This is a genomic window from Paenibacillus sp. AD87 (assembly GCF_001659845.1).
GTDB lineage: Bacteria > Bacillota > Bacilli > Paenibacillales > Paenibacillaceae > Paenibacillus > Paenibacillus marchantiae.
Map to the genome: position 1 here is coordinate 552,034 of NZ_LXQN01000007.1, position 461,373 is coordinate 1,013,406.

Here is a 461,373-nt window from a genome sequence, read left to right on the forward strand (position 1 = left end):
CTTTGTTTATTTTATAGTTAACTCATATATTTCAAATAAATGATTATTTACTTGTCTCGTCCAACTTTCAATTTTATCACCTATATTAACTTCGTTGAAGTCAGCCTCGATTCGCATTTTAGTAATTTTGCATCTGCTTGATAAAGGTATCTACCATCCAATCAAAGAATCTTTGCTTCTCTTCATAATGTGGGTAGTGAGCCGAGTTCTTATAGGCAATGAATTCCTTTTGGTTTCCTTCAATCTGGTCAAGAAACACCTTGGCGGCATGGGATGAAGTCATAAAGTCGTAATCTCCCATGACAAAATAAAAGGGTAGATCAAGCTTTGTAATCAAGGATGGCAAAGGACGGCTCATAGCCTCACTTATTAATATTTCTTGCGAATACATGATTCCTTTATTATAGCGAATGGTATCAAGCATATTGTATTCATTGCTGAACGTCATTCCCAGGAAGCTGGTGTCAGGGCTGTCCATCAACCTTGAAGCGCCTCCGTACCGTTCAACAATATCTCGCGGTGTAAACGCCTGTCCTTGTTTGATCGGTTCATAGACCTGCTCCAACTGGTCTACGTCTTCATGATTACCAGCCAACTGGGCTTGCTCCATAACGTAATTCCATCCGTCCATCTCGCTCTGTTGTGTATCTGCCATCTGCCCGATCCCAATGTAAGCTTCATATTTTTCGGGTGCTCGCTGTGCAGCAAGTGTTCCTATGTATGTTCCGTATGAATGGCCAATTAATATCACTTTCTTCCCCAGGCGTTGAGTAATATAATCCGTGACGGCCAATGCATCCTCTACCAACAAGTCAGCTGAGAGATTGGAATAGTCCTCGAAAAAATGATAGGATTTTCCGCTTGCTCTCTGATCATAGTTCACAATCGTAAACTGAGATTCTAATAAATCCTGGTACTTTTTGGCGTACGGAAGTTCAGATGCACCCGGTCCACCGTGTAAATAAAGGATAACTGGGTTTTCCAGATCCTCCCCTCTGATCATGATTTCATGTTTCATACCATTGATTTTAACTTGTTCCAATACATGAATAGGGTTTGAACCTTTTATTTTTGGTGTCCATGTTGGAAAATAAAGAACTACGAGTGATAGCGTTAGAGTTGTAATGCCGAGCCACAAACCTGTTTTTTTGATTTTGTTCATAGGAAATGTCCCCTCTGGTTCAATGTTTTGAAGTGATTATTGTTCATGAACTCATAACTCTATCTTACTTGACTCGTCATTGATTCAAATCGTACGCCAGATTGAATTTGTTCTCAGTCTCAGGTTGGGCATGTACAGCTTTATATAAAGTCGTTTCTTCATCGCTTGATAAAATAAAAATAACCACAAAACCCGTACATCATTTCTGTAACGGTTTTTGTGGCCTTCTTATTTGAATAGAAAATATATGCACACTATAACACATCGCATGTGAATCACGACCCTTGAGGCTGCCTGAACTCTTTAGGGGTCATTCCGCATTTTTCTTTAAATATCCGATAAAAGTACTTCATATCCTGTATTCCAACCTCTCTGGCAATGGTTTGCACACTCCAATCGGTTTCGGATAACAGTTCACAACTTCGTTGTATACGTTTATTTTGTATCATCTGTGTCAGGGTGAGCCCGGTAACCTGCTTGAATGTTCTTTGGAAATGGCGAGGGCTTATAGCGAATCGTTCACACAAACGAGTAAGAATGGCGGATTCATTATAATGACTGGATATATAGTTCACTGCAAGTTGAATGTGGTCGGTCAGATCTCCTTGTGCAGACTGAAGATCACTTGGCTCGGCATGCCGTATGCGAGTTAACAAGTCCATCAGATGAAGATACAGTCGGTAACGATAGCCGGATTCCTTACATTGAAGTTCAAGGTGTAAAGAGTACATGATCTTCCCGAATTCTTTCTTGTTCTCCGTTACTTTGAAGCCGTTCCCTAGAGTACGAAATGGTTGAGTGAGCTCATCAATATCATCATAGATCATGCGGTCACCGATGGCTTGAGGCCCCGATAATATGTGCTTCTCCACAAGGCAATTCATGAGCGTGACAGACTGATTCAATGTGGTCTGGAACACATGTCTCGTATCTGTAGGAATGAACAACAGGTCTCCACGAGTGATTGGGATACAGCTGTCATCGATCGAGAGTGTTCCTTGACCTGCCGTCACATAAGACAATTCATAAAATGAATGCGCATGCTTCTGACACTGGTTATTTCGTATTTCTACCGGATGCATGGAAATGGGAGTGTCATGGAAAGGGTGCTCCATGTAATAGGTTGAATCGGTAAAATTCATAAACAGGAGGCCCCTCCCTCTTCAATTTTTTATTATTTAATTTTAATGGATTAAGCGAGTGACTTCAATCAATCAGATGTCGCATTTGCCCATAGGCTGGTCGCCCTAGACCATTTTTTATATAGGGTGAAGTCCTTAAAATGAACATGAATAAAGGATTGGAGGAGAGAATCAAGTGACATCAACATTAATGAGTACATTGCCTCAGACAAGAAAGCCTTATTTACTTCGTAAAGGAGAGGGCACGAGTTATACGTTCGGTAAACAGGTAGTTACGGTCATGGCGGATGCTGACAGTACAGGAGGACAGTTCGAAATGTTCACCATCGCCGGGAGTAAGGGAGAGGTGTTTCCCCTCCATTTTCATAACAGTAGCTACGAATCTTTAATGGTTCTGGAGGGAAGAGTTGAGTTGGTAATCGACGGGCAATATCATCTTCTAACTTCTGGAGACTATGCACATATACCGCCAGGGACAAGGCATGCCTATCGGTTTGCAGGTCATCGAAATCGTATTGTTTCCTATTCATTACCTGGGAATATCACGTCTATCTTTCCTGTCATCGGTTTGGCCTATTCTTTCAAGGATTACCCACCGCAGCCCCTACACGAATGGACGCAAGAGGATTTGATCCGAGCCTCCGAGGTAGCTGATATTTGTTTTGAGGATGGAGAGTTACAGTGGGGTGCTTCCCAGCTTGTTGAGACAGGAGTAGTGCACGGCGGAGTCGTTCCTTATGTATTGGAGAGCGGGGAAGGGGATCGTCTCTTAACGGGAGATCAATTGCATCGCATTCTTGCGTCTCAGAAAAATACAGATGGCACCTACATTTTTGTATCTACAGAAGGACCGAAGGGTGAACCTATTGTAGAGCATTATCACGAGAATCATGTGGAAACTTTTTATTGTGTACAAGGCCAGATGACCATGTGGGCGAATGGAGAAGAAATTCAGCTTCATGAAGGAGACTTCCTCCACGTGCCGGAAGGTACTACCCATGCCTATCGTCTCGATGCACCGTATACCCGCTTTGTTGGAATGCTGGAGTGCGGTTTGTTTGAGCCATTCTTCCGCATATTGGGAGAGCCTTATGAACATTTTATTTTCCCGAATGAACCTGGCCCGCTACGGATGGACCGCGTTATGGCTAATATGGATACTCTGGATCTGAAAGTGGTTGCCCAATCACCGTTGCATCGCAATTGAGTATATGATGGATAAAAAAACAAACCTTACACAACAATCACAATCATATAAATTAATTTGGATTTTAGCCTTTGCGATGGTTATTTCTGTGATGAATTCCACGATGTTTAATGTGGCACTGCCTGATCTTAGAACAGAATTCGGATTGACCTCTTCCCAGGTTAGCTGGGTGGTAACCGCATATATCATTATATACGCCATAGGGTCGGTAACGTATGGCAAGCTGGCTGATATGTTCAAGCTGAAAAATTTGATTACATTTGGATTATGCTGCTTTGCAATGGGGTCATTAATCGGAGTACTGGCGGACAGTTATATGTTCATCATTGTGGCTCGAATTCTACAATCGATAGGAGCGTCCGTTATCCCGGCCTCTTCCATGTTGATTCCAATTCGTTATGTGGCTGAAGAGAATCGTGGCAGAGCATTGGGGATTACTTCGGCTGGTATGGCTCTTGGGACAGCGATTGGTCCAATCATTGCCGGGTTCGTTCTTAGTATGGCAAGCTGGCGTTTTCTCTTCGCGATTTCCATTTTGGTACTTGTTACATTACCGTTCTTTCGAAAATATCTGGGTAATGACAAGGGTGTAAGAGGACAGGCAGATCTTCAAGGGGGGCTGTTGCTGGCTGGCGTTATTACACTGTTAATGCTTGCGATTACAAGACAAAGCTTGCTCTTGTTGCTGCTGATGTTAGTGACGCTCGTACTGTTCTGGATAAGGATGAGAAGATCGTCAGCACCGTTTATATCTCTTGAATTGTTTAAAAACAAACGCTACTCTCGCGGACTTCTCATTGGGTCCATGGTGTTGACTTTGAATTTGTGTGTGCCTTATCTGATCCCCCAGATGTTAACCAGTCTTAATCAGTTGTCTGCGTTACAGATTGGTTTGGTGATGTCGCCTGGAGCCTTGTTTGCCGCATTATTTGGACTCTTGGGCGGGCGCATTACGGATAAAAAAGGCAATCGTTATCTGTTTTCGTGGGCTTTTGGGTTGCAATTCATTGCGTATACGCTACTGTATATTTTTACAGGTGGTTCGTATGGTGTAGTGCTGTTTGTTCTTATCGCTGCGAATACAGGGCTGACATTTGCCCAGATTGCTCTGGCGAATACCGTATCCAGAACCTTGCCGAGGCATGAGGCGGGTGTTGGTATGGGTGTCTATATGATGTGCAGCTTTATCGCTGGTGCGATTGGAACGTCGATTCTTGGAACCACATTGGATGCAAAAGGGGCAAGCACTCAAGTATTCGGTTCCATTTATATCTTTTTTGGGATATGGATTGTGGTCTCCGCAGTATTGTTTCTTTCCTTTACCAAAAAGAGAGAGTCCGAATCTGCAGCAACCTAGGTTGTACTTGGTATCGTCGATTTAAAATCGATAGAAGCTTTCTGTCATACGCAAGTTATTGAACAGGCTGTCCCACAATTCCTCTAAAGGATGGAGCAGCCTGTTTGTTATGTTTACGGAAAGATCTCAGTATCCTGAAGCTACAGTAAAAAGATCGGGATAAATAAGGCAGGGAGCAGGTTCAATACCTTGATCTTCGTAATCTACAAGATGTTTAACCCCGTATAAAGCGTCAGAATACCGCCAATCAGAGTAATTTCGTTCATGATGTTCGACGTCAAGAAGACGGAAAAACAATTGATTAATATACCAAGCATGATTTCACTCCTGAATTCACCAAACTGAGTTTACAACATCGTCGACTTCGTTGATTCTTGTGACAGATGGTGTTTGAATTAGATTTCCTTTGACCATAACCATAGAGATGCCTGATAAGGCCTCGATATGTTCCAGGGGATTTTGCTCCATAATATTCAGATCGGCATGTTTTCCGATATCGACCGTCCCTGTAACATCGTCAACACCGAGGATCTTCGCATTGGTTCGGGTCACCATGTCGATGACCTGTTTGTTGTTCAGGTTGGCCTGTCTCATGTAGTGATCCATCTCTCTCCACATATCATAGTGAGTCACGTAAGGCATGGCGGCATCGGTGCCGATACCCATGGTGATGTCGTTCTCGATCGCTTGTTTTACGCCTTTGAGCATGGAATCGTAGACGAGTCTGGAATTCTCTTTTACCGTTGCACTTACCTTCGTTACGCTAGTATTCAGTGAAGCGGATGGATAAGCGGCTTGCAGAGTGGGGATGAGTGCGGTGTAGCCATTCAGGGCATTGGGATTATTTTTGTACAAACGAATGATTTCGTCGTCCATCTCCGAACCGTGCTCGATGGTATCGACACCACCTTGTAAAGCAACCCTTACGCCTTCCGTGCTCTCCACATGGGCTGCCACCCGCAAACCAATCTTATGCGCTTCATCGCAGATCGCCGCAACTTCGTCCACCGTCATCTGTAAACGTCCAGCTTCGCCCACCATCTTCGCATCCGTCACGCCACCCGTCACACAGATTTTGATCAGATCCACACCGTGTTTCACATTGATCCGTACATTTCTTCGTGCTTCCCACGGGGAATCGCCCACCAGAGCGAGGAGTGGAGCACCATGTCCGCCCGTGACACTTATGAAAAACCCTGAGACAAGCAGATTAGGGCCGACAAAGTCACCGTTGTTAATCTCATCCCGCAGCTGGACGTCGGTGTAAAAGAATTCCCCCACACTGCGCATCGTCGTCACACCCGCATGGAGTGCGGTCAGCGCGTTGCGTTTCATGCGTTTTTTCAAAACGTTTCTGCCAAACTTCGTGTTCAATATCCGATCATAGGCAAACTGCAACAAACCTTCACTGACCGAGAGACTGAAAGGTTTACCGTCTGCAAAGAGATGTACGTGGGCGTTGATCAGTCCAGGCATTACGTATTTTCCTGAGAGGTCGATGGTTGTGTAGTGACTCGGGATATGCAACTCGTGATCTCGGCCGATATCCTGAATGAGACCTTGCTCATTGACGAGAATGGTCATGTTTTTTTGCAGATTGCGGCTTGAGTCGCCGTGGATCAGATTGACGTTTTTCAATGCGTAAGCAGTGTTCATATTGTGTTCCTCCTTAGAATGTGGGTGAGGTGAGCAGTTAGGATAAAGGTAGATAGTTGATTCAATAATGAATAATTAATTCATTTTTAGTTCAAAAAAATAGGCAGATCATCTGGTGGATTTTTTTGCGTGCAAACCAAGTGAAGTTGATCTGATCTGCACGCTTTGTCTATCTGGCATAAGTGATGAGATGGAGCGTTATTCGTTGAGGCTCTTCATACCGTACAGTCTATATACATACAACGCTTCGAATATTTGCTTCCTGCTGTCCTCACTCATATCCCGCTTCAATAGATCCAGGTTCATGTCGATCACGTTGTGCGCGAGGATGTTCAGTAAGATCAAATTCTCTTCGGTTCCGATCTCATATCGTTTATATTGATTTTTGAGATACGCCTTCTTGGTTTCGATCATCAGCTCAACAAGCTCATTTTTGGCGTTGGTGTAGATGGTACCTTTATTCTTTTCAAAGATGATGACAATCTGATTCCGGTATTTCCGTAATACGTCCACCTGTTCCTGCAACAGCGCCGACTTTCGCTCGCTATCCGTTTCCTCGAACAAGGTCTGGTTATCGAAGTGAATCGTCTCCACCAGCACATTTTTTAGATAATCCACCAGATCCGGCGGCACGACGGCGTAGAGGAGTTCTTTTTTGTTCTTAAAATAAGTATAGATGTTGCCCACGGAAATATTGATCTCATCCGCGATATCGCTCATCTTGGCATCGACATAGCCTTTTTCAAAAAAGACCTTGAGCGCCGCGTATTCAATCTCTTTCCTGACTTCGTCTTTCTTGGCTTGCACCATCGGTAACGACTCCTTAATAGTGAATGGATGATTCGTTATTAGATTAGACCTTTTTGAGGGGGGTGTCAAATGGGGAGTAGTATAGAGGATTATAGAATCTAAAAATAAAGAGCACCAAGCGGCGCTCTTTATTTATCTTATAAAATCATTAATGTGAGAGGGGAAATGTGTTTGGTTCCTATCTAGATTATATTCGCCAAGGTACATGTGGAATTTTATAACGGAAAAAAGTATTCGAATCCTTTTTTACATATATCCATGGTGGATTTGGTGGTGTACCCTTGGCTTTATACAGAGCTTCGCCTTCATCACTTGATGTATATTCGTCTAGATTGGAAAGGCTAGATTGAATAGTTCCTTGATAAGATAATCTCTTCCCTTGTATTTCAACATTAGGAGCGCCAGAGATAAACCTGTTCGCTGTGTTTATTAATCCAACTCTTCCCGAAGACCAAAGGATAATTTCACTGAGTAGTAATAAGCCAACTACCGTACAAATGCCTATTAATATTCGTTTTTTTTCATCATTCTTGATCTCCTTTATATTTAATTCTCATTTTCCAAAGTCGTAATCGGGTAAGAGGCCATTTTGGACTTCAGCATTAGGTCTTCCATTTTTTCTGAAGTAGGATTGCAGTCCATCGTCGATATAATAAAAGTCAGTTAGACCCTCACCCGAACTGGACTGTGTAGTTCCCATCTCTTTTCTTAAAGACATAACTATGTCTCTTTGGTTATTTGTAGGATTTAAAGAAGGATAACTTTTTGCAAACCACATTGCAATGTTTGAGGCTGCGGTAGGTGAGCAACCAGTATACTGTCCTGATGCATAGGTCCATTGTTTCTGATTGGTAACCTTAGAGACATAAAATTTATCAATGCTGTTATATCCCGTTTCCCAAGTACTTGGATCGATCGATATTAGTTACTCCCCCCACTAAGAGAGTGAAAATTATTTTAGCTCCAATTCTTCTACGATGGAACTTCATTCTGTGGTCCACATATGAGTAGATTATTAATCCATAAAAGAATGAAGCAATGGTCCTAGTTAATACAAGGATCAAATAGTTATGCAACAACAATTTAGGTGTACTCAAGTAAACATAAGAGACTTATGTCCTGTGTTTAACAAATCGTATATAATAAGTGAGGTAAAAAGGAATATGGTTATTAATGGAGGCCATTAAGACTTAGATGTTAGCAGGCCTGTTGATTAACCAGAATTTGTGACCGGAGGTGATCCGTAATGGAGATTCAACCTAAGATTTATACGAATCTTCCATTCGACCGGCAACTCGTCTAAAAGCATCAAACAGCCATTTGAGCAGCACAAAGACGATAAGTGCAGAGAACAACTGACCATAGAAGATAGTTTCGGTTGTACGAAAGATTAGTCGGTCATCACACGAATTTCACTTCCCTCAAAATCACGAAAGAAGACAACACGATGACGCGCTTGGAACGGCACTGTGGCGTTCCCAATTGGCATGTGAAATCGCGAAAGATCTCAGAGTCTTCATCAGCATTCCACCGTGACGCATTCCGCAACGGTCCATGAAAATAAAAAGGTTAGGTTTTCCAATGTTTCGCATACTGACTCATCGTGCCTTGCGCCAATCGTTTCCGTGACGCTAAAGAGTTGTCTGTTTTGCGCCCGCAAAGCAGTGTGCAACTTAATGCAGCTCGTTCCCCATGGAAATGAGCCAGTACAAGCAGCATGATCTGCGCCAAAATTTCAATCAGACCATTCTTCGCTTGCTGAAGGCAAACCAATAGTGAAGAAAATGATAAACGGTGGATTATGCCCTATCGATATAGCCCACCGCCCTACGATCGATTCGACTCCTCAGGCGTTAGAGAAATATGCTAATTTTTTCATTATTCTTTTATTAGCCTTCTTAATAATCAAATGTAGTTGCCATCCACTTGCAAGCCTAGCCCTATCCCGCTCATCCGAAATCTTTCTACTCTTTATCATCTCACTTCAAGCGTTATTACAAAGGAGAAAATCTATGAAAAAAACAGCCTTATGTCTATTAATTGCAATATTTACGTTTGGGACTTCATTCTCGCAGATTCTGCCTATTTATGCAGCTGAGAACGATTTCACTTTTACAATCGGTTCCAATGGCGCAACGGTCACTGACTACAGTGGTACGAATCTGAATGTGGTTATTCCCGATGAGTACGCGGGTATGTCGGTAACCGAAATTGGGAGATCAGCATTTGATACGTATGGTACAGGCAAACCTAAAATTACGAGCGTCGTGATTCCGGACACTGTGAAGGTCATTCAAACGTATGGCTTCCGTTATACCAGCCTCACTTCCATAGAACTTCCAGACGGTTTGTTAACGATCGGCTCCAGCGCATTTGAGAACAATCCGCTTACAACAGTCGTTTTTCCGGATAGTGTGACGATGATCGGCAATTATTCTTTTTATATGAATAATTTAACATCAATTAAATTATCGGAAAATTTGAAGACGATTAATGGCGGGGCTTTCGACACCAATCACATTACGAAACTTGTCATCCCAGCCACCGTAACGAATGTCGCCAGTAGTTCATTCTATAATAACAGCTTGACTAGTATAACTGTGTTAGGCGATGCAACAACTTTTGGTTCAGGTGTATTTGCGAGTAATCCGAGCAATCTGAAAATATTTGGTATTGAGAATTCTCCCGTAGCCGCTTATGCGTCAAGCAACGGACATACGTTTGTGGACGGAACGGCGTTATTTCAAGCGCTCTCTAGCGCCAAGTCGTTGTTGAAAAGTAAACTGGTTGGCACCGGCGTAGGACAAGTTTCGGCCAATGCCTACAACGACTTATTGGCAGCCTATGACGCAGCCATGCTTTTTATCGACGGAATCGGGAATGCCACCATCGCCTCCGACCTAGCTAGCGCTGCAACTCCTCTGATCTCTTCAATTGAGGCATTCAATGCTCAAATTGTTCAGGCTGGCAATCCCGCAGCGTTGGGGGCGGCGATTGCGGCGGCGCAGCAAGCATTGATGGATCATCCGCAAGGAACGAATGTAGGGCAGACTTCGGCAGGAGCTCGCACTGCACTGCAATCCGCAACCGATGCGGCGCAGCAGATTTTTGATAACGCAGGCAATTACACGCAGGGTCAACTGGATACCGCGGTTAACGAGTTAAATACAGCGGTCCAAGTTTTTAATGCCGCTGTGATAAAAGCGGGTGTTCCGACGGCGCTCGGCGCGGCGATCACGGTTGCGCAGCAGGCGTTAGCAGATCATCCCGAAGGAACCGATGTAGGGCAGACTTCGGCAGGAACGCGCACCGCACTGGAAACTGCACTGGATGCGGCGCAGCAGATTTTTGATAACGCAGGCAATTACACGCAGGGTCAACTGGATACCGCGGTTAACGAGTTAAATACAGCGGTCCAAGTTTTTAATGCCGCTGTGATAAAAGCGGGTGTTCCGACGGCGCTCGGCGCGGCGATCACGGTTGCGCAGCAGGCGTTAGCAGATCATCCCGAAGGAACCGATGTAGGGCAGACTTCGGCAGGAACGCGCACCGCACTGGAAACTGTGCTAGATGCGGCGCAGCAGATTCTCCTTAACGCGGGCAATTACACGCAGACTCAACTAGATACTGTGGTTAACGAGTTAGATACAGCGGTTCAAGTTTTTAATACTGCTGTGATAAAAGCGGGTATTCCGACTGCACTGGACTCGGCGATTACGGCAGCGCAGCAGGCATTGGCAGATCATCCCGAAGGAACGGATGTAGGGCAGACTTCAGCAGGAGAGCGCGCTGCCCTGGAAACTGCACTGGATGCGGCGCAGCAGATTCTCGATAACGGGGGCAATTACACACAGGATCAACTGAATACCGCGGTCAACGAGTTAGATGCAGCGGTTCAAGTCTTCAATGCTGCTGTGATAAAAGCGGGTATTCCGACTGCACTGGACTCGGCGATTACGGCAGCGCAGCAGGCATTGGCAGATCATCCCGAAGGAACGGATGTAGGGCAGACTTCAGCAGGAGAGCGCGCTGCCCTGGAAACTGCACTGGATGCGGCGCAGCAGATTCTCGATAACGGGGGCAATTACACACAGGATCAACTGAATACCGCGGTCAACGAGTTAGATGCAGCGGTTCAAGTCTTCAATGCTGCTGTGATAAAAGCGGGTATTCCGACTGCACTGGACTCGGCGATTACGGCAGCGCAGCAGGCATTGGCAGATCATCCCGAAGGAACGGATGTAGGGCAAACTTCGGCAGGAACGCGCACCGCGCTGGAAACTGCACTGGATGCGGCGCAGCAGATTCTCGATAACGGGGGCAATTACACACAGGATCAACTGAATACCGCAGTCAACGAGTTAGATGCAGCGGTTCAAGTCTTCAATGCTGCTGTGATAAAAGCGGGTATTCCGACTGCACTGGACTCGGCGATTACGGCAGCGCAGCAGGCATTGGCAGATCATCCCGAAGGAACGGATGTAGGGCAGACTTCAGCAGGAGAGCGCGCTGCCCTGCAGACCGCGATAGATGCAGCGCAGGCTATTGCCGACGATGCGGAAAATCAATCTCAGACTCGTTTGGATGAAGCAACTGTCAGTTTGAATGACGCTATGGCGTTGTTTGAAGCCGCTTGGGTGGGGGTGGTGCTAACCGCACCGGTCAATGATTTGTACGGAACGAGAGATACGCTTCGCTTTACAGTATTTTACGGATATGAAGTAACCGTAATAGGGACACCGGTCGTTCCGATCAGGGTTGGAGATAATTCCGTCACTCAGACGGTATATGCCTCATATATGGGAGCACGCGGCGAGGCAGTGACAAAACTTACTTTCGAATTCGAAGTTCCTGGGGGGTTGGCGGATGTTGACGGAATTGAAGTTGCTGCAGCATTGGAGCTCCCAAACGGTGCAAGTATCGTTCGCACCTCTAGCGGGCACTCAGCTACGCTAACTTACGCAGCACCGGACGTGAGCGGAATTCGTATCGCGGCGATCCCGCCCGAGGTTGCCCTGACGGTTGTACCGAACGGATTGGAACGTAAAACGATAAGTGTGATGGCAAGCGTGTATGGGGTGGCTGCGGGAAATGCCATGACGCAGCTCCGTTGGCTGCCTGGAAGTCTTAGTGAAGTTGATTTTGTCGGCGGAACGAAAGGAAACGATATTTTGGCTGTACCTCAATTCACTATTACTACCAACGGCGACTATACGGTTTATGCCCTCGACAAAGCAGGCAATGAAGCAGTGAAAACGATCACTGTGACTGGGATCTCAACTCCGTCTTCGTCGGATAACGGCAATCGACCGGTCCCATCATCGGGTAACGACGATCGATCAGGCACATCTGGGACAACTGTGAATTTAGCTCCGAATGGTGGGATTACAATTGTTATCGATCCATCCGACATCAAACAAGTCAAACGTTCGGACGGCACGATGATCGAGAAAATCATCCTCCCTGAACGGACGAGGAAGCAAGTGCTGGAACTCTTGAAAGATACGATGAAACCGTTTGTCAGCATTACAATCGGCAATCGGGAGCAAGTAGTACAGGCACAGCTTCAAGCTGACTGGATCGCGGATATGGTCAAAGCTAATCCTAATACAATTATAGAGGTGAGGTTGAACGATTCTAGCTACCAATTACGGTTAAGCGCAATCAATCTGATCCGCTTGGCGGAGCGTCTCGATGCGGAAATATCGAATTTGACCGTGAACATCATACAGGAGTTGGCCGGTGAGCAAATTCGGGAAGAGATCAATCGGATCGGCGTTTCCAAAGGTTTTTCTGTTTTCGCTGACGTTATTGACTACAAGGTGATGGTCGAAGCAAACGGGCAAATGTTGGAGGTGCACGACTATGGCGGATCGTACACGATTCGTACCATTAAGTTGGACCGAGAGAACACAAATCATAACCTGGTTGCCGTTCAGTATATCCCGGAGAACGGAACCGTCGTGTTTGTTCCGGCAAAGATGGAAACCGGTCCAGACGGCACTAATGAAGCGATTCTGAACGTGCCACATAACAGCTTATACACAGTCGTAAATGTGCAAGCCCGAACCTTCGCCGATTTAAGTGGACATTGGGCGAAAGTGGATATAGAGCATCTGGCGTCCAAACTGCTGGTGAACGGCGTGGCTGCTGACCGTTTTGATGCAGAGGGAACCGTTACACGAGCGGAATTCTCAGCCTTGCTCGTTCGTGCACTAGGGCTATCCGTGAAGGGGAGCGAGGGCAGTGATCGTTTTACGGATGTCCCTGCATCCGCATGGTATGCATCTGCAGTAAATTCGGCAGTGGCTAGCGGGCTGGTTAGCGGCATCGGTTCCGGCCGTTTTGCGCCTAACGATCCAATTACTCGCGAGCAAATGGCTGTTTTGATGGCTGGCGCTTTAACCTTCACCAGCCATGGAAACGGTAGTGATGGGAAAGAGGGAGGCCATCTGGATGCTTTCACGGATCGAGACTCCATTTCTTCCTGGGCGCAAGTTCCAGTAGTCCGGGTATCGGAAGACGGCATAATGAAAGGCATGGAGGACGGACGCTTTGCCCCGACGGAGAATGTAACGAGGGCGCAGGCAGCGGTTATACTGAAAAGGTTCCTGCAAAATGTACATTTTATCGATTAAATCAAGCAAAGTAATCAATCCAAAATTAATTGAGATACTCATTCATAGTATCGTCTGTATAACGATAGTAAAGGAGCTACCTAGTGGCAGCTCCTTTTTGTCGTACATGTAATTGGCAGCTATGTGTGAAATGGATTTGACAAGAAAATGTTTGGTGATTATTTCATCAAGGTAAAGAAACTAAGCCTCACGAATCTCACGAATCTCAATAATTTCCCTTATATCATCAATATCCAACGCCTCGGCAATCCGCTCAATATGAGCAAAATTAATATTCTCACGTTTCCCAGACTGCAACTCACTCAACGCAGCGTGGCGGATATCAGACAATCGTGCCAGTTCACGCAACGAGATATTATGTTTTTCTGTGAGTTTATGAATATTGACGAAGACTTTCTTAGCCATAAGTATCACTCCTACAATTTCCACATGGTCTTGACGTTACGCATGAGCGTACCATATACTTTTTGTATATCTGGTACTCTTATGCGTACCAATTTTAGGAGTGGTGACATGACAAGTACCAACAGCGAAGACCTCGCTTTGCAGTACGCACAACTTGTCCAACAGGAAGACGATTACGTTGATCAACTCGTTACATGCAACAAACTCATATTGGACGCCATGGACATTATCGCCAAGCGAGCAGGGGTACTGCACATGGACACGGTGAAACAGGCTGCTTATCACCTACATGCAATGGAACAGGATCTAAACCGCAAGTTATTTGAAGTCCGACTGGAGAAGAGCATCTTAGCGAATCGAATGAGTCAGTCTACATAAAACCACCTCAACTAAAGGACAGTGCAGGATCATACAAGATGATCTTGAACTGTCTTTTTGTCTTTCCATCCAAACGTTTTTCGCTTCCAATTAAGCATTGACTTTCCTCCCAAATCCCCCTAAACTTCAATTATTAAAATACTTTTAAAAACATTCATCGAATGGTCCGAAATGAACGGAAGGAGGCTTACAACTAACGATGTTACCTACATCACACAACACCCAACAGGTGAAGCGCATTAACGTTGAACTTGTGAAGAATACGCTCCGATCCATGGGCGTAGGCACGAAGGCTTCCATTGCGAATCTGACAAAACTGAGCGTGGCGACATGCGGCACGATCCTGAACGAGTTGCTTCAGACAGGTGAGATTATCGATCTGGGTCCAGACGAATCGAGCGGGGGAAGACCTGCCAGTCGGTATCAATTCAATGCGGACTACGCCAGTGTGCTGTGTCTGATTATTCGAACGGAAGGCGGAATTCACTCGATCACACATACAAATGCCAATCTGAACGGGGAAATGACGGACGAACAAACGCTCATTTTGGATGAGATTAATGTGACTGTAGTGGAGGATTTAATTGCAAACCTGATTGAACAACACCACAATGTGCAGGCGATTGGCATCGGTATACCTGGTGTGGCACACAACGGCGTTATAGGGATTTGCGACGTACCGGATCTAATGTATCAACCGCTTGGGCCAAGGCTTAAGGAGCAATATGAAGACGTGGAAGTGGTCATTGGCAACGACATGAACCTCACGGTCTATGGACTGTATAACCAGCAGCAATTTGAGGAAGAGAAGAACTTTGCGGTGGTGACTTTTCCGGAGAATCATTTTCCGGGTGCGGGCTTTATCATTGACGGTCGTCCGCTCACAGGGAACACGCAATTTGGGGGCGAGGTGTCCTTTTTACCATTTGGTGTGTCACGAGAAGAGCAACTGCACATGTTGAAAACGAAAGAAGGGTTGCAGGAACTCGTTGTACAGACGCTAGTATCCATTATTGCAATCATTAACCCGGCCGCGATTGTTGTTACGGGCGATACAATGGACCCATCCATGCGGGATGGCCTGCTGCAAGGCTGTTTGGATCACCTGATCCCACAGGAGCATATGCCTGAGTTGATCATCCAAAGAGATACTCGGCGAGAGTATGTTACCGGACTGGTAGCAGTGACGCTGGAGAGCCTGACCTACCGCATTCAAGTAATTGAGAAGCAATGGTAGGCAACTACTTTATGAAGTTAAGCAAAATATTTTACACGATAACGGAGAGGGCAGAACCAATCTGAAGAACCCCTTTATCACTGTATTTTCTCCTTTAGGAACAATTCAAAAAAATACAGGGATAACAGCGGTCGGAAGATGGTACTGCAATCGTAGTTATAACGTGCAATCATTTTTCTGAACACACTGGAGGAACTTATTTTGAATCAGCAAGCAGGTACACAAGGAAACAAGAAAAAGTTCAACAAACTGTATGCCATGCAACTGGCAACGATCTTTCTGGGATTTATCGTATTCGGTATATCGGAAAATATTAAGGGGCCAGCCATTCCGCGCATTCAATTCGACTTCAATCTGGATGAGAAACAGCTCGGAACATTATTGTCCCTGAATGCACTGGGGTACCTGATCGCCTGCTCATTCACCGCCATCCTGGTACGCAAATGGGGCATAAAGGCGGTTAGCATCATTTCATTTGCATCAATGATTCTCTCGGGTGTGTTCATTTATGTGTCTCATACATATCCACTTTTTGCTTCATCATACTTCTTCATGTATATCGGAAACGGCATGCTGGAGATTGCCTTGGCAATTCTGGGAGCGCGGATCTTTGTGAAAAACACAGGTACGATGATGAACCTATCCCATTTCTTCTATGGGTTAAGTTCAACCGTGGCGCCTTTGCTGGCCACAGGGGTGATGTCGTTGAGCGTGTTCGGACACGTACTGGACTGGCGCGGCATGTATCTCGTGATGTTGTCACTCTGTCTGCTGCCAATCATTGCGGCGCTGCGCAGCAAATTCCCGGGGGATGATCTTCCTCATGAAGATCGAACTTCACTGAAGACGTTAACACGTGATCCAGCCATCTGGCTGATGGTGCTCATTCTTTCTTTTGGCGTGGTATCGGAACTGGCGGTTGGGGGTTGGCTCGTTAACTTCCTGGAGAAAGCCTATATGTGGGACACGGTCAAAGCATCCGGGCTGCTATCTGCGTTCTTCCTTGCTTTCTCGTTAGGTCGTCTGCTGCTTGGTCCACTGACGGACCGAATTGGATTTGTGTTGTCGCTCATTCTATTCTCGGCTTTCTCGGCGGTATGTACGTTTGTGGCGCTTACAGGAGGAGAGAGTCTTGCGTTCTTCTTTGCCGTATCCGGTGCAGGTATAGCGATGATCTATCCGACCGTTATGGCGTTTATCGCACGCAGATATCCAAACGGCAGTGACACGGCGATTACGTTCACGGTTACCCTCATGGGCGTCGGTAGTGTCATCGGTAACTATGTAATTGGTTGGGTCATTGAAGGCGTGAAGAATATGTACGGTCCAACCACTCAGTTGGGGTTATTACGCGGACTTCAGGCGGGATATGGATTCATCGGCCTATGCGCTGTGATCTGTGCGGCATCTGGAGTGGTGTTGTACGGGTATTTGAAGCGGAAGCAGGAACTGATTTAGATTATGTAGATTTGATGTAGAAAGGAAATAGAGTTTTGATTGACGACGTTTCTGTAAGCTAACAGGAAACAATAGCTCAATAAAAACAAGGAGGCAGCCGACCAACGTGATCGGCTGCCTTTGTTCAATTAACTTAGGTTAGTTTATAACTGCAAGTGCAGTCGCATTTTAGAGATTAATACTTAAATTGGATTGTCAAACGCTCTAACTGCTGTGACATATCCGACAAGGTTGTGGCTAGGCTCGTAATTTGCTCCATTGAAGCCAGTTGTTCTTCTGAAGATGCAGCTATATTTTGTGAATTGTCTGCAGCTTGAAGCGCAAGATTGGAGACTTGCTCTTGACCCGCTGTTATTTCCTGGACACTTGCAGTTATCTGTTGTGTAACACTGGCGAGTTCTTCCGTTTGTTGCGCGATAAAGTTTGTGGACCCCACAATTTTGTTGAACTGTTGTTCTGTCTCACTAGCAATCTGTATACCGGAGTCGACGTCCTGTTTAACTCGTTCCAACGTTTTAAGAGATTGCTCTATATCTGTACGCATATCATGAATCAACGTGGAAATCTGCCCGGATGACTGATTCGATTGTTCAGCAAGTTTTCTTACTTCAGCAGCAACTACGGAGAAACCGCGGCCTTCTTCTCCTGCACGGGCAGCCTCAATCGAAGCATTTAAAGCCAGAAGGTTAGTCTGGTTTGCGATATCCGTAATGGCATGTAGCATCGTACCGATCTGCTGGCTGCGTTCATCAAGCATCCTCATTACTACATCGGTTTCATTAACGGAATGGTTAATCAGGTTCATTTGCTTCGTCGTGTGCTCTATGGCAGTACTACCTATATTCGCCAATTCCATCGCATCAACAGAAGAATCAGCAATAGTTGATGAGCTTTCCGCTATTCGCTGGATACCAATTGATATTTCCTCTAGTGAGTTGGTAGTCCTTTGAAGCATCATTTGTTGCTCTTGTGCACCGACTGCGGATTCTTGGATCGAAATGGTGATATTCTCAGTTGCTTGACTGGTGTGCTCTGCTCCAAGGGTCAATTCTTTGGAGGATGAAGCTACCTGCTTTGTCGAGAGATCGACTTGTCTAATAAGATATCTCATGTTTTTAATCATTTCATTAAAGTCTTTAGACAACTCACCTATTTCATCTTTGGACTTCATTTTGACTTCTTCAACGGTTAGATCACCGTCGGCAACTGACTTCAGTCGCTTTGCGATCTTAAGGATAGGCTTCGTTAGACGCCCTGAGACGATGCTGACGATAACTGAACCGAGAACTACTGCAACTGCCGTAACCATTATTACAAGATAAAGAACTTGCGTTGCACCGCTGTTGAACTCACTTAAATATGCGCCTGAACCGATGATCCAGCCCCAATGTGGATCCATTTCAGCATATGAAACTTTCGTTTCTATTTCACCTGTATCAGGTAGAGCCCACTTGTAGGTGACAAATCCCCCTCCGGCTGATCCAACCTTAACAAGCTCTTTCCCCAAATACACGCCATCTTCCGTTACGACATCTGTCAAATCTTGACCTTCATTTGAAGGATTCATCACGGAATGAGCACCCTTATCAACTGCCCATGGATATCCTGTTTTCCCTACAGTATATTCACTTTTTACAGGCCGCTTATTATCTGCATTTTTTTCACCGAGCAGTTCGATGCGGAGTTTTTCCTGTGCTTGCTCCAATGTTAAATCTCCGCTCTCTACTTGCTCATTGAGGATGCTAATCATGCCAATAACCATATTCACACTATTTTCAAGTGCTGCCTTGCCTGATTCATTCATTTGATTTTTCGAAACCGTATACGAAGTGAACCCTATCACGATCGTGGGCACAATTAGTATAGCCAAGCATAGAGTAACTAACTTTGTTCTCAAAGATCTCATTTTTAGTATGGATACAATCTTTGTTTTCACTGCATTTCCCCCTCAACACAACAATTTACAGCTCCCATAACTTTAATAGTTAAAATTTAAAATAAAAGTCTGTACATAATATATCGAAAAAATATGCTGTAAAATGAAGTCCTTGATCTATGCCTTTCCTCTTATCTAAATCCACTTGACCTAATAAAAACATTACGACTGGGAGTTCGTGTTAGTTTTTGGTTTTGTATAGAAATGCTGTTAATGGACTACGCTTAAGGTTAAATGTGATCTTATGAAGGAGGTCATCGTTTCTTGAAATTTGAACTAGGACGTTGCTTACTGAATGAACGATTGATGGAATCCGGAAAGTCAGTGGAATGGCTGGCAAAAGAATTACTTTTTAAACCGGAACGAGTTTACGACTTTATTGAAAACAAAAGAGTGATGCCACTCAAAATTGCCATATCGATCGCCGATACCGTCGGTTGTGATGTTCGTACCTTGTATGAATTAATTCCGAATGATTATGAAGTAATGGGAGACTAATGAAATAAGTAGTAGGTTATGTTAAAGATAAATACGTGATTCATAAAATGTGGAGGGAATGCCCTTGCTTAAACGGATTGTTTCATTGATTTTTATCTTTACGCTTTCTGTTGGAATCACCAATGACCTACTCATCGCATCAGCTAAACCTACGCAAGCTTTTTCAAATGTAGATTTGGACAAGCTGAAAACTGTTGCGGATTTTAAATTATTAACACCGTCTTACTTGGGTGGAAACTATAAATTAGAAATTAAGGAACCATACCCGTTTGTTATTAGTCCATCCGTTTCAAAAGTTAGACTTCATTTTTTTGATGAATCAGGACAGACATATTTGTTTGGAATTGAAGAACATAAGGCGGGTGGATATAAAGTAAACCGAGTTGTCACTAACGTCGATGTTCGTTACCGAACAAGTAAAACACGAACTATAGTCGAGGATTTTAAATTTAATGAACATGGAGAGACTATTAACATAAATGGAATTGAAGGGCGATTTGAACCATCGGCTAACCACCATATACTAGGAGGATACCTACGATGGGTACAAAATGATACTTTTATTGAAATGGACAGCAAAGAATTAACTAAAGAGGAAATGATCGCGTTAGCAAAATCAATGAGATGATTCAGTAATTCAAACTAATGGAAAACGAAAGCAATTAAGGCTGCCATCTTACATGGGAGCCTATTTTATTTGATTTTAATTAGACTACGAAAGCGGAATGACTTGAATCCTTGAAATTAAGCAACAAATTCGATATAAATCCGTTGTAGTATGAGAGAGGTGATATGATGTGACAAAAATGAGTAGTTGGATCTTAATGTTGGTATTAGTGGTACCGATGATATTTGCTGGGTGTTCATCAACAGAAAAAAATGAAGAAACTGTGACTCAAAGTGTAGTAGCATCTGATTTTGTTCTCGAAGTAACAACCTCAACTAATATAGTTACTGGTGAAGCAATAAAAGTAAAAGGGACTCTTAAATATACGGGTATTCAACCCGTTGAAGTTTCCCATGGCAAACCAATCATTCGTTTTTACTTTTCGGGTAGCCATTTTGTGAATTACAGATGTAATTTTCATTTATTTGATAGCGTTATTAATAACGAGGAACGTCTTATAGTTCTAGAATAACTAATAAAAGAATACGAGGGATACAGTTGTGAAAAAAAAAGGGGCTTTTTTTGCTGTTTTAATATTATCTTTAACAACAGCGGCCGTAACTGCCTGTGATTCAATAAGTCCAACTCAAGAGAATACCTCTACTCCAAAGTTTGGTGTGTTATTAAGCAAGTCTACAAGTACAACCCTTACTAATTCTTTAAGTGAAGAAGAGAATAAACCCTCGCACTATATTGCTTCTGGGGGCGCGACGGTACAACAACCCTTTACCGTAAATTCGGAATTCGTACATATAAAACTTCTAATAAAGAACAATAGTAGACATGAAATCAATATTAGTTTAACACACATAGATACTAGTAAAGTGTATTTCGCTAGAACGATTGATGCCGGGAAATCTATGGATTGGATAAATATTAATGAAGGTTTCACACAAGGCATGCGTACTGGAGACTATTTGCTTCAATGGAGTGGTGGCGGTTATAACGTTGATGGGGAAGTATGGGGTGCAGCTAGTTCAGACCCCGACAATACTGCTCCTCTATCTTATTGAACTAACGGGCAGTATTGCGAAATAGATCTGCTGAGTAGTGGAGCATCTGGCCTCTCGCGGTTGGTTGCGGACAAGAAAGATTAGAAATCGTAAGGTAAAGGAGAAATCCGGCAGATACGATTGCGATTAAAAACTACCCATGACGCACATGCGTCATGGGTAGTTTTTAATCATTTTCATACGTTCAGGAGGGGGCTGTGGTGAATAGTGATGTCCTAATCACTTCTTTGGACAGACAGAGTTTTGTGTAAAAATGGCCACCGCCGGGGAACGGCCATTCTTCGTATACATTTCCGAACCGACTTACTTGACCGGCCCCATCCAGGTTGAAATCGTCTTCTGCTGGTGCGGCAACGGCGGTTTCAACTTCCCGTTATCGATCAAATGCTTCAAAATATAAGCGACAAGCCGGCCTCCGCCGGTGTTGCCTCTCACCATATAAGCAAGCTGCGGCTCCAAATGCTTCGGCTGATTTTGCAGGAACAGGCTGAGCATTTTATCGTAGAGCTTGCCAACAGCAGGCGCATACAGAGCGGACAAATCCGGCATTGCCTTGTTCAACCGATCCAACGTTTGCGGAGAGTCGATCCAAACCGCATTGAACTTGTACCCCTCCTCCGTTTTGCGGATGTACCCCTTCTCCAGCAGGAACGAATATTGCTCGGCGTTCTCTTCGTTGTCGGGCAGTTCCCCTTGTTGGAACGCATGACATATCTCGACATTCCGGTATTCCAGGAAACGCCAATCCATCTGGCGGTCGCTCCAGTAAGTATTGAATTGCCACAAGTATAAGGGAGTGTCTTCGACGTAGCGGAGCGACGGACCGAAGGTGACGAAACTACTCAAATCAAAACCGGGATCGGCATTGTGGCTCCGGTTTAACGCCGCATAGGCAATATACTGACCTCCGTCCTTTCGCATTGGTGCGACCGCATCGAAGTTTTCGCCCGTCGGCATGCTCCGCCAAGATTGCTCCTCGACGTTCTTGGGCAGCAAGGTCCAGAGCAGGAAGTTATAGTCGCCGTCCGGAACGTACACTCCGCTATCCTCGACTTGCCGACGAACTTCCATTAACGCGTCAAAATGAACATCGGCCACTTGGGCGGCGCAATCTTGCCAAAATTGATGACCGGCTACGGCCAACTCAAAGAGGTCCCAGACGATGGTATTGCTTTGATATTTGCCGGGAGAGGTTTGGATGAGAAAATTGTAATCGGCCAGGTGCCGGACTTCGCCTTCCAGCAAAGACGGCGGCATTCCGAGCTCCTCCGCGATTTGATGTACGGTACGCGCCTTGTGATAAGCCGCGTAAACGATATTTTGCGCCAAGGCGCGTCCAAGAAAATCGTTGGTTTCGCCCAGTCTGCCGGCCGAACCGGAATGGCCCATTTCCCCCATGCTGACCGGATTGACACTTAAAGTTCCTGTTGCACGCATACGTTTCATCCCTTTCCGTAACTTCTTTTTAGCCTCGCTCAAATGCCATTTCACCGTGTTGACAGGAATGTTCAGAGCAATCGCGATATCGCCCATTTTAAGCTCGTCGTAGTAATGCATGACCACGATCCGGCGATGGGTGTCGGACAGAAACGCGACTTCTCGGCGGAGCTCGCGGTAAGCTTCGGTTACCAGCAGCCGGTCAAGCGGATCCCGGGAAGGGGCAGCAGACAGTTCGGACATGCCGTTGATTTCGAACGCTTGGGGAGCGTGCGCACGCTTTTTCAACCAATTCACCCAAGTGTATCGGGCAACCGTCCAGACGTAAGCGTCAAGGCTTCTAATGTCCCGCACCCCAGAGAAGGATTTCAACAACTGTAGCATAATCTCCTGAGCCAGATCCTCCGCCTCGGCCCGCTGCTTGACCCGGTTTAACGCAAAACCAAAAATCGGTTTGACATAGCTCCGAATCGCTTCCGCCGCTTCTTTTCCGTTTTTACCAATTGAATCCATCTTTTGCCTCCATAGTTGCATCTGTAATTCCTGACAATTATATAGTGTGCCAGGCGAAATAAAGGTTGGGATTATTTTTTAAAATTTGGACGTCCTACCGGATCACTCATACACGTATAATTACAAACATCATGAGTAGGTCATTTAAATGGTTAAAGAGACGTTATGAACTTTTTGTTAAGTATATTGGAAAAGAATTAAACAAGTTGAAGATTACTTTAGATGTAAAGGTCTCACTTTTAGTATATAAAGATACTTTTTTTCGTTCAACTATGGGAGGATACAAAGGATTGGTCTCGATTAATTATTCAAATGCATAATAGAGGTTCACTAAACTAGCGGGAAACGATAGCTCAATAAATCCAAGAAAGCAGCTGACCAACGTGATCGGCTGCATTTTTCTACTAACGGGCAGGTTAATTCCAATATGTGATGTCACTAAGCTAGACACTAGAACGAGCTTTATGGTGAAATATAGGAGTACTAATCAAAAAGTTGAGGAGGCAACAAATACATAATGGTCAATGTCCTATTCCGAAAAATTGGTCCCTTCTTTATAAAGAAAAATCTAGTTCAGTTAGCATTTCAGTTTTTTATTTCAGCGTTAATCGGAGTTATATATACATTTATGATCATTGATGAAACAATAAGTGGCTATATTAATAAAGTATTACCCAGTAAGGATGGACCGGATCTTTATCATTATCTGCCCATTGTGATCACTGTGTTAATTTACTCGTGTTTCATTCAAAGAAAAGAAAGAATTTTCATAGAAAAAATCTCATTCAGTTGTCTTCATATTTTGATTGCAATACTAAGCTGTATTTCTTCTCTTATCGTTATAATGATGGTTCAATTCCGAATGATGTAACTAATAAATTATTCGACTAACGGGCAGGTTAGTTCACGGCACTAAGTATACTAAAGGGCAGAATACCACGAAGCTTAGGAGGAGTAGGAAGATGATTCGGGGTGTAATTATTGAAGGGATGTCTACTGTAGGTAAAACGTCATCATTTTCTGCTATAAAGAGATTACATAGTCAAACACTGAATATTGAAAAAACTATAATTGCATTAAGTGAGCACTATTCACAAGTATTGCATTCATACCAAGGTGTTTTAAAATCCATGGATAAGGATGAACATATTTCACTTCTAACCCGACATGTTGATTATCTTGAACAACAATACGATTGGATTAACTCTCTGGGTCATTCCAAACCATCCAAAGGTATATTTTTTCTTCTAGAGAGGTTTCATGTAAATCATAGAGCCGCATTTAAAGCCTCTCCTGAGATTGAGTTGCTTGAGAAACGTCTATGCAGGATGAATGCACGTTGTGTACTCTTAACCTTGACCCCGGATGCTGTTGAGTCTAGGTTTATTGAAAGTCGCGGTGAAGCTTGGAAGTCATATGTGATGGGAAAGTCTACTGCTACCCAAGTATGTGAAACTTTTTTAGATAATCAAGAAAGACTTTGAATGGCTACAAAACAATCATTGATTCCGACTTTAGAGATTAACACCGATGAAGCAGACTGGGATGCTTATGCGAAACAGGTCCTTATGGAATTACGCTAAATAGAATCAAATAATCGATGAGACGAAGAGGGGGAAATCGGAATGAAGACGATCAAGTGTATGATGGACCACCTTTACTGGGTAGACGGACGTATCTTGGAAGCGCTCGAAGAGAGTGGGACGAAGAACAAGGACCTTCTGAAACTCGTTCGGCATGTTGCGGTCGCGGAACGAGTCTGGTTGTCCCGATTGCAGGGCAAGGGCAGCGCGCAATATTCGTTGTGGGAGGAAGCGGAAGACCTGACAGTGATCCGGACGATGTTCGAAGAAAATGCAGAGCAATATCGCGTCTATATCGAAGGAATCAAGGAATCTGATTTGGACGAGATGATCGACTATGCGAATCAGAGCGGGGTTCCGTTCCGAACATCCGTCCGGGACATCCTGTTGCAGGTCCTCTTACATGGGCAATATCACCGAGGACAGATCAATCGGGTACTTCGGATCGAATCGGCAGAGCCTGTCCAAGTCGATTACATCACGTTCGCGAGGCTATAACGGGCAGGGTTGCTTCATCGATTATCGAATGCTCTAATGAACATTTCTATTAAGGGGGAAATAGGTATGGAGATTAAGATACGAGAAATTGTAGCGAATGATTATACCGAAGTTATATTTTTATGGAACGATGTACTTGAGATTCGCAATGTTAATGCTGAAAATTTTCGAATTACTACAGAAAAAATGAATGAGGACGGGAATTACAAAACATTTGTTGCATTATTTGAAAATGATGTGGTTGGTTTTGTAACTATAGTTCAGGCATTGTCCATAGGGGTTTCCATTGGTTATTTACATATACAAGCTCTTGCCGTTAAAAAAGAATTCCAGCATCGTGGGGTAGGTACACAACTATTAAGACATACTGAAAATTATGCTAAAGAACTCGGAATATCTAGTATTATTTTATGTAGCGGATTCAAGCGAACTGATGCCCATGCTTTCTATGAGCATAATGGCTATGACAAAGATTCATACTGCTTTGATAAGATTATTAACCTTGACTAATAAATAATAATTAAATCAAATTCATCAATTATTTCCTTTACTTGAGAGGGGATTGAGACGTATAATCCGTTCAGACATCAGAGCAAGAAGAGGGGAAAAATGATTATGAATAACGGGTTAGTCAACGCTATTATTGCGTATATCATGTGGGGGGTTCTCCCGCTTTATTGGAAGTTGTTTAGCGAAGTTCCGGCAGGTGAGATTTTGTCGCATCGGGTTGTCTGGTCGTTCGTTTTTATGGGTATTCTGGTCGCCGCCCAGCGGCGCTGGGGTGACATAAAGCGGATTGCAACTAACCGCTCGCTTCTTCTGTCCCTCACCGCCAGCGGAATGCTGATTGCAGTTAATTGGCTTATCTTCATCTGGGCGGTCAACAACGGCCATGTCGTCGAGACAAGCCTTGGCTATTATTTGAATCCGTTGCTGAACGTCTTGTTAGCGGTTCTCTTCCTTCGTGAGAAGCCAAACCGCGGCCAATGGCTCGCGATTGCCATCGCTGGAGCAGCGGTGCTTATCATCGCGATTGACTATGGACGGTTTCCGTGGGTCGCGATCTCGCTGGCCGCGTCATTTGGCTTGTACGGCCTGGCGAAGAAGAAGATCAAGCAAGACGCTTCTATAGGCTTATTCTCGGAGACGGCTGTAGTCCTGCCTGTCGCGCTCGGCTACTGGATCTATTTGGCCGTTGTGGGGAAAACGACGGCATGGACGCTGCCTGCACCGACGTTCATTGAATTGCTTCTTTCCGGCGTGGTCACGGCGCTACCGCTGCTCTTTTTTGCGCGAGCAGCCGCCCGGATGTCGCTGTCAACGCTCGGCTTCGTTCAATACATCGGGCCGACGATCATGCTTTTGCTGAGCATATTCGTATTCAAGGAATCGGTCTCGCCGGTTCTGCTCGTTGGCTTTGCGCTCATCTGGACAGCGCTCGTGGTATACGCTACAGCATCGATTCGCGGCACGAAACTCGCGAAGGCGAGTTGATGGCATAGTACCCTGGTAGGGATGAAGTGGAAAACCCCGGAGCATCAATCAAACGAAAGGCGTGGGATTGCCATGACTACACCCACACTTAGCAAATGGGGAAATAGCAGTGTAAATTCGCATTCCCAACCAATTGCTTAAGTTCTTAATCTGGAAGAAGGCTCGGAAATTGAGATTTTGGTGACAGAAGATAATGAATTGTTGTTGCGTCCAAAAAAACAAGCCTGTAGAGTCCAATGAGGAACTACGTAACCATCTAAAGACGTTGCTCTCTAAAGTGAAACAGGATACAAGACATGAAGAAATAGACTTTGGCACAGAAGGGAACGAGCTACTTTGATCATTCCCAGCCATACGACCGACCACTGTACTAACATGAATTTAATGAAGTAACGGGTTTTGCTGTTGTATGTCGCTTAATGAGCCAATCCCAATGAAATCAGTTCTACGCAATGTCCGTTCTATATTGGCATAATTGAAGATTATTAGCTGTTCGTATACCTAAATCCACGTCTAACTCAGAGACGTGGATTTTTTCTTTCATACCTAAATTTATTCGTCCATCACTGACGCTTAGAACAAGAGTCGAAAGGCACTTATAAGTTGAAAAGAAAGATTTTAATCCTCTGAAAAAGCTTCCATTTATAGTATGATAAGACTATCGCTAGCTTCTTCAAACATGGCCTGTATTATCTCTGCGGCTATCGGGCAAAGGCCATATCGAATGATCACGAAGACCATCCTATAGATAAAGATAAGGAGATCCAAATATGACAGTAACTTCGATCATGGAACAAATCCGCATTATCGAATACGATCCCTCCTACGCCGCTGCAATCGCTGATATGTGGAACCGCAGCAATGAAAGTTGGGGAGGTGGCACCAACCAGAGAACGGAGGATACCGTTCGCCGGGAGATGGAGACTTCGTCCAATCTTCATGTATTTCTCGCCGTTCATGAGAAAGAGGTTGTTGGCTTCTGTAGTTTTGCCCACTACCGTTATGACGAGAATGCCCTGTATGTACCGCTATTGAATGTGCGCCCCGATTATCACGGCTACAAGGTCGGACGTAATCTGATCCTGAACGCCGTTCGCAAGACTGTGGAAGCGGGATGGCCTCGCCTGGATCTGTTTACATGGGCAGGTAACACCAAGGCTGTACCGATGTATAAGAAATGCGGGTTCTTCTGGGAGAAAAAGGATGAAAATGTGCATCTGATGAACTTCATCCCGACCATCTTGCAGACGGAAGCGCTTGCTCCGTATTTTGAGGAGCTGGATTGGTACGCAGACAGCACCCGTGAACTCGTCATCGAGCCGGATGGCCGACGGGAGCGTGGTTTCGATTTCTTTGATTATTCCTGGAAAAAGGGAGATATCTCCTTGCGAGCCGAATTCGAGAAATCGGGTCGCGGGCTGACAGCTCTCGAAACACCGGAGTACGAAATTACCACAGAGATCGACGATCATGATCTCGTATTTGGTTCCACATACAAGGTTCGCTACCGAATCACAAACCGCTCAGCATCCGAGCTGAAGTTCGAGATCAAGGGTCAGGACAACAAAAATATTCGTTTTGCGCTGGACGTTGCAAGAGCAGTTGCTCCGGGAGAAACGGTAATCGTGGAGGACGAATTCCACCTTGATCCGGTTCAAGAGGAGCAAAGTCAGAATAAGACCCATCCCGTTGTCACAAGCACATGGCTGATCGGTGGCAGAAAAGCCGAGTTTCGTATGGGCGTTGCCCCGAAATTCCCGGCCAAGATCAACACGGCGTTGCCCGTGAAAGAGCTCTATACAGGCATTCCTGCTGAGCTATACCTGAACGTGGAGAATAATTTTGATTCCGAAGCAGTGTTCACTTTTGACTTGCCAGAAGAAGAATTCCTGGAGTGGGCAGAACGTTCGGTGAGCCTTACGGTCCCTGCAAAAGGCAAAGCATCTGTACCGCTAGCTTTCACCTTGCGTTCGTATGGTCTCTATTCGCGAGAAGTAGAGGTAACAGCTGTTCCGACGGATAGACAAGCGGTATCTTTTACAACCAAGCTGTCTGTTCTAATGAAGGGAACACAAGGACGTTACGGTGGGGAAAACGGGGAACAGTGGGTGGCCGTGAACGGTGCATTCTCCCTCCATATGAGCAAGCAAGAGAACAACATGTGGATTGAATATCCTGGCTCCGTCCACACGTTCTGGTGGACCTATCCGAAGCTCGGTAAGCCATTTGCAGAAGAGTTTTCCAAGAAACAAGCCAAGGAAGTCAACATCTATCCGGAGGGAGAAAACCAGGTTCTCGAAGCACTGTATGAATCGGAAGATTTCCCTGGTATAGAGATCAAGTCCGTGGTCAAACTGTCTGCCAACGGAATTGCGGAATTTTACCACGAAATTGGGAATACGCGCAGCGCAGAGCTGGAAGAGAATATGTTCCTGATGACGAACTTTGGTTTCTTCGGCAACCGGCTTATTCTCCCGTACCAAGGCCGTTATGTAGATATGGGCGATGCGTACTCTGGCGATCCGAGCCATTGGGACAGCGCCCAAATTACAGAGAACTGGCTGTTCTGCAAGGAAGAGTACGGTGCTTGCGGTATCTATTGGGACCCTTCGCTGAAGCTGCTTCGTCCGGAACACACGCTGGGGTTACAGCATGAGCTAGGCCGGATTCCAGCAGGAGCCGTTGTGCAAACAAAGGCGACCGTATTTGCTCTGAATACCTTTGCCAAATGGCAGGATTTCCGATCATTCGCTCAAAAACGGCATAGCCCGGTTGTACCGAAGCTGGACAACCATCTTGAGCTGGCATTGGGTGGTGGCAATCCGTTTGCCCAGGATGTGCTGACTGCAGAACTGATCGAACGGAAGATGGTTCCGCTCGCTGGAAACCTGGAACTGTACGTGCAGAATGGTGGCACACCAGAGCATTTAGCTGCTGATATGGAATTAAATCGAGAGCAGGATCTGCGCTCTGCTAAATTGCAGTTCTCCCCTGCGGAAAAGGATGCGACAGAAGAACGTGAATTTGGCTGGAAGGCTCGGGCCGTATATCGAGGCGAGGATCGGATTCATGAACGTACAGCCCTCTGGTATCCGCAGACAGGAACAGCCGTTGATTGCGTGATTGAGGAAGGTCCAGCAGGTCCTGTGTACACGGTGAGCAACGGAGTTCTTTCGATGGCAGCTGCCCCTGGTTTCGGAAGTGTCGTGCATTCCTTGAAGTACCAGGGTGAAGAATGGCTGGACAGCACGTATCCGAAAGCAGCCCCGCGTTCCTGGTGGAATCCATGGTACGGTGGACTGGGTGTAGGTATCCCTGGTATGAACGGTTTCAGCCGTCAGTTGGAACAAAGAAGCGCGGCTTGGACGGAGCGGAAGGATGAGTTCGGTAACGTCTGGAAAGGAATTCAGATCACAACCCGCATCGAGAAGCATGAAGAGAATCGGGGAATCACGGTACAGCAGCATTACCTCATGCTGCCCGGCGTTCCTGTTCTCTGTGAGTTGCACTCGGTTACGAACGAAAGCGGATTGGCGCTGGATTACTCGCTAGCCGAGGAACATTTCTTCAAACCCTCGCCTGTCTTTGCTGATGGTTGGTTGGAACACCCCGAGCAAGGGCGGTACCCTCTCGGAAAGGTAGACGGATATCTTCAGTCCAAGGGTTTCTTGCGAATGGGAGCAGTTTCGCGTAAAGACATGCTGCATGCAGTGAATCGTTATCCTAATCAGAATGCTGCGGGGTTTGTGAACAATGTGGTGCTTGGTCACAATGTGTATCACAATCTGCCACTGCTGAACGGGGAAACGGTCTGGACAGAGCCGACCTATCTGATCTTGGGGCAAACTCCTCTGAATCCAGAGGATGTACGTGGCCTTCTGCAGCTAGACTTTGCAACTTCAAAAGGTGAAAAGGAGGCTTAACATGCCGATTATTGACATTCACATTCATCTGTCGGACATCGACAGCTTTCATCGAACGGCAATAGATTTATCGAAAGTGGATTACTCTGCCGCTGGCCTCAAGGCGGAGTTTGATAAGAACGACGTTATTCTTGGCATCGGAATGGGGGTTACGGAGCAGACGAAGGGAGCATTCCCGGATTCCAGCTCTCCCAACCCGATGGGACTTGATTTGGAAGAAACGGTTCCATCATTCCTCATGGAATGCGTCGGCATTAATCCAAACCACCTAGGTGGTGAAAACGCTCAGGACGAGCTGGACCGAATTGAAGCACGATTGCAAGCTCCGGAGGTAGCCGGAATCAAACTATATGCGGGGTACTATCATCACTACGTGTATGACAAAATCTACACACCGGTCTATGAACTGGCAGCCAAGTATAATGTGCCGGTGGTCATTCATACGGGGGATACGTACTCGATGAATGGATTGCTCAAGTATGCACATCCGCTGACCGTAGACGAATTAGCCTTTCAACAGCGCGGTGTGAATTTTATGATCTGTCATTTGGGTGATCCTTGGGTGATGGATGCCGCTGAAGTCGTTGCGAAGAATCCGAACGTTTACGCAGATTTGTCAGGCCTTGTTGTCGGTGATCGGCCCCATTTTGAAAGGTTTATGAACGAGCCCTTGTTCATGGATCATTTCCGCCGAGCGCTGGTATATTCGGATCATTACGAGAAAATGCTGTTCGGAACCGACTGGCCGCTCGCGCCGATTGATCTGTATGCAGAATTCGTCCGTCGACTTGTGCCGGAGCAGCATCATGAGAAGGTATTCTACGAGAATGCTTTTGGTTTATTTCCACGCATTAAACAGAGAATTGCAGATCTGGGTTAAGCACCAGTTCATAATTATCTGAGAAAAATGTATGCCATGTTGTTCATGCTGAATCCCTATCATGTAAGCTCCTGCCACTTCCGGTGGTAGGAGCTTTTTTGGTCCGGTAAAACAGTTAATTCATCTTACGCCTAACCTGGAATAAGGAGGGGATCAGGAGAACAAAGGTTGAGTTACCATCTTCATATACTTTTTTAAGTCGTCTTTTGCATATGAGTGTTGTTCCCATACCCCAAGGTTCCAACTCATATAGCGGATGCCAAGGTATCGGGATGCCAGGGAGAAATACTTTTCGAATTGATCTTGTGGAATATCGTATCCGTGGGAACTTAGGGCCTCCCGATAGATGTCTACTTGTCTCATATGGCTACAGCGTAGAGGAATATCGAAGAACAAGGAGCCATACCTTGCTTCCTCCCAATCAATAAAATATACATCTTCATTGTTATGTACCAGTACGTTTCCGGGATTCAGATCATTATGGATCATCGTATGCATATGTTCATCTCTGATCAGAACTTCAAGATCATCTACGATGGTACTGGCTACAGCTTCAATTTCCGATATGATTGGTAATCCAAATTCCGCAATGAATGCTGGGTTTTCTATGGCGGCGTTCCACGAAGGTCTCCAACGATTTTCCATCATGCCGATGATATGATTCCGATCCACAGTGGGTATCCAGGGCATTTCTTTTTTTAACCCCATATTCGTTCCATGTATGTAAGCCAGAGCTCGTAATTCTTTATTCTGAAGCAGATCCATATCCAGATGGCTATAATCAGTTTGGTAGTCCACATCCTGAATACAGATCAAGCTGCGATCTTCAGTATGAGGTTCACTTGTTAGACTAAATGGCACATTAGCGCCTTGTGAAAATAATCTGGTCAATGCAGAGCGTTCAATGAACGTGGCCTTCTTAGTAATGAGAGAAATGTCCTTTTGCACTCCATTGACTAGGAATTCAATATGATGCCGAAGCAACTCTACGGCCTGGAGTCCCACTTGGATAGGGTTACTTTCCATGCTTAGGATGTAAGCATCTGAGGATACATACTGATTAATGGTTTGTTCTATTAATGTTTGTACTGTGATTGATTCCTTACTCATCTGATTGCTCCTTCCTGCCTATTAGTTAAGTAGCTTATCAAGCTTCGCTGTAATTACAAGTGGAACAAGCACCTTATTGGTGAGCCCACTCTACAAGAGCGTGCCTGAGTTTCTCAGGAACGTCCCTATTTTGCTATTGTTTTGTAAGAATTTAATTACGAAATGATTATGGATTTGATAGAAGTATAAAATTATTAATGAATCCCTCTTTTTGAAGAAATACCTTTTCGAATTCTTGCGTTTTCAAATCATAGTAATAGATTCCCCGTTCATGTTTGATGTTTGCATCTACATATTCCCCAAGGAAATAAAAACCTCGTCCATCTTTGGATAAGCGCAATTCGCTGCTGGCCTTGATAGGAATGGACATTTTCGTTCTTTCGCCTGTTCTGATATCCACCATGCTGTATTCAATGGGATATTTATTGATGTGTTTTGCTGTGGCAATCATGATCTGATCTGCACGTGCGGACAGAGTTAAGATTTGTTCCTCATGCAGCTCAATGACCTTACGGGTCTGCATGGAAATAGGGTCTATTTCAATGATGGTATGGTTTGGAGGAACCATCGGTGTTTGCGCCTTATTGGACTGCTCCATATGACTATATTGCTCTTCTTCGGAATATTGGATGGCATAGGTTTTACTCGTTTCCGGGTTAAACGAAATATCCCATGTAGTTGTATCCAAATCATCGTCATTCAAGATGTTCATCTCTTGCGTTTTCTGATCAAAGAAAATGACTTTGACAGGACGCTCTCCCTTTTTAACAGCAGCCATAACCAATATATGATCAACGGTGTCCGGAATAATTGAATTAATTGCAAATAAGCCTGAGCTTAATTGTTGAGTCGTTTGTGCCTGAATACCATAGGAATACAACTCGTCACCCTTATCGTTTCCAACTCCTGAATAATAGATGGTGTCATTTGCTAAGGAAGCTACAGTTAAGGGATATTGTGAGCTATAAGGTAAATCAGCTAGTTCAGTTAGAGCCTTCGTTTGAAGGTCGTATGTGTATACTCTCATGATCATACCATCATCGGTATCTGTTCCATTAACATATTCCGTGTTTGTAATTGAAAGATATTCAGGGGCATCTTTTCCTGAGCTACACCCTGCAATGAAGAGAAGTAAAGTTATTACGACTACAATAATTTGATTGGGTAAAATCGTTCTTTTCATTATCTTTGCACCCTTTTCACTAAAAGAAACGATAGATGAATTCAAAGAAAATTATACCCTTATTTTACAAATGGAGTAAATGATAAAAATATAATACTAGTTACATATAGTTCTGTTTTTATATAGATGAATATGAGTTTTAAAAAAACATTTTCAGTGCAAACGTTTTTCCTGCTGAACAATTGATTGATATCTACCGATATAAAGTTAACCCATACAATATTGGACACAATCAAGGATGAAATGGAAGGTGGATTCATTTGGTATTCGCGAAGGCGAGAGAACGCGTAATCAACATGTCGTTCAGAGTCAAATTGCCGCTAATGATCGGTTTACTGGTAACCCTCGTATTGGCGGTAACTGCGGTTTTATCTTACACTGTAGCAGCAGTGATTACCCTCGACAAAAGCAAGGATGAGATTAAAGCAACCTCTGACCGGATCGGTGCGGGCTTGTTCACTTCACTAACGTTGGAAGAACAGTCCACGTTCCTGATTACAACACATGGCACATTTCAGGAATTGCTGGAGATTCGAAATAGCGAAGGACAGAATGATGATGTCTTTTTCTCGGAAAATAGTGAACTCGTGGATAAGTCCAATGGTATATTGGCAGACAGCCTCGCGGGGATGGAAGGCAACAGCAATATCATATTGCTGGACCGGAAAGGCATCGTTGTTGCAGCGAACGATCCTGAAGCCCTCGGGGGAGAACGTGCAGATCGTGCGTATTTTCAACAGGCGGTTCAAGGCCAGAATGTAATTAGTGAAGGGGTTATCTCCAAGTCACTGGGTACGCTGGGTACTGCTTTTGCAATGCCGATCTACGATGAAAACAAGCAAGTGGAGGGCGTACTTGTATCTACCGCATCAACCTCGTTCTTCGTTGACCAGCTTCAGAACATCAACATTAATGAAGAGGGAAAAGTCATTATTCTGGACCGCGTGGGCACGGTAATGTTCAATTCGGCGGATGAGAAGATGGCGGGGCAGAAGCTTGAGTCTGGTGAATATCAGTCACTGATTGATCTGCCTTCTAACGAGCAGTTGCAACAAGGCGATGTTAGCACAAAGGACAAAGTAATCTTTTATTCCAAAATTCCAAGATCGGATTGGACCATCATTGTTGAAGATAAACTAAGTGATGTGCAGAAGCCATTAGGGAAAATGGCGAAACAGATGTATATCGTCCTGTTCAGCGCGATTGCGGTGTCTGTCATCGCAGGAATACTGATCTCCCTGCTGGTTACCAAACCCATTACAAGACTAACAGCATTGTTCAGACAACTTGCAGACGGGGATCTGACGGTGCAGGCTAAAGGCAAATATAGCGGAGAATTCAAACAACTGGTGGATAGCTTTAACACGATGGCGGCGGGCAACCAACAGCTGATTTCCAGCATGAATCATTCCATCAGCGTACTGAAAACAAGTACAACCGAACTGGATCTCTCCACCCAGCAGACCTCGACCTCCATTGCCGAAACCACGACCACGGCGTTTGAAATTTCACGAGCGATGGAATCTCAGGCCAATGATACGGAAGCGATCGTGGATAAATTCATGAACGTGGGCAATAAAATTGAGAACGTCAATGAGATGTCACAGTCGGTGAAACTCAAGGCAGATGAGATCACGGATGCATTCAAGAGCAACCATGAGGTCATTGATGCGTTGATTGCGGTGAACGAACAGAACGAGGCCGAAGTGAACAATATTTCCAAGATTACAGTGCAGCTCGCTGAAAGTTCCTCCGGCATTCACCAAATTACAGGTACGATAACCGAGATTGCGAATCAGACGAAGCTGCTTGCACTCAATGCCTCCATTGAAGCCGCTAGGGCAGGCGAGCATGGGCGTGGCTTCGCCGTCGTTGCATCGGAGATCCGCAAATTGGCGGAGCAGACCACAGCCCAATCGGAGGATATCAGCCGGATTGTGATGCAGACGATTGATCATGTCGAGCAGAATAACCGGAGCGTACAAGCCATCGAGGCGATTGCTGAACAGCATAAGAGCAGTGTAGGTCAGACCAAGGAAACGTTCAATTTTGTCACCCAAAATATGAATGAAATGATGGACCAGGTTCAGGCGATTGCCTCCGAGATTGAATCCATTGAACGCGATAAGGATGACGTCATTGGAGCTGCACAGAACTTGTCTGCTTCAGGTGAAGAAGTGTCTGCATCCGTGGAGGAAGTAACCGCGACGATGGAGGAACAGTCAGGCATGACCGAGCATCTGTCAGAGATGGTACAGACCATCGATGGATTGACCAAACAGCTTGCCGAAGCATCATCCCGGTTCAAAACAAAGTAAATAAGCGCATGATGTCATTTGACAAGATCAGGTATGCTGCGATTGGTCCAAGAGATAACTTTCCAGTCACACAACTGATGCAGGCCATACAAAAACAAACAAAGAAGAAACCTCCCAGCTCGTTAATTTTCAAGGGTTGGGAGGTTTTTTCGTAGGTCCATATTTTCCAACTTTTATCGTACGAACCAACTGAGCGGCTGCTGCGAAGTGTCTGCGGTATCCCGAAGATCATGGGCTTTGACATGATTACCGTAGATCATGGAATCACTGCTCAATCGGTAGGAAGGGAAACTGTTCTCTGATTGCAGGCGAAGGCAAGGTTCGAAATAGATCTGTTGCTGTTTGTTGATAAGGAAAGGAAGCGAATCGGATTCAATCCGAATGTCATCACTGTCTGGCTCGTTAACGATCAGAAGCACAGCAGTACCATCACATCCGCATCCATCGGTGTCATAAAACAGCTTGAAATAGCCCGGCCGATCTCCCAGCATCGCGTTAAGTCTTGATTCTGCCAGCGGACTGACCTGAATGATCATAACGTCGTTCACACTCCTCTAATCACCTTATGAATTCGCTTACAATCTAATATATGGAACAATGGTGCGAAATAGAAGGGAAAGCAGGCTGAATCCGATGAAAATTACAACTTTGGTGGTTCATCCAAACGAATGGTTCAATTACTTGAATATCATCGGTGGAAATGCTGTGATGGAGCCTCGGAATGAAACCCATTTCATCCCGATTCCTTATCTGGTATGATAAGCAGGAATATTAGAGAAAAAGGATGGTTCCACATATGACACCGATTACCATATATGACATCGCCAAAGAAGCGAACGTATCCGTATCCACGGTCTCCCGTGTGCTGAATGATACGGCACCTGTGCGTGCAAGCACAAGGGAGAAGATCATGTCCATCATTGAAAAACACCAGTTCCAACCCAACGCGCAGGCGCGCAGTCTGATCAAGAAAGAGACGGGAACCATTGCGATCATCCTGCCGGACATTACGAATCCGTTCTTCCCGGAAGTGTTCTGGGGGGCTGAGAACGAGGCACGTGGATTGGGATATACATTCTTCCTGTGCAATACGGCGGGGGATTACAGCCGGGAGTCCGAGTATCTGTCTATTTTGCGCGAGAAGCGGGTAGATGGCATTATTTTTCTCGGTGGACGAATCAACATGCAGGTCTGTCCGGATGAGATGGCTCAGGAATTGATTGATATGGGCAAACGTATGCCGATCGTGCTGGTCAATGGCAATATTGCCAAAGGCGGATTCCATCGGGTGTACACGGATGAAGGAGCAGGAGCTGTTTTGGCTGCAGAACATTTGCTCGAACTGGGACATCGGGATATTGCTTTTGTGGGCGGTTTGAAGGAGTTGTCCACCACGATGGTTAAGGTCAAGGCCATTCAGAAAAAACTGCGTGAGCATGGACTCGAAATACCGAAAGATCGTCAACTGCTTGGAAGCTTCTCCATTGAAGATGGCAAACGGGAGATGTCTAAGCTGCTGGACCGTGGAAACCCTCCAACAGCGGTGATCTGTGTGAACGACTACACGGCGATTGGTGCGATTAAGGCGACCATTGAGCATGGCTTATCGATTCCGAAGGATATTTCCATTGTCGGTTTTGATGATACGCCGCTCGCAAGTGCGGTTATACCGGAACTGACGACTGTTTCTCAGAATACGTATCAGCTGGGCAAGCTGGCCGTGGACAAGCTGCATGAACTGATTAATCAGGGTAATCCGAAGAAACAGACCATTCTGCAACCAGAGCTTGTTGTCCGCCAAAGTACTGGACCCGCACCACGATAAATGGGGAATGTTTGGAAAAGAAAGCGTTGACATTTCTTCGGAGGGTGAAATATAATGAGGTCGTGAATGAAACCCCTTTCATAAACTGGAACGGGTTTTAATTTTAAACTTTATGAAACCCATTTCATGAAACGGGTTTCAGTTGTCTGATCTTCCATTCATATTTCAAGGGGGCGCACGGTATGAGAAAAAGTTTAAAGGTCATTTCGTTATTGATGTTGGTCATGGTAATGGGTCTGACAGCCTGTAGCAAGGGTGACAGCGGTGCAGCTGGGGGAAAGGTCGATCTGAGCATGACGATCTGGGGCTCGGAGGACGAGAAGAAGATTTATCAGGAGAGACTCGACATTGTGAAGCAGACCTATCCCGATATTAATGTGAAACTGAACGTCGTTGCCGGGGACTATGATCAAAAGGTTCAGACGATGATCGCCGGAGGAACCGCACCAGACATCATGATGATTGCCGAGAACTATCAGGCGTACGCCTCCAAAAACCAAATTGTTTCGCTGGATGATATGATCCAGGCCAACAATGTGAACATGTCAGAGCGTTATTCTGACGACATCGCCAACCTGATGAAATTCGATGGTAAACAGTTCGGAATGCCGGACCGCGCAGGCGCGATGGTACTCTTTTACAACAAAGACCTGTTCGACAAGGCCGGGGTGGAATACCCGACCAAGGAATGGACGCAGGAAGACCTGCTCGCCGCTGCTCAGAAGCTGACAGTGAAGGAGAATGGCAAAACGGTTCAATGGGGGTACTACCCAGGCAGCTGGTGGCCGCAATGGATGCAATTGATTTACCAAAACGGTGGCTCCCTGTTCGATGAGAGCGGCAAACCTACCTTCAATACCGAACCTGTACGTAAAGCACTGCAATTCATGAATGATTTGACCTTCACCCATGGTGTGGGACCAACGCCAACGGAGATTGCCGACATGGGAAATATCGGTGCTGACCCATTGTTCGCCCAAGGCAAGATTGCCATGGAGACAACGGGATTCTGGAATATCGGTTCACTTGCCAAGGTGGAAGGGATCAATTGGGACATTTCTCCGATATGGGGAGAGACCAACGCTTTCTTCAATGGCTTCACGATTACGAACGCGTCCAAACATAAGGAAGAGGCATTCAAAATCATAGAAGCGCTGACTACACCAGAAGCACAATTACCAATGATCAAGGCGGGGCAGGATGCTCCTGCAACAAAGGCCGGCCTGTCCAGCGATGAGTTCCTGAATGCCGAATATGGCGGCAAGAAAATCAACATGGCTGCTTTCAGCGAGTCCACTATCTACGCCGAGCCGTTCAATCCGCAATGGAATGAAATGATGAAGCTCATTAACGACAAGCTGGGTGTCTACTTCAACAATAAAGCCTCACTGGATGATACCGTGACTGAAATTCAGAGCGGACTGGAAAGAATCTACAAATAGCATCGACAGGGGACAGACGGAATTCGGCATGAATGAATCCAGGTTTCGTCTGCTCGCTTCGTTATGGGAGGGCTTAACGTGAGAAAAAAGGACGGGAAATGGTTTTATATATTCATCTCGCCTTGGCTGATTGGTTTCCTTGGACTTACTCTGGGTCCGATCCTGTTTTCCATCTACATGAGCTTCACCAATTGGGATCTGTTCCAGTCTCCTGAATTCATCGGTATAGACAATTACAAAAACCTGTTGACCGATGACCCGATCTTTTGGAAATCCGTAGGCAATACCTTCTTCTACGCATTAATATCGATTCCGCTAGGCATGTCCATCTCGCTCTGGATCGCGTATTACCTCAACAAAAAAATCAAAGGTATTACCTTCTTCCGCATCCTGTTCTATCTGCCATCTGTCGTTCCGGTGGTTGCAAGCTCACTACTCTTCATCCATTTGCTCGCTCCAACGGAAGGGTTGATCAACCAGGCACTTGCCATCTTCGGCATTCAAGGCCCTGCTTGGCTGCTTGATCCAAACTGGGTTAAACCAGCTTTGATCCTCATGTCGCTATGGGGCGTCGGGGGCGGCGTGGTACTGCTGCTGGCGGGTATGAAAGGTATTCCTCAGGAGCTGTATGAGGCCGCTGCCATTGATGGGGCGAAGAGCTCGCAATCGTTCTTCCACATTACATTTCCAATGCTGACTCCCGTCATCTTCTTCAATCTTGTCACCGGGATGATCGGGGCGCTCCAGACGTTCGCACAGGTATTCATCGTAACAGCAGGTGGACCGGACAATGCCAGTCAGATGGTTGTTCCTTACCTGTTCCAGAATGCGTTCCAGTTCTACAAAATGGGATATGCATCGGCCATTGCCTGGGTGCTGTTCATCATCATCATGGCGTTGACCCTGGTTGTGTTCCGTTCGTCGGCGCTATGGGTGCATTACGAGGAGGGAAAAGCAAATGAGTAATCCATCCACTGTGGAGAAAACAATATCTTACATTTTTCTTATTCTGGTCGGGGTGCTGCTTGCTTCCCCTTTCCTGTACATGATCTCCATCGCACTGGCGAGTGACGCTACAACCGTAAAATCAGCCTTTACCTTCATACCGCTCGAATTCCAATGGTCCAATTTCTATACGATCTTCACGAATAACAATCTGGGTACTTATCTGAAAAATTCAGTCATTATTACCGTGATTACCATTATCGGATCGGTGTTGTCAGCATCGGTCGTATCTTATGGCTTCGCTCGGATCAAGGCGAGAGGCAGTCGGTTCCTCTTCATTGTACTGCTTAGTACGATGATGATTCCGGGCGAGGTGACGATGGTGCCGCAGTTCATCATCTTCCGTCATCTGGATTGGATCAATACATTCTATCCACTGATCGTGCCTAGTTTTTCCGCCGGAGCATTCAACGTATTTCTCATTCGGCAGTTCGTCATGAGCATTCCGAAGTCGCTTGATGAAGCTGCCATGATCGACGGCATGGGACATCCGGGAATCTACTGGAAAATCATTATGCCACTCACATATCCGATACTTGCCGCCATCGCCATTTTCTCGTTTTCCTATAACTGGGGGAACTTCATGGGACCGCTCATTTACATCAATGATCCGGAGAAAATGCCACTGGCGCTCGGTGTTCAGCTTCTGACCACGGTAGGTGGCGGACAGATGCCGCCATGGAACCTCGTTATGATTGCTTCCCTGTTCCTGACCATTCCGATGGTATTGGTGTATCTGTTCGGACAGCGTTATGTCTATGAAGCGAATATCAGTGGTGGCAGCAGCGGGATCAAGTAACGGGAGGTGAACGCAGTGTTGAAGCCAATGGTGAAAACCAAGAACCGTCTACATCGCACATGGGTAAAGGGCCGCAAGAACTATGAATAACAACAAGAACCCTATAGACAATGACAACCATAATTATCACAAGCAGCGCAGGTGGCGCAGCCGGAGTTACATCCTGATGGGTGTGGTGGCCCTGATCGCGCTCCTTGCGGGAGGAGGAATTATCATCAATCATTTTGCCAATGAATCATCCAAAACACTTGCATTCCAAGGTGAGCGGATACGTCTGAAGCTGGAGCAATCCTATGATCATTTTGAAGGCTGGGGTACGTCGCTGGCGTGGTGGGCCAACGATCTTGGAGGATGGAAAGATCAAGCAAAGGTCAGTGAAGTCATGGATCTGGTGTTTGATGCAGAGAAAGGGCTAGGTCTGAACATTGTTCGCTACAATATTGGCGGCGAGGAGAATCCCGACATGAAGGCGCTTCGGCCCGGAGGAGATGTTCCCGGCTTCCAGCCTGAACCCGGCGTGTGGGATTGGGAGGCAGATGCAGGACAACGTGCCGTATTACAAGGTTCTTTGGAACGTGGGGTCAACATTGCCGAAGCGTTCTCCAATTCACCACCTTACTGGATGACGATTAGCGGCTCGGTTACGGGTGCTGTAGATGGCAGCAATAATTTGCGTGAGGATCAGTACGACGCGTTTGCCGATTATTTGACCGAGGTCGTGAAGCATTATCGCGATGAGTGGGGTATTACGTTCCGTACACTTGACCCACTTAATGAACCATCCTCTGATTGGTGGAAGAAAGGCAACATGCAGGAAGGCAGTCATTTTACCAATGACAAACAAGCCGAGATTATCAAGAAAGTAGCAGCATCGCTCAAAAGTAAAGGGCTGGACGGTACGCTCATCAGTGCTGCGGACGATAATAGCATTGACGAGACGGTGCACAATTTCAGCCTCTATGATCAGGATACGCTTGATGTGATCGACCAGATTAACACGCACTCCTATAATGGTAGCAAAATGGAAGAGCTTCGCACGTTGGCCGAGCGACATGGCAAGAAACTGTGGATGTCCGAGTATGGGACGGGTGGCAGTGAACCGCATAGTCACGAGGACATGACTTCCGTGCAGGAGCTCGCGGAGCGCATCATGTTCGATCTGAAAATCATGCAGCCTTCTGCCTGGGTGTATTGGCAGGCGGTTGAAGATGAAGGTGCCAACAATAACTGGGGCTTTATTCATGCGAACTTTAATGGAGAAGAGCAGTACGAGATGACAAAACAGTATTATGGCATGGCCCAGTTTACGAAATTCATCCGTCCAGGTGCAACGATTATTCCAACAGATGAAGGGCGAACACTGGCTGCCTATGATGCAGGGCAGAAGAGATTGGTACTGGTGATTCGCAATGAGTTATCTGCCGGAACCACAGCATTTGAACTGGGGGCATTTGACTACAGCAGTACTTCTACAGCACAGGTTTATCAGACGTCACCGGATCGGAACATGGAGCAGCTTGAAAATGTTCCGGTATACACCAATGGACTGGAAGTCTCGACTGCGGACAATTCCATCACCACCGTTGTATTAGAAGGCGTAACGTTGCAGGCGAACTGAAGGTTAGGCAATTTATCATTTTCTGTCATCGGAGTGATGAACTCAAACACAGAGAAGGAGGGCTTATCTTTGACAGAGAAAACATCCCGTTTGCTTCAGGAGCAGGAGAAGAATACAAAGACGAGGGCTGAGCACAGCGTTCGTTCTGAACTGACTTACGATCAGCGCAGCTTCATGATGAATGGAGAACGAGTATTTCTGAACAGTGCCACCATTCATTATTTCCGCATGCCGAGGGAGGAATGGCGGGAGGTTCTGATGAAGGCGAAGCTGGCTGGCATGAATTGCATTGATACCTATTTTGCCTGGAACGTGCATGAGCCGGAGGAAGGACAATGGTCGTTCGAAGGAGACAATGATTGTGGAGCCTTTCTGGACCTGTGTGCAGAGTTGGGCATGTATGTAATCACGAGGCCGGGTCCGTTTATTTGCGCAGAGTGGGATTTTGGCGGCTTCCCCTATTGGCTGGAAACGAAGCAGGGAATCAAGTTCCGACAAAATAATGAAGCCTATCTGCATTATGTAGATTTGTATTTTGACCGAATCATTCCAATCATTCGTGAGCGCCAGCTATCTGCCGGAGGCACTGTTATTCTTGTACAGGTCGAGAACGAATACGGGTATCTGATGGATGATGCAGCAGCAAGTAATCATATGAACCACCTTCGGGACGGGCTGCTTCAGCGAGGGATTGACGTTCCGCTTATCACCTGTGTAGGTGGCGCGGAGGGCACGATTGAAGGGGCCAACTTCTGGTCAGGTGCTGACGGTCATTATGCGAAGCTGCGGGAGAAACAGCCGGATACACCGAAGATCGTTACGGAATTTTGGACGGGATGGTTCGAGAATTGGGGTGGGCCTTCTGCCATTCAGAAGACGGCGCCACTGTTTGAGAAACGCATGATGGAAATTCTTCGCACCGGTTATACCGGAATCAGTCATTACATGTTCTACGGCGGAACCAACTTTGGCGGATATGGTGGCAGAACCGTGGGCAGCAGCGATATTTTCATGATTACCTCCTACGATTATGATGCGCCGCTGAACGAGTACGGGCGGGTAACGGCCAAGTATGCTGTAGCCAAGACGTTATCCTATTTTGTCGATGCATTTGGCGCATTGCTGATGGAGACGGAGGAAGTACCAGCAGAGCAGATCAAGGTACGTCATCCGCAAGGCGTTTCTGTACGAGGCAGGTCTAAAGGCAGCGAGAAGATATGGTTCTTGGAGAGTCACAAGGATGAGCGCGAGACGTTTCACGTCACCCTGGAGGAAGGCCGGACACTTCCCGTAGCCCTGAACCCAGGGCAGATTATCCCGATACTTGACAGGGTAGAGATCGCCGAGAATGTATACCTGACAGGTGGCACGATGATTACGGGCAATGAAGTGGTGAATGGAGAATTGACCCTGTTCATCGTTGCGGAGGCGGGACAGCGTTCAGTTGTGGAACTGGAGACGAACGTCTTGAATGTACAGGGCAGTAGCATGCAGGTACTGGTTGAACGTGATCAGTTAAATGGAGCCTATCGCTTCGAACTGGTACATTTCCGTGAGCCAGGTATCATTCATCTGGAGGCAAGCGGTATCCCCATTCGGTTCGTGGTTCTGGACAAGGAAACGATGGATCGCACGTGGAGAATCAATGGAGGGGGAGAGCCAAATCAGCTGCGTTACGCAATCGGATTTGATGATGTAGATGTCTCCCTATCCGGGCAGGTCACGGGTATGATCTCTGATCCGGATCGGAATATTTTGCTTCTCGGCAGCTGGACGGATGGTGAACGGTCGTTGACTGGACGTGAGTTCATATATGGAGAAGCAAACGATTCACAGAGCGGCATACAGGATGAACATGTTCAGGAGTCATCCGCAGCAATTCAGCATGATCTTTTCACCACGCTGCCTATTCCACCGAAACTGTCGGATTCCCCCGAGTTGTCTCGTGTGTCATTAACAGCGGAACAGCGTGCTTCGAGTGGTCAACCAGAGCATTTTTCCCAGTACGGACAAGATTTCGGGTATCTATTATACGAGTGCGATTTCGACCGTTCGGTGGATGGAATCACCACCCTTATTCTGCCGGACCTTCAGGATACGGCCAGAATATATGTCAATCGTGTAGAGCAGGCACTGGTTCGTCAAGTTGGTGCAGCGGGTGTTCAGGTGCAGACGACGAAAGGAAAGAATACACTTCAGGTGCTGGTACAGCATATGGGCAGGCTGAATTTTTCTCCTTATTTGGGTGAAAGCAAAGGCCTAACAGGATCTGTGTACATCGGTGGTTCCGTTCAGGATATACGCCGGAATTGGCATACGGAGCATGGGGTGGTGCATCTCGATGAAGTGAATCATCTTGAGGATGCCCCACTTCTGAGCAGAAGCTTTACGCTGGATGGCATGGACCGTGCGATTCTCGTTGGAGCGGTGAGCCAGGGATTGCGCATTAATGGCATGGATGTGCCAATGGAAGGGTATCAGAACTGGTTTTCGTTCAACACATTGGATCTTTCCCTTTATTTGCGGCATGGAGAGACCAATACGCTGGAGATGCCTTATAGCAGAACGCCGCTGAATCGGCTGGAGCTGATCCTTTACCAGAGTGAAGATGAGCTGAAGGATTGGCGCATGGCAGGTACGGATGCCCTGCTTCCACGACAATGGGGATTATATGAGCCACCGAACGTTTCAGGTCATCTCGATACCTATCGGCAGGATGCGGACTATAGTGGCAATTGGAATGCCATGTCGGTGGGCAATGGTTCGTACGGTCAACCTGTCTGGTACCGCTGGAGTTTTTCCAAGTCAGCTGTGCCCGAACACTTCCGAGTGAACCTGATGCTTCGTCTTACCGGGATGAGCAAGGGAACAATTCATCTGAACGGGCACCATCTGGGACGTTATTGGCAGATCGGTCCGCAAGAGGATTACAAAATTCCGGTATCCTGGCTGCAGGATGAGAATGAATTGCTGTTATTTGATGAGGAAGGTCGAACGCCAGAACGGGTGCGTTTCTTGTATGATAACTTGTCCCAGTATCCATGGGGTGTGGTTGAGTAAATCTTCTTTTCATTGAACCGTATAAGAAGAATTGGGTCTGTTCTAACCAGTCGTGTCCTGTTCTAGAGGCTCCCAATTATTCTTTTAACCTCTCTTTGCGGAGACTGCTCGGATAATTGAATCTATAGATTCTGAATCTCCGGGCAGTTCTTGCAAGGTGAATGGACGGTGAGGACAGCTAGTATTGTTTATTGAAACCGTTTACATAATGAGGGTTTGCGGGCTACGTAGTCTTTGGAGGGGGTGATGTTTGGCAAAAGATATGCCTGTCCCACATTTTCGATAAGGAGATGACCCATGTTCACAAGGAAAAGATGGAGTACAAGATTATTCAAAACTTGTAAGTCCGGCATGATCATGCTGCTTGGAGCATTGTTTTTATTCATCACGTTATTCCCGAATACAGCCAGAGCAGCAACAAGTGTTTACACGATTTCGGCTTTTACCAATACGAGCGAATCCAATCTGTATATCTATGAATCCTACAATGCGACTAATTACGGTTTGCTTAAAGGGCCTGCCTATACACCCCCGGCCAATCTGATCCGTGATCCCAGCATCATGAAGCATACGGATGGGCTGTATTATGTCGTTTATACCACGAACTGGTCAGGTAATACGATCGGCATCGCATCAAGCACAGATAAGGTGAATTGGACGTTTGTCCGCAATATTACCCTATCTGCACCCACCACGATTGCACATACCTGGGCACCGGAATGGTTCAAAGACAGCAATGGCAGTCTGAACATCATCGTGTCCATCTCCCCAGGCAATTATGAGAACTTCAAACCTTATGTCATCACAGCGACCAATGCAACGCTGTCTTCCACAACATGGTCTGCTGCCACAGAGCTTGCAGGCATTGCACCCAACTACATCGATACCTTCATCGTTAAAACCGGCTCAACCTATCACGCATTCACCAAGAATGAAACCACCAAGTATATCGAATATGCTACAGCTACTTCCCTCACTGGACCTTACACATTCAAAGGGACAGGGGATTGGGCAGGATGGGGTTCCTGGGTAGAGGGACCTGCGCTTGTCCAGATGGATAACGGCTCCTGGCGAATCTATTTTGACGGTTACTCTACACAAAAATATTATTACAGCGACTCTGCTGACGGGTTTCAGACCTGGAGTGCAAAGCAGGAGCTTGCCGGTCTGACCGGATTGGTTCGGCACATGACCGTGTTGAAAGAAACCGGGCAGCCTGGCGATATCCGCAAGCTGGAGTCCTATAATGTTCCAGGCAGCTATATTCGCCATTATAACTATGTGGCCCGAATCGATGCCAGTGTCAGTCCCGCAGAGGACGCACAGTTCCGGGTTGTGCCCGGTCTGTCGAATGCCACAGGCATTTCATTTGAGTCTATGAATTATCCAGGCTATTTCCTGCGCAATAATAATGGCAACATCACACTGGTGAAAAATGACGGCAGTGCTACGTTTCGAAATGATGCCACGTTCAAACGGGTGAGTGGACTCGCGAATACCAGCTGGACATCTTACGCCTCTTTCAGCAATCCGAATTTGTACCTGAGACATTACAACAACGTGCTGCGTCTGGAATCCATCGTTACGGCGATTGACAAGGCAGATGCTACGTTCAGGGAGATTGCACTGTAATCTTCTGGATTCTTCCATTGAAATTGAACTCATTTTATCTTAAGAAACTGAACTCATTTACTTTAGAAGGAGTGAATCAAATGAAATGGTTGAAACGGTTGGGCACCCTGCTAATGGCAGGAAGTCTTATAACAGGGAGCTTGGGTACGGAAGCATCCGCCGCGGGTTCTTATACAGCCACGGCTGATCCCTCGAAGCAATATCAGACCATCGAAGGTTGGGGAACATCCCTTGCCTGGTGGGGCAAAGTGGTCGGAGAGTACTCCAACCGGGATGAGTATGTGGAAAAGATGTTTAGCCCAACAACCGGACTAGGTATGAACGTCCTGCGTTACAACATTGGAGGTGGCGATAATCCTTCTTCAAATGTGCTGGAATATCGCAAAGCTGTGCCGGGATATCAACCTTTCCCGGGTGTGTATGACTGGAATGCAGATGCCAATCAGAGGTATATGCTCCAAGCCGCCAAATCATATGGAGTCAACGTCTTTGAAGCCTTTGCGAACTCGGCACCCTATTGGATGACCATTAGCGGAAGTGTGTCCGGGGCCGCGAATGGTGGCAATAATCTCAAGCCGGATTATTATGATGATTTTGCTGATTATCTCACAGAGGTCGTGAAGCATTTCAGAGATAACTGGGGCATCACGTTTGACACAGTTACCCCGCTTAATGAACCGATCTCCACTTGGTGGAAGCTGGGTAATAATCAGGAGGGCATGCACTTTGATCGGGCAGATCAGAACACGATTCTGAGCCAGGTGCAATCTTCACTTACAGCAAAGGGATTGTCCACGAAGCTGAGTGCACCAGAAGAATACAGTCTGGATGACACAACCACTTCCTTCAACAGTTACAGCAGTGCAGTGAAGTCTGCGATCAGTCAAATTAACACACATACCTATGGCGGAAGCAATCGTGCATCATTGCGGAATACAGCGACTTCAGCGGGAAAACATCTCTGGACCTCAGAATATGGAGACGGGGATGCCAGCGGACTAACGATGTCACGCACGATCCTTAAGGATATACGCAACATGGGGGCGAGTGCGTGGGTGTACTGGCAGGCCGTAGATAGTGCGGATGGCTGGGGATTTTTCAAAAACGTACTGAATAACACGCAAACGACCAGCTACACCGTGAATCAGAAATATTATGTCATGGGCAACTACAGCAAGTTTATTCGTCCTGGTTACAAGATCATCGGCATGAGTGATGCCAATACGCTTGCTGCCTATGATGCTACTTCAGGTAAAGTGGTGCTGGTGACTACCAATTCGGATTCGAGTGATACAACGGTGACGTATGATTTGAGTCAGTTTACAAGTGTTGGATCGTCTGCTCAAGTGCACCGGACATCCTCTACGGAGAAGTTGCAGCAACTGACCAACATCAACATTCAGAATAAAAAGTTTACAGCGACCGCCAAAGCGGGCTCGGTTACAACCTATGTCATATCTGGCGCGACGTATAATGGCAGCACAGGATATGAATCCGGGGCGATCTATAAGCTGATCAATCGGAACAGTGGTCTCGCTTTGGATGTGAATGGGGCTTCCACTGCCGGGGGTGCAACGATCATCCAGTGGAACGACAATGGCGCAGCAAACCAACAATGGAAGTTGGAGTCTGCGGGCAACAGTTATTATAAGATCCGTAACGTAGGCAGTGGTCTGCTGCTGGATGTGAATCAGAGCTCTACTCAAGGAGGAGCAGCCTTGATTCAGTGGCAGGATAACGGGGGCAACAATCAACAATGGTTACCGGTGGATGTCGGAGGATATCTTGTGCTCGTGAACCGCAATAGCGGCTTGACCGTTGATATCAACCAGAGCTCCACAACCGCTGGTGCCTCGACCATTCAATGGGCAGACAATGGTGGAGCCAATCAGCAATGGAGTTTGGTTAAAGTGAATTAGAAGGAGAGTATTCATTGCGCGGACTGCTCTCGCTTTAGAATGATTCAACGTTGCTAAGGTAAGGATACTCCTTTCTTGAAGTAGGGCGCGCTATGCCACACGGCACGGATCAAGAAAGGAGTTCATCCTGATACACCAAATCGAGTTAGCTTACGTTCAGTACTAGTTCAGCCTTCTCCGGGGCTAGTGCTCTATTGAAAACGTGAAAGGGCAAATCGTCCAATATCCTGATCCGTATGCCCTGTTTGCACCAAGTCAGACAATATTTTGCCCACTGCACTTGCAAATTTGAAGCCATGACCGGAAAATCCGCCTGCCAGCCATACGTGGTTATGGGCGGGGTGACGGTCAATAATAAAATCTTCATCCGGTGTGAACTCGTATTTGCATACCGCACCACGCTTCAGCTTTCCGGCTGCCAGTGGCATCCGAAGTTCAAGTAATCTCCGCAGATCACCCTCATCCGTCTCATTAGAGCCAAATGAAGCCAGTGTACCGCCTGGTGTCCACTCTTGCCCCGTATCATGACGTCCAATCTTAAGACCCGACCCGCCAATGCTCGGAAATCCATAATATCCGCCTTCTTTTCCAGCCAGTGTGAAACCGGGAAAGTGATCCTCGGCGAACAAAGCCTCCGGTGCATCGAACCATCCCACGGTTTTGCGTACAGCTCGAATGGGAAGGTTCACGAACGGTTTCAGCGTCTGAAACCATGCCCCGGCACTGAGAATGACCTGGTTCGCATAATAGGTCTCGCCAGCAGATGTGATGACTCCAACAGAATCTGCGCTGCACTCGATATGTTCAACACGTGTATGCGTTAAAAGAGTGGCACCCGATGCTTCGGCTGCCTGACGGAAGGCGAGCACGCAGCGTTCACTGAATAAATAACCTGCATCAGGCTCATACATTCCCTCGTAATATTCGGGGACTTCAATGCCTGGCCAGCGTTTCATGATTTCGGCTGCGCGCAAGGTTTCATATTGAATCCCCGCATCGTCAGCATGGGTTAAACGATTATGAAAAGAATGGATGTCCGGGTCAACTATATTCAAAACGCCCGAAGGTACAAGCAATCTCGCCCCGGTAGTATCCTCCAGTTCTTCCCACAGTTCCTGCGCCAGAAGTGCCATCGCTATATAGTCAGGTCCCCCGCTGTACACGTGGCGGATAAGCCGTGGTTCTCCGTGATGGCTGCCCTCCGTATGCGGAGGATCAAAAGCATCAATCAGCAATGTCTTAAATCCACTGCGCGCAAGATAATAACCTGCACTCATGCCCATCGATCCGGCTCCAACAATAATGACATCATAGGAATGTGATATAACCATTCCTCCTTCCGCTTTTTTTTACAGACCAATCTTATACAGGATAATCTAGTCTTCAAATCTACGGTAGTCAATAGAACAGGTTATAGAGAAAGCCGATACGACAATAGAAAATTTTTATTAAGGATAAAGTTGTATGTAAACCAAAATAGTGGTAGAGTTTTGAACTAAACATTCCGACCTGATTAGTCGGTATTTTAGATCTCTGTATATTCAGATGAAGAACAAGGAAGGTGAAGTCAACGTCAACGAATCCAACACAAACGTCTGGTTTTCCCAGTCAAACCTATGCCGAAATTGTACTTGAACCCGCCTATAACCAGGCCACACAGCATCTACTGAACCCCATGATAGCCGTAAACAAAGCACATCTGATTATGCTCCTTGAACAACACATCATTTCGGAGCAAGAGGCGTTCCACATCGCTTCGGCTATACTAGGTCTGGATGTAGATGGGCTCCGAACGAGCGAATATTCCTCCCACGTTGAAGATTTGTTCTACCAAGTCGAAGTTGAACTAGAGAAGCTTGGCGGACTCTCTGTCGGGAATCTGCACTTAGCCAGAAGCAGAAACGATATGGGAATCGCCATTTATCGTATGGTGCTAAGGGAGAAGCTGAACTCAACGATTTCCTCAGGGCTATCATTACACCGAAGCCTAAGAGAATTTGCATTACGTCATATCGATACCCTCATGATTGCTCACACTCATACCCAACAAGCCCAGCCGACAACACTTGCCCACTACATCTGTGCCGTTAGCGATTCCCTTGAACGGGATCTTAATCGGTTGAGATCCGCCTATACAGGCTGCAATCGCAGTAGTCTTGGTGCGGCTGCTCTCACCACTTCTGGTTTTCCGGTCTGTCGAGACCGAACCGCAGAACTGCTCGGCTTTGATGGCATGATTGAGAATGCCTATGATGCCGTCAGCGGTGCAGATTATGCAGGTGAAGCGGCCTCTGTAGCCCAACTGGCAGCTATAAATCTGGGGCGTTTCGTTCAGGATCTGCTGTTATGGTGCACACAGGAATATGGTGCATTAATTGTAGCTGCCCCTTACGTTCAGATTAGTTCCATCATGCCGCAAAAACGTAATCCGGTATCCATTGAACACGCCCGTTCACTCCTTTCAAGTGCCAAAGGGGATGCAGCAACTGCTCTTAACATGATGCATAACACGCCCTTTGGTGACATTGTAGATACCGAAGATGATATGCAGCCCTATGTATGGAGAAGTCTGAATACACTTGAATCCGTATATCGCTTGCTGTCCGAAGTGATGGATACCCTTAAGGTCAATGTGTCATTGCTGCGTGAACGGGCAGAGCGTAGTTTTGCCATGGTTACCGAACTTGCAGATACGCTGGTCCGCACAGAAGGATTATCGTTTCGACAAGCTCATTCCATCGTGAGCCGGATTGTAACACAGCTGACGGAATCTGGTATTTCTATTTCGGGATTGAACTGGGAGGTTGTGAACACAGCGGTACAGGAAATTGCCGCCAAGCCGCTTGCCCTAACCTATGAGCAATTAGAGGAAGCAATATCTCCCGAGCATTTTGTACACATTCGGCATGTGCGTGGTGGACCCAATCCGGAAGAAGTGGCAAGAGCATTGGAGGCCCAAGCGCTCCGTCTCGGCACACAGGAACAATGGAGTCTCGATACCACTAATAAACTCCGTTCTGTAGATGCAAAACTGGATTTAATTCTAAACGGCTGGCTTAACAGAATCTAAATGGAAGGAGCAAAATCAATGTTCTCCAATCCCGACTTTCGAGTTTTTGACATCCATGCCCATCTGCCTTATAAACTTTTGCTTTCCTCATATAAAAACCATGAGTTGGTGACGCGATATGGCAAGGAACGCAGTGAGCGAATGAGACTAACCTGGGACTTCCCGGCGGTGGAGGAGCAGGGAGAGGAAGCTGCGCGGCCGTTAATCGAACGGTGGGTAGAGGAATTAGACAAATACAATATTGCTGGACTTAACTTTCTGACGGCTCTGGATAATGACAACTTGGCTGAACAAATATCCATATACCCGGATCGGTTTACCGGATTCGCCTATCATCCCATTGAAAATGAAGATGCATCCATCGAGCTGCGTAGGGCAGTTGATGAGCTCGGATTGCGAGGATATAAGTTGTTTGGTCCCCTCACCCAGATTCCCTTTGACTCTCCTTCGCTCGACCCGGTGTGGGCATTTCTTGCAGAGCGGCGCCTGCCTGTCCTGATTCATTTTGGCATGCTTGGTCATGCCGGAGGCATCGTTCATCATCCCAACATCAATCCGCTTGCCATCTTTAATACGGCCCGTGCCTATCCGGATATTCCGTTCATCATCCCTCATTTTGGCGCAGGCTATTTCCAGGAGCTTCTGCATCTAAGTTGGAGCTGCCCTAATGTATACATCGACACCTCGGGTTCCAATCAGTGGGTACGTTGGATGCCCTACGAGCTGAACCTGGAGACGTTATTCCGCAAAACATACGAGCTGCTGGGTCCAGAGCGAATCATCTTTGGAACGGATGCGAGCGGATTTCCGCGTGGTTATCCCTATCGTTATTTACAGGATCAGGTCCGGGTATGTCGTGAACTTCGCTTCCCTGAAGCGGACATTGAACTCATCTTCGGAAATAACGCAAGACGTCTGTTGAAGCTGCCTGTTGGCAAAGCCGTCGGTTCCACCAACGCGTAAGTCAAGGAAATAGAGAACGTTATAACACTTTTGTTGCAAAAGAGGGGAGAGTGGCTTCACTTGACGAAATCCGGTTATTTTTCATTCAGGCCAAGCAAGACTCTGCAATTTTTGATTGCAGGTTTACTCTTATTGAGCATTACAGCTTGCTCAACCAAGCCATCCGAAGAGTCTGGTTCGGCAGGTGTAACAGCTTCGGGTGATCAGACGGAGCCCATCACGATTGAGTACTGGCAGTACGAATTTCCAGCCAAGGTTGAACTGATCAATACCTTAATCCAGGAATTCGAGACGGAACATCCCAACATCAAAGTCAAACAAACCAATTTTCCGTACGACCAGTACAATCAAAAGGTAGCTACACTGGTTCCCGCTGGAAAAGGACCGGATGTCATCAATCTGTATTACGGCTGGTTGCCCAAATATGTGCAATCCGGTTATTTACAGCCGTTGCCGGAAAGCAGCTTTCCGGGCATCGCCGAGGCATTTTTCCCTTTTGTAGATACAGCCAAATTAAACGGAAGCTATTATGCTCTGCCTACAGGCGTGAGAACGCTGGGGTTGTTTTATAACAAGGACTTGTTCACCAAGGCTGGACTTGATCCCGACAAACCGCCTACGACTTGGGAAGAACTTGTCTCGGATGCCAAGGCATTAACGGAAACGGACAAAAATGGGCAGTTGGTAACAGAGGGTTTCGCGTGGGAACCGGGTTCCCAGCTTCATCACTGGTTCCGAGACGGATTGTTATATCAAGCGGGAGGCAAAGATACAAGCGAGGATCGTCGGAAAGTCCTGTGGAATGATACCCCCGCAGGGCTTGAAGCATTCAAGTATCTGGTTGATTTTGCAACCGTGCATAAAGTGGGCATTAACGGCTTTTACACCGATGATGCCAATGCATTCAAAACGGGCCATGCCGCAATTAACGTCGATGGTTCATATCGATTGGGATCTATCAAAAAAGACGCTCCCGATTTGAATTTTGCTGTCGCACCGCTGCCGGGTTATAAAGGAAAATCCACACAGGCTTCATTCTGGGCGAATGCGATTCCAGCCAATGTTACCGGAGAGAAGTTGGAAGCAGCTACGGCCTTTTTACAGTTTTTGATCAGCAAGGGCGTTCAGGAACAATGGGTGGAGAAGGTCGGTGAACTTCCCGCACAGAAAGAAGTTGCTCTTCAGGATAAGTATGTGAATGACCCGCTGCTTGGCCCTTTTATCTCCCAACTGAACGATGCCAACGCCCACTTCTTCATTGATGAGACGCAGGAGCGTACGTTGTTTGTGAACGCTGTGGATGAGGTGCTGCTTAATCATGTGCCGGAAGAACAGGCCTTCAATGATCTGGTGGCCAAAACCCAGAAGCTCTATGATGACTACTGGACGAAACAGGATAAGAAAAAATAAGTTCTCATTCAAGGAGGCTGCGCAGCTATGAGGACTACCGGGGTGATCCCTTCGCGGCCGAAACGGCGTTTATGGTTCGGATCGGGAATTGGAAGACTCAATTACAGACATAAACAGCGGTTATTCATTTATGGCGGTTTGTTGATTCCGCTGATCTATTTTGTAGTCATCCGCATCTTACCGATTCTGTATTCCTTTAACGTAAGCTTTCGCGAATGGGGCATGCTGTCACCGGATAAACCCTTTGTGGGCTTTGATAATTATGCGACATTGCTAAGTGACCCTCTATTTCTCAAGTCGCTGGTGAACACAGGAATCTACGTCGTTGTTGGAGTGCCTGCACAGTTAATTGCCGGATTAATCGTGGCTCTTCTTCTCCAGCAAGTGGTGAAGCTGCGCGGATTGTTCAGGACGGCCTACTTTATCCCGTATGTAACCAGTGTAGTGGCGGTAAGTTGGGTATTCCGGTGGCTGCTGATGAAGAACGGGATTGTAAATGCTCTATTTATAGAGTTGGGTCTTGGACCGCAGTCATTCCTGTATTCGCCCTCACAGGCCATCTTTTGGATTATTGCGGTGATGGTATGGCAAAATATCGGATTTCAGATGCTCATTTTCCTGGCGGGTCTGCAAAACATCCCTAAATTGTATTATGAAGCGGCTGCGATAGACGGAGCCACGGGTTGGCAGCGCTTTGTGCATATTACGATCCCTCTGTTGAACCCGGTCATGCTTCTATCTGTCGTCATGGCAAGCATCGGGTTTCTGCAATCCTTCACTCAGGTGCTGAATATGACTGGCGGCGGACCGTTGGACTCCACCATATCTGTCGTGCTTCATATATATAATTTGGCTTTCAAGAGTTTTGATATGGGCTTGGCCTCGGCAGCGACTGTTATTCTGTTTGTCATCATATTCATGCTGACACTGATTCAGCTTAAAGTGCTTGGCAGTCGTTTTCAACAGGAGTAAAAGGAAGGAGGGTGCTTTACAAGCATGAGCAGATCTGCCGCATGGGCCGATACCCGAACAACACTCCGCTGGAAACGTTCCGGGTCACTGATCAGTTATGGTTTACTTACGCTCGGACTTGGGTTGATGGTGTTTCCGTTTCTATGGATGATATCGACGTCGTTCAAGACGCTGGATGAAATCTACTCTCTAAGCCTCATCCCTTCCAGAGTTACATGGGATAATTATGCGGCTATTTTTCAGGGAACTCCATTTCCCCGCTGGATGTTGAACAGTTTATATGTAGCCGTCATTGCCACCGTGAGCGTCTGCGTATTTGATTCCATTACGGGATACATTCTGGCCAAATTTACGTTCTGGGGGAAACAGGTTATCTTTGTACTCATTCTGAGTACATTAATGGTGCCGACTGAAATGCTGATTATTCCATGGTATCTTGTATCCAGCAGTTTTAACGGCATGGATACGTACTGGGGAATTCTGTTTCCAGGTTTAATATCCGGGTTTGGCATTTTTCTAATGAAGCAATTCATGGAATCTCTTCCTTCGGAATTACTGGACGCGGCACGAATTGATGGCATGGGAGAATGGGGCATTTTCCTTCGGATCGCTGTTCCGCTGGTAAGGCCAGCGTTCGCCACCCTCTGCATTCTGACATTCCTGGGCAGTTGGAATTCATTCATCTGGCCGCTCATTATTACACAGAGTGAGGAGATGTTTACGATTCCGGTCGGGATGGCTTTCTTCTCCAGCGAGGCTAAGGACAGCAGCAATTGGGTGCAGATTATGACTGGAGCAACACTTTCGGTTCTGCCATTGATCATTCTCTTTCTGTGTTTTCAGAAGCAGATCATTCGTGGTATTGCTACAACAGGTCTAAAATAGCATTAAAGCGACGGACATGTTTTATAGAAAAACAGAACCCTACAATACAATACAAAGCAAAACAAAACAGAGCCGGTTACCCCGTCAAGGGGGCCGGCTTTATTCTTTCATGGAAATGGAAAAGCCATGCGTGCAATGAAGCGGTGCATTTTCCATATGGAAATGGGTGATTCGTCCATGGAAGGCCGGACCGACCTTGGATATAATCGGAGACTAAAGCCGTAGCAACCAGGAGGAATACTTCATTGAAACAAGTGATGAGACATGACGGAACAGAACCGGAGGTAACTTTGCCGGGAACCACCTTTTACCGCATGCGTGCAGAACAGACCAAAAGAGAGTACGAGATCAGAGTTTGGGTGCCGGAGAGCGCCCCGCCAGCTTCCGGATATCCCGTGATCTATTTACTGGATGCCAATGCGGTGTTTGGTACGATGGTTGAGGCCATGCGTGTACAATCTTTACGCCCGGAGAAGACCGGGGTTGCGCCAGTAATTATTGTTGGCGTGGGGTATACAGTCCGGGAACCCTTTCCACAGGACAGGCACTATGATTTTATGATGTCGGTTCCCGAAGATGAATTACCCCGGAGACCGGACGGAGCAACTTGGCCGGAGCATGGCGGCGCTGAAGCATTCACCCAATTTATCGAGGAACAATTGAAGCCGGACATTGAACGATGCTATGCCATTGACCGGAGCAGACAGTCCGTTGTGGGACACTCGCTGGGAGGATTATTTGTTTTGCAGTTGTTACTAGATCGTCCGGGAACATACCGAAATTACATTGCAGGTAGTCCGTCTCTTCATTGGAACTCGGCCTGGATCGCCCGGCAGCAAGAGACGTTTGCTTCCCGTATGCTGGATAATCGTATGGAAATTCACGTTTTACTTGCAGCAGGAGAACTGGAGGGGAGTCATCCCAGCGGGGTGATTGAACGTTCCCGAGCATTTACCGAATGGTTGAACCATGCCGATGCAAGTGGAGTCCGTGCTGATTTTATCTGTTTTGAAGATGAAGGTCACATCTCTGTATTGCCTGTGTTGATCAGCAGAGTACTGCGATTTGCATCCAGAGATTGATCGGGTTGAGCACCATCATGAAAGAACTAGTAGATGCGGGGGTCTCTGGAAATTTGATATACTGATGATAGTTATTGAGAATGGTTATCAAATGGAGGCCTATAAATAGATGATTTCCCCTAACTTATACCCTAATCAAGAAGTGGATTCCACGTATCCACTCGACAGATTGACTATAAAATTGCGTGACATGGAGAAAATGAAATCCACTTCAGACTGGAACATTCCCCAGCAGCATACCTCGTCATATGTGCTTGTCATGGTCACAGGTGGTGAAGCATTACTGACACTGGATCGGGGGTCTATCCATATCCATGCACAAGGCGTATATTCCTGTGTACCCGAATCCACTTTTGGACTGACTTCATTCGGAGATGAAGGAGCCGAAGTAACGATCATGCGGTTTGACCTTTATCAAGAGCTGCATGATGATCCTGACACCTTGCATGTGGTTAAAGATACCCCGATGTTCAGATCTGGCAAGGAGCTGGCAGTGTCACCAACCGTTCAGCTCTCATTTATGTGCGAAGAAATACACAACCTGTGGCATAGTGGCAGGGCCATGGGACATTTTCAGGCACATGTGCAGTTTCTCCAATTGCTTGCAAGCCTTACGGAAGCATCACCTCCGCTTAAGGAAGATTCCCAGATGATGATCCAGCGTACCAAAGATTATATCGATGAGCATTCCAATGAGAATCTAACCGTGGAATATCTGGCAGGCATGGCCGGGCTGAGTCCGAAATATTATGTGGACCTGTTCAAGCGAAGATATGGAATGAGTACAACTGATTATATTTCTTCACTCCGCATTAACCGGGCAAAACAACTGATGGCCGGTACTGAAATGCGTCTGCGGGATATTGCTCATCAGGTTGGATATCAGGACGAATTTTACTTCAGTCGCAAATTTAAAAAAGCCATGGGAATATCCCCTTCGGTATATATGAACAGCCGCCGCCGTAAAATCGCCGCTTATCACATTGCGATTACAGGACATTTGCTGGCCCTGAACATGATTCCCTATGCGGCACCGCTGCATCCGAAATGGACATCGTATTATTATCGAATGTATGGCAAGGACATCCCTGTACATCTGAGTGCCTATCGGATTGACATGGAGTGGCAATCCAAAATTCAGGCTCTGCAGGAGCATCAGCCGGATCTGATTATCAGTTACGACCACTTGCGACCTGAGGAGAAAGCACAGCTTGAAGCTATTGCACCGGTTCATTACCTCAAGGTCTCAGATCACAACTGGCGTTCACAGCTGCAGATTCTGGCTGAACAACTGGGGGCACAGCAGGATGCCAAGAGTTGGCTGGAAACTTATGATCATAAGGCGGAACAGGTCAAAACGATGATGCAACAAAAGCTCGGCAACGAGGAGGTTGTCGTTGTCCGTTTGTTAAAACATCAGTTCACACGTTATTGTTCACCTTCCATGTTGGAAGTGTTATATGGAGATTTGGCAGTCAAACCAGCCCATATCAGTGAAGAAGGGGAGATATATAACGAGCCGATTACGCTGGAACAACTGGATGAAATGCAGACCGATTGGATATTTCTGATGGTATGTCAAGAGAGTGAGACGTTATCCTTCTGGGAGGATGTGCAGAAAACCTCCTTGTGGCAAAATATAAAGTCTGTTCAGAATAACCGGTTGTTCATCATCCCGGCTGATCCCTGGCTTGAGAACTCGCCCCTCGCCAACGAACGCATCCTGGACGATCTGATGGATCGCTATCGGTGAAAAATCCATAGAGATTCAGGACAGAGTCCATGGTTCTGTCCGTCATTCTTGTTTATCATTCAATAATGATTATTATTCTCAATTAGAATAATCGAAATTGAAGGGGGATCACCAGAGATGAAAAAGAAATTGGGGTTATGTTTGGTAATGATATGTATGCTCGCTGTATTGGGAGCGTGCGGCAATAAAGAGGACGCGTCAGGGACTGCGGAGAATTCGGCTTCGACTGGAACCACGGCGACGACCAATGAAACGGATACAGCTGAGGCAGCTGAAGGCACAAGAACTATTAAATACTTAGATCAGGAGTACACGGTTCCGACAGAGGTTAACCGTATTGTAATTACCGGTTCCATGGAAGCCATGGAGGATGCACTGGTTCTTGATGTACATCCGGTAGGGGCTATTACTTTTGGCGGCGAATTCCCGGAGATGTATGCTACTATCACGGATCAAGCTGAGTCCATTGGGCAGAAGATTGAGCCTAACTTTGAGACCATTTTGTCCCTGAAACCGGATATTATCTTGGGTTCCACCAAGTTTAAACCTGAAGTGGCCGAGCAGTTAAGCAAAATTGCGCCATTTATTCAGGTGTCTCATATTGCTACGGATTGGGAGTCGAACCTGAATCTGCTGGCTGAGCTGACAGGCAAGCAGGAACAGGCCAAACAGGAAATTGAACAGTATAAGGCTGCTTTGACTACTGCCCAGGCTGAACTTGGGGACAAACTGGAAAACAAAAAGGTGCTGGCAGTGCGTATTCGTAACGGACAAATGTATGTGTATCCTGAGTCTGTCTTTGTGAATCCGATTCTGTATGGAGACCTTGGATTCCAGGTTCCGACCGAGATTCAGGCAGCCAAAGCGCAGGAAGCACTTTCGGTGGAGAAATTTGCAGAGATGAACCCGGATTATGTTTTTGTACAATTTGAGACATCTGAGAACTCCGACACCCCGAATGCCCTGACAGATCTACAGAACAACCCGATTATCCAGAAGACAACTGCGCTGAAGGAAAATCATGCTTTTGTTAATGTCATTGATCCATTGGCTGAAGGTGGTCCGGCCTGGAGTCGTATTGAATTCCTGAAAGCAGCAGTTGAGCAGTTATCCAAATAATTAGAGCAAGGCGTGTATACTCCTATGCAAAAAAGAAGATTGAATCCGGTGGTGCTGTTCGCAGCAGCACCTCTGTTCATTGCAGTTACCATTCTGGCGTCCGTTATGTACGGAGCCAAGAGCATTGACGTTTCGACCATAACGGCAGCCATTTTCCATTTTGATACAGACAGCATCGATCACCAGATCATCGTGTCATCCCGGCTCCCGCGTGTTATTGGTGCTCTATTAATCGGGGCTTTTCTGGCGGTGTCAGGTGCGCTCATGCAGGGGATGACAAGAAACTATCTTGCATCCCCTTCCATTATGGGGGTATCCGATGGATCGGTAGTGGTCATCACCTTATGTATGGTATTTATGCCGAATACGTCATCTCTTGGTCTGATATTTTACTCTTTGGCGGGATCGGCACTTGGAGCAGGACTGGTATTTTTCATAGCCTGGTTACTGCCGGGCGGCATGTCGCCTGTTCGGCTTGCCATTCTGGGCACGATTATTGGTACATTCCTCGGTGGTGTATCTCAGGCCGTGGCTACCTATTATCAGGTGTCTCAAACGATCAGTTTCTGGTATAACGCCAGATTGCATCAGATGGACCCGGGCATGATCAAGCTGATTATTCCATTTGCTGTGGTGGGACTGGCGTTAGCCATCATTCTTTCCAAGTCTATTACCATTCTGTCGATGGGCGATGATGTGGCAACAAGCCTGGGGCAGCGTACCGGATGGGTTAAGGCTTTATCGATACTGAGTGTGGTTATCCTGACTGGAATATCTGTGGCTTTGGCGGGCAAAATCGCTTTTGTCGGTTTGTTGGTTCCGCATATTACCCGATTCCTCTTCGGGGTAGATTACCGCTGGATTATTCCGTGCTCCGCTCTGCTGGGCGGATTCTTTTTGGCCTGGTGTGACATCTTGAGTCGTTTCATTAACTCTCCGTTTGAAACACCAATTGGAGTCGTCACCGCATTATTCGGCGTTCCCTTCTTCCTTTATCTGATCAAAACCAAAGGAGGGGGAAAACATGCCTGAACCGCAGCGGGGAAGATTATGGGCCGTCATTTTCATAAGTTCAATAATCATTGCAGCAGCCGTTTATATCAGTTTGACTAACGGTGCGTTTGACATATCGGTGATGGATGTCGTCAAAACGTTATTGCGGCTGGACCCTGTCCATGAGCATGATCTCGTTATTTTTGATTTCAGGCTGCCGCGTATTGTCATTGCATTACTGCTTGGCCTGGGACTCGGGATTGCCGGAGCTGTAATTCAGGGTATTGCGCGCAATCCGCTTGCTGACCCCGGCATGCTTGGTATTAACGCAGGTGCTGGAACAGCAATGGTGCTCTTTATGCTTCTGTTTCACGGGTCCATAACGGGTACAGGATGGTTGTCCGTTATGGCGATGCCGCTGTTTGGCTTGGTGGGTGGATTAACCGCAGTTATTCTCATCTTGTGGTTTGCACAGGAGCGCGGTCAGTTGGATTCCCAGAGGCTCATTCTGGTCGGGATCGCCATTGGTTCAGGTTTTAGTGCAATTACGCTTTATCTTTCCCTTAAGATGAACCCGTCCGATTTTGAGATGGCTACCGTCTGGCTGACAGGCAGCATTTATAATGCCAACTGGCGATACATATCGGCGATGATTCCATGGCTGGTCCTGCTGATTCCGTTGCTTTGGGCTAAATCCCGTGTGCTGGATGTCATGCAGCTGCAGGAGGCCAGCAGCATGGGACTCGGCGTGGATGTTCATCGGGAGAGAAAAATATTGTTGCTGGGCAGCGTGGGGCTCGTCAGTGCCTGTGTTGCCGTTTCCGGGAGTATCGGATTTGTTGGGTTAATCGCTCCTCATATTGCACGGCGACTGGTGGGGCTTCACCATAAACGGGTTATTCCGATATCCGGGTTGGTCGGCATGGCGATGGTTGTTGTAGGGGATTTGATCGGCAAAACGGTATTTGCCCCGGCAGAACTGCCTGTGGGCATCGTCATCTCCATTATTGGCGTTCCTTATTTCATCTTTTTACTGCTTAAAAACAGGATGTAACAAGCCAGATTTGAAACAGGAGGGAAGGGTTCCATACATGAGTAAATGGGTACAGGAGTCGGTTAATGGCTGGACGCTCCATCTGCTGCTTCCGCCATCTTACACAGAGGGAGATCGTCATTACCCGGTCGTTTATATTCAGGATGTAGGTGCGGTAGCCAAAGCCTGTAGCAATCTGCTGGATCATTCTTTTCGCTCCGGAAAACTGCCTGAATTGATTTTGGTTGGTATTGAACCTCACAATCGCAACGATGACTACACGCCGTGGCCTGTACCAGCGCTGCATGCATCCTTTTCGGCCTTTGGCGGTCAGGGAATCATATATCTGAAGGCGCTAACTGAGCAGCTGAAACCGTATGTGGATTCGTCTTACCGTACTCTTGCAGATTCAGAGAATACAGGTATACTTGGCTGTTCGCTCGGTGGGCTGATCTCTCTGTTTGCGGCGATGGAATTCCCTCATATCTTTGGAAAGGTTGGGGCGTTATCAGCCTCAATGTGGTATGAAGGTTTCCTCGATTATATGAGTGACTATTCTTGGGCTGAACGCCGCGGGTTGAAGCTGTATATGTATGTTGGGAGTTTGGAAGGTGTGTACAAGGCTAATGCCCAAGCACAAATGCTGGAAAATACACGTTCTGCGTGTCGCATGATTTTGGCCCAGGGCTATCCTGCCGAGCGGCTGAATTACGTGGAGGAAGAGGGCGGGACGCATGATCTTTTGTTTTTTGCCAAGCATCTGCCCGAAGCATTATCCTGGTTGTTTCAGTGAGCATAGGGCTTAGTAAGCGCTCATTCTGTTTGGATATCGTCACACCTCAGCTTGTCCCTCCGAATTCGTCCATGCTATATTGGAGAGATGTGAGGGGATGAGGATATGAAGCTGGTGTCCTGGAATGTAAATGGATTGCGGGCATGTGTTACCAAAGGATTCATGGATTATTATAACGAGAGTCAAGCCGATATTTTCTGTGTGCAGGAGACCAAGCTGCAGGCAGGACAGATCGAGATGGATCTGGGTGAAGACGTATATCAATACTGGAATTATGCTGTCAAAAAAGGATACTCCGGCACAGCCGTATTTACCCGGATCAAGCCGCTATCTGTCTGGTACGGGATCGAGGAAGACAGTGAACCGGAAGGCCGAATGATTACGCTGGAGTTTGATCATTTTTATCTAATCAACGTATATACCCCCAATGCGAAGCGGGATCTGACCAGACTTCCTTACCGTTTGGAATGGGAGGATCGGTTCAGAGGGTACGTGCTGCAATTGGAGCAGACCAAGCCGGTTATCGTATGTGGTGACCTGAATGTAGCCCATCAGGAGATCGACCTGAAGAATCCGAAGCCGAATCTGGGCAACTCGGGATTCACGCTGGAAGAGCGAGGCAAAATGACCGATCTGCTGGCTGCCGGATATGTGGATAGCTTCCGTCATCTGTACCCGGATCGCACGGATGTGTTCAGTTGGTGGTCGTACATGCCCAAGGTAAGAGAGCGTAATGTTGGATGGCGGATCGATTATTTTCTTGTGTCCAATCAGCTGGCTCCGAAGGTGTCAGAGGCGCATATTGATTGCCATGTCATGGGCAGTGATCATTGCCCGGTGGGTCTCACGTTGCAATTGTAGATTGCAGAGGGTTTATTTGGCTTTTTACAAAATGAATATCATCAAAACCGCAGGTTTCCGTTATCGGGAATTTGCGGTTATTTTACGTTGTCTATATGATTATCTTCCCTTTGGTACAGGTCTCAATGGTATTTTTCATCCTGCGGGTAGGGGGTGGAACTAGACTTAGGTTGGGGAAAGAACTGGACCCGGGATCGTTCCGTTTCCACCCGTACTTGGGTAAGATTGAAGAATACATATAGAAGAAGAGCCGGGTAAGGGGTAGAGAACGATGAAGAAGGGGTTACGGAGAGGTTTGAAGGGGCTGGGTGGCCTGATGCTGGCAACAGGGCTTCTGCTGCTGGCAGGAACCGCGTACGAGGCATATCAGTCGACACAAGACATGAAATCTTATACTGCACCGGGCAAAATGTATGAGGTGAGCGGACGTAACATGCATCTCTATACAACGGGAAGAGGAAATGCGACAGTTGTCCTGGCTTCAGGCTGGGGTACGCCCAATCCGTATGTTGATTTCAGCCCGCTATATAACAAGTTGAAATCCCAGGTGAAAATTGCGGTGTATGATCGGTTCGGTTACGGGTATAGCGATTATACGGATCGGCCACGTGATATCGATACCATTACAGAGGAAATCCATCAATTGCTGCGAGTATCCGGCCAACGTCCGCCATATATCATGGTAGGTCATTCTCTAGGATCGCTGGAGACCGTGCGATTCGCACAAATGTATCCCGATGAGGTAGCTGGCATGGTCATGATTGATGGAGGAAGTCCCGAATATTACAGCACTGTGGCTATGGAGCAATCGGACTGGTATTTCGATTCAGCCCGTCTTCTGGTGAAAACAGGAATTGTGCGTACATTGCTGCATTCGGATCGGATAACGGAATCTTTGGTCGTTAACCCGGATCTCGTTACGGAGTCAATGAGAAAGGCAGCCACCATATCCACACTCAAGCATGCATACAATGACAACGTGATTGGAGAGATGCGCAATTCCAAGACGAACGCAGCCCATATCCTGGAGCATAAAAAGGAATTCTCCTTCCCGCTAACCATTCTGACGGCCGGTTCAGAGAACCCGAGCGAAGGCAGCCGGGCATGGCAGGCAGATCAAGCCGATTTTGCTTCATGGTCCAGTCAAGGAACACAGGTCACTGTGGCACACGCCAAACACGATATTCATAACAGTCAGCCGGATATTGTAGCTAGTGAAATTTTGGAGTTGGTGAAGCGGTCCGGTGAATTATGAAGAACATAATCCAGCCAAAATATAGCAAACAGGATGAGGAGGTAGGTTGGATGAAAAAGATCAGAACCGCATCAAGATTCCTTTCCTTACTCCTGGCAAGTTGTCTGTTGTCTCTAACGGTGCTGTCCGTTTCCGTCTTGTTTGCTACTTCTTCCGTGGATGCCATACCTTTTATTCATTCGGTTGGACGTGATTAGAATAAAAGGAATATATCAGGCCTTGCTGCTCTGCATGCAAGGTATTTTTATTTCAAACTGGAAACCTGACAATTTACATGTTATGTTATATCATTATACTAGATAAAGTAGGCAACTATAGATGAAGACAGGAGAGGATTGAACATGGTCAAAGTTGGTATCGTAGGTTACGGAAATCTGGGCAAAGGTGTAGAGAAAGCTATTACTCAAAACCCGGATATGGAGCTTGTTGCTGTATTTACACGTCGTAACCCGGAGCAGATGGTTGCAGAAGGTACGGAGGTTCGTTTCGAGCACATCTCTGCTGCTGAGCAATACATAGGCAAAATCGATGTGATGATTCTGTGTGGAGGTTCGGCAACCGATCTTCCGGAGCAGACACCTGCAATTGCAAAATTGTTCAATACGGTGGATAGCTTCGATACACATGCCAAAATCCCTGAATTCTATAAAGAAGTTAACGCTGCGGCAGAGCAAGGTGGCCACGTGAGCGTCATTTCCACAGGTTGGGACCCAGGCTTGTTCTCAATGAACCGACTGCTTGCTCAATCGATCCTGCCAGAAGGTAAAGAGTACACGTTCTGGGGTAAAGGAGTAAGCCAAGGTCACTCCGATGCCATCCGTCGTGTTCCTGGCGTTAAGGCTGGTGTGCAATACACTGTACCTGTTGAAGAAGTAATCAACAGCATTCGTGCTGGGGAGACCCCAGAATTGACCACACGTGAGAAGCATCTGCGTCAATGCTATGTAGTTGCAGAAGCTGGTGCAAATCATGACGAGATTCGTGAAACGATTGTATCTATGCCTAACTATTTCTCGGATTACGATACAACGGTGACGTTTATTACTGAAGAGCAATTGAAGGCTGAGCATGAAGGCATGCCACACGGTGGATTTGTCATTCGTAGTGGAGTTACAGGCGCAGGCCAGAAACAAATTATTGAGTTTGGTCTGAAGCTCGACAGCAATCCTGAATTTACCGCAAGTGTACTGGTGGCTTATGCAAGAGCCGCACAACGTTTGAGTCTGGAAGGACACAAAGGGGCTAAGACAGTATTTGATATCCCACTCGGTCACCTGTCTCCTAAATCGGCTGAGGACCTTCGTCGCGACTTGCTGTAGTCCGTTAATTCATTACCGCAGTTGTAAGTCCTGATTAATTCATATCTAAAATGTAATACAACACAAACAGCTCGTCCTTCTAAAAAGAGGGACGAGCTATTTGTTGTACAAACGAATCAGTGCATATTCATGGTTTATTCATATTCATTCATAATTCATACTTCATCTTGGGGTAGTCTTCCCTACAGCCAGTGTGAGGGAATGTTTAAATGATCCGGCAACTTGGTATCTGCACTGCCTTTTGCCGAGTTGAGCTGGGATTGAGTCAGAAAGATGCTGCCTCTCAGATCCGCTCCACCCAGATTCGCATCCCGCAAGTCAGCCCCAATTAGATCTGTCTTTCTCATATCTGCGTTTCGTAGGTCAGCCGCTATCATTAATGCCCCTCTAAAGCTCTCTCCCCGAAGGTCAGCTCCTTTTAGATTGGCACCCAGAAAGTCTCTTCCGGTACGCTTTTTGGTCTTCGATTTGGAGGGACCCTTATCCGAAGCTGGGACCTTTGCCCGCACCATCTCGCTGGCCTGTACAAGCAGTTCGTTCACCACCGCCCGATGTGCGGGAATATCGAGACGTAATATGGCAGATGGCTCCAGATCGGTCAGTCGTTCCGTTTCCCGATATACGTCCTTCAAAGCGGCATGGATAGATGATGTTTCCGGAAGCTGTAGCATTTCATTGATATAGCTCATCATCTCATGAAGCTGCTTCATGACAGGCAAACAATCGAACATTTCAGCAGCTGATTCCGGATGATTACGCCAATCCTTGCCCGCATATGTAATTTGTGATAGTTTCTGACCAGCTCCGAAACAATCGTAGACTGTGCAACCCTTGAACCCTTTCTGTCGCAGCTGTGTATGGATACCACAGCGGTTATCGGTACGGAGATTGGAACAGGGGGTGCCGCTGGATTTGTCAAAACCAAAGTCTGAGGATTTGCCATACGGCAAGGCGACACAGCATAGACCAAAACATTGCTCACAGTCTGCGCTTAAATGCAGAGTAGCCTGATTGCTACTGAATGCTGGGTTAGTCATTTATACACTTCCTTTAATTAAAAAAAATGCTATTTTAAGGTCAGTACAACTTTACCATTACACTGGATTTCGATCAATTCCGATATGGATCACATGCCGATCCTGATACCGGATTAAACTCCATAAATGACAGGTAGGAATGTAAAATAACCGCCTCCCGTGATGGAAGGCGGTTTATTTATTTAGTTAGTTAGCAACAGTAACACAATTAGACGATACCTTGCGCAAGCATGGCGTCTGCCACTTTCAGGAAGCCAGCGATGTTCGCTCCGGCAAGCAGGTTACCTGCACAGCCGTACTCATCCGCTGCCTGAACACAGCTAGTGTAGATGTTCGACATAATGTCATGCAGCTTGGCGTCCACTTCTTCAAATGACCAGGACAACCGCATGCTGTTCTGCGACATTTCAAGTGCGGACACGGCAACTCCGCCAGCATTAGCGGCTTTGGCTGGTCCAAACAGAACGCCTTCTTTGTGGAAAACGTCAATCGCAGCCAGAGTGGAAGGCATGTTCGCTCCTTCACCGATCGCTTTAACTCCGCCTTGCACAAGCAATGCAGCAGCCTGTTCGTCGATTTCGTTTTGCGTTGCACAAGGCAGCGCGATATCACAAGGGATAGACCAGATGCCTTCACAGCCTTCGGTATACACGGCATGTGGATGCTCTTTGACATATTCGCTGATCCGTAGACGATCAACCTCTTTTAATCTTTTTACGGTATCCAGATTGATTCCTTGAGCGTCATAGATATAACCACCAGAGTCACTACACGCGACAACATTAGCTCCAAGCTCTTGAGCCTTCTGAATGGCATAGATGGATACATTACCCGAACCGGAGACAACCACGGTGCTGTCCTTGAAGCTCAGTCCTTTAGATGCCAACATTTCCTTCACAAAGTACACGCATCCGAATCCGGTAGCTTCCTTACGTGCAAGACTTCCTCCGTATAGGAGCCCTTTACCTGTAAGAACGCCAGCTTCGTGTCCACCGCTGATGCGTTTGTACTGTCCGAACATATAACCGATTTCCCGTGCACCTACACCGATGTCCCCGGCAGGTACGTCCGCATCGGAACCGATATATTTGTACAGCTCAGTCATGAAGCTTTGAGTGAAACGCATGACTTCCAGATCTGATTTTCCTTTTGGATCGAAGTCGGAACCACCTTTACCACCGCCGATTGGCAGGCCAGTCAGGGCATTTTTGAAAATTTGTTCGAATCCAAGGAATTTAACGATTCCCGAGTAAACGGAAGGATGGAAACGAAGTCCACCTTTATAAGGACCAATTGCGCTGTTGAACTGAACACGGAATCCACGGTTTACTTGTACCTTGCCTTGATCATCTACCCAAGGCACGCGGAACGTAATGACACGTTCTGGCTCAACAAGCTGTTCAAGCAAGCCATTTTCCCGATATTTCGGGTGAGCTGCAATGACAGGAATAAGCGAGTCCAGGATCTCTTTGACAGCCTGATGGAATTCACTTTCCTGTGGATTTCTGGCGATAACCGATTCGTAAACGGAATGAACATACTCTGCGGCAGTTACTTGAGTTGAATCCTTAGTTATAGTCGACACTTTTTCAATGCACTCCTTTATTGTGTTAAAGTCTTGGGATGGCTATTTGTATAAATTGCATAAAAGTTTGTAGTTAAATATACAGGAAACAAAATAAAAATACGAGATGAAAACCCATAAAATGTTTTTTATGACGTTATTAAAATCTTCTATGGATCTGTCATATGATGTAAAGGTTAAGTTTGGAAGCTGAATGGACACCCCTTTTATCGTTGTACAAGGCAAAGTTAACGGAATAGCTGGATTAAAAAATTAGTTTTGGTAAGATGGTAGTAAGACCGCGGTATCCGTGGTTTTTTTATCTATATGAAGGAGGAGAACAACATGATGAAGAAAAACATGCGAATCAACATGGAGAACAGGGCTTGTATAGGAGGTGAGATTTATTATGAACCATAGGACCTCCTTTCAAAATTGCAGAGAAATGCTGGTGAACCAGCTCATTATATTCGGTGAAGAGAAAAGAACATTTCTCGACGCCTATTTTGACGTGCGTGATCCGGAACGTTCGCAGATGGAACGGCTGCTTGCGAACTATACAACGCGTGTGGAGAAGCTGCTCCTTGGTTCGGATGAAGCTCTGGACTCGGTGGTACTTATCGGTAGTTTGATCCGTTTTGATTACGTTGACTTCCATACATCTGATTCATTCACCATTGTTATGCCGGATGACGCGGACCCGGATGCGGGGCATATTTCCTTCCTCTCCCCTGTGGGGCGGCAATTATTGCTTGGGCTCAAGGGAGAAGTGAGGTCGATTAATATACCGGCTGGCTCCATGCGAGTACGCATTACGGATATTACGTTAAACAATGATTCCTTGAATCGGATGTCCACTGGGGGTGCAGATCATGCACTTTAAAGAGACGGATTTGCCGGGAATTGGACGCAAATATTGGTTGCACACACGCAGCGGTGAGCATCTGGTCATCGTTATCCATAATGATGAGCGACGTGACCTGTTTCACATGGATTCAGGAGATTCGCCTGAAGAACTGGGAGATATGGTGTCACTGGTCACACTGGATGATGATGAGGCACGTGCGGTTGCGGCTATTGTCGGTGGAATGACGTATAAACCAACCTTTCAGGATGAGCGTGAAGTTATGCTCGAGGGACTGTTGATTGAATGGCTTCGTATTGAGCCGCATTCAGAGAGCATAGGAAGAACGATCGGAGAACTGAATATTCGCCAGGCAACAGGAGCAGTTATTCTTGCTGTGGTGGAGAAGAACAGGATGAAACAGTTTAATCCAGGTCCTGACTATACCTTTACCGCGGGGGCAACGGTTGTTGTCGCTGGTGAACGGGATCAGATCAAACTGTTAAAACAGTTGTTATCCAATGGACGGCTCTAGCCTATGGATATGCTCATATTCGAAGTGGGAATTGCCGTTGCGCTGATTACACTTACGGGGCTAATATCTGCAAAATTACGATTTTCGGTCATTCCTTTCTATATTCTGATTGGTATGGCTGTTGGACCGCATGCACCACAGATCGGCATTGTGGATTTGCGTTTTATCGAAAGCTCGGAATTTATTGAATTTATGGGCAGGCTGGGTATTCTGTTTTTGCTCTTTTATCTGGGATTGGAATTTTCGGTCTCCCGCCTGATGAAGTCGGGCAAAGCCATTCTGACCGGAGGAATGTTCTACGTTGGACTAAATTTTGCTTCCGGTCTGCTGCTGGGATGGTTCATGGAACTGCCACTCAAAGAAACGTTAGTTGTCTGTGGTATTATGACGAGTTCTTCCACAGCTATTGTGGCTAAAGTACTCGTGGATCTGAAGCGCACGGCGAATCCGGAGACGGAGATTATTATGGGCATGATCATGTTTGATGATCTGTTCATCGCCATCCATATCTCGATTCTGACGGGGCTTGTACTTAGTGGGGCTACCTCATTCCTCAGCGTCTTGCTCGTATCCCTGTCTGCGCTGCTCTTTATTGTGCTATTTCTGATCATAGGCAGGAAATGCATCAAGTATATTGATAAGGCACTCAACATCAAGTCATCGGAGTTATTTCTGCTTACGGTTATGACGCTGCTCTTTTTGGTGGCTGGTTTCTCGGAAACGTTGCATGTAGCCGAGGCGATTGGAGCTCTGATGATGGGGCTGGTTCTGGGGGAATCCAGACATGCCAGCCGAATTGAGCATCAGATTATGCCGTTCAAAGATTTCTTTGGGGCCATCTTCTTTTTCAGCTTTGGCCTGACTATTGAACCCTCGACCCTTGGCGGGGCCGTTGGAATGACCGTGATTGCCGTTATTCTGACCATTGCCAGCAACTATGGTGCGGGCATGATCGCTGGCAGACTCTCTGGGATGACTCCCAAGGCTTCTCTCAATGTGGGATTCACGCTCGTATCCCGTGGAGAGTTCTCTATCATTATGGCGAACATCGGCAAGGCAGGAGGCCTGATGGCATCCATTCAGTCTTTTGCCGTGTTATATGTGTTGATTCTGGCAGTGCTTGGCCCGATTCTGACGAAAGAATCACCTTGGATCTACAGTCAATACGCTCGCTTGAGGAAAAGAATGAGGGGGAAAGAGACGGGATGAATTGTGCATCTGTTTGCCACGTCTTTACAGCGTAGGTTAATACACAGATGCAAACACGCATTGAATCTAATCCATTGTTTAACCGTACACGCCACACTGCTTGGAGTATATCTCTCCTTGGTGTGGCGTTATTGTATCGGGGAATGTACCATCCCTTTATTGACAGATGTATGAACGCTGTTATACAAAGAAGTATACTTATGGAAGTAGGCTTAATGTAAGGTCGTGCAATGCACGGCCTTTTTTGGCTATATAGGATCAGTCTCATTCAATCTGAATGAGACTGATCTATGACAAGAGGAGAAAGTACAATATGAATAATCTGCCTTCATATCATTCATCACATCATTATTGGAAACAGTATCAAGCCTTCTTCCCGGAACAATTCAGGCTAGGGGACCATGCGAATCCTGAAGAGGAGTGGTGGGAATCGAACGGGGTTCATCTGCACATCGATCGTCTGCCCGCGCCCGATTCGCCGATCAAAATTCTGTTCATTCACGGAGCTGGAGGCAATGGCAGGTTGCTCGCGCCTTATGCTCGAATGTTGCAGCTCCGAGGCTATGAGGTAGTATCGCCAGATCTTCCACCGTATGGACTGAGCTACCCGTTGCCTGGGACAAGTCTCAATTATGAACTATGGATTAAGTTGCTTGTTTCACTTGCTGATTGGGAATTTAGGAAAGACGGCAAGCCGATCGTGGCATTGGGAAGCAGCATCGGAGGTATGCTGGCTTATCACACGAGTGCACGCAGTGAGCACGTACAAGGCTTGATCGTAACGACATTTGTGGACACAAGTGATGAGGATATGCGTGACCAGCTTGCACCAAACCATCTGGTGAGCCGATGGGGCAAACGTATGATGGATCGGTTTCCGGCTTTACTGGATCATATACGTATCTCTGTGAAGCAAGTATCGCGTATGCAGCTGATTACCAATAATTCGGAGTTAACCCGACTTATTATTAATGATCCACAGGCGGCAGCGACACGTGTCCCGTTGGAACTATTAAGAACATTCCTGAATAAGAAGCCGGAGGTAGACCCGGAACAGTTTGACCAATGTCCTGTACTGCTGGCTCACCCCGAACTGGACCCGATGACACCATTACGGTTCAGCCAATCTTTTTTTGATCGATTAAAGGTGGAAAAGGAATGCGTAGTGTTGGAAGGAGCGGGCCACTTCCCTATAGAACAGCCAGGGCTGAATCAATTGGAAGAAGCCGTGTTACGATTTTTACATAAGATTGAAGCTCAACATTTATGAAAGTTGGATTCGAATGTTCTCTATATGAACCGCGACCCCGCCCACTTCAATCTTTGTAATTTCATTGGAAATGCCCAGCGTTAATCTGGCACGAATCTCCGAGGGGCGGTTCATAGTGTATCCTTGTCTAATCGTATAGGTTGTATCGTGGGGATCTGAAATTTGGTTGTTTTTATGTAAATAACAGAGTAAAGCACCGTTAGATGTACCAGTTGCGCTCTCTTCCGGGATATCGTAAAGGGGAGCAAAATTCCGGCATTCTGCCAGAGTACTCTCTTTATCTGGTTCGAGTGCAAACACGTGATAACCTACGACATGGTTAGCTTTGCTAATTTCAGCGATAAGCTGAAAATCAGGAATGATTTTTGACAGAACATCAACATGGTTAACCGCAATCAAGATATCGCGCAATCCGGTAGACACGATCTGTACAGGTAATGTGGAGTGTAGATCATGTGTAGAAATACCCAGAGAATCTGCAATGTCTTGTCGGTCAACGATCTCTCCAAACTCCGGAAGCGTCTGAGACAGATAGACTTCATCATTGTTATGGACAACTACTTCAAGTATTCCGGCTAACGTCTCCAGCGTGTATACACCTACATCAACGATATGTTGTGCTTTCATTAAATAAAATAAGGCAATTGTTGCATGTCCGCATAGATCAACTTCATCACTAGGGGTGAAGTAACGCACTTTGAAATCAGCCTGGTCCGATGGCATAACAAACGCGGTCTCTGAGAATCCAACTTGTCTGGCAATCTCCTGCATCTGAGTGTCTGATAAATGTTCTGCTTGTAAAACAACTCCTGCGGGATTTCCGCCCAGAGGCTTATCCGAAAATGCATGTAATGTACTTACTTCAATTTCCACATCTCTACCTCGCTTGTTCAGTTATTTAAGTTCAACAGTTCTTCATTATATCACGGTTCCTGATCGGGATTGTGAACCCAAACCTGCTGCGAATTCATGAATAGGTCAAGTGAACGTCCCAGAAGGGTAATGAAGAAGGAGAGCATAACGATAATGCTATGGAAAGGCTGGGATCTCTAATGAAAGCAATTGTGATTGAAAAGTTCGGTGGAGCGGAACAATTGAAGGAAAAGGAAATGCCGAAGCCAGCATGTGGAGTGAACCAGGTGCTAATCCGCATTCATGCTACTTCTGTAAACCCGGTGGATTTTAAAGTCAGACAAGGCCATATGAAAGAGGCAGCGGATTCTTTCCCACTTATATTGGGCGGAGATGTGGCCGGTACGGTAACTGAAGCGGGTTCTAATGTCACTAGGTTCAGAGCGGGAGATCGCGTATTTGCCCGTCCTCGTCATTTCGGGACCTATGCAGAATATGTGGCTGTGGATGCGGACATCATTGCCCGTATTCCAGAAAATCTGAGCTTTGAGGAAGCAGCTGCCATACCGCTAGCCGCTATGACGGCCTGGCAGGCACTTGTTGACCATGGACGGCTTACCAAAGGGCAGAAGGTTCTCATTCACGCGGGAGCAGGTGGTGTAGGAACCTATGCCATTCAAATTGCCAAATATCTTGGCGCTGAAGTGGCTTCCACGGCAAGTGAATCGAATGAGGAACTGCTTCGTTCGCTGGGAGTGGACCATTTTATCAATTATAAAAAAGAAGACTTCTCGGAGATTCTCTCCGGGTATGATGTCGTGCTGGATACAATGGGTGGCGACATTCAGCGTAATAGCTTCAAGGTATTGAAGGCCGGTGGACATCTGGTATCGCTTGTGGAACAGCCGGATGAAACGCTGGCTAAGGAAGCAGGTGTAACGGCCAATGTGTTCATGATGGAACCCAAAGGGGATCAACTCGATCAGTTGGCTGAGCTCGCTGCTGAGGGCAAGCTGAGACCTATCATTGATGAGACATACCCCTTGAGTGAACAAGGACTGCGTGAAGCGCACGAAAAAAGCGAAACCCATCATACACGCGGGAAACTGGTCATTCGAGTAGAATAGGTGAGAATAAACGCTGAATATTTCAAATTTAAAAACTTTACTGACGGAAGATGTCAGTAAAGTTTTTTTATACTAGGGGTATCGACTAGAAGGGAAGTGCACTATGCATACAAAAAAAGCATATCTTTATGTATTTGATACGATGTCAGACTGGGAGGTAGGTTATTTAATTGCTGAACTAAACTCGGGAAGGTATTTTAAGAAAGGGCTGGCGGCGATAGAGGTGGTTGCTGTTGGCGTTGATAAAAGTCCGGTGACTACCATGGGGGGATTGGAAATATTACCTCGCATTTCAGTTGATGAGTGTAAGTTGGAAAGTACGGATGTATTGATTCTTCCAGGCGGAAATACTTGGATGGAATCTATTCACGAGCCTATATTGAAAAAAGCTTCGACATCTTTGGAAAAAGGTCATGTTGTTGCGGCAATATGTGGTGCAACCGTTGGACTTGCGAGGGTGGGATTGCTGGACTCCAGAAGGCATACAAGCAACGATCTGGAATATTTGAAAATGATTTGTCCTCATTACATTGGAGAAAAATACTATGAAATGGTACCGGCCGTAACGGATGGCAATTTAGTTACTGCATCGGGCATAGCTCCGTTGGAATTTGCGATGCATGTATTGAAGGTGCTCGATGTATTTACACCGGAGACTTTAGATTCATGGTTCAATCTATATCAGACTCATGAAACAAAATACTTCTTCGAGTTAATGAATTCTATCAAATAGCTGACATTTCGATATGTTCGCATGGAGTGGAATAAGATATAATAGTAACAATTTATTCCATTCTATGTATGAGGTGATTCGGATGTCCAATGAGCTCATTCAAGCGATTCAATTATTAAAAGAAAAGAAGTGGGTGGATCTGACCCATACGTTTGGACCGGAATCTCCACATTTCTCAGCTTTTGATGCGGCACAATTCGATACGTTGTTTAATCACGATCAAGGTTTCTTTGCCCAGAGTTTCAGGTTTCCCGGTCAATATGGTACGCATCTCGATGCACCGATCCATTTTGTGCGTGATACCCGCTATCTGGATGAATTGGGCTTGAAGGAGCTTGTGCTACCGCTGGTAGTCATTGATCAATCTGTGGCTGTAGAGAGCAATCCGGATTTCACGCTGGATGTCGATCATATTCTTGAGTTTGAAAAAGAGCATGGCGTTATTGAAGCTGGCAGCTTTGTAGCACTGCGTACCGATTGGAGCAAACGCTGGCCCAGTCATGAAGCATTCGACAACAAAGATGCTGAGGGACACAGTCATGCACCCGGATGGTCAGTCAGTGCGCTAATGTTTTTATTCGAGGAAAGAAAAATACAGGCGATCGGCCATGAGACCTTCGACACTGATTCAGCTGTAGACTATCAAAAGAACGGGGCACTTCTAGCAGAATATTATGTACTTGCCCAGGATACATATCAGGTAGAGCTGTTAACGAATCTGGATCAGGTACCAGCTAAAGGTGCGGTGATCTTCAATATCGTACCTAAGGCCGAAAAGGCGTCCGGCTTTCCAGTGCGCTCGTTTGCTATTTTACCGTAAAACAAAGTTGAACATAGGTATATTGCAAAGGACTCACACACAGTTCTTTCCGAATGATTCACCAACGGCATTTGTGCAAACTGCTCATATAAATAATAAAGGAGGCGTAGTACGCCTCCTTTTTATGTGGTTACTTTTGATCCGAAGAGGGATCTTGATTGAATCGTTGTGAAATTTTCTTCTCTGTCTTCTTACGCCGAACCCAGCGCTTGAAGATACTTTCTTCTTTTCTTTCCTGAAGTGTTTCCTTCATGCCTTGGATCATAAATTCGGATCTTCGTCTGTCGTCCCGACTAATCTCGCGTAGTTCCTTAATAAATTTGTCGTCCATATCTGCCTCTCGCTCATTAAGTATATCTCTATTATACCGAACGTACGTTCTTTTATCAAGTTTTACCATAATCGAATTTTTTGGGACGATTTAAGTGAGAAAGAGCACAGGATTCAGCCCTCTCCATATGTGAAAATGGAATAGAACGTTCAGTATATCTGTATAACAATGTCTGGAGGGTGGGGGATGAGGACTAGTGATGATGGAATAAAGCGTGAATGTGTACCTGAAAGATCGTGGGCGCTCATTATGATGCAGGGGTTACTGGGCATTGGTGCGATGGTTGGAGGGGGAGCACTCATTATCGATCCTTCGGGAAATCTCGTCCATATGCCGGATTCATTATTGGAGCATTCCCCTTTTGGCAGTTTTCTGATCCCGGGAATTATACTATTGTTGGTTCTTGGTGTTATGCCGATGATCATTGCCATTTCACTCCTTCGTCGCACTCACTGGGAAATAGGTGAGAAACTGAATCTCTACTCGAATCAATACTGGGGATGGACGTTCTCCTTATATACGGGATTTGCTCTGATCATCTGGATTATGGTGCAGGTATACTGGATCCAGCATATATCTGTTATCCATCTGGTCTATTTTTCCTGGGGAGTGGGAATCCAGATCGTCACTCTGCTTCCTGACGTACAGCGAAGGTATCAGGCAGACTGCTCATCATAATATATTCTTTCTATAAAATAATACGGCTGTCATCCGGATCTTGGAGTGATCCGGGTGACAGCCGTTTATCTTAATTGTTACTTGGAAGCCTGGTAGGCGCTCAAGAATTCTTTTACTTTTGCCGGATCGGACTTCAATTCATTCCCGGTCTGCACGAGTGGACTTACTGTAGAGTATGCCTTAAGTTTATTGTTTTTGTAGAACTGCAAAATGTCATCCTGATTGATGGAGTAGAGCACGGATTTTCTCAGATCACTGCTCTTGGCAACTTCCCGATTGGCTGTGTTGAACAGCAGATAGGAAACCGCATTGCTCGGAATGCTCTGCAATTGCAACTTGCTGTCATTTTTGATGATGTCATACTTTGTTTCGGATACTCCGTAGTACAGGTGGATTTCACTGCTGCGAAGAGCAGACAACGCACTGTCGGCATCAGAGATGAATCGAACATTCACCTGAGAGATTTTGGGTGCATACTCAGAGCCTTTGCGGTATCCGGGATTCTGATAGAATACACCTTCGTAATCATTTTTATATGCCAAGATATATGGGCCGCTGGCATACAGGGTGTTGTTGTACGCAGCACCTTCAGTCACGGTATTCTGATCGCCGTAAGGAATGTCTTTATTCACGTCAAACGAAGCTACATCATACGTATTGATGCTTTCGACCTGTTTTTTGGACACAATGCCAGCAGATTGGTGAGCCAGATAGTTCAATACTTGCGGGAAAGGTTCCGTTGTTGTGAGTTTCACAACCTGATACTTTCCGGCAGCGTTATCGGCTTTGTTTTTGTCCGTGACCAGTTCCGTAATTTTGGTGCCAAGCCCTTGTTCCAATGCGTCTTTAACCGTACCACTGCCACTGGATTGCTGAACGGATTCCAAGGCGCCCAGATCGGTTACTAACTCGGCTTCCTTGATATGTTCGTGAAGGCTGTATGTGCGGTGATCTGGTACGGAATCTTTGTTTTTGGCGCGATCGAGAGAGAAGATGACGTCATCTGCACCGACACGTTCTCCCGTATCTACCGCTTTTTTATGTTCAATCTTGGCGAAGTTGATATCGTCTCTGAGAATGAAATAATATTCGGAGTTCCCCTCAGCAATGCTGAAATTGTGGGAGAGGGAACCCTCTGGTGTAAGTTGATCGTCATCTGTCAGGTTAACGAGACGTACATACATGTTTGTGTTCAGTTGGTTGATGGAACCGTCATTTCCTTTGATCGGGTCAAGGGAAGTCAGGACGGAAGCGGTTTGTGTCAGAATTAATGGTTCTTTTGTATTTTTGGAGCTATCTTTGAATTCAATCGGTTCCCATGCCATGGCGCGGGATTTAGACAAGCGAACGGTGTCTACATTGAGAATGTCTTTGTTCACAGCCTGACTTTTCAGGGAAATGTACAGCGGAGCGATATAGGCTTGATCAGTTACCAAGCGGTCCTCCAATTGTTTATACGTATCCTTGTATTCTTCCGGAGTCTGGGTAGCAGCCTGGTCAATAAGTTTATCGATTTCTTCATCAGCCAGAATGCTGTAATCTCCGCCTGTTTTGAAGAGTGAACGAACTGCGTAATCCGGATTCCCGGTTACCGTTGTCCAACTGGACAGCGCAATGTCATAATTGCCAGCATCCTGCTGGGATTTGTAGCTGCCGTAATCCGGCTGCAGGTTCAGCTTAACATTGAAGCCATTCTTGGTAAGCTGGTCGCGGATAATGTTCACGTCATTTTCGGAGGAGCTCTGAGCCAGTAATTCGATGTCCACCGGTTTTTGGTTTTGCGTGTTTTCTGTTGTATCTGACGGTGAGGATTCTGACTGGGATTCCGTCTTGGTCTTCACATTGCAACCGGAAACCACAAGGACAAAAGTTAATAGTAGTGCTATCAGCATACGTTTTTTCATGAAAATACCTCCAGATAAGTTCATAATCATTGGAATTCAATTTGAGTTGAATATTGTAGCAGCGGTTAAGCCTTTTCCAGCTTCGGATCAAGCGCGTCGCGCAGTCCGTCACCAAGAAAGTTGAACGAGAGCACGAGCAGAATGATCGCAAGACCTGGATAGATGGCCAGATACGAATGGGTTTCCAGATACGTGCTGCCCAGCTTGAGAATGTTGCCCCACTCGGGAATATGCGGCTCCACGCCGAGCCCCAAATAACTCAGACTGCTGGTGGCAATGACCGCTCCGCCGATCGTGAGTGTAGACTTGATAATCATGGGTGCGAGCGAGTTCGGAATAATATGTTTGAAAATAATCGAGCGATTGTTGTAACCCAGTGCACGTGCAGCTTCAACAAATTCAAACGTAGATACATAGAGCACACTAGCCCTCATGGTTCGTGCATAAGTTGGGATTGAACCCAAGCTGAGTGCGAGAATAAGATTGACCGTATTGGCCCCGAACGCCGCAATGATGGCGATAGCGAGCAGAATACCCGGAATGGCATAGAGAATATCCAGCAGTCGCATGATGATATTGTCCGTGTGTCTTCCATAGAATCCCGAGAAGGCTCCGAGAATACCGCCTATCAGTACCGGAATCAGGGTTGACATGAATCCTACGATCAACGATATACGGGCACCGAATACAATCCGGGAAAATAAACATCGTCCAAAGTCATCTGTTCCCAAGGGATAGGCGAGCGATGGGGACTGAAGCAAGGCTGAGTAGTTATTTTCTACAGCCATGCTGTAATCAAAAGTAAAGAAGCTGCAAATCGATATTGAGAACAGGAAAATGATAAAAAACAAACCGGACATTGCCGTGACATTCGGAGCAAGACGCTCCCACAGATCATTCCAGAAGTTGGATTTCTGTTTACCCTGCCTGCGGATTCGTCCAATGATGGAAATACCCAGCAGCAGTGCGAACACATTCCCTGTGACCGAAGTCAGAATTAGGATCACGCTCACGCCCAGCATCCAGCGTGGGATGATCGAGGCTGAGGTATACCGGGATACGATAAACAGCACCACCAAATCAATGACAAGGACAAGTACGAGCACAGCCATGGCTGGCAAAAACGTATCCGCAACATACGGTTTAAACATATTGAGTGCCGAGACCCCAATAACGAACAGTTGGGTCAGCAGCATATACACCGCAAATGTATACTCAATGCTCTTTGTTTTCTTGATCAGATGAAAAGCGGCCGTCACGATAAAGATATTGCCTGAAATGATACCTAACAGTTGGACCCAGGCGAGTCTGCGAGTCAGCACAGAGATTGTCCCCTGCCGAATCAGGTCTCTCCGAATCCGGAGCGTCAGCACACTCTGGATCAGCGTGAAAAATAGGTAAATTCCGAGCGCAGTCAGCAGAAATGGTCTGAACTCTTGAAGGCTCCAGTCATAACTGTTGAACAACAGTAACACCGACAAGAGAAGGGAAGTGACCCAGGCAAAGCTCGCCTGACTGTACTCCTGTGAAGACTTAAGCCGAAAACGCATTTCTTGTGTAAGTGAACCCGATTTTGTCATAGTGCACCTGCTTTAATATTGTTTCATCTTGGAACGAACTCTGGGATCGACAAAAGCGTACAACAGATCTACCACGACATTGATGATGGAGATCGTAATCGCTGTGTATATGACCCCGCCCATAATGCTCGGAATATCAGGGATAAACTGTTTATCCACAATGTAGCTGCCAAGTCCGCTGATATTAAATACTTTCTCCGTTACAGCCGCCCCGCCAAGCATGCCTCCGAATTGAAGACCTACAACGGTTACGATTGGAATTAGCGCATTGCGCACAGCATGTTTCAGCAGAACCTGTCGTTCGCTTAATCCTTTGGCACGAGCAGTCATCACGTAATCCTCATGAATAACTTCCAGTGTGGAAGAGCGAGTCATACGGGCCACCGCCGCGGTTAATCCCGTACCCAGTACAATCGTTGGCATAATAATAGATAGCCAGTTCTGTGGATTGAAGGTAGCCGGAAGCCACTGCAGCTTAATCGAAAAATTCAGAATGAAAATCAGTCCTTGCCAGAAATTCGGAATCGATAATCCAATCAATGCAATAAACATGAATGTGTAATCAAACAGTGAATTGGGCTTGATCGCCGAGATGATGCCGATTGGCAATGCAATGACAAGGGCAAGCAGCAAGGAGATAACGGCCAGTGTTAACGTGATTGGAAACTTTCTGGCGATCGTAGCCGTGACATCTTCATTCCCTGAAAAAGACTTACCGAGATCAAATAGCGCTATGCCCTTGATATTGTTCCAGAGCTGGACAAGATAGGGCTGATCCAGGCCATAGACATGGTTAAAAGCTGCGATCTGTTCCTGTGTCGCTGTCTCTCCGAGAATGTTGGCCGCCGGATTGAATGGGGACAGGTACAAGATGGTGAATACAAGTGTAGCTACGCCCAGAATGACGAATACCGTCATCAGAATTCTTTCGAATATGTACTTTAGATAAGGATTGCCATACAAAAACATCATGGCGTACATCAGACAGCCCGGAATAACTGATATGGCAAGGAACCAAGGTTTATCAATCATCGATTGGAATGTATCAGCCATCGTTAGGCGCTGTTTTCCCTGTTCCTGAAGCTTGCTGAACGTTCGTTCCTTTAACTCCTTCTGAACTGATTCCTTGAGCCACTCCTCCGTCTGACGCTTAAACTCTGCCTCACTAACTTGCTGCCGAAAGAAACGGTGTTTACGCCTCAACTGTTCTTCAACGTCCGTCCGAAGTTTATCCCGATAAGAAGTGGAGAGCCTATCGCGTTCAACAGCTTGTTGAACGACGACCCAGCCATCCCTTTTTCGTTTAGATTGCCAGATCAGAAGCACAACCAAATTAACGGGCAGTCCGAGAATAAATAGAACATATCGATAGGAGGGATGAAGCAGCATTTTGCCATAATTAAATCCCAGGGTGTAAACAAGCTGTGACATTTTGCTGCCTTTTGCAAGATTCAAACCATGCGAGCCTCCTTTCATCTGATTTTAAATTGCATTATTCCGATTGATATAGTATATATTATTTAGAGTCTATTTAATTGTCAAGGTATGGAAGAGTATACATATGAGCACATGTGAAAATATGGATGAGGGCTGGTGATCACATGCAACCTTTGTTGAAAGTAAATGAGTTGTCCGTTTCTTTTCATTCCGGAGAGAGTGAATTTCAGGCGGTGAAAGAAGTCAGTTTTGAAGTGCGGAAAGGCGAAACGCTTGGCATTGTAGGGGAATCCGGCAGTGGGAAGAGTGTTACGGCACGTTCCATTATGCGGCTGCTTGCCTCTCCTCCTTCGCAGATGAAAAAGGGGGAGATCCTGTTTAAAGGGGTAGATCTGGTCCATAAAACGCAAAAAGAGATGGAGAGTATCCGTGGCCGTGACATCGGCATGATCTTTCAGGACCCTATGAGCTCTCTTAATCCGACCGTGAAAATCGGAAAACAGATCACCGAAAGTCTGATTAAGCATCAGAAGCTTTCCAGAGGGGAAGCGAAGAAGCAGGCGATTGCCATGCTGGAGCTCGTTGGTATTACCCGGAGTGAAATACGTTTCAATCAGTACCCACATGAATTCTCCGGAGGTATGCGGCAGCGGGTGATGATCGCTATTGCTCTTGCTTGCCGTCCTGAATTGCTGATTGCGGATGAACCTACAACTGCGCTTGATGTTACTATCCAGGCCCAAATCCTTAATTTGATGAAAGATATGCAGACACAGTTGGGCACTTCCATTATTCTGATTACCCATGATCTCGGAGTAGTGGCAGGCATGTGTGATCGGGTTGTGGTCATGAAAGACGGGCAGATTGTAGAATCCGGCACAACCACAGAGATTTTTGCGAATCCGAAACATCCATACACAGCAAGGTTGTTGAATGCATTGCCTCGATTAGACGAGAAGAAAAAGCCAAAACTTGTTTCGTTGGTGCCACGCGATCTGGAGGATGATCAGCCTTTGCTGGAAGTGAAGTCTCTCAGACAGCATTTTAATCTGGGTAAAGGCAACACCTTAAAAGCGGTGAACGATATCAGTTTCGAGATTCGCCAAGGGGAGACGCTTGGGGTCGTAGGCGAATCGGGCAGTGGGAAATCGACTACAGGCCGAGCCATTCTGCGACTGCATGAACCTACAGGTGGAGATGTGCTGTTTAAGGGAGTGCCGCTCAATCGCCTCTCTGCCTCAGAGATGAAAACGATGAGGCGGCATATGCAGATTATTTTCCAGGACCCGTATGCCTCGCTTAATCCGAAATTTAGAATTATGGACATTATTGGGGAAGCCTTGGATATTCACCATCTTGTCGGCAGCCCTGCTGAGCGGGAAAAACGTGTGGAGGAATTGCTGGAGATGGTGGGTCTCGATCCGGCTCATGCCCAACGATACCCTCATGAATTTTCGGGTGGTCAGCGGCAGCGGATCGGAATCGCTCGTGCGCTGGCCGTGGAACCTGAATTTATTGTATGTGACGAGCCTTTGTCTGCGTTGGATGTGTCCATTCAGGCTCAGATCGTACAGCTGCTTGAAGAATTGCAGCAGCGACTCGGTCTGACATACCTGTTCATTGCACATGACTTGTCCATGGTTAAACATATCAGTGATCGTGTAGCTGTCATGTATAATGGGAAGATTGTGGAGTTAGCAGAAAGTGAAGAACTATATTCGAACCCTCAGCATGCGTACACAAAGGCCTTGTTATCGGCTATTCCGGTTCCGGACCCGACGGTGGAAGCGAAGAAAAAACGTCATGCTGTAAACGAAGCCCCAAGAGAGACGGTAGAAGTGGAAGATCGCTATAATCTGGAACAGTCCCGATGGGTGGAAGTAAAAGAGGGACATTGGGTGGCCATTTCCGGATAAGGTGAAACATCCATTTTTACTCGAAAAAGAACCCCGGCAATGATCTGTGGAAGGTCATTGCGCGGGGTTCTATTCATGCACAGCAAGCACTGTGACAATGAGTGTATTATTTGAACTGAACGGATTTCTTGATATTGTCGATCTCGGCCTTTGTAGTGTCATCCAAAGAGGTGAAGATGAAGTTGAATGCATAACCTTCAATAATAGTGCTGTAGTAATCTTGCGTAATGGTTGAACCATTGCCCGCATCCATCGTAATTTGCATCAAATCCATCTCTTTGCCACCGATAGTTTCGGTTGTGAATTCTTTGTATTCATAAGGGAACTGGCTGTCCACCATGAATTTTTTCGTTGCTTTCAGATAATCTTTACCGGTACGAATTCCTTGCAGCAGGCTTACTTTTTCAGCAATCGCCATAGCGGAAGGACCAACTTGACTTCCGTCCAGTGGATATTGTGAAGCCATCAACAGGTTCAGTGTTTTAGCTTGAGATAGTTCAATTTGTTTTTTCTTCGTTTCATCGTCTCCAGCAATAACTTCGGAGGATGTGTTAGTCAGCTCGTTCATGCCTTCGGCATCCTGGAACTCCCAAGCTTCGGGGAATTTCAGCGAAACACCAAAATAGTCATTGTTGTAAGAGCCTTTTTCCGTAGTTCCCAATTCAACGTCTTTGGAGTTATCTGTTTCCTTGGTTTTGGAAGTGGATGCTTCTGAGCTTTCCGTGTTCTCTGTATCTTCTGTCTTGGCTGTGTCTGTATCTGTGCCGGCAGTGGTTTCTGTTGCGGTTGAGTCATTCGTTTTGGCGTTGTTATCCGCCTTGTTACCGCAGGCTACAGCAACCAACAGAATCATAATTAACATGGCAAACAATGAAGCTTTTTTTGGATTAGACATATTACCCTCCTGAAAATGTGTGTGTGTTCTTTTTTTCTCTCTAATTCATGTGTACCAGAAAAGTTTAGAGCAGATGTACACTTTTACCACCTATTGGAACCTTTAAGTAGTATCTTTATAGATAAGACAAACAGCAGGCAATTGAAACAGATTTTAAGCTGAATTGCACACTTAATTTGTTGAAAATGTTCAGGATGGGTATTCCGGCAGATATTAGCAAGTTGCTTTTTTGTATGAAAAGGCCGACGCCTCGATAACGTCCAAAGTGGTCAGCGAGTGCATTGAAAGGGAAGTTGATTTTGCAAAATAGATATGTTACGCTTACATTACAAGAGAAAAACAACCGAATACACGATAACATCTTTTGATGGATTGTAACTGTGCAGACAGGCAAAACCTAAACTGATGGTGAAATGAAGGCTCTTTTTTTGCGAGCTATTTTACCTTGAGTTTAGGTTTTTCTTGTTTTTTGGCGTGAAATACAGCCGCTGTATTCGGGAAAAACCCAAATAAAATTCGAAAAGAGGTTGTTCGTTATGACCACGGCAAAAAAAGGATTCCCCGAAAACTTCCTGTGGGGAGGCGCTACAGCTGCCAACCAATTAGAAGGTGCATTCGATAAGGACGGCAAAGGTCTCTCTACTGCGGATATGATTGCGCATGTTCCCAAAGAGAAGCGTACAGGTGGACATGCCATGGAAATCTCCTCTACACGAATTGAAGAGATCCTTTCCGGCAAAATTGAAGAACGTTTCCCTAAACGTTTTGGTATTGATTTCTATCATCACTATAAAGAAGATATCGCGTTGTTTGCTGAAATGGGCTTCAAAGTGTTCCGTTTGTCCATTCACTGGGCACGTATTTTCCCGAATGGTTACGATCAAGAGCCGAACGAAGCTGGCTTGAAATTCTATGACGATGTCTTCGACGAATTGTTGAAATACGGTATTGAACCGTTGGTAACCTTGTCTCACTACGAAACACCGCTGGGTCTGACACAGAAATACAATGGTTGGGCAGGCCGTGAAGTGATTGGGCACTATGTGAGATATGCAGAGACTGTGTTCAACCGTTATAAAAATAAAGTGAAATACTGGTTGACGTTTAATGAAATCAATGTGATGTTGTTTAGCCCATACACAGGCGGCGGTATCCTGATTGATAAAGTGGACAACCAACTGCAAACGACATATCAAGCGCTGCATCACCAATTTGTAGCAAGTGCATTGGTAACCAAGCTTGCACATGAGATTATTCCTGGTTCCCAAGTGGGCTGTATGCTTGCTCGTATGGAAACGTACCCTGCGACCTGTAACCCGGTTGATGTTCGACTGGCGCAACATGAGAATCAGATTAACCTCTTCTTCACGGATATGCATGCTCGTGGTCAATACCCGAACTACATGGCTCGTTATTTTGAAGAAAACAACATTGTGATTCAGAAAGAAGCAGGCGATGACGAGATCTTGCTCAACAATACCGTTGATTTCATTTCCTTCAGTTACTACATGTCCGTAACCAAATCTGCATCCGCAGACAAAGAAGAAACAACAGGTAACCTGACTGGCGGCGTGAAAAACCCTTATCTGGAAGCTTCCGACTGGGGCTGGGAGATCGATCCGATCGGTCTGCGCGTAACATTGAATAACTTCTGGGATCGCTACCAGAAACCATTGTTCATCGTAGAAAATGGCCTGGGTGCATATGACCGTGTTGAAGAAGACGGTTCAATTCATGACTCCTATCGTGTGGATTACCTGAAGAAACACATCGAACAAATGAAAGAAGCGATCAAAGACGGTGTGGATCTGATTGGATTTACCGCATGGGGCCCGATTGACCTCGTGAGCATGTCCACGTCTGAAATGTCCAAACGTTATGGTTTCATTTATGTGGATTTGGACGATGAAGGTAATGGAACACTCAAACGTTCGAAGAAAGATTCGTTTGACTGGTACAAAAACGTAATTGCCAGCAATGGTGAGCAACTATAATTTGGTCTGATTCCTTATCTTGAACCCGGATCGCTTTAAGTATTATGCTATTCGCGGATTGTTACCGCATAAAGCGGGCAAAACCCAACATAAAGCAGGCCATCGGTGATCATCTGATCTGAAGCCCTTTTTGTTGCGCATTGTCCGCTTTTTGATGTGTTCACGGGCATAGGGTCAACTGTTTTAACAAAGAATGAATATAACGTAACCAGAGAGGAATGACAGATATGACAACACCATTTCCGAAGGATTTTCTATGGGGCGGCGCAGTCGCAGCCAATCAGCTCGAAGGAGCCTACAATACAGATGGCAAAGGCCTGTCTGTTCAGGATGTAATGCCGCATGGGATTACGACGCCAAGAACGGAAGGACCGACAGAGGATAACCTGAAATTGATCGGTATTGATTTCTACAACCGTTACAAAGAGGATGTTAAGTTGTTTGCTGAAATGGGCTTCAAAGTATTCCGTACCTCCATTGCCTGGTCCCGTATTTTCCCTAAAGGCGATGAATTGGAGCCAAACGAAAAAGGTCTGCAGTTCTATGATGACCTGTTTGACGAGTGCCACAAATACGGGATTGAACCCCTCGTAACGATCTCTCATTATGAGACACCGCTGCATTTGTCCAAAACGTATGACGGCTGGGTTAACCGTAAAATGATTGGTTTCTACGAGCGTTATGTAACCGTCCTGTTTAACCGTTTCAAAGGAAAAGTGAAATACTGGCTGACGTTCAATGAAATTAACTCCATTCTAGAAGAACCATTCATGAGTGGCGGTATTTTCACACCAAAAGCGGAACTGTCCAAACAGGATCTGTACCAAGCAATCCACCATGAGCTGGTGGCAAGTGCGCTGGCGGTTAAACTGGGTCATGAGATTATGCCTGAAGCCAAAATTGGCTGTATGGTACTCAGTATGCCAACCTATCCATTGACACCAAATCCGGATGATGTGGTAGCTGCAATGCATGCAGAACAGCGAAATGACATCTTTGCCGATATTCATGCACGTGGCTATTATCCGAAATACATCAATCGATACTTCAAAGCGAATAATATAAACATCAAGTTTGAAGATGGCGATGCTGAAATTCTGAAACATACGGTGGACTTCATCTCGTTCAGTTACTATGTAAGTATTTGTGAGACAGGTGACCCACAGAAACGTGTTGAAGGCAAAGGAAATCTGTTTGCAGGTGTACAGAACCCTTACCTCAAAGCAAGTGAATGGGGCTGGCAGATTGACCCGCAAGGCTTGCGCGTAACGCTGAATAAATACTGGGATCGTTATCAAAAACCGTTGTTTATTGTCGAAAATGGTTTGGGTGCAGCCGATGAGCTGATCACAGACGAAAATGGCAATAAAACAGTGAATGATGATTACCGAATTCAATACCTGAATGATCACTTGGTGCAAGTGGGCGAAGCGATTGAAGATGGAGTTGAAGTTATGGGCTACACCTCATGGGGCTGTATCGATCTGGTGAGTGCATCTACAGCAGAAATGAAGAAGCGTTATGGCTTCATCTATGTGGATCGTAACAATGACGGATCAGGTACCCTGGATCGTTACAAGAAAAAATCATTCCATTGGTACAAAGAAGTTATTGGTACAAACGGCGCAAGTCTAAAATCCGACAACCATTAATTTCTAGTTCCAAAGACATATGTGGGCAGCATCTTCTTGTGTCATTTTCAAGCACATTAACCGCTTTCACAAAAACATTGTCAGATGGATAATTATATGGTAAGATGGGCCTAAGGCTAATGAATACTGGATTGTTACTGTTCAATCAGGCAAAACCAGAAGCGGGGCATATGTTTTATGACCTGCTTTGGTTTTGCCTTTTACTACTTTGACGGTGCAAGGTGATGTGAAGAAATGAAAATTGAGAAGGTGCTGAACAACAACGTAGTTACTGTGATTGATCCAGGAGGAAACGAACTGGTCGTCATGGGACGGGGCATAGCCTTCAAAAAGCATACTGGTGAAACGATAGACGACAGTCTGGTCGAAAAAATATTCTCATTGGAAAGCAAGGAAGTATCGCAGAAACTGAAAACGCTTCTGTCTGATATTCCAGTTGAATATGTTGAATGCTCGGATGAGATTATCCGTTATGCCGAGACCGTGTTGGGTGAGAAGCTTCATGAGAGCATCTACATTTCACTTACGGATCATATTCATTTTGCCATTGACCGGCATCGTCAAGGCTTGCAGATTCGTAACGCATTGTTCTGGGAGATCAAGCGCATGTACCGCAAGGAATATGCCATTGGGCTCAAGGCACTTCAGATTATTGAAGAAACATTGGGTGTCCTGCTTCCTGAAGACGAATGCGCATTCATCGCAATGCATCTAGTCAATGCCCAGATGAACGGTGAGATGAGAGAAACCATCAGCATTACGAATATCGTAAAAGATATACTCAACATTGTACGACGCAGCTTTGTCATTGAGCTGGATGAGGATTCGCTGAGTTATTATCGATTCCTGACACATTTGAAGTTCTTTGCTCAGCGCGTACTACACGGTACAGCGATTGAAGATAAGGAAGCAGATAATCCGCTTCATGACCTGGTGAGCAAACAATATCCTGAGGCACATGCTTGTGCCTGTAAGATTAACGACTATACTCGCAAGATCTATAGCCGGGTCTTATCCAAGGAAGAAATCCTATATCTGACCATTCATATTGAACGAGTTGTCAGAACTGAACAAACAATTGAATAATTGGGATTGTTACTGCAAAAAAGGCAAAACCTAAACGTTGAATAATGATAAGCTGAAACTGCTTTGTCATTATTCAGTGTTTAGGTTTTTTTTTAACCTTCATTACACATAAAAGGAGCAAAACACAATGGATAAACAACAATTGTCCAAGGATATTCTGAAGCTTGTTGGTGGCGAAGAGAACATCGATCAAGTCACACACTGCATGACAAGACTCCGGTTTAACCTGAATGACAACAAAAAAGCGGACAAAGCGACGCTGAAAAATACACCTGGCGTGATGGGCGTTATGGAGAATGGCGGACAGTTCCAGGTCATTATCGGGAACGATGTGCCTGTTGTGTATAATGCACTGGTAGGCAACATGTCCAAGTCCCCGAATGCAGACGCTGGATCAACCGGTACTTCGACTGGGGTTAAGAAAAAGAGAAATCCAGTAAGTGCATTGTTCGACTTTATTTCCGGAATATTCACGCCGATTCTGCCAGCGATTACAGGTGCCGGTATGATCAAAGGGATCGTGGCAATTCTGGTAGCTGTAGGTTGGTTGTCTGATACCAGTTCAACTTATATCATTTTATCTGCTATCGGTGATGGTGCATTCTACTTCCTGCCGATCATTCTGGCGATCAGTGCTGCACGTAAGCTCGGTAGCAATATGTATATTGCTGCAGCGTTGGCAGCGGGGATTATGCATCCGACGATTACAGCCTTGCTTGCCAATGGTGACACCACATTTGTGGGCATTAAGGTTATAGCAGCAACCTATTCTTCTACGGTTATTCCAATTATTCTCGCAATCTGGATTGCTTCCTATGTAGAGAAAGCGGTTGATCGTGTTACACATGCTTCACTTAAGCTTCTGATTGTTCCAACGGTTACCCTGTTAATTATGGTTCCTCTGACCTTGATGACAGTTGGACCATTGGGTACAGTGCTCGGTAATGGTTTGTCAGGTGGTATTTCCTGGTTGTTCGACAATATGTCTATATTCGCAAGTATCTTGATTGGTGGTACGATGTCACTTCTGATCATTACGGGTATGCACTATGCACTGCTGCCGATCATTGTTGGTTCGATGACATCACTCGGTTACGATTTTATTATTCCACTGATGTTTGCAGCTAACTTGGCACAAGGTGGTGCAGCATTTGGTGTTGGTCTTAGATCGAAAAATGGTAAAACTAAATCGCTTGCTTATTCCACAGGTCTTACGGCTATTATGGGGATTACGGAACCAGCCATGTACGGGATCAATATGAAGTTCAAAAAACCATTTATAGCAGCCCTGATCGGTGGAGCTGTTGCAGGTGGATTCATGGGGATCGTCAATGTTAAAGCTTATGTACTTACAGGTCTAGTGGGTCTGCCGAGTATTGCAGCATTTATCAGTCCGGCAATTAGCACGTTACTCTACGCTCTGGCTGGTGGTTTGATTGCCATCGTAGCAGCAGCAGTACTGACGTACATCCTTGGTTTCCAAGAAGACAATGCTCCACAATCGGCTGAAGCTACGCCAGCTGCTGAGCCTACAACACCAGCAGCAACGACTTCTGCTTCCGCATTAACTGCTGTTGAAGAACCTAAAGCACTGGATCAAGATGTATTTAGCCCAATTACTGGTGAAGTTAAATCACTAAGTGAAGTTCCAGACCCTGCATTCTCCGAAGAGATTATGGGTAAAGGGTTTGCGATTCAGCCGTCGGAAGGCCGTGTGGTTTCTCCAATTAACGGTACAGTATTCTCGTTGTCGAAGAGTGGACATGCCATTGGTCTCGTTAGTGATGACGGCGCTGAAATGCTGATTCACATCGGGATTGATACCGTGAAACTGAAAGGTCAATTCTTCTCGCCTAAAGTTCAAGCAGGAGCGAAGGTTGCTGTTGGTGATGTACTGATGGAATTCGACCGGGAAGAAATCGAAAAAGCCGGTTATACAACGATTACGCCGGTCATCATTACGAACATGCATCAATATAATTCAATTGAGTCTGCTGGACGTACAACGATTAAGGAAAAAGAATTGTTGTTCACGGCAAAAGCTTAACGAACATCGAAAAGCAGCAGTCTTTCCGGATGGAATTATTCCGGCAAGGCTGCTGCTTTTTAGTATATGGGCGATATTCTTCATGGCTGATATTTGCTGGACACTACACCGAGCGAGAAGGCAGCAGCTCCTGAACCAATTGTACAAAGTGCTGCGCGGGCTTGGAAAGATGACGATTGCGATGCCACACAAGCGCAGAATCTACGTTAGATTGCGCATCTTGAATACGATAGATATGGAACGGATGCTCATGATAAAGCTGAAGAACCGTATGGGGCACGATGGAGCTTGCAAAACCGAGTCGCACAAGTTCCAACAACATGTTAATATCCGAGCATTCGCCCGCAATCGAAGGGTTCACGTGATGCTCACGGAATTTCTGTAATATCAGTTCGAACATCCCGAGTCCTTCAGTGCTAGGAAGCAAGAGAGGGATATCGGCCAGCTTTTGAAAATAAATCCCGCTCTTATCCGCTGACCCCAGCGGTGTAGAGGAAATATAGAAGAGAGCTTCCTGTGGTAGATGCAGCACTTCATATTGCTCGGTTTTGACAGGCATCCGCACACAGGCAAGCTCGATTTTGCCTTCGCCCAAGAGCTGGCAGAGCTGTGCAGACTCATTTTGCTGAATTTTATAGGTCACCTGTGGGTGTGTTGTCCGAAACTGCTGGAGCGCCTGCGGGATCAAACGATCTGAAATGGTATTAATGCCAAGCGACAGTTTGCCCCGAATGCCATACCTGAAGCTCTGCATCTCCATGACGGCTTCCTCCATGTATTTGGTCATCGTAACCGCATAATCATAGAAGCTTCGACCTGCCTGTGTCAGCTCCATGCTGCGTCCTTTGCGTTCAAACAAAGCCACGCCGAGCTCGTCTTCCATCAGCTTGAGCTGCTGGCTTAAAGGAGGCTGAGCCATGTGTAATCTGCGCGCTGCCGCCGTGATCTGTCTCTCCTCGGCAATCGCGATGAAATAGCGACATTGTTTGATATCCACGTGTGTTCTCCTTATTTGCAGCGATATGATTTTCATATGGGAAACCAACAAAACATGTATTTTTATTATACTTACATCCTATGTTACCATACATAAGATTTAAACACTGCAAATCACACATGTCGATTATGATCTATCGAATATATGCCGTGAGGATGACGACGAATTGGAGGGTGAAGGTGCGATGCTGAAAACAATACATGCAGCTGCTGAAGCTGGACATACAGATGATGTGCTGCGGTTTATCGCACAAGGAACCGGAGTGAATGACCGGGATGCGCGAGGACGGACACCTCTGATGGCCGCGGTACATGGCAACAAGCCAGAGACGGCAAGTATGCTTATTGAAGCGGGAGCGGATGTGAACATCCAGGATCAACGACTGGACAACATGCTGCTGTATGCCAGTGCGGAAGGTTTGCGTAAAATGGTCGAACTGGCTATAAAAGCAGGTGCCGATACCCGGATTACGAATCGGTTTGGGGGCACAGCTCTGATTCCTGCTTCAGATCGAGGTCATGTCGATATTGTGGAGATCCTTCTGAAACGCACGGATGTGGATGTGAACCATATCAACAATCTGGGCTGGACAGCCTTGCTGGAAGCGGTCATTCTGGGGGATGGCCGAACTCGCCATCAGCAGATCGTAGCATTGCTTTTGCAATATGGTGCCGATCCTTCCATTGCTGACCGAGACGGCGTTACAGCACTTGCGCATGCCCGGAGGCATCATTATAAAGAAATGGAGCGAATGTTAACCCAATCATGAACAGACATCAAGAGCAATCTTTGCAAAATAATTTAAAGGGTGCGTCATCGCTTGCATTGGCAGGCATTCAGTGGTTTTTCTTCCTGTTTACCAACACAGTGGTGGTGCCGTTATCCATCGGACACAATTTTCAGCTTTCACCGGAGGCCATTGCTGCGTCGATGCAGCATGCCTTTTTGCTTACCGGGGCTGTGTGTATATTACAGGCGTTCTTTGGCCATCGTTATGCCGTGATGGATGGTCCCTCGGGGTTATGGTGGGGGCTGACGCTAAGCTTAACGGCCTCGGCTTCATCGGCAGGAATGAGTTTGGAACGTATTGGGGGAGGATTGGCTGCGGGTTTCCTGTTAGCTGGGCTGACGATGATGATCCTTGGCGGGCTTGGAGCGGCGCATGTGCTTCAGAAGCTGTTCACACCAATGGTCAAGAGTGCGATGTTATTTCTGATGACGATTCAATTGACCATGAATTTCTTCAAAGGCATGGTTGGATACACCGAGTTTGGCACATTCAACCTGCCTGTAGCGGCGTTGTCCGTTGCTATTGCGTTTCTTGTGGCCTTAATCCAGCTTAAGGGAAAAGGCAAGCTTGGCAACTATTCCATCCTGATTGGCATCGTGACGGGGTGGATTGCCTATAGTTTTGTGTTCCCTGGACAACATGCAGGAGTATCCGGTCAACAGAATTTAAACCTGTTTTCCTGGTTTCCGTGGGGGGCGCCGAAGTGGGAGCCGGGTATTGTCATCACAGCTTTTTTTGTTGGGCTGGTGAATATGACAAATTCCATCACCACGTTAAGCTCAGTCGAAAAAATATATGGAGTACAAACGTCCAGCCAACAATATAAACGATCGTACATGCTCACGGGATTGTTCACCATGTTATCTGCGTGTGTAGGTGTGCTACCGTTCGGATTATTTGCTTCTTCGATTGGTTTTCTGGAGAGTACCCGTATTCTGAAACGGGCTGCGTTTGTTGTTGGAGCAAGCATGTTATGTATATTGGGACTGACGCCTTCTGTGACAGCCTTTTTCGCACAAATTCCTCCCAGTGTAGGGAGTGCTGTGCTGTTTGTAGCCTATTTGCAAATGTTTGGTACAGCCCTAAGAACACTTGAAGGCACCACCTTTAATTCCAAAACCATCTATCGTGTGGCACTGCCTGTTCTTACAGGTGTTGCTGTAATGAACATCCCTGCTGAAGCGTTTCATGCTCTCCCCATGTATCTCATTCCGATCATTAGCAATGGGCTTGTCATTGGGGTTGTGGTGTCACTTTTGCTCGAAACCACAGTGGATTGGTCCAAGATGGACAATACTACGACTGCTACCAAAGCAGCCTGAAAATTTAAAATATTGAAACAGTCCGGTTCACCGGGCTGTTTTTTTTGTTAGATTCGTGCTTCCCGGGTTACTTCACCATAATTTTGCCTTGCCCCGCAAGCATTCTCATTTCTCTGGATAAACGCTCATGATTGCCTTGCTGGATCTCCAGCTGTACGCCGTAGTGCCATTGGTTATTCTCTTCTTTGCCCCAGCGCAGCGTTCCTTCCAAATACAAGGGGTCTTCAAAAAGCAGCAAGTTCATGCCGATTCGGATGTTATTGGACTCCACATGTAGATTTAACGGAAATGAAAGCTGACAGCCGGATCGGCTGATATCGCATAATTCCGCTTGAATGGGTTTGGGTGGTGCTGAGGCGCCGTTAATGCTGAGTATAAAAATTTCGAACATTATCGGTTCCTTTAAAGTATAGCGAAAAGGTTCTCTTCTAAGGTTGATAGCCATGGTTTCCTCCACAAAATCACAAAAAGTCAGTTATCATTATATCGTCAATTTTGCTAAAAAAATGAAGAGATTAACCTTGTTTGCTAACACCTTAATTCTTCACATGTATAACATGAACCTAGTTAACTCTTGAGTACCTTTAACCTGTGTGCCGGGCTTGATATAATGGTTAAATATGGTTCTAATAATCTCGCCTGCGGATCAAAAGGGGATGGAGCGGATCAAATTGCGTCATTTTTCTTAAGAATTTCAGGAGAAATGAATCGATTGGGAACCGGAAGTGTGCAACAAACGGTTGATCAACTGCGTGAATAGAGTTCAAAAATTGAACGATATCGTCCAAATACTGTGCGTCCATTAGTTTTCGTGGCGAGAACAAGGCGGTTGCATAGGTTTTGAACGTAGAATGTACCAGTGAAGAGGGCAGCATCGAATGATCAGCATCCGGTAGTTTGGTTACACTGAGCAGTGATTGTGGAATCATCTGACGATACACGCGCTCTGTCTCTTGAACATCGACATTTATATCTTGACCTCCAAGCACGAGATGAACAGGGCTTTGAAACGAAACGAGCCCATCTGTGGCATCCGATTCCACATTGTTGACGATAAACGTCCAGCGCTCCTTGGAAATGAGTTGGTCCTTCTTAGCTATGAGTATATATTCATCATAGGTGGCCTTGTTTCGAATCAGCTGCAGAACCTGATCATTATAGAGCTGCCTTGCAGTGATCTCTTCCTCGGTATATCCCTTCTGGAGCATTTCCTGCTGGGTGTTGTATCTGCCCTGTGTAATCCAGTTGATTGCGGGGGAAACCAAAATGCTAAATGCAATATCCGGATCTTGTTTCACGACGTTTGGAATGACCCATCCAGCCTGGCTGGCACCCCACAAACCAATTCGATCTTGATCAATAAAGGGTTCTTTTCTGGCCCATTCAATGGCGGTTAAGACATCCTGTGCACGATCCTCCATGGTCTGGTCAAGCCAGTTTCCCGAGGAACCGCCAACACCAGGTTTATCCAACGAGAGGGAGGCATACCCCGCCATGGCAAGCTTTTCCCACAAAGGTCGGTATCCACCGTCATAACTGGCATTAATCGGACCATCACCATGTACAAAAACGACAAGGCCAACCTTATCTGAATGCTGTTTGGGCAGTGTGAGTATACCCGTTAATTGTCCATATGAGGTTGGAATGGAGATGCGTGTTTCTTTCATGTTGAATGTGTTCTGAATGAGCAGCCAAGACACAATAGCCAGAATGATGATTGTTACACCGATCAGCCATTTGAAAACTGGGGTCGTAAATAATCTTAGTCTAGGGGGTTGTTGTTTAAACACTGAAATGCCTCCTGTATGTTAGAGATAGGGATCATCATGAAAATCCATTCAGGTTCACGGAACAGGAATTTTCGGGAAATGCTGTTGTGTGATGATTCCACTCTGAAGTTCAATTGTTGGTAAAGACGAATGGCTTGTGTGTTGCTGCTGGATACGTGCAAAGATATATATTTACAATGGAGATGTTGGTTTGCAAACTGCTGAGCTGTAATTAGCAACTGTCTGGCAATCCCACGCTTTCGGTGACTTGAAGCTACAGCCAAATGCTCAATATAACATTCGTGTGGACTTGGCTTATATTCCAGGGCAATCATTCCGACCATAAACATGCAGACATTGCGTAGTCCGTATTGCTTGCAAAGCTTACGGAGTGGAATGTGATGGATATCTTTTTTTATCTGTAGGGGTTTTTTGAGGCACCATTTCAGGCATAGAACCCCGACAACCTGGTTTCCATCCATTGCAATGAACTGCCTACCGGAGGGTGAGTTTCCCTGATCAATCCATATAGCGCCAAGCAAGTCAACTATTTCCGTTGGGGCGAGCCGAACAAGAGCCTCAAACTTGGTTGCAAAAGAATGGACTATTAACTTTCGGACAGCCAGTTGATGTTGACTTTGATCATCATAGTCCACAATTTGAATTGGAGTCGTGAGGTTCATAATGGGTTCCTTTCTTTCACTTTAGAAGGAGTAACCTCAATTCTGGCCTGAATCTCATAGTGTAATTGATCAGTTCCTAACATGGAAAGATAGGACTTTTCAATCAAAATTATAGGGTCTACCAGCACGTAAGTGGCTTGAAATGCATATTCCTTAAGGTGATGAATTTCCTGGGCAATATTTTCTTCGGATGTCACTGTGAATGATCTGGTTAGATACAACCCTTTTTCAACAAAAGAATCGCTGATAGCATTAGAAGACGGAACACAGACTGCAACCTGGCCTAAGGTATACAAGTAGTGTAAATCAATTTCAAACAATGCAGGTTGATCCGTACGATGCTGATAAAGTGCACGTGCATGCAAAGATTCGTTTGGTTGGATGGTGATCCAAGTGGTGAAATGCCGAACAGGAATTTCCTTTATCTCATATATGGGTATACACTGATCCTGCTGGGATTGGCTGATCCATTCCTGCTGTTCCTGCAATATGCCTTGAATGAATTGTTCCATATGCATTAACGAATCAATCTGTGATTGTACAGCTTGAAGTGAATCGGTTAATAATCGGTTATAGTCATCTGCGGAATAGGAGAGCATGCACTCTTTGATTTGCTGAACAGGGACATTCAACTTGCGCAATAAAAGAATGTGAGAAAGCTGGTAGATCTCATCCATTCCATACATACGGTAGTGGTTGGTATCCACATATGCCGGGAAAAGTATATCTTTTTCCTCAAAGTATCGAATTTGATGGATTGAAACATGCATTAATTTGGATAATTCGCTAATCGTAATGTATTTGTTCATTAAGCTGGCTCCTGTCTGCTTGAATGGAATAGTTCCACTATAAACCTTAGGTCTGACCTAGGGTCAAGGTGTTTATTTTGAATTAGAAAGGAGAGATAGAATGAACGGGAAGTTTCAGTTCTTCACGGATACGGCAGCACTGTGCCTGTATGATCTGGCGGCGCTAAAACATCGTGTTGATGATACACCGGACTGGTGGTCTATTGCGGAAGATGAACTGATTGAGGTAAATGCAGGCAACTGTTTGTTTCTGAATCTGGGTGAAGATGGACAGTATGAGGTGACATGGAGTCTGGATGATGCGGGGAAGGAACTGGAGAATGCACAGGTATACCATCTACGTGTCCCTTCCGGTAACGTGTATCTGGGGGCGGCGGAGGATGTCACTGGGGGCGAGCTAGAACCCGATGAGTCTTGCGGTGGTGTGTTGCTCCAGATGGAGCCCGGAAATTATGCGTGCATGATATTGAGGGAAAGCAATCAAATATGGGTTACCATCAAACCCAGTCTGCAAAGCGAAAATAGTTTGAATGACTTGATTCGAATCTGACGTTATAGGTACAACGCGATGGAAGGAGGCTTACGTAAATGTACAAGGTACAGTTGGAACGCATACAGGGAAAGTTGAACAAACTCCAGACTCTGGACCCGAAGCGGAATCTGTTTGGGGCAGAGAATCATCAATATGAAATGGCTCCGGTATGGACATTGGACGAAATTAAAGCTTTTGAACAGAAATGGAAGATAGAGCTGCCCGAAGAGTATCAAGCCTTTTTGCTAGTGATTGGAAGTGGTGGTGCAGGTCCTTATTATGGGCTGGAAAAGCCGGAGAACGGCATATATTTGGTGATGGATTATGATGATGAGTTGAATGCAATTTCTGAGCCGTTCCCACATGTGGAATCCTGGAATTGGGATGTTGACTGGTACGACGACAGCAAAGAAGAGGACGAGTGGGCAGCGCTTGAACATGAGTATTATGCTCCGAAATGGTCGGCAGGGATGCTGCGAATTAGCGATTTTGGCTGCGGCGTGTCGCTTAATCTGATTGTGAAGGGATTATCCTACGGAGAGATTTGGACCGAGGATCGAGCGAACAGTAATGGGATTTATCCGGATCATTATATGGGCAACGCGGAGCGGCAGGGTTTTCTTGACTGGTATGAATTGTGGCTGGACCGCTCGATCAATGAATTGAATGAGCAAGAGTAGTAGCTTTTTAGCTAACTTTTAGATTAAGGGAGGTACCTTGTGGGCTGGGAATATGGCATCAGAACAACAAATCCTATCATTTTACCTCGGATTGTGAAGCGACTGGCGGATTCCTTAACATTCTCCGACTTGTATAAGCTGGAGCATTATGAAGATGGGTTTGCGGTGCTTCAGGAGGGTTCCCCCTGGCCTGAAGCTCTACAAGTCTCGATTGAAGTGGCATCGGGAATGAATGAGATTGTAGAGGGAGAGTTATACATATATTGTCTGTTCCATACGTGGGGTGACATCGCAGCAAACTGGCTGAAACAGATGGGAGCGGCTACGAATCAGGATGACACTGAGCTGGAATGGTTTGAACTTTAAATAATGATGCGGAAATCAATACAAGTAGCTTCCTCCTCAGGATTAGGCGGGGCTTTTTTTGTGATGGAAAATAAATAAAAACGGTTTGGCTTGTTCATCCGTCTTAAACCACAGAAAGAGAGAGAAGGAGGGGATTGCAGGGTGGAAACCAAAGCCGAGATGAAAAAGATGCTGTTTGTACAGAGCGAAGACGAGACGGCATTTGTCCAATCCATCATGGAGCATCAGGACACGCTGATCTCCATTGCCTACAGTTACCTGCGTAATCGTCACGATGCGCTCGAAGCGGTGCAGGAGATGACATGCCGGGCCTGGATCAAGCGTCGCTCTCTGAAAAATGAGAAGGCGTTCAAATCGTGGATTATACGTATTCTGATCTATGTGTGCATTGATGAACAAAGGCGTCGCAAACGGGCAACACCACTGCCGAGCGAAGGGTTGGAGGAGGCGATATCCGAGTCTGTCAGTGCAGGATGCAGCGACAATAGACTTGCGATGTGGTCCATGCTTGAGAAAATCAAACCCAAATATCGCCATGTACTTCTGCTGAAATACTATAACGACATGACGTCAATTGAGATTGCCTCCATTCTTGGCAAACCGGAGGGCACCATCAAGACCTGGCAGCATAAAGGGTTGGAACTGTTACGGAAACAGATGAAGAACAGGGGGGATTGGCATGACAACTAATCCGGAGGAACAGGCACTTTTCGCAGATGCTTCCCAGGCTAAGCTGGAGAGACAACAATTGAATCCAGCGGATGCGGCCTTTGCCATTCAGCGAGGTCTGGCAAAGGCCAGAACCCGGCGAATGACAGGTCATGTGCAATTAAAGTGGATTACGGCGGTGCTCGTAACCGCTCTGGCAGCCGGTTGGCTGCTGCTGGGTCCGCTTGGCGGTTCTACACCACAACAGGCAATGTACAGCCAGCCTGCACAGAATTGGGGAGTTCTTGAACCTTTTCGGGAGTTGGCTGGAAAAGATGTAGACGGAAACACGATTACATCTGCAATTAACAATGGTTATGTACAGCTCGTGAATCGTTCTGTGAAATCAGGAATATATCAATTAACCGTCAATGCTGTGATGGCGGATGAAAACAAGATGATTGTATTGTATACAGCCCAGACGGATGCTTCCCAGGAGATATATTCGGTTCCCAAAACGAGTATGGTCAATGGCATGACGAACCAATCACTTGGCAATGGCGGTATAAGCAGTCTGTATAGTTCCAATGGAAAGTATACACTTTATGGACGTAGCACCGTTGAAATGGATGGGAATACACCGCTTCCTGGACAAGTGAAGTTCAATTTTCGCATTTCATCTGTAGTTCCTGATCTGCTGACTGACACGAATAAGGTTAAAAAAGATACCAAATACCAATTTTCGAAACCGATGGAAGTGAGCTTCGATCTGGACCCTAAATTTTCGGTGCCCAAGACCGAGAAGATCAAACTTAATCAGTTATTTACGATTGGCGGTCATGAGGTAATGTTATCTGAAGCAGAGGTATCTCCACTTGTGACACGGGTAAGATTTATCTATGAACCTAATCAAAAGATTGATTATAAAACCAAACTCTCTGTCAGTGATGTGGTCAACCCTACCGAGATTGTATCCACCACCAAGGACAGGCAGAAGACCTTGTTGTCCCGTGTGTCAGGTAACGGGACGGAAGATGGGATGATCTATTCCTTCAGTAGTAATCTGCTGGATGCCCCCCAATCTCTGGTATTAAAACTTCACGGTGAACCCGGCAAAGTTTACGATGATTTGCAGGAAGCGGAAAAACATAAGCTGGAACTGAAAATCAAATAGGATTCAGAAGAAGGGCGATACAAAGTCATGGTTTTTGTAGATGACTTTGTGTCGTCTTTTCATTTTTCTTATACGGGGACTGCTGTTGCAAAAAAATAAAAATATTGGTTAAATTGCAATTTTTGTATTGTCACATCTGATGTTACACGATATAATCAACTTGTCTTTCAGGATAAAATTATAAAGGATGGTGAAAATTTGAAGAGATTTTCGATTCTTTTACTCGCTGTAACACTGTTATTGTTGACGGTCTCCACGGCACCCGCTACATATGGTGCGGCCAATTATCCCAACACAGGCACGAATGGTTTAACGGGTTTTGCCGGTAACGCCAAAAATGAGAGTGGTGTATCCAAATCAGCCACGACAGGTGGCAAGAACGGTCAGGTCATCTACATCAGCAATCTGAGTGACCTAAGAACACATATGGCAGGCACAACGGCTAAAATACTGGTCATTGAACAAAATATTTCTTCCTCTACGTTGCAGAAAGTCGAATTTGGATCGAACAAAACGTTGGTAGGCTCCTTTGATAACCACACGCTGACAAACATTCATTTCAGATCGACGTCCAGCTCAAGCAATGTCATTTTTCAGAATCTGACTTTTGAACACGCTTCCAATATTAATGCTAACGACGATATCCAGATGTATATTACTTCAGGCTCCAACTACTGGATTGATCACGTGACGTTCTCAGGCCATAGCTACAGCTCGAGCGGAAGTGATCTGGACAAGCTCCTGTATATTGGGGATCGTGCAGATTATATTACAATCAGCAATTCCAAATTTGCAAATCACAAATACGGAATTATTCTCGGATACCCGAATGATGGCAACAGCAGCTATAATGGTGTACCTCATGTAACGATGGCAAATAACTATTTTGAAAACCTGTATGTACGTGGTCCTGGTCTCATGAGATACGGTTATTTCCATATCAAAAACAATTACGCGAACAACTTTAACCAGGCGATTACCATTGGCGAGAAAGCACGCATTTATTCTGAAAACAACTATTTCGGTGCAGGCGCTGAAAAAGGCGGCATTCTGGATGATAAAGGAAACGGGGAATTTATGGATACAGGCAGTACACCTGCGTTGAGCAGCCCATCCTCTCCCCAAACAAGTTGGAGACCAAGTACCAACTACAGCTATGAAGTGCAGACAGCCAGTTATGCTCGCGAGTTTGTCACCAAGTATGCAGGTTCGTCTAACAACACACTTGTGTTCGGAAAATGAAAGGTAGCTGACCCCCTTAACATGTGAAAGCCCGTATCCCTGATGCGGGTTTTTACTATTTTTTTACTATGGAGAAAACCAAATAAAATTCCTGAAATATAAGTACATATTATATTCCTTCATATATTAAAAATTTATAATAAAATTCCGATATACATTAAGTGTGTTTTCATGTTTATGAAGACCTAATGTACTACAACAAAGCCCTAGGACTTTGCGATTTATTCATAAGCAAGGACCAAAGACTGATAAAAGATAGTACAGAAATGTCTCACCATCGTATTTAATTGATAAAAAGGACGGGAAATTCATGAATCGTTATGACGAAATCATCTGGAAAAGGAACAAGCTGATCTGTATCATCCTGTGGGTTATTGTTGCCATCGGTTTTGGTATGGCCTTTCTGGAACCCAAGCTGCTTGTTTCGAGTGGGGTAGCTATTTTATTCACCGGTTGGGTAACGTACGCCAATTTCAAAAAGAAGTATATTCATGTGATCCCGTGGCTTTGTACACTCCTGATTACGGTTTGTGGGGTCTATGCAGGCTGGGGAAGTGTTAACATCACTTTAAGTCTGGTCATCACTTCAGTATTGTTGCTCTATCCCGACAAGAAACTGTTCACTACCGGATTTTTCGTGTTGTTTATCATCAGTATTATTCAGGTCGTTCTGGTGGAGACAAAGAGCTCCGAGGAATTTATTGGCCATATTGTTGATGTAGGATTATTTGCGCTTACGGGAGCTATTCTGATGATGGTTTCCCAGTTGAATCAAAGACTCTTTTGGGATAGCGAGGCCCGTTGGAAAGAGGTGGAACATTCCAAAATGAGAGTGGAAACAATGCTTGTAAGGGTCAAAGAATCTGTAGAGGGCCTATCTCGTTATACGGACCAACTGAAGCAAAAAGTAACCGACACCGGCTCCATTACCCATGAAGTAACGCTTGGATTCAGTGAAGTGGCCAAAGGCGTTGAATTTCAGGCTACTAGTGTAGCAGAAATTTCAGAGTCCTTGTCCTTGTCGGATCAGCATATCCGCGATGTTGCTTCCTACTCACTTCAGATGAAAGAACTGTCAGCCAGCATGGCAACGAGCACGGAAACAGGCAGTGCGCAGATGGATCAACTGAATGTTCAGATGCAGGAGCTGTATGAAACGATTAATACCACAGCCGATGATATGAGTAAGTTTAACGAGGAAAGTGAGTCCATGTCGCTAATGCTGAACAGCATCTTGGATATTGCGAACCAGACGAATCTGCTTGCGCTCAATGCAGCGATTGAAGCAGCCCGTGCAGGTGAACATGGACGTGGGTTTGCAGTCGTTTCGGAGGAAGTTCGCAAGCTGGCAGAACACTCCGGCCATTCGGCCAGTGATATTGCTGCTATTTTGTCCCGTTTGAGAGGACAGACACAGGCGTTGACGGATCGGTTTGGGCGTATTCGACTCGCTTTGGAAGCAGGAAAAGACAGTGTGCAAACGGCAGAAGAAGTTTTCCGTACGATCAACAGCAATTCTCAGCAAGTATTGAATCAGGCCGCAGATATCGAGAGTAGTTCAGTCACCATGAGGGAATCCTCTACGAAAGTGGTTAATGAGGTTTCAGAAATTTCAAGTGTGACTCAGGAATCGAGTGCTGCTACGGAAGAAATTCTTGCCAGTATGGAGGAACAGCGCAACCTGACCCAGAAGATGGTGGATAGCTTCGGAGAATTGGAGCAACTGATTGTGGACCTGAACGAGTTGGTATCGGATAAGGACGAAGTAGGTTCTGCAACGGGTACGCTGTAAAATACTTAGGCTGAAGCTAGCCTACTGCATCGGAGTCACCTGATTACACCAATTTTATATTCGAAGTTCAGTTACTGAGCCTGTCTCCAACCATGATGTGGGGGCAGGCTTTTTTTGTTTTTAGATGGCTTATCCCTCCGCCCGTTTTTAACGAAACAATTGTGGATGCTCATCCAGGCCCACTATAATGGGAGGAATAGGAATTTGTAAAAAACAATTGATGGCAGGAAGTTTGGGTAATTGGGGGAGCAGAACGTGAAGAATGCAGTAAAGGAAAAAAGGTCGGATAGCCACGACCGTACAGATCCAGAGAAGAATGAAAGACGCGATAGGTGCGTTCGTTTCTATGATCGGAATTCGCTCCAAGATATGGACTGGCCTAACACCGAGGATGGTAGAGATGCAAGAGCGTATTTGGAACCCATCATGTTACAAGGGACACGGGACTTCATGATAAATGTAAACACAACCTTACTCATTGCTCGAATTGACGATCTAGTGCTTCCGTTGACGGTAAATGATGCAGAGTATGAAAATTCTTACGTTTGTTCGCCTTATACGCATTATGTGCGGTACGCCAAGCAGGAGTTGACGATGCTTCGGAAACCGTTGCTGGAAAAAGGGCTTTCCGCGCTGCTCAGTGTGGTGGGGTGGGGAATGCGGCAATCACAAATAAACAAAGTTGTACATATCAACAACTGGCTGTTATCAACAAACCTGTATCCAGCCATGTCCGGAGAGCAGGCGGTTTGTCTGCTTGCAGCAGTAAGGGAACGTTATCCTGAGCATGCCGTCATATTTCGCTCCTTGTGCCCAGGGCTTCACTCCGATCTGACGGGAGAGCTGAAGCAAGCAGGCTGTCAACTAATTCCGAGCCGTCAAATCTATCTGTACCAGGCGAATGATCCGAATTTCGGCAATGCGAAGTCGCGCTGGCTGCTGAAGCGGGATTACGAATTGTTGACCAAGCACGGATATGAATTTGTTTCTGAAGCGAATCTGACGGCGGAAGATATTTCGCGAATCGCGGAACTGTACAAGCTGCTATACCTTGAAAAATACTCTTATGATAATCCGCAATTCAGTGAACATTTCATTGCCACAGCAAAAGCTTCGGGAGCGCTGACCTTGTATGGTCTACGGAAGGAAGGGCGTATAGATGCGATTATGGGATACTTCTGTCGGAATGGGGTGATGACAACGCCGTTGTTCGGTTACGATACGGCGCTACCCCAGTCTATCGGACTGTACCGTATGCTATCAGCTTGCCTGATTGGACAGGCCCGTGAGAACGGTCATCTGTTGCATGAGAGTGCTGGTGCTGCACAGTTCAAACGCAACCGTGGCGCTGTGTCGGATTTCGAGTACTCTGCCGTGTATGAGCGCCATCTGCCAATGAGCAGACGCTGGTGCTGGCTGCTGCTCGAACGGCTTTTGAATCGCGTAGGTGTGCCGCTAATGCGTCGGATGAAGCTGTAAACTTGCACAACAGCGCGCTGACGCCGTCCTATGTGGGGTGCGCGTGCAGGTTTGGCTCCACACACAACAGGTCAGTCATCGTGAAACGTACACTTATTTAGATTCGCCTCAAAAATAATTGTGCTTTAATCATGCATGTTCGGCCAACTGCACTTCGAAGCCATCTGGGTCGGCAATGTAAATAAACCGCAGATGCGGATTGGGCTGGACGGGGCCTCGTACAATCGGGATGCCTAATGCGGCGAGTTGCTCCATGGCTTCGTCCAGTGAACTTACCTCATAACCGATCGAAACACCGGCCTCTGGCTTGAGTGTGGTTTCGCTGCCCTCAATCAGTTCCAGCTTCGTTTCATTTTCTGGTCCGAGCATGGCGATCTGCCGTCCACGGCTTTCGAATCTGCGCTGAATCGGCAGCCCGAGCAAATCGTGGTAGAAGCGGAGCGATGCTTCCAGATCGTGTACCCGCAGTGTGATCCAATTTAGTCTAATCAACATCATGAGTTTCTCCTTTTTTTGCGCCATATTCATCAACGTTATGCTTATTATACGATAAGCTTGTGCGTGGGCCTACCATACCACGTTACCTTTGCCTATAGAAGTTGCACTTAAAAGTGAAATCGAAAAACTGCCCAAGAATATTCTTGGGCAGTTCGGCTAAGAGTGCCGTTCAATGAGCGGGCACTTTTTTTATTGAATCAGATCAATCGCATCCTGTGACACGAAGGGTCCCTCAGTATGGGCGTGAAGCATGTGTGTAGAAGAATCGCGAAACAGGATTAGCGACCCATAATATAGAATTCGTAGTGTAAAGGTGTATGCATAATGATGAAATAGAGAGCTTGATGAGAGAGGTGAGTGACCATGATTGATATTATTGCGCTTCGACGAGACCTTCACGAACATCCCGAGCTGGGATTCACCGAATTTCGTACGGCTACCAAAGTCGTGCAGATGTTAACGGAACTGGGTTACCGTGTGACTTATGGAAAAGATGCGATTGATGACACATCGCGGCGAGGTCTGCCAAACCCTGAAGTGTTGGAAGATGCATATCAGCGTGCCATTGATGAAGGGGCAGATCCAGCGATTGTGCAGCAGATGCGAGGGGGATTTACGGCGGTTGTCGCTGAGTTGCATGGAGAACAGGAAGGACCAACAACGGCGTTCCGCTTTGATATGGATGCACTTCCGATCCGTGAGAGCAAGTCGGACAAACATATACCACAAGCGGGGCAATTTCGCTCCAGTCATGAAGGCATTATGCACGCTTGCGCGCACGATGGACATACAGCCATTGGGCTTGCACTTGCAGAACGTTTGAGTAACCGAAAGTTCGCCGGGAAGATCCGTCTGCTGTTCCAGCCTGCTGAAGAAGGTGTGCGTGGTGCGTATGCCATGGTCGAAAAAGGCATGCTGGAACAGGTGGACCGTCTGTTCTGCATACATCTGGGTACAGGTGTGCCATCCGGTCATGTCAGAGGGGCGTCTGCTGGATTCCTGGCAACGACCAAGCTGGAAGCCCATTTTACAGGTGTGTCTTCTCATGCCGGAGCTACACCGGAGGAAGGACGGAATGCTTTGCTGGGAGCCTCTACAGCACTCCTTAATATTCATGCGTTGCCTCGGTTTAGCACGGCAGATACACGCATTAATGTGGGTATTCTTGAAGGCGGAACAGGGGCCAATATTATTCCCGAGCACGCACGGATGGTGATTGAAACCCGTTCAACGACAGAAGAAACGAATCGTGAGCTGGAGCGACGGGTGCGTCAGATCATCGAGCACAGCGCGGCGATGCATGAGTTAAGCTCTACGGTTGAAGTCATTGGCGGTGCAGTCCCTATTCACTGTGATATGGAGCTTGCAGAGCTTGCTGTACAGCAAAGTGAAGGCATCGCAGGATTTACCCATGCGGAGGCTATTTCGGATGGTGCTTCACTCGGAAGTGAGGATGCCAGTTACATGATTAGGCGTGTACAGGAACAAGGTGGGAAAGCAACGTATATGATTATTGGCAGCGAGCTGCCTGCTCCGCATCACCATCCGGAATTCGATATTGATGAAGCAGTGCTAGCTCCTGCGGTGGAACTGCTGGAGAGATTGGCACGAACGCTCTATAAAGATATAACTACAACCAAGGAGAGGCTTTCACTTACATATCGGTTAAGGAGGTGAACGCGCTTCAAGGCAGGAGCACGAGCGAACGTACCAATCGCCAGTTGGCTGAAACGACTGCATAAGCTTTGCAGGCACAGCTCAATGGCGGTGGAACCTTGGAGCAGAGTTGGATGAAACATAAACAAGATCAGGGGTTCAAACCTCAAACATTGCAGCAGACGAAATATGGAGCCATTGATGGAAAAACCTATGAACAATACGGTACGCTCGGCTGGTTAGGTGTTCCTTATGCAGCACCTCCGGTAGGTGAATTACGCTGGAAAGCACCGCGTGAACCGGATGCATGGACAGGGACTCGAACCGCCAAGGAATTTGCTGCGTGCAGCTTACAGTTATCCGGTGAAACGATAGCCGGAAGTGAAGACTCACTGTATCTCAATATTTGGCGTCCGAATACAACCAGTTCGAAGCTTCCGGTTATGGTGTTTCTGCACGGCGGCGGGAATATGACCGGATCAGGCAAGGATTTTCAGGGTGAACAGCTTGCGCGTAACACGAACAGTATTATCATATCGGTGAACTATCGTTTGGGAGCTCTTGGGTTCTTTCAAAATGCTGCATTGAAAACCGGAAATCCCCTTGATGATTCGGGCAACTATGGCTTGCTTGATGCATTCCGTGCACTGCAGTGGGTACAGGATAATATCGAGGGCTTTGGCGGAGATACAGGCAATGTTACGTTGGCCGGGCAGTCGGCAGGAGCACGTAATGTTCTGGCAGCGTTAATCTCACCGCTAAGCAAAGGGCTATTTCAGAAATTAGCTGCTTTCAGTGGTGGTCTGACCACGGCTACACCGGAGGAAGGCGAGCAAAAATCCGAGGATGCATTTGTGAAATTGCTCGTGCAAGAGGGTAAAGTGACCTCTATTGAACATGCGGGAACATGGATCGGCAAGCAGTCTCAGGCACAGCTGGCCAGCTATTTGCGTGAGTTGCCTGCTGACAAGCTGGTCACTGTATATGGTTCAACGGCGATTCGTATGCAGCCATTCCCACATTTGTTCCGTGAAGGTACAGTCATTCCCAAAGAGGGATTCGATGCCATCAACAGCGGTAATTATGCACAAGTTCCTGTTCTGCTGGGCAGTTTGGAAACCGAGTTTTCCAGCTTTGCTTTCGGTGATCCATACTTTGTACCCTCATTTCATGATGAAACTCTGTTTACAGATGAAACCAAGGCCGAACAGTATGCCGCAGCTCTGAAATATGGCAGTGAGGCTTATGCAGGCTTCAATGCGGAGCGGGTAGCCGAGCGCCTGACAAGTGAAGCGGGACAGCCACCTGTATACGCCTATCGTTTTGCATGGGGCACAAAGCCTGGGGTCATTTCCGAAAGGCTGCAAACATTGCTGGGCGCACCGCATGGCGCGGATATGGACTTTTACACAGGACACGCAGACGGCGTTGCCGCTCTTTTCGCTGAAGGTTATTTTAGTGAACAGAACAAACCAGGCCGTGAGGCATTGTCTTCCGCGATGGCAGCATATTTGAAGCAGTTCCTCTATACAGGCAACCCGGGTTGTGGTGGATCATCGGAATTGGCCGAATGGACACCTTGGACAAAAGATGCCAAAGCACCAATCATGCGCTTGGACGCAACCGACACCACAGCCGAGATCGGCATGTCTAAGCAATATAATGAAGGCAAGGATGCCGTGATGGCGAAGATGAAAAAAGAATTGCCAGACGAGACATACAAGTTGCTGACGGAGCAGGTATTTGCCGGACGTTTTTTCTGGGAATAAGGACGGGGTTATGCTATGCGAAAGGACACGAGAGGATGATCTCTCGTGTCCTTTTTTAGTTAAGGCGTATCTCTTTATTTTCAACCTGAACATTCGATTTCGACAGGTGGTTTATGGTTCATTTTCGGTATGAAGTGTAGTGATTTCGTCATGGGGCTGGTCTAAAAGCAAAAATTGAGGTAGAATTATTGAGAATTATTCTCAATTAAACAAATCTCTTTCTGGAGTTAAGATCAAGTTATAGACGAGGTGAGAACACATGGGTTTCGATTCGTTAGCTGTCGTATACCAGCATTACTTAACGCAAGAACCATTCAGTCAGCAAGATGAAAATACGTACCTGCTCTCTGCTAAAGCGGGCAGTGGCAATATAAAAAGAGTAACCACGTATAGTGGTATCGAAATTGTGTATTCTCAGATTAAATATAGTGAACCGTGCTCTACGTTCTTTGCGTCGAATATTCCCATCATTGAGCTGCAATTCGCATTGTCAGGTGCGCGTTACGTAGATATATCTGGTCAGGAATATACGCTGGCCACTGGGCAGGGAGCACTCATTATGATGCGTGATTTTGAAGCCTGGTTTCATCCACCTGCACTGGAGAATTATACTTCTTTTGCCATCGGAATTCCGATCTCGTTGTTCAATTATGCTGGCGCACAATTGGCAACGAGCCAGTCCATTCGTTTTCAGGACATTTTGGGACATTGTGTGTTCAAACCCATCATATTTCAGCTGGATCACAGAATTCGAACGATGATTGACAGTCTGATTGGGGAATTGAACAACCCCTATAGATCTTCCTTAATGATGGAAGCGACCGCATTGGAGATATTGAATCGGTTTATGATTCAGCTATTTGATCTGGCACCTATCCCTTCGGGATTTTCCAGAGAGGATATACGGAAGTTGCATACTGCCCGAGAGATTATGGAGGCATGCATGGTGGACCCACCGTCCCTGCTGGCGTTGTCCAAACAGGTGGGTCTAAACGATTTTAAATTGAAAAAAGGATTCAAGGCGCTATTCGGCACTACCGTATTTGAATATTTGCGCCAGATTCGTCTGGATAACGCCATGAAATTGCTGCGCAGCCAGCAGAACAACGTTACTGAGGCAGCGATAGCAGTTGGTTACAGCAATATCAGTGCCTTTTCCCAGCAATTCTATCGCAAATTCGGCGTGAAGCCATCGGAAATGAAAAAAATATATTAATAATCCGTCTAACCGTTAATTGTTCCGTATGGAGGCAGTCGACACTCTCTCAGCCTTGTATACTCCAGGTACAGTGGATACTGTACTGAAAAATAAAGGAGTGTATGAGCGTGAACAGAATTAGAGGAAGTATCTTTTTTAGCGTATTTGCAGCCATGTTGGGTCTTATGCTTATTGCTCCCATTATGCCGCCGCTTATTCGTGAGCTGGGGATGAAAGAAAGGCATTCCGGGCTAATTATTTCACTCGGGTCCATCGCCATGGCTGTGATGGGTCCGGTATGGGGCAGGTTCAGTGATCTGAAAGGCAGAAAACCAATCATATTGATTGGATTCATAGGCATGTCCATAAGTTGTGCGTTGTTTGCTTTGGCGATGTATAGTGGATTAAATGCGTGGATCGGAGGAGGCCTTCTGTTAACCCTTCTGATAGTAACGCGGAGCTTGATCGGTATGTTCATTCCGGCAGTGTTATCCTCTTCTCAGGCATATATGGGAGATGTGACGGAAGGGGAAGAGCGTGGAAGCGGGATGGCGATTATTAGTGCCGCCAATGGGCTGGGACTTGTATTTGGCCCTGCGATTGCAGGCGCTTTTACCATTATCGGCCTCCTGTGGCCGCTTTACTTTGGTATTTTTATTGCGATAGCGGCTTTTATCATTGCTTTGTTGCTCATTCCTGCTGCCAAGCCGGTCATTCAGGAGAAAGCGCCCAAGGTCAACCCGCTCCAACGCGGTTTGCGTATGTATCTTGCTGCCGGGTTGGTTACGATGATTGGCATTATGACGGTACAGGTTGTCGGTGGGTTTTATTTTCAGGATCAGCTCGCATTATCTCCAGGGGCTACAGCCCGAATGGTCTCGTTTGGACTGATGTTCTCCGGGACTGCGATGCTGATCATGCAGGTGATCCAGATGAAGTGGTTGAAATGGCAGCCACGGCCGATGATTTTGCTCGGGTCCCTTTTTCTGCTCGCAAGCATGGTATTGTTTCTGATCTCTAGTCAATTGGTTGTCTATTATCTCTCATTCTTCCTGTTCGGCATGGGCTCGGGTCTGATGATGCCTGGTTTTATGGCCGGGGCTTCTCTTTCGGTCAGCAAAGAACAACAGGGCGGCGCAGCCGGATTGGTTGCTGCGATTCAAGGCATATCTGCCGTGATCACCCCTTTACTCACAACAACGCTGTATCAGGTAGATAAACATATTCCGTTCATGCTGGTAGCCCTGTTGGTTCTAGTCATGGGTGCAATCATGTTGGGATCGAGAAAAACTCAAACCCATTCCGTTGCCGGGTAAGGTTAAAGACCTAACTGAACCACAACTTTGCGACATAGAAATGTCGCTGCAAATCCGGATATCGCGTCCAGTTGCACGCTAATCTGTTCACCCTCGTAAGCGAAGCTGAGCTGCAAGCAGACATTGCTTTCCTCGGCGGGATAGATGTTCTTAAACTGGACGTCTTCAAAATTAAAGTCGAGGGGCTGTTCCAACCCGTCTGTGGAAGTATGCGTAATCGTCAGGGACAGATTTTCAGACCTATCGCCTTGATCCGCGTTTTCCAGCTTTACATTGGTTAGTTCATCGTAGTGAAAGGGTGGGAAGAACCCCAACGTATTGATCACGTGCTGGGCACCTTCAATGGAATTGAGTGGTGAGAAGATGATTTCAAACTGCCAGGCTTCCATCAATCGTGACTCATACTGGGGGCTTGTGTACAGCAGGATCGAATCAGGTCCGCATTCTATTGCCGTTCCAATAAATGCGGCCCAGCCTGCTGTTCCAACCTCACCAACCGTTATCAAAATCTGATCTTGAGCATGCAGCCTTAATTCGCAATCTGAATTGAAGTGTACTCGGTAAGCTGGTACTTTCACCTGCCAAGCCGTATTCGGGGCAAAATAAAATTCCTCCCGCTTTACAGATTTTATACTAACGTTCCATGTCCGCTCCTGATTCATGCAATCCCCTCCGATATGCATAAGCTTTGAAAACTGGCAAGACACTTCACTTAGCCTTGATCATCTCTCAGCCGCAGCCTGCATCAGCTTGTAAATCTGGCGGGTCGTGTTCACGTTCCGGACCGTCATATATTTGTAGATCTTGGAGCCTATGAGCTTGTTCATACCACTTTTGGTGACAAGTTCTTTATTGACGGAATATAAAATGGCCCCGGGAACATAAAGCAATGTGCCGATTTCCGGTTTGATGGGCAGTTTGTCCAAAACTGAAACATCATTCACTTCATCCCAGAGGAACATGACATCACTTTTGGCCGTGGCATCATTCGTCCAGTCCTCCGGTAGTCCCTGAATAACAGTTCGAACTTCATCCACATTACGTACCATCACCTTGATCTGTAAGCCAAAATCGACAGCTATGGCTTGTTCAAGAATCTGGGATAATTCCGTATTCGCATCCACGCGTTCCTGATGATCGGCAAAGATAATATTGCCTGAGTTGATATACGTCACCACGTCCAGCAAGCCCGCTTGCTCAAACGTTTCTTTTAACTGCTTCATATTGATTTTATTATTCCCGCCCACATTAATGCCCCGAAGCAAAGCAACATAAATCATGATTCAACCCTCCGTATCTTGTGATCCTTTACTTTTAACAAAATGACAAATACTCGAATAAATGTGCAGTATGCTCTTCTCCCAGTAAATCATTCAATATAGGTTCGACATGCTCCAGATATTCGGGTTTGGTTTCATAAGTTTCCTCGTCCTTCAATTCCCCAGCATAGGCCCGTGCAGCTTCAATCAGGATGGCCAGTGCATTGAAAAAGTCTGTTAATGAATCGGCAATAAGCTGAGGTTCTTCTCCTGCAAAGGCCGCATATACAGGAGAGTTCGGTGCTGCTGTATCCACAATTATCGGATCATCGTTAAAATTCGCAATGACGACATGATTTTTTTGCCAAGAGGCTGACTCCTCATAAGGTTCGTTCATTCCGATCCAGCGGTGCCCCAGTTGCTGACGATGGAGATGTTCAGGTGGAACAAAGGAGATTAGAGCTGCATCACCGATCTCCACGGCTGCGCTTTTCATTTTGAGGGTGCCCTTGGCCTGTTCATCCATCATCTCGTAGTGGCTGTACAGATATTGGAGCTCTGGAGAGAGTGGGATTCGTTCGTCCACTTGCAGCTGGTGTTGTTGTTCACGAGGACGCAGATCATGATTTTTGAAAAGTCCATAAGCTTCATTATATAAATTTTGCTGCTCCACAAAACGGATTAGGGCGGCATTCAGCTGTTCCAAGGTGTCTGATCCCTCCTGGTGTTAGGCTATTTTCAAGCAGTTACATTCACTCATAGTCATAAGCATTATCATATATCAAAATGGGAAAAGCTTACACCCTCTGGTTATATAAATATTCTTTAGTTCAATTTATATAGTTAATATTGAATGCGTTTACAGTAAACTACGAACATGTTATACTTTTTCTCAAATGAGGATTGTTACTGCTTTGGCAGGCAAAACCTGAATGTCGATATGCGTGGACTCTGTCCAGCTCATATTGATGTTTGGGTTTTTTTGCATTTTACGGACCATATTAAGTAGTAGACTAACATCGCAGACATTCCCAAAAACACATCGCGTGGAACACAAGAAAGGGGAGCATCACGAACATGAATACAAGAAAATGGTTAAACGTTTTGGCGGCTGGCTGCCTCAGTATGATTCTGATTGTCAGTGGGTGCGCATCCAAAACACCGCAAACGGCTACTGAAACGCCCAACAAGACGGCAGAACAGGAACAAAATGAATCTACAGAAACGGCAGATCATTCCGCAACCAAAGCTAGAACGGTCATTACAACCGATGGTGAAGTGGATGATATGAACTCGGTGATTCGTTTTCTGTTATATTCCAATGAAATGGATCTGGCAGGCATTGTGCTGACCAGTTCAGTCTATCATTATGCGGGCGACGAGGAAGCAGGAATCAAACCTTTCCGCTGGACAGGTACACAGTGGGTTTACGATATGATTGATGCCTATGGCGAAATTTATCCCAACTTGTCCAAACATGCAGAGGGATATCCGGAGCCGGAACAGCTTCGCAAGATGACCAAAATCGGTAATATCTCCGACAAAGGGGAGATGGAGAAAGAAACGGAAGGTTCCCAATTTCTCCAAGCGCTTTTCCTCGACGATGATTCCAGAGATCTGATTGTGCAGACCTGGGGCGGTACGAATACAACAGCCAGAGCACTGAAATCGATTGAAGAACAGTACAAGGACACAGCTGAGTGGGAGACGATTCGCAAAAAAGTCAGTGATAAACTGGTGCTATACATCATCCTCGATCAGGATGACAGCTATAACGACTATATTGCAAAAAATTGGCCTGACATTCGCATTCTGAACGACCAATCGAACTTCTGGCATTTTGCCTATGCGTGGAAATTCCATACAGAGGAAGTCAACAGCAAGCTGCATGGGGATTGGATGGTCAAAAACATTTTGGATGGTCATGGCAAGTTGTTGGATATGTATGCATCTATGGGTGACGGCAAAATGATTGAAGGCGAGCTGGAAGAAGAGCAGCGCGGTAGTGCTGAATATCTGAAGAAGAATCCGCAATATGACAAATACGATTTTATATCCGAGGGTGATTCTCCATCCTTCTTCTATCTGATCGACAATGGCCTGCGCAGTATGGAAGACCCTTCCTATGGTGGATGGGGTGGACGCTTCGGTGTGGTAAATGACAAGCTGTTCAGGAATAACGTTCTTGACTACGATCCGTATACCAAACGATATGAGGCTGAATACTCTCTGATGAGATGGTTTGACGATATTCAGAATGATTTTGCGGCTCGTGCCGATTGGGCCGTCACGAATACGTATGAAGGAGCCAACCATAATCCGTCATTAACGATTAAGGAAGGATTGGATCTGTCCGTCAGTCCGGGTGAGAAAGTAACCCTTCATGCAGAAGGCCAAGACCCGGATGGGGATCAACTGACTTACAAATGGTGGAGATATTTTGAAGCAGATACGTACAAAGATTCCAACGTCCAGGAGGAGAAAGTCCAGCCTGAGATGGCGGGAGACTTGCAGCTTGGATTGCATCGTGAACTGGCAAAGGGTGAGAAGCTGGATACAATACAATTAGAGGACAGTGATACCAATGCTGTAACGTTCACGGTACCTGACGATGCCAAATCGGGCGATACCATTCATATCGTAGCCGAAGTACAGGATGATGGGGAGCACCAGTTGAAGCATTATCAACGTGTGATTCTCACTGTAAAATAGCCGAAAATAAAAAATAAGTACAAAGAGCCCTTTCGTGATGAGAGGGCCTTTTGGCATACAAAGTGGATTGTTCTTTATGTATCCAAAGTAATGAAAATTAATATTTCTTATCCATAACCCAACAATTTCCGATATAATAACCAGATAGGTCAAAGCAAAAGGATACTACCTCAGAGAGGTGATTTGGATGACGATTGACGTCCTCGTGCGTAACAATGTGAAAGTGTTGGGAAAAGGCAGCCAAACGATTATTTTTGCACATGGGTTTGGGTGTGATCAGGATATGTGGCGCTATATTGTTCCGAGTTTTACGGAGAACTACCGAGTTGTTTTATTTGATTATGTAGGCTCAGGTGAATCTCAAATTAACTATTATGATCCAAACAAATACAGTGATCTTCAAGGATATGCCCAGGATGTGCTGGAGATTATGGAAGCGCTCGACTTGAGTGATGTCATATTTGTTGGACACTCGGTCAGCAGCATGATTGGCATGCTTGCTTCCATTCATGAACCTAAATATTTCAAGCAAATCGTCATGCTCGGGCCTTCCCCGCGTTATGTAAACGATCTTCCGGGTTATTATGGCGGATTTGATCGGCGTGACATTGATGAGCTGCTGGAAATGATGCAGATGAACTTCATAGGTTGGGCCAGCTATCTCGCTCCGATTGTTATGCAGAATCCGGAACGGAAAGAGCTGACGGATGAGTTGGAAAAAAGCTTTTGTTCGAGAGATCCGCATATTGCCAGACAATTTGCGGAAGTGACGTTTTTCTCGGATTGTAGGGATGAATTGGAGCGCGCCTCGGTACCTACGCTCATTCTTCAATGCTCAGATGACAGCATTGCGCCTGTTGAAGTGGGGCATTACTTGCATACACATCTGAAGAACAGCAGACTTCAACAGATGACGGCCAAGGGACATTATCCACATTTGAGTCAGCCTGAAGAGACAAGCCGCTTCATTATAGACTATTTGCAGAGCGTGTAAATAAAATGAGAGGAAAGGCAATTATTTCATGGATATTCAATTAGATGTGGCTCCATGTGGCTACTTCTCGATCGCTGATTCGGGAATCATTCAATCCATTAATCAAACCCTGCTGACTTTGCTGGGATATGAACGCAACGAGCTGTTGGGACGACATATCGAGTCCACCATGTCTGTGACCAACAAGCTTTTTTTTCATACGTATTTCTATCCCTACATTCAGTTATATGGACATGTGGATGAGATGTATTTTTCGTTTCGGACCATCGATCAACAGGATGTTCCGGTTCTACTGAACGGGGTTCGCCAGACCCGCAATGGGGAAAACGTAATCGATTGTGTTGTGGTTGTCATGCGCAAGCGAATTGAGCATGAAAAGGATATTTTGAATACCAAAACGAAGCTGCAAGAGTTGTATCAAGCTACCCATGAAGCGAACAAGGAGCTTGAACGACTGCACGAAGAATACAAGGTGAAGCAGCAGGCATTGATTAAAGTAAATGATCAGTTGGAGACAATGGCCTCGACGGATCTGCTTACAGGACTCAAGAACCGCAGATTTTTTCAGGATAAAATGCTGGAAAGTTTGGCTCTCTTCCGGGAAACTCAGTTTGTTTTCTCCCTTCTTGTCGTTGATATTGATCACTTCAAGAGTATTAACGATACGTATGGACATCCGATTGGAGATCTGGTTTTGGGTAACCTGGCAGGCCTGCTGCAATCGGTGTCACGAAGCACGGACGTGGTGGCGCGTTATGGCGGAGAAGAATTTGTCATTATTCTTGCGGATTGTGATCGAGAGCAAGCTGTAACTATAGCAGAGAGATACCGTTCACAGGTCGCCTCTGCCGATTGGGGAGAGTATAACATTACAGTGAGTATTGGCGCGGCAACGGTTTCGCAGGAAGATACAGATCAGTCTTTGTTTCAAAAAGCGGATCAAGCGCTCTATGCATCCAAAACGGGCGGGCGAAATCGGGTGACCCATGCAGCCGAACAAGCGAGTAATGGTAGTAAGCCTTCATAATTGATTAATAACTGTCGATATAATATTCAGCAGTATTATCTCTACTAGAGGAAGTGAATATATCATTATGAATCAGGTTGAGGCTGTTTTGGCTGCAATACCATTTATTCGCGAAGCTACACGTCAGGATGTTTCCATATCGGTCATGGACCGGGAAAAGTTCTTATTTCCTTCCGATTAAGAATGAACAGAACGAGATAGAAGCAGTCCTTTGCAACTGATGAATTAGGCAGGAGAAGTTACAAGCAGACTGATTGAAGGTATCCAGCATGTAGCTGCTCATTCGGAAGAGTTGAGTGCAACCTCGGAAGAAATTTTGAGCAATACGAAACGTGCGGTTGAAGATTCCAGTAATGTGAATGAAGTGGTTAGCTACATAAAAGAAATTTCAGAACAGACTAATCTGCTGGGTTTAAATGCTGCAATTGAAGCGGCGCGGGTCGGTGAAGCCGGGGCAGGCTTTGGAGTAGTAGCCACGGAAATCCGTAAAATGTCAACAGGGACAAAGGAAGCCACGGGACGAATAGAAGTCTCTTGATGCTGTGAAAAAGTCCGTACTGAACATGGAACAGGAGATTGCCCAGATTTCAGTTTCTTCTCAAGAACAGGCCAAACTGGTCACAGAGTTTATGAGTGTAATTGATCAATTGAACGAAACCAATCATGGCTTGCGGAAACTGGTCGAAAAAATAACCGACGACGCTGAATAATAATTTGCTTCGTTAAGCCCGTACTTCAAATTCTAAAGACGAAAAACGCTCAACCACCATCATGGCTGAGCGTTTTTTCGTCTTGCTTAGAGTTTCACCAATTGGAATCATATCAATCTATTCATGGCTCATAAATCCATTTTCCTTGGCAGGTGAATTGGCTTGGAGAGTGAAATCCTCGTTCGCCTCATCTACAAATTGGGGGTTCACATACAATGAATGTACGTCATTTCCTGATCCCTCCGTGTAGGAGATAAAGCCGGAATACTCCGTGTTTTTCCAGACCCACAGGGCCTCTTCTTGTGGTGCAGGGGAGTAGTACACATTATAATCAAACACATTCCCCGAATTACTGGTGTATTCATTGTAAATGAGCACGTCAGAGCTGCCCGATACGAGAATGTTCCGTTTGAACGTATTGTTCTTCGTTTGGGCTTGCAGGAATAGCTGCCCATTGCCTGCATCCAGCAGGTCGTTACCCACTAACGTATTGTACATAATCATACTGTCCTCGGTGGAACCGCGCTGCTCATCATAGCCGCCCATGGCGATGCCTGTAAGCCTGTTATGAAAAATCAGATTATCCTGCAACATAATGTTGCTAGTCGAACGTCCGGCATGTTCTGAAGCAATCTCGATCCCGATATCGTTGCGATATACCCGATTGTGGTCGATGATATGATTTTTGCCTCCATCCACGTAGATTCCTCCTGCTGAATTGCTATCATTAGGGAGTGTTGTTCCATAGGACGGATTAAGATTGGAAGAGATATTATAGACCTCATTGCCCCGTACGATCCCGTTTCGCGCCAGATCATAAGTATCGTCCTCCGAAGTTCCCTCATACCCAATCAGATCAATGCCGATGTTGTCGGTATCATGGATCGTATTGTCCAGTATGGCAAACGTATCTACATTCCCGTTGACTGCGAGTGACTCACTTGAGCCGAGCACAAGATCATACAGCTCATTATCCTTGATGATAATATCCCGCAATGCTTGGGGATGCTCCGTACCATATATCGCGATTCCATGGGCGTCCCTGCCCTGTAAATTGGGTCCTGAAGGTTTAGCATCATTGGCAATGGAATGAACGGTGTTGCCCAGGAGTTGAATGTGCTCTCCTGACCCGTGAACATATATTCCAGTAGGCACTTGTCCCCGAAGTGAGGTTGTAAAGTTGCGAATTTCGAGATTTTGAATCGTAATATAGCTGGCATTTTCGACTTCAATCAAACCCTCTATGCCGCGTACCGATAGACCTTCACCATCAATGATGGCCTTTTCCTGTGGATAGCTGGAAAACAGGGTTGGATTGCCGGAGGAATTACCGCTTTGAGTAACTTTGACCTTTTGGTGATAGACACCTTCTCGCAAATAAACGGTGCTTCCCGGTGTAGCATGGTCGGCAGCGTGCTGCAACGTTTTCCAGGGAGATTGAATGGTTCCTTTGTTCGAATCGTTTCCTTGTGGTGATATGTAAAACATCTTTTGGGTATCCGGTACCTGCACAGCCTCGGGAGAAGGGACGGATGAAGCCTCATCCTTCTGACAACCGGTTGCGAATAGGATCAGGGCCAGGAGTGCAATTGCAGCCATACGATACAAGTTGATTCCTCCTTAATAACAAGCTATGAAGTTCGATTATAGCAGATTTGAAGGGTGAAATAAGGCGTAAGATGCTCATAGAATTCCACAATGGGGAGATGTATTTAGAAACGAAACAGGTGGTGAGTATGATCTCGCTACCTGTTTGTATATGTTGATCGTTATTTTCGGTCCCAGAGCACACTGTAACGGCAGCATATAAAAATGATGAGATTGGCTGCTGCGGCTATGCCGAACACCAACGCAGGATTGGACAGCTCAGAGATCCAGCCGCTTCCCCATATAGCCAAGGGCATGCCGAGCTTGAACAGAGACCCGGTAATCCCGCTGATCCGGCCAATCATGTGATGTGGTGTGGACTCCTGGCGGAATGTCCAGATGCAGATCGTGCTGATAGTTTGAAAAATACCAGACAGAAACAGACCCACTGCAAGTCCGTAGGTTGAGTGGAACAAACCAAGGATCAGAAAGGCGAAACCTTGAAGCAGTGTGGTCATCACAATCAGCACACCAGCAGAATATTTGCGGCGCAGGGAGCTTACCACCAGACTGCCGATTAAACCGCCTACTCCGGCAGCAGATAGTACAAGTCCAAGCTCTAGATTACGCAGTTGCAAAGTGTCTTTGGCATAAAAGATGACGGTTGCATCCACCATACCTGAGGTCGCATTAAGAAAAATGACCGTAATGCTGATAACCAGTAACATATGGTTGCGACGCAGCTCGATCCAGCCTTCTTTAAAGTCCACCCAGAAGCCCTGAGGAGATGTTCCTCTGGACACAGGTGCGGAGTGCAGTGGTAATAGAATGATACAGGATATCGCAAGCAGAATGGCGGTAATTAGCAGACCCGTATACAAGTTGGATAACATCAACAGCATTCCGGATAGGGCGGCACCCATAATGGTAATTAACGTTGTGGTGAAACCCAAAGCCGCGTTGGCTGACGTTAGCAGTGGCGCGGGCACCGATTGTTTGACCATGCCTGCTGATGCATTGCGAAAAGCATAACTCAGTGTCATCAGAATAAAGCCGCAACCGTAGAGTACATAAATGGAGGGTTGACCATATTGAAAAGACAGAAACAGCGCGAGCAGAAGAATAACCTGTAACACGATGGAGCCAATAGACCACCATTTCTTATGCACCCGGTCCATCAGTACACCGATAAACATGGCGAGAAACAGGTTCGGCAGAAATTCAATGCCACGCATGGTGGACATCGCTACAGGAGACTTGGTGAGTTCATATAAAATAAGAGGCAGAGCCAATTCATAGATTTGATTGCCAAGAGCAATGATGCCGCTGGCAGCAAATAGAATGATGAAGCTTGGATTTCTCCATACGGATGTGGCGAGTGTGGTGGTAGGTGTGGCGTGTACGTTGATTTCAGACATGGATAACAATCTCCTCTTTACGTGTGGTAATGAGGTCCATTATACTTTTGCAAAAGAGGAAGAAAAAGCGAAGCATTCACCAAGTCGACTTCGCCTTTTAGGAGGGTGAAGATGGACGCAGAAGAGCATTATCTGATCTTGCGCACTCACTTTGAGGGTGTGCCTGAGCAGGAAATGATTGAAGTCACGATGGAACAGGTCACTGAACTGCTGGATTGTTCGAGGCGTAATGCACAGCTTGTGCTGAACAAATTGACGGAATCCGGTTATTTGACATGGATACCCGGTCGAGGAAGAGGCAATGTATCCCGAATGTCTTTTAACGTATCGGTGTCGGATCTGCTTGCAGCCAAAGCGAAGCAGCTTGTGGAGAATGAGCAGCTCAATGAAGCATGGCGTTTAATTGATTCTTCCGGTACGCAGCGAATGAAGGATGACTTCACCGATTGGCTGGAACGACAGCTGGGCATCTTGCGCACCGATGGGGAGGAACGGGAGGTACTGCGTTTTCCCTTTTACCGGCCGGTCCCTCATCTGGACCCTGCGTGGGTTCAGCGGCGTACTGAATCTCATTGGGTAAGGCAGATCTTCGATACACTCCTCATATTCGATCCGGAGGTAAAACGTATTCTTCCTGGACTAGCTCATCATTGGGAATGGGACGACTCATCATCCCGGTGGCGGTTTTACTTACGTAAGGGAGTACGGTTCCACCACGGTCAGGAAATGACTGCACAGGATGTGAGATTTACATTTGAACGCATGTCAGGAAGGACATCCTCGGAATGGATGTTTTCTTTAATCAAAGCTATAGAGACTCCCGGGAGATATTGCATTGATTTTTATTTTGCCCAGCCCAATGCGGTATTTCCAGCTTTTCTCTGTACGGATCGCTGTTCGATCGTGCCTGAAGATTTGGGAGGTCCCGATAAAGCTGAATGTTTCTCAGCACTGCCGATTGGCACGGGTCCTTTCCGCATGATCAAAAATAATGAATCCCTGCTTGTTCTGGAAGCGAATGGCCATTACTTTGAAGGGCGTCCTCATCTGGATCGGATTGAGATGTGGGTGTGGCCGGACTATGAAGGACAGCCTGGGTCACACAGGACAAGCAGGGATATGCAGCTGTTATATTCGGGTGCGAGTAGAGAATCAACGAGTGAACCCTCTCTCAGCCAGTTGGAGAATGGCAGCACCTACCTGACCTTTAACCTGAACAAAGCAGGGATTCAGCAGAATATTTTATTTCGTCAGGCCATGGATCAGGGATTGGATCGGGAACGAATGATTAAGGAACTGGGTGGTCTCAGGCAGTGTGCATCGGAGGGGTTTGTGCTCAGTGGAGCGCAGCAGGATTACGCAGCGAGTTCTGATCTGGATGAAGCCAAAAAACGGATTCAGGCATCCGAATATGGAGGTCAGTCTCTGAACCTGTACACGTATGAATGGTTGGAGAATGAAAAAACGGCTGCGTGGATTAGCAGGCGATGCAAGGAGATGGGGGTTCAACTGAACGTAGTGAAGCTCCCGATCGAGCATCTGGCTGACCCTCAAGTGCTGGCAAAGGCCGACCTGGTCATGGCAGGAGAAGTGCTTGGCGAGCAGGCAGACCTTACCCTGCTGGAGCTGTATCAATCCCGTTTCAGTTTCCTGCGTAATCACCTCAGCCCGGAATTGACCGCTTATGTGGATGACAAGTTAACAGTATGTATGGGAGAACCAAGCTCTGATGAGCGAATTAAGCTGCTTATGGACATTCAGGAAAAGCTCAAAAGTTCATCTAATGTCATCTTTCTGTATCACAGCCTTCAGAAAGCCCAGCATCACCCCATGCTTGAAGGCATGGCCTTAAATGCATGGGGGAAAATCGACTACAAGCATATCTGGGTGAAGCATGTCGAGGAAGTGTAACATCGAGAAATCCAAGATGGTACTATCCTTCATCCGACCTTTTCATGCAGAAGGCTATAATGCTCATGTATAAACCACACAGCCTCTTTGCTCGAGGGTAGTTAAGCAGGAAGTGGGTCTCAGATTGCTATTCCACCTGAGATCAAGCTTCTCCAGATGCTTCAGCTCTAGGATGGATTCAGGAATTTCCGAAATGTCGTTATCTCTCAAATCTAGCTCAATCAGGTTGGCGAGTGCACCGATTTCTGAAGGTAAATGGGTTATTCTGTTTGTTCTGAGGCTTAGTTTTCTCAATTTTTTCATGCCCTGAATAGAGTGAGGCAATTCATTAATCCGATTGTTGTTACAATCCAATATGCGAAGTTCAGTAAGGTGGCCTAGTCCCTGAGGCAGGTGAGTGAGCAGATTACCGTATACGTGAAGTTCCCTCAATTGGCTTAGTTCGGTAAGCGATTCGGGAAGTGATTCCAGTTTGTTATAATATAAACGTAGCTCAATGAGGCTCTTCAGATTGCCTAATTCTGCTGGGAGCTCCCGAAGCTGATTGTCTGTAACATTCAGATATCGAAGTGACTTGAGGTTACATAACTCTGCTGGAAGATTTGTAAATCGATTGTTGCTCAGGTAGAGGAACGTATCCAGCGAGCTTAATTTTCCAATTTCTTTGGGCAACTGTTCGAGACGATTATGTCCAAGATCCAGCATTCTCAAGTGAGCAAGGCGGCCGATAAGGCTTGGCAAAATCTCAATTTCATTTCCTGCATAATTCAAAACTTCAATATCAGTATGTTGGAACAGCTGATCGGGAATTGTGTTGATCCGGTTGTTATAGAGGCTTAGTTCAAGCAGATTTTCAGTATCCCATACATGTTCCGGTGTCTCGGTTAAACCCAGCCCATCCAGATTAATTCTCATCACATTCTCTCCTCGTTATACAAAATAATGGACATGCCGGTTGTGGAAAATAGGTGGTTTGATTGTGGCATCGTGTGCTTGAACCTACTATAACAGCGCTGGTGAAGAAGTGCTGTATGCCAGCATACGATCATCCGAGGTACAGAAAGGAAGCTTATGGGCATTATGACATTATGGCAAGATATTCCTTTATTTAGAGACTTGTATCCGGAAGAACTTGAAGAAATCCGTCCTTTATTCCGAACGATATCTTACCCAAAAGGCAAACGGATTTTTGATGAAGGTGAACCGAGTCATTTTGCCTATATTGTGTTATCGGGAGTCATCAAAGTGTACAGAACGACACAGGGGAGAGAGCATACGGTAGATCTGCTGGGTCAGGGCGATGTCTTTGGAGATATGGAGCTTGTCGATCCCATTAAGGAGAGGATGTTATCCGTGGTTTCCCATCGTGACAGTGTGGTCTGTACCATTGACGGTAAGGCATTCAAACAGTTGATTGTCCAATATCCAGGTGTTAAGGACCGTTTGCTACAGCTTCAGATTGATCGTCTGATCCTGGCTAATGAGAAGCTGCATGAGATGAAAATCAATGATGCCAAAACACGATTAATGCTGACGCTGCAAAAACTGTATTCCAAATTCGGTGCACAGGAAGAGGGAAAGTCCATCATTAATTTGAGACTGACTCATCAGGATCTGGCAGATATGGTTGGAACTCTGAGGGAAACGGTAAGCATATTGTTAAAGGATTTGCAGCAGCAGAATGTGGTCCAAATGCAAAATCAAAAAATAGTTATTATGAACCCTAAAGCGTTGATGAGCTTCGCCAAGTCTGAATAAATACGAGCAGCTATTGGAAATGAACGATATGTAAAGTTAAAGGTTGGAGAGGGGCGAGTGATCATGCATAAACTATCTGCAAATGAATTAGTGGATCGGGAACATCATGCTTGGGAGGAACTCAAGGAACTGTTGGACCATGGACAAAATAAATACACCTATATTCCTGCACAGCGGGAGGCCGGAGAAGATGCGCTCTATCGCCTCCAAGTAAGCACCAAATCCTATTTGGGAGCCGTTGCCTATGAGACAGAGGGAATCGTGTTAGATGATGGCTGGATTACGTTACTTGGATCGGGTGGTGACCGTATTTTCGGGAGTCTGACCCGTTGGAATGGTGTGGGTGACAAGCCGTGTGTACCCGCATTGGAAGGCATGATGATCGTCGCCTACGATGCGGCGGGTGGGTTTTTCGGAATGGATATGGGCAAGTATGGCCGTACAGGACATGTATACTATTTTGCCCCTGACACGCTGGAATGGGAATCGACAGAACTGGCTTATTCAGGCTTCATCAACTGGTTGGCCAACGGTGATCTGGAGCAGTACTATCAGACCTTTCGTTGGAAGGGTTGGCAGAACGACATGGGACAGCTTCAGACAGGACAAGTATTTGCGTATTATCCACCGCTTTGGACGGAGGAGGGCGGCGGCGAGAGCAACAGCAAAGCTCCTGTAGCAGTGGAGGAAGCCTGGAAAGCAGCATTGGTTGGAAAATGATGTGCTATGACAGGGCTGTAGGGGAGGGAGAGTATGAATAACTTGAATATCAATAACATTCAGAAGCATTACAGCATTGTGTTTCCGCACGAATATCTGGAGTTCCAACGGAAGACCGACGGTCAAGCATTTGATATGATTGAAAATGGAGAGGTCATCGATTGGGAAATTCGTTTCTCTGCTCTCGATGATCAGTTCATTGCAAATAACATCAATCTGGTAGACGATGTGAATCCGGATCCGAGCCGGATTATTCCGTTTGCTTGGAGTGTCAGCAGCGGCAACAACTATTTATTGGATTACCGAAAGAATTCAGAATCTCCTGCCGTACTGGTTATGGATCATGAAGAGGCGATGGTGCGTGAAGATGCTGAGAGTGAATCAGAGACCTCGGAGGAAGCCCAGCAACTGCTGGAGGAAAATGTACGAGAGATCGCTGATAATTTCAATGCATTCATAGCTTGTTTAAAAGCCAGACCGAGTGATCCAGTTGAGTGATTCACCGTTTGAATATCCTCGTGAACGACAAAAGGCTCGCGCTATGCGCGGGCCTTTTACTCAATCGAATACATGAATGTTTTGATTGAATGATATAGAATACATACATCCTAGTTTGCAACCTATCCAGTCTCAGTCATCGTAACCGTAGAAGTTGATCGTGCAGCTCTGTTGTGCCAGACCACGATGACAAGCGAGGCCAGACAGACCAAGAGCAGACATCCATATACATAATGATAGGCTTCCTCAACCGGAACACCCGGAATGCCATGCAGCATAAGCCCGCAGACAGCTACGGATACCGAACCGCCAAAAAACTGGATCAACTGCAGCAAGCCCATACCGGAACCGATTTGCGCTTTGGGCAGCACCCGAGACGCTTCGTTATTCAGCGAAGCAATCGAGGCGGAGAGTGCCGGGGAGAAGAAGAGATATCCTCCGGTGATGATCAGGGCAGACTGATTCAGTCCCAGCATAAACAGAGCAAGCACTGCGGCTAGCAAAATGTGCCCGATCATCAGAAAACGTATATTGCCATAGCGATCGATCCAGCGACCTACAAAACGGGTACAGAATGCCGAGACGATGGCTCCAGGAGCAATCAGCAGACCAATAGCCAGTGACGAGCGTCCAAACAGATCAGCGAGCACTAGCGGCATCAGGAATAGATTCCCCAGATTTACGACCAGAACACAGAATCCGATGATCAGTAGCCGGGTAAACCCGGGTGTTCGGAATACATGTGGATTCACAAAAGGGAGGCTCGCCCTGCGAATATACACGATGTGCACAATAAGTGAAATGACACCGATGGTCAGCCATAACCATGACTGCTGAGTAATGGCAATCAGAAGGGTAGTTGCATTAATCACGGTTAATGCTGCACCGAACATATCAAAGGGATTCTCCGGTTTGGCCGTTTCACGCGGGAGAAAATAGAGCAGTACGGGCAGCGCAAGCAGGACAAGCACCGTAATAGCGAAAAGTCCATTCCAGCCCCAGTACTCACTAATGAGTCCACCCACAATAGGGCCAAGCCCAAACGCCATGGCACTGCCTGATGAGATCAGTGCGATGGCTGCTCCACGCCGCTCCACTGGGATATAGCGGCTCGCGATAACAAGCCCAAGTCCGGCCATGACCCCTGCACCCGCAGATTGCAAAATGCGTGTCAGCAAAAGGATCGCAAAGCTGTGCGCAAATAATCCCAGCAATGAAGATAAACCAAGGATTAGCAAGCCCACCGTCAGCAGTTTGCGTACCGGAATACGGTCAGACAATCGACTGTAAATCACTGTCGACAAGGCATAACCAATGGAGTAGCTTGAAATGACCCAGGAACCCAGGTCCGATGTGATCTGAAGATCATGAATAATAACGGGTAAAGAGACGTTAAACATGGTGGTATTCATCACAACGATGAATAGGCAGCAAGTCCAGAGAGGCATTACAATTTTATCTTTCACGTAACCATTCCTGTCTATGAATTCAATGGGATTCCTCATTCATATACCTGTTTCACGTTAATCACAACAGGCACCCAAAATCAATAAACTATTTTACGCTCAATCTATGTATATGGCAATAATGTCATACGAATTCATTCTTATACAAAAACGGCGTCCTGACCCAGGACGTCGTTTTTGCACATGAGCATTTTCATTTATTCATTTTTAGGACGTAGTAGCTGGTGTGCCACGATTGCGAATCCTCTTGATGACATCCATCAGAATGACCGCGGCGAGAGCGAGTCCCCCTGCGATGAGGAACTCATTCCAGCCAAAGGCTGTCGGGATGGCGAAGATGCTGCGAACCCCTGGAATCAGCGTGACTCCATACAGGCAGAGACAAACTAGGATGGAGCCGAGAACATATTTGTTTGTGGTGAAGCCAACCTGGAAAATCGTCTGTGTGTTAGAGCGCGCTGCAAAAGTTTGCAGACTCCGTGCCAGAATCAGGGTTGTGAAGGCCATAGCCACACTCATTTCCTCTGAGATCCCAAGTCCAATATATTGGGACACGATGACAGCCACCCCGATCAGAACACCACGTGTAATGACAGCCTGCAACGTTCCGCCAGCAAAGATGCCTTCGTTGATATCCCGCGGTTTGCGCCGCATGATATCCGGTTCAGCTTTTTCGGTACCCAGTGCAATTGCAGGCAGGGAGTCATTCACCAAATTGATGAAAAGCAGCTGGAGAGCTGTAAATGGGTTCACCCAGCCGACCACAAGTGCAAACAAAATGGCGATAATCGCCCCGAGGTTTCCTGCAAACAGGTACGCAATGGCTTTTTTGATATTATCGAATACCATACGCCCTACACTGACTGCATTCACGATGGAGACAAAGTTATCATCCGTCAAAATCATGGCTGCCGCATCTTTTGCGACATCCGTCCCGCTGCCCATCGCTACGCCGATGTCGGCCTGTTTCAGTGCAGGTGCGTCGTTGACACCGTCTCCGGTCATTGCTGCAATCTTGCCTTTGCGCTGCCACGCACGCACGATGCGGATTTTATTTTCAGGAGATACACGTGCATACACCGAGATATGTTCGAGTTGCTGATCGAGTTCTTCATCGGACAGTTTGTCCAGCTCTGCTCCGGTAAGAGCCAGGTCGTCCGGGCCTGCAAGTCCGATATCAATACCAATCGCTTGAGCTGTTGTTTTGTGGTCTCCAGTGATCATGATGGTGCGAATGCCCGCCTTCTTGGACTCTTCAATGGAACCATATACAGCTTCACGCGGTGGATCAATCATGGCGGTCAGACCAACAAGCGTGAGATCATGTTCGTCCTCAATGGTGAGCTGATCTTGGTCATCAAACTTTTTGTAGGCGTAGGCCAGCACACGGAAGGCCCGTTTGGAGAACGCTTCATTCTTTTCTTCAAACTGCGTGCGAATCTCAGGTGTCAATGGCTGAACTTCACCGTTCATAAATACATGACTACAGCGACTGAACAGTACATCCGGTCCACCTTTGGTCAGCAAAGCCGTCTGTCCTTCAAATGTGTGCACAGTGCTCATCAATTTCCGATCCGAGTCAAAAGGAAGCTCGGCTTCACGCGGAAACTGGTCACGAATTTCATTGTAATCCTTGTTCACCCGGTTACTGAAGGCGATGAGCGCTACCTCGGTGGGATCACCAAGTTCCTTGCCTTCTTGGTTAATATTCGAATCATTGCAGAGTACTGCAATATGTAACAAACGCCGTTCCTCTGCAGACCACTGTTTGGGATCATCGGGGAATTGATCTTTTGTGCCATGGGGAATGTAATAGTCCACCACGGTCATTTTGTTTTGAGTGAGCGTTCCTGTTTTGTCAGTACAGATAATACTGGCAGAACCCAAGGCTTCCACGGCAGGAAGACGTCTGATGATGGCGTGCTGCTTGGCCATTTTATTCGTTCCCAGAGACAATACAATCGTCACGATGGAGGAAAGAGCTTCTGGAATGGCAGCGACAGCAACGGCAACTGCGAACATTAGGGCATTCACAATGGATGGTCCAATATTTTCCGTTCCTTCAGTTAGCCAGACACGTCCTGCTTCGATGGCGAAAATAAGAATCGACAAGCCTAGGATAAAGAAGCCAAGCTTCTTACTAAAGGATTCCAATTTCCGTTGCAATGGAGTTTCCTTCGCCTCTGCATTTTCGATCAATTCGGCAATCTTGCCGATTTCCGTTTTCAGCGCTGTACCCGTAATGACGAGCGTACCCCGACCATACACCACCAGTGATCCACTGAATGCCATATTGCGACGGTCACCGATCGGAGCTTCTTCCGGGATGGCATCTGTGTGTTTCTCTGCTGCTTCGGATTCTCCTGTCAGCATGCCTTCGTTGATGCGCAAGCTGCCTGATTCCAAAATGCGGCCGTCTGCCGGGACATAATCCCCTGCATCCAGCAAGACAATATCGCCCGGAACGAGTTCCCGCGCGGGAATCGTTTTTTTCTGCCCGTCACGAATGACTTTGGCTTCGGGAGCAGACATTTGCCGAAGTGCGTCCAGAGAACTTTCGGCCTTTTTGGTCTGCACAACGCTGATTACCGCATTTAACAGAATGACGAGAAAAATGATTAGCGATTCGATCAGGTGTCCAAGGACGATCTGAACAGCGGCCGCGATCAGCAGCACGATAACCATGGGATCTTTAAAATTTTCAATAAATAGCTTCCAGATGGGGGTTGCAGCTTTTCCCTTTAACTCGTTATAGCCTTCCGTCTCCAGTCTCTTCGCAGCCTCAGAGGTTGTGAGCCCGTCCGTGGAACTCTGAACGTCCTGAAGCGTCTCCTCTGCGCTGTGTCTGTAATATTGCAAATGACCAGCTCCTTGGATCATAGATTTCAATATGCTTCACTTGTATTACCCTTACGGGCAAAATATAGAATCGTTCCATTTCATTATTTTTTATGTACACAGTATTTTTCATAAGCAGTCCAGATATGCCTGGTTTTATTTTTTTATTTTCAGTGATGCACATACAAGACATGCATCACTGAATGTTGAATGAAATAACACGTCGGTGAATCTAACCAATTAGATTAATCGATAGCCGGGAGGAAGCTCGCCGGTTCTTCTAATTTTGCGAATCTGTGCCAGTGTTAACCGCTGATTTGAAGCAATAAGGGATTCCACATCACCTCTGCGCAAGAAGTCATCCAGTTCGCGAATAATTCGATTCCCCCGCAATACAACGAAATTGTCACGAAAACGTGAACGATCAAATAACACGAGTGTGGCGTTTGGATTGGTTGAGAAAAATTTCAGACTTTCGATCCCTGTCAGAACAGCATCAATATCGGCGATTCCGAGGTTGCCACGATATACTCTTCGAAGCCCTCTGAAATTCTCCTCACTGTACACGGTAAGACGGGGATACGTCTGAGAAATAGAGACCTGTTTATCCATGGGTCATTCCTCCTCTGCTGTTAGACAAACTGTCTATATGACAGATTGTGATATACCATATGTTGAAGAGCAGGTAATGGCTTGGACAATAGTCTTGGAGAGAAGAAGTTCATAGATGATATAAATAGTACTTGATGGAAAAGCATTACGGTGAATTGCATTCCAGTATACAATGCAGGAATGGAAAGAATTTAAACATATAAATCATGAAGAAAGGGATGGCCATACATATGCCCAACAACATAGAGTGGATGGCTCAATGGAAGTCAACTAAGCCACTGACAGACCAATGGATGATTACGGGCAAGCTGCATCACTTTCCTAGTCATGCTTTACTACTCGTCCTCGATGGGAATGCGAACTGGAATATTAATGGTCATAGGGTTCCGATATCTTATGGTGAGTTAATTGCTGTGCAAGAAAACTCTGTGATCGAAGTGATTGAGGTTGGTAATCTGGATTTGGCCGGATGGCATGTTCAGTTCGATACATATGCGATGTTTCCAGACCGAGGTGAAGTGGAGAAATATGAATGGCATGTACCGTCAGGAGACACATATCAAAAAGTGAAATTAACCAGTGGTACACTGGCGAGTCTCAGCGAACATTGGAGTGAAAAAGGTTCTCCTGATCCAAATGCCATCCGGGTTAGAAATCAGCATCTGGTGTATGAACTTTTGCAACATGTATACCATGAGTTGTCGGAAGAGGGGCCAAACGTGGAACGAAGCATTCTCCGCTCTGTGGAATACATGCAGCAACATTATGAACAGGTCATCACCCGAAAGCAATTGGCTGAGGTCGCAGGCATCAGTCCTTGGCATTATTCACGCAAATTCAGTGAGCGTTATGGAAAGCCGCCTCTGGATTATCTGGCTCATTACCGGATATACCGTGCTCAAGAGGAGCTTTTATTAACAACGGCTACATCTCAGGACATTGCCAAAAAGACCGGATTTGAGGATGCCCATTATTTCAGTCGTCGTTTCAAACAGTTAACGGGTGTTTCCCCGAGAAATTATGCACACACGCTACCCCAGCGTAAAATCGTATGTCTTTCACCGCTTTGTGCGGAGGTGTTGATTCACTTGGGTATTATTCCGCATGCCGTTGTGGTAACTCCCTTGCTTTTGCCTGAACATCAACATGAACTATTTGAAACGCATCAGGTGAAGATGTTGGAAGTCTCCCAATATGAGCTGGATGTGGAGCTGATTCGGCAGGTTGAGCCCGAATGGATTGTGGGAAATTGTTGGACAGAAGAGATCAAGCAAAGGCTGCGCACAATCGCACCCATCATAACTGGTTTAAATAACGATTTGGAGGCTCTGCTCCATCAACTGGCTAGTTTGTTTCACCGAGAAGATACAGCCCATAAACTTCATATGCAGATGAAATTGGAAGTAATCGCAGCACAGCAGCAACTGCAGCATTTTGCCCAATCTTCCTCTACCGTGATGGTGCTGAGGGTAGAACCGTTTGGTTATCGATATTTGGGTGGTCATTCTAATGGGGTATCCCATTTACTGTACGAACAGCTCCGTTTAACTTTGCCAAAGCCGCTGCAATCAGGGGAGGCGTGGTTTAATCCCTGCTCACTCGACTTGTTGGCCAAAGCCAATCCCGATTACCTGTTTGTGGAGAAACGAGTCATGCAGCACTTTAGTTCTGAAGAAAATATGAACAAGTTAGTGGAGAGCGCTCAATGGAATGACTTGAAGGCTGTAAAAAACAACAGGGTATTTCTCGTGGATACTCGCCTGTGGGTGGATGGCCGCGGAATTATTGGAAACCAAATGATTTTGAATGAAATTGTGAATAGCCTGTTCACCAATGTCTGATAGAGCACAATAATCCAACTAAATACGCACCATCTCCTATGGAAGGATCTCTTCCTATTTGCTAGTATTTGATAATAATTATCATTATCATTATTACATAAGGGGCGAGTAGATCATGTCACGAAGGTTTAAGGGTTTTGGAGTGGTGCTGTTGGCACTAAGTCTGGTGCTTTCCGCCTGTTCCGGTTCTTCTGATAAAGAAGTGGAAGCTTCAGCAAAAACGGCAGAGAAAAATGAGACGAAAGTTGTTCGGGATCAGTTTGGAGAGGTGACGATTCCTACGAATCCTCAAAATATGCTTGTACTGGATTCCATCTATGCCGAGTACTTGATCGAGATGGGCGTTACACCGCAGATGGTTATATTTGTTCCGGAGATTGAACCGGACTATCGTGCGTCTTATTTTGAGGAACACGGGGTCCAAATGATTGAAGCGGAACAATATCAATATAATTATGAACAATTGCTGACGTTGTCACCAGATATGATTGTTACCGCAGGCGTAGGTATGGAACAAGGCGTTTATGATGAACTATCCAAGATTGCTCCAACGGTGGCTCTGGATTCCAACAGTGAAATGCAGATTGCCATGCCGAAGCTGGCTGCCGTCTTTGACAAGACCGAGGAATCTGCCAAAGTGCTGGCTGAATTTAATGAGAAGGCGAAGCAGGCACAGGAGAAAATTTCTCAAACCATCGGCGACAAAACCGTGCTGGTTCTTCGAGTAGAGCATAATCGTTACCGTTTCATGGGTCCCAAAGGAGGAAGCAGCAGCGTCTTTTTCTATGATACTTTGGGTCTGAACAGCCCTGAAGTCATCAAAGACTCTACAGATTGGTTTAGCCAGTTTTCCCTGGAATTTTTGCCGGAAATGAACCCGGATTATATCTTTCTAGAAGACAGGACGCTGAAAGGCTATGATACGAAGGAATCCATGGACAATCTGAAAGAAAGCAAAGTGTGGGCGAGTCTGAATGCAGTGAAAGACAATCATGTCTTTCCGCTGAAAACGAGTGATTTTGTAACAGGTGTGGGTCCTATTGGGTCGGCCAAGTTGTTGGATTATGTCGTTGAAAAGTTGGTGCCATAAATGAATACTGAAGCAGAGCAGCAATTGGACATTTACGACATAACGATTGTTGGTGGCGGACCGGCAGGAATGTATGCTGCATTTTACAGCGGGATGAGAGCCATGCGTACCAAAATCATTGAAGCCAAAGAGGAACTGGGCGGATTTATGCGCACGTACCCGGAGAAACTGGTCTGGGATGTAGGTGGAGTTGATCCGATTCGTTGTGAGAAATTGATTGATTCCCTGGAAAGACAGGCAAGAACCTTCGATCCAACCATTGTATTCGGCCAGGAAATTGCTCAGATGGAACGAAGCGAGGATCAAGTATTTGTACTCACCTCGAAGACAGGAGAGCGTCATTACACACGTACGATCTTGTTATGTGCAGGCAGAGGCATGACGCAGGTTCAGAAGCTGGATATTGAGGGCGCAAATCGGTATGAGCTGACGAATCTGCACTATACCATTACGGATCTGTCCAGATTCAAGGATAAACGTGTGCTGATCTCGGGAGGCGGGGATTCCGCAATAGATTGGGCGAATGAAATGGAGGGATTGGCACGAGAGGTCATCGTAGTGCACAGACGACAGAAGTTTACGGCACATGAGCTGCCTGTTGCCCAGATGAAAGCTTTTGCCCAAGTCTTGACTCCTTACAGCATCTCTCGTTTATATGGTACAGGAGACAAAATAGGCCGCGTTGAACTCGCCCATGTAGACAATGGGGAAATCATGCCAATTGAAGTGGATGAAGTAGTTGTAAGTCATGGATACGATCGTGATTTCGGTAACCTGGTCCATTGGGGACTAGAACGTGAAGATTACGGTATCTCGGTTGATCCGCGAATGTGCACAAGTCAGCCGGGAATCTTCGGAGCAGGTGATTTCATTACCTATGGAAGCAAAGTCCGACTGATTGCTGGTGCATTTAATGATGCCGTACTGGCAGTAAACAGCGCCAAGCTCTATCTGGAGCCGACTGCTTCCGATATGGCAGGAGTATCGTCCCATAATGCAAGGTTCTTTGAGAAAAATAAAGCCATTTCTACCCTGTAAATCAGCATGTGTACAATGTGAAGTAATAGTGAGAAGCCTGACCGGTATTGAGAATAATTTCTCGAACATGTGTCGGGCTTTTTTTTTATTAAAACTTCCAATCTCAACTAACCATTACGTTATCCTTGTGGTTCCTGAAATAATTCAATATATGTCATAAGTTCCTTCACGCCTGCAAATTGTAGGGACAGTTGGCTGTTAAGCTTTTGCAGAGCCAGCTGGAAGGCTTTATTGATCTGTGTATAATCATGTGTGCCGACAGTGTTCAGAAGCTCTTTCATATGTTCAATGTAGTAGACGGATTTTCTTAAACTGCTAATGACCAATATCTTTCTTAATTCGTCTTGGGTATACATTCGATAACCGTTGTTAGGGTCTCTTTTCGAGCAAATTAAGCCTTCGGTTTCCCAATGCCTGATAGCAGAAGTGTTGACCCCGGCTGCTTCAGCAGCTTTTCCAATCGTCATTGCCTCTGTCGTTCCAACCTTTCGATCGTTAGCAAAATCCACCTGTTGCACCATCTTCCATATGTCTTCCATTCGTTGCTTCTCCAGTTGGCTGTTGTACAGCTGTTGGTTCATAAGCCAGAGGGCATCGATTGTATCGCCCTGTTTTACTTTTCTCATAACCTCATATGCAACGGGAATCTCATACCCTTTCAATAATAAACGAATGGCAACAAACGCCTGAAGATGAACAGGGGTATAGTACCTGTGATTGCTGGGGGTCCGTGGAACGTCAGGAATCAGGTTCTCCTTTTCGTAACGTCGCAGTGTAGTTGAACTTACATTCAGCATTGTGGCAATCTGCCCAGGTGTATATGCTCGGTTCATGTTTCTTCTCCTCATACTTCAAGTAAAACCTTCAAGTGCTACACTAACATACAACGCGCCAAAGTCCATATTTTATCCACATTTTATAATGAAAACCGAAAGGTTGCATCCATGTTATACACTGAGGATATCAACAGTAAAGGACTGGTTCAATTGCAGAAAATGATTACATTGTTAAATGGCTCGCAGCTTGAAGTAGGTCTGAGGGGAGCGCAAGATCGTGGCGTCATTATGCTGCCCATAGCCAAAAAGTCCGTAACCGGACAAGAAGCTGAAACCCTAAAGTTATGGGGTGTTGATCCTGAATTGGGTGCAAAGTTTATCGACGGACTTTCCGATGAATTTCAGATCCTGCATTTTGATTATGAAGGCCACTATATGGCACATCCCCATCCGGAACATTTTACGCCCGAATATATCGCTCAGGATTTGTTACGAATTGCGGATCAGATGAATGTGAATCAATTTAGTTATTATGGATACTCCTGGCTGGCTCTCGTTGGACTGCAGTTAGCCCTGCGGACTGACCGTATGGAAAGTCTCATTATGGGAGGATTCCCGCCATACGAGGGGCCATATGAGGAAATGCGAGTAGTGACCACAAAGACATATGAGGGAGCATTGAAGCAGCATGAAGAATCTGGAGAAATACACTCAGCAGAAGCTCTAATGAAAGCAAAAGAATTGAGTCCGGATCAATTGGATTGGGACAACGTGGAGTTAAAGATCGATCCGGCTCAAACGAAACAATTTGCGACCTTGTATCAAGGTTTAATTGATTTCGATGATCAACGTATTCAAACTCAGTTGAATATCCCCAGATTGGCTTTTGCAGGAGAGAGAGATACGATTGTGTATGGTGAGAAATTTGGCAGTGTGACGGTGGATATCGCTGGACGATTGCAAAAGCATAAACCCGTTCTTGAAAACCTCGGCTGGACCTTCGAAATCATCAAGGGAGCGGATATGGATCACACCAAAGCGATGCAGCCCAGTACCGTTCTCCCTATTATCCATCCCTGGTTAAAAACTCATTTAAGCTCAGGATCGGCAAAAACAAGTTGATATTACTGTGTGATATCGTCTAAAGCTCTTTGTTTGCGCTGCTGATAATCCAGAATGGATTCGTATAACAATTGCTCATTGAAATCCGGCCACATCACATCCGTGAACCAGAGCTCGGAATAAGCAGCTTGCCATAATAGAAAATTGCTTAACCGTTTCTCCCCACTGGTTCGGATCAGCAGATCGGGGGCAGGATTGAGTCCGGTATACAAAAACTTTTCAAAATCCGCCTCGGAGATTTCCGAGGTTTCTTTGTTTTCTTCATTATTTTCTACGATGTACGTTTTGATCGCTTGTACAATATCGTTTTTACCCCCATAATTCATCGCAAAATACACAGCCATCCCGCTGTTCGTTTGGGTTAGTTCCACCACTTTGCGCATCGCTTCCTGTGTTTCTTCTGGGAATTTTGAGATATCACCGATAAAATTAACTTTGATATTATTCTGATTCAGTTCCTGAACAGTTGTATCCTGTACAAATTCGATCACCAGACTAATGATGTAGTCGACCTCTTCCTTGGGCCTTTTCCAGTTTTCCGTAGAGAAGGCGTACAGAGTAAGAGAAGCAATCCCGTTTTTGTGGCACATGCTTATCGTTTCCCGCATCGTCTGCATTCCTGCATAGTGTCCGGCACTTCGAGGCAGCCCTCTTCTTGTCGCCCATCTTCCATTTCCGTCCATCATAATTGCGATATGTTTCGGGACCAATCCGTTCCAGTCGATGGAATGGATTGTATTAGGTTTTTCTTTATGTACACGGTGCCATTTCAATGAAAATCCCTCCTGCGCAAGCTAGAATGAGTTAGACTCGTAAAATGAATTCAAATATCCAAACTGATTTCCATAATTTATGGTTATTATATAGGATTGCACAGGGACAAGCCATGATAGGTTTACTACATTAGTATCGTGCAGAACATGAGTCGACCGTCGTATTCCGGGATTTTTTATATCAAAACCTTTACATTCCAGCTGTATGCGTTTATTCACTTAAATGTTGGTGTATTTTCCCTTATAATGAAATAAGAAGGATAAGGAGGTGAGGACTTAATGAAAAAAGCCATTTGGATTATTGCCAGTTTTGTTGCTGTGATTGTACTGGGAACGTTCCTGATTGCAAACCTTGTGGGGAAGGAAGAGGCAGGTAACGCGGAAGCACCCAATATCAAGAAATTGGTAGAAGATATCAGTACAGGCAAGGAGAAACCGGAATCGGCCTCCATTAATGCCACCCAGTTAATCGTCACGGATAAAGGTAACCAAACCACAACCTACGACTTGCCTGAAAAGGAGTTTTTCCTTTCCATTGCACCCTATGTGGAACAGACTCATCCCTGTGCAATTCATAGCCTGACCGGATGTCAGGGTGAAATGAAGAATAAGAACTTCATTGTGACGATCCATGACTCCGAAGGGAATACGCTTATGAAGGATGCTGAGATGAAGGCTGGCTCCAACGGTTTTATGGATATCTGGTTAGCTAGAGATAAGTCATACCTCATCCGTGTGGTGCATGATGGAAAGGTTGCTGAGACACAGCTATCTACATATGAAGAAGATAATACGTGTATCACAACGATGCAGTTGAGTTAAATCATCGTACGGTGCATTCTATCATCATTTCAAAACACTCCATGTGATCCAGGCCCGCCTTGGTCAAGACCCCATTTTGTAGACATTATAAAAAGACCCTAGGCTGCAAACTGGCGTCGGTACTCTACCGGCGTCAGTTTTTTTAGTTTTCGTTGTGGCCGTTTTCGGTTGTAAAAACGGATATATATTTCGATTTTGCTTTGTGCTTCAGCAACCGTTCGGATATGATAAGGATAGAGTCCTTCCGTTTTGAGATGCGAGAAGAAACTCTCCATAGAGGCATTGTCATAACAATTTCCTCGGCGAGACATGCTGATCCGGGCGCCAACCTTTGGCAGCATGTCGTGGTAAGCATGAGACGTGTACTGGAATCCTTGGTCGCTGTGAACGACCAGTCCGGTCATGTCTTTTTGCTTCACAAACGCCTTGCTAAATGTGCGGAGCACCAGTTCATTGTCGTTGCGTTCGCCTATTTCGTAAGCCACAATTTCGTTATTAAACAGATCCTTTATGGCTGAAAGATAAACCCAGCGCTCGCCCACACGATACTGGGTAATGTCGGTTACCCATTTCTGATTTGGCTTTTCCGCACGGAAGTCGCGCTTCAAGAGATTCTCTGCTACACGCTGCGCAGGTGCATACGAGCTGCTGGAGCGTCGTTTACGACGGATTCGAGATTGAATACCGAGCATTTGCATCAGGCGGAGCACCTTTTTGTGATTCATCCAAATCCCTTGATCTTGCCAAAGGAACAACTGGATCTGTCGATAACCATATTTGCCTTCATATCGTTGATACGTTTGAAGCACCTGTTTCTTCGCCTTTGCATCGCGATCAATTCGTTTACGTTTTACATAGGCATAAAACCCACTCCGGGACACGCCAAACACATGGCATAGACTCTGGATATCACCGTAAGCCGCTACTTTTTCCATGATCTGAAATCTCTCTTGTTTGCTTCCTCCTTCCAGATTACCAAGCACTTTTTTAGCAACTCATTCTCCCGTTTCAGGTTTTGCACATAGCGGTCTTGATCCATGTATTCTTTTCGACGACCTCGCTGATCCATCAGTCCGAACTCGCCTTGCTCCCGGTATTTCCGCATCCATCTCTTCATTCGTCCCGGGTCATGAATCCCCAAATGTTCATTAATCTTTCGATAAGTCCATCCTTCAACAATATGTAGACGAATGGCCTCTTTTTTAATTTTCTCCGAATATGTATTAAACTTTTGTCCCTTTATCGCCATAAAAAATGCACCCCCTAGAATTTCATCGGTTAAACCTAGGGGTTTTTCCAATGTCTATTCTAAGGGGTGCACTTCACCTTGAATGCGGGTTCTTTCATTTTTTCTGTTTATGCAGTGACAGGGAAGATATCGCAAATGAAAAATAATCATGCTTTTGAATTGACAAAATCGCAATCCTACGGGATAATCCATTAGTGATAATGATAATTGTTATCATATAAATACATATAAATAGGGGAGAAGTAGGATATGAAAAAAAGCTTAAACGGATTTTTACTGCTGACGGTTTTGGCGCTTGCTCTGACAGGTTGCGGTAAAGCCAGCAGCACAACAGATACAAATGAAAATGCCTCTTCCGGCAGCACGCCGACTGAAGAGGCAGCAGGTCCTGTTACAGTTAAACATAGTGGTGGAGAGCTTAAACTGGACAAACCAGCTAAGAGAGTTGTTACGCTGGAATGGACATATACGGAAGATGTAGTTGCACTGGGTGTTCAGCCAGTAGGTAGTGCAGACAACGCCAACTATAAAGTCTATGTGACTCCCGAAGCAGCTTTGGATGACACGGTGACGGATGTTGGAACACGTGACGAGCCAAATCTGGAGGCGATTGCAGCTTTGAAGCCGGATTTGATTATCGCCAATTCCAATTCGAATATCTATGATCAGCTCAATGCCATTGCACCAACGCTTGAATATGACCTGTATACGGGTGATGGCTATACTTATGACAAAATGACGGAAACGTTCAACAATATCGCGGTTGCTCTTGGAAAAGAAGACCAAGCGAAGAAGGTACTCGATGAACTCGATCAGCACTATACAGAAGCCAAAGATAAACTTGCTGCTGCCGACAAATCGGAATTCCATTATGTACTGACACAAGCATTTACGTATCAAAATGCAGCAAGTCTTCGCATGTTTACCGATAACGCTGTCGTAATTGGCACGTTGGCGAAGGTTGGACTGGTTAACGACTGGAAGCCGGACAAGATTGAAGGATATGGCTTCTCAACGGTAGGTATTGAATCCCTGCCTGCTGTTCAGGACAGCAACTTCATCTACATCACACAACCGGATGATGACGTTTTTGGCACAGCAATGAAAGACAATTCAGTATGGAAAGGTCTGAATTTTGTCAAAGATAAACGCACTTATCAACTGGATAGCACAACATGGACGTTCGGTGGACCTATCTCGTCCAAAGCTCTGGTTGACGGGGTTGTTGGAGCGATTACCCAATGAGTTCGGTCCAACATTCCCGACCAGTGTTTAACTGGCGTACATTAAGCATTTATGGGGGCGGTCTAACCGCTCTCATCGTGCTTTTTTTTGTAAGCCTGTGTTATGGAGAAGCTTCAATTCCACTCTATACGGTTGTAGATTCACTTATGGGCAGGCAGGACACACTGGAACATAATATGATTTGGGATCTGCGCATGCCGCGAACGGTAATTGGTATACTCGCTGGAGGGGCGCTTGCTGTTGCTGGTTCGTTGTTACAGACCATTACACGCAATCCGCTCGCGGCGTCTGACACACTCGGCATCAATGCGGGGGCCTATTTTGTCGTGGTGTTGGGAACGATTTTTTTCCCAGGCTTGATGCAGCAATCGCCTTTCCTTTTCGCCGTGCTCGGTGGATTACTGGCAGCTGCCGCAGCCTACTTCATGGGCGGGGGGAGGACGTCAAGTCCAGTGCGACTTGCGCTCTCCGGCATGATTGTATCGATGGTACTTGGTTCTTTTACAAGCGCGCTGCATATTTTCTTCTCTCAGGAGACTCAGGCATTATTTCTATGGGGATCAGGAACGCTTGTTCAGAATGACTGGAGCGGTGTAATTTACGCATGGCCTTGGGTCATTGGAATTACGATCGTTGCCCTGGTTTTATCCCGGCAGTGGGATATGTTGGAACTGGATGAATCAACTGCTTCTTCACTCGGGCAAAAAGTAGGCATGGCCCGTGCCACGGGGTTGATTATTGCTGTGTTGCTGGCTGCGGTCATTGTCAGTGTAATTGGGCCAATTGGCTTTGTGGGTTTGGTGGCACCTCATCTGGTTCGATTGAGTGGAATTCGTTCTAATCGATTGTTATTGCCTGGTGTTTTCTTGTGGGGCGCAGCACTGCTGGTTGGTGCAGACGTACTTGCCAAGATGGTTCATAACTCCAGTCTGGAGTTGCCGACAGGGGCCGTGATGGCAATCATTGGTGCACCATGGCTGATCTGGCTTGTACTTACACGCATGAAGGCAGCAAATGGATCAGGCATGTCTACCTCAATGAGCACAGGAGCACGTTCACGTCGCTGGGCATTTGGCCCTATTGCTATTATCTTTACGGTACTAACGTTAGCATTGGTTCTCCTTAGTACGATGTTTGGCGGGATGCGCATTCCAATGGCCGATCTTCTGCCAAGCCTGTTTCAATCGGATGGGCTATACTCGGCCATTGTGCAGCTTCGCATTCCGCGAACTCTTGTCGCCGCAGGTGCAGGTGCTGCGCTGGCGATCAGCGGTGTGCTTATTCAGATGGCCGTTCGCAACCCGCTTGCTGACGCGTCCATCGTGGGCGTGTCGTCAGGCGCAGGCTTGGGTGCCATGATGGTCATCATCCTTTGGCCTGGTCTTCCTGTGTTCTTGCTGCCTATCGCGGCGATTGTTGGCGCAGGGATCGCTGCAGCAGTCGTATTCTCTCTGTCCTGGAAGAAGGGTCTCAATCCTTCCGCAGTTGTATTGCTGGGTATCGCCATGTCTGCAATTGCAGGCGCAGGCATTCAGGTTCTGATTGTTCGCGGCGCTGTATATGGCAGTAGCGGCTTTATTTGGCTGACAGGCAGTACCTATGCACGCACGTGGGATCAAGTGAAGATCATTGGGGTGTTCCTGTTGATTTTGATCCCGCTTGCGTGGTGGCTGGCGCGAAGATTCGAACTGTTGGTATTCGACGATAATAGTGCTTCCGGTCTTGGCTTGAGTGTTCGTCGGACGCGTCTGCTGGCTATGACCGTTGGTGTTTTGCTTGCCGCAGGTGCAGTCGCCTGTGTGGGAACGGTTGGATTTATCGGGCTAATCGCTCCACATATGGTCCGTCTATTGACGGGAAACAAATTAAGACAGTCGATGTTTCTGTCGGCTTTGGTTGGTGCAGTGATGCTGGTGCTGGCGGATACAATCGGAAGGACTGTTATGGCACCAACCGAGATTCCATCCGGGTTGTTGATTGCAATCATTGGAACGCCGTATTTCCTCTATTTAATGTATCGCTCCAACTGGCGCAAATCAGCTTAAACATTCGATCTTTAAATAAAAAAATCCCCTCTGGATTTCAGTGTTGAGTTCATGTAGACATGTTCTCTCTCTCACTGCTTACCTAGAGGGGATATTTTCTTATAATAGCTTTTTTCATTCATGTTATAAATTAGTTGTTTTTTCTCTTAGCATTCCACTGTTATCTACCGATAGGATCGCTTGCTGCAACGTCTCTTTATCCTGAACCAAAGCGAATCTCACATATCCTTCACCCGAAGGTCCGAAGGCACTCCCAGGCGTTACGATTACACCCGCTTGTGTAACCAAATCCATGGCAAACTGTTCTGAGGTATCGTAGTGGTCTGGAATCCGACTCCAGATGAACATGCTGGCTTCGGGTTTGGCGATAGGCCAACCGAGGTTGCTGAATCCTTCACAAAGAATATTTCTGCGCTCCTCGTAGATATCTCTGACCCGCTCAACTTCACTCTGATCCCCTGTGATTGCAGCAATGGCTGCCTTCTGAATCGGAAGAAACATGCCGTAATCCATGTTGGATTTCAGCTTTTTAAGCACAGATACCACATCCGCGTTCCCCACACAAAAGCCGATCCGTGCCCCAGCCAATCCATAGGTTTTGGATAACGAGTTGAATTCAATACCAACATCCATCGCGCCGGGATAAGCAAGGAAACTACCGCACGTTTTCCCATCGAACACCAGCTCGCTGTATGCATTGTCATGGAGAACGATAATGTCATATTTCTTGGCAAACTCAATCAGATCCAGATAGAACTGATGGGGTGCCATTGCTGTCGTGGGATTGTTCGGATAGGACACAAGCATGAATTTTGCTTTGCGCGCAACAGCTTCAGGAATGTCCTGAAGTTGAATAACATATCCGTGTTCTTCTTTTTGGGGCATATAATACAGTTCGGCTCCTGCAAGTAGAGGCCCATCAGCAAAGACCGGATAACAAGGATCGGGTACAAGGACCAGATCTCCTTCATCAACAATCGCCAATGAAATGTGGGCAAGACCTTCCTGTGATCCAAGCAAGGAGCAAATTTGGGTTTTCGGATTCAGTTCAACATGGTAACGGCGCTTGTACCATTCACTGACTGCTTGCAGCAATTCGCTCTGATCATTTACAGCATATGTATAGTTTGAGGCATCTGCTGCTGCCTCGCATAAAGCCGTCATGATATGTTGGGCAGGGGGAATATTGGGTGTGCCTACACTTAGATCGATGACAGGTTCTCCATTCTCCAGTCGTTGCCTCTTGATTTCCAGCAAACGTGTGAATATCCCCTCACTGAAATGTTCCATACGTTTAGCAAACTTCATGATGATTATCCTCCATCCTGATCTCCCCTTGGGGAATAACACTTGGAGGTATTATAGCAGAGTTTTCAGGTGATAAGTAACCACGAAATGAGCTTTCAAGCTTCTAACAGGTATTAGATAATTCCGATCGCAGCTAGACCAATCAGAATCAAACCGAACCCTGCGACGCGATTCGCCCGTATTGATGTTCTGCGAGCTTTATCTTCGTAGCCTGGTTTAAAGCCGTGTTTGTAGATGAAGCTGTTTTCTATCCGCTTTTCGTTTTTGGAAGTAGCAATCATCATTACGCCCGCAGCAATGGCAATAAGTCCTGTTCCAGGACCTATTAATGTACTGTTCATCAGATTTCACACCTCTTTCAAATAGATATCTCTTTATATCGGATAAATGTTCTTTATATGTAACATTATGGATTTTGAAAGATTATCTCTTTCACATTTTCATGAATACACCAGTTGTTACCGAGTACAGAGTACAGAATACAGAATACAGTATTGCAATCGAATATCCGACTTCTCAAAGCACTCTTCTTGATTTACAATTAAAGGAAAGCTAGACATGGATAAGTATCAGAGAATTGGAGGGTTACCAATAATGAACGAACCGTGGGCTGCTTCGATGAGTGGAGTTCCCTGGAACGAGGATAAAATGGACAAGGCTATCTTACAACTGCGGATTAGGGCTACGATTAACTTTGTTGTCGGGCTGGACGAGATGCATGATCTGCGAAAATTGGATGAACATGTGTTTGCCAAACGACCCGATTTGATTTTAAATGTGTCCAATACAGATGTGAAGGGGCGGTATTCAGAAGAGTTTCTGGAGGCACTTGCTGGTTTAAAACATGTCACTGCTTTGCAGCTGGATCTCAAGCAACCACAGGATTTAAGTATATTGAGTGCGCTGCAAAAGATGGAGTTTCTGAACATTCGCTCACCCAAAAAGCAAAACCTGGACTTCATCCGAAATTACAAATACTTGAATTACCTCGCACTTAGCGGGAAATTTCCCGATCTCTCGCCGATTGAGGACTGCATTCGGTTGAGCACCCTCGTCCTGAACTGTGACATTGATCAGCTTGATTTTGTTGTAGACTTACCATTTATCGAGTATTTGGCTCTCGATCACTGTACATTGGCTGGTTCACTCGAAGTACTGGCTGATTCGAATATCCGTATGCTGAGGTTATCGTCCGTAAAGAATCTGACCGAGATCGATGCAGTAGGGGCATTACATCATCTGGTCTTTCTGCACCTGTCGCTGCCCAAGATCGAGCGGTTGTGCGACTTCTCGCACATGAAGAATCTGCGGCAGCTTGAATTGGATTTCATGAAGTCTCTGCAAGAGATTGAGAACCTGTGGACTGTGGATCAATTGGAGGTGCTGGAACTGAAAGAGATACATAAGGGGATCAAGGCTGAGACATTTGAACGTTTGACCGAAATGCAAAGTTTGCGACAGGTGGATTTTCGTTTTATTGATCACAGTAAGGGTCGTATTGCTACTATGCGCCAACAAATGATTGAAGCGGGGAAAGGGCACCTGCTCTATGAACAAATTCCTGAAGAACAGCGAATTCCTTCAATGGCTCTTGTGCACCTGTCCAAAATTCTAATGTAGACCATACACAAATGCCCGCCTCCGAAGCGGGCGTTTGTGTATTTACAATTTTCGTTCCTTGCCCGCTCACGCCTGGCTAGCCATGGCTGGAGGAAATGAATGGCTCATCACCTGCATGACGCTTGCGGTATTCTCCGGGGGTCAGCCCGTACCGACGCTTGAACATGCGGATGAACGAGTTCACATTTTGATAGCCGACCTGCGTCGCAATGTCCTGGATCCGCAGATCTACATTCACAAGCAGTTCTTTGGCCCGCTCAACCCGCAGATTGTTCAGATATTCGCTGAAGTTGATGTTAGTCTTTTCCTTGAAAATACTGGAGAGGTACCCCGATGTTAAATTCAACTTGTCGGCGACGATATTCAAATTAATATCTTCCCCATAATGATGATCCAGGTAGTCCAGCACAAAGCTGATAACCGGATCACGCGTTTCCAGCTGGCTGCGTACTGCCGCAAGTACCGGTTGAGCCAACGCCTGAAGCCATTCCCTGTATTGCTGCATGGAATGGAAACCAGCAAATGCCTCTCCCGGAGGAGAAGAGCGAAGCTCGGATTCGATGTGCGTCAAATTCAGCTTCATCACCGTCTTGCTGATCTGTTCTACTGCGCCGATTGCAAATGTGCGGAAGTCTTCTGCGGCCGCATCCTTGTGCTGCAGTTGTTCCAGCTGGCGATCCAGCCAAGCGAATACCGCCTCTTCATTGCCGGATTGCAGCAGGTTGTGCATTTCCTCCCCATAGGTGACCTTCACATGGAAGGCATTGGACGAAGAAGCGCGCGGCTCCACAATAACTTGTGTCTCCCCATTCAGCCTGCGCTCTTTTAACAACATGGACAGATTGCTGTACGCATCGGTAAATGTAATTTCTCCGGAATACACCGGACTTACCGCGATGGTGAGGTAAAGGGCTTCCTCGACAGCGAGCAACTCCTTCAGTGTATCGAGCGCTTGAAGAATACCACTCTGTGGCCCTGGATCGAACAGCAGCAAGAGCAGTTGGTCCTGCTCGGGCTGAATGGCAACGCTATTGGTTTTGCTGTTAGTGAACAGGCTCTGAATCAGCTTCCATAATAACAGGGTATGCTGCCCGAATTCATCTGGCTGGGATTTGAAGCCCACCTTGAACAGAATGGAGACATAAGGCTGCTCGGAATGCTGGGCATCCTCAAGCTCTGCCAGATAGGAGCTGAGCGGTATATTTTTTACTTTGTGAATATAAGCGTACTGGCGTACGAGAGAGTTCTTCTGCGCAAGGTCGCTTTGAATGTAACGGTTATTTTCCAGAATGGAGCTCAGGCGGTCGCCGATCATGGCGAATTCTTTTACACTGCTCCATTTGTCTGGTCCGCTGTCCGGATTTCGGTCCAGAGCGGCAATAAGACGTTGGAGTGGCTGGTTTAATCTTATACTGAAAAACAGGGAGGAGAGCACGCTAATTAGTACAGCAGCGCCAAGCAGAAAAGCCAGCAGCAGCTGCATGCCGCGCATTTCCGCGGCGATTACCGCGGCCTGAGTGACCCGGACATAAGTAAACCCGGTTTGTTTACCTTTTTCATAGAAGTAATACTGATCCCCAATACGTTCATGTTTGCTTCCGTCTGCAGGTAGCTGCGGATTCTGCAGTTCCCCCTCCTTCGTAGTAAAAAGCAGGCGTCCCTCGTTGTCCAGAATGTAGAACGGATTATTAGCGGCATCGCCATATGTGTCCTGCATACGTTGTGGATCCAGCATAACAATGCCGTACACATCTTCGTAAGGAATGGCTTTCATCATGACCGGCATCAGTTGACCGAGGGAGCGGGATGAGTGAAGGGTATTTTCCGTAAAAGCTGCGGCAGGCATTACTTTCAGGAACTGGTTGTTCATCGTTTGCGTTTTCCAGTAATCCGGAGGATATTCTTTACTATAATAATATTTACCGAACATATCGCTGGCACTGCTAAGACCTTCCTTCTCCAGTACATAGTCTTCTTGCTTGAAATAGAGAATGAAATTGTCGATATGCAGAAAAGGATTGGCGTACAGCGTGGAGAGGTCCGACTTCACCTCTGCGGGAATATCGTAACGGCGGTTCTCCTTAATATGGCTCAAAATGCCCAGGTTGGCTGTCCAGGTATCCGATTGAGTGAGGGCCAGAATCATGTTCTGGGTCAGCCGGAAGTGATTTTCATACCCTTCAACGGTCTGTGCAAGGCCGAGTTCATTTTGTCTGACCATCTCCTGATAGACCTTGTTGCTTAAGTACAGATGGGAGAACAGATTAAATGAAGCCAAAATCAGGATGACACTGAGGAAGCTCAGCATTAGCTTGACAAACAGTCCATTCAGCGCAAATTTGCTTGTAAGCAGTCCCTTCATTATGACATTCCCCCTTGAGTACAGCCCCGGATCGAGTGGTTTAATCCTATCATAGCGGCATAAAGCTGACACAAACAATATACACTTTTACTGAATTATACGCGGATATCTGGAAAAAAGGAGTAAAGGCGAAAAGTTATATAACATGTAGATAGCGCTTTCTAAAGGTTTGTAGCTATAATTCGGAGACGAACCCCAGAATCCCAGGGTAAGTTAGCTGACATACAAGTCGAATTAACTCATCTAAGCAAGAGGGGGCATGCCGATGGCTGATGCTAGCGTAACGCAACGCACACTGCAGAAGGAAGCGCACCGGCCGCCTCGGCGGAAGTCGCGTTTGATCAGAACCTGGAACAGGAACAAGGCGCTATGGCTGCTATTCCTGCCATGCCTCCTGTATTATTTGATCTTCCGTTATGCGCCGATGTTTGGTCTGGTCATCACGTTCAAGGATTACAATCTGTTTAAAGGAATTTGGGCCAGTGATTGGGTGGGATTCAAATATTATCGGATGTTTCTGGAGAATCCCGATTTTTGGCCGCTGATGAAGAATACGTTTTTGCTGGGACTGTATAAGCTGGTGTTCGGCTTCCCGGCTCCAATCCTGCTGGCCATTCTGCTGAATGAGGTACGAAAGGCAGCATTCAAGCGTTTTGTACAGACGGTCAGCTATCTGCCGCATTTCATCTCAAATGTAATTGTGGCGAGTATGGTGATTATGTTTCTGTCCCCAACCGGAGGACTGATTAACAATTTGCTGGCAGGTATCGGCATTGGACCGATTAATTTCATGAATGAGCCTGGGCTGTTCCGGGGCATCTATGTCTTGTCAGAAATCTGGCAGCATATCGGCTGGGAGACCATTATTTATCTGGCCGCGCTGACGGCCATCGATCCGCAATTGTATGAAGCCGCGGATATGGACGGAGCAAGCCGATTGCGCAAAATCTGGCATGTTACACTGCCCGGTATATCTCCCGCGATCGTCATTACATTGATTCTAAATATCGGCAAAGTGCTGGAGATCGGCTTCGAGAAAGTCTTCCTGATGCAGAATCCGGCGATCTACGATACGGCGGATATTATCAGCACGTATGTCTACAGGGTAGGCATGGTACAGGGGAATTTCAGCTATGGTGCGTCCATTGATTTGTTCATGGGTGTCATCAGTCTGATATTCATCTATACGGCCAACTGGCTCAGCCGCCGATTAAGTGAGACCAGTCTATGGTAGAAAGAGGTGTGGCGTGAACTCATTCCGATTTTCCTGGTTTAACGTTGTGGCATCGCTGATCCTGCTGTTCGTTGTAGTGGTTACGCTCTATCCGTTCCTTCATATGCTGGCGGTTTCCCTCAGCAGCAACGTAAACGTCATCCAAAATAATATTTCCTTCTGGCCCAAGGGATTTAATCTGAGCATGTACAAATTGGTGCTGGGCGATCCGCAAATCTGGACGGCTTACCGAAATACGATCATTTATACCGTGCTTGGCACACTGATCTCACTGGTGGTTACCTCCACTGGAGCCTACGCACTGTCCAGAAAAGACATGGCACTGCGCAATAGCTTCACCGTCCTAATTGTCATTACGATGTTCTTCAGCGGCGGGATGATTCCGACCTTTCTGGTGGTCCGTTCCCTGAATCTGGTGGACACCGTATGGGGCATGGTTCTCCCGGGGGCAGTCAGCACCTGGAACCTCATTCTGATGCGCACATTCTTCTCAGGCATCCCCAAAGAGCTGGAGGAATCGGGCCGAATGGATGGCCTGAACGATATTGGCATCTTCATTCGTATTATTGTGCCGCTGTCCAAGGCATCCTTTGCCACGATTGCCCTGTTCTATGCCGTAGGTATGTGGAACAACTTTATCTTTCCGCTGCTCTATCTACGGTCTCCCGATTTGTTTCCGCTCCAAGTGCTGCTGCGTAATCTCGTGCTGGCCGGCAGCGCAAGCTCAGGCGACGTAACATCCATTGGGGGAGATAATCTGGTCGTGGAGGAATCGCTCAAGTATGCGACCATTATGGTCTCAACCCTGCCGATTCTGGTCATCTATCCGTTTGTACAGAAGTATTTCGTCAAAGGAGCCATGGTTGGTGCTGTCAAAGGTTAAGTGAGGCAAGAAATGCACCGCCAATTCAGATTAAGGGAGAGAAGCTTATGGGCAAATGGAAATCGGTAATACTTCCCCTGCTGATTGCAGTAACGATGGTGGCAGGGTGCAGCGGCGGCAAGGGTGCCGACCCCCAAACAGATACCAAGGGGAACAGTACCGGAATAACCGATAACTCCACCGGGGCGGGAAAGACGTTTACGGCCCTGCTGGACAACAATGCCACTTTTCCTTATTCCAAGAGCTGGCCCATTTGGAGCTGGTTGAAGGAAAAGACGGGCGTCACGCTGGAAGTGCAGACACCTTCCGGCAAGCTGGATGAAAGCCTGAACCTGGCGATTGCCTCCAAAACGCTACCTGATCTGATGTATATGCCCAATCGCAAGGATTCGAACAAGTTTGGTCAGCAGGGCGCACTGGTCGATCTGATGGAGTATATGGACAGTATGCCGAATCTGAAGGCATGGATGAAGCAATATCCCGAGGAAGCGAAGGCTGCCCTGTCCGCCGACGGTAAAATGTATATGTTCCCCAATCAGGGCTTCGGCGAGACGAATCGTATGATCTGGATGTACCGCAAGGATGTTTTTGACAAGGAAGGCATTCAGGTTCCAACAACTTATGAAGAGTTGCATGCGGCGCTGAAGACGCTGAAGGAGAAATACCCGGACAGTTACCCGCTCTCGATTCGCTACGGTCAGATCCCGGATGAGATGAATGCCAATATGACGGTGAACTACGGAACGGGTGAGGGAGCCTACTATGATTTTGACCAGAAGCAATGGCGTTATGGACCGACTGAAGACAACTACAAGGCTATGGTAGGGATGTGGAAAAGTTTTTATGATGAAGGGTTGGTCCCGCCCGATTTCTTATCATTGCAAACCAAACAGTGGCAGGATATGGTCTCGACTGGAAAATCATTTGTGACCATTGATTATATTAGCCGGATTGACTTTTTCAATAATGCCATGCAGCAGGAGAATCCGGAATTCAACATGCAGTTTCTGGCCCCTCCGGCAGGCATTTCAGGGGGCAAACAGCTGAATCCGTATTTTCATTATATGGAAGGCGGATTGACGGTGGCCTCGACCTCCAAGAACATTGATGATGTGATGAAGTACATGGACTTTTTCTATTCCGAGGAAGGACGTACACTCAGCAGCTGGGGGGTAGAGGGCGAGACTTTTATAAAGGAAGGCGATACGATCAAATTCAAGCCGGAGTATAACGATGTCATTGAAATGCGCAAGCAGACAGGGCTTCAGACCAGCGGGACCTATACCTGGATTGATTTCAACGCCCACTTGTCGCTGTTCTCGGACGATCTGAAGCATGCCTATGAAGAAGCGGTCAAATATGATCCTCCCGCAATGCAGCCAAGACCCGCTTTTACAGAAGTGGAAAATGAGGTCATATCCATTACCGGTCAAGCGATCAAGAAGCACCGTGACGAGAGCTTTGCCAAATTTGTTACGGGTTCCCGGAGTCTGGCGGACTGGGAGAAGTATGTGGAGGAGATCAACAATCTCGGGGTAGATAAGCTGCTGAACACCTATAAGGAAGCGTATGACCGTGTTCAGAATGTTCAGCTGAGCGCGAAATGAGCGAATGTACGGCACAGAAATCCTAGACCATTACAGAATGGCAAAAGGAGGCTTCGCTTATGAAAAAGCAGCATCTGCGTGTGAACTCCGGATTCAAACTGGGATTGTTTCTGTTGATCTGTATGGTGACGATTGGAATAGCTGTCCCTGGCAAGGCAGAAGCGGCGGGTTCAATATCACTGGACGCGCCTGCGGGCGGATATGTATCGGATGGAGGTGTGGTGGAAATTGGGGGCAGTTATACCGACCTGTATGACATTCGACTGTTTGTGGACGGAACGGCTCAATTCGAAGTGGTATTAAATGATCCAGATGGGGATGACAGCGGCACTTGGTCTTATATGCTGGATACCTCAGCTTATAACGGGACTGTGGAACTGGTGGTTCGTGGACTGGATACATCCACCCGTTACGGGGTATGGGGAGCGCCTGCCATCCTTACCGTTAATAACCCGGCAGGTGCTGTTCCTGTAGTAACCATCACGGGACCATCTGAGGGCGCTTCTCTTAGCGGCCAGGTGGAGATCTCTGTCGAGACCAGCTCTCCACTTCCGATCATGCTGGTAGAGGTTCGGGTGAACCGTGGGCCATGGGAGGAAGCTGTTCAGGAAGGGCCTGCATATGTATACACCTGGGACACGGCGGGACTTGGCGATCGTACGGTCAGTCTGGAGGCCAGAGCGGCCAGCGCACCGGAGCGTTATGGTTATAGCCCGACGGTGTATGCTCAGGTTGGAACCGGGACGCATGAGACTGCCGCTCCTCTTCCTGTACAGGAGCGGGCCATGTGGATCTGGGAACCGGAGAGTTATAAGCTGCTGCTGAACCCTGGATCGCGCCAGGTGCTGGAGTCATTCATCACCGATACGCAGACATTTGGCCAAACACCGGTCCAGACGCTTTATCTTGCAGTAGGCGGTTATGCCGGATACGATGCACTGGAAGCCCAGGAAGTGGAGTTGCGCTCTTTCGTGAGTTGGGCGCACAGCAAAAATTTGCAGGTGCATGCGTTAATTGCAGGCGGCACTACACCGGCCTATATGGGCGCTTACGAGAAATATCACCATCATGCTGTGCAGGAAATGGAGCAGGTGATCAATTACAATCTTGCAGCGGGGGATACGGAGAAGTTTGACGGCATCAATGTGGATATTGAGCCTTATATCTCTCCCGACTTTAAAGACCCAAGTCATTTCCTGCAGAAGGAATACCTGGATGGCCTGCAAAAGATGATTGATCGCCGGGATACCGCAGGTATTCGGCTTCCGTTCGGCCCTGCTGTGCCCAAGTGGTATGACACATCGGATCAAGCAGCGAATATTTCATGGAATGGATCCAGCAAATGGCTGTCTGAGCATGTTCAAGATATCTCCGACTATATCTCCATTATGGATTACCGGGATACGGCGGATGGCTCCGCTGGCATTATTGCCGGGGCTGCTGGAGAGCTGGCTTATGCGGATCAGATCGGCAAGCCGAATTCCGTGGTGATTGGTGTGGAAACGCTGGATATCGCCAATAGCGGAGACCCGGAGACCATTACCTTCTGGGAGGAGGGGCGTATCCACATGGAAGCCGAGCTAGATAAGGTATATGCAGCTTACGGGCAGAGCAGCGCCTTTGGCGGTATTGCCGTCCATCACTATGATTCCTACCGGGCACTTCCTTCTTATTGGGGGCCGGGCGGTGTAGTTTGGACAGCGCCGGATGATCAGGAAGCTCCTTCCGCCCTTTCAGGGGTTCCTTCCATTGAGGCGACTGATTATCAGACTGTACATCTGAATTATGGAATGGCTTCGGATAACATGGAAGTGGAACGCTATGTGATATACCGAAGTACCGTGCAGGGGTTCACGCCTGTCGCTACGGATATCGTTGGACTCGCCCGCGCCCTGAATTACCAGGACAAGGGACTGCTGCCGGATACGACATACTATTATCGTATTGCGGCCCGTGATTTGCGTGGCAATATCGGGCCTCTCACCGATGAAGTGTCGGCGACCACTGGTAGCACCCCATTGAAGCCACTGATTGTAACGGACATGAATCTGGTCTATGGGGGATCAGGGGTATCTGTCACTCTGAAGGTCAGAGATTATGATACAGGCGCGGTACTTGCGGGGGCGAAAGTCGAGGGGAGATTTACTTATTCGGCGGGGCGTTACACCAGCGGGACAACCGGAGTGGATGGGAGCGTGACGCTTGTCTCGGAAGCGGTGGGACCGGGCAGACAGGTTGGTTTTGAACCTCGCAGAATCCGTTACAACGGCTATTACTACGCAGTAGGTCATGATTCGCCGCATACAACGCTGCTGATGTTGAATGTCAGCAACTGAACAAGCAGACGAGAAATGGCTTGAAGGAGGAGGAAGCACATGAATGTGAATGACTTGGTGGAACCGCTCAAGACTCATATCGTTGAGCATATGTCTGTGCAGGTTTATGCTGATCGGAATCAGATGGGGGCAGCGGCTGCAGCTGCGGTTGGGGCCAGATTAAGACAGCTGCTTCAGGATTCGGAGCGTCAGGTACGCATGGTGTTCGCTGCTGCTCCTTCGCAAAACGAATTGTATGAAGGTCTGGTACGGGAGCAAGGTATTGATTGGTCAAGGGTCTGTGCCTTTCATATGGATGAATATATGTATCTGCCGCCAACGGCTCCCCAGCGATTTGGTCAATATTTAACGAATCGGCTGTTCAATCGGGTGCAGCCTGGGCGGGTGGAGCTGTTGGATGGGCTACACGATGTGGAGCAGGAGTGTCAGAGATATGGGGAACTGTTGCGTGCGGCTCCTATTGATATCGTCTGCCTCGGGATCGGAGAAAATGGGCATATCGCCTTCAATGATCCGCCTGTTGCCGATTTTAAAGACTCGAGGATCGTCAAAGCGGTAAAACTGGACGAAGCTTGTCGCCGTCAGCAGGTGAACGATGGCTGCTTTGCCCATCTGGATGATGTGCCTGCGGAGGCTTTGACCCTGACTGTGCCAACGTTGATGGCTGGAAGGGAGCTGTTCGCAATTGTACCGGGAGCATCCAAGCGGCGTGCACTTGCGGCAGCTTTACATGATCCGATCAGCACGGCATGTCCTGCCACTATCCTGCGTACACATCCCGGAATCACGATGTTCACAGACCGGGAAGCCTACGGCCTGTGAACGTGTCAATGATCGGGAAGCACTACAGAACAGGGCTGCCCATTGAGGTCGGGATCAGAGAGGGACGTATTACTGCTATTACTGAACTTGAAGTGTCGCCTCCCGTAGATTGCCTGCCCTGGCTTGCGCCCGGACTGGTGGATTTACAGGTGAACGGCGGATGGGGGCTGGATCTGAATACAGCTCCGCTATGTCCAGATACGGTAGTGCAGCTGACCCGGAAGCTGCAAAGCCAAGGTGTTACAAGCTATTGCCCGACGTTGATTACGAACAGTTCCGTACGGCTGGCTGAGGCGGCTTCCGTCATCGCAAAAGCCGTTCGGCTGAACCCGGATGCAGCCGAGGGGATTGTGGGCATTCATCTGGAAGGCCCATTCCTCTCGCCGGAGGATGGCCCACGCGGCGCCCACCCAAGGCAGCATATTGTTCCGCCTGATTGGGAGGCCCTTACCCGTTGGCAGGAAGCCGCCGAAGGATTGATTCGCATCATTACCCTTTCCCCGGAGTGGCCTGGTTCAGCTTCATTTATTGTCCAGTGCTGCGAATCCGGCATTCTTGTCTCGATTGGACATACGGCAGCAACGTCAGAGCAGATCAGGGAAGCAGTCTCCGCAGGAGCAGTGATGTCTACACATCTTGGCAACGGTGCACACCTGATGCTTCCTCGTCATCCGAACTACCTGTGGGAGCAGCTGGCAGCCGATGAGTTGTATGGGTGCATGATAGCGGATGGTCATCATCTTCCGCTGTCCGTGCTGGCCGTAATTCTCCGGATGAAACGAAATCGCGCCATTCTGGTCAGCGATGCCGTCTCGCTGAGCGGTATGCCGCCAGGTTCCTACCACCTGCATATCGGTGGAGATGTGGTATTGACGGCGGAAGGTCGGCTGCACCTTGCCGGCCAGCCTGAGCTGTTGGCTGGTTCGGCGATGATGCTGCCGGATCAGGTAGGATATCTTGTGGAAGCGGGGTTGTGCGGGCTTCCCGATGCCTGGGACTGTGCATCGGTGCATCCGGCCCGGCTGCTTGGGCTTAAACAGGCTGCCGGACTTGAGGTCGGAGCGCCTGCGGATATCGTTAGCTTCAACATCGATGGTGGAAAGTTAAGTGTTTTGCAGTGTTGGAAGAATGGCCGGATCAGTCCACAGAGCCGAGAATAGGAGGAGAGCGATGCCGAGCTTGATACCACAACCGAAGCAAATTGCAGCGAGCGAAGGAGAAGCCTTGCGACTGAATGGCGAGGAAAAATGGGGTCTTTTCATGGAACAGGATGATCCCAGATTGGAAATTCATTGCCGCAGGGCATTTCCGGGAATGGAATATATATGCTCCAGAATAGAAAAGGGTTATTTGTTAGTAATCGGACGTTTCTCAGAGCAGGAAACGAAGCAGGTGGTCAATGATGAGGACCACGGATCGCATGCAGTTCATGAAGTTCTGGGAGCGCAACAGAATAGCCAGGTCATTCCTGATGTCCCTTCATTTACTCAACAAGACAGAATGGATCTGACTGGGCTTGCCGGACGTCCACAAGGGTATAAGCTGGAGGTGTCGGCGGGAAGGGCTGAAGTCTACGCACTGGATGCGGCGGGTCTATTTTATGGATTGCAGACATTGGTACAACTGCTTGGACCGGATGGGAGCATCCCGGCGGTGTCCATAACCGACTGGCCGGATACACCTATGCGGGCAATGAACTTTGACCTGCGTCAGACGTTCTCGAAGCCGGAACTGTTGACGAAGTATTTGGCTGAATTCGCCCGTTATAAGACGAACGCAATTTTGATTGAATACGAGGATAAGTTCCCATTTCAGTCGCATCCCGAGTTCGCACATCTACAGCATGCGTTAAGTCGTTCACAGCTGGAAGAACTGAAGAGTAACGCCCATGAGCACTTTATAGAGATCATTCCGCTCCAGCAGAGCTTTGGACATCTGGAATATGTATTACGCCACGAAGGTTGGCGGCATCTTCGCGAGACAGAGCAGTCCACCGGGGAGATCTGCCCATCGCATCCGGAAACCTTTGGATTGATAACCACCTTACTTGAGGAGATGATCGAGGCTCATCCAGATTCGCGTTATATCCATCTCGGCTGTGACGAGGTCTATAGCCTATGCGAATGCGAACGCTGCAAAATTGAGTTTGGAAGCGTGCGTGAACGAGCTTTTATCGCCTTTTTGAACCGTCTGATTGCATTTACGGCAGAACGGGGGAAACAGCCGATTTTCTGGCATGACATGCTGGATAAATGCCCGCCAGGGGAACTGGCTAAGCTGGATCAGCGAAGTGTCGCCATGATCTGGATCTACAACGGGCGCAATATCGAAGCGGAGGTTACTTCGCATGCCAATAAATTCAGGGCGCTCGGCATTGAAGTGATGGGAGCGCCAGCAGTCCGCAGCTTTGATTGGGCTGAGCACCAGAATTACCCGGTACTGCTGAACCGGACAGACAACTTGCTTCAGTGGGCAGAGACGGCCGACAAGCTGGATCTTGGCTGCGTGGTTGCTACCAACTGGACGGGGCCTTTCAGCCTCGGTGTTCCGTATGGTATTTTTGAAACCACCTGGTACCCCATGCTGCTGCATGCAGATTTGGCCTGGAACCGCAAGGCAGATACCGCAACCTTTATCGACCGATTTCTGGAACGGTTTCATGGCATTGATCCTGTTACGGGACATAACCTTCTCGGCAATTACAGGGTGGAGGATTATTATGATGTGATCTGGAAGCTGATGGACGAAGTGCGCGAGCACAAGGAAGAAGCGGAACTGATTGCGATCATGCATAATTTTGAGGTGGCGACAGATCGTTCGCGGGCGATCCATAAGTATGCCTACCGCTGGGAGCTGTATCCCGGAGACGATGCGGAGTGGCGCTCACTCCATAACAATTATACGAGAAACCGCCGTGGACGTGAGGGTGTCCTGCCTCAGATGAAGGCTGCGCTGGAGCGTTACCAGCCCTCTGATATGGCGGAGCATTTTGTGAAATCGAGGTTCTATCTGCATGATTATCTGGAGCGCACGCTCTATCAAGAACTGGGTCTGAACGCAATCCATCCGCAAGCTGATCTGAAGGCATTGAGTCTGGAAGACAAAATAGCCCTGATGTGCGTAGTAGGCACACCATCGACTGGGGCCGAGCCGGAGTTTCGCGGCAGAATGGCACAGCACCGATTTGGGGGTATCGGCATCTTCCCCCATAATATTGAGAGCGAGCAGCAGACACATGCGCTACTTGCTGAAGTAAAGAACATAGCTAGAGAGAGTGGTAGTCCTCTGCCTTATTACGTTTCAGTAGATGAAGAGGGTGGAACCCTATCCAAGTTTAAGTCCTTTTTTCCCTACGTCCCTGGCAACAGGGCAGCCGGGTTAAGTGAAGATCCGGAAGCCGCCCGTTTGCTCGGTAAAATCATCGGCAGTGAGCTGCACTCCCTTGGTATTCCCATGAACTGGGCACCAGTGCTAGATGTGAACACGAATATAGATAATCCGGTTGTGGGTGTTCGCTCCTTCGGAGAGAACCCGCAGCTGGTGGCCCAATTCGGCCGCGCCTATATTCAGGGGATGCATGAAGCAGGTGTAGCCGTGACGGCAAAGCATTTTCCCGGCCACGGGCAAGTGAGCGGAGACTCGCATATTGTCCTGCCCGAGTGTGAGCTGACGATTGAACAGTTGATGGAGGGTCCGTTGCTTCCCTTTGTTGAAGCAATTCAAGCCGGTGTGGATTCAATCATGATGGGTCATCTGGTGTTTCCAAACATCCCGGAATCGGGCGGACTCCCAGCATCACTCAGTCCTTTTTTTGCCACGGAACTGCTGCGGAAGCAGTTGGACTTTACGGGGGTGATCTGCACGGATGATATCGAAATGGGGGCAATTCGCAAAAATTTCAGCCCGGAAGACGTGGGGGTACTGGCCGTTCAGGCGGGGAACGATATGATCCTGATGTGCCATACGCCGGAGTTTCAGAGTCGGGTCATCACGGGTATTCTGTCAGCTGTACGGGATGGGCGAATCAATGAGGAGCAAATCGACGAGTCGGTTCTTCGTATTCGGCAGCTGTATGACCAATTCCGGCAGTACCAAGCGGCTGCACAGCCGATTCCCAGAGAGCAGTGGGGAGAGGCGGCACTGAAGCTGGCTCGTATGACCGTGAAAGTTAGCCGGGACCCGCAGGGCCTGTTGCCACTCAAGGATTCGCTGAAATATTTGCTGATACTGCCGCAGCAGGAGCAATTGACTCAGGCCGATAATAGTGGTTCTGCGGAGATCAGGTTAGCCTCCCTGTTGAGGGATGAAGGCTTGGCTGTGCAAACGTGCTACTGCGCAATGAAGCCGGATGCCGAGCAGATAAAGTCCCTGGTTCTACAAGCTGCTGATGTGGATGTCGTTATCCAGGGAACCCTTAATGCCCATCTATTCACAGGCCAGCTGGATCTGGCTGAGGCTTTGGCTGCGGTTAAGCCACTGCTGAATCTGGTGCTGCGCAATCCCTATGATGACACCTCACTGCCACAGACAGCCGCATGCATTCTGCTGTGTTCCACCTCCGATTACTCCCTGCGGGCACTGGTGGAGTGCATGACAGCATCAAAGTGACTTTTCAATGATGAGCTGTTCAATAGAGTAATGAAACATATCCAAAAGCACAAAAGCATGCATGTATTTTCCAGCCTTCATTCTTACAAGTGATCTAGTCTGAAAGCCAGGATCCAATGACGGGAAATCGAAAAGCCCGCTACTTTGCGGGCTTTTGTCAATTTTAAGACTTTGATGTTCTTCCCTAGACAACACGTTCACTTAGCTCCGAATTCTGTCACTCGCTTCTTGTGCAAAGATGTTATTAGGATAATGGGCCATAACCCGTTGGCTAACTAGACTACAACAACGTCGTCTTCTCAAAAAGTTTTATATATCCTCACCTAAAACAATAGTTTATAGCTGTCTTATGATAAGAGGCTTTCTCGACATCATCCATGCTGTAATCAGCAAGGCGAGAGCCACTAATATTCCGGATTCTCCAGTCCATAGCAGAACGTTTCTTCCACTGGAAGATATATCGAAGGCATCCTGAATCACGGCATTCCAACATGCATGGAGGAAAATCGCAGGCCATATGCTGCCCGTTGTTAAGCGCAAGCGGCTGATCAGATAACTGAAAGAGGTCACTGAAATCATAAATAAGATAACCGATAAGGCTGGATAGGGACCGGAATAATAATTTGCAAAAAGCATTACGGGAAGGTGCCATACACCCCAAATAATTCCGCTCGTCAGCACGGGTCTAGGTACACGGGCGTTAATCAGTCGAGTCAGCATATAGCCCCTCCAGCCAAGCTCCTCTCCTGAACTGCTGATTATACCGATTGCAGTACCCGCAAACATTTGAAAAAGTATTGTTCCTGCAAGGATAACACCAGATGGGCCTTCAATGAATGAGTCCGGTGTAACATACTGAACCAGCCCCGTAATCCATGCGATTCCATAAGCAAATAAACCAATGACAACTGGAAACAGCAAGATGAAAGGCAACGTTTTCAGTGTCTGCTTTCCACCAATTCGCAGGGAAATATCCGAGATGCCTTCACGCAGTACGATACGGGCGAAGATGGAGGACAAGCCAGGTGTCCACATGAGGAGCAGACCGAAAATCGGTGCTTTCATGATCAGTACATAACTAAGGATGGAGAGCGGGAAGAGCATGGCAAAGAAAACGAGCAGTCCTCGCCTGGCTTTTTGGACTTTTTCCTCCTCTGAACTCGTGCTGGGCATGGTGCTGAAATTTGTTCTCATTGTGATAGCTCCTTTTATCAAAATATGTATATCGCTTTGCAGTATAGCAGTGGATATATCCTAATCAGAACAAACTCAAGCCCAGTCTTTGTCCAAGACCCTAGCCCAGGGAGGACAGGACTAAAGTATAGTGAGGTTTTTTAAAATTGAAATGAATTTAAGCCATATGTTAGTCCATTTAATAAAATGTTAACTTCCTTTGCGGCAGCACAAAGAGCACGTTTCCAACGCGCTCTTTATGTTTGTTCTTCTCTGGTTGTCATGGAAATTCTTTTTAATCCCGTTGAAATTTTAATTAAGCATTCAAATCCGTAATTGCCGGAATGTTAATTTCTTTTACACAGGCTGCATTGGACAGGCTGACGATGCATTTTACGATAGAAACCATATCCTGAAGAGGGATGCGTGTACCATTATATTCGGAAAGAGCGCGGTCAATGCCATCTTTATATGGAACTTCGGCTGCGAGTTCTCCCGGGTTGATACACGTAACCGCGATTCGGTCTTTTCTTGTATGTTCTCTCAAGGCTTCTGTAACCCCACGAATGGCAAATTTGGAGGCCACAAAAGATACCTGAGTACTGTTCGCATTGCTCAGACCCGCAGTCGAGCCAATAAGAATGATTTTGCCTGCTGTTGATTTCCTAAGGTGGGGTAATAAGGCCTGAATGCACACAATAGTGGATGTTACATTCACATGAATCAGATTACTGATGTCGGCTGGGGTGTCCTTATCGAACGTATAGTGGTCCTCGAACCCCTCTTTTTCCCAAATGCCCACATTGTAAATGAGAACATCCAAAGTCTCGTTCTGAAGCGCATCGCAGATCTGTTTGGATGCATGGAGATCAGACAGATCTGCCTGTATCCATATGCGTTCTACGCCATCGTCCAGCTTCAAGTTGTCAGGTTTCGTGCGAGACACGACCCAGACTTTATCGCCTTGCTCGGGCACACCCCTGACAAATGCATCTCCTAATCCTTTGCTAGCACCAAATACAAGATAGTTTTTCAATTCTAGTCTCCTTCTTTTCAAAGTGTCGTTCTATGGGTACCAGCTCAAAGAGCAGGCTCTTTATTTTCCAATAGTATAATTTCTTCTCCTTGTTGTTGCCTTAATGCTATATTTTCCCGCCCCCATGTGCACATCACATCCACAATCTTGTTGGCGGTAACTCCATACTCTGTAAGGCTGTATTCGACTTTGGGCGGCATCTGTTGGTAAACATGTCTTCTGACAAGGCCGTCCTTCTCAAGCTCACGTAATTGCTGGATCAGGACCTTTTGCGAGATACCGTCTATACTGCGCTGTAATTCGCCTGTCCTTTTCACGCCAGACATTAATAAACATATGATTAGCGCTTTCCATTTGCCGCCCATAATTTCGAGTGTCGCTTCGATTCCCAGGTTATATTGCTTCATGACATATCACCTCGTTCATGTTACATCTTGTTGATGTGCTATAACTAATTATTTTCTCACAATATGGCTGATGAAGTCCATACACACTTTGAAGTAACCATCTTACTTTCGGGTGTGCATTTTCTTTTTTTCAGGCTTATATGATAATGGCCATATTCGAAAAAGAAGTCTGAAACTGAACCGAGAAAGGAATGTAAATATGAGAACACTCGTCATTCTGGCGCATCCCAATATAGAGGTTTCAAGAGTAAATCAACGCTGGAAAGAGGAGCTGCTGCAACACTCGAGCGAGATTACAATCCATGAGATTTATAAAGCATATCCTGATTGGAACATCGATGTGTCCAGAGAACAGAAGTTACTCGAAGCATATGATCATATTATTTTGCAGTTTCCGTTATATTGGTACAGCTATCCGCCTTTGCTAAAAAAGTGGCTAGATGATGTTTTTACTTATGGATGGGCGTATGGATCAACAGGTAACAAACTGCATGGGAAAAAGATGGGCTTGGCCATGTCCATTGGCGATAAGAAGGAAAATTACACGAGGGAGGGTTCAGTATCTTTTACCTTAGATGAGGTAGTCACGCCTTTCAAAGCCAGCATAAATCATGTTGGCGCCGTAGCCTTACCGTATTTTGCAGTCTTCGGTGCCTCATTCCAAGCAACCGATGAAGAAATTAACCAAAGTGCACAAGATTATATCCGATATGTCTATGAGCAAGGTAGACCTTAACTGCTGTAACCCCAAATATCAATCCAGTTCGCTTGCAGATTTAGCGCCTTGACGGTCAAGCCACTGAATTAGTTCATGAGAAAAACTACGTTTTGCTGTGTCCAGTGGTGTTAACCCATCCCAGGTGGATATCCAGTTCAGTTCGGCACCTTGTTCAAGGAGATATTGTGCTGATTGTCGTTGTCCTCCGTGGCAAGCGCACCAGAAGGCGATGGTAACCTTGTCGGGAGGAAAAGAGCTGCTTGCTCCCCAAGGATAGCGCTCAGGAAGCTTGTCCCCTTTAAAATGGGCCTTTATTGCGTCGATCTGTCCAAGCGCAGCCGCATGCCAAAGTGCAATAATCGCTCCCCGTTCAACCAATCGACGTGCTGCACGCCACTGAGCGAATGCTACTGCGTCGTCCAGTGGCGTGCCACCGGCGATCACTGCACCGGACGCTTCGATATCGGCGCCAACATCAAGAAGCGCGTCAAGCACGTTAATGTCATCTGAGCTCGCAGCCCAATGAAGTGGTGTCTCGTTGTTCGAACCCATGAAGCGACTGTTCACTTCTGCACCGAACTCAACTAATAACTTTACGGTATCCGATCCATGTGGGAAGTGACCTGGCCAGTCTGTCACCACATGCAACAGCGTTCGAGATATGCTAGAACTCTCACCTTCGTTGCTAGGATCTCTTTCAATAATTCTTGTCATGGCCAACCCTGAATTTTCTGCGAGTAGTCTCCTTAGCGATGGAATATCCCCAGTGTGAATCGCTTGGACAACGCTCACTGCAAGTCGTTCATCTTCGTAAATAAATTCCATACTCAACTCTCCTTCCGAATAAATACTCAGATTAAACCAAAACGATTCATTTTAGCTATTTGTAAATTTTCGCTGTACTTTACATATTCGTGGAATGATTATAATGTCCTGGGGAGAGGTGTACCTACCCAACTACATCAAGGTTTATTTTTCGACCTCATACTACGATCGTTGAGAGTTATAGTTATAATAATAAATGGACTAATATACTTACTGTATATTGAGTTCACTAAGTTATATATAAACCAATGATTTTTGAGGAGCTGAAAAGCCATCTTACATTTAAATGAACATCTTTTACTATGGAACAAGGCATCTATTAAAATAATGGATATTCGCCATATCACGATGCAAATGAAGGAGGACCTTCACGCCTACCGGTTCCCCGCTAGCTGCTTCTTATACACGGTGCGTGGCAATGCAGTTATGCAGCTGGATGGAAATGATCATCAAGTCACACGATTCCATATTTTGCATGGTGGAAAGGGCTGTTGCCTGAATATTTTGCCTGTTGAAGAAGTCCTTGATTATTATATGATTTATTACAAAGCCAGCATCCCACTTCCTGAACGTCAAGACATTCTGGACATGATGGAACACCGTAATCCCTTCCGGCTTCAATATGGCTTTGCACCAGATCATCCTGTTTCCTTGTCGGACAAAGTACAATACATGATGACAGCATGGGAAGAGCAAGGACCATTGGAACAGTTCCATGTAAAGTCATTATTTTATCAATTTGTATACGAGTTGCTATGGCAAATCCACAATCGACGCGAACCTACAATAAAGCCAGACCTGATTGCACAAATGAAATACTATATGCAGGAACACTATGCTGAACCCATTACAATGGACCTGTTAGCAGAGCTCATGGACACCAGTCCAAGACATTTATCAAGACTATTCAAACGCCAGACAGGTCATAGTCCAATTGATTTTGTCATTCAAATCCGTATGAACAAAGCGAAGGAACTGCTGCTTGCTACAAATGCTACTTTACAAGAAATTGCCAAGGCTGTTGGTTATCCGGATGGATATTATCTAGCTAAAATGTTCAAAAAATATATGGGTATTGCACCCATTCGTTATCGAAAGCAGCATGCAAGTCCTAATGTACCATCCACAGTGGCACGATTAGGTATTGTAGAGGATGAGACTTCCTTATATATTGATAATGATTATCATAATCAGCATATATTTGAGGAGGAATTATTGATGTACAGAAGTAGAAAGACACCCTTAGCTATCACATTATTACTTTGTTTAACCCTATTGCTCAGCGCGTGTTCAACTGGTGGGACAGGGAGTCCTTCAGCAAATGAAGGCACCGGAAAGTCAACGAACCAGGTAGAGGCCAACAGCTCCAATCCTACAGCTACAACATCTCAAACGAAGACCGTAACCACCATAAAAGGGGATATTGAAGTGCCGGTTAATCCACAACGAGTAGTTGTCCTGTATTTAATGGGTGATTTACTTGCATTAGGTGTAAATCCTGTTGGGATCTCTTCTGTAGAAGAAGGAGCAGCTTTTGCGAGCGAACTGGATGGTGTTACCTCCTTGGGTGCATTCAAACCAGACCCGGAAGCAGTAACTGCGCTTAATCCCGATCTCATTATCGTTACCAATGAAGAAATATATGAGGGGCTCAAAAAAATTGCCCCTACAGTATACATTCCTTATGATCTCCCAGTAGAAGAACGTATGAAATTGCTTGGTGAAATTCTAGGTAAAGAGGGACAAGCTCAGGAAATGCTGGATAACTTTCGCAAAAAGGTTGAGCAAAGTAAGGAAAAACTTAAACAAGCAGGTATTTTGGATAAAACCGCGACTATTATGGAAAGCAACAAAGGTTCTATGGCTGTAATGACAGGCTTGGGTTATGGACGGGGTTCGCAGATTATTTATCAATATTTAGGGATGAAAGCACCTGAAGTCTTGCAACGCGAAATTGAAAACGCAAGGAACGATGCGACTAGCAAGGACGTTTCTTATGAAGTATTACATGAATATGTAGGTGATTATATATTCCGTTCTAGCTTTGAAGGAATGATAGATCTTTCTAACAATACCATTTGGAACAACCTCCCAGCAGTCAAAGAAGGACGTCTGATTGATATGAGCTTTGGTTTATTTTTCTACAATGATATATATTCGCTAGACAAACAGCTTGACTTTATTGTGGACAGCTTGCTTAAAACCGTGGATTAATTGTAGAATCATCTTTCTGTTGGATAAGGTGAATAGAGCCTGAACTCATTAACGCCTATGTTACAATAGGGTGAAAAAGGAGGAGTCATTATTGATTAAACAAAAAATTGTGATTATTGGCGCAGGGATTGTGGGGGCATCCATGGCCTATCATCTGGCCAAACGAAATCAAGATGTAACCGTTATTGAACGACATCCTGCAGCGGCGCGTGAAGTCACGGAAAAATCGTTTGCCTGGATACATACTACTCATAGGGTGGCTCCCGATTACTGGCATTTGTACGATGCATCTTTGGAAGAATATCATACGCTTCAGCAAGAGTTACCCGAACTGAAAATTCATTGGCATGGAGCGCTAACTTGGGACACTCCACCCCTAAGGGAGCAACCCCACTTTCAAAAATTAAACCGGGAGCAGCTTGAGGCATTGGAGCCGAATCTGCTGGACTATCCGGATGAAGCGATGTATGTCAGTGAAGAAGGTGCGGTAGACCCTATAGGGGTAACGGAGCTGTTGTTGAGCAAAGCGAGGGAGTACGGAGCAAAGGTTCAGTTCGATACCAACGTTACACAGCTTCAGCAAGAAGGTTCCCGCTTGGTCGGCGTGCATACGTCCAACGGTTTTCTGGAGTCGGATGTCGTAGTATTGGCCGCAGGTGCAGGCGTCCCCGAACTTTGCAACCCGTTAGGTTGCCTGGTGCCAGTAACGGTGTCGCCTTCCATTCTAATTCGGATGAAAACTACGAATAGACTGATACGTACATTAATCTCAAATTCGCAGTTTGAAGCGCGTCAACTGACGGATTATACCCTGCTTGCTGCGGAAGATTATATCGACGAGTCGCAGGAAAACGGACCAGAGGCGGTTGGTAAGCGAGCGTTCGACACGTTGCGTCGCAGTCTTAAAGATGGGAATCAACTGGAACTGGAAAGTATAAAGGTCGGGATGAGACCTATGCCTGAAGACGGCTATCCGATTGTGGGTTTCCAAGATCACGTAAAGGGACTTTATCTAACAGTGATGCATTCTGCAATTACGCTGGCGCCACTGATTGCACGTCTGGCTGCAAGTGAAATCATCGATCGGGAATCAAGAAGTGAATTAGACCCTTGTCGACTCTCCCGATTTTAGGACTATACGAAAAATAAAAGAGTACATCGCCACATGACAGATGTACTCTATATTACATACTATATATTTGCTTAATTCTGCTATTCCTCCTCCGTCGCCACAGGATCCCCCTCATAACTAATCCGTTCGCTCCAGCTCTCGGAATACAACTCCATGTTCGTAAACCCTGCCATTTAACCTCTTTGTAGTTGATTGAAAAGCACTTCATTCGGAAAGGAGATATCATTCTATGAACTATTATTTTCTGGAATCTCAATATCCACGTCGAGGGTTTATTAGTGGCGGAACGACCTTCACTCCCGAATTAGATATGAATTATTTGGCGATAGAGAATCCGCTGCCAGAGGGGACAACGGCAGATGTTGAGTTACTGTCTACGGTGCGCAACCTGAATGTAGATTATTTTGAGACGATCACAGGAACGAGACACGTATCAGATCGTTTTAAAACGCTGTTGGAGGAAACTAAAACAAATACACAGTTTATTCCGACAACGGTGTGTTACCACGACGGTCGTTCGGTTGAAAAAACCTATTGGACTGCACATCAGCTTGATCGTTTGGATGTTTTCGATTATGAACGTTCGGAATATGGGCGCAAAGCGGTCATTGCTGCATCTGTACAACAGCCTCCACGTAAGATCGTCAAAGTTGTATCTCGAATCTGCCTTCATGAAGAGCGAATTGGCGAGCATGAATTTTTTTTGCTGGATTATATAAATATCTTCAAACCCATTGTTTCAAAAGATTTTTACGAAGTATGCCGAAAACATAAACTGAATCTGAACGTTACAGAAGTCGGAAATGTAAGCATCTAACATTCTATATTGATATAATGACAGCACAAAGAAGCCCACGTTTGACGTGGACTCTTTGGTTTTATTTTTCTCCCGTAGCAACCGCATTCCCCTCATACGAAATCCAGTCGCTCCAGCTTCCGGCATACAGCTTCACGTTCGTATATCCCGCTTCTTCCAGCGCAATCACATTCGGGCAAGCAGAGACACCGGAACCGCAATACACGATGATGGCTTCATCCTTGTCCAGCTTGCTGAAACGTTCTTCTAACGCCCCCGCACCTGTCCAGCGTCCATCCGAATCCAATACGTCTTTCCAAAAGTAGTTCAACGCACCTGGAATATGTCCGGCCTTGGCATCAATCGGTTCCTCCAGACCAGCGTAGCGGCGGGCATCGCGGGAGTCAAAATTGACACTTCAATATATCTATAAATTTTGTGCCATATAATCAGCTTGAAAATATACCCTAGATAATGAAAGTGATGTTAAGATGAGATTTCTCTATATCCGGACGAATCTTTTTGTACCTGATTATGATCAAGAAAAGCGCTCATCTCGAATGATGCAAAGATTTGCAATCTATAATGGATACTTAATGATAGAATAAGATGAAATATAGAATCATTGAATAATCCAGTAGTTTGAAAAATCAAATGGAGGAATGGAACACTTGGTGCAGGCAGACAGAATGACCTTAAAAGAATGGCTGGATGAGACCCCGGTAGTCGTTCAGACGTTTTTACATATGGCTATATCTATTACAGAACAGGTTCATGCTGTACATAAGCGAGGCTCGGTCTTGGGTAATTTGAATCCCGCTCATATTTGGATTGAGTTGGAAACTCAGCTGGCTGTGATCGAGGAAATGGGTGAGACGGATTATGTATATATCTCACCAGAGCAAACGGGAAGACTGAATCGTTGGCCTGATGAGCGAAGTGATTTATATGTGTTAGGAATGATCTATTATGAAATGCTCACAGGAAAAGCACCGTTTCAGGCCGAGAGTGCTGAAGAGTACGGACATGCACATCTAGCTATGGTTCCCAAAGGGCTGAGAGAGCTGCGTCCAGAGCATTCCGAATCACTGGAAGCGATTATTATGAAGCTGTTGTCCAAGTCGCCAGATGAGCGTTATCAGAGCACATATGGACTGTTAATGGATCTGAAGAGATGTTTCTCTTCATTAATCGAAGAAGGTTATATCTCACCCTTTGACATTTCGCGTGCTGATGAAGCAAGCCGTTTTCGAATGCCCAGGACACTTTTTGGCCGTGAGAGGGAAGAAGAGAAGCTTCGCGAAGCATATGAACAGGTTCGTTCTGGCGAATCAGTGTTAATGTTGGTTAGCGGTCAGGCGGGGAGTGGGAAAACGGCACTCATCCGGCAATTTCAAATGCAACATATAAAAAAATGCGGTCTGTTCTTGGAGGCAAAATGTGAACCGAAGAATCACGATGTTCCCTTCTCACCGATACTTCAGGTACTTCGAAAGTTGATTAAGCACACGTTGGGTGAAGCACCAGAGCGAGTGGACATGGTGAAGACCAGAATAGCAAAAGTATTAGGGCAGGGCGCAGGTGTTCTTGCAGCACTCCTTCCGGAAGTGCAAGCCCTACTTGGCGAAATTCCTGCTGTGGAAGCTCTCCCACCTGCTGAGGCAACGATTCGACTCCACCGTCTGGTTCCTATATTTATAAAAGCATTTATTGACAGAGAACATTCACTTGTTCTATTCCTGGATGATCTCCAATGGGCCGATTCAGCTACTTTGGAAGTCCTTCGTACCATTGTACATGATAAAGTATTGCAGGGTTTATTCATCATAGGGACTTTCCGTGAGGAAGCCATGCCAGAAGGAATAAGTAGCGCAGATCCCGAAGCTGCAGCAACCGTATGGATTGAAAACGTTTTTGCCTTGAAAGGAAGTTATACTCCGATTTCGTTCCAGCATATTGCATTATCCCCCCTGTCCTATAATGAGGTTAGACGATTTGTATCACAGATCTTGAATGAAAACACGGTTAGGATTCGCTTGCTTGCGGAGTCGTTATATCATCGAACGGGTGGGAACCCTTTATTTTTACACCGTCTACTAGATAGCCTGTATAGGGAAAGAAAGATCTATTTCGATGAGGAATCATCCATGTGGACTTGGGAAGAAGCTATAGTAACACAGATACCTTCAGACCCGGGTGTTCTTCATTTCATTGGTGAACGTATACGGAAGCTACCGACAGACCAGATGGAGTTGCTTGTTATTGCAGCGGCTATTGGTCATCGCTTTCCTCCTTCAACGCTCGCTCTGGTAAGTGGCCGTTCCGTTACCTATACACGACAGTGTTTACAATTTTTCGAGGAAGAGGGTTTATTGTACCGAGAGTATGATGCCCATGAAACGGAAGAGAGTTATTATAGGTTTCTACATGACAGGGTACAGCAGGCTGCTTATATGTCTGTTCCAAAATCAGCGAAAGCAGCCCTACATCTGAAAATTGGACGCGTGCTGCGTACTAATTCATCGGCCCAACAGGAAGATGCTATTTTCGATATGGTGTACCATTTAAATCTAGGTATGGACGATATGGTGGAGGAGTCAGAGAGAAACGAATTGGCTGAATACAATCTTCAGGCAGGTCTGAAATCGAAAGCTGCGACTGCATATGCAGCCGCCCTGCACTATTTCGAAGTGGGATTACGACTTGTGAAGGATGACGAGAAGAGAACAGATTCACTGGTCTATTGTTTGCTGCTGGAGATGCCAGAATGTGAATATATGTGTGGTCGCCAGGCTGCTGCGGAAGAATTGCTCAACCGGTTAATGCACTGTACAACAGACTTGGTTAGACGCTCGCAGATCTATCTGATAAGGATTGGTATGTATAGTTATCTGAAGAAAAATGATATGGCCGTACAGATCGGGCGGCAAGCGCTGGAGGAATTCGGTTGGAAACTACCGCTCAAACCTCATAAAGCAGTAATCGTCAAAGAAGTGATGCTGACGCAAATAGCGTTGCATAACAACCGTAAAAATCTTGCTCACTTACCCATAAATCGTGACCCACATTATAAAGCGTTATCTGATCTTATCATGTCGATATCAACGTCCGTCTTTACTATAAGTCTGGAGTTAACTGCCGTGTTATTCTCAAGATTTATTCGGTATGGTCTGAGGCATGGGAACAACGAAGCTTTTGCGTTTATACTGGCTGGATATGGCTTGGTCATTCTTAGAAATAAAATCTCTCTGTCTCGTACCGGACTTCATTATATTGATACGGCTATCCTTCTATCTGCCTCATTCGATAGTATGGACTTGCAGTGTCGGCTGAACTACATCGGAGGGCTTGCGAGGCTTCAACAGAATCCGAAAGCAGGCTTCGAGCATTTAGAGAAATCGATGCACTATGGGATGGAATCTGCCAATCTGACTTATGTAAGTATTTCGATGTTAACGAGTGTGACAACGCATATCGGTGATTTGCATGCATTGAATGCACGGATTTCAGAGTATGAAGAAATTTCTCAGATGCTTGTAGATGAGGAAACTCACAGCATATTCCGGATTGCAAGATGGTATACCGTGAAATTACAGGGTGAGAACGAAGAAAGCGATAAAGTCGTTTTGACTTTAAAAAGTAGTCGTTCGGAGGAAACATTGAATAACGAGGTATATTATCTCTGTACCTGCCAGATTGAAATTGCTTATTTGGAAGGACGGTATCATGACGCGCTTGACTGGGTAGAGGAAGGGCGGTTCAACACGTTTAGGCAGACACGGATGCAAGTTCGCAAGCAGCACATCTATCACTCGTTAACTCTTGCTGCTATGTATGATGATTCGCCGGAAGAGGAGCGTGAACATATCCGTTCCAAGCTTACTAAACTGTTGCATTCAATGAAGAATTGGACGGGGTATTATGGGAATCAATCTTCAGCTTATCTACTCGTCACTGCCGAACTCAAGCGGATTAATGCGCATCGGGCAGCTGCGACGAAAGGCTATGATGAAGCGATTCGTACTGCGCGATTAGAGAGTCATTCTTTAATGGAGGGTATTTCGTTAGAACGGGCCGCGATTTTCTATAGAGAAGCGGGCAGTTCAATTGGAGCAAATACCCTCATGGCAGATGCTTGTGCTGCTTATTCAATCTGGGGGGCTATTACCAAAGTCAGAGAACTGAAAGAGATGTACCCCGAGTTAGGATCAGTATCAAGTGTACCGGTAACACCGTACAGGATGATGGTGAAAGAGGTTGGCGTTACATTGAAGAGGGAAAAGACACCCATAATCGCAAGCGAGAGGACGCTATTGCAGCAAATCTCCGAATGGTCCAGTACAGAGATCAACGAAACGGTACTCCGTCGTTTCCTCGAAACCGTAATTAGACATTCAGGCGCGGTGAAAGGGTATATACTGAACAGCAATGAAGGACGCTTTTCCATTACGGATCAGGCAGGTGGGTCGCTGCATGCTCAAGAAGCTATTGTCTACGCGGAGTCTATTGCTCGATATGTGATCAAAACGGGCGAAGCGGTTATGCTTGCAGATGCTTCGCGCAGCTTCTATGCAGCGGATTCTTATATTCGTCGGGTTGAGTCAAAATCGGCTCTATGTATGCCCATTCTTGTTCCAGGTAAACCATTGCTATCGGTTCTTTATTTGGAAAATAACTTCATTTCCGGTGTGTTTACCAAGGAGGTAGTGGACATGCTGGATCTGATGATCACTCGGATGGTATACCTCAAATCACTGGAGGAATCCCATATACTTACAATCGCTTCCGGTGATGCAGAGCCTCCTCTTGCAGCCACATTGACGGAGGATCGGACGGAGTTGCTTGAGCAATTTACGAAACGAGAAAAAGAGATTTTGCACGTTCTGATGGATGGTTTTTCTAACAAGGAAATTGCTAATCAACTGGGATTAACTGAAGGAACCGTTAAAAGTTATGTTTATCGTATATATGGAAAATTAGGAGTGAACCGTCGCGCTCATGCGATTGCACGAGCAAGAGAACTTCTTTAAGAAGATGCAATGTATGGAATAGAGTAATGTAGAAGCCGATCATTAACGTCGTAAGGGGCGCTGATATTGGCTTTTTCGACTTTTTTTGCGTCATACTCACTTTAGTGAGTATTCTTTTTCAAACCCTAATAATATGATAGGCCTTTACAAAGTGCTATGACAAATATCATGAAATGGGAGTGAAAGAAATTCTATGGTACAGAGGGCAGGAACAGGTAGAGCAAGGAGCAAGACTAGTTTAATAGGAATGCTGTGTTTGGTCATGATGATTTCATTATTTGGACCTATGGTGAATCCTTCGCAGGTATTTGCGGCGACAGGCTTTAGTGGCGGAACGGGAACGGCAGGTGACCCCTATATCATTACAACACCTGAGCAGTTAAATAGCATTCGCAGTTATGGTAGTAGCTACTTTAAGCTCGGGGATAATATTGATTTAACGGACTACCTTTCTCCAACGGGTGCAGGATATAATGGTGGTCAATATTGGACACCTATTTCTTATTTTTCAGGCACTTTGGATGGTGATGGTTACACGATCAAGGGACTGAAAATAAAAAATAATAATAATTTTATCGGTCTCTTTGGAGACTTGGCTTCGGGTTCTTATATAAAAAATATTGGATTGGAAAATGTGGAGATCATTAGTAGCGGGATGTTTGTAGGCGGTATAGCAGGTGCCCAAAGGAGTCAGTCAACAATATCAAACAGTTATGTGACTGGTGACGTTAAAGGAGCTAACTATGTAGGGGGCCTGATCGGATATCAAGATACAGGTGTGGTTGTAAACAGCTATTCTACAGCTAAAGTTCATGCTTCATCTCAACAAGCAGGTGGTTTAATAGGGCTTGAATATCAAAGTTCGACCAAAAATAGTTATGCTGCAGGTAGCATTACTGGCAGCAACACTACCGGTGGGTTGGTGGGCGGTACTTATCCAGCTCCTAACGCTAGCGTACACGTGGATACCTATTATGATCGAGAAGTTTCAGGGCAATGGGATAATTCAGGGAAAGGTGTACCTAAGACAACTGCGGAGATGAAAACGATTTCCACATTTTCGACTTGGGATTTTGACAATGAGTGGTTTATCAAAGAGGGGCATTATCCTCAACTGCAAGTGTTCCTGGCTGACACGCCTAGAGCAGATATTGAAGGTGGGCTTGTCGCGTGGAAATCACAGATCGCGCTTAGCAGCGGGACGACGAACGCATCAATCTATTATACAACGAACGGCGATGAACCAACGCTGAACAGTACACTATACGTCTCACCGATCGTGGTGACGGAAGATATGACGATTAAGGCGATTGCTGTTAAAGGAACGACATATAATGAAGTGATGACCGAAAGCTATAGGGTTATAGGAAAAGCAGCAGCACCCACAACGGGAAGTTTGTTGCCAGGGACAGATTTTGACACCACGCAATTAAATGGTGTTACGGATGAAATGGAGTACAAAGTAAATAACGGGAATTACACTGCAGTTACAGCGGATGATACTTCGGTTGATAACATTAGTGTACAAGCAGGAGATACAATCTCTGTCCGTATAGCGGCAGAACCAAGTGTTCCAGCATCTGAAGTTCAAGTCTTAACGGTTGGCCTAGCGGATATTCATACCAGAAGCACCGAGTCCACGTTAACCTTAACCATTGGAACCGTAAGTACAGGTGGCACATCGAATGAAACGATCACGAACATTCCTTACGGAACAACTTTAGCCACGTTTAAGGCAGCAATCACACCGACAGCTGGTGCAACGTTTGAAGTCTATGAGGCGAATGGAGTAGATCCAGCTGTCACATTAGAGACAGGGAACAAGGTTATTGTTACAGCACAGGATACAACAACGAAGACTACGTACACCGTAACGATACAAGAAGGTCCACCAGGGGTGTATTTGTCACCTGGAACAAACGTGGATACAACGCGTTTGAATGGTGTTACGGATGCGATGGAGTACAACGTAAATTACGAGAGTTATGTTGCCATTGCAACGGGTGATACTTCAGTAGATAACATTAGTGTACAAGCAGGGGATGAGATCATTGTACGTACAGCGGCCACACTGGATACACCGGCATCCGCTGAGCAAGTATTGACGGTTGATCCAGCGGACATAAAGGCCAAGAGCAGAGTGTCCACGTTAACCTCAACCATTGGAACGGTGAGCACAGGTGGCACATTGAATGAAACGATTACGAACATTCCATACGGAACAACGTTAGCTGCGTTGAAGGTAGCGATTACACCAGCAGCCGATGCGACATTTGAAGTATATGAGGCGGACGGAATAACTCCAGCGGTTACATTAGCAACGGGGAACAAAGTTATTGTTACGGCACAGGATACAACCACGAAGACTATTTATGTCGTGAGAGTGGAATCAGCAACAACACCAACAACACCAACGACACCAACAACACCAACAACACCAGCACCAACGGTACCAACGCCGACACCTACTGAACCAACGCCAGTACCAACAGAACCATCGCCAACACTTGTCGTAAGTAAACTTATTTACAGTGACAAAGTGGATAAAAAAGTAGTAGCTGAAATTAAACTAAAGGCTGAATTAGCAAGTCCAACATCCTTTAGCGATGTGAAAATGACTTCTTGGAGTTATGCTGACATTGATTACGCTACACGAGCTGGAATCATAAAAGGGTATAAAGACGGTTCATTCCGAGGTGAGAGCAAAGTAACACGTGGGGAATTTGCTCAAATGCTCGTAAAAGCACTGGGACTTACAGCTACAGGAACTGAAGTTGTTACAGATGCAACGGGTCATTTTGCTGAAAATGCGATTCGAACCCTGCTAGAAAAAGGAATCATGACTGGATATGCAGATGGAAGTTTCGGACCTAATCGTGACATTACACGAGCTGAAATCGCAGCATTACTAGCTAGAGTACTTGATGTAACCCTGCTAGATACCAACTCAAATTTTGGGGATATTGATGGTAGCTGGGCAAAAGATCAAATTAACGCATTAGGTAATGCCGGAATTATAAATGGTAAGAAGGTACATGAATTCACGCCTAATGCCAACGCTACCCGAGCAGAATCAGTCGCGTTGATCGTTCGACTTCTTAAGTTGGTACCTACGGAATAAATAGTAAAGCAATACAATCGTCGCTTAGCATAAACAATTCAAAAAGAACGACTTCTGGGAGCCTGATTCTAGAAAGTAATACTTTAGGGGGATTATAGTTTATGTGATTTGTAACTGTTCTCGCCTTTCCTCAGAGTGATTCCGTGTTGATTTCTGCTCTCATTGGCGATGTATGAACCAGAAATTGGCGTATTTACAGAAATGTCTATAACAAATCAAAGCCCGCGACATTCGCGGGCTTTCTCTTGATCTATTACACGTTATTCCTCTCCGGTAGCCACCGGATTCTCCTCATAACTAATCCAGTCGCTCCAGCTTCCAGAATACAACTTCACATTCGAATATCCCGCTTCTTCCAGCGCAATCACATTTGGGCAAGCGGAGACACCGGAACCGCAATACACGATAATCGCGCCATCCTTGTCTAGCTTGTTAAAGCGTTTCTCCGCATCTTGTTCGCTCGTCCAGCATCCTTCCGAATCCAGCACATCTTTCCAAAAATAATTCAGTGCGCCAGGAATATGTCCAGCCTTAGCATCAATGGGTTCCTCCAGTCCAGCATAGCGGCGGGCATCGCGGGAGTCGATCAACACGGCGCTGCCACTTGCAGAGACTTGTTGCACATCCTGCACACTTGCCAGCATCTGAGGCTGTAAGTTCACCTCAAACGAAGACGGAATCTGAACAGGCACATCGATAGTCACTGGAAACTTGGCATTCTGCCAGGCAGAGAAGCCTTCGTCCATGATATACACCTGTTCATGTCCCATATAACGAAGTAACCACCATAATCGCGAAGCGTTCATACCACCTTGGTCATCGTAGGCAATAATACGTGCATTCGAGCCGATGCCAGCTTTGGATAGACGACTTGCCAGCTCAGCCGGATCTGGTAGCGGGTGACGTCCTCCGTGGGTAGATACAGGAGCGGAAAGATCCTTTTCCAGATCGAGATAAACGGCACCTGGAATATGTCCAGCCTCGTAAGCTTGTCTTCCGGCATCCGGTTGACCGAGCAGGAATCGGCAATCGGCAATGACGACATCTGGTTCATACATTCTGGCGAGCAGCCAGCGCATGGATACAATATTTTTCATGAAAACACACCGCCTTATATGTAGTGGGATGGATTCAACCGGAATCTGCGTGATGCAGGTCCCAGTTGTTTTTTTACAAATATTCGAATACAAACACAAGTTACACCACTGTAGGTTCGACTGATCCTTTTCCAGCTACAGGAGCATCTGAGGGAATAGGCTGTGGTTTGGTTTTGCCATATCGAATGAAGATCCATACCCCGAAAATAATGACAACCCCGGCAGACAACTGAAGCCCGTTGAGGGATTCACCGAGTAGCATCCAGGCCAGTAGAGAGGAGAATACAGGTTCCCCCAGTACCCCCATCGATACCGTTGTAGCATTCATATACTGAAGCAGCCAGTTGAAAAGATAATGCCCAAAGATGGTTGGCACGATTGCGAGCAACAGGAAAATGCCCCACTCGGAAGCCGCATAACCACCAAACGGGTGACCATTAACCAGATTATATACCGCAAGCGTACAGGCAGCTACGAAAAATACCCAGAAGTTATAGGAGAATGCACTCAGTCCGGCACGTAAAAACTGTCCTAGCAGCATGTGTACCGCCACAGCGATCGTTCCGAGTAAAGAAAGAATATCCCCTCGCAGCGCTGTGCCTGCCAACTGGAAATCTCCAGCTCCAATAGCGATCGATCCAAGCAGGGCAACGCCCATACCGATGATCATCATGCGATTGATTTTGGCTTTGAACAGCCAGACGGAACCCGCAAGAATCAATATAGGCTCCAAAGCGAGAATGACCGTTGAACTGGCTACACTCGTAAGCCGAAGCGATCCCATCCAGAGCAGAAAGTGCAGTGCAAGCATCACGCCGGATGCGAGCAGTAAAGCCCACTGTCTGAAGTTTAAACGCATCATCTCGTGCCGATATTTCCACACAAAAGGCAGCATTAGCAGATTGGTGAGGAACAGTCGGTACATCGCAATGACGGCGACGTCGGATGTGGACCAGCGTACAAAGATGGAAGAAAACGAAATGGCAATAATGCCGACAAAGAATAGCAGAAAGATCGATCTGCCGGCACGGTTCAAGCTAGTCATGGATGTAGCTCCTTCTTGAAGTCAAATGGCGTAAATCAATTTATTATACAGGAGAATGTATCCGCAGGAAAAGTATAAGAAAAGAAATAGATAAGTAGATTGTAACCGGCCTTGTAACTATTCTGTCATTCTCACGGACTATTTTTCTATTAATCTTCTATATAGAGACATGAAACGATATAATGTACCAATAATCGGGAAAAAATGAAAGTAAGGAAGTGGCCTGGAAGTGAGAGTTCAACAACAGAGAGCGGGAGAGAGTGGCGGCATTCCGCATAGAACAAGCCGAACCAAGACGCATGGAAGAAGAAAAATCCGGTATGGGAGACTGAGTGCTGCGCTGGCGCTTCTGGCACTGCTCATTATCGGTTTAACATATGCATTCATTGGCATGACGCACTGGATCAAGGATTATGTAGCACCTCCGCCAGTAGCTGCGATTGAACAGCCAACCAAGCTTGGCATGATTGAAATGACACCGGAGTCCAAAGAGGAGCCTGCGCGGTTCCAGGGTCAGGTGCGCAAGCTGGCATACATAACGTTTGATGATGGACCAAGTGTATATACCGATCAACTGTTGGATATTTTGAAACAGCATGACGCAAAGGCAACCTTTTTCATGATTGGACGTCAGTTGAATCAACACAAGGAAGCAGTGGAGCGGCTTGTCAAAGAGGGCAGTTATCCTGGGCTTCACAGCATGACACATAACTATAACAAATTGTATAAGAGTGGAAGCTCCTCTAACTTTGTGAAGGAGTTCAAAAAGGAGCAGAAGATGGTCCTGGATCTGATCGGTTTTACGCCGCATCTGATTCGTGCTCCGTATGGCAGTAGCCCACAGATCGGAGAAGACTTCAGGGGCGACATTGCTGCGGCCGGATTCAAACTGTGGGATTGGACCACCGACTCCCTCGACTGGAATCTTCCAGGTCAGCCGGACAAAATCGTGGAACGGGTTAGCAGCAGTGTACATCGGGATAAGGAAGTGATTCTGATGCATGAGCGCGAGCAAACGGTACAGGCACTGCCACGCATTTTGAAGCTGCTTGAAGATCGGGGTTATGAGTTTGAGGTCTACGATCCGAATGCACATTGGGTATCCAATTTTAGCGCAGACACCCGCCTGTAAGAATAACAACATAGAAGTTGCAAGAGAGGAGGCACCCCGAGGTGCTTAAAAGAAAAAAGATAGCTCTGGCCGGGGTCAGCATATTGCTGGCTCTGCTTGTCAGTGCTTGCGGTCAGCCGCAGGAACCTGCGGCTAATCAAGTCAATCAATTAATTCTTACCGATCAGGAGATGAACCAAAGCCTGAAGGAGCTTGTACGCCATGAACGGGAAGACATGGAATTATACGGATCGATTCTGAGTAAAGGAAAGAACAGAAACAGTAATCTGGAGGCTCTGCTGGATCAGGCAGATGGACATATTGCAGAGCGAAGAACACTGCTTGAGCAGGCTGAAGCGGTGATGAACAGGACGAAGGAACAGATGGAAGAACTGCGAACTTCGCTGGATCAGTTATCCTTTGAAAAGGAAGAGAACCTGGCTCAGGCTCACACGGTATTGGATCAATATGAGCAAAGAGCTGCGTCGTTTGCAGCGTTTGTTGCTTCCTACAGGCAGAGTCTTGATGCGGACGAGCAGTTATATGCATTAATGAGGGGCAATGTGGAGCCCAATCTGGTCAAAATCAAACGTGCGATTCGGGAACGGAACAGCCAATATGCTAAAGTGGCCGAGTTAAGACAACAGTTCAACAAGCAGACGAAAGCTTTCAACGGAGCCAATGCGAAGCTTGTGCAAATGGAGCAAGCCGGCTGATTATTCGTGGTGTCAAGGGCGATTGAACATTTTGCATGATTGAGCGACTTGTCAGCCGTGTAAGTAATACTATGCAGTCAGGTGAACTAGTCAAGCAACATGGACAAGCATCATTGCGTATAAGCTAACGGAGGTGTTCATATGCGAAATACAATGAATATTAGTGCATCATTACTTGTTTTGGTTATGGGATTCTCGCTTGTGGCCTGCGGCAACAGTAGCCCTACTGCTCAGCCACCCGTGAATAATACAGAAGAACAGACACCGGCACCAGGGAAGCAGCCTGAGGAAAGCGCTGTGATTAATGCGGAAGGCATTTTGACCGGATGGGCAGACCCGCACACGGTTGAAATTCGTGTGAAAGAGGAACCGATGTCTTTCCAGGTGGGTGAAGATCTGCAGAAGTCTTTGGATGACATTGACGACGAAGATTCCGTTCAATTCAAATATGTAGAGAAAGCCATCGAAGGCGATACAACGATTAAACAGTTGGTGCTTACGGAAATCACCAAGGTCGAGTCCGATGACGATAACGGTACGAATGCAGGTGGTAATGTTACATCTGATCGTGCCAAAACATCCGAGCTGGAAGTGACTGTGGAAGGCATGACCGAAAAGCGCCCGGTTACACTGGCTCAAGGCAAAGGATACTCATTATATGTGTTTGAACCGATGGTTTACGATGCGGATGATCATGAATTGACCATGAAGATTGATCCGGATTATGAGGTCGAGATTGAAAAACTGCCTTCGGATTATAACCTGAATGAACTGAAAGTGGATGCGAAGAAAGAGCTGTCAGAAACCGGAGCGGTCAAGCAATTAGGTGAGGAAAAGCTTAGCAATGGTCCGATGAAAGAGGCAAAATTGTTCATGATGTCTCAAAACAATAAGAAAACAGAGTATTTCATCGTAAAAGAGCTGGATGGCAATGGCTTCGCTTTCCATATCCATGCACCGGTTGGCGAACCCTCAGAGGGTTTCCTGCCTATGGTTTATGCCTCCATCAATTCCATCATGAACGAGTAAGGATGCTTCGATATAATCCTGCTTCGATATTAAATATGTATGTCGTGAATTTGAAAAAGCCGGAAGGAACGATGCGATAAGCATAGGTTCCTCCCGGCTTTTTTTGGCCATTTGTCTATTCAGTTTGCGGGATCAAACCCATTGACCTATTGTTAATCAGGTTAAGATGGTTGATTCCTGTCGCCCTTTGAGCTCTTCATAACGGGCAACGGCATGCTGATGGACGGGATGTTCGTCGGGAATTCCCATGCGCTCACGAATGAAGGCAGAGACGCCATCTTCGCGAATCAGGTGTTGGAGCTTTATGGCTTCCTCGTCATGTTCATGATTGAACAGCATCGCGGCTGCCATAGCGGAAGTTAAATGAGGAATTTCAATTCCGAATTCGCTGGCCTGCATCGCTGGGCGAACAAGCCGGTCGTAAGGCGATAACTTGCGAAGGGGTGAACGTCCGACCCGTGTTACCTGATCCGTCAGGTTCGGATTGGCAAAACGTTCAAGAATGGTATCGATATATTTGCTGTGTTTCTGTGGATTAAAACCGTGCTTGGCGATGAGCATGGCTCCGGTTTCTTCCATCACTTTGCGTACCTTGGCACGAAGAGGTGCATGACTCATAGCTTGCCGGATCGTCTTGAATCCTTCAAGATATCCGAAGTATGCGGCAACGCAGTGACCGGTATTTACCGTAAATATTTTGCGCTCAATATAAGGTTCAAGAGAGTCCACGTAGTGCACACCTTCAATTTCCTTAAATCCTTCCAGCAGTGCAGGGCGATGAACGACCCATTCATAGAAAGGCTCAACGGTAACTTGTAGCGGGTCTTTATGATCCTGAGCGGGGACGATGCGGTCAACCGCTGCATTGGGGAATGAGACATAACGTTCTGCTTTTTCCCGGGTTGCTTCATCCAGAAACGGATAAACCCGTTTTTTCAGCCGAGTGCTGCCTCCGATGGCATTTTCACAAGCGATAATATGAAGTGGTGCAGAATTATTATTTTTCATACGCAGGTAGATGCCTTTGGCGATGGGTTCAGCGATATCTTCCAGCGCTGATACACCGACGGCTGTTGTGATCAGATCTGCTGAAGCAATCACTTCAGCAACGCGATCCTGTTCACCGACATTAATGGCGGTTACGTTATTTACAATCGTTGTATCCTGATCCGCATTTGCGAGGGTAATGGGATACTCCTGCCTCTTTTGAAGCATGGCGATTTTCTTCGGGTTACGTGCGACAAAGCAGACTTCATAATCGGAAGCGGACAACATATGACCGATAAATCCGCGGCCAATATTGCCAGCACCAAAATGTACAGCTTTCATGTGTGAACTCCCCCTTTAAAGTTTGAAATGCGAAATTCGTTCAGTCCTTAGACCGTAGTGACGAGTGGTTTCGAAATCAAATCGTTAAATTCGAGGTCGGTCAGGCATGACAGCCGTTGGTGAGGCATATCGAAATCAAGTGTCCCGGTAATGGTATTCGAGATGACAACGCAGTGAATACCAGCCGCAGCAGCTGCACGCGCGCCGTTAGGTGAATCCTCAATCGCCACGGCTTCGTCTGCAGTTACTCCAAGGGCTTCAAGTGCTTGATTGTACAATGCAGGATCAGGCTTCACATGGGCAACATCATCTGCGGTGCGAATGACTTCAAAGTAATCTTTCAGCTTGAGCTGTCCCAAATGCTGTTCAACCCACTCTCGTTTGGAGCTTGAAGCGACAGCCAGTTTCAATCCAGCTTTGCGTGCAGCTTCAAGGTAGTTCTGAATACCGGGTCTTACCTGTTCTTTGTTCATTAATGCTGCATGATGCAACTGAACAGATTCCCTGAACGCTTCCCGATCGATCGGAAGATTCAAATCTGTGATGAGGTACTCATAAGGATTAAATGTTTTCAGACTGGTACCGATGCATTGCGAGTACATCTCCAGGGTTAAGTCTACGCCGTGTTCCTTGTAGGCATCACGAAAAGCAACATACCATGCTGTCTCCGTATCAATAATCGTTCCATCGAAATCAAAAACCAGTGCCTTAATCATAAATTTGTTCCTCCTGTTTCAGAATTAGTTTTGGGATAAAGCTAAATGAATTTTTCTGCAAATACACACCGTAATCTTTTTTAACTTGCGGTACATTATTTGACGCGAAAGCTGAGTTATAAATATTAATTTGGGAAAAAACAGGTGTATATGCTAATAAAACCGTAACATAGGACAAACAAAAGGGTCAAGCGCGTTATGATTGTTTACATGGAAGATTTGCATATGGATGATGTGTTTTCAGAAAATGATAAAAGTGGAAAAACGTTATCCCCTTTGCGTGTAAGCGGTGTACTGGAAAACCTGTATTTTCAGTTTAAACCTATTAAAATTCTTTACGCCATATCAAGCCATGTGGGAGAATGGAAGAAGTCATTTGAGAGTTAAATCGCGGAGGAGGGATCGACGATGCTGCATAAGGATCGTTTCCAAGGTTGTTTCATTGGGCTTGCCGCGGGAGATGCACTGGGAACCACAGTGGAATTCAGCAGTCCCGGCACATTTGAGCCTGTTACCGATATTGTGGGCGGCGGGGTATTCGATTTGGCACCTGGACAGTGGACGGATGATACGTCGATGGCCCTGTGTCTGGCAGAAAGCTTGGTGAGAAAAGAGAACTTTGATCCCGGGGATCAGATGCGCAGATATACGAATTGGTATCAGGTGGGTTATATGAGCAGTACAGGAACCTGCTTTGATATTGGCGGGGCTACTCGCAGTGCCCTTGAACGGTTTGCAGCAACCGGTGAAGCGTATAGTGGTTCAACCAACCCGATGACTGCTGGGAATGGATCAATTATGCGGCTCGCACCTGTAGCTATGGCATATGCCAACCAGCCGGATCAAGCAGTGCGGTATGCTGGGTTGAGTTCCAGAACGACACATGCTGCTGTTGAAAGTGTGGAAGCATGTGAAGTGCTGGCAGCAATATTGGTTGCAGGACTGCGCGGAGCGGACAAGGATGTCATATTACGGCCTGCTACCTGCCGTCAGTGGAGGGAAGAGAAATCTTTTTCACCAGCGATTGAAGAAATAGTCCAGGGATCATACCGGGATAAAGCACCGCCTGATATTCAGGGGAGCGGCTATGTTGTTCGTTCACTTGAAGCAGCGTTATGGGCATTCCATCAATCATCGACCTTCAAAGAGGGGGCGCTGCTGGCAGTGAATCTGGGTGATGATGCGGACACCACGGGAGCGGTATATGGGCAAATTGCCGGGGCGTACTATGGATTAAGCGGCATTCCGGCACACTGGCGAGAGAAGCTGGCCATGCAGGATACGCTGAGCGAATTGTCAGAGGCATTGTGGTCAAAGGCGGAAGCTAGATAGAAGAGACAGGAGAAGAGAACATCATATGCGTAAGACAGAGTCATCTCAAACGGAATCGCAAGTTACGAAATCTGCTAAACGAGGGGCGTTTCCTTTATCCCTTTTATGCCTGACGGTAGGAGCTTTTGCCATTGGCATGACAGAGTTTATTATTATGGGCCTTCTGCCCAATGTAGCGACGGATCTGAATGTGAGTATCCCCCAAGCAGGGCAGTTAATTACGGGTTACGCGCTTGGTGTGGCGGTGGGTGCGCCTATACTAACCGTGTTCACGCACAAGATACCGCAGAAAAAACTGCTGGTACTGCTGATGTGTATTTTTATCATCGGTAATGCATTGTCTGTTATTGCACCAACTTACGGGTTGCTCATCTCGGCACGTATTCTAACGGCATTTGCCCACGGTACGTTTCTGGGTGTAGGCTCGCTGATGGCAACACGATTGGTTGCACCGGAGAGAAGGGCAGGGGCAGTATCCGTAGTCCTGGCTGGATTAACGATTGCCAACATTATCGGTGTGCCGTTTGGTACCTTCATTGGGCAGCAGCTAGGATGGCGGTCATCGTTTGGAGCTATTACCATTCTGGGCATTATCTCATTGATTGGTATCATTCGTTTCATTCCGGTGATTCAGCAGGGACCGCCAGCAAACCTTGGCCAGCAATTCCGGAATCTGGTTCGCCCCCAAGTGTTATTAATATTGCTGATTGGTGCGCTGGGCTGTGGAAGTCTGTTCGCTGTATTCACCTATATAACACCAATGCTTGTCGATATTAGTGGTTTTGCTGAGCAGAGCGTGACCTGGATTCTGGTGCTGTTCGGTGTCGGCGTTACATTGGGTAATATGCTTGGTGGTCGTCTGGCAGACTGGAAGCTGATGCCTTCCTTGATGGTTAACTTCGGTATATTGGCAGTTCTGTTGGCGGCCTTAACGTTGACGCTGGATAATCCGTATCTCGCGGTAATCACCATCTTCTGCTGGGGCATTGCGGCTTTTGGAATTATGCCAGGCCTACAAATTCGAATTATGAATATGACTCGCGAAGCACCGCTGCTGGCGACAACGTCGAGTCACTCAGCCTTTAATCTGGGCAACGCAGGTGGTGCCTATTTGGGCGGGTTTGCAATTACGCATACGGGGCTCATCTCGGTACCGTTATATGCAGCAGTTATTGCAGCACTTGGACTTGTGGGATTATTCGTTAGCGTGACAATGGAACGCAAAACGAGGTTACCGGAAATCGCCGATGCTGTAGAGCCGGCACCAGTGAATTAAATATAGACAGGTAGATGCAGCCTTCACTCCGCATTAACGTGTGGGATGGAGGCTTTTCTATGGAAGAATTACAGTTCCAACTAGAAAAAGACAAACCAGCCAAGTTACAGTATTATTGGTATATCATAATAATTAGAAGGAAGGATTTCAATTTGAACAAAACATTTGCTATGTTAATAAGCTTCTTATTAGTGTTTCTATTTATAATCCCAATAAGTGATGCGAATGCAGCCGGGTCGAGCACAGTAACGACAAAAATTTACTCGTATAAAGGGCAAAAGTATGTTCAAATTATTGGCGGCGAACAAAAGGTAATTGATAAAATAAATAAAACACTCAAAATCCATGCCGTAAATGCCGCTATACAGAATACATATCTAAAAAAACAGCAAGATTACTTTTACTGGAATACCACTGCACAGACTAAATACAATCAAAACAACCTACTATCTATTGTATATACAGATTATAATTTCAGAGGCGGCGCGCACGGGTATGAAGAAGTAACGACTTATAATTATGATCTAACAACAGGAAAACGCCTCTACTTGAACCAGGTGGTTCAAACCAATAAACAAGCTGTTAATCTAGCTGAGGGTATTGAATCAGACCTAAAGAGTAATGAGAATGTTTTCCCGGAAAGTTTTTATAACTTTCCCTTGTCGAATACATCTAGCTTTTACTACCAAAACACAGGAATTGTCTTGGTATTTAATCCATACGAAGTTGGGCCTTATGCGGCCGGATTTATAGAGGTAAAAGTTCCTTTCTCCAAAATTCAGTCTGAACTGAGCAGACCATTTTTTGATTTAAATAAAAACTCCATTCAAGAGTTGAAGAGTGGGAGAATACCGGGGTTTGAAAATATAAGTTTTGGACAAACGAAAGCAGAAGTATCGAAAGCGCTGAAAAGTTCAGATCGTGAACCCTATTATGAACCGGAAATGGGAGGACTTTTCTGGATATTTGAAGGGGTAGAGTATGCTTCCTTTAATTTTGGGGAGGGAGACACAGACCGTCTTGACCATATTTATTTGAGTTGGAAAACTCTCCCTATGAAAACCTTCAGTGACATTGAGAAGATATTGGGAAAAGGTCAAAAGGGTGTGAACCCTGATATTCAAGAAGAATATTTACTCTCCTATCGTTTTGGGGATACCCGGGTCCATTTCGCCTCCAATTCAACCGAGGGAATCATTCATGGCATAACAATCTCACATTACTAGAAAAAGATGCTGATTTTGTACTCTCCAAGTGTCGGGGCGGAAACATTGTACCATAGAAAGTCGCTAATCTAGCGGCTTTTTTACTTTCGTTGTAAGAGCTGCTATTTATTATTTCCAGTTTCCACTCGAACCTGAAAGGATCGTTACTGTGAGAAAAATAATTAATTATATTCTGATCTTGCTGATCATTTGGGTAGCGCTATTGTATCCTATTCGTTCTGCGTGGTTTGAAGGTGTGAATCAGATTCCTGAAGATCTTCATGATGTTTACTTACTGTTCTTGTTCTTTGGATATCTTATTTGTTCATCTGGTATGGGGCTTATGCTTTACAAGATGTGTTTTAAACGAAAAGAATAGTAATTACAGTAGGTTAAATCATTCATTTTTCCAAGGAGAAGGTGACAACTTGTACTACTACAAAGGTGCGTTCAGAGAAACGGACAATTTTATTTATTTCAAAAGCGATGTTCAATTAGCCGAGAATGATGTCGTGATATTTGGTGAGAAGAAGTATTTTATCGATAGTGTCGAGAAAGAATTCCTCATCCTTCAAAAGGTGGGCTCCATCGTTTCAGTGAGTGTATGAAATCTTCGCGGATAACTTCCCTTTTTCAAGTGTACGTGCACTTCTGGGCACACGCCTACATACAATAAATCGACCCTGTTCCCACATGTGCTCAGGCCAGATCGTTGTAAAACTGCAGGAGGTGTCATCTGTGCCCGGATTGTTTACCGCAATTGCCCTGTTCATCAAAGAGTTAACGTTACTCGTCTCGTATGTCAAAAATAATGCATTTCCCCAGCCACTGGCTGAGGATGATGAAGCCAAACATTTACGCCTTATGGCTGAAGGCAACGCACATTCGCGTAATTTGCTTATCGAACACAATCTGCGCCTTGTCGCGCATATCGTCAAGAAATTTGACAATACTGGCGAAGACCAGGAAGACCTGATTTCGATTGGAACGATTGGTTTGATTAAGGCGATCGAAAGTTTTCAACAAGGCAAAGGGACCAAACTCGCTACATTTGCTGCCCGTTGCATTGAAAACGAAATACTTATGCATCTTCGCTCTCTGAAGAAAACACGCAAAGACGTATCTCTACATGATCCAATCGGAACGGACAAAGAGGGCAATGAAATTACATTAATCGATATTCTCGGAACAGAAGCCGACGACGTTGTAGATAAGGTGCAACTCAAGATTGAAAAAAGTAAGATTTATCGCAATCTCGACATCTTGGATGATCGGGAGAAGGAAGTTGTTATCGGCCGATTCGGCTTGGAGGCAGGCGGGGAAGAGCGCACCCAACGCGAGATTGCCAAGGAACTTGGCATCTCACGCTCCTATGTATCACGGATTGAGAAGAGGGCGCTAATGAAACTGTATCACGAGTTTTATAAGGCGAAGCAGTGAGATTATAAGCTACAAGGTAGTACTGATAACAATAGCGTTTAGAGGAAGCGACTTGTCTGCGGATGAGTTGCTTTTTTGTTTTAGTTACTGCGCAAATCAACGAGTACGAGTACTGCTTACCACTGGAGACGTGGCAGGGATTCTACGCGTTATATTCAGTTGCATTGATTTTAATTCCCTCGATTTAACCATTTCAGGATGATCTCCACAACTTCCAAATATCGCTGGCCGACGAGCAATCCGGTATGGGTTGTATCCCACAGCCCTGCATATTCAGCGCCAAGCTGTTCTGCAGTCAGTCTGCCTCTCCGATCTTCATCATCGGATTCTACGGCTTTGATGACCAGACTCGGACATGTAATTAAATTGCCTTTGATGGATACACCACCGCTTGACCCAAATGCCGCCGAGAACGTGAGAAATGCCTTCGATGACTCCATCTGCAGATATTTACGCTGAAATGCAATATCCTCCGCAGATTCGTCAATACTACTATGTTCTTCACGGACCGGGGGAGGGATGACAATGTCAGGTGTAATTCGATCATTCTCAGGATAGGGAATCAATTGATGAACTTCCTGGCTTAGACTGGAATCAATCACGACCAATCCAGCTAACGCAATCGTCTCGGCAATCTTCTGACTGAGTATTCCGCCCATGCTGAAGCCGATGAGAACAGGGGGTGCTGTACACTCTGCCAGAACTTCGCGGATATCCTCCAAATAGTCCTCAAACATAATTTTCGTCATGTCCATTACCCGGCTTTTGTAATGACTTCTGAGGTTCATAACGTAGCAGGTCCAGCCTTGTTCAACGAAGTGGGGGATATATTTGCTCCACATCCAGCTGCCTGTATATGCGCCATGAACAAACAAGAGAGGCGGCTTTGTTACTGAATTTACCGAGTGGGGAGCAATATCATCACCTTCATATATTTCAAGGTACAAATCATGTTTTCCTATCATTTTGACTTCATGTTCAGGTAGCAATTGAGTAAAATCGATCATTAGGACAACCCTCCAAAATTAGTTTTATATCAAACTATTACTCCAAAAAAAATTAGAAGTTGCCGTGAATTTTCATCAAAATTCGAAGCAGTTCTTTTTTTTCCGCTTCAGTAACATCCGCATAAAACGCGTCCAGCATACGACGTGAAATATGTTCAAATACCGGTTTAAGCTCTTCTCCTTTTGCAGTCAATGTCACATGGACAATCCGTGAATCTGTTGCATCACGTTCTTTGGCGACATAACCGTTGCGCACCAATTTGTCTACAAGCGCTGTGACCGTGGATTTATCCTTACCGATTTTTTTGGCGATTTCAGCCATGGTCATTCGGGAGTTATTGTACAGGGCGTAGATTATATCCCCATGGGACGTGGCGAGATCCTGAATTCCCTGCCCAGCCATCTCGGATAAAATGAAGCGGTTGACCTTCTCTTTAATTTTGGATATGAGTGATATAGCGTCTGTCGTTTTCATACATGTAATATAGTTTGTTATCAAACTAATGTCAACCTCGGATTTTAATAATGGTGTGTAAAGGAGATAAAAAAAGAGCAGCTAGAATAATCACCTGCTCTTTTGGTTGTATTCGAATGTCCCTTTTTTTGTATATTTATAATTGACAAAGATAATCATTCTCAATTATAATCCGAGAAAATGCTTTGTAAACAGCTAAATTTTTATTATTCAAATTCAAGTGGAATTGATGGGGGAAGAGCGTATGGGAAAAAGGGAGTCCCTGATTTACAGCAAATCCGGTTTTGCAGTATTGATTGCCGCTTTAATCATCGTAATGGTTATTTCGGTTGGAATTGCAGTATCCATTGGACAGGTGAGCATTCCACTCGCTGAGTCTTATCGCATTCTGTTGTACAAATTAACCGGATTTCAATTCGGCTCTACGCCGATTGAGGCGGGGTCTTTTACGGATATTATCTGGCAGATTCGCTTTCCGCGTGTACTGATGGCCATGTTTATCGGTGCCGGGCTAGCTTTATGTGGTGCAGTTATGCAGGCTGCCGTGCAGAATCCACTTGCAGACCCGTATATACTGGGGATCTCCTCAGGAGCTTCACTCGGGGCCACGTTTGCCATTCTGATCGGATTCGGCGCAATTGGTTGGCTTGGTCAGACCGGTGTGGCTTTCTGGGCATTTGCCGGTGCCATGGGGGCGTCCTTGCTGGTCCTGGCTCTCGCAGGTATTCGGGGGAAAATGACATCAGTCAAGCTGGTGCTTGCCGGGATGGTCATTAATGCACTGTGCAGTGCCTTTTCGAACTTTATCATTTATTTTGCCAACAATGCCGAAGGCATCAAGACCATAACATTCTGGACCATGGGCAGTCTTGCCTCATCAGGATGGAACAAGCTTCCGCTGATTAGCATCGTTGTGCTCGTAGCCATTCTGTTCTTTCTGTTGCAATCCCGGGTCCTTAATACGATGCTGCTGGGTGACGAAGCCGCGGTTACGCTAGGGATTAATCTCAGTGTATATCGCAGGTTGTATATGTTGTTAACGGCTCTCGTCACCGGCGTAATGGTGGCAAGCTGCGGCATGATCGGTTTTGTTGGATTGATTATTCCGCATATTGTGAGAGGGCTGGTTGGATCTGACCATCGTAAAGTCATGCCAGTATCCGTACTATTCGGTGCCATCTTCCTGATCTGGACGGATGTTATTGCACGATCACTGATCTCCAGCGTTGAATTGCCGATCGGGATCATTACAGCGATGATTGGTGCGCCGATGTTTATGTATATGTTAGTCAAAAAAGGCTACGGTTTTGGAGGAAAATAAACATGAAACTGAATGTAGAAAATGTATCCATATCGGTGCTGAACACGGATATTATCCGGGACATTTCTTTACAGGTAAAAGGCAAGCAATTCGTCGGGTTGATTGGCCCGAATGGTTGTGGCAAATCAACGCTGCTCAAGAGCATCTATAAAGTGATCAAACCGCAGCAAGGCAAAGTATTTCTCGATGACACGGACATTCTGAAATCCAGTCCCAAGGTCGTATCAAGGCACATGGGCGTTGTGGGTCAGTTTAACGAATTGAGCTTTGACTTTACTGTGCGTGAAATGGTCATGATGGGTCGCACTCCTCACAAGAAGCTGCTGGAGACGGATAATGAACGGGATTATGAAATCGTGGAACAGGCGCTGGAAAAGGTACATCTGACCGGACATGTGGACCGCAATTACGTGTCCCTGTCCGGCGGGGAGAAGCAACGTGTGGTCCTCGCCCGAGTGCTGGCGCAGCAGCCCGAATTTCTGATATTGGACGAGCCTACCAATCATCTGGATATCAAATATCAGCTTCAGATCCTCAACATTGTGCGGAGTTTGGATATCGGCATATTGGCTGCACTTCATGATCTCGAACTCGCCGCGGAGTATTGCGATTACCTCTATGTCGTGAAGCAGGGACAGATTGTGGTTCATGGCAAACCCGCCGATATCCTGACCCGTGAAATGATTGGTGAAGTATTCGACGTGGAATGTGAAATATACGAAAATCCAGTGACAGGTGGCCTGGGCATTGCCTACTTGAGTACGCGATGAGACAAGGAACCGTCTTAGCTGAATCTCACATAAGCTCTCTCTTTATCTCTTCCGCTACAACTTGGGTTGCACAGTCAATTACGGAATAAGTAGTAAAAGAAGAACTGTCTTTAAGCGGAATATATGCTTAAATGACAGTTCTTTTTGTTCTAGCCTCAAGTATCAAATGTCACGTTTATTCAGATGCCATGTATCACTTTTTTTTGGAGAGGATGGGCCACTCACTCTAAACCGATGCTCCCATCGCTTTATATGTTCCTAACAGGGCAATCCGGGTTAGTTGAAGAGCCATATGATGAGGTGAGTATACCTTACTGTCAGCAAGCCATTTGTGAATAATTCCAATGGTGGAGAAGCTGATGTGATCCAGTAAAATATCAAGAGGCACTTCTTCTTGCACCATGCCTAATTGGGATATCCGATCCAAAAACATCTCTCTAATCACTTCATTCAATCGGCTGTTGAAATTCCCGGCAGGATTAATGAGTACCATCACCCGATAGAATTCATCATGCTCTAGTATGTGCTCGAACAATACTGCAAAAATGGGATCTGGCTCGTTAAATGAATTTAGGCTCCCAAGATGAGCATTCCGTTCCGCCAGTAACTGCTCAAGCAGTTGAAATTTCTCATTCACCATGCTATCCAATAAATCATCCTTGTCCAGAAAGTGGGCGTAAAAGGTAGATCGATTGATATTCGCTTGCTCGGCGATGTCCACGACACTAATTTCGGTGAAGGCCTTTTGTGGCAGAATTTTCAGGAAAGCTTCGGAAATTATCACACGGGTCCGTAAAATTCTTCGATCCACTCCACGGGAGTCATTCACTTCTCATCACCTCGAAAACAACGGATTGATCAACTTTGTTGGGCTTTCAAATGGTTTAGGAATGTAGATGAATAAGACATTTCGCAACACATTGGTCAAATGCGTTGTTTAACCATCAGATTCTGCCTAATTGATCGTTGATATCCAACGGATAATAGCTATCATAATAAATAAAACATACCAAATCAATCGGAAAAATAAAATATAAAGATAGGAATGAGGTCATACCTATGGAACTGTTTTGGTTTATTCCCACACACGGGGATGGCAGGTATCTTGGAACAAAAGAAGGAGCCCGGGCGGTCAGTTATCATTACTGCAAGCAGGTGGCACAAGCCGCGGATGAACTTGGATATGCCGGTGTTTTGTTACCTACGGGAAAGTCGTGTGAAGATGCGTGGATTGTTGCTTCATCGCTGATTTCTTCCACGGACAGGCTCAAGTTTCTTGTCGCTGCGCGTCCAGGTCTGATGATGCCAACCACAGCTGCACACATGGCGGCAACCCTGGATCGTTTCTCCAAAGGTAGACTGCTGATCAATGTGGTGGCTGGTGGAGATCCAATTGAGCTTGAAGGAGAAGGGCTGTTCCTGAACCACGATGAGCGCTATGCGTTAGCCGATGAATTTCTGACCATCTGGCGCAAGGAATTGGAGGGAGCGGCGGTTGACTATGAAGGCAAATATCTAAAGGTTAAGGGTGGTTCCGTCCTGTATCCGACCATCCAAAAGCCACATCCACCACTCTATTTTGGAGGTTCCTCGGAAGCTGCAATGGAAGTGGCAGCAGACCATGTCGATGTGTATTTAACGTGGGGTGAGCCTCCGGGTCAGGTACAAGCCAAAATTCATCAAATGCGGGAGCTGGCTGTGAAAAAAGGAAGAAGCATTCGTTTTGGCATACGTATGCATGTTATTGTGCGTCCGACCGCAGATGAAGCATGGAAGGCCGCAAATGAGCTGATCTCCCACCTGGATGAGGAGACGATAGTCGCTGCCCAGAAGATCTATGCTCGCATGGATTCCGTAGGACAGCAGAGAATGGCTAAGCTGCATAATGGTGATCGTTCCAACCTAGAGATTAGCCCCAATCTGTGGGCGGGTATCGGCTTGGTTAGGGGTGGTGCCGGAACCGCACTTGTCGGTGATCCCGATCAGGTCGCAGCCAGAATCAGAGAGTATGAAGAACTGGGGATCGAGACCTTCATTTTATCCGGTTATCCGCATCTGGAAGAATGTTATCGTACCGCGGAGCTGTTATTTCCAAAGCTTCAGTACTCGCAACATGGAGAAAGCGGCGATCATTCCTTTATTGGACCATTTGGAGAAATCATTGCCAATAACAACATTCCGGACCACATGGTCAAAACGGAAGTTACCTCCAAGTCCTAATTTCATAACGGATTGCCGATTAAGACAAAAAAAGACACCTGAAGGCATTCGGGTGTCTTTTTTACATGCGCTAGCAAGGGGCCGCCTGCGGCCAGCCATTTCAATATTGTATTCAACTATTTCATTTACTGTATCTTGGAGTCAATTGGACGCGAGTGTCCATCCTGGATGACCTCCTGGAACAGTTCCTTGGATTCCATGGGCCACGTACCTTGCTTCAGGAGTGCTTCCAAATCGCCTATGGTTACTGGGCGTGCGTGCCGTTTGAGCACGTAACCGAGTTGCCCGTTTGGTTCCATCGTAGCCGTTTCCAGATCGGCAATGCTTGTAATCCCTTTTTCCCGCAACTGCATCTCCAATTGGTCCACGGAAAAGCGCATGCGTTTCAAATTCGGCAGATTCAACTTCCCATCTTCCACAACAACCTTCGATTTTCCGCTCATCAGTTTTTCAAACCAATTAAACTTCAATTGCAATTGTTCAACGATCAGAAGTGTGAGGATAAACACCGCCGCTGACCCGATCGCTTTACCTAACTCATGATTCGCAATTGGCTGCACGATCGTTGTTCCGATTGAGATAATAATGACCGTTGTGGCTACACTCATTAGCGATATGGATTTACGTCCAGCAATCCGCAGCAGAATCATGCCAATCAGTACAAGCAAGATGGATTTCCATATCCAGTCCATTGGTTGTATTCCTTTCTGTACCAAATCATGTGTCGTATTTCTTAGCCTGTTCCTGATCTGGTTGAAATATACAATTGCTTAGGACAAGAGATGTGGATAAGGAAAATAGTCCCGACATGATAAGGACCATTATACTACATCCTAAAATAAGGAAATGACCGATATTATTATGGAGAGCTTTCTTCTAACTAAATGAGGAGTGATACAACGTACAATGTATACAAACATGATACAAAAGCATCTTTCCCAAGGAGATATGGAAGGCGTTGTTAAACAAATATCATATATTGGTGAAAAAAAGGATATAACTCAATTCGCTTTCTTGATTGAACTCCTGAAATCTACGGACAACGCCATACTACGCAACACAATTGCTATCGCTTTATCTGACATTGGAGATGATCGAGCAGTCGAACCGTTAATTGAAGTCATCACAGACTCCAAGACATCAGGAAGCAGAGGCACATTGCTATACGCTCTTGAAAACCTGAATTACATAGTACATATTGAGAACATTATTCCATTTATCGGTGATTCCAGTCTGGAAGTGAGCGCGCAGTCATTCATGTTGCTGGAGCAAATGATGGATAAGTTATCTGATTTACAAAACCTTAGGTGTCAAACAATTATTGAAATGCAAATCTCACATAACCAAAGCAAGCTTCTGGAAGTAGCATTAGACATGTTGAAGAAATGGAGGTATCAAGTGCAGGAATAAGATAAACACGCTTCTTTCAATCTCACCTCCCTATCGTTTACAATAAGGAATTGAATGCAGCAAACGAAGGAGCGGGTCATATTGGCAAAGCAGAAATACTATGTCGTCTGGGCAGGAAAGCAGCCTGGCGTATATAGCACATGGACGGAATGCAAAGCACAAACGGATCATTTTACCGGAGCAAAATATAAATCGTATGAATCGAAAGCTGCTGCTGAAGAGGCATATCGGGCGGGATGGAAAGGAAATTGGGGTAATGGTGCCAGTAGTTCAGGCGCTTCTTCGAAGAAGAAGTCTGGCAGTAGCGGAAGAAGCGCGGGTATGGAGACCTCTGCAGAAATTGACTATGACAGCATCTCGGTTGATGTTGGTACGCGCGGGAATCCAGGGCCGGTGGAATATAAAGGCGTAGATACCCGCACGGGTGAGATTATTTTCTCCGTTGGGCCAATCTCCAAAGGTACGAATAATCTGGGTGAATTTCTGGCAATCGTACATGCCTTGGCGTATCTCAAAAAAGAGGGCAGTAGTAAGACGGTTTATACGGACTCCGTCAATGCGATGAAATGGTTGAAGCAAAAAGCGGTGTCCACCACGCTCGCAAGGGATGCTTCCACCGAAGAGATCTGGCTGATGATTGACCGTGCAGAGCAGTGGCTGCGGACGAATACGTACAGCAATAAAGTGCTAAAATGGCAGACCAAGCAGTGGGGCGAAATCAAGGCAGATTACGGCCGAAAATAGCCCTATTTCTCTACAATTTCTATATTATTAATTTTCTATGAGAAACGATGTTTACAATTTCCAGTTTCCATTCTATAATCAGTTCATTATGATAAGTTACACATATGAAGGAGCCTGTCATCAGCGGGCTCTTTTATATTTATGGACCTTAAAATCCATAAAATGTTGAAAGAGTATACTTTGCAGGAGGCAGACATGAGTTCCATTTATAGAAGTGAAGAAGGCAAGAGCAGCATACTTGAGGAATACGAAGCGTATGTTGAGCAATTGGGCGAAGGTTTTACACGAGAGTACGTCGAGACACGTTTTGGACAAACGCATGTTTTATTAACAGGTCCAGAAGACGGTAAGCCGCTATTTATTCTCCAGGGCGGAAATTGTGTGAATCCGATGACGTTGTCATGGTTCTCTTCTCTTTTCAAAGATTACCGGATTATCGCGCCGGATACGATCGGTCATCCAGGCTACAGTGAAGAAACACGAATTTCGGCAAGGTTTGATAGTTTGGCTTTGTGGATTTCTGATTTGCTGGATCACTACAAGATCGAAAAAAGTGCGTTTATCGGTCCTTCCTTTGGAGGCGGAATTATCCTAAGACTGGCAACTTACATTCCGGACCGAATTGCATGTTCTGTTCTGGTAGCACCCGCTGGACTGGCCGTGGGATCCAAAATTAAGATGGCTCAGGATATCGTGTTGCCACTTGTAACGTACAAAATGACTTCTTCTCCAACTTCTTTGCAAAAGATCGCGGATATCATGTCATGCAGTTGTATGAAAGAAATAGATAAAAATATAATCGGGAAAATCTTCAAATACGTCAGTCTGGAGCAGGATATGCCCAAGCTTACGGAGCAGGAGGAATTGGTGAATTATGCATCGCCAACACTTCTATTGGTGGGAGAGAAGGATGTCTTTTTCCCAGCAGATAAGGTCATTGAAAGAGCTCAGAAGATTATTCCGAATGTCAAAGCAATCAAATACGACACAGGTCATTTCCCGTCTCAAGACGTGTTGATCCAGATGAACCAAGAAATTCAGCAATTCTTACAGAAGAATTATTAAATTTAGAAATTTTTAAATATTTCCGCATGGTTGTGATTCAAATTGCATCATTTGGTTTATATACATGGTTGGCGATGAAACGCCTGTCTGGTTGGACCAAATGATGCAACATGCGGCAAGTCTTCCGATCGACAAGGTTGAAAAGAGGGTCTGTTATGAAAAAGGACAATTGTAAAATGGCATTGCAACGCAATGTAATTTTAAATGATACATATCAGGTAAGACATCTCATGGCTAGCAGTGAGCTGGCTATTGTATATGCAGGAAGAGATCGGAATACAGGTGCAAAGGTAGCGATCAAGGAGTTTTTCCCCCAGAGGCTGGCAGCACGTCAGACCGACAAACGGGGAGTGTTCTGTTCTTCACGGGGGTTCAGTGGTCAGTATCAGGAACTTCTTGCTGCATTTTTGGTAGAAGGAGAGCTGTTATCCACGCTAAATCATCCTCATATTGTGTCGTATGTGGATCATTTCGAAGAAAATGACACAGGGTATCTTGTTATGGAATATTGCACAGGGATAACCTTAACCGAATATCTGATTGAGCGAAATCATGCGCTGGACGCGGTATTTATTACGGAGACATTACTTCCGCTGGTAGATACACTGGACTATATTCATAAGCAGGGAATTCTTCATCGTGATGTGAAGCCATCCAATATTATGGTGATGGAAGACGGCACGCCCAAACTACTGGACTTCGGTTCGGCGGCTCGCTGGCCTGTACAATCCGGGGAAAAACAGGCGATCTTTACATCGGCCGGGTATTCGCCGCTTGAGTTCTACTCCGAGAAATCCAGTCAGGGACCGATGTCAGACATATATAGCCTGGCAGCGTTGCTTCATTATTGGACATGCGGGCAGCCCCCTATGGATGTGAAACAGCGATTGTTCCGCGATGAATTGCCATCTGTGCGTTCTCATAATGAGTATGTGAACCGGTGGCTCGCACGCGTTATTCACTGGGGATTATCGGTTCGTTCCGAGCAACGTTGTGCGTCCCTCGCTTGGGTTAAGAGATCACTTCAAGTACAGGCCTGGATGTGGAAAATACGCAAACCTGGCACGGTAGAATGGGTTTTGGCTGAAAATGAACATACCCAAGTCTACGAAGCAGAGCCGAAGAAACAGCATGAGACGGCTTGATTGCAGCCTTGTCTTATACATATAGTCGTAACAAACAAGCCAGTTTGGTCCTTTCACGGATCGAACTGGCTTGTTTTTGTGTTTTTTTAGCCTAAAAGAAAAATTATTTCTTTTTTTAATTTATTTCTGGAAGAATACTTCATTCTAACTCCAGGGTCTGCATATACTCCATTGGAAAGATGGAGTAATTAGCCAGGAAATCTGACGTAAGCGCCGGCTCCCGTCTTACACCAAACTGAGGGGGAATGTTGTGTGACCACCAACAGAAAGGGCTTCACAGTATCTTTGCTGCTAGTCGTTATGATGTCTATGCTGCTTGCCGCCTGCGGAGGAAATGACAATACGGCTGGTACGCCGAGTCCGGGAAGCACTGGGGAGACGGGTACGGAAGCTGGAAAGCCGGTGACGCTAGAGTTTTGGACGATTGCTTTACAGCCAACGTTCAACGATTACTTCAATGAATTGATTGCCAAGTATGAGAGCAGTCATCCTGGCGTGAAAGTCGAGTGGAAGGACTATCCATATGATGCCATTTCACAGCGTTTATTGACCAGCACGGCCAGTGGCAAAAGCCCTGATGTTGTGAACCTCAATACTGAATTCGCCAGTCAATTGGGAAGTAAGGGAGCGCTGCTGAATCTGAATGAATACCTAACAGATGAGGAAGCGAAGAGTTACTTTGAAGGCATTTATAATTCTACTGTTTTGGATGGCAAAGCTTACGCGCTTCCTTGGTACACAGGTACCGAAGTGCTGTTCATGAATACCAAGCTGGTGAAGGAGGCAGGCCTTGATCCGGCAAATCCGCCGCAGACCCGAGAGGAACTCGTGGAGTGGGCCCGTCAGGTCCATGAAAAGACAGGAGTGGCCGGTTATGCGCAGCAGCTTATTTCCAAGCTATTTCCAATCGACGGCATCCCGATTCTAAATGAGGACAAAACGGCTGCCGCTTTCAATACGCCGGAGGCAGAGGCGATGATCGCTCAAATGCGTGATCTGATGGCCGAAGGCGTGGTGCTGAAGGAGGATGCGGAATTCAGCAAGCAGATCCAGTATTTTTCCGGGGAGCAGGTCGCTTTCCAGTTGTCGGGTCCAACCTTTATCAACTTCATCAAGAAGTCTGCACCGGATGTTTACAAGAATACGATTGCGGTAACACTCCCAACGGGCAAAGCGAACCTGCGGCTCTCCAATTCCATGGATCTCGTTGTGCCTCAGAAATCCAAAAACCCCGAACAAGCGGTGGAATTTGCCGCCTTTATTACCAATGCAGAGAACCAGACTGCCTTCTCCAAGGTAGCCAACACGCTACCGTCGAGCAAAGCCTCCATTGAAGATCCGTTCTTTACGCAATCCGACGGATCGCTGGAAGCCGAAGCCAAGGTAGCCTCCTCCCAAAGTCTCGATAAAGCCACTGATTACATGGTCGGCGTACCGAATGCAGGAGATATCAACTCCGCATTGGCACGGGGCTTGCAGGAAATTTTGATGAACGGAGCAGATATTAAAGAAACCTTGAACGCAGTGGAGAAGGAAGTTAACCAAATTCTTAACCAGGATTCCTGAACTTATGCGGTACAGTTTGATGAGGGGGAGTACTCCCCCTCAATCCTAGAAGAGAGGGAGGCGTAGCCGTGTACAAGGCGATTCGATCCGAATCTTTTGCTGCATGGGCGTTTATGGCACCGGGATTGTTGTTTCTGGCGGTTTTCACCTTTTGGCCGATTATTTACGGGATACCCCTCTCATTAACCGATTATTCTGTCATTACAGAGACACATTTCGTTGGTCTGGATAACTTTACCCGGGCCTTTCAAGATCATAATTTCCTGATTTCACTGTGGAATTCGCTGGTGTATGTGTTGGTTGTACCGGTGATTCAAATCGTCTCGATCCTCATGGCCATTCTGGTTAACAGCCGGATTCCGGGTGTCAAAATGTTCAGGGCTGCCTACTACATACCGGTTGTAACTTCCATGGTCGCAGTGGCACTGATCTGGAGTTGGCTGTTGGGTAATAACGGCGTGGTCAATTACCTGCTACTAAAGGTTGGCATTCTCAGTGAGCAAGTCTCCTGGCTTTCCACGAGCAGTACGGCGCTGTATGTGCTGATGTTCATCACCATGTGGAAGGGTCTCGGCTATTACATGATGCTCTATCTGGCTGGGCTTCAAAGTATTCCGGCAGATCTGTATGAAGCCGCCAGAGTGGATGGAGCTGGACCGCTGAGACTGATTATTCATGTGACGCTTCCGCTGCTGCGGCCGCATATTCTTTTTTGCACCGTAATTTCGGTGATGGGGGCCGTTCGTGTATTCGATGAGGTCTATATTCTCACCAAGGGCGGGCCGGGAACGTCCACGTTGACCTCAAGCGTATATATTTTCCAAAAAGGGCTGGAGCAATTCAATTTCGGGTATGCCTCGGCGCTTGGGCTGATCGTCAGTGTGATGGTAGCGGCGCTCAGTGTGTTGGTGTTCCGGCTGAACCGGAGAGGCGGGGTGAATACCTATTGATTCGGCATACGCTTTCGTCTAAAAAAATGAAAAAAGCCCTTCGTCATTTGATCATTTATGTACTTTTGATTTTGCTTGCCCTTTTTATGATGGGTCCTTTTCTGTGGCTGCTCAGCGTATCGCTGATGCCTGGTCGTAATGTGTTCGCGAATCCACCAGCAATTCTCCCTACCTTCATCGCTTTCGATAACTACGTGCAGGTGTGGGAGTTCATGGATTTTCCACGCTACATCATAAATACGGTGGTGATTACGCTCCTTGGGGTAGTGTTTAACATCTTTTTGTCCTGCCTAACGGCGTATCCACTCGCGACCTTTCGGTTCAGGGGACGTAATCTGGTGTTCACGCTGCTGATTTCGACCATGATTATCCCGTCGGCAACGGCGATGATTGTGCATTATTTAACCATTCAGGCCTTTCACTTGGGCAATACGTTTCTTGGTGTTGTGCTTCCGGCCGCGGTGTCGGTATTTAACATCTTTCTGATGCGACAAACATTCCTGGGCATACCGACGGATATTCGGGATTCTGGCAAAATGGATGGAGCCTCCGAGTTCCGTATCTTCGTGCAGCTTGTCATGCCATTGGTGAAACCAGGGGTTGCCGTCATTGGCTTGCTTGAAGTTATGGCATTCTGGAACAATTTCCTGTGGCCGATTGTGGTGCTGGATGATCCGCAGAAATATCCACTGGCTGCGGCCCTGACGTATCTGAACGGTCAGTTCTCGTATAACTTCGGCTGGATTGCCGCCGGCACCATGATCTCGGTACTGCCGATTATCATCGTGTTCCTTTTCACCCAAAAATACTATATGGAAGGCATCGCCGGAGCGATTAAAGGATAAAAACACAGAAAGGGTGATCGCATTCATGCCGAAGCAGTATAAGCTAACCTTTGTTCCGTTAGATGAACGGCCTTGCAATTATGAGTTTCCTTATTTGTTGGCACAGGGAACGGAATTCAAAGTTGAGCGTCCCCCACTTGAAATCATGGGCCTAAAAAAACGTCCGGGCGATGTGGAACAGTTATGGACCTGGTTTGAGGAGAGCTGTGCAAGGGCAGATGGAGCAATAGTTGCCTTGGATACGTTGCTCTACGGCGGGATTATTCCTTCCCGGCTACATCAGTTGGAGCCGGATGAACTGACGGCCCGTCTGGAGCTCCTTCGGGGGATCAAGCAGCAGTACCCGCAGCTAACCCTGTATGCGTTTCAACTGATTATGCGCTGCCCGCAATATTCCCTGTCCGATGAGGAGCCGGATTATTACGCCGACTGGGGAAGAGAGATTTTTCGCAAAGGTTTCATCAGCCATCGGCTGGAGCTGGGGATTGCGACGGATGAGGAGATCCGCGAGCTGGCCGATATCGATAACCGTCTACCAATGGAAGTGCTGGAAGATTACCTGGGACGCAGGGCCGTAAATATTGAAGCAAACAAGCAAGTGCTGGCTCTAGTCCAAGAAGGAATTATCGACTTCATGATTGTGCCGCAGGATGATTCAGCGCCTTATGGACATACAGCCAAGGATCAAGAGAAAGTGCGAGCCCGGATTACCGCCCTCGATCTGGAACTTAAAGTCTACATGTATCCTGGTGCGGACGAAGTTGGTTGCGTACTGCTCTCCAGAATGATGAATAAGGCTCGCGGCCGGATGCCGCTGGTGTACCCACGATTATCATCTGTTCAGGGGGCGTTTGTTACTCCGCTATTCGAGGATCGATTTTTCTATGAGACGCTGAAATATCAGATTTTGGCTGCAGGTGGGTTAATTGCATCCAGTGCGACTGAAGCAGATCTGGTGCTGTTGATTAGCACACCCGGAGAGACGATGGCGGAAGCGGTGTCGCAGCAGCATTCTTTTTACAGCTATGATGTATACCGAAACCTGATGGAACTGGTGGAATATGGACACTTTCTGCTCAGGAGCAAGAACAAGCCGGTGGCTGTAGCGGATGTGGGATATGCCAATGGTGGGGATCAGAAGCTGGTCAAGATGCTGCGGCAAAAAGACATGTTATTTGATCTGGCTGGATATGCCGCCTGGAATACCAGCTCCAACTCGCTAGGAACCGTCATTTCGCAGGCCATGATCTATCTGCTCTATGGTCGTACACCGTCGCATCTTGATTTCCTCGCCCTCCGCTATGCTGAGGATGTCTGCTATTGTTCAGTCGTTCGGGGAGAACTTAGCAATGGCCCGGTGCAGGAGATGGGATATGGCAAGTACTTGCTGGATGGGTCTCGTGGCCTTGTTGCTGCCCGAGTAGAGGAAAGGTTGCGACAAGAGCTTACTGTGCGGATCGATACTGCAGCAGGGAGTATCCAGATTACCGATTGTTATATGCCATGGAACCGGATGTTCGAAGTGGGCCTGTCTGTACGATTCGTACCATCCAACCCAGGTAAGGAAAGCAGAATATAAGAGAGAGGGTGGAAACCCTGACAAAGGTAGTGCTGGAGAAACTGCATTTGGGGCTAATTGTTTCCTGCCAGGCGCTGGCTGACGAACCGCTGCATGGCGCGGCGATGATGGCTCGTATGGCAGCTGCTGCGGAGGAAGGAGGGGCCGGGGGTATTCGGGCGAATGGGGCAGCAGATGTACGTGCGATCAAGCAGACCGTCTCATTGCCGATTATTGGCATCGTGAAACGCAATTACCCGGATTCTGCTGTATATATCACCCCAACCCTCAGAGAAATTGACGAGCTGCTGGAGGCCGGAGCGGATATCATTGCATTTGATGCGACCCGCCAGAGCAGGCCGGAAAATTATACATTGGAGCAAATCACCGCCTATCTGAACGCAAATGGGGTGGTTTCCATGGCAGACATCTCCATTCTGGAGGAAGCTGTATACGCTGAGTCACTTGGAGTCAGCTGTGTTTCGACTACACTATCGGGTTATACACCGTATTCCCGGCAGCAGGAAGGGCCTAATTTGGAGCTGCTGGGGATGTGCGCACAGCGGTTGAAGATTCCGGTCATTGCCGAAGGGCGGATTAGTAAACCCTCTCAGGTAGAAGAGGCGCTTGATCTGGGGGCATACGCTGTTGTGGTGGGCTCCGCAATAACTCGGCCACAGCTAATTACCCGACAGTTCGCAGCAGTGACCCAAAAAGCGAGGATGAAGAGTAATGGAGATGAATGACCGAATTAATACGTATTATCCTTCCATGACCAAGTCGGAGCAGAAGGTGGCCCGGTGCGTACGGGACAATCCGGATAATATAATCTATTTGTCTGTGACTGAGCTGGCTGATTTTGCTGGTACCGGAGAGACCACGGTGATGAGATTCTGCCGTAAAATCGGGTTTAAAGGCTATCAGGATTTCAAGCTGATGCTGGCCCAAGGGCTGCCGAAACGGCAGAACCAGCCAGACGGCGAGCAGGGAGAGGACGATTACGCCGACCATTTATATGCCTCGATGGTGGGTGTGCTGCAATCCAGCTTGGGTATGCTGGATCGCAGCCAGTTGGAGCAGGCAGTAAAGTGTCTGGACAGCGCACGACATGTGCAATTCTTCGGCGTGGGCTCGTCAGGCATTACCGCTATGGATGCCAAGAACCGTTTTCTGCGCATCGGCCGACGTGCGGAAGCGAATTCCGACAGCCATATTCAGTCCATGATGGCGGTAACGATGGGAGAAGGTGACGTGGCTTTTGGCATCAGCGTGTCCGGCAGTACGCTGGATACCAACGATATGCTGATGAAGGCCAAACAAAACGGGGCTAAGGTGATTGCCATGACGAACTATGCCAAATCCCCCATTGCTTCTATTGCGGATATCTTGCTCTTGACCGCGGGGAAGGAGTCTCCCCTTGAAGGCGGTTCTGTAGGAGCTAAAATCTCTCAGCTGTTTATTATCGACTTGCTCTGCCAGGGACTGGAGCGCGAGCATGGCGAAGAGACTAAAAAGATGAAGGAATTAACGGCCAGGGCCGTTATCGACCGTATTTATTGAAGGGTTTGTGTGAATAGGGGGGAAGCAAATGCCACAGGTCATTGGCGTAGATGTAGGAGGCACAGGCATTAAAGGGCTTGTGGTCAATGAAGCAGGAGTCGTTCTGGTGGAAGCTACATGTGCAACCGAGGCCCAGTTGGGCCGGAAGGCTATACTTGGCCAGCTACGCGGGTTAGTAAGTGAACTGTTGTCTAGCTGTGAAGAAGTGAAGGCACTGGGGATTGCCTCGGCAGGAAGGGTGAATGTGGAAACGGGTGATGTGATCCACGCAACGAATAATTTACCTGGCTGGCAGGGAATGCCACTGACACAGTGGGCAACAGCGGAATTTGGCCTGCCTTCAACTGCTGATAACGACGCCAATGCTGCACTGCTCGGCGAGGCGTGGCTTGGCACCGGCCGCGGTAAGCAGAACCTGGTTATGCTGACACTCGGAACTGGGGTCGGTGGGGCCAATATGGCATGTGGCAGGATGTTACGGGGAGTAGACTGGCGCGGTGGGGACTGGGGGCACAGTGTGCTGGTGCCTGACGGCCTGCCTTGCAATTGTGGCAAACGCGGCTGCGTGGAGCAATACATTTCCGGTAGTGCACTGATGCGGCTGGCGCGGGAACAGAAGGGCAACACGTATACTCACGGCCGAGAGATTATGACCGCTGCAAGACAGGGAGAAGCAATAGCGTTGTACATTCTGGAGCGTTACATATCTGATTTGGCCTCGGTTATTGCGAATATATCTGCCTCGATAGATCCGGAATTGATTATTCTTGGTGGCGGTGTGACCCATGATCAGGCTATATGGTGGCCGATGCTTACCGCTAAGTTGTCCAGTTTCGGATTGGCAGACCGGGTTGCAGTGGCTGAATTCGGTAACTGGGCAGGCTGTTTCGGGGCGGCGCAGCTGGCCTTGGAAAACCTGCGTAAGGACGGCGTTGGCTGGTCTGAAGGCAGTGACAGGGAGGAGACAAAGCATGGGGATTGAGCAGGAAAAACACAGTGATATCGTCATTATTGGCGGTGGTCTTGGCGGGACTGCAGCTGCGCTGGCTGCAGCCAAGGCAGGGCAACGGGTACTTTTGACGGAAGAGACGGACTGGCTTGGCGGTCAATTGACCTCACAGGCAGTACCGCCAGATGAGCACCGCTGGATTGAACAATCTGGCAGTACAGCATCGTACCGTGAGTTCCGCAGCCGGGTCAGAGATTACTACAGACGGAACTACCCGCTTACGGATGTCGCCAAGAGCGATCCTGTTCTTAACCCCGGTAATGGCTGGGTGAGCCGCTTGGCGCATGAGCCGAAGGTCGCGCTTGCTGTTTTGCATGAGATGCTTGCGCCATACGTGAATACCGGTCGGATCGAGGTGCTCTATCATACCGTGCCAGTACATGTAGATACAACAGGTGACCGGGTGACTGGCGTGACTGTGCGTGAAGAACGAAATGGGGGATTAATTAAGCTCCAGGGTGCCTATTATCTGGATGCTACAGAATGCGGTGATCTGCTTCCCCTTGCGGGAGTAGAGTATGTAAGTGGAGCGGAATCCCGGCGGGATACGGGTGAGCCACATGCCCTGGATGAAGCGAACCCGCTAGACATGCAGTCGATTACCCATGTGGCGGCAGTGGATTATGTGCCGGGAGGAGACTTCACGATCCCTCGTCCGAGGGATTATGATTACTGGCGTCAGTATGTTCCCTCGTTCTCACTGTATCCGATCCTGAGCTGGTACGCTTCGGATGCCAATGATACCTCCAAGCTGAAAGAATTCACGATGTTCCCGAATGATCAGGGCATAACCCCTCTGTGGGATTATCGGCGGATCGTTGACCCGGCTATATGGACAGAGTCACTGAATGATGGTGAAGTCACGCTGCTCAACTGGGCACTGAACGATTATTACGCCGGGCCGATCATTGGCGTATCGCCGGAGGAACGCGAGCGGCATCTGGAAGCGGCGAGGCAACTAACTCTTTCCTTAGTATACTGGCTTCAGACAGCAGCTCCCCGACTGGACGGCGGAAAGGGTTATCCGGGAGTAAGGCTGCGTGGAGATGTGCTCGGTACGGAAGACGGTCTCGCGAAAGCGCCGTATATTCGGGAATCACGGCGAATCCGAGGCGTATTTACCATTACCGAGCAGGATGTGAGCAAGGCATTGCGCGGAGCAGAGGGAGCCAAACGTTACGAGGATAGTGTGGGTGTCGGCAGTTATCATCTGGATCTCCATCCAACAACCGTGAGCCAGCGGACTTTTTATATACCGAACCATCCCTATGAGATTCCACTGGGTGCACTCATCCCGGTGCGAGTCAAGAACTTGCTTCCGGCTTGCAAAAATATCTCCATGACCCAGATTGCGAACGGTTGTTACCGTCTGCATCCCACCGAATGGAATATTGGCGAGGCTGCCGGAACCCTTGCCGCTTATGCGATTGCACAGCAAGTAGAGCCCTCAGAGGTGAGGGCTTCGGCGAAGCATCTTCACGACTATCAGGAACAGCTGATTCGCCAGGGTGTTCAGCTTCATTGGACAGATGCGGAGCTGGCAGGGGAGTGTTAGACAGACTTTTAAGAGAACGTTGCTATCTTCACAACTCATAAGCACTAGAGATACCCAAGGGATAAAAAAATGATTCCTGTTCTGAACAGGAATCATTTTCTATAAGTCGATTAACTCTCTTTGTGCATCTGTTTTTACAATAGTGTCATTGCAGATGATCGTTCTCATCAACACTACGATGATTATCCCATGGCCTGCTGTGGATCTTTCTTTTGTCCTACATAGATATTGGTACTTGGTTTGATGGCTTTGTATCGAATTTCAATCTCCGTGACTCCATCTTCAAATGTAATATACAACTTTTCATTATACTCCAGAGCTTCTGTATGTCTCGGCTTCACTGGTGTTCGTCCCCGGACGACTGTGCAGTTCGTGTCATGACGTACCAATAACGTTTCTTTTTTGCCAGCCTCCAGCCAGATTCGTCCTGACTCCGGTACCTTAACCCCAATGTCCATACGATCAAATAGTTCACTGAGACTTACTTTCCGTCGCTCCAATGAAGTCAGTGGCCAATTCGTCACGGGAATATCTTCTCCGTTTGCAGTGGCCAAGAAGTATCCTTCCAGTCTTCCACGGAATACAGGTTTTGGTTTCATTACAAACCAATACAGGGCGAAGATTCCCCCGGCTGCGAGGAGACCGAGTCCCGTATATAGAAGTATCTTTTCACGTAAAGAATGAATTTTCAACTGGATGTCTGCGGTTACACTCGCGCCTTCAGAATCCGTGGCGGTCACCGTAATGGATGAACTACCGGTGTGGAGCGAAGACCAACGCAGTATATTACCTTCAATGACAGCGTCTCCGAGTTTGCGCTCACTCCCACCTTCTGCGAGGGCATACGTTAATGGATCATTATTGGCATCCTTAAAATAGTTGCTTAGGTCAACTTCTGTATTGCTATCGTCTTTGGATAACACCATGGACTCCCCGGTTGCTACGGGGGCCTGATTCGTAATATCTACTTCAACCGGAGTGATCTCCCGATAAAAGTCAGGACCATCAATCCGAAGACCCCATGTGTATAGATCCGATTTTGGAAAAGTGTATTTTCCCGTAAATCCGCTGCCTGTATTAGTCAAAGGGATGCGCTCTGTTTTTCCATCAGACGGGGTGACAATGAGTTCTGCTTCAAGTCCCTTGTAAACATTCAAATCCTGAATGGGTTTAGGGTCCACAGCCTGATCGTAGAGAGAGGCTTCAAATGTGATGCTTTTCCCCTTTACTGGCTGTTCCGTTGCCATATGTGCAACCGCAGACACATTGTAGTTTCCAAGTAGGTTGATTTTCACTAAATCTCCGCTGCGCCCCTTGAATTTCAGCTTGAATTGTCCTTTGACCGGACGAATGATCTTCATTAGAGCATATTTATCAGATCGGATGAAGCTAACATTGCTGGACTGATAATACAGCTGAGCTTCAGAGACAGCATGATCAGAGAGCATGATAATGTTGGCATCCGCCATGCTTGAATTGGGGATGTCCACAGTTACCTCCTGCATTGCCCCTGTTGCTGTTACTGCTGCCACAGATACAAGAACAGATTGAATCTGATCTGCAAAAATGCGGTTGAAAATTTCAGGCAAGTCGTCTGCACTTCCCGTGATAAAGGAAGATCCACCCGTCTCCTGAGCTATCCGCTCCAGTTCAGCGGGGTTAACCGTACCATCGCGGTTTAGTCCGACGGTATAGATTGGATAATCAGCTTTTTGAGCCATCTCAATCACCTTGTCTACATCTTTGGATGAATCAGCTGGTGTTCTGCTCGACGAGCCACGCAAATCCGTTTCCCCATCAGAGAGCAAAATCATAAATGGCTTTCGTTTGTCCGTCTGGGACTGTTCAAGCAAGCTCGCACCTCGGCGCAAGCCGAGTCCAAGATCTGTATAGCCTGAGCGTTTTAAGCCATCAACACGACTACGAAGGTTATTTCGTGCCCCAGAGGATGATATGTCCATTAGAGGTAAGGATGAAGTGATTTGATCATTATAAGCTACGAATCCCAGTCGGGTCTTAGGTCCACTACTCATATCCATAAACATATGTATAACTTCTTCGGCGATGCGATCTTTGTCGGTCTCATTCATAGAGTAGCTAACATCCAGGACAAACATGGCATCGAGCCCGTCATACGCGTGGGTCTTGACAGATGATTCCGCGTAGATGCTGCCAATGTTCCCTGCTGGAATTAAAATGCTAATCACCAATAGGGAAAGCAGTATTTTTTTGCATTTAATTAATATCATGTGAGGCTTCGAATCTCCTTTCTGGTTTGAAAACTTCGGTACACTTTTTGGGGAATATTAAATTTTTTTCAAAAACTTTTGCTTAATCACGATATAACGCCGTTATGCGTAGTTTTCATTGATTGAGAATAATGCAACAGCGCATACTTTCAGTCTTTTTACTCTTGATTAGGGGGAAAACCCCACTAGTCTTAAATCATTCAACTTAATCCAAATTATAGGATATTCTATATCATCGGCATGATCCGTAAGGAAGTGAAGCGAATTCCAAAAATTAGTTCTATAGGTATATCGAAGGTTGTAAAATGAGCTTTTAGACCTATAGTGGGTAATATTGACAAAACATATCGCTGATGATTAAGATGAATTCCATAAATCTCCAAAGCAAACGGCATAATCTGGTACATAAGTTCCAGTCGTATGTTGACAGCTCGTTCTATTGGTCTTGTGTTTGCTGGGAATAGTGATTCTCCTGGATCATGACCGAAGACTGATAGAGACGTGCGGAGTGTCAAAAATTGATGGAGGGGGGGAAGCATTCGCCCGCATGAATCATCATCTTGGCGGATGTTGCCTGAATGGACATTATTAATCAAACGAACCGAACGATGCTTTTTGAAGAAATCAATCCCGAGAAGTTGGACTTGATCACCATTGTTGGTGATGTGAAGGGCATCGACAGTCTGAGTGACGATAAGATCAAGGAGATTAACGAACATTTGCTTGTTCGCAGCTTCGATGAGTTCCTGGACAAGTTCTCACCTAGCGTGTACTCCTTTTTCAATGCGGTAAACCAGAAAGTCATGTATACGCTTAAAAAGCCGGAAGGTATCCCGGACGAAGCTATCTCAGAGATCAAGATCGACCATAGTAACGACTTTCTGAGAATGCTGTTCACCCTGATTGATACCAAACGCAGTCAAGGTATTACGAACGTTGATTTCAAGTTTGAAAATCTGCTCGATATGATTTCACCGAAAAAAGTTATGGATGACATTCGTCAGGTCCGGAAGGAAATCCATTACATGTATGGCCAGCATGAGAAGCTGGATGACGGCGATCCGAAGAAGCTGGATATCGGGGATAAGCTGAATGTCATGTTTGAAGATGCAAGCCGGAACTATAACAATGTCATGGCCATGCTTCCACTCGCCATTGAAGATATTAAGACCCGTTTGTTGCTGGGCCGTGCACAAGAAGAAACTTCTTCCGAAGCGATTCAGGTAGGACAACTTACGATTGGTGAGAGCGGAGAATTGAAAATTATCGAAGCTCCGAAGAGTGATAACAACGAGCTGATGCTTCTTGATGAAGCAACAAGCACTGATTTGACGCAAGTATTTGCCGAAGATTACGATTCACTTTCCGAGACACCTTCGCCGTATGTACAGGATCTGGTGGTCCGCACATTCTGCCCGCTTCCTGCGGTACAGTCTGAAGTGGATACTGCTGTTGAAGTGCAGAATTACAATACATACCTGGAGTTTTACAAAAACGCCAAGGATGATTTTGTGAAAACGGTAAAACCGCTGGTCGAGAAAATATTGGGTGTCAAAATGTTCTTTGACCAATATGCGATTAAGAATAAAGGCATGCTTCCTTCCATGCTGATCTCCAATGCCAAACTGGATATGCTCGTCAAGAGCAGTAATATTCCGCGGCTTGAGACATATCTCAACACTGTCAACGCAAAGAATGATTTTACCGATACGATCTGGTTCGGTATCGTTCCTTCCGTAGAACTGGAAAATACAGGCCAAGTCAAAGTCAGCCGTGCCCGTTTCCGTGGTAACGAGAAAGTGGTTAAACAAGACGGAAACAGCATGGAATCTCTGGCAATGCTTCTTCAGGTCGTTAAGGATTACAAGGTGCAGGTGTTCTTCAGCTTTGAATCCGGGGAAGAAACCACGTTCAGCAGTATGGCTACCGCAGGTATTGATAAGTATATCGATAAATGTTCGGTGTTGACCCGTAAGGAATACAGCGAGTTTGCCATTCCGAGTGCTCCAAACTTCACGATTATTCCCAAGGAGAAATCGGGTGTCGTTATCGACAGTCGCATGCTTCAGACGGAGAATGGTGTGGAACTTTCCAAGGAGAAGGAAGACATTCTGAAACTGTGGATTGAAGGCGTGTATGTTGGAGCGTCCTATGTATCTGCAGGGATTGTTGCTGCGTATCAGTGTCCGGAATACCTGAAAGGGGCTTTCAAGAACGTCAACCGTGATTATCCAGGTGTGCGTTTTGACATTGAGGCAGGAGACAACAGCTTGCGTGTTGTAACAACGATGACCAAAGAAATTTCCGGATTTACAAATACGATCAAGGATTTGATTAACCGAAAAAACTTTGGATTTATTTTCTCATCCGAAAATGCCCAAATCCAGGATAGCGACATCAAACGGATCACGGTCTATAAAGCGAGAAGCATGGCGATGTCCGAAGATGGTTTTGATTCCTTGTACAAAACACTTGTGAGTACTTACATTGAGCGCTTGCTCCGTTTCCAAACCGGTGATTTCAAGCATGAAAATATCGTCAAATTCTTCAGCAACAATCCCAGCAGTCAGAAGAGCCGGTGGTTGGGAACTCGAGGGTCGATCAATTCGATCATTCAGGAAGGCGACGACATGAGCTTTATCATCGATGAAAAGAGCAACATGTGCCATATTGACCTGGTATTTAACGGCAACGTGAAGAACCTGGAGGTCATGATTACCAAAGGCACCAGTGCGATGAAAGTGTAAGAAAACCATTGGAACAAGTCTGATTATTAAATATGATTCATCAAACAACGTATTATAGACATTTATTTTGGTGTTAGAGGCAGACTTCATCGTCTTGCCTTTATACATATATTCCGGTACCTCTCCCGAGATGGGGAGCATACCGGGCACATTTTTTCCTAATCTTAAGGAGGTTTTTATTAATGGGTTTTGTATTGAAAGTAGAAGGCGCAGAAACGATCGAATTGGGAATGGATAATATCCGTACAGTTGTGTATGACACGGATACACCAGATGATTCCAACGCTAGATCCACAGATGTAGGCGCAACACTTCGCATCAGCGGCAAAATTATCACTGCAACCGACGGTGACAATGCAGATGACACGATGAAACTTGCTTTGTGGTCCCTCGTGCCTGCTGAAAAAGCGGATTGCTACCGCAAAGTAACCCTGGAAGTGGTTGCAGCAGATCAAGTGGTACGCAAAATTTACTTGCCTAACGCATTTGTTGTGGATTACACAGAGCGCTTCGGTGATACCGAAGGCGTAGGTGAATTCAGCCTGTTCATCAAACAGAAAAAAGACAAAACTGAATTCACTAAAATTGAGGGCGGCTTCCCTGTATAAAAGGGAACAACTGTTGTCTTGGGCCAGTTAGTTCTGGTCCGGAACAACGCTGTCATGTTAAGGGGCCTTGGTGCCCCTTAATCTTTATTTACGCCCGAATACGGCAGGGAGGCAGGAAAGAATACCATGAAAGATTATTATGCCGTGCTTGGTGTAGAACGTGAAGCTTCTCCGGAGCAGATCAAGAAGGCTTATCGTCAATTGGCGAAAAAATTTCACCCGGATGTCAATGGGGGAGATGCACAGGCAGAAGCGCGTTTCAAGCAAGTACATGAGGCATACAGTACACTCGGAAATTCCGAGCTTAGAGCAGCATATGATCAGCAGCTTCACACTGGACGTAATAGAGGTCAAGCGAAGGGTTCAGCATCAGATACAGCCAGATCCAGTAAAGGCAATGCGAAGTCCGGTAGTGCAAATGCCGAGAAGGTGTGGTCGGATCCATCGCGGATGCAGGAACAGTTCGAACAATTTTTTGGCTATCACCCCAAAGGCAAGGAAAGTCCAAACGGTGGCAAAGCCGGTCCCAATAAAGGAATGGATATGTCCGCCATGTTTGACCGATATTTCGGAATTCGAAAAAAGTAGACCGGTAGCTCGTTATGGATCAAGCCGGTTCAGGCGGAGGTTATGGAAGTGAAACGAGGAAGGTCGGTATTGACGATGGGGCTTGACGCTTGCGTCGCCATGATTTCGTTAGCCGTGCTGTATTACATATTTATCATCAACCGGGATATGAGTGCCCAATGGGTAACTGGAATTATCGTGGTCCTCTCTGGAGGAGCATACCTGTATTTTAAATACATGCCAGCCACCAAGGTGGAAAAGAAGAAACTGTCTTCTCGTGTCGTGAAGCTCGTCCTTCTGGACGACGACGGTACAAGTGTGAAGGAATGGTATATTCAGGGCGAAACGAGTGTTTTGATCGGGAAAAGTTCGAAGAACAGCGAGGCTGACATTGATCTGTCCGATACACCCTATGCGTCTCTCATTAGCTCGCAGCATGCCGTATTGAACAAAGCCTCGGGTCAATGGTTTATCGAGGATATCGACTCGGCCAGTGGGGTAGGTGTACGTAAAGGAAATCAAAGCAGAGCATCCAAATTGGAAATCGAAGAACCCAGCCTGATTGAGGCAGGAGACTTAATTTATATTGCCAATACCCGCATTTTGGTGAAATAACGTTGGCGTACATCATACAAGCTTACGGGGGAATGAAACGAAATGAGTCTGACTAGATGTGGAAACGGACATATGTTCAGCACGAGACGGCACGGCAATACGTGTCCATATTGCAATCTGGCCGTTGAATCGCCAGCTACCAGTAATGGTGAGGCAGCGGGTGCAATCCCACGCGCACCTCGTACGGCAGAGGATGACAGAACGATGCCATACCTGGGCGAAACGACAGGAATTGAGCCGGTAACGGGATGGATGGTATGCATCGAGGGTCCGCAGATGGGCCAGGATTATCGAATAATGGCTGAAAAGAACTTTATTGGACGTTCAGAAGAGATGCATGTTCGCATCCTCGGGGATAACACCATTTCTCGGCGTAATCACGCGGTGATTGTGTACGATCCCAAAAAGCGGAATTTCTATTTGCTGCCCGGCGATGCTTCTGGCCTCGCATATCACAATAATGAAGCGGTCTATTCTCCGGTGGAACTGGCTGCCTACGATGTTATTCAATTGGGACGCAGCAAATTCATTTTCATTCCATTGTGCGGTGTGCACTTTGAATGGGAGCAGCAGTGAACACCTTCATGATTTTGTGGAACGACAAGGAGCTGACGCCCTATTGGGTTCTTGCGGGTGGCTGTTTGTTGATTTGGTTGCTGTTATTCGCACGAAGCCGGATTCCGGTAAGGCAGCGTGACGATAGACCGGTTGGAGTTCAGATTGGCAATGGACAGACCATTGGTGCTCGCAATGAACAGGACGATTATTTTGCCTGTGCCGTGCAGCCGCATGGTGTACTTGCTGTACTCGCGGATGGAATCAGTGGATTGTCCGGTGGAAAAGTGGCGAGTACGACTGCTGTGGAAACATTTATCCGGGAGTTTGAAGAGTTGGAGCGGTTTCCTGATCCTGAAGAGTTCTGGGATGCTTTATCCCATGCGGCCAATCAGGCCATCCTTCGTAATTTGCTGGGCGTTCCCGGAGGAACAACGTTGGTGTCTGCCATGATCAAGGGCAGGGATTTGTATTGGGGTGCGGTAGGAGACAGCATCTTGGCCGTGTTTCGCAAAGGAGAGCTGCTTGCCATCAATCACAAGCATACACTGGAAAGTCAACTTGAAGAACAGTATATGTCTGGAAAGATCTCGGAGCAGGAGGCACTTGACAATCCGCAGCGCAAAAGGCTGGTCAACTATTTGGGGTACGACCATTTTAAACAAATGGAAATCGCGGACGAGCCGTTTGCACTGCAGCCGGCGGACAAGATTGTGTTATGTAGTGACGGGGTATACAACTCCCTCACGGAGATGGAACTGGAGAACATTCTGGCGCAAGATATTCCGCCATTTGATGCAGCCCAGGCCATCATTGATTTAATTGAAGAAAAACAGCTCGTGCATCAGGATAATGCCACGATTATCATTTTGGAGCAAGGATGGTAACGGATCGGGCAGCGCACAGGGACGGGAAATGGGGAGACGGATGAGGAAGGAGAACAGTGAATTCAAGACGGCTTTTGTCTCAGAGGCGGGGTCTTTCCTGAAAAATCGGGATTTCTACGGCTGCGTTGAACTGGAAGACTGGGCTTGTTATGTCATTGCAGATGGTCTGGACACCGATACGGAAGTGAATAGTGCACAGATCACAGTACAGACCATTCTGGAATCCTTTTTGGAAAAGCCAACCATGTCCAAACGCAGACTGACGGAATATATCAAGATTGCACATGAATGGTTGCAGTATGAAAGCCGCCGGGTCAGGCTCAAAGCGGGATTCGTTATTGTTGTAACAGATTATACACGCATGGTGTGGGCATCGGCCGGACATAGCCGCTTGTATCATTTCCGGGGAAATAGGCTTGCACTAAAAAGCAAGGATCATAGTGTAGCTGCCCAACTGGCAACGGAAGGCCAGATTGCAGAGGATCGTGTGGATCAGCATGATGAACGCGGCAATCTGAATGAATACGCGGGCAAACCTGGCATGATCAAACCGTATGTATCCGATAAGGTCAAGCTTGCCGATGGTGATGTGCTTGTTCTATGCACCCCTGGATTATGGGAAGGCGTGCAGGATGCCGAGATGATTGATGCGGTGGAAGGTGCCAATGACCCGCAGGCGCTGGCCGACACGTTGGAAGAAGTGATGCTCAGCAAGCAACGTTCACGAATCGAGAATTATAGTGCGGCAGCCATCTATGTGAACAAGATTTTTCATGAAGAACCCAAGAACCGTAAGAAGTGGATTAAACGGATTGCCATCATGTTGATTATGCTCCTGATTTTTGGCGGAGCCGGCATATTCTACGCGGTGAAAAGCGCAGCCAAAAAAGCCGAGCTTGTCGTAGATATGCTGCAATACGAACAGAACGCTGACCAGTACGTGAAGGAACAGGAGTACGCCAAGGCCGTCTCAGATTACAGTCTTGCTCGCAACAATTCGATCAAAGTAAAGGACCCTGTGCACAAAAAGTTGTTGACTTCGAAGATGGCTGCTGCTCAGACATTGGTTGACGGCGAGGCTCATCTGAAAGAAGGGGATATTCCCAAAGCAACCGCTAGTTACACCAAAGCACTGGAATTGTCTGAGTCCTACAATATGTTCAACCGTGAAGTCATTCAGGAACGTTTGGAACAGATGACCACCTTTCAGCAAGTACAAGACTGGATCACGGAGGGAGATCTGAAACTCCAGAACGGAGACTACAGTGGAGCGATCATTTTGTATAAAAGGGCCAGAACAGCGGCTACGGAAACAGCATATAAGGAAGCTCTGAAGGAAGTTGCCACCAAACTGGAGACGGCCGAAACTAAACGGGCGGATATCAAGCGCCAATCCAGACAACTTCAGGCCGATACGCTGGAACAGAAGGGTGACCGCTTCAATGAAGCCGGAGATTATAGTGGCGCCATGGATGCCTATGCATCGGCACAGGAAATTTATCAGGAGATCGATATGTTGGAACGCGTGCTGGCTATGGAGCGGAAAATAAATAAGCTGGATGAGAAACTGAATCCACCTGTACCGGCGGTTGATCTTACTCAGGATGCGGCAGGGTTAGGAACAACAGATACGTCTGGTTTGAACTCGGACTGGACCGGGAATGCGGGAGGAATGAGCGCAGGCAATTCAGTGGGAAGTACTTCTTCTGCGGGTAATGCCTCTTCGGCCGGAAGTGGGACTGCGGATGCTTCTGGCTCCGGGTCTTCTTCAGGGAAAACGACAAGCAATGCTAGCATTAATTCCGCTTCAAAGGCTAAAGGAAGCACCGACACCACCGAGGCAGAAGCGAATGAACAGGAAGCAACGGAAGGAGGAGATTCGTGATGAAAGATATTATTCGTGACCGTCTAAACAAGATGGAGGATCTGGAACAACGTCGCATACTCAAAGACCTCATGACAGGCGTTTTTCTTAATCTGGTCGAGTATCAGGAGACGCTAAACAAACAGATCGAGCAACGGGTGTTTGACGAGGTGGTACCGCTGGAGGAACGTCATGATGTATATGTCACATTATGTCCGCGGGAAGATTTGGACCCCATTCATGAATTTCTGTATCCGATTCTTCCGGAGGATGTTGCACCGCAGACTGTTTATTTGAGCGAGGCTTCAGATGCGCTGGCGCGTAAGGAAGAGATGAATTTATTCACGTTCTACATGGAATGTGGGCAACAGGAGCTCCAATCCCTGCTGAAAAGTAATCGGACATTCCGCGGGGAGATTGTAACGAGTGAAGGCAGACATGCCATAACGGTTCGGTTGAAATCAAGTACAGCATATATCTCCAAAATTGAAGAACTGTACCGGGTCTTTCGTAAAAACAGCCTACCATGGAAATCGATTAATGCACCCTATGTGTTCAAATTCGTTGATTGTGTTCTAGTGGGTTCGGACGATGGAGATGCATGGGACAAACAGCATGTGGTCAAAGAACTTTCAATCCATTTGGAGGAGTTTGAGTCATATAAAAGAACGAACATGATTCCCCTTTGGAATATTCAGCAGCTTGATATGAAAACAGGTGGATTCCCTGTCCCGGCTTCGGACCGCATCAATTATGAACATGTGTTACCGCTCCGCAAAACAGGGACTGAGCACGGGTATCTGGTGGATGGAGACGAATCGCATATTCGATATATCAAAAGATCGGAAGAAGATATCACCATCGTATCTCCACTGGAGAAATCCGATTCATGGACGGTACTGAAAATAGCCGGTCCCGTCGCAACCCGCATTGGGAGGATGGACTTTCCGCTGTTTTCCAACAACAAACGGGAAGGGTTTGCCGGTAAATATGCGCGTCAGGAAGGACGCTCTGTGCGATCCAAAGGGGAGATTGCCCGCATGGTTCATGCTTTCCAAGCAGCGGAGGGATTGGAACTGGAAGATGTGAAAGTGGTGGCACCTGGGCCTACCTTGGGCATCACGTACCCGCTTAATGGATTTGTTAGCGATCATGTCCGTGTTGAGGCAGATAAACATCGAATGATTTTAAGGTTCAGCAAACACGGAATTCAGCCAGGGCAGGCTATTTTTCTGGATGATTTGCTGAGCTTTCTGGTATCCGAGATCCAGTTGGCTTTCCCTGAATATCGCTGCGAAGGGGAATGGATGTGAGCTCAACATGAATTATATATGGGATCTGATTATTCGCGCCAAGCGTAATGGAACTGATCTGAGAGACGTAACTTTTGTTCCTGCACGTGTATATTCGCCATATATGGAATTAAGTCATACGAACCTGAATGCTTCAGACGTGGAACGTACGATTGAAGTCAATCCGTATTATCGTTTTTTTGATATTTTCAGGGATTTGTTCGATATCAATAACGAAGAGCAGGTGGAATTGCGGGAGACGCTCTTTGATTTGGTCATTCATTTTCTGGCGGATATGGATTTGATGCAGGGGATGAATAAAAGGGAGTATTACATTCGCTTCATTTTGAATGATATGCATTCGGGTGTATACGGGAAACGGATACGGCGGCGACTGGAGTTGTTCGGACGAGAGGAACAGGAAGTGATCGCCTGCAATATGCTCCGTCTGTACGATACGGGAGAGGCCGTTCATCTGCTGAGGGATACCCTTGTCCGGATGTTCCCGCGTTCAACCCTTTATGCCAATTGTGAGGAGAAGGATGAATTGCTCTTATATATTGGTCAGGCAGAACGGACGGAAGCGAAGGAGAAGCTAGAATTGATTCTTGAACTCTTCCTGCCGGTTCGTTTTGACACGGAAATATACTGGGGGCATCATTTTGGCATTCTGGATGTGGACTATACGATGATACAGGACGGTATTGCCCTATATTAAGCAGCATCAGCAGTTGTAAGGAGGAAGTATAGATGAACGGCTATTCATACCGATTGTATCCCGATGCCACGGGCAGGGAACGGGCCAGAGGAACTTTGCGTTATACGCGCGAAGAGTTGATGGACATGACCACATTTCAATTACGGAATATTTGTTACAAGGAGCGACTGGTTGAGGGATTGGGGCCCCGCACGGAGCGTGAAGAACTGATTCGGATTATTCTGAAATTTTTGGGAGCGGACGATGTATTGTGGATCGATCAGCCTGTTGAAGGCGGATTCGAGCGCATACAAAAGGCCATTTCTCGTCATATGACGGCTCCTATGAGCAGTGATGGAGGTATTAGTGTGCCCGCGCGGCTGATTCTGTACGAAGGATTGAAAGTGGACAAGCTGGATCAGTACGTAGTCACGGCACCGGGTGGTTTAACCGAATCCAACGTACTTTTGGTCAATGAGAGTATGGAGCTGTGTGGCATCTTTAATCTGGTTAAGGACGAGTCCATATCCGGAACCTTTTATTTGACTGCAGGAAGTGGATCGACCTGGAAACGATCGGGAAACAGACAGTACAGTCTTCTCTTTTTCCGTAAACGCGATTCGGAATATCTATATCAGACCTATTACTCTAGCAGGCCTCTTCCTCCGGTTCATATTCAATATACTCAAATTCCACTGGCCGATCTGGACATCCGGGAACTAGAACCGACAGACGCTGTACTTGCAATTGACTTTGGCACCTCCAACACGACGGCAGGCGCCTTTTTGCATAATGGTTATATTCAGGCACCAAGCAGCCAGGATTTGCTGAATGGGCGGGTTCGTATGGATGCCATTAACTATGTGGCTTTTCCCGATCCTACATACAAAGACACGGACTGGATCGAGGTTCTGCCTACGGCCATCGGTGTGGCGGAGTGCTCGGATCCAGCGAACATTCGTTACGAGTTCGGCTATGAAGCGCTGCGAAGCATGCGTCGGGGAGGGTACAGCAGCCGGGCGAGTGTCTTCCGCAGCATGAAGCGCTGGGTGAACAATTACAACAAAATGGAAGAGATCGTCGATGTTCATGGCAATGCGGCCATGGTTTCTCGTATGGATCTGCTGCGTGCGTACATGAATTACATCATCCGAACGGCAGAGCATCAGTTCAAGTGTAAGTTTCGTCATGTGCATTTTACCAGTCCCGTGAAGATGAAAGCACAATTTTTGCAGATGTTCGGAGAGATGCTTCCGGATTATCGGATTGAGCAGACGTATGCACTGGATGAGGGAATGGCTGTGCTCTATAACACCCTTGCCGATGGGATGGAACGCGGTGCTTTCATGGAAGGGCAGACGTATCATGCGCTCGTGATTGATTGTGGCGGTGGAACAACTGACTTGTCATCTTGTGAATTTACGATCGAGGACGGACATATGGCGTACAAGCTGGATATCCATACCACTTACGAAAATGGTGATACCAACTTCGGGGGTCACAACATTACCTATCGTATTATGCAGTTCATGAAGATCGTATTCGCCGACTACTATAGCGGACGACGTCAGGTGACGGATATCGATAGCCTGATCGAGGCACCGGGTGCGGATGTGTTCCGTCAAGTGGACGAAGAAGGTGTGATATCCGTCTATCAGAAGCTGGAACAACGCTATGAGGAGGCGGAACATATCATCCCTACCGCGTTTGCTCGTCGAGAGAATCGTTCACGGGATGAGTATTTGCGGGTAAGAGGCAACTTCTACTTTCTGTGGGAAATCGCAGAAGAAATGAAGCAGCAATTTTTCCGCAAAACCGGCATCTTACGTAACCGATTCCACTCGGAGATGGAGGACGATGGAGATAGTGACCTGCAGATCACGACCATGGAACGTTGGTTTCTGTCCGTGGAACGTAGTGGTGAACTGAAAGATGAATATGAGTTCCCCGATGTGGTGTTTAATATCAAGGAGATTACCCAGCTGATTAAGGCTGATATCTATGAGGTGGTTCGCAAGTTTTTGGATGATTTCTATCGGCAAGGGCGGATGAGCCAATATTCGATTATCAAGTTGACAGGTCAGTCCTGCCGCATTGATGTATTTCGGGAAGCACTGAAAGAGTTCGTTCCAGGCAGAAGCATTGAGTTTCGGCAAAAACCTGCGGAAGGGCGTGTGCCTGATCTTAAACTTGCCTGCCTTCGAGGGGCGATTCGTTATCTGAGTGCCCGCAAAACAGGAAGCGTTCAAGCCGACATCACGCATGATGCCGCTGTAATTCCTTATACCGTAAGTGCCTATACCCATAATGGACGTGAAAAAATGCTGATCAGCAGTCTGGATCGGAGTGACGGCATTCCGGGCAGCATTTCCCGTCCATTCGAGACGGCAGAAGTGGAGTTGTACCTTAGCGGAAGTGATGGTCAACTGAGACAGAAATTCGTCTATGCCAACCGTCCGGATGCCTATAAAGAGGTGCTCTACGAAGACATCAGGGATCAGTACGGAGATAAAATCCCGCAGGATGATACGGACTCTATTGTGAATGGAGAAACGAAGTTTTTTGTTTTTCCCGATGACCGTCATTGGGGGTTTCATGTATTGCCGGTTGCTCGCAGGAATGAACGATTGTATCTGGGGCCGCAGAAGCTGCTTCCATTTGAAACAGACTTGTCTGAACTCGACTTCTTTGACGGAATGAAGTGAGGACCAAGAGCAGAAAGGAGGGACACCGCTCATGTTCACATATTCGTATCCGCATTTTAACAAGGGAAGAATCCTGAAAACATCCATGTTGGAGGGACTACGCGATTTCCCCAGAGACTACATCGAACTGTACTATCGCGGTTATGCAGATGGCATTCTTGCAGGTGCAGAGGTAGAAGTGTTCCCGGACAAACTGGTTGTTGCTCCTGGGATGGTGCTGCATAAAGGAAGGCTTTACATGCTGACAGAGCCTATGGAACTGGGATACCAAGCTACGGGCCGGGTCAATGTGCTGAAGCTTCGGTTTACTGCGGAGGAGACCGTGAGTGACATGACGATAAGCCATTCGGAACTGCTTCTGGATGAAGAGACAACGTGCACATCGAGTGACTTGGAGCTGGCTCGATTCAAGCTGAAGGAAGGGGCCCGGCTGCGGCGGGACTACCAGACCTTTGCCGATTTGGCAACGGAGTTCAACACGCTGCATGTCATTCATGTCCCTTATGCAGCCGAGGGTGCAAGCACCTTATCCCCTGTTGTCATGAAGGATTATGCCGAGAGATTGCTTCGAACGGGTACCTCTGATCCCCAGGATCTGGTCTTCGCCATGATGTGTCTTAATGAAGGAACGGTTGCGCGCAGCGTCATTTTGCATCACATTGCCAGTCGATTGGGGCTGGAGTACAGAGAATACGACAATGCGCAAATTCATCGATATCTGGATCGTATACTGGCGAATGCAGGTCGGGGAACGGGACGTTCGGGTATGCCGGTGGGCGGACCACATCGTATGATTGTGGATTGAAATTTTCAAGAGAATGGGAGGATGTAAACGATGAAGCATTGGGATGAAAAAATTGTTGCAATGATGAACGGCATGACAACGGATGCCCCTGATGATGGATATGGACAAATTCCGGAAGAACCAGACCTGGACTTAACGGCTGCTTTTTTACAAATTGGTGGTGAGCCCTATTCATTTCAAGAAACGGAGCTGCTTGAAGGAAAGGCCCGGATGATGCTGCCACGGACCTTCAAGCCTATGTCTGAGCACATGATGAATCTAAAGTATCCTTCACAGCACAGACCCGGTACGATTTACACGAATGCAGAAGGCACGATTAATATCGCCGTGAATCACACGGTTAACCCACTGCCAGGGGAGGATCTGCCCTTGTTTAAACAGAGCATGATTCAGATTTTGCGGCGAACGCAGAAGCTTACCAAATGGTATGGGGACGGTGATCGCACCGTGGGAGAACGTGCTGCGGCAACTTGCGAATTTTTGACTCCAGTCGTGAATGCGAATCTGTATCATCTGATGCTGTTCACATCATTGGAGGAGCGTGCATTAATCTTTACCTTCAATTGCACAGATCTGGAATTAGACGATTGGAAACGTGTGGCTTCCGCCATGATGAACTCCATCCGTTTTGAGGTCGATGAGGAAAGGGGCGATGTAATTGAGTATTGAAGCGTTGTCTTACAAAAATGTGAGAGTAAGCCCGTTCGAACTGGTCAGTCTGCATGAACTGGTTATTACCAAACAAATGAATGAGCACGCATGTGTGAAGTTCACGGGAATTGTTGATGAAGAAAAAAAGGATACATACGTGCGTCTAAGCGGTTCCGATACGCTCGTCGAGATCAGTCAGATCGATGAGGAAGGCAGTACATCTGTACTGTTTAGCGGTTTGATTCTAAATGTTGGGGTAATGGTGACCGGTGGCGTCTATATGCTCGAAGTGGAGGGCATCTCTCATACCCATGAACTGGATATCCGTAAGAAAAGCCGTTCGTTCCAAAATCATGGCATGACGTATCCACAGTTGTTAGATCAAGTTGCGGCTGACTATCCCAACATCGATATCATGGATGCTGCGACAGATGGGGCGGCCATTGGAAAGTTCACCCTCCAATATGAGGAGACGGACTGGCAGTTTCTGAAGCGGATTGCTTCTCGTCTTCGGACGGGTCTGATGCCGGCATCTGTATTTGATACTCCCAAATTCTATTTCGGTGTGTTTGATACGTCATCCAAGGGGAAGCTGGAGGATTTCAATTACAGAGTCCGCAAACGGATGGATAAGTTCCGTTACACCTCGCAGAACACCAAGGTTGAGGTTGGCGAAGAGGATTACGTGTATTACGAAGTGGAGACAAATCGCGTACTGGATCTGGGGAATGCCATCGAATTCAAGGGCAAGCTTCTGTATGTATATGAGGCATTCACCGAAATGAAAAATGGTCTGCTCAAGCATCGTTATACACTCAGTACGCATCGGGGACTCCGGCAAAATACATTCCATAACGATAAAATTATCGGAGTTTCGCTGCAAGGTGTTGTCATTGGCATCGACAAGGATCGATTGAAAGTGCATCTGCACATTGATCCAGCGCAAAACGAGGGTGAGGCGCATGCTTTTCCCTATCAGTCCGTATATACGGCGGAAGGAAACAGTGGTTGGTACGTAATGCCCGAAAAAGGGGATCATGTGCGGGTTTATTTTCCCGGCAACAAGGAAGAAGAAGGAGTGGCAACGAGCTCTGTACGCCAAAATTCGGACGAAGGCGAGAGCAACAAACTGAGTAACCCGGATCATAAATACTTCCGTACCGCCGCTGGTAAGGAATTGAAGATGACACCCGAAGAGGTGATTGTTACGGGCAAAGACGGGGAGATTTTTATTCGACTGAGTGAAGGCGGAGGTATCGAAATTATTAGCAGTCAGCAGATCACGATTTCCGCCAAGGAAGATATCATGATGAATGCCGAGAAAAGTATTGTGTTTTCTGCAAAAGAAGAAATCAGCCTGACCTGTAAAGAGAGCAACATCAAAATGGACGGAACAACCTCATTGGTGGGCACAGAACTGAAAACCAATTAAAAGTGACTAGAGTTCTACTACAAATCAACTTCTGGAATGTTCTTATAACAATGTATTGGTGATCTTTAAAAAGGAGAAAGGAGGAATGCTCGTGACTACTGCGCTTGTGCAATTCAAGCAAGAGATCGTAATTCCACTACGCAACCAAGTGATGCTCCGCTTCGAGCAGATGTATCAGCAGAATCGCGAACGTTTGAAAGAAGAGTTTCTCCGTCATTTTGCCAAGCAATGTCAAATCGTTCTAAATGCGCAGAAGATCGGTGAACATGGAGCGGTGGGACATGTTACATATTCCATGCTTCGAACACGACTAATGGACGGCCAGGCCCTGTATTTGACCGAAATGGCTGACGAAACATGGTTATTTGATCCCTCTCCCATTGAAGGAGAATATGATGCTTCCTGGGCATTTGGTTATCTGGATGTGATGCTGGCTTGTTGGGAAGAAGAATTGCATCGGCCCGGTTCGCTCTATGCAGGCTCCATTTCACGACCAGATCTGGAACATATACTCCTGAAGGAAGCTGAACACGGACACGCCTATGTGACGAATCTGATTCATCTGGCAATGCCGGAGGCTGTGCAATGTGAATCGTTTATCCATCTGGAGAAGTGCCCGTCCTTTGAAGTTCGGGTAGGTGAATATCTGGATGTGAGCGAATCCGTGTACAAAACGAATAGTGATCCAGGCGATGAATCAGAGATGCGAAAATGGCTTGCTGAAAGAATCGAGGGAGCCTACGGATATGCGGCTTTGGAACATCTGGATCTGGCTGGAGGAGATTATAGCGGGATGGATTTCCGTTACTCAGCTTTTCGCAATGTGGCGTTTGGAGGGAGTCAATTCGAAGCCAGCAATCTGTTGAATACCGTCTGGGAGCAATGTGACTTGACGGATACCCGATGGAATAGAAGTCAGATGTATGGTGCTCGTTTCCGAAAATGCAGGATGGTAGGTGCCATATTTCATGGCATAGAGGCGAGGCAGGGGTTGGCTGATCCTGAGATCTGGGAGATCCCGGGATTTCATCGGGTTTCGTTTGCAGGGGCGGATCTGAGAGAGGCAGATTTTGTACTCGCGGATCTTCAAGGAGCGGATTTTACGGGAGCGTTGCTGGAAGGCACTGTGTTTGGCGTATGCAACTTAGCAGATGCGGATTTCCGTGGAACGGATGTGTCCAGGGTCGATTTTACAGGTTCGCATTTGGAGGGGGCGAAGATGGATACCGGAGCTTCCTGTCCCATCCAGGGTCGTCCCGCAGCCCGGAAACGAGAGGGCCTGGAGCATATCGATGGGACGATCGAGGACCAGTTAGCCTACTTTATGGAGCGGAACTTACAGCAGAAGGGGCGGATGGCATGAGAAACGATTGGTTCCGGATCATGCAGGATATGCGTGTAACAGGGGCTCTTGAACCGATTGGTGTCAAAGGAATTATTCAGCCCGAGTGGATGAGAGGCGATCACTTGAATGAACTGGAACAAGCAACTTTGCAGTTTACGATTCGCCCTAATCGAAATCCTGTTCCCGTAGATCTGATCGAGCGGCCGTATCCGTTATGGTCTGATGAGCTTAAACGTTTGCTGAGTACATTCGCTCCACGCCTGATGTTCAGGTTGGCTGGGCTGATGGATATGGAGAGACAGCAGTTACACCCTTACTGGTTCATGGTGCCGCCACAGCTGGCAGCACTATCCATGGACAGTACATTTGACAGCAGTGGCAAGTTGAACGTACTTCAGGTCGATGGCGACCGATTGAGCAGCACAAACTGGCCAATTATTCAGTTGACGGAGGAACGATTGAAGGAAACCGTGATCTTGGTGAATTTGGCATTGGCTGAAGCGATTTTACGCCGGGACTATACCGGACTGCGCCTGCAACGCGTGGATCAGGTTTAGAGGCAGAACCGTTAACGGAACTATTAAAAATAATCTGGGCGAAAGGCCAAAGAGGAGGAAAAAACAATGGCTGAAGCTATTGGTGCTACAAGACCTGATGTTGTGGATGAAGGTGCCGGGGGCCCAACGTATGTTGTGGCAGGAGCGATATTAAGCTGTTCTTGCGGTACGCAGTTAAATCGATTGAAAATCCCTTACAGCCACGGCGTTCATTTGAAGGAAAAAGCACAACTGAATGTGGCCGATGCAACACCCATGATCCACATCATGCCTTTTGGAAATTGCACAAGTCAGTTGAATCCTGTCGTGCAGACCGGCGAATTCGACATTGAGGGCGTTCAGAAAGCACCCTGTATTCCGTCCGTGTCTACACCGTGGATGGATGGCAAAACCGATGTGCTCATCGAAAATGAACCTGCCTTATTAAGCACCTGTATGAACATGTGCCTCTATGGAGGCTACATCCAGATTGAAGATGATGGTCAAGAGCTTGGCGGATCTTCCATAGGCGGCACAACCGGGTTCGGCGGTAACATCAGGTAACGTACATCTTAGAATATAGCTGAGTCCTTTTTTCCGTGTGCTGACATTGCTAGAGGAAAGAAGTGAGACAATGAGTGTAGTGGAAGCGGCTGTGGGTATGGGGAATATCCGATGTATATCTCCATACACGCTGCAGCATATACAAGATTTGCGTATCGAGCGCAAAGCAGGGGATCATGCCCGCCTGTATCTACAAGGCATCATCCCGGAAGAACATCAAGATCGGGATCTGAACATCCTGGCTCAGGATGAAACGGTGTCCCTGGTGGAGATTGGGAATCAGAGGCAGGAAGTACGCAAACTGTTCCAGGGACTCGTGCAGGATGTCAGCATCCGCCGAGTTCAGGGGATATACATATTGGAACTGGAGGCCGTGTCCTATTCCTATTTGCTGGACATTGAACCTCGTATTCGATCGTTCCAGAACAAGGATCAGGACTGCGAAGATGTCATTCGGCAGGTACTGAAAGCTTACCCGAAATCGGATGTCATTGATTATGTGAGTGGAAGTTCGAAGCTTGGGGCCTTGACCCTCCAATATCGGGAGACGGATTGGCAATTTCTACGCAGATTAGCATCCCGGTTCGGCGCAGCGATCATTCCCGAAATATCGGCTGATTCTCCTAAATTATATATTGGGGTGCCAGATGGTCGGTATACGGAACTGCCTGATCAGGCATATACGCTAAGACGGGATATGAGAGCTTTAAAAGAAGCCTGGTCCGTGGGAGCCGTTAGCGTAACCGAGAAAGACTTCACGAGTTACGTGCTGGATACCCATCGCTGGTTGGCGCTCGGAGATACCGTTCTCTTCCACGAAGAAGAACTGAAGGTCGCTGCTTGTACCAGTCGAACGGTAAGGGGCATGCTTCGGCATACCGTCACACTTAGTCCGGAAAGTGGCATCCGGCAAAATGAAATTCGGAACGATGACATTGCAGGGGCCGCGCTGGAAGGGAAGATTATCGGGGTTACCAAAGATACGGTGAAAGTGCATCTGGATGTAGATGCTGACCAATCCGAATCGGAAGCAAGCTGGATGCCGTATTCTGCGGTATATGCCGGAGATGGCGGCGGGTTTTACAGTATGCCGGAAGCGGGCTCCGCTGTTCAGGTGTATTTCTCCAGTGGGCAAGAGAGTGATGCATTTGCGATGGGCTCCGTCCGTCGTGGTAGTCAGCCTTCCCCGAAGACGGCTGATCCAGCCACCAAGAGCTGGGGAACCAACTACGGCAAAGAAATGAAGATGACCGATTCAGAAATGTCCCTGATCGCGACGGAAGGAAGTCTGTTCATCACGCTGGACGGCGGCGGGGTCATGATTCAGAGCAATAGCGGAATTGTAGCATCTGGCGGGCAGGAGATTTCACTGGAGAGCGAGAAAAAGATAGGGATCGAGGCTCAGGAGACGATCTTCCTTCAGTGCGGAGACAGCAGTATGATTCTGGACGGCATGACGGATCTGAAGGGCAGCGAAGTGCTACTGGACGGATTAATCAAAATGCCCGTAACCGTAGAGGATCTGGAGCCGGTACCAGAAGCACCGTTTGTGTCCGAGGTGCAGGTGGAAGAGGAACCGGAAGAGGAGAAAAAAGGCTTCTGGGGTAAAGTGCTGGATGTGACTCAGACCGTGCTGGACGTCGCCGGTATGATTCCGGTCATTGGTGAAGTCGCCGATTTGGCGAACGCGGGCATCTATGCCGCACGAGGGGATTATACGAACGCGGCCTTGTCCGCTGCAGCTGCAATTCCGTTTGTGGGCTGGGCGGCGACCGGAGCCAAGTTCGCGGTGAAGGGTGCCAAGTTAATCAAAAAAGCTGGCAAAGTTATTGACAGTGTTGTAGGTGTAGCAACAAAGATTGCGGATAAAGCGGGTCAGGTAGCGAAGGCGATTGGCGATCTGGCGAACAAAGCCGGAGATGCCATTTCTGGTGCACTAGGCAAGGTCATGACCAAGGCGAAGGGGCTTATGAGCAACTTTAGTCCAGCGGATTTGGCGAATAAGCTAAAAGGTAAGCTGAACGATCTGATGATGAAGTCGCCGAAACTGGCGAACGGACTCAAGACGGCGGGCGGCATGGCGACCGGATTCATGCAGAACTTGCTGATCAGTGAGGCGATGAATTATGGCTTAGAACAACTAAGTCAATATGTGGATTCGGATACAATTACCAAAGCAATGATTCTATTAAGTATGTTGAATAGTAAGTATAAGAAGAATCAGAATCCGGGGATCACATCAAACAATAAAAGCTCTGGGGATTCAGGAAGTTCTAAATCCTCTGGGGATAATAAAGACGGTAAGAAGGATACAAAAGATGGAGAATCTTCAAAAAATGAACCTGGTAAGTTAAATAAGAATGGATTAACAAGTGAGCAAGAGAAGCACTACCGTAACAAAATTGATGAGGCTGAAAAACGTGGTAACAACAAAGCAGCTGATGATGCAAGATATGAACGTTACGTACAGAAACAAAAAAATCTTGGTAAGCAGCCATTGTCCCGAGATAAATGGGACGTAGTCAATGATAGGTTGAAAAACAGTAGTCAACGTGGAGCAACAGAAGAGGGCAAAGGTAGACAGGCTTTAGAAGGCCAATTAGGTCGCAAAATAGAAAATAACAACGAAGCACCAGTTATTAAATATAAATCATCCGAAGGAGTAGAAACACGACCAGACAGCATAGGTCGAAATAAAGAAGGGAAGATAGAGCTAGTACATGATCATAAGCATAAAACTGGTGGAGAGGATCAGGTTATATATAATGACGATCAAATGCGTGCTCAACGTGAAATGATTGAAGACAAAGTAAATGGTCGTCATGTTGTAACAATATCTAGTGATTTGCCAGATTTGAAAGGAGTTCCTCCAAAACCAAGACCCAGTGGGCCGCTAGGGGAACAAAGCGATATTTACTATGTTGACCCTGCTAACGGTAAAACAACGCATCAATGGATAGCTGACCCTGACTTACCAGGGGGAGGTTACTGGAAAAAACTTTAAAGAACACATTAAGAGGAGGTAGGATGTCAGAAGTGAAACCGAATTTATTTAATATATTAATGTATCCGACAGTCAAGTTAGGAGAAAAACAGGCTTTGAATCGTTTATTGGATAATTTTGAATCAAATGATAAATTTACTCCCACTACATGGGGGAATAGTGAAACAACCAGTGTAAGCTACAATCGCGATGAAATTATAGCAAAATCTTTCTATGATATTCCGCAAATATCAGAAGTACATCTCCGACGAGATAAAATTGTTAAATATTCAGGTTACTTTGATTTGAATTCTAACTTACGATCTTTTCTTAAGTTTTCTTTCGATAAATCTATGAATGGTAAGTATAGGAAAGATTTTTTTGAGTTGTCTGATCAGATCGCTGAAACGGTTAAGCCACGTTACGGAGTAACTCATATTTCTTGGCCTGCTGTAACGCCGTGGCAGACTGAAAAAGAAAGAAATCATAAATGGATGAACTTAAGTTCATATCCTGTTCCGGTAAAGTTTTTTCCTAATGGGCCTTTGGGTATCGGAATGAGAACGTACTTGAGTGGAGATATTTTAGAAATGTTTGGTAGAGATGTAATAGTGAAAAGCCCCGCTGTTATTAAAGATTTAAGCTGGGGAGGAATACGAATTGATCTTGTGGAAAATCCTTGGGAATCTGATTTAGAACATCTGTTAGAACGATGGGTGGAAGTCATGGAATATTTGAATCAAGTTGAGGTCATTGCTGTTCCAAACTTTGAAGACAACATGGGGGTTACATTTAACCCAAATAACAAATGGAAGGATTACATGAGAAACTAAAATATTTTCGAAGGAGTGTAACTGTGAGACATATAAAAGACAGAGATGAAGCTTCTGAATTTATAAATAATTACAAATTAAACAAGGAATTGATTGATGACTTGAGAATATCAGAGGCAGATCTCTCATTCTTAGACCTATCTGAAATTATTGCTAAACGCTTATATGCAAACGAAATAAATTTTAGGGCGACATCTTTTGTTGAAGTTTCATTTCGTGACTGTGAATTTATTTCTACCGATTTTGATAGTTGTAATCTTGAATACGCTGATATAGCTGATTGTGTTCTGAGTAAGGCAAACTTTTTTAAGGCTCAAATGAAGAATACAGAAATTAAAATAAGTACATGTACAGATACATGCTTTGATTATACTGATTTCACTAATGGCAGTTTGTACGGATCAGCACTTCAAAAGGCAACATTTCGCTTTTCCAATATGACAGGGATAAATGGTGAAGTTTCTATTTTCGATGAATGCGATTTATGCGGAGCAAACCTTACAAATGGTAATTTTAAAGAAGCAGACTTTATCGGAGCAAACCTGTCGGATGTTATTGCTCTAAATGCAATATTTATAAGTAGTAACTTCAATGGAGCTGATCTTCGTAATGGAGACTTCAGTGGTGCCGATTTTACTGGAGCGAATCTTCAAAATGTAATTTGGAAAGGAGCTAAAGTAGAGGGATGCAAATTCGATGAGGAGATAAGAGAACAAGTAGAAAGACTAATTTGATGCCTATAACAAGTCTGGGGTTTGGAACAGCCTGCAAAAAAAAGAATCTCTTTTATAGATGAAGAAATACTCGAAAAAGACGTATTCAACACTTCGTTATTTTGTTCTATGATTCGGAATATATTGGAAAAATGAAATCAACATTCTCTCGTTATTTATAATAATTGGAGAGTGTTTTTCTTTTGACTACAATAGCCAGAAAAGATGTTTTTAGTCAGTGGTCAGGTGAGAGAGAAGAGGAACCGGAAGAGAAAATGGCTTCTAGAGCAAAGTGATGGGTATCACTCAAAAATGTGCTGGATAAGGCTAGTTTCATTCCGGTTATTGGCAAATGCCAGAGATGCCATCTCTGGTACACTAGCAAGGTCTTAAGAAACGCGAAAAAAGAAGGGGCAAGTAAAGAAGAACTTAAGAAATTAAGGCGTGAACGGAGTAAGCTGGCAAATAAGATGGATACATCAGATGATATTAGTCATAAGTATGATGTATCTAATTTAGAAGGGTATGAGCGAAAAATAGACCATAATCAACCTGTTTAATGTATCGGAATAGCCACCTTGTCCTCTAATATAGTCCGAAATTCGTTAAAAAATTTCGGTTGGGGGCTGAACATGGAAGGGGTACAAGTTTCAATTGACCGTATTGTAGTAGAGTTTACGGATGTATATTGGGATTTCTTTAATCTTTTTCAATTACGTCTTCGAGAGTATTTAAATGCTAACCTTCGTTTGAAAGAAAAGGGGTTTAAGTATCATTTACATGTCTGAGATAGTGGGCATTACCTACACATCTCCTATCAACTTACCTTTGTTCCTAAGTCAAGAAAGAATACGCTAAGAATTGAGAGCCATCCGATAGTTTAGTTCATTTCTATTCATGGCTAAAGCCAATAAAGGATTCCGCCAAAGAAATCCTATTTGTACGATGTGATGTAGCGTTTGATATTCCGTTACCTATATCAATTGTTCACTTTATCACTTACAGGGCGGAATATGCACACTTGGAAAGGGACTCGCTACTCCAATAAGAAACATCAAAAGCAAGTAGCAGGTTACAGTAGAGTTTACGATAAGAAGCGTCAACTGATGAGTCAGCATAGGAAGGTCATTGAGGAGGAGTTAACGAGGTTTGAAATTGTTTATGTACCTGATGAGAAGATACCACTTGAAGCTATCATACAGTTTCCTCCCAAGTTCAACCGGTTTTATCTGTGCACCCATCTGGCTCATCCAGAACGCTTAAAGCCCAAACAACGGGAAAGAGTGAATGGGCTAATGAGCGGAGAACTGCAACAAAAGGATGTTTCGGGTTACTACCGAAGGTTGATTGTAGAGGAAATGCGAGTGAACTTCGATGAGGTAGCGGCGGCACAGTGGAAGGAAGCCATAACACTTCCATGTGCGGTTCTATGTGGTCAGATTAATCATCTTCCAGCACAAGTAAGTCATGCAGGTTAATGTTAAGAGTTCGGCATATTATGAAATTGAAGACAAAGGGGTTTTTGAGGAAAAAATGAAAAATCAATCAGGAGGCTGAAGTAATTGGAGAAAATACTAAACAGTTTATACCAGCAGATAGCGGAAACGGTTAATGAAATGATACAGGAAGATTGGCTAGAATTTTACTTTTATGCTCAAATTTCTGATGATGGTGGAGGTATATATTTTTTCTACCTACCAGAAACGAATCCGGAGAGGTATGAATATAGCCTTGAAATTCCTTTCAAATATCAAGTGAACGAGAGGGAGTTTAAATTAAATAAAAGAAAACTTCTATTATTAGCAGAACAAATGAGAGATATATTTAAAGATAACGGTCAAGAATTATGGTATTCCTTTACTTTAAATTTAGAAAGGACAGGAAAATTAAAAGTTCACTTTGATTATACAAAATGGTTTGATACCAATTATAGTTTTAGTGAACAACTTATCATTTGGAAATACAAATACTTAAATGAGACTCCTCAAGATATGGCCCTACAAAATCTGATAACTAGGTACTCTAAAGAATTTCCGGATGATCCAATTTGATAAATTAGATAAAAGTAAATATTTGGGTTATCTATTGCCAAATGATTTCATCGTATAATCAATAACAATATTACCTAACCAAAATGTAGACTGCGTTTACAGACCATACAATACAATCAACAAACCAAAAATTAAATGATTAAAGCTTTATAAGCGTTAAACTTTCAAGCTCCTTCCCTCTTGAACTATATAGGAGGAATGAGCTTTTTATGTACAGAAAATATACTAGGAAACTAAATGAAATGGCAAACAAGGACAGGAATCTAAGCAGGTATGAATGATTTCATAGAACAGATAGCATAGATAGGGAAAGAAAGCGGGCAAAGTGTTATAGAATATGCTATTGATCCAATAATGGGTTTGGAGAATCTGTATTGGCACCTAATAGAGTAAAAGGACAACATGGAATTGAGGCACTAAGATACGTTGTAGACAAGCTGAAAGAAGTTAAGGAAGCTGGCGGAGATAGGGAATATATGGTTGGAATGCTAAGAATCCTAGGTGACATTGCAAAACGAAGGAGATAATTTTATGACAAATATAAATATTGCTAAAGAACTGCGTTCATCTATTAAACAAGGGGAGGTTGCAAAGGTAACTCAAATTATCGAACATGATTATGAGCTTTTAAATTTTATGACCCCTTTTGGTACGTGGCTTCATGTAGCATCTTCAGAAGGTAAACTAGAAATCGTTAAAAAACTGGTTGAGTTAGGGAGTGATATAAATAGAAGAGGAGGAGCCTATGATGGAGGCGCTCTAAATGAAGCTGCCTCGAAAGGTCATTTGGAAGTTGTAAAGTATCTTCTATCATGTAAGGCAGATATGGATGTTAGTGAACCGGAGAGGAATCCATTATTCGGAGCCATCAGTAATGGCCATGCGGATATTGCTAGATTGTTAATCCAATCGGGAATTGATACAACAGTAAAATACAGTGGTAGTTCTATGAATAATGTAGATGCAATTACTTTTGCTCGAGAACAAGGACAAAATGAAATAGTTAATTTTCTTGAACACAAAAATGGAAACTCTCTGTCCGGAAGAACTATGGAATCAAATGATCATGATTGTATACTTGAGCATATAGCCATTTTTTTTGGTTCCCCGCAGAAAACATTAAGAGAAATTATTCCAGGAAGTAATGTTAGTGTAAATATTCATGTCATACCTCTATCTCAAAAAAATGATTTTTTAACACTGGTAACTACAGGTATGAGCGATGCACCAATGGATGAATCATCGGGTGCAAGTGAATTTAATTATTCAGAATTGATAATTAAGTTACCATCCGAATGGCCAGTTGAAGATTTAACAAATCAATCAGAATATTCTTGGCCATTTTCTTGGTTGCGTAAAACTGCTCACATTCCACATCGATTTGATGGTTGGTTGGCTGAAGGTGTAATTCTTCCTAATGGTGAGCCCCCGCGGCCTTTTGCCGCGAATACAATGTTATCTTGTATAATGGTATCAGGAGTCCAAGAGCCTGGCCTTGAGAGGCTTGTTACCCCACAAGGTAAAATAATTAATTTTTATACTTTAGTTCCAATTTATGAAGAAGAAAGAAATATAGCATTAAAAAATAGCTATGAATATTTACGTGTTAAAATGAATGAAAAGGTCACTGATGATGTAGTGAATATTAACAGACCTAGTATTATCTCGACTCTCCAATAAATCTATGCAAGTAATTAAAATATAATAATTCATTTCTTATGCAAAAATGCAAGCTTAATGTACTATGTATATTTGAAGTTTTAGCGAAATAGTTTCTTCAGGTGATAGAGATATTTCATTAGAACATTTGCGTGTTGAAAACTTAAAGAGGAAACATAAATTACTAGCACGAAAAGCATTCTCTAGTTGTTTGAAGAAAACAGAGAGTGTTTTTTTGTGATGATTGTGGACAGCTCTGGTGACGCGAAGAATAAGAAAAATATGAGATAAAGCTATGGAAGATGCTTCAAATAATCAACCTCCATATACTAAGAAACCAATGCTCCCAAAAATTATAAAAAGCAAGTTCGTAACGAGGATGGCATAAAGACTTATACCTTTAAGTATAAAAATTGAACTGATTAAGGATATCATTGGAGGATACTAAAATGGCCAAATTACAAGCAAATATTCAAGTCAAAATTGATGCAATTGTCAATGAGAGTAACGAGTTATTTCAAAATGGAAAACATAAAGAATCTACTATATTACTGGAAGAAGCCTGGAGTTTAATACCAGAGCCGAAAGGTATCTATAGCGAAAGTTACCATATAGTAAAAGATATTGTTGACACATGTATTCTTTTAAAGGACTTCAATAAAGCCTACGAATGGTCTAAAAATATTTTTATCACAGGATTTATGCGTTTTGATACAGGAGATAAAGAATTTATTTCGGCAAAAGCAGCCTATGCATTAGGGGAGTTTGACCTTGCCAAAGAATTTTTTAGTTTTGCATTTAAAAAGTCTGAAGGTAGATGTTTTGAAGGTAAAGATCCTAAATATCTTGAATTCTTTAAAAATTAAAATATTTCTTGGTTTTGATTGGAAATTAAGTGTAACGTGGAAAGGATAATTGGTAGTAGACATCAAACATTCTCTGGTTATTTGTGATAAATCGGAGAGTGTTTTTTTTTGTTTGACTATGGTTACCCAGATGAGCCTTGTGTCCGAGGTGCAGGTGGAAGAGGAACCGGAACTAGAAGAGGAGAAAAAAGGCTTCTGGGGTAAAGTGCTGGATGTGACTCAGACCGGGCTCGATGTAGCCGGTATGATTCCGGTCATTGGTGAAGTCGCCGATTTGGCGAACGCGGGCATCTATGCCGCTCGAGGAGATTATACGAATGCGGCCTTGTCCGCTGCAGCTGCAATTCCGTTTGTGGGCTGGGCGGCGACCGGAGCCAAGTTCGCGGTGAAGGGCTCGAAGTTGCTGTCCAAAGCAGGCAAAGTTATTGACAATGTGATGGGTGTAGCCAACAAGGTCATGGACAAGGCCGGGCAGGTAGCGAAGGCCATGGGAGACCTGGCAAAGAAAGCCGGGGATACCATCTCTGGTGCGCTAGGCAAGGTCATGACTAAGGCGAAGGGACTCGCGAGCAATTTCAGTCCAATGGATCTAGCGAACAAGCTGAAAAGCAAGCTGAACGATCTGATGATGAAGTCGCCGAAGCTGGCGAACGGACTCAAGACGGCGGGCGGCATGGCGACCGGATTCATGCAGAACTTGCTGATCAGTGAGGCGATGAATTATGGCTTGGAGCAATTAAGCCAATATGTGGATTCGGATACAATTACCAAGGCTATGATTCTTCTGAGTATGTTGAATAGTAAGTATAAGAAGAATCAGAATCAGGGGATCACATCAAACAATAAAAACTCTGGGGATAAGGACAAGAGCAAGAAAGACAAGGATACGGGCAACAAGGATAAGGATGTACCCAAGGATAAGACGAAAGAAAAAGACAAAACGAAGGATGATCCAAACAAACCTAAGCCGAAAGATCAGGAAGCGGATAAATCCAAAGGGAAAACTGGAGACGATTCAAAGGATTCGTCAACATCAGATACCAAGAAGGAACAGAATGTTCCTGAGGGTTATTATCAAGATACAAGCGGAAGATGGCACCGTCCTGGCGGGGGCTATGCAAGTAACAAAGAAGTTGGTTTACCTGAACCAAGTGGTCTCACAAAACGCTTAGAATATATGGGGGATACACCTGGAAAAAGCTCTAGAACTGGTAAAGAAGTAATAGAGCGAATGAAGAAAGAAGATCCACCAAAAATTCGAACAACACGTGATGGAGATATGGAATTTATGGCTAGTGATGAAAAATGGTATCCTATAGATCAAGCAGATATGGCTCATCTAACTGACGCTGTCTCATGGTGGAACAGTAAGGGGAAATATTATGGTGCAAAGTCCCCGGAAGTTAGGGAATGGATGCTTGACTCCGATAATTATGTGTTAGATCATTATAGTTTGAACCGATCTGCAGGTGCGAAGTTAAATGAAACCTATTTGCCACCAGATAAATAATCATTTGGAGGGACTGAAATTGGAACTAGATGATCAAGTGTATGAGCAAATTTTAAAATTGTGTGAAGAGGGAAACACTCTAACTGAAAAAGGACAAATTATTAAAGCTATCGAGAGCTATACAGCCGCTCTGGAACTAGTTCCGTTACCGAAGAACAACTGGGAAACAAGTACATGGATTTATACAGCGTTAGGCGACACTTATTTTCATACGAATAGCTATGAAATGGCAAAGAATAATTTTTATAATGCATTAAACTGTCCAGATGGGATTTCAAATCCATTTATTTTACTGAGACTTGGAGAGAGTTTGTTCGAGTGTGGGGAAATTGATAAAGCTAAGGACTACCTGTTAAGAACTTACATGTTAGAAGGATATAAAGTTTTTTTTAGTGAAGATGATAAGTATTTTGAATTGATTAAAGATATGATTTGAGGAGTATAAATATGGCTGATTTGCAATCACCTATCAAAGAAAACTTTGAAATTCTTGTGAAAAAAAGTGATAAACAATTTAATAATGGTAATCATGAGGAATCTATTTTGTTGTTAGAAGAGGCTTGGAATTTAATACCCGACCCAAAGGGTATATATTGTGAAGAAAGCTATCATTTGGTGAAAGATGTGGTTGCTACTTCTTTAATTTTAAATGATCTTAAAAAAGCAAAGGTGTGGGCGGATAAAATATTTTTAACTGGATTTGATCGCATAGATTCGGGTGATAAGGAATTTATTTCTGGAAAAGTTGCTTTCGAACTAGGTGATTTAGAAACAGCGAAAGAATTTTTCATCATCGCCAATAGGAAATCAGAAGGTAGATGTTTTGGAAGTCCAAAGAATACTAAATATCTCAAATTTTTTAAAAGTTAAAGATTCGATTGAGGTAATAGATATGGAACTTTGTGTAAATCCATGAAAAACACTATTAACAACTCCGCAACACGGAATATTCACTAGTGTTGTGGTTTCTTTATATCCGCTGCAATACGCTGAACAATATAAACATACAGGCGGGGACTTTTGAAAATGCCCCCGCCCACTGCCGAGTAAGTCGCCTATTCATTCAAAAACACATATAACCCATGTTATACCAACATAAAGATTTCTTCATTATGTTTGTACTCACATCAAAATGCTTTAATTTTAATAACCTAAATAACGCTACTTCGTTACATTGAACAAGTTGATTATTTTCTGATACCACCAAAATTTACTAAAAGCCTCTGCCTAATTTCGTCTAGCAGTTCCAATATGGTTTCATATGCGATATCGAGATACAGTTGTTTCGAATGATATGCCTCATAAAATCTAATAGCATATGATTTATATGGATGGATGATGTGGGTGACTGACTTGAAGTTGGACAAGTATTGTATGAGCCGTTAGTGATTAATAGAAACTCCGGTTTGCTATTCGTTCTGAAAGAAGAAGATGGAATACAAGTAGAAGAAAACATGGGGAGTGGAATAATTTTTTATTCAACTATGTATTTGGAAACAGGTACAGAATTTTATATTTTAACAAGTTAGTTTTTGTCTCCAAAAATTCTATAGTACGGAGTGCCAACATTTTAATAAAGAATACACGAAGTTCTATGTTGTGATGACTTAATATAATTAAGATTATGAAAATAGCTGAACAATAAAAAAAGGAAACCGATGAATAATTTAGAAGGTTATTCATAAACTTCGATGACAAATAACGATTACATATAGCATCATAGAGAAATGACAGGGAGTGAGCAAATGGAATTTGAGTTTCATATTACAGTGAATGATTTAACGTTTGAAGAGAAGGAAAGCTTTATTGAACTGTGTCAGGTGGAGCAAGTTAAACCAGTTATGATCGTGCTGGATCAGGGTGAATACATCCATCAGCCGATGATTACAGGCTTAATACATAGTACTGATTTTGATGAAGTGAACAGCATCATTAAACAGATGGTCACAAGGTTCCAAGGTAACGACTTTACAGTTGTACGAACAAAGGTAGAGGTTCCAGCGAAGGAAGAGAAGTATTTTCATCAGCGAATAGTTGCGCATTCTACCCCGTATTTTGAATGGCATGGCAAAGTACAAGTGGATGATGTAGAAAGATTAAAGGAGCTATGTGAAGGCGATGGTGGGCATATTTCAAGGAACTCGCTGAATGCGAATGGGAAAATTAGATTTGTTACGGTCAGAGAATATAATAGTTCTGAAAAATTCTACAGAAGAGTAGAGAAGATACATAATATCTTACAGCAGAACAAGATCGAACTGTTAAAACAGCAATATGAACTCTGCATCTACGACAGCCGGGAAGAACTGGATCGTGGATGGATCTAACCGAATGTTGAGTACGATGAGATGAATAGAGGAGGAGAACAGGTGTCTGGAAAAAATGTAAAATTACATAGCTTGAATGAGGATGAGAGATTCATTGTTGTATTAGAAGCTCTATTGAAGCGCGCTTCTCTCGTGAATAGCCCATTTGTATTAAAAGGAAGTTTGCTGACAAGACAGTATTTGGAGAATCCCAATGTACGTTATGTTGATGACATCGACTTTTTGTATGTAGGTCGAATTGAGACTGAGGACCAGGCCAATGAAATATTTACAGACTGGATGATCCGGGTAACGGAGATGGATCTGAATGACGGTATCGTATTCCGAAGCTTTAGTGAGAATGCTTTCTGGCGCAGAATAGACTACGCGATGGCGGATGATTTTCCTACGGTGAACACGGAGCTTGCCTTTTATATTGATAGTGAACCAAGGAGCGAAAATGAGTATGAAGATGAGGATGAGCTGCATCTTGATATATCCTTTAACCTCGAATTGAATGAGAAGTCTATTGCTCTATCGTACCAACCTATGGTTGGAGAAGCTTTTGTCGTTCCTCACACCGTGCCACTCTCCATTCAAATCGCTTGGAAGCTGCATCAAACGATAGTGAGGCCCCGATTCAAAGACTTGTTTGATTTGCAGCATCTGTTGTCTAACCCGTCATACGATCAACAGGCTCTGCAGGAGACACTACAGACCCTGGTCAACGAGTGCAATATAGACCCAGCAATTACAAGAGAGGATATGAAAAAGGTACTGGTTAACGATCTGCATGATGTGTATTCGAGGTTAAACTACGATTACGACCTGCAATATTATGCAGGAAGTCGCAGTCCTGAAGTGTACTTTATGGAGTTTGTTTCGGAGCTCCGCAAAACAATGAATCACGCCGGGATTAATGGTTACGCGTATGATCACTTACCAAGTTGTACTACGCACAAATAGAGCTTCTCTTTTACAAGTATGCTGAATCATTGTTTGTCTAACCGTAGATGAATTTGAAAGGAACACCCTATCTCCGATACAATGTTCTCATAGAGTCTGAGAGAATGGATCAAATACGGAGCAGAAATGGAGAAATACAATATGACTGAATTTATCAATGCTGACGATATTAATGACGTAATTTTGGCTGCGGCGGCTTCAGAATTGGAGCAGATGGTGGACAAAATATGTGAACTGATCGGCACGCCTTTGGAACAGACAACAGAGCTGGAGCGTCAGGTGATTGCTGCTTTTGGGTTTGGCGCTGTATATGGCATAACCCATCGGGATCAACTCGCGGAGCCCCAGGCTCATGCATTGAGCATCCGTATGCTGATTAAACCGTTTAACTATAGTGAGCAGCAGGCGGTGGATTTTGCCGATGATCTGATCCGGGTGGCTTCAGACCGTGAGGTTCATCCGGTGATGAATACGATTATCCAACGTGGGATTGATGGACACCGCCAATTCAATCAGGAAGACGATGAAGGGTTGGCCCGCAACATTCAGGAGATTTTGGCGGCAGTACAACCGGAAAGAAACTGAAGAAGCAGAGAGTTTCTTTCCGGTTTTCCACTCCATAAGAAGGATCATTAAAATCTCATGGTTATTCCATCGAAAGATTATTCTAACCACGTAGTGGTACGAACCGAAAGTATCTACGCCTAATGAATTATTTACTTGTTTGGGAGATGAGCGCAATGGATCTGATGAAATTAAGCAAGGAACTTTCCTACGCCTTGCGTCACGCCCCATGGGAGTATGAGCTGGAGCTGGACGAAGAGGGATGGGTGGAGATTCCGCAATTGCTGGTGGCTTTACATGAGAGTCCACAGTGGAAGGACGTCACGGAAGCGGATCTGAAGCAGATGATTCAAGCTTCGGAGAAAAAGAGACATGAAATCCGTTCTGGCCGCATCCGGGCATTATATGGTCATTCGACTCCGCAAAAGATATCCAAAACACCTGCCGATCCACCGGAGATACTCTATCATGGCACGCCGCTGCGGTCGGTTGCTTCCATTATGGAACAAGGTTTGCAGCCTCGGCAGAGGCAGTATGTTCATCTGTCCGCAGATATGGATACCGCTAATCAGGTGGGACGAAGACGTGATGACCAGCCGGTAATACTGAAAATTAATGCCGCTCAAGCAGCCAAGGACGGAATTCTTTTCTATCATGGAAACGAAAATATTTGGCTGGCCGATCACATTCCGGCACGGTATATCGAGCAATGATCGATGTAACAGTGATGGAGACTACCGATATCTACATCGGATTTAAGTCGCAATCGGACTGATTTAATTTACAGTTATCCGATCAACTGCTATATCGTTTTAAAGATTGTTTCATAACAACAAAAGGGACACATCCAACATTTGTTGGTGTGTCCTTTTATGATTCGCACTCTATTATCTTCTATTTAAACTTACTTGCCCAAAATGGCTTTAACACCCTCACTCAATGGTTGAGCCGGACGGCCAAGCAATGTCTCCAGTGTATCGCTCTCTACAGCCAGTGCGCCTTCACGGATGGCACTTTGCATATCAACGAGCATGGAGACTACAAAGTCAGACAATCCTGCACCCTTCATGATGTCCGCATACGCGGCATCGTCCACGTTTTGCACGTTGATGTCCTGTCCAAGTACTTCCCCAACAATAGCGGCGAGCTCAGCTTGAGTACGAAGTTTACCAGACAACTCATATACTGAATTCTCATGTCCCTCACCTGTAAGTACTGCAGCGGCAGCATGCGCATAATCACTGCGAGTAGCCCAGCCGACTTGGCTGGCATTAGTTGCATGCACCCAAGGTGCGCCCTGGGTAGCTGCTTGAACGCTGCCTGCTTCATTTTCCAGGTACCAGTTGTTGCGCAGGAAGGAATAAGGAATGCCGGATTCGTGGATAGCCTGTTCTGTGGCACGATGTACTTCAGCAAGTGAAAGGGTGTTTTTCTCCGCATTCACAACGCTGGTATAAGCGATGAATCCAACGCCTGCTTTCTTGGCAGCGTGCACGGCAGCTTGATGTTGGCGAATACGCGTTTCATTGTCACCGTCTGTGGAGATCAGCAGCAGCCGATCCACGCCTGCAAATGCTTTTTCCAGCGTTTCCGGTTGATCGAAATCACCGTGACGAACGTCAACACCTTGAGCGCGCAATGCTTCCGCTTTCTCCGGGTTGCGTACACTTACAGCCAAATCCCCAGCAGATACCGTTTTTAACAGTGCTTCTACGACCAGTGAACCCAAGTGACCTGTTGCTCCAGTAACTAAAATTTTCATTGTATTTTCCTCCTATAAGGTATGTTTTGTGTCTACACTAATGTGAAATGTCAATCTACATGAATGGATGTAATCGTATGTGTTATAACAGGTGTGATTACAACGAAAGGTTTAAAAAAAGCTCGTAATGAGCTTTTTTTATTCAGAGACGTGAACCTGATCCATCATCTGTTGTATCGTTACACGTTTCAAACGCTGCTCCATAGCTAACTGAGCCTCAATAAGTTCGGCGCGCAAGGTTTGTTCGATCATGCTGCCAACAGGACAATTTGGGTTTGGATGCTTGTGGAAGTTAAACAACTCGCCATCCTCCACAACCTCAAGTGCACGATATATATCCAAAAGGGTAATGTCCGTGGGGTCCTTTAACAAAGAAGCACCGCCGACACCGGGTCTGACATCGATCAGGCCGGCCTGTTTCAGCTTGGACATAATGCGCCGAATAATGACGGGATTGGTATTCACGCTTTTGGCGATAAAATCTCCAGTGCACTCATTGGGCACAACAGCGACCAGGGACAACGTATGAACCGCAATGGAAAAGCGACTGCTGATTTGTTTCATGCATGATCACCACCGTTGTAACTATAATAGTTACAAATAAACTCGATGTCAATGATGAATTTCGAAGTAGCCAGGTGTATTGAATTTTCATTTTGGATACATCTCAACCCTTAACCGCCCCTGAAGTCAGACCACCCACAATATATTTTTGCCCAATCAGGAACACGATCAACACAGGCAGGGAAGTAAGCACGATATCCGCACTCACCAGATTCCACTGAGCACTGAATTGTCCGAAGAAGTTATACACAGCGAGCGTCATCGGCCACATCTCGACGGTATTGAGCATGTAGAGTGGAGCGGTAAACTCATTCCAGACACTCAGGAAATTAAGAACAAAAACCGTAACCAGGACAGAGGTTAACAAAGGCACAATAATTCGGAGAAACAGCTTGATCCCATTGCATCCGTCCATGATCGCTGCTTCATCCAGTTCTTTTGGAATATTGGATACAAACGCATATGTGATGAATAGCGAGATCGGAATACCCATCGCGGTATAGAGCAGAATCATGCCCACATGCGAATTAATCATGCCCAGCGACTTCATGACCTCCATTAATGGAATGTAGTTCAATGGCAGCGTAATGCCCAGAATAAGAAAGAAATATAGGAACTTGCTTAACTTCGAATAATTTCGTGATAACGTGAAGGCAGAGAACGCCACAACAAACACCAGCAGCAGGGAAGAAGCCGTTGAATGCAGCAGACTGTTGAAAAAGGAACCACCCAGGTGTCCCTGCTCATAGACGATTTTATAATTTTCAAAGATGAACTTCGCGGGTAGGGTCAGTTTGAGCACTTTGGCTTCGGCATCGGACTTAAATGAATTCAGTACAATGACGACAAAAGGAATCAGGACCACCAGGCTAAGAAGCCAAGCGAGTACATTTAATCCGATGGAAACCAGCCGTTTTTTCACACGCATCTAGTATTCCACCTTTCGGTTCATCAAGCGGATGATGAAGAAGGAGATGACAGCCATAATGACAAACAGAATCGTAGATAATGCACTGCCAAGTCCCCAATAGCCTTTAGCAAAAGAGGAATACACCGCTGTGTTAATCACATCTGTAGCGTTGCCTGGTCCACCATTGGTCAGTACATATACCGCATCAAATACCCGCAGCCCATACGTAATATTGAGTACCGTGGCGATGGTAATTGTCGGCATCAGCATCGGAATCGTGATTCGAAACAGCTTCTGCCAGAAGCCGGCACCGTCAATCGATGCCGCTTCATAATAATCCCGAGGAATGGCGAGAAGTCCAGCAATGAACAGCACCATAATGTACCCCATGCCTTTCCACGTATCCACCGCCATAATAGATGGCATTGCCCAGGTCAGGGAGCCCAGCCAGTTCTGGGCCAGAACGTCCAGCCCCAGCGAACGCAGTGTCACGTTAACGAAGCCGTTGTTGGGATCGAGCAGGCTTTTGAAGACCAGGCCGACAATCAGGAACGAAAGGACTTGGGGTGAAAATATGATCATCCGGTGCAGATTGGCGGCCTTCACACCGCTGACCAGCAATAGAGCTAGGAATAGGCCCAGAACCGTCTTGGCGATCGAAGTAATCAGAGTGAAAAGGACTGTATTCTTAATAAAAAGTAAATACGTTGGATCACCCGCCAGAATGGTTCGGAAATGCTCCAGACCGATAAAGTTTTTCTCCGAACTGTAGCTGTTCCAATCGGTGAAGGAATAATAGATGCCCAGCAGGGCGGGAGCGACGATGAACAGCAGATACAGCACAATCGCTCCAGATGAGAAATACCAGGGATAGATCTTATTTACATTCATAAACTGTTACACCTGTCCTTCCTGCCAAAATGCATGAGTGCATGGTGCCTTACCTCGCTGCATTATAATGGTGGTTAGCCACATGCTCATGTGTTTACCCAGAATATGCGCTGTTATTGCCACGCATCATCTTTCAGCACTTTGGCTTGTTCAGCCCTGCGTTTATCAATATTTTGCAGAATCTGATCCGGGGTCATCGCTCCAGCGAACATGCCGGAAAGATCCTTGCCGATATCCATCCATTGCGGATCAATATACTTCACAGCGGCCTGCATGACCGTACCTTTCTCATGATTTTTCTCATAATCGATATAGTCCTGTGTCAGCTTCGGTTCAATTTCAGGCCAGCAGATGGTCAGATTGCCTTCACCACCATCGAATACACGCTGCAGATGATCATGCTCCGTAATCCACCGGAAAAACTTCAGTACCTCTTCCGGGTGCTTGCTGTTTTTGTTGCCAAACATCGCAGCCGAACCACCCGGATTCACACCAATCGTCTGATTATCGCCCCATGGCATCACGAAAAATCCCATATTGTCCTTCATGTCTGGATACGCCTCAGACACTTCCTTTTCGGTGCCCGGAACTCGAAGCAGCATCGCTGCCTTCTCCTGACCAAAGGCTTCAATGCCAGCCTCGACCGTGTTGGACAGAAAATCCTTGCCGAAGTAACCCAGGTCCGCAAATTCCTTTAACTGTTCAATGACCATCTTGAGCTGCGTCAAATCCGCGACCTTCATCTCATTGTTGTTCAGCTTCTCGTACGTTCCCGGCGCAGCTTGCTCATAGTTTGGACCGGTTTCGAACAGAGGCAGCACCTGATACCATCCGCTGGCAGGAGCCTGATAGAACGGAATGATGTCCTTGTCCTTGATTTTCTGGCTGATCGCCTTGAACTCGGCGTAGGACGTTGGCGGCTGGATGCCGAGCTCTTCAAAGATGCGTTTGTTATAGTACACATACCATATTTTCGATGGTGCAAAAGAAACCCCGTACACCTTCTCTTTATAGCTAACCGTTGGTAAAATCTCTTCGGACATGCGTCCTGTAAATTCCTCATTGGTCAGATCAATTGCATTTTCCTCAGGTCTTACGTTGGCAGGCATGCTAAGTGGATCCACATCGACATTAAAAATATCAGGAGCTTCGCCGGAGGCGAGCTTCACCTTAATCAGGTCACGCCACTGGGCATCAGGGACCACCTGAAAGTCAATTTTCACACCCGTTTCCTGCTCATATTCTTTAGCCATCGTTTGCATGATACCCGTACGTGGAATGCCGCTCTGACTTGTTCCGAACGTTAGTGTTACCTTCCCTGAACCTTCGGAACTTTCACCGGAGTTGCACCCGGCAAGAAGCAGGCTGGACAGCAACAGCGCACCTACGAGGGATAATAGAAATCGTTTTCTCATCAATGAACCTCCCATGGAATAAAGAATAATAGATCTTGCCGAAACGCTTCATGTAAGCGTATTCTTATGTGAATAACTTTACGCGGAACGAAGAATGCGCTCAATAGACAAAAGCGTTCTGTTGGGTGGACATTTTCGAGTAAGTTGCAAGACATCATCCGATAACGAGGTGTGAGATGGTTAAGTACCGATTCAGAACGCTTCAGCAAAGTCTGTTTGCCTACTACTCTGCAGTCTTTATTGTATTTTCATTGATTGTGGCCAGTCTCTTGTATGTTTTTCTTGCCAATGACATTCGTAGTCGAAGTGCCGAACAGCAGAAACAGTTGGGGAATTCGATGGTAGGCAATCTGGATCAGGAAATCGTCAAAATGAATAATTTCTCCATGAACATCGTATATTCCAATCTGGTCAAGGAGCACTTCAGTCACTATTTATCTCCAGCGGAGGACAATGAACAGACGCTGACAAGTGACCCGGCGTTTTACAAGGATACAACAACGCTGATTGATGTCATTCTGGCGATCATTAGCAGCTCTAACACAGCCAAACAAGCCAATATTTATGATGTGAACGGTAAAATGCTGGGGGCCGGTGCGTTCAATGGACAGCTGTCCGTAGATCTGACCCAAAGACCATGGTACGAGGAAACGTGGGCGCGCAATGGCTGGCGTGTCATAAGTTTACTGGATGGTGGGGCATTACCGATGCCAACAGGGCAGGGGGAGTCAGGTAAACCATATCTTTCCCTTACCCGGGTGTATAAGGATGGAAATTATGTCTCGCAAGGAGTAGTGGAAATTTTGCAGGATGCAGGAACCGTGTTCCAGCATTTAAACGATGTGCAAGGGGGGAACGAAAATCTGAGCGTCTATGTATTGAATGAACGTAATGAGCTTTTATATCCTTTTTTGTCCAATGAACATCCGTTAAATGCAATCCATTCCGACGTTGTTAACTTGATTCGAAACGATCAATATCCACCAGGAACGATGCAAGAAGTGGTAGATCCCAATGGAAATTCGAAGCAAATGATGACCTACATGACCTCGCAAGAGACCGGTTGGACGGTTATCGTGATGCAGTCCAAACAATCCCTGTTTGCGAATCTGAATCGCATGGCTTTTCTGTTCATGGGGGCAACTTTAGCTACCTTGATGCTTATTTTGCTCCTCTCATACCTGATCTCCAAACGTGTTACCTTACCGCTCCATCGTTTGCAGCGCATTATTCAGAAAACTGGCGTCCACGATCTGACCACGGGTCAGGACTCTGGTCAGTTGTTCAAGTTGGAAGTTCCGGGTTCAATCCTTGAGATGGATGAGTTGAATGATACCTTTATCCAATTGAATCAACAGCTTGTGCAGTCTTTTCAGGACATGCTGGCGATCAAATCTCAGGAAACGGATGCCAGGTTGCTGGCGTTGCAGTCCCAGATGAACCCTCATTTTCTGTATAACAACATTACGAACATCAGCATCATGGCGGAAGAGGGCATGAATGAACAGATCGTTGCGTTCTGTGGTCACATTGCATCCATGCTGCGTTACATCTCTGCTCCGAACAAAAGCGGTGTTCCATTGGAAAAAGAAATCGACTACTGTGAGCGGTATTTGGAGTGTATGAAAATTCGGTTCGAAGATGATCTGCTTTATGAATTCCATGTTCCGGACTCGATGAAAAACCTTCAGGTGCCCATGCTGCTGATTCAGCCTTTGCTGGAAAATGTCATGAAACATGGACTACGTGATACGCCACCCTGGAAGCTGCATATCATTGGAAAGCTGGACACCTTGCAGGAAACCTGGCTAATGACAGTGGAAGACAACGGACCTGGCATGGAACCCGAGGCGCTTACGCTCATCCAGCAGTACATACAACAATCACAGGAATGGGAGCGTATGCCTGAACTTGAGATCAACGGGATGGGATTGAAAAACATCTGGATCAGACTCAAATTATGGTATGGCTCCGCGGCACATATGCATATTACGAATAAACCTTCTGGCGGCGTCAGCATTACGATTGGAGGTTCCATTCGAAAGGAGCACAGTTAAAACTCATGGTGATGACATATAGAACTATTATTGTGGAGGATGAGGCGTTAATTCGCCGTAACGTATCCCGGAAATTCAGCGAGCTGGGCACACGGTTTGAGGTTATAGGTGAGGCTAGGAATGGACAGGAAGCATTGGAACTGATTGAACATACGGTGCCTGATCTGGTCGTTACCGATATTCAGATGCCCGTCATGAATGGTCTGGAACTGGCGAAACATCTGTATTTTGCCTATCCGCATGTCAAGATCGTGATCCTGAGCGGCCATCATGAGTTTGAGTTTGCACGTCAGGCGATCAGTTACAAAGTGGAGGATTATTTGCTTAAACCCCTCACAGAAGAACAGCTTCGATCGCTGCTGGATGCAATGGAATTAAAACTTGGCAAGGCAGGGGATTCGCTGGCACATGTCAGTGCAATGCTGGATGAACAGGTGAGGCCGGAGGACATCGCAGAGGCAGTCAAATTGTATCTGAAACAGAACTATATGCATGAAATTACGTTGCAGGACATGGCAGGACAGATGCATTTTAGTGTAGATTACCTGGGGAAGTGTTTCAAAAAGGTGACGGGTGAAACCCCGCTCAAATACATGACAGGGCTTCGAATCAACGAAGCAAAACGCATGCTCGCGGCCTTTGAAGATATGGATATCAAGACAGTAGGTAAAGCGGTGGGATATAGTGATTCCCATTATTTTAGCCGTATATTCAAAAACAAGACGGGACTGTATCCCAGCGAGTATCGCCAAAGGTTACAATAACGAAAAAAAGCCCTGTCCATGGCTCTTGAAGAACCACGATGACTGGAGCTGATTATTGTGACAAAGCATCTTCCGTGATTTGACGGATATCAAATGGCGACCGGTTGCCTTCCTCAATGATGTCAGGGAGAATATGTTCGAGGAAATAGTGCACACAGTGGAGGTCAATATTTTTGATTTTGATCAGGGCATATCGGTACATCACGATAAATTCCTTTTCTGTATTACCACGCTGCAGTTCAGCAAACGCTTCGTACACCTGATCCATTTTGTCTGCCACTTCCAGAATAAGACCTTCGACAGAATTGTCTTTGCCTTCACGCAGCTGTCTACGGAAAATCGGCTGGAACTCTTCAGGAATATTTTCGTTAATAAAATGCTCAACCATGCCTTCTTCTACCTGCTGCAGCATCGAACGAAGCTCCAGTGAATAATGTTTAACCGGCGTTTTGATATCACCGATGAAGATTTCACCATAATCATGACTGCTGGTGATCTCGTAAAGCTTCTTCCAATCGATGGCGACCCCATGCTGTTCCTCAATATCGGCCAGTGTTTTGGCATATTGCACGACTTTCCAAGAGTGGGCGGATACGCTGTGTTCCTCGAACTTGAATTTCCCCGGCGTACGAATAATGCGTTCGAGATCGTTGAGTGATCTAAAGTACGTATGAATTCCCATATAAGTAATCATCCTTTGTTGGTTGGGTATGAACCGACTATACACCAGTGATGTTAACACAGGATTAACGCCGTATGAGGTAATGGTAAAATCAGTTCAACTGTTAGTCTGCCCATAGATCCGATGGTAATTACATGGTGTAGAGTGAGTAAATTAAGAAATGCGAACTATTGTTCTTATATTGTTTTCGTTGTAATATCTGGAGTGGACGGTTTATGTTCCCTATTTCTTCGAAAGGAAGTTTTTGCACCATGATGGGAAGATCCCACCTGATTATCGGGACCACTTTATCCCTCTCTGTTCTGCAATTAGCCGGTATGCCTGTGACTGCACCGGCGGTTACCGTGGCCCTGATCGGTTCGCTCCTACCAGACATTGATGAGCCGAATTCGCTATTGGTATCCAAGGCATTGCCGAACAGCCTCATTCGGCTGTTACAGACAATCCTGCTGCCTGTCGCTGTATTTGTGTACTTCTATGTACAGGCAAAACCATGGAATCTGCTGCTCGCCATTCTGATTGCAATGGTATCTTTTCTACCATCTCGTTCCCTGCGCAAAGTGTTGATGTTTGCAATCGGATTGGGACTTGTATTCTATGGGCATGCATTCGCACCATGGAATCTAATTGCTGGCAGTCTGTTAATGTTGTGTACCACGTTAACCCACAGGGGATTGACACACACATTATATGGAACCGCCGTATGGACTGGGTTGCTCTACAGTACAACTCATTTGCAGGGGCCTGAGATCTGGGTAGCCGGAGGCACAGCCTATGTCATGCATCTATTGGCAGATTCGTTGACGAATCGCGGCATTCGTCCATTGCCGCCACTCAAGTGGCGTATAAGAATCAATCTCATGAGTACGGGCACGAAACATGGTGCCGTTGTGGAAAATGTGTGCATTGTGCTGGCTCTTATTTTGGCCTGGATTGCATTCTCCCCTTTATTTCTGTAAACCAAATCATGCCAGCTTCTGCTTATGCAGAGGCTGGCATTTTGCAATTCATCACTACATCTTAATTTCACCTTCATCTTTAGGAGGGTTTTCGTGTTCTGAACATCAAAAAAGATGCCCTGAAAATCAGGGCATCTTCTATAGAAAAAGTTACGCGTTTCCGATAATCGTGTTCAGTGTTGTCTGATCCAGACCCTTCACCAGTTTCACGAGCAACTCTTTTGCCGCATCATAGTCATCCGTATGAATGATGGAAGAAGAAGTATGAATGTAACGGGCGCAGATGCCAATTACCGTTGAGGGCACACCGATACCGCTCAAATGAACCGCTCCGGCATCCGTACCGCCAGGAGAGATGAAATATTGCATTTTGATCTGATTTGTTGATGCTGTGTCCTGAACATATTCAACAATACCACGATGGGTAAACATGCCCGGGTCGAAGATACGTAGTAAAGCGCCTTGTCCAATATGTCCGAATGATTGTTTGTCTCCTGTCATATCATTCGCGGCACTGCAGTCCAGTGCAAAGAAAATATCCGGTTCAATCAGATTGGCAGCCGTGCGTGCACCACGAAGTCCCAATTCTTCTTGGACTGTTGCACCGCAATAAAGGGTGTTTGGCAATTTTTCTTTATGCAATGCTTCAACTAGCTCAAGTGCAAGTCCTACGCCGTAACGGTTATCCCATGCTTTTGCCATAATTTTCTTCGGATTAGCCATCGGAGTGAACTCACAGATCGGCACGATCTGCATGCCCGGGTGAATGCCCCAAGACTCTGCTTCTGCACGGTTATCCGCACCAATATCCAAGTACATATGGTTAAGATCAACCGGTTTATTACGCTGGGATTCATCGAGTAGATGAGTAGGTGTTGAACCAACAACCCCTGTAATCCGGCGATCCGGAGTGATGAGTTCCAGACGTTGAGACAGCACAGCCTGACTCCACCATCCACCGAGTGGGCGGAATTTGATCATGCCTGTTTCCGTAATGCCTGTGGTCATGAAACCAACTTCGTCGAAGTGACCTGCAACCATGACTTTGGGTCCGGACTCCTCTCCCCGCAATACGCCAAAAAGGCTGCCCAAGCGATCCTGGACAAATTCATCCGTATAAGGAGACATTTGTTCTTTCATCCATCCGCGAAGCTCGCGTTCAAACCCGGAAACGGAAGGGAATTCCGTTAACGTGCGAAACATTTCCAACGTTTTTTGATTCATGTGTCGACAACTCCTCTGCTTGTATGTAGATCAGGTCTCAGCAGAACGGCTGCCGGACTGTTGTCCTTCGGAAGAGAAGAACGTTTTATTTAACCACTGGTCACACTACAGTATGAACCTTGCGCAAGTAATTGTCCATGGTTATGTCACGTATCTCAGGCATGAATGGTTGCTCGTTTAATGTTTCATCGGGCCATTAAATCCGCACCAAGCACAGTCGCCAAGCAGCTGCATTGAATATGCATATAGTAAGGAACCGTTTTGCTTAACCAGTATTCCATAAGGTATTTAATGACCCACTAATTTCACTTGCCTCACAACAGGAAGGAGCTGGGACAATAGATGACGCCACCCGATGAAGGCAATGAAACCATCCTTTGTATCGTCCTTTTTATTTTGCTCGTGATCATTCTGCTTTATTTATAAATTTCACAGACCTCTGATCCGGCGCTGAGCGACTCATCTCATTCGGCAGCATCATCGTGCTGGAAACATATGCTGTCTTTCGCCGGATACATAACTTTCCCAACCTTAACAAACAATGAATACAGGATTACACACAGTACATGCAGTCACATCTGTTGACTTATTTTCATTTCAAGGGAGGTTCTGTATCTTGCCAGCTCAAACTAAGGGTAGTAGTAAAAAATCATCATCATCCCTGTCCATCAGTGAACAGGAATATAAAAAAGTCGCCAAAAAACATGAGCCTGCCCGTCCAATCTGGACGAACTGTATTAAGGCATTCTTCGTCGGCGGATTCATCTGCGTCATTGGACAGGCTATCCAGGAAGCGTTTATGGCCGGGTTTGACATGACTTCGAAAGAAGCTGCCAGTCCAACCGTTGCGGTTATGATCCTCATTTCAGTCATCCTGACTTGCCTCGGTGTCTACGATAAAATGGCACAATGGGCGGGTGCTGGAACGGCTGTCCCTGTCACCGGGTTTGCCAACTCTATGTGTTCGGCAGCACTGGAGCATCGCGCCGAGGGACTGGTACTTGGGGTTGGTGCCAACATGTTCAAGCTGGCAGGCTCAGTTATCGTGTTTGGTGTCGTTGCTGCCTTCATCGTGGGGATTGTATATGCCATCCTCGGCTTCGGAGGTGGACATCTATGAAACGCTTGGGCCAACAAACCTGGCAATTTGAGAACCGTCCACGGATTATCGGCAGGTCGGCAGTCGTAGGACCGGATGAAGGCAAAGGGCCTCTAACATCAGATTTTGATTATGTGTATGACAATTTGGAGATTGGGGAGAAAACCTGGGAAAAGGCAGAGCGCAAGCTTCTTGAACAGGCTTCCCAAATGGCATTAATCAATGCGAATATCACAAAAGAAGAGCTTCAGTTCTTTGTTGGTGGAGATCTGATGAATCAGATTATAAGTAGTTCCTTTTCTGCCCGCAAGTTGGGTGTACCCTATCTGGGGGTATTTGGTGCCTGTTCAACGTCGATGGAAACGTTGGCTCTCGCCTCACTCATTGTGGACTCGGGCGCAGGGGATTATGTACTCGCGGGTACGGTGAGTCACAACTGTACGGTGGAAAAGCAATTTCGTTATCCAACGGAATATGGTTCCCAGAAGCCTCCATATGCGCAGTATACGGTCACCGGATCTGGCTGTGGTGTGGTTTCTCGTACCGGCGAAGGTCCTGTAGTTACCAAAGCGACTATTGGCCGAATTATGGATATGGGCATCAAAGATCCGTTTAACATGGGATCCGCGATGGCGCCTGCGGCAGCGGATACTATTGTTTCCCATTTTCGGGATACAGGGTTGGAACCCGGTTATTATGATCTCATTGTGACAGGCGATCTGGCATCCGTGGGACTTCCCATTACCAAAGAATTGCTGCAAAAAGAGGGTATTCCCATGGAACAGACGGTTTTCAATGACTGCGGATTGATGATTTATGATCGGGAGAAGCAGCCTTACGTTGTCGCTGGAGGCAGTGGCTGTGGATGTTCTGCAACGGTGACTTACGGTCACATTTTGAACCGGATGCAAAAGGGTGAACTCAATAAGGTATTAGTGGTCGCTACCGGTGCATTGTTGTCTCCACTTTCATATCAGCAGGGCGAGAGCATTCCTTGTATTGCGCATGCCGTAGCCATAGAAAAGGAGGGATAAAGGATGCAGTTTTTATGGGCATTTATTGTTGGCGGGTTGATATGTGTCGTGGGACAACTTCTGATGGATGGTGTCAAACTGACTCCTGCACATACGATGAGTACACTTGTTGTGGCTGGTGCGGTTGCGGATGCGTTTGGGCTGTATGATCCACTCGTCAAATTTGCAGGGGCAGGAGCTTCCATCCCCATTACCAGTTTTGGTAACTCCCTCGTGCACGGGGCATTGACGGAACTGGAGAAAGAGGGATGGATCGGTGTCATTACGGGGATATTCGATTTGACCGCGGCGGGTATTTCCTCAGCGATTATCTTTTCTTTTCTCGCGGCATTGGTGGTTCGGCCGAAAGGGTAACAGAGCATGGCAGAGCTAGCCATTATATATGGAATCAGCAGAGGCTTCGGATAACTTCTATCCGGGCCTCTTTTTGTCGTAATCATGCGATAACTGCGGTGAATCTGACGGCTGGAAACAAATTATGAGTTCCTTCGAGTGTACTCGCGCCCTTGGATCATGTACAATAAAAGGAAATCTGTATGCTTTTTTAGGAGGTTAGACCACATGCCTGTGCGCAAAGAGTCGATCCAAATCATATCAGCAGTTCGTTCTAATCTGGAATCATGCATAATGGGGAAATCCTTTGAAATTCAACTTTTGCTCACAGCTTTGCTTGCAGGCGGACACGTTCTGATTGAAGACGTACCAGGAACAGGCAAGACGCAGTTGGTTAAAGCGTTATCGAAATCCATGCGCGGAGAGTACCGCCGCATTCAATGTAATCCTGATATTTTACCAAGTGACATCACGGGGGTATCCGTGTTCCATCCACGTGACGAGCGCTTTTACTTCCGTCCGGGTCCGGTCATGACCAACATTTTGCTGGCAGACGAGATTAACCGAGCAACTACCAAAACGCAGTCCGCTTTGCTGGAAGTCATGGAAGAGCGCAGTGTGACGGTAGATGGCGATACGTATGATCTGCCTCATCCATTTATGCTCTGTGCAACCCAGAATCCAATCGATTTTGAAGGAACGTACACATTGCCGGAAGCGCAATTGGACCGGTTTATGTTGAAAATAAGTCTGGGTTATCCCGACAAGGATATCGAGAAAACGTTGCTGAAGCAGCATCAGTCGGGTCAGCCTGTTGATCGGCTTGAATCCGTAACCCATATGGATCAGATATCAGCCATTCAACAGGAAATCAAGGAAGTATTCATCGGTGATCCGGTCATGGATTATCTGCTTGATGTGGTTCGCAAAACTCGCTCCCACCCATCCGTATTGCTGGGCGCCAGCCCGCGGGCAGCCATTTCATTTATGATGGCCGTGAAGGCTTTTGCCTTTTTGCAGGAACGTGACTACGTGCTTCCGGATGACGTGAAAACGATGGCACCTTATGTCATCTCCCATCGGATCGTGCTGCGTCCCGAATCGAGACTGGACAGCATGAGCTCCGAGGCTGTATTAAAATCCGTACTTCAACAGGTTCGAGTGCCCGTCTCCATGGGGCAATAATTGATGAAGCCGCTTTTGAGTACAGTCAGAAGGGGAATACGCCACCCCCGCGTATGGAGCATCGCGGCGGTGTGGATGTGCTGTTTGGCTTATGTTTTGTTCCAGGGCGGGAAGACCTCCCTGATGCTGCTGTCGATGGTGACTCTGATTTGTATTTACCTTGCGATTGCTGGTTTTAGCGGTGTACGTCGTACTCATGGCGTGCGCAAGCTCTCTTCTGGTCAGGATCATGAAGAGCTGCTGCATGCCGGTGACCAGGTACAGGTGCAGTTAAGCCTGAACATCCCGGGATTTCTGCCACTTCCTTATGTGGTTGTACGCGAAATGCTGCATCGCCATAACGGCGAATCCTGGTCTTTCAAAGAAAGCCTCATTCCGAGCATGCGAGGGTATGGTGAATTGTCTTTTCAAACCCCGCCGCTGGAGCGGGGAAAGTATGTCTTTTCAGAAACGGAATGTGCCAGCGAGGACATCTTTGGTCTGATCGAACATCGGGGAACGTTCAAAGCTAAAGGGGAATTCCGGGTGTTGCCGCGGACGGTATTTATCCCGTACTGGCAGCTATATGATCGCAAATCACGGTTATCCGGTCCACAGACGGCCTTGACCCGCTCGCGCAGGGAAACGACCCAGATTAACGGCGTGCGTGACTACGTTTATGGCGACCGACTTTCCCGCATTCACTGGAATGCAACGGCAAAGACGGGAACGTGGAAGTCCAAGGAATTTGAACATGAGTCGGTTCCGAAAACGATTCTGGTGCTGGATGCGCTGTCAGGCAGCTATGAACATGGTGAGGCCTTTGAACTGGCTGTGTCCACGGCTGCCTCGCTGCTGGAGTATGGAACAAGAGAACGAATGGGTATGGGGCTGCTGACACTGTCGGAGAAGACATCATTTTTTGCTCCCAGTGAAAGTCCGATGGAGCGGCAGAAGATGATTCATCATCTGGTAGATATCCAATATAACGGCCAAGAGAATCGGCTGCTGCCCGGTGTTGAGAAGATGTCACGTCAGTTTCCTCAAGGCGCGTATTTTGTAGTGATTTCTCCCCAGAAGGATGAAAAAGTTCTCGAACTGCTCCGATGGGCCGACACACGGGGGATGACCCCTTGTCATATTCTGATTGAACCCACTGATTCCCGCCGGAGTTCCGAGTGGAATGCGATGCTGCGTGGAAGAGGTACAAGATCCTTTACCGTTTCCCATTTGCAGGAGCTTCCAACGGTTATGGGGGGAGGTAGTGTATGAGTACTAAAGGCAAAGAGCTGACAGTGGGGAGAAGATCCTGGTATCATGCGGCTTCGTTACTCTGGATTTTCCTGATTGGCATGCAGTGGATATCATTCACACAGGAATCCTGGTATACCGAGACCACTTCATTGGTGCTGTGGACGCTCGCAGCGGTCAGTATTCTGGAAGTGATTCTGCCTTTCAAAATAATGATTCGAACTATAATCAAGGCGGTTGTCCTTGTATATATTTTGCATAAGACATTAATCGATTACACCGTTTATATTCCTTACGGCACGTTAATGGAGCGTACAGAGCAATTTGTGCTGCACCTGGCACCTTACATCTGGTTCTCCCTGTGCGCGTGGGTGATGCTTGAAGCTGCCCTGCGCCTGGTGACTACAACGCGCCGAATTCTCGTTTTTCTGGGCATTAACATTATCTCGATGGGAATTCTCGACTCCTTTACCCAGTTTCCACTCTGGATTGAAATCGCCTGGGTTATGTTTGCAGGAATGGGATGGCTGGTATGTCAGCACTTCCGTAATTTCCAACTGCAATATCCACAAGGGTGGAAGCGAATTATCCGACATCCCTACAAAATTCTGGCCAACATTGCCATCATATTCTCTTTGATTATCGTAGCCAGTGTGAATATGCCGGAAGTTCCTCCTACCTTGACGGATCCTTATACCGCGTGGCGTAACTACACCGGAAGTTCGGGGAGTCAGACAGGCAACGGCACACTGGACATTCCGACAGCTACCGAGTCAGGGTACAGCAGGGAAGACAACCAGCTTGGCGGAGGGTTTAACTTCGACTATACACCTGTCATGTCTGTCACTACCAATGAGCGCAGTTACTGGCGTGGTGAGACGCGGGCAGAGTATACGGGAACAGGCTGGGATGATCGCGGACGAGGTGCGACAGAGGATGTTGAGGCGGGACAAGCACTGGAGAATGATGAACCCGGAAATGTAACCACCAAGCAAGTCACTCAGAAAGTGACGATGTTGAATGATAACGTGTATCCGATCCTCTTTGGAGCCTATTCCATCTCGAAAGTCACATCTGTCAATGGTGAGGCAAATTCAGACCGGATGTTATGGAATCCAGAGCAGGCAGAACTTCATGTCGTAACAGACCGTCAGCAACCGCAATATCCAAAGACGTATACGATTGTATCGGAAGCGCCAGTTATTGTGGAAGATGAACTTCGTACCAAATCTTTTGATGATCTGTATACGAGCAATCCGGCAGATGATATGTACCTGCAGCTGCCATCCAGATTCCCAGATCGGGTGACGGACCTGGCCACTGAAATTACAGCATCGGCAAATACGCCGTATGAAAAAGTGGCATTACTGCAAAACTATTTACAACAAAATTTTGATTACACAAACAATCCGGATTTATCCCGAAAAGTAAGTAGTGACTTTGTTGAAGGATTTTTATTTGACATTCGTGAAGGGTATTGTGATTATTTCTCGACTGCACTGGTTATGATGGCGCGCTCCGAAGGGATTCCCGCTCGTTGGGTGAAAGGGTACGCACCTGGACAGCTTTCGCTGAATTCAGACATGCAGGCCCCGCGCCAACCTGGAGCTGAGATCGAGACAACGTACACTGTAACGAATGCAGACGCGCATTCTTGGGCTGAAGTTTATTTTGGCGAGTATGGATGGATTCCGGTTGAAGCGACGCCGGGCTTTGACATGCCGTTGCTCACGGAACAACCGGATGTACAGCCGGTAGATGAGCCTGAAGAACAACCTGAAGAGGAACCGGTAAAAGAGGAAGAGCAGACTCCTGCGCCTGAACAGGCTTCATCCAGTATCCCGACTTTTGTAATCTGGGCTGCGGGAGCCATCATCGTATTGTGGGTGGCTTATATGTTCTGGCGAAATCGCCTCTCGCTTCGATTCTTCGTGCTTCGTCTCCGGACAGGTGGACCGCTAACCCCTGAACAAAAGGTAGTGGCAGAGACCGAACGCTGGATACGTTATGCGAAGCGCAAAGGATTGACCCGAAGCGGGGACGAGACACTTCGTGAATCGGTAACCCGCTGGAGCCAGCTGAAACCAGCTGCAGCAGCGACATTGCATGAACTTCTAGCGAAGTTTGAACAGACTCGTTATAGTCCAGCTTCTGTAACTGCAGACGATTGGAAGGCCGTCTATCAGACTGCTTCGAAGCTGCGTAAGGAACTTAAAGCGGAACGGGCATAATGTCGCCCGTCCCGTTTTTCCTTTTTTCCTATACCGTGAGGCGCTGTATGCATTTTCAGGAAAGACGGATTTGTGATATAGTGTGTCGTATGAAACTGAGGTGACTTCTTTGTTTGAAATGTTAATGCCCAAGCTGCGTGTAGACACGGTTTTTGACATTAATCTGGAAGAGCTATACGCTCAAGGCTACCGTGGAATTATAACTGATCTGGACAATACACTCGTTGGGGCGAAAGCTCCTGATGCCACGCCCGAACTGATCGAGTGGTTCGCACGTGTCAAAGAGGCTGGTTTCCAGCTCATGATTGTGTCCAATAACAATTTGAATCGTGTATCCCTGTTTGCGACGCCACTGGATATCCAGTTTGTGCATAGTGCACGCAAACCATCGAATGTTCCGTTTCGTAGAGCAATGAAGATGATGGAGTTAACTCCTGAAAAAACGATTGTGGTAGGCGATCAGATGCTTACAGATGTCTATGGAGGGAATCGACTGGGACTCTATACGGTTCTGGTATTGCCGATCTCCATTGGGGATGAAGGCTTCATGACCCGCTTCAATCGGCGCGTGGAACGGATTGCTCTAACGAGTTTGCGCAAGAAAGGCTTATGGCTTGAGGAGGAAAAGAAGAAATGACAGAACCGCATAACGGCAATATTGCCGTAAGGTGCAGCGGATGCGGAGTGCATCTGCAAACGGAAAACCCGGAATTACCAGGATTCATCCCCGAAAAAGCGTTGGATCGTGAACCCGTCATTTGCCAGCGTTGTTTCCGTATTAAAAATTACAATGAGTCATCATCCGTTACAGTGGATCAGGACGAGTTCTTGGCCCTGCTCAGCAAAATCGGGGATAAGGATGCACTTGTCATCCATATCGTTGATCTGTTTGACTTTGATGGCAGTATCATCTCTGGTTTGCAGCGTTTTGTAGGCAACAATCCGGTATTGCTTGCCGTGAACAAAACGGACTTGCTTCCAAAAGTAACCAACTGGAACAAGGTTCGCAACTGGGTGCAAAAACAGGCCAAAGAACAAGGTTTGCGTACGGTAGATGTCGTTCTGTGCAGTGCGAAGCAAAATCAGGGCTTCGACCGACTGCTTGAGCTTGTCGGGACGTATCGCGGAGATCGTGACGTATATGTGGTTGGTGGTACTAATGTGGGCAAATCCACACTGATTAACCGTCTGATTCGTGATTACAGTGATCTCGAGCAGGAACTCACGACATCCCGTTATCCGGGGACGACGCTCGATATGGTTAATATTCCACTGGACGATGGAAAAGCTATTATTGATACACCGGGAATTGTATACCCTTGGCGTTTCAGTGAGATTGTGTCCCGTAAAGATCTGGCTGCCATTATGCCAGAAAAACCGCTTAAACCGGCTGTTTATCAGTTGAATTCTGGTCAGACGCTGTTCTTCGGCGGCATGGCTCGTTTTGACTTTGTAGAGGGAGATCGTCAGTCCTTCACTTGTTTTATCAGCACTGCACTTGATATTCACCGGACGAAGCTGGAACGTGCAGACGACTTGTATCGTGACCATCTGGGTGAGTTGCTGTCTCCACCAACGCGTGAAGATGCAGCGGATATGCCTGAATGGACCAGACATGAATTCCGTATCAAACGTGGCAGCCAGTCGGATGTATTCATTTCCGGACTGGGCTGGATTAAGGTTAACGGTGAGAATGGGGCGCTTGTAGCTGTTCATGCTCCAAAAGGTATTCGTGTACTGATCCGCCCATCCTTGATCTAATGTAATTACAGCAGCATTTTCACCAGATCGGAGGCGGAAGTATGTCGGAACAGAAAAAAACAAATCCTTCACTCCCTGTCCTGCTTGGCGTTATTGGTGATCCCATTGCACATTCCAAATCGCCTGCTATGCATAATGCGGCTCTGCAGGCTGCAGGAGTGAATGGAATGTATATGCCGCTGCATGTTCGTCCCGAGCAGCTGGAATCCGCCATTCGAGGCATTGTGGCGCTGGGGTACCGCGGTGTGAATGTAACCATTCCGCACAAAGAACAGGTGATGCAGTATCTTGATGTCATTGATGAAAGTGCACGCCTGATTGGCGCGGTGAACACCATTGTCAATGAAGAAGGCAAGCTGACAGGGTATAATACGGATGGCATCGGTTATGTGCGTTCCTTGAAGGAAGAAGCTGTTCCGGAACTCGCAGGTAAACGTATCGCTGTTCTGGGGGCTGGCGGAGCAGCGAGAGGTGTGATATACGCCCTTGCTTTGGAAAAGCCTGAACAGATTAGTATTCTTAACCGTACTGCCGACAGAGCCGTAGCCCTTGCTTCCGATCTGCGGGCTCATGGACTGGGCGACATCACGGGTAGTGGAATGGAAGAGGCTGCTGCGGTACTGGCTTCGGCAGATATCGTGATTAACACGACAGCCGCAGGCATGCATCCGCATGTAGATGACGTGCCTGTTGACCCTGCACTCATTCGAGCAGGTGCAGCAGTAAGCGACCTTATCTACAATCCGCTGGAAACACGCCTGCTTCGCGAGTCAAGGCAGCGTGGATGTACTGTGCATGGTGGTCTTGGTATGTTTATATACCAGGGTGCGGTAGCATTCGAGCACTGGCTCGGCATCCCGGCGCCCGTGGAGACGATGCGGCGAGCTGTGTTAGACAGTTTTTAATATTGTAAAAATATAATTGAACGGTCAGGCCCCGACAGTCATTGTGCTGTTGCTGAGGCTTGCTCACCATAAGGAGTATGGAGTATTCATGTTAAACGGTAAACAAAAGCGCTTTTTGCGTTCACAGGCACATCATCTGACCCCTGTATTTCAAATCGGCAAAGGGGGAACGAATGAGCACCTGTTCCGTCACATCGAAGATGCGATTGAGAAGCGCGAATTGATGAAAGTGCAAGTGCTCAACAACAATGACGAGGACAGAAAAGAGATGGCCGAAGAAGTTGCCCGTGAAACGGGTAGTGAGCTTGTACAAGTCATCGGTAACACAATCATCCTGTACAAAGAATCGCGCGATAACAAACAAATCGAACTACCTAGATAAGGGAGTGTGACGCGGGTGAAGATCGGTATCATGGGTGGTACGTTTGATCCGATCCACATGGGACACCTCCTGGCAGCTGAAGCGGCAAGGGATTCGCATGCACTGGATGAGATCTGGTTCATGCCTTCCCATGTTCCACCTCACAAACGCGGCGCCGGAGCTTCGGGACAGCAACGTCTCGAAATGACGGAAGCGGCTGTGAAAGGTGTGCAGCAATATGAGGTGCTGGGTATCGAGATGGAACTTGGCGGTGTGTCCTATACCATTGATACCATGAAGGAGCTTTGGCGCCGCTATCCGCAGCATGAATTTTACTTTATTGTTGGAGCGGATATGGTGAACTATCTTCCCAAATGGGAGCAGATCGAAGAGCTCGCCGAACGTTTAACCTTCATCGGTGTGGGAAGACCGGGATTCCAGTTACATCTGGATGACCTGCCGGACGCGTTGCAGGATCGGGTATTGTTGGCTGAGATGCCCCTAGTGGATATATCATCCACAGCCGTACGCAGACGTCTTGCCAAAGGTCATTCGGTACGTTTCATGATTCCTGATGAGGTGCACCAATACATTGTAAGGAGCGGTTTATATGGGACTAAGCCGTGACGAACTGATCCGCGCAGTTTCCGGTCAAATGCCGGAGAAGCGTTGGAAGCATACGCTGGGTGTCATGGAGTCGGCAGTGTTATTGGCTGAAAAATATGGTGCTGATCCTGTAACAGCGGATTTGGCAGCAATCTTGCATGATGTGGCCAAGTATTGGCCCGTATCTGAGATGGAAGCGGTCATCCGTGATAATGGTTTGAACGAAGAACTTTTGCAGCATGACAAGCAGCTCTGGCATTCCGAAGTGGGTGCTTTTGTTGCTGAACGTGACTACGGCATCGATGATGCCGAAATTATTAATGCTATTCGTTGGCATACCTCGGGTCGAGTGGGCATGAGCCTGCTGGATAAAGTGGTATGTCTTGCGGATTATATTGAACCGGGAAGAGACTTCCCGGGAGTAAATCATATTCGCGAACAGGCTGAGCTCAGTCTGGAAGAAGGTCTAATTGCCGGTTTTGACTCAACGATCAGCTTGTTGATCTCGCAGCGCCGTGTCATTTACCCTTTGACCATGTTGTCGCGGAATGACTTGATTGCACATTTATAGATTAGATTATGGAGGTTGGTTCATGACAGTATCATCGAAAGAACTTATGAATATGGCGGTTGCTGCCGCTGACGATAAAAAGGCATCTAACATTGTAGCACTGGATCTGATTAACATCTCGCTGGTAGCCGACTATTTTGTTATTTGTCACGGGAACTCCGATACTCAGGTACAGGCGATTGCAACAGAAATTCGCAAACAGGCGCATGCAGCCGGAGTGAACATCAAAGGCATCGAAGGTATGGATTCTGCACGTTGGGTATTGATGGATATGGGTGATGTGGTTGTTCATATCTTCCACCGCGACGAGCGTGAGTATTACAACATTGAACGACTGTGGTCTGATGCCAAAGTGGTGGAAACGGTATGAGTTTGATCGCAGGAACAGTCGTCAACTTGCCGGTTTCACGTGAAGTGTCTCCGTTTGGCTACTTTTTGACGACAGGATCGGAAGATGTACTGCTTCACTATACGGAGCTTACACGGGACGTTAAAATTGGAGAAACGCTGGAGGTCTTTCTGTTCTTTGATACGGAAGATCGCCTGGCGGCAACCATGAAAAAACCATATCTCACCCTTGGCGAAATGGCACGTCTGGTTGTGGCTGACATTCATCCACGCCTCGGCTGTTTCCTCGAGATGGGGCTTGGGCGGCAATTGCTGCTCCCGATTCGTGAATTGCCTGAGTTGGAAGAATTACGTCCTCATGTAGGCGATGAAGTTTTTGTCCTTATGGAGCATGACAAGCAAGGGCGTTTGCGTGCGAAATTGGCTGGAGAACGTGAGCTTGCACCATTGTCCTTCCATGCGCCAACCTCCTGGGTCAACGAATGGGTTGAAGCAACGGTGTACAAGCCACTTCAGATGGGTACTTTTGTACTTGTTGACGGTGGTGTGCTGGGCTTTGGCGCTATTGGCATGATTCATTCCTCGGAACGAAACCGTATGCTACGTCTAGGTGAAAAGGTGAAATGCCGGGTAACCATGGTACGTGAAGATGGACGTGTCAATCTGGCGATGTCTCCTCTCAAAGAGGTTGGTCGCAATGAAGATGCAGACAAACTGCTTGCTTTCATGAAAGATCGCCCTACGGGCGGCATGCCGTATTCGGATGCAACCCCGCCGGATATCATCAAGCAGCGTTTTGGTATCAGTAAATCCGCTTTCAAGCGGGCCTTGGGCAAACTGATGAAGGATGGTCTGGTAACTCAAAAGGAAAACTGGACCTATCTGACAGAGTCTGTACCTCAGGATCAGAACGAGGACAATTAGACAAATGGGTATCATGGATCAAGCATACGCTTGAATCCACAAGTAAAGGCAGGGCAAGGCTGGGTGAACTCCGGACGCCCCTGCTTTTTCTTTTGTTCAAAAGAGATTCGAAAATGAAATCGAAAGTGCGGTGCCTGACATGTCTTACCGGAAATTTGCCTATGTGTACGATGAATTAATGGAGGATATGCCTTATCCGGACTGGATAAGGTTTGCGAGAACGGCTTGGGAACGGCATGGCATGCCGAAAAGTGTGGCTGAACTGGGCTGTGGAACCGGCTCAATTACGATCCCACTGGTGAACTCCGGCTTTGAAGTTACAGGCATTGACCTGTCAGCGGACATGCTGTCTGTTGCACGCAGTAAAATGGAGGCCACGCCTCAAGGCCACCGCTTATATCGGGAAGGCAGTGTCCGCTGGGTGCAGCAGGATATGCGGGACTGGAGAGTACCGGAGCCTGTGGACTCGGTGATATCGTTCTGTGATTGCGTGAATTATCTGCTTGAAAAAGAGGATGTCGTTCGTACCTTTCAGCGTACTTACGAGATGCTAAAGCCGGAGGGCACATTCCTGTTCGATGTACATCATCCGAATACCCTTATTCGATACGAAGAGGAGCAACCATTTGTGTTGGACGAACGCTCCGTTTCGTATATTTGGACCTGTGATATGGATCATGAACGGTGTGAGATTGAGCATCATCTAAGTATCTTTTCGCGTGTGGCTGAGAGCGGCAAGGATATGTACCAACGGTTTGAAGAGGTTCATGTTCAGCGTGCGTATGATCCGGACTGGATGAAGCTGGAGCTCACGAAGGCTGGCTTCAGAGATGTACGTGTATATGCTGATTTTGAGTGGAAAGAGGCGGGAGAAGGCGCACAGCGTCTATTCTATGTAGCCGTGAAATAGGATTAAGATAAAGGACTGTCCTTATGATGTATAAGGGCAGTTCTTTGTTTATAAGAATGTTGTTTTTTATATGTAATAAAAGTTATTGCCAGTAGGGTTAAAGGAAGCCATAATAGTTGGGGAAAACGTTTTCTTTTAATAGAATCCTGAAAATTTAATTCCGGGTGGGGTGTAGAATGGAAAGTACATACAAAACAAGGCTGACTTCCGAACAATTAGACAGAATTGTGCAGCAGCACTTTAACACAGGTATCCAAGAATACAAAGAGATGATCGACGGCTGGGCAAACCACGCTTACTTTATCACCAAGAAAGACGGACAGAAGGTTGTACTCAAAATTGCTCCTTCTAATGGCATTAAGCTGATGCGCTGTGAACAGCAAGTTATGGTTGCTGAGGTTGAGGCACTACGACTTGTGGCAGAACTTCAGGATGTACCCGTTCCCCGGGTATTGGCCTACGATCCATCGCTCACCCTGGTTCCGGCAGAATATTTTATTATGGAATACATGCCAGGAACGCCGTATAACAAAGTCAAAGATCAGTACAGTGCAGAAGAGCAGGAATCCATAGAGCAGCAGCTGGGTGCCTACAATCGTCGGATCAATGAAATTAAAGGAGAGAAGTTTGGTTACTTTTCCTCAAAGAAATCGCATTATACAACGTGGAAAGAAGCTTTCCTGTGCCTAATGGATGATATGCTTGCAGATAGCAAGGCAGCGGGTGTTGAATTTTCGATTCGTTATGAGGAACTGGAGCGTTTGATTCAAGAAAAATCGGATGTGCTGGATGATGTCAAAGAGCCTGTGCTTGTACATTGGGATTTGTGGGATGGGAATGTATTTGTGGAGGCGGGGAAAATCACGGCCATTATCGATTTTGAACGTTCCCTTTGGGCAGATCCTCTAATGGAGCACTACTTCAGTCATTTTAATAATACACCAGGATTCCTCAAAGGATATGGAAGAGCAGTTACAACAGATAGCGAACGAAAAAGAAGAAGTTTATATGATCTGTACTTTGATCTGGCGCTGAGAATCGAGTGTCCGTATCGTCAATACGAGAACAAGGAACACATTCAGTGGACGATTGATAATCTAGAAGAAGGAATCAAGCGATTCCAGTCGTCTTAATGTGTATACTGATGCATAGCATTGCTTATACTCAACAGACAGTGTAATATTGACTTTAATGCTGCTTTTTTATATAATGTTTCCGATCATATCGTATACATATTTCGATGATAAGGATCAGTAGTGAATCCTGTACATGACAGAGAGCCGGCGCTTGGTGCAAGTCGGTTGACAGTATTTCACGAACTCGCCTTGGAGAAATGCGGTGATTACACATCTTGCAAACGACCGAAGTTACATTCGGGCTCAGGAATGGAAATCCGCATCGGTTAACCGCCGTTACAGGTCCAAAGGGAGTGGATGACGAAGCACGTTCGTCCGCTAACTAGGGTGGTACCACGGGAATTCAACCTCTCGTCCCTAGCGCTGCAAACGCTACGGGATGCTGAGGTTTTTTTGTTGCAATAAAAGCGAATAACCAAGAGGAGGAACAATAGATGAGTGACAATCAACAGCCGAAACACGGCTATAAGCCACAAGACATGGAGAAAAGTTGGCAGCAATACTGGGATGACAATAAAACGTTTAAAACGGGTGAGGACCCGGCTAAACCGAAGTTTTATGCCCTGGATATGTTTCCATATCCATCCGGCTCAGGCCTGCACGTAGGTCACCCGGAAGGATACACGGCAACGGATATCGTATCCCGTTTCAAACGTATGCGCGGTTTCAATGTATTGCATCCAATGGGTTGGGACGCTTTCGGCCTGCCTGCTGAGCAGCATGCATTGGATACTGGTGAGCATCCACGGGATATTACATTCCGCAATATTGACAATTTCCGTCGTCAGATCAAATCACTGGGTTTCTCATATGACTGGGATCGGGAGATCAGCACAACAGACCCTGACTATTACAAATGGACGCAATGGATCTTCATCCAGTTGTACAATAAAGGCCTGGCTTATGTAGATGAAGTGCCTGTGAACTGGTGTGAAGCTTTGGGAACGGTACTGGCGAACGAAGAAGTTATCGACGGTAAGAGTGAGCGTGGTGGACATCCGGTCGTTCGTAAACCGATGCGCCAATGGGTATTGAGAATTACGGAATATGCAGAGCGTTTGCTGGAAGACTTGGAAGAGCTGGACTGGTCGGAAAGTATCAAGGATATGCAGCGCAACTGGATCGGCAAATCGACCGGGGCGGAAGTTACTTTTGCCATTGAGGGTCATGAAGAAGTTATTAAAGTGTTTACGACACGTGCAGATACTTTGTTTGGTGCAAGTTATGCTGTATTGGCACCTGAGCATGAGCTGGTTGAAGTCATTACAACGGCTGAACAGCGTGAAGCAATCAAGGCATATCAGGAACAGGCTGCTCGCAAGAGTGATCTGGAACGTACTGATTTGGCTAAAGACAAAACGGGTGTGTTCACAGGAACTTATGCAATCAATCCGGTAAACGGAGCGAAGGTGCCAATCTGGATCGCCGATTATGTTCTGGCTGGATACGGCACAGGGGCGATCATGGCCGTTCCGGGACATGACGCTCGTGACTGGGAGTTTGCGAAACAGTTTGGTCTGGACATCATCGAGGTTGTACAGGGTGGCGACGTGACACAAGAAGCGTATTCCGGAGACGGACCGCATGTGAACTCCGATTTCCTGAACGGATTGAATAACGAAGAAGCGATTGCGAAAATGATCGCCTGGTTGGAAGAGAACGGTAAGGGACAAGGCAAGGTAACCTATCGTCTGCGCGATTGGCTGTTCAGCCGTCAGCGTTACTGGGGTGAACCAATCCCGATTCTGCATCTGGAAGACGGAACGATGAAGACGGTGCCAGAAGATCAACTTCCTTTGCTGCTGCCGGATATTGACCAGATCAAACCTTCGGGCACTGGAGAGTCACCACTGGCGAATGTTACGGAATGGGTTAACACCGTAGATCCGGAAACGGGAATGAAAGCACGTCGCGAGACGAACACAATGCCACAATGGGCTGGTAGCTGCTGGTATTACCTGCGCTTTATTGATCCACACAATGACAAGGAACTGATCTCTCAAGAGAAACAGCAGCAGTGGCTGCCGGTTGATCTGTACATCGGGGGAGCAGAGCACGCAGTGCTTCACTTGCTGTACGCTCGTTTCTGGCATAAAGTGCTGTATGATCTGGGTGTGGTGCATACCAAAGAGCCGTTCCACAAACTGGTCAACCAAGGGATGATCCTGGGAACCAACAATGAGAAGATGAGTAAATCCCGTGGTAATGTTATTAACCCGGATGAGATCGTCAATGAATTCGGTGCAGATACATTGCGTCTGTATGAAATGTTCATGGGGCCTCTGGAGGCGACAAAACCGTGGAACGCTAACGGGGTTGAGGGCATGCACCGCTTCCTGTCACGTGTATGGCGTCTGTTCATCAACGAAGATACAGGTGCAATCCATGACAAGATCACAGCAGATGTTGGAACCGATGAGTTCAAGCGCACTGCACACAAGACAATCAAAAAGGTTACAGAGGATATGGAACATCTGCGTTTCAACACAGCGATCAGCCAGCTGATGATCTTCATCAACGATGCATACAAAGCAGATACGCTGCCGCGAGAAGCCATGGAGAACTTTGTACAGCTGTTGTCACCGCTGGCACCGCATATGGCAGAGGAGCTGTGGAGCCGTCTCGGTCATGAAGGTGGAATCTCTTATGTAGCTTGGCCTGAGTATGATGAGTCCATGACGGTGGATGCCGAAGTGGAGATTGTTGTTCAAGTGAATGGCAAAATTGTAACCCGTGCTACGATCGCGAAGGATCTGGACGCACAGGGCATGCAGGACTTTACAATGGAACTGGCACCTGTGAAGCAGGCACTGGAAGGCAAGACCATTCGCAAGGTCATTGCCGTTCCAGGCAAACTCGTTAATATTGTTGCCGGTTAATCTCACCGGTTTTGAATAGTTCATCCAGCTTCAACAAATCTTCATCATATTTGTCGTGAGTCGTCTGGATCAGACTGTCAAAAACACCATTCAGACTTACCTTTAGCAGGGCAAGTGCCTGTGCGGTGATGCCGCCAGGTACAGCCACGCGAGCCTGAAGTTCTTGCGGGGTGTATCCTCCTTCGGTGAGCAGCTTGCCTGTTCCCAGGAGCATCTCGCCGGCAAGAGCGCAGGCGTCGGCTCGTTTGATGCCTGTAAGCTTGACGGCACTCTCGATCCATTGCTCCAGAAAGAACGATATGAATGCAGGTCCGCAGCTGGAGAAGTCGGATGTGATCCGGGTACAGGCTTCATCCACTTGATAGGGTCTGCCGATATGACTGAGCAGCCCTTCCAGCACCGCGCGGTCTTCGGTAGTCATTCGCTCACCGTGAATACACAGGGACGCTCCGCTGCCGACCTGGTGCGTAACGCTGGGGATAACTTTGGAGACTTTGCAAGGAAGTGAAGATTCCAGATGGCGCAGCTGCACGGGACTGGTGATCGAGACGATTATATGATTGGGATTCACGACAGGCAGGATGTCGTCAATGACATGTTTGAATTCAAGTGGCTTCACGCACAAAAAGATGATATTGCTGCGGATGACGGTTTCCCGGTTGCTCTGTGATTCATGCAGACCGGGGTAACGGAGGGATAACTGCCGTACTTTGGAAGGGGTTCTATTGCTGGCGGCGATCTGCCGTGGCTCAAGTGCACCGGATTGAATCAAGGCATAGATCAGCAGGCTGCCCATGCTGCCGGTTCCGATAAATCCAACCTTCATTGTTCAGGCCTCCTTTCATGCTTTACGGTAATGGCGCAGTTCTTTCCCTCTAGTGTATGCGTCAGGACCTGCTTCACATGACATGAAAATAGTACAGCTTGGTTTACCAGGCAAGTCCAACGGTTCGGAAGCACCGCCCGTGTTCAGAATAGATTTATTTTGAATCCAGGGAGAGGTGTGGAAGAGATGAGATGGAACAAGGGGATGACCATTGCTGCTGCGGTGGTCGGATGTATACTAATATTATGGTCGGGCAAAAGTGAACAGCCGCCTTCTGGCTGGGAACCTATGCAGCTCGCCACCGAGAAGCCGACGATAGAGCAGGAAACCCCTGCTGTACAGTCGGCTACTTTGGTTCAGGAACAAACGAAAGATTCCGATGCAGAACAGAGACCGTCAACAACAGAGGCCCCTGTAGAGACTAATCTGGTTGATGCCACAGCAGGGAAAGTGGTTGATCAGACAGTTGCAGTTAAGCAAACGGATACTCCTACTGATGGGACACAAACGAAATCCGAGGCAGCGGTTGTTTCAACAGACAATAACCAAGCAATGGTGAGCAATGAAGCTGTCGACAATGGTAAAATTAATGTCAATACAGCTCCGGCAGCGAAGCTTATGGACCTTCCTGGAATTGGGGAGAAAAAGGCGCAAGCCATTATTGATTATCGTAATTCGCATGGTCCTTTTACCAAAGTCAGCGATCTGACCAAAGTGAAAGGAATCGGAATGAAGATGCTAGAGAAAATGGCTCCTTATGTGCAGATCAGGTAATCACGCAATATTAAATATTAGGATATAAGTTGAATTGGAAATGACATAAGAACGTAGGATGGGTTCAACTTGTATCAGATGGGAGGGAAACGGTTATGAGCACAGCAGACGTACGCAAAGACTGGGATACGTATTTCATGGACATCGCATATATGGTCTCTACCCGTTCCCGCTGTTCACGCCGTCATGTTGGCGCCGTACTTGTGCAGGGAAAGAAACTGCTTGGAACAGCCTATAACGGTGCGCCCATGGGGGTTCCGGACTGCTCTGAAGCAGGATGCATGATCTCGGAAGAATATGAGCTGGTGGTAACCGACGGTCAGGAGGAAATGGTTAAAAAGCAACGCTGCATTCGTACTATTCATGCGGAGCAGAATTTGCTTTTGTTCACCGATCGAATTGACCGCGAAGGCTCTTCTGTATATGTCACGGATGAACCTTGCTGGACTTGCTCCAATATGCTCGCGAATAGCGGTATTACAGAAATCGTGTTTCATCGCCCATATCCCAAGGATACAGGTAAGGTTACAAACATGATGAAGCAAAAAGGCATTACGTTTCGTCAGCTGGAAAAATACCAGCCTCCACGTGAGACGATGATGACGGTAAGTGATTAGAACCAATATAATATTCAAATTAGCGGGGAAGAACCTCCGGTTGCTGTATCAGCTGCCGGGGGTTTTTCTGCGTTCATGTGGGTGACACAAAGGAGGGGGAGAAAATGAAAGGCAGGCCTTTACTGGTATTTACCGTCTGCTGGTTATGCGGTAGTGGGATGGCATGTGCATTATCGGGTTGGTCCTTGATCGTGGGAATGATCGGGGCATTCGTTTGTCTGCCACTTTTACTACGATGGATTGATATACGCGGTTGGTCCATCTTGTTACTGATTGGAGCACTCGTTGGGGGTGCAGTGCATTGGGAATGGAATGATGCGCAGAATCGGAGCAGTCTGCCCGATATCACACAAACCGATGCGGAGGATTTGGACGGTTATGCAGCTACCTTTGAAGGTAAGCTTATGTCTGATGTACGCATAGATGGGGATCGGGCCGATTTTGAAATGCAGGTCACGTCGATGCTTCCGTTCTCCGATGCATCAACAGCAGCAGTTTCGGAAGGGCGAACTGTGCCTAATGTGAGAGAACATCTAATGGTCCAAGTTCGTCTAGCTGAGGAAGAAGAACAACAAGTAGCAGCGGGGTGGAAGCGAGGAGATTCGATCACGTTGACGGGTGCGCTTGCGCTTCCCGGCGAAGCTAGAAATTTTGGTGGGTTTGACTATCGAAATTACTTAAGGACTCTTCATATCCATTGGTTGTTTAAAGTGAAGGGGGCCAGTTCAGTAACCACTGTTCCTCCTGAAGGGATGGGAAAATTCAATATCCTTCGGTGGAATGACATCGTCAGGCATAAGCTTGGCGCAGCAGTAGAACAGATATTTCCCGAACCTCATGCGGGCTATATGAAAGGTCTGATTATCGGGATGGCTAATGACATCGATCCGGATACATATGGACAATTTTCACAGCTTGGTTTAACTCATATCTTGGCGATCTCCGGAACACATGTCGCGGTGTATGTGGCATCCCTGCTGCTCCTTTTATCCTGGCTTAGGTTAACCCGAGAAACCTCGCTCACCATTGTGTTGCTGCTAATACCTGCATATGTATTGTTGTCTGGCGGTTCGCCATCGGTGATTCGTGCGGGTATCATGTCGATGATTGGCTTGTATATGGCACGGCGTGGCCTTGCCAGGGACGGATTGCAGATGATCAGTGCAGCGGCGTTGTTGATGATGTGGTGGAACCCGTATTTTTTACTAAGCGTGAGCTTCCAATTATCTTTTCTGGTAACAGCCGGACTGATGATTTATATGCCACTGATTAATCGGATATTTAGCAGTTGGCCCAAGGGACTTGCAGCAACAGCTTCTGTGACGGTAACAGCACAACTCATTTCTTTTCCGGTCACGATTCTGTATTTCAACCAGTTTTCACTGCTTTCATTTGTCGCAAACTTCCTGCTTGTATCTTTGATTAGTGCCATTGTACTTCCTCTGGGAACGGTCGCTCTGATTTTATCGTTTCTTTGGATGCCTCTGGTTAAACCATTGGCGTGGATTGCTATTATGCTGAACAAATTGACCTTTGTAAGTGTGGAGTGGATGAATAGTTTGCCTGGTTTTGTGTTGATCTGGGCTACCCCATCGCTACTTTGGATTGCAGCATATTATGCCGTTCTCTATACACTTTTGCGGATCCTTCATCGCGGTCGAGGTGACCAGCCTGTAGTTCAGGGCACAGAAGAGGATACGGCTCCGCTGGATCGCCGATTTGTTGGGGGAACGCCTAAAGCGGCTCTGGGGCTGTCTGGGTTGTCTAATGTATCATCACAAGGATTAAACAAAGGTGGACGTGAAGCTAGTCCTGGTTCGATGACAACATTAAGCGCAAGTATTGCCTGGCCGGAATATACCAGTGCATTTGCTGCGCGTGGGGCGGGTTTTTACTCTGGTGAACGGATGAACGTCTTCCACAAATGGATGTGTGCGCTGCTGGCTCTCAGCTTTGTGGTGGGATTATGGTGGGCATACCAGACACCGCAGCCTGCGGGGACAGGAGTGGTGCAGTTTTTGGATATCGGACAAGGGGACAGTACACTTATTACAACACCTGAAGGTAAACATATTTTGGTCGATGGTGGAGGTACAGTCCAATTCGGGAAGTCTGAACAATCCTGGAAGACACGGCGCGATCCATACGAAGTAGGAGCCAAGGTGGTCGTTCCTTTATTGAAAAAGCGGGGCATTCATCGGTTGGACGCCGTAATCGTAACCCATGCCGATCAGGATCATGCCGGGGGATTGCAGGCTGTGCTCGAACAGATCCCGGTGGAACGATTCATGTTCAATGGGACAACCAGCGGTACAGCCAATTTTGAGAAATTGCTGGATACCGTTATAGACAAGCGGATACCGTTATATGCGATTCGCCAAGGGATGTCTTACGCTCCGGATGGAGAAACCAGATTGCATTTTATATATCCGGATCTGGAGAAGGCGATGGACACAGGAGAAAGATTACCCGTATCGGAACATCAGAATCATGATTCGGTTGTCTTTATGCTGGAAATGGCAGGCGCCTCCTTATTGTTCACGGGAGACATGGATGCTGCAGCCGAGCAGGATCTGCTCTTTATGATTCAGGATGGGTCGCTTGCAGCCTCGTTTGGACAATACGATGCGGATGCTACGTTAGCAGATGTTTCTGTTCAGGAGATGTTCACACGTCACTCGGGGGAGAATCATGAGGAGGTTCCTGTCACCATAGATGTATTAAAAGTCGCACATCACGGTAGCAAAACATCGTCAACGGAAGCTTGGTTGAAGTACTGGAATGCATCTGCATCCGTGATCTCTGCAGGGGCCAACAATACATATGGACATCCCAATCCTGGGGTGCTTGAACGTCTTGTAGATTCGGGTGCAGACATCTATCGAACTGATCAAATGGGGGAGATTCAGATGAAGATCAAAGATGGGAAGGTTGATGTACGCTATAAATTGACGATGGATGATTCATGAATTTTTGTGGGAGTTGGCTAAAATGGATTACTCTCTTGCTTTTGAAATACCAACTATTAAGCTAATTATAGTCGCACTGAATAAGTTAATCGTGTGATCGATTTGATCCCAAGTTTTATGGCGTATTATCATATTGAATACAATAAATGATAGACTACAGAGTAGAAAAAATCCTAGGAAGTATTTTAAAAAGGTTCTCAAATTCATTTAATCTGCCTCATATCTGCTTAGAAATGTTGTTGCGCCGTTGTGAGTTTTAATTCGTGTGTGCGGCTTGAATTACTATAAAAATAGTTTTCGGTTTTCCTTTAGTTGTCTGATTTCGCTCCTCTACGCACCTATATTTTCTATTTTAAGTTATAAAGTGGGATTAATTATGCTATTTATGTGAAATTAATGTAAAAAGTTGTTTCTTTCGTGAAAGATGCGTAATACTTCTGTGTTCATCATGTTCGCTCAAGAAAGATAAAAACCCACACATTCCCAATCCACAACTGCTTGTCATGTATAAATTTTCTGTATGAAGTACATCATTTGCTCGTAGAATGAAACCAAAAGCCCGCTTTCCGGTATACTCCTCGGGGAGAATGCCGGAAAGCGGGCTAATTTTGGAATGACTTATAACAACGAATTATTCAACGCCATCTTTGAAGTGTTTACTCCAATGTTTGTCGCCTTTGTGCAACAGATCTTCTACGGTTTTCTCAAGCGTCAGCAACAGCTGTGCTCGTACATCAAGCACGGTTTCTCTGTACAAGCGTTCTTCCGATCCGACGATTTTATCGCCGTATAATGCCTGTGCAGCGGTGTATTTCCGATGTTCCTCAACCAGGGTATCAATAGACTGCAAAGCATGTTCCACAAAATGGGATATGCTTTGATATTCTTTGGGCATTTGTTCTTTTAACGCTTGAATTTTTGCAAGAGCTGGCATGCTCATCACCTCGTGTTATGAATGTAAATTTACAATACACTGTTTTCATGAAAATTACATTAAAACGAGCTTAAATTTGTACAAAATTTGAACTTTTTTATTTTCAATGCTATAAGTGTTGTTAGCTATAATGTATGCCATTGTAATAAAATTGAGTCGTGTAAGTACTGGAATGACTTTTGAGCTGGCTTGATGACTCGTTATGCAATTTCTGTTATTCTAAGAGAAGATTTCAGCGGCCCCAATACATAAGCCGTTATTTTGTTATGGCAATAAAAAAAATACTTAACTTTGCAACAATTTTATTGATGGTCACGTCTGTAAGGTTGCAGGGAGAGGGGGATCCTTTGTGGTAGAGCCGGAACTCATCAGAGCCGCTCAATCGGGCGATCGCGACGCTCTAATTACCCTATTGCGGGACATTGAACAGCATGTTTATCGGACCGCATATTACATTCTAAATAATGAACAAGACGCTTTGGATGCTGCTCAGGAAGCGTTGATCCGAATTTACACCAAGATTAATTCATATGAGGAAAAGGCCCAGTTTAAGACATGGGTTCAGCGCATCGTCACGAATATCTGTATTGATAAATTCAGAAGAACCAAGCCCTCCGTCTCCATTGACGAGCATGATATGGTTTTTCAGGACAATCAGGATGTGGAATTCGAAGTGATGTCCACGTATGTGGCAAAGGATATTCAGGATGCCATTAACAAGCTGCCTGAGCATCATCGTACCGTTATTGTTCTAAGATATTTGCAGGACTTATCCTATAACGAAATTGCGGATTGCCTCGATCTTCCGTTGAATACGGTTAAATCTTATTTATTTAGAGCCAGACAGCAATTACAGAATCTACTACAGGAGTATCAGAAAGGTGGTGTGACAGGATGAAATGCGAAGAGGTGGTGGAATGGATGCACCGGTATCTGGATCATGATCTGGGCGAGGCGGAAACTGCGCAGATGCTACAGCATGTGGCCCAATGCGCGGAGTGCGCCGAAAATTTTAGTTTGCTCAGAGCTCTCTCCAGAGAACTGGAAGATTTGCCGCAGGTAACCCCGAGATTCAGTCTGGTTGATGCCATTATGCCGCAACTGGATGCAATCGATGAAGCGAAAAGGGAACAAAGCAGTACCATACAGGAAATGAGTCCTGTCCCTGCTGCATTTGAGAATTTACAGCGTTCAAGTGAGCGGAAACCGAAGCAAAAATGGTTGAATTCTATGGCGGGCCGGATGTCCATGGGCGCAGCAGCAGCCGCTGTTGTACTGGGCGTTGCCATTTTTGGATATCAGCCAGAGAAGATTGAAAATGCAGAAATGATAATGAGCACGGGCAGTACCCAAGAAGGCGGGAATGAGGATCAAAATCCACTGAGCAGAGAGATCAACAATGAAGATTCTTCCTCCTCACTACAGAGCGATAACAGTGTGTGGGTCGATAGTTCGGAAAGTCAGCCATCCGCTGAAGATAAACAAGCTCAAGAGGTTGGTCCTGAAGAAAAGGGTTCAGAAAAGGTGCAGGAACCAGAATTGAAGGAAGACCAACCTTCTAAACAGCCAGATACTGGATCAGAATTGAACAAGAGTGATGCAACGAAAAACGCCCCTTCCAGTTCCAATCCTGCCGATAGTACCAAGAGTGCAGATCAGCAAAAAAGTCAGGGTTCAGGAGCTGCTACCGGACCTTCGGCAGGTTCTACTGAGAGCGGAGCAACGGAGCCTGAAAATGGGGATGCACAATCATTCACTACTTCTCAGGATATGCCTGATGTTAAGGTAGAAGAGCCAACAGAGGGCGTGACGAGTCCTGATTCCGAGACAGGCATGGATGCAGCGGGAGGAAATAAGGGATTGGCTGCCACGGATTCAGGTGCACTTGCCACGACGACTCCAAAAGAATGGAAGTCACCCGATGGCTCCTATCTGGTCATGCTGCTCGGCGATCAGATCAGCATTTACTCTAAACCTGCCGCTGACCCGGATGTGCTTAATCTGGTCGAGCAACGTAGTGTGGAGGGTACACTAAAATCTGCGAGCTGGTCCAAGGATAGCACCGTATTTAATTACGAGACAGATCAAGATGGGACAACAGTGAAGAAATCGTTTAATGTGTTCACTGGTTCAAGCGGGGCCTCTGGCAAATAGGCTGTAAATTATACGTTTGGCCTCAAGACTTGCCGAACATTTCTGTTGTATCAAGAATATATTGAAAGTAACAACAACGTCCTATCTCAGTTGGCATAACTGACGTCGTATGACCGCGCACCAGCTTTTTCTAGAATTGTTGGTGTCAGCGTTTATATAGATGTAGGACAGGGGGCCTTCATCCGTTAACCGGATGTAAGGCCCCTTTGTTGTCTGTCACGTTTTCTGGTAGGATAAGAGGGATAAGGGGGCACCGTGATGGATGTAAAGAGTGCGACAAAGGCAATACGTAATGGAGAAACGGCTCCGGTATATGTGCTGTACGGAACGGAGAAGTACCAGATACAGAAATTTACGGATATGTTAAAACAACAGGTAATTGAAGAAGAACACCGAGAATTTGCGATAATTCCATATGATCTCTCTGAGACACCTGTGGAGGTGGTCATTGAAGAAGCGGAGACGGTTCCTTTTCTTGTTCCACGTAAACTCATTATCGTTCGCGATGCTAATTTGTTTACAGCAGGCAAGGATTCCAAAATTGATCACCAGATTGAACGGCTGCTTACATATATGGACAATCCGGCAGATTATAGTACTATTGTGTTTCTGGCCCAAGGGGATAAGCTGGATGAGCGTAAAAAACTAGTCAAGGCAGCCAAGAAACAAGCCGTTGTCCTTGCGTTCGCTCCGCTAAGTGGTGAAGAGCTGCTGGGTTGGATTGTAAAGCTGGCGAAGCAACGGGATGTATCTTTTGAGACTGGAGCGGCTGATACGCTTGTGAGTTATGCAGGAACAGGCTTGCAGACGTTATCTGCGGAAGTGGACAAATTGTGTTTGTTCGCTGGTAACGGAGGCACGATTAAACGCGCGGATATCGAATCACTGGTGGCGCGAAGTACCGAGCAGAATGTGTTTGCGTTGGTGGAGGAGCTTGCTAACTTGAGATTAGAGAAGGCTTTGGGTCTTTTTTATGAGTTGCTGAAGCAGCGTGAAGAACCGATTAAAATTGCAGCGTTGATTGCCCGTCAATTCCGAATTATGATCCAGGTAAAAGAGTTAGGGCAGCAGAGTTACTCCCAACAGCAGATTGCCAGCCAGCTTGGTCTGCATCCGTATGCTGTCAAAATTGCTGGTGAACAGGCTCGCAAGTTTCAGGCAGAACGTTTGAGGCTAATTCTGAGTCATCTCAGTGAACTGGATTGTCAGATGAAGACCGGGGCAGTGGATAAAGTGCTCGGACTGGAGCTTTTCTTGTTAAGGCTCGGTGCTTAAACTTAGATATAACTGTAACACAAAGCGGCCTCTATTCCGTTGATGGTGAGATCATCGGAATAGAGGCCGCCCCTTTTGAATGAGTGCTTATAGAATCAGATACTAAAAAATCCTGAAAGCTCGTGCTGTTCAGGATTTTTCCATTAGATCGTATAAGTAACGCTTCTTACGCTTGTGCGGAAAGAGCGTTCAGTTTTTTCGCCAAGCGAGACTTTTTGCGGGCTGCAGCATTTTTATGAACCAGACCTTTAGTTACAGCCTTGTCCAGCTTTTTGGAAGCAGCTTGAATCGCAGCTTTTGCAGTATCAACTTCGTTACTTACCAGAGCAGCATCAGCAGCTTTAACAGCTGTACGGAGTGCAGATTTCTGGGAAGCGTTGAGTGCGCGGCGCTTGTCGCTCGTTTTTACGCGTTTAACAGCGGATTTGATGTTTGGCATTACATTCACCTCCTGTAAGGCATTTGCATGAATACAAACGTTTCACAACTTAAAATATTCTAGCACGGTGGCATGCAAATTGCAACAGATTTTCCTATGATGTTCGATAGTGCTGCATAAAGCACACCATTTTCCCACACAATATGCTCAAATGCGGTAAGGGAGGCAGGGACAGATGACACTGGATTTGCAAAATTATGCAGTTCGTACCGACTTGGCAATTGACTCCAAGGAGATGGCTCAGGGGGGGCAGAAACAGACGATTCCCGGGCTGCGGGAGGATGTGGATGAGAAAGACGGTATCAAAATCACACGTATTGATGTGCTTGATGATGCAGCCGCTACAGCAATTGGGCGTGTAAAGGGGCACTATGTCACTTTGGAGGTTCCATCGCTTCGTAACGGGGATACCGATCTTCAGGAGCGGGTGGCGGCAGAATTCACGCGAGAGATGGAAGATTTTTTGGCCAAAGCGGGAATTAACAAGACTTCCAAGGTGCTGATTGTGGGTTTGGGCAACCTGAACGTCACGCCTGATTCACTTGGTCCGCTGGTAGTGGAGAATCTGATGGTTACCCGTCAGTATTTTGAGCTGGTTCCGGATCAGGTTGCACCCGGTTATCGAGAAGTCAGTGCTATTGCGCCAGGTGTGCTGGGTACGACGGGTATAGAATCGAGTGACATCGTACAAGCGATCGTGGATCGAACGAAACCGGATGCAATCATTGCGATTGATGCGCTGGCTTCACGCTCCCTCGAACGTGTTAATACAACGATTCAAGTGGCAGACATCGGCATTCATCCTGGCTCAGGAATTGGGAACAAGCGACGTGGACTTACACGTGAAATATTGGGTGTTCCCTGCATTGCCATCGGTGTACCTACCGTATGTTATGCGTCAACCATCGTGAATAACGTCATCGAAATGATGCGTACTCATTTTCGGCAAGAGACCGACCAAACGAAACAGATTATGGGCATGCTGGACGATATCGGCGAAAATGACCGTCTCAGTTTGGTAAAAGAGGTACTGGAGCCACTAGGTCATGATCTGATCGTTACCCCCAAAGAAATCGACGAATTTGTCGAAGATATTGCCAATATTATTGCAACCGGTCTGAATGCCGCGCTCCATGATGCGGTAAATGCTGAGAATGTAGCTGCCTACACCCATTAATTAACATTTGAAATTTAAATGCTTGAGACTCCTGTGAAGAAGGTCCGAATCTATCGGACTTTCTTTTTTTGTGCAATCTTCTTTTTCCTGTTCTATCAAATCTGGCAGGCTCATAGAGTTGAAGTATAAGCGTTGTCCAGCAGGGAAGGAGACAGAAGCAATGAACAAAATATTGGCCTGGAATATTGGTAAATGGAAAAAGAGATGTTTGCACGTGCTGGCCATGGGCCGTACGTTGTTGTTGCTTATGATCATATCTGCTTTGTTTTTTGTTGTACTCGGTCTAGGGGGGATGGCAGAGAAACGTTTGAATAGCTCACCCGTTTCTTCTATGAAAGGGTTTGCGGGAGCCGTATCAAGCAGTTTTTTTGTGGACATGCTCGGCATGGAAATGCCGCATCTAACTCAGAAGGAACAAGCCTCTGCATTTTCTGGTGAAAATCTGACTTCGTTTGTGTTCCAACTGCTGACGAATGTGAATCCGCAAGACCCCAAAAGCCTGATCGCTAGAGAAATGCCTGGCATGGGTTCCAATCAACCTGTACTGCTGCGACCGGGCTCGGGAAATGAAAAAGCTGAAGCTCCAGAAGATTATCAGCCGGGTCCTGGACTCATTGATACGGCATCGGCAGGCGGAGGGAAATCAGGTGGCGAGCAGCATATCCCACCAGGTCAGGATAACCCCGATCCATCTGATCCGCAGAATCCGGGTGATGGCGAAGTAAAGGGTGATCCCCCACCGAAGAGTGGCGGTAAAGATGAACCAAGCAAACCAACGACAGGAAAAAAAGCGATTCTTGTCTACCATTCCCATCCACGTGAAGGATACAATCCTCTCTTGGGCACAAAGAGTGACAATCCTTCTTCTGGTAAATCGACGGGCAATGTTTTTCAAGTGGGAACCTACTTATCCGACAGTTTGGAGAAGCTGGGGATTGGGGTGGAGCATGCACAGGAAGATTATCCGACCAAGGTGAAGGATTATAACTGGAATTATTCCTATAAATACTCTCGTCAGACGGTGAAAACTGCACTCGCTCAAAATGACGATCTTACGTATCTCATCGATATCCACCGTGACTCACAACGTCATAACAAAACAACGACGACCATTAATAATCTGGGTTATGCCAAAGTATATTTTATTATAGGACATGAGAATCCAAACTGGCAGCAGAATGAGGCCTTTGCGGCCAAAATTCATAAGAAGCTGGAAGCGAAATATCCAGGGGTATCTCGGGGCGTATGGGGCAAGGACGGCGGCGGGGCCAACAATGGTGAATACAACCAGACGCTTTCTCCCAACAGCATTTTGATTGAGATTGGCGGCATCGACAATACGGCTGCTGAACTGGAGCGGACATCCAAAGTACTCGCCGACATGATTGCAGAGGTGTACTGGAATGATCAGAAGGTGGACAAAGCGAGTGCGGAAAAGACATCACAAGGTGGCTAGTATTCCTGATATGGAATAATAGAAGAATCCAAGAATCGAAGATAAAACAGGAGGCGAGGAACGTGTCCAGATTCGGCAAAAGATTGTTTTCCATCTGTGTATTAATGTTGCTGGGTGTTCTGTTTGGAATGCAGCTGGCAGGCAGCAGTTTTAATAGGGGCGATAATTCGACTGACAACCCTGCAGTGGTGAAAACTGAGCCGGTGTCACCGGCTACCGAGTCTGTTCCGACCGCGGTGGTACAACAGGAGGTCAAAGAACCCCCAGTGGTACCTGTTCTGTCACCGAGTCAGGTGCTTGGCGCAGAGCAGAGCAAAGCACCGGTCGACGTGCTGGCTGACAAAACGGCAGGTCTTCTTCAAAATCTGTCCCATAACGGAATGAAGTGGGTAGTATCCTTATTTAGCGGAGTCGCTGAATAAAAGGTTATGAAAAACAGGCAAAATAAACCCTTGGGAGTTCGCAATTGTGACGATAATTATAAAGTTGAGGCAACGCGGGATTGATGCACCCTGCATCAACTGTTATAATGAAGTGATTGACACTAGGCTGTTTCTGGGGGTAAGGAATGACTGACATTCGGGCAAGACAACGTAAAATTCGTAACTTTTCAATTATTGCACATATAGATCACGGCAAATCAACACTTGCGGACCGGATCTTGGAGTACACAGGTGCGCTAACTACACGTGAAATGCAAGAACAAGTATTGGACCAAATGGAACTTGAACGCGAACGTGGAATTACGATCAAGCTGCAGGCGGTAGCGCTGACTTACAAAGCCGATGACGGCGAAGAGTATCTGTTGAATCTGATTGATACGCCTGGACACGTAGACTTCACGTATGAAGTATCACGCAGCCTTGCTGCATGTGAAGGTGCTTTGCTGGTTGTGGATGCGGCTCAGGGTATTGAAGCCCAGACGCTGGCTAACGTGTACCTGGCATTAGATAATGATCTTGAAATTTTACCGGTAATCAACAAAATTGACCTTCCAAGTGCTGACCCGGATCGGGTTAAACAGGAAGTGGAAGATGTCATTGGATTGGATACAAGTAATGCGGTTTTGGCTTCAGCCAAAGCGGGAATTGGTATCAAAGAAATTCTGGAGCAAGTAGTGCTAAGTGTTCCAGCTCCACAAGGTGATCCTGACCAGCCTTTGAAAGCGCTGATTTTTGACTCTCACTATGACCCGTACAAAGGCGTAATTGTATACGTGCGTGTTATCGACGGCAAGATTAAATCAGGTTCCAAAATCAAAATGATGGCAACAGGTAAATCCTTTGAAGTTATTGAAGTTGGAGCTTTCAAACCGCGTATGACGATCGTGGACGAGCTGAACGTGGGCGATGTAGGGTTTATCGTTGCAGGTATTCGGCATGTAGGCGATACTCAAGTCGGGGATACGGTAACAGATGCCAAAAATCCAACACTTGAAGCTTTGCCGGGCTACCGCAAAATTAATCCAATGGTTTACTGCGGTCTCTATCCGATTGAAACATCGGATTATATTGATCTGCGTGAAGCACTGGAGAAATTGCAGTTGAACGATGCGTCGCTCAGCTTTGAGCCTGAGACTTCTAGTGCACTCGGTTTTGGATTCCGTTGCGGATTCCTTGGTTTGCTACACATGGATGTTATCCAGGAGCGGATCGAGCGTGAATTCAACATTCCGTTGATCACAACCGCACCAAGTGTAATCTACCACGTGACCTTGACGAATGGTGAAGTGATGAAAATTGACAACCCATCCAACTATCCTGAGGTAGGGCGGATTGATTATGTCGAAGAACCATACGTTAAGGCAGCCATTATCGTACCGAATGATTATGTAGGTACTATTATGGAGCTGTGCCAGAATAAACGCGGCGAATATGTGAATATGGAATATTTGGACACAACCCGGGTTACCATTACGTATGAGATCCCGTTGTCCGAGATTGTATATGACTTCTTCGACCAGTTGAAATCAAGCACCAAAGGTTATGCATCCTTGGATTACGAGTTATCTGGTTACCGTCAGTCCAATCTGGCGAAAATGGACATTGTGCTCAATGGCGAACAGGTCGATGCCCTGTCCTTCATCGTTCACCGTGACCGTGCGTACAACCGCGGACGCATTATCTGTGAGAAGCTGCGTGAGCTGATTCCACGGCAAATGTTCGAGGTGCCAATCCAGGCATCTGTAGGTACCAAAGTTGTAGCTCGTGAAACGGTAAAAGCAATGCGTAAAAACGTACTTGCCAAGTGTTATGGCGGTGACATCTCGCGGAAACGGAAACTGCTTGAGAAGCAGAAGGAAGGTAAGAAGCGGATGAAGCAGGTTGGTAACGTAGAGGTGCCGCAGGAAGCGTTCATGGCGGTGCTGAAAATTGATGATTAATAATTCAATTTTGGGTACAACACAGAATGTGTGTATCAAAATTGAATTGTAAGACGTTTGCTTGCAAACGCGGGTACAGCACAAATGTGTGTATTCAAACTAGATTAAAGACGTTTGCTCGCAAGCGTAGGTACAACACAGAATAACCAATAAACCAAGCTGAAAGGGAAGCCGGATGGCTTTCCTTTTTTCAAATAGAGGGGGACTTGCCATGACATTGGCAGCACACAGCCGGAAAACAGGTGCACCCCAAGCGGTGTATCTTCACATTCCCTTTTGCACAAATAAATGTTTCTACTGCGATTTTAACTCCTATGTATTGAAGGACCAGCCTGTTATGCAATACCTTGAAGCGCTGGAACGGGAGATGGAACACACGGTTAAAGCGAATCCGCCGGGAGAAATCAAAACCATATTTGTGGGCGGCGGTACGCCGACTGCACTGAAACCGGACGAAATGGCCGTATTCCTGAAGTCCGTTAAAACCTATTTCCCCAATTGGGCAGATGATATTGAGTTTTCAATGGAAGCTAACCCAGGCACGACCGATGCGGAGAAACTCGCCGTTATGAAAGAAGGCGGAGTGAACCGCGTCAGCTTTGGGGTACAGGCTTTTCAAAATGATCTGCTGACAGGTATTGGCCGGATTCATAATACAGATGATGTATACCGCAGTTTGGAAAATGCCCGAGCAGCTGGATTGCATAATTTGTCCATTGACCTGATGTTTGGTTTGCCAAACCAAACCGTCGAGATGCTTAACGAGAGTATTGATAAAGCGCTGGAACTGGATCTGCCGCATTACTCCATATACAGCCTGAAGGTGGAAGAGAATACTCTTTTCCATACGTTGTATCAGAAGAACCAGCTACCGCTTCCTCATGAAGACGACGAGTTGCAAATGTATCTTCTATTAATGAAGCGTATGAAAGAAGCAGGTTACGGACAATACGAGATCAGTAACTTTGCCAAACCCGGCTTCGAGAGCCGTCACAATATCACGTACTGGCGTAATGAGGACTATTACGGTCTGGGTGCAGGTGCACATGGATATGTAGGCCGCGAACGCCATATGAATATAAAAGGCATAAACCCGTATGTGGAAGCTTCCAAAGGAGGTCTGCCGCGTCTCGATCATTTTGAGATCAGCCGCGCCGAGGCAATGGAAGATTATCTGATGGTTGGATTGAGAATGCTGGAAGGTGCTTCATCCTCACGGTTCAGCGATCAGTTCGGGGAGCCTATGGAGGAAGTGTTTGCGAAGCCTTTGGGTAAAATGTTGAATGCAGGACTGCTGGAGAAGACGCCAGACGGCTTCCGGCTTAGTGAGCAGGGCATCCTGTTCGGAAATGACGTTTTTGCCGAGTTTATCGGGTCTATATCGCTGAATTCGTAGCTTGAAATTCTATACGCTCTGTTGTATATTTATTCATATTGATTTTACAGAGCGTGTGATTTATACAACTACGAAGTCGGCTTTCCTCTGGAAAGCTTCTTATAGGAGGAGAGCTGGATGTCGGCCATATGCAGAAAAGCCGTACCGGAAGATGTTGAACCATTATTTGAAATGATTAAGGGCTATGCAGAGCGTGGGATCATGCTTCCGCGTTCACGGGAAGTACTGCAACGACAACTGGAGCACTTTGTTGTAGCAGAAGTGAATGGTCAGGTTGTAGGCTGTGGATCTCTCTGCCGTCTGGGAAATGATCTGGTGGAAGTCAGATCACTCGGCATCTCCGAAGGCCACAAAGGCATGGGTATTGGCTCACTGCTGCTGGACCGTCTGGTAGAGGAAGCGGAGAAACAGCAAATTCCCAAGGTCATGGCATTGACATATGAAGTATCCTTTTTTCTCAAAAACGGTTTTGCCGTGGTGAATAAGGAGATTTTCCCAGAGAAAGTATGGACCGACTGTGTTCATTGCAGCAAGCAGGATTGCTGTGATGAGATTGCTGTATTGAAAGAGTTGAATATTTCAGCCTGATAAATGAATGAACCGTATGGATTGAGCCGAGTATACTCTATCTCACCTGCGGTTCTTTTTAATTCATGAGATGTACAGTAAAGTTGTTATGTCTTGGAGACATTGGTCTATACTATAAATAGATGAGCGTACTCATGAAACTGACTTGACAATGCTCACGTCATTTTGGTATTTTTGTATTACCGCTTAGCACTCATCTAACCGGAGTGCTAACGACATGGGACAGTACAGTCAGAAGGAGGGAATACTCACCATGTTAACAGAGCGTCAACGAATGATTCTGAACGCTATAGTGGATGACTATATCCGTTCAGCTGAGCCCGTAGGGTCCCGGAGCATTTCCAAAAGGGGAGATGTTGGATACAGTCCGGCGACGATCCGTAATGAAATGGCGGACCTTGAAGATATGGGCTTTCTGGAACAGCCGCATACATCGGCTGGACGCATACCTTCTCACAAAGGCTATCGATATTATGTCGATCATTTGGTTCCCTGGAATCAGGTGGAGCCACAAGAGCTGGACGACCTGAAGTCATTTTTCGCAGAAAAGCTGAACGTGATGGAACAAGTTATTCAGCATGCCTCAGTGATTTTGTCACATATGACGAATTATACTTCGATCCTGCTTGGACCGGAAGTTTTTCACACGTCACTTCGTCATTTTCAACTGCTTCCGCTTAATGAAAGCGAGGCTGTAGCCATCATCGTAACGAACACGGGTCAGGTGGAGAACAAGACGGTTCAGATTCCACCCGAAATTTCGGTAGCGGAGATGGAGAATGTAGTTCGTTTATTAAACAGCAAGCTGGTCGGCGTGCCGATTTACAAATTGAAGTCTCGTCTCTACACCGAGCTTGGGCAAGAGATGGAACGGCATATTACACGTTATGAGGAAGTCATGCAGGTGCTGAACAGTGCCTTTGACAACGAGCATGACAATCGTCTGTTCCTTAGTGGTGCCACCAATATGTTGACCCAGCCAGAGTTTAAAGATATTGAAAAGGTAAAAGATATTCTTGACCTGCTGGATGAGACACCAACACTCATGAAATTGATGATGCCCGTGCAGGGTGGATCTGGTATTCAGGTGCGAATAGGCACCGAGAATGATCATGAAGCCTTCGCCAATTGCAGCCTGATAACGGCTTCCTACTCATTGGATGGAGAGGCTTTGGGCTCCATCGGAATTTTGGGACCTACGCGAATGGATTACGCACGTGTCATTCATATTTTAAATACATTATCCCGTGATTTGACGGCCATGCTAACGCATCGCTTCAAATAAGGGAATGAACCATTTCATTCTTATAAGGAGGTGAACATCTTGAAAGAGGAGCAATCATTCGCAGCAGAAGAACAGGAACAGCAAGCAACTACAGCAGCGGATCAGGAGCCTGTCAACGAAGCCGGAGCTGCAGAAGCGCAGGCGGAAGAGATGACAGATCAGGAGCAAGATGAGATCGCACGTTTGAAGGCGGAAGCTGAGGAACATCAACAGCGTTTTGTCCGTGCGCAAGCTGATTTTGATAACTTCCGTCGTCGTACACAAAAAGAAAAAGAAGAACTGGCGAAATACGCTTCGATGAAGCTGGTCACCGAACTGGTGCCGGTCATTGATAATTTCGAGCGTGCCATGGCTACTGTACCGGAAGGTACTGAAGTCGAGTCCTTCTCCAAAGGCATCCAAATGATCTTCCGTCAGCTGGAAACTGTGCTGAACAATGAAGGTCTGACGTCAATGGATACAGTAGGACAACCGTTTAATCCCGAATTCCACCAGGCGATCATGTCAGTGGAGAGCGACGAGTATGAAGAAGGTACCGTTGTCGAGGAAGTCCAAAAAGGCTATATGCTGAAGGATAAAGTACTTCGTCCGGCTATGGTTAAAGTTAGCTCATAATTTTTATTAAAGAATGAAGTGAGTTCACTCTTGATTGTACGATGCCACCGAAGTTTAATATAAAGGTTAGTACACACATAGAGCACGATTAGGAACAACAAATACAAATAAGGATCAATTTGATCCATTTAAATTGTCGAGGGAGGAAATTTTCCGATGAGCAAAGTAATCGGTATTGACTTAGGAACAACAAACTCATGCGTAGCAGTTATGGAAGGCGGCGAGGCTGTCGTTATTCCAAATCCGGAAGGCGCACGTACAACCCCATCCGTAGTGGGTTTCAAAAAAGACGGAGAACGTGTTGTCGGTGAAACGGCTAAACGTCAAGCGATCACGAATCCCGATCGTACTATCATGTCGATTAAACGTCATATGGGTACATCCCACAAAGAGACAATCGATAGCAAAGACTACTCCCCACAAGAGATCTCTGCAATCATCCTGCAAAAACTGAAATCCGATGCTGAAGCTTATCTGGGTCAAACGGTAACTCAAGCGGTTATCACAGTACCAGCTTACTTCAATGACAGTCAGCGTCAAGCAACAAAGGATGCAGGTAAGATCGCAGGTCTGGAAGTTCTGCGTATCGTCAACGAGCCAACAGCAGCAGCTTTGGCATACGGTATGGAGAAATCCGAAGACCAAACGATTCTCGTATATGACTTAGGTGGCGGTACATTCGACGTATCCATCCTTGAACTGGGTGACGGTTTCTTCGAAGTTAAAGCGACTAGTGGTGATAACCAACTGGGTGGCGATGACTTCGACCAAGTGATCATTGATTATCTCGTAAGTGAGTTTAAAAAAGATCAAGGTATTGACTTGAGTAAAGATAAAGCAGCGGTTCAACGTTTGAAAGATGCAGCGGAAAAAGCGAAAAAAGAACTTTCCGGCGTATTGACTACAACGATTTCCCTGCCGTTCATTACTGTGGCTGATGGCGTTCCTCAACATTTGGAGTTGAACCTGAGCCGCGCGAAATTCGAAGAAATCTCTACTGGTCTGGTTGAGCGTACGCTTGAACCAACTCGTCGTGCACTGAGTGATGCTGGAATGACAGCTAACGATATCGACAAAATCGTATTGGTTGGTGGTTCCACACGTATTCCTGCAGTACAGGAAGCAATCAAAAAACTGACAGGTAAAGAGCCTCACAAAGGTGTTAACCCGGATGAAGTTGTAGCTTTGGGTGCTGCTGTACAAGCGGGCGTACTGACAGGTGATGTGAAAGACGTTGTATTGCTTGACGTAACTCCATTGTCCCTGGGTATTGAAACTGCGGGTGGCGTATTCACTAAGATGATCGAGCGCAACACAACGATCCCTACAAGCAAATCCCAAGTATTCTCCACTTATGCAGACAACCAACCAAGCGTTGAGATTCATGTTCTGCAAGGGGAGCGTGAGATGGCAGCGGGTAACAAATCCCTCGGTCGCTTCATGCTGGGAGATATTCCACCAGCTCCACGTGGCGTTCCACAAATCGAAGTTAGCTTCGATATTGATGCCAATGGTATCGTTAACGTATCTGCAACAGACAAAGGTACAAACAAAACTCAAAAAATCACCATCACTTCTTCCAGCGGTCTGAGCGATGCTGAAGTTGAACAAATGATGAAAGATGCTGAGTTGCATGCTGAAGAAGATAAAAAACGCAAAGAACTCGTTGAAGCGAAAAACAGCGCAGATCAACTGATCTACTCTGTTGACAAAACGATCAAAGATCTTGGCGAAAAAGCAGACGCTGGTGAAGTTGAAAAAGCGAATGCTGCAAAAGAAAAACTGCAAGGCGTTCTGGCTTCCGACAATCTGGAAGACATCAAAGCCGCTACAGAAGAATTGACAGAGATCGTTCAACAACTGTCCGTAAAACTGTATGAGCAAGCACAAGCTCAAGAGCAAGCAGCTCAAGGTGCTGAAGAGCAACAAGGTTCTGCAAAACGTGACAACGTCGTAGACGCTGATTACGAAGTTGTGGATGAAGATAAAAAACAAAACTAATTCACGATTTCTAGTGAATTAATCATCGGTGACGTTCGGATCGAAGGGAAAGTCATAGCCGGGGCTCCCGTGCTTTGGCTTTCCTTTTGTCACGATGTGCGATATGGTGAATGATATGGGGGTGGAAGAGTGGCTGAAAAACGTGATTATTATGAGGTACTCGGCGTCGGCAAAAATGCCAGCGACGAGGAAATCAAAAAGGCATACCGCAAGCTTGCCCGTCAGTATCACCCTGACGTAAATAAGGCTGCTGACGCGGAAGCCAAGTTTAAGGAAGTTAAAGAAGCTTATGATGTGGTCAGTGACGGCCAGAAGCGGGCGCAGTATGATCAATACGGTCATATTGATCCAAATCAGGGCGGATTCGGCGGCGGTGGCGATTTTGGCGGCGGCGGCGGCTTTGGCGACATCTTCGATATGTTCTTTGGCGGTGGCGGTGGACGACGTGATCCAAATGCTCCGCAACGGGGGAACGATCTGCAATACACCATGACGATTGAGTTCAAGGAAGCGGTATTTGGTAAGGAAACCGACATTACCATTCCTCGTACCGAAGGCTGTGATACTTGTCATGGCTCAGGTGCGAAACCGGGAACCAAACCAGAAACCTGTTCCGTCTGCCAAGGTAGTGGTCAACAGGAAGTGGTTCAAAATACACCGTTTGGCCGTATGGTCAACCGTCGTGCTTGTTCGAACTGTAATGGTTCGGGACAAATTATCAAGGAAAAATGTACTACGTGCAGCGGCAGCGGTAAAGTACGTAAACAACGCAAAATTCATGTTCGCATTCCAGCGGGTGTAGATGATGGCGCTCAATTGCGTATGACTGGTGAAGGTGAAGGTGGTCTGCGCGGAGGACCAGCAGGAGATCTGTATATTGTCATCCGTGTGAAATCACATGATTTCTTCGAGCGTGAAGGCGATGATATCTATTGCGAAATTCCGCTTACCTTCGCTCAGGCAGCATTGGGAGATGAGATTGAAATTCCAACGCTGTCCGAGAAAGTGAAGCTGAAAGTACCTGCCGGTACACAGACAGGAACGTATTTCCGTCTCAAAGGCAAAGGCGTACCACGCCTGCGCGGTATGGGGCAAGGGGATCAGCATGTGAAAGTCGTTGTAGTTACGCCTAGCAAGCTGAATGACGAGCAGAAAGATCTGCTTCGCCAAATTGCTGCGCTGGATGGAGAACAAACTCATGAGCATGAGCAATCCTTCTTTGACCGGGTGAAACGGGCCTTCCGTGGAGACTGAGTCTTAATCATTAATTTAAAAAAGGACACCACAGCGGTTTTTCCGCAGGGTGTCCTTTTTTGCATAATATGGGCACGCTTGCGGAAAGATACCAGACATGAGCATTCAGTGGTTTACTGATGTGCCGAAACTAGGGAAGCAGGTGAACCGGATGACCGAAAAAAATATTTTGGCTTATTTCCATAGCCCGGAGCAAGCGGAAGGGGCAGCCAAAAAACTGGAGGCATTACGAGTGGAAGACCTGTCTATCAATCGATTCAGTCGTTACGCGGGTGTCGGGCCAAGTGGAGCATCCTATACGCCGGGTGTTTCCGGCAGTTTTTCTTCCTGGGTACCAGGTGCTCTAGGCACAAATGCCAGCGCGGGAATCATGGCTGCAGCAGATCCTTCTGCAAGCGGTATGAGCGATGGCGGACAAGAGGGACCGACAGGCAGAGATGTATTACTGACCGTTGTTGTTGACGAGGCGGTACATCATCGTGCCCTATCCATTATCGAACAAGCCGGCGGTATGATTTAGTTTCACCAAATCTATATAAGATGGACAGAGCATTACACTTTAACGGAGATTGTAGAACCAATCTGAAGAAGCGAAGCGTTCGCCTGAAAGCTTTCGTAAGAAAGCTACTTCGGAAGCATACGCTATCACCGGATTTCTCCCTTTAAGAAGGGATATGAAGAAATCTGGGGATAACAGCGATCGGAGGATGGTACTACAGTCGGAGTGGTACAGTGTAACAAGTATTAGTTCATTTTATATAGATACCTATTTTGAAGGAGGAACATAACGATGGCAGAACATGAACGTCCAGGCAAGATTTTAACGAAAACGGAAAAGATGAAACGGATGCAGTCCGCCAAAAATGAGGATGTGGAATTCAGTGCCGAAGCTGCGGATCATGAAGATATAGAGGCTTTGCGCCGCAGTGAAGCGGCCGATCGTCGTCAGGGTCGGGAGATTCATGACTGAAGATCGCTCTGCAGTGATTATCGAAGCGGTGTTTACGAGCTGGTCCGAGGCTGAATCTGCACGCAGAGCTCTGGAATTGCTGCACCCAAACCAGTTGAGTATCGAGAGTCTGAATGACTCATCGTCTTCAGTGGATCTGGAAGCGCCTGAGAGCACAGATAATTCGACTATGGCTGTGATTGGGGGATTCAGTGGTGAGCTGAATGTACTTTCCCTCATTAGCGATGAGACCGAGGTGTTGTCGGGTGGACAAGTGTATGACGATCCGGATGCTGGCTCTGAAGGCAGGTCCAAGCAAGAAATCTTGCTGACCGTATCCGTATCCGGTGACTCTCTCCCGCAAGCTGCAGAGATGATTACGCAGAACGGTGGACGCTTTTGCTAACAAGTTAATCGAGTTTAGTCATAATTAAAACAGGGTATTCGAGCAGTCAGGCTGCGGGTATCCTGTTTTTGTTGTTTCTTTACTGCCGCGGTTTTGTACTCCTGCTCGCTTGTGTAGTACAATAGTTGGGATGTTTGAAAAATGAGGAGGAAAAACGAAGTATGTTATGGCATGAACTAACAATACATACCACAGAAGAAGCTGTGGAGATGATTTCGAATTTTTTACATGAAGCGGGTGCTGGAGGGGTCTCGATTGAAGAGTCCGGTACTTTAAATAAAAAACGGGATACGACGTATGGCGAATTGTACGAGTCTCCTTTGAATGATATTCCTGAAGGCTTTGCGGTCATTAAAGGATACTTCTCCGAAGGTACGGACATGGATGCATTGCAATCTGAAGTAAGTCCACGTATTGAACAACTTTCCGAATTCGATATCCAAACGGGTGAGGTTCGTTTTGAGACTCGAACAGTGGATGAAAATGACTGGGCGAACGCCTGGAAACAATATTTCAAGCCAGTACGTGTCTCGGAACGTCTAACCATTAAACCGACATGGGAAGAGTATACGCCGGAAAGCCCAAATGAGAAAATTATTGAGCTTGATCCAGGCATGGCGTTTGGTACAGGAACACATCCAACCACTTCACTTTGTCTGCGTACACTGGAATCGGTCATTCAGGGTGGCGAGGAAGTCATTGACGTAGGTACAGGCTCTGGTATTTTGGCCATTGGAGCTGTCCATCTCGGTGCAAAACATGTGCTTGCGCTTGACCTCGATCCGGTTGCGGTAGCAAGTGCCAAAGAAAATGTGGAACTAAATGGGCTGGGACAACAAATTACGGTGAAAGAGAGTGATTTGCTGTCTGTTCTGGGCAGTCAGGACCCTGCGCTGGGCGTGAAGCTTCCGGTGAAAGTTATTGTTGCCAACATTTTGGCCGAAATAATTATGCTATTTGTGGATGATGTCTATCATGCGCTAGAGTCTGGTGGCGTTTATATTACTTCAGGCATTTGGAAAAATAAAGAGCAGCTCGTCCATGATGCGCTCGTTGCTTCCGGCTTCGAAATAAGTTCGGTTCATCGCGATGAGGACTGGATCGCGTTTGTGGCCAGAAAGAGGTAACCGATGGATTTAAACTCGTTTTTTCGTTATCCACTGGATCAACTGCCGTTTTTCCTGTTGACGATCCTGATTGCTTTTACGGTCCATGAATTCTCTCATGCCTATTTTGCCAACAAATTCGGCGATCCAACGGCCAAGCTGCTAGGCCGGGTTACCCTCAATCCGGTCGTACACTTTGACTTGTTTGGGGTGCTATTGCTCGTTATTGCTGGCTTCGGTTGGGCACGACCCGTTCCAGTTAATCGGGCGAACTTTGACAAACCAAGATTGATGGGTGTTATCGTCTCTGCAGCAGGGCCACTAAGCAATCTGCTGCTTGCGATTATCGGTACAATTATTTACGCTTCATTGGTTGGTTCGGGAGCGCTGGGGAGTATAGAAAATGAGCGATTGCTCACAGCGATATCCATGTTTTTCTCTATTTTTAATCTGACGAACTTTTTCTTGTTTCTGTTTAACCTTATACCGTTGCCACCCCTGGATGGTTATCGGATTCTTGAAGACGTATTGCCACCATCTATCAGTCGCAAGCTACAAGGAGTGGAGCAATGGTCGATTTTTATCTTCCTGCTGATTTTGGTTATACCTCCGCTGCAAAATGTGACGATTCAACCGTTGTATGAGTTTGCACAAACGATGTATGTGGATCTGGCAAAACTAATCATTGAATTATATCGATAAGCAACACGTACCTCTAGGGCTGAAATACTGGTCAGATAGACATAAAAGTTGTATGATCATCTGTGGCGATTGGATTCACGCCTGCCATCAGGCGGGGTGAATTCCAGTCATAACAGGACAGAATGGGTGGATAGACGAATGCAGCGTTATTTTGTATCTGCAGAACAGTTTAATGAACATTCCGTAGTCATCACGGGTGATGATGCGCGCCATATCGGCAAAGTGATGCGTGGTAAACCTGGAGATAAACTGATTGTCAGTGACGGAAACTCCAAAGAAGCTTTGGTGGAGATTGAAAGCATCGAAGCCCAGCAAGTAACAGCGAATATTGTGGAACCCCTCGAAATGGACCATGAAGCACGGATACGTGTAACCGTGGCTCAAAGCTTGCCAAAAGGCGATAAGATGGAGACGGTCATCCAAAGATGTACAGAGATCGGAGCAGTTTCCTTTGTTCCTTTCCTGTCTGAGCGTACGATTGTGCAATATGATGCCAAGAAAGAAGGCAAACGGTTGGAGCGGTGGCGGAAAATCGCCAAGGAAGCCGCTGAACAAAGCCATCGGAACCGCATTCCATCCGTCGAGCAGCCACTTTCCTGGAAAGGGCTGCTATCTTCTTTTGAGGGCTACAGTCTGGTATGTTATTGTTATGAAAAGGAAAACGGCAAGCAATTAAGAGACGCATTGAAGCCGTTTGTGGAGCAGCTTGCACCTGGTGCGAGTGCAGAAGTGTTGATTGTTGTTGGACCTGAGGGCGGATTCTCGGAGAGGGAAACGATTGAAGCCGATCAGGCGGGTGCTGTATCCGTTGGACTGGGCAAACGCATCTTGCGGGCCGAGACAGCTGGAATGGCGGCGCTAACTTGCGTCTTATATGAATCCGGAGAAATGGGGGGAATGTAATTATGCCATCCGTGGCGTTTTACACCTTAGGCTGCAAAGTTAATTTTTATGATACAGAGGCGATTTGGCAATTGTTCAAAAATGAAGGATACGATCAGGTAGACTTTGACGAACAGACAGCGGATGTATACTTGATTAATACTTGTACAGTAACCAATACCGGCGACAAAAAAAGCCGCCAGATTATCCGTCGTGCCATTCGGCGTAACCCGGATGCGATTGTAGCCGTTACAGGCTGTTACGCGCAAACTTCTCCGGCAGAGATTCTGGACATCCCTGGCGTGGATCTTGTTATTGGTACACAGGATCGGGACAAAATCTTGCCATATGTCAATGAAATTCAGGAATCACGTCAGCCCGTCAATGCTGTGCGCAACATCATGAAAACGCGGGTATTTGAAGAGATGGACGTACCGGATTTTGCCGATCGTACCCGTGCATTTCTGAAAATTCAGGATGGCTGCAATAACTTCTGTACGTTCTGCATTATTCCGTGGTCACGTGGACTTTCCCGTAGCCGGGAAGCAAATAGCATCATCCAACAGGCTCATCAACTGGTGCACGCCGGGTACAAGGAAATTGTCCTGACAGGCATTCATACTGGTGGATACGGGGATGACATGGAGAATTACGATCTGACGGATCTCCTATGGGACTTGGACAAAGTTGAAGGCCTGGAGCGTATTCGGATCAGTTCGATCGAAGCCAGTCAGATTGATGATCGGATGCTGGATGTGATCAAACGTTCAGACAAACTCGTACGCCACTTCCACATTCCGCTGCAAGCGGGCGATGATACCGTACTGAAACGTATGCGCCGTAAATATACGACCGAAGAGTTTTACAATAAAATGCTTCGCATTCGGGAAGCGATGCCGGATGTAGCGATCACAACTGACGTTATTGTTGGGTTCCCGGGTGAGACGGATGAGATGTTCCGTAATGGCTACGAGTTGATGAAAAAAATTGGTTTTTCCGAAATGCACGTATTCCCATATTCCAAGCGTACCGGAACACCGGCAGCACGTATGGAAGATCAGGTGGATGAAGAAGTCAAAAATGCACGCGTGCATGAACTGATTGATCTATCCGAGCAAATGCAACTGGCATACGCCAAGCAGTTTGTGGGACAAGTACTGGATGTCATTCCTGAAGGTGAAGCCAAGGGCCGTGAAGGCAGTGGTAAACTGCACGGTTACAGTGACAACTACATTCAGCTGGTCTTTGATGGTTCGATGGATATGGTCGGCAAGGTATGCCGTGTCAAAGTGACCGAAGCGGGTGTGAATGAAAGCCAGGCTACGCTGGTTCGTGTGTTGGAAGAAAATCTCAAGTCCGCAGCGATGTAATCGAGGCGTCAGAAACAAGGATTTCATTTCCTTGGGGAGCGTACCCGTGGAGATGAGGTCCTTCTTTTTCCAAAAAAAGATGAAGACAATTCCGTAATGGGGGAGAGCAACATGAACAGAAAAGAAATTTCGGCAGGCGGAGTCGTCTACCGCACGGGAGAAGACGGAAAGCTTCAAATTCAACTGATTGTAGATCGCTACGGCAAAACGACTCTCGCCAAGGGCAAAATGGAAGATGGAGAAACGGTGGAACAGACCGCACTGCGTGAGATTCTGGAAGAGACAGGCATGGTCGGCCGAATAGTAGAACCCGTCGATATCATTTCCTATACGTATCAGCATGCAGAGTTTGGTCCGGTGGACAAGGAAGTTCATTATTATCTCGTTGAAGCGGAAAGCGGCGACCTGCAGCCTCAGATTGAAGAAATCAAAGGTGTGGATTGGTACGCTCCGGAAGAAGCTTGGTCTAGACAGCAGCATAGTGGATACGATAATAACGATGACATTTTACGAGTGGCGCTGAACAAATTAGGCATTAACGTATAGCTGTTTTCTATTGAATGACGTAACGCTACTGTTTGTTGAGAGAGTTTTGAGCATCAGGCCACGGGTGACTTCGCCACTGGGGTGGAGACCGGTGGTTTTTTGTGCCAAATTGGCAAGTAACAGAACGGCAAGGCAAGCAGTGAACTGGTGACGTTAAAAAGGGTCTGGGCATGCGCAATCTGTGCCCCGTTATCCGCTGATAGCCAGGCCGAGGCTGCATGCAGCTGGCCGATCAGCGGCATAAATAGCAGCGCCCCCGCAATGTTTAATACGACATGGGAGGCTGCGACAAATTTGCCTGCGGATGCTCCGCCAGCGGCAGCAATCACGGCGGTGATGCAGGTCCCCACGTTCGACCCGATCACAATGGCGATGCCGATCTCTACAGGCAGTACGCCTGTGGCTGCAAGCGTAATGGCCATGCTGATGACAGCTGCGCTGCTATGAATGAGGGCCGTCAGGCAGGCGCCTGCCAGAAAGCCCCACCACAAGCTGTCTGCTGAGCGATCCAGAAACCACTGGAATACGCCCATACTTCGCAGGGGTACGGCAATGGATTGCATTACTTGAATGCCTGTCATGACGAGGGCAAATCCAGCGGACGCGAGAAAGCTGTATTGTATGGTAAACAGTGTCCGGCGTGTGTGTTCAGGAGCGAACTGATTTCGTTCACCAAGCACAACAAAGACGGCCCAGCCTGTCAGAGACAAGGCAAGCAGAGGCAGGGAAACCCGTCCGATCTGCAGTCCGACCAGCTCGGTGGTCAGGCACGTTCCGATGTTGGTTCCAAGAATAATACCAAGTGTGCGTCCGTAGGTAATTAATCTGGCGTTCGCCAGTCCAATAGTGAGTACGGTGACGGCGGTACTGCTTTGCAGCAGGGCAGTAGCGCCTGCGCTAAAAGCCATGCCTTTCCAGGGAGCAGAGGTAGCCCGGCCCAGCCATCCAGCCAGCATAGGCCCGGCCATCCGCTGTAAGGCTGTTTCCATCAGCTTCATCCCACCAAAAAAGATAAGAAGCCCATATAACAGGGGCAGCACAACATCTCTGAACATGAGTTAACATCATTCCTTCCGTGCATATCCTTATTCTCATCCTATGAGTAAATAAGGACAACCATGACAGGCTAACGGAATTCTGGAGTCAACAGAGTTTGAAAGAACGATAAGTTTCCTTAACGGACACCCAAATTACTGCACCCCTATTCAAAAGATACGGAGATTCTGCAAACGTAGCGAAGGGGATGGAAATGGAACTGTAGAAGCGAAGCGTTCGCCTTTATCCCCGGATTTTCCCTTTTGAGAAGGGAATCAGAAAAATCTGGGGATAACAGCGATCGAAAGCCCGATCCATCCCCGAAGCGGACACCCAAATTACCGCGCCCCTATTTAAAAGATACGGAGATTCTGCAAACGTAGCGGAGGGGATGGAATTGGAACTGAAGAAGCGAAGCGTTCGCCTTTATCCCCGGATTTTCCCTTTTGAGAAAGGGGATCAGAAAAATCTGGGGATAACAGCGATCGAAAGTCCAATCCATCCCCGTAGCGGTCACCTTTGCACCAAACCTATCTTTTCAACTAACATATGAAAGAAGTGGATCTATCTTGCCATCAGTTACACTGGAACGCAGCCGCAAAAAGCGGCTTGAACATGCACATCCATGGATATATAACAATGAAATTGCCTCTGTTGAAGGAAACCCCGAGCCGGGAGATCTGGTCAACGTATTGAATCACCAAGGTCGCTATCTTGCGACGGGATACTATAATCCTGCATCTCAAATCACAGTTAGAGTCGTGGCCTATCAACCTTTGGAGTTTGAACAGATGGACACCGCGTTTTTTGCAGCGCGTTTCCGCGATTGCTTGCGCCACCGGGAGCGTTTTATCCAGGAAGGAGAGGCATACCGTCTCGTTTATGGGGAAGCTGATTTCCTGCCAGGACTGATCGTTGACCGTTTTGGCAGCATCCTTGTTGTTCAATTGCTCACATTGGGCATGGACCGTTGCCGCGAAGCGATTGTACAAGCTCTAATTGAAGTGATGCAGCCGGAAGGCATCTATGAACGCAGTGATGTGTCCATTCGTGAACTGGAAGGTTTGGAGCAGACGAAAGGACCATTATATGGGGATTGCCCGCGTCATGTCACGGTAACGGAGAATGGATTGCTCATTAAGGTGGATATCGTAGAAGGCCAGAAGACAGGGTACTTCTTTGACCAGCGCGAGAATCGTGCAGCCATCGAACCACTTATGAAGGGTTGGGGTTACAAGAGTGGTATTACGCTCCAACAGACCGAGCAGGATGGTACGCAGCAGTTGCTTCCTGTGAATAAAAGTGGCAAGGTTGTGACGTTCCCTTATTGGGATGGGGCTACTGTGCTGGAATGTTTCTCCCACACAGGCAGCTTCACATTGAACGCCTGCAAATATGGAGCCAAAAAAGTAACATGTCTTGATATCTCAGAGCATGCGATTGAAAGTGCACGTACTAACGTAGAGCTGAACGGTTTCACTGACCGGGTCGAATTTGTCGTTGCGGATGCATTCCAATACTTGCGTGAGCAGGTGAAAGGCCTCGATGAGCGTAACGTACGTGCGCGTGCTGGCGAACAGAAAGTGGATACGTCCAAAGCGCTTGCAACCGGTGGTAAAACATTTGATGTGGTTATCCTCGATCCACCAGCCTTTGCCAAAACGAAATCAGCTGTCAAAGGCGCATGCCGTGGGTATAAGGATATCAATCTGCAAGGAATGAAGTTGGTTAATGAGGGCGGGTATCTGGTAACGGCAAGTTGTTCATACCACATGCGTCCGGATCTCTTCCTGGAAACCATTGCGGATGCAGCCGAAGATGCAGGCAAAGTACTGCGTCTGATCGACTGGAAAGCAGCCGGTAAGGATCACCCGCAAATTCTGGGCGTAGACGAAGGTCATTACCTGAAATTTGCCATCTTCGAAGTGCGCAGCAAAAAGAATTAATCGAGCGATTTCCATTTAAATCGAACATACATTTACGCAAAGGGCCCACAGTTTTCATAAGCTGTGGGTTCTTTGCTATTCTCGTGGGGAAGGTCTCTGGAATTGCCGGATAGTGGCAAACGTATGTTCCGAACCAAGTCAGATATGTTATACTGGGAATTAAAATCTTGTTCGTGATGGTTTGGAGGATTAAACATGTCCGTACGCTTTGTTATTGGCCGGGCAGGCAGCGGCAAGAGTACGCTGATTACCCGGGAAATCACATCCCTGCTTCAAAAGGAACCGCAAGGTAAACCACTGATTCTGCTGGTCCCGGAACAGAGTTCGTTTCGAACCGAACAGTCACTGGTTTCTTCAGGTGCTATAAAAGGTACCATGCGTGCTGAAGTGCTTGGTTTTCGCCGATTGGCCTATCGGGTAATGCAGGAGGCAGGTGGTTCTGCACGTATTCCCATTGGAGCTGAAGGTAAAAAAATGCTGCTCTACAAAGTGCTCCAGCGTCGTAAGGAAGAATTGAAGCTGTTTGGAGCATCAGGCAGTCAGCTGGGATTTATCGGAGACTTGAATGATCTATACAGTGAGTTTAAACGTTATGAACTTGACCCCACTTCACTGGAAGAAGGACTTTCCGCATGGAATACTTCCTCTTCTGCACCGATTCTGGGAGACAAGCTGCATGACTTGCTTCTTATATACCGTGATTATGAAAAGGAATTAACCGAACTATATATCGATGATGAAGACACGTTGACTGAACTAACAGAGCGGTTGCCGGAGAGCACGCTGCTGCAAGATGCACAGATCTGGATCGATGGATTTCAGGGATTTACCCCGCAGGAAATGAGTGTCATTGGAAGATTGATGTTGCAAGCTTCTTCCGTCACAATTGCATTGACGTTGGATCGTGCTTACGACCACGGCGCACTTCCAGGAGAACTGGAGCTGTTCCATCCCACAGCGAGTGCATATGCACGTCTCAAAGGCATGGCTGAGGATCTGGGTGTTCTTAATGAGACAACCGTGCTTCAACCGGAAGTTTTGCCAAGATATGAAGGCAGTCCTGGACTGGCGCATTTGGAGGCTGGCTTTGATCGTAGAGTCCGCTGGAAGAGTGAGGGGCGTGATGCGGGTGTCCGACTTTACGCCGCTGAGAACCGCCGGGCTGAGATGGAAGGAGCACTTCGTGAGATGCGTCGTCTGGCGCAAGATGAAGGTGCGCGTTATCGAGATATGGCAGTGCTCGTTCGTCAGTTGGATACATATGCCGACATTGCTGAGCCTCTATTCAGGGATTATGGCGTGCCTGTCTTTCTGGATCGGAGAAGAAATGAACTACATCATCCATTATCGGAATTTATTCGTTCAGCACTCGATATCGTTCGCCGTCGCTGGCGTTATGAGGATGTATTTCGCTGTGTGAAAACGGAACTGCTGCTTCCACGGGGCGGTTCCATTACACGTGAAGATATGGACCAGCTCGAAAATTATATATTAGCTTGCGGAATTCACGGATACCGCTGGACAGATGGCAAGCCATGGAAGTATGTACCCAGCCTGTCCCTGGAAGACAACGATCAGGATGTCCGCAGCCGGGGCCGGGAACAAATGCTGTCCTTAATGGAAAAATGCCGTACGGTGATTGTTGATCCACTGGGTGCTTTTGAGAAACGAATGAGCAAGGCAAAGACAGCTAAAGACCAATGTACGGCGCTTTACAGATTACTGGAAGATGCCGAGATTCCTTGGAAGCTGGATCAGATGTCTGCAGAAGCCAAGGCTCAGGGTGATCCGGAACGTTCGAGAGAGCTTCGTCAAATGTGGGGTGCCGTCCTTGATCTATTAGATCAGATGGTTGATATGATGGGGGCCGAACGGCTGGATATCGATTTATTTGCCGGGCTAATGGAGACCGGATTAACCGAACTGAAACTGGGACTTGTTCCTCCAGCGCTTGATCAAGTGTTGATTGGATCGATGGATCGTACACGTCTTCAGGGTATCAAGTACGTATTTATTCTGGGTGCAGTAGAGGGTGAACTGCCTGCTGTCCCTCAAGATGATGGTGTATTAACTGAGCAGGAACGGCTGCTGTTGACGGAGATAGGTTTGGGGCTTGGGCCAGGAGCAACAAGACAAATGTTGGATGAACGCTTTCTGATATATACAGCCCTGACAGCGGCGAGCAATCAGTTATGGCTGAGTTATCCCGTTGCAGATGATGAAGGGAAAACATTGCTACCCTCAGAAATTGTACGACATGTACGGAAGATGTTCGGTCTGCATGAGCAGCCATTACTTGCCCAGCCGCCGGTTACAAATGCTGAAGAGGTGCACTGGTCTTATGTTATTCATCCTGGTCAGAGCCTCTCTTATCTCATCGGACAGTTGCGCAGATGGCGCCGTGGAGAAGATATTTCTGAAATGTGGTGGGCGATCTATAACTGGCATGTCTCTCGGGAGACGAGCAGACCTCAGCTGAAACAATTGCTTGGATCGGTCTTTTATCGCAATCGGGCGTTACCTCTGCGTACGGCTACCAGCCGTAGATTATATGGTACAGAGGTAAGGACTAGTGTCTCTCGAATGGAGCGTTTTGTGGCGTGTGCGTTTTCCCATTTTGCATCCCATGGACTGCGGCTGAAAGAGCGCCAGTTGTACCGCTTGCAAGCTCCTGATATTGGACAATTGTTCCATGCTGCCTTGAGTCAGCTTGCCATACGTTTGCGTGAGCAGAATCGCAGTTGGGGCAGTCTGTCTCCGGATGAATGTCGGAAGGAAGCGGTGCACACCGTGGAGCAGATTGCACCACAGTTGCAGGGAGAGATTTTGCTTAGCACGAAACGGTATGGTTATATCTTCCGCAAGCTGAAGGATATCGTTAGCCGGGCGTCGGTTATTCTGGGTGAACAGTCCAGACGAGGAAGCTTTGAACCGATTGGGTTAGAGCTTGATTTTGGGCCAGGTAAACCCCTGCCACCGCTACGTTTTGAATTGGAAAATGGCTGTGTGATGGAGATTGTGGGCCGTATCGACCGCGTGGATGTGGCCGAAGGAGAGAACGGCCTGCTGCTGCGGGTTATTGATTACAAATCGAGCCAGACCGACCTCAAACTCCATGAAGTGTATTATGGCCTGTCATTACAGATGCTCACGTACTTGGAGGTGCTGCTTAGTGCTGCCGAGGAGTGGCTTGGAGAATCGGCGATGCCTGGAGGAACACTCTATTTCCATGTGCATAATCCGTTGCTTCAATCCGCGAACGGCATGACTTCTGAGCAGGCAGGACAAGAACTGCTGAAACGGTTCAAAATGAAAGGCTTGCTGCTCGCGGATCGGGATGCGATCGCTCAAATGGACAATACCCTTGACAAAGGCTACTCAGCTATTATTCCAGTTGCGCTTAAGGCGGATGGCAGCTTTTATAGTAGCGCTGCTGTAGCTACGCCGGAGCAATGGGATACATTGCTTGCTTCAGTTCGCAGCAATATACGTGAGATTGGCACCCGGATTACGGAAGGGGATGTCGCGATTGAACCTTACCGTATCCAGCAGGAGGTTGCATGCACCTTCTGTCCGTACAAGCCAGTCTGTCAATTTGATGAAAATATCGAAGGTAATGAATATAATCTGTTGTCCAAACCGGGCAAACAGCAAATCTGGGACATGCTGTCTCATGGCAAAGGAGGGGAAACATCATGACGAATATGCCAAAACCGGAGGGAAGCTTCTGGAGTGATGACCAATGGAGTGCCATCTCACAGAGTGGAGAAGACATTCTGGTTGCTGCTGCAGCGGGTTCCGGGAAGACGGCTGTATTGGTTGAACGGATTATTCGCAAGATTGCAGACCCTTCCCGTGGATTCAGCGTAGATCGTTTGCTGGTTGCGACATTTACGAAAGCTGCTGCTGCTGAGATGAAGCAGCGGATTCGGGAAGCACTGGAACGTGCACTTGAAGAGCAACCTGCCGAAGAACATCTGCGCAAACAACTGTCATTGCTCGGGCGAGCATCCATTACGACACTGCATTCATTCTGTATGGAAGTCATTCGTCGTTATTATCAGCAAATACCGCTAAACCCGGCTTTCCGGATTCTGAATGAAAATGAAGCCGAAATTATGCGGCAGGAATTGTTGGAGCAGTTGTTTGAGGAAAAGTATGGGGAAGAAGACGAAGGCAGTACATTCCGCGAATTGGTGGATTGGTTCAGTGGGGAACGAAACGATGATGCCATGCATCGACTTGTGCAGCGTTTGTATGATTTCTCACGCAGTCATTCTTGGCCGGATCATTGGCTTGCGGAGATGGCATCTGCTTTTCAGGTGGAAAGTGTCGAGGCACTTGGACATTCTGCCTGGGTTCAGAGTATTTTGCGTGATGCAGCTCTTGCCCTAAGTGGTGCGGCTGGTCTGCTGCGTCAAGGGATCAGCATATCGATGCAGCCGGAAGGTCCGAAACCTTATGCAGATACATTAAAAGAAGATTTGGCAATGGTCGAAGAGCTTCTGTCAGCTGTTGAGGTCATGCCATGGGAAAGATTGCCTGAAGTGTTTCAGCCAGCAGCTTTTGGCAAGCTGAAGCCTTGCAAAAAGGACCAGACAGACCCGGGGTTACAAGAACAGGTCAAGGAACTTCGTGAGGCTGCGAAAAAAGCCGTGACGGACCTGAAAGGGTCATTGTTTGGAAGAAGTGCGTTTTCTTTCTGGCAGGAGCTGGAGCAGGCGGCACCCCTAATGCAGGAGCTATCCAAGCTGGTCAGTGCATTTGGAGAGCGATACCGACAGGCCAAGCAGGAGCGCGGTCAGGTCGATTTTAGTGACCTGGAGCATTACTGTCTTCATATTTTGCGCCATGAAGATTCAACCCCTGAGCTGTCCATGCCTTCGGATGCAGCAATGGAATACCGGGCACGTTTCGATGAAGTTCTGCTGGATGAATATCAGGATACCAATACAGTGCAGGAAGATATCGTCCGACTGATTTCCAGAGAAAATCCAGGAAACCGATTCATGGTTGGTGATGTAAAACAGAGTATTTACCGTTTTCGTCTGGCTGAACCCGGTCTGTTCCTGAACAAGTACCGTCAATACGTAGCGAACTCGGATATGGAAATGGACGGAGAGAGAGAATCACTGCATGCAGGAAGACGTATTGATCTTGCACGTAACTTCCGTAGTCGTGCAGAAGTAGTCCATTCGGTCAACATGTTATTCAAGCAGCTCATGAATGAAGGGGTAGCCGAGATTGCCTATGATGAACGAGCTCAGCTCGCTTATGGGGCTACTTTCCCGGCAGAGACGCTTGGAGATGAGGCATACACACCTGAACTCATATTGATCGATCGTCAAGGCGGAGGACCTGATCTGACGGAAAGCACGGATGAGAATGGGGATGCGTTACCTTCTGCTGAGCTGGAGAGTGCCGAGCTTGAAACCGCTCAGCTGGAGGCTCGGGCCATGGCTCGCCGTATTCGTGAAATGGTCGGAGATACGGATAAACCAGCCCTCAACGTTTATGATAAAGCCCTCAAATCCATGCGACCTGCGCGTTATGGAGACATTGTTATTTTGCTGCGTTCTGCCCTGATGTGGGCTCCACTCATGATTGAGGAATTCAGACAGCAGGGTATTCCTGCCGGAGGGGAGCAAAGCAAAGGGTATTTTCAGGCGACGGAAGTGGAAGTGATGTTGTCCTTGCTGCAGATTGTGGATAATCCAAGGCAGGATATACCGCTTGCTTCCGTGCTTCGTTCGCCGATTGTCGGACTAGATGAAGAGGAACTGGCTCAGATTCGCCTTGGGGACAAGCGACAGTCTTTCTATGATGCTGTTATATCAGCTACAGGAGCATTCTCAAGTTCGTTGAATGTTTTCGGGCAGCATGGTGAGAAAGCTTCGAATCCGGATTCATCTGCAATCCAGCTGCAATGGCCCGAAGTCTGGTCAGAAATGGAACAGGGGCAGCGGGAGTCGGCAGTATCCGCCGAAGCAGACGTTATCGAACGTATATATGAAACCTCTGTACATGCAGGTAAAGATGAGATTATGGATGCTGGTATAGATGCAAGTATGGGTGGACGTATAAGCGACGATGCGGATAGGGACAACGGTACCAGCACAGAGCTGCAACAAAAGTTAATTCGCTTTATGCGTCAGTTGGAACATTGGCGACTTGAAGCCAGACAAGGCAGCTTGAGTGAACTCATTTGGCGCATGTATCGGGAAACGGGTTATCTGGACTGGGTTGGCGGCCTACCGGGAGGCATGCAGCGTCAAAGTAATTTGAAGGCTTTGTATGATCGCGCGCGGCAATATGAGGAGGCAACGGCCAATCGTGGATTGTTTCGCTTCCTGACCTATGTATCCAGACTACGTGAGAACGGGGGAGATCTTGGCACCGTAGCAAGTGGTTCTGGTGAGCAGGACAATGCGGTACGCATCATGACGATCCACCGGAGTAAGGGCTTGGAATTCCCTATTGTTTTTGTCGGGGGTATATCCAAGATGTTCAATCAGCAGGATCTGAACTCGCCGTTTCTGATGCATAAGGAGCTGGGGTTTGGCCCGAGGTTTGTAGATCGTGAGAATCGGGTTGCCTATCCAACCTTGGCGAATCTGGCGATTCGTCGTCGTGCCCAGTTTGAGCTGCTTGCCGAAGAGATGCGGGTGCTCTATGTGGCTCTAACCCGTCCAAAAGAGAAAATGATTTTGGTCGGTACGGTAAAAGATGTTGTTAAAAAGGCAGTGGCCTGGTCTCAGATTAAGGACAGTCCGGAACGGGTATTGCCTGACTATCTGCTTGCAGCCGGACGGAGTTATCTGGACTGGATCGGTCCATCCCTGATGAGACATCCAGACGCAGCTTTGCTGCGTGAACTTGCGGGAGGCACTGATTCATATGCTGCCTGTCTTGTGGATGATGAATCACGCTGGGGCATTTCCGTCATTTCTGCTGATCAAGTATCCCGGGAAATATTTGTGGATCAGACGCTTGGTGAAGAAGACGGCATGACAGAAGTGCGGAAACATCGAATTGCTGCCCTAAAAGCAGTTCAGCCTGTGGAGCTGTTTCCTTCCTCCACTGAAGAAGAGATGGTCGAGGATACTCAAGATGCAGCACTACGAGACATCAGTGAGGAAGATGTATTTACAATAGGTGAGCAAGAGGGTGTACAGCTGCTTCGTGAAGTAGATAAACGGCTTTCATGGGCGTATCCTCATCAAGCAGCAACGCAAGTAGCTGCCAGTACATCGGTTACCGAACTAAAAACATTGCTAGCCATGCAAGACCATCAGTCTTTACAGATGATGGAGGAAGTTGAAGAACAATCTGAGGCTTCTGTGGATTATGAGGGCCGTGAAGTGAAGGATGGAGGCTCGTCCTTTAAATTGCATCTACGTCGTCCCAAATTCATGGAGGAGAATCAATTGACTGGAGCCGAGCGGGGAACGGTGTATCATACGTTGATGCAGCATCTTCCTGTAGATGGTTCACCCGTTGATTCGCAAATCGTTGAGCAGACACTTTTGCGGTTAGTTGAGCTCCAGATTTTGCTCCCCCATCAGGCAGAGGTAATTGAGTCTGATCAACTGGCTGGATTTTTCAATACAGAGCCTGGGACAGAATTGTTGCGTGCAGAGTGGGTGAAACGGGAGATTCCATTTATTTATGGACTTCCGGCACATCATTCTCCTGCCGAATGGCTTCATAGTTTGTCACCAGATGCAGGGATGCAAACGTTGGAAGAAGACGGTAAGATGCAGGCATCACTAGAAAATGAGACGGTGCTAGTACAGGGGATTATTGACTGCCTGTATGAGGTGGATGGCGAGCTTGTTTTGCTAGATTACAAGACAGACCGGGTGTTGGAGCATCGCGGTGGACTGAACAAACTGACGGAAAACTATCGCTTTCAGCTGGAGCTGTATGGCCGGGCTATTGAAGATATTCTGGGTCGGAAAGTCGACCGGAAGTGGCTGTACTTTTTTGATGGCGGACATGCTGTGAAACTATAAAGTGAAATTTTAAAACGGCCAGATGGAATTTGTATCATCGGATTTTGCATGAGAGAGGGGTTGAACGGACGATGCGTATTTTGCACACAGGGGACTGGCATCTGGGGAAAACGCTGGAGGGACGGAGCCGGCTGCGAGAGCAGGAGGATTTTGTGGATGAGCTTGTTAGACTCGCGGATGAGCAGCAAGCAGATGCCATATTGATGGCTGGAGACGTGTATGATTCTGTAAATCCGCCTGCATCGGCGGAACAGCTTTTTTATGAGGCTGCGGCGCGTCTGACAGAACAAGGAAGACCACTTGTGGTAATTGCCGGGAACCATGATCAGCCAGAGCGAGTGGCTTCGGTGACCCCGCTTGTGAACAGACAGGGAATTACACTTGTAGGTATGCCTACTTCAGAAGCAGTTACTATCCATGCGAAGAGAACTGGAGAGACTGCGCAGATTGCTGCATTGCCATACCCCTCGGAAGCGCGACTGAATGAACTGCTGACAACGGATGGGGATGAGAATGTGCTTCGCCAGGCATACAGTCGCCGGGTTGGCATGTTAATGCAGCGTCTGGCTGCTTCTTTTCGTCCGGATAAGGTGAATTTGGCGATGAGTCATATTTATGTTCTGGGCGGAGTGGAAAGTGATTCGGAACGTCCCATTCAAGTAGGGGGCGCCTATACGGTTGACCCTTCTGCATTGTCGACAGGTGCGCAATATACAGCACTGGGGCATCTCCATCGTGCGCAGGCAGTTAAAGGAGAAGGTGTGATTCGTTATAGTGGCTCTCCACTGGCCTACAGTTTCTCCGAAGCGGGGCAGAGTAAGTCCGTCACCATGGTTGATGTGGCACCAGGGGGCGCCGCAAACGTGGAAGAAGTGCTGTTGACCTCCGGACGTCCACTTGTACGCTGGAAGGCGCGTGGCGGTCTGGCTGAGGTTTATCGGTGGCTGGATGAAGGGCGTGATCCTCAGGCTTTTATTGATATGGAAGTATGGCTGGATGACGCCATGTCTCTGAAAGAAATTCAGCAGCTCCGTAAGTCGCATGACGGGATCATCCATATCCGTCCGGTGTATCCCGAGATGGCAGCCGCAGGGCTTTTGGAGCAACGATCCGAGCTTCCGGTACATGAGCTTTTCCGCAAATTTTATCAGCGTCAGACAGGTGGGGCATTACCTGAAGACAGTCTGGTTCAACTGTTCCTGGAACTCGTAGATGAGGACGAGCCGGGCGTGCGTGAGGAGGTCGAGGGAAATTGAAGCCGATTTTATTGAAAGTCGCAGGTCTGCAAAGTTATCGGGAGACTCAGGAGATTGATTTTACTGTATTGACGGAAACGGGACTGTTCGGCATTTTTGGTCCCACAGGCAGTGGGAAATCTTCTTTGCTCGACGCAATTACGCTGGCCATGTACGGAAAAGTGGAACGTGCGGTTAATGGTACCCAGGGAATCATGAACCACGCTGAGGATTCGTTGTCCGTTGCTTTTACATTTGAACTTGTATCGGCAGAAGGGACAAGAAGATTTCGGGTGGAACGACGCTTCAAACGAAACAATGAGGTATCGGTAAGCAACACAATAAGCAAATTCATTGAGACCGTCAACGGAGAGGAACAGGTGCTGGCTGATAAACTGGCAGACGTGAACCGATGCGTTGAAGATGTCATTGGGTTGAAAATGGATGATTTTACGCGGGCCGTTGTGCTTCCACAAGGGAAATTTGCTGAGTTTCTGTCACTGAAAGGCAGTGAACGACGCCAGATGCTGCAACGTTTATTCCATCTGGAGAAGTATGGAGATCAGCTTGCCATCAAGCTCAGCCGTCGGGTGAAGGACAATGATATGGTTCATCAGTCATTGGCCGCGGAGCAGCAGGGGCTTGGGAATGCCAGCAAAGAGACGTTGGCAGAAACGGAGCTTCTTCTTCAAGCTGCTGTGAAACAGTCTGAATTGTCACGCAAAATGCTTGATGAAGCGATGAAGGAAGCCGAGCAACTCGGTAAAGTCCGTGAGTTAAGCCATGAACGCCAGGCTCGTATGGAGGAACACGAAAAGCTGAAAGCACGTGCACCACAGATCGAAGCTGGGGAACAACGGCTGAAACTGGCCGGGGCGGCAGACGCGATACTGCCTTCATTGCAGACGATGCGTGACGCAGCAGCGCAGCAGAAGTTACGTGAGGATGCAGCCGGGATTGCTCACCAGCAAGCAGTGGAACATGAACGGCTGTCTGTACTGGAAGCCGAGAAGGCCGAAACGGCCCGTGTACAGATGGCGGAGGAAGAACCCAAGCTGCTGCTTCGATTGGAACAGCTTGAACAGGCCAAGGAGTTGCAACGGGAACGGGATGGGCTACGAGAGGATAGTACCCGTCTTAAGCAGCTTTTGGACAAAGGACAGGCTGAACAGAGCGTCATCGGACAACAGCTGGAGAAGGAAAAAGAACTACAGCAGCGTGGCCGCAAACGGCGGGAAGAATTACAGGAAAGCCTGAAGCCGAATGAAGTGAAGTCCGAAGAACGCAGACAGCTGCAGGCTGCACTGGAATTGAAGCATCGTTTGGATACTGCGGCGGAGCAATTGCGCCAGAACAAGGCTGAGATGGAAGCCAATAAGCAGTCGGCTGAACAGGGGGCAGATCGGCTGAAGCTGGCTGCCCAGGAAGAGACCCGTCTGAGTGAACAGCGTCAGCATCTGATCGAACAGGCGGCAGTGGGCCTTGAGGCCTTGCTTGCCTGTGAGCAGGACATTGGTCGCGAACAGAGCCTGCTGGCCAGGGCGGAGGAGCAGCTGCGCGGAACCATGCGTGAGCAGGAGCTGCACAGGCTCTCCTCCGCCTTGCGCGCCGAGCTGCGAGACGGCGAGCCATGCCCGGTGTGCGGCTCCGCACACCACCCGCTCCCGGCTGCGCCGCCGGGAGAAGGTCCGCCCGCAGGCGATGCGGACCTGGAACTGCTGCGCAGCCTGCACGCGGAGCTGCAGGAGCTGCGCTTTGGGCTGCGCCAGCAGCTGCACGAACGTCGCAGCCTGCTGACGCAGCTTGGCGCTGCGGCCGGCGAAGCCCCGGCCGCAGCTGAGGCCGCACCTGCGGTTGCGGAGCCAGATCCCGCCGGTTCGCCCGTACACGGGCGCTCCCCGGCGGACTGGGCGGAGCGTGCCGCCGCACTGCGCGAAGCCGCGCGGGCGCTGGCCGCTGACGCAGCGCCGCTGCAAGCGGAAGCCGCCGCGTTGCAGCAGGCGGCTGTGGGCGCGCAGCAGCGCCGCATGGAAGCGGCTGCTGCGCAGGAGGCAGGCCAAGCCGGGCTCGCACAGGCGGAGCGCCGGTTGGCCGAGAGTGAGGCCGCCGCAGCCGCATTGCACGGCCGCTGGGCCGCGGAACTGCCCGGCATCGCTCAAGAGCAGGCCATGGCCCTTCACCAGGCGATGCAGGAGCGAGACGCGCGCGCAGAAGACATCAAGGAACGGCTGAACAAGAGTGTGACGTTCCTTGAAGAAAAGGAACAGTTGGTACAGTCCCTCCAGCAGAAGCTGGTTGAGTTAGACAAACAGCTGATTCAGTGGCAAACGGAATGGCAAGGCAACAGCAAACAGCTCGCCGAGAAGGAAGAACGTCTGCGTCAATGGGTTGGTGAGCAACGAGTCGAGGATTTGATTGCTGCGGCCCAGACTCGACTGGATGGACTGCGGAAAATTGCTGCCGATTCAGCACTGCGCTTCAAGGAAGCGGATGTGTTGAAACAGGAATCGGCCAAGAAGGATGTCATGGCTCATCAAGCAGCAGCCTCGGCAGCAGAGCATTTGCAGCAGGCACAGGAACGCTGGAAGCAATTGCTGGAACAATCGCCATTTGATTCGGAGAATGCTGTTGTGGAGGCAGCACTTCCTTCCCAAGAAGCGGAGCGGCTGGCCGCGGAAATTCAGCAGCATCGGGAGCGTGATCGTGAACTTGTTTCTCAATTGCGTGAGCTGGAACAAAAATTGGGCGGAGCCGTTGTATCCGAGGAACAATGGTTGGCATGCTCAGAGCGACTGAAACTGTCTCGTGCAGAGGATGAAGCGGCTCTTAGAGCCAAGGCGCGTGCAGAACGGGATCTGGAAGATGTGCAGCAGCGACACGTTCGCTGGACCGAGTTGGAGAACAAACGGGTGGAAGTGAGCAGACAAGGTGAGATGCTTAGCAAACTGCAAGCAGCCTTCAGAGGTAATGCATTTGTCGAGTATATTGCAGAAGAACAACTGATGCAGGTAAGTCAGGCTGCTTCACAGCGTCTGCGCTTCCTGACCAAACAACGTTATTCACTTGAGGTGGATTCAGGCGGGGGCTTTGTCATCTGTGACGATGCAAACGGTGGAGTTAAACGTCCGGTGTCCACCTTGTCTGGTGGAGAGACGTTCCTGACCTCGTTGTCACTGGCACTGGCTCTGTCTGCCCAGATTCAGCTGCGCGGCCAGTACCCGCTGCAATTCTTCTTCCTGGATGAAGGGTTTGGCACATTGGACCCTGAATTGCTGGATACCGTCATTACATCGTTAGAAAAATTGCATGATGACCGTCTTGCCGTCGGTATTATCAGCCACGTTCCAGAGCTGCGAGCACGCTTGCCACGCAAACTTGTAGTTATTCCAGCGGGCGAAGCAGGAGCTGGCTCTCGCGTAGTATTGGAAACATTATAGGGAATTGAACACAGAACACATACGATTGAATGAGTCCAAATTGAGATCCCTTAGGAACTAGTAGTTCAAGGTTGTTTCTGAGGGGGAAGCTACTGATTGATTGAGGTTTGTTGGTTTGAATCTCATTTATATACTCGTTGTGACAGTTGAGTGAGATAGCTCACAGATACAGGTTCATCCTGTTGTTATACTACAGTTAAGCCGACAAACTTATATTAAGCACCCCGGCGGACGTCTGATCAGGAATAATCCTGGTTAGACGTCCGCGACAGCAGACTTCCGCATGGAAACTGCAACGGGGTGCTTCTTTTTTTAATAGGCCCTTATCTTGAAACTCTTCTCATTCACAGTGTCATTTCGCCCAGATCTGAATACGATGAAAGGGTGATGAAGAGCAGAACAGATTCGGGAGGCGATCGAACGTGGAAAAGGTAGAAGCGAAGAAACTGTGTAAGGAACACATGCATCGCTATGTATGTATACAGATGCATGACGGTGCCCATTATGATGGCATTGTGGAAAATGTGGATGATGACATGATTTATTTGGCTGTTCCCGTGGGGCATGAAGCTGTGGTTAATCATGCAAACGCAAACTGGGGACCCAATATGATGCCAGTTACTTATCCCGCTCATGCACGGGGATTCTTCCCGGGCTATGGCTACCCATACCCTTATTATGGTTACGGTCGCAGACGGTTTAACAGGCTGGTCCTTCCGTTGGTCGGCCTGACTGCATTATCTTTGTTACCTTATTATTAATAGGGCCTTGAAAGCATTATCTTTTACCAATGAAAACTGAACCTTTCACATCTTCGGTGTATTCTTTGCACTTCACTGAGATGTGAGAGGTTCTTTTGTTGTTTTTATTATTGAATTGAAACAGGTTAAATTGGACGTGAGTTTTCAGTTCCGGTATGATAGTAGGGTATACATAATTTTTAATTCGAAGGAGGGTATGAACAATGGATTGCTTATTTTGCAAAATTGTAGAGGGCAGCATTCCCTCCAATAAGGTACTGGAGAATGACCATGTCATCGTCTTTCATGACATCCAGCCCGCTGCACCGACCCATGTACTCGTTATTCCCAAGAAACATATTGCTTCCATGAATGAAGTAACTGCGGAAGACTTGCCGTTGATCGGTGAGATTCATTTGGCTGCGCAGGAAGCGGCCAAGCGTCTCGGCGTGGAAGAAACAGGTTACCGACTGATTAATAACTGCGGCAAGGATGGAGAACAAACCGTTCATCATCTGCACTATCATTTGCTTGGTGGGACCCGACTTGGCGTGTTGACAAGTTTGTCAGACTCACACAAATAAACGATCCAAGTTACTTTAAATCAGGACTGATTCATATATGCATAAAAGGCATGAATATGGAGCTGAAGTTCACATAAAATAAATGATCATTACGTTAAGGTTGACACCTTTATTACCTTTCGCCTATAATGAAAGGTGATGAACCGTGTTATTGCTCTTGGACGGTCTGGTCGGAGGGAGGGAAAACTGGTGTCTGAAACTAAAGTTCGCAAAAACGAGACTATTGATGCTGCACTTCGTCGCTTTAAACGTTCCATCGCAAAAGATGGCGTATTGGCTGAGGTGAAGAAACGTAAGCATTATGAGAAGCCAAGCGTAAAGCGCAAGAAAAAGTCCGAGGCTGCTCGTAAGAGAAAGTTTTAGGAGGATTTTAACTACATGAATCTTAGCGAACGATTGAACGAAGATATGAAGCAAGCGATGAAGAGCAAGGACAAGTTCAAGCTCTCCAACATTCGGTTGATTCGTTCGACGATCAAGAATCTTGAAATAGATTTGAAAAGAGATTTGGATGATAACGAAGTGCTTGATATTCTGAGTCGTGAAATCAAACAGCGCAAAGATGCCCTCCAAGAATTTGACAAAGCGGGCCGTGAAGACCTCGCGGCAAATGCAAAAGCGGAAATTGAATTACTCAGTCAGTACCTTCCCGCACAGCTTACCGAAGAAGAAATTAAAGTTATTGTACAGCAGACCATCCAGGAAACCGGTGCTTCTTCGAAAGCCGAGATGGGGAAAGTCATGTCTGCCCTTATGCCGAAAGTCAAAGGCAAAGCGGATGGCAAACTGGTAAATCAAGCAGTTCAACAATTTCTGCAATAAAGCAAATCAATAAACACCTCCTGACTTGTCAGGGGGTGTTTTTTCCATTTTACATCATTGATACGGTACTCATTTCCCAGAAGAAATTTGAAACGTAATTAGTAATCCTTCATTTGTTCATGGAAATTCACAAATATTGCTTTTAAATGGATAATATATATGATTATGGATTTTAAATGTTGCAATTGCTTCCGGTTTCAAATATAATTTTAAGATTTTGAAACGAAATGTTGCATTGTACGTAATAAATACCATAAGCTGGACAGTATAACATTAATGGAAAAGGGGGGACTATTTGTGAAGGGAAAGCGCCGGAAGAAGCTTACGGGGCCATTGATGCTCATGATGCTACTGACGCTGCTGCTTCCTGTCTGGATTGGATCACCGTCAGCGCATGCAGCTGAGAAAAGTGGCGCCGTATATATCATTCCGGTGGATAAACCAATCGAGCAGGGACTTGGCAAGTTTATGGAACGCGGGTTCAAGGAAGCAGAAGAGATGAATGCTGGCCTGATCGTTCTGGATATCAATACGCCGGGAGGGCGTGTCGACACGGCAGAAGAACTGGGTACATTAATTAAGGAAAGCCCAGTTGAAACCGTTGCATTTGTCCGTGGAGATGCTGCCTCGGCCGGAAGTTTTCTGGCTTTGAATGCAGATAAGATCGTAATGTCGCCAGGGAGCATGATTGGTGCGGCAGCGATGGTGGACAGCACGGGTAAACATGTTGATGATCCGAAGCTGGTTGCATTCTGGAAGAGCAAGATGCAGGGAGCGGCTGAGAAAAGTGGCCGTGACGGCAAAATTGCAGCCGGAATGACGGATGTTAACATGGTCGTGGAGATGCCTGAGATTAATAAAACCAAGCAAAAAGGTGAAATTATTGCTCTCTCGGCCGAAGAAGCGCTGAAAGTGGGCTATGCGGACCATATCAGCAACACGCCGGAAGAAGCTGCAGCCTGGCTTGGTTACAGTCAGGATGATGTGTTCACTGTTCAGAGAACAGCTGCAGAGAACATATCCACATTTCTCACCAATCCTGTCGTCATGACGGTATTGCTATTCCTCGGAATAGCCGGTGTGATCATTGAGTTGATTGTACCTGGGTTCGGAGTGCCTGGTATTGTTGGTATCGTGTGCTTTGTGCTTTATTTCTCAGGGAACTACATTGCCGGTTTTGCCGGAGCGGAGACATGGGTGTTATTCACTGTCGGACTCATCATGATGATCCTCGAGATGTTTATCCCGAGCTTCGGTATTCTGGGGATTTTGGGATCGATTGCGCTTGTCGCTGGTGTCGTGCGAGCTGCCTATGATACAAGTGATGCATTTATATCGTTAGGTATTGCTTTTGGAGCCGCGCTGGTAGTCATTGCAATCGTTGTTATTCTGTTTAAGGATCGAGGCATATGGAATCGATTCATATTAAGTGACAGGCTGTCTGCTGATCAAGGATACTCTTCGGCGACAGAACGCAAAGAGTTGATCGGTTTGCAGGGCATCAGTTTGACTCCACTTCGTCCCTCGGGAACAGCGATACTTAACGGAGAGCGTGTCGATGTGGTGTCGGATGGAGATTTCATTCCGATTGATACACCAATTATTGTGATCAAAGCGGAAGGTACCCGTATTGTGGTTCAACAAGCATTACCGGTGTAACCCGCTCTGTTGCCGGAGTTGATTAAAGCTTCGGCAATGTACATAACCATTCTACGGAGGCTGCTAGTCGAGTGGTGTAAATCAATGCACAGCAGCAAAGTTCCACACTGTTTTTATCATGTTTCTTACAAAAATTAAATTGCAAATGGAGGAATTTTGACTATGGAACCAACCTTGATTACGGTTTTGCTTATTGCGGTAGTTGCGATTATCGTATTGAGCGTATTCTTCAGCTTTTTCCCGGTTATGCTCTGGATCTCAGCCCTTGCATCGGGCGTACGCGTGGGGATTATCACGCTGGTAGCGATGAGACTAAGACGTGTAACACCTAGCAGGATCGTAAATCCACTGATTAAAGCAACCAAAGCTGGACTTCAATTGACAATGAATCAACTGGAGAGTCACTTCCTAGCTGGTGGTAATGTAGACCGAGTTGTAAACGCCCTGATTGCTGCACAACGTGCGAACATTCCACTCGAATTTGAACGTGCTGCTGCGATTGACCTTGCGGGTCGTGACGTATTGCAAGCCGTACAGATGAGTGTAAACCCACGTGTTATTGAAACGCCGATTGTTTCTGCGGTAGCAAAAGATGGTATCGAAGTTAAAGTAAGAGCGCGGGTTACGGTTCGTGCCAATATTGACCGCCTCGTCGGTGGTGCGGGTGAAGAGACGATTATTGCACGTGTCGGCGAAGGTATCGTAAGTACAAACGGTTCCTCGAATTCCCATAAAGATGTCCTGGAAAATCCAGATCTGATCTCCCGTACCGTATTGTCCAAAGGTCTGGATGCAGGTACCGCTTTTGAAATCCTGTCTATTGATATCGCGGACGTGGATGTAGGTAAAAACATTGGTGCCTTCCTTCAAACGGAGCAGGCAGAGGCTGACAAACGTATTGCACAGGCAAAAGCGGAAGAACGTCGCGCTATGGCCGTTGCTCAAGAGCAAGAGATGAAAGCGCGCGTAGTGGAAATGAGAGCGCGTGTAGTTGAATCCGAATCCCAAGTACCTCTTGCTATGGCTGAAGCACTCCGTAGCGGTAAAATTGGTGTAATGGACTACATGAACCTGAAAAACATTGAAGCAGATACTCAAATGCGCAACACATTAGGAAAACCTGGTGAAAATACAAACTCCAACGATCACGGTGATTCCAAAAACGGAAGATAGGCGGTGAGTGCATATGGGCCTATTTGAATGGATTTTTAATAATCTGTATATTGTAGCAGTCATCGCTTTTGCACTCTTTTCCTTCCTTGGAAAAGCAGCCAAATCGGCTGATCCGAACAAAAAGCGTGCAAATAACGGGATGCCTACGTTTGGAGGGAGTGGTGATTCGGACCGGAATGATCGCTCGCGGGGAAATACCGCACCGCAGCAGTCATCGGCTCCTTCAGATCCCCGCTATGATGAGCAGTATGACGAACGATACGACGAGCGGTATGATGACGATCAGTACGATGATCGATATGATCAAACCTATTCGCAGCCAGCAACGACATCTGCCCGTCCTGTGAATGACGACTTTGGAGGGCAGAGTTCTCTGGGTGGAATGGAAAACTCCCTCGAAGAACAAATGAAAGTGATGGAGCAACGACAACGTGAAATTCGGGAGCGACTCGATCGTATCTCTACTGCAAATACACCGGTTGTGTCTGACTCCAGTTGGGATGAAGTTTCATCCAGCGAGTCCGGACCGTCCCAGCTCCGCCGGGAAGACATTCGTACTGGTGTGTTGTGGGCAGAGGTTCTCGGTTCTCCGCGCTCTAAACAACCCTTTGGAACACGAGGGAAACTATAACTTTATATTATATTAATAAGTGAAAAGCCGTCTCTGGTGAGCATAAATCCAGACGACGGCTTTTTTCTGTCTCGGTCTCTTTTTATTTTCACATCTAACACGTTCCGTAGTTTTCATAATTTCAGGAATCTGCGCATAAGTTGAACTGTAGAGGAAGGGGGAAGACCTTCGAATGACCCGGATCAGCCGCAAGCTGCGCAGATGGACCAGTGAAGTTCTGGATCTGCCGCAGGACGTGCTTTACGATATGCCACGGTTAACCCTGATCGGCACAAAGCAATTGTATATAGAGAATCATCGTGGTGTCATTCATTTTACACCGGATCGCATCGTTCTGGCTCTCTCACAGGGTCAGCTGGAGATCAAAGGAACTGAACTGATGATTCGCAATATTTTGCCGGATGAAGTGGCTGTTGAAGGAACAATTCTGGATATTCATATGAATGGAGCGGAGGGGAACGGATGAAGCAGCCCAGTCTGTACAAACTGCGCGGAGCAGTCCGAATCACGGTCACTGGGGGGGATATTGAAGCATTAATCAATACGGTGGCAGAGCAGGGACTGGAAGTATGGGACCTGCGTGCCCATGATGGACGCAAGGCAGAAATGAATATTCTGCTACCGCATTTTTTCAGGCTGCGTCCTTTGCTGAAACGGACAGGCTGCCGGGTAAAGGTGACACACCGGAGTGGATTTCCTTTTTTTGCAGCCCGTTTGTTAAGAAGGAAGTTCTTTCTAGGCGGCATGCTATTTTTTGTAGCAGCTCTGTTTGCGTTATCATCAATGGTTTGGAATGTAGAAGTGAAAGGCAATGTGACGATTCCCACGGATGAAGTGCTCGCGGCAGCAAAGAAAGAAGGCATCTACCCCTTCCAGTGGGGATTTCGGCTGCAAAGCCAGGACAAGCTCTCCAGACAGCTCGCGCTGGCTCTGCCAGATGTAACCTGGATTGGGGTGAGCAAAGAAGGGACAACCATCACCATCCAGGTTGTGGAGTCAGCACAGCCCAAGCGTGAACCGCTGCTGAACCCGAGACATCTGGTCAGTAAAACAGACGCTGTAATCACTCAAATTTACGCGGAGCAGGGGCGCCCTGTCGTGCAGAAGGACATGCGTGTCAAGAAGGGGCAGGTACTGATATCCGGTATTTTGGGAGATGAAGAGAATACAAAGACCATTGTAGCCAAAGGGGAAGTGCGCGGACTGGTGTGGCGTGAATATCAAGTCGAAGTCCCTCTTGTGCAGAAACATAACACGATGACTGGAGATAGCAAGGAACGTTTTTACATTGTGCTGGGAAAATGGGCGATACAACTCTGGGGATACGGGAATACGCCTTTTACCACATTTGATACCGAAAGTGATCATAAACCGCTGACCTGGAGATCCTTCACACTTCCCATGGGATGGCTGACTGAGAAAGATTTGGAAACTCGGGAACAAGAGGAGCAGCATACGATTGAATGGGCTAGAACGAAAGGATTGGAAGGAGCAAGAAACGATATTATCGCCAAAAATGGCAAAGGAACGAAAATTTTAAGCGAAAAAATTTTGCATGAGAAGAAAGAGAATGGTAAAGTTTATATGAAAGTATTATTTGAAGTGGAAGAAAGCATTGCGGAAGAACTTCCGTTAGTCCATAGTCAAGGAGAATGAGGCTATTTGTCAGAGCAAACACGCAGCATACGAATCTCCCTCCAAAGTGCGGGAGAGGGTCAATCTCTTTTTGGACCCCAAGATATTTTTCTGAAACTGATTGAATCCGAGATTCCCGCCCAGATCGCATCCCGTGAAGCGGAGATTGTGATCCATGGCAACATGCAGAATGTGGAATCGCTTGAACAATTATTTGATGTGTTGTTGCAATTGGTACGTAACGGATATGTGTTAACCGAAAGGGACGTTAAGTATGCCATTGAGCTTGCAAAGGAACTGCGTGCAGACCAGCTTCTGGATCTGTTCAAAGGCGAGATTACAACGACGTACCGTGGTAAGCCGATCCGTGTTAAAACGATTGGACAGAAACACTATGTAACTACAATAAAAAAACGTGATGTTGTATTTGGTATCGGTCCAGCCGGTACAGGTAAAACGTATCTTGCTGTTGTCCTGGCTGTGGCAGCAATTAAGGAAGGAAGCGTCAAGAGGATCGTGCTCACAAGACCTGCAGTTGAAGCGGGAGAGAGTCTTGGTTTCTTGCCTGGTGATCTTCAGGAAAAAGTTGATCCTTATTTACGGCCGCTGTACGATGCTTTGTACGATGTTATGGGACAAGAGCAGACTGCGAAGGCACTGGAGCGCGGTTTGATCGAAATTGCACCTCTTGCCTATATGCGGGGACGTACACTGGATGATTCGTTTATTATCCTGGATGAAGCTCAGAATACGACACCGGAGCAGATGAAAATGTTTCTGACTCGTCTCGGTTTTGGTTCCAAAATGGTTATTACCGGTGACGTGACACAAATTGATTTACCGCGCGGCAAAAAGTCAGGGCTTGTGGAAGCCAATGCAATATTGGGCCAAGTGGAAGAGATTGGATTTGTCTATTTTGCCGAGCAAGATGTTGTACGGCACTCCCTCGTCCAGAAAATCATCGTCGCCTATAACCACGCCGCAGAAAATCAAGAATAGAAAGGGATTGTCTCGATGACCTCGAAGGAACTGTCAAAAGGCAAATCTTTTCAAAATAGAGCTACAGGATGGAAGTATAGCGTGTGGGCACGCTATCTTCTGTTTTTGTTTCTGGTGATCCTCTTCTACGTGAGTCTTGCTTCCAAGCTACTCCCAGAGCGGTATGATATTCAGGAAGGCACACGAAGTGAAGTGAATATTGCTGCGCCCATGCAGATCCCGAATACCAAGGCTACACTGAAAGCACAAGAAGAAGCCGCTGAACGTGTACAGCCGATGTTTCAGATCGTGCAGATGCGGAACGAAAATCTGATGACGACTCTGCTTGATCGTATTGATCGACTGAATCAGGATGATCAGATTTCCAGTCAGGACAAGATTGACATCTATCGTGATGAAATACCGCAGCGTCAGAAAGATTTTGTTTCCAATTTCATCAACAACAACCGGAAAGCGGGTACATACTCCGAAACTCTGTTGGAAGAGATCAGAAATGTGGTACAGGAGCAAAGCTACCGCATCCCGGAAGAGACATATATCAAAATTTCACGTCTGACTTCGGATGATATTCAGGAGATGAAGGCCGTTGCTCGGGATATCGTCTCCAGATTAATGACCGACCAGATTAGTGAGGCTACAACAGCTCGTGCCAAAGTGGCCGAGATGGTGAGTGTGAGCTCCCTAAGCAAGCGTACGCAGCGTGAAGTTGTACAGGAGCTTGCTCGTCTTGTGGTAACGTCTAACCGCTTCTACGATGAAGAGGGTACAAAAGAAGCTAAAGTACAGGCTCGTGAGAACACTCAAACGGTCTTTATCAAGCAAGGAGATACGCTTGTTGCCAAGGGTGAGATGATTACCCCGGAGATGTACACCCTTCTGGGCGAGAACGATTTGCTGAAAAACGAAGTGAACTATTGGCCTCAGCTTGGACTGCTTATGCTGTCTTGTCTGTTGTCGGCAGCGATTCTCATGTATATTCAGCAATTCAGCGGAACGCATTTCAAATATAATAATGCTCAACTGCTGATGCTTGTTCTCATATTTATTATTACGATTGTAGTTATGCATGTTACGGCGATACTCCAGACCAGTGAGAATTCATACGTAGGCTTTCTTGCCCCTGTTGCCGTAGGAGCAATGTTAATTGCATTGCTGCTGGATACATCGCTTGCCTTTGTCTGCTCGATTATTATCGGCATGCTGTCGAGTATTATTTTGAATACACATCAGGGTCAGATTTTTGACTTTGAACTTGGATTCTTCGCGGTGTTGGTATCGTTTGTTGCGATCTTCGCCACCCATCGAGCAAGTCAGCGGTCTACGATCCTGAAAGGCGCCATTATGGTCTGTCTGTTCGGATCGATGGCAGTCTTCACGCTGGCGTTGATTGACTCAAGTGACTGGAACCGTACGACAACGCTCTATGGCATTGGATTTGCGTTTGCCGGAGGCGTACTGACCGCCATATTGGTTATTGGGCTAATGCCATTTTTCGAAACCTCATTTGGCATCTTGTCTGCGCTGAAGCTGGTGGAACTGTCTAATCCCAATCACCCGCTACTACGTAAACTGCTAACAGAGACACCGGGAACCTATCACCACAGTGTGATGGTAGGAAACCTGTCAGAAGCCGCCGCAGAGGCGATCGGTGCCAATGGGTTGTTATGTCGGGTCGGCTCGTATTACCATGATATTGGCAAGACCAAGCGACCGATTTATTTCATTGAAAATCAAAACAATATGGAAAATCCGCATGATTCGATTGATCCAAAGCTGAGCAAGTCCATTATCGTGGCTCACGCACGCGATGGTGTGGAAATGCAGAAGGACTACAAGCTGCCGAGGCCTATTCGGGACATTGCTGAGCAGCATCATGGAACAACCTTCCTGCATTACTTCTATCACAAAGCACTGCGTCAGGCTGAGGAAGCAGGAGTGGAACCTGATTTTACGGAAGATGATTTCCGTTATCCGGGTCCCAAGGCTCAGTCCAAAGAGTCGGCGATTGTTGGTATTGCTGACAGCGTGGAAGCTGCGGTCCGTTCCTTGCGGAAGCCTACTGTAGAGCAAGTGGAGTCCATGATCGAAAAGATTATTAAAGGTCGACTGGACGATCATCAGTTTAACGACTGTGATCTGACAATGCGGGAGCTGGATATCGTCGCCAAGACCCTTAAGGAAACCGTCATGGGTATATTCCACTCCAGGATTGAATATCCGGAAGAAATGAAGAAACCGAAGCCAACCTCGCCTGAAGCGGGTTGATTCGCTAATATGAGAAGACAGGAGTATGAAAGAATGAGTCTTAACCTAGCATGGAATAATGAACAACAGGATAAAGAAATCACCGAACCGATGATCGCAATGCTGGAGCAGCTGCTGAACCTTGCAGGGGAAGCAGAGGGTGTTGCGGACGGGGAAGTGGCCCTGACTTTCGTAGATGATGAGCAGATTCATGAGCTGAACCGTGACTATCGCGGCATTGATCGTCCAACAGATGTATTGTCTTTTGCAATGAATGAGACTGTGGATGAGGAACTGGATATCATCTACGAACTGGATGAGGATGAAGAAATGGAAGAAATGCCGGATGTTCTGGGGGATATTATTATTTCTGTTCCACGGACCATCCTGCAGAGTGAAGAATATGGGCATTCATTTGAACGTGAGCTCGGGTTCCTGTTTGTTCATGGCTTCTTGCACCTGCTTGGATATGATCATCAAGATGAAGCCAGCGAAGCCGAAATGATGGGCAAACAGGAAGCGGTACTCGCCCAAGCCGGGTTGACACGATAATGAAAAGGCGCTCCTGGGGGATGGTATTCCGCAATGCTGCGGAAGGAATCGTATACGGGCTGCGGACTCAGCGGAATGTAAGAGTTCATACAGGAGTCGCCATTTTGATGTGTGCAGCCGGCTTTTTTTTCGGGATTTCCAGAACGGACTGGATGTTTGTACTGACAGCCGTTTTTCTGGTTCTTGTGACGGAGCTGATGAATACAGCTGTGGAAGCTGCTGTAGATCTGGCGCATCCGCATATACATCCGCTGGCAAAAGCGGCGAAGGACACCGCGGCCGGTGCGGTTTTGCTGGCTGCGGTGTTCGCCGTCATCATCGGGAGTATCGTTTTCATTAAGCCGGTGATGAGCTGGCTGGGTTTGCTGTGATTTTGTTTTTGTTTTGATTTTAATATTACACACAAATTATAAAGTTGGACTCATTTTTAAGTTGAACTTCTGGTTTGCACAATAACGGAGAGGTCAGAAATAACTTGTAGAAGCGAAGCGTTCGCCTTTATCACCGGATTTTCACTTTGGAAAAGGGAATCAATAAAATCCGGGGATAACAGCGATCGTAAGGTTGTTCTGACAGCGGAGAGGCCAGTGCAAATATTTTTAAGTTGAACTTAACTCATTGAGTGCAACTTTATATACACCCTAAGGGAGAGATTAATTATGGATAATGATTTGTTGATGCAAGAAGCAATTAAGGCACGTACGAAAGCGTATACGCCTTATTCTCATTTTGGTGTAGGTGCAGCTTTGCTTGACAGTGAGGGACATGTGCATCATGGTTGTAATATTGAGAATGCTGCTTATACGCCAGGCAACTGTGCTGAGCGTACAGCCATGTTCAGTGCGATAGCAGGAGGTAAGCAACCACGCAGTTTCAAAGCCATTGCCATTGTAGGAGATACAGACGGCCCGATTGCTCCATGCGGCGTATGTCGTCAAGTGATGTATGAACTGTGTGAACCGGATATGAAAGTTATTCTGGGTAACATGAAAGGTGATCTGCAGGAGACTACAGTTGCCGAACTATTGCCATGGGCTTTTGGACCATCTGATCTGAACTCTGCTAAAAAGTAAAAACCAATACATTCCAGGCCTAGGCGCCTGAGGAGGAACATATGAAAAAACAAGCATTCAAATCCGGCTTTGTAGCCATTATTGGACGTCCCAATGTAGGTAAATCCACACTGATGAATCAAGTCATTGGACAGAAAATTGCGATTATGTCGGACAAGCCACAAACGACTCGTAATAAGATTCATGGTGTTTATACATCGGAACACCAACAAATCGTTTTCCTGGATACGCCAGGGATTCACAAACGTCAATCCAAGCTGGGCGATTACATGAACCAGACCGCTTTGAATACGCTCGGAGAAGTCGAAGCTGCTCTTTTCCTGATCGATGCCTCGGAAGGCATGGGCGGTGGTGACCGTTATATTGCAGAACAATTGAAAAATGTACGGACGCCTGTCATTCTTGTCATGAACAAAATTGATAAAATTGAGCCGGAAGCATTGCTTCCGCTGATTGAGGAATATCGCAAGCTGCATGATTTCGCTGAAATCGTACCTGTTTCTGCCATGCTCGGCAGCAACGTAAGTACCTTGCTTGAGCAGCTCGGCAAGTATTTGCCGGAAGGTCCGCAGTACTATCCAGATGACCAGGTTACAGACCATCCGGAGCAGTTCGTTTGTGCTGAGTTGATTCGGGAGAAAATTTTGCAAATGACGCGTGAAGAAGTGCCGCACTCCATTGCGGTCACAATTGAGGATATGAAAGTACAGGACAACGGCGTCGTTTATATTTCTGCCGTCATTTTTGTGGAGCGTGATTCGCAAAAAGGGATCATTATCGGTAAACAGGGTGCCTTGCTTAAAGAAGTGGGGAAACGTGCCCGCCATGATATTCAAAACCTGTTAGGTTCCAAAATCTTCATGGATCTGTGGGTTAAAGTGAAAAAAGACTGGAGAAATCAGGATCGAGTTCTGCGTGACCTTGGCTTTGGCCGCGACTAATCGTCGGAATTGTATCCAGTAATTGCAACACATAGTTTACCTTGCAAGACTCCATCCTATCTGGTAGAAGCAGACGTCATTTCCGAAGAGAGGATGAAATTCCGATGCGAGATTTTTCGTGGAAGGTTTTTGCGATGACGGGGGATGTGGAATCCTATCTGTTGTATGCTGAGGCATGTAGCTCAGTGGGACAGGAGTCGGAACCTGCAAGGGAAGTGATTGAAGATGAAGAAGCCGAAGGTTAATTGGCTAATTCGGGAATGGTTAGGTGACGAGGCATGCTATACAGGGTGGAAGGGATTGTCATCCGCAGCATGGACTACGGCGAGGGAAACAAAATCATTACGCTTTGCACCGAAAGCGGCGGGAAAGTAGGGGTACTCGTCCGCGGTGCCAAAAAACCCAAAAGCCGACATGCTGCACTGGTGCAGCCATTTACGTACGGTCAATATGTATATTTTCGTAACACCGGTCTGGGAACACTAAACGCAGGTGAGATCATCGAATCTTATCATGAGCTGCGTGAAGATCTGATTAAGGCCTCCTATGCATCTTATGCTTGTGAACTGTTGGATCGTGTGTTGCAGGATGAAGAGACAGGTACGTTCTGGTTCAAACAGTTGAAAGCCTGTCTTCAGGCGTTGAAGGAAGAGAAAGATCCGGTCGTCATCACAAGCCTGTATGAAATGAAAATATTACAGGCAGCCGGGTACGGACCTCAGCTTGATGATTGCATTTCTTGTGGTCACGAGCGTCCGGATGAGCAATTATTTGTTAGTCCAAGGCTTGGAGGCGTTCTGTGCCGTGCTTGCAAACACTTTGATCCTCCGGCGATTTCCGTGAGTCCGAAGGCGTTGAAACTCTTGCGTCTGTTTGCACAGCTGGATCTGCAAAGGCTTGGTAATATATCGGTTAGCGAAGGCACCCGGGATGAGATCAAAAAGATCATGCGGGCCTTTATGGATCATCAACTTGGCTTGAATCTAAAATCCCGTTCTTTTCTTGATCAAATGGAAAAGTACGGGATTTGAGTCGTCTTGATGTGAAATAAGTAATATATCTTGACTTCGTACTTATTTTTATATATTATGAACTATAATTTCTCTTTTGGAGACATGCATTGAACGAGAAAGTAGGAGACTTGATTTATACATTCAGGAGCAGAAGAGGTCGGTTGACCTTACTAATCTTGTGTGAGCGAGCCGGGGATGGTGGGAGCCGGGTTGAATCGGTCTGTGAAACGGCACTCGGGAGCATGAATGACACGGAAAAGTGGGCTTGAATGAACAGGATCTCTGTTTATATCTAAGCCAAGTAGGGTGGAACCGCGGGAATAGCTCTCGTCCCTATGTCTGTATAACAGGCGTAGGACGAGGGCTTTTTATTGTCTGTACCGTTCTAGGCTTGTTCATCACAAACCATCGAAAAGGAGCATGATTATGAATTTTCAGCAGATGATTCTCACGCTGCAACAATTCTGGGCCGCGCACAACTGTATTATTGTTCAACCATATGATACGGAAAAAGGGGCAGGTACGATGAACCCGATGACCTTTTTGCGTTCGCTTGGACCCGAGCCTTGGAAAGTAGCTTATGTAGAGCCGTCCCGCCGTCCTTCGGATGGTCGTTATGGAGAAAATCCAAACCGTCTCTATCAGCATCATCAATTCCAGGTTATTATCAAGCCTTCGCCAGACAATATTCAGGAGATTTACCTGGAAAGTCTGAAACAGTTGGGTATTGATCCGCTCAAACATGATATTCGGTTTGTTGAAGACAACTGGGAGAACCCTTCCCTCGGCTGTGCTGGTCTTGGCTGGGAAGTCTGGCTGGACGGTATGGAAATCACCCAATTTACGTATTTCCAACAAGTCGGTGGAATCGAGACGAATCCGGTAGCAGTTGAAATTACGTATGGTATGGAGCGTCTTGCTTCGTACATTCAGGAAAAAGAAAATGTGTTTGAGTTGGAATGGGTAGACGGAATTACATATGGTGATGTGTTCCGTCAGCCTGAATTCGAACACTCCAAATATACGTTTGAAGTATCTGATGTCAAAATGTTGTTTACGCTGTTCAACATGCATGAAGAGGAAGCGAACAAGGCTATGGCACAAAATCTAGTTTTCCCGGCATATGACTATGTGTTGAAATGTTCGCATACGTTCAACCTGTTGGATGCGCGCGGAGCAATCAGCGTAACGGAGCGTACTGGGTACATTACCCGTGTCCGTAATCTGGCTCGTCAAGTGGCTGCAACATATGTGGAAGAGCGTGAGAAGCTCGGCTTCCCGCTGATCAAGAAAGGGGGAGCTGAGCATGTCTAAGGATCTGTTATTTGAAATTGGTCTGGAAGAAGTGCCTGCACGCTTCATGCGAGCAGCAATTGAACAGCTGCAGGATCGTGTCGTGAAATGGCTGGATGCATCCCGCATTGCTTATGGTGAAGTGAATGCGTATGCCACACCGCGCCGACTGGCTGTTTTGATCAAGGATGTTGCCGAGAAACAGGAAGACGTGGAGGAAGAAGTAAAAGGACCTTCCCGTAAAATAGCACTCGACGACAGTGGTAACTGGAGTAAAGCTGCACTCGGGTTTGCCCGTAGTCAGGGTGTTGAACCGGATCAGTTTACATTCAAGGAACTGAGCGGCGTGGAATATATCTACGCGACCAAGAGCAGTAAAGGCGTTGAAACCTCATCTGTGATCGGTCAGGGTTTGCTGGCTATACTGCAGGCCATGACGTTCCCGAAATTCATGCGTTGGGCTTCGTATGATTTCAAATTTGTGCGTCCGATTCGCTGGATTGTTGCTCTGCTGGGCAGCGATGTTATTGAGTTGGAAGTTGCAGGCGTAAAGTCTGGCAATGTAACACGTGGACATCGTTTCCTCGGGAAAGAGGCGGTCATTTCGGATCCCGCTTCGTATGTGGAATTGCTTCGTTCCGAGCACGTCATTGCGGATATCAAAGAACGTGAGCAGATGATTGTATCCCAGATCCAGGCACTGGCTGCCGAGAAGAAATGGGATATTGCGATTAAGGAAGATTTACTGGAAGAGGTCCTGTTCCTGGTTGAGACACCAACGGTGCTGTTCGGAACATTCGAATCTTCATTTTTGAATATTCCACAAGAGGTACTGATTACTTCAATGCGTGAGCATCAACGTTATTTCCCGGTGCTTGATAATGATGGACAATTGCTGCCATACTTCGTTACGGTTCGTAACGGCGGCAGCGATTCACTGGATGTCATTGCAAAAGGAAACGAAAAGGTACTTCGTGCACGTCTGTCTGATGCCAAGTTCTTCTACGAGGAAGACCAGAAGCTGGAGATTAAGGATGCATTGTCGAAACTGGAAAGTATCGTCTTCCAGGAAGAGCTGGGAACGGTTGGAGATAAAGTTCGCCGTATTCGCAAAATTGCGGATGGTCTAGCTAGCAAGCTGCAAGTACCAGCCGATGTAGCCGAAGCGGTGAATCGTTCTGCGGATATCTGCAAATTCGACCTTGTTACACTTATGGTGGGAGAATTCCCTGAACTGCAAGGTGTGATGGGTGAGGATTATGCCCGTAAAGCTGGTGAAAAAGAAGAAGTGGCCAAAGCGGTATTTGAGCACTATCAGCCACGATTCGCTGGAGATCAATCTCCTGCTTCGCTCGTTGGTGCTATTGTGAGTGCTGCGGATAAAATGGATACAATTGTAGGATGTTTCTCGATTAATATCATTCCTACAGGATCTCAAGATCCTTACGCGCTGCGCCGTCAGGCAGCAGGGATCGTACAAATTTTGCTGGATCACAATCTTCCGCTGACATTGTCCGATGTATTCGGCGTTGCTCTTCAAGTGCATGCTCAGATGAACCTGTTGAAACGTGCGGATGAAGAGGTGCGTAAAGATTTGCAGGACTTCTTCGGTCTTCGTGTGAAGAAACTGTTGTCGGAAACGGTTCGTTATGATGTTGTGGACGCAGTGATTTCTTCCGGATTTGATGATATCAGCGCGGTAGTACCAAAAGGTGAGGCACTCATGGCAGCTGTCCAAACAGGAGATGCCTTCAAAACAACCGTCGAATCCTTTAACCGTGTCGGTAATCTGGCTGCCAAAGCATCCAATGCTTCGGTACATGCAGAACTCTTCACAGAAGAAGGAGAGCGCCAGCTGCATGAAGCATGGAGCAAAACCAATGAGGAATATCGTCAGGTATTGTCTCAGCATGCTGCTGCTGAAGCGCTCGCGATTGCATCAGCTTGGAAGGAAGCTATCACCGTATTCTTCGATTCGGTTATGGTTATGGCTGAAGATGAGGCTGTGCGTGCGAATCGTCTGGCATTGCTTGCAGCCATTGACCGTGATCTGAAAGCTTTTGCTGATTTCTCCAAATTGGTCTGGTAGTCGGGTCCTTTCTGCTCCGAGTGGACAGATCTGCGGCAAAGCATAAATTCAGTATTAAAGAAGGATATATGAGGGTATAAATATACGGAACGGATTGTGAAAAATTTATATTTACAGCCGTTCCGTATTTTAGCCTTTGATTTCCATTGACCGGTCAGAAGGATTTTGACTGGCTGGGGTCGTATATTACAATATGCAGCTATTTTATGAAACCGGGTGGTCTGGCTTTGAGTGAGTTGAATGTACGCCACATTGTTGTGGATGGTGATGCTTGCCCGGTCAAGGCTGAGATCGCAGAAACAGCTCTCCAATTCAAAGTTCCTGTATTGATGGTTTCTTCATTTGATCATTTTCTTCAGGGCGGAGAAGGAGTGCGAACCGTTCAGGTAGATCGAAGTGATCAGAGCGCAGACCTGTACATTGCCAATCACATCAAGCCATACGATGTGGTCATTACACAGGATTATGGACTGGCGGCGCTCGCACTTGGCAAACGTTGTTATGTTTTATCATTTCGTGGTCGTGAATTTAATGATCGTGACATTGATTTCATGCTGGATTCCCGTCATACTGCGGCCAAAGCACGAAAAAGAGGGCATTATGGAAAAGGCCCAAAGCCTTTCACAGAGCAGGATCGGGAAATTTTTCAACATAAACTGACAAAACTTTTGAAAGATTTGCAGGAGAATGTGTAAGTTTATCGAATAATATTTACGTGTTAAAGAGATGAAGGTGGACCAAGATGAGTACCGGACAAGGCGGTATACCCGAAAGCATTATTGAATCGGTGTTACAGCAGCATGATATCGTCGATACGGTGAGCCGATTTGTACATCTGACCAAACAGGGGAAATATATGAAAGGCCTCTGTCCTTTTCATTCTGAGAAGACGCCTTCGTTTACAGTTACGCCTGAGAAACAAATTTTCTATTGCTACGGTTGCGGCACGGGTGGAAATGCCATCAAATTCAGGATGGAAATCGAAGGGTTATCCTTTCCCGAGGCTGTCAAGACAATGGCAGAAGAAAGCCACATTTCAATGGGGGACTGGCAGGGGCGTGAATCGGCTCATGTTAATCCAGAAACCGAACGTTTATTGGAAGCATATGAGCTTACCGCGAAGCTGTATCATTTCTTATTGAAAAATACAGAGCACGGTAAAGTGGCTATGGAATATTTACGCTCACGTGGGTTTAGCGACAAACTCATTGACCAATTCCAGATTGGCTATGCGCCTAATCGCTGGGATACCTTGGTACAATTTCTGGAAAAGCGCGAATTTCCGCTTGAAGAGATGGAAAAGGGTGGTTTACTGTCACAGCGAAACGAAGGTCAGGGTTATGTGGACCGTTTCCGAGACAGGGTGATGTTTCCGATTAACGGCAGGAGCGGAAAGCCGATTGCATTTGCAGGTCGCATTTTGGGAGACGGGCAACCGAAGTACCTAAATTCACCGGAAACCCGGTTATTTAACAAAAGCCGTGTTCTCTACAATCTGCATCATGCCAAAAATGCAATTCGCAAACAAAGGCAGGCCATATTGTTCGAAGGGTATGGGGATGTTATCTCCGCCTGGGATCAGGATATCCAGAATGGTGTAGCGGCAATGGGTACCGCGCTCACTGAGAATCAGGCATTGATGCTTAAAGGCATGTGTGATGAAGTAATTGTATGTTATGACGGTGATCGAGCTGGACAGGCTGCGGCGCTCAAAAACTTCCCTATACTCGAGGAAGCTGGGTTACAGGTCAAAATTGCTCTGATTCCGGATGGACTCGACCCGGATGATTTTATCCGAAAGCATGGTGGCGAACGGTTCCGAAACCAAATTGTGGATGGCGCCGTAACGACTACAAAATTTAAGCTTATAAACCTTAAAAAAAACCATATACTGCTAGAAGGCGGCGGACAAATCGCTTATTCCAAGGAAGCGGTGAAACTTATTGCTCCATTGTCTTCTCCTACAGAACGGGAAGTATATCTTCGGGAACTGGCTGCGGAAGTGGACGTATCATATGAAACACTGAAGCAGGAGTGTAATGAAGAACGGGAGGCCATGAAAAATAACCTCCAGTATGGGGATAATAACCCGAAAAGGTGGAATAATGGTAGGCAACAAAATAGGCAGGTGCCTACACCCAATCTGTTGCCAGCTTATCACGCTGCTGAACGCAAACTTCTCGCCTGGATGCTTCAGGATGATGAGGCTGCCCAGTACGTGAATGAGCATCTTGGTGAAGCTTTTAACTTGGATGATCATGCAGCTATTGCTGCTTATCTATATGCCTATTATGCGCAAGGCAAACCGTCGGATACAAGCCGTTTTATGTCTTCACTTCATGACGACCGACTGGAAAAGACGGTCAGTTCAATCTCAATGATGGATGGTCCAGGTGAATGGAGTATTCAAGCACTTGACGATTGCATCAGGGAAGTGCTGAAGTATCCGCGTAAGAAAGAGTACGATCTGAAAAAAGAAGAAATGATTGCTGCAGAGCGGGCAGGTGATTCTGTACGCGCGGCACAAATTGTACTTGAAATGATTGCCCTAGAGAGACAGTGAACATCTGAATGTTGGATGTTTCTAGGGAGGAGGGAGTCGAGTTATGGCGAATGATCAGCATACTGAACTAGAAACAGAATTGACGCTGGATCAGGTTAAAGATCAATTGATTGAATCAGGTAAGAAAAGAGCTTCGTTGAACTACAAGGAAATTATAGAAAAACTCTCCCCGTTTGAGCAAGACGCAGAGCAGATGGATGAGTTCTATGAACAACTGAGTGACCTGGGTATTGATGTCGTGAACGAAAATGATGAAGAGGTAACCCTTCGCCCTAGTGAAGATTCCGAGAACAACACCAGAGAGGGAGACGATGAATTCCACTTTGATGATGATCTGAGCCTTCCACCAGGAATCAAAATCAACGACCCTGTTCGGATGTATCTCAAAGAAATCGGTCGTGTACCTTTGTTGTCTGCGGATGACGAAGTGCAGTTGGCCAAACGGATTGAAAACGGGGATGAAGAAGCGAAACGTCGTTTGGCTGAAGCTAACCTTCGTCTCGTGGTAAGTATCGCCAAGCGTTATGTTGGACGTGGAATGTTGTTCCTGGATCTGATTCAGGAAGGTAACATGGGTCTGATCAAAGCGGTTGAGAAATTCGACCACAAAAAGGGTTATAAATTCAGTACGTATGCGACATGGTGGATTCGCCAAGCGATCACCCGTGCGATTGCGGACCAAGCACGTACGATTCGTATTCCTGTGCACATGGTGGAGACGATTAATAAGCTGATCCGGGTATCCCGTCAGCTGTTGCAGGAACTTGGGCGTGAACCGACACCGGAAGAAATCGCTGCCGAGATGGATCTGAGTGTGGAGAAAGTTCGTGAGATTACGAAGATTGCTCAGGAACCGGTTTCCCTGGAAACACCGATTGGTGAGGAAGATGATTCCCATCTGGGTGATTTCATCGAGGATCAGGAAGCATTGGCTCCGGCAGATGCTGCTGCTTATGAGTTGCTGAAAGAACAGCTCGAAGATGTCCTGGATACTTTGACTGAGCGTGAAGAGAACGTGCTTCGTCTGCGTTTTGGTCTGGACGATGGACGTACAAGAACGCTGGAAGAAGTGGGCAAGGTATTTGGTGTTACGCGTGAGCGTATTCGTCAAATTGAAGCCAAAGCTCTTCGCAAATTGCGTCACCCTAGCCGCAGTAAACGGCTTAAAGATTTCCTCGAATAACATCACTATGGGAGACTTTCCGCAAGACGCTTTAGCGGCGGCGGGGTCTCCTTTATTTTTAAATTGAACATCTAAATTTCTTGGTTTTGGTAATTCATCCTTGAAATGTTTTATTGGATTTCATTTTATCGCTTTTCGTTGTTCAATGCAAATCAATAAATTAAATGAATGGTGTAGGTGCTTCATGAAACTTTCGAATCGATTACAGCGGATACATGATCAAATTCCCGAAGGCAGCCGCTTGGCTGACATTGGCTCAGACCACGCTTTGCTTCCAGTTGCGGCAGTACGCAGCGGGAAAGCAGCAGATGCAGTAGCCGGAGAAGTCAACCCAGGCCCTTATGAAGCTGCACGCAAGCAAGTCAGCGATGCAGGCCTGAAGGAACGAATTACAGTACGTCGTGGAGATGGCTTGGATGTCATCTCTGCAGGAGAAGTGGACGTTATCACCATTGCCGGTATGGGAGGAGCACTCATTGCCTCCATTCTGGACCGTGGCCTCTCCAAACTGGATGAGGTCAAGCTTCTTATTTTGCAGCCTAATGTTGGTGAGGATATTCTCAGACATTGGTTGTTGGAGCATCACTGGGTGGTCGTTGCAGAACAGCTGCTTGAGGAAGATGGCAAAGTGTACGAGATTATTACAGCAATGCCGCAAGAACTCAGTCCGATAGCCAATGAGGAAGTGTATCGCTCACGTCCGCTTGAAGGCGGAGTGGAATTGACATCAGATTTGCTGCTGCGCATGGGGCCTTATTTAACAGACCGTCCAACGGATGTGTTTTTTGCCAAATGGGAGAGCGAAATCGTCAAGCTGCAAAGTGTCGCGCAGTCCATCTCCAAATCTGATCAGGAGTCTTCTCGGGACAAGGCGGCTGAGGTGGAGCGTCTTATTGTGAACTTGAAGGAGGTACTCTCATGTTTGCCAAAGGTCAAACTGTAATTCAATTGATGGAGCAGCTTGCTCCCAAACATCTGGCTGTGCCGGACGATCGGATTGGTCTTCAGCTTGGCAGTTTGCAAAAGGAAATTACGCACGTTCTTATCGCACTTGATGTTACGAACGAAGTTGTAGACGAGGCCATTCGGATTGGAGCCAATCTGATTATTGCGCACCATGCCATCATTTTCCGTCCGGTCAAGTCATTGAATACCGATACACCCATGGGGAAACTGTACGAGAAGTTAATCAAGCATGATATTGCGGTGTACATTAGTCATACCAATCTGGATGTGGCTGAAGGCGGCATGAATGACTGGATGGCCGAGGCCATTGGTATTGAGAGCAAGGAATCACTTGAGGATGTACATACAGATCATTTGTTCAAACTGGCTGTATTTGTACCCCGTACCCATCATGAGCAGGTACTCCAGGCGGTTCTCGAAGCGGGTGCTGGCAGTATTGGGCAGTACAACAAGTGCAGCTTCAATACGGAGGGCACAGGTACTTTTGTACCGGGAGAGGGGACACAACCTTTCATCGGTACAGAGGGACAGATGGAGCGTGTAGAGGAAATGCGGATTGAGACCATTGTACCGCAGAGTCTGCGCAGCAAGGTTGTACAAGCAATGCTTAAGGCGCATCCGTATGAGGAAGTGGCCTATGACCTGTATGCAATGGATTTAAAAGGCCGTACGCTGGGTCTAGGGCGCTTGGGACCACTCAAACAACCAAAGACACTCGGTGAGCTGGTGGAGGTCGTTAAGGCCCAACTGGATGTGCCATACGTTAGGGTAGTAGGCGATCTCAATCGGCAGATCAAAAAAGCAGCAGTGCTTGGAGGCTCAGGTAGCCGTTATACTCTTCCTGCACGGTTCAAAGGTGCCGATGTCATCGTAACTGGAGACATTGATTATCATACGGCTCACGATGCGCTGATGGCGGGTATGTGTATCATCGACGCCGGGCATAATGCAGAGAAAATCATGAAACCGAAAACTGCGGATTGGCTGCGTTCATGTTTGGAAGACAAACGTTATGACACGCAAGTGACTGCATCCGAGGTAAATACGGAAGTATTCCAATTTATCTAAAAGCACTCGGGTTCAATGCTTCCTGTAAGATTAAGCTTGTTTGTAAACTAAAATGCCTGTATACTATGTAATGTTGTTCGGAAAGCTTGACAGACAATCGCTGGTGGCCTTCGTTGCCACGAGAGGAAAGTCCGGGCTCCACAGGGCAGGATGCTGGATAACGTCCAGTCAGCGCGAGTTGAAGGATAGTGCCACAGAAATGGACCGCCGATGGCCGGATTTTCCGGCACAGGCAAGGATGGAACCGAGGTGTAAGAGACCCCGAGGAACGCTGGTGACTTCGTTCCTGGTAAACCCCATCTGGAGCAAGACCTAATGGGACACAGTCGACTCTTCGGAGAAGGCAGCCTTAGCCCGAGGTGTGTCTAGGTTGGTCGCTTGAGCTGTGCAGCAATGTATGGCCTAGATAGATGATTGTCGCTTGTGGTGGGAGGGTAGTTCCCGTCTGAACCACGAAGAGCACAGAACCCGGCTTACGGTAAGCTTTCCTAACTACAACACAAACAGTAACAAGTGCAGTCCACTATCAGTCACGGGCAAACAGAACGATTGTACCTGATGTGCCTGACTGATCAGAAGGATGCGATTAAACTTCAAAAGAATTCCTGCACTTGCAGGTCATATAAATAAGGCGTCAGACTTCGAGCTTTCTCGGGTCTGACGCCTTATTTTTGTGTTATTCGTTGGAATGAGAAATTGTTCCTAATGATACAGTGGATGACAGTTCGTTACAGTGTAACTACACTGTCTGACTGTAATGATGCATGCCAGCGTTGAATGGCACGATCCATACGCTCTACAGCCTCGGGAAGCAGATCTGGATCCGTATGAGTAAAGTTGATCCGCATACGGTTCAGCTCCGGTGTACCCGCATAGAAAGAATCCCCTGGTACAATACATACTTTTTCCTGAATTCCATAGGTAAAGAGATTGCTGGCCAGCATGCCCTCAGGCAATTGCAGCCACAGAAACATTCCGCCTTGCGGTGAGTTCCAAGAGATACCTTCCCACGATTTTGCAGCCATGAGAGTGGTCATTTTTTTCATCCGTTGTTCATAATCCTGTGAAATATTGCGAATATGGCCGTCCAGATCGAAAGACTCCAGTAGTGCATGAAGTGCTCTTTGGTCGATGCTGCTGGAATGCAAATCTGCCCCCTGTTTGGCGCGGGCAGCTATTTGGATAACATCCGGAGCAGCCAGTATCCAGCCAGTGCGGAGGCCAGGAGCAACTGTTTTGGAGAATGTGCTGGTGTAGATGACATTGGATGGACCCTCATAGGATTCCGCATCCAGTTTCGCCAGTGCAGGGGCATCTAGTTGTTCCGGTTTAAAGCGGATTTCACCATAAGGATCGTCTTCCAGGATCAGTACCCCATATTTCCGGCACAGGTCTACGGCTTGCTGACGTCTGGCGCGACTCCATACTTTACCTGACGGGTTGGAGAACGTAGGGTTAATGTAAACGAGCTTTGGACGATGCAATTGCAGCTGTTCCTCCAGTGATTCAGGCAACATTCCGTCATCATCACAGGCAACACCGTGCGCCTCAGCCTGATAGGAATGAATGACTTGAAGGGCAGCCAGATAGGTTGGTGATTCAACTAGCACGCTGTCGCCTGGATCGAGCAAAATTCGGCATACCAGGTCAATGGATTGCTGGGAACCTGTAGTCAGAAGCATATGATCAGGTGAAGCGGGAATGCCCTTGGATTCAAGACGTTCTGCAATTTTGGCACGTAGTGGTCGGAAACCTTCCGTCTCTGCATATTGAAGAGCCGCTGAACCACCCATGAATACCTTTTCGTATGCGTCACGGATGGCTTCAAGCGGGAATGATGACTGGGCAGGTAAACCGCCGGCTAGAGAAATCATTCCAGGCGCCTGTGCAGCCTGTAACATGTCGCGAACGACAGAGGACGGGGTATTTTGTGCCATTTTGGACCAAGGGATATTCATATTATTCTCATCTCCTGTTATTCACTGTTATACTGATATTATAAACTATAATAGACGGACTGCAGTATAACAGTAAAATGCTGATCATAACAGTTGGGAGGGTGCATGTGTGCATATTGAATTGAAACGGGGAAGCAGCACCAAATTGTATGTTCAGATTGCCCTTACACTTGCTGACCGAATAAGGTCTGGACTAATCGAGCCTGGAACCCGTCTGCCGTCGGTTCGTAAAATGACGAATGATCTGGGCGTCAGCCTGGTCACTGTGTCCAAAGCCTATGCCGAGCTTGAAGCCATACAGCTAATTACGTGTTCCCAGGGGAAGGGTTGTTATGTACGGGGGGCGCATGAGCTGGAGATAACGGAGGATATGGAGAGGACTCACCGCACTCATGCAAAAAATGAATCCAGCACACCTTGGAACTGGCAGATGGCCCTTGTGGATTATTTGCCCCGAGCTCAGCTCTGGAGACATTTTGATGCATCTCCACAAGTTAGATATGAGCTGCATATGTCGGCAATTCAGCCTGAATTGTTGCCAACGCGAGAGATTATCGATAGTGCGTACCGGCTTTCCTCGGATCATCCAGAGCGCATGGCTGCCTACGGGTCTTTTCAGGGAGATCGCGAACTGCGTCAGACGTTTTCCGGGCATTTTGCGGAAAGAGGTTTGCGGGTAACGCCCGAACGGATGCTGATTACGAGCGGTACCCAGCAGGGAATCGATCTTGTCGCGCGTACGTTTGTTGGTCCTGGTGACGTCGTATACATGGAAGCACCAAGCTATACCGGAGCAATAGATGTGTTTACAAGCAGAGGAGCAAAGATTATTACGGTGCCGATGGATGACGAAGGTATGCGTATAGATCTGCTAACCCGGTTATGTGATACATACCCGCCCAAGTTGATATATACCATTCCTACGTTTCACAATCCTACAGGCATTACGATGAGTGCCAAACGGCGTGCGCAACTGCTTAATCTTGCTCAAAGTTATCATTGTCTCATCCTGGAGGATGATCCGTTCGCCGATCTGTATTTCCGTGATCCTCCCCCTGCTTCCATTAAATCCATGGATGGGACGGGGCATGTGATATATATCAAAAGCTTCAGCAAAGTACTGTCTCCAGGCTGCCGTGTGGCGTGTGCGGTTGCAGACGGAAGTGTGCTCACCCGACTTGTTGCAGCCAAATCCACTGCGGATCTCGGGAGTCCGCTGCTTACACAAAAGGCCTTGCAATCGTTCATACAGCATCAATACAGTGCGTATACAGCGCGATTGAGGGATGAGTTATATTCCCGGCTTCTTGCCGCATCAACGGTACTGGAGGAACATGGTTCTCCCGGGATGTACTGGACTTTGCCTGATGGTGGACTAAACTTGTGGCTGCAATTGCCTGATGGTTTGGATATGCGTGAACTGCACCGCCAGTCGCTTGCCGCAGGTGTTTCCTTTTTACCTGGCTCTGCCTGTTATGTAGGGGAAACGGATACGGCGAGTCTGCGGATCTGCTTCACGGTTACGAATCAGGAGCTGTTATGTGAAGGTCTACGGGTATTATGCAGGGTTATTAAGAACATTACCCCTCAACAGGGTGGGGCTAAAGCGGACAGGCTCCCGCTTATTTAATTTTGGGAACACGGACATACATCCAATCCACATTGGACCCAGTGCAATACGTTATAGTATCACTTGAAAGGGAGTTGGTTTGAAATGAACCATTTCTGTCCACCGCTTTGTCCGATTGTATGTGACCCAATCCAGGTTGTTGAAGATTATTACATCCCACAAATCGTACCCGTAATTCACCCGATCGAAGTCATCAAAAAACATCACTGTGTGCCGATCCATCATCACATGTATCCTGTCGTGGTCAAAGAAGAAGATCCTTGTTATGTTTCAAGCCACAACGGTAAGAAAAAATCCGTGAAAAAATCAAGCAAATCCCGCACAACTTCTCGCAAGCGTTAGTCGCAGCGGGTGCCCCGGGGAAATAGGTGAACATACCAAAGAGCAGCATACGCCCCGGGGCGCAGCTGCTTTTGTTTTTTTGTATCCAGTGTACGTTTATTGTTTGATGTACTTTTTCATTGTGTTATCCATTTGCTGTCTCACATGTTGCGGCCAGAATTGAAGTGGGGCACTGTTGCCAGAGGCCGCCTCCAATGCTTTAAACACATCGATTTGACCATAACCGAAATACTTGTCATGACCTGGGTCTCCGAGATCTATGACGCTTTGACGCATGAGATCCATGACTTCTGTGTTGGTCAGATCAGGATTGAGTGAGCGAATCAAGCCTGCAAGTGCCGCTACATGGGGGCTGGCCATCGACGTTCCGGACAAGGCTGCATATTGGTTGTTCGGATACGTACTTGCAATGCTGGACCCTGGAGCCGTCACATCGACGTAATCCCCGTAGTTGGAATAGGAAGCTTTGTTCATGTCCGCATCCGTAGCGGATACTGCAAATACTTCTGGATAAGCGGCAGGGTATCCTGGACGCTCCGTATTATCGTTACCGGTCGCTGCAATTAATACGATATCGCGATCAAAAGCGTATTTGATAGCATCATGAAGAAATTGGGCATCGGCATAGTTACCTAGACTCATGTTAATGACCTTGGCTCCATGATCAGCAGCCCAAATGATGCCTTCGGCCACAGCATAGGTTGTGCCTGACCCCGAATTGTCCAGCACTTTAACAGGTAGTACCTTGTTATACCAGCTCATGCCTGCTACACCTTCGTTGTTATTCACAACAGCGCCAATGATGCCTGCTACATGTGTACCATGGCCTACATCATCAAGCGGTTTGCTCCCTGGATCGACAACGTTATAACCTTTCAGCAGCTTGCCCTTCAAATCAGGATGAGTCAGATCGACGCCGGTGTCTACCACCGCAACGATAACATCCTTGTTACCCTTCGTAATATTCCAGCCACGGTTAGTCTCAATGGCGGGCAGGTTCCATTGGTAGTCGGAGAACAAAATATCATTGGGCACGGTTACATCTTTTTGTTCAGGTACGGTCTCATTGGTTAAATACATGTAGTGGGGTTCCATATACAGCGGATTCCATTTACGTTCGAAATAAGCATGTAATTGTTGATAATTCATATGTTCCGACCGAAAAACATACGTGTATCCCAGCTTGCGTGCCGATTGCGTCCGCAGGTCAGATTTAATGATGCGCATATCCCGTTCACCTGGATCCTGACGGAAACGGATGACGATTTCATTTTCGTAAAAATGACTGGCATTGGCATTATCATGTCCTGTTTTTACAGTAATTTCTTTAAGGGTGTCGGGGTGCACAGACTCGATTTTGAATTTACCTTCACGCGGATAAGGGATCATGCGCAAATTTTTGCGCTGATGCTGTTCCACGGCATTCAGTACATTTTGGCTAAATAGAGCGATGACGGCACGTTCTCCATCCTTGGAGGGCTGCGCCATAACAAAAAACTTTTCCTTGCCCAGAGGAAAGGAAGAAGATTCGAAGCTTTGACGTTTGCTCACTGCTTTCTTGGCTAGGGCAAGAGAATGTTCCAGCTTTTGCTGTTCCATCTTGCTTCCTTTTGCTGCTGTTTTGTCAAAGTGCCGACTGCGAGAACCCTTGGTATTCATTACATCAATAGACCGTATATGATCATGTGTTTGTTGTAGCTCTTTAACGTATTGACTTATTTGCACATCATTCATTTTGGAGGTCTTCTCAAGCATGATGTTAAGGTGCTGTTTGGCATCCGCACGGGTCAGCAGATCGGTTGACTTTACATCCTGAACTTTAAGACGTTGTTTGCTCGCATGCTCCTCGTGTGGAGAATCGGGCATGGCACTTGGAGCAGGAACAGGGCGATTGGACGTCGGAAGCAAAAGCGTCAAGGCAAGTGCGCCCGCACCCGCGGCAATGGCCCAGTTAACCCATTTCGGTCTGGACATAGGGGATGAAACCTCCTCATTTATTTTGACAATCATCTTACAGTGCTCTGATTTCATCGTTGTCACTGGATATATCTATCGTTAGGAAAAGCGGTTATTTTTATGCAGGTGAACATCAGTGAGCTGTGTGTAATGGGCATGTTCAGGAACAGAAAGGGAAAGCCAGATTAAGGGATACCGCTCGTCATCTTTTTATGGTAGGATAGTACCTGAGAATTCAAGGTCAGGGGAGAACCTCCCGTTGGCCGATCTATATGTAAGGACTTATTTAAGGGGGAGCTACCTTTATGTCAGCAGCCAATGTACAGAAAACATGTGAGTCAACTAGGGAAAAGTTAAAACCGGCTATCGATCGGATCGAAAAATTTTTGAATGAAAATGCCTTGCCTGAACTGGATCAGAATCAGACGGAGGAGTCATCAGCCTTCTACAAAGGATTTCTTTCGGATCTCCGTCATTTGCTCGTTTTTTCTGAAGTTTCTTACGAAAAACTTGGCGTTGTGCTGCGTCGTGCCAATTTTGATGTCGATTTTGCCGAAAAGGCTCTTTATAACACATACCATCAAAGCATAAACAGCTTTTTTTATCCTAAAAATGAATGTTACTCCGAAGATGGAAGATATGCTTACACTGGTCAGGATGCGATCCGATTCCGTGATAAGCCGATTCGTGCAGTACGTGATGTCATTCTTGAGATATCGAAAACGTACGAAGAATTGCGTGATGATCTGGCCTTTTATGAAAGTGACTACCTAACGCAGCGTCGCATGCAAAACCAACGTAATCACGCGTAATTACATTTTCAACTTATATACGAATTGGACAAAACCGCCCTTGTGGCGGTTTTTTTGCGTTTTCTTCAACTGGCATTATAGATAAAGGATCATGTCATCATCTGGCATTTCGTTGGAGAATAGCCGATTTGCGGTGCGGAGACAATAGATGTCGAGGTGATAAAAATGAGCCAAGAGAAGCCGATCGTCAAATGCAGTGTTGCTAACTGCCACTTCTGGGGAGAAAACAATTTCTGCCAGGCTGATGCCATCATGATTGACATCGACCAACATGCCACCCGTCGCTTACATGAGGAATTTGCAGGAGAGACTTTTGATTCCGATCATCACGATCATGCCCGTACTTCATCTGCGACTTGCTGTCACACATTCAAACCGAAATGAGCAGTCATTCCCATTTATATGGAGGTGCTTTGCAATGAATAATGACCGTAGAGATGATCAATCGTTCCAACGTCCAAAAACGACTGGGTTAGATGAAAAGCAGCGTCAGCGTGTAGACTATCCAAGACGTAGCCACAGGGAAGAGTATGGGGCAGAGGTAGCACCCCCAACAGGTTCTATTCGAACAGAACCTACGGAAAGAACCGATCATACCCCTGTAAAGCGTGAAGATGACGACGGTGTCATGAAATCTACTGGCCGAATCTCCGGATATATGGGTCTGGCCTTTGGCATCGCATCCTTATTTATGTGGTCCATTGTCCTTGGTCCAGCTGCAGCGGTACTTGGTTACTATGCTTACGTCAATGGCCGGAAAACGGCGGGTGCGTGGTCCATCGGACTTGGCGCAGTGGCAACACTAAGCTATTTCTTCATGATTCCATTCGCCCGTTAATAAAGCACAAACATGATGTAATAAGCAATACACAAGTGCTTAACCAAACAGGATATGAGCTTATTATTTGCAGCCTTCTGCTTCCACCTTACTTAAGGGGTGATTGCAGAAGGTTTTTTCGCATATACGCAATGAAGTTGTAAAATCGGTCTATTTTTTTGAAAACAATGGAACCTGCCTGTAAAATAATGTAGAATAAAGTCATAATCTACGTTTACATTATACGGGAGTGAATATAACTCATGCAGATTGATCCGCGCGCGTCGCGGCAGTTGCTGGAACTGCAATTGTCCAATAGTCTCAACGAAACAAATGCATCGGATGGAAACTCCGCTTCAACAGTGGATTTTGCCAGTATGATGGACGGGCTGCTCGGGACGAATTCAAATACTTTGAACAATACTAGTACCGTAGGCGAAGAAGTAAATTCTGCTGCGATCTCCAAACGATCCAGTGACGGTCTGTTGTGGCTGCAACTGGGCAGCATGTATAACCCGGATGCAAGTTCTGTTTCTTCCTCGAACAGTAATGAGGTTTCTTTATCTTCCCTGTTAAATACTGGAGCAGTGGATTCGGGTGCATCTGTACCTACAGATTTTGAATCTTTGATTGCCTCAGCGAGCGCCAAATATGGGGTGCCTGAATCTTTGATCAAGGCGGTTATTGATACAGAATCCGGTTTCAATCCGAATGTAGTGTCTTCCGCAGGTGCCAAAGGACTGATGCAGTTGATGGATGGGACGGCAGCAGGGTTGGGAGTAAGCAACGCTTACGATCCCGCTCAAAATATAGATGGTGGAACCAAATACCTTTCTCTCCAGCTCCAGCGTTTTGGTGGCGAGGTGAAGATGGCACTTGCTGCTTATAATGCCGGACCGGGACGGGTTTCGAGTCTGGGTGTATCGAGTGACGCTGAACTGATGAGTGTACTTAACCGCCTCCCTTCGGAAACACAGGCTTATATCTCCAAAGTGGAGAAAGCACAGTCGAAATATTCGGTATAAATGGTATAGACCAAAGAAATGGCAACACAACAGTACGCCCAGGAAGAGATCAAACGCGGGAACAGCAGTCTTAAATGTGCTTAGTTCCTGTTTGGTCTTTTTGTGTTGAGCGGGGATCGTGTTACAATGCTCACTGTAGATTCCACAACGAAGAGACAAGGAGGGGAACCTCATTTGAAATATTTTGATTATGCAGCAACGACGCCTCCTCATCCGGATGTCGTTCGTACAATGGCCGAGATTATGGAGGCGCAATATGGGAATCCGTCATCGATACATGGATATGGTGAGCGAGCCCATCAATTGTTGCGCCGAGCGCGATCTGGTTGTGCCGCCGCAATTGATGTGAAACCGGAAGAAATCGTATTTACCTCAGGCGCAACTGAGAGCAACAATCTTTCCATTAAAGGGGCGGCATTACAGTATCAGTCTCGGGGCAAACACATCATTACAACTGCAACGGAACATGCTTCAGTTTACGAGAGTTTTGTGCAGCTACAGCAGTGGGGATGGGAGGTCACTTGGCTTCCCGTGGATTCCGATGGTCTGGTTAGCGCCCAGCAGGTAGTGGATGCCATAAGATCGGATACGGTGCTTGTGAGTCTGATGCATGTGAACAATGAAACAGGAGCGATACATCCAATTGCTGAAATCGGTGTACGACTGAAAAAGGAAGCACCAAAGGTGCTTTTTCATGTAGATGGTGTGCAGGGTTTTGGCAAGATGGAAGCTAAACCTGCGGCATGGGGCGCGGATCTTTACAGCTTGTCTGCTCACAAGATTCGTGGTCCCAAAGGAGCTGGTCTTCTCTACGTACGAAGTGGAGTCGAGCTAACGCCTTTACTGTCAGGGGGTTCCCAAGAGCAGGGACTAAGAGCGGGTACTGAAAATGTACCTTTGCTTGTGGGTATGGCGAAGGCGATGCGTCTCGCTGCGGAACGTCAGGCTGACTTTGCACAGCGTACAACGATTTTGCGAGATCGTATCATGGAGGTCATAGATACGATTCCCGGACTTGTGTTAAATAGTCGTAAGGAGGGTGCGCCGCACATTGTTCATTTTTCCTATCCTGGAATGAAGGCAGAAGTGGCGCTGCATACCCTTGAACAACTTGGAGTAACTGTTTCTACACAATCTGCCTGCTCTTCGCGATCGGCTGAACCCAGCAGGGTATTGCTTGCCATGGGCAGGGATAATGCTTGTGCTGCTGGTGGATTGCGTATTAGTCTTGGAGATGAACATACAGAAGAAGATGTGGCACTGCTGGAGCAGGCTTTACATCAGATGGTGGCGCAGCTGCGCCCGTTGGAAAGGCGGATGTGATTTTAGATGAAATATGATATGCTGCTTCTCCGTTTCGGAGAGTTTATGTTAAAAGGAAAAAACCGTGCCCGGTTCGAAAAAACAATCATCACCCAGGTACGTTCCCTGCTCAAACCTTATCCAGGTGCAAGTCTGCGGAAGGAGTTTGGACGGTTGTATGTTGATCTGGGTGGCGAATCTCATACAGAGCTGATCGCTGTGCTGAAACGAGTATTCGGCGTTATTTCGATCAGTCCGGTTAAAGTGACCCCATCGGAGACTGACCAAATCGTGGAGACAGCCGTTGCTTTTATGGATGAAAGAGAGTCTGAATTCAAAGACGGTACCACGTTTAAAGTTAATGCACGGCGTGTTTGGAAAGAGTTCCCCAATTCTTCGCATGAAATGAACCATCTGGTAGGTTCTCCGATTCTTCGGAAATTCCAGCAGTTAAGCGTCGACGTGCGTCAACCTGACATTGAACTGCGCGTGGAAATTCGGGATCAGGGCACGTATATCTTCAGTGAGGTGATTCCGGCCGTAGGCGGGTTCCCCCTGGGCACAAATGGAAAAGCGATGCTGTTATTATCGGGTGGCATAGACAGCCCTGTAGCGGCATGGTCTTCAATGCGTAGAGGCCTGGAAGTGGAATGTGTACACTTTTACAGTTATCCGTTCACAAGCCAGCGTGCCAAAGAAAAGGTCATTGATTTGGCGCGTGCACTTGCTGATCATGCAGGCACAATTAAGCTGCATCTGGTTCCTTTTACGGAAATTCAAACTGCATTTACCCAACTGGGACAGGATAACTTGATCATCACACTGATGCGCCGCTCCATGTTACGTATTGCAACCAAGCTGGCTGAACGTGAGCGTGCGCTTGCACTGATTACCGGAGATAGTCTGGGTCAGGTAGCGAGCCAGACCCTGCCAAGCATGAATGTCATTGGACGTGCGACGGATCTGCCGCTGCTGCGACCACTTGTCATGATGGACAAACAGGAAATTATAACTTTATCCAAACAGATCGGGACGTATGATATATCGATTCTGCCATATGAAGACTGTTGCACTCTTTTTGTACCGAAATCCCCATCCACCAATCCGAATCTTCGCATTGTGGACAAGATTGAAGCAACCATGAGTCAACTGCCGGAATGGGTGGAGCAGGCGGTGGAGCAGACAGAAACAATTACGCTGCATGCAGGTGAAAACTTTATTGTCACCAATCAGCAGAATGAAGTTAATGACATGAAAGAAGAGTGGTTCTGAGGAACCGTATTCTGGATTGAATAACATAATAAGGACTATGTTATCTTCTTGAAGAAAAAGGACTGGCCGATGTATTATCGGTCAGTCCTTTTTTTATGGTTGTGTTTGATGGGAATCCCATTTAATAAAGCTTAGGAATAGGAGTGCTGCCGTTCTCCACCTGGTTTATTGCTGCTTGCACGTTTGCGATATCCTGCAAATACAACACCAGCAGTAACGAGAACGATAAATAAGATTCTCAGTGCCGGATGCTCAGTGAAGAAAGGTACAAGACGCTGCTCCTCTGTGATCATGTTTGAAGCCGTATACCCAAGCACGATAGCTCCAAGATAAATGATCCAAGGGAAATGGTTAATTAATTTGATAAACAACGTACTGCCCCACACGATAATAGGTACACTGATCAGCAGTCCGAGTATAACAAGCACTAAGTGCTGCTGTGCTGCACCAGCAACGGCGATGACGTTATCCAGTCCCATGGCAGCGTCTGCGATGACAATCGTTCGCACGGCTACCCAGAGAGAACTGCCAGCCTTGATATCCGAATGCTCTTCCCCTTGATCTGCCAATAGCTTGTACGCAATCCAGATCAGGAGTAATCCCCCAACAAGGAGTAGCCATGGCACTTTAAGCAGCCAGAGCACAATCACGGTGGCTACAATGCGAATCAAAAGTGCACCGCCTGTTCCGTAAAGAATCGCCCTTTTCTGCACAGAAGGGTGCAAATTTCGAGCTGCGAGACCAATCACGATGGCATTATCGCCAGCCAGAATTAGATCAATAAATACAACGTTCAACAACGCTAGCCAAAAAGCGGGGCTAAACAGCTCCATACGATGTCACTCCTTCTATATATCCAAACCTGAGAAAGCTTGTTCAACGTTTAAGAATAGCATGGACAACTTTGACATACAAGTTAGAGTGGGGGGATGAGAAGCATGGATACGCTATGGCTGCTAACCGAAATATTAATGATCAATCTGGTTCTAAGTGGAGATAATGCGGTTGTTATTGCCCTTGCAAGCAAGGATTTACCCGCGAGACAGCGCAAGCAGGCGGTATGGTGGGGGGCTTTCGGTGCGGTTGTTTTGCGCTGCTTGTTAACCTTTGCAGCTGTGCTGCTGTTGGGTATTCCTTTTATTCAGGCGGCTGGTGGTCTGCTGTTGCTCTGGATTGCTGTCAAGCTGCTGCTTCAGAATGAAGATGAAGTACATATTCGTAAGGCGTCCACGACCTGGAAAGCGATCCAAACGATTTTGATTGCTGACTTTGTCATGAGTCTGGATAACGTTCTCGCGATTGCTGCGCTGGCGGATGGGGACTTGGCGCTCACGGTCATCGGAATTGCCATAAGTATTCCGATTGTGGTGTGGGGCAGCGGATTAATTGTCGGTTTGTTGAAGCGGTTTCCGATTCTGGTATTTGCCGGTTCAGGTATTCTGGCCTTCACAGCAGGTGAGATGGTGATGAATGATCCGAAGCTGGGACAGTGGCTCGGTGGCTTGGCTGCTGAGGCGCATACACTGCTGCCTGTAGCTATGGCTTGTCTTGTAATCGCGATTGGAGGAGCGCACAAGTTTGTTCGTCGAAACGTGTAAGTTGATTTGAGCAAATGGAAATGTGAATTTTCTGGCGAACTGCCCGTAAAGGGCAGTTTTTTGCTGTATTTATTTGTTCAGAAGAAATGGGTGAACTTGAATAAGTCATAGACCGATCATTTTAGGGTAATACAGGATAATGGAGAGAGGCGAAGTACGACATAAAGTGTAGTTTTTTGCATACACATCGGCTACACTAGAAGAAGGCTGGGAACAGTCAGTCATCATGGTGTGCTTATAGTTTATCTTACGGGGTACATAGCCAAATGTTATAAGAGGTGATTGTAGATGAGGATGAGAAATGAAAAAGCAATCGGAATATTTATTTTTGTTGCAGGTTTAATAATTTTACTCGGTAAACTAGGTGTGTTTGGCTTTATTGGACGGCACTTCTGGCCTTTGCTCATCTTGTTGCCTGGTATTGCTCTTCATGCATTATATTATGCAAGGCTCACGCCATCATGGTCACTCGTTCCAGCAGGAACATTAACCGTCTATGGTCTGTTGTTCGGAGTCACGAATACATGGGGCAGCGGATTGATGAGCAACCTGTGGCCTGCTTTTTTGCTTGGAATTGCCGTTGGTTTGCTTGAATATGCACTGGCTGATCATCGAAGACCCGCAATGGTACTTCCGGTGGCATTGGGCGTTGGCATCCTTTCAATTATTTTATTCGGATTTACACTGCTTCACACCGGTATTATCTATGTGCTGGCGGTAATTTTAATTGTAGGCGGGATGTGGTTGCTGTTTGGCCGAGGACGCCAAGGGAGAGGCTGGTAACATTCCCAGTGGTCTTTCAAGCGAAATATCTTGATTTTTACCTATGATCAACTATAATATAAGGGATATAGGCATGCGTCGGGATATCACCGACGCTTATTTTGGGTGAGTAACCTGCGAATTTGCGGGAAGTTTAGTAGATAAGAATTGAAATTGGAAAGGATATGGATACAAACCATGCATTCAAGAGAACACATTCGCAATATTGCGATTATTGCCCACGTCGACCACGGGAAAACAACGCTCGTCGACAAGTTGCTCCAGCAATCCGGTACTTTCCGTGATCACGAAACGGTACAGGAGCGCGCAATGGACTCCAACGATTTGGAGCGTGAACGCGGTATTACGATTCTGGCCAAAAACACAGCTATTACCTATAAAGATTACCTGATCAATATTGTGGATACACCAGGACACGCCGACTTTGGTGGTGAAGTGGAACGTATCATGAAAATGGTTGACGGCGTTTTGCTCGTTGTTGATGCTTACGAAGGATGTATGCCGCAAACGAAATTCGTACTTCGTAAAGCTTTGGAGCACAACCTGACACCAATCGTTGTTGTAAACAAAATTGACCGTCCAGCGGCTCGTCCGACTGAGGTTATTGATGAAGTACTGGACCTGTTCATTGAACTGGGTGCCAACGATCAACAACTTGAATTCCCTGTTGTATATGCTTCCGCATTGAACGGAACATCCAGCATGGATAATGATCCTGCAAAACAGGATGACAACATGATGGCGATTTACAATACCATCGTTAGTCATATCCCACACCCTACCGAAAATGTTGAAGAACCACTTCAATTCCTCGTTACTTTGATGGACTACAATGAATACCTTGGCCGTATTGCCATTGGTCGTGTTAACCGCGGTGTGATCCGTCAAGGACAATCGGTAACGGTTATTATGCGTGATGGTAAGAGCAAAACTGCACGTATCGAGAAACTGTTCGGTTTCCAGGGTCTCAAACGTATTGAGACGGAAGAAGCAGGAGCAGGTGACATCGTTGCGATTGCAGGAATCAAGGACATCAACATTGGTGAAACCATCGCTGATCCGAACAACCCAGAAGCACTTCCAGTTTTGAAAATTGATGAGCCTACACTGCAAATGACGTTCCTCGTGAACAATAGTCCATTCGCAGGTCGTGAAGGTAAATGGGTAACTTCCCGTAAACTTCGTGAGCGTTTGTTCAAAGAATTGGAAACTGACGTATCCCTTCGTGTTGACGAAACGGATAGCCCGGATGCATTTGTCGTTTCTGGACGTGGTGAGCTTCACTTAGGTATCCTGATTGAAAATATGCGTCGTGAAGGATATGAGCTTCAAGTATCCAAACCAGAAGTTATCGTTAAAGAAGTTGACGGTAAGAAAATGGAACCTCTAGAGCGCTTGTTGATTGATATCCCTGAAGAAAGCATGGGTTCCGTAATGGAGAGCCTGGGCGCACGTAAAGCAGAGATGGTTAACATGGTCAACACAGGTAGTGGTCAAGTTCGTCTGGAGTTCCTGATTCCAGCACGTGGTTTGATCGGATATAGCACCAACTTCCTGACATTGACTCGTGGTTACGGTGTAATGAACCATGCATTTGACAGCTACGCTCCAGTAGTATCCGGTCAAGTAGGTGGACGTCACCAAGGCGTGCTGATCTCAACTGAAACTGGTACATCTACGTTCTATGGCATGATGGGCGTTGAGGATCGCGGTACGCTCTTCTTGGAGCCGGGTACTGAAATCTACGAAGGTATGATTGTTGGTGAACATACACGTGACAATGATATCGTTGTTAACATCTGCAAAGAAAAACAACTGACTAACGTTCGTTCTTCTGGTAAAGATGATACGGTTAAAATTAAAACTCCGATTATCTTCTCGTTGGAACAGGCGCTTGAATATCTGAATGAAGATGAATATTGTGAGATTACACCAAAATCTATTCGTCTCCGTAAGAAGATCCTGAACAAATCCGAGCGTGAGCGTGCAGAAAAACAACGCAAAATGGCTACAAAATAACACCTAACTACAACTAAAATAAATGATATAAGTTAACGTTTGATGGAACACATATACACCATCGACGTCGATTACAACCCGCTGAAGTAGTGGAGGATTCGGAATCGATTCTGTAGGAGCGAAGCGTTCGCCTTTATCCCCGGATTTTACCATTGAGAAATGGATCAAAAAAATATGGGGATAACAGCGACCGAAAGAACGATCCGAATCCGAAACGGTCACATGCAGAGTTTTGTAATTTATGTTGTTGGAAGGGTTCCATCAACCAGTTAACTTATATCTAGCATGAACACGAAAGGAGCTGGCTGTGCATGCAAGCATGGTTCGCATCAAACCCGATCGTAGCCTACATCGTCATCTTTGTATTGATTACTTACGTATATAACAAGGTGTTTCGGGTACGTCAGAAATTGCCACTTGGTAAGGAAATCGTTCTCTATATATTGATGGCGATGGGCACATTCATGCTTCTTGTGTTTCAAATCGACAAGTTGCCAATTATTCAATGTTTGCTGGTGGCTGTTGGTTTGATGCTGTTAGTGAGAGTGCGCTATTTTATTGAAGGTCGTCAAAAGAAAAAAGCGGAAGCTGCCGCTCGAAACTCATAAATTCTGTATAGTATAGACCATCCGTTTTCCTTAGGGAAAGCGGTTGTCTTATATATAGGCCAAAACAGATGTGATAAAGGTGTTGAAGATATGAACTCGAATTCGAACGGACTGCCTCCACGGAGACAGGCACCGACTCAATCCGGCGCTTCTGGATCGAAGAACGGCAAAGGTAAGCAACCAAAGAAGAAGAAAAAGATGCGAACCTTTGGCAGACTGATTTTAAGTTTATTGGTTATTGCAATTGTGGTAGGCTGCGGATATCTCTATTGGGTATACAATCAGGTAGCTGATACGGGCATTGACAAGCCAGTACCGGCTGGAATGTCAGCGAAAACCAAACCCATTACGATGTTGCTGCTAGGTACGGATAACCGTCCCGAAACAGGTACGTATCTATCGGATGTGGTTATGGTAGCTTCTCTGAATCCGGAGACCAAGACGGCAACCATTGTATCTTTACCTCGGGATACCCGTATTCAGTTGGATGGATATAAGGCGAATAAATTAAATTCCTATTATCCTAAATTTAAAGCCCAAGAAAAAACCTCTGGCAAAAATGCAGAGGAACAAATGAAAGAAATGATGGGCAAATATCTAAATGTGGATATCAATTATACAACGGTACTGAATTTTCAAGCGTTCCGTGATGCGGTTAATGCTGTAGGTGGCGTGGATGTGACAGTGGATAAAAACATGTGTTACAAAGATACGGCCGATGGCACGGATATTAACCTGGTAGCTGGTGCACAGCATTTGGATGGAAAAGAAGCACTTGATTTTGTTCGTTACCGTAAATCGAATTGTAAGCCGAAGACAGATGAATCCAACGACTTTGACCGAAATAAACGTCAGAATCAAGTGTTGAATTCTATGTTGGATCAGTTGAAATCACTGGGAGGCGTAACGAAGATTGGTAAAGTGATAGGCGCTGTTGACGACAACATGACAACAGACGTGGAATCGGAGCAGATGAAGAACTTCATTTCAACCTATTGGAATATTTCCAAATCGGATGTGCACTACACACCTGTAACCGGAGAGTGGAGAAGTCCATATGTATATATCAACGAAACTGAATTGGCTAATGCTAAACAGGCGTTGCAGGATACACTTTCAGGTAAAGTAACGGCATCTCCAACAGCTGAGTAACATTCATTCTTTTGGGATTGGAAGCGAGTTTGATGGTATGCTATAATATCATCAACAACGAATCAAGAATTGCATAAAGAAGATTAGGGGGCTGGTTGGATGTCCGAAGCCGTCACACAATTGACTGAATCTCTTTTACAGCAATTCAAGAACGAAACCTTTGTGCTCTTGAGCACCGTGGACATTGAATCTGGAGGTCCGACATCAACAGCAATCTCCTGGATTTATGCGGAGAATGCTTCTACCCTTCGTGTGGCGATTGATCATCGTTCACGTCTCGTGAACAATATGATCGAGAATCCGGCTATTACGGTCACCATTTTTGGAGAAGAGATGGTGTATGCGGTAAACGGACGTGCTTCCGTACGACAAAATCCGTTACAGGATGTTCCGTTTAATATGTGCTGTTTCGACATTTCCATTGAAGCGGTAAGGAATGCCCTTTTTTATGGAGCCCAGCTATCTTCTGTACCTCAATTTGTCAAAATATATGATCAGCGTGCTGCTGAGAAATTAGATGAGCAGGTTTTTACTGCAATGAAAAAAGCCTAGTGAGAGATCACTGGGCTTTTTGTTGTCTTTTGTCAGAAGAATGCAGCTGCTGCATTTGTTGTTCACGTTCAACATGTTCATCCGGATTTTGACGGACTTTGACATCTTTGGGTAGTTGGGGAATGATCCTGCCCACCATGTCTGCGAGTTCTGAAGCGAAACCGGATATTGGATGACCTTGACGAATATGTTCACCGATTTCTTTAATACGCTCGGTGACATCAGCATCTGCGGTAACAATTGAATCCACACCTTCCGGATCTTTGCGGAGGGCTTCGGCTACTGAGTATTTAATTGTACCTACTCGTGCACGTTCCAGTTCACCGTCAACATCAATGCCAACTACGGCTGTATTTCCAAGAATGACACAGTTGGCATCTTTGACACCTTCCACTTGCTTGGCAAGTGTTTTGAGGTGGGTGACCCTTTTTTCATTTGGCATCCGATCGGCCTTGGTGTTGTCCATGACGTTTTTTTCATGAACCTCACCTGTATTTTCGGTCAGATGGTCCACAGCTGAAGGGTGCAACCGATCTTCCTGAGTATTGAGCATGTGAGATCCTTTCCTTTGGTCTTGCTGAGTTGTAACATTTCCTCCGTAACCTTTGGCATGCTGACCTTGTTGCTGCGAGGCATTACGTGTAGAACTGTTGCAGCCTGTAAGTATAAAGATCAGAAGCAGCGTGCAAACCCAATATTTCATAAATGTTCATCCTTTCCTGGAGTTTTTCAGAATGGTTGACAATTATTTTGTCCTAGTCGAATACATTTATGTATGGGAGCATGATTGTCCATGTCGCTGCTGAAAGATCAAACTTATCCATGCCTTTAACGACGCCGCTTTGGAGGGGATTGAATGAAAAAGATTTTTGTATTGGATACGAACGTGCTTCTGCATGACCCCAATGCCATATTTGCCTTTGAGGAACATGAGGTAATCATTCCCGCGGTTGTACTGGAGGAGATCGACTCCAAAAAAAGAAATGCCGATGAAATTGGGCGTAATGCCCGTAATGTATCGAGACTTCTTGATGGGTTGCGTGAATTGGGACATTTGCACAGTGGCGTCCCTTTAGCTAATGGAGGCAATCTGAAAGTGGAACTGAATCATCGTAGTTTTGTGAAAGTACAGGAAATGTTTGGAGAAGTGTCCAACGATAATCGGATTTTGGCCGTCGCCCTGAATTATCAGATTGAGGAAAATGAGAAAGAGGTCGTTGAACGACAGGTGGTTCTGGTCAGCAAGGATGTGCTTGTTCGTATCAAAGCGGATGTACTCGGTCTTTTCACACAGGATTACTTATCAGATCGCACGGCAGGTCTCAGTGAATTATATCCAGGCTACACTGCCCTCAAGGTTCATCCTTCGGTCATTGATGAGTTTTACACATATCGCTTTCTACCGATCAAACCGTTACAGTTGTCTTATTCGCTTTACCCGAATGAATTTGTAATTCTCAAGGATGAGATGGGAACCAATAAATCGGCTTTGCTCAAAGTAAACACAGAGGGAACGAAGTTGGAACCACTGTTCCTGAGTAATGATAATGTATGGGGCATCAGTGCACGTAACGCGCAACAGCGTATGGCCCTAGAACTGCTCCTGAATGATGATATTCCACTTGTCACGATTACAGGAAAGGCAGGTACGGGGAAAACCTTGTTGGCGCTTGCTGCGGGTTTGCTTAAAGTGGAGGATGACCATAAGTACAAAAAATTATTGATCGCTCGTCCGGTTGTGCCAATGGGGAAAGATATCGGTTATCTCCCTGGTGAGAAAGAAGAAAAACTAAGACCATGGATGCAGCCAATTTATGATAACTTGGAATTTTTGTTTGATACCAAAAAAGCAGGCGACATTGATAAAATTTTGATGGGTCTTGGCAGTATTCAGGTTGAGGCACTCACTTATATTCGTGGTAGGTCTATACCAGGACAGTTTATCATTATCGATGAAGCGCAGAACCTGTCTCGACATGAAGTGAAGACCATTGTATCGAGGGTGGGCGAAGGCAGTAAAATTATTTTGATGGGTGACCCTGAGCAAATAGACCATCCTTATCTGGATTCAGCAAGTAATGGTCTGACGTATATTGTGGAGCGATTCAAGCAAGAGGGAATCAGCGGACATATTATGCTGGAAAAAGGAGAACGTTCCAAGTTGGCTCAGCTTGCAGCAGATTTATTGTAAGGTAACGGAAAGTTATTTCCCGGAAAATGTTTCTATTAAACCGGCTCTTCGAGCCGGTTTTTTTGCTGAAAAAATAAACATCAGTTATTGCACAGAACTCGATATGCTCGAAGTATGCAAAATATCGGAAAACTGTTTTTTGGCAGGATAGGACAAGAGCACTACTTATTTGTTACAATGAGTGTTGCAGGAAAAAATTAGGGAGCAAGGAGGGAAAGTTAATGAAGCGTGGACACCAGGTTGTTTTGTTCGCAGTGCTGCTGCTTTCGTTAACGATTCTGTCTCCCAGCTTTGATTTTAGAGGTTCACAGCTTAATCAGGAACGAGATCAGGAAAAAGATGCATTTCCCAACACGTCATCTCGTAGCGAAGACCAACATGCCCCACTAGAGATTGTAGTCTCGATGTCTGAGACCGACTTTAAATCATTTAAAAAGATGGCTAATGAAGTAGCAACTTCTCAACATGTGGAAATCAGTCTTCGGAATTTGGAGCCGGATACATATAAGCGAGTGCTTGATAATAAATTTTCGGTAGGAGAGAGCGGAGATATCATTCTTCTGGATAGCGCGGAAGTTCAATATCATGCCAAAAAAGGACATCTGTATCCGTTGAATGGTACAACACTGTCCAAGTCTTTGGGAGAAACTGTGGTAGGCTTACGGGAAATGACAGAGTGGAATGGTTACCAATGGGGGATGCCGTTTGATTTTGACGCTTATGTACTCGCAGCTAGCTCTCCATTCCTGGACGAAGCCGGTTTGGCAGGTTTACCCAAAAATAAGGAACAGTGGAACAAACTTGTACAACAAGCAACGCAGGATGAAACGGATTTAATAAGCATAAATTTAAATGACCCTCACGCGGTAAGTGCGTGGTTGAATCAGTTTGATCCAGGCATGGCTCCCGACCAAATTAAGAAAGCGCAAACTTCTTCGCAAACGGAGGCGTACCAACAGATCATACAGTTGATAGATCAGATCCAGTCGCATATTAACGTCGAATCAATGAATCCGACGATCTCTTCTTCGGGTGAGCAGACGGGAGTTCCTATGGTAGTAACGTTGCTGTCTCGTTTGTTGAGTGGAGATCAAGGCGTGGCAGGCGAACAGGAATCATCGGAGAAGATAGCTCTCAGTGCGTTAGAACCGCTGAGATCAAGAAGTCTTGTTATCGCAGCTGGATCACTTGAGGCGGAAGAGGCCAGCCGCTGGATTGAAGGGATGACATCCTCTGCCGTGCAATCGGAGTGGTACCAACAGGCTAACTATTTACCAGCAAAGCAACAGGAACTAGATCTTGAGTCACAGAAACTAATAACGAAGTATAATACGACTGATGTAAAATCCTGGTTTCCAGCTGACTCTTCGCAGGCTGTTATGACGGAAAGTCCTATACTAACTTCTGCCTTTCAAAAGAAGATCCAACAACTTCTCGCGGGAGAGATCACGGCTAATCAGTACGTCAAAAGCATTATTGCCTTGCAAAGCTCGTCAAAATGAAATGGCGAGCTTGACTTCAAGTATGCCTTCGCTTGTGGATACCTCTGTGGCTTTGACAAACGACAGAATTTTCTGTGGGTAAAATCCGAGATCGAATTCTCGTTCCAGCATACGACGTGTGGTATCGGGCAGTTCTAACTGATTAAACACAAGTTTATCTACATGAAATCGAATTGAATTCTGAGGTTCATTCTCAACCGTATAATGGCCTTCAATGCTTAATTGCAACTGATCACGCTGCCCAGAAGCAGTGATTCGATCTTTGTCGAACTGAAAGGCAAAGTCTTCAAAGATCGGATTCTGTGATCGTAGAAACGTATTTAACTCATCTTGTCCAATTCGAATGGTGTACGATGTTCCGGTAGTGGAGATTCCTCCGTTTTGTTCCTGGATAAACTGTGGCAGGTTCTGCATAGCTGATGCCAATGCTTTAAAATATCGCTTGACCTCGTATATGCCGATGTTCTCCCAATAGATAGTCAACTCATCCATCAATTTCTGCATGGCTGCAGCATCCCCGCTGGCAGCTACTTTTCCGTCCACTTCTTTCTGCAAAGCTAGTACTCGTTCACGTTGATTTTGAAGATTGTTTTTGAGTTCAGACAGTTCTGCAGAGGTCTGATTTATCTGGGCAGACGTTTGCTGCATGGTGCGATATCGATCCTGATACTTGTCCAGTACAGCCTGATCCCTGCCAATAATAATCTGATAGTAATCGTATAGAATGAACAGGTCCTTAAAGGATCTTGCCCCCAGTACCGTCATCAAGAGACTATCACGCTCCCCGGTATAGTAGGATCTTACAACTGCACCCGCTCGGTCTTGCTGAGTATGTATCTGGTCTTCCTGTTCCTGAAGTTGCATGGATAACGTCTGACGCTGTTCGTCTAGCTGTTTTTGTTTGGCTGCAATACGTTCGATTTCATGATCGATTTCGACGATGGATAGGCTTTGTTGCAGTATTTCGCGTGTTTCCTCAGATGAAGGTTCTCCATAGGCATAAGTCCAAGGTAGCTGGATCAAAAATATAATACATACGATGAAGCCAGGAATGCCGTATCGACGTTTCACCCATCATTCTCCTTTCCATATCTACATATGATGCGAACAGGCTTATCTCTTCCAGACAATATATGAAATAGATACGTGAAATATCCGTAGTGGTTACATAACACAAAGAATAGTCATTTAATCTGAAAATGACAAAAAAGCAACCCGACATTAGCCGGATCGCTTTGATGCTGCTGGCGGATTAGAGCGGCAAATCCATTTGGAATACGGTCCAGTAGCTGAACCCTGTGAATGTTACGATCATATAACCCCAGAAGAGCAATATGTACGTACGTTCGGTAAATTTCAAATATCCCAAAATGACAAAAAACGCAGTCTGCAGGAAAAAAAGCAAAGCCATTTCGACCAGGTCTCCCGCAAAAGCCATCAGGCCAATCGCTAGCGTGAAGAACCCGAGTACCCGAAACATGCGCGCCACGGTAAGTCCTCCTCTCCTATGTACGATCATAGATTGTCTACACAACATTATACCGGGAAAGGAAAAAGGTGTAAACAAAATTGGATATGAAAGCGAATTCTTTTTTTTTGGCCTAAAAGAGTTAAAGTATGGTTTGTTTTGCATATGTAACGTATGAGTACTCATAAATGTGGAAATACATTTTAGTATGAAATCAATTCTATGAACTCTATGAGAGGCATAAGAATGAATGAAGCAGCTTTTATACCTAATTCACATACCGGGAAATCGGTTATGGGGACGGTTATTTTAGGATGTTGTTAGGAGGGTATTATAGCATGACTGCAGTGAGACAGGATGCTTGGAGTACAGAGGACGATTTGATTTTGGCTGAAGTTACTTTGCGTCATATTCGGGAAGGAAGTACACAACTAGCTGCTTTTGAAGAGGTTGGCGAAAAAATAGGCAGAACTTCTGCCGCTTGCGGTTTTCGCTGGAACAGCTGTGTACGTAAGAAGTATGAGTCTGCTATTAGCAATGCTAAGGCTCAACGACAAAAACGGAGTTATCTCCGCAAACAACCGGCTTTGCTTGGACCACAAGTAGCAGCTTTGTCCACCCTGGATACAGAAGAAAATCTGTACAAGGCGGATGGTATTTCGGAAGATTCTCTATCCATTGATGCAGTTATACGATTCTTGCGGCAATGGAAGGGAACTGTGCAGGAAAACGGTCGTCAGCTCAAGATGCTTGAGAAAGAGCTTCGTGAAAAAGAGGATGAACTTCATGAACTGCGTTGCGAGAATGATCGTCTGTCTAAGGAAGTGAATGAAGTACAGACTGATTATCGTGTTGTAAACGACGATTATAAAGCACTGATTCAGATTATGGATCGTGCTCGCAGACTCGCATTTCTGACAGAAGAAGAAGAGGAACTCAAAACGAGATTCAAAATGGATGCCAACGGGAATCTGGAACGAATTGAATAAAAGCAAATTGTATCTGATGATCAGCATTAGATTAGGACCCGTCACACCTCCGTTACATAACGGCGGGTATGATGGGTTTTTTGTTTGCTGTTTTTGTTCTATTATAGATGAAAGCAACTATTGGAGCAGAGGTAGGGATGCAGCATGATCATTGACGTTGTAGGATCAGGGTCACTGGGTCTTTTGTATGGAGGTAAGCTACAGGACGCAGGCAACGAGGTTCGGTTTTGGACCAGAACGGCTGAACAGGCAAATAAACTGAGTATAGAAGGATTTAAGGTCATCGAACGGGAGAAAACCATCCAGATTAAACCTGATCATATCCAGGTCAAGCCGATTACGGAGTTAACCCGATTGTGGCAACACTCACCTGGAGATTGGCTACTATTAATGGTGAAACAGATAGCGATACTTGATGTTATACGTGAAATTGGTTCATTGAAGACGCAAGTGCTCAACATCGCATGTTTCCAAAATGGGGTTGGGCATCTGGATCATGTGCAATCCAATATGCCGCATTCCAATATATACAGCGTCATAACTACAGAAGGGGCGAAACGTCAGGTAGATGGAGTCATCCGTGCAGGTATAGGAGAGACCTGGTTGGGCAAAAGTGCAGATGTACGTATCTCACCTCTAACGCCAATGAATCAAAATGACCCCATTCGTTTACAGGGACTTTTGCAGCAGGCAGGATTTGGCTGTACAGTGTCGAATGAAATCGATAAGCTGATTTATAGGAAGTTGTTAATCAATGCTGTCATTAACCCTCTTACCGCGATATGGCGTATTCCTAACGGTGAGTTAATTACAAAGGAAGAGCGAATCGTGGTTATGCGTCAGCTGTACGATGAGGCATTGGCGGTATACAGAGCAAGCGGAATACTTCTTGATGTTGATGTGTGGGAACAAATCCTCTCCGTCTGTCGTTCCACAGCCTCGAATACATCTTCCATGCTGTCGGATGTTCTGCATGGACAACAAACGGAGGTGCAATCCATTAACGGGCAAATCGTAAGCATGGCGTGTCGGTGTGGCCTGTCTGCTCCGATGCATGAAGTACTGCTTCATCTGATTGAAGGTATGCAACCGGAAGGAGTGAGTTAATGGGATTTTTTATTGTGCTGAGCATACTGCCGTTCTTTCCATTTTTTCTTGTGTATTGGATCATGTATGGATGGAAAAAAGATAAGCGTGTGGCGCTGCGCTCGGCAATGGATGTAACAACCTTATTCCTTATATTCTCTGTATCGGCGTTATTCAACTTAACATTTGATTCGAATTTTGGATTTTATTTAACACTAATACTCATACTAATAGCGCTTGGATTCATCGGAGGTGCACAAAATCGGCTCAAAGGTAAGATCGATAGGGGTAGAATGTTCCGGGCCGTTTGGCGCATGGCTTTTGTCATAATGAGTTTTGGGTATGTTTTGTTTACTATATTTGGATTATTTAGATACTTCATGAAACAGATGTGAGGATACATAACGCAAAAGGGCTAAAAAATGTGTCGATTTTGTCGAAAACTGAAAAAAACATTACTTTCTGAAAAAGTAATGTAGATTTTTTTGACCGGTGGTTGTATAATCTATAAACATATACCACATCAATTTAGGGGGAAAGTGTTAGATGAAAAGGAAAAGTCTATTAGTCCTTTTGACGCTGATTTTGGCGTTCGGTACCGTACTTGCAGCGTGCGGATCGAAAAACGAAGGCACAGGTAACACCGATACTGGTTCTGCAACCGAAGGAAATGGTCTTGCTAAAGATCAAGTCCTGAAAATTAACCTGTCAGCTGAACCTCCTACGTTAGACCCGGCTCAAGCAAAAGACAGCCAAACCAACACTGTACTGAAATTCTTGTATGAAGGTCTTGTGCGTATCGACCCTGATGGCAAAGAAGCTCCAGGTGTTGCTAAAGACTGGACAATTTCCGAAGATGGTCTGAAATATGTTTTCAACCTGAACCCGGATGCTAAATGGAGCAACGGTGATGCAATCACTGCCGAAGACTTTGTACGTTCTTGGGAACGCGCTTTGAAACCGGAAACAGCTTCTCCATATGCTTACCAATTGTATTACATCAAAGGTGCTGAGGGTTACAACCTGAGCAAAGACGAAACATATAAAGGTACTAAAATCACAGACTTCTCTCAAGTAGGTGTTAAAGCTACTGATGAGCACACGCTGGAAGTAACGTTGGAAAACCCAACACCTTACTTCTTGGGTCTGACAGCATTCTACACGTACTACCCAGTACACAAGTCTGCTGACACGAATGACAAATTCTTCACAGACTACAAAAACATGATCGTTAACGGACCATTCACAATGGATCAATACGCTAAAGGTCAAAAAATCGTCGTGAAGAAAAACGAAAGCTACCATGCAGCTTCTGACATCAAATTGTCTGAAATTAACATGTCCCTGACAAACAGCAGTGCTTCCGAACTGCAAGCTTATAAGTCTGGACAATTGGACTACACAGGCGCACCTAACGGTGAAATTCCTTCCGACCAAATTCCTTCTGTAAAAGCGGAATTGCCGGACGAGTTTAAAGCTACTGGTATTGCAAGTACTTACTACTACCAGTTCAACGTTAATGAAGCTCCATTTAACAACGTTAAAATCCGTAAAGCTTTTGCAATGTCAATCGAGCGTCAATTGATCGTTGACAAAGTAACACAAGGTGGACAAATTCCAGCTTTCGGCTTTGTACCTCCAGGTATCCGCGGTGAAAACGGCGAATTCCGTGATGAGCACAAAGATGACTACTTCACTGAGAACGTAGAAGAAGCTAAGAAATTGCTTGCTGAAGGTATGAAAGAAGAAGGCTACACAACATTGCCAGCAGTAACTTTGATCTACAATACTAGTGACGGTCACGCGAAAATCGCGCTTGCTGTTGCTGATATGTGGAAGAAAAACCTTGGTGTTGACGTGAAAACGGAAAACCAAGAGTGGGGCGTATTCCTTGAGAACCGTCAAAACCAAAACTTCCAAATCGCTCGTGCGGGCTGGTCTGCTGATTACAACGATCCGTACAACTTCTTGGAAATGTGGACTACTGGAAACACAAACAATGATTCCAAATTCAGCAACGAACAGTATGACAAAGATGTTAAAGAGACTGTAAAATCTGCAGATCCAGCTACTCGTATGGCTGCTTTTGCTGACGCTGAGAAAATCCTGATTCAAGATGAAATGGGCGTATTGCCGATCTATTACTACACTAACGTATCTTTGACTAAGCCTTACCTGAAAGGCATACAACTTGATTTCAGTGGAGCTATTGACTTCACTCGTGCATATCTGGAAGAGAAATAAGTTGTTCTGAAGTCTATATGATTACTTCGGGATATATATGTGGAATTCCATATATATCCCGATTTTTTTGTATGTGCACCGATTTTCCTTATAATTCTTGAAATTTCCGATAAATGGATTGGACATTATTCTTGTCTAATTCTACAATCGATTTGTATACAAAATATTGTTTGTGGAGGTGTGCAAGGGTTGGTTAAGTACGTGCTGAAAAAACTGCTATTTATGCTGCTATCGCTTTTCATACTCGCATCAGCAACCTTCTTCCTGATGAAGGCCATTCCGGGTGACCCTTTTACATCCGAGAAAAAAGTATCACCTGAAATCCGGGCACTTTTGGAAGTGAAGTATGGTTTGGACAAACCGATGTATGAACAATACCTGAAGTATATGGGTGGAATCATCAAAGGTGATTTCGGGGTTTCTATGAAATACCTGAATCAAGATGTAACTGGTATGATCACTCAAACGTTTACAGCATCGCTGAAGCTAGGAATCTTTGCAATTATTATCTCAATTGTTGTGGGTGTCTTGTTGGGGCTTATTGCCGCAGTGTACCATCGCAAGTTGATTGATGATATTACGATGATTCTGGCTGTTATCGGGATTGCTGTACCGAGTTTCTTGCTCGCATCCCTGGTGCAATATGTTTTTGCATTCAAACTCGGCTGGTTTAATGTTATGGGCTTCGATGGCCCGCTCGACTATGTGCTTCCGGTTGCCGCACTGTCAGCATCTCCAATTGCCTTTATCGCACGTTTGACGCGTTCAAGCATGTTGGAAGTGTTGCATGCAGACTACATCAAGACAGCCAAAGCCAAAGGTTTGAAATGGCCTGCTATCATGTTTAAACACGTTTTACGGAACGGTATTCTGCCAGTCGTTACTTATGTTGGTCCGATGACAGCAAATATTATCACAGGTTCCGTTGTTATTGAGCAAATCTTTAATATTGGTGGAATTGGTAAAGTATTTGTAGAGAGTATTACGAATCGTGATTACACGATGATCATGGGGATTACAATCTTCTATGGTATTCTCTTGATGCTTGCACGTTTCCTGACAGATATCGCTTACGTGTTGATTGATCCTAGAATTAAGCTAGAAAGCCGGAAGGGGGCATAACGTTGTCTGGCAAGAATAACAACAATAATGAAACGGCGAACACAGGCCTGGATAGTCAGGCAGCGTTGAAATCGCAAGAGAGTGTATCGCTATTCAAAGACGCTATGTACAGACTTGCAACCAACAAGGCCGCTATGATTAGTTTGGCTGTTCTAGTCCTTGTTGTCATTTTCTCTATGATTGGTCCAACTTCGTTGTTCTCAAGCTATAATTATTATTCCAATGATTTGTTGAATGCCAATGCTGCACCGAGTGCTGAACACTGGTTCGGAACAGATGAACTGGGTCGTGATGTATGGGTAAGAACCTGGGTAGGTGCACGTGTGTCTCTTACTGTAGGTTTGGCTGCTGCTTTGATTGACCTTGTCATCGGGGTAATTTATGGAGCCATTATGGGCTTCTACGGTGGACGTGTTGACGGCATCATGAACAAGTTCTCCGAGATCTTGTACTCCCTGCCATACATGCTCGTTGTTATCCTGTTGCTGGTTGTATTGGAGCCAAGTCTGACAACGATTATCATTGCACTTACCATTACAGGATGGATCAGTATGTCCTGGATTGTGCGTGGTGAGATTATGCAACTCAAAAACAGAGACTTTATCCTTGCTGCTCGTTCCATGGGCGCAAGCACTGGACGTCAACTCTTCCGTCATTTGTTGCCAAATGCTGTCGGACCAATTCTCGTTACATTGACATTGTCCATCCCAAATGCCATCTTCGCAGAAGCATTTTTGAGCTTCCTCGGATTGGGTGTATCTGCACCTAAATCCTCTCTTGGATCTATGATCAATGATGCACTTACAGGCTGGACGCTGTATCCTTGGCGGATGTGGTTCCCTGCAGGTTTGATGGTTATGACAATGCTCGCATTTAACTTGCTTGGTGACGGCTTGCGCGACGCGCTTGATCCGAAATTACGTAAATAGAAATAGGAGGTGGGATTATGGAGCCGATTTTAACAGTCAAAGACCTGAGTGTGTCATTTACGACGCGTTCTGGTGAGTTTGATGCCGTTAAAAATGTGAGTTTTGAACTTGGCAAAGGAGAGACGCTGGGGATCGTAGGTGAATCCGGTAGTGGTAAGAGTGTTACTGCCCAAACCATCATGAAATTGATTCCCTCCCCGCCTTCGAAGGTCAAAAGCGGAGAAATTACTTTTCACGGGCAGGACCTGCTGAATAAGACAGATAAACAGATGGAAGCCATCCGTGGTAAAGATATCGGCATGATCTTCCAGGATCCAATGACTTCTTTGAATCCTACCATCAAAATTGGTAAGCAAATTACCGAGGTACTGCGCAAGCATCAGAATATGTCCAAAAAAGAAGCTGAAAAAAGCGCATTGGAAATGCTCGAACTTGTAGGCATCAAAAATGCGGAATCGCGTATGAACCATTATCCACACCAATTTTCCGGTGGTATGCGCCAGCGTGCTATGATTGCGATTGCCTTGGCATGTCGTCCATCCCTTCTGATTGCGGATGAGCCAACAACTGCACTCGACGTAACGATTCAAGCACAAATCTTGGATGTTATGAAAGACATGCAGCAAAAGCTTGGAACTTCGATCATGCTTATCACGCATGACCTTGGAGTAGTTGCAGGAATGTGTGATCGTGTTGTCGTTATGAAGGAAGGCGAAGTTGTTGAAACAGGAACAACTGCTGAAATCTTCAGTAATCCTCAACATCCATACACGATTAAATTGCTGAATGCTCTCCCTCGTCTGGACGAGCCTAAAAAAGAAAAGCCTACTCCAGTTGGTATTATCAAAGGTGCCAACAAGCCGCTGGTTCAAGTGAAGAACCTGAAACAATACTTCAACTTGGGCAAAGGCAACATTCTAAAAGCGGTTAATGATGTTAGCTTTGATATTTTTGAAGGCGAAACACTTGGAGTTGTAGGGGAGTCGGGCTGTGGTAAGTCCACAACTGGCCGTACAATTCTGCGCCTTTATGAGCCAACAGGCGGAAATGTTAACTTTAATGGAACGGACATCTACAAGCTGTCTCCGCGCAAGATGAAAGAAATGCGTAAAGATATGCAGATGATTTTCCAGGATCCTTATGCATCTTTGAACCCACGCTTCAACGTTATGGATATCATCGGTGAATCTCTTGATATTCATGGTCTGGCGTCAAGTCGGGCAGAGCGGAAGAGACGCGTTGAAGAATTGCTTGATCTTGTAGGTCTGAATCCTAGCCATGCACTCCGTTATCCACATGAATTCTCAGGTGGTCAAAGACAACGGATCGGGATTGCCCGTGCATTGGCTGTAGACCCTAAATTCATCATCTGTGATGAGCCATTGTCTGCATTGGACGTGTCCATTCAGGCTCAGGTCGTTAATTTGCTTGAAGAACTTCAGCAACGCCTCGGCTTGACATACCTGTTTATTGCACATGACTTGTCCATGGTTAAACATATCAGTGACCGTGTAGCTGTAATGTACATGGGTAAAGTGGTGGAGTTGGCAGAAAGTGAAGAACTTTATGCTAATCCAATTCACCCTTACACCAAAACATTGCTGTCCGCGATTCCTGTACCTGATCCGGAAGTAGAAGCGAGCAAACGTCGCATTTTGCTGCCGGAAGAACAAGCACTTAAGAATGGATCTGGTGGTCCTGCAAATGATCCATACAACCTGCAGAACGCTCAATTGATTGAGATATCCAAAGGTCACTGGGTTGCAGAACCTTACGTATAAAAAGTACAATTTTCATTTGGACTTATCCATGAATATCAAACCGCCGACTTTGTTCGGCGGTTTTTTATTTTTTGATGCACTTTCTTTTGACGAAGAGGGCTCTCATTCGGTACAATCAAGAAAGGCTCTTTGAAGCAGAATAGGAGGCAGACCTCATGAAAGGTATTACCGAGGCACTCCGCAGCGGAACGCGACTTGCAGAAGACTATGTCTGTTCAAGGGATGCTGCGCGTGGCCTTTACCAATATGACATTCGCTGGGAATCGGGGCTTCATACGCGTGCCGAGTGGCTAGACCAATCGGAGAACACACGTATTCCTCGTCAACATCTGGCAGAGTATCTACGTATATATAATAAACGGGTGAACGATCATGGTGCAGTCCATGAATCCATCACACGTCTCGCGGAACAAGAAGCGTTGGTTGTTACGGGAGGACAGCAAAGCGGCCTGCTTACAGGTCCGTTGTTTGTAATTTATAAAGCAGCAAGTGTAGTTGCAGCTGCGCGGGAAGCGGAGAACAGGCTACAACGGCCGGTCGTTCCCGTTTTTTGGATTGCAGGCGAAGACCATGACTGGGATGAAGTGAACCACACATACTTGCCTGACGCCAACGGTGACATGACGAAGATCAAGTTACAAGGGCGGTTTGCAGGCAGGGATTCTGTGAGTTATGTCCATGTGGAAACAGAACAATGGATGACCGTGCTGAAGCAGGTGGAGCATCTGTTACCGGATACGGTGCACAAACCTGGTTTGATGAAGCTGGTTACGGAAATTCATCAGTCGAGTTCGAATCTGAGTGATGCGTTTGCTCGGTTAATCTCAGCATTGTTTGGCAGCAGTGGACTTATTCTGATGGATGCTGCAGATCCAGACTTGCGCAGGCTTGAGCAGCCTGTATTTGAGCGTTTGATTCGTGAAAATGGGACATTACGCCAAGCATATGCACAAGGTGCCTCCGCATTGGAACAAGCCGGATATGCCATGCCAGCTGAAGTCGCGGAAGATGGGGCCAATCTGTTTTACATACATGAAGGGGCACGGTTGCTTCTGATGTTGAAAGACGGCTTGTACAGCGACCGTAAAGGTCTGGTTTCATTTACAGAAGAGCGACTGCTTCAGGAACTGGCTGAACATCCCGAGCGGTTTAGCAACAATGTATTGACCCGGCCATTGATGCAAGATTCCATTTTACCTGTAGCGGCTGTTATCTTAGGTCAAGGTGAGATCGCGTACTGGGGATTGACACGTGAAGCGTTTGGCCGGTTTGGGCTGCAGATGCCTATCTTGCTTCCACGTCTGTCCTTTACCATTTTGGAAGATGTTCATCACAAGCATATGAAGCAGTACGGTCTTTCTTTCCAGGACGTTCAATATCATATGGAAGATAAGAAGGAACAATGGCTGGCACAGCAGGAGACCTTCCAGGTCGATGAACAATTCGAGCGCGTTCAGCAAGCATTTGCCGATCTATATCGTCCATTACTTGATCAGATCACAGAGATCCATCCTGGTCTGGACCGAATTGGAGATACCAATGTAGGTAAGATCAGCGAACAGATGCAATATCTGCAACAGCAGACCCACAAAGCCATCAAAGATAAACACAATGTGAGTCTAAGACACTGGAACGGGATGCAAAACTCACTCTTTCCCATGAACAAACCACAGGAACGAGTACATAACGTACTCTTTTACCTGAACCGTTATGGAACCGAGTGGATCGGACAACTGATTGAAAGTCAGAACGAATTCCGTGGACAACACCAAGTGATCACATTGTAGTGACCTTTTATAATAGAAGGAATAGATAATCGAGGAGGATGAGGAATGACTACCCCTGCATTGCAAAACAGTATCGTTAAGGATATGGGACTCGCTTCGGAAGGTCATCTGAAAATTGATTGGGTAGAAGCACATATGCCGGTGTTAAACCGCATTCGTCGCCAATTTGAACAGGATCTTCCGTTTAAAGGTTTGAAAGTAGCCATTTGCCTTCACCTTGAGGCCAAAACAGCTTACCTGGCGAAAGTCATTCAAGCTGGTGGTGCAGAAGTGACGATTACACACAGCAACCCATTGTCAACACAGGACGATGTTTGTGCTGCTCTGGTGGAAGACGGCGTTACTGTGTATGCCAAACATAATCCGGACCCTGTTGAGTTCAAAGAACTGCAACTTCGTGCACTTGAAGTGAAACCTGATCTGATCATTGATGACGGTGGGGACTTTGCCACTATCATTGCATCTGAACGTCCTGACCTAGCTGCCACCATTCGTGGTGGAGCAGAGGAAACGACAACGGGCATCATTCGTTTGAAAGCTTTGGCGAAAGAAGGACAATTGCGTTTCCCAATGGTTGCAGTCAATGACGCTTATTGCAAATACTTGTTTGATAACCGTTACGGTACAGGTCAGTCTGCATTCGATGGTATCATCCGTACAACTAATCTGGTCGTTGCAGGAAAGAACGTAGTTGTAGTGGGTTATGGATGGTGTGGTAAAGGTGTAGCGATGCGTGCCAAAGGGCTCGGAGCAAATGTCATCGTAACTGAAATTGATCCTATTAAAGCCGTAGAAGCACATATGGACGGATTCCGTGTCATGACGATGGTAGAAGCTGCAAAATTGGGTGATTTCTTCATCGCTGTTACCGGCAATAAAGATGTGATTACTGGAGAGCATTACGATGTGATGAAGGATGGAGCAATTCTTAGCAATGCGGGTCACTTTGACGTGGAAGTAAACAAACCTGAACTTGCTAAACGTTCCGATTCGATTCGTACCGTACGCCGCAACATTGAAGAATATCGCTTCAAAGATGGCCGTAAGATGTATTTGCTGGCTGAAGGACGTCTCGTAAACCTGGGTGCAGCCGATGGACACCCTGCTGAGATTATGGATACAACGTTTGCATTGCAAGCGCTGGGTCTGCGTTATGTGAGCGAGAACTATGCGGAACTGGGTAAAACCGTTGTTAATGTACCTTATGACATTGACCAACAGGTTGCCAGTTACAAACTAGAAAGCTTGAATATTGCCATCGACTCTTTGTCCGCCGAGCAGGAAAAATATCTGGACAGCTGGAAATTCTAAGAAGCATCCATTAATTACAAGCTGATTAAGTGCTTCAAAGGGTTTAAAATGGTTTATTAATGATATGGCTCATATGCGGGTGTACGTGCGATTGCCCGTAAACGGGAAACGTCTTTGATCCTGAGTGACAGGATCAAAGACGTTTTTTTGCGGTTGGAAATTAAAAAAAAGTAAAGCCCGTAAGAAGGGTTTTGATTTTTTTGTGCGAATCTATTATGCTTAGGTGGTGGAAAGTGGGGCAAAGTGGGAGAAACGGGTGAGGAGTGAGTGGGCCAATGTTTATGGGGGAGTTCCAACATAGCATTGATGACAAGGGTCGGGTTATTATTCCGGCTAAATTCCGCGAATCTCTGGGACCGTCTTTCGTTGTCACACGGGGTTTGGACCAGTGTCTTTTCGTGTACCCCATGGAGGAGTGGGGGGTCATGGAACAGAAGCTCAAAGCACTGCCGTTGATGAAATCCGATGCACGTGCGTTTACCCGGTTTTTTTTCTCGGGTGCCACCGAATGTGAATTGGACAAACAGGGCAGGGTAAATTTGCCGGGCAATCTTAGAGAGTATGCCAAGCTGGACAAGGATTGCGTTGTTCTTGGCGTGTCGAACCGGGTGGAGATTTGGAGCAAAGGCATATGGGAGAGTTATTTCAATCAATCCGAAGAAGCATTCAACGACATTGCCGAAAAGCTGGTCGATTTTAATTTTGATCTATAAAGTCAGGAGGGGTGCAGGTTGTTTCACCACATAACCGTACTCAAAGAAGAGGCAACAGAGGGATTAAACATCAAGCAGGACGGTATATACGTGGACTGCACTTTAGGCGGTGGCGGACATAGCTCCGTGATTGCATCCAAGCTCGGTCCAGGGGGACGTCTGATCGCACTGGATCAGGATGATTGGGCTTTGGATAACGCGCGTGAAAAATTGGCTCCATATGGAGAGCGGATTACATTGGTGAAAACCAATTTCCGTGATCTCGAACAGGTACTGAAAGAACTGGATGTACCGATGAAAGATGGCGTGCCACAGGTAGATGGCATTTTGTACGATTTGGGGGTATCATCGCCGCAATTCGACGAAGGAGAACGTGGATTTAGCTACAATCACGATGCTCCGTTGGATATGCGTATGGATCAGGACGCATCTCTTACCGCCAAAGAGATTGTTAACGAATGGCCGGAAGAGGAGATTGCCCGCATTTTGTATCGCTATGGTGAAGAGAAATTCTCTAGACGAATTGCTCGTGTCATTGTTGAAAAAAGAAAGCAGTCCACAATTGAGACTACTGGTGAACTGGTGGAATTGATCAAAGAAGGGATTCCGGCGGCGGCTCGTCGTACCGGAGGACATCCTGCAAAACGCAGCTTCCAGGCATTGCGAATTGCGGTTAATGATGAGCTGGGCGCGTTCGAAGAAGCGTTACATCAGGCCGTTCGGTGCTTGGCACCAGGCGGACGTGTATCTGTTATTACTTTTCACTCACTTGAGGACCGAATTTGCAAACAGATTTTTAGCAGTTATCTGGAGAAATGTACATGCCCTCCCGATTTTCCGTTGTGTGTTTGCGGCGGTAAGGGTACCATGCGTTTAGTGAACAGAAAGCCGCTGATTCCAACGGAAACGGAACTGGCCGAAAACTCCCGTGCTCGTTCAGCGAAGCTGCGCGTAGCCGAGAAACTGTAAATCAAGAGCGGAGGAGAGAGTCGGAGTATGGCATATACACGTGGTAATCTGGCAGTGAAAGAAAAAGCGTCCCAAGAACGTGTGGCCCAGCAACGGTACAAGGAAACTACCAAAGTGGTGACCCGTCGTACCGGTCTTCCGGCACGCGAGAAATTTTTGTATCTGATTACTCTGGTTGCAGTCATTGTTGTGGGTGGTGTAATGATGTCGCGTTACGCTCACATCTATGATCTGAATAAGCAGGCACAGACGACGTTGTCTGATGTGAGAGACGCAGAGAAAACGATTGCAGATTTGCAAGTGGAGAAAGAAAAACTGAACAATCTGGTCATCGAGAATGCTCGCAAACTTGGTTATGTTGAGGCTTCCGGTAAGGATGTCATTTTTGTACCTCGCTCAACAAGTGCAAAGAACTCGACAGGTACTGAATCGTCCTCGGATACAGCAAATAAGTAGAACATTTTGTATCAATCCATACAAAGTGCTGAAGCAAAAGAGGTGTACCGATGGTAAAAAGAATAAAGATGCGCACGCTGCTTATAGGGGGATGTATTACCCTCTTTTTTCTTGTATTAATAACCCGCATATTTTTTATTCAGGTTGTTAATGGCGGTATTTGGCAGGAGCGAGCAGCTGGTTTGGTCGAACGTGAACAAACCATCAAGGCCAGTCGAGGGACAATCACAGACCGCAATGGTAACATCCTGGCCACAGATGCACCTGCTTACACGGTATCTGTAAACCCGGAGATGATTAATAAACTTGGGATTGAAGATGTGGTTATTAACAAATTATCTAGTTTATTGGGTAAAAGCGAGAGTGAAATGCGCGCACTTGTAACAGCCAAAAAGAAAGATGGGACATTCTTTCAACAACGTGAAGTGCGCAGTGAAGGGTATAAAATTAGCCCTGAACTCGCTGCTAAAGTAGACGAATTTCGCGAAAAACTTCAGGATGACTACAAGGCTAAAAACGCGATTGTCATGACACAGGAGTCGAAGCGATTTTATCCGGAAGAAACGCTCGCCTCTCATCTGCTGGGATACATGAGCCGTGATGGCAAAGCGGTTAACGGACTTGAAGTCTCCTATGATGAACAGCTTACAGGTACAGATGGTTATCTGAACTACCAGAAAGATGCCAAAGGGTACAAGCTGCCTGATTCCCAGGACAACTATCTACCACCGCAGAATGGAAGTAACTTGAAGCTGACGATTGATGATACAATTCAGTACTACATCGAAGATGCAATGAAAGAAGCGGTAGCCCAGTACAATCCACTGAGCATGACTGTCATTGCAGCAGATCCCAATACGATGGAGATTCTTGGTATGGCCAATTGGCCGACCTTTAATCCTAATACGTATGGGGAAACGCCGGATCAGAAAAATTTTATCAACCATGCGATACAATCCATCTATGAACCAGGGTCTACTTTTAAAATTGTTACTCTGGCGGGTGCGGTTGAAGAGAAGCTGTTTGATCCGAATGCTACGTTTGAATCCAAGCGAGTCTATATCGGTGGCTACCCAATTAGTGATAACGGTCACGCCTATGGCCGGATTTCCTACTTGGAAGGTGTTAAACGTTCAAGTAACATTGCGTTTGTTAATCTGGGCTATAACATGCTTGGCGGTGAACGTTTACGTCATTACATAGACCAATTCGGTTTTGGTAAAAAGACGGGCATTGATCTGCCGAGTGAATCGGCTTCACCAATCAAGCCGCTGGTTTATAAATCGGAAATTGCCACAGCAGCATATGGTCATGGTCTTGTACAGGTAACGCCAATCCAGCAGGTAGCAGCCATTTCGGCCATTGCCAACGGTGGCAAACTTATGGAACCGCATCTGGTAAAGGAAATTATTAACCCGAATGACGGTACATCAGAAGTAATCAAGCCGAAGGTCGTTCGTCAGGTCATTTCCAAGGAATCTTCCAAACTGGTGAGCGGGTATCTGGAACAGGTTGTAGCCGACCAAACGATTGGTACAGGGCGCAATGCTTATATCGAAGGATACCGTGTGGCTGGTAAAACGGGTACGGCAAGAAAAGTTGTGAATGGGACATACAGTAAATCCAAAGACGTCGTTTCGTTTATCGGATTTGCACCTGTAAATAATCCCAAAATCGCGATGTTAATTGTGATTGACCAGCCTGATGGTTCCAATATTGGCGGAGGTACTGCAGCTGCTCCGGTATTCAAGAAGATTGTGAGCCAGACTCTTCAATACATGGGAGTTCCCAAAGATACAGTAAAGACCACTGACAAAAAGTCAAAAACAACGCCGGTCGTTCAATCTAAAGCTCCTGATCTGTCAGGCAAGACAGCCAAACAGGCTAGAAGCCAACTTTTGAACGCAGGAATTGCCTATGAGACGCTTGGTCAGGGTGAAAATGTCATTCGCCAGTATCCTGTGGCGGGTGCAGCCATGAATCCTGGCCAACGAATCTACCTTTTGACCGAAGAGAGCAGCAAAATGAAGATCCCTGATCTGACTGGCGAATCTCTACGAGATGCACTTGAAGTGCTCTCCCTCATGAAAGTGGGCGTAACCGTTAAAGGTGAAGGATATGTGGTGAAGCAAACGGAGCAGGTGGCAGGCGAACAGAGAACGGTTGAGCTTGTGCTGCAGACGGCCAAAGCGGCAGTTACCGGTATAGCAGATGAAGCTCCCGAGTCTTCTGATCCAGCATTAGGGGACGAGACTAATAATCAGGGAGCAGCTGATGGAACGGGGAACACCGAAGAAACGGGTAAAACGGATACTACAAATTCACCTTCAAATGAGACAAAATCGTCTGGTAACACTTCGGACGGGGCTTCGCTTCCATAGAGATCACAGACAGCTTGTTCTAACCCCCGGTTGTCCTGAATATTCATGAATTGAACACAATCATGATTTTGGGACGAGTGGGGGGATCTTTTCGTGAAGGGGTCAAGCGTAAATCTGCGGCGCAGGTTGTTATGGAGTTTAGTTATTTTAGTTCTGTTATTCTCAGCCTTGGTAATCAGGCTTGCTTATGTACAGTTAGGGAAAGGACCGGAACTCTCTGCGAAAGCGGAAGAGTCGTGGCGGCGGAATATTCCTTATTCAGCCAAACGGGGAGAGATCCTGGATCGAAATGGAACCTCTCTCGCCTACAATATAACCACACCAACCATTATGGCGATTCCTGCCCAGGTCAAGGAAGCGGAGACAACAGCAAGAGCACTGGCTCCTTTGCTGGGGATGACCGAAGAGAAAGTGCTGGCAACCATCAAGAAAAGAGAACTAATTGTACGACTACAACCCGGTGGCCGCAAAATTACGATGGAGAAAGCTCAGCACATCCGTGATTTGAAGCTTCCGGGTATCGTTGTTGCTGAGGATAATAAACGCTTTTATCCTTATGATGATCTGGCGGCTCATATTCTTGGTTTTACGGGTATTGATAATCAGGGCTTAACGGGTGTGGAGAAAAAGTATGATGATAAACTGAACGGTTTGAATGGCAGTGTGTCCTACTTGTCCGATGCGGCCGGAAGGCTAATGCCGGGCTCATCTGAGAAGTATGTGGAACCGAAGGATGGTCTGAACCTCAAGCTGACTATTGATAAATCGATTCAGTCCATCATGGAACGCGAGCTGGATCAGGCTATGGTCAAGTTCCAGGCCAACTCGGCGCTTGCCATTGCAATGAACCCTAAGACGGGTGAAATCCTTGGCATGGCCAGTAGACCCGGATACGAACCAGCCGATTATCAGCAATATCCGGCCGATGTATACAACCGGAATTTACCGATCTGGATGACGTACGAACCGGGTTCAACGTTTAAAATTATTACGCTCGCAGCAGCACTTGAAGAGAAAAAAGTAAATCTGACGCAGGATCAGTTCTATGATCCCGGATTTGTTGAAGTTGGAGGCGCTCGCCTGCGTTGCTGGAAAAAGGGCGGCCATGGAAGTCAGACCTTCCTCCAAGTCGTGGAGAACTCCTGCAACCCTGGATTTGTTGCACTGGGTCAGAGGCTGGGCAAAGAATCATTATTCTCCTATATTAAAGACTTCGGTTTTGGCACCAAAACAGGCATAGATCTGAGTGGTGAGGCCAGCGGGATTCTGTTCAAACTGTCACGGGTCGGTCCTGTGGAGCTTGCGACCACTGCTTTTGGTCAGGGGGTATCCGTTACGCCAATTCAGCAAGTAGCGGCTGTGTCAGCAGCTATTAATGGTGGTAAACTATACAAGCCATATGTTACAAAGGCTTGGGTTCATCCCGAAACGGGTGAAGTGATGGAAGAGGCCAAGCCGGAACTGGTTCGTCAAGTCATCTCGGAAGATACGTCCAAGCAAGTACGTGAAGCACTTGAGAGTGTCGTCGCCAAGGGTACGGGACGTCCGGCGTTTATTGATGGATACCGGGTTGGCGGAAAAACGGGTACGGCCCAGAAGGTAATCAATGGACGTTACTCCTCTACCGAGCATATTGTATCCTTTATCGGTTTTGCTCCAGCGGATGATCCGCAGATTGTTGTGTATACTGCGGTGGATAACCCGAAAGGGATTCAGTTCGGCGGCGTGGTTGCCGCACCGATCGTACAGAACATTCTGGAGGATGCGCTGCATTATATGAATGTTCCGGTTCGAAAGGATCAGGTAGCCAAAGAATACAAGTATGGAGAAACCAAAATCGTGACGGTTCCCGATCTGACAGGAGCTACGGTCGAAGACCTGTATGAGGATCTGAATATGAACTTTATGCTGGCCAAATCCGGCAGTGGGAAATATGTCATTAACCAGGCTCCAAAACCAGGAGCACGGGTTGATCAGGGTTCTACTATACGCATCTATATGGGTAATGTTCTGAATGATATTCATGATCATACCAAGGAGGAAGGACAAGAGCCCTGATGGGGCTCTTGATCCCCACCGCAACAAAATGCACTGAGTTGCGTTTCATTAATTGGCTGTGTTTACGATATTAATGATTACAGAGAACTGTTGAAATTGAAGTAAACTTGGAAAAAGTGAGGTTATTCATGTGCTTTTAAAACAACTTTCATCAATGCTAACAACCGCCCGTGTCATTGGCGAAACAAATACAGAATGTCAAAACCTACAGACAGATTCTCGCCAGGTACAACCGGGAGATCTGTTTATCTGTCTTCCAGGACATACGGTTGACGGACATAACTATGCTGAGAAGGCTGTAAACGCTGGAGCTGTCGCTCTGGTTGTGGAACGAGAGCTGGATCTGCCTGTTCCGCAGTTGCTGGTAAAAGACAGCCGTTTCGCCATGGCTGTACTGGCAGATTCCTTTTTTGACTCACCAAGCCGCAAGATGAATATGATTGGTGTAACGGGAACCAACGGAAAAACAACGACCACCTATTTAATTGAAAAAATCATGAGTGACTTTGGTCAAAAAACAGGATTAATCGGGACCATTCAAATGCGTTATGATGGGCGCACGTACCCGATGTCAGGCACTACACCGGAAGCACTTGATCTACAGCGCAGTCTGAATGATATGGTTCAAGCAGGCACGGACTGTTGTGTTATGGAAGTTTCATCCCACGCTTTGGAGCAAGGTCGGGTGAAGGGGACGGAATTCCGTACGGCCGTATTTACCAATCTGACGCAGGATCATCTGGATTACCATCATTCCATGGAAGAATATCGCGGAGCGAAAGGACTGTTCTTTGCACGGTTGGGTAACGGATATACCGCAGATGCTTCCAAGCGCAAATTTGCAGTGATCAACGCAGATGATCCCGCAGCAGCTTATTTTATATCTGTAACGGCAGCTGAAGTCATTACATACGGCATGGAGGAAAATGCGGATGTACGCGCATCCCAGATTTCAATTACCTCGCAGGGGACTTCTTTCCATGTAGACACATTCAGAGGCAGCACTGATATTCGTTTACGGATGGTAGGCAAATTCAATGTGTACAACGCAATGGCTGCCATCGCTGCTGCTCTGGTTGAAGACATTCCGCTGGAGGAGATCAAACGTAGTTTGGAGACGGTACCTGGCGTAGATGGACGTGTTGAGGCTGTTGACGAAGGACAACCGTTTGCAGTCATTGTTGACTATGCTCATACCCCAGATGGCCTGGAGAACGTATTGCGGACGGTGAAGGAATTTGCTGAAGGCCGTGTGATCTGCGTATTTGGATGTGGTGGTGACCGAGATCGTACGAAGCGGCCTCTAATGGGTAAAATTGCTGCGAAGTATAGCGATATCGTATTTGTTACTTCCGACAATCCGCGGACAGAAGATCCCGATCTGATTCTCAAGGATATTGAACAGGGCTTGATTGAAGATGCCATTCAACCTGACCGTTATACGATGATTGTGGATCGGCGCCAGGCGATTCATGAAGCTATTGAAATGGCAAGCCCTGCCGATGTAGTATTGATTGCGGGCAAGGGGCATGAGACCTATCAAATCATCGGCACAACCAAGACGGACTTTGACGATCGGATCATAGCGAAAGAAGCGATAAGGGGCAAATCCAATTGATAAAAAGAACATTGGCACAATTGGCCGAGATGTGTGGAGGAACACTAACTGACATTGCTGCTTATGGTGATGTTGGTGTTGAAGGTGTATTTACAGATTCGCGTAAGCCCGTTCAAGACAGTCTCTTTATCCCGCTTGTTGGCGAAAGGTTTGACGGACATGAATTTGTGCAAACCTGTGTAGAGAAGGGCGCTGCCGGAGCTTTATGGCAAAAGGATCATGGAGCTGCACCTCAAGGTGCTGTGATTATTGTGGAGGATACCCTGGTTGCATTGCAGGAGCTTGCGTCCTCCTATTTAAAAGAAAACAAGGCCTCCGTTGTAGGCATTACAGGCAGCAATGGTAAAACAACAACAAAGGACATTGTGGATGCCATTCTGTCTACCACGTTCAAAGTGCATAAGACCCAAGGCAATTTCAATAATCATATTGGTTTGCCGCTTACCGTACTTAGCATGGAACCAGACACTGAGATCGTAATTCTGGAGATGGGCATGAGCGGCCGAGGAGAGATTGAAGAATTATCTTTAATTGCCCAGCCGGATGTCGCAATCATCACGAATATTGGTGAATCCCATCTACTTCAACTGGGATCTCGATTGGAGATTGCTCGGGCAAAAGTTGAAATTGCTGCTGGCATGAAACCAGGTGGATTGCTGATATACAACGGCGACGAACCGTTGATTGAGCAGGTTCTGGCGGAGCCAGCGACTAAGCTGCCTGAAGGACTTCAACGGTATACATTTGGCTTGCAGACGGATAACGATGATTATCCTACTGGAATTATGAATGCACAGAGTGGGGTTGCGTTTACAACCAAGCAGTCTGGAGAGGATGCTCTTACACTGCCATTATTGGGGACACATAATGTGGTCAACTGTCTTGCTGCATTAGCGGTTGCCCGTCATTTTGGAGTGGCTGCTGAACAGATTGTAGCAGGACTGTCACGTCTGAAATTAACCGGCATGCGCATCGAGATTATTAACGGGGTCAGTGGTTTGACCATGCTCAATGATGCTTACAACGCTAGTCCAACCTCCATGAAAGCCGCTGTGGATGTGCTGGAGGGCCTTAAGGGGTATCGGATCAAAGTTGCCGTGCTCGGTGATATGCTAGAACTGGGGCCTCAGGAGCATGAGCTCCATCGGGGAATCGGTGAATATATTACACCCGACAAAATGAATATGGTGCTGGCTTATGGCCCTTTATCTGCGAGTATCGCAGAAGGAGCAAGACAAAACATGCCAGCAGAAGCCGTACACACTTTTGAGAGCAAGGAAGAATTGACCCGATATCTACTGAAGAATCTCCAATCCAGAGATGTTGTCTTGTTTAAGGCCTCCCGAGGCATGAAGCTTGAGGATGTGGTCGAAGCGCTAAAAATAGCTCCATTACAGAATAGAGTAGACTAGAGGGGTGAACCCATGGATTTTCAGGTATTACTGTTAACAATCGGTGTTTCATTTATTTTGGCGGTGATTGCTGCACCGCTCTTGATTCCATTGCTGCGTCGAATGAAGTTCGGACAGCAGGTTCGCGAAGATGGGCCACAGAGCCATCTGAAAAAAAGCGGAACACCTACAATGGGCGGAGTAGTTATTTTACTCGCGTTCACATTGGCCTTTTTGAAATTTTCAGCGGTCAAAAATACGGACTTTTACGTCCTGCTGGTGGCTACACTCGGCTTCGGTCTGATCGGTTTCCTGGATGACTACATCAAGATTGTATTCAAACGTTCACTGGGGCTGACGGCTAGACAAAAGATGATTGGTCAGTTGTTTTTCAGTGCAGTGATGTGCTATTTGCTTATCCAGAATGGACACAGCACAGCCATATCGATTCCAGGTACATCAGTCTCCTTCGACTGGACGGGATGGTTCTACTATCCGTTTGTGGTATTCATGATGCTTGCCATCACGAATGCAGTTAACTTTACCGATGGTCTGGACGGCTTGCTGTCCGGCGTGAGCGCCATCGCATTTGGGGCATTTGCCATTGTGGCGATGCAGGCAACATCCATGCCAGCAGCGGTATGTGCGGCGGCGATGATTGGTGCGGTACTTGGATTCCTGGTATATAACGCACACCCGGCCAAAGTGTTTATGGGAGATACAGGCTCACTCGGAATTGGTGGTGCGATTGGTGCCGTCGCGATTGTGACGAAGACAGAACTTCTTTTTGTCATCATTGGCGGTATTTTCGTCATCGAAATCCTGTCCGTTATCATTCAAGTAGTATCTTTCAAAACTCGTGGCAAACGTGTATTCAAAATGAGCCCGATTCATCATCACTTTGAACTGAGTGGCTGGTCGGAATGGCGAGTTGTCATTACTTTTTGGGCGGTAGGTGCCGTTTTGGCCGCTCTCGGACTTTATCTCAACAAGGGGTTGTAAACAATGAATCATCCTGAATCATATCGTGGACAACAAGTGGTCGTGCTTGGACTGGCCAAAAGCGGCGTGCAGGTCGCCAAAGTACTGGATCGTGCCGGCGCAATCGTTACAGTTAATGATAAAAAAGAGAGAGAACAGTGTCCCGAAGCATCCGAATTGGAGGCTTTGGGAATTTCTGTTGTATGCGGGGGACATCCGGACGATCTGATTCATAGTGATGTGAAGCTTGTAGTCAAAAATCCGGGCATTACTTATCAGGCACCTCCTGTGCAACAGGCACTTGCCTTAGGCATAGAAGTGGTGACTGAGGTGGAGGTAGCTTACCATCTATGCGCTGCGCCTATGATCGGGATCACGGGCTCTAACGGGAAAACAACCACAACAACGTGGGTAGGCAACATGTTGGAGCTTGCCGGTTTGAAACCGATCGTTGCCGGTAATATTGGAACGCCATTGTGTGAGGCGGCAGAGCAGGCTTCTGCGGATAACTGGATGGTGGTGGAGCTTAGCAGTTTCCAACTGAAAGGCACATCCGATTTCCGTCCACGCATTGCAAGTTTGCTAAACGTGGCGGAGACTCATTTGGATTATCATGGAGACATGGATGATTATGTGGCTTCCAAAGCCAAATTGTTCTCCAACCAGCAACCGGAGGATGTAGCTATCCTGAACTGGGATGACCCGGTATGTCGCGGACTGGTTCCTTATATCAAAGCAAGACTGCTCCCATTCTCACTGACAGAGAAGCTTGAAGCAGGGGTATATGCCGATCCTCCATACGTGGATGGGGAAGAGGATGATGTGAAGCGCCAGGTGATCTATGTAGACGGTGAGGGCAACCATCATGTCATTATTGATGTGGAAGACATCGGAATACCAGGACGATTTAATGTGGGAAATGCCTTGGCAGCAGTAGCTATTGCTGTATCCGCTGGAGCCGATCCATCTGTGCTTGCTGCGCCTCTGGCTGACTTCAAGGGGGTTGAACACCGTCTTGAATATGTACTTGAACATAATGGAGCGGGCTATTACAACAATTCGAAAGCGACCAACTCCAAAGCAACCGTAATGGCGCTGAACTCCTTCAAGGAACCGGTCGTGCTCATTGCCGGAGGACTGGATCGTGGTTCAGACATGATGGAATTGCTGCCATTATTCCAGGAGCGGGTGAAAGCTGTGGTTGCTCTTGGAGAGACACGAGAGAAAATTGCCAAGGTCGCGGAACTGGCGGGATTAAAGCAAATTAAGGTCGTCGATAATGAGGAGGACGCTGCCCGGACGTTAACCGCTGCCGTGCAGGAAGCTTCACAGTTTGCAGCTCCAGGTGATGTGGTCTTGTTATCACCGGCGTGTGCAAGCTGGGACATGTTTCCTTCCTATGAAGAGCGGGGACGCATTTTTAAAGAGGCGGCGCATAACTTGTAAGTAGGGGGGTGGAAAAGCCCCTACTTCCATGCAAGGGGTGGCCTCCTGATGAAACAGACGCGACCGGCGCCGGATTTCTGGCTCCTAATTTGTATTCTGGCATTGCTTGCCATCGGCATTATTATGGTATACAGTGCGGGCTCGGTGCTTGCTTTTCATGACTACGGTGATTCATTTTACTTTGTCAAAAGACAGCTGCTGTTCGCCGGACTTGGACTTGCTGCCATGTTTGTTACGGCAAATGTGGACTACCGGGTCTGGAGAAAGTATGCAAAGCCTATACTGATTGCCTGTTTTATAATGCTGATTGCGGTGCTGATTCCTGGCATCGGAGTGGTTCGGGGAGGGGCACGAAGCTGGTTGGGCATTAGCTCGTTCGGCATACAACCTTCAGAATTCATGAAACTGGGTATGATCCTGTTTCTCGCTCACTGGCTAAGCAAGGAACCTGGCAAAATCAAAACGTTCACGACGGGGCTTCTGCCACCGCTCGGCTTGATTGGTTTGGCCTTTGGTATTATTATGCTTCAGCCCGATTTGGGGACAGGCACCGTGATGATGGGTGCATCGATGCTGATTATTTTCACAGCAGGAGCACGGATGAAACATCTATCACTGCTTGCCCTCGGCGGTATAGCAGGGTTTGCCGGACTGATTGCGGCAGCTCCCTACAGATTGCAGCGAATAACGGCTTTTTTGGACCCGTGGTCTGATCCACTTGGTGCCGGATATCAGATTATTCAATCTTTATATGCGATCGGCCCTGGAGGACTTGCGGGCTTGGGGCTGGGTATGAGTCGACAAAAATACAGCTACGTACCCGAGCCACAAACGGATTTTATTTTTTCCATTTTGGCAGAAGAGCTAGGCTTCATTGGTGGAATGATTGTATTATTGCTGTTTCTGGTCCTGGTGTGGAGAGGGATGCGCGTAGCGATGACGGTACCGGATGCTTTTGGCAGCCTTCTGGGTGTAGGTATTGTGGGTATGGTGGCTGTGCAGGTCATTATCAACATTGGTGTCGTGATCGGGCTTATGCCGGTTACGGGGATTACGCTCCCGCTCATCAGTTATGGCGGTTCATCTCTGACCTTGATGTTAACAGCGCTAGGCATATTATTGAACTTATCCCGTTATGCGAGGTGAATGTACGATGCGAGTCGTTCTAAGCGGCGGCGGTACCGGTGGGCATATCTATCCGGCCGTTGCTATAGCAAGGCAATGTGAGGCGGAGAATCCCGACTCGACATTTTTATATATCGGTGGTACCCGTGGACTGGAAAGTAAACTGGTGCCACAAGAAAATATTCCGTTTCAATCGATTGACATTACAGGTTTTCGCCGGAAATTGTCCTTTGACAACGTGAAGACTGTGATGAGATTTCTGCAAGGTGTTCGCAAAGCCAAGAAAATGCTCAAGGAATTCAAACCCGATGTTGTCATCGGTACGGGGGGCTATGTGTGTGGGCCTGTCGTATATGCAGCAGCCAAACTTGGTATTCCAAGTGTTATTCATGAGCAGAATGCCATTCCCGGGTTAACTAACAAGTTCCTTACCCGGTATGTGGACACGGTAGCTGTTAGTTTTGAGGGTTCGGAGAAAGCATTCTCTGGAGCCAAAAGGGTTGTGTATACCGGTAATCCAAGGGCTACAACGGTAGCCCAAGCTAGCCGCGATCGTGGATTTGCGACATTGGGTGTACCCATGGACAGCCGAGTTGTTCTTGTGGTTGGTGGTAGCCGTGGTGCGAAAGCAATCAATAAAGCCATGGTGGATATGGCACCGATGCTGGCCAAGCTTGAAGATGTGCACGTGGTCTATGTGACTGGTGATTCTTATTTTGATGAAACGCGTGAAGCGATCCGCAGTTCCCTTGGAACGATGCCAAATCATCTGCATGTGCTGCCTTATGTACACAATATGCCTGAGGTTCTTGCATGCACGTCGCTGATTGTAAATCGTGCAGGGGCATCATTCCTTGCCGAGATTACATCTCTAGGTATTCCATCCATTCTGATTCCGTCACCTAACGTGACGAATAATCATCAGGAGGCGAATGCTCGTACACTTGAGGGTGGCGGTGCATCGCTTACGATGCTGGAGAAGGATCTGACAGGCCAGGCGCTATATAAAGCGATTGCTGGAATTATGAATGACGAAGCGGCGCGCAAAAGGATGGCGGAAGCCTCCAGGGAACTGGGGAAACCTGATGCAGCCGAGGTGCTTGTGGGCGAGATTCGGCGTCTTGCTGCAGGGCGTTAAAGTGCGTTTTGGGCGATTGTCACACACACGACGGGACTGACATAAGATACCCTATAAATCGTGACAATCGTTCCATGGCGCCGCAACACGGCTTGCAGCAACGAAAACTGCCGTGCTCATCGGTTTTGAAGTAAAGGAGGATGTTAATATGCAGCAGTGGATATCGTTACTATCCCAGAACAATGTCGGCAAAGTTCTTGAAAACGAGCCGCTAGCCAAATACACCACATGGAAGATCGGCGGTCCTGCAGATGCGCTGGTCATACCGGAAAACAAGGAGCAGATGGTCAATCTCATCCAATTGCTGCACAAGCATCAGATCCCATGGATGCAGCTTGGACGGGGTTCAAACATGTTGGTGTCTGACAAGGGAATACGCGGAGTTGTCGTGAAACCGGGAGAAGGCTTTGATTATGCCGAATTTCACGAGGGCGGGGTAACTGCCGGAGCGGCACATTCCTTTGTTAAACTCAGTGTTGTTGCTGCAAAGAAAGAGTGGACCGGTTTGGAATTTGGTAGCGGCATCCCCGGAACGGTCGGCGGAGCCGTATATATGAATGCTGGTGCCCATGGATCGGATGTGTCACGGATATTTCAATTCGCTGAGATTGTACTGGAGACAGGGGAATTGGTACGTTACAGCAAGGAGGACATGGAATTTGCCTATCGCCACTCTGTTCTGCATGACCGGAGAGGTATCGTGTTGGAGGCTACATTTGCACTCCAGCAGGGAGAACGCAAAGTCATTTCGGAATCGATGGCGGCTTATAAAGACCGTAGACGCCGTACACAGCCACTGCAGATGGCGTGTGCTGGCAGCGTGTTCCGGAATCCACCTGGTGATCATGCCGCCCGCCTGATTGAAGCAGCGGGGCTAAAGGGTATGACTCAAGGAGGCGCACAGGTATCCACCATGCATGCCAATTTCATTGTCAATACAGGCCAAGCAACAGCAGAGGACGTTATCACCCTAATGCAGCAGATTCAGAACACTATATCATCTCAAAACGGTATTAACCTGGTACCGGAAGTCTTCGTAGTGGGTGAACGGTAAACCCCGGAGGTGATACATTGGACAAATTGGTGATTGAAGGCGGGAAACCCCTCTCAGGATCCATACGCATCCATGGAGCAAAAAATGCCGCTTTACCGATTATGGCCGCAAGTTTGTTGGCAGACGGAGAAGTTACGCTGCACAACGTTCCACACTTGCTGGACATTGAAGTGATGCTGTATATCCTGGAACGACTTGGATGCACGTGTCGGCATGAACAGGGAACAGTGACGATAGATACATCGTCCATCCGGTCATATGATGTGCCTGAGGATCTCATGAAGCAGATGCGTTCTTCCATTTTTTTGATGGGACCATTGCTGGCTAAGTTTGGGCAAGTATCCGTGTACCAGCCAGGTGGCTGTGCCATTGGGGAACGTAAAATTGATCTTCACCTTCGGGGCCTTGAGACGCTCGGAGCTTCGATTGAAGAGCTGGATCAGCAGATCATATGCCGCGGGAGCAAGCTGGTGGGTACAGACATTCATCTGGATTTCCCCAGTGTAGGAGCCACAGAAAATATTATGATGGCTGCTGTTACGGCTGAGGGTACAACAACGATATTTAATGCAGCCAGAGAACCTGAGATACAGGATTTGCAACATTTTCTGAATGCAATGGGTGCACGGATTATCGGTGCTGGAACGGATACGATTACCATTAATGGTGTGGAGAAACTTAAGCCTTGTTCATACGAAATTATACCTGATCGGATCGTTGCAGGAACGGTGATGATTGCAGCCGCAGCAACGAGAGGGAATGTAACGCTTACACACTGCAATCCGGCTCATCTTACTTCCCTTATACATGTGTTGAAGCGTACTGGTGTTCAAATCACAGTCTGCAATGATATAATGACGGTGAGCTGTATGAGCCGTCCCAAATCAGTAGACCGCATTGTGACTTCTCCGTATCCTTCATTTCCAACAGACCTGCAGTCGCAAATTATGGTGCTGCTCAGTCTGGCAGACGGTTTCAGTGTGATGAAGGAAACGGTATTCGAGGGTCGGTTCAAACATGTGGATGAGCTGAATGTCATGGGAGCCGATATTTCGGTAGACATGAATGCAGCATTTATCCGTGGCGTTCCCCGTTTGTACGGGGCTACAGTGGAAGCAACCGATCTGCGTGCAGGTGCAGCACTAGTCATTGCTGGCCTTGCTGCCCAGGGAAAAACGGTTGTGGAGCAAGTGCATCATATTGATAGAGGGTACGATCGTATCGAGAAGCTCTTTCAGAGTCTTGGAGCTTCGGTTGAGCGACAGTCCCCCGTTTCGAAGCAGCTGGATTTTGCCAATTAACGTCCTTTGAGTCCCCTTCTTAAGGGAAGGGGGCCGGAGGCTTTGTGGAGCGCGACCTATGCCTAAAAGTCAAATTCCGGTTCTGAAGAAGAATCGGCCCAAACGAAACACAAGCCGTAAAATTGTATTTATTCTTTTACTTCTTTTTATTGTATTACTTGCTGTACTTTTTTTTCGTTCTTCGATGAGTCGGATTTCGGCAATTGAGATTACGGGTAATGTATACACAACAACTTCGGAACTGCTGGAGAAAAGCGGTCTGAAGGAGGGCGAACAGTTTTTTGGGACAACCTCTGCTGATGTGATTGAGCGGCTGAAAACGATCAAGGCTATATCAACCGTAACTGTGGATAAACAATTCCCTGGAACTATTCTTATCAAGGTGCAGGAATATCCAACGGTTGCGTATGAACTTGGTTCTGACGGTACGCTAAAAGCCATACTGGCAAGCGGGACAAGCTTAACGGTTCCTGCCACCATTGGCGTTGCGGTTGAGAAACCGATTCTGACCCAGTGGAAGGCGGATGATCCGCTCAAGGCCAAGCTGAGTGAAGCGTTGGCCAAGATCCCGAATGAACTAACGACGGATATTTCAGAGATTATTCCGAATCCTACACCTTCATTCCCGGATCAGATTCGGATGTATACCAAGTCACAGTTTGAAGTGATTACAACTGTTTCTCTATTGTCCGATAAGGTAGAGTATCTCAACCAGGTCATTGAGACGGAACGGCCAGGGAAAATCACGATGCTAGAGGCTGATACGTACGTGCCTTTCATTGCGGATAACCCGGAAGAAGATGCTGAACCAGGAGCAACTCCCTGATTTCCGCCTTTATTCGGTTGAGAAGTATTCAAAACCAGGCGGGATCGGGGTTTAGCCCCTTTTATCCAATGAAAGTTGTTCTTTCTGAGACGAAGAAAAAATGATACACTTGAACTTATGGCACTTGAGTTGCCTCCTTCTTTTTTCTTCAAGGTTTTATGTCTCGCAACCAGATCTTGGCACCCAAAAAAATTGTAGAAAAAAGAGGGAAAGCCTAAAGTGTGTTGAATATATTTTAAGAGTGTTTAAACCCGAACGTATTTTACTATTTGGAGTCAGGAGGTGCCACAGACTTGAGCAACAATGACATCATTGTTAGTTTGGACATCGGTACATCCAAAATTCGCGCTATTATTGGGGAAATGAATAATGGAACCTTTAATATTATTGGAGTTGGATCTGCCGACTCGGAGGGAATTCGCAAAGGTGTAATCGTAGATATCGATCAGACGGTGCAATCGATCCGTAATGCAGTGGATCATGCAGAACGTATGGTAGGTATTCAAATATCCGAAGTATATGTTGGAATCTCGGGAAATCATATCGGACTGATGAGCAGTCACGGCGTCGTGGCAGTGTCTAACGAGGATCGTGAAATCGGAGAAGAAGACATGGAGCGGGTGTTGAAAGCAGCCGAAGTGATTGCGGTTCCACCGGAACGGGAAATTATTGATGTTGTAGCCAAGCAGTATGTTGTAGATGGCTTGGAGGGCATACAGGACCCCCGTGGTATGATTGGTGTTCGTCTGGAAGTAGAGGCGACCATCATTACGGGTGCAAAAACCGCGATACATAATCTTTTGCGCTGCGTGGAAAAAGCGGGTCTGAAAGTAAGTGATTTGGTACTCATGTCACTTGGAGCAGGTCAGCTGGCATTGTCCAAGGATGAAAAAACGATGGGTTCCGTGCTTGTTGATATCGGAGCAGGGGCTACAACCATCGCCATCTTCGAAGAAGACAGTCTCGTTGCAACTTCAACGCTGCCTATTGGTGGGGAGTTTGTAACGAATGACATTGCCTATGGTCTGCGCACATTAACAGATCAAGCCGAAAAGGTAAAATTGAAATATGGCTGCGCATGGCTGGATGATGCTGCTGCGGATGTCATGTTCAAAGTAACACGGATCGGCAGCAACGTAGACAAGGAATTCTCTCAAGAGGATCTGGCGGCTATTATCGAACCGAGGGTTCAAGAAATATTCCAGATGATTTCTCAAGAAGTGAAGCGTCTTGGTTACAATGATCTTCCTGGAGGTTATATACTAACGGGAGGTACGGTCTCTATGCCGGGTGTTCTGCAGGTAGCTCAGCATGAGCTTGCTGCTTCGGTACGAGTTGCGGTGCCGGATTATATCGGTGTGCGTGACCCTGGCTTCACGAGCGGAGTCGGCATTTTGCACAGTGTAATCCGCAGTTTGCGTATTCGTCCCTCGATCAACAACGGCGGTGGAAATAACAACAACAATAATAACAACAAAAAACCGACCAACCGTCCTAAGCCGAATGCGGCCCAGGAATCGGAGCAAAAACCAGGTCTGTTCGAACGGCTGAAAAATATGTTCAGCGAATTTATATAACAGGTTGAATCCATTTCATACAATTCTTGAAGCCGTTTGAATGCGCTGGTTCTAAAATAAACGCTTTCGTTCGTCGATATATGAAATTGATTCGGTTCAATCAAAAATTGGACGGGCCATCCATGCACATTGAGGGGGAGATGGAATAATATGTTGGAATTTGATTTCGAGATGGAGAGCTTGGCTCAAATTAAAGTCATCGGTGTAGGCGGCGGCGGAAGCAATGCAGTCAACCGTATGATCGAAAACGGTGTACAAGGTGTAGAATTTATTACGGTAAATACGGACGCTCAGGCGTTGCACCTCGCGAAATCCGAGCATAAATTGCAAATCGGTGATAAATTAACCCGTGGTCTTGGCGCTGGCGCCAACCCGGATGTAGGTAAAAAAGCAGCGGAAGAATCCCGTGATTTGATCATGAACACCTTGAAAGGTGCAGACATGGTATTTGTTACAGCGGGTATGGGCGGCGGTACAGGTACAGGTGCGGCTCCGGTTATTGCCGAAATCGCCAAAGAGTGCGGCGCACTTACCGTGGGTGTTGTAACACGCCCGTTCACATTTGAAGGACGTAAACGTTCCAGCCATGCAGAGCAAGGTATCGAAGCTCTCAAGGAAAAAGTGGACACGCTGATCGTCATTCCAAATGATCGTTTGCTTGAGATTGTAGACAAAAAGACCCCAATGCTTGAAGCGTTCCGTCAAGCAGATAATGTATTGCGTCAAGCGGTACAAGGTATCTCTGACTTGATCGCTGTACCGGGTCTGATCAACCTTGACTTTGCAGACGTCAAAACGATCATGCACGAGCGTGGATCTGCGCTGATGGGTATCGGTGAATCGACTGGCGAGAACCGTGCAGCTGAAGCAGCTCGTAAAGCCATCATGAGTCCTTTGCTGGAAACGTCCATCGAAGGTGCACGTGGTGTCATCATGAACATTACGGGTGGCATTAACCTGTCCCTGTATGAAGTCAATGAAGCAGCTGAGATTGTTACTTCAGCTTCCGATCCGGAAGTGAACATGATCTTTGGTGCCATCATTGATGAGGATCTGAAAGAGGAGATCAAAGTGACGGTCATTGCAACCGGCTTTGAAGATAAACCTGCTCCACCCCCACCAGGACGTAAACCTGCTCCAGCAAGTGAGCCTGCGGATAACCGTTCGCCGAACCTGCGTCCGTTCGGAAATCAGCCGAGTAATGATCAGCTGGATATTCCGACATTTTTGCGCAATCGTTCACGCAATAATAACAACGATTAATACTCCAATAGATTTCAATGAAGACCCGGTACTCCTGATAGGAGTAACCGGGTCTTTTTGTTTTTTTATTATCCTATCATATCGTATTGAACAAATTCTGAACAACGGGTCTGAGCAATTCCGACAAAAAAAGTTGGAACGATCCCCCCATGATTAGACAGACTTTGAAAAGTGAGCTCCTTATACTTGTGAATATGCTCATGAATATCGGGATAACGTTATTTCGATATGCTGCGCGCAGGCAGGTGAAGAATGTGGTTGTATATGTGGATCTTATTTTTTTGACGAACCTGTGTATTGACGGTGCACTCATCGGACTGACGGCCTGGATGCGCAAAACGAAGCTGGTCTGGTGGCGATGGTTGCTGTCCGCGATCGTGGGTGCGCTGTACGTGGTCATGATGTTTGTACCGGAGTTTGATTTTATGTTCACCTTTTTGATCAAGTTTGGATTGTCTCTGGTGATGCTGAGTATTGCATTTGGGTTTAAGGGTCTTCAGGCATTTATGAGGACCTTGGGTACCTTCTATGTAATCAATTTTGTCGCCGCAGGGGGAATTCTGGGTGTGCACTACATGTTGCAGAGCTCTGGGGAATTGTTCAACGGCATTTGGTTTACGGCATCAGGTGGAATGTCTTTTGATTTGAAAATTGCCTTCTGGTTCACGTTTGTCGTCTTTTTTGCCGTGCTTTTTCTATTCAAAGCCGTGCAGAGCTCAAAACGAAAAACAGACCGAATGACAACGTACTTGGGTAAAGTGGAGGTTTTTATTGATGATGTGACTATTTCTTGTACAGGCCTTCTGGATACAGGAAATCAACTCACAGACCCCCTTTCACGTATGCCCGTCATGGTAATGGAGGTATCGTTATGGCAAGACATGCTGCCTGCTGCATGGAAGGGCAGGTTGAAGGATGAGGCGCCGGACAACCTTATCATGGAGCTCGATCAGGAGGATTTCCACTGGCAGGATCGTTTAAGGCTTGTACCCTATCGAGGCATTAACAAAGGAACTGCATTTATGCTGGCGATGAAGCCAGACCGGGTGAAGGTAACGATGGATGAGATGTGTTATGAGACGACAAAGGTATTAATAGGGTTGGACGGGGGCGTACTGTCATCCGATGGAAAATACCAGGCCGTGATTCACCCTGAGCTTGTGCAAGACGCTGCTTCTGCGCAGTCTACGGCTATCTCTGCGGGAGCAACAGAAAAGCCGCTGAATGTGGTATAGGAGGAACGTACATGCTTGTAAAATGGAAACTGGTGGCGCAGCTGCAGTACTATCGTTTATTATTTCTGCTTGGTTTGAAAAGTGAAGAGATTTATTATATCGGAGGCAGTGAGGCGCTACCGCCCCCATTAACACGTGAAGAAGAAGAATTTTTGTTGCAAAAGTTGTCTTCAGGAGATTCCGCGATCCGTGCCATGCTGATTGAACGGAACCTGCGACTGGTGGTATACATCGCACGCAAATTCGAAAATACAGGTATCAATATCGAGGATCTGGTCTCTATCGGTGCGATCGGGTTGATTAAAGCCGTTAATACATTTGACCCGGAAAAGAAAATTAAGCTGGCAACCTATGCTTCCCGTTGTATCGAAAATGAAATATTGATGTACCTGAGACGTAACAGTAAAATTCGTACAGAAGTTTCTTTTGATGAACCACTCAATATTGATTGGGATGGAAATGAACTATTATTATCCGATGTACTCGGTACAGAGAACGATACAATCTATCGGAATATCGAAGAACAGGTAGACCGGAAGCTTTTGCATAAAGCATTGGAAAAATTAACCGAGCGTGAGCGAATGATTATGGAGCTTCGTTTTGGCTTGACGGATGGTGAGGAAAAGACACAAAAAGATGTCGCCGATTTGCTTGGAATCTCCCAATCCTATATCTCTCGTCTCGAAAAAAGAATCATTAAAAGACTCCGAAAGGAGTTCAACAAGATGGTCTGAACAGGAGCATTTTTCATAATGGGTATTAATGGCAAGGATGCCAAGTGCGAATAAAATAGCCTGCCCCGGAGATAATGTACATTAATGTTTCTCCTTGGGAGGTAAGTCACGATGACCCGAAACAAAGTCGAGATTTGTGGCGTGGACACCGCAAAATTGCCTGTCCTCACCAACATAGAAATGCGGGAATTGTTTCATTCCCTACAGCAACACCATGATCGCTCAGCAAGAGAGAAATTAGTGAATGGCAACCTGCGCCTGGTGCTCAGTGTCATTCAGCGCTTTAACAATCGGGGAGAGTTTGTCGATGATCTGTTCCAGGTTGGATGTATCGGCCTGATGAAAGCCATTGATAATTTTGATTTATCCCAGAATGTCAAATTTTCAACCTACGCGGTGCCGATGATTATCGGTGAAATCCGTCGATACCTGCGCGATAATAACCCAATTCGGGTATCTCGCTCCTTGCGGGACATTGCTTATAAAGCACTTCAGGTGCGTGACAGCCTGACGAATAAAAATTCCCGTGAACCGACGATATTTGAAATTTCTGAGGTACTGAATGTGCCGAAGGAAGATGTGGTTTTTGCATTGGATGCCATTCAGGACCCGGTTTCGCTCTTCGAACCGATCTATCATGATGGTGGAGATCCGATCTATGTGATGGATCAGATCAGCGATGACAAAAACAAGGATGTGTCCTGGATTGAGGAAATTGCACTGCGTGAAGCGATGCACCGTCTCGGTCAAAGGGAGAAAATGATTCTGTCGATGCGGTTTTTCGAAGGGAAAACCCAGATGGAAGTGGCTGATGAAATTGGCATTTCCCAGGCGCAGGTATCCCGTCTGGAGAAATCAGCGATACAACAAATGCAGAAACATGTGAAGTCGTAACAAGGGTTAAGCCAGAGGGCGATCAAAGGGATGAAATATTCCTTTGATCGTCTTTTTGCTTTTTGGATTTCGACATCAGAGGGATTTGGAATTGTTCCATTACCTTTCCTTCGAAAAAGAGGACATTTTTCGCGTATGAAACATATATTGTATAGAAGCGGAGAACGGGCAGAAGCGGATTAATCGGGGGGCGGGACCAAATGAAAGTGAACACAGGTGAACCGGTCGGTAGCGGGATGAAAATTTCGGATTTTCAAACCAAAGATGTTATTAACATTACGGATGGCAAACGTCTGGGTCAGATTAGCGATTTGGAGCTGGATCTGAAGCAGGGACGAATTGAAGCAATTGTTGTGCCAGGTTACAGTCGTTTTATGGGGCTATTCGGCGGGGGAACGGATCTAATCATCCCTTGGAGAAACATTGTGAAGATCGGTTCGGATGTGATTTTGGTTAAAATGGATGAAATGAAGGAAAATAACTACGATGAGCGTGACCGTGAAGCCCGCTTGTATGACGAGCAGAACGGCCGGGTTGACCGGGTGGAACGTATTGAACGGTTGAATCGGAACCAGCGTCGAACGATATAACCGAGACAGAACGGGGTTCATTTGGTACACTGGAAGTTGTGAGGTGAGAAGATGGAACCGTTTATTTTGGATAAGGAAAGACGGTCGGGAAGCCAGAACTCAAATTGGGGTCCTGACCCGTTGTTATTATATGTGGAGCCGTGGAAATTGCAGTTCAAGCATATGAAAGCCGGTTTTACGACAAGGCAGGGTGGTGTTGGAAGCACACCTTACGCCAGTCTAAACTGTGCCTATCATGTGGGTGATGATCCGGCTGATGTGCTGAGTAATCGCAAACTTGTGGCTGAAAAGCTGGGTTTCCCTTTGGAATCCTGGACTTGTGGAGAACAGGTACATGGTAAACATGTCGCTGTAATCACGGCTGAAGAGCGGGGTAAAGGTTTGCTGGATCGACAGTCTGCATTACAGGATACGGATGGTTTGGTCACCAATGTGCCTGGTGTGCTGCTGACTTCCTTTTATGCAGATTGTGTACCCCTTTATTTCTATGACCCCGTACAACAAGCGGTGGGGCTTGCTCATGCCGGATGGAAAGGTACTGTTGCCGGTATAGCCGAGTCGATGGTCGAAAAGATGGAGCAAGAATATGGAAGTCGCAGACAGGATATCCATGCTGCAATAGGTCCCTCCATTGGGGATTGCTGTTATGAAGTGGATGAAGCGGTTATGCAGCATGTACGGGTTTGGCTGGACCACTCCTCGGGTAATGATGAATACAAGAACTCTGCATCCAATCAAGTATATAGACCTGCCGCAAATGGCAAAACGATGTTAAACTTGAAAGAATGCAATCGACACATTATGATGAAAGCAGGAATATTGCCGGATCATATCGAATGTACAACTTGGTGTACAAGCTGCAATCCCGAGCTATTTTTCTCGTATCGTAAAGAAAATGGCATTACCGGGAGAATGGCGAGCTGGATTGGGCTGGAAGAGAGGTGACCCTCTGTGTCATTGGAGGAGCGTATACAACTAGTAAATCAGAAGATCGAAGCCGCGTGTCAGCGCAGTGGCCGTCAACGTGAAGATGTGAATGTGATTGCTGTCACGAAATACGTCTCACTTGAAACAACGGGATCTGTGCTGGACCACGGTCTTGAGCATATTGGCGAAAACCGCTGGCAGGATGCACAAGCGAAATGGGAAGCATTCGGTCAGCAGGGAACCTGGCATTTTATCGGTCATTTACAGACGAATAAGGTGAAGGACGTCATCGGTAAATTCCGTTACATACATTCACTGGATCGTTTGTCCCTGGCCAAGGAGTTGGATAAAAAGGCGGCGTCTCTTGGCATCCAGGTGGAAACATTATTGCAGGTGAATATTTCGGGTGAAGAAAGTAAGTATGGCTTGCAGCCTGAACAGGCGAGTTCCTTTTTGCGTGAAATCAGTTCGTTCAACAACCTGAAGGTCATCGGCCTGATGACCATGGCACCCCATGAGGAAGATCCAGAGCTTACACGTCCCGTATTCCGCGGACTGCGTGAGCTTAGAGACCATTTGAATGGACAAGCTTTGACAGCGGAGCCATTGACCGAGTTGTCGATGGGCATGTCCAATGATTTTGAAGTGGCGATTGAAGAAGGGGCAACCTGGGTTCGGCTTGGATCGATTCTCGTAGGAAAAGAGGAGGGTTCGCAATGGGCGTAATGAATAAGTTTATGAATTTCCTCGGGCTTCAGGAAGAGGAAGAGATTGTGGAACGTGAGCGTATGGCGACACAAGAGGAACATGATCCTGATCAGCAGGAAGCTGAAACCTCAAGTCTAGACAAACGTAGAAACCAAAGGGGTAATAATGTGGTGAGCATTCATTCCCAGAAAAATGTTAAAGTCGTCCTTTATGAACCGCGTTCTTATGACGAAGCACAAGAGATTGCTGACCATCTGCGCTCCCATCGTACAGTTGTAGTTAACCTGCAGCGGGTGCGTCAGGATCAAGCACTTCGCGTCATTGATTTCTTGAGTGGCACAGTGTATGCACTGGGAGGCGGTATTTCAAAAATTGGCGGCAACATTTTTCTCTGTACGCCAGATACGGTTGAAATTCAAGGATCAATTACGGAAATACTGGCTGACAGCGAGCAAGATTATAACAGAATGAGGTGAGCCACTTTTGTATCAGATTGAAAGCGTGTTGTACACGTTATACCAGATTTACTTTTACATGGTCATTGTCTACATATTGATGTCATGGCTTCCCAACGCACGGGAGAGCTTCATCGGTGAATGGCTAGGTAAGTTTGTAGAACCATATTTAAGACCTTTCCGCCGATTTATTCCGCCTTTGTTCGGTGTGTTGGATATTTCACCGATTGTGGCGTTGATCGTTCTTCAACTCGCGCTTAATGGGCTGATCTCCATCCTCCGATACTTTGTATATTAAGGTAGGGTGAACATAGATGAGCGGTGAAATTTACGAGCATTTTAGTCATGACGAGCGGGATTTTGTGGATAAAGCTTCAGACTGGGTTGAACGTGCAGGTAAGTATCATGACATGAAGCTAACTGACTTTCTTGATCCCAGACAGGCCTTTATTTTACAAACGCTTGTGAACCGTCGAGATGATGTACAGATTCGTCTGGATGGTGGTTATGAAACAGCTGAACGTAAGCGTGCGCTGATTGCACCGGATTATCGATATCTGGACGATGAAGATATGGGTATGCAGGTGATGAGCATTACGTCTGACGATCAGAAAATCAAAGAGCTGGAGCATGGGGACTATATGGGTGCCCTGCTCGGGCTTGGCATGAAACGTGGCAAGATCGGTGATATTCAAGTGCTGGAGGACGGGTGCCATACGGTGGTGGCGTCGGAAACCGGCGCTTTTTTATCGCTTCAACTGAATCAGGTGCATCGAGTACATGTGTTTACGGAGTTGTTGGCACTGGATCAGCTGAAATGGTCCGAGAGCAAACTGGAGACGATGGACATTACCGTGGCTTCCCTGCGTTTGGATGGCATCTGTGCAGATGTGTATCGGCTTAGCCGCAGTAAAGTTCTCGTTCCGATCAAGGCTGGCCGCTGTCGGGTGAATTGGAAAGTGGAGGAAGATCCGTCCAAAGCGCTAAAAGCGGGAGATGTGGTATCCATTCAAGGATTTGGTCGATTCAAGGTGATGGAACAGGATGGGTTGACCAAAAAGGGACGCTGCCGCGTAAAAATCGGCAAATTTGCCTAAGAGTGTTGCAGGAAAACCCGCTTTCTTGTCGAAATGTTTAAGGTAAAGGTGCAAAAAACATTCGGTGTTTCCGATATACATTAAAGTGCAAAGGTTGATATGACCGCCAAAGGATCAGAGTCTGATCCTGCATTCCGTGTTAGTGCCAGGATTAGGCATCACATATACGGCCCCTTGGGTGGAACCCATATGCTGCAAACCTTCTCAGTCCGGGAAGGAACTTTTACAGGAGGTGGACAGCATGCCATTAACGCCGCTGGACATACACAACAAGGAATTTTCCCGACGTTTGCGCGGGTATGACGAGGATGAGGTCAATGAATTCCTGGATCAAGTCATCAAAGATTACGAAGGCGTCATTCGCGAAAACAAAGAGCTGAGCAATCAGTTGCTGTCCGTTCAGGAGAAGCTTGATCATTTTGCAACGATTGAAGAGACGCTGAGCAAAACGATCATCATTGCGCAGGAAGCTGCGGATGATGTGAAGAACAATGCGAAAAAAGAAGCACAGTTGATCGTGAAGGAAGCCGAGAAAAATGCGGACCGGATCGTAAACGAATCTTTGTCTAAATCACGCAAAATTGCTTTGGAAGTCGAAGAGCTGAAAAAGCAGGCGTCCATCTATCGTGCTCGTTTCCGTACACTTGTGGAAGCACAGCTTGAATTGTTGACTCAGGATGGTTGGGAAGCGCTGGAGAGCCGGGAGCAGGAAGTCCGTGACCGTGAGCGGGAAATGAAGGAAATTTATTAGTCTATCCGCCTGGTTGACTTTTGCCTGTAAAGAGGCTATAACTATATTCATAATGAATAGTGATTCCATGACGGGTTCAGTACGTTATGATCTCATCCCTCAGAGAGTTGGCGTCTGGTGCAAGCCAATGGATGAGTTATAGCCGAATATCTCCCCGGAGAAGTGACGCTGAAGCGGTGAAGGATTGGCCGTGTGTAAGCGAAACCGTGAGCCGAACGTTATATCGGCACCCTGCTGTAGTTAAGCGGGGCATAAGCGCTGTTGATGACAGAGCATACCCAATTTATATTGGATGTGGTTTGTGATGAACAGAATTAGGGTGGTAACGCGAGCACAACCTCGTCCCTTTCCAGGGATGAGGTTTTTTTGTGTCCAAAAAAAGTAGCGAACGTACATGAGGCCCGAAGGCGCCTCAAGGAGAGAGCGCCGCCGGAGGAGCGAAGCGTCCGGCACTGGGGTTCGCCAAGGCGAACGCCCATGAGGCCCGAAGGCGCCTCAAGGAGAGAGCCAGCCCGCCGGAGGAGCGAAGCGTCCGGCACTGGGGTTCGCTAAGGCGAACGCCCATGAGGCCCGAAGGTGCCTCAGGGAGAGAGCCAACCGCCGGAGGAGCGAAGTGTCCGGCACTGGGGTTCGCTAAGGCGAACGCCCATGAGGCCCGAAGGTGCCTCAAGAAGAGAGCTAACCGCCGGAAGAGCGAAGCGTCCGGCAACTCCCTTCTCGCGGTAAGGCCCTGCGGCGTTCCCGAAGGGGACAGCCGCATGAGGGCCGACTCCAACATACACACCCTCGCCAACGCCGCCGCAGTTCCCGCCAAAGACAACCCATTCCTGGTGTCCAGAGGGCGGAGCGCCTATGGGGTCCCCCTTGGTAAGGGGGATTTAGGGGGATTGAAAACGCTTTTTGTGGACGGTCCACAATCCATACTTGAAAGGAAGATGATCACCATGCAACGAGTTGACGTCAAAGAGAAAGCACGTGCCAGAGAACTACGCGTGTTAAACAAATGGAAAACCGAGAATACATTTAAAAGATCCATCGAAAACCGCGAAGGTAAGCCGAACTTCGTATTTTACGAGGGACCGCCTACAGCCAATGGTAAACCACATATCGGTCACGTACTGGGCCGAGTAATCAAGGATTTCGTGGGACGTTATAACACGATGAAGGGTTACCGCGTCGTTCGTAAAGCAGGCTGGGATACACATGGTCTGCCTGTAGAACTGGGTGTTCAGAAAAAGCTGGGCATCTCCCACAAGTGGGAAATCGAAGATTATGGCGTGGAAAAATTCATTAACGAATGTAAAGCGAGCGTGTTCGAATACGAACAACAATGGCGCGATCTGACCGAAGGTATCGGCTACTGGACCGACATGAATAATCCGTATATCACACTCGACAACAATTACATCGAAAGTGTGTGGAATATTCTGGCGACGATTCATGAAAAAGGTCTGCTGTATCGCGGTCACCGCGTGAGTCCTTACTGTCCGTCTTGTCAGACTACACTTAGCTCCCATGAGGTAGCGCAAGGGTATAAAGACGTGAAAGACCTCAGTGCTACAGCCAAATTCAAGCTGAATGACAGCGGCGAATTCGTGCTTGCCTGGACAACGACGCCTTGGACATTGCCTTCACACGTTGCGCTTGCCGTGAACCCGGATATGGACTACTCCCGTGTTCGTCAGGACAACGAAGTGTACATCATGGCGACCAATCTCGTTGAGAAAGTCATGAAGGATGCCAAAGGTGAGTATGAAATCATCGGTGCCCTGAAAGGTTCTGACCTGGTTGGCAAAACGTATGATCCTCCGTTTAACTACGTACAGGCTGAGAAAGCGAACATCATCCTGGGCGCAGGTTTTGTAACCGATGCAAGTGGTACAGGGATTGTACACATGGCACCAGCACATGGTGAAGATGACTATCGTGTATGTCGTGAGCATGGCATCAGTTTTGTGAACATGGTGGATCTGGAAGGCAAGTTTGTGCCGCAGGTAACTGATTTTGCCGGACGTTTTGTTAAGGACTGTGATATTGATATCGTAAGATACCTGTCTGAAAAAGGACGTTTGTTCAGCAAAGAAAAATATGAGCACAGCTATCCGTTCTGCTGGCGTTGTGATACACCACTTCTGTACTATGCAATGGACAGCTGGTTTATCCAAACAACGGCAATCAAGGATCAGCTGATCGCCAATAACAGTGAAGTAGACTGGTACCCGGGCCACGTCCGTGATGGGCGATTTGGGAAGTTCCTTGAAGATCTCGTAGACTGGAATATCAGTCGTGACCGTTATTGGGGAACGCCACTTAACATCTGGGTATGTGAAGAGACGGGTGAACAATTCGCACCACATAGCATCGCTGAACTGCGTGCTCGTGCCATTGGCGACGTGCCTGAGAATCTGGAGCTGCATAAGCCGTATGTAGATGACGTCAAAGTCATGAGCTCTTGTGGCAAATATGAAATGAAACGTACACCGGAAGTGATCGATGTCTGGTTCGACAGCGGCTCCATGCCGTTTGCCCAGCAGCACTATCCATTTGAAAATAAAGAAATATTCGAACAGCAATATCCGGCAGACATGATCTGTGAAGGAATTGACCAGACACGCGGTTGGTTCTACAGCTTGCTGGCCGTATCTACACTTTTGACAGGCAAAGCGCCTTACAAAGCGGTTATGGCAACAGGCCACGTTCTCGATGAGAACGGACAGAAGATGTCCAAATCCAAAGGCAACGTTATCGATCCTTGGGAAGTCATCGAAGAATACGGTACAGATGCATTCCGCTGGGCATTACTGTCTGACAGCGCACCGTGGAACAGCAAACGTTTCTCCAAAGGCATCGTGGGCGAAGCGAAATCCAAAATGGTGGATACGCTGGTCAACACCCATGCATTCCTGACGCTGTATGCTACAATTGATGGATTTGATCCACAGGAGCATCCGTTTAAATTGTCATCACACAACCTGGACCGCTGGATTTTGTCAAGACTGAACAGCCTGATTCTCGTTGTAGAAAAAGCGCTGGCTGTTAATGACTATCTGAACTCTTCCAAAGCCATTGAAGCTTTTGTAGATGAACTCAGTAACTGGTACATTCGTCGTTCCCGTGACCGTTTCTGGGGCAGCGGATTGACAGAAGACAAACTGGACGCTTACCGTACCCTTACCGAAGTGCTGGTGACTACAGCCAAGCTCGTCGCTCCATTCACACCAATGCTTGCAGAAGATATCTATCTGAACCTGACTACTGGTGAGAGTGTGCATATGGATGATTATCCGGTTGCCAATGAAACGTTGATTGACTTGGATCTGGAGCAGGATATGGAGACAGCACGCCGAATCGTTGAACTTGCCCGTAACGTCCGTAACGAAACAGGTATCAAGACACGTCAACCGTTGTCTGAACTGATCGTTTCCCTGGATAAAGGCTTCGATCTGGCAAGTTATGAAGAGATCATCAAGGATGAGATCAATGTCAAAACTATTCGTACCGAGCATGATGATGCGGATTTCGTTGATTTCACTTTGAAATTGAACCTGAAAGTAGCGGGTAAAAAATACGGTAAAAACGTAGGATTCCTGCAGAATTTCTTCAAGGGAATGTCAGCAGATGAGACGCGTAAAGTCGTGGCAGAAGATGTTCTGAACATCGTTTCTCCTGAAGGCGAAGAGCTGCAAGTGACGGGTGAAGAACTGCTGGTGGAGAAACAAGCCAAATCCGGTTTTGCCTCGGCATCCGGCTATGGTCTGACAGTAGCTCTCAATACGGAGATCACAGCAGAACTCGAACAGGAAGGCTGGGTCCGTGAAGTCATTCGTGTAGTTCAAGACACACGGAAGAAGCTGGATCTGCCGATTGAGAAAAGAGTACGTTTGACGCTGGATGTGGACTCTGCTTTACAAGAAGCGATTCAGGCTTTTGATCATGTGCTGCGTGAGAATGTGCTCGTTACCGAAGTTACCTTCGGAACGAATGATTCGATGCAACGCATTGAAGCCGGAGGCAAAGCCATCGGTGTATATATCGAGGGGTAATACAGTAATTCTCACGTAAGGCGTTCATGGAGAAAGGATTGCTTTGTCATACTTTAACGGGGACAGAGTAACTCTATTTCAAATAGGACAGTATATAGAGACAGACATGCCAACGAGCCTCAGATGCAGGAGATCAATCCTGTATCCTGGCTCGTTTGGTTTTTCAGCAAATGGGCAATGATTTCTATTGTGCAGACATTCTATATACATCAAAGGAACTGAGTAAATTATGAACGAACAGGATACCCAATCGCCATCTAATTCAGAATCCACGACGCATTCCAAGAATGCGGAGGACAAGATTGAAGAACTTCACAAGCTTACTAACCGGCTCGCGAATGAACTCGAACGTTCACGAATCGCACAGTATACGGAATTACTGAACCGGCCGTGGAAGCTGATCGGACTTAATCTGTTGTCCGGCGCCGCAAGGGGCGTGGGAATCGCCATCGGTTTTACTTTTTTTGCAGCAACGATCATTTACGTGTTACAAGTGCTTGGTGCGCTTAATCTGCCCATCGTGGGTGATTACATCGCAGATATTGTACGGATTGTGCAGCGACAGCTGGAATTGAACACTTATTAGGTTACCTGTGGGTTAATATGAGTCGTCTGACTCGACATCTGGTTCTAACAGACCATCACCTTCACGGTTCTCCAGGTACTGTCGATATTGCCGATTACGTACGATGGACACGTCATGGCCGTAGATATCGGTTGCGACAAAGCTCTCATATGCCTCAACGCAGCCCTCCACTTCGTCAGTGGCTTCAATCGCCATAACATCATAACTGTCGATGTCGCGTCCCTCAGCCATAGCCGGAGTATTGGAGGTGCCCCAACTTTCAACAATCTGCCATGCATCTTCGCCGTCGAAGCCGTTCTGGTCGTCACGTTCATCCAGGCTTGTGCGGCCAAAGGCAGGAGCGAGGAATTCTTCCTCGACAGGACGATTTTCGGAGACAACGGTTTCCGGTTGATGTTTTTTGCAGTATTTGGTGTAAGGAACAGCTTGCATGCGTTCATAGGGGATAGGTTGCTGACACACGGCGCAAGTTCCATAATGGCCTTCTTCGATGGAATGCAGGGCAGAATCGATGCGCTCCAGTTGAAATTCATCATGCTCCAGCAGCGAAATATCCTTTTCGCGCTCATACATCTCGGTAGCTACATCACCTGGATGGTTGTCAATCGGTGATAATTCACCTGTTTGAAGCTTCATGGAATCACCAAGACCATAATGTTCGTTTTGCTCCAGTCTATGTTCAATGCCACGCTTTTCGGTTATCAGTTGGGAACGTAACGATTGCAGTTGTTTAGCAGTGAAATGTGACATCATTTTCCCCTTTCTGTTCCGTATGGACTCCGGATTTTAACTCTGTTGTAGGATGTACCATTTCGTGCAGAATTACAGAAGGGAAATGTTATCGTTTTTGCCATCCGGGCTGGGGCTAACCGCGTCGTGGACGATTTCCAAACAGCTGTGCTACAATGAACAAGTCTGGCGTAAAGCCTGGTATCGTTTGGAAAAGACAAGAACGGAGTGACAAACAAACGTGGTGTATTATATCCTCGCTTTTATCGTATTTTTAGTCGATCAGGGAACGAAGTTCCTAATTGCAACCCGGATGGAACTTAGAGATGAAATTCCGGTGATTGGCAATTTCTTTGTCATCACATCACATCGTAACTCAGGTGCAGCTTTTGGTATTTTGCAGGATCAACGCTGGTTCTTTATTGTAGTTACACTGGTTGTCGTGGTGGCTTTGGTTTGGTATTTGCAAAAGGTAAAAGATACTCCGCACAAATTGCTGCCCGTGGCGCTTAGTTTGGTGCTTGGGGGAGCCATTGGTAACTTCCTGGATCGGGCTTTGACCGGAGAAGTTGTCGATTTTATCCAGCTTAATTTTGGTAGCTATACGTTTCCCATTTTCAACATAGCCGACTCGGCGATCTGTATCGGTGTGGTACTGATTATTGTAGAAACGTTGCTTGAAGGACGGCGCGAGAAAGCAGCCGCAAAGGTCGAAGGGAATGAACATCATGAGTAAAACGCAAAATGAAGAACAGAATAACGGAGATACGTTAACGCATGACGATGAACTCTTGAATGGCAATGATCGTATGGAATGGACGGTTGCCGCTGAACATAAAAAAGAACGAATTGACAAATATATTACAGAATCCATGGATAACGTATCGCGCTCCCAAGTTCAATTGTGGATCGGAGACGGATTCGTAACGGTGAACGGGGCTAAAGTCAAAGCTAACACCAAATTATCTGAAGGCGATCTGGTAGAGCTTCTGATCCCTGAACCGACGACTGTAGAGATTATTGCTGAAAATATTCCACTTGAAGTGGTGTATGAAGATAGTGATTTGATCGTTATTAACAAACAGCGTGGCCTTGTTGTACATCCAGCACCAGGACATACGTCAGGAACACTTGTTAATGCACTGATGTATCACTGTAAAGATCTCTCAGGCATTAACGGCGAACTGCGTCCGGGTATTGTTCATCGGATTGATAAGGACACATCAGGTCTAATTATGGCTGCCAAAAATGATCGTGCTCACGCCTCACTGGCCGCTCAACTCAAAGAACATAGTGTGAATAGACGATATATTGCACTCGTTCATGGGCATCTTAGCCATGATCAGGGTACGATTGATGCACCGATTGGTCGAGATACCAATGATCGCAAAATGTATACCGTGACAGAGCGTAACAGTAAACATGCGGTCACGCATTTTACCGTCACCGAGCGCATCAATGACTACACGTTGTTGGAGCTGAAACTGGAGACAGGGCGTACCCACCAGATTCGTGTTCACATGAAGTTTATAGGTCATCCGCTTGTTGGAGATCCGACGTATGGTCGTAACAAAGGAATCAAAATGCAGGGACAAGCCCTGCATGCCGCGATTCTCGGTTTTGTACATCCAACGACCGGAGAATACCTTGAATTTACAGCTCCGCTTCCGCAGGATATGGAAGATGTTCTGGCCTCACTGCGTAGCCGCTGACAGCTCGAGAAAGTACAAATGTTCGGATAATTTGTCCATGGTTTTGAACGCGCAAATGCTTCATATTAAAGTGTAGAAATTTGCGTCAAATGAGGAGATGAACAAAATCATGAGTATCGATAAATATCAGGAAACGTACATTCAGACTAATTTTGCCGACCGTATTGGCGGCTCCAACTATGGTAAAGACACCAACATCTATAAATTCGAGAAAATCAAACGTGCCAAAGCTTCGGCTAAAAAAGATTTTCCCAATGTAGAACTGATTGACCTCGGCGTAGGTGAACCAGACGAGATGGCAGATGCAGGCATCGTAGCTGCATTGGCGGAGCAAGCCTCCAAACCTGAGAACCGTGGATACGCGGATAACGGTATTCCTGAATTCAAGGAAGCGGCAGCTGCTTACCTGAAAAATGTATTTAATGTTGAAGGTATCGATGCATCAACTGAAATCGTGCATTCCATCGGCTCCAAGCCAGCTTTGGCGATGATGCCTTCTTGCTTCATCAATCCAGGTGATGTAACGATTATGACGGTGCCAGGGTATCCGGTTATGGGTACACACACCAAATACCTGGGTGGTGAAGTGTTCAACATTCAATTGACCAAGGAGAACAACTTCCTGCCAGATCTGTCGGCTATTCCGGAAGATATTGCGAAACGTGCGAAATTGCTCTATCTGAACTACCCGAATAACCCAACGGGCGCGAGTGCTACCGTGGAGTTCTTTACGGAAGTGGTTGAATGGGCGAAGAAATACAGCGTAGTCGTTGTACATGATGCTCCATACGCAGCATTGACTTATGACGGCAAAAAACCGTTCAGCTTCCTGTCTGTACCTGGTGCGAAGGATGTGGGCGTAGAATTGCACTCCCTGTCCAAGTCCTATAACATGACAGGCTGGAGAATTGGTTTTGTTGCAGGTAACCCGCTTGTTGTTAAAGCATTCAGCGACGTGAAAGACAACAATGACTCCGGTCAATTCATCGCGATCCAAAAGGCTGCTGCTTATGGATTGAACCACCCGGAAATCACGGAAAAAATCGCCGAGAAATATTCCCGTCGTCACGACCTGCTGGTAGCTGCACTGAACGAGCTGGGCTTCCAGGCTGAGAAACCTAAAGGTTCCTTCTTCCTTTATGTTGAAGCTCCAAAAGGTATTGTCGGAGGCCGCCGCTTTGAATCAGGCGAAGACTTCTCCCAGTTCCTGATCCGTGAGAAACTGATCTCTTCGGTGCCTTGGGATGATGCAGGTAACTTTGTTCGTTTCTCCGTTACCTTTGAAGCTAAAGGGGAAGAAGAAGAGAAACGTGTTATCGCTGAAATTAAACGCCGCCTGAGCGACGTGCAATTCGAATTTTAATTAATTCACATAATCATAATGATGTAAAGTAAAGAAAGAAGAGACCGGAAACGGTCTCTTTTTTTATGCAAAAAAATATAATTTCTCCCTGTAATACCTTTACAAAATTATACAAGCAACATATGATTAGATCTTTACGTTATTTATTATAGTCAGAAGTTGCTTTTGAAGGGAGTTATGGAAATTGTTATCATCTCGTACCAATACCGTGTCCACACCTGCTGCAGGGACAGGCAATACCGTTTCAGGCTTGCTTAAACTATTGAGACCAAAACAATGGACCAAAAATTTGCTGTTGTTTGCCGCGCTGCTTTTTTCTTTTGAGGAAATTCGGACGGAGACCATTCTATCGACTTTGCTAGGTTTTATTTTATTTAGCCTTGTTGCAGGCTGCATTTATATTTTAAACGATTATGTAGATCGCGACAGAGATCGTCAGCATCCGGTGAAGATGTTCCGTCCCCTTGCTTCTGGACAGGTCAACCCGGCTCACGCCTTGTTGTTCGGAATTCTGTTATTGATTCTTTCCGTCGGGACAGCCTTCGTGATGAACCCATTATTCGGAGTATTATGTATTGTTTATTTCCTATTGAATGTGTCGTACTCATTTGTACTCAAACATCTCGTTATTTTGGATATGATGACCATTGCGGCCGGATTTGTGCTTCGTGCGATTGCAGGCGGTGTCCTGATCCATGTGCCATTTACGCCGTGGTTCCTCATTTGTACGATGCTGCTGTCCCTGTTCTTGGCCATCGGCAAACGGAGGAATGAACTTACCCTGCTTGAGGGAAATACCGGTTCACACCGTAAAGTATTGGATAACTATTCAATTACGTTATTGGATCAGTTCAATACCATTGTCACAACGGCGACCATTATCAGCTATTCGCTCTTTACGTTCACATCCGATCGCACCATTCATTTAATGTGGACGATTCCTTTGGTCATATACGGCATGTTCCGTTATTTGTATCTCATTCATATGAAGAACCAAGGTGGTTCGCCTGATCGAGTTTTGTTTGAGGACAAGCCCATTTTGATCACGGTCATTTTGTATGTCATAAGTGTTATTTCGATTTTTGCTATTTTTGAATAAAAGAAGAGTCTGGAAGGTAGAGGGGGATCAGGGTGAAAAGCACGAAAGTCGCCATCTTTGATATTGATAAAACGATTATACGCAGAGATTCCATGTTTCAGTTTGTACATTACGGCGTTCGGCGTTACCCATGGCAGGTATGGAGATTGCCTGTAATTGCATTTCATACCGCGTTGTTCAAGGCAGGTCTGATGACCGTTGAACGTGTCAAACGTTCATATTTTAAAAGCATTGAGCGCATGTCCGAAAATGATCTGGAGCATTTTTTTGATACACGATTGCGTACTGCCATTTTTGCGGAGGCAAGTGTAGAGATGCAGCACCGTAAAGAAGCAGGCTATCATGTATTGCTGGTGACCGCATCTCCGCATGCCTATATGAAATATTTTAAAAACTTTCCCTGGGTGGATCATGTCATTGGTACCGATCTGGTTCGTCACTCGAATGGCTACACCTGTAGGATTGATGGCAGCAATTGCAAAGGGGATGAGAAGGTTCGCCGAATTCAGGCCTATCTGGATGAGAAAAAGATGGTGATTGATTATGATCAATCCTGCTCCTACTCCGACTCCCTATCCGATCTTCCAGTGATGCAGTTGGTGAGTCAGCGATACTTTATTAACAAGCGCGTGCCAGAGATGGAGGCATTGTCGTGGGGGAGATAAAAGGGCGCCATACAGGCAAGCTGTTGATGCTGGTCTCCGCTTTTCTTACAGCGACAGGCCAATTGTTCTGGAAGTGGGGGCTGACCGAGTGGATCTATCTGAGCATCGGCTTTCTCTGTTATGGGCTGGGTGCCATTTTGATGATCAAGGCTTTTGCTTTGGAAAAGCTGTCTGTGGCCTATCCTTTGATGTGTGCCAGCTATGTGTTTGCGCTGATCTATGGATACTTTTTGCTAGGAGAAGAAATTACGGTGCAGAAGTTGGCCGCTGTTGTGCTGCTTGGAATTGGGGTGACGTTGACCAGTGTTGATCGATAGCTGGATGATTGCTGTATTAATTGCAATGACCCTGTGTGGAGCGATGGGGGGAGCGGGTTTGAAAGCCTACGCTACCAGCCGCAAAAAGCTGCATGTTTTAATGGGGCTAGGATTCTATGGTACAGGTGCGCTGCTGAACATTGTATTGTTGAAATTTCTTCCCTTAACGGTTGTGCTGCCAGCCAATGCGTTAACGTATGTGTGGACGCTCATTATAGCGCGGTTTGCCTTTAAGGAAGCAGTGGGTCCTTTGCGCTGGATCGGTGTCACTTGTATTATGGGCGGGTTGTGTTTATTGGTTTTCTAGAATAATGAAACTGGATGTGAATGCATGAAATTTTTGGACTACATATTTTATAATCGCAGGACCAATTGGACGGCATTTGGCCTATTTGCGGGTTTTGCTCTTTTTTACGCTCTCATGAATGGACCTTATGTGACGTACATTGCGAATCACGCAGAGCTACTTGGGTCATACACGCCATTTAGTACGACGCAGTTTCCACTTAATTTATTTAACTTCGATCCTTCCATGTATTATGGAGACAACAGTTCTTCGGTTATTCATCCGTTAATTTCATTTCTAGCGGTCACGCTTGAAGCAGGTGCTCAATTGCTGGGCGGGAATTGGTTCTTTCTTGTCCTGCAGTCCCTTGTGAATGCGGGTTCTGTTGTGCTGGTATTTCTGTTTTTAAGTCAAAAAGATAAACAAATCACCACACCGTTACTTTTCGCTTTATTGTTCGGTCTCAGCTCCTATCTAATGTTTACCGCGTTGATTCCGGATTCGTATCCGTACGTACAGTTTGTTATCCTGTTCTCTGTGCTGTATATGCAGTACACCCGTGAACGCAAAGATGTACGTTACATCCCGAATGCGCTGTTGGCATCCATCAACTTCGGACTGACCTCAACCAACATTGTACCATTTGCGGCCGCCATGTTTTTCAATTTGCGAACGTGGCGTAACAAGTCTGGTTGGAAAAAGTATATCGGGATTATGGCACTGGCCGTTGCCTTCATCGTAATATTGACAGGGATCCAATACATCGCGTTTGGCGGTCGCAGTTGGGTCAGCAACTGGCTGCTTGGCATTCAAAATGGGGGAACAAGCTATGCCACTCCATTCCAGTTCGCAGCTCATTGGAAAGCTCTAAGTTTGCTAACGATTAATCCGATGCTGTCACCGAAAGTGCATTTGCTGGACCCGGGCATGGTCGCGTTTGTAACGGATCTGTCCCGTTCCAATCCGATCTATGTTCAGCTCACGGGTATATTTATCCTGTTGCTGGCGCTCACTGGGTTTATCAAAGGCATCCGTGAACGGGAAGTGTGGACTCTTGTGCCATACATTCTGTTTGCCTTTTTACTTCATATCGTTGTTGGTTTCGGGCTGGCGGTATTTCAATACGATATGTACCTGTACGCAGGACACTATCTGTTTGCGTTTTTCCTCCTCGGTGGGGGCTTCGTCATCGGTCTTCGTCAGGGGCTGGGTAAAAAAGTGCTAATAGGCTTGATCATGATATGTATTCTCGTCACCGCAGGGAACAACATCTACCGTCATGTAGAAACTTTAACAACCATTAAGCAGTCCTATGATCAGTTGGAACAGGAACGTACAGTGAAATAATCAGAGATTCTCTATAATGAGACAAGGCCATTGGACTTAAATCCAATGGCCTTGTCTTGTTTGGCATGATTCATTCGATATGTGCATGTTGGGATAAACAAAAGACCCACTGCGTTGATTACGCAGAGGGTCTCACGGACGATTTTAAGCAATAATTTTGGTCTTCTTGGCATTCTCGGCTGAACGTTTGGTGAGACTGCTGAGTGGACGTTTCAAAGCGAAAGCAACGATGAGACTCAGCGCGATGAACATGCACAACCACAGAATATCCTTGATGGCAGTCGACCACAAGATGCCGCCGACCGACTCACGCAGTAGACTAATCGCATACGTGAAGGGCATGAACGGATTCAATGCCTGGAAAAAGGGCGATGTCATGCTGATTGGAAACGTACCGCCGGAGCTGGAGAACTGAAACACCATGAAGATGATCGCGATCCCTTTTCCGATATTCCCAAAAACGGACAGCAGGGTGTACGTTATGGTAACAAATACGGCACTCACCAGCATGGCAAACAAGACAAACCACACTTTATCTGCGACATAGGTGCCGAGGATCAATATATCTCCCAGGCTGACACAGATCGCTTGAAGCAATCCAATAGTCAGAAAAGTGGCAAGACGTCCAAGATACAACTCGTATCCCCGGAACTTGCCTTCTGGATTCTCAGCTTCGGCACGAAGCAGGGAAATCAGTAGCGTTGAGCCGACCCACAAGGACAGCACGCCATAAAATGGTGACATGGCTGATCCGTAATTCGGAATCGGGTAAAGCTGTTGTTCCTTGATTTTCACCGGACTTGCTAGGAAAGCACTCTCTTCTTCAATGTCGCCGCGCAAAAGCTTGGCGAGCTCGGCAAACTGGTTATTACCTTCGACTTCTCTAAGTTTGTCTGCTGCCTTGCTGATGGCACTTTCCAATGCTGGCAAATCATCACGTACAAGCGTGGCAACACGATGTACTCCTTGTTCGACCTCCGGAAGCTGGTTCTGTACAAAATCGGATGCCTTGCCTATCTGTTTCTCGGCATTGGGCAGATCGTTCCGAACAAAATCAGCCGCTTCATTCAGCTTGGTCCCCAGCTTGGGCAGATCGTTTCGAATTAATGAAGATACTGTGTTCAAAGCTTGGATGAAGCCTTCACTTTTATTCGCGAGTGTCTCCGATATCTCATGAATCTTAGATTGTATTTGAGGCAGTTCGCTCTGGATTTTTGTCAATTCAGTCTGCCCAAACGTAATGCCTTCTTTGGCTGACGCAAGAATGTCCGCAATATCCGGAATTCGATCCCTTGCTCCCTGTAGTGTATCTGCTGAAGTGGAAAGGATGGATCTCAGCTTATCCACCCCAGCCGCAAGAGCCGGTGATATTTCGCTCTCGTAGGTGTTCACGATATTGCCAATGCCGCTGCTAATCTCCTTGGAGAGAGCATTTAATTGGGCGATGACGTCTGCGGGCGGAGTTGTATTGCGACGCAGAGCATCACTGATAATCCCAGCCAGTCGGATTTGCAACTGAAGTTTATCTGAAATGGTATTCAGCTGCGTAATTTTATTAGCAAGAGGATGGCTTGGAAGTAAGTTGTCGATTTTGCCCAGTAGTTCGGCCATACTGTCGACGAGTTTTACCGCAACCCCCAAGCGGGCAGCAATCCGGTCCAGATCTTCTGCTGTCGGCAGGTTATTAAGATCCGTATTTTGCAATTGCCCAAATACGTCTGACGCTGCGTTTGCGATTTGCTGTACCAGCAGCAGGTTTTGCCGGATCGCCGGGCCTATAGCCTGAAACGCTTCTTCACTGGAATCCACAAACTGATTTAAGCCTTCGGCCAGCTCAATCCCGTTACCAGCGATTTGGGATACTTTGTCCAGATCTTGCTCTGCGGCCGTTACGATAGACAGAGCCTTGTCGGTTTTATCCAGGGCCGTTTGGATGACACCGGATACCTGACCAAAGTTTGCATCCACTTCTTGAATACGTTCTACGGCTTTTTGAATATCGGGAATCCGCCCCTGAATAGCCAACACCTCGGATGCCGCATCATTAATTTGAGGCCAATACTCCTGCACCTTGAGCACATACTGTGCGGCTTCATTGATTTCAGGCAGTTTTTTTTCAATTTCGACGATCTTTTGAGCATCTTTTACGATACCAGGCATGGCTTTTTCCACTTCCAGTACCTTTTGACCTGCAGCTTGTATAGCCGGAAGATTTTTCTCCAGCGTGAAAATGCCATTCTCCATCTTGCGCAAAGTTGGAAGCTGGGTATTGATCTCAACTCCGGCTTCCTTCAATTTGGTTAGAACAGCCTGACTGACGGCTTCAGTGAAATTTTCATTGATTTGTGTTGTTATCGCAGATACACCGGAACCCGTAATTTTTGGAGCAATGGCATTAACCTTCTCATTAACGGTATAGATTACCTCTGGGCGCTCCAGCTTCCCGTCAACGATACCTGTAATTTTGGTTGAAAAGTCTCCAGGAATGAGTAGGCTCGCATAATACTCTCCTGTTTGCACACCACGATCAGCCTCAGCCTGGCCCACAAAAGTCCATCCCAGCTTTTCGTTCTGTTTCAGGCTGGACACCAGTTCGTCTCCAATATTAACGTTAGTTCCTGCAACAGTTGCACCCTTGTCCTCGGTTGTCACCGCAATTTTAATCCCTTGGGTGTTGCTGTACGGGTCCCATACGGACTTCACGTTAACCCAGTCATACACCCCGGGTAGTAAAATAATAGCCACAATTAGAAAAATACCTGTGGGAACCTTCAAAATATGCAACCAGTCTGTTTTGTAAACTTGCCAAATGTGACGCATAACTTCCTCCTAAATGTAAATAAATGTAGGTCTTATCTTATTTCTATGTCGCGTATTTGTAAATCCTTATGTATATCGGCTTTATTGGAGCATCAAATGAATTGTTCATGTTTATAAACTTTACCCATTTCGCTGGGTACTAATGCAGAGCCTTCATGTATTCCGTGTTTCTGGACGTTGAACTCTAAAATAGAAGAGATGGATCATATTAAAAATGCCTTCAGAACTTAAGATAGTTATGACGAAACTCATTGCATGTTCCAAAGAATAGGGCTCTGTCTCTACGTTGAGTGTAGTCAGAGGATTATTTTGGCTGTAAGATTCTCCGCAATTGCCTATGGATAAATATACAGAATTATTGTATAATTATGAATAACGAATGAAATGTGATGTGTTTGGATGTTTTTCAGCCGAACTGCTGATTCTAAGGGAATACAGTAGAGGAATTTCGCCTATGATGTTGAGGTGTTGACAGAGGGTTGTCTTTCTGTCATAATTCATGAAGACAAACGGACATATTGAGTATAGAACCCTGTGAGGTCCTTCAATATGAACGACATGAATAGCACCTTTAAATCAGTCCCGTGAGACTGGCAAGGTAACGTGAACGATACATCGTTTTTTGCTGCGGCAAATCAAGCGATGCATCCCGAGAGTAAACTTTCTTCAGAGCGGTCTGAAGTTCGGAGACTCCTTGCCAATAAACACGGCAAGGAGTCTTTTTGTTCTCCTCGTCACGGGGCCATGATCTGAAAGGTAAATCCTGAGGAGGCTGAACGCATGAGCACAGAGACACATGTCATTATGGATGAAACCGCGATCCGCCGCGCATTAACACGGATTGCCCATGAGATTTTGGAGAAAAACAAAGGCATTGAGGGCTGTGTACTGATCGGTATTCGAACACGGGGTGTATACCTCGCAGAACGGATCGCCGCCAAGATTGAAGAAATCGAAGGTACACCGATCCCTTGGGGAGAGCTCGATGTGACCCCTTATCGCGATGATCGCTTGGATGAGAATAAAGCGAATCGCAAGGAACTGTTGACGATGACACCTGAATCACTTTCAATTCATAACAAAAAAGTGATTTTGTTCGATGATGTGCTCTATACCGGACGTACGATTCGCGCAGCGATGGATGCCCTGATGGATTGTGGAAGACCACAGAACATTCAGCTGGCGGTTCTCGCAGATCGCGGACACCGGGAACTTCCGATTCGACCTGATTTTATCGGCAAGAATGTGCCGACTTCCAAATCAGAGGAGATCGAGGTTGCGCTGATAGAAACGGACGGACAGGACGAAGTCAAGATCATTCAGAACCGGGGGGAACAGGCATGATGATTACACAACCAGCATTGAAGGACCGGAGCTTGCTTGGCCTTAAGGACCTTAGTCGCGATGAGATCGACTCCATTCTGAACAGAGCAGCACACTGGGAAGCGCAGAAGGAGAAACTGGTTCCTGTACTGGAATCCCACTTCGTAGCCAACATGTTCTTCGAAAACAGCACGCGTACTCGCTTCTCATTTGAGATGGCAGAAAAACGTCTGGGTGCACAAGTACTGAACTTCACGGCGGCTGCATCAAGCGTGGAGAAAGGTGAATCCATCTATGATACGGTACGCACACTGGAGTCCATGGGCATTGACGCAGGAGTGATCCGGTTGAAACCTTCGGGTGTTCTGCAACAACTGGCTGAGAAAGTGAATGTTCCACTGGTGAATGCCGGAGACGGGAATAACGAGCACCCTACCCAGGCGCTGCTGGATCTCTACACGATGCGGAAGGCTTTCGGTGAGCTGAAAGGTTTGCGTGTGTCGATCATCGGAGACATCCTGCATAGCCGGGTAGCTCGCTCCAATCTGTGGGCACTGCAAAAGTTTGGTGCGGATGTGCGCTTCTGCGCACCGCAAACGATGCAGGCACCGGAGCTCGCAGAACACGCGCCTTATGTAGGTCTGGAAGAAGCACTCGATGCGGATGTAGTCATGATGCTCCGAGTTCAACTGGAACGTCATAAACATGGCCTGATTACTTCGGCTGAGGATTATCGCGAACACTACGGATTGACGGAAGAACGGGCATCACGCCTGAAACCAAGCACAATCATTATGCACCCTGCTCCTGTGAACCGAAATGTCGAGGTGGATGACGCGGTAGTGGAGAGCGCAGCATCGCGGATCTTCCCGCAGATGGCAAACGGTGTTCCAATCCGCATGGCGGTCATGGAACGTGCGATGAAACTGTAACAGGGGATGGCTGTGGTCATAGGCTGACGGGACGGAAGTTCTTATAGAGCAATGTGAGGGTACACGATAAAGAAAATCATCCGGCTTGTCTGGCAAGTCGGACAGAACCGAAGCGGAGGGCAATTATGCTACAGATTATAAAGAACGCGAACATCTTGAATCAACAAGGGGAACTTGAACGGAAAACGATCATTATAGATGAAGGAAAAATTCAAAAGATCGCTGGAGTGGAAGACGAAGCGGTACTGAAAGCAGAGCAATCAGCGCATAGCGTAACCGATGCTTCAGGCAAATTGGTCATTCCCGGTTTAATTGATATGCACGTGCATCTGCGTGAACCTGGATTCGAGCATAAAGAGACGATCGAGACGGGTGCCCGTTCGGCAGCACAAGGCGGTTTTACAACGATTGCATGTATGCCAAACACAAGACCGGTAACCGACAGCGCGGATGTCGTTAAACTGGTTTTGGATAAAGCCAAAGAAGCCGACCTGGTTAAAGTACTGCCTTATGCAGCTATTACGAAGAACGAGCTTGGACGTGAACTTACTGATTTCGCCGCATTGAAAGAAGCGGGTGCGATTGGATTCACGGATGATGGCGTGGGCGTACAAAACGCTCAAATGATGAAAGATGCTATGAGCCTCGCAGCAAGTATGGATATGCCAGTCATCGCTCACTGCGAAGACGACTCATTGGTAGTTGGCGGATATGTGACAGAAGGCGAGTTTTCGAAGCGTCATGGTATCAAAGGTATCCCTAATGAATCCGAGGCCATCCACGTAGGCCGTGATATCCTGCTTGCAGAAGCAACGGGAGTTCACTACCATGTCTGCCACGTAAGTACGGAGCAGTCGGTTCGCTTAATTCGCCTGGCGAAGTCCATCGGTATTAAAGTAACGGCTGAGGTATGTCCGCACCATCTGGTATTGTCGGATGAAGATATCCCTGGCATGGATGCCAACTGGAAGATGAACCCGCCCCTACGCTCACCACGCGACGTGCAAGCTTGTATCGAAGGTTTGCTGGACGGAACGCTGGATATGATCGTTACCGATCACGCGCCGCATAGCGAAGAAGAGAAAGCAAAAGGTATGGAGCTGGCACCGTTCGGTATCGTTGGATTCGAGACAGCTTTCCCGCTGTTGTACACGAAGTTTGTGGAAACAGGGCTTTGGAGCCTGGACTTCCTCGTGAAACGCATGACATCTGATCCGGCAAGGGTATTCCGACTGGATACTGGCAAGCTGGAAGAGGGAGCACCAGCGGATATCACGATGATTGACCTGAACGAGGAAAAAGCGGTTGATCCAGCAACTTTTGCTACCAAAGGAAGAAACACACCATTCACAGGCTGGAAGCTAAAAGGATGGCCGGTACAGACATGGGTGGATGGCAAAAGCGTGTGGAATAACACGGTACAACAGTAAATCAGTAACTTATTAGATCAATAAATCAATAAGCTTTTCCTCTTTAATTCTTTTAAAACAACAAGGCTTTATAACTCTAAATCTACAACCTATACACCAATAACATCTTTACAACTAACTCAAGGCAGACCATGCCGAGAGTCAAACATACGAAACAAAGCAAAGTCGAATGTATGGTTTTGAACTTGGGCGCGCCACAGTAGCTTACGAAGTGGACAGAAAAGACCCGAAGAAGCGAAGCATTCGCCTTTATCACCGGATTACATCATTTGAAAAAATGATAAAAAGTAATCCGGGGATAACAGCGATCGAAGGGTTTTCTGTCCACGAAGTCACCGCCATTGTGGCACGCACCCCACGTTCAACGAAATGCATTTGACCTGATAAACACAGAGGAGTGAAATGGGATGCAGGCACAGGCAAGATTATTGTTGGAAGACGGCACACTGTTCACCGGGAAAGCATTCGGTGCTGAAGGTGAAACAACAGGTGAGGTCGTTTTTAATACGGGAATTACAGGCTATCAAGAGGTGCTTTCGGATCCTTCTTATTGCGGTCAAATCGTAACCATGACGTACCCACTGATTGGTAACTACGGCATTACGCGTGACGACTTCGAGTCGATTCGTCCATTCGTACATGGTTTTGTGGTACGTCGTCATGAGCCGACACCAAGTAACTGGCGTGCGGAATACAGCGTAGACGATTTGCTTAAAGAGTATGGCATCGTAGGAATCAGCGAGATTGATACACGGATGCTGACTCGCCGGATTCGTCACCACGGCACAATGAAAGGAATTCTCACAACAGGATCGAAACCTGTGGAAGAGTTGCTGGAGATGATGGGAGACACCAGCATCGCTGAGCTGCGTAACCAGGTTCCTATGACTTCTACTCAACATGTTTACAACAGCCCGGGAACGGGTGAACGCATTGTATTGGTTGACTACGGTGCCAAAACAGGGATTTTGCGTGAACTCAGCAAACGTAACTGTGACGTTGTTGTAGTTCCGCATGATGTAACAGCGGACGAAATCCGCCGCATGAACCCGGATGGCATCCAGCTGTCCAACGGCCCTGGGGACCCGAAAGACGTTCCTCACGCGGTTAAAATGATCAGTGAACTGCTCGGCGAATATCCGATCTTCGGAATCTGCCTGGGGCACCAACTGTTCGCACTTGCGGCAGGAGCCGATACAGAGAAACTCAAGTTTGGACACCGCGGCGGAAACCACCCGGTTAAAGAACTGGAGAGCGGACGTTGCTTCATCACATCCCAGAACCACGGTTACACCGTAAACGAAGAATCCGTAAAAAATACGGAGCTTGAAGTGACACATATCAACAATAATGATAAGACCATTGAAGGTCTGAAACATAAAACATTCCCGGCATTTTCCGTTCAGTACCACCCGGAAGCAGCGCCAGGACCGTATGATAACAGCTATCTGTTCGATCGCTTCATCGAGATGATTCGGGAGCACAAGATTACTCACCCGCAACAGCCGCGTCAAGCCGTACTGGCAGCCGCAGTGAAAGGAGCACAATAACATGCCGATTAACAAAGATCTCAAAAAAATCCTGGTGATTGGTTCAGGTCCAATCGTCATCGGTCAAGCGGCCGAGTTCGACTATGCCGGTACACAAGCATGCCAGGCACTGAAAGAAGAAGGCGTGGAAGTTGTACTCATCAACAGCAACCCGGCTACGATTATGACGGATACCAACATGGCTGACAAAGTGTACATTGAGCCGATTACACTGGATTTTGTAACGCAAATCATTCGTCAGGAACGTCCAGACGGTTTGCTGCCAACTCTTGGCGGTCAAACGGGTCTGAACATGGCTGTGGAACTGGCACGCGCCGGTGTCCTTGAGCGTGAGAATGTCAAATTGCTCGGAACACAGCTCACATCCATTGAGAAAGCGGAAGACCGTGATTTGTTCCGTGATCTGATGCGCGAACTGGAACAGCCTGTGCCTGAGAGTGTAATCGTAACAACACTTGAGGAATCACTTGATTTTGCGAATGAGATTGGTTATCCAATCATCGTCCGTCCAGCATACACGCTTGGTGGAACAGGTGGCGGTATCTGTGCGAACGAAGAAGAACTGCGCGAAACCGTAGCAGCAGGAATTCGTTACAGCCCGATCGGGCAATGTCTGGTGGAGAAAAGCATTGCAGGCATGAAAGAAGTCGAGTATGAGGTTATGCGTGACAAAAACGATAACTGTATCGTAGTCTGCAACATGGAGAACTTTGACCCGGTAGGTGTTCATACAGGTGACAGTATCGTTGTGGCACCAAGCCAGACGCTGTCTGACCGTGAATATCAAATGCTGCGCTCAGCTTCCCTGAAAATCATCCGTGCCCTCAACATCGAAGGTGGATGTAACGTACAGTTCGCGCTTGATCCGCACAGTTTCCAATACTATGTTATCGAAGTTAACCCACGGGTAAGCCGCTCTTCAGCATTAGCTTCCAAAGCAACGGGCTATCCGATTGCTAAGATGGCTGCCAAAATTGCCATGGGTTACACACTGGACGAAATCGTAAACCCGGTAACGGGCCAAACATATGCATGCTTTGAGCCAACACTGGACTACATCGTGAGCAAAATCCCACGCTGGCCGTTCGACAAGTTCATCTCGGCGAACCGCAAACTGGGTACACAGATGAAAGCGACAGGCGAAGTTATGGCGATTGGCCGTACATTTGAAGAGTCGATTCATAAAGCTGTTCGTTCCCTGGAAATCGGCGTACACCGTCTGTATCTGAAAGATGCCGAAACACTGGATGAAGCAACGCTGAATGAGCGTTTGATCAAAGCCGACGATGAGCGTATCTTCCTGATCGCTGAAGCATTCCGCAGAGGTTATACATTGCAACAGCTTCAAGATCTGACGAAGATTGACTGGTGGTTCCTGGATAAACTCGAAGGGTTGATCCGCTTCGAAGATCGCATTCGCGAGGAATCCGAATTGTCCTCCGAAACCTTGTATCAAGCGAAGCGTCTCGGCTTCACAGACCGTGCCATTGCTGAGTTGCGTGCTGAAGGTCAACCAGGAGGTACGCTGACGAAAGAAGCTGAAATCAGAGCACGCCGTGAAGAGGAAAACCTTCGCCCAGTTTACAAAATGGTAGATACGTGCGCAGCTGAATTTGAAGCAACAACGCCATATTACTACTCTACTTACGAGACTGAGAATGAAGTCATTCCTTCAGATAAGAAAAAAGTAGTCGTACTTGGTTCTGGTCCAATCCGGATCGGTCAAGGGATTGAGTTTGACTACTCCACAGTACACGCGGTATGGGCTCTGCAAAAAGCAGGCTATGAAGCAGTTATCATCAATAACAACCCGGAGACGGTGTCTACGGACTTTAATACATCGGATCGTTTGTACTTTGAACCCCTGTTCTTCGAAGATGTAATGAACGTTATCGAACAGGAACAGCCAGTAGGTGTTATCGTACAGTTTGGTGGTCAAACGGCAATCAACCTGGCAGCACCACTGCGTGCGGCTGGTGTAACAATTCTCGGAACAGATCTGGAAAACATTGATGAGGCAGAGGATCGCAAGAAGTTTGAGCGTTTACTCTCCCGTCTGGAAATTGCACAACCAAAAGGAAAAACAGTCATTTCGGTAGATGATGCGGTTGAAACGGCTCAAAGTCTGGGTTACCCGGTACTGGTTCGTCCTTCCTATGTACTCGGCGGTCGTGCGATGGAGATTGTATACTCCGATGCAGAATTGCTGACATATATGGAGCAGGCGGTTAAAATCAATCCGGAGCATCCGGTCCTGATCGACCGTTACATGATGGGTAAAGAGGTTGAGGTTGACGCGATCTGTGATGGTGAAACGGTATTGATTCCGGGTATCATGGAGCATATCGAGCGCGCAGGGGTTCACTCCGGTGATTCCATCGCGGTTTATCCGCCACAGCACCTGTCCCAGGATCTCAAAGAGAAAATTGTAGAGATTACAATCAAGATTGCAAAAGAACTGAAAACGATCGGTTTGGTTAACATCCAGTTTGTTATCCATAAGGGTCAAGTGTACATCATCGAGGTGAACCCGCGTTCATCCCGTACAGTACCTTTCCTGAGCAAAGTAACCAACATTCCGATGGCGAACCTGGCAACACAAGCCATTCTGGGCGTGAAGCTGAAAGACCTCGGATATGTCGACGGTCTATGGCCTGAATCGGATCATGTTTCCGTAAAAGTTCCGGTCTTCTCCTTCGCGAAGCTGCGTCGTGTGGAACCAACGCTTGGACCTGAGATGAAATCCACAGGTGAGGTTATGGGTCGTGACCCGAATTACGCTAAAGCGTTGTTCAAAGGTCTTATCGGTGCAGGCATGAAGATCCCGGCCACCGGAGCAATCGTGGTAACGGTAGCGGACAAAGACAAAGAGGAAGCTGTTCCACTGCTTGAAGGTTTCTATAGACTGGGATACAAAATCATGGCTACCGGAGGCACGGCAGCTGCGCTTGAAGCAGCGAACATTCCGGTGACGACGGTGAACAAACTAAGTGAAGGTTCGCCGAACATTCTCGATATGATCCGCAGCGGCGAAGCAAACTTTGTGTTCAATACGCTGACCAAAGGCAAAACCCCGCAGCGTGACGGATTCCGTATTCGTCGTGAGGCGGTAGAGAACGGGATTGTATGTATGACTTCACTGGATACGATCCGTGCCCTGTTGATCATGCTGCAAACGATCAACTTCTCCTCTGAGGCTATGCCAGCTCTTGTAAAATAAATAAGACGATTTGTCACTGATCAAGGACATCAGTCAGCCTTCGGGCTGGTGGGATGTCCTTTATATCGGGCAAAAACGGAAAAATCAAGCTTTTGGAAGGAGCGCTGGAATATGAATCACCCGAATTTCAACGAAATGGCTGGCCGTCTGATGGTGGCACTCGATTATCCCGGAGCAGAGCAAGCACAGGAATTGGTACAGGCCCTCGAAGGCATTCCCTGTTATCTGAAGGTGGGCATGCAGCTGTTCTACGCCGCTGGCCCGGACTTCATTCGCGAGCTGAAGTCGAAGGGGTACTCGGTATTCCTTGACGTGAAGATGCATGATATTCCAAACACGGTTCGTGGTGGTGCTGAAAGCATCACCCGTCTGGGAGTGGATATGTTCAATGTGCATGCAGCTGGAGGTACAAGCATGATGCGTGCTGCCCGTGAAGGTGCTGAGGCGGCTCTAGCTGCTGACCCATCCTTGCGTAGACCTGAGATTATTGCGGTTACCCAGCTGACCAGTACCAGCCAGGAAACAATGAATGCTGAGATCGGCATCCAGGGTAGCGTTGAGGCAGCAGTAGTCCGTTATGCAGGACTGGCCCATGAGGCAGGTCTTGATGGCGTCGTTGCTTCCCCGTTGGAAGTACCAGCGATCCGCGCAGCCTGTGGCAGTGATTTTCACACGGTCACACCAGGCATTCGCCCAGCGGGAAGTGGCCTCGGAGACCAGACTCGTGTCCTGACGCCGGGTGAAGCCATTGCCAGAGGCAGCCATTACATTGTTGTAGGCAGACCAATTACGGGCGCTCCCAATCCACGTGAAGCGGCAGAAACCATTTTGAAGGAGATGTTAAACGCATGATCGAACTTACTGAGATTCCTAACCATATTGCTTCCCAACTGTTGAAAATTAAAGCGGTGGCGCTGCGTCCGCAGCAGCCATTTACCTGGACATCCGGCATCAAATCACCAATCTATTGTGATAACCGTCTAACGATGTCTTATCCCGAGATTCGTAACGACATTGCTGAAGCCTTTGCTGCGATCATTCGTGATCAATATCCCGATGCAGAAGTCATCGCAGGTACAGCAACCGCGGGTATCCCGCATGCTGCCTGGGTGGCGCAAAAGCTGAATCTGCCGATGGCATACATTCGTGATAAAGCCAAAGGACATGGCAAAGAGAACCTGATTGAAGGTCTGATCACTGAGGGGCAGAAGGTTGTTGTCATTGAAGACCTGATCTCAACAGGTGGCAGTTCAATCAAAGCCGCTGAAGCAGTACGCGTAGCCGGGGCGACTCCACTGGCAGTACTGGCGATTTTCAGCTATCAGCTGGACAAAGGCATTAAGGCTTTTGAAGAAGCGGGAATTCCGCTGCAAACTCTGTCCAATTACACCGCTTTGATGGATGTGGCTTTGGCTGAGGGGACAATCCAGGAGAGTGATTTTGAACTGCTCAAATCCTGGCGTGAAGATCCTTCTTCATTTGGTAAATAATATCATTCACACCCAATTGAACAGTTGGATTGTGAACGGTATCAAAATTGTAATGATTGCCGCCATAGAAGCAAATTCATTGAATATTCAAGAGGCATCCCGCACTTTGGGGTGCTTTTTTCGTTTGTTCATCAAAATATTAACTTTTTCACTGGAACGTTGTAAAAAGCTTGTAACTTTTAGTTGTGATCCGTCGTTTATAATGCAGTGTAGTATGGAATAGATTTCTATTTTTAGTGTCTTGATGAAATGAACGGGATATGAAGAAAGGATGAGCGTGATTGCTGGCATGAAGAATTTATTTTCCAAAATCAGACCTGCCAAGAGCCAGTCAGGCGAGGACAGTGCAGTCGGACAAACGGAGCAGCAGGAACCAGTCGGGCAGGAGGAATCGGCATACATAAGTGAATCGCAGAATACATCCATCGACCCGCACGACATAATCAGTGAAACGGGCCAGGAGGAAGTTGCGGTTGCCGCAGCTGAACCTGAAGTGAAGTCCAAGTCCTCCAATAAGGATCTGTTGCCTCCATATGACGGTCCTGTGCTGGAGGTTCGCAATGTTCATCGCAGTTTCCAGACGGGTAGCCGTATTATTCATGTGCTCAAAGGCATCGATATGGAAGTGAACCCGCAACAGCTGGTGATGTTGAAAGGGCGGTCAGGCTCAGGGAAAACGACACTGCTTAACATGCTGGGTGGGCTGGATCAGCCATCCAGTGGAGACATTCTGTTCTCCGGCCAGCCTCTTCAGGATTGGGGAGACCGGCGGCGAACCGCTTTGCGGCGCAGAGAAATCGGTTTTATTTTTCAGGCGTATGCGCTAATGCCTTTGTTGTCTGCCTGGGAAAATGTAGAGCTGTCGCTGCGCATGGCGGACGTGCCGCGTTCGGAATGGAAGGACCGGGTAGGTCATTGTCTGGATCTGGTTGGACTAACCAAACGGGTCAAGCACCGTCCATTCGAGATGTCCGGGGGAGAGCAGCAGCGGGTGGCCATCGCCAAGGCGATAGCCCACAGACCGAGATTATTGCTCGCGGATGAGCCGACAGCTGAGCTCGATTCCAAAATGGGAGCACAGGTTATGGCTGTATTTCGCAATATTATTGAAGTTGAACAAGTAACGATCTGTATGACTACACACGATCCTACGATTTTGGAGGTTGCGGACCATGTTTATGAAATGGCGGACGGCAGATTTATCAAGTAAAGGGGCCGCTCCGAAGAGGGGGAAACGCGCAGCGCTTATTGTGCTTAGTGCGATAGTGGCTGCAACGATGTCCGGCTGCTCTTTGCTGCCGGCTGAAACAGAGGAAGAAGTACTTCCGCCAATTACACCGCCAACGATCTCCAAGAAGCCGGAATATGAAGTTCGGACAGAGACGCTGGAGAAGAAAGTAAGCGGAAGCGGCAAGATGATGAGCCAGCGGGAAGAAAAAGTGTATTTTACGCTGGATGGTATGCATATCAAAGAGTTGAATGTAAAACCAGGGGATAAAGTGAAAAAAGGTCAACTTCTCGCTGTTCTTGATGTGGAGAGCGTGGAGAAGGAAATCCGGGCCAAAAACCTGCAGATTCGCAAATCGGAAGTGCAAATGAAGGAAACGCTTCGCAAACGGGATGAGATGGACCCGGTGGAGTTCGAAGAGTCCACGATTGCCTTTGAAGAACTTCGTCAGGAACTCGCCGATCTGCAGAATCAGTTGGGTAAAGCCACTTTGACCGCTCCATTCGGTGGAACAATCATTGCTGTGCAGGTGGAGAAGGGCGCGGCTGTCAAAGCTTATGATCCGATTGCGACCATAGCAGATACATCCAACCTGGTTGTCGCAGCTACGTTTGCCAAGGAAGATCTGGAAAAGTTCTCGGCTGGCATGAAGGCGGATGTGGACATTAATGGCGCAGGCAAAGTGGCTGGCAAAGTTAAAGTGATGCCTGTAGCCCAAGCGTCGGGAAGTGGAAGTGGTAACGGCGGAGGTTCGGGGGAAGGCGGAACGCCTCCAGCGAAAGAAAGCCTGGATCAATATGTTATCGTCTCGCTGGCGAAAATGCCAAAAGGTGTTGAACGCGGTACACCTCTAACGGTATCGATTGTCACGCAGCGTACAGAGAACGCGATTGTCATTCCTGTATCCGCTTTGCGCTCCATCGGTTCAAGAACGTACGTGCAAGTGGTGGAGAGTGATGGAAGCAAGCGTGAAGTGGACGTAGAAGTCGGGCAGCAGACATCCACGGATGTGGAGATTCTGAAAGGTCTTACCGTTGGACAGAAAGTAGTGGGCCGCTAATGGGGCTGCCATTGCTTCGACTGTTGTTCCGCAAAATGTGGAACACTCGCTGGATGACGTTCAGCACACTAATCGGACTGATTGTGGCGGTAGCGTTCACCGTTAGTATTCCGATGTATGCCGATGGTGCGCTGAAGCGGGTCGTGGCCCAGACGCTGCAGGATAACAGTGAGGGACTGCCAGCCGGCTCGTTGCTCATGAGTTACCAGGCACCTGGTGGTGTGAAGACAGACACACGTGGTCTGGAAGAGGTTGATCGATATATTCGCGAGGATGTGCCCAGAGACATCGGTTTTCCTTTTCATACGTATGTGAACTCCCGTTCCATCCGCAGCACAGAGGTGAACCCGGAGGACCCAACCAAAGTGGATGCCAGCCGGGTCCGCAGCATGAGTCTGGGTACGATGACAGGCCTGGATGCACAGGTTAATTATTCTGCGGGAGTGAAGCCGGGCAACCAGGTCAAGGACGATACGATTGAAGCGGTCATGCTGGAAGAGGGCATGTATCGTAACGATCTGCATATCGGAGATGTTCTGGAATATCCGATTTACAGCGGTCTCGATATTACGTTGCGTGTGAAGATTATAGGTTCTTTCAAAGCCGATGATCCTAGCAGCCCATACTGGGTACAGGGATTTGACGGTATGATGAACGGACTATATGTGGATGAATCGGTATTTAATAATGTTTTGTTAAAGGAAAAAGGTATCCCTCTTCAGAATTCACGTTGGTATTATGCGTTTGATCTGAAAGAGATTCAAACGAGCCAGCTCTCGGGATTGACCTCTGTGCTGGAAAGGCTGGATATCGATCTGTATCAGCGGTTGAAGGATACGAAAGTGGACATCACCTTCGGGGATCTGCTGAAACAATTCCGCAGTCAGAGTCTGCAATTGCAGACCATGCTGTTCACTCTGGCAGCACCGATGATTGCGATGGTCTTTTATTTTATTGCCATGAATGCCAGACAGTCGTTACAGAAGCAGGAAAGTGACATTGCGGTTCTGCGCAGTCGCGGAGCTTCTGCCCGGCAGATATTTTCTCTTTATCTGCTTGAAGGTATATTCCTGGGAGCGATTGCTCTTGTCATCGGACCGTTTCTTGGATGGTTTATGGCGAAAAGCATCGGTTCAGCGAGCGGATTCCTGTCGTTCGTGGATCGAAAATCCATTCCAATCGGAATATCAAAAGAAGCCATCCTGCTTGGCCTTATCGCCGTGTTGGTGGCAATCATAGCCTCGCTCATTCCGGCAGTAACCTATGCGCGGGCGACGATTGTATCGGCTAAGCGTCGGCAAGCACGTACGGACCGTGCGCCGGTATGGCAGCGCTGGTTCCTGGATATTGCGCTGCTGGGGCTCGCCGGGTATGGATATTACTTGTTCTATGAAAGGCAAATGTTGACGTTCCAGACCGGAATGACGACAGATCAGCTTCAGGTGCAGCCGTTTCTGTTCTTTGTACCGGCACTCGCGATCTTTGCACTGGGACTGTTCTTCTTACGGTTGTTCCCGTGGATTTTGAAGCTCATTCAGCTAATCGGGCGCAAGTTTCTCCCGGTCCCATTGTATCTAACACTGACACAGCTTTCACGTTCATCATCTTCTTATTATCCTTTGATGATCCTGCTTGTATTGACACTCGGACTCGGTGTGTATAACTCGGCAGCGGCTCGTACCATTGATCTGAACTCGACTGAGCGCACGTTATACCGATATGGTTCAGATGTTATTATGCAGACGGTATGGGAAGGCACACCTGAAGTTAAGCCAACGGGTTCCGGACAAAATGGAGGTTCAGGCGGTGGACAGCAGGGTGGAGGAAATGGTGGCGGTGGTTCTGGAGGTGGAGGTAACGGCGGCGGAGGTGGATCAGGTGGGGGCGGTGGTACTTCTCAACCCACGAAGATGATCTATTCCGAGCCACCTTTTGAAGTGTTCCGCAGCCTGAATGGTGTCGAACATGCAGCGAGAGTGCTGCAGACAAAAGGCAACATTATTGTTTCTGGCAAATCAGGTGGACAGGGAATGCTGGTGGGAATCGACAACGTGGATTTTGCCCAAGTGGCTTGGTTCCGCAACGATCTGTTCCCGGCACATCCTTATAAGTACCTTGACTTGCTTGGGAAATATGAAGGGGCCGTATTGATCTCTTCCAAATTTGCAGACAAATTCAAGCTCAAAACCGGAGACCTCGTCTCCATTGGTGTACAGGGCCAGGCGATTGAATTTGTGGTCTTTGGCATTATACCTTACTGGCCTGCCCAGTATCCGGATCAAATGCCGTTTTTCATCGCCAATCTGGATTACATCTATGATCAGGTGCCTCTGATTCCATATGAGGTCTGGCTGAAGATGGAGCCGGATGCCAAAGTTGCTCCTTTAATGGAGAAGCTTGCAGCAGAAGGCATTGAATTATCGTCTGTACGCGATGTGCGTACAGAGCTGGTATCCCAGGGCAAACATCCGTCAAGAGGCGGGGTGTTCGGCATACTGAGTCTCGGATTCCTTGTCTCGGTGATTATTTCCCTGATCGGATACATTCTGTACTGGTTCTTCAATCTATCCGGGCGTGTAGTACAGTTCGGTGTCCTGAGGGCGATGGGGTTATCCCGGGCGCAACTGAGCGGTATGTTGCTGTTGGAGCAGGTGTTCACGGCGGGTCTGTCCATCATTCTCGGTATTGGCATTGGCCAGGTATCCAGTCGTCTGTTCCTGCCCTTCCTGCAAACGACAGATAATGTGTCCGCACAGGTACCTCCGTTCCGAATTGTATTTGAAGAGAAAGATATGCTGCAACTGTATGGCGTGACCGTGGTCATGCTGATCATTGGAGCAACGATGCTGCTGTGGCAAATCCGCAGGCTGCGGGTTCACCAGGCAGTCAAAATGGGAGAGGAGAGGTAAACGTGATCCAATGCGAAGGACTTGTCAAAATCTTTAAATCCAGTGATGTGGAAGTCGTTGCCCTTCAAGGTCTCAATCTGACTGTCAATCAAGGTGAAATGATGGCCATTATCGGTAACAGTGGTAGTGGTAAATCCACATTGCTCAACATTCTGGGCGGACTTGATCGTCCAACAGCTGGTACAGCCGTTGTGGGTGACTGGGATTTGCTGAAAATGACAGACGCCCAATTGGTGGAGTACAAACGTCATACCGTAGGGTTCATTTGGCAAAATAACGGCCGTAACCTCCTGCCATACCTCACAGCACTGGAAAACGTGGAAACGCCCATGATTTTGGGAGGAAAGCGCGATCGCGCCTATGCCATGCAGCTGCTGGAGTGGGTTGGACTGAAGGAGCGGATGCACAACAAGCTGCATCAATTATCCGGTGGGGAGCAGCAGCGGGTGGCGATTGCCATCTCGTTATCGAATCGCCCCAAGCTGCTGCTTGCCGATGAGCCAACAGGCTCGGTGGACTCGGAGACCTGTGATACAATCATGGGCATTTTCCGCAAAATGAATAAGGAACTCGGAGTCACGATTGTAATTGTTACCCATGACCTGACTCTCGCTGGCAAGGTGGACCGGATCGTGGCGATTCGGGACGGCTTGACCAGCACCGAGTTTGTGAAACGCAATCCGAATTTGGATGACGAACATGGCTTGTCGGAGGCAGGAGCCCCGGATATTCACGAAGCTTTTGTCATTATTGACCGGGCGGGACGACTTCAGGTGCCCAAGGAGTATCTGGAGGCGTTGTCCATTGATAACCGTGCGACATTGGAATTTGACGGTGAACGTATTGTCATTACACCGCCAAGATAATTTTAGAGGGGGAATTGGGAGATGAAGAACAGGTTTTGGGGAAAACGGGTGCTGGCCGTGCTGGCTACAGCCAGTCTGGCATTGCCGCTGCTTGCGGGTTGTACAGCGAGTGAGTCCAAGGATAACGAGCAGCGTGTACTGCGTGTAGCGACGTTATGGGGGGGCCAGGATGATAGTTATTTCCGTCAGCAGTTTACCGATGCTTTTGAATTGACACATCCAAATATAACGATTGAAGTTGTACCTGCGGTAGATCAGGGCAGCATGTATGGGTATGGTAACCAGGAAGAGCAGAAGGACGTTCCAGATACGATGGAAAGCTTGAAGAAGATTATGACAGGGGATAACCCGGTAGACGTCATCGTGGCGGATACGGCGACAGTCAAGTCGTTAATTCAGGAAAACATGGTGAAACAACTGGACCCACTGATGCAGGAAGATAAGTTTGATACTACGGATATTGTGCCAAGTGTTCTCGAAGGAATCAAGGATTTGGGAGATCAGAGCATCTACGCATTGACGCCAACGTTCTCCTCTTCCGCTTTGTTCTATAACAAGGGTATGTTTGAAAAAGCAGGTGTGGAGCCCCCAACGGATAATATGACTTGGGATGATATTTTCAACCTGGGTACACGCCTTACCAAAGGTGAAGGAAAAGACCATGTATTTGGTTTCTCTTTCAGTACCTATCAAGGCGGTTCTCCATACTATACGATGTCCCAGTATTATAACTCTCTGCAGCTGAAAATTTTTGATGACAAAGCAGAAAAAATGACCGTTGATTCTCCTCAGTGGGAGAAAGTATGGAGTACGATAAGCAAGCTGGCTTTAGATAAAGTCATCCCTAAAGGAGACGAACCGCAGGATAATCAAGATGAGGGTGGACGTTATAATCCACTTCAGGGTGATCTGTTCCTGAGTGGCAAAACAGCCATGGTGATTGGAGATTACAGTTACATTAATCAATTGATTGATGCCAATAAAAATGCCGATAAAATGAAAGACTTTACGAAGGTAGACTGGGATGTTGTTACACCTCCAGTTCATCCGGAGGCTCCTGAAATCGGAGGCAACATTTATCTGAGCAACCTTATGGCCATTAATAGTTCAGCTCAGAACCCTGATGATGCATGGGAATTGATTAAGTATATGAACAGTGAAGACTGGGCGAAAATCAAAGCACGCAGCAGTTATGAGATGGTTTCACGGAAGAGCTTTATTAAACCGAAGGATGGCTTGGATTACAATATCCAGGCGTTCTATACACTGAAACCTATACCTCCGACCAATACGAACTTGGATAAAATGTATCAAAAAATGCCGAACCTGTGGCAAGTAAGTGACAAGGGTATGGAATACTTCAATCAAGTTCTTGCGAACAAAAAAACACCAAAAGAAGCGCTTGGTGAATGGGCAGCCAAAGGGAACGAGATGCTGGAGAAATTGAAAAAGAACCCTAAAGCCACATTTCAATAAAAGTTAGATGATCTTGTAAAAAAATCATAGATGCAGCCGCTGGAGATTTATATCTTCGGCGGCTATTTTTATGGAATTGGGGTATTCTACAAAAGCAGGGATAAATGATGACTTCAAGAAAGGACGAGTGGAATGCACTGGGTATATTTCAGCAAATTGTATACAACCAAATTTCAGGCAGGGTGTCTTGCAAAACGGATGGAGCAGGATGGGTGGATTTACGGTCATAACGAGCCAGCTGAAGTGGAAGTATATCGTTCAAAAAAAGGGCGGTATGGCGTACGCTTCATTCCCTAACATTACCCCTTGACATGTGGGGCAGGTATGGTGTATATTAATTAAGTCGCTGTTTTAATATTTCTTACTGACGCGGGGTGGAGCAGCCCGGTAGCTCGTCGGGCTCATAACCCGAAGGCCGCAGGTTCAAATCCTGCCCCCGCAATTTAGTTTTACTGGATGATTCACAGCCATCATCTGAACGTTATACATTTTTGTTCAGGGCCCTTAGCTCAGTTGGTTAGAGCGGTCGGCTCATAACCGATTGGTCACAGGTTCGAGTCCTGTAGGGCCCATTCTCTCGAAACCCTTGCGTAGCAAGGGTTTTTTTCTATTGTTATAAACTCAAAACTGATATTAACTGAGCCTTGGAATAAAGCCTGCAAAAGTTCGATGGTGATGAGCATCATCATTCGTTGCTGCTTCATCAAGGCTTTTTGTTGTATTTCCCCTTCAACAAAGAATCCGTACTACTTTAAATGATAGGGGCGTACAAATAGTGTAGTTAATCTGTGGTTCAAAGAGGAGGGATAGTTCGATTGCCAAACTCTACAGGGTTGATCTACAATTCGCCAACAGGTGGAAGTGTGGCTACTCAGATTCTTGTGACTTGTTTAAATGATTCTCTTAATATTCCTGTAAATATAGAGATAGAAGTGTTTAAATGGGACACTACTCAAAATGCCAGAATTCCAATCGGGCACGATTTATTTCAAGTTGGACCGCAGGCATCTCGGACCTTGATTTATGCACTAAACGATGCAGCATTTTATGAAGTTCAAGCAGACTTCTTTAGTGCTACAAGTACGATTATTCATGCATATGGTATTGATTCTACAGGTGGTGTTATTCAACGTGTTTTACAGTCAGAAATGATATGGGTTGATCGATTTACGAATATCCCTTAATTTTTGAAATGGAGGTGAGTATTTTGCCCGTTGTAAATATTACAGGCGCACTCGGTGGAAATCAGTTCGAACCTTCGATTGCTTCCAACGAGTTACTTCCTAATATCATGTGTGCAGTTGCTGTAGACACAAGTACAGGTCCTACACTCATCGGATTTTACCGTTCTACCGACACTGGTCAGACATGGTCAACGACAACTTTGCAGCAGCCAGCAGGTTATGCTGGTGCAGAAGCGCCGACCATTGATTACACATTTCCGAGTACGTTTATTGTAACGGTTCATATATTTAACGGTGATAATGACGGTACGATCATTAGCTACACTTCCTTGGATGATGGGGTCACTTGGGCACCTCCCGTGTTCGTTAACAAGGGATATGGGCTTATCGTTCACAATGATGAGCCGTTTATTGCAGTAGATCGTTCTCCGGGGAGTCCTTACAGGGGGAATGCTTATGTCGGCTATATTCCACTTGCAACGCTTGCTTCTTCTATTTTTGTCCAAAGGTCTATTGATCAAGGAGTAAGTTGGCAGACACCTAACCGAATATCCGATCCACGAGGGATACATGACCGCTCATCAATAACTGTAGGTTTTTCAGGCCAAGTGTATGCAGGATATATTGTAACAGGTCCGTCTAGCCCTTCGGCGCTATTACGCATATCCTATGATGGAGGAATTACCTTCCAGCCTCCCGTCCAGAGACAGTCCACTTTCATTTCTTCAGTAGTACCCGCACCTTCGCCATTACCCGTTCCCAATTACGCTTTTCGAGTTCAGACAAATTTGAGTTTGGGTGCTGATATATCCAATGGGCCAAACAGTGGGGCTGTTTATGCGGTATGGAACGATGCAAGGAATGGATATACAGATATCTTGTTATGTTCATCCCCGGATGGGCTATTATGGTCTGATCCGGTTAGCATTACGGGCGCACCGGTAGGATCACAAAACTTCTTTCCATCCATCACTGTATCGCCGTTCACCGGAACAGTAAGGGTTATCTATTATACAAATCAAATTGACGGGTTTCTTTTAGATGTGTTTGTTGCTGAATCATTTGATGGAGGTGCAACCTTCGCGAATCGAAGGCTTACGACAACCTCATTTAATCCCAATGGCAATTCTCCAATGCCTACAGTATTAATTGGTGATTATATCACTGCTACAACATATGCTCCCGATAATTTGGCTGCAGTTTGGATGGCAACCACACCGCCCACTGGAAAATTGGACGTTTATTTTGGAAGTTGATTAGATTACTTTAAAGTGATGAGGGAATTACAAATAATTTACTGTGAGAAAGCTCTGTTAGCATAATGCTAGCAGAGCTTTTTTATGGCAGGCGAATGCTAACGAAATTGCAAACAAAGCTGATAAAATAAATATATGGTATCATTGTTAAAATATATGTTATAAAGGTGGTGACAATTTAAAGTTATGAATGGTGCTAGTGCTGTGGGTTTTGTAGGAATTTTAACTATATTTATTTTCATTGGTTTGGTAGGTCTGATTTTATATGCTGTGTTTTCAATGGCAATAAAAAGATCTGGTTTAAGGGAGGAAATCTCAGGTTTGAAGCAAGAGATTCGATTATTAAAAGAGAGATTGGAGAAAAACGAACATAACTTCGATTAGAAATTCTAGAGGCACTGCCGTAGCGATACGGACAGTGTCTTTTTCATATGCCCTTTTTTCTAAATATCAGTGGCTGTCGATGCCATATCTCAAATCTCACATATACTATCATATCCCCGACAGAAGGAGGTAGATTTCGTGAGTCAATTTCTTGATGCTAGAACATCGCAGAATGCGAGTTTGGCGAACTCCATTGCTATCCCGATCCTCGTAATCAATACTCCTCAACTGTTTGGTCAGATTGGTCTGCAAACAGCTGGTGCTGGTGCAAACCCACGGGTACAATTCAAAGGAACTGTATCAGTGCAGCTTCCATTAGCCCTCGTAGGTGTAACGATAACAATTGTCAGAGGAACCTTAGCAACGGATCCTGTCATCTATTCTGCAACGTCTACGTTCAGCTTGAGCATTCTGGCTCCTCAGGTCATTACGTTCTCTGCGGATGATTTCAATCCACCAATAACACCTCAGTTGACGTACACTGCATTTATCAGCTCTAACTTGCTGGGTACGATCCGTGTAGGACCTGAGAACTTTGATGGAGCCGTATATTCGGACTAACGTTGAGCGCCCTTGCCAACAGTTCGTTATAGATGGAGCATAAATGTATTAACGAGCATTGCCTGCCTTGAGAAAGGCAGGTTTTTTCTATTTTACAGGAGTGTGGTTTAGCACTTCATTGGATCAGGCATCGTTTATGATATAATGCGTTAGAGATTAAGGGAACGGTCTATGAGAACATGGAATGGAAAGTCCGAAATGTCGATGAAATTATGAATGGAAAGCAGGTTTTCAACCAATGATGCAAAACGAAGGACAACGATACCGCTTCAGTGAAGCTCCGGTATGGGACTGGCAGCGGGCATATTATGAACAGAAAGGGCTGCACGCTTGGACCGAGAATCAGGTTCCGCAATATATTACGAGTAACCCCATGATTGCAATGGCGTATGCCGAGATGATTTTTGGTTTTCTTCAAGATCTCGCCAGCAAAGGAAAGACGGCCGAGACAGTGACCATTCTGGAACTTGGAGCGGGCGTAGGCCGCTTGGCGCACCAAATTCTGTTCAAACTGACAGAGTTGAAAGATTTTGCAGGCGTGCAGCTGCCAGCTTTTCGATATGTAATGACCGATCTGGTCGAAGATAATGTATTGGGCTGGAGAGAGCATCCGTCCATGCAATCCTTTATTGACCAAGGAATACTGGATTTCGCACGTTTTGACGCGATACAGGACACCGAGTTGAATCTGGTAGTGGCGGATACAGTTATTCGACCGGGCGATCTGAAGCAACCTTTGCTGTTGATTGCCAATTACTTTTTTGACAGCATTCCACAGGAATTAATTTATGTCGGTGAGGGGGAGATATATGAGTGTGACATACTCCTCCAATCTCCAGAATCTGCTCTTCATTCGGAGCCTGCCGAGTTGCTGAAAAACATGATACTGAGTTATGAATACCGCCGTGCACCTGAGTACAGTGCAGAAGACTATCCGTATCAAGGGCTTATCGCTCTGTACAAGGAAGAGTTGGAGGACTCGCACATTATGTTCCCGGCAATCGGTCTGTCCTGTCTCGAACGATTGAATAGGTTATCAGATTCAGGATATGTGTTAATTACTGCGGACAAAGGTGACCATCGACTGGACAACTGGAAGTTTGCCGAGCCTCCTGAATTTGTACTTCATGGAAGTTTTTCTTTAACGGCAAATTATCATGCCATTCAATATGTATTGGAACAGCAAGGAGCCCACACTCGTTTCACAACACATCATTATAAAGATCTGAACGTTGGATGTATGTTGATGGTGGACGAACCACTGGGGTACATAAACACTCGTCTGGCGTATCACCGATTTGTTGAACGTTTTGGACCCGATGATTTCTTCAGTATGAAAGTATGGATGGATCATCAGGTAGAGCGGATGGAATTGAAGCAGATTATACCGTTCTGGCGTCTGGGCGGATATGATGCTGAGTTTTTGATTCATAGTGCCAACCGGATTTCGAACCTTCTACCGGATGCAAGCGATGAGGAAATGCTTGATATTCAGTCTGGAATCCACATCATGTGGTCTTCATATTATGTAATGGAGCGGCTAGGAGATGTGGCGTTTCTTGTAGGTCAGCTGTTATATGGGATGTATATGTATGAGGACGCCAAGCGATTTCTGGAGCTGTCGTTAGGTACTGATTCGAGAAAACAGAACTCAGCTGTGCTGTACGACTTGGCTGTGTGTTGTTATGAACTTGAACTGGAAGAAGAAACACTGGCTTACACACGGAAAGTACTGGCTTTGGAACCTGATCATGAGGAAGCAATAGATTTGTTGGAAAGCTTCGAGTGTCTATAAAGATTGAAACTCACTTCTTTTCATCGTATTATTAGGATGATCACACAAAAATTCCCTGTATACGGAAGAGGAGATGAGTGCATGAAGAAGGTTCTGACCATTTTGCTGTATCCACTTGCGGCGGTTGTGGGAGCGTTGGGCGCAAATTCAGCTGCGACTGGTGATATGGTACTTTTTGCGAAAGATATAGCTACAGATCGAGGTTATGACGGGCAGGAGATTTATGATAGAATTGAACACAGAAATTCCTAACTACATATCATTTAAACTGTAAAAGTAATTGTTAGACGTAACGATATGCCAAAGACAATTACTCTTGAAGCGAAGTGCGGTGAGCAGGAATCCTGCCTGTACAACCTTTAAGCCGGTTTCATACCTGATACAGGTATGAACCGGCTTTTATTCATGAATGGGGGATAAACGTTGAAGATTATTATTGGACAACCCAGGTTGGAACAACAATTGCTGCAGCTGGAAGCGGAATTGAAACAACATCCAGAAGCGGATGTGTTGTTCTTTCCTGAAGGCTATCTGAATCAGAACGTGGAAGAGGCTAGCCGTCTGGCGGCTGTATATGGAACGATGATTGTATCAGGTCATCGCAGGTTGGATGAACGTCCCAAGGACCGTACGATCATCATTAACAAGGCTGGGGAGACTGTATTGGAGAAAGCGAAGTATACCGCTGCTGAGGTAATTAAGGAACAGGACTGGACCATAAGCACATTGCTATGTGACGAACTGGTGCTGCAAGGATTTCGCAACGAGAATATTGGCAGAGTGGATATGATTATGCATTCCATTGGTGTGGGGATGTTCAGTGAAGAGCAGTATACAGAGTGGGTTGAAGAAGCACGGCAGATGGCAATACAAAATCAATGCATTGTTATGGGGACCAGCCATGCGGACGGTTCATATCGTAACAGTGAAATTTCAATTCCAATCGCCTATTGTATTGCCCCGGATGGTCAAGTGGTTTTGGCGTCCAGAAACGATACACGTACTCGTTTGATTGTCCTGGAGCAGCAAAATACAGCAGACCTCTATCGTGAAGTATCAGGAAATGATGTGAACATCCAAGTCATTCCTTCGGCATAATTCAACTAACAGAATACACAATGATTGGGCCGGTTAGCTTGCCGTATAGCCCGGTCATTCATGTTAGAATCGACATATATTATGGCATACCTTGAAATTCAAAGGAGGCCAATCAAATGAGTGAAGTTGGATACGGTTGTGGCGGCAATGTTGGTGGATTTGGTGGATGGACTTCCACAAGCGCAATTCTCGTACTCTTCATCCTGCTCGTAATCATCACTAAATCTTTCTGGCTGTAAGCCACTGTAGAACAAGGTGAGACCCTGGTTACGTGTATGCTCCGCTGAGACTTCAGCGGGGCTTTTCTGCGTTTCTATGAAAAAAATGATATGATGAAAGAGATTTGACAACCGAAAACAATGTGCTTAAAATCACATAAGAGACTAATAATAGAGATTGAAGGGATAGTAATGCCGTTTATTCGTTTTAAAGGATTCACAGGACCTCAGCTGGAGGAAGTTGTACCTCGCATCACGGAGCAATTTGCGTTGATTACCAATATTCCGCGGGAGAGAATGAAGGCAGAACGTCATGACGTACAAGCCCTTACTCCTTCTCCGGCTTCAGTAGAGATCTTGATGTTCCAACGTGATCAGGAGATTCATAATCGAATTGCTTCCTCAATGCAGGTTATTTTGGAAGAAGCGGATTTGCCTGATGTGCATATTTTCTTCAATATACTGTCACCAGCGCTGTATTATAAACAAGGCAAGCCTTTGACAGATTACCGATTGGATTGAGAAAAAAATGGCTGCACCGATGATGTGCGGATGCAGCAGAGACGAGCAGATATGTGCTCGTCTTTTTTTGATTCAATCATGTTGCTCTTTAATTCGATTTAACCGGAAAGAGCACAGGGAGGATACGATGAATAAGGCACCGCCAATCAAATATACCAGCCGAATCCCCATTTGATCAGCAATCAGACCGAAGATTACCGTAGATATGCTCATGGAAGCTGAGAGAATAATTCCATGTGCTGCGTTTACTTTGGACAGTGATTCGATGGGCACACTGGTCTGAAAAGCCGTCTGCTGAGCAATATCGCGGATCTGATAAGCAGGACCCATAAGCATACACAATACCAGAGCAAGCCAAGGAAGGCTGTTTAAACCGTATGCGATGGTCAGTAAGCTGAAGAGAAGAGAACCTATGGCCATACTGGAGATCAAGTGCTTCTGTAAGCGAGTGGCCAAGGCGATGGCCAGAATTCCCCCAAGAACGGTGCCGGCAGAATAGCTGGAGTTGATAAGTCCCCACCAACCTTCCTCTTGGCCCAAAGCTTCTTTCACAAAAGCAAGCGTGATAGCACCGATCCAGATGGAGCCAGCAAGACCTTCAACCAGGTCCATGAACGTTATCAGGCGCAACGATCGATTTTTCCAAAGAATAAGCCAACCTTCCCTTAATACATCCCATCTGGAAGTGGATTTCTTGACTTTTTCCTGCATATCGCGGGTAAGTGAACTGATCGTAATCATTAGAAGCAGGACAGCCCAGGATAAGCTTGTAGCCGCCCAGAATGTTTGTGAAGCCCCCCAGTGCATAACGATGAATCCTGTCATCGCATATCCAATGATCGTCACGGTCTGAGTAGAGAATGAGAGAAAACTATTCGCCTTCACCAGATCTTCTCCTTGAACCAATCGTGGAGTTAATGTGTTTATTAATGGAGATTCCCATCCGTCCAGGAACGAGAGGATCGCTATTCCCACAAGCAGAAGAGGAATGTGAGCAGTGAGATCGGTAAATGCGATGGCGATTCCGGTAATCATCAATGTTTTGGCTAAAGGAATGCTAATAATCAGCCTGGAGAATGCGAAACGGTTCACAAGCAGTGGTGCAGTGAACCCTGCGACGATACGCGCTGACATTTGAATGAATGGAAACAGCGCAGCGTAAAGAACAGACCCGGTCTGACCGTAAATAAACGTCGTGATAACCATGATATATATAACATTAATGAGAGAAAGCAGCGTTTTGGCAGCCCAATATGGATAAAATGCGATGTTCATGCTAAGGTGTCCTTTCCACAACGATAATTATATATTACGGGTATCGTTGCAAACGCACCACAAACAAAGTTGTCATTTTCCCGTCATTGAAGCAGCAAAAAAGCAGCTGTCCCAAGGGACAGCTGCCGTTCTGGTTTCTATAATTTAAGCCACAACGAGCGTAAAAGCGATAAGCAGCATCAACAGACTGGTCATTCTGGTCATCGCCATATAAGGTCTGCTGGGCTCAGCCTCTCCCCGAGAAATCCAGCCATAACGCAAGTACCAGCCAAATTTCGGGAAGCACAAATTAATGATACAAAGTGTCATGAATATAAAAAAGAGGGTTCTCATACCCGATCTTCCTTCCTCATTTTACATGACCCGCTCAAAATTAACGCTTACGTCTGGAGAAGAAGAAAACAAGCAAAATAATAATAATAACGATTAATAAAAATTTCATGAGTGACCCTCCTGATGACATGATAAGATTTGTGAATGTATTAATCAGATATTACCCAAGGAACACATGGCTTGAATAACTATGTTACAATTAATTATATTGTTTTTATATAATCACATACCATCGGGTTATCGATAGCTTCATTAGGAGCATGAACACAACACAACAAAGTTTGGTGAGATGAAGGAGGAAGCATGACTAAATACAATCAACTCGCTATACAATGGGAATTTATAATTTCTAAGATTAAATCTTCCGTGACCGTAGTCGATGCTACCTTGCCTGATTTTCCGCTAATGTATGTAAATGAATATTTTAGTGAATTAACCGGATATAGTGCGGAAGAGTCGATTGGACAGAATTGCCGGTTCCTGCAAGGGCCGGATACGGATCCGGAAACCGTACAGAGAATTCGCGAAGCATTGAAGAAGCGTCAGTCGATCAAGACAGAGATTCTAAACTATACGAAGCATGGACAGAAATTCTGGAATGAACTGAATATTGATCCGATTTTCGATGATTCAGGGGAATGTTTGTTTTTTGTAGGGATTCAATACGATATTTCGGAGCGAAAATATGCTGAGCAGCAGTTACGTATGGCAGCTTCGCTGACAGAAATGAACAGTAGGGGACAGCTGGAGTTCATTGGGAAGCTGAACCATGAACTTCGCACGCCGCTGAACGGGATTATGGGCATGATCGAACTTGTGGGCATGGGTGACAACAGTGAGGAGCAAAAAGAGTACCTGGAGCTTGCGCGCCAGTCAGGGGAGGCTCTTCTGAACATTGTCAACAATAGTCTTGATATGGCCAAGCTGGGCAGAGGGAAAATGAGAGTGGAGCAAATCGAATTTCAGCCGTTGAAGCTGATTCAACAGATTATTAAAACGCATGAACCTGCGGCGCAGAATAAACAAATTCGCTTGCTCTGTCATGCGGATCTGACTACTCCTGATGTACTCACAGGTGATCCTCTGCGTCTCCGACAAGTGCTGGATAACCTGCTCAGCAACGCCATTAAATTCACGGAACAAGGTGAAGTGCAATTACAGATGGACGTTGAGGAGCGGCGAGGGGATACCGTTATTCTGGTATTCACTGTACATGACACCGGCATTGGCATTCCAGATAATAAAATCAATCAATTGTTTGAAGCATTCACGCAGACAGACATCTCTCATGCACGCAAATTTGGCGGCAGCGGACTTGGACTCACCATCTGCAAAGAGTTGCTCGAATTGATGGATGGTCAAATTTCGGTGGAGAGTACCGAGGGGAAAGGTACGAAGTTTGAGGTAACCTTGCCTTTACTTCGACAACAGGCGATTCCTAACGTGGGGTAGTCTATGCAGAACGAACAGCCGGGAAGTGTCGGCTGTTTTTTTATGTTTTTTTATATTGTTTAGCGAACTGGCGTTCTGGTATAATGCAAGTGTTGAATGGGGGAGAAACAGCATGAGTAAAAGACGCAGAAGTAAAAGGAGCAAGGGCAAGCAACGATTTAAAAAGCAGATATTGACGCTGGTGGCCATGTTAATGGTAGCTCTCTATGCATGGGTTGGGGGAGAATGGTCTCTGGATATACCGTCCCAATTTGGAGGAAGCAAGGGGAGCGTAGATCATACCATCACATTCCCGGCCGAGCGCTATCCCGAAACGGCCAATCATATCAAGAAGGCCATCAAGGCAGGACATTCGGATGTATGCACCATTGATCGCAGTGGAGCTGAAGGTAATCGGGATTTGTCCCTCAAAGGTGTTCCGGTCAAAAAGGGGAAAGATCGGGATGAATGGCCAATGGCGATGTGTGCAGAAGGCGGAGCGGGTGCGGATATCCAATATATTAGTCCCAAAGATAATCGTGGTGCAGGCTCATGGGTGGGAAACCAGCTAAGTACATATCCAGATGGAACACGAGTAAAGTTTGTGGTGAAATAACGACGGACTATGAATGAGAAAGTAATTGATGGAGAAATGCCTTGGCTTTGAAAGAGTGTGGTGTAAAGTAAAAGGCAAAAATAAAACCAGACGTTGATACGTCTGGTTTTATTTTATGAAGGGCGAAATAAACACGTCTAGTTCACGTATAAATACATGAAGTACTTGTTCCCTGTTTACAGATCAGCCGTACACAACTGCATTCCACTTAAATGATGAGAGCGAATGCTTAACAGACGTGTGACTTGTTCTACTTCGTCGAATGGAATCCACAGGCTTCCGTGAACTGTCCGTAAGGAAAGAATGGAAGCATCGGCTGTACGTTCCGGAAATCCAGTTACCGTTTGTCCACTTGTATTACGAACGATGATTTGTTGTTTGCGTCGAATGGCAATTTCTACCTCTTTTTTCATATGTCATTGCTCCTGGTTATGGAATAGTAATTCGATATGTCAATAATTTCAATGGTTAATTTGTCTTCTTTATCTAGTCTATCAGAACTAGGTATAGATTTCCAGATCAGAAATTAAATTTTACATAGGTGAAAGGACTTATTATGTGCTCTGCGTTTTTGAAGAAGCAACCAGGGTTATATAAGGGTAAAAGGAGGGGACGTATAATGACACAATTGCTGATCGGACTCGTACGCACGGAGAATGAAGCCATTATCATGTTAAATAAATTGAAAGAGGAAGGTATAGCAGATAAATATTTGGGTGCGGTAGCCAAAGAACAGGTTAATCTCGAAGTGGTAAGCGAGAAGACTGGTTTGCCTATGCCTCTGAAGGGCGCAGGAACAGACGGTGCACTAGGCGTGCTTAAAGGGGTGCTTGCTGGTCTGGGCAAGCGGATGGATCAGACGATGTCCATCGGAAAAGCGGTACGCAAACTTGCAGGCAACGAGATTGGAAATGAAACGGATGATCTGGTGCTTACCTTAACAGAAGCAGGGGTCTCTGAAGAAGATGCTAATTACTATGAAGATTGGCTGGTACAGGGGCATATCCTGGTGGTTGTGGAATGCAGCGAGGAAGAGGCAGACCGAATTGCACCTATTCTTCTTTTTTAGTTTAATTTAAGCCTGATTTTAGGTTTCTTTAATGTTGGGGAGGTATTCTTATTTCACACCTCCCTTAATATAGATGGTTTAAAGAAAGTTCGGGACCGCAACTCGAACTTTCTAGGCACTGCTCGCTAACGCTGGCAGTGCCTGTTTCATTTTTTTTGGATAATTTTATATTAAGGTATTGCAAAGCTATAAATTTCATGGTAAGATATTTCTTGTCGCCAAGAAATACATACCCATGCCGGGGTGGCGGAATTGGCAGACGCACAGGACTTAAAATCCTGCGGTAGGTGACTACCGTACCGGTTCGATCCCGGTCCTCGGCATCTTAAGAAAAGATCGCATGACACTTGTTAAACAAGTTGTTCATGCGATCTTTTTTTGTTTGGAAATTTTAATTTTTATGATTTTCTGCTGTACCATTCAGTTCATAAACATTAAGAAACGATAATACATATCAGATGACGCCTATGGGGCTACCCATTATGAATTACCAGGATCGATAGTGTATACTATCCGTAGGTATAAATTACCTTTATCTTTGAACTTGAAGAACTCAAGGTTGCATACCAAACTAAACAATTTTATGGACGGAGGACTCGACCCATGTTGAAACAGCTTAAGCCCTATAAGGTGCTGCAGGAACGCAGAATCGAAGAGTTGAAGTCAGATGCGTATCTCCTGGAACATCAGAAATCCGGAGCCAAAATTGTACTCTTATCTAATCAGGATGATAATAAAGTGTTCAGTATCGGTTTCCGTACTCCTCCGGAAGACAATACAGGTGTAGCTCACATTCTGGAACATTCCGTACTGTGTGGCTCCAAGAAATTTCCGGCCAAGGATTCCTTTGTTGAATTGCTGAAGGGTTCTCTTAATACATTTCTGAATGCGATGACATATCCCGATAAAACAATCTATCCGATTGCAAGTCGGAATGATCATGACTTCCATAACCTGATGGATATTTATCTGGATGCGGTACTCCACACAAATATTTATAATAATGAAAAAATATTTCTGCAGGAGGGTTGGAATTACAACCTGACCTCAGCTGAAGATGAGTTAACCTATAACGGCGTTGTATATAACGAGATGAAGGGTGCTTTTTCTTCACCGGAACGGATTGTACGCAGGGAAGTTCTAAATTCACTTTTCCCGGATACTACATATTCCTGTGAATCAGGCGGATTTCCCGATGCCATTCCCGATCTGACTTATCAAGGCTTGCTGGATTTCCACTCCAGATACTATCATCCGTCCAACAGCTTCATTTATTTGTATGGGGATATGGATATGGAAGAGAAATTGCAGTGGTTAGATGAGAACTATCTGAGCGAGTTTGATCGAATTGAGATTGATTCTGCCATTCAGCTCCAGCCTGCATTCGGACAAAGAGTGGACGCAGTTAAGACATATTCTGCCGGGAGTACCGAATCAGAAGTGGATAACAGCTTCTTGACCTATAATGCGGTCATTGGAACAAGTCTGGACAAGGAATTGAACATCTCGTTTCAAATTTTGCTGTATGCACTGCTTAACGCTCCAGGAGCGGTTCTGAAGCAGGCCTTGCTGGATAAGGGCATTGCAAAGGATGTATATGGTACGTATGATGACAGCCTGTATCAGCCTGTGTTCACCGTTGGATTGAAGAAGAGCAATCTGGCAAGCAAAGAAGATTTTCTGGGGACGGTAAAAGAGGTGTTAGAGCGTGTTGTGAAAGAAGGCTTTGATCCAAAAGCGCTGCTCGCAGGTATTAATTCCTATGAGTTCAACCACCGTGAAGCCGACTATGGAAGAATGCCCAAAGGATTAATCTACGGTTTCTCCTCATTGCAAAGCTGGCTGTATGATGTCGATGCGCCATTTACTCATTTGGAAGCAAATGATGTATTCGCCGAGCTCAGAACGAAGATGACCGAGGGTTACTTTGAGAAGTTGATTGATACGTATTTATTGAAAAATACACATACTTCTTTCGTTGCTGTCACGCCGGATAAAGGATTGAACGCACGCAAAGAGGAAGCACTGAAAGCACATCTGAAATCAGTTCAGGCGGGACTGAGTCAGGAAGAGATTCAGCAGCTCATTCAGAGAACCGAGGCTCTCGCCGAGTACCAGAATGCACCGTCAACCAAGGAACAACAGCAGGTGATTCCGACGTTGTCGATAGAGGATATTGAACCGAAAGCATCCACGCTGTATCAGACGGTAAATCAGGTCGAAGGTACAACGGTACTGCACCATAACATCTATACGAATGGAATCGGTTATCTGAGACTGTTGTTCGATATTAAGGAAGTCCCACGGCGTTTGCTGCCGTATGTTGGATTGCTGAAAAGTGTGCTCGGTTACGTCGACACTCAGAATTTCTCATTTAATGAATTGTCGAATGAAATTCACATTCATTCCGGGGGCATTCATAGTGGCATCGGTACGTATGCAAACGCGCATGAGCATGGTGATTTCAAGGCTACGTATGAATTCAACGCCAAAGTACTGTATGACAAACTTGGATTTGCTTTTGACATGATCAAAGAAATTGTGTTTACGTCCAAATTTGATGATTCGAAGCGTTTATATGAAATTATTGCCCAGTTGAAAGGCAACTTGCAGCGCAATCTGATCAGCGGAGGGCATTCAGCGGGAATTGGCCGTTCGACCTCTAAACATTCGGCTGTCGCAAACTTTAGGGAAGCGGTTAGCGGCATCGCCTTTTACCAGTGGCTTGAGGAGCTTCAAGCGAACTTTGAGGCAAGAAAAGAAGAACTGTCGACCAGCCTTCAATCGTTGACTAGCTTTATTTTCAGACCGGAAAACTTGCTTGTAAGTTACACTGCAGATGATCAGGGGTATGCGGGCTTGGAGAAACAGGTATCCGATTTGAAAGCGAAGCTGTTCACCCAGGACGTTGCCAAAGAAAAAGAGGCATTTACACCTGTGCATCACAAAGAAGGATTCAGATCTCCATCTGAAGTCCAATATGTCGTTCAAACAGGTAATTTTATCGATAAAGGGTATTCGTACACCGGCTCGCTGCGTGTCTTGCAGGGGATTCTATCTCTGGATTACTTGTGGAATAATATCAGAGCCAAAGGCGGAGCATACGGCTGCATGTCAGGTTTCAGACGTAACGGAGACAGTTATGTAGCATCGTACCGTGACCCAAATCTCGAAAAAACATACAAAGTTTATGAAGAGATGCCGCAATACCTGAAGGATTTCAAAGCAGATAAACGGGAAATGACAAGATATATCATTGGCGCCATCCAGGACCTCGATACACCAAGGACCCCTTATGGCGAAGGATCATTCTCTCTGGAATGTTATCTGTCTAATGTCACCGAAGCCGATCTTCAGAAAGAACGGGATGAAGTGCTAAGCACAACAGAAAATGACATTATAGGTTTTGCCGAAGTGGTATCCGCTATATTGGAACAGCAGCAACGCTGTGTTATCGGTAATGAAAACAAGATTGAAGACCAGAAGCAATTATTTGACGAAACCCTTGATTTGATCAAGAATTAATCGAATAATATATCAAAGTCGAAGTGTGAAGTAATAAACATCTGATCCCAAAGGGCGCTTTTATGAGCTGTAATAGCTTATAACTGCCGCCCTTTTCTTGTTATATAGGGGTTATTTCCCAATCAATCAATCTGATCCATCAGCATCTGTTGAAAATTTAGGTGACGGCGAGCATATTATAGATCTTTAACGTACGCAGATCTTCTTTAGACATTTTTAGCTCGTTATATAACTCCTGATTTTCAGGCAAGGGTGTTCGAGAGAATAGCATTTTTAAAGCGATGGGCATAAAGGGACGGAAGGATACACCTGCCATCAAACCCCACTTTTTCTCGGATTCCTGAAAAGATGCCAGAATGTTAATATACAGATTCTCCAGCGGTGTAGCCTGATTTTTCAGAATCAGCGTGGTGAGTGTGTCGTAATGCTCGGTGTGGCCCCAATACATATTTTCGCATTCCTGATAATTTTCAAAATTCTTGACGTTCATATACATCACGGTTCGATAACGATTCGCGTCCGACTGTGCCATCATGTCAATGACACAACGAATGAGGCTGTTATTGCGCCCGTCATAAAAATACGAATAAAACCGCGTGGAATTTTTGAAAAAGCTGGACGGTACCGTATTCATAAGAGGAGAGGCTTGCTTGGGTTCAATATACAGCAGCTGCTCCACCTGAATGTTCAATGAATTAGCAATTTGATGCAGCGTAACCACATCAAGTGTAATATCACCGCTCTCATATTTGGACAGAGTAGCTTTACTTTTGTGAATCTGATCCGCCAGCTGCTGGACCGTTAACCCTTTCCATTTGCGAAAATTACGGATTTTCTTGCCCACTTCTTTGTTGATGGTGTTCATATCGGATCTCCTTCTGTTAAGTTTCTTAAGAATATGAGAAAAGGTGAAACCCCTTGGTAAAATCAATCTATACGAAAAATATAACACTTTTTTCATGAAAATACCTATTATGACGAAACATTAAGATGGATTTGTTTCTTCTGAATAGATTGTATTGCGTTTGATGTAACTTCTAAGCCATGAAATAATGTGTCTAACAGAACCTCATCCCAGGATGGAGAACAGAGAGAAAGAGGCGCAGAAGGCTATGAAGTATGATTTCGATGAGATTATTGATCGCACAGGAACCAATGCCATGAATACGGATGGTTTCCGTCAATATATTTTTAATGCAACAGAAGATATGAAATTTCCCTTTAAGGATGAAGAATTTATTCGCATGTGGATTGCAGATATGGAGTTTGCCACACCTCCCGAAATACGGGAAGCAGTTAAGGAGCGTTTGGACCGGAAAATTATGGGGTACTCCCAGGTGTTCGATCCGGCATACTACGAAGCTGTCTCCAACTGGATGAACAGATACTATGGCTGGTCCTTTCCCAAGGAGCATCTGGAGACATCACATGGGATCATTCCTGCTCTATATGAATTAGTTGAATTTATTTGCAAACCGAATGAGAAGGTGCTGATTGTGACGCCCTCCTATGGTTATTTTAAATCGGCTGCGGAGCATAATCATATTGAACTAGTTTGCTCAGATTTGATCAACGAGCAGGGACATTATTCAATAGACTTTGCAGATTTTGAAGCCAAAGCCAGTGATGAACAAGTTACGTTATGTATTTTTTGCAATCCGCATAATCCGTCTGGACGCGTATGGACAACAGAAGAGTTACAACGTGTGGGTGAGATCTGTCTGAGCCATAACGTGTGGGTAATATCGGATGAAATTCACTGTGACTTGCTGCGTACAGGTAAGAAGCATACGCCTCTTGCCAAGCTGTTCCCGGATACGGATCGAATCATTACCTGTATGTCTCCAAGCAAAACGTTCAATATGGCGGGCCTAATGTTCTCCAATGTGATTATTGCAAATGAAGGACTCCGAACGATCTGGCAGAAACGGCATTATGGGTTCAAAAATCCGCTGAGCATTGCAGCGACTCAAGCGGCTTACGAACATGGCGACGAATGGCTGAAACAGTTGAAAACGTATCTTGATGACAATTTTGCCTTTGTGGATCAATATGTGAAGCGTTATCTGCCACAGGCGGTATTTCATATTCCGGAAGCTACGTATCTGGCATGGATTGATATTACGGCATACGTCCCTGCAAATGTAAACCTGCCTTTATTTTTCGCTGAACAAGCGGGGGTATTACTTGAAGATGGACATATGTTTGTAGCTAATGGAGGCGGGTGTATCCGTCTAAACTTGGCATGTCCGCGTTCGGTTCTTGAAGAGGGACTCAGAAGAATAAGCACTCTATTGGTCAATAAAGATGAGGGCGTACCCGTTCAAGTCTGATTAAGTTATCTATAAACAAGGTACTGGATTGCTTTAACTCTGTTGTACAGATTCAGAGCGCATCAATTTACAACGATAGATATTCCATGCTCGGTCTGAAGTAACGTTAGTTATAGAGGCAACCCTATCCCCTGATGTACACTTCTGGTCTGCTGTCCCCGGTTATGTTAAAATGGTGGATAGTCTATGAGTCGTAGGATACGGCTCACGCAGGTGGCAGTTCGTTATGTGGACTGCACGGATATGTATTCATCAGGGAAAGGAGCCTTTACATATGTTTGGAAATGATTGGGACTCTGTACTTCAGGAAGAGACTGAAGCCGAGTATTTCAACAACATTCGTTATGCACTCGCCGCCGAGTATAAAACACAGACCATCTTTCCACCCAAGGAAGATTTGTTCTCGGCTCTTAAACTGACCCCGTATCATAAGGTCAAGGCCGTTATTATCGGTCAGGACCCTTATCACGGAGCGGGTCAGGCTCAGGGATTAAGTTTCTCAGTCAGACCGGGGGTGCGCGTTCCTCCTTCTTTGAAAAATATATATAAGGAGCTTCACGCGGATCTGGGTCTGCCGATTCCGAATCACGGATCGCTGGTTCATTGGGCAGAGCAGGGCGTGCTGCTGCTTAATGCGGTTCTGACGGTACGGGAAGGACAGCCGAACTCCCATCAGGGACTGGGTTGGCAGACGTTTACAGACGCTGTCATCCGGGCATTGAATGAACGTTCAGAACCGATGGTATTTATGCTTTGGGGCAGTCATGCCCAGAAGAAAGGGGCATTCATTAATCGGGATAAACACCTGGTGTTGGAGTCTACGCATCCAAGTCCGCTTGCAGCACATCGTGGCTTCCTGGGCAGTCGTCCTTTTTCCAAAGCCAATGAATATTTGACCTCCAAAGGTATTGAACCGATTGATTGGACGATACCGGAAAACTAGACAAACGGGGGGGCGATGGCATTGCGACATTGGGTAGGACGGAAAGTAGCCGTATATCGTGCAACCGGCATACGAGAGCCACTGAAAGGAACGCTGGTCGAGTGGGATGAAGAAGCGGATTGTGTACGAATCGGACCCAAGCGGATCAAGGTATCGTTCGACAATATCGCAATGATCCGGCCTCTGCCTGAAGAGAGCCTTCCCTTGAAAAAAGCGCGATCCGAGGTGCATAAGGTTGGATATGTGATGAAAAAGGCCGTACAATTTGAAAATGCCATCTATTTCAAATCACAGGTTATGATTTGGCGTCGGGCCAAAATTGTAGCATTATCCACAACGATTATACGGCATGATGATGATCAGGTTGAGCTTGCAGACGGCCGGATTCTTCGTAAGGACAAGCATATGTTTGTGGTGCGCTCACGGCGTGGAATACGATAATTCCACTGATATTTAATATTCATTTCATGCAAAGATCATATGGATTTAATGTTCGGCCTTTATAGTAAACAGTAACAACCCCTTCTAAATGATGTGTACTAATTATGGGAGCCCGACCGGCTGCAAACGGTCGGGTGTTTTTTTTATTCACTTGAGTATGATGAGTGATGTAACATAGTATTTACATTCATGTTATACACTAATGAAATAGATCATGAGAAGGAGTGAAACCCATTGAAACGTATATGTGTTTTTGCAGGCTCCAACCCGGGAAATCACCCCGATTACACACAGCAGGCTATTAAATTGGGTAAACAGATCGCCGATAGCGGGTACGCACTCGTCTATGGCGGGTCATGTATGGGATTAATGGGTGCAGTCGCGGATGCTGCTCTGGAGCAGGGTGGAGAAGTGATTGGTGTCATGCCGACTGGCTTGTTCCGGGGAGAGGTCGTACATGGAGGTCTTACGCAGCTGATTGAAGTGGGAACGATGCATGAACGCAAGGCAACGATGGCCGAGCTGTCCGACGGATTTGTGGCTCTTCCTGGTGGTATGGGTACATTTGAAGAACTATTTGAGGTTCTTTGCTGGGCACAAATTGGCATTCATCGTAAACCCGTTGGTTTGTTAAATGTAAACGGATATTACGAGCCGTTGATGAAAATGGTTGAGCATAGCGTGCATGAAGGATTCTCCAATACCTCACATCTCAGTCTATGGAGTCTGGAATCTGATCCGGCTGAACTGTTGAATCGGATGTCATCCTATATTCCGGCACAGTTGACCCAGAAGTGGTCACAGCTTCAGGATAAAGAACTACCCGCTCCAGCGGAAAACTTTCCGATGTGCCCAAGCAAGTTCCCTCCCCAAACATAGTCTATAGTGTACTTTCTTAAAAGAGGGGAGTGTCACTCATGAGCGAAATCAAAGGCACAGGATACGGTTACGGATACGGCGGCTTTGGCGGTGGAGCATGGACATCAACAGGCGCGATTCTGGTGTTGTTCATCCTGCTCGTTATCATCTCTCGTACATTCTTACTGTAATTCGGTCAGCCATTCCGGGACGGTGACATAGTTGCCGGGGCAATGCCCGATGAAGAAATGGCCTTTCCAAAGAGACGCCGGTACGGTCGGCGTCTCAGGGGAACGGTTTTTTTCTGTCTCCAAAAAAAAGAACTCCGCCTCTATGGAAAAGAGAGACAGAGTGGGGCGAGGGGAGTTAGACCGTTACCTCAGTATCACCAGGCAAACTGAGTGTTCTCCAGGCAATATATAGTCCAATTGCGGCTGCAATAAGAGCAAGGATGGCAGCGATAAAAGCCAACTTATCCAGTTGACTCTGTTCATTAATAACAGATGATTGATTACTTGTTTTGTCGGGAACAGACAGCCCTCGAACGGATGCCTTTTTCATGTATTGGCGTGGTCCGGGGGGCGTTCTTGTTTTGCTGCTGGGTTTGCCGGATCTGCTTTTGGCAGGAATTCTGGGCAAGGGAGCTTTTTTGGAGGAAGATTTGGAAGATACAGATCTGTTCTTCGTTAGGGGTTTCAATGGGCGACCTCCTTACAGCGGAGTGCAGTTGTCTATGACTGATACTATATTATGTCTGCTTTACAGATTGAGTTCACAAAATGAGTGAATCCCCAGCCCTCCAAGATGTTGCCCTATACACGGATGGATCATACAATTAAACGCTCTGTTAATACAGGTATGACAAACTGCGTTTATAGTGAGAATCATAGAATTAATGTTGAACTCAGGAGGCTCTGGAATGAAAAGAATTGAGAATATCGCCCATAGGGGAGCATCTGCCGTATGCCCCGAGAATACGATGGTGGCCTTTGAACGCAGCTTGCAGCTTGGAGCGACAGGCATTGAAACGGATGTCCAGCTTTCCAGTGATGGTAGTCTGGTATTGATACATGATGAGTCGTTAAGTCGCACTGCTGGAGCAGAAGGCTGGGTCAAGGATAAATCAGTGGAAGAATTACGTACTCTTGACGCAGGTGCTTGGTTCCATGCCGATTTTGCTGGAGAACGTATTCCATCTTTGGATGAATTATTTGATTTGGTTCGGGGGAAAGACATTCTACTTAACCTGGAATTGAAAAATGGTGTTATTAGTTATAAGGGAATGGAAGAAAAGTTGATACAAGCGATTCGGGATTGGGGCATGGAACAACAGGTCATTCTATCCAGCTTCAATCATGCCTCGTTAGTGAGGTGCAAACGTCTTGCCCCGGAAATTCGCACAGCAATTTTATATATGGAAAAGCTGTACCGCCCATATGATTATGCGGCCAAACTGGAAGCTTCTGCTCTGCATCCCTACAAGGTTGCTGTAACACGAGAAGAAGTTGCTGCTGCGTTGGCTCAGGGAATTGCAACACACCCGTTCACGGTGAATGATCCTGCCGAAATGCAGGAACTGATCGACATGGGTGTGAAGGGAATTATTACAGATGTGCCGGATGTGCTGGCAGCATTGACTGCTGTACATAGTCGTTAAATCATATGTAAAACCAAGGTGCTGCATTGGAGTTCTTATACTCCATGCAGCTTTTTTTAGTACAAAAATTCATTTATGCAATAAACTTGTCCCATTTGTCCATTGCCAGAGACAGCTAGTTGACATACAATGGTCTATGGGAATGAGAATCAATATCAGTTATGTATTAATAGAGAGGTGATTGTTATGTACATAGGATCTGTCTACATCACTCATAACAAGGGTGGGGACATATGAGTTCGAAAGTTTCACCGGCAAGTCAACCTACGGAATCACCGACAGCCAAAATACACACTCGTCCCTGGGCTGCCACATTGATCCTGACAGGGGGGATTCTGCTGCTCGCGCTGGGTATGGCGTTGTCCATTTCGTTTGGGGCCGCAGATATCAAGCTGGGCGTTGTATGGGAGGCGATTTTTAACTTTAATCCTGAACTGACTCCGCATCAGATTATATGGGAGATTCGGTTACCGCGTATTCTTGGCGGAGCAATGGTGGGTGCCTGCTTCGCAGTAGCCGGTGCCATTATGCAGGGAATGACCCGTAACCCGCTGGCAGATTCCGGTTTGCTCGGACTGAATGCTGGCGCAGGATTTGCGCTCGCTGTCTGCTTTGCCTTTTTCCCAGGCATGCCATATATGTATATCATTCTGTACTCCTTCGTTGGTGCAGGACTTGGGGTTCTGTTGGTCTATGGTTTCGGTGCAGCATCCAAATCCGGACTTACACCTCTCCGGCTGGTTCTGGCGGGGGCGGCAGTGTCTGCGATGCTGTCAGCACTCAGTGAAGGGATTGCACTGTATTTCAAAATTGGACAAGATCTCGCTTTCTGGACAGCGGGCGGTGTAGCCGGGACGAAGTGGTCCCAGTTGGAAGTCATGTTCCCTTGGGTATTAGCTGCGCTTATTGCAGGGATTATTATCTCCCGCTCTATTACGCTGCTTAGCTTGGGGGAAGACATCGCCGTTGGATTGGGTCAACGTACTGGCTTGATTAAGCTGGTTGGTCTGATTGTTGTACTGATCCTTGCGGGTACAGCCGTATCCGTGGTTGGTGCTGTTGGTTTTGTAGGGCTCATCATTCCCCATCTCACACGTAAATTAGTTGGGGTCGATTATCGCTGGATTATTCCATGTTCCGCAGTGATGGGCAGTCTGCTGCTCGTATTCGCGGATCTGGCTGCACGTATGATTAACCCGCCATATGAGACGCCAATTGGCGCCTTGGTTGCCCTAATTGGGGTACCTTTCTTCCTCTATCTGGCGCGTAAAGAAAGGAGGACTCTGTAACGATGGAATCCTCAACTCTGGTTGGAGCAGAACGCAAAAAAAGAACAAAAAGCACCATTGTCATGATTGTGCTTGGTGCGTTGATTATTACAGCTTTTATTATCAGTATGAATACAGGGTTCACTCGGCTTTCTCCACTTGAGGTTATGCGGACCTTGTTTGGCGGTGGGACAGCTAAGCAGGAACTGATCTTGTTTGAATTCCGTTTGCCGCGTATCGTCATTTCGGTTCTGGTCGGTGCGGGACTTGCGCTATCCGGTTGTATTCTGCAGGGGGTATCCCGAAATCCTCTGGCTGATCCAGGGATTCTCGGTATCAACGCTGGTGCCGGATTGGTTGTTATGTTGTTTGTTTCCTTCTTCCCGACAACAACGGCGGCTCCGGTATTTTTGCTGCCAATCCTGGCCCTGATCGGTGCAACTTTTGCTGCATTTCTGATTTATGTGCTCTCTTACAAAAAGGGAGAAGGTCTCATGCCTACGCGCATGTTGCTTACAGGGATTGGTGTAGCGGCAGGAATCAGCTCAGCCATGATCGTACTAACACTTCGGCTTAGCCCGGAGAAGTATCAATTTGTGGCCACCTGGATGGCAGGTAGCATCTGGGGTTCCAACTGGAAATTCGTAACGGCGTTGCTGCCGTTTCTCATTGTCCTTGTGCCGCTTGTTCTGTATAAAGCCCGTGTGCTCAATGTACTGAACCTTGGCGACCAAACAGCAAGTGGTCTCGGCGCTCCGGTGGAACGCGAAAGACTGATCCTGCTGGCTGCAGCCGTGGGACTGGCAGGATCATGCGTATCCGTCAGTGGCGGTATTGGTTTCGTGGGTCTGATTGGTCCACATTTGGCACGTCGTCTCGTGGGACCAAAACATCAGTTCCTTTTGCCTGCATCCGCACTGGTCGGCTCATTGCTTGTGCTTGTTGCAGATACGCTGGGACGCGTAATTTTGCAGCCTTCAGAGATTCCGGCAGGTATTCTGGTTGCCATCATTGGTGCCCCGTACTTCCTGTATCTCTTGAGCAAAACGAAATAGAAAGCAACCATGTTATATGGTTGCTATAAGGAGGACTTCAGTCCATGCTTCGCCGTTTCTTTGCCTATTACAGGCCTTACAAAAAGCTGTTCATTCTGGACTTTAGCTGCGCGATTTTCGTAGCTCTGCTGGAACTGGCCTTCCCGCTGGCAGTCAATAGAGTCGTGGATGACCTTTTGCCAGGGGGACGCTGGGACTGGATATTATGGGCATGTCTTGCGCTGCTCGCGATCTATCTATTAAACTCGTTCCTCAACTTTGTTGTTACATACTGGGGACATAAGCTTGGTATTAATATCGAGACCGATATGCGCAAAGCTCTTTTCAATCATGTACAGAAGTTATCATTCCGTTTCTTTGATAATACCAAAACCGGACACCTGGTCTCTCGTATGACCAATGACTTGATGGATATCGGCGAGATTGCCCATCATGGTCCGGAGGATGTATTTATCGCAGTAATGACGTTGATTGGTGCATTCAGCATCATGATGAGCATTAACGGAAATCTGGCCGTGTTAACATTTATCATCGTGCCGCTCATTATTTATCTATCCTTGTATTTTGGCAGCAAGATGTCCAAGGCATTTAGCCGAATGTTCGGGGATATAGCAGATTTCAACGCACGTGTAGAAAACAATGTAAGTGGTATTCGCGTGGTTCAGGCTTTTGCTAATGAAGAGCATGAAAAAGCACAATTCGCTGTAAACAACAGCCGTTTCCGTCAGACCAAACTGATCGCGTACAGAATCATGGCCTGGAACTCTTCCATCAGTTACATGCTGATGAAGCTGGTATCCCTCTTTGTACTGGTATGCGGCACATGGTTTGTCATTCAAGGCAGTATGAGCTATGGTCAATTTATTGCATTTATTATGCTGTCCAATGTGTTTCTTACACCCATTCAGAAGATCAACTCCGTTATTGAGACGTATCCAAAAGGGATTGCGGGTTTCAAACGTTATACGGAATTGCTCGATATGGAGCCGGACGTTGAAGATCGACCGGGTGCCACTACGGTATCTCATCTGCGTGGAGATATCCGATATGAGCAGGTGACCTTTGGCTATTCGGATCAGGAGCCTGTTCTTAAAGGGATTGATCTGAATATTCACGCTGGTGAAACAGTGGCCCTTGTTGGACCATCGGGTGCAGGGAAAACAACGCTGTGCAGTCTGCTGCCTCGTTTCTATGATGTGCTGGAAGGTCGCATCACGATCGATGGTCAGGAGATTCAAGACATGACGCTGGATTCATTGCGCAGTCAGATCGGAATTGTTCAGCAGGACGTGTTCCTGTTCGATGGAACCGTTCGTGAGAATATTGCGTATGGCAAGCTGGATGCAACAGAAGAAGAAATCTGGATGGCAGCTCGTCGTGCACAGATGGAAACACTGATCACTTCCATGCCGGAAGGAATGGACACGTTAATTGGTGAACGCGGTGTGAAACTGTCCGGCGGACAGAAACAGCGTTTGTCCATTGCGCGTATGTTCCTGAAGAATCCTCCGATTCTAATTTTGGACGAAGCTACATCTGCATTGGATACTGAGACAGAAGCAGCGATCCAGCAATCCCTTGCGGAATTGTCCGAAGGACGGACTACCCTGGTTATTGCCCACAGATTGGCTACGATCAAAAATGCGGATCGCATTATTGTTGTTGCCGAGCAAGGGATTACTGAGCAGGGCAGACACGAAGAATTGCTTGAAGCAGGTGGAGTATACAGTCGTCTGCATTATGCACAGTTCGGTGCCTGAACGTAACAGAGAGTTTGTGAACGTATTATAAGAGAGCTGTATAAGGAGTAAAAAAATAACGCCTTCGTCTACTCATGATCCTGAGTAAGCGAAGGCGTCTTTTCTACTTTTTAATATCACGTTGTGCCAGATGGCAAGAGAAGTGAATCACGCAAACTAAGTCAGCGGATGGTTTAAAATACGTGGCATGACTTTGAGCAAACGATCTCTTGTGATCGGGTCATCGAAGTTCCATTTGGCATTAGTGGTATACGTGTGTGCACGAACAGAGGCGGGTAGCTCGTCCCAGCTGGTCTGATTGAGAAGTTGTCGCAGATGGGCGTCATGACGACGGTTGCTGGAGGTTAATACGAACAGGCGGTCACCTGCATAGTCGGCCACTTCATGCTTCTGAATTTTGAGAAAACGAACATCGTTCTTCATCAGGGAAGCCACGGTATCGGGAGGGCTGAACCCAAGGGGATGATAGAGTGTCAGTGGGAACCCCTGAACCCCCATCACATACCACTCTCCATCCAGCTCAAGCAGCACGCTTGCTGTTTCTCCCGTGCCTGTACTTCCGCCCAGGCGTCTCCACATATGTTCGTGTTTTTCTTCATAGTGGGCAATCCACTGTTCCGCTTTCTGTTCTTCACCCACATGTTTGGCAATACTGCGCAGTTGCTCGGCGGTATTGCTTGCCGGATTGATGGTCAGTGTGGGCGCCACCTGCTCAAGCAATTCTCTCATCGCGTCCGAACGGTGCTCATAGACAATAAGGTCAGGTGCCAGACCTGCGATAGCAGAAGTATTGTTGATTACACCCACATCTTCAATGTGCTGCAGTTGGTTCCGGTATACGACTTGATGCCTGATAATGGTGAGTTCTGCGCCAACGGGCCGAATGCCCAGTGTCAGCATGTGTCCGACCATACTGCCCATCGTGACAATTTTGGGAGAGTGTGTTGTCCGTTTAGACTGCACAGGGTTAACAGCAACGGGTAGAATCGATGGAAAGGATGGAACAGGTTCATTAGGTGCATTCTCTGAGTCGGATGGTGCCTGTACGGAAGAAGCAGACCATATGTTTTCCCAGCGAGAGTCAGGTGAAGTTCGGGATACGTTCCATGTGGATGAGAAATTCCTGTCGCTTCGATGCTGACGAACATATTGTTTGGGTGAAAATCCCGTCATCTGGCTGAATCGCCGATTGAAATAGTACTCATCGCTGAAACCTACGCTGCGAGCGATCTCACGTAAAGGATCATCTGTGCGCATCAGCAGGGTCTTGGCTTGTTCGATTCGTAACCGGGTAATATAGTCCAGCGGCTTATACCCCGTTATG

At 46.6% G+C, this 461,373-nt stretch carries 407 protein-coding genes, 3 tRNA genes, 1 other RNA gene, 1 pseudogene and 2 other annotated features (1 of these 414 only partly in view); of the genes and pseudogenes, 330 read left to right on the plus strand and 82 right to left on the minus strand.

All coding sequences use genetic code 11. The features are described 5' to 3' along the window. Positions 1 to 118: 118 nt before the first annotated feature. Both gpAD87_RS02585 and gpAD87_RS02590 read right to left on the minus strand, forming a co-directional pair. Entirely contained in the window at positions 119 to 1,162 is a 1,044-nt protein-coding gene (locus tag gpAD87_RS02585) for an alpha/beta fold hydrolase (RefSeq protein WP_064635995.1), read from the minus strand. Between the two features lie 275 nt (positions 1,163 to 1,437). Next, on the minus strand, positions 1,438 to 2,304 hold the full coding sequence (locus gpAD87_RS02590; protein WP_064635997.1) for a helix-turn-helix domain-containing protein: 867 nt from the start codon (positions 2,302 to 2,304) through the stop codon (positions 1,438 to 1,440). Positions 2,305 to 2,494: 190 nt separating this feature from the next. Here gpAD87_RS02590 and gpAD87_RS02595 point away from each other — a divergent pair, with 190 nt between their 5' ends. Then, positions 2,495 to 3,511: a quercetin 2,3-dioxygenase gene (locus gpAD87_RS02595; protein ID WP_063565504.1), complete on the plus strand. Its 1,017-nt coding sequence runs from the start codon at positions 2,495 to 2,497 to the stop codon at positions 3,509 to 3,511. A gap of 7 nt (positions 3,512 to 3,518) precedes the next feature. Further along, positions 3,519 to 4,868, plus strand: coding sequence for an MFS transporter (locus gpAD87_RS02600; protein WP_064640714.1), 1,350 nt, complete (start codon positions 3,519 to 3,521; stop codon positions 4,866 to 4,868). 333 nt (positions 4,869 to 5,201) lie between these two features. Here the strand turns inward: gpAD87_RS02600 and gpAD87_RS02605 are convergent, their stop codons facing one another. From gpAD87_RS02605 to gpAD87_RS32085, 4 genes are all read right to left on the minus strand, one after another. Then, complete coding sequence (locus gpAD87_RS02605) at positions 5,202 to 6,524, minus strand: amidohydrolase family protein (RefSeq protein ID WP_064635999.1); 1,323 nt, start codon at positions 6,522 to 6,524, stop codon at positions 5,202 to 5,204. 198 nt (positions 6,525 to 6,722) lie between these two features. Further along, complete coding sequence (locus tag gpAD87_RS02610; RefSeq protein WP_064636001.1) at positions 6,723 to 7,334, minus strand: TetR/AcrR family transcriptional regulator; 612 nt, start codon at positions 7,332 to 7,334, stop codon at positions 6,723 to 6,725. A gap of 553 nt (positions 7,335 to 7,887) precedes the next feature. Further along, on the minus strand, positions 7,888 to 8,052 hold the full coding sequence (locus tag gpAD87_RS31705) for a hypothetical protein (RefSeq protein WP_157258404.1): 165 nt from the start codon (positions 8,050 to 8,052) through the stop codon (positions 7,888 to 7,890). 851 nt (positions 8,053 to 8,903) lie between these two features. Then, the gene (locus gpAD87_RS32085) at positions 8,904 to 9,107 is read right to left on the minus strand and encodes a hypothetical protein (RefSeq protein ID WP_197521357.1); all 204 of its coding nucleotides are present in this window, start codon (positions 9,105 to 9,107) and stop codon (positions 8,904 to 8,906) included. 239 nt (positions 9,108 to 9,346) lie between these two features. Between gpAD87_RS32085 and gpAD87_RS02615 the strand changes: the two genes are divergently transcribed. After that, the gene (locus gpAD87_RS02615) at positions 9,347 to 13,972 is read left to right on the plus strand and encodes a leucine-rich repeat protein (protein WP_064636003.1); all 4,626 of its coding nucleotides are present in this window, start codon (positions 9,347 to 9,349) and stop codon (positions 13,970 to 13,972) included. 180 nt (positions 13,973 to 14,152) lie between these two features. Here gpAD87_RS02615 and gpAD87_RS02620 read toward each other — a convergent pair whose 3' ends face one another. Next, on the minus strand, positions 14,153 to 14,377 hold the full coding sequence (locus gpAD87_RS02620; RefSeq protein ID WP_064636005.1) for a helix-turn-helix domain-containing protein: 225 nt from the start codon (positions 14,375 to 14,377) through the stop codon (positions 14,153 to 14,155). A gap of 108 nt (positions 14,378 to 14,485) precedes the next feature. Here gpAD87_RS02620 and gpAD87_RS02625 point away from each other — a divergent pair, with 108 nt between their 5' ends. The 3 genes from gpAD87_RS02625 to gpAD87_RS02635 all read left to right on the plus strand — a co-directional run bounded on the left by gpAD87_RS02625 (position 14,486) and on the right by gpAD87_RS02635 (position 17,450). Beyond that, positions 14,486 to 14,755, plus strand: coding sequence for a hypothetical protein (locus gpAD87_RS02625; protein WP_064636007.1), 270 nt, complete (start codon positions 14,486 to 14,488; stop codon positions 14,753 to 14,755). A 199-nt stretch (positions 14,756 to 14,954) separates the two neighbouring features. Further along, the gene (locus tag gpAD87_RS02630; RefSeq protein ID WP_082934981.1) at positions 14,955 to 15,992 is read left to right on the plus strand and encodes an ROK family protein; all 1,038 of its coding nucleotides are present in this window, start codon (positions 14,955 to 14,957) and stop codon (positions 15,990 to 15,992) included. A gap of 258 nt (positions 15,993 to 16,250) precedes the next feature. Next, positions 16,251 to 17,450: an MFS transporter gene (locus tag gpAD87_RS02635; RefSeq protein WP_064640716.1), complete on the plus strand. Its 1,200-nt coding sequence runs from the start codon at positions 16,251 to 16,253 to the stop codon at positions 17,448 to 17,450. Positions 17,451 to 17,625: 175 nt separating this feature from the next. On the opposite strand, the gene gpAD87_RS02640 is transcribed toward gpAD87_RS02635, so the two are convergent. Next, entirely contained in the window at positions 17,626 to 19,386 is a 1,761-nt protein-coding gene (locus tag gpAD87_RS02640) for a methyl-accepting chemotaxis protein (RefSeq protein ID WP_082934982.1), read from the minus strand. Between the two features lie 264 nt (positions 19,387 to 19,650). On the opposite strand from gpAD87_RS02640, the gene gpAD87_RS02645 reads away from it, so the two are divergent. From gpAD87_RS02645 to gpAD87_RS02660, 4 genes are all read left to right on the plus strand, one after another. Next, a complete protein-coding gene (locus gpAD87_RS02645) occupies positions 19,651 to 19,884 on the plus strand; it encodes a hypothetical protein (RefSeq protein WP_064636009.1) in 234 nt (77 codons plus the stop codon). 64 nt (positions 19,885 to 19,948) lie between these two features. After that, positions 19,949 to 20,512, plus strand: a complete 564-nt coding sequence (locus gpAD87_RS02650; RefSeq protein ID WP_064636011.1) for a DUF4367 domain-containing protein — start codon at positions 19,949 to 19,951, stop codon at positions 20,510 to 20,512. Between the two features lie 178 nt (positions 20,513 to 20,690). Beyond that, a complete protein-coding gene (locus gpAD87_RS02655; RefSeq protein WP_231952415.1) occupies positions 20,691 to 21,023 on the plus strand; it encodes a hypothetical protein in 333 nt (110 codons plus the stop codon). A 28-nt stretch (positions 21,024 to 21,051) separates the two neighbouring features. Next, entirely contained in the window at positions 21,052 to 21,564 is a 513-nt protein-coding gene (locus gpAD87_RS02660) for a hypothetical protein (protein ID WP_064636015.1), read from the plus strand. Positions 21,565 to 21,867: 303 nt separating this feature from the next. Here gpAD87_RS02660 and gpAD87_RS02665 read toward each other — a convergent pair whose 3' ends face one another. Next, a complete protein-coding gene (locus tag gpAD87_RS02665) occupies positions 21,868 to 23,514 on the minus strand; it encodes an RNA polymerase sigma factor (RefSeq protein ID WP_064636017.1) in 1,647 nt (548 codons plus the stop codon). Between the two features lie 962 nt (positions 23,515 to 24,476). On the opposite strand from gpAD87_RS02665, the gene gpAD87_RS02675 reads away from it, so the two are divergent. From gpAD87_RS02675 to gpAD87_RS02700, 7 genes are all read left to right on the plus strand, one after another. Then, a complete protein-coding gene (locus gpAD87_RS02675; RefSeq protein WP_064636021.1) occupies positions 24,477 to 24,998 on the plus strand; it encodes a hypothetical protein in 522 nt (173 codons plus the stop codon). Between the two features lie 141 nt (positions 24,999 to 25,139). Beyond that, positions 25,140 to 25,595 (plus strand): DinB family protein, encoded by a 456-nt coding sequence (locus tag gpAD87_RS02680; protein ID WP_064636023.1) that lies wholly within the window; start codon positions 25,140 to 25,142, stop codon positions 25,593 to 25,595. Positions 25,596 to 25,661: 66 nt separating this feature from the next. Next, entirely contained in the window at positions 25,662 to 26,105 is a 444-nt protein-coding gene (locus gpAD87_RS02685) for a GNAT family N-acetyltransferase (RefSeq protein WP_064636026.1), read from the plus strand. 105 nt (positions 26,106 to 26,210) lie between these two features. Beyond that, entirely contained in the window at positions 26,211 to 27,089 is an 879-nt protein-coding gene (gene rarD / locus gpAD87_RS02690) for an EamA family transporter RarD (RefSeq protein WP_064640718.1), read from the plus strand. Between the two features lie 180 nt (positions 27,090 to 27,269). Continuing rightward, positions 27,270 to 27,329: a hypothetical protein gene (locus gpAD87_RS32880; protein ID WP_331710908.1), complete on the plus strand. Its 60-nt coding sequence runs from the start codon at positions 27,270 to 27,272 to the stop codon at positions 27,327 to 27,329. A gap of 530 nt (positions 27,330 to 27,859) precedes the next feature. Then, positions 27,860 to 31,012, plus strand: coding sequence for a GNAT family N-acetyltransferase (locus gpAD87_RS02695; RefSeq protein ID WP_064636028.1), 3,153 nt, complete (start codon positions 27,860 to 27,862; stop codon positions 31,010 to 31,012). Between the two features lies 1 nt (position 31,013). Further along, entirely contained in the window at positions 31,014 to 31,892 is an 879-nt protein-coding gene (locus tag gpAD87_RS02700) for an amidohydrolase family protein (protein ID WP_064636030.1), read from the plus strand. Positions 31,893 to 32,045: 153 nt separating this feature from the next. On the opposite strand, the gene gpAD87_RS02705 is transcribed toward gpAD87_RS02700, so the two are convergent. Together gpAD87_RS02705 and gpAD87_RS02710 are read right to left on the minus strand one after the other, a co-directional pair. Beyond that, on the minus strand, positions 32,046 to 33,002 hold the full coding sequence (locus gpAD87_RS02705) for a phosphotransferase family protein (protein WP_064636032.1): 957 nt from the start codon (positions 33,000 to 33,002) through the stop codon (positions 32,046 to 32,048). A 166-nt stretch (positions 33,003 to 33,168) separates the two neighbouring features. Further along, positions 33,169 to 34,185 carry a hypothetical protein gene (locus gpAD87_RS02710; RefSeq protein WP_082934984.1) on the minus strand — a complete coding sequence of 339 codons (1,017 nt, stop codon included), beginning with the start codon at positions 34,183 to 34,185 and terminating at the stop codon, positions 33,169 to 33,171. A gap of 260 nt (positions 34,186 to 34,445) precedes the next feature. Between gpAD87_RS02710 and gpAD87_RS02715 the strand changes: the two genes are divergently transcribed. Further along, positions 34,446 to 36,503: a methyl-accepting chemotaxis protein gene (locus tag gpAD87_RS02715; RefSeq protein WP_082934985.1), complete on the plus strand. Its 2,058-nt coding sequence runs from the start codon at positions 34,446 to 34,448 to the stop codon at positions 36,501 to 36,503. A gap of 173 nt (positions 36,504 to 36,676) precedes the next feature. Here the strand turns inward: gpAD87_RS02715 and gpAD87_RS02720 are convergent, their stop codons facing one another. After that, complete coding sequence (locus tag gpAD87_RS02720) at positions 36,677 to 37,051, minus strand: iron-sulfur cluster biosynthesis family protein (protein WP_231952416.1); 375 nt, start codon at positions 37,049 to 37,051, stop codon at positions 36,677 to 36,679. Between the two features lie 85 nt (positions 37,052 to 37,136). On the opposite strand from gpAD87_RS02720, the gene gpAD87_RS32765 reads away from it, so the two are divergent. The 9 genes from gpAD87_RS32765 (at position 37,137) to gpAD87_RS02760 (ending at position 49,803) form a co-directional block, all read left to right on the plus strand. Beyond that, entirely contained in the window at positions 37,137 to 37,262 is a 126-nt protein-coding gene (locus gpAD87_RS32765) for a hypothetical protein (RefSeq protein ID WP_269453487.1), read from the plus strand. 37 nt (positions 37,263 to 37,299) lie between these two features. Further along, on the plus strand, positions 37,300 to 38,328 hold the full coding sequence (locus tag gpAD87_RS02725) for a LacI family DNA-binding transcriptional regulator (protein WP_064636034.1): 1,029 nt from the start codon (positions 37,300 to 37,302) through the stop codon (positions 38,326 to 38,328). A 182-nt stretch (positions 38,329 to 38,510) separates the two neighbouring features. Next, entirely contained in the window at positions 38,511 to 39,770 is a 1,260-nt protein-coding gene (locus gpAD87_RS02730) for an ABC transporter substrate-binding protein (protein WP_063565347.1), read from the plus strand. A gap of 78 nt (positions 39,771 to 39,848) precedes the next feature. Continuing rightward, a complete protein-coding gene (locus gpAD87_RS02735) occupies positions 39,849 to 40,736 on the plus strand; it encodes a carbohydrate ABC transporter permease (protein WP_063565348.1) in 888 nt (295 codons plus the stop codon). Next, positions 40,729 to 41,574, plus strand: coding sequence for a carbohydrate ABC transporter permease (locus gpAD87_RS02740; RefSeq protein ID WP_064636035.1), 846 nt, complete (start codon positions 40,729 to 40,731; stop codon positions 41,572 to 41,574). Before gpAD87_RS02735 ends, gpAD87_RS02740 begins: the two co-directional genes overlap by 8 nt. Before the next feature lie 82 nt (positions 41,575 to 41,656). Further along, a complete protein-coding gene (locus gpAD87_RS02745; RefSeq protein ID WP_231952417.1) occupies positions 41,657 to 43,192 on the plus strand; it encodes a glycoside hydrolase family 30 protein in 1,536 nt (511 codons plus the stop codon). A gap of 69 nt (positions 43,193 to 43,261) precedes the next feature. Beyond that, positions 43,262 to 46,252 (plus strand): beta-galactosidase, encoded by a 2,991-nt coding sequence (locus gpAD87_RS02750; protein WP_064636037.1) that lies wholly within the window; start codon positions 43,262 to 43,264, stop codon positions 46,250 to 46,252. Positions 46,253 to 46,549: 297 nt separating this feature from the next. Then, positions 46,550 to 47,884: a glycoside hydrolase family 43 protein gene (locus gpAD87_RS02755; RefSeq protein WP_064636039.1), complete on the plus strand. Its 1,335-nt coding sequence runs from the start codon at positions 46,550 to 46,552 to the stop codon at positions 47,882 to 47,884. 80 nt (positions 47,885 to 47,964) lie between these two features. Then, positions 47,965 to 49,803 carry an RICIN domain-containing protein gene (locus gpAD87_RS02760; protein ID WP_064636041.1) on the plus strand — a complete coding sequence of 613 codons (1,839 nt, stop codon included), beginning with the start codon at positions 47,965 to 47,967 and terminating at the stop codon, positions 49,801 to 49,803. A 191-nt stretch (positions 49,804 to 49,994) separates the two neighbouring features. Here the strand turns inward: gpAD87_RS02760 and solA are convergent, their stop codons facing one another. Beyond that, positions 49,995 to 51,134, minus strand: a complete 1,140-nt coding sequence (gene solA / locus gpAD87_RS02765) for an N-methyl-L-tryptophan oxidase (RefSeq protein WP_064636043.1) — start codon at positions 51,132 to 51,134, stop codon at positions 49,995 to 49,997. A gap of 230 nt (positions 51,135 to 51,364) precedes the next feature. Between solA and argH the strand changes: the two genes are divergently transcribed. From argH to gpAD87_RS02835, 16 genes are all read left to right on the plus strand, one after another. Beyond that, entirely contained in the window at positions 51,365 to 52,873 is a 1,509-nt protein-coding gene (argH, locus tag gpAD87_RS02770; RefSeq protein ID WP_064636045.1) for an argininosuccinate lyase, read from the plus strand. Positions 52,874 to 52,891: 18 nt separating this feature from the next. Then, on the plus strand, positions 52,892 to 53,836 hold the full coding sequence (locus tag gpAD87_RS02775) for an amidohydrolase family protein (protein ID WP_063565353.1): 945 nt from the start codon (positions 52,892 to 52,894) through the stop codon (positions 53,834 to 53,836). Between the two features lie 60 nt (positions 53,837 to 53,896). Then, complete coding sequence (locus gpAD87_RS02780; protein WP_082934986.1) at positions 53,897 to 55,246, plus strand: extracellular solute-binding protein; 1,350 nt, start codon at positions 53,897 to 53,899, stop codon at positions 55,244 to 55,246. A 27-nt stretch (positions 55,247 to 55,273) separates the two neighbouring features. Beyond that, positions 55,274 to 56,218, plus strand: a complete 945-nt coding sequence (locus gpAD87_RS02785; protein WP_082934987.1) for a carbohydrate ABC transporter permease — start codon at positions 55,274 to 55,276, stop codon at positions 56,216 to 56,218. Positions 56,219 to 56,242: 24 nt separating this feature from the next. Then, a complete protein-coding gene (locus tag gpAD87_RS02790; RefSeq protein WP_064636047.1) occupies positions 56,243 to 57,103 on the plus strand; it encodes a carbohydrate ABC transporter permease in 861 nt (286 codons plus the stop codon). Between the two features lie 257 nt (positions 57,104 to 57,360). Then, complete coding sequence (locus gpAD87_RS02795) at positions 57,361 to 58,185, plus strand: alpha/beta hydrolase-fold protein (RefSeq protein ID WP_064640724.1); 825 nt, start codon at positions 57,361 to 57,363, stop codon at positions 58,183 to 58,185. A gap of 169 nt (positions 58,186 to 58,354) precedes the next feature. Then, entirely contained in the window at positions 58,355 to 59,938 is a 1,584-nt protein-coding gene (locus gpAD87_RS02800; RefSeq protein ID WP_197521360.1) for an AraC family transcriptional regulator, read from the plus strand. A 117-nt stretch (positions 59,939 to 60,055) separates the two neighbouring features. Continuing rightward, positions 60,056 to 61,057, plus strand: coding sequence for an ABC transporter substrate-binding protein (locus tag gpAD87_RS02805; protein WP_064636051.1), 1,002 nt, complete (start codon positions 60,056 to 60,058; stop codon positions 61,055 to 61,057). 24 nt (positions 61,058 to 61,081) lie between these two features. Further along, positions 61,082 to 62,089, plus strand: coding sequence for a FecCD family ABC transporter permease (locus gpAD87_RS02810; protein WP_064636053.1), 1,008 nt, complete (start codon positions 61,082 to 61,084; stop codon positions 62,087 to 62,089). Further along, a complete protein-coding gene (locus gpAD87_RS02815; protein WP_064636055.1) occupies positions 62,082 to 63,104 on the plus strand; it encodes a FecCD family ABC transporter permease in 1,023 nt (340 codons plus the stop codon). Before gpAD87_RS02810 ends, gpAD87_RS02815 begins: the two co-directional genes overlap by 8 nt. Positions 63,105 to 63,141: 37 nt before the next feature. Continuing rightward, the gene (locus gpAD87_RS02820; protein WP_064636057.1) at positions 63,142 to 63,876 is read left to right on the plus strand and encodes an alpha/beta hydrolase; all 735 of its coding nucleotides are present in this window, start codon (positions 63,142 to 63,144) and stop codon (positions 63,874 to 63,876) included. A 105-nt stretch (positions 63,877 to 63,981) separates the two neighbouring features. Beyond that, on the plus strand, positions 63,982 to 64,737 hold the full coding sequence (locus tag gpAD87_RS02825) for an exodeoxyribonuclease III (RefSeq protein WP_064636059.1): 756 nt from the start codon (positions 63,982 to 63,984) through the stop codon (positions 64,735 to 64,737). 31 nt (positions 64,738 to 64,768) lie between these two features. Continuing rightward, complete coding sequence (locus gpAD87_RS32770) at positions 64,769 to 64,900, plus strand: hypothetical protein (RefSeq protein WP_269453488.1); 132 nt, start codon at positions 64,769 to 64,771, stop codon at positions 64,898 to 64,900. Positions 64,901 to 65,008: 108 nt separating this feature from the next. Continuing rightward, the gene (locus tag gpAD87_RS02830) at positions 65,009 to 65,992 is read left to right on the plus strand and encodes an alpha/beta fold hydrolase (RefSeq protein ID WP_064636061.1); all 984 of its coding nucleotides are present in this window, start codon (positions 65,009 to 65,011) and stop codon (positions 65,990 to 65,992) included. A 50-nt stretch (positions 65,993 to 66,042) separates the two neighbouring features. Further along, positions 66,043 to 66,189: a hypothetical protein gene (locus tag gpAD87_RS31710; protein WP_157258407.1), complete on the plus strand. Its 147-nt coding sequence runs from the start codon at positions 66,043 to 66,045 to the stop codon at positions 66,187 to 66,189. A gap of 144 nt (positions 66,190 to 66,333) precedes the next feature. Continuing rightward, the gene (locus tag gpAD87_RS02835; RefSeq protein WP_442950707.1) at positions 66,334 to 67,311 is read left to right on the plus strand and encodes a diaminopimelate dehydrogenase; all 978 of its coding nucleotides are present in this window, start codon (positions 66,334 to 66,336) and stop codon (positions 67,309 to 67,311) included. 182 nt (positions 67,312 to 67,493) lie between these two features. On the opposite strand, the gene gpAD87_RS02840 is transcribed toward gpAD87_RS02835, so the two are convergent. Together gpAD87_RS02840 and gdhA are read right to left on the minus strand one after the other, a co-directional pair. Then, on the minus strand, positions 67,494 to 68,348 hold the full coding sequence (locus gpAD87_RS02840) for a pentapeptide repeat-containing protein (RefSeq protein WP_064636065.1): 855 nt from the start codon (positions 68,346 to 68,348) through the stop codon (positions 67,494 to 67,496). A gap of 208 nt (positions 68,349 to 68,556) precedes the next feature. Beyond that, a complete protein-coding gene (gdhA, locus tag gpAD87_RS02845) occupies positions 68,557 to 69,933 on the minus strand; it encodes an NADP-specific glutamate dehydrogenase (RefSeq protein ID WP_063565366.1) in 1,377 nt (458 codons plus the stop codon). Between the two features lie 388 nt (positions 69,934 to 70,321). Between gdhA and gpAD87_RS02850 the strand changes: the two genes are divergently transcribed. The 4 genes from gpAD87_RS02850 to gpAD87_RS02865 all read left to right on the plus strand — a co-directional run bounded on the left by gpAD87_RS02850 (position 70,322) and on the right by gpAD87_RS02865 (position 73,770). Then, positions 70,322 to 70,795 (plus strand): GreA/GreB family elongation factor, encoded by a 474-nt coding sequence (locus gpAD87_RS02850; RefSeq protein WP_064636067.1) that lies wholly within the window; start codon positions 70,322 to 70,324, stop codon positions 70,793 to 70,795. Then, a complete protein-coding gene (locus gpAD87_RS02855) occupies positions 70,785 to 71,291 on the plus strand; it encodes a cation:proton antiporter regulatory subunit (protein WP_064636069.1) in 507 nt (168 codons plus the stop codon). Before gpAD87_RS02850 ends, gpAD87_RS02855 begins: the two co-directional genes overlap by 11 nt. A gap of 3 nt (positions 71,292 to 71,294) precedes the next feature. Then, positions 71,295 to 72,500: a cation:proton antiporter gene (locus tag gpAD87_RS02860; protein WP_064636071.1), complete on the plus strand. Its 1,206-nt coding sequence runs from the start codon at positions 71,295 to 71,297 to the stop codon at positions 72,498 to 72,500. Positions 72,501 to 72,813: 313 nt separating this feature from the next. After that, a complete protein-coding gene (locus gpAD87_RS02865) occupies positions 72,814 to 73,770 on the plus strand; it encodes an alpha/beta hydrolase (protein WP_064636073.1) in 957 nt (318 codons plus the stop codon). On the opposite strand, the gene gpAD87_RS02870 is transcribed toward gpAD87_RS02865, so the two are convergent. Next, positions 73,765 to 74,643 carry a PhzF family phenazine biosynthesis protein gene (locus gpAD87_RS02870; protein WP_064636075.1) on the minus strand — a complete coding sequence of 293 codons (879 nt, stop codon included), beginning with the start codon at positions 74,641 to 74,643 and terminating at the stop codon, positions 73,765 to 73,767. The two genes, gpAD87_RS02865 and gpAD87_RS02870, sit on opposite strands and share 6 nt — an antisense overlap. A 179-nt stretch (positions 74,644 to 74,822) precedes the next feature. Here gpAD87_RS02870 and gpAD87_RS02875 point away from each other — a divergent pair, with 179 nt between their 5' ends. The 3 genes from gpAD87_RS02875 (at position 74,823) to gpAD87_RS02885 (ending at position 77,302) form a co-directional block, all read left to right on the plus strand. Further along, positions 74,823 to 75,749, plus strand: a complete 927-nt coding sequence (locus gpAD87_RS02875; RefSeq protein WP_064640725.1) for an NADP-dependent oxidoreductase — start codon at positions 74,823 to 74,825, stop codon at positions 75,747 to 75,749. A gap of 103 nt (positions 75,750 to 75,852) precedes the next feature. Then, positions 75,853 to 76,482, plus strand: a complete 630-nt coding sequence (locus gpAD87_RS02880) for a type 1 glutamine amidotransferase family protein (RefSeq protein ID WP_064636077.1) — start codon at positions 75,853 to 75,855, stop codon at positions 76,480 to 76,482. A gap of 82 nt (positions 76,483 to 76,564) precedes the next feature. Next, on the plus strand, positions 76,565 to 77,302 hold the full coding sequence (locus gpAD87_RS02885; RefSeq protein WP_064636079.1) for a cyclase family protein: 738 nt from the start codon (positions 76,565 to 76,567) through the stop codon (positions 77,300 to 77,302). A 130-nt stretch (positions 77,303 to 77,432) separates the two neighbouring features. Here gpAD87_RS02885 and gpAD87_RS02890 read toward each other — a convergent pair whose 3' ends face one another. Next, a complete protein-coding gene (locus gpAD87_RS02890) occupies positions 77,433 to 77,633 on the minus strand; it encodes a hypothetical protein (protein WP_064636081.1) in 201 nt (66 codons plus the stop codon). A 186-nt stretch (positions 77,634 to 77,819) separates the two neighbouring features. On the opposite strand from gpAD87_RS02890, the gene gpAD87_RS02895 reads away from it, so the two are divergent. Further along, positions 77,820 to 78,311, plus strand: a complete 492-nt coding sequence (locus gpAD87_RS02895; protein WP_064636083.1) for a hypothetical protein — start codon at positions 77,820 to 77,822, stop codon at positions 78,309 to 78,311. A 77-nt stretch (positions 78,312 to 78,388) separates the two neighbouring features. On the opposite strand, the gene gpAD87_RS02900 is transcribed toward gpAD87_RS02895, so the two are convergent. From gpAD87_RS02900 to gpAD87_RS02910, 3 genes are all read right to left on the minus strand, one after another. Further along, complete coding sequence (locus gpAD87_RS02900) at positions 78,389 to 80,215, minus strand: ABC transporter substrate-binding protein (RefSeq protein ID WP_064636085.1); 1,827 nt, start codon at positions 80,213 to 80,215, stop codon at positions 78,389 to 78,391. A 65-nt stretch (positions 80,216 to 80,280) separates the two neighbouring features. Next, on the minus strand, positions 80,281 to 81,795 hold the full coding sequence (locus gpAD87_RS02905) for an ABC transporter permease (protein WP_064636087.1): 1,515 nt from the start codon (positions 81,793 to 81,795) through the stop codon (positions 80,281 to 80,283). 12 nt (positions 81,796 to 81,807) lie between these two features. Continuing rightward, the gene (locus tag gpAD87_RS02910) at positions 81,808 to 83,250 is read right to left on the minus strand and encodes an ABC transporter permease (protein WP_157258408.1); all 1,443 of its coding nucleotides are present in this window, start codon (positions 83,248 to 83,250) and stop codon (positions 81,808 to 81,810) included. A gap of 146 nt (positions 83,251 to 83,396) precedes the next feature. On the opposite strand from gpAD87_RS02910, the gene gpAD87_RS32775 reads away from it, so the two are divergent. Beyond that, entirely contained in the window at positions 83,397 to 85,148 is a 1,752-nt protein-coding gene (locus tag gpAD87_RS32775) for an ABC transporter ATP-binding protein (RefSeq protein WP_064636089.1), read from the plus strand. 106 nt (positions 85,149 to 85,254) lie between these two features. Here gpAD87_RS32775 and gpAD87_RS02920 read toward each other — a convergent pair whose 3' ends face one another. Further along, positions 85,255 to 86,043 (minus strand): hypothetical protein, encoded by a 789-nt coding sequence (locus gpAD87_RS02920; RefSeq protein WP_064636091.1) that lies wholly within the window; start codon positions 86,041 to 86,043, stop codon positions 85,255 to 85,257. Between the two features lie 536 nt (positions 86,044 to 86,579). Between gpAD87_RS02920 and gpAD87_RS02925 the strand changes: the two genes are divergently transcribed. The 4 genes from gpAD87_RS02925 (at position 86,580) to gpAD87_RS02940 (ending at position 92,822) form a co-directional block, all read left to right on the plus strand. Further along, positions 86,580 to 88,037 (plus strand): glycoside hydrolase family 1 protein, encoded by a 1,458-nt coding sequence (locus gpAD87_RS02925; RefSeq protein ID WP_062325655.1) that lies wholly within the window; start codon positions 86,580 to 86,582, stop codon positions 88,035 to 88,037. Positions 88,038 to 88,264: 227 nt separating this feature from the next. Then, on the plus strand, positions 88,265 to 89,689 hold the full coding sequence (locus gpAD87_RS02930; protein WP_064636093.1) for a glycoside hydrolase family 1 protein: 1,425 nt from the start codon (positions 88,265 to 88,267) through the stop codon (positions 89,687 to 89,689). 234 nt (positions 89,690 to 89,923) lie between these two features. Next, positions 89,924 to 90,775 carry a BglG family transcription antiterminator LicT gene (licT, locus tag gpAD87_RS02935; RefSeq protein ID WP_053781440.1) on the plus strand — a complete coding sequence of 284 codons (852 nt, stop codon included), beginning with the start codon at positions 89,924 to 89,926 and terminating at the stop codon, positions 90,773 to 90,775. Positions 90,776 to 90,902: 127 nt separating this feature from the next. Further along, positions 90,903 to 92,822 carry a beta-glucoside-specific PTS transporter subunit IIABC gene (locus gpAD87_RS02940; protein ID WP_064636095.1) on the plus strand — a complete coding sequence of 640 codons (1,920 nt, stop codon included), beginning with the start codon at positions 90,903 to 90,905 and terminating at the stop codon, positions 92,820 to 92,822. A 103-nt stretch (positions 92,823 to 92,925) separates the two neighbouring features. Here gpAD87_RS02940 and gpAD87_RS02945 read toward each other — a convergent pair whose 3' ends face one another. Continuing rightward, positions 92,926 to 93,819, minus strand: coding sequence for a LysR family transcriptional regulator (locus gpAD87_RS02945; protein WP_064636097.1), 894 nt, complete (start codon positions 93,817 to 93,819; stop codon positions 92,926 to 92,928). A gap of 184 nt (positions 93,820 to 94,003) precedes the next feature. Here gpAD87_RS02945 and gpAD87_RS02950 point away from each other — a divergent pair, with 184 nt between their 5' ends. Continuing rightward, complete coding sequence (locus gpAD87_RS02950) at positions 94,004 to 94,588, plus strand: ankyrin repeat domain-containing protein (RefSeq protein WP_064640727.1); 585 nt, start codon at positions 94,004 to 94,006, stop codon at positions 94,586 to 94,588. After that, on the plus strand, positions 94,585 to 95,931 hold the full coding sequence (locus tag gpAD87_RS02955; RefSeq protein ID WP_064636099.1) for a uracil/xanthine transporter: 1,347 nt from the start codon (positions 94,585 to 94,587) through the stop codon (positions 95,929 to 95,931). The genes gpAD87_RS02950 and gpAD87_RS02955 overlap by 4 nt, the downstream gene beginning before the upstream one ends. A 67-nt stretch (positions 95,932 to 95,998) precedes the next feature. Here gpAD87_RS02955 and gpAD87_RS02960 read toward each other — a convergent pair whose 3' ends face one another. The 4 genes from gpAD87_RS02960 to gpAD87_RS02975 all read right to left on the minus strand — a co-directional run bounded on the left by gpAD87_RS02960 (position 95,999) and on the right by gpAD87_RS02975 (position 99,192). Next, a complete protein-coding gene (locus gpAD87_RS02960; RefSeq protein WP_231952418.1) occupies positions 95,999 to 96,322 on the minus strand; it encodes a PilZ domain-containing protein in 324 nt (107 codons plus the stop codon). A 235-nt stretch (positions 96,323 to 96,557) separates the two neighbouring features. Continuing rightward, a complete protein-coding gene (locus gpAD87_RS02965) occupies positions 96,558 to 97,721 on the minus strand; it encodes an alpha/beta hydrolase family protein (RefSeq protein ID WP_064636101.1) in 1,164 nt (387 codons plus the stop codon). Then, entirely contained in the window at positions 97,694 to 98,383 is a 690-nt protein-coding gene (locus gpAD87_RS32940) for a GNAT family N-acetyltransferase (protein WP_064636103.1), read from the minus strand. The genes gpAD87_RS02965 and gpAD87_RS32940 overlap by 28 nt, the downstream gene beginning before the upstream one ends. Then, positions 98,380 to 99,192, minus strand: a complete 813-nt coding sequence (locus tag gpAD87_RS02975; protein ID WP_064636105.1) for a MerR family transcriptional regulator — start codon at positions 99,190 to 99,192, stop codon at positions 98,380 to 98,382. Before gpAD87_RS02975 ends, gpAD87_RS32940 begins: the two co-directional genes overlap by 4 nt. 100 nt (positions 99,193 to 99,292) lie before the next feature. Between gpAD87_RS02975 and gpAD87_RS02980 the strand changes: the two genes are divergently transcribed. From gpAD87_RS02980 to gpAD87_RS03015, 8 genes are all read left to right on the plus strand, one after another. Beyond that, positions 99,293 to 99,742: a DUF6386 family protein gene (locus tag gpAD87_RS02980; protein ID WP_064636107.1), complete on the plus strand. Its 450-nt coding sequence runs from the start codon at positions 99,293 to 99,295 to the stop codon at positions 99,740 to 99,742. 38 nt (positions 99,743 to 99,780) lie between these two features. Continuing rightward, entirely contained in the window at positions 99,781 to 100,404 is a 624-nt protein-coding gene (locus gpAD87_RS02985) for an SMI1/KNR4 family protein (protein WP_064636109.1), read from the plus strand. A gap of 39 nt (positions 100,405 to 100,443) precedes the next feature. Continuing rightward, complete coding sequence (locus gpAD87_RS02990) at positions 100,444 to 100,770, plus strand: hypothetical protein (protein ID WP_064636111.1); 327 nt, start codon at positions 100,444 to 100,446, stop codon at positions 100,768 to 100,770. Between the two features lie 141 nt (positions 100,771 to 100,911). Further along, positions 100,912 to 101,460 (plus strand): RNA polymerase sigma factor, encoded by a 549-nt coding sequence (locus gpAD87_RS02995; RefSeq protein WP_231952419.1) that lies wholly within the window; start codon positions 100,912 to 100,914, stop codon positions 101,458 to 101,460. Next, positions 101,450 to 102,592, plus strand: a complete 1,143-nt coding sequence (locus tag gpAD87_RS03000) for a DUF4179 domain-containing protein (protein WP_064636113.1) — start codon at positions 101,450 to 101,452, stop codon at positions 102,590 to 102,592. Before gpAD87_RS02995 ends, gpAD87_RS03000 begins: the two co-directional genes overlap by 11 nt. A gap of 198 nt (positions 102,593 to 102,790) precedes the next feature. Further along, on the plus strand, positions 102,791 to 103,834 hold the full coding sequence (locus gpAD87_RS03005) for a pectate lyase family protein (RefSeq protein ID WP_064636115.1): 1,044 nt from the start codon (positions 102,791 to 102,793) through the stop codon (positions 103,832 to 103,834). 310 nt (positions 103,835 to 104,144) lie between these two features. Continuing rightward, a complete protein-coding gene (locus gpAD87_RS03010; RefSeq protein WP_064636116.1) occupies positions 104,145 to 105,626 on the plus strand; it encodes a methyl-accepting chemotaxis protein in 1,482 nt (493 codons plus the stop codon). Positions 105,627 to 105,881: 255 nt separating this feature from the next. Beyond that, the gene (locus tag gpAD87_RS03015) at positions 105,882 to 107,105 is read left to right on the plus strand and encodes a GNAT family N-acetyltransferase (RefSeq protein WP_082935249.1); all 1,224 of its coding nucleotides are present in this window, start codon (positions 105,882 to 105,884) and stop codon (positions 107,103 to 107,105) included. A gap of 129 nt (positions 107,106 to 107,234) precedes the next feature. Here the strand turns inward: gpAD87_RS03015 and gpAD87_RS03020 are convergent, their stop codons facing one another. Beyond that, complete coding sequence (locus gpAD87_RS03020) at positions 107,235 to 107,603, minus strand: VOC family protein (RefSeq protein ID WP_231952420.1); 369 nt, start codon at positions 107,601 to 107,603, stop codon at positions 107,235 to 107,237. A gap of 363 nt (positions 107,604 to 107,966) precedes the next feature. Here gpAD87_RS03020 and gpAD87_RS03025 point away from each other — a divergent pair, with 363 nt between their 5' ends. The 4 genes from gpAD87_RS03025 (at position 107,967) to gpAD87_RS03040 (ending at position 113,542) form a co-directional block, all read left to right on the plus strand. Continuing rightward, positions 107,967 to 109,280 (plus strand): amidohydrolase, encoded by a 1,314-nt coding sequence (locus tag gpAD87_RS03025; protein ID WP_064636120.1) that lies wholly within the window; start codon positions 107,967 to 107,969, stop codon positions 109,278 to 109,280. Between the two features lie 113 nt (positions 109,281 to 109,393). Next, complete coding sequence (locus tag gpAD87_RS03030) at positions 109,394 to 111,028, plus strand: carboxylesterase/lipase family protein (RefSeq protein WP_082934988.1); 1,635 nt, start codon at positions 109,394 to 109,396, stop codon at positions 111,026 to 111,028. Between the two features lie 259 nt (positions 111,029 to 111,287). Further along, on the plus strand, positions 111,288 to 112,244 hold the full coding sequence (locus tag gpAD87_RS03035) for a helix-turn-helix transcriptional regulator (RefSeq protein WP_064636122.1): 957 nt from the start codon (positions 111,288 to 111,290) through the stop codon (positions 112,242 to 112,244). A 110-nt stretch (positions 112,245 to 112,354) separates the two neighbouring features. Continuing rightward, positions 112,355 to 113,542, plus strand: a complete 1,188-nt coding sequence (locus gpAD87_RS03040; RefSeq protein ID WP_064636124.1) for an MFS transporter — start codon at positions 112,355 to 112,357, stop codon at positions 113,540 to 113,542. 2 nt (positions 113,543 to 113,544) lie between these two features. Here the strand turns inward: gpAD87_RS03040 and gpAD87_RS03045 are convergent, their stop codons facing one another. Genes gpAD87_RS03045 through gpAD87_RS03055 form a run of 3 tightly spaced genes read right to left on the minus strand, consistent with a single transcriptional unit; the run spans position 113,545 to position 115,507 of the window. Next, positions 113,545 to 114,204, minus strand: a complete 660-nt coding sequence (locus gpAD87_RS03045) for an Imm50 family immunity protein (RefSeq protein ID WP_064636126.1) — start codon at positions 114,202 to 114,204, stop codon at positions 113,545 to 113,547. A 60-nt stretch (positions 114,205 to 114,264) separates the two neighbouring features. Beyond that, complete coding sequence (locus tag gpAD87_RS03050; RefSeq protein WP_064636128.1) at positions 114,265 to 114,822, minus strand: DUF1697 domain-containing protein; 558 nt, start codon at positions 114,820 to 114,822, stop codon at positions 114,265 to 114,267. A gap of 34 nt (positions 114,823 to 114,856) precedes the next feature. After that, a complete protein-coding gene (locus gpAD87_RS03055) occupies positions 114,857 to 115,507 on the minus strand; it encodes a hypothetical protein (RefSeq protein ID WP_064636130.1) in 651 nt (216 codons plus the stop codon). A 371-nt stretch (positions 115,508 to 115,878) separates the two neighbouring features. On the opposite strand from gpAD87_RS03055, the gene gpAD87_RS03060 reads away from it, so the two are divergent. From gpAD87_RS03060 to gpAD87_RS32420, 5 genes are all read left to right on the plus strand, one after another. Next, positions 115,879 to 117,513, plus strand: a complete 1,635-nt coding sequence (locus gpAD87_RS03060) for a nucleoside hydrolase-like domain-containing protein (RefSeq protein WP_064636132.1) — start codon at positions 115,879 to 115,881, stop codon at positions 117,511 to 117,513. A gap of 187 nt (positions 117,514 to 117,700) precedes the next feature. Further along, positions 117,701 to 118,507, plus strand: a complete 807-nt coding sequence (locus gpAD87_RS03065) for an alpha/beta fold hydrolase (protein ID WP_064636134.1) — start codon at positions 117,701 to 117,703, stop codon at positions 118,505 to 118,507. Positions 118,508 to 118,535: 28 nt separating this feature from the next. Beyond that, complete coding sequence (locus gpAD87_RS03070; RefSeq protein ID WP_064636136.1) at positions 118,536 to 119,534, plus strand: sensor domain-containing diguanylate cyclase; 999 nt, start codon at positions 118,536 to 118,538, stop codon at positions 119,532 to 119,534. A gap of 316 nt (positions 119,535 to 119,850) precedes the next feature. After that, a complete protein-coding gene (locus gpAD87_RS32415; RefSeq protein WP_231952421.1) occupies positions 119,851 to 120,072 on the plus strand; it encodes a methyl-accepting chemotaxis protein in 222 nt (73 codons plus the stop codon). Between the two features lie 4 nt (positions 120,073 to 120,076). Next, entirely contained in the window at positions 120,077 to 120,244 is a 168-nt protein-coding gene (locus gpAD87_RS32420; RefSeq protein WP_231952422.1) for a hypothetical protein, read from the plus strand. 117 nt (positions 120,245 to 120,361) lie between these two features. Here gpAD87_RS32420 and gpAD87_RS03080 read toward each other — a convergent pair whose 3' ends face one another. Together gpAD87_RS03080 and gpAD87_RS03085 are read right to left on the minus strand one after the other, a co-directional pair. After that, positions 120,362 to 121,843 carry a DUF1565 domain-containing protein gene (locus gpAD87_RS03080; protein ID WP_157258515.1) on the minus strand — a complete coding sequence of 494 codons (1,482 nt, stop codon included), beginning with the start codon at positions 121,841 to 121,843 and terminating at the stop codon, positions 120,362 to 120,364. Between the two features lie 170 nt (positions 121,844 to 122,013). Next, positions 122,014 to 123,249, minus strand: a complete 1,236-nt coding sequence (locus gpAD87_RS03085) for an MFS transporter (RefSeq protein ID WP_064636140.1) — start codon at positions 123,247 to 123,249, stop codon at positions 122,014 to 122,016. A gap of 111 nt (positions 123,250 to 123,360) precedes the next feature. Between gpAD87_RS03085 and gpAD87_RS03090 the strand changes: the two genes are divergently transcribed. Then, on the plus strand, positions 123,361 to 125,160 hold the full coding sequence (locus tag gpAD87_RS03090) for an SgrR family transcriptional regulator (protein ID WP_064636142.1): 1,800 nt from the start codon (positions 123,361 to 123,363) through the stop codon (positions 125,158 to 125,160). A 63-nt stretch (positions 125,161 to 125,223) separates the two neighbouring features. Here the strand turns inward: gpAD87_RS03090 and gpAD87_RS03095 are convergent, their stop codons facing one another. Continuing rightward, positions 125,224 to 126,075: a leucine-rich repeat domain-containing protein gene (locus tag gpAD87_RS03095; protein WP_064636144.1), complete on the minus strand. Its 852-nt coding sequence runs from the start codon at positions 126,073 to 126,075 to the stop codon at positions 125,224 to 125,226. Between the two features lie 165 nt (positions 126,076 to 126,240). Between gpAD87_RS03095 and gpAD87_RS03100 the strand changes: the two genes are divergently transcribed. The 3 genes from gpAD87_RS03100 (at position 126,241) to gpAD87_RS03110 (ending at position 128,136) form a co-directional block, all read left to right on the plus strand. Further along, on the plus strand, positions 126,241 to 126,918 hold the full coding sequence (locus tag gpAD87_RS03100) for a Crp/Fnr family transcriptional regulator (RefSeq protein ID WP_064636146.1): 678 nt from the start codon (positions 126,241 to 126,243) through the stop codon (positions 126,916 to 126,918). 63 nt (positions 126,919 to 126,981) lie between these two features. Next, positions 126,982 to 127,638 carry a DUF2625 family protein gene (locus gpAD87_RS03105; protein ID WP_064636148.1) on the plus strand — a complete coding sequence of 219 codons (657 nt, stop codon included), beginning with the start codon at positions 126,982 to 126,984 and terminating at the stop codon, positions 127,636 to 127,638. Positions 127,639 to 127,671: 33 nt separating this feature from the next. Then, positions 127,672 to 128,136: an SMI1/KNR4 family protein gene (locus gpAD87_RS03110; protein WP_064636150.1), complete on the plus strand. Its 465-nt coding sequence runs from the start codon at positions 127,672 to 127,674 to the stop codon at positions 128,134 to 128,136. A gap of 122 nt (positions 128,137 to 128,258) precedes the next feature. Here gpAD87_RS03110 and gpAD87_RS03115 read toward each other — a convergent pair whose 3' ends face one another. The 3 genes from gpAD87_RS03115 to gpAD87_RS03125 form a co-directional block, all read right to left on the minus strand. Further along, positions 128,259 to 129,602, minus strand: coding sequence for an MFS transporter (locus tag gpAD87_RS03115; protein WP_064636152.1), 1,344 nt, complete (start codon positions 129,600 to 129,602; stop codon positions 128,259 to 128,261). 207 nt (positions 129,603 to 129,809) lie between these two features. Further along, positions 129,810 to 132,461 carry a cation-translocating P-type ATPase gene (locus gpAD87_RS03120; protein WP_064636153.1) on the minus strand — a complete coding sequence of 884 codons (2,652 nt, stop codon included), beginning with the start codon at positions 132,459 to 132,461 and terminating at the stop codon, positions 129,810 to 129,812. Between the two features lie 219 nt (positions 132,462 to 132,680). After that, positions 132,681 to 133,052 (minus strand): hypothetical protein, encoded by a 372-nt coding sequence (locus gpAD87_RS03125; RefSeq protein ID WP_064636155.1) that lies wholly within the window; start codon positions 133,050 to 133,052, stop codon positions 132,681 to 132,683. A 206-nt stretch (positions 133,053 to 133,258) separates the two neighbouring features. Between gpAD87_RS03125 and gpAD87_RS03130 the strand changes: the two genes are divergently transcribed. From gpAD87_RS03130 to gpAD87_RS03140, 3 genes are all read left to right on the plus strand, one after another. Beyond that, positions 133,259 to 134,893, plus strand: a complete 1,635-nt coding sequence (locus gpAD87_RS03130; protein ID WP_231952423.1) for an AraC family transcriptional regulator — start codon at positions 133,259 to 133,261, stop codon at positions 134,891 to 134,893. Between the two features lie 115 nt (positions 134,894 to 135,008). Next, the gene (locus tag gpAD87_RS03135; RefSeq protein ID WP_064636157.1) at positions 135,009 to 135,983 is read left to right on the plus strand and encodes an ABC transporter substrate-binding protein; all 975 of its coding nucleotides are present in this window, start codon (positions 135,009 to 135,011) and stop codon (positions 135,981 to 135,983) included. Beyond that, positions 135,984 to 137,021 (plus strand): NAD(P)/FAD-dependent oxidoreductase, encoded by a 1,038-nt coding sequence (locus tag gpAD87_RS03140; RefSeq protein ID WP_064636159.1) that lies wholly within the window; start codon positions 135,984 to 135,986, stop codon positions 137,019 to 137,021. Positions 137,022 to 137,140: 119 nt separating this feature from the next. Here the strand turns inward: gpAD87_RS03140 and gpAD87_RS03145 are convergent, their stop codons facing one another. Continuing rightward, complete coding sequence (locus gpAD87_RS03145; RefSeq protein ID WP_064636161.1) at positions 137,141 to 137,854, minus strand: MerR family transcriptional regulator; 714 nt, start codon at positions 137,852 to 137,854, stop codon at positions 137,141 to 137,143. 111 nt (positions 137,855 to 137,965) lie between these two features. Between gpAD87_RS03145 and gpAD87_RS03150 the strand changes: the two genes are divergently transcribed. Continuing rightward, positions 137,966 to 138,919, plus strand: coding sequence for an alpha/beta fold hydrolase (locus gpAD87_RS03150; protein WP_231952424.1), 954 nt, complete (start codon positions 137,966 to 137,968; stop codon positions 138,917 to 138,919). 2 nt (positions 138,920 to 138,921) lie between these two features. Here the strand turns inward: gpAD87_RS03150 and gpAD87_RS03155 are convergent, their stop codons facing one another. After that, the gene (locus gpAD87_RS03155) at positions 138,922 to 139,692 is read right to left on the minus strand and encodes an isoprenyl transferase (protein ID WP_064636163.1); all 771 of its coding nucleotides are present in this window, start codon (positions 139,690 to 139,692) and stop codon (positions 138,922 to 138,924) included. 279 nt (positions 139,693 to 139,971) lie between these two features. Here gpAD87_RS03155 and gpAD87_RS03160 point away from each other — a divergent pair, with 279 nt between their 5' ends. Then, positions 139,972 to 140,514: a CueP family metal-binding protein gene (locus gpAD87_RS03160; protein WP_064636165.1), complete on the plus strand. Its 543-nt coding sequence runs from the start codon at positions 139,972 to 139,974 to the stop codon at positions 140,512 to 140,514. A gap of 98 nt (positions 140,515 to 140,612) precedes the next feature. Here the strand turns inward: gpAD87_RS03160 and gpAD87_RS03165 are convergent, their stop codons facing one another. After that, the gene (locus gpAD87_RS03165) at positions 140,613 to 141,449 is read right to left on the minus strand and encodes an IS3 family transposase (RefSeq protein WP_064636168.1); all 837 of its coding nucleotides are present in this window, start codon (positions 141,447 to 141,449) and stop codon (positions 140,613 to 140,615) included. Next, entirely contained in the window at positions 141,437 to 141,763 is a 327-nt protein-coding gene (locus gpAD87_RS03170) for a helix-turn-helix domain-containing protein (protein ID WP_064636170.1), read from the minus strand. The genes gpAD87_RS03165 and gpAD87_RS03170 overlap by 13 nt, the downstream gene beginning before the upstream one ends. Before the next feature lie 249 nt (positions 141,764 to 142,012). On the opposite strand from gpAD87_RS03170, the gene gpAD87_RS03175 reads away from it, so the two are divergent. Together gpAD87_RS03175 and gpAD87_RS03180 are read left to right on the plus strand one after the other, a co-directional pair. Then, the gene (locus gpAD87_RS03175) at positions 142,013 to 143,008 is read left to right on the plus strand and encodes an ABC transporter substrate-binding protein (RefSeq protein ID WP_064636172.1); all 996 of its coding nucleotides are present in this window, start codon (positions 142,013 to 142,015) and stop codon (positions 143,006 to 143,008) included. Further along, entirely contained in the window at positions 143,005 to 145,053 is a 2,049-nt protein-coding gene (locus gpAD87_RS03180; RefSeq protein ID WP_064636174.1) for an iron ABC transporter permease, read from the plus strand. The genes gpAD87_RS03175 and gpAD87_RS03180 overlap by 4 nt, the downstream gene beginning before the upstream one ends. A 123-nt stretch (positions 145,054 to 145,176) precedes the next feature. Here the strand turns inward: gpAD87_RS03180 and gpAD87_RS03185 are convergent, their stop codons facing one another. Both gpAD87_RS03185 and gpAD87_RS03190 read right to left on the minus strand, forming a co-directional pair. Continuing rightward, entirely contained in the window at positions 145,177 to 146,361 is a 1,185-nt protein-coding gene (locus gpAD87_RS03185) for an aminotransferase class I/II-fold pyridoxal phosphate-dependent enzyme (RefSeq protein WP_064636176.1), read from the minus strand. A 113-nt stretch (positions 146,362 to 146,474) separates the two neighbouring features. Continuing rightward, a complete protein-coding gene (locus gpAD87_RS03190; RefSeq protein WP_064636178.1) occupies positions 146,475 to 146,702 on the minus strand; it encodes a hypothetical protein in 228 nt (75 codons plus the stop codon). A gap of 253 nt (positions 146,703 to 146,955) precedes the next feature. Between gpAD87_RS03190 and gpAD87_RS03195 the strand changes: the two genes are divergently transcribed. Further along, positions 146,956 to 147,981, plus strand: a complete 1,026-nt coding sequence (locus gpAD87_RS03195) for a hypothetical protein (RefSeq protein WP_064636180.1) — start codon at positions 146,956 to 146,958, stop codon at positions 147,979 to 147,981. Positions 147,982 to 148,057: 76 nt separating this feature from the next. On the opposite strand, the gene gpAD87_RS03200 is transcribed toward gpAD87_RS03195, so the two are convergent. Then, positions 148,058 to 150,343: a helix-turn-helix domain-containing protein gene (locus gpAD87_RS03200; protein WP_064636182.1), complete on the minus strand. Its 2,286-nt coding sequence runs from the start codon at positions 150,341 to 150,343 to the stop codon at positions 148,058 to 148,060. Between the two features lie 265 nt (positions 150,344 to 150,608). Here gpAD87_RS03200 and gpAD87_RS03205 point away from each other — a divergent pair, with 265 nt between their 5' ends. From gpAD87_RS03205 to nagZ, 7 genes are read left to right on the plus strand one after another with little or no spacing between them, the layout of a single operon-like run. Then, positions 150,609 to 151,577 carry an ABC transporter permease gene (locus gpAD87_RS03205; protein WP_082934991.1) on the plus strand — a complete coding sequence of 323 codons (969 nt, stop codon included), beginning with the start codon at positions 150,609 to 150,611 and terminating at the stop codon, positions 151,575 to 151,577. Positions 151,578 to 151,590: 13 nt separating this feature from the next. Further along, a complete protein-coding gene (locus gpAD87_RS03210; protein WP_064636184.1) occupies positions 151,591 to 152,460 on the plus strand; it encodes a carbohydrate ABC transporter permease in 870 nt (289 codons plus the stop codon). A 47-nt stretch (positions 152,461 to 152,507) separates the two neighbouring features. After that, positions 152,508 to 154,067: an extracellular solute-binding protein gene (locus tag gpAD87_RS03215; protein ID WP_064636186.1), complete on the plus strand. Its 1,560-nt coding sequence runs from the start codon at positions 152,508 to 152,510 to the stop codon at positions 154,065 to 154,067. A 59-nt stretch (positions 154,068 to 154,126) separates the two neighbouring features. Then, a complete protein-coding gene (locus gpAD87_RS03220) occupies positions 154,127 to 156,403 on the plus strand; it encodes an Ig-like domain-containing protein (RefSeq protein WP_064636188.1) in 2,277 nt (758 codons plus the stop codon). Positions 156,404 to 156,442: 39 nt separating this feature from the next. After that, positions 156,443 to 157,225: a glucosamine-6-phosphate deaminase gene (locus tag gpAD87_RS03225; RefSeq protein ID WP_064636190.1), complete on the plus strand. Its 783-nt coding sequence runs from the start codon at positions 156,443 to 156,445 to the stop codon at positions 157,223 to 157,225. After that, positions 157,222 to 158,385, plus strand: coding sequence for an N-acetylglucosamine-6-phosphate deacetylase (locus tag gpAD87_RS03230; RefSeq protein WP_231952425.1), 1,164 nt, complete (start codon positions 157,222 to 157,224; stop codon positions 158,383 to 158,385). The genes gpAD87_RS03225 and gpAD87_RS03230 overlap by 4 nt, the downstream gene beginning before the upstream one ends. 10 nt (positions 158,386 to 158,395) lie before the next feature. After that, the gene (nagZ, locus tag gpAD87_RS32425; protein ID WP_231952426.1) at positions 158,396 to 161,833 is read left to right on the plus strand and encodes a beta-N-acetylhexosaminidase; all 3,438 of its coding nucleotides are present in this window, start codon (positions 158,396 to 158,398) and stop codon (positions 161,831 to 161,833) included. A 336-nt stretch (positions 161,834 to 162,169) separates the two neighbouring features. On the opposite strand, the gene gpAD87_RS03245 is transcribed toward nagZ, so the two are convergent. The 3 genes from gpAD87_RS03245 to gpAD87_RS03255 form a co-directional block, all read right to left on the minus strand. Further along, a complete protein-coding gene (locus gpAD87_RS03245; RefSeq protein ID WP_064636194.1) occupies positions 162,170 to 163,027 on the minus strand; it encodes a type II CAAX endopeptidase family protein in 858 nt (285 codons plus the stop codon). Positions 163,028 to 163,322: 295 nt separating this feature from the next. Then, positions 163,323 to 164,042 (minus strand): SDR family NAD(P)-dependent oxidoreductase, encoded by a 720-nt coding sequence (locus tag gpAD87_RS03250; protein ID WP_063565428.1) that lies wholly within the window; start codon positions 164,040 to 164,042, stop codon positions 163,323 to 163,325. 44 nt (positions 164,043 to 164,086) lie between these two features. Then, on the minus strand, positions 164,087 to 164,449 hold the full coding sequence (locus gpAD87_RS03255; protein WP_064636196.1) for a winged helix-turn-helix transcriptional regulator: 363 nt from the start codon (positions 164,447 to 164,449) through the stop codon (positions 164,087 to 164,089). 199 nt (positions 164,450 to 164,648) lie between these two features. Between gpAD87_RS03255 and gpAD87_RS03260 the strand changes: the two genes are divergently transcribed. Further along, positions 164,649 to 165,185 (plus strand): NAD(P)H-dependent oxidoreductase, encoded by a 537-nt coding sequence (locus tag gpAD87_RS03260; protein ID WP_063565430.1) that lies wholly within the window; start codon positions 164,649 to 164,651, stop codon positions 165,183 to 165,185. Between the two features lie 18 nt (positions 165,186 to 165,203). On the opposite strand, the gene gpAD87_RS03265 is transcribed toward gpAD87_RS03260, so the two are convergent. Next, positions 165,204 to 165,959: an ankyrin repeat domain-containing protein gene (locus gpAD87_RS03265; RefSeq protein WP_231952427.1), complete on the minus strand. Its 756-nt coding sequence runs from the start codon at positions 165,957 to 165,959 to the stop codon at positions 165,204 to 165,206. A 459-nt stretch (positions 165,960 to 166,418) separates the two neighbouring features. On the opposite strand from gpAD87_RS03265, the gene gpAD87_RS03270 reads away from it, so the two are divergent. From gpAD87_RS03270 to gpAD87_RS03280, 3 genes are all read left to right on the plus strand, one after another. Next, positions 166,419 to 168,206, plus strand: a complete 1,788-nt coding sequence (locus gpAD87_RS03270) for an AraC family transcriptional regulator (RefSeq protein WP_197521363.1) — start codon at positions 166,419 to 166,421, stop codon at positions 168,204 to 168,206. A gap of 91 nt (positions 168,207 to 168,297) precedes the next feature. Next, the gene (locus gpAD87_RS03275; protein ID WP_064636202.1) at positions 168,298 to 169,338 is read left to right on the plus strand and encodes an NAD(P)/FAD-dependent oxidoreductase; all 1,041 of its coding nucleotides are present in this window, start codon (positions 168,298 to 168,300) and stop codon (positions 169,336 to 169,338) included. Positions 169,339 to 169,567: 229 nt separating this feature from the next. Further along, positions 169,568 to 170,155, plus strand: a complete 588-nt coding sequence (locus tag gpAD87_RS03280) for an imm11 family protein (protein ID WP_064636204.1) — start codon at positions 169,568 to 169,570, stop codon at positions 170,153 to 170,155. Positions 170,156 to 170,216: 61 nt separating this feature from the next. Here gpAD87_RS03280 and gpAD87_RS03285 read toward each other — a convergent pair. After that, positions 170,217 to 170,540, minus strand: a pseudogene (locus tag gpAD87_RS03285) (sulfurtransferase); the annotation flags it as partial. A gap of 283 nt (positions 170,541 to 170,823) precedes the next feature. Here gpAD87_RS03285 and gpAD87_RS03290 point away from each other — a divergent pair. Together gpAD87_RS03290 and gpAD87_RS03295 are read left to right on the plus strand one after the other, a co-directional pair. Further along, positions 170,824 to 175,164, plus strand: a complete 4,341-nt coding sequence (locus gpAD87_RS03290; RefSeq protein WP_197521364.1) for an AAA family ATPase — start codon at positions 170,824 to 170,826, stop codon at positions 175,162 to 175,164. A 262-nt stretch (positions 175,165 to 175,426) separates the two neighbouring features. Continuing rightward, positions 175,427 to 178,285, plus strand: a complete 2,859-nt coding sequence (locus gpAD87_RS03295; RefSeq protein ID WP_064636209.1) for an S-layer homology domain-containing protein — start codon at positions 175,427 to 175,429, stop codon at positions 178,283 to 178,285. Positions 178,286 to 178,545: 260 nt separating this feature from the next. Here the strand turns inward: gpAD87_RS03295 and gpAD87_RS03300 are convergent, their stop codons facing one another. Both gpAD87_RS03300 and gpAD87_RS03305 read right to left on the minus strand, forming a co-directional pair. Further along, positions 178,546 to 179,382, minus strand: a complete 837-nt coding sequence (locus gpAD87_RS03300) for a sulfurtransferase (RefSeq protein WP_064636210.1) — start codon at positions 179,380 to 179,382, stop codon at positions 178,546 to 178,548. A 100-nt stretch (positions 179,383 to 179,482) separates the two neighbouring features. Then, complete coding sequence (locus gpAD87_RS03305; protein ID WP_064636212.1) at positions 179,483 to 180,427, minus strand: DMT family transporter; 945 nt, start codon at positions 180,425 to 180,427, stop codon at positions 179,483 to 179,485. A 229-nt stretch (positions 180,428 to 180,656) separates the two neighbouring features. Here gpAD87_RS03305 and gpAD87_RS03310 point away from each other — a divergent pair, with 229 nt between their 5' ends. The 3 genes from gpAD87_RS03310 to gpAD87_RS03320 all read left to right on the plus strand — a co-directional run bounded on the left by gpAD87_RS03310 (position 180,657) and on the right by gpAD87_RS03320 (position 183,283). Continuing rightward, positions 180,657 to 181,559 carry a polysaccharide deacetylase family protein gene (locus tag gpAD87_RS03310; RefSeq protein WP_231952428.1) on the plus strand — a complete coding sequence of 301 codons (903 nt, stop codon included), beginning with the start codon at positions 180,657 to 180,659 and terminating at the stop codon, positions 181,557 to 181,559. Between the two features lie 41 nt (positions 181,560 to 181,600). Next, positions 181,601 to 182,254, plus strand: coding sequence for a YkyA family protein (locus tag gpAD87_RS03315; RefSeq protein WP_064636214.1), 654 nt, complete (start codon positions 181,601 to 181,603; stop codon positions 182,252 to 182,254). Between the two features lie 141 nt (positions 182,255 to 182,395). Then, positions 182,396 to 183,283 carry a hypothetical protein gene (locus gpAD87_RS03320; RefSeq protein WP_064636216.1) on the plus strand — a complete coding sequence of 296 codons (888 nt, stop codon included), beginning with the start codon at positions 182,396 to 182,398 and terminating at the stop codon, positions 183,281 to 183,283. A gap of 156 nt (positions 183,284 to 183,439) precedes the next feature. Here gpAD87_RS03320 and gpAD87_RS03325 read toward each other — a convergent pair whose 3' ends face one another. Next, positions 183,440 to 184,612, minus strand: a complete 1,173-nt coding sequence (locus tag gpAD87_RS03325; RefSeq protein WP_064636218.1) for a mannitol-1-phosphate 5-dehydrogenase — start codon at positions 184,610 to 184,612, stop codon at positions 183,440 to 183,442. 47 nt (positions 184,613 to 184,659) lie between these two features. After that, positions 184,660 to 185,328, minus strand: coding sequence for an HAD family hydrolase (locus tag gpAD87_RS03330; protein WP_064636220.1), 669 nt, complete (start codon positions 185,326 to 185,328; stop codon positions 184,660 to 184,662). Positions 185,329 to 185,538: 210 nt separating this feature from the next. On the opposite strand from gpAD87_RS03330, the gene gpAD87_RS03335 reads away from it, so the two are divergent. The 6 genes from gpAD87_RS03335 (at position 185,539) to sigK (ending at position 190,581) form a co-directional block, all read left to right on the plus strand. Continuing rightward, on the plus strand, positions 185,539 to 185,715 hold the full coding sequence (locus gpAD87_RS03335; protein WP_197521365.1) for a hypothetical protein: 177 nt from the start codon (positions 185,539 to 185,541) through the stop codon (positions 185,713 to 185,715). A 21-nt stretch (positions 185,716 to 185,736) separates the two neighbouring features. Beyond that, positions 185,737 to 186,660 carry an ADP-ribosylglycohydrolase family protein gene (locus gpAD87_RS03340; RefSeq protein WP_064636224.1) on the plus strand — a complete coding sequence of 308 codons (924 nt, stop codon included), beginning with the start codon at positions 185,737 to 185,739 and terminating at the stop codon, positions 186,658 to 186,660. A 25-nt stretch (positions 186,661 to 186,685) separates the two neighbouring features. Then, positions 186,686 to 187,936 (plus strand): MFS transporter, encoded by a 1,251-nt coding sequence (locus gpAD87_RS03345; RefSeq protein WP_064636226.1) that lies wholly within the window; start codon positions 186,686 to 186,688, stop codon positions 187,934 to 187,936. 59 nt (positions 187,937 to 187,995) lie between these two features. Then, a complete protein-coding gene (locus gpAD87_RS03350) occupies positions 187,996 to 189,162 on the plus strand; it encodes a DUF3298 and DUF4163 domain-containing protein (RefSeq protein ID WP_064636228.1) in 1,167 nt (388 codons plus the stop codon). 407 nt (positions 189,163 to 189,569) lie between these two features. Further along, on the plus strand, positions 189,570 to 189,749 hold the full coding sequence (locus gpAD87_RS03360) for a hypothetical protein (RefSeq protein WP_063565447.1): 180 nt from the start codon (positions 189,570 to 189,572) through the stop codon (positions 189,747 to 189,749). Between the two features lie 130 nt (positions 189,750 to 189,879). Further along, positions 189,880 to 190,581: an RNA polymerase sporulation sigma factor SigK gene (gene sigK / locus gpAD87_RS03365; protein WP_064636235.1), complete on the plus strand. Its 702-nt coding sequence runs from the start codon at positions 189,880 to 189,882 to the stop codon at positions 190,579 to 190,581. Positions 190,582 to 190,751: 170 nt separating this feature from the next. Here sigK and gpAD87_RS03370 read toward each other — a convergent pair whose 3' ends face one another. After that, positions 190,752 to 191,588, minus strand: coding sequence for an alpha/beta hydrolase family protein (locus tag gpAD87_RS03370; protein ID WP_064636238.1), 837 nt, complete (start codon positions 191,586 to 191,588; stop codon positions 190,752 to 190,754). Between the two features lie 52 nt (positions 191,589 to 191,640). After that, entirely contained in the window at positions 191,641 to 192,063 is a 423-nt protein-coding gene (locus gpAD87_RS03375) for a MarR family winged helix-turn-helix transcriptional regulator (RefSeq protein ID WP_064640736.1), read from the minus strand. 244 nt (positions 192,064 to 192,307) lie between these two features. Between gpAD87_RS03375 and gpAD87_RS03380 the strand changes: the two genes are divergently transcribed. Both gpAD87_RS03380 and gpAD87_RS03385 read left to right on the plus strand, forming a co-directional pair. Continuing rightward, entirely contained in the window at positions 192,308 to 193,384 is a 1,077-nt protein-coding gene (locus tag gpAD87_RS03380; RefSeq protein WP_197521366.1) for a FecCD family ABC transporter permease, read from the plus strand. Positions 193,385 to 193,386: 2 nt separating this feature from the next. Beyond that, complete coding sequence (locus gpAD87_RS03385; protein WP_064635672.1) at positions 193,387 to 194,154, plus strand: ABC transporter ATP-binding protein; 768 nt, start codon at positions 193,387 to 193,389, stop codon at positions 194,152 to 194,154. A gap of 226 nt (positions 194,155 to 194,380) precedes the next feature. Here the strand turns inward: gpAD87_RS03385 and gpAD87_RS03390 are convergent, their stop codons facing one another. Continuing rightward, positions 194,381 to 194,938 (minus strand): TetR/AcrR family transcriptional regulator C-terminal domain-containing protein, encoded by a 558-nt coding sequence (locus tag gpAD87_RS03390; RefSeq protein ID WP_231952429.1) that lies wholly within the window; start codon positions 194,936 to 194,938, stop codon positions 194,381 to 194,383. A 275-nt stretch (positions 194,939 to 195,213) separates the two neighbouring features. Here gpAD87_RS03390 and ssuD point away from each other — a divergent pair, with 275 nt between their 5' ends. Next, positions 195,214 to 196,374, plus strand: coding sequence for an FMNH2-dependent alkanesulfonate monooxygenase (ssuD, locus tag gpAD87_RS03395; protein ID WP_064636246.1), 1,161 nt, complete (start codon positions 195,214 to 195,216; stop codon positions 196,372 to 196,374). A gap of 125 nt (positions 196,375 to 196,499) precedes the next feature. Here the strand turns inward: ssuD and gpAD87_RS03400 are convergent, their stop codons facing one another. Next, entirely contained in the window at positions 196,500 to 197,066 is a 567-nt protein-coding gene (locus tag gpAD87_RS03400; protein WP_064636248.1) for a DUF421 domain-containing protein, read from the minus strand. Between the two features lie 226 nt (positions 197,067 to 197,292). On the opposite strand from gpAD87_RS03400, the gene gpAD87_RS03405 reads away from it, so the two are divergent. The 12 genes from gpAD87_RS03405 (at position 197,293) to gpAD87_RS03460 (ending at position 209,781) form a co-directional block, all read left to right on the plus strand. Continuing rightward, entirely contained in the window at positions 197,293 to 197,784 is a 492-nt protein-coding gene (locus gpAD87_RS03405) for a HEAT repeat domain-containing protein (protein ID WP_161490660.1), read from the plus strand. 81 nt (positions 197,785 to 197,865) lie between these two features. After that, entirely contained in the window at positions 197,866 to 198,528 is a 663-nt protein-coding gene (gene rnhA, locus gpAD87_RS03410) for a ribonuclease H (protein WP_064636250.1), read from the plus strand. A gap of 195 nt (positions 198,529 to 198,723) precedes the next feature. Continuing rightward, positions 198,724 to 199,593: an alpha/beta fold hydrolase gene (locus gpAD87_RS03415; RefSeq protein ID WP_063567947.1), complete on the plus strand. Its 870-nt coding sequence runs from the start codon at positions 198,724 to 198,726 to the stop codon at positions 199,591 to 199,593. 155 nt (positions 199,594 to 199,748) lie between these two features. Continuing rightward, positions 199,749 to 200,738 carry a serine/threonine protein kinase gene (locus tag gpAD87_RS03420; RefSeq protein ID WP_064636252.1) on the plus strand — a complete coding sequence of 330 codons (990 nt, stop codon included), beginning with the start codon at positions 199,749 to 199,751 and terminating at the stop codon, positions 200,736 to 200,738. 252 nt (positions 200,739 to 200,990) lie between these two features. Beyond that, complete coding sequence (locus gpAD87_RS03425) at positions 200,991 to 202,304, plus strand: ABC transporter substrate-binding protein (protein WP_231952430.1); 1,314 nt, start codon at positions 200,991 to 200,993, stop codon at positions 202,302 to 202,304. Positions 202,305 to 202,372: 68 nt separating this feature from the next. Beyond that, the gene (locus gpAD87_RS03430; protein WP_064636254.1) at positions 202,373 to 203,254 is read left to right on the plus strand and encodes a carbohydrate ABC transporter permease; all 882 of its coding nucleotides are present in this window, start codon (positions 202,373 to 202,375) and stop codon (positions 203,252 to 203,254) included. Between the two features lie 26 nt (positions 203,255 to 203,280). After that, positions 203,281 to 204,099: a carbohydrate ABC transporter permease gene (locus gpAD87_RS03435; protein ID WP_063567955.1), complete on the plus strand. Its 819-nt coding sequence runs from the start codon at positions 203,281 to 203,283 to the stop codon at positions 204,097 to 204,099. A 25-nt stretch (positions 204,100 to 204,124) separates the two neighbouring features. Further along, positions 204,125 to 205,678, plus strand: coding sequence for a DUF4127 family protein (locus gpAD87_RS03440; protein ID WP_064636256.1), 1,554 nt, complete (start codon positions 204,125 to 204,127; stop codon positions 205,676 to 205,678). Positions 205,679 to 205,695: 17 nt separating this feature from the next. Then, a complete protein-coding gene (locus gpAD87_RS03445; protein WP_231952726.1) occupies positions 205,696 to 206,403 on the plus strand; it encodes an N-acetylmannosamine-6-phosphate 2-epimerase in 708 nt (235 codons plus the stop codon). Further along, positions 206,390 to 207,217, plus strand: coding sequence for a MurR/RpiR family transcriptional regulator (locus gpAD87_RS03450; RefSeq protein ID WP_064636257.1), 828 nt, complete (start codon positions 206,390 to 206,392; stop codon positions 207,215 to 207,217). The genes gpAD87_RS03445 and gpAD87_RS03450 overlap by 14 nt, the downstream gene beginning before the upstream one ends. A gap of 28 nt (positions 207,218 to 207,245) precedes the next feature. After that, positions 207,246 to 208,199, plus strand: a complete 954-nt coding sequence (locus gpAD87_RS03455) for an ROK family protein (protein WP_064636259.1) — start codon at positions 207,246 to 207,248, stop codon at positions 208,197 to 208,199. Next, positions 208,189 to 209,781, plus strand: a complete 1,593-nt coding sequence (locus gpAD87_RS03460) for an FAD-dependent oxidoreductase (protein WP_064636261.1) — start codon at positions 208,189 to 208,191, stop codon at positions 209,779 to 209,781. Before gpAD87_RS03455 ends, gpAD87_RS03460 begins: the two co-directional genes overlap by 11 nt. 182 nt (positions 209,782 to 209,963) lie before the next feature. Here gpAD87_RS03460 and gpAD87_RS03465 read toward each other — a convergent pair whose 3' ends face one another. Continuing rightward, complete coding sequence (locus gpAD87_RS03465) at positions 209,964 to 212,030, minus strand: VWA domain-containing protein (RefSeq protein ID WP_064636263.1); 2,067 nt, start codon at positions 212,028 to 212,030, stop codon at positions 209,964 to 209,966. 578 nt (positions 212,031 to 212,608) lie between these two features. Here gpAD87_RS03465 and gpAD87_RS03470 point away from each other — a divergent pair. The 32 genes from gpAD87_RS03470 to gpAD87_RS03620 all read left to right on the plus strand — a co-directional run bounded on the left by gpAD87_RS03470 (position 212,609) and on the right by gpAD87_RS03620 (position 245,064). Then, the gene (locus tag gpAD87_RS03470) at positions 212,609 to 214,777 is read left to right on the plus strand and encodes a hypothetical protein (RefSeq protein WP_064636265.1); all 2,169 of its coding nucleotides are present in this window, start codon (positions 212,609 to 212,611) and stop codon (positions 214,775 to 214,777) included. A 182-nt stretch (positions 214,778 to 214,959) separates the two neighbouring features. After that, the gene (locus gpAD87_RS03475) at positions 214,960 to 215,385 is read left to right on the plus strand and encodes a hypothetical protein (RefSeq protein ID WP_053781361.1); all 426 of its coding nucleotides are present in this window, start codon (positions 214,960 to 214,962) and stop codon (positions 215,383 to 215,385) included. A 126-nt stretch (positions 215,386 to 215,511) separates the two neighbouring features. Next, positions 215,512 to 215,973, plus strand: a complete 462-nt coding sequence (locus tag gpAD87_RS03480) for a J domain-containing protein (RefSeq protein ID WP_064636267.1) — start codon at positions 215,512 to 215,514, stop codon at positions 215,971 to 215,973. 42 nt (positions 215,974 to 216,015) lie between these two features. Continuing rightward, positions 216,016 to 216,567, plus strand: a complete 552-nt coding sequence (locus gpAD87_RS03485) for an FHA domain-containing protein (RefSeq protein WP_063567938.1) — start codon at positions 216,016 to 216,018, stop codon at positions 216,565 to 216,567. Positions 216,568 to 216,609: 42 nt separating this feature from the next. Further along, positions 216,610 to 217,143: an FHA domain-containing protein gene (locus gpAD87_RS03490; protein ID WP_053781358.1), complete on the plus strand. Its 534-nt coding sequence runs from the start codon at positions 216,610 to 216,612 to the stop codon at positions 217,141 to 217,143. Next, entirely contained in the window at positions 217,128 to 218,009 is an 882-nt protein-coding gene (locus gpAD87_RS03495) for a PP2C family protein-serine/threonine phosphatase (RefSeq protein ID WP_231952431.1), read from the plus strand. The genes gpAD87_RS03490 and gpAD87_RS03495 overlap by 16 nt, the downstream gene beginning before the upstream one ends. Then, positions 217,975 to 219,894 carry a SpoIIE family protein phosphatase gene (locus tag gpAD87_RS03500; RefSeq protein ID WP_231952432.1) on the plus strand — a complete coding sequence of 640 codons (1,920 nt, stop codon included), beginning with the start codon at positions 217,975 to 217,977 and terminating at the stop codon, positions 219,892 to 219,894. The genes gpAD87_RS03495 and gpAD87_RS03500 overlap by 35 nt, the downstream gene beginning before the upstream one ends. After that, the gene (locus gpAD87_RS03505; RefSeq protein ID WP_064636271.1) at positions 219,894 to 221,186 is read left to right on the plus strand and encodes a hypothetical protein; all 1,293 of its coding nucleotides are present in this window, start codon (positions 219,894 to 219,896) and stop codon (positions 221,184 to 221,186) included. Before gpAD87_RS03500 ends, gpAD87_RS03505 begins: the two co-directional genes overlap by 1 nt. Before the next feature lie 7 nt (positions 221,187 to 221,193). Beyond that, the gene (locus gpAD87_RS03510; RefSeq protein ID WP_064636273.1) at positions 221,194 to 221,883 is read left to right on the plus strand and encodes a hypothetical protein; all 690 of its coding nucleotides are present in this window, start codon (positions 221,194 to 221,196) and stop codon (positions 221,881 to 221,883) included. A gap of 32 nt (positions 221,884 to 221,915) precedes the next feature. Then, positions 221,916 to 224,567, plus strand: coding sequence for a hypothetical protein (locus gpAD87_RS03515; protein WP_064636275.1), 2,652 nt, complete (start codon positions 221,916 to 221,918; stop codon positions 224,565 to 224,567). 31 nt (positions 224,568 to 224,598) lie between these two features. Beyond that, positions 224,599 to 225,372, plus strand: a complete 774-nt coding sequence (locus gpAD87_RS03520) for a hypothetical protein (protein WP_064636277.1) — start codon at positions 224,599 to 224,601, stop codon at positions 225,370 to 225,372. Positions 225,373 to 225,402: 30 nt separating this feature from the next. Beyond that, positions 225,403 to 226,041 carry a hypothetical protein gene (locus tag gpAD87_RS03525; protein WP_064636279.1) on the plus strand — a complete coding sequence of 213 codons (639 nt, stop codon included), beginning with the start codon at positions 225,403 to 225,405 and terminating at the stop codon, positions 226,039 to 226,041. Then, positions 226,031 to 227,455 (plus strand): contractile injection system protein, VgrG/Pvc8 family, encoded by a 1,425-nt coding sequence (locus gpAD87_RS03530; RefSeq protein ID WP_064636281.1) that lies wholly within the window; start codon positions 226,031 to 226,033, stop codon positions 227,453 to 227,455. Before gpAD87_RS03525 ends, gpAD87_RS03530 begins: the two co-directional genes overlap by 11 nt. Before the next feature lie 91 nt (positions 227,456 to 227,546). Then, on the plus strand, positions 227,547 to 228,818 hold the full coding sequence (locus tag gpAD87_RS03535) for a pentapeptide repeat-containing protein (RefSeq protein WP_197521367.1): 1,272 nt from the start codon (positions 227,547 to 227,549) through the stop codon (positions 228,816 to 228,818). Then, complete coding sequence (locus tag gpAD87_RS03540; RefSeq protein WP_064636285.1) at positions 228,815 to 229,357, plus strand: hypothetical protein; 543 nt, start codon at positions 228,815 to 228,817, stop codon at positions 229,355 to 229,357. The genes gpAD87_RS03535 and gpAD87_RS03540 overlap by 4 nt, the downstream gene beginning before the upstream one ends. Before the next feature lie 66 nt (positions 229,358 to 229,423). Further along, a complete protein-coding gene (locus gpAD87_RS03545; protein ID WP_064636287.1) occupies positions 229,424 to 229,900 on the plus strand; it encodes a DUF4280 domain-containing protein in 477 nt (158 codons plus the stop codon). 70 nt (positions 229,901 to 229,970) lie between these two features. Continuing rightward, positions 229,971 to 232,904: a contractile injection system protein, VgrG/Pvc8 family gene (locus tag gpAD87_RS03550; RefSeq protein ID WP_064636289.1), complete on the plus strand. Its 2,934-nt coding sequence runs from the start codon at positions 229,971 to 229,973 to the stop codon at positions 232,902 to 232,904. Between the two features lie 32 nt (positions 232,905 to 232,936). Next, the gene (locus tag gpAD87_RS03555) at positions 232,937 to 233,716 is read left to right on the plus strand and encodes a hypothetical protein (protein ID WP_090810042.1); all 780 of its coding nucleotides are present in this window, start codon (positions 232,937 to 232,939) and stop codon (positions 233,714 to 233,716) included. 23 nt (positions 233,717 to 233,739) lie between these two features. Beyond that, positions 233,740 to 234,450, plus strand: a complete 711-nt coding sequence (locus tag gpAD87_RS03560; protein ID WP_063568432.1) for a pentapeptide repeat-containing protein — start codon at positions 233,740 to 233,742, stop codon at positions 234,448 to 234,450. Between the two features lie 293 nt (positions 234,451 to 234,743). Next, positions 234,744 to 234,989 carry a hypothetical protein gene (locus gpAD87_RS32090; protein ID WP_064636291.1) on the plus strand — a complete coding sequence of 82 codons (246 nt, stop codon included), beginning with the start codon at positions 234,744 to 234,746 and terminating at the stop codon, positions 234,987 to 234,989. 72 nt (positions 234,990 to 235,061) lie between these two features. Next, positions 235,062 to 235,217, plus strand: coding sequence for a hypothetical protein (locus tag gpAD87_RS31715; protein WP_157258411.1), 156 nt, complete (start codon positions 235,062 to 235,064; stop codon positions 235,215 to 235,217). Positions 235,218 to 235,535: 318 nt separating this feature from the next. Continuing rightward, positions 235,536 to 235,907: a hypothetical protein gene (locus gpAD87_RS31345; RefSeq protein ID WP_157258412.1), complete on the plus strand. Its 372-nt coding sequence runs from the start codon at positions 235,536 to 235,538 to the stop codon at positions 235,905 to 235,907. A gap of 84 nt (positions 235,908 to 235,991) precedes the next feature. Beyond that, on the plus strand, positions 235,992 to 236,480 hold the full coding sequence (locus gpAD87_RS03575) for an immunity protein YezG family protein (RefSeq protein ID WP_064636293.1): 489 nt from the start codon (positions 235,992 to 235,994) through the stop codon (positions 236,478 to 236,480). A 531-nt stretch (positions 236,481 to 237,011) separates the two neighbouring features. Next, positions 237,012 to 238,160: a suppressor of fused domain protein gene (locus tag gpAD87_RS03580; protein WP_064636295.1), complete on the plus strand. Its 1,149-nt coding sequence runs from the start codon at positions 237,012 to 237,014 to the stop codon at positions 238,158 to 238,160. 428 nt (positions 238,161 to 238,588) lie between these two features. Continuing rightward, positions 238,589 to 239,005 (plus strand): hypothetical protein, encoded by a 417-nt coding sequence (locus tag gpAD87_RS03585; RefSeq protein ID WP_064636297.1) that lies wholly within the window; start codon positions 238,589 to 238,591, stop codon positions 239,003 to 239,005. Between the two features lie 130 nt (positions 239,006 to 239,135). Beyond that, positions 239,136 to 240,515, plus strand: coding sequence for a GH-E family nuclease (locus gpAD87_RS32430; protein ID WP_231952433.1), 1,380 nt, complete (start codon positions 239,136 to 239,138; stop codon positions 240,513 to 240,515). Between the two features lie 19 nt (positions 240,516 to 240,534). Next, on the plus strand, positions 240,535 to 240,951 hold the full coding sequence (locus gpAD87_RS03595) for a hypothetical protein (protein ID WP_063567249.1): 417 nt from the start codon (positions 240,535 to 240,537) through the stop codon (positions 240,949 to 240,951). A gap of 11 nt (positions 240,952 to 240,962) precedes the next feature. Then, entirely contained in the window at positions 240,963 to 241,385 is a 423-nt protein-coding gene (locus gpAD87_RS03600) for a hypothetical protein (protein ID WP_064636299.1), read from the plus strand. Between the two features lie 875 nt (positions 241,386 to 242,260). Continuing rightward, positions 242,261 to 242,842: a hypothetical protein gene (locus gpAD87_RS03605; RefSeq protein ID WP_064636301.1), complete on the plus strand. Its 582-nt coding sequence runs from the start codon at positions 242,261 to 242,263 to the stop codon at positions 242,840 to 242,842. Between the two features lie 42 nt (positions 242,843 to 242,884). After that, positions 242,885 to 243,787, plus strand: coding sequence for a nucleotidyl transferase AbiEii/AbiGii toxin family protein (locus tag gpAD87_RS03610; protein WP_231952434.1), 903 nt, complete (start codon positions 242,885 to 242,887; stop codon positions 243,785 to 243,787). Between the two features lie 126 nt (positions 243,788 to 243,913). Further along, a complete protein-coding gene (gene imm48, locus gpAD87_RS03615; protein ID WP_231952435.1) occupies positions 243,914 to 244,372 on the plus strand; it encodes an Imm48 family immunity protein in 459 nt (152 codons plus the stop codon). A 155-nt stretch (positions 244,373 to 244,527) separates the two neighbouring features. After that, positions 244,528 to 245,064: an RNA 2'-phosphotransferase gene (locus tag gpAD87_RS03620; protein WP_064636307.1), complete on the plus strand. Its 537-nt coding sequence runs from the start codon at positions 244,528 to 244,530 to the stop codon at positions 245,062 to 245,064. A gap of 191 nt (positions 245,065 to 245,255) precedes the next feature. Here gpAD87_RS03620 and gpAD87_RS03625 read toward each other — a convergent pair whose 3' ends face one another. The 5 genes from gpAD87_RS03625 to gpAD87_RS03645 all read right to left on the minus strand — a co-directional run bounded on the left by gpAD87_RS03625 (position 245,256) and on the right by gpAD87_RS03645 (position 249,893). Next, positions 245,256 to 246,113: an SDR family oxidoreductase gene (locus gpAD87_RS03625; protein ID WP_064636308.1), complete on the minus strand. Its 858-nt coding sequence runs from the start codon at positions 246,111 to 246,113 to the stop codon at positions 245,256 to 245,258. Positions 246,114 to 246,251: 138 nt separating this feature from the next. After that, the gene (locus gpAD87_RS03630) at positions 246,252 to 246,677 is read right to left on the minus strand and encodes an Rrf2 family transcriptional regulator (protein ID WP_064636311.1); all 426 of its coding nucleotides are present in this window, start codon (positions 246,675 to 246,677) and stop codon (positions 246,252 to 246,254) included. Between the two features lie 103 nt (positions 246,678 to 246,780). Next, positions 246,781 to 247,605 (minus strand): carbohydrate ABC transporter permease, encoded by an 825-nt coding sequence (locus gpAD87_RS03635; protein ID WP_064636313.1) that lies wholly within the window; start codon positions 247,603 to 247,605, stop codon positions 246,781 to 246,783. After that, positions 247,606 to 248,478, minus strand: coding sequence for a carbohydrate ABC transporter permease (locus gpAD87_RS03640; protein ID WP_063567257.1), 873 nt, complete (start codon positions 248,476 to 248,478; stop codon positions 247,606 to 247,608). It abuts the gene before it with no gap. A 113-nt stretch (positions 248,479 to 248,591) separates the two neighbouring features. Continuing rightward, positions 248,592 to 249,893 carry an ABC transporter substrate-binding protein gene (locus gpAD87_RS03645; protein WP_064636315.1) on the minus strand — a complete coding sequence of 434 codons (1,302 nt, stop codon included), beginning with the start codon at positions 249,891 to 249,893 and terminating at the stop codon, positions 248,592 to 248,594. A 176-nt stretch (positions 249,894 to 250,069) separates the two neighbouring features. Between gpAD87_RS03645 and gpAD87_RS03650 the strand changes: the two genes are divergently transcribed. After that, positions 250,070 to 251,950 (plus strand): cache domain-containing sensor histidine kinase, encoded by a 1,881-nt coding sequence (locus gpAD87_RS03650; protein WP_064636317.1) that lies wholly within the window; start codon positions 250,070 to 250,072, stop codon positions 251,948 to 251,950. An 11-nt stretch (positions 251,951 to 251,961) separates the two neighbouring features. Then, a complete protein-coding gene (locus gpAD87_RS03655; RefSeq protein ID WP_231952436.1) occupies positions 251,962 to 252,714 on the plus strand; it encodes a response regulator transcription factor in 753 nt (250 codons plus the stop codon). A 52-nt stretch (positions 252,715 to 252,766) separates the two neighbouring features. Here the strand turns inward: gpAD87_RS03655 and gpAD87_RS03660 are convergent, their stop codons facing one another. Continuing rightward, the gene (locus tag gpAD87_RS03660) at positions 252,767 to 253,396 is read right to left on the minus strand and encodes a YfbR-like 5'-deoxynucleotidase (protein ID WP_064636321.1); all 630 of its coding nucleotides are present in this window, start codon (positions 253,394 to 253,396) and stop codon (positions 252,767 to 252,769) included. A gap of 251 nt (positions 253,397 to 253,647) precedes the next feature. On the opposite strand from gpAD87_RS03660, the gene gpAD87_RS03665 reads away from it, so the two are divergent. Further along, positions 253,648 to 254,355: a metal-dependent hydrolase gene (locus tag gpAD87_RS03665; RefSeq protein WP_064636323.1), complete on the plus strand. Its 708-nt coding sequence runs from the start codon at positions 253,648 to 253,650 to the stop codon at positions 254,353 to 254,355. 150 nt (positions 254,356 to 254,505) lie between these two features. On the opposite strand, the gene gpAD87_RS03670 is transcribed toward gpAD87_RS03665, so the two are convergent. Beyond that, positions 254,506 to 255,579 carry a M42 family metallopeptidase gene (locus gpAD87_RS03670; protein WP_063567263.1) on the minus strand — a complete coding sequence of 358 codons (1,074 nt, stop codon included), beginning with the start codon at positions 255,577 to 255,579 and terminating at the stop codon, positions 254,506 to 254,508. Positions 255,580 to 256,195: 616 nt separating this feature from the next. Between gpAD87_RS03670 and spoVAC the strand changes: the two genes are divergently transcribed. From spoVAC to leuS, 17 genes are all read left to right on the plus strand, one after another. After that, complete coding sequence (spoVAC, locus tag gpAD87_RS03675) at positions 256,196 to 256,699, plus strand: stage V sporulation protein AC (RefSeq protein ID WP_063567264.1); 504 nt, start codon at positions 256,196 to 256,198, stop codon at positions 256,697 to 256,699. Continuing rightward, entirely contained in the window at positions 256,696 to 257,712 is a 1,017-nt protein-coding gene (gene spoVAD / locus gpAD87_RS03680; protein ID WP_063567265.1) for a stage V sporulation protein AD, read from the plus strand. The genes spoVAC and spoVAD overlap by 4 nt, the downstream gene beginning before the upstream one ends. Positions 257,713 to 257,715: 3 nt before the next feature. After that, positions 257,716 to 258,066 (plus strand): stage V sporulation protein AE, encoded by a 351-nt coding sequence (gene spoVAE, locus gpAD87_RS03685; RefSeq protein WP_053781314.1) that lies wholly within the window; start codon positions 257,716 to 257,718, stop codon positions 258,064 to 258,066. A 207-nt stretch (positions 258,067 to 258,273) separates the two neighbouring features. Continuing rightward, complete coding sequence (locus gpAD87_RS03690) at positions 258,274 to 259,230, plus strand: AAA family ATPase (protein ID WP_063567266.1); 957 nt, start codon at positions 258,274 to 258,276, stop codon at positions 259,228 to 259,230. A gap of 3 nt (positions 259,231 to 259,233) precedes the next feature. Next, entirely contained in the window at positions 259,234 to 260,481 is a 1,248-nt protein-coding gene (locus tag gpAD87_RS03695; RefSeq protein ID WP_090809897.1) for a DUF58 domain-containing protein, read from the plus strand. Beyond that, the gene (locus gpAD87_RS03700; protein ID WP_064636326.1) at positions 260,478 to 262,691 is read left to right on the plus strand and encodes a transglutaminase TgpA family protein; all 2,214 of its coding nucleotides are present in this window, start codon (positions 260,478 to 260,480) and stop codon (positions 262,689 to 262,691) included. Before gpAD87_RS03695 ends, gpAD87_RS03700 begins: the two co-directional genes overlap by 4 nt. A 109-nt stretch (positions 262,692 to 262,800) precedes the next feature. Beyond that, positions 262,801 to 263,328, plus strand: a complete 528-nt coding sequence (locus tag gpAD87_RS03705) for a YqeG family HAD IIIA-type phosphatase (RefSeq protein WP_064636329.1) — start codon at positions 262,801 to 262,803, stop codon at positions 263,326 to 263,328. After that, a complete protein-coding gene (yqeH, locus tag gpAD87_RS03710; RefSeq protein WP_024628522.1) occupies positions 263,325 to 264,452 on the plus strand; it encodes a ribosome biogenesis GTPase YqeH in 1,128 nt (375 codons plus the stop codon). The genes gpAD87_RS03705 and yqeH overlap by 4 nt, the downstream gene beginning before the upstream one ends. Before the next feature lie 41 nt (positions 264,453 to 264,493). After that, positions 264,494 to 265,357, plus strand: a complete 864-nt coding sequence (gene aroE / locus gpAD87_RS03715) for a shikimate dehydrogenase (protein WP_064636331.1) — start codon at positions 264,494 to 264,496, stop codon at positions 265,355 to 265,357. Positions 265,358 to 265,445: 88 nt separating this feature from the next. Further along, positions 265,446 to 265,739 (plus strand): ribosome assembly RNA-binding protein YhbY, encoded by a 294-nt coding sequence (yhbY, locus tag gpAD87_RS03720; protein WP_063567269.1) that lies wholly within the window; start codon positions 265,446 to 265,448, stop codon positions 265,737 to 265,739. Positions 265,740 to 265,754: 15 nt separating this feature from the next. Next, entirely contained in the window at positions 265,755 to 266,345 is a 591-nt protein-coding gene (locus gpAD87_RS03725) for a nicotinate-nucleotide adenylyltransferase (RefSeq protein WP_063567270.1), read from the plus strand. Continuing rightward, positions 266,329 to 266,895: a bis(5'-nucleosyl)-tetraphosphatase (symmetrical) YqeK gene (yqeK, locus tag gpAD87_RS03730; RefSeq protein WP_064636333.1), complete on the plus strand. Its 567-nt coding sequence runs from the start codon at positions 266,329 to 266,331 to the stop codon at positions 266,893 to 266,895. Before gpAD87_RS03725 ends, yqeK begins: the two co-directional genes overlap by 17 nt. 22 nt (positions 266,896 to 266,917) lie before the next feature. Further along, positions 266,918 to 267,265 carry a ribosome silencing factor gene (rsfS, locus tag gpAD87_RS03735; RefSeq protein WP_024628517.1) on the plus strand — a complete coding sequence of 116 codons (348 nt, stop codon included), beginning with the start codon at positions 266,918 to 266,920 and terminating at the stop codon, positions 267,263 to 267,265. After that, positions 267,262 to 268,167 (plus strand): CvfB family protein, encoded by a 906-nt coding sequence (locus gpAD87_RS03740; RefSeq protein ID WP_064636335.1) that lies wholly within the window; start codon positions 267,262 to 267,264, stop codon positions 268,165 to 268,167. The genes rsfS and gpAD87_RS03740 overlap by 4 nt, the downstream gene beginning before the upstream one ends. A 139-nt stretch (positions 268,168 to 268,306) precedes the next feature. Next, on the plus strand, positions 268,307 to 269,077 hold the full coding sequence (locus gpAD87_RS03745; RefSeq protein WP_064636336.1) for a class I SAM-dependent DNA methyltransferase: 771 nt from the start codon (positions 268,307 to 268,309) through the stop codon (positions 269,075 to 269,077). Between the two features lie 176 nt (positions 269,078 to 269,253). Next, a complete protein-coding gene (locus gpAD87_RS03750) occupies positions 269,254 to 270,210 on the plus strand; it encodes a phosphotransferase family protein (protein WP_064636338.1) in 957 nt (318 codons plus the stop codon). A gap of 98 nt (positions 270,211 to 270,308) precedes the next feature. Beyond that, positions 270,309 to 270,575, plus strand: a binding site (T-box leader). 72 nt (positions 270,576 to 270,647) lie between these two features. Then, a complete protein-coding gene (gene leuS, locus gpAD87_RS03755) occupies positions 270,648 to 273,092 on the plus strand; it encodes a leucine--tRNA ligase (protein ID WP_064636341.1) in 2,445 nt (814 codons plus the stop codon). On the opposite strand, the gene comER is transcribed toward leuS, so the two are convergent. Then, a complete protein-coding gene (gene comER, locus gpAD87_RS03760) occupies positions 273,073 to 273,918 on the minus strand; it encodes a late competence protein ComER (RefSeq protein ID WP_064636343.1) in 846 nt (281 codons plus the stop codon). The two genes, leuS and comER, sit on opposite strands and share 20 nt — an antisense overlap. 186 nt (positions 273,919 to 274,104) lie before the next feature. Here comER and gpAD87_RS03765 point away from each other — a divergent pair, with 186 nt between their 5' ends. The 3 genes from gpAD87_RS03765 to gpAD87_RS03775 all read left to right on the plus strand — a co-directional run bounded on the left by gpAD87_RS03765 (position 274,105) and on the right by gpAD87_RS03775 (position 278,278). Continuing rightward, positions 274,105 to 274,692 (plus strand): ComEA family DNA-binding protein, encoded by a 588-nt coding sequence (locus gpAD87_RS03765; protein ID WP_064636345.1) that lies wholly within the window; start codon positions 274,105 to 274,107, stop codon positions 274,690 to 274,692. Between the two features lie 95 nt (positions 274,693 to 274,787). Further along, positions 274,788 to 275,309, plus strand: a complete 522-nt coding sequence (locus gpAD87_RS03770; RefSeq protein ID WP_064636347.1) for a deoxycytidylate deaminase — start codon at positions 274,788 to 274,790, stop codon at positions 275,307 to 275,309. A 104-nt stretch (positions 275,310 to 275,413) separates the two neighbouring features. Next, on the plus strand, positions 275,414 to 278,278 hold the full coding sequence (locus gpAD87_RS03775; protein ID WP_064636349.1) for a ComEC/Rec2 family competence protein: 2,865 nt from the start codon (positions 275,414 to 275,416) through the stop codon (positions 278,276 to 278,278). Between the two features lie 631 nt (positions 278,279 to 278,909). On the opposite strand, the gene gpAD87_RS03780 is transcribed toward gpAD87_RS03775, so the two are convergent. Then, positions 278,910 to 279,212, minus strand: a complete 303-nt coding sequence (locus gpAD87_RS03780) for a hypothetical protein (protein ID WP_053781298.1) — start codon at positions 279,210 to 279,212, stop codon at positions 278,910 to 278,912. Between the two features lie 349 nt (positions 279,213 to 279,561). Here gpAD87_RS03780 and gpAD87_RS03785 point away from each other — a divergent pair, with 349 nt between their 5' ends. The 3 genes from gpAD87_RS03785 (at position 279,562) to holA (ending at position 282,641) form a co-directional block, all read left to right on the plus strand. Beyond that, the gene (locus gpAD87_RS03785) at positions 279,562 to 280,110 is read left to right on the plus strand and encodes an RNA polymerase sigma factor (RefSeq protein WP_024628507.1); all 549 of its coding nucleotides are present in this window, start codon (positions 279,562 to 279,564) and stop codon (positions 280,108 to 280,110) included. Then, positions 280,107 to 281,366, plus strand: a complete 1,260-nt coding sequence (locus gpAD87_RS03790; RefSeq protein WP_064636351.1) for an anti-sigma factor family protein — start codon at positions 280,107 to 280,109, stop codon at positions 281,364 to 281,366. Before gpAD87_RS03785 ends, gpAD87_RS03790 begins: the two co-directional genes overlap by 4 nt. A 258-nt stretch (positions 281,367 to 281,624) precedes the next feature. Next, a complete protein-coding gene (gene holA, locus gpAD87_RS03795; RefSeq protein ID WP_064636353.1) occupies positions 281,625 to 282,641 on the plus strand; it encodes a DNA polymerase III subunit delta in 1,017 nt (338 codons plus the stop codon). A gap of 166 nt (positions 282,642 to 282,807) precedes the next feature. Here the strand turns inward: holA and rpsT are convergent, their stop codons facing one another. Beyond that, positions 282,808 to 283,080 (minus strand): 30S ribosomal protein S20, encoded by a 273-nt coding sequence (gene rpsT, locus gpAD87_RS03800; RefSeq protein WP_024628504.1) that lies wholly within the window; start codon positions 283,078 to 283,080, stop codon positions 282,808 to 282,810. Between the two features lie 175 nt (positions 283,081 to 283,255). On the opposite strand from rpsT, the gene gpr reads away from it, so the two are divergent. From gpr to gpAD87_RS03890, 18 genes are all read left to right on the plus strand, one after another. Next, a complete protein-coding gene (gene gpr, locus gpAD87_RS03805) occupies positions 283,256 to 284,257 on the plus strand; it encodes a GPR endopeptidase (RefSeq protein ID WP_063567283.1) in 1,002 nt (333 codons plus the stop codon). A gap of 160 nt (positions 284,258 to 284,417) precedes the next feature. Further along, a complete protein-coding gene (locus gpAD87_RS03810; protein WP_064636355.1) occupies positions 284,418 to 285,713 on the plus strand; it encodes a stage II sporulation protein P in 1,296 nt (431 codons plus the stop codon). A 62-nt stretch (positions 285,714 to 285,775) separates the two neighbouring features. After that, the gene (locus tag gpAD87_RS03815) at positions 285,776 to 286,135 is read left to right on the plus strand and encodes a hypothetical protein (RefSeq protein ID WP_064636358.1); all 360 of its coding nucleotides are present in this window, start codon (positions 285,776 to 285,778) and stop codon (positions 286,133 to 286,135) included. Between the two features lie 146 nt (positions 286,136 to 286,281). Beyond that, the gene (lepA, locus tag gpAD87_RS03820) at positions 286,282 to 288,096 is read left to right on the plus strand and encodes a translation elongation factor 4 (RefSeq protein ID WP_064636361.1); all 1,815 of its coding nucleotides are present in this window, start codon (positions 286,282 to 286,284) and stop codon (positions 288,094 to 288,096) included. A 211-nt stretch (positions 288,097 to 288,307) separates the two neighbouring features. After that, complete coding sequence (gene hemW / locus gpAD87_RS03825) at positions 288,308 to 289,492, plus strand: radical SAM family heme chaperone HemW (protein WP_024628499.1); 1,185 nt, start codon at positions 288,308 to 288,310, stop codon at positions 289,490 to 289,492. Positions 289,493 to 289,609: 117 nt separating this feature from the next. Further along, positions 289,610 to 290,080 (plus strand): N-acetyltransferase, encoded by a 471-nt coding sequence (locus tag gpAD87_RS03830; protein WP_063567287.1) that lies wholly within the window; start codon positions 289,610 to 289,612, stop codon positions 290,078 to 290,080. Positions 290,081 to 290,333: 253 nt separating this feature from the next. Then, entirely contained in the window at positions 290,334 to 291,365 is a 1,032-nt protein-coding gene (gene hrcA, locus gpAD87_RS03835) for a heat-inducible transcriptional repressor HrcA (protein WP_062328691.1), read from the plus strand. 39 nt (positions 291,366 to 291,404) lie between these two features. Further along, positions 291,405 to 291,980, plus strand: coding sequence for a nucleotide exchange factor GrpE (gene grpE, locus gpAD87_RS03840; RefSeq protein ID WP_064636363.1), 576 nt, complete (start codon positions 291,405 to 291,407; stop codon positions 291,978 to 291,980). A gap of 156 nt (positions 291,981 to 292,136) precedes the next feature. After that, positions 292,137 to 293,981 (plus strand): molecular chaperone DnaK, encoded by a 1,845-nt coding sequence (dnaK, locus tag gpAD87_RS03845; RefSeq protein ID WP_064636366.1) that lies wholly within the window; start codon positions 292,137 to 292,139, stop codon positions 293,979 to 293,981. Positions 293,982 to 294,110: 129 nt separating this feature from the next. Next, the gene (gene dnaJ / locus gpAD87_RS03850) at positions 294,111 to 295,235 is read left to right on the plus strand and encodes a molecular chaperone DnaJ (protein ID WP_064636368.1); all 1,125 of its coding nucleotides are present in this window, start codon (positions 294,111 to 294,113) and stop codon (positions 295,233 to 295,235) included. 151 nt (positions 295,236 to 295,386) lie between these two features. Beyond that, positions 295,387 to 295,755 (plus strand): hypothetical protein, encoded by a 369-nt coding sequence (locus tag gpAD87_RS03855; protein WP_063567301.1) that lies wholly within the window; start codon positions 295,387 to 295,389, stop codon positions 295,753 to 295,755. A 270-nt stretch (positions 295,756 to 296,025) separates the two neighbouring features. Next, on the plus strand, positions 296,026 to 296,205 hold the full coding sequence (locus gpAD87_RS03860) for a YfhD family protein (RefSeq protein WP_024628492.1): 180 nt from the start codon (positions 296,026 to 296,028) through the stop codon (positions 296,203 to 296,205). Beyond that, a complete protein-coding gene (locus gpAD87_RS03865) occupies positions 296,198 to 296,590 on the plus strand; it encodes a hypothetical protein (RefSeq protein ID WP_064636370.1) in 393 nt (130 codons plus the stop codon). The genes gpAD87_RS03860 and gpAD87_RS03865 overlap by 8 nt, the downstream gene beginning before the upstream one ends. Positions 296,591 to 296,751: 161 nt before the next feature. After that, positions 296,752 to 297,717 carry a 50S ribosomal protein L11 methyltransferase gene (gene prmA / locus gpAD87_RS03870; RefSeq protein ID WP_064636372.1) on the plus strand — a complete coding sequence of 322 codons (966 nt, stop codon included), beginning with the start codon at positions 296,752 to 296,754 and terminating at the stop codon, positions 297,715 to 297,717. Between the two features lie 3 nt (positions 297,718 to 297,720). After that, positions 297,721 to 298,398: a site-2 protease family protein gene (locus gpAD87_RS03875; protein ID WP_063567293.1), complete on the plus strand. Its 678-nt coding sequence runs from the start codon at positions 297,721 to 297,723 to the stop codon at positions 298,396 to 298,398. 138 nt (positions 298,399 to 298,536) lie between these two features. Further along, positions 298,537 to 299,301 (plus strand): 16S rRNA (uracil(1498)-N(3))-methyltransferase, encoded by a 765-nt coding sequence (locus gpAD87_RS03880; protein WP_063567294.1) that lies wholly within the window; start codon positions 298,537 to 298,539, stop codon positions 299,299 to 299,301. A gap of 2 nt (positions 299,302 to 299,303) precedes the next feature. Next, entirely contained in the window at positions 299,304 to 300,650 is a 1,347-nt protein-coding gene (mtaB, locus tag gpAD87_RS03885; RefSeq protein ID WP_063567295.1) for a tRNA (N(6)-L-threonylcarbamoyladenosine(37)-C(2))-methylthiotransferase MtaB, read from the plus strand. A gap of 111 nt (positions 300,651 to 300,761) precedes the next feature. Beyond that, on the plus strand, positions 300,762 to 301,196 hold the full coding sequence (locus tag gpAD87_RS03890; RefSeq protein WP_064636374.1) for an NUDIX hydrolase: 435 nt from the start codon (positions 300,762 to 300,764) through the stop codon (positions 301,194 to 301,196). Positions 301,197 to 301,249: 53 nt separating this feature from the next. Here the strand turns inward: gpAD87_RS03890 and gpAD87_RS03895 are convergent, their stop codons facing one another. Continuing rightward, the gene (locus tag gpAD87_RS03895; protein ID WP_064636376.1) at positions 301,250 to 302,251 is read right to left on the minus strand and encodes a Na/Pi cotransporter family protein; all 1,002 of its coding nucleotides are present in this window, start codon (positions 302,249 to 302,251) and stop codon (positions 301,250 to 301,252) included. Positions 302,252 to 302,800: 549 nt separating this feature from the next. Here gpAD87_RS03895 and gpAD87_RS03900 point away from each other — a divergent pair. The 30 genes from gpAD87_RS03900 to rnpB all read left to right on the plus strand — a co-directional run bounded on the left by gpAD87_RS03900 (position 302,801) and on the right by rnpB (position 340,583). Continuing rightward, positions 302,801 to 304,177, plus strand: coding sequence for a class I SAM-dependent rRNA methyltransferase (locus tag gpAD87_RS03900; RefSeq protein WP_064636377.1), 1,377 nt, complete (start codon positions 302,801 to 302,803; stop codon positions 304,175 to 304,177). 195 nt (positions 304,178 to 304,372) lie between these two features. After that, a complete protein-coding gene (gene addB / locus gpAD87_RS03905; RefSeq protein WP_064636379.1) occupies positions 304,373 to 307,876 on the plus strand; it encodes a helicase-exonuclease AddAB subunit AddB in 3,504 nt (1,167 codons plus the stop codon). Next, complete coding sequence (addA, locus tag gpAD87_RS03910) at positions 307,873 to 312,192, plus strand: helicase-exonuclease AddAB subunit AddA (protein WP_064636381.1); 4,320 nt, start codon at positions 307,873 to 307,875, stop codon at positions 312,190 to 312,192. The genes addB and addA overlap by 4 nt, the downstream gene beginning before the upstream one ends. 71 nt (positions 312,193 to 312,263) lie before the next feature. Beyond that, positions 312,264 to 313,448 carry an exonuclease SbcCD subunit D gene (locus tag gpAD87_RS03915; protein WP_064636383.1) on the plus strand — a complete coding sequence of 395 codons (1,185 nt, stop codon included), beginning with the start codon at positions 312,264 to 312,266 and terminating at the stop codon, positions 313,446 to 313,448. Further along, a complete protein-coding gene (locus gpAD87_RS03920) occupies positions 313,445 to 316,864 on the plus strand; it encodes an AAA family ATPase (protein WP_064636385.1) in 3,420 nt (1,139 codons plus the stop codon). The genes gpAD87_RS03915 and gpAD87_RS03920 overlap by 4 nt, the downstream gene beginning before the upstream one ends. 422 nt (positions 316,865 to 317,286) lie before the next feature. Further along, a complete protein-coding gene (locus gpAD87_RS03925) occupies positions 317,287 to 317,625 on the plus strand; it encodes a hypothetical protein (protein WP_063567035.1) in 339 nt (112 codons plus the stop codon). Between the two features lie 203 nt (positions 317,626 to 317,828). Then, entirely contained in the window at positions 317,829 to 318,188 is a 360-nt protein-coding gene (locus tag gpAD87_RS03930) for a histidine triad nucleotide-binding protein (protein ID WP_024628477.1), read from the plus strand. Between the two features lie 189 nt (positions 318,189 to 318,377). After that, the gene (gene rpsU / locus gpAD87_RS03935; RefSeq protein ID WP_005547957.1) at positions 318,378 to 318,551 is read left to right on the plus strand and encodes a 30S ribosomal protein S21; all 174 of its coding nucleotides are present in this window, start codon (positions 318,378 to 318,380) and stop codon (positions 318,549 to 318,551) included. A 15-nt stretch (positions 318,552 to 318,566) separates the two neighbouring features. Beyond that, a complete protein-coding gene (locus gpAD87_RS03940) occupies positions 318,567 to 319,010 on the plus strand; it encodes a GatB/YqeY domain-containing protein (RefSeq protein ID WP_053781272.1) in 444 nt (147 codons plus the stop codon). A 336-nt stretch (positions 319,011 to 319,346) separates the two neighbouring features. Beyond that, complete coding sequence (locus gpAD87_RS03945) at positions 319,347 to 320,669, plus strand: NfeD family protein (RefSeq protein ID WP_090810045.1); 1,323 nt, start codon at positions 319,347 to 319,349, stop codon at positions 320,667 to 320,669. A 162-nt stretch (positions 320,670 to 320,831) separates the two neighbouring features. Further along, complete coding sequence (gene floA, locus gpAD87_RS03950; protein ID WP_162493573.1) at positions 320,832 to 321,842, plus strand: flotillin-like protein FloA; 1,011 nt, start codon at positions 320,832 to 320,834, stop codon at positions 321,840 to 321,842. Between the two features lie 13 nt (positions 321,843 to 321,855). Next, positions 321,856 to 322,473: a hypothetical protein gene (locus tag gpAD87_RS03955; RefSeq protein WP_064636387.1), complete on the plus strand. Its 618-nt coding sequence runs from the start codon at positions 321,856 to 321,858 to the stop codon at positions 322,471 to 322,473. Between the two features lie 172 nt (positions 322,474 to 322,645). After that, a complete protein-coding gene (gene yqfC, locus gpAD87_RS03960; protein ID WP_024628472.1) occupies positions 322,646 to 322,939 on the plus strand; it encodes a sporulation protein YqfC in 294 nt (97 codons plus the stop codon). After that, a complete protein-coding gene (gene yqfD, locus gpAD87_RS03965) occupies positions 322,936 to 324,129 on the plus strand; it encodes a sporulation protein YqfD (protein WP_064636389.1) in 1,194 nt (397 codons plus the stop codon). The genes yqfC and yqfD overlap by 4 nt, the downstream gene beginning before the upstream one ends. 6 nt (positions 324,130 to 324,135) lie before the next feature. Continuing rightward, positions 324,136 to 325,107 (plus strand): PhoH family protein, encoded by a 972-nt coding sequence (locus tag gpAD87_RS03970; protein ID WP_064636391.1) that lies wholly within the window; start codon positions 324,136 to 324,138, stop codon positions 325,105 to 325,107. A gap of 15 nt (positions 325,108 to 325,122) precedes the next feature. Further along, positions 325,123 to 327,372, plus strand: a complete 2,250-nt coding sequence (locus gpAD87_RS03975; RefSeq protein WP_064636393.1) for an HD family phosphohydrolase — start codon at positions 325,123 to 325,125, stop codon at positions 327,370 to 327,372. A gap of 33 nt (positions 327,373 to 327,405) precedes the next feature. Continuing rightward, on the plus strand, positions 327,406 to 327,903 hold the full coding sequence (gene ybeY / locus gpAD87_RS03980; protein WP_063567028.1) for an rRNA maturation RNase YbeY: 498 nt from the start codon (positions 327,406 to 327,408) through the stop codon (positions 327,901 to 327,903). Continuing rightward, positions 327,903 to 328,274: a diacylglycerol kinase family protein gene (locus gpAD87_RS03985; RefSeq protein WP_063567027.1), complete on the plus strand. Its 372-nt coding sequence runs from the start codon at positions 327,903 to 327,905 to the stop codon at positions 328,272 to 328,274. The genes ybeY and gpAD87_RS03985 overlap by 1 nt, the downstream gene beginning before the upstream one ends. A gap of 288 nt (positions 328,275 to 328,562) precedes the next feature. Continuing rightward, positions 328,563 to 328,976: a cytidine deaminase gene (locus gpAD87_RS03990; RefSeq protein ID WP_063567026.1), complete on the plus strand. Its 414-nt coding sequence runs from the start codon at positions 328,563 to 328,565 to the stop codon at positions 328,974 to 328,976. Positions 328,977 to 329,017: 41 nt separating this feature from the next. Further along, the gene (gene era / locus gpAD87_RS03995; protein ID WP_063567025.1) at positions 329,018 to 329,917 is read left to right on the plus strand and encodes a GTPase Era; all 900 of its coding nucleotides are present in this window, start codon (positions 329,018 to 329,020) and stop codon (positions 329,915 to 329,917) included. Positions 329,918 to 330,021: 104 nt separating this feature from the next. Further along, positions 330,022 to 330,162 (plus strand): YqzL family protein, encoded by a 141-nt coding sequence (locus gpAD87_RS31350; RefSeq protein WP_079696207.1) that lies wholly within the window; start codon positions 330,022 to 330,024, stop codon positions 330,160 to 330,162. 33 nt (positions 330,163 to 330,195) lie between these two features. After that, a complete protein-coding gene (gene recO, locus gpAD87_RS04000) occupies positions 330,196 to 330,948 on the plus strand; it encodes a DNA repair protein RecO (RefSeq protein WP_064636395.1) in 753 nt (250 codons plus the stop codon). Between the two features lie 408 nt (positions 330,949 to 331,356). Continuing rightward, positions 331,357 to 332,244 (plus strand): glycine--tRNA ligase subunit alpha, encoded by an 888-nt coding sequence (glyQ, locus tag gpAD87_RS04005; protein WP_063567023.1) that lies wholly within the window; start codon positions 331,357 to 331,359, stop codon positions 332,242 to 332,244. After that, positions 332,237 to 334,312 (plus strand): glycine--tRNA ligase subunit beta, encoded by a 2,076-nt coding sequence (gene glyS, locus gpAD87_RS04010; RefSeq protein ID WP_064636396.1) that lies wholly within the window; start codon positions 332,237 to 332,239, stop codon positions 334,310 to 334,312. Before glyQ ends, glyS begins: the two co-directional genes overlap by 8 nt. A 206-nt stretch (positions 334,313 to 334,518) precedes the next feature. After that, positions 334,519 to 335,007, plus strand: a complete 489-nt coding sequence (locus gpAD87_RS04015; protein ID WP_063567021.1) for a YaiI/YqxD family protein — start codon at positions 334,519 to 334,521, stop codon at positions 335,005 to 335,007. Between the two features lie 47 nt (positions 335,008 to 335,054). Beyond that, positions 335,055 to 336,875, plus strand: coding sequence for a DNA primase (gene dnaG, locus gpAD87_RS04020; protein WP_063567020.1), 1,821 nt, complete (start codon positions 335,055 to 335,057; stop codon positions 336,873 to 336,875). A gap of 43 nt (positions 336,876 to 336,918) precedes the next feature. Beyond that, positions 336,919 to 338,058: an RNA polymerase sigma factor RpoD gene (gene rpoD / locus gpAD87_RS04025; RefSeq protein WP_053781258.1), complete on the plus strand. Its 1,140-nt coding sequence runs from the start codon at positions 336,919 to 336,921 to the stop codon at positions 338,056 to 338,058. Between the two features lie 184 nt (positions 338,059 to 338,242). Beyond that, on the plus strand, positions 338,243 to 339,001 hold the full coding sequence (locus tag gpAD87_RS04030) for a tRNA (adenine(22)-N(1))-methyltransferase (protein WP_064636398.1): 759 nt from the start codon (positions 338,243 to 338,245) through the stop codon (positions 338,999 to 339,001). Beyond that, positions 338,977 to 340,092, plus strand: a complete 1,116-nt coding sequence (locus tag gpAD87_RS04035) for a Nif3-like dinuclear metal center hexameric protein (protein WP_064636400.1) — start codon at positions 338,977 to 338,979, stop codon at positions 340,090 to 340,092. The genes gpAD87_RS04030 and gpAD87_RS04035 overlap by 25 nt, the downstream gene beginning before the upstream one ends. A gap of 81 nt (positions 340,093 to 340,173) precedes the next feature. After that, positions 340,174 to 340,583, plus strand: an RNA gene (gene rnpB / locus gpAD87_RS04040) — RNase P RNA component class A. 237 nt (positions 340,584 to 340,820) lie between these two features. On the opposite strand, the gene gpAD87_RS04045 is transcribed toward rnpB, so the two are convergent. Next, on the minus strand, positions 340,821 to 342,050 hold the full coding sequence (locus tag gpAD87_RS04045) for an aminotransferase-like domain-containing protein (RefSeq protein WP_064636402.1): 1,230 nt from the start codon (positions 342,048 to 342,050) through the stop codon (positions 340,821 to 340,823). Between the two features lie 109 nt (positions 342,051 to 342,159). On the opposite strand from gpAD87_RS04045, the gene pdxR reads away from it, so the two are divergent. Next, the gene (gene pdxR, locus gpAD87_RS04050) at positions 342,160 to 343,680 is read left to right on the plus strand and encodes a MocR-like pyridoxine biosynthesis transcription factor PdxR (RefSeq protein ID WP_064636404.1); all 1,521 of its coding nucleotides are present in this window, start codon (positions 342,160 to 342,162) and stop codon (positions 343,678 to 343,680) included. Between the two features lie 84 nt (positions 343,681 to 343,764). After that, positions 343,765 to 344,022, plus strand: a complete 258-nt coding sequence (locus tag gpAD87_RS04055; protein ID WP_064636406.1) for a hypothetical protein — start codon at positions 343,765 to 343,767, stop codon at positions 344,020 to 344,022. A 96-nt stretch (positions 344,023 to 344,118) separates the two neighbouring features. Here gpAD87_RS04055 and gpAD87_RS04060 read toward each other — a convergent pair whose 3' ends face one another. Further along, positions 344,119 to 345,996: a S8 family peptidase gene (locus gpAD87_RS04060; RefSeq protein ID WP_064636408.1), complete on the minus strand. Its 1,878-nt coding sequence runs from the start codon at positions 345,994 to 345,996 to the stop codon at positions 344,119 to 344,121. 287 nt (positions 345,997 to 346,283) lie between these two features. On the opposite strand from gpAD87_RS04060, the gene gpAD87_RS04065 reads away from it, so the two are divergent. The 6 genes from gpAD87_RS04065 to thiI all read left to right on the plus strand — a co-directional run bounded on the left by gpAD87_RS04065 (position 346,284) and on the right by thiI (position 351,206). Beyond that, a complete protein-coding gene (locus gpAD87_RS04065) occupies positions 346,284 to 346,790 on the plus strand; it encodes a YpuI family protein (RefSeq protein WP_063567014.1) in 507 nt (168 codons plus the stop codon). Between the two features lie 165 nt (positions 346,791 to 346,955). Further along, positions 346,956 to 347,174 carry a DUF1540 domain-containing protein gene (locus tag gpAD87_RS04070; RefSeq protein WP_064636410.1) on the plus strand — a complete coding sequence of 73 codons (219 nt, stop codon included), beginning with the start codon at positions 346,956 to 346,958 and terminating at the stop codon, positions 347,172 to 347,174. Between the two features lie 34 nt (positions 347,175 to 347,208). Continuing rightward, positions 347,209 to 347,628 carry a hypothetical protein gene (locus tag gpAD87_RS04075; RefSeq protein WP_064636411.1) on the plus strand — a complete coding sequence of 140 codons (420 nt, stop codon included), beginning with the start codon at positions 347,209 to 347,211 and terminating at the stop codon, positions 347,626 to 347,628. 242 nt (positions 347,629 to 347,870) lie between these two features. Next, positions 347,871 to 348,632, plus strand: a complete 762-nt coding sequence (locus gpAD87_RS04080; protein ID WP_064636413.1) for a lytic transglycosylase domain-containing protein — start codon at positions 347,871 to 347,873, stop codon at positions 348,630 to 348,632. 174 nt (positions 348,633 to 348,806) lie between these two features. Beyond that, positions 348,807 to 349,955: a cysteine desulfurase family protein gene (locus gpAD87_RS04085; protein WP_064636415.1), complete on the plus strand. Its 1,149-nt coding sequence runs from the start codon at positions 348,807 to 348,809 to the stop codon at positions 349,953 to 349,955. 6 nt (positions 349,956 to 349,961) lie between these two features. Next, positions 349,962 to 351,206 (plus strand): tRNA uracil 4-sulfurtransferase ThiI, encoded by a 1,245-nt coding sequence (thiI, locus tag gpAD87_RS04090; protein WP_064636417.1) that lies wholly within the window; start codon positions 349,962 to 349,964, stop codon positions 351,204 to 351,206. Between the two features lie 131 nt (positions 351,207 to 351,337). Here the strand turns inward: thiI and gpAD87_RS04095 are convergent, their stop codons facing one another. Continuing rightward, complete coding sequence (locus gpAD87_RS04095) at positions 351,338 to 352,039, minus strand: TerC family protein (protein ID WP_063567010.1); 702 nt, start codon at positions 352,037 to 352,039, stop codon at positions 351,338 to 351,340. 105 nt (positions 352,040 to 352,144) lie between these two features. Here gpAD87_RS04095 and gpAD87_RS04100 point away from each other — a divergent pair, with 105 nt between their 5' ends. From gpAD87_RS04100 to gpAD87_RS04125, 6 genes are all read left to right on the plus strand, one after another. After that, entirely contained in the window at positions 352,145 to 352,804 is a 660-nt protein-coding gene (locus gpAD87_RS04100; protein ID WP_063567009.1) for a TerC family protein, read from the plus strand. A gap of 288 nt (positions 352,805 to 353,092) precedes the next feature. Next, complete coding sequence (locus tag gpAD87_RS04105) at positions 353,093 to 353,587, plus strand: hypothetical protein (RefSeq protein WP_064636419.1); 495 nt, start codon at positions 353,093 to 353,095, stop codon at positions 353,585 to 353,587. 177 nt (positions 353,588 to 353,764) lie between these two features. Further along, a complete protein-coding gene (typA, locus tag gpAD87_RS04110) occupies positions 353,765 to 355,606 on the plus strand; it encodes a translational GTPase TypA (RefSeq protein WP_063567007.1) in 1,842 nt (613 codons plus the stop codon). A 311-nt stretch (positions 355,607 to 355,917) separates the two neighbouring features. Continuing rightward, positions 355,918 to 356,214: a YlaH-like family protein gene (locus gpAD87_RS04115; RefSeq protein ID WP_053781242.1), complete on the plus strand. Its 297-nt coding sequence runs from the start codon at positions 355,918 to 355,920 to the stop codon at positions 356,212 to 356,214. A gap of 90 nt (positions 356,215 to 356,304) precedes the next feature. Then, a complete protein-coding gene (locus gpAD87_RS04120) occupies positions 356,305 to 357,366 on the plus strand; it encodes an LCP family protein (protein WP_063567006.1) in 1,062 nt (353 codons plus the stop codon). A 99-nt stretch (positions 357,367 to 357,465) separates the two neighbouring features. Then, positions 357,466 to 357,918, plus strand: a complete 453-nt coding sequence (locus gpAD87_RS04125) for a pyridoxamine 5'-phosphate oxidase family protein (RefSeq protein ID WP_063567005.1) — start codon at positions 357,466 to 357,468, stop codon at positions 357,916 to 357,918. Between the two features lie 7 nt (positions 357,919 to 357,925). Here the strand turns inward: gpAD87_RS04125 and gpAD87_RS04130 are convergent, their stop codons facing one another. Continuing rightward, complete coding sequence (locus gpAD87_RS04130) at positions 357,926 to 358,621, minus strand: YhcN/YlaJ family sporulation lipoprotein (RefSeq protein ID WP_064636421.1); 696 nt, start codon at positions 358,619 to 358,621, stop codon at positions 357,926 to 357,928. Positions 358,622 to 358,774: 153 nt separating this feature from the next. On the opposite strand from gpAD87_RS04130, the gene gpAD87_RS04135 reads away from it, so the two are divergent. After that, positions 358,775 to 360,109 (plus strand): PhoH family protein, encoded by a 1,335-nt coding sequence (locus gpAD87_RS04135; RefSeq protein WP_024628438.1) that lies wholly within the window; start codon positions 358,775 to 358,777, stop codon positions 360,107 to 360,109. 221 nt (positions 360,110 to 360,330) lie between these two features. Continuing rightward, on the plus strand, positions 360,331 to 361,611 hold the full coding sequence (locus gpAD87_RS04140) for an extracellular solute-binding protein (RefSeq protein WP_064636422.1): 1,281 nt from the start codon (positions 360,331 to 360,333) through the stop codon (positions 361,609 to 361,611). On the opposite strand, the gene gpAD87_RS04145 is transcribed toward gpAD87_RS04140, so the two are convergent. Together gpAD87_RS04145 and gpAD87_RS04150 are read right to left on the minus strand one after the other, a co-directional pair. Further along, a complete protein-coding gene (locus gpAD87_RS04145; protein WP_082934999.1) occupies positions 361,603 to 362,682 on the minus strand; it encodes a hypothetical protein in 1,080 nt (359 codons plus the stop codon). The two genes, gpAD87_RS04140 and gpAD87_RS04145, sit on opposite strands and share 9 nt — an antisense overlap. Before the next feature lie 181 nt (positions 362,683 to 362,863). Beyond that, positions 362,864 to 363,100, minus strand: coding sequence for a DUF2626 domain-containing protein (locus gpAD87_RS04150; protein WP_053781237.1), 237 nt, complete (start codon positions 363,098 to 363,100; stop codon positions 362,864 to 362,866). Between the two features lie 317 nt (positions 363,101 to 363,417). On the opposite strand from gpAD87_RS04150, the gene gpAD87_RS04155 reads away from it, so the two are divergent. From gpAD87_RS04155 to gpAD87_RS04335, 37 genes are all read left to right on the plus strand, one after another. Continuing rightward, on the plus strand, positions 363,418 to 364,068 hold the full coding sequence (locus tag gpAD87_RS04155; protein WP_063567002.1) for an RsfA family transcriptional regulator: 651 nt from the start codon (positions 363,418 to 363,420) through the stop codon (positions 364,066 to 364,068). 144 nt (positions 364,069 to 364,212) lie between these two features. Further along, on the plus strand, positions 364,213 to 365,175 hold the full coding sequence (locus tag gpAD87_RS04160; RefSeq protein ID WP_064636424.1) for a ketopantoate reductase family protein: 963 nt from the start codon (positions 364,213 to 364,215) through the stop codon (positions 365,173 to 365,175). Then, on the plus strand, positions 365,175 to 365,549 hold the full coding sequence (locus gpAD87_RS04165) for a DUF3397 domain-containing protein (RefSeq protein ID WP_064636426.1): 375 nt from the start codon (positions 365,175 to 365,177) through the stop codon (positions 365,547 to 365,549). Before gpAD87_RS04160 ends, gpAD87_RS04165 begins: the two co-directional genes overlap by 1 nt. A 151-nt stretch (positions 365,550 to 365,700) precedes the next feature. Continuing rightward, positions 365,701 to 367,398, plus strand: a complete 1,698-nt coding sequence (locus tag gpAD87_RS04170) for a peptide ABC transporter substrate-binding protein (RefSeq protein WP_063566999.1) — start codon at positions 365,701 to 365,703, stop codon at positions 367,396 to 367,398. A 189-nt stretch (positions 367,399 to 367,587) separates the two neighbouring features. Beyond that, positions 367,588 to 368,520, plus strand: a complete 933-nt coding sequence (locus gpAD87_RS04175) for an ABC transporter permease (RefSeq protein ID WP_063566998.1) — start codon at positions 367,588 to 367,590, stop codon at positions 368,518 to 368,520. A 47-nt stretch (positions 368,521 to 368,567) separates the two neighbouring features. Continuing rightward, positions 368,568 to 369,449: an ABC transporter permease gene (locus tag gpAD87_RS04180; protein ID WP_371121656.1), complete on the plus strand. Its 882-nt coding sequence runs from the start codon at positions 368,568 to 368,570 to the stop codon at positions 369,447 to 369,449. Positions 369,450 to 369,466: 17 nt separating this feature from the next. Continuing rightward, on the plus strand, positions 369,467 to 371,230 hold the full coding sequence (locus tag gpAD87_RS04185) for an ABC transporter ATP-binding protein (RefSeq protein ID WP_063566996.1): 1,764 nt from the start codon (positions 369,467 to 369,469) through the stop codon (positions 371,228 to 371,230). A gap of 155 nt (positions 371,231 to 371,385) precedes the next feature. Continuing rightward, positions 371,386 to 373,017 (plus strand): bacillithiol biosynthesis cysteine-adding enzyme BshC, encoded by a 1,632-nt coding sequence (bshC, locus tag gpAD87_RS04190; protein WP_064636428.1) that lies wholly within the window; start codon positions 371,386 to 371,388, stop codon positions 373,015 to 373,017. Between the two features lie 45 nt (positions 373,018 to 373,062). Continuing rightward, the gene (locus gpAD87_RS04195) at positions 373,063 to 374,328 is read left to right on the plus strand and encodes an adenosylhomocysteinase (RefSeq protein WP_063566994.1); all 1,266 of its coding nucleotides are present in this window, start codon (positions 373,063 to 373,065) and stop codon (positions 374,326 to 374,328) included. Between the two features lie 275 nt (positions 374,329 to 374,603). After that, positions 374,604 to 375,041, plus strand: a complete 438-nt coding sequence (gene mraZ / locus gpAD87_RS04200) for a division/cell wall cluster transcriptional repressor MraZ (RefSeq protein WP_017687291.1) — start codon at positions 374,604 to 374,606, stop codon at positions 375,039 to 375,041. A gap of 18 nt (positions 375,042 to 375,059) precedes the next feature. Beyond that, entirely contained in the window at positions 375,060 to 376,010 is a 951-nt protein-coding gene (gene rsmH / locus gpAD87_RS04205) for a 16S rRNA (cytosine(1402)-N(4))-methyltransferase RsmH (RefSeq protein WP_064636430.1), read from the plus strand. A 27-nt stretch (positions 376,011 to 376,037) separates the two neighbouring features. Further along, positions 376,038 to 376,466: a hypothetical protein gene (locus tag gpAD87_RS04210; RefSeq protein WP_064636433.1), complete on the plus strand. Its 429-nt coding sequence runs from the start codon at positions 376,038 to 376,040 to the stop codon at positions 376,464 to 376,466. Between the two features lie 50 nt (positions 376,467 to 376,516). Continuing rightward, positions 376,517 to 378,847, plus strand: coding sequence for a penicillin-binding transpeptidase domain-containing protein (locus gpAD87_RS04215; protein ID WP_064636435.1), 2,331 nt, complete (start codon positions 376,517 to 376,519; stop codon positions 378,845 to 378,847). A gap of 93 nt (positions 378,848 to 378,940) precedes the next feature. Next, complete coding sequence (locus tag gpAD87_RS04220; RefSeq protein WP_064636437.1) at positions 378,941 to 380,905, plus strand: stage V sporulation protein D; 1,965 nt, start codon at positions 378,941 to 378,943, stop codon at positions 380,903 to 380,905. A 130-nt stretch (positions 380,906 to 381,035) separates the two neighbouring features. Then, on the plus strand, positions 381,036 to 382,523 hold the full coding sequence (locus tag gpAD87_RS04225; RefSeq protein ID WP_064636439.1) for a UDP-N-acetylmuramoyl-L-alanyl-D-glutamate--2,6-diaminopimelate ligase: 1,488 nt from the start codon (positions 381,036 to 381,038) through the stop codon (positions 382,521 to 382,523). Next, on the plus strand, positions 382,523 to 383,935 hold the full coding sequence (locus tag gpAD87_RS04230; protein WP_064640741.1) for a UDP-N-acetylmuramoyl-tripeptide--D-alanyl-D-alanine ligase: 1,413 nt from the start codon (positions 382,523 to 382,525) through the stop codon (positions 383,933 to 383,935). Before gpAD87_RS04225 ends, gpAD87_RS04230 begins: the two co-directional genes overlap by 1 nt. 12 nt (positions 383,936 to 383,947) lie before the next feature. Then, complete coding sequence (gene mraY / locus gpAD87_RS04235; RefSeq protein ID WP_064636441.1) at positions 383,948 to 384,916, plus strand: phospho-N-acetylmuramoyl-pentapeptide-transferase; 969 nt, start codon at positions 383,948 to 383,950, stop codon at positions 384,914 to 384,916. A 3-nt stretch (positions 384,917 to 384,919) separates the two neighbouring features. Continuing rightward, positions 384,920 to 386,341, plus strand: a complete 1,422-nt coding sequence (gene murD / locus gpAD87_RS04240; RefSeq protein ID WP_064636443.1) for a UDP-N-acetylmuramoyl-L-alanine--D-glutamate ligase — start codon at positions 384,920 to 384,922, stop codon at positions 386,339 to 386,341. 48 nt (positions 386,342 to 386,389) lie between these two features. Then, positions 386,390 to 387,487 carry a stage V sporulation protein E gene (gene spoVE, locus gpAD87_RS04245; RefSeq protein WP_064636445.1) on the plus strand — a complete coding sequence of 366 codons (1,098 nt, stop codon included), beginning with the start codon at positions 386,390 to 386,392 and terminating at the stop codon, positions 387,485 to 387,487. 7 nt (positions 387,488 to 387,494) lie between these two features. Then, positions 387,495 to 388,604 (plus strand): undecaprenyldiphospho-muramoylpentapeptide beta-N-acetylglucosaminyltransferase, encoded by a 1,110-nt coding sequence (murG, locus tag gpAD87_RS04250; protein ID WP_064636447.1) that lies wholly within the window; start codon positions 387,495 to 387,497, stop codon positions 388,602 to 388,604. A 148-nt stretch (positions 388,605 to 388,752) separates the two neighbouring features. Next, entirely contained in the window at positions 388,753 to 389,658 is a 906-nt protein-coding gene (gene murB, locus gpAD87_RS04255) for a UDP-N-acetylmuramate dehydrogenase (RefSeq protein WP_064636449.1), read from the plus strand. Between the two features lie 17 nt (positions 389,659 to 389,675). Further along, complete coding sequence (gene murA / locus gpAD87_RS04260) at positions 389,676 to 390,959, plus strand: UDP-N-acetylglucosamine 1-carboxyvinyltransferase (protein WP_064636451.1); 1,284 nt, start codon at positions 389,676 to 389,678, stop codon at positions 390,957 to 390,959. 58 nt (positions 390,960 to 391,017) lie between these two features. Continuing rightward, positions 391,018 to 391,785: a cell division protein FtsQ/DivIB gene (locus gpAD87_RS04265; RefSeq protein WP_064636453.1), complete on the plus strand. Its 768-nt coding sequence runs from the start codon at positions 391,018 to 391,020 to the stop codon at positions 391,783 to 391,785. A 293-nt stretch (positions 391,786 to 392,078) separates the two neighbouring features. Beyond that, positions 392,079 to 393,362 carry a cell division protein FtsA gene (ftsA, locus tag gpAD87_RS04270; RefSeq protein WP_063566981.1) on the plus strand — a complete coding sequence of 428 codons (1,284 nt, stop codon included), beginning with the start codon at positions 392,079 to 392,081 and terminating at the stop codon, positions 393,360 to 393,362. A gap of 150 nt (positions 393,363 to 393,512) precedes the next feature. Beyond that, on the plus strand, positions 393,513 to 394,625 hold the full coding sequence (gene ftsZ / locus gpAD87_RS04275) for a cell division protein FtsZ (protein ID WP_064636455.1): 1,113 nt from the start codon (positions 393,513 to 393,515) through the stop codon (positions 394,623 to 394,625). Between the two features lie 254 nt (positions 394,626 to 394,879). After that, entirely contained in the window at positions 394,880 to 395,860 is a 981-nt protein-coding gene (gene spoIIGA / locus gpAD87_RS04280; protein ID WP_063567038.1) for a sigma-E processing peptidase SpoIIGA, read from the plus strand. An 11-nt stretch (positions 395,861 to 395,871) separates the two neighbouring features. Continuing rightward, the gene (gene sigE / locus gpAD87_RS04285) at positions 395,872 to 396,594 is read left to right on the plus strand and encodes an RNA polymerase sporulation sigma factor SigE (protein WP_017687308.1); all 723 of its coding nucleotides are present in this window, start codon (positions 395,872 to 395,874) and stop codon (positions 396,592 to 396,594) included. A gap of 111 nt (positions 396,595 to 396,705) precedes the next feature. Beyond that, positions 396,706 to 397,488 (plus strand): RNA polymerase sporulation sigma factor SigG, encoded by a 783-nt coding sequence (gene sigG, locus gpAD87_RS04290; RefSeq protein ID WP_063566979.1) that lies wholly within the window; start codon positions 396,706 to 396,708, stop codon positions 397,486 to 397,488. Between the two features lie 236 nt (positions 397,489 to 397,724). Continuing rightward, complete coding sequence (locus gpAD87_RS04295) at positions 397,725 to 398,078, plus strand: YlmC/YmxH family sporulation protein (protein WP_063567037.1); 354 nt, start codon at positions 397,725 to 397,727, stop codon at positions 398,076 to 398,078. 51 nt (positions 398,079 to 398,129) lie between these two features. Beyond that, complete coding sequence (gene pgeF / locus gpAD87_RS04300; RefSeq protein ID WP_064636457.1) at positions 398,130 to 399,023, plus strand: peptidoglycan editing factor PgeF; 894 nt, start codon at positions 398,130 to 398,132, stop codon at positions 399,021 to 399,023. Between the two features lie 6 nt (positions 399,024 to 399,029). Further along, a complete protein-coding gene (locus gpAD87_RS04305; RefSeq protein ID WP_064636459.1) occupies positions 399,030 to 399,731 on the plus strand; it encodes a YggS family pyridoxal phosphate-dependent enzyme in 702 nt (233 codons plus the stop codon). Further along, positions 399,722 to 400,189, plus strand: a complete 468-nt coding sequence (locus tag gpAD87_RS04310; protein WP_064636461.1) for a cell division protein SepF — start codon at positions 399,722 to 399,724, stop codon at positions 400,187 to 400,189. Before gpAD87_RS04305 ends, gpAD87_RS04310 begins: the two co-directional genes overlap by 10 nt. 7 nt (positions 400,190 to 400,196) lie before the next feature. Beyond that, complete coding sequence (locus gpAD87_RS04315; RefSeq protein WP_301290087.1) at positions 400,197 to 400,466, plus strand: YggT family protein; 270 nt, start codon at positions 400,197 to 400,199, stop codon at positions 400,464 to 400,466. A 16-nt stretch (positions 400,467 to 400,482) separates the two neighbouring features. Further along, positions 400,483 to 401,265 (plus strand): YlmH family RNA-binding protein, encoded by a 783-nt coding sequence (locus gpAD87_RS04320; RefSeq protein ID WP_063566975.1) that lies wholly within the window; start codon positions 400,483 to 400,485, stop codon positions 401,263 to 401,265. A gap of 241 nt (positions 401,266 to 401,506) precedes the next feature. Continuing rightward, positions 401,507 to 402,016 (plus strand): DivIVA domain-containing protein, encoded by a 510-nt coding sequence (locus gpAD87_RS04325; protein ID WP_063566974.1) that lies wholly within the window; start codon positions 401,507 to 401,509, stop codon positions 402,014 to 402,016. A gap of 58 nt (positions 402,017 to 402,074) precedes the next feature. Beyond that, positions 402,075 to 402,366, plus strand: a binding site (T-box leader). Between the two features lie 594 nt (positions 402,367 to 402,960). Then, entirely contained in the window at positions 402,961 to 406,059 is a 3,099-nt protein-coding gene (ileS, locus tag gpAD87_RS04330) for an isoleucine--tRNA ligase (RefSeq protein WP_064640742.1), read from the plus strand. A gap of 229 nt (positions 406,060 to 406,288) precedes the next feature. Then, positions 406,289 to 406,645, plus strand: a complete 357-nt coding sequence (locus gpAD87_RS04335) for a DUF5665 domain-containing protein (RefSeq protein WP_063567857.1) — start codon at positions 406,289 to 406,291, stop codon at positions 406,643 to 406,645. Positions 406,646 to 406,657: 12 nt separating this feature from the next. Here the strand turns inward: gpAD87_RS04335 and gpAD87_RS04340 are convergent, their stop codons facing one another. Beyond that, positions 406,658 to 407,395, minus strand: coding sequence for a TraR/DksA C4-type zinc finger protein (locus gpAD87_RS04340; RefSeq protein ID WP_064636463.1), 738 nt, complete (start codon positions 407,393 to 407,395; stop codon positions 406,658 to 406,660). Between the two features lie 64 nt (positions 407,396 to 407,459). Between gpAD87_RS04340 and gpAD87_RS31725 the strand changes: the two genes are divergently transcribed. The 9 genes from gpAD87_RS31725 to gpAD87_RS04380 all read left to right on the plus strand — a co-directional run bounded on the left by gpAD87_RS31725 (position 407,460) and on the right by gpAD87_RS04380 (position 414,163). Continuing rightward, entirely contained in the window at positions 407,460 to 407,606 is a 147-nt protein-coding gene (locus gpAD87_RS31725; protein WP_157258414.1) for a hypothetical protein, read from the plus strand. 9 nt (positions 407,607 to 407,615) lie between these two features. Continuing rightward, complete coding sequence (lspA, locus tag gpAD87_RS04345) at positions 407,616 to 408,110, plus strand: signal peptidase II (protein WP_024628399.1); 495 nt, start codon at positions 407,616 to 407,618, stop codon at positions 408,108 to 408,110. Further along, a complete protein-coding gene (locus gpAD87_RS04350; protein ID WP_442950708.1) occupies positions 408,103 to 409,086 on the plus strand; it encodes an RluA family pseudouridine synthase in 984 nt (327 codons plus the stop codon). Before lspA ends, gpAD87_RS04350 begins: the two co-directional genes overlap by 8 nt. Before the next feature lie 109 nt (positions 409,087 to 409,195). After that, positions 409,196 to 410,449: an LL-diaminopimelate aminotransferase gene (locus tag gpAD87_RS04355; protein WP_063567860.1), complete on the plus strand. Its 1,254-nt coding sequence runs from the start codon at positions 409,196 to 409,198 to the stop codon at positions 410,447 to 410,449. 184 nt (positions 410,450 to 410,633) lie between these two features. Further along, positions 410,634 to 411,548 (plus strand): decaprenyl-phosphate phosphoribosyltransferase, encoded by a 915-nt coding sequence (locus gpAD87_RS04360; RefSeq protein ID WP_442950709.1) that lies wholly within the window; start codon positions 410,634 to 410,636, stop codon positions 411,546 to 411,548. 32 nt (positions 411,549 to 411,580) lie between these two features. Then, positions 411,581 to 412,213, plus strand: a complete 633-nt coding sequence (locus gpAD87_RS04365; RefSeq protein ID WP_082935000.1) for an HAD-IB family hydrolase — start codon at positions 411,581 to 411,583, stop codon at positions 412,211 to 412,213. A gap of 26 nt (positions 412,214 to 412,239) precedes the next feature. Then, positions 412,240 to 412,530 (plus strand): EamA family transporter, encoded by a 291-nt coding sequence (locus tag gpAD87_RS04370; RefSeq protein ID WP_157258517.1) that lies wholly within the window; start codon positions 412,240 to 412,242, stop codon positions 412,528 to 412,530. Continuing rightward, a complete protein-coding gene (locus gpAD87_RS04375; RefSeq protein ID WP_231952438.1) occupies positions 412,517 to 412,837 on the plus strand; it encodes a permease in 321 nt (106 codons plus the stop codon). The genes gpAD87_RS04370 and gpAD87_RS04375 overlap by 14 nt, the downstream gene beginning before the upstream one ends. Before the next feature lie 24 nt (positions 412,838 to 412,861). After that, positions 412,862 to 414,163: a DUF6080 domain-containing protein gene (locus tag gpAD87_RS04380; RefSeq protein WP_064636469.1), complete on the plus strand. Its 1,302-nt coding sequence runs from the start codon at positions 412,862 to 412,864 to the stop codon at positions 414,161 to 414,163. A 144-nt stretch (positions 414,164 to 414,307) separates the two neighbouring features. On the opposite strand, the gene gpAD87_RS04385 is transcribed toward gpAD87_RS04380, so the two are convergent. Beyond that, positions 414,308 to 416,983 carry a YhgE/Pip domain-containing protein gene (locus gpAD87_RS04385; RefSeq protein ID WP_064636471.1) on the minus strand — a complete coding sequence of 892 codons (2,676 nt, stop codon included), beginning with the start codon at positions 416,981 to 416,983 and terminating at the stop codon, positions 414,308 to 414,310. A gap of 780 nt (positions 416,984 to 417,763) precedes the next feature. Here gpAD87_RS04385 and pyrR point away from each other — a divergent pair. From pyrR to gpAD87_RS04490, 24 genes are all read left to right on the plus strand, one after another. Next, positions 417,764 to 418,327 carry a bifunctional pyr operon transcriptional regulator/uracil phosphoribosyltransferase PyrR gene (pyrR, locus tag gpAD87_RS04390; RefSeq protein WP_053784191.1) on the plus strand — a complete coding sequence of 188 codons (564 nt, stop codon included), beginning with the start codon at positions 417,764 to 417,766 and terminating at the stop codon, positions 418,325 to 418,327. Next, positions 418,327 to 419,238, plus strand: coding sequence for an aspartate carbamoyltransferase catalytic subunit (locus gpAD87_RS04395; RefSeq protein WP_157258518.1), 912 nt, complete (start codon positions 418,327 to 418,329; stop codon positions 419,236 to 419,238). Before pyrR ends, gpAD87_RS04395 begins: the two co-directional genes overlap by 1 nt. Positions 419,239 to 419,363: 125 nt before the next feature. Beyond that, complete coding sequence (locus gpAD87_RS04400) at positions 419,364 to 420,668, plus strand: dihydroorotase (RefSeq protein WP_064636476.1); 1,305 nt, start codon at positions 419,364 to 419,366, stop codon at positions 420,666 to 420,668. 407 nt (positions 420,669 to 421,075) lie between these two features. Beyond that, positions 421,076 to 422,218: a glutamine-hydrolyzing carbamoyl-phosphate synthase small subunit gene (gene carA / locus gpAD87_RS04405; RefSeq protein ID WP_063567867.1), complete on the plus strand. Its 1,143-nt coding sequence runs from the start codon at positions 421,076 to 421,078 to the stop codon at positions 422,216 to 422,218. A gap of 1 nt (position 422,219) precedes the next feature. Then, entirely contained in the window at positions 422,220 to 425,438 is a 3,219-nt protein-coding gene (gene carB, locus gpAD87_RS04410; protein WP_064636478.1) for a carbamoyl-phosphate synthase large subunit, read from the plus strand. 111 nt (positions 425,439 to 425,549) lie between these two features. Then, positions 425,550 to 426,290, plus strand: coding sequence for an orotidine-5'-phosphate decarboxylase (gene pyrF / locus gpAD87_RS04415; protein ID WP_064636479.1), 741 nt, complete (start codon positions 425,550 to 425,552; stop codon positions 426,288 to 426,290). Further along, on the plus strand, positions 426,287 to 426,928 hold the full coding sequence (pyrE, locus tag gpAD87_RS04420; protein ID WP_062326374.1) for an orotate phosphoribosyltransferase: 642 nt from the start codon (positions 426,287 to 426,289) through the stop codon (positions 426,926 to 426,928). Before pyrF ends, pyrE begins: the two co-directional genes overlap by 4 nt. Positions 426,929 to 427,217: 289 nt before the next feature. Then, on the plus strand, positions 427,218 to 428,138 hold the full coding sequence (locus tag gpAD87_RS04425; protein WP_231952439.1) for an ABC transporter ATP-binding protein: 921 nt from the start codon (positions 427,218 to 427,220) through the stop codon (positions 428,136 to 428,138). Continuing rightward, a complete protein-coding gene (locus gpAD87_RS04430) occupies positions 428,101 to 429,216 on the plus strand; it encodes an efflux RND transporter periplasmic adaptor subunit (RefSeq protein WP_064636481.1) in 1,116 nt (371 codons plus the stop codon). The genes gpAD87_RS04425 and gpAD87_RS04430 overlap by 38 nt, the downstream gene beginning before the upstream one ends. After that, entirely contained in the window at positions 429,216 to 432,125 is a 2,910-nt protein-coding gene (locus tag gpAD87_RS04435; RefSeq protein WP_064636483.1) for an ABC transporter permease, read from the plus strand. The genes gpAD87_RS04430 and gpAD87_RS04435 overlap by 1 nt, the downstream gene beginning before the upstream one ends. Before the next feature lie 2 nt (positions 432,126 to 432,127). After that, positions 432,128 to 432,991, plus strand: a complete 864-nt coding sequence (locus tag gpAD87_RS04440; RefSeq protein WP_064636485.1) for an ABC transporter ATP-binding protein — start codon at positions 432,128 to 432,130, stop codon at positions 432,989 to 432,991. A 21-nt stretch (positions 432,992 to 433,012) separates the two neighbouring features. Then, the gene (locus gpAD87_RS04445) at positions 433,013 to 434,467 is read left to right on the plus strand and encodes an ABC transporter substrate-binding protein (protein ID WP_064636487.1); all 1,455 of its coding nucleotides are present in this window, start codon (positions 433,013 to 433,015) and stop codon (positions 434,465 to 434,467) included. Positions 434,468 to 434,599: 132 nt separating this feature from the next. Then, complete coding sequence (locus tag gpAD87_RS32100; RefSeq protein ID WP_162842468.1) at positions 434,600 to 434,764, plus strand: hypothetical protein; 165 nt, start codon at positions 434,600 to 434,602, stop codon at positions 434,762 to 434,764. A 71-nt stretch (positions 434,765 to 434,835) separates the two neighbouring features. Beyond that, positions 434,836 to 434,909 (plus strand) — tRNA-Met (locus gpAD87_RS04450). A gap of 56 nt (positions 434,910 to 434,965) precedes the next feature. After that, a tRNA-Ile gene (locus gpAD87_RS04455) sits at positions 434,966 to 435,039 on the plus strand. 243 nt (positions 435,040 to 435,282) lie between these two features. Further along, positions 435,283 to 435,651 (plus strand): hypothetical protein, encoded by a 369-nt coding sequence (locus tag gpAD87_RS04460; RefSeq protein WP_064636489.1) that lies wholly within the window; start codon positions 435,283 to 435,285, stop codon positions 435,649 to 435,651. Between the two features lie 23 nt (positions 435,652 to 435,674). Then, positions 435,675 to 436,907 (plus strand): sialidase family protein, encoded by a 1,233-nt coding sequence (locus gpAD87_RS04465; RefSeq protein ID WP_082935002.1) that lies wholly within the window; start codon positions 435,675 to 435,677, stop codon positions 436,905 to 436,907. A gap of 186 nt (positions 436,908 to 437,093) precedes the next feature. Beyond that, positions 437,094 to 437,291: a hypothetical protein gene (locus gpAD87_RS04470; protein WP_063567877.1), complete on the plus strand. Its 198-nt coding sequence runs from the start codon at positions 437,094 to 437,096 to the stop codon at positions 437,289 to 437,291. 138 nt (positions 437,292 to 437,429) lie between these two features. Then, complete coding sequence (locus tag gpAD87_RS04475) at positions 437,430 to 437,852, plus strand: hypothetical protein (RefSeq protein WP_063567878.1); 423 nt, start codon at positions 437,430 to 437,432, stop codon at positions 437,850 to 437,852. A gap of 238 nt (positions 437,853 to 438,090) precedes the next feature. Next, positions 438,091 to 439,647, plus strand: a complete 1,557-nt coding sequence (locus gpAD87_RS04480) for a hypothetical protein (protein ID WP_064636493.1) — start codon at positions 438,091 to 438,093, stop codon at positions 439,645 to 439,647. 81 nt (positions 439,648 to 439,728) lie between these two features. Next, positions 439,729 to 439,899, plus strand: coding sequence for a hypothetical protein (locus gpAD87_RS31730; protein ID WP_157258415.1), 171 nt, complete (start codon positions 439,729 to 439,731; stop codon positions 439,897 to 439,899). A 171-nt stretch (positions 439,900 to 440,070) separates the two neighbouring features. Further along, the gene (locus tag gpAD87_RS04485; protein WP_064636495.1) at positions 440,071 to 440,745 is read left to right on the plus strand and encodes a hypothetical protein; all 675 of its coding nucleotides are present in this window, start codon (positions 440,071 to 440,073) and stop codon (positions 440,743 to 440,745) included. Between the two features lie 116 nt (positions 440,746 to 440,861). Then, positions 440,862 to 440,984: a sporulation protein YjcZ gene (locus gpAD87_RS31355; RefSeq protein WP_079696179.1), complete on the plus strand. Its 123-nt coding sequence runs from the start codon at positions 440,862 to 440,864 to the stop codon at positions 440,982 to 440,984. A 171-nt stretch (positions 440,985 to 441,155) separates the two neighbouring features. Further along, entirely contained in the window at positions 441,156 to 441,485 is a 330-nt protein-coding gene (locus gpAD87_RS04490) for a DUF1904 family protein (RefSeq protein WP_063567881.1), read from the plus strand. A gap of 72 nt (positions 441,486 to 441,557) precedes the next feature. Here the strand turns inward: gpAD87_RS04490 and gpAD87_RS04495 are convergent, their stop codons facing one another. Together gpAD87_RS04495 and gpAD87_RS04500 are read right to left on the minus strand one after the other, a co-directional pair. Further along, positions 441,558 to 442,760 carry an MFS transporter gene (locus tag gpAD87_RS04495; protein WP_064636497.1) on the minus strand — a complete coding sequence of 401 codons (1,203 nt, stop codon included), beginning with the start codon at positions 442,758 to 442,760 and terminating at the stop codon, positions 441,558 to 441,560. A gap of 144 nt (positions 442,761 to 442,904) precedes the next feature. Then, a complete protein-coding gene (locus gpAD87_RS04500; protein ID WP_053784205.1) occupies positions 442,905 to 443,093 on the minus strand; it encodes a DUF6199 family natural product biosynthesis protein in 189 nt (62 codons plus the stop codon). Positions 443,094 to 443,396: 303 nt separating this feature from the next. On the opposite strand from gpAD87_RS04500, the gene gpAD87_RS04505 reads away from it, so the two are divergent. Next, positions 443,397 to 444,545, plus strand: coding sequence for a sensor histidine kinase (locus gpAD87_RS04505; RefSeq protein WP_064636499.1), 1,149 nt, complete (start codon positions 443,397 to 443,399; stop codon positions 444,543 to 444,545). A 112-nt stretch (positions 444,546 to 444,657) separates the two neighbouring features. Continuing rightward, a complete protein-coding gene (locus gpAD87_RS04510; RefSeq protein ID WP_079696176.1) occupies positions 444,658 to 445,140 on the plus strand; it encodes a NucA/NucB deoxyribonuclease domain-containing protein in 483 nt (160 codons plus the stop codon). Positions 445,141 to 445,316: 176 nt separating this feature from the next. Here the strand turns inward: gpAD87_RS04510 and gpAD87_RS04515 are convergent, their stop codons facing one another. Then, positions 445,317 to 445,553 carry a hypothetical protein gene (locus gpAD87_RS04515; RefSeq protein WP_053784208.1) on the minus strand — a complete coding sequence of 79 codons (237 nt, stop codon included), beginning with the start codon at positions 445,551 to 445,553 and terminating at the stop codon, positions 445,317 to 445,319. Between the two features lie 206 nt (positions 445,554 to 445,759). Between gpAD87_RS04515 and gpAD87_RS04520 the strand changes: the two genes are divergently transcribed. The 3 genes from gpAD87_RS04520 to gpAD87_RS04530 all read left to right on the plus strand — a co-directional run bounded on the left by gpAD87_RS04520 (position 445,760) and on the right by gpAD87_RS04530 (position 449,734). Continuing rightward, positions 445,760 to 446,209 (plus strand): general stress protein, encoded by a 450-nt coding sequence (locus tag gpAD87_RS04520; protein WP_064636501.1) that lies wholly within the window; start codon positions 445,760 to 445,762, stop codon positions 446,207 to 446,209. A gap of 237 nt (positions 446,210 to 446,446) precedes the next feature. Continuing rightward, positions 446,447 to 446,532 (plus strand) — tRNA-Leu (locus tag gpAD87_RS04525). Positions 446,533 to 446,812: 280 nt separating this feature from the next. Continuing rightward, positions 446,813 to 449,734 (plus strand): insulinase family protein, encoded by a 2,922-nt coding sequence (locus tag gpAD87_RS04530; protein ID WP_064636503.1) that lies wholly within the window; start codon positions 446,813 to 446,815, stop codon positions 449,732 to 449,734. Positions 449,735 to 449,891: 157 nt separating this feature from the next. Here the strand turns inward: gpAD87_RS04530 and gpAD87_RS04535 are convergent, their stop codons facing one another. Next, a complete protein-coding gene (locus gpAD87_RS04535; RefSeq protein ID WP_063565532.1) occupies positions 449,892 to 450,599 on the minus strand; it encodes a helix-turn-helix domain-containing protein in 708 nt (235 codons plus the stop codon). A gap of 247 nt (positions 450,600 to 450,846) precedes the next feature. On the opposite strand from gpAD87_RS04535, the gene gpAD87_RS04540 reads away from it, so the two are divergent. From gpAD87_RS04540 to gpAD87_RS32435, 5 genes are all read left to right on the plus strand, one after another. Further along, positions 450,847 to 452,067, plus strand: coding sequence for a MalY/PatB family protein (locus gpAD87_RS04540; RefSeq protein ID WP_064636505.1), 1,221 nt, complete (start codon positions 450,847 to 450,849; stop codon positions 452,065 to 452,067). A gap of 274 nt (positions 452,068 to 452,341) precedes the next feature. Then, positions 452,342 to 453,010: a uracil-DNA glycosylase gene (ung, locus tag gpAD87_RS04545; RefSeq protein ID WP_064640745.1), complete on the plus strand. Its 669-nt coding sequence runs from the start codon at positions 452,342 to 452,344 to the stop codon at positions 453,008 to 453,010. 15 nt (positions 453,011 to 453,025) lie between these two features. After that, positions 453,026 to 453,451, plus strand: a complete 426-nt coding sequence (locus gpAD87_RS04550; RefSeq protein WP_125477324.1) for a hypothetical protein — start codon at positions 453,026 to 453,028, stop codon at positions 453,449 to 453,451. 234 nt (positions 453,452 to 453,685) lie between these two features. Next, positions 453,686 to 454,330, plus strand: a complete 645-nt coding sequence (locus gpAD87_RS04555; protein ID WP_231952440.1) for a TIGR00730 family Rossman fold protein — start codon at positions 453,686 to 453,688, stop codon at positions 454,328 to 454,330. Positions 454,331 to 454,368: 38 nt separating this feature from the next. Next, positions 454,369 to 454,500: a YjcZ family sporulation protein gene (locus gpAD87_RS32435; protein ID WP_231952441.1), complete on the plus strand. Its 132-nt coding sequence runs from the start codon at positions 454,369 to 454,371 to the stop codon at positions 454,498 to 454,500. Positions 454,501 to 454,675: 175 nt separating this feature from the next. On the opposite strand, the gene gpAD87_RS04560 is transcribed toward gpAD87_RS32435, so the two are convergent. After that, positions 454,676 to 455,008, minus strand: a complete 333-nt coding sequence (locus gpAD87_RS04560; protein WP_064636509.1) for a hypothetical protein — start codon at positions 455,006 to 455,008, stop codon at positions 454,676 to 454,678. A gap of 220 nt (positions 455,009 to 455,228) precedes the next feature. On the opposite strand from gpAD87_RS04560, the gene gpAD87_RS04565 reads away from it, so the two are divergent. From gpAD87_RS04565 to gpAD87_RS04580, 4 genes are all read left to right on the plus strand, one after another. Further along, the gene (locus tag gpAD87_RS04565) at positions 455,229 to 455,966 is read left to right on the plus strand and encodes a glycerophosphodiester phosphodiesterase (RefSeq protein WP_064636511.1); all 738 of its coding nucleotides are present in this window, start codon (positions 455,229 to 455,231) and stop codon (positions 455,964 to 455,966) included. A 233-nt stretch (positions 455,967 to 456,199) separates the two neighbouring features. After that, entirely contained in the window at positions 456,200 to 457,255 is a 1,056-nt protein-coding gene (locus tag gpAD87_RS04570) for a FecCD family ABC transporter permease (protein ID WP_063565538.1), read from the plus strand. A gap of 2 nt (positions 457,256 to 457,257) precedes the next feature. Beyond that, entirely contained in the window at positions 457,258 to 458,289 is a 1,032-nt protein-coding gene (locus tag gpAD87_RS04575; RefSeq protein WP_024631187.1) for a FecCD family ABC transporter permease, read from the plus strand. A 44-nt stretch (positions 458,290 to 458,333) separates the two neighbouring features. Further along, positions 458,334 to 460,049: an ABC transporter ATP-binding protein gene (locus gpAD87_RS04580; protein WP_063565539.1), complete on the plus strand. Its 1,716-nt coding sequence runs from the start codon at positions 458,334 to 458,336 to the stop codon at positions 460,047 to 460,049. A gap of 156 nt (positions 460,050 to 460,205) precedes the next feature. Here the strand turns inward: gpAD87_RS04580 and gpAD87_RS04585 are convergent, their stop codons facing one another. Further along, positions 460,206 to 461,373, minus strand: partial view of an AraC family transcriptional regulator gene (locus gpAD87_RS04585; RefSeq protein WP_064636513.1) — the 3' portion only. The gene runs 626 nt beyond the window's last position; only the last 1,168 of its 1,794 coding nucleotides appear in the window; its start codon lies beyond the right edge, outside the window; its stop codon occupies positions 460,206 to 460,208.

Excerpts from the sequence above, each read along its gene's own strand:
- gpAD87_RS02795 (WP_064640724.1), top strand. The coding sequence starts at position 57,361 with ATGAGACATGACGGAACAGAACCGGAGGTAACTTTGCCGGGAACCACC.
- gpAD87_RS03085 (WP_064636140.1), bottom strand. The coding sequence starts at position 123,249 with ATGTCTGAAATCAACGTACACGCCACACCTACCACCACACTCGCCACA.
- gpAD87_RS03260 (WP_063565430.1), top strand. The coding sequence starts at position 164,649 with ATGAGAACACTCGTCATTCTGGCGCATCCCAATATAGAGGTTTCAAGA.
- gpAD87_RS03255 (WP_064636196.1), bottom strand. The coding sequence starts at position 164,449 with ATGAAGCAATATAACCTGGGAATCGAAGCGACACTCGAAATTATGGGC.
- gpr (WP_063567283.1), top strand. The coding sequence starts at position 283,256 with ATGACACTGGATTTGCAAAATTATGCAGTTCGTACCGACTTGGCAATT.
- murG (WP_064636447.1), top strand. The coding sequence starts at position 387,495 with ATGCGAGTCGTTCTAAGCGGCGGCGGTACCGGTGGGCATATCTATCCG.
- gpAD87_RS03215 (WP_064636186.1), top strand. The coding sequence starts at position 152,508 with ATGGGCAAATGGAAATCGGTAATACTTCCCCTGCTGATTGCAGTAACG.
- yqeH (WP_024628522.1), top strand. The coding sequence starts at position 263,325 with ATGACAGAACCGCATAACGGCAATATTGCCGTAAGGTGCAGCGGATGC.
- leuS (WP_064636341.1), top strand. The coding sequence starts at position 270,648 with ATGAGTGACAATCAACAGCCGAAACACGGCTATAAGCCACAAGACATG.
- gpAD87_RS02925 (WP_062325655.1), top strand. The coding sequence starts at position 86,580 with ATGACCACGGCAAAAAAAGGATTCCCCGAAAACTTCCTGTGGGGAGGC.
- gpAD87_RS04135 (WP_024628438.1), top strand. The coding sequence starts at position 358,775 with ATGAAAAAGATTTTTGTATTGGATACGAACGTGCTTCTGCATGACCCC.
- gpAD87_RS03890 (WP_064636374.1), top strand. The coding sequence starts at position 300,762 with ATGAACAGAAAAGAAATTTCGGCAGGCGGAGTCGTCTACCGCACGGGA.
- gpAD87_RS03170 (WP_064636170.1), bottom strand. The coding sequence starts at position 141,763 with ATGGCGATAAAGGGACAAAAGTTTAATACATATTCGGAGAAAATTAAA.
- gpAD87_RS03225 (WP_064636190.1), top strand. The coding sequence starts at position 156,443 with ATGAATGTGAATGACTTGGTGGAACCGCTCAAGACTCATATCGTTGAG.
- gpAD87_RS03025 (WP_064636120.1), top strand. The coding sequence starts at position 107,967 with ATGATTGATATTATTGCGCTTCGACGAGACCTTCACGAACATCCCGAG.
- gpAD87_RS03375 (WP_064640736.1), bottom strand. The coding sequence starts at position 192,063 with ATGAAAACGACAGACGCTATATCACTCATATCCAAAATTAAAGAGAAG.
- mtaB (WP_063567295.1), top strand. The coding sequence starts at position 299,304 with ATGCCATCCGTGGCGTTTTACACCTTAGGCTGCAAAGTTAATTTTTAT.
- gpAD87_RS03695 (WP_090809897.1), top strand. The coding sequence starts at position 259,234 with ATGAAGCCGCTTTTGAGTACAGTCAGAAGGGGAATACGCCACCCCCGC.
- gpAD87_RS03045 (WP_064636126.1), bottom strand. The coding sequence starts at position 114,204 with ATGAATCAGGAGCGGACATGGAACGTTAGTATAAAATCTGTAAAGCGG.
- gpAD87_RS02885 (WP_064636079.1), top strand. The coding sequence starts at position 76,565 with ATGTCCAATGAGCTCATTCAAGCGATTCAATTATTAAAAGAAAAGAAG.
- hemW (WP_024628499.1), top strand. The coding sequence starts at position 288,308 with ATGACATTGGCAGCACACAGCCGGAAAACAGGTGCACCCCAAGCGGTG.
- gpAD87_RS04035 (WP_064636400.1), top strand. The coding sequence starts at position 338,977 with ATGTTTGCCAAAGGTCAAACTGTAATTCAATTGATGGAGCAGCTTGCT.
- gpAD87_RS03940 (WP_053781272.1), top strand. The coding sequence starts at position 318,567 with ATGAATCTTAGCGAACGATTGAACGAAGATATGAAGCAAGCGATGAAG.
- gpAD87_RS02680 (WP_064636023.1), top strand. The coding sequence starts at position 25,140 with ATGAAGACGATCAAGTGTATGATGGACCACCTTTACTGGGTAGACGGA.
- ileS (WP_064640742.1), top strand. The coding sequence starts at position 402,961 with ATGCAACGAGTTGACGTCAAAGAGAAAGCACGTGCCAGAGAACTACGC.
- gpAD87_RS03775 (WP_064636349.1), top strand. The coding sequence starts at position 275,414 with ATGAAAGGCAGGCCTTTACTGGTATTTACCGTCTGCTGGTTATGCGGT.
- gpAD87_RS04550 (WP_125477324.1), top strand. The coding sequence starts at position 453,026 with ATGGCATTGCGACATTGGGTAGGACGGAAAGTAGCCGTATATCGTGCA.
- gpAD87_RS02890 (WP_064636081.1), bottom strand. The coding sequence starts at position 77,633 with ATGGACGACAAATTTATTAAGGAACTACGCGAGATTAGTCGGGACGAC.
- gpAD87_RS03955 (WP_064636387.1), top strand. The coding sequence starts at position 321,856 with ATGGGCCTATTTGAATGGATTTTTAATAATCTGTATATTGTAGCAGTC.
- gpAD87_RS31715 (WP_157258411.1), top strand. The coding sequence starts at position 235,062 with ATGGAAGGGGTACAAGTTTCAATTGACCGTATTGTAGTAGAGTTTACG.
- gpAD87_RS03790 (WP_064636351.1), top strand. The coding sequence starts at position 280,107 with ATGAAATGCGAAGAGGTGGTGGAATGGATGCACCGGTATCTGGATCAT.
- gpAD87_RS04325 (WP_063566974.1), top strand. The coding sequence starts at position 401,507 with ATGCCATTAACGCCGCTGGACATACACAACAAGGAATTTTCCCGACGT.
- gpAD87_RS04495 (WP_064636497.1), bottom strand. The coding sequence starts at position 442,760 with ATGAACATCGCATTTTATCCATATTGGGCTGCCAAAACGCTGCTTTCT.
- gpAD87_RS03740 (WP_064636335.1), top strand. The coding sequence starts at position 267,262 with ATGAGTTTGATCGCAGGAACAGTCGTCAACTTGCCGGTTTCACGTGAA.
- gpAD87_RS03550 (WP_064636289.1), top strand. The coding sequence starts at position 229,971 with ATGAGTGTAGTGGAAGCGGCTGTGGGTATGGGGAATATCCGATGTATA.
- gpAD87_RS02615 (WP_064636003.1), top strand. The coding sequence starts at position 9,347 with ATGAAAAAAACAGCCTTATGTCTATTAATTGCAATATTTACGTTTGGG.
- gpAD87_RS04500 (WP_053784205.1), bottom strand. The coding sequence starts at position 443,093 with ATGAGAACCCTCTTTTTTATATTCATGACACTTTGTATCATTAATTTG.
- gpAD87_RS03460 (WP_064636261.1), top strand. The coding sequence starts at position 208,189 with ATGGGGATTGAGCAGGAAAAACACAGTGATATCGTCATTATTGGCGGT.
- gpAD87_RS04490 (WP_063567881.1), top strand. The coding sequence starts at position 441,156 with ATGCCGTTTATTCGTTTTAAAGGATTCACAGGACCTCAGCTGGAGGAA.
- gpAD87_RS03320 (WP_064636216.1), top strand. The coding sequence starts at position 182,396 with ATGCGAAATACAATGAATATTAGTGCATCATTACTTGTTTTGGTTATG.
- gpAD87_RS02655 (WP_231952415.1), top strand. The coding sequence starts at position 20,691 with ATGAGTAGTTGGATCTTAATGTTGGTATTAGTGGTACCGATGATATTT.
- gpAD87_RS04350 (WP_442950708.1), top strand. The coding sequence starts at position 408,103 with ATGAGTAAAACGCAAAATGAAGAACAGAATAACGGAGATACGTTAACG.
- gpAD87_RS03895 (WP_064636376.1), bottom strand. The coding sequence starts at position 302,251 with ATGTTCAGAGATGTTGTGCTGCCCCTGTTATATGGGCTTCTTATCTTT.
- gpAD87_RS04575 (WP_024631187.1), top strand. The coding sequence starts at position 457,258 with ATGGAATCCTCAACTCTGGTTGGAGCAGAACGCAAAAAAAGAACAAAA.
- addA (WP_064636381.1), top strand. The coding sequence starts at position 307,873 with ATGACGAATATGCCAAAACCGGAGGGAAGCTTCTGGAGTGATGACCAA.
- gpAD87_RS02930 (WP_064636093.1), top strand. The coding sequence starts at position 88,265 with ATGACAACACCATTTCCGAAGGATTTTCTATGGGGCGGCGCAGTCGCA.
- gpAD87_RS03860 (WP_024628492.1), top strand. The coding sequence starts at position 296,026 with ATGGCAGAACATGAACGTCCAGGCAAGATTTTAACGAAAACGGAAAAG.
- gpAD87_RS04070 (WP_064636410.1), top strand. The coding sequence starts at position 346,956 with ATGAGCCAAGAGAAGCCGATCGTCAAATGCAGTGTTGCTAACTGCCAC.
- gpAD87_RS03065 (WP_064636134.1), top strand. The coding sequence starts at position 117,701 with ATGACGATTGACGTCCTCGTGCGTAACAATGTGAAAGTGTTGGGAAAA.
- gpAD87_RS02980 (WP_064636107.1), top strand. The coding sequence starts at position 99,293 with ATGAACGGGAAGTTTCAGTTCTTCACGGATACGGCAGCACTGTGCCTG.
- gpAD87_RS03515 (WP_064636275.1), top strand. The coding sequence starts at position 221,916 with ATGAACGGCTATTCATACCGATTGTATCCCGATGCCACGGGCAGGGAA.
- gpAD87_RS04215 (WP_064636435.1), top strand. The coding sequence starts at position 376,517 with ATGGTAAAAAGAATAAAGATGCGCACGCTGCTTATAGGGGGATGTATT.
- carA (WP_063567867.1), top strand. The coding sequence starts at position 421,076 with ATGCAGGCACAGGCAAGATTATTGTTGGAAGACGGCACACTGTTCACC.
- pyrF (WP_064636479.1), top strand. The coding sequence starts at position 425,550 with ATGAATCACCCGAATTTCAACGAAATGGCTGGCCGTCTGATGGTGGCA.
- gpAD87_RS03485 (WP_063567938.1), top strand. The coding sequence starts at position 216,016 with ATGGAAGTGAAACGAGGAAGGTCGGTATTGACGATGGGGCTTGACGCT.
- gpAD87_RS31710 (WP_157258407.1), top strand. The coding sequence starts at position 66,043 with ATGAAAAAGATCAGAACCGCATCAAGATTCCTTTCCTTACTCCTGGCA.
- gpAD87_RS03125 (WP_064636155.1), bottom strand. The coding sequence starts at position 133,052 with ATGGATAAACAGGTCTCTATTTCTCAGACGTATCCCCGTCTTACCGTG.
- gpAD87_RS04170 (WP_063566999.1), top strand. The coding sequence starts at position 365,701 with ATGAAAAGGAAAAGTCTATTAGTCCTTTTGACGCTGATTTTGGCGTTC.
- ftsZ (WP_064636455.1), top strand. The coding sequence starts at position 393,513 with ATGTTGGAATTTGATTTCGAGATGGAGAGCTTGGCTCAAATTAAAGTC.
- gpAD87_RS02760 (WP_064636041.1), top strand. The coding sequence starts at position 47,965 with ATGAAATGGTTGAAACGGTTGGGCACCCTGCTAATGGCAGGAAGTCTT.
- gpAD87_RS03440 (WP_064636256.1), top strand. The coding sequence starts at position 204,125 with ATGCCGAAGCAGTATAAGCTAACCTTTGTTCCGTTAGATGAACGGCCT.
- gpAD87_RS31355 (WP_079696179.1), top strand. The coding sequence starts at position 440,862 with ATGAGTGAAGTTGGATACGGTTGTGGCGGCAATGTTGGTGGATTTGGT.
- gpAD87_RS02710 (WP_082934984.1), bottom strand. The coding sequence starts at position 34,185 with ATGAAAAGAACGATTTTACCCAATCAAATTATTGTAGTCGTAATAACT.
- yqfC (WP_024628472.1), top strand. The coding sequence starts at position 322,646 with ATGACCCGGATCAGCCGCAAGCTGCGCAGATGGACCAGTGAAGTTCTG.
- sigE (WP_017687308.1), top strand. The coding sequence starts at position 395,872 with ATGCTTGTAAAATGGAAACTGGTGGCGCAGCTGCAGTACTATCGTTTA.
- gpAD87_RS03270 (WP_197521363.1), top strand. The coding sequence starts at position 166,419 with ATGCAGCTGGATGGAAATGATCATCAAGTCACACGATTCCATATTTTG.
- gpAD87_RS32100 (WP_162842468.1), top strand. The coding sequence starts at position 434,600 with ATGCACTGGGTATATTTCAGCAAATTGTATACAACCAAATTTCAGGCA.
- gpAD87_RS03690 (WP_063567266.1), top strand. The coding sequence starts at position 258,274 with ATGCCTGTGCGCAAAGAGTCGATCCAAATCATATCAGCAGTTCGTTCT.
- gpAD87_RS02725 (WP_064636034.1), top strand. The coding sequence starts at position 37,300 with ATGACACCGATTACCATATATGACATCGCCAAAGAAGCGAACGTATCC.
- sigG (WP_063566979.1), top strand. The coding sequence starts at position 396,706 with ATGACCCGAAACAAAGTCGAGATTTGTGGCGTGGACACCGCAAAATTG.
- gpAD87_RS03280 (WP_064636204.1), top strand. The coding sequence starts at position 169,568 with ATGAACTATTATTTTCTGGAATCTCAATATCCACGTCGAGGGTTTATT.
- gpAD87_RS02755 (WP_064636039.1), top strand. The coding sequence starts at position 46,550 with ATGTTCACAAGGAAAAGATGGAGTACAAGATTATTCAAAACTTGTAAG.
- gpAD87_RS04115 (WP_053781242.1), top strand. The coding sequence starts at position 355,918 with ATGCAAGCATGGTTCGCATCAAACCCGATCGTAGCCTACATCGTCATC.
- gpAD87_RS03475 (WP_053781361.1), top strand. The coding sequence starts at position 214,960 with ATGGGTTTTGTATTGAAAGTAGAAGGCGCAGAAACGATCGAATTGGGA.
- gpAD87_RS03830 (WP_063567287.1), top strand. The coding sequence starts at position 289,610 with ATGTCGGCCATATGCAGAAAAGCCGTACCGGAAGATGTTGAACCATTA.
- rpoD (WP_053781258.1), top strand. The coding sequence starts at position 336,919 with ATGGCGAATGATCAGCATACTGAACTAGAAACAGAATTGACGCTGGAT.
- gpAD87_RS04470 (WP_063567877.1), top strand. The coding sequence starts at position 437,094 with ATGAATGGTGCTAGTGCTGTGGGTTTTGTAGGAATTTTAACTATATTT.
- gpAD87_RS31730 (WP_157258415.1), top strand. The coding sequence starts at position 439,729 with ATGAAGAAGGTTCTGACCATTTTGCTGTATCCACTTGCGGCGGTTGTG.
- gpAD87_RS04055 (WP_064636406.1), top strand. The coding sequence starts at position 343,765 with ATGAACCATTTCTGTCCACCGCTTTGTCCGATTGTATGTGACCCAATC.
- gpAD87_RS03335 (WP_197521365.1), top strand. The coding sequence starts at position 185,539 with ATGGAAGATTTGCATATGGATGATGTGTTTTCAGAAAATGATAAAAGT.
- gpAD87_RS03670 (WP_063567263.1), bottom strand. The coding sequence starts at position 255,579 with ATGAATCAAAAAACGTTGGAAATGTTTCGCACGTTAACGGAATTCCCT.
- gpAD87_RS03110 (WP_064636150.1), top strand. The coding sequence starts at position 127,672 with ATGAATAACTTGAATATCAATAACATTCAGAAGCATTACAGCATTGTG.
- gpAD87_RS03080 (WP_157258515.1), bottom strand. The coding sequence starts at position 121,843 with ATGGCTGCAATTGCACTCCTGGCCCTGATCCTATTCGCAACCGGTTGT.
- gpAD87_RS03880 (WP_063567294.1), top strand. The coding sequence starts at position 298,537 with ATGCAGCGTTATTTTGTATCTGCAGAACAGTTTAATGAACATTCCGTA.
- gpAD87_RS03435 (WP_063567955.1), top strand. The coding sequence starts at position 203,281 with ATGAAAAAAGCCCTTCGTCATTTGATCATTTATGTACTTTTGATTTTG.
- mraY (WP_064636441.1), top strand. The coding sequence starts at position 383,948 with ATGGATTTTCAGGTATTACTGTTAACAATCGGTGTTTCATTTATTTTG.
- gpAD87_RS02860 (WP_064636071.1), top strand. The coding sequence starts at position 71,295 with ATGGATATGCTCATATTCGAAGTGGGAATTGCCGTTGCGCTGATTACA.
- gpAD87_RS02960 (WP_231952418.1), bottom strand. The coding sequence starts at position 96,322 with ATGTTCGAAATTTTTATACTCAGCATTAACGGCGCCTCAGCACCACCC.
- gpAD87_RS03455 (WP_064636259.1), top strand. The coding sequence starts at position 207,246 with ATGCCACAGGTCATTGGCGTAGATGTAGGAGGCACAGGCATTAAAGGG.
- gpAD87_RS03205 (WP_082934991.1), top strand. The coding sequence starts at position 150,609 with ATGGCTGATGCTAGCGTAACGCAACGCACACTGCAGAAGGAAGCGCAC.
- gpAD87_RS03665 (WP_064636323.1), top strand. The coding sequence starts at position 253,648 with ATGATGGGAAGATCCCACCTGATTATCGGGACCACTTTATCCCTCTCT.
- gpAD87_RS03340 (WP_064636224.1), top strand. The coding sequence starts at position 185,737 with ATGCTGCATAAGGATCGTTTCCAAGGTTGTTTCATTGGGCTTGCCGCG.
- dnaK (WP_064636366.1), top strand. The coding sequence starts at position 292,137 with ATGAGCAAAGTAATCGGTATTGACTTAGGAACAACAAACTCATGCGTA.
- ung (WP_064640745.1), top strand. The coding sequence starts at position 452,342 with ATGTTTGGAAATGATTGGGACTCTGTACTTCAGGAAGAGACTGAAGCC.
- gpAD87_RS02835 (WP_442950707.1), top strand. The coding sequence starts at position 66,334 with ATGGTCAAAGTTGGTATCGTAGGTTACGGAAATCTGGGCAAAGGTGTA.
- gpAD87_RS03020 (WP_231952420.1), bottom strand. The coding sequence starts at position 107,603 with ATGATGTTGATTAGACTAAATTGGATCACACTGCGGGTACACGATCTG.
- gpAD87_RS04370 (WP_157258517.1), top strand. The coding sequence starts at position 412,240 with ATGCTGGTCTCCGCTTTTCTTACAGCGACAGGCCAATTGTTCTGGAAG.
- gpAD87_RS02620 (WP_064636005.1), bottom strand. The coding sequence starts at position 14,377 with ATGGCTAAGAAAGTCTTCGTCAATATTCATAAACTCACAGAAAAACAT.
- gpAD87_RS04515 (WP_053784208.1), bottom strand. The coding sequence starts at position 445,553 with ATGAAAAAAGAGGTAGAAATTGCCATTCGACGCAAACAACAAATCATC.
- gpAD87_RS03945 (WP_090810045.1), top strand. The coding sequence starts at position 319,347 with ATGCTCATGATGCTACTGACGCTGCTGCTTCCTGTCTGGATTGGATCA.
- gpAD87_RS02730 (WP_063565347.1), top strand. The coding sequence starts at position 38,511 with ATGAGAAAAAGTTTAAAGGTCATTTCGTTATTGATGTTGGTCATGGTA.
- gpAD87_RS03130 (WP_231952423.1), top strand. The coding sequence starts at position 133,259 with ATGAAGAAAGGGATGGCCATACATATGCCCAACAACATAGAGTGGATG.
- gpAD87_RS04075 (WP_064636411.1), top strand. The coding sequence starts at position 347,209 with ATGAATAATGACCGTAGAGATGATCAATCGTTCCAACGTCCAAAAACG.
- murB (WP_064636449.1), top strand. The coding sequence starts at position 388,753 with ATGCAGCAGTGGATATCGTTACTATCCCAGAACAATGTCGGCAAAGTT.
- thiI (WP_064636417.1), top strand. The coding sequence starts at position 349,962 with ATGAAATATGATATGCTGCTTCTCCGTTTCGGAGAGTTTATGTTAAAA.
- bshC (WP_064636428.1), top strand. The coding sequence starts at position 371,386 with ATGAAAGGTATTACCGAGGCACTCCGCAGCGGAACGCGACTTGCAGAA.
- gpAD87_RS03605 (WP_064636301.1), top strand. The coding sequence starts at position 242,261 with ATGGAATTTGAGTTTCATATTACAGTGAATGATTTAACGTTTGAAGAG.
- gpAD87_RS03185 (WP_064636176.1), bottom strand. The coding sequence starts at position 146,361 with ATGAAGTTTGCTAAACGTATGGAACATTTCAGTGAGGGGATATTCACA.
- gpAD87_RS03745 (WP_064636336.1), top strand. The coding sequence starts at position 268,307 with ATGTCTTACCGGAAATTTGCCTATGTGTACGATGAATTAATGGAGGAT.
- gpAD87_RS03290 (WP_197521364.1), top strand. The coding sequence starts at position 170,824 with ATGACCTTAAAAGAATGGCTGGATGAGACCCCGGTAGTCGTTCAGACG.
- gpAD87_RS04565 (WP_064636511.1), top strand. The coding sequence starts at position 455,229 with ATGAAAAGAATTGAGAATATCGCCCATAGGGGAGCATCTGCCGTATGC.
- nagZ (WP_231952426.1), top strand. The coding sequence starts at position 158,396 with ATGCCGAGCTTGATACCACAACCGAAGCAAATTGCAGCGAGCGAAGGA.
- gpAD87_RS04435 (WP_064636483.1), top strand. The coding sequence starts at position 429,216 with ATGGGGCTGCCATTGCTTCGACTGTTGTTCCGCAAAATGTGGAACACT.
- gpAD87_RS03750 (WP_064636338.1), top strand. The coding sequence starts at position 269,254 with ATGGAAAGTACATACAAAACAAGGCTGACTTCCGAACAATTAGACAGA.
- gpAD87_RS04340 (WP_064636463.1), bottom strand. The coding sequence starts at position 407,395 with ATGTCACATTTCACTGCTAAACAACTGCAATCGTTACGTTCCCAACTG.
- gpAD87_RS02825 (WP_064636059.1), top strand. The coding sequence starts at position 63,982 with ATGAAGCTGGTGTCCTGGAATGTAAATGGATTGCGGGCATGTGTTACC.
- gpAD87_RS02905 (WP_064636087.1), bottom strand. The coding sequence starts at position 81,795 with ATGACAAAATCGGGTTCACTTACACAAGAAATGCGTTTTCGGCTTAAG.
- yhbY (WP_063567269.1), top strand. The coding sequence starts at position 265,446 with ATGTTAAACGGTAAACAAAAGCGCTTTTTGCGTTCACAGGCACATCAT.
- gpAD87_RS03220 (WP_064636188.1), top strand. The coding sequence starts at position 154,127 with ATGAAAAAGCAGCATCTGCGTGTGAACTCCGGATTCAAACTGGGATTG.
- gpAD87_RS04430 (WP_064636481.1), top strand. The coding sequence starts at position 428,101 with ATGTTTATGAAATGGCGGACGGCAGATTTATCAAGTAAAGGGGCCGCT.
- rpsT (WP_024628504.1), bottom strand. The coding sequence starts at position 283,080 with ATGCCAAACATCAAATCCGCTGTTAAACGCGTAAAAACGAGCGACAAG.
- gpAD87_RS03050 (WP_064636128.1), bottom strand. The coding sequence starts at position 114,822 with ATGATTTATGTTGCTTTGCTTCGGGGCATTAATGTGGGCGGGAATAAT.
- era (WP_063567025.1), top strand. The coding sequence starts at position 329,018 with ATGAAAAAACAAGCATTCAAATCCGGCTTTGTAGCCATTATTGGACGT.
- gpAD87_RS03700 (WP_064636326.1), top strand. The coding sequence starts at position 260,478 with ATGAGTACTAAAGGCAAAGAGCTGACAGTGGGGAGAAGATCCTGGTAT.
- gpAD87_RS03525 (WP_064636279.1), top strand. The coding sequence starts at position 225,403 with ATGAAGCATTGGGATGAAAAAATTGTTGCAATGATGAACGGCATGACA.
- gpAD87_RS03930 (WP_024628477.1), top strand. The coding sequence starts at position 317,829 with ATGGATTGCTTATTTTGCAAAATTGTAGAGGGCAGCATTCCCTCCAAT.
- gpAD87_RS02630 (WP_082934981.1), top strand. The coding sequence starts at position 14,955 with ATGTTACCTACATCACACAACACCCAACAGGTGAAGCGCATTAACGTT.
- spoVAD (WP_063567265.1), top strand. The coding sequence starts at position 256,696 with ATGAAACGCTTGGGCCAACAAACCTGGCAATTTGAGAACCGTCCACGG.
- gpAD87_RS03060 (WP_064636132.1), top strand. The coding sequence starts at position 115,879 with ATGAATACAAGAAAATGGTTAAACGTTTTGGCGGCTGGCTGCCTCAGT.
- gpAD87_RS03070 (WP_064636136.1), top strand. The coding sequence starts at position 118,536 with ATGGATATTCAATTAGATGTGGCTCCATGTGGCTACTTCTCGATCGCT.
- gpAD87_RS02900 (WP_064636085.1), bottom strand. The coding sequence starts at position 80,215 with ATGAAAAAACGTATGCTGATAGCACTACTATTAACTTTTGTCCTTGTG.
- gpAD87_RS02785 (WP_082934987.1), top strand. The coding sequence starts at position 55,274 with ATGAGGACTACCGGGGTGATCCCTTCGCGGCCGAAACGGCGTTTATGG.
- gpAD87_RS02675 (WP_064636021.1), top strand. The coding sequence starts at position 24,477 with ATGATTCGGGGTGTAATTATTGAAGGGATGTCTACTGTAGGTAAAACG.
- gpAD87_RS02875 (WP_064640725.1), top strand. The coding sequence starts at position 74,823 with ATGAAAGCAATTGTGATTGAAAAGTTCGGTGGAGCGGAACAATTGAAG.
- gpAD87_RS03100 (WP_064636146.1), top strand. The coding sequence starts at position 126,241 with ATGACATTATGGCAAGATATTCCTTTATTTAGAGACTTGTATCCGGAA.
- gpAD87_RS02940 (WP_064636095.1), top strand. The coding sequence starts at position 90,903 with ATGGATAAACAACAATTGTCCAAGGATATTCTGAAGCTTGTTGGTGGC.
- pyrR (WP_053784191.1), top strand. The coding sequence starts at position 417,764 with ATGAGCACAGAGACACATGTCATTATGGATGAAACCGCGATCCGCCGC.
- gpAD87_RS03470 (WP_064636265.1), top strand. The coding sequence starts at position 212,609 with ATGGACATTATTAATCAAACGAACCGAACGATGCTTTTTGAAGAAATC.
- gpAD87_RS02585 (WP_064635995.1), bottom strand. The coding sequence starts at position 1,162 with ATGAACAAAATCAAAAAAACAGGTTTGTGGCTCGGCATTACAACTCTA.
- comER (WP_064636343.1), bottom strand. The coding sequence starts at position 273,918 with ATGAAGGTTGGATTTATCGGAACCGGCAGCATGGGCAGCCTGCTGATC.
- gpAD87_RS31350 (WP_079696207.1), top strand. The coding sequence starts at position 330,022 with ATGCGAGATTTTTCGTGGAAGGTTTTTGCGATGACGGGGGATGTGGAA.
- gpAD87_RS03450 (WP_064636257.1), top strand. The coding sequence starts at position 206,390 with ATGGAGATGAATGACCGAATTAATACGTATTATCCTTCCATGACCAAG.
- gpAD87_RS02950 (WP_064640727.1), top strand. The coding sequence starts at position 94,004 with ATGCTGAAAACAATACATGCAGCTGCTGAAGCTGGACATACAGATGAT.
- gpAD87_RS03600 (WP_064636299.1), top strand. The coding sequence starts at position 240,963 with ATGGCTGATTTGCAATCACCTATCAAAGAAAACTTTGAAATTCTTGTG.
- gpAD87_RS02805 (WP_064636051.1), top strand. The coding sequence starts at position 60,056 with ATGAAAAAGAAATTGGGGTTATGTTTGGTAATGATATGTATGCTCGCT.
- gpAD87_RS02920 (WP_064636091.1), bottom strand. The coding sequence starts at position 86,043 with ATGTCTAATCCAAAAAAAGCTTCATTGTTTGCCATGTTAATTATGATT.
- gpAD87_RS04480 (WP_064636493.1), top strand. The coding sequence starts at position 438,091 with ATGATGCAAAACGAAGGACAACGATACCGCTTCAGTGAAGCTCCGGTA.
- recO (WP_064636395.1), top strand. The coding sequence starts at position 330,196 with ATGCTATACAGGGTGGAAGGGATTGTCATCCGCAGCATGGACTACGGC.
- gpAD87_RS03300 (WP_064636210.1), bottom strand. The coding sequence starts at position 179,382 with ATGAAAAATATTGTATCCATGCGCTGGCTGCTCGCCAGAATGTATGAA.
- gpAD87_RS03990 (WP_063567026.1), top strand. The coding sequence starts at position 328,563 with ATGGATAATGATTTGTTGATGCAAGAAGCAATTAAGGCACGTACGAAA.
- gpAD87_RS03385 (WP_064635672.1), top strand. The coding sequence starts at position 193,387 with ATGAAACTGAATGTAGAAAATGTATCCATATCGGTGCTGAACACGGAT.
- gpAD87_RS03975 (WP_064636393.1), top strand. The coding sequence starts at position 325,123 with ATGACCTCGAAGGAACTGTCAAAAGGCAAATCTTTTCAAAATAGAGCT.
- gpAD87_RS04095 (WP_063567010.1), bottom strand. The coding sequence starts at position 352,039 with ATGGAGCTGTTTAGCCCCGCTTTTTGGCTAGCGTTGTTGAACGTTGTA.
- prmA (WP_064636372.1), top strand. The coding sequence starts at position 296,752 with ATGTTATGGCATGAACTAACAATACATACCACAGAAGAAGCTGTGGAG.
- gpAD87_RS02685 (WP_064636026.1), top strand. The coding sequence starts at position 25,662 with ATGGAGATTAAGATACGAGAAATTGTAGCGAATGATTATACCGAAGTT.
- gpAD87_RS03150 (WP_231952424.1), top strand. The coding sequence starts at position 137,966 with ATGTTATACACTGAGGATATCAACAGTAAAGGACTGGTTCAATTGCAG.
- gpAD87_RS02830 (WP_064636061.1), top strand. The coding sequence starts at position 65,009 with ATGAAGAAGGGGTTACGGAGAGGTTTGAAGGGGCTGGGTGGCCTGATG.
- gpAD87_RS03645 (WP_064636315.1), bottom strand. The coding sequence starts at position 249,893 with ATGAGAAAACGATTTCTATTATCCCTCGTAGGTGCGCTGTTGCTGTCC.
- gpAD87_RS03625 (WP_064636308.1), bottom strand. The coding sequence starts at position 246,113 with ATGAAAATTTTAGTTACTGGAGCAACAGGTCACTTGGGTTCACTGGTC.
- gpAD87_RS04295 (WP_063567037.1), top strand. The coding sequence starts at position 397,725 with ATGAAAATTTCGGATTTTCAAACCAAAGATGTTATTAACATTACGGAT.
- dnaG (WP_063567020.1), top strand. The coding sequence starts at position 335,055 with ATGAGTACCGGACAAGGCGGTATACCCGAAAGCATTATTGAATCGGTG.
- gpAD87_RS03865 (WP_064636370.1), top strand. The coding sequence starts at position 296,198 with ATGACTGAAGATCGCTCTGCAGTGATTATCGAAGCGGTGTTTACGAGC.
- mraZ (WP_017687291.1), top strand. The coding sequence starts at position 374,604 with ATGTTTATGGGGGAGTTCCAACATAGCATTGATGACAAGGGTCGGGTT.
- gpAD87_RS02820 (WP_064636057.1), top strand. The coding sequence starts at position 63,142 with ATGAGTAAATGGGTACAGGAGTCGGTTAATGGCTGGACGCTCCATCTG.
- pgeF (WP_064636457.1), top strand. The coding sequence starts at position 398,130 with ATGGAACCGTTTATTTTGGATAAGGAAAGACGGTCGGGAAGCCAGAAC.
- lepA (WP_064636361.1), top strand. The coding sequence starts at position 286,282 with ATGACTGACATTCGGGCAAGACAACGTAAAATTCGTAACTTTTCAATT.
- gpAD87_RS04210 (WP_064636433.1), top strand. The coding sequence starts at position 376,038 with ATGGCATATACACGTGGTAATCTGGCAGTGAAAGAAAAAGCGTCCCAA.
- gpAD87_RS32765 (WP_269453487.1), top strand. The coding sequence starts at position 37,137 with ATGAAAATTACAACTTTGGTGGTTCATCCAAACGAATGGTTCAATTAC.
- gpAD87_RS04140 (WP_064636422.1), top strand. The coding sequence starts at position 360,331 with ATGAAGCGTGGACACCAGGTTGTTTTGTTCGCAGTGCTGCTGCTTTCG.
- gpAD87_RS02635 (WP_064640716.1), top strand. The coding sequence starts at position 16,251 with ATGCAACTGGCAACGATCTTTCTGGGATTTATCGTATTCGGTATATCG.
- gpAD87_RS02610 (WP_064636001.1), bottom strand. The coding sequence starts at position 7,334 with ATGGTGCAAGCCAAGAAAGACGAAGTCAGGAAAGAGATTGAATACGCG.
- typA (WP_063567007.1), top strand. The coding sequence starts at position 353,765 with ATGCATTCAAGAGAACACATTCGCAATATTGCGATTATTGCCCACGTC.
- gpAD87_RS03630 (WP_064636311.1), bottom strand. The coding sequence starts at position 246,677 with ATGAAACAAATCAGCAGTCGCTTTTCCATTGCGGTTCATACGTTGTCC.
- spoVAE (WP_053781314.1), top strand. The coding sequence starts at position 257,716 with ATGCAGTTTTTATGGGCATTTATTGTTGGCGGGTTGATATGTGTCGTG.
- gpAD87_RS04030 (WP_064636398.1), top strand. The coding sequence starts at position 338,243 with ATGAAACTTTCGAATCGATTACAGCGGATACATGATCAAATTCCCGAA.
- gpAD87_RS03200 (WP_064636182.1), bottom strand. The coding sequence starts at position 150,343 with ATGAAGGGACTGCTTACAAGCAAATTTGCGCTGAATGGACTGTTTGTC.
- gpAD87_RS02865 (WP_064636073.1), top strand. The coding sequence starts at position 72,814 with ATGAATAATCTGCCTTCATATCATTCATCACATCATTATTGGAAACAG.
- gpAD87_RS04195 (WP_063566994.1), top strand. The coding sequence starts at position 373,063 with ATGACTACCCCTGCATTGCAAAACAGTATCGTTAAGGATATGGGACTC.
- gpAD87_RS03875 (WP_063567293.1), top strand. The coding sequence starts at position 297,721 with ATGGATTTAAACTCGTTTTTTCGTTATCCACTGGATCAACTGCCGTTT.
- gpAD87_RS04400 (WP_064636476.1), top strand. The coding sequence starts at position 419,364 with ATGCTACAGATTATAAAGAACGCGAACATCTTGAATCAACAAGGGGAA.
- gpAD87_RS04520 (WP_064636501.1), top strand. The coding sequence starts at position 445,760 with ATGACACAATTGCTGATCGGACTCGTACGCACGGAGAATGAAGCCATT.
- gpAD87_RS04130 (WP_064636421.1), bottom strand. The coding sequence starts at position 358,621 with ATGAAATATTGGGTTTGCACGCTGCTTCTGATCTTTATACTTACAGGC.
- gpAD87_RS04505 (WP_064636499.1), top strand. The coding sequence starts at position 443,397 with ATGACTAAATACAATCAACTCGCTATACAATGGGAATTTATAATTTCT.
- gpAD87_RS02600 (WP_064640714.1), top strand. The coding sequence starts at position 3,519 with ATGGATAAAAAAACAAACCTTACACAACAATCACAATCATATAAATTA.
- gpAD87_RS04425 (WP_231952439.1), top strand. The coding sequence starts at position 427,218 with ATGAAGAATTTATTTTCCAAAATCAGACCTGCCAAGAGCCAGTCAGGC.
- gpAD87_RS02850 (WP_064636067.1), top strand. The coding sequence starts at position 70,322 with ATGAACCATAGGACCTCCTTTCAAAATTGCAGAGAAATGCTGGTGAAC.
- gpAD87_RS03090 (WP_064636142.1), top strand. The coding sequence starts at position 123,361 with ATGGACGCAGAAGAGCATTATCTGATCTTGCGCACTCACTTTGAGGGT.
- yqeK (WP_064636333.1), top strand. The coding sequence starts at position 266,329 with ATGGGACTAAGCCGTGACGAACTGATCCGCGCAGTTTCCGGTCAAATG.
- gpAD87_RS03500 (WP_231952432.1), top strand. The coding sequence starts at position 217,975 with ATGCCACGATTATCATTTTGGAGCAAGGATGGTAACGGATCGGGCAGC.
- gpAD87_RS04265 (WP_064636453.1), top strand. The coding sequence starts at position 391,018 with ATGCCTAAAAGTCAAATTCCGGTTCTGAAGAAGAATCGGCCCAAACGA.
- gpAD87_RS03580 (WP_064636295.1), top strand. The coding sequence starts at position 237,012 with ATGACAAATATAAATATTGCTAAAGAACTGCGTTCATCTATTAAACAA.
- gpAD87_RS03620 (WP_064636307.1), top strand. The coding sequence starts at position 244,528 with ATGGATCTGATGAAATTAAGCAAGGAACTTTCCTACGCCTTGCGTCAC.
- floA (WP_162493573.1), top strand. The coding sequence starts at position 320,832 with ATGGAACCAACCTTGATTACGGTTTTGCTTATTGCGGTAGTTGCGATT.
- gpAD87_RS04445 (WP_064636487.1), top strand. The coding sequence starts at position 433,013 with ATGAAGAACAGGTTTTGGGGAAAACGGGTGCTGGCCGTGCTGGCTACA.
- holA (WP_064636353.1), top strand. The coding sequence starts at position 281,625 with ATGGATGTAAAGAGTGCGACAAAGGCAATACGTAATGGAGAAACGGCT.
- rarD (WP_064640718.1), top strand. The coding sequence starts at position 26,211 with ATGAATAACGGGTTAGTCAACGCTATTATTGCGTATATCATGTGGGGG.
- gpAD87_RS02790 (WP_064636047.1), top strand. The coding sequence starts at position 56,243 with ATGAGCAGATCTGCCGCATGGGCCGATACCCGAACAACACTCCGCTGG.
- gpAD87_RS04120 (WP_063567006.1), top strand. The coding sequence starts at position 356,305 with ATGAACTCGAATTCGAACGGACTGCCTCCACGGAGACAGGCACCGACT.
- gpAD87_RS04335 (WP_063567857.1), top strand. The coding sequence starts at position 406,289 with ATGAACGAACAGGATACCCAATCGCCATCTAATTCAGAATCCACGACG.
- gpAD87_RS04510 (WP_079696176.1), top strand. The coding sequence starts at position 444,658 with ATGAGTAAAAGACGCAGAAGTAAAAGGAGCAAGGGCAAGCAACGATTT.
- gpAD87_RS03585 (WP_064636297.1), top strand. The coding sequence starts at position 238,589 with ATGGCCAAATTACAAGCAAATATTCAAGTCAAAATTGATGCAATTGTC.
- gpAD87_RS03545 (WP_064636287.1), top strand. The coding sequence starts at position 229,424 with ATGGCTGAAGCTATTGGTGCTACAAGACCTGATGTTGTGGATGAAGGT.
- gpAD87_RS03510 (WP_064636273.1), top strand. The coding sequence starts at position 221,194 with ATGAATTATATATGGGATCTGATTATTCGCGCCAAGCGTAATGGAACT.
- gpAD87_RS02625 (WP_064636007.1), top strand. The coding sequence starts at position 14,486 with ATGACAAGTACCAACAGCGAAGACCTCGCTTTGCAGTACGCACAACTT.
- gpAD87_RS03140 (WP_064636159.1), top strand. The coding sequence starts at position 135,984 with ATGAATACTGAAGCAGAGCAGCAATTGGACATTTACGACATAACGATT.
- gpAD87_RS02590 (WP_064635997.1), bottom strand. The coding sequence starts at position 2,304 with ATGAATTTTACCGATTCAACCTATTACATGGAGCACCCTTTCCATGAC.
- gpAD87_RS04570 (WP_063565538.1), top strand. The coding sequence starts at position 456,200 with ATGAGTTCGAAAGTTTCACCGGCAAGTCAACCTACGGAATCACCGACA.
- gpAD87_RS02815 (WP_064636055.1), top strand. The coding sequence starts at position 62,082 with ATGCCTGAACCGCAGCGGGGAAGATTATGGGCCGTCATTTTCATAAGT.
- gpAD87_RS02775 (WP_063565353.1), top strand. The coding sequence starts at position 52,892 with ATGTTCTCCAATCCCGACTTTCGAGTTTTTGACATCCATGCCCATCTG.
- gpAD87_RS02975 (WP_064636105.1), bottom strand. The coding sequence starts at position 99,192 with ATGAACAAATACATTACGATTAGCGAATTATCCAAATTAATGCATGTT.
- gpAD87_RS04185 (WP_063566996.1), top strand. The coding sequence starts at position 369,467 with ATGGAGCCGATTTTAACAGTCAAAGACCTGAGTGTGTCATTTACGACG.
- aroE (WP_064636331.1), top strand. The coding sequence starts at position 264,494 with ATGTCGGAACAGAAAAAAACAAATCCTTCACTCCCTGTCCTGCTTGGC.
- gpAD87_RS02700 (WP_064636030.1), top strand. The coding sequence starts at position 31,014 with ATGCCGATTATTGACATTCACATTCATCTGTCGGACATCGACAGCTTT.
- gpAD87_RS02855 (WP_064636069.1), top strand. The coding sequence starts at position 70,785 with ATGCACTTTAAAGAGACGGATTTGCCGGGAATTGGACGCAAATATTGG.
- gpAD87_RS03035 (WP_064636122.1), top strand. The coding sequence starts at position 111,288 with ATGGGTTTCGATTCGTTAGCTGTCGTATACCAGCATTACTTAACGCAA.
- gpAD87_RS04165 (WP_064636426.1), top strand. The coding sequence starts at position 365,175 with ATGGGATTTTTTATTGTGCTGAGCATACTGCCGTTCTTTCCATTTTTT.
- gpAD87_RS04530 (WP_064636503.1), top strand. The coding sequence starts at position 446,813 with ATGTTGAAACAGCTTAAGCCCTATAAGGTGCTGCAGGAACGCAGAATC.
- gpAD87_RS03180 (WP_064636174.1), top strand. The coding sequence starts at position 143,005 with ATGAGTTCGGTCCAACATTCCCGACCAGTGTTTAACTGGCGTACATTA.
- gpAD87_RS03105 (WP_064636148.1), top strand. The coding sequence starts at position 126,982 with ATGCATAAACTATCTGCAAATGAATTAGTGGATCGGGAACATCATGCT.
- gpAD87_RS04125 (WP_063567005.1), top strand. The coding sequence starts at position 357,466 with ATGTCCGAAGCCGTCACACAATTGACTGAATCTCTTTTACAGCAATTC.
- gpAD87_RS03655 (WP_231952436.1), top strand. The coding sequence starts at position 251,962 with ATGACATATAGAACTATTATTGTGGAGGATGAGGCGTTAATTCGCCGT.
- gpAD87_RS03330 (WP_064636220.1), bottom strand. The coding sequence starts at position 185,328 with ATGATTAAGGCACTGGTTTTTGATTTCGATGGAACGATTATTGATACG.
- gpAD87_RS04385 (WP_064636471.1), bottom strand. The coding sequence starts at position 416,983 with ATGCGTCACATTTGGCAAGTTTACAAAACAGACTGGTTGCATATTTTG.
- murD (WP_064636443.1), top strand. The coding sequence starts at position 384,920 with ATGAATCATCCTGAATCATATCGTGGACAACAAGTGGTCGTGCTTGGA.
- gpAD87_RS02840 (WP_064636065.1), bottom strand. The coding sequence starts at position 68,348 with ATGACTAACCCAGCATTCAGTAGCAATCAGGCTACTCTGCATTTAAGC.
- gpAD87_RS03010 (WP_064636116.1), top strand. The coding sequence starts at position 104,145 with ATGAATCGTTATGACGAAATCATCTGGAAAAGGAACAAGCTGATCTGT.
- gpAD87_RS32775 (WP_064636089.1), top strand. The coding sequence starts at position 83,397 with ATGCAACCTTTGTTGAAAGTAAATGAGTTGTCCGTTTCTTTTCATTCC.
- gpAD87_RS03370 (WP_064636238.1), bottom strand. The coding sequence starts at position 191,588 with ATGATCGATTTTACTCAATTGCTACCTGAACATGAAGTCAAAATGATA.
- gpAD87_RS03325 (WP_064636218.1), bottom strand. The coding sequence starts at position 184,612 with ATGAAAGCTGTACATTTTGGTGCTGGCAATATTGGCCGCGGATTTATC.
- gpAD87_RS02665 (WP_064636017.1), bottom strand. The coding sequence starts at position 23,514 with ATGGATTCAATTGGTAAAAACGGAAAAGAAGCGGCGGAAGCGATTCGG.
- gpAD87_RS03635 (WP_064636313.1), bottom strand. The coding sequence starts at position 247,605 with ATGCGTGTGAAAAAACGGCTGGTTTCCATCGGATTAAATGTACTCGCT.
- gpAD87_RS02595 (WP_063565504.1), top strand. The coding sequence starts at position 2,495 with ATGAGTACATTGCCTCAGACAAGAAAGCCTTATTTACTTCGTAAAGGA.
- gpAD87_RS04355 (WP_063567860.1), top strand. The coding sequence starts at position 409,196 with ATGAGTATCGATAAATATCAGGAAACGTACATTCAGACTAATTTTGCC.
- gpAD87_RS32770 (WP_269453488.1), top strand. The coding sequence starts at position 64,769 with ATGAATATCATCAAAACCGCAGGTTTCCGTTATCGGGAATTTGCGGTT.
- gpAD87_RS04580 (WP_063565539.1), top strand. The coding sequence starts at position 458,334 with ATGCTTCGCCGTTTCTTTGCCTATTACAGGCCTTACAAAAAGCTGTTC.
- gpAD87_RS04015 (WP_063567021.1), top strand. The coding sequence starts at position 334,519 with ATGAAACCGGGTGGTCTGGCTTTGAGTGAGTTGAATGTACGCCACATT.
- gpAD87_RS03415 (WP_063567947.1), top strand. The coding sequence starts at position 198,724 with ATGAGTTCCATTTATAGAAGTGAAGAAGGCAAGAGCAGCATACTTGAG.
- gpAD87_RS03540 (WP_064636285.1), top strand. The coding sequence starts at position 228,815 with ATGAGAAACGATTGGTTCCGGATCATGCAGGATATGCGTGTAACAGGG.
- solA (WP_064636043.1), bottom strand. The coding sequence starts at position 51,134 with ATGGTTATATCACATTCCTATGATGTCATTATTGTTGGAGCCGGATCG.
- gpAD87_RS02895 (WP_064636083.1), top strand. The coding sequence starts at position 77,820 with ATGAGGACTAGTGATGATGGAATAAAGCGTGAATGTGTACCTGAAAGA.
- gpAD87_RS02985 (WP_064636109.1), top strand. The coding sequence starts at position 99,781 with ATGTACAAGGTACAGTTGGAACGCATACAGGGAAAGTTGAACAAACTC.
- gpAD87_RS03480 (WP_064636267.1), top strand. The coding sequence starts at position 215,512 with ATGAAAGATTATTATGCCGTGCTTGGTGTAGAACGTGAAGCTTCTCCG.
- gpAD87_RS03855 (WP_063567301.1), top strand. The coding sequence starts at position 295,387 with ATGACCGAAAAAAATATTTTGGCTTATTTCCATAGCCCGGAGCAAGCG.
- gpAD87_RS03660 (WP_064636321.1), bottom strand. The coding sequence starts at position 253,396 with ATGGGAATTCATACGTACTTTAGATCACTCAACGATCTCGAACGCATT.
- gpAD87_RS02605 (WP_064635999.1), bottom strand. The coding sequence starts at position 6,524 with ATGAACACTGCTTACGCATTGAAAAACGTCAATCTGATCCACGGCGAC.
- gpAD87_RS03780 (WP_053781298.1), bottom strand. The coding sequence starts at position 279,212 with ATGCCAGCTCTTGCAAAAATTCAAGCGTTAAAAGAACAAATGCCCAAA.
- gpAD87_RS04160 (WP_064636424.1), top strand. The coding sequence starts at position 364,213 with ATGATCATTGACGTTGTAGGATCAGGGTCACTGGGTCTTTTGTATGGA.
- gpAD87_RS32435 (WP_231952441.1), top strand. The coding sequence starts at position 454,369 with ATGAGCGAAATCAAAGGCACAGGATACGGTTACGGATACGGCGGCTTT.
- glyS (WP_064636396.1), top strand. The coding sequence starts at position 332,237 with ATGTCTAAGGATCTGTTATTTGAAATTGGTCTGGAAGAAGTGCCTGCA.
- gpAD87_RS04060 (WP_064636408.1), bottom strand. The coding sequence starts at position 345,996 with ATGTCCAGACCGAAATGGGTTAACTGGGCCATTGCCGCGGGTGCGGGC.
- gpAD87_RS03640 (WP_063567257.1), bottom strand. The coding sequence starts at position 248,478 with ATGAATGTAAATAAGATCTATCCCTGGTATTTCTCATCTGGAGCGATT.
- gpAD87_RS02695 (WP_064636028.1), top strand. The coding sequence starts at position 27,860 with ATGACAGTAACTTCGATCATGGAACAAATCCGCATTATCGAATACGAT.
- gpAD87_RS03350 (WP_064636228.1), top strand. The coding sequence starts at position 187,996 with ATGGAAGAATTACAGTTCCAACTAGAAAAAGACAAACCAGCCAAGTTA.
- gpAD87_RS03145 (WP_064636161.1), bottom strand. The coding sequence starts at position 137,854 with ATGAACCGAGCATATACACCTGGGCAGATTGCCACAATGCTGAATGTA.
- gpAD87_RS02810 (WP_064636053.1), top strand. The coding sequence starts at position 61,082 with ATGCAAAAAAGAAGATTGAATCCGGTGGTGCTGTTCGCAGCAGCACCT.
- gpAD87_RS03245 (WP_064636194.1), bottom strand. The coding sequence starts at position 163,027 with ATGAGAACAAATTTCAGCACCATGCCCAGCACGAGTTCAGAGGAGGAA.
- gpAD87_RS02740 (WP_064636035.1), top strand. The coding sequence starts at position 40,729 with ATGAGTAATCCATCCACTGTGGAGAAAACAATATCTTACATTTTTCTT.
- licT (WP_053781440.1), top strand. The coding sequence starts at position 89,924 with ATGAAAATTGAGAAGGTGCTGAACAACAACGTAGTTACTGTGATTGAT.
- gpAD87_RS03490 (WP_053781358.1), top strand. The coding sequence starts at position 216,610 with ATGAGTCTGACTAGATGTGGAAACGGACATATGTTCAGCACGAGACGG.
- gpAD87_RS03295 (WP_064636209.1), top strand. The coding sequence starts at position 175,427 with ATGATGATTTCATTATTTGGACCTATGGTGAATCCTTCGCAGGTATTT.
- gpAD87_RS04155 (WP_063567002.1), top strand. The coding sequence starts at position 363,418 with ATGACTGCAGTGAGACAGGATGCTTGGAGTACAGAGGACGATTTGATT.
- gpAD87_RS02880 (WP_064636077.1), top strand. The coding sequence starts at position 75,853 with ATGCATACAAAAAAAGCATATCTTTATGTATTTGATACGATGTCAGAC.
- gpAD87_RS31705 (WP_157258404.1), bottom strand. The coding sequence starts at position 8,052 with ATGTCTTTAAGAAAAGAGATGGGAACTACACAGTCCAGTTCGGGTGAG.
- gpAD87_RS02705 (WP_064636032.1), bottom strand. The coding sequence starts at position 33,002 with ATGAGTAAGGAATCAATCACAGTACAAACATTAATAGAACAAACCATT.
- gpAD87_RS32940 (WP_064636103.1), bottom strand. The coding sequence starts at position 98,383 with ATGAACCTCACGACTCCAATTCAAATTGTGGACTATGATGATCAAAGT.
- gpAD87_RS03030 (WP_082934988.1), top strand. The coding sequence starts at position 109,394 with ATGAAACATAAACAAGATCAGGGGTTCAAACCTCAAACATTGCAGCAG.
- gpAD87_RS04065 (WP_063567014.1), top strand. The coding sequence starts at position 346,284 with ATGTCAGCAGCCAATGTACAGAAAACATGTGAGTCAACTAGGGAAAAG.
- pyrE (WP_062326374.1), top strand. The coding sequence starts at position 426,287 with ATGATCGAACTTACTGAGATTCCTAACCATATTGCTTCCCAACTGTTG.
- gpAD87_RS03000 (WP_064636113.1), top strand. The coding sequence starts at position 101,450 with ATGACAACTAATCCGGAGGAACAGGCACTTTTCGCAGATGCTTCCCAG.
- gpAD87_RS03135 (WP_064636157.1), top strand. The coding sequence starts at position 135,009 with ATGTCACGAAGGTTTAAGGGTTTTGGAGTGGTGCTGTTGGCACTAAGT.
- gpAD87_RS03770 (WP_064636347.1), top strand. The coding sequence starts at position 274,788 with ATGAGCACAGCAGACGTACGCAAAGACTGGGATACGTATTTCATGGAC.
- addB (WP_064636379.1), top strand. The coding sequence starts at position 304,373 with ATGTCCGTACGCTTTGTTATTGGCCGGGCAGGCAGCGGCAAGAGTACG.
- gpAD87_RS04310 (WP_064636461.1), top strand. The coding sequence starts at position 399,722 with ATGGGCGTAATGAATAAGTTTATGAATTTCCTCGGGCTTCAGGAAGAG.
- gpAD87_RS03985 (WP_063567027.1), top strand. The coding sequence starts at position 327,903 with ATGAAAAGGCGCTCCTGGGGGATGGTATTCCGCAATGCTGCGGAAGGA.
- gpAD87_RS03405 (WP_161490660.1), top strand. The coding sequence starts at position 197,293 with ATGATACAAAAGCATCTTTCCCAAGGAGATATGGAAGGCGTTGTTAAA.
- imm48 (WP_231952435.1), top strand. The coding sequence starts at position 243,914 with ATGGAGAAATACAATATGACTGAATTTATCAATGCTGACGATATTAAT.
- gpAD87_RS03520 (WP_064636277.1), top strand. The coding sequence starts at position 224,599 with ATGTTCACATATTCGTATCCGCATTTTAACAAGGGAAGAATCCTGAAA.
- glyQ (WP_063567023.1), top strand. The coding sequence starts at position 331,357 with ATGAATTTTCAGCAGATGATTCTCACGCTGCAACAATTCTGGGCCGCG.
- gpAD87_RS03175 (WP_064636172.1), top strand. The coding sequence starts at position 142,013 with ATGAAAAAAAGCTTAAACGGATTTTTACTGCTGACGGTTTTGGCGCTT.
- gpAD87_RS04380 (WP_064636469.1), top strand. The coding sequence starts at position 412,862 with ATGAAATTTTTGGACTACATATTTTATAATCGCAGGACCAATTGGACG.
- yqfD (WP_064636389.1), top strand. The coding sequence starts at position 322,936 with ATGAAGCAGCCCAGTCTGTACAAACTGCGCGGAGCAGTCCGAATCACG.
- hrcA (WP_062328691.1), top strand. The coding sequence starts at position 290,334 with ATGTTAACAGAGCGTCAACGAATGATTCTGAACGCTATAGTGGATGAC.
- gpAD87_RS04045 (WP_064636402.1), bottom strand. The coding sequence starts at position 342,050 with ATGAATATCCCTTGGTCCAAAATGGCACAAAATACCCCGTCCTCTGTC.
- gpAD87_RS03195 (WP_064636180.1), top strand. The coding sequence starts at position 146,956 with ATGAACGAACCGTGGGCTGCTTCGATGAGTGGAGTTCCCTGGAACGAG.
- gpAD87_RS03160 (WP_064636165.1), top strand. The coding sequence starts at position 139,972 with ATGAAAAAAGCCATTTGGATTATTGCCAGTTTTGTTGCTGTGATTGTA.
- spoVE (WP_064636445.1), top strand. The coding sequence starts at position 386,390 with ATGAAACAGACGCGACCGGCGCCGGATTTCTGGCTCCTAATTTGTATT.
- gpAD87_RS04395 (WP_157258518.1), top strand. The coding sequence starts at position 418,327 with ATGATTACACAACCAGCATTGAAGGACCGGAGCTTGCTTGGCCTTAAG.
- gpAD87_RS32430 (WP_231952433.1), top strand. The coding sequence starts at position 239,136 with ATGAGCCTTGTGTCCGAGGTGCAGGTGGAAGAGGAACCGGAACTAGAA.
- ssuD (WP_064636246.1), top strand. The coding sequence starts at position 195,214 with ATGGAACTGTTTTGGTTTATTCCCACACACGGGGATGGCAGGTATCTT.
- gpAD87_RS03305 (WP_064636212.1), bottom strand. The coding sequence starts at position 180,427 with ATGACTAGCTTGAACCGTGCCGGCAGATCGATCTTTCTGCTATTCTTT.
- rsfS (WP_024628517.1), top strand. The coding sequence starts at position 266,918 with ATGACAGTATCATCGAAAGAACTTATGAATATGGCGGTTGCTGCCGCT.
- gpAD87_RS04320 (WP_063566975.1), top strand. The coding sequence starts at position 400,483 with ATGAGCGGTGAAATTTACGAGCATTTTAGTCATGACGAGCGGGATTTT.
- gpAD87_RS03400 (WP_064636248.1), bottom strand. The coding sequence starts at position 197,066 with ATGGACTGGATATGGAAATCCATCTTGCTTGTACTGATTGGCATGATT.
- gpAD87_RS02745 (WP_231952417.1), top strand. The coding sequence starts at position 41,657 with ATGAATAACAACAAGAACCCTATAGACAATGACAACCATAATTATCAC.
- gpAD87_RS03095 (WP_064636144.1), bottom strand. The coding sequence starts at position 126,075 with ATGAGAATTAATCTGGATGGGCTGGGTTTAACCGAGACACCGGAACAT.
- gpAD87_RS03420 (WP_064636252.1), top strand. The coding sequence starts at position 199,749 with ATGAAAAAGGACAATTGTAAAATGGCATTGCAACGCAATGTAATTTTA.
- gpAD87_RS03165 (WP_064636168.1), bottom strand. The coding sequence starts at position 141,449 with ATGGAAAAAGTAGCGGCTTACGGTGATATCCAGAGTCTATGCCATGTG.
- gpAD87_RS03765 (WP_064636345.1), top strand. The coding sequence starts at position 274,105 with ATGAGATGGAACAAGGGGATGACCATTGCTGCTGCGGTGGTCGGATGT.
- gpAD87_RS03810 (WP_064636355.1), top strand. The coding sequence starts at position 284,418 with ATGAACAAAATATTGGCCTGGAATATTGGTAAATGGAAAAAGAGATGT.
- ybeY (WP_063567028.1), top strand. The coding sequence starts at position 327,406 with ATGAGTCTTAACCTAGCATGGAATAATGAACAACAGGATAAAGAAATC.
- gpAD87_RS04100 (WP_063567009.1), top strand. The coding sequence starts at position 352,145 with ATGGATACGCTATGGCTGCTAACCGAAATATTAATGATCAATCTGGTT.
- gpAD87_RS03495 (WP_231952431.1), top strand. The coding sequence starts at position 217,128 with ATGGGAGCAGCAGTGAACACCTTCATGATTTTGTGGAACGACAAGGAG.
- gpAD87_RS03380 (WP_197521366.1), top strand. The coding sequence starts at position 192,308 with ATGGGAAAAAGGGAGTCCCTGATTTACAGCAAATCCGGTTTTGCAGTA.
- gpAD87_RS03505 (WP_064636271.1), top strand. The coding sequence starts at position 219,894 with ATGAAAGATATTATTCGTGACCGTCTAAACAAGATGGAGGATCTGGAA.
- gpAD87_RS03915 (WP_064636383.1), top strand. The coding sequence starts at position 312,264 with ATGCGTATTTTGCACACAGGGGACTGGCATCTGGGGAAAACGCTGGAG.
- gpAD87_RS03345 (WP_064636226.1), top strand. The coding sequence starts at position 186,686 with ATGCGTAAGACAGAGTCATCTCAAACGGAATCGCAAGTTACGAAATCT.
- gpAD87_RS03465 (WP_064636263.1), bottom strand. The coding sequence starts at position 212,030 with ATGATATTAATTAAATGCAAAAAAATACTGCTTTCCCTATTGGTGATT.
- carB (WP_064636478.1), top strand. The coding sequence starts at position 422,220 with ATGCCGATTAACAAAGATCTCAAAAAAATCCTGGTGATTGGTTCAGGT.
- gpAD87_RS03650 (WP_064636317.1), top strand. The coding sequence starts at position 250,070 with ATGGTTAAGTACCGATTCAGAACGCTTCAGCAAAGTCTGTTTGCCTAC.
- gpAD87_RS31345 (WP_157258412.1), top strand. The coding sequence starts at position 235,536 with ATGAGTCAGCATAGGAAGGTCATTGAGGAGGAGTTAACGAGGTTTGAA.
- gpAD87_RS02955 (WP_064636099.1), top strand. The coding sequence starts at position 94,585 with ATGAACAGACATCAAGAGCAATCTTTGCAAAATAATTTAAAGGGTGCG.
- gpAD87_RS04540 (WP_064636505.1), top strand. The coding sequence starts at position 450,847 with ATGAAGTATGATTTCGATGAGATTATTGATCGCACAGGAACCAATGCC.
- gpAD87_RS04535 (WP_063565532.1), bottom strand. The coding sequence starts at position 450,599 with ATGAACACCATCAACAAAGAAGTGGGCAAGAAAATCCGTAATTTTCGC.
- gpAD87_RS04080 (WP_064636413.1), top strand. The coding sequence starts at position 347,871 with ATGCAGATTGATCCGCGCGCGTCGCGGCAGTTGCTGGAACTGCAATTG.
- gpAD87_RS04105 (WP_064636419.1), top strand. The coding sequence starts at position 353,093 with ATGAGGATGAGAAATGAAAAAGCAATCGGAATATTTATTTTTGTTGCA.
- gpAD87_RS03190 (WP_064636178.1), bottom strand. The coding sequence starts at position 146,702 with ATGAACAGTACATTAATAGGTCCTGGAACAGGACTTATTGCCATTGCT.